Origin of the sequence: Vibrio palustris, from assembly GCF_024346995.1 — a bacterium.
In the GTDB taxonomy this organism is placed as follows: domain Bacteria; phylum Pseudomonadota; class Gammaproteobacteria; order Enterobacterales; family Vibrionaceae; genus Vibrio; species Vibrio palustris.
In genome coordinates this window covers 1382561-1843933 of the sequence record NZ_AP024887.1, presented here as the reverse complement: position 1 = coordinate 1843933, position 461373 = coordinate 1382561, and the positions used below count along the sequence as shown (strand labels likewise).

Genomic DNA, 461373 nt, shown 5'->3' with positions numbered 1-461373 from the left:
CACAAGAAGTGACACTTAAAGAATTACTTCACGATCGCATGATGGAAGTGGTTTTCAGTGATTTTTCTCAAGCAGAAGCATTATTTCGTCACGCCGAGCCAGCACCTTTAACCCCAGTCGATATTCTTGCTGGTGGGCGTGCGGCGCTTGAAGAAGCGAACGTTTCTCTTGGTTTAGCGCTGGCGGAAGATGAAATCGATTATTTGGTTGAAAGCTTCATTACGCTGGATCGTAACCCAACGGATATTGAGTTGATGATGTTTGCGCAGGCGAACTCTGAGCATTGCCGTCATAAAATCTTTAATGCCGATTGGACGATTGATGGTGAGAAACAAGATAAATCCTTGTTCAAAATGATTAAAAACACCATGGAGATGCATCCAGATTACGTGCTTTCAGCGTATAAAGATAATGCCGCGGTCATGGAAGGCTCGAAAGTCGGCCGTTTTTTTGCTGATTCTAAAACGGGTCAATATGGTTACACTCATGAAGATGCTCACATTTTGATGAAGGTGGAAACGCATAACCACCCAACGGCCATTTCACCATGGCCAGGAGCATCGACTGGTTCCGGCGGTGAGATTCGTGATGAAGGCGCGACAGGGATTGGCGGTAAACCGAAAGCTGGGTTGGTTGGCTTTACGGTTTCTAACTTACGTATTCCTAATTTTGAGCAGCCATGGGAAAGCGATTTTGGTAAACCAGGTCGTATTGTTAACGCGTTAGATATCATGCTGGAAGGCCCATTAGGTGGCGCTGCGTTTAACAACGAATTCGGTCGTCCAAATTTATTAGGTTACTTCCGTACTTACGAAGAAAAAGTCACATCGCATGCCGGTGAAGAAATTCGTGGTTACCACAAGCCAATTATGATTGCTGGTGGTATGGGCAACATCCGTGATAATCATGTTCAGAAAAAAGAGATTCCTGTCGGTGCGAAACTGATTGTATTGGGTGGCCCTGCCATGAACATTGGTTTGGGCGGTGGCGCTGCGTCGTCGATGGCATCAGGCCAATCTGCCGAAGATCTTGATTTTGCTTCAGTGCAGCGTGAAAACCCAGAAATGGAACGCCGCTGTCAGGAAGTGATTGACCGCTGCTGGCAGATGGGCGATGACAACCCAATCGCCTTTATTCACGATGTTGGAGCGGGTGGTATTTCTAACGCGCTCCCTGAGTTGGTTGATGATGGTAATCGCGGTGGCCGTTTCCAATTACGTGATGTACCCAATGATGAACCGGGTATGACTCCGCTAGAAATTTGGTGTAATGAATCGCAAGAACGTTATGTAATGGCGGTAGCACCAGAGCATATGGATTGCTTTGATGCGATTTGTCAGCGTGAACGAGCGCCTTATGCGGTTGTGGGTGAAGCAACAGAAGAGCGTCACCTTACTTTGGAAGATTCGCATTTTGATAACACGCCAATTGATATGCCAATGGAAATCTTACTGGGTAAAGCGCCGAAAATGTCGCGCGAGGCGAAAACATTGAAAGTCGATAGCCCTGCGATTAACCGTGCCGGTATTGAGATCAATGATGCTATTAATCGCGTCTTACGTTTGCCGGCTGTCGCTGAAAAAACCTTCTTAATTACGATTGGTGACCGCTCTGTGACCGGGTTAGTCGCTCGTGATCAGATGGTCGGGCCGTGGCAGGTTCCCGTTGCAAACTGCGCGGTGACTGCGGGCAGCTACGATACCTATCATGGTGAAGCAATGTCGATGGGCGAGCGTACACCAGTGGCACTGCTTGATTTTGGTGCTTCGGCGCGTTTAGCGGTTGGTGAGTCTTTGACTAACATTGCGGCAACGGCGATTGGTGATATTAAGCGTATCAAATTATCCGCGAACTGGATGTCTCCCGCTGGTCACCCAGGTGAAGATGCAGGCTTATATGAAGCAGTGAAAGCGGTCGGTGAAGAGTTATGCCCAGCGCTTGGTTTGACTATCCCAGTCGGAAAAGACTCAATGTCGATGAAGACCAAATGGGAAGAAAACGGCGAGCAAAAAGAAGTGACATCGCCACTATCGCTTGTGATGACAGCGTTTGCTCGTGTTGAAGATGTTCGTCAAACGGTCACTCCTCAGCTGCGCACAGATAAAGGCGCTTCACAGCTTATCACTATCGATTTGGGGAATGGCAAAAACCGGCTTGGTGCAACAGCATTGGCACAAGTGTACAAACAGCTAGGTGATAAGCCTGCTGATGTAGACAGTGCCGAGCAATTGAAAGGTTTCTTCGATGCGATGCAAGAGCTCGTCATGCATGATCGCGTGATCGCTTATCATGATAAAGGCGATGGCGGCTTGTTTGTGACATTGGCAGAAATGGCGTTTGCGGGACACTGTGGTATTACCGCGGATATTGGCGAGCTTGGCGATGATGCGTTAGCGGCGCTCTTTAACGAAGAGCTAGGCGCGGTAATTCAAGTGCTTGATAGTGACGTTGAGGCAGTAAAAGCCACCTTTGCACAACACGGTTTGAGTGCGTGCTCGTATGTTATCGGTACGGTGAATCCATCCGATGAATTCGTGATTACTCAAGGCAGCAACGTGATAGTTGAACGCTCTCGTACGGAGCTACGTACTATCTGGGGGGAGACCACTTATGAGATGCAAGCTCTGCGTGATAATCCGGTGTGTGCCAAACAAGAGTTTGATGCGAAGAAAGACAACAGTGACCCGGGTCTAAACGTTTCATTGTCATTTGATGTGAAACAAGACATTGCTGCGCCTTATATTGCCAAAGGCGCGAAACCGCGTATGGCCGTATTGCGTGAGCAAGGAGTTAACTCGCATGTTGAAATGGCTGCCGCCTTTGACCGAGCAGGGTTCGAAGCGCAAGATATCCATATGAGCGATATTTTGACAGGTCGTGCGGTACTGGATGAATATCAAGGACTCGTGGCGTGTGGTGGTTTCTCTTATGGTGACGTGTTAGGCGCGGGTGAAGGCTGGGCTAAATCCGTCTTATTTAACGCACAAGCACGTGAACAGTTCGAACGCTTCTTCCAGCGTGATGAGACTATTTCTTTGGGAGTTTGTAACGGTTGTCAAATGCTGTCTAACCTCAAAGATTTGATCCCAGGCGCTGACTTATGGCCGCGTTTTGTGCGCAATGAGTCTGAGCGTTTTGAAGCACGTTTTTCATTGGTTGAAGTGCAAAAGTCGGACTCTGTTTTCCTTGATGGTATGGCTGGTTCACGTATGCCAATCGCGGTATCTCACGGTGAAGGTCGTGTTGAGGTGCGTGATACAGATCATCTACAAGCCATTGAGCAGTCTGGCACGGTAGCGTTGCGTTTCGTTGATAACTTGGGGAATGCAACTCAGCAATACCCGAATAACCCAAATGGTTCACCTAATGCGATTACTGGTCTAACGACAGATGATGGCCGTGTGACGATTATGATGCCGCACCCAGAACGTGTTTTCCGTACGGTAGCGAACTCATGGCACCCTGATGAATGGGGCGAGAACAGTGCGTGGATGCGTATGTTCCAAAATGCACGTAAGCAGCTTGGTTAAACCTTTAGGTTGAATACATCCGGTTATGGATGACCGAGCAAGCCAGTGATACCAAACAAAGCCCTGCGATCTGCGCGGGGCTTTTTTATGTCTGTCAATCAGGATAATTATAAGAAGATGACTGCGAGTTTGCTTCCGTAATCAAGGAATAAACTGAATAAATGCAACACGTTATGACATATATCAAGGTTTCTAGGATAAGAAGAATACACAATGTATTGAGCACAGGGTTGAATCGTAGAATGATAAGCTGTGCACTATCTACCTATCGTTAGATATGAGATAGGGGGAGGCTCCGCCTGATACTTGAGTAACGTATCAGGCGGTTTTTTTTGATTATTTATGTCTAGAGACGTTTCACTAAAGTCATCGTGTTAATTCACATCGACATTTAAGGATTAACGAAATTGCCCAACGTCAGGGAGGAACTCAAAGCCTGCTGCCGCAAGCTTGTCGATGAGCGTTTGACGATCCAGATCAAATGAAGTAACTAGCTTATCGAGATCCCCATCAAAATCATCACGCAGTTTAGTATTGATTAAGCTAAACAGTAGGATTGGATCCATGTTGGCATAATTATCAAGATTCATTACGCATCCTCAAAATCGGAAATTAATAAATTAGCTGCTGCAAACGCTGCGCGTTCACGCGTGGTTTGATCCAGTGTGTCATCTGCGGCGATATCATTCAATGCTTTGAGCGCACACCCAATCGCTTTCGGAATATACCCCTGATCGCCACTGCCAATTTGAGCGTACAGCTCTCGGACTAAGTCACAACAATCATAAACTTGCATATTTTTTTCCTTAACTGATAATCTCTCTCAACTATACCTAAGCTTACCTTGATAACAAGTTCAGCATATTGCGCTATCCCAAACAATCGTGCGTTAAAGTGGGTAATGATTGCCCCTGAGGCAAACCGCAGAGGAAAAAAAAGGCCGACATTGTCGGCCTTAAAATCATGGGTATATCGTCGTCGCTATCATGGTCATTAAGCGATGAGAGACTGAAGGTGTTCAACCATGTTTTCCATCGTAACCGGCGCTTTTTCACCCGTACGACGGTTTTTATATTCAAAGTTGCCTTCGTCCATACTACGGTCACCAATAATGACGGTGTGTGGTACCCCGATCAGTTCCATATCTGAGAACATGACGCCTGGACGTTCTTTACGATCGTCAAACAGCACTTCAATACCAGCGGCGGTCAGTTCAGCATACAGTTTTTCAGCCGCGTCTTTTACACGTTCTGATTTATGCATGTTCATTGGTACGATAGCCACTTGGAAAGGAGCGATGGCATCTGGCCATGTAATACCAAATTTATCGTGGTTTTGTTCAATAGCCGCGGCCACAACCCGGGTGATACCAATACCGTAACAACCCATTTCCATCACTTGGCTCTTACCATCAGGACCGAGGACGGTCGCTTTCATTTTCTCTGAGTAGTTGTTACCCAATTGGAAAATATGACCCACTTCGATACCACGTGTCAGTTGCAACGTTCCTTGACCACATGGGCTAGGATCGCCTTCAACCACGTTACGAATATCGGCCACTTGACCTAATTCAACATCACGACCCCAGTTAATCCCGAAGTAATGTTGACCGTCAATGTTCGCGCCAGCACCAAAATCGCTCATAACCGCAACAGAGCGGTCAACGATTAATGGAACGGTTAGACCGACTGGGCCGAGTGAGCCAGGACCTGCGCCAACGATGGCGCGAATGTCAGCTTCTTCTGCCATTTCAAGCGGCGTAGCAATTTCTGGTAAATGTTCCGCTTTCACTTCGTTAAGCTCATGGTCACCACGGACCATCAGAGCCACGATTGGCGCTTCTACTTCATCAGAGGCTTTAAAGAATAAGGTTTTCACGGTTTTCTCGATAGCGATACCGTGTTGGCTTACCAAGTCAGCAATGGTTTTGGCATTGGGGGTCGCTACCTGCGTCATCTCTTGTGTTGGCGCATCGGCTTGAGCTTGTGGTGCTAGCGCTTCTGCTTTTTCGATGTTGGCCGCGTAGTCAGAGTCGGTTGACGATGCAATCAAATCTTCGCCGCTTTGTGCCAATACATGGAACTCGTGAGAACCACTGCCCCCAATTGAGCCTGTATCTGCCAACACTGGGCGGAAATCTAAGCCCATGCGGTTAAATACGTTACAGTAAGCCGTGTGCATTTCTGCGTAGGTTTCTTGCAGGCTGTCTTTGTCTAGGTGGAACGAGTACGCATCTTTCATGATGAATTCGCGTGAACGCATTACACCAAAGCGTGGACGAACTTCATCACGGAATTTGGTTTGGATTTGAAACAGGTTCATCGGAAGCTGTTTGTATGAGCGTATTTCGTTACGCACCATGTCAGTGATCACTTCTTCGTGCGTTGGACCCAGTACAAACGAACGGTCATGACGGTCAGCAATACGCAACAGCTCGGGACCGAATTTTTCCCAGCGACCGGTTTCTTGCCAGAGCTCAGAAGGCTGAACCACGGGCATCAATGTTTCAACAGAGCCCGCATTGCTCATTTCTTCACGAACAATGTTTTCGACTTTACGCAAGACGCGTAGACCGGTAGGAAGCCAAGTATAAAGACCTGAAGCTAACTTACGGATCATACCTGCACGCAACATAAGCTGGTGGCTCGTGATCTCTGCGTCGTTTGGCGTCTCCTTCAGGGTAGAAAGAAGATATTTACTGGTACGCATTTATGGTATCCATTATTCAAAGTGGAATGGAGTTGCCGCAATGTTCATCGTTGCAACAAATACAATTATTTTCCCGTAATGATATCAGTCAAATGGCCTTGTCAAAAGGGTTCTATTGCGGTTACGCGCACGAAGTTGTCCATAACGATGAATTTGACATTTAAACTGTACAAATTTACCGCATATTGTTTGTCGTCTGGTTTGTTTTTCTTATAAGCAGGCCGAGGGTCTTGGGCGAGTACCTGCTCGATGACCTTTTGTATCGTTTGTCGCTCCGGGAGCGAATGCAAAGCCAATTGGGCGTGTTCACTAAACGTAACGGGTAAAGTGAGTGGTTCAGAGTCGGCGTAGCCACCTTGTGCTGAGGCGATGGCATCAGAATAGGGAATATAGGGTTTTATATCGATAATTGGTGTACCGTCGACCAAATCGACACTACCGACATCAATGTAATGCTGTTCACCAACCTGAGTGATACCGTTGAGTTGTACTGCTGACATACCTATCCCGTTGGGGCGAAATGTCGATCTTGATGCGAATACTCCGATGCGTTCATTTCCCCCCAAACGCGGCGGGCGTACGGTCGGTTTCCATCCTTTTGCTAGATTTTGATCAAATAAAAACAGTAGCCATATATGACTAAATTGTTCGATGCCGCGCACAGATTCAGCACAATTAAGCTCACCGTCTAACCGTATACGTGCGTTTGCCGCAGGCACAAGACGTGGCTGACGAGGCACTGCAAATTTTTCTTTGTAAGGACTTTCTATCCAACCGATAGGGGCGATGTTATGCATAAGAGAGACAATAATAAATGATAAATTGCGGAGTAAAATAGCACACATCTGATGGTAAATCTGTGTGCTTTAACATCAGTATCACGAGGAGAAAGTGTGATATTCGTGCGTGAGTCGGACATCTTGGTTTGAGCACATAGCAGCGAGTGTGCGAGGAGTGGTGACTCGATTAAATCACCACTCACAGAAAACAGATCGCGGCTAAATATTAGCGTCGGCGTTTGGCAAGTAGTCGATCCAGTTGATTGGCGAACTCACGACGATCGGCTTGTGATAATCCCGCGGGGCCTCCAGTTTGAATGCCGCTAGAGCGCATCGTATCCATGAAATCGCGAATATTGAGCCTCGCGCCAATGGTTTCTTTGGTATACAGCTCACCACGCGGGTTGAGCGCCTGTACGCCTTTGGCAATCAATTCGGCGGCAAGCGGAATATCGGCAGTAATGACTAAATCACCAGCGTCTGCTCGTTGTACGATTTCATTATCGGCGACATCAAACCCACTTTGTACTTGCAAACGATGGATATTATGACGCGTTGGTAGCGGGATCGCGTGGTTAGCGACAAAAGTACATGAGACTCCTGTTCTTTCGGCGGCGCGGATTAAAGTGTCGCGAATCACTTTAGGGCAAGCATCGGCGTCGACCCAAATTTTCATGATGAGTGTTCCGTTAGTTGCTGTTCGAGCTGAGTCAGTCGCTGGGTTAAATCCGCCACTTGTTGCTCTAATTGTATGATACGTTCATCAGCCGTAGCGCTATTGGCCATCACTTCGACTTTGGGAACATGAGCACTCGCTTTCCAGCGACGAATGGCACTGATCAAGGCTGGCATTGGGACGGATGTAGTTAAGCGTGTTTTGAGTATAGCAACGCTCGGTTTTTTTCCTTCTCGCTCTAATTGCATGAAAATCTGTTGCAGCTCGTCTGAAACATCTTTAGTCAACATGGTGACTCCTTATGGTGATAGCTCTGTCTATGATAAATACAAATGCTCTCTAGCAAAAGTAGATTCTTACTGTAAGAGATCTCTCACAGTGCTTGTAAGAAAATGAGAGTACAGAACGAGGTTTTATCGCATATAATTATCTATCCATATGATATATAAGGTTTTTGTTTTTATGGTATAAAAATATGGTAAGAATATTCGTTCTACCCCGTTGTATCTATAGCCTAAAGGGGTAAATTTAACGGGTCGGAAGGAAACGATTTAGAATCATTGCTTTGGATAGGCTGCTTCAGGGTGAAGCGACAATGGCGGGAGTTCATTGTGAAAGGGCATTTAGGCCACGCGCAAGGATTCGATGATGTAGCAGGATGGCTCATCAGCAGGGATTGAATCAGGACGATGTGCAGGATGCTCGGACACCATCAGGATGATGGCAAGGACACCGCTTACGGAACAAGTGATGAACGCGTCTCAGGATAGAGCACGCACGAAGGAATCTTAGGACACCGCTAAGCTGGCGATGTAGGGATTAGGCATAGGGAAACGCCACTATTATGGATGATGCATGGAGCAACATAAGCGGCCGGAATGCTGCGAGTAAGGATAAGGCCCCGATACTTTTGTGTCGGGGCTTTTCTTGGTTATAAAAACGCACTGTGCTCCAAAATACTGGTCAATAAAAATAACGACTTAAAAAGTATTTGATAGACAGATAGATGAGTCATGTACCGTGTGAGCAAGACTCATGATAAGAACCACACAACCATGGTGTGTGTTCGATTGGCTTTGGTGCCATCGTATTGAAGAACAAGGATTGTCCGTGACGATAGTAACCCGCAGGATGCTTTTAGTGCCTTATATTGAGGCGTTAGAGTCAGAATTTCTTTTATTGAATTGCTGTACCCAAAATCGTGCATTCATGAATGGCCCGTTAACGGTCTCCCTCGCACGGAATGCTTTTCAACGTTTTTTATATCAGCCTGATGCTCAAGCTATGGCGGTACTCAATAATGTCACCCGTGAATATATGGGGCATATGAGTTTGGACATGATAGGAGAGCACGTCGCAAGCTTAACGTGTATCTTTGATAAGTTATCATGGGGAAAAGGTTATGCCAGTGAGGCCATTAATGCTTTTTTACCGCATATATGTCAGCAAAAGCAGATAAACACCGTGATGATGAATATTCCAGTTGACCATCACGTTGGCTTACACCTAGTGAAAAAGTTAGGTTTCACCCAAAAAGCCCATATTATGGATGACTTTTTGGGTGATTATTATCAGTTTGAATGGCACTCAGAGATTAATCCGATGGCGGTAAATGATGTGGTGGCACATAGAGCTGTTGCGAACGAAAGCCATTCATAATTAAACGACCTTGGTAGCAATCATCCCCTAATGCAGAGAATTCGAATAAGTAGGTAGAATTCCAGCGCCACTGACCTTGTGGTGTGCGTAGCCGATGATGAGCAAAGGCAATACTGACCACTTGTAAGTTCATTTGTGCACATTTTTGCTCGATAATACGGCGCGCCAGTTCAGACTGGCGACGCTGTTGCCAAAAGATAAACCCAACCATGGCTGTTATCAGTATGCCGAATAATCCTGTTTTCATTCGCGGTCTCTTTTCTATGCTTTCGCAGAGCGTTGTAATTCAATCAGTGCGGCAGACAATTCTGGTGATGGGCTGGTGTGCAGTAATGGCAGTAGCACCATACGTAAGCTAGGTAACATTACGAGATCGGCAAATAACTGATTGAAGAGATCTTGGTTGCCAGTTTGTGCGAGGCGCAATAAAAAGCGTTGTGCTCGGGTGCCATCAGCAAGGATATGCCATGAACGTCCCGCTAAACCAATTAATACTTCCTGATGACTTAACTCTGCACTGGCAAGTAAAGTGTCCGTTAACTGTGCTAAATCTTGAGTAGGCGCTCCGGCGAGTGCTCGTACTAATGCTGAGATAAAGAAGATATCCGGTTGACCACTCTCTATCTGCTCATTGGCTAATTCAACTAAACGCTCGGCCAATTTTTCTGGTAATTCTATATGCTCTAAGGCGCCGAGTAAGGCATAGAGAGGCGGTGTTGGTAAGTGTGTGATTGCTTTACGTAATAGAACGCCATTTTGTTCTTGGTTGATACGAGCACACATATCGGTAATGCCTTGCAGTCCGACGGTTTGCCAATTCTCCCAGCCTAAATTTCCCGTAAAGTAACACTGGGCATGCTCATAGTATTGGCTGCATGACAGCGATAATTGAGCGCGAATAACACTATGGAACATGGCCATTTTGTCATCGTTGGGTTTAAAGGTGTATGGGTTATTGGTTAACTTTTGTTGTTGTTCTTCAGTTAACTCATTATTCAAACGAGCGCCCATTGCTTCCAAAACATACTCAATGAATTGCGTGACATGTGGTTGTTGTAATAGACCGCGTTCATCGAGTTCAAATTTTAAAAACCAAATCCATGGTTGTTTGGTTTCATCCCAATACGCGATGGCGAACTGAGCGCTGCGCTGTACAGGGTATGGGTAAGGTTGACTCCCAGCTTCAATTGACTCAAATTTTGAGTTATCAATGGCTTGAATGCGTCGGCCGAGATCGAAAATAGCGTATTGATTGCCACTCGTTTGCAGCATCTTACTTAGCGTTTGGATGGTTTCCATGGAATTATAGGGTCCTGCAGGTGTTTACTGTCGTTATAGTACCTGATTCAGAGGAGAGAACAAAATGATCTCCATCCATTGCAATTCTTCACCAAACTCATACTATGCGCACTTTGCTAAACCACATGACGCGTATTTGCGTGTTTGCGTATCCATAAATATCATTTAGGTAGTGAATGAGTAACAATTTCGGTGAACTAACGACATTACTGCAAGAGCTTGAGTTTGAATTAAAACGGACCGAGTTATGGCAAACGACGCCACCTCCAGTTGAGGCATTGCAGAGTCAACAACCTTTTTCTGTCGACACTTTAGGCCCCCATGAATGGCTACAATGGGTATTTTTACCACAGATGAAGGCGTCACTAGTACAAGGCTGTCCCCCGAGTGGCTTTGCTATCGCACCGTATTTTGAACAAGTTTGGCCATACCAAAACCGATCACTATTACGGGTGTTAGTTCAGATAGATGAGGTCTGTCAGTAATGGTTGAATTGGAAATTTTGTATCGTGATGAGTATTTTATTGCGGTCAATAAACCTTCTGGGATGTTAGTCCATCGCACATGGCTCGATCGCCATGAAACCCAGTTTGTGATGCAGACCTTACGCGACCAAATCGATCAGCATGTGTATCCGGTACACCGTTTAGATCGTCCAACGTCTGGTGTTTTGATGTTTGCGTTGTCTAGTGAAGTGGCACGAGAAGTCATGCCACTCTTTGCTCAGCATGCGATTCAAAAAACCTATCATGCGGTCGTGCGCGGTTGGATAGACGAAGGTGGGATTTTGGATTATCCATTAAAAGAAGAACTGGATAAAATCGCGGATAAACGAGCAACGGATAACACCGAAGCGAAAGAAGCCATTACTCATTATCAGCCATTGGCACAGGTTGAAGTCCCATATTCGACTGGGCGCTTTCCAACGACTCGTTATGGCCTTGTTGAGCTTAAGCCGCAGACGGGGAGAAAACATCAGTTGCGTCGCCATATGGCGCATTTAAGGCATCCGATAGTGGGTGACACCCGGCATGGAGAAGGGCGACACAATCGTTTATATCGTGACAAGTATAATGTACACCGATTAATGTTACATGCCACTCACTTTGTTTTTGACCATCCTTACCATAAACACCGCGTGTCGATCAGCGCCGGTTTTGATAGCACATGGACCGAGTTATGTGACGCGTTAGGGTGGTCATTGCCGCAGTAGCGGCACTATATTGCCTGTTTTATCAATGAGTCAAACATAAAAAAGCTCAGAAAATTCTGAGCTTTTTTATTGCTAATGTCTGGCGAGAACTATTTTTCGAGATAGCTACGAATCGAGGCTTCAATGCCGGTCGCGTCGAGACCTAATTCAGCATATAGCTCTTCTTGGGTGCCTTGTGCGACAAAATGGTCTGGTAACCCTAATGTTAGCACTGGCAATAAGCATTTCTCTTGCATTAAATATTCAATCACCGCAGAACCTGCGCCACCAGTAATGGTGTTTTCTTCCAAGGTAACGAGTACATCGTATTGCTGTGCTAATTCCAGAAGTAAGTCTTCATCGAGTGGCTTAACAAAGCGCATATCGGCGACCGTCGCATTCAAGTTCTCTGCTGCTGCCATGGCTTCTGGTAAAAACGTACCAAAGTTTAGGATAGCCACTCGTTCCCCTTCTCTAACCAGACGGGCCTTACCAATATCTAACTGAGTAAAGTCTTGTACGATTGGCACACCACAGCCAGAGCCACGCGGGTAACGCACCGCACTCGGCCCTTGATGGAGATGACCGGTATAAAGCATTTGACGACATTCGTTTTCATCAGAAGGTGTCATGATGGTCATATTCGGGATACAACGCATAAAGCTGATATCAAACGCTCCTTGGTGAGTTTGACCGTCCGCGCCAACTAAGCCGGCGCGATCGATCGCAAACATCACAGGCAAATTCATAATGGCGACATCATGAATCAGTTGATCATAGCCACGTTGTAAAAACGTCGAGTAAATCGCGACGATAGGGTGATAACCACCAATTGCCATCCCTGATGCTAAGGTGACCGCATGTTGCTCAGCAATGGCGACATCAAAGTATTGGTTGGGAAACTCTTTGGAGAACTTCACCATACCAGAGCCTTCACGCATCGCCGGAGTGATCGCTAGAAGCTTAGGATCTTGCGAGGCCATATCGCATAGGAAGTCCCCAAAAATGGCCGAGAATGTCGGCTGACTAGAGGATTTCTTCGGTAATGTTTCTTGGTTTGGGTCAAATTTAGGTACCCCGTGATAACCAATCGGATCTTTTTCTGCAGGCTCGTAGCCTTTTCCTTTGGTTGTCATGACATGTAAAAACTGTGCGCCTTTTAAATCGCGCATGTTTTTCAATGTTTTGATGAGTTCTAATACATCGTGACCATCGACTGGACCAATATAATTAAAGCCTAGCTCTTCAAATAACGTACCGGGCACCACCATGCCTTTTAAATGCTCTTCAGTACGACGAACTAATTCTTTAATCGGCGGCAAACCTGACAGAACCTTTTTGCCACCCTCACGCAGTGAGGTGTAGACATTGCCAGATAACAGCTGAGCAAGGTGATTATTCAGCGCGCCAACATTTTCTGAAATCGACATTTCATTATCGTTCAACACGACCAACATGTTGGGATTGATACCACCTGCATGGTTCATGGCTTCAAACGCCATCCCGGCAGTAATTGCGCCATCACCAATGACACTGACGACTTTGCGGTTCTTTCCTTCATGCTCGGCTGCAATCGCCATCCCTAAACCAGCACTGATCGACGTCGAAGAGTGGCCGACTGATAAAGCGTCATATTCACTTTCTTCGCGCCAAGGGAAGGGATGTAAGCCATCTTTTTGGCGAATGGTGCTCATTTGTTCACGACGACCCGTTAAAATCTTATGCGGATAAGCCTGATGGCCAACATCCCACACTAAATGATCATTAGGTGTGTCGTAGACATAGTGCAACGCGACAGTCAATTCAACCGTCCCTAAACCTGAAGCAAGGTGACCACTGGATTGACTGACTGAGTTTAATAAGTACGTACGTAACTCATCACAAAGCTGAGGCAAGACCTCCTTTGGTAGGCTACGTAAGTCAGTCGGTGTGTTAACGAGAGCTAACGTTGGATATTTTGAAATATCAAGAGTCATAGTTATGCGCGCTTATAGTGTTAGTTTTTGCGCTCGATAACGTATCGGGCGAACGCTTCGAGATACTCTGTGTCATAAGGAATAGCCTCTAATGCCCGAAGAGATTCCTCAAGGAGAGCTTGCGCTTTTTCAATCGCACCTTCTAAACCAAGTAAGGCAGGGTAAGTGCTTTTATGTAATTGTTCATCTGAGCCCTGAGGCTTCCCTAGGGTCTGTGTGTCACTGACTACATCCAGAATATCATCCTGAACTTGAAAAGCGAGCCCAACGGCTTGAGCGTAGGTATCTAGCTGCGGTAAAACGGCGAGGCCTTTTTCTCCAGCAGCGAGAGCACCTAAGCGAACGGCACAACGAATGAGTGCGCCGGTTTTATTGCGGTGGATATGTTCTAGTTCATCGACGGATACTGAACGGTTTTCGGCCGCTAAGTCCAATGCTTGTCCAAGACACATGCCTTGGGCGCCCGAAGCTTGGGCAAGCATTTGAATCATCTTAACGCGTTGCGATTCACCTTCTGGTGCTAATGGCCCTTCAGCTAAAATACTGAATGCGAGCGTTTGTAGAGCGTCTCCGGTCAAAATTGCGGTGGCTTCGTCAAATTTCACATGACACGTCGGTTGGCCGCGGCGCAGCTCATCATCATCCATCGCTGGTAAATCATCATGAATTAATGAATAAGCATGAATACATTCAATCGCTGATGCCGGAGTATCTAGTTGTATTAACTCACAACCTAGCATTTGCCCTGTGGCATAAACTAAAAAAGGACGGACACGCTTACCACCTAGTAATAAGCCATAATTCATCGCTTGTATTAATCGTGAATCTACGTTTGAAAAGTGCTTGAGCCACAGTTCAAGTTGCGCATTGTTTCTTTGCTGTAAAGAGGTTAGTGCCTCATTCATAACGACTTTTGCATCCATTATTCTGGCGAATCGGTAAAATCACTCAGTGCCTCAGTATCACTGTTATTGAGCAAAATACTGACCCGTTGTTCGGCATCATCTAATTTTGCTTGTCCAGAGCGAGCGAGTGCGATACCTCGTTCGAATTTCTTGAGGGCATCATCTAATGCCAGCTCACCATTTTCGAGTTTATCAACGAGTTGATCGAGTTCGCTGATGGTGTCTTCAAAGGACATGTTTTCCGGTTTTTTGCTCGCCATAATGATTTTACCTTAGGAAAGATGCACGAAAGTTACCTTAGGGATAACTAAGGGTCAAATGTAACGGCATAATTGTGTCATAAATCCCTGCTATTGGTTAGCATTAGAGATAAGATTTTTTGGGGAATCGATGTTTATCACGCAGTTTTCGTTCGTTGAAATAGCAATCTGGCATATTTATGTAATGCTTTATGGACAATGTGTCATTTTCTAAGATTACAGCCCCGACCTAAACAGTGGTACGATTATTGTATTAATATGCGAACGCCATGGTCAGTATGGCTTGTGTGGTGCGTTGTTGCGCACGTTATTGTAAGGGTATTCACATTCACTGATGTAAAGTTGCCGTAATCGCTACACCGATTACATTATCGAATAGAATTGGTTTAAAGATTTGATAACTTTGCCGATACAGTAGAATCAATACTGGGAATGAACAGTAGCATGAGGAGTGCTTCGTGGATTTAGCAACGCTATTAGGCCTGATTGGTGGCTTGGCTTTTGTAATTATGGCGATGGTCTTAGGCGGAAGCATCATGATGTTCGTCGATGTCACATCGGTGCTGATTGTGATCGGTGGCTCTGTATTCGTGGTTATGATGAAGTTCACTATGGGGCAGTTTTTCGGGGCGGCGAAAATTGCTGGTAAGGCCTTCATGTTTAAAGCCGACAACCCAGAAGATTTGATTGCAAAAGTCGTTGAAATGGCAGATGCGGCTCGTAAAGGCGGCTTTCTTGCTCTAGAAGAAATGGAAATTCCTAACGGGTTCATGCAAAAAGGCATTGATTTGCTGGTGGATGGGCATGATGCGGAGGTAGTGAAAGCCACGATGCAAAAAGATATTGCGTTGACCAATGAACGTCACGAGTCCGGCGCGAACGTGTTTCGCGCATTCGGTGATGTGGCTCCTGCGATGGGAATGATCGGTACCTTGGTTGGTTTGGTTGCGATGCTATCGAATATGGATGACCCCAAATCGATTGGTCCTGCGATGGCGGTGGCTTTGTTAACAACACTCTATGGCGCAATTTTATCGAATATGGTTTTTTTCCCTATTGCCGATAAACTGGCACTACGCCGTGAGCAAGAGACGTTAAACCGTCGTTTGATTATGGACGGCGTACTCGCCATTCAAGATGGACAAAACCCGCGAGTGATTGATAGTTATCTGAAAAACTACCTCAATGAAGGTAAGCGTAGTTTAGATATCGATAACGAATAGTGGAGTGACGTATGGACGACGAAGAACAACCGTGTAAATGTCCTCCACCAGGTTTGCCTCTGTGGATGGGGACATTTGCCGATTTAATGTCACTATTAATGTGCTTTTTTGTACTGCTTCTCTCATTCTCAGAGATGGATGTACTCAAGTTTAAGCAAATTGCCGGCTCGATGAAGTTCGCTTTTGGTGTGCAGAACCGTTTGGAAGTGAAAGATATTCCGAAAGGAACCAGTATTATTGCGCAAGAGTTTCGGCCGGGTAGGCCGGAGCCAACACCGATTGATGTCATTATGCAGCAGACTATTGACATTACTCAGCAAACGCTAGAGTTTCAAGAAGGTGAATCTGACCGAGCTGGGGGCGCGCAGCGTGATGCTGGAAAACTGGATGGGGGACAATCGCCGCAAACTTCAACGGAAAGTAATCAAAATTCAGAATCTCAGCAACAGCAGCAACAAGCTGAAGCAATGAGTGAAGAAGAAGTTGATTCTACGGTAGAGAAAATTAAAAAAGCCTTGCAGCGTGAAATTCAACAAGGGGCAATTGAAGTAGAAAACTTAGGTCAACAAATCGTCATTCGTATTAAAGAGCAGGGCGCATTTCCAGCCAGCTCAGCGTTTTTACAACCTAAGTTTCGTCCGTTAGTTCGTCAAGTGGCGGAGTTAGTCAAAGATGTACCGGGTAAAATTCGTATTACCGGTCATACCGATAACCAACCGATTGATTCTGAGCTCTATCGTTCTTTATGGGATTTGTCTTCGCAACGCGCGGTCTCGGTTGCGCAAGAAATGGAAAAAGTCCAAGGCTTTGACCATGACCGCTTGCAAGTGCGTGGTCTTGCTGATACGGAACCATTAGTCCCTAATGATACGCCCGCACATCGTGCAGAAAATCGTCGCGTCGAAATCAGTATTATGCAAGGTGAGCCCTTGTACAGTGATCCTGTCTCATCAGGGAATGCCAATAATGCGGCGCCAACTCCACAGTAACTAGCTGATTGAGAATAAAAAAGCAGAACGCCAGTTCTGCTTTTTTTATAACCTTTTATCAAGTGGTCAATATCGTGTATAATCCCGCACCCTTAGCGGTAGCGCTGAATGTAGGCACACTTTTCTTAAGCAAAGTGACTACGAACGGCAGACCAAATCTCTAATTTACAATGCGAATACACACCTATGAAATTTATTGTTAAGCCTCATCCGGAAATTTATGTCAAAAGCGAATCTGTGCGTAAACGCTTCACAAAGATTCTAGAGAGTAATATTCGCATTATGGTCAAACGCCGTACTGAGTCAGTCGCCGTATTTAATCGTCGTGATCATATTGAAGTGGCTGCCGATAGCGATAAATATTACTCCGAAGTATTGGAAATTCTGACCCATACGCCTGGCATTAATCATGTTTTAGAAGTCAAACAGACAGAATTTGAATCTCTGCATGACATTTATGAACATGTATTAGAACTGAATAAAGACGCGATTGAGAATAAAACGTTTGTGGTTCGCGCTAAGCGCCGTGGCAAACATGATTTTTCTTCTATTGAACTTGAGCGTTATGTCGGTGGTGGGTTGAACCAAGCGGTGGAAAGCGCCAAAGTTCAGCTGAAAAAGCCGGATGTGACCATCAATATTGAAGTTCGTGATGAACTATTAAATCAGGTTATTGCGCGCCATAATGGGTTAGGCGGTTTTCCTATGGGCACACAGGAAGATGTGCTGAGCTTGATTTCAGGTGGTTTTGACTCGGGTGTTTCTAGCTACTTACATATTAAACGTGGTTCGAAAGTGCATTACTGTTTCTTCAATCTAGGTGGGCCTGCTCACGAGATTGGTGTCAAACAGGTGGCTCACTACTTATGGAACAAATACGGTTCATCCGCTAAAGTGCGTTTCCTCTCTATCGATTTCGAACCTGTTGTGGCGGAAATTTTAGAGAAAGTAGACGATGGGCAAATGGGCGTAGTATTAAAACGTATGTTTATGCGTGCCGCGTCAATGGTAGCAAATAAGTTTGGCATCCAAGCGCTCGTTACTGGGGAAGCATTAGGGCAAGTGTCTAGTCAGACGCTAACCAACCTACGTTTAATTGATAACGTAACAGAAACGTTAATTTTGCGTCCATTGGTGACTTGGGACAAGCAAGATATTATTAATGTCGCGCGTCAAATCGGTACGGAAGACTTTGCGAAAACCATGCCTGAATATTGCGGTGTCATTTCTCGTAAGCCAACGGTGAAAGCCGTGAAAGGAATTATTGAAGCAGAAGAAGCAAAATTTGATTTCAGCATCCTTGATGACGTGGTCTACAACGCGCGTCAAATGGATATTCGTGACATTGCGAAAGAATCACAAGAAGCGGTGCCTGAAGTTGAAATGGTAGCCGATGTTCAAGATGCCGCGGTGGTGCTTGATATTCGCAGCACGGAAGAAGAAGACGAGCAGCCTTTAGAGATTGAAGGGGTTGAAGTTACTCATATTCCGTTCTACAAGTTATCGACTAAATTTGGTGATTTGGATCAGTCAAAAACTTACCTACTTTACTGTGCTCAAGGTGTCATGAGCCGTTTACAAGCCTTGTATCTTAAAGAGCAAGGTTTTGATAATGTTAAAGTTTATCGTCCGTAGTCGATTGCTGGTTCAGTCGTGATTATGTAAGGCGCTGTTGACTTAGTCGGCAGCGTTTTTTTTATGGGGAATTTCTATGCAGGCACAGCTAATATTCGCGTAGACCTTAAAGGGCACAGAATGTTTTAGATAAAAAAACACCGCCTGAGGAGGCGGTGCACAAAATTTGACAGACAGGTCAAATAAATACAGGAAGTATGCTTTGTGCAGAGGATGACTGCACAGAACAGGTTGGTAGAAACTACCTAAACTCGAGAAAATACGAGTTTGCAAACACAACATCGTAACAAATTCCAATTGATTTCAAAAAAACCAAGCCGTTCAGGTCTTTGCTACGGGGGGCAATATAGTTTTTCTCTGGCTGGTTAGCAATGAACAATTTATAATGTTTCGAATAAGAAAAACTAATCCTTTATAAGGCAATAACTATGGCAAGACGTTTACCACCGTTAAACTCATTAAAAGTGTTTGAAGCTGCCGCTCGCCATTTGAGTTTTACTCGTGCAGCGGAAGAGTTGTTTGTGACGCAAGCCGCTGTGAGCCACCAAATTAAAACGCTAGAAGAGTTTTTAGGTTTAAAACTATTCCGCCGTCGTAATCGGTCACTATTATTGACTGAAGAAGGGCAAGGTTACTTTTCTGACCTCAAAGATATTTTCACCTCAATTGGCGAGGCCACAGATAAACTATTGGAACGCACTGAAAAAGGTGCGCTGACAATAAGTTTACCGCCGAGTTTTGCCATTCAATGGCTGGTCCCAAGATTGGCGGATTTTAATCGAGAAGAGCCAGATATTGATGTACGTATTAAAGCGGTTGATTTAGAGGAAGGCTCGTTAACCGATGATGTTGATGTGGCGATTTACTACGGTAAAGGTCATTGGCCTGAATTACGATGTGATTTACTGTATCAAGAGTTTTTGATTCCGTTGTGTGCACCGAATGTGTTACTTGGAGAGAAGCCGCTGGCGACATTGCATGATTTATCGCAACATGTGCTGTTGCATGATACCTCGCGCCAGCATTGGAAACAGTTTGCCAAACAAAATGGTATCGAGGGTGTGAATGTGAATCATGGCCCTATTTTTAGCCATACGACAATGGTGTTGCAAGCGGCTATCCATGGACAAGGCATTGCTTTGGGGAATAATGTATTAGCCCAACCAGAAATGGAAGCAGGTCGCTTGGTGGCACCTTTTGATGAAGTGGTCATGACGCCAAATGCTTTTTATGTGGTTTGTGATGAAAAGCAAGCGGATATGGGACGTATTGCGACCTTCAGAGATTGGATGATTCGTACGGCTCGACGCGAACAAGAGGAAGTATTAGATGAGTAATCAATTGCAGTGGGATGGCCCTGAAACTGGTCCAATATTTGTGTTTGCCCATGGCGCGGGAGCAGGCATGGATCATGAGTTTATGCAAAATGTATCGAAGGGATTAGCACAGCAAGGTATTCGCGTGTTGCGCTTTAACTTTCCTTATATGGTTAGACGAATGGAAGAGGGGACGAAACGTCCGCCGGATCGTGCGCCTAAGTTGCTAGATGCATTTACCGATATTATTGAAACCCAATGTTCTGGACCGGTGGTGATCGGTGGTAAGTCGATGGGGGGGCGTATGGCGTCATGGCTTGGTGAACATGAGCAAGTCGCCGGTATTGCTTGCCTTGGTTTCCCATTTCACCCGCCGGGCAAACCTGAAAAATTTAAAGGCGATCACCTTGCAACAGTGGCTAAGCCGTGTTTGATCTTGCAGGGGGAGCGCGATACGTTTGGCAAACAAGAAGAGTTTGCCGATTTTATTTTCAGTCCTCATGTTCGTTACCAATTTATCCCCGATGGTGACCATGGCTTTAAGCCGCGTAAACGCTCTGGCTATACAGAGGAAGGAAATATTAAACAGGTTGTTGACGCATTGAGCCTATTTATTCGCGAGGTTTATAATGAATACTAAGCACTTACTTACTATTGGTGGAGCGTTATCTGGTCTTGGAGTGTGTATTGGGGCCTTCGCGGCGCATGGATTGAAAAAACTGATTTCTGCCCAGATGGTCGAGGTTTTTCAAACCGGGGTTCATTATCAATTTATTCATTCAGCGGCTTTGTTAGTGTGTGGAGTATTACTCGCCTTACCGATAAATACAGTTAATTCACGAAAGTATTTTTGCCGAGCGGCAATTTGCTTTATCATCGGCATCTTTTGCTTTAGCGGCAGTCTGTATGCGTTGGCTTTAACTAGCGTGAAATGGTTCGGTCCCATAACTCCTTTAGGAGGAGTATTCTTTATTGTGGGATGGATTTTCTTTGTATTGGCTGCTTTGAAATTAAATGAGGTAACGTCGTGAAACAGATCATGCTGTATTGCCGCTCTGGATTTGAGAAAGAGTGTGCCGGTGAAATACAGGATAAAGCCACTCAGTTGGAAGTTTTTGGCTTTCCGCGCCTAAAAACCAACACTGGTTTTGTGTTATTTGAATGCTTTCAAGACGGCGACGCAGAAGCATTATTAAAAGGTATTGATTTCCAAACATTGATTTTTTCTCGTCAAATGTTTGCTGTGGCCGCGGAATGCACCGACTTGCCACAAGATGATCGTATTTCTCCTTTATTGATGGCACTGTCTGAGCAAGAAGACTGGCCAACGTGTGGTGAACTACGCGTGGAAACACCGGACACCAATGAAGCGAAAGAACTGCTAAAGTTCTGTCGTAAATTTACGGTACCATTGCGCCAAGCGATGCGTGGTAAAGGTCTATTGCTAGCAAAAGAACACAGCAAAAAGCCTGTATTGCATGTGTGTTTTGTCGCGCCGGGACATTGCTATGCGGGATATTCGTATCCAAATAACAATTCTCATTTTTATATGGGGATCCCTCGCCTTAAGTTTCCTGCTGATGCGCCAAGTCGTTCAACCTTAAAGTTAGAGGAAGCGTTTCATGTATTTATTCCGCGTGCTGAGTGGGATGAGCGCTTATCCTCAGGCATGTGGGCGGTTGATTTAGGTGCCTGTCCTGGTGGTTGGACGTATCAATTGGTGAAGCGTTCGATGTTCGTGCATGCGATTGATAATGGCATGATGGCTGAAAGCTTGATGGACACGGGGCAAGTACAACACCATATGGTTGATGGGTTTAAATTTGAGCCACCGCGAAAAAATGTGACGTGGTTAGTGTGCGATATGATTGAAAAACCATCACGCGTCGCGCAATTAATGGGTGAGTGGTTAATTCATGGCTGGGCAAAAGAAGCATTGTTCAATCTAAAATTGCCAATGAAAGGCCGTTATGATGAAGTGCTAGACGACATCGAAAACCTGAAAGTTTTCTTACAGCAGCATGATGTGAAATTTCGACTACAAGCTAAACACTTATATCATGACCGTGAAGAAATTACGGTCCATGTGCAAGTGCTGAAAACTATTTCGCCTTGGTAAGTACATCACTTATGGTGAATACTTAACCCGTGCTAAATAAGCCGAGTTGAAACAGTAAAACGCCTGCTAATGCAGGCGTTTTACTGTCAAGTACGACTCATTTCAAGTGATAGAATGAAACTCACCGCTAGGCTTTGGCAGCTTGGTAGCGAATATCCTGTAGATTAAAACCGAGTTCTATGTCGGTTTTTAGCATCGCCACTTGTTTACAGATTCTTGCCATTTCAATATGTTCATCTAATTTTTTGCGGTATTTCGCTAGCAGAGTGTCACTGTGATAGGCTTCTTCAATATCGTTGAATTCATTTAATATGTCTTTCGCCGCTTTCGGACCTAAGCCAGGTACACCTGGTACTTGGCTAGAACTAATGCCTGTTAATCCCCAATAGTCAGCAAGCTGTTCTGGACGCACGCCAAATTCTTGTTTAATAAACGGCGCATCTAGCCAACGATGCTGAAAATAATCACGAATTTGCAGTGTAGGCGATAACAATTGGCAATAGCCTTTGTCGGTTGAGATAATCGTTACTTTTTGACCATGCTCAGATACCTTACGCGCTAATGTTGCGACTAAATCATCCGCCTCGTCACCACTAGAGAGTAAGGAATCGATGCCGAGATCCCACCACGCATCTTGAATCGGTTCTAAACCTTGTTGTAACGGCTCGGGCATCGGCTTACGGTTCGCTTTATAGTTGGGCAATAACTCTGCACGCCAACCTCTATCTTGTAGGTAGTGATCAAATACGGCGATAATGTGAGTCGGTTGCGACTCGTCAATAATGCGAGACAGGGTGCGGCAGGTAGTGTCGATAGTTCGCGCAATATCACTCGGATCCGGTTGAACTGAGTGATTGCGACGAATAAGGTTTAAAGCGTCAATGATGACCAGATGCAGTGACATAGAAATACAAAAAATAGAGGCTGATAGCCTCTATTCTAATGATCTGACTTAAGATTACTACTAGCGCTTGCTTAGAGCTTCTTTATTGGACAATTTTGTAGCAAGGCTCATAAGCGGATCCCCCAGGTAGCTTCATACGATCTTGTGCGACAAAAGCCTGCAGTAGAACGTCCATCTTGGCCATGAGCTCGGAATCACCATGGATTTCGAACGGGCCATGAGCTTCAATTTCCTTAAGCCCTTCGGCTTTAACATTTCCTGCAACAATCCCTGAAAATGCCCGACGTAGGTTTGCGGCGAGTTTTTGCTTAGGTTGGTCTAGGTGTAGATCCAAATCTGCCATATTGGCATGGGTTGGCTCAAAGGGCATTTGAAAATCGGGTTCGATTTTTAATGACCAGTTAAAGCTATAAGCATCTTCCATGTCTTTACGGTGCTGACGTACCAGTGGCATCGCTTTATTCATGATGCGTGCAGCTTCTGCGGGATCATCAATCACGATTTGATAGAGACTCTGCGCTTCTTCACCCAAGGTATCACCAATGAATTGGTCGATGGACTCAAAGTAGGCGGCACTCTCTTTTGGACCAGTAAGAACAATAGGCAAGGGTTGTTGTTTATTATCTGGGTGCATCATAATACCAAGGATGTACAGTAGCTCCTCTGCGGTGCCGGCCCCTCCCGGGAAAATAATAATGCCATGACCCATGCGTACAAACCCTTCCAAACGTTTTTCAATATCAGGCATGATAATGAGTTCATTGACGATTGGATTTGGTGGCTCAGCAGCGATGATGGACGGCTCGGTTAGGCCTAAATAACGTTGTTGATGATAGCGTTGCTTCGCATGACCAATCGCTGCGCCTTTCATTGGCCCTTCCATGGCTCCAGGGCCACATCCGGTACAGACGTTGAGCTCACGCAGCCCAAGCTCATTACCGACTTCACGGGTATATTGGTATTCAATGGCGTTAATAGAGTGCCCACCCCAACAGACAATCAGGTTCGGTGTGATGCCGGGGATCAATCCTTTGGCATTACGTAAAATAGCAAACACTAAGTTAGTGATATGCGTCGGATCATTTGAGTGCTTGCTCGTACTATTTTCCATATGAATATTGACGTAGACAATATCACGCAAGACAGAAAATAAGTGTTCTTGAATACCTTTAATGATTTGGCCATCGACAAACGCATGTTCGGGAGGATTGATCAATTCAAGTTTAATCCCTCGCTCACGACGTTTCACATTGATATCAAATGGCAGATATTTATCGAGTAATTCTTTCGAATTGTCGGTATGGCTCCCTGAGTTTAAGACAGCAAGGCTACAATTTCTATACAGCTGGTACAGTTCACTTGAAGCCGTATTTTGTAGTTGTTCGACTTCCAATTGTGATAATAGATCCATACTGCCCGCTGGGCTGACTTGTGTGATCATTCTGCTCTCCCTATAAAAGGACAAAAAACCACCGAATGTTAACGCTGAGAGTGCATAATGCGTTCGCACACTGGTGGCTAATAACTTATTGATATAATTTGCTTATAACAATCTAGTGTGCATTTTTGATTAAGGAGAATGAGTATGACACAGAGGTGTGACAGCAAGCACACTTTTAGTAATGGCTTGCTGTTTTTTTGACCAGTAATGAGGTTATAACCAAACCAGTTGGCTTGGCGTGACAGTATGTTGTGTAATGAGCTGATTACTGAGTTCTTCTAAAATCCCTTCCGGCGTATCGCCTTGGCTAAAGGCTTTACTTGCGACACTTAACGTAATTTTTAAGTTATGATTGCGAAATTTAAAGGGCAGGGTCGCGACACGCGCTTGTATCGCTTCGATCAGTTCTTTGGCCTGTTTATCACTACGAGTAGGCAGTAACAAAATAAATTCTTCACCACTAAAACGTGCAAAAATATCGCTGCACTTTATATCGCGATTAATCGCACGAGAAATAATTTTGAGTGCTTTGTCACCAGCGGTATAGCCGAAGTTATTATTGACGTAGCTAAAATTATCAATATCAAACAAAGCAATGCGCAGAGGGTGTTGGTTACGTATCCAGTGACGATATTCAGACTCAAGTTGCTCGATAAACGCGGTGCGGTTATATATTTTGGTTAATGGGTCACGGCGTAATCGCTCATTTTGTTCATCAATGCGGCGACGATGCTCTTTTGTCGAATCATTCAGGTTATCAATTTGACGTTTCGCATAAGAAACTTGCTCTAAGAGTACTTTTTCACGTTGTTCTGCTGCTTGGTAACGGTCGGAAAGCTGTTTGAGATCGTGCATCATAGTGGCGACTTGCTCGCGCAGTTTGGTCGTATCTGGCTCGTCTGCAAGGTCGCGATATTTATCTTTAACCAGCGAATTAAAGCGGCGATTCATCTCTTGGCGCTGTATAAAATGATCCCGTGATTTATCACTAATTTGTTCAGTGTTGATACTAATTCGACTAATGAAATCATGCGACTGCTCTAAGAATTGCTGAGACATTTCTCGCTCTTGCTCTGTACCTAGTGCCACGAGCTTAAGCACGTCTAAAGTCAGTTCTACTAAGTCATCGCCACGTACCCCGAGCAAAAGTTTGGTACGTATATCCATGAGTTGTTCGCCATATTCACCATCAAAATCAAGTTCAGTAATCATGTTTTGCAAGGCATTATTTAACCGTGCGATTTGTTCATTACTGGCCTTGTCGCCATCGGGAGCTTGGGAAATATTGCTGTGATTGGTACGAAGGATTTTGATTGTAATATCGTAAAGGTGCAGTAGACGTTGCACTTTTTCTATCGGCCATTCGCCTTGAGTTCCTGCTGAGGTAATATTAGCCACTTGTTGTAAATCACGCCGTATACGCTCAGGAATGCTAGGCGTATTCAGCAAAACTTGAATACTGTTTTTGATTTGAGCTTCAAGACTGGCTGCGTCAGTGCCTAGTGTCGAACTTTGTTGCATTGAAAAGTGCTCCATTACAGCATGAGAAATGAGCGTTAACAAAGGTGTGCTCAATGAATACACGTCGTGGTTGCGACGGAAAATATCATTTATTTGGCTCGTTAAATACGGATAGCGAGCTCTAGGGTGATTCTATAAATCTTTAAATATCATGCATTAGCCGCATAAATAACCGAGTCTATTATTACACGAAGTCAGGGCGTGATGAATAACAAAAGTCGTTATTTTTCAAATTATCAATTCGAGTGGGCAAAAACAACTTAATACTGCAAAAATCGTTTTAGTGTTTGTTCATCTGTACACGATGAATGGACTTTTACTACGCCTTGCGCAATGGCGTGCAAGCAAGAACGACGCATGTCATTCGACGCGAAACTGGCCGCCGGCGCATTGTCAATGGCTCGGAAATAAGCCCAATGGCTACCATTATCTTGTTGGTTCAATTTCTGAGCGAGTTCCGTTGCCATTAATAATATATCGAGTAACTCTTTATCATTAATAGCGGTGTATGCACGCGGTAAAAAAGGATAATCAGCAATGCCTACGCTGATATTTCTATTGATCTCTCTGTCTGCTTCAAACTCATTGATCCAGCCTTGAATACGTTCGACAACTGCTTCTGCGGGCTGCTCGCGATCGCTGTTACGTTCTATGTAGAGTAGGTTAGAATCTGAGAAATGATAGATTCTTTGTTCTTCTGTGAGTTTGGATTTAAGAAATAGACCGAACTCATGTTCCATTTCTAGTCCGCCACTGTACCCTTGCTGTAGGTACATATTGCCAAGAAAAGGTATATCAATCATGACAAAGCGTAGGCGGTCATTCAAGGGTTCATCAATCAGCTCACCAATATGCCACTCTTCAAAGCTACGACTACTTTTTTCTAATGAGGTCGCAAGCTTAGCGTTAAGCATGCGTAAATTACGTAGCTGTGAACGCGAGTGTGTAAATAAACTGTTATTGAGTTCTTCTATTTCATCTTTTTGTCTTTGAATAATATGGCCACGGCGCAGCATGAAGAGCAACAAAATTGAGGCTGCAATGAATAAAGCAAACGCTAATTTCTGAAACTTACTGTATTCGCGTTTGAGTGTTTTTAACTGTTGCTCTTGTCCTGACATATGTAATGTCTGTTCAACAAACTCTTTTTGTTGACGAAAGGCATCTTCACTAATTCGGTTAAGCTTTTCTTGATTAAGTTGCGCCAGTCGGTTGTGGTACTTCATGTTTTGTAGGGCTTTTTTAAACTGCCCAGATTGTTCAAACCCGCGGGAAAGTAATAAATATGCTTTGCTTTCTAATGCGTTATTATTGACGTGGCGGCTAATCGTTAACGCGTTTTGAGCAAAGTTAATGACATTTTTGGTGTCTTTTTCATGAAACGCGAGACCCGCTTTTAATAAGGCCGCTTGAGCTTTTAATACTGAGGTATTGCTCGATTCCAATAGTTGTTCTGCACGGTGTAAATATTGCGCGGCTAATGGATAGTTATAAAGCTCTAAATAGGTGTCGGCAAGAGCCAGACGTGTCTCAATGATATGGTTTAGGTTTTGGTCGTTATTTTCATGGTCAATCGCATTGAAGTAATGCACTAATGCGAGATTATATTTACCTTGTAGGTAATAAATATCTCCCATACGTTTGAGCACGCCACTGATGAGTGGTGAGTGTTGATACTTACCATAAAAATCAGCAGATTGAGAATAATAAATAATGGCTTTATCGAGTACGCGGCGTTCAAAAAATAGACGCCCGAGTAGCGCATTAGTTTTGGCGAGTAAAGCACCAGAGCTATGCTCGACAGCAATCCAATAGGCACGTAATAGTTCAGATAAGGCCATATTATATTGCTCGTGAGTCAAATAATGTTTGCCGATGACAATATAGTACTGAATTTCGGTGCTTGGTGAGTGAGTAGAGGTGATAAACTCTTGTTGTTTCGCAAATAGAGTATTCGCTTTTTTCATCAGCCCTGCATGAGAGGCGACTTCTGCCCGTAACATATTAATTTTATAGTTTATCGAACGAGCGATATGATCATGACCTTTCAGTCCGTCGAATGTGCTCGTAATATTATCGAGTCGTTGATTGGCCGCAGCTGCACTCTGGGTGTGACGCCAGTGCAAACGTGCGGCCAGTAACTCTACTTCTAGCCCTTTGTAAGATAAACCGAAGCGCTCAGCCAAAGCACGGGCCTGATGAATGGAATTAAAGGCGCCGCTCAGGTCATGTAAATTGAATTCCGCTTCTGCAAGAACTTGTAAGGCATTAATACTGTTACGTGGACTACGCACTTGGGTGTCAGATTCATCACGCGCAATCGTTGTTGGTGTTTTCTCTTGAGACTCGGTTAGACGGCGCTGCGAGAGATAATCGCTGACTAGCTTCTTCGCTTGTTTCGGTGAAAGTTCAACCAGTTTTTCTGCGTCTCGCAATGGAGGATAGGCGGATATATCCGCCTGAGCCCATTGTGATATCGTCAGGAAAAAAAGTATTAGCCAAGGTTGCCAGCGAAAATTGCTCATGGGTGAATACCGTCCTTGTTATTGACGAGCTAAGCGATAGTTATGAGTCGGACCCAGATTATGAGTCGAACGGAACGGATTAATATCTAATCCACCACGGCGAGTATAACGCGCATATACGGTTAGCGAGTCTGGCTGGCAAAACCGTTGAATATCGGTGAAGATACGCTCCACACACTGTTCATGAAACTCATTGTGTTCTCTAAAAGACACCAGATAGCGCAGCAACGCTTCACGGTCGATTTGCTTTCCTGTATAGCGAATTTCAACGCTCCCCCAATCTGGTTGACTGGTGATTAAGCAGTTTGATTTGAGTAGGTGGCTATTGAGGCGCTCAGTCACAACCATATCGTTGGTTGCCCCTTGTAAGAGGTTCTCATCAAATTCGTAGTGGGTTATCTCGATATCTTGGTCATCGATATTTTCCCCTTGCATGTTTACAATCGGCTGATTAGTAAAGTGCGTAACGGGGAATATTTCCACGCTAACCGCTTCTCCGGCACAGGCAGAGAGATCGTTGACTAATGTTTGACGCACGTCATCGATAGAAGAAAATCGCGTTTGATTAAAACTATTAAGGTATAGCTTAAACGATTTCGATTCGATCAAGTTTGGGCTAGTCGCCGGTAATGTTGCCTGCGCGACGGCCACTTGCGGCAGACCTCGTTGGTTTAGCCAGGAAAGTTCATACAGCGTCCATACATCACAGCCTTTGAATGGGAGTTCAGTTCCCAAGTTTAGGTCGTCGCGGTTTAAGCTACGAGGTACACCTTGTAATAGGGTTACGTCATAGTGAGAGGTATAAGCGGTGCCTTTACCTAAAGTTAAGCCTGTTAACTCTTTAGCGTCAGAATATTTACTCATTTTTTATCGTTACTTCGATTAGAATACAGGGAATTTTACGCAATCTCGATGCCACTGTCATTATTCACCATAGGGGAAATGAAACATGGAAAACACAATGGCTCAGTCAGCAGGCGCATTGTATCACTTTAGTCAGCGATACGTTGAACAATGCCAAGCCATGTATGATCAATTACCAAGCAATCAGGAATTGATTGATTTAGAATCGGTATGCGTACAGCGTAAAACTCAAAGTTGTGTCTATTGGCAACCAGTATTACGTCACTACATGGCAAATCTTGATAATGTAGAAACCGCAATTGAGCTAACGTTACATGATGATGTGACCGAGTTTTACTGTAGCCAATTTTCGGCGGATATTCCTGCTTTATGGGAAGAGACTCCTCTTACATTACTCCAAGTCTGGAATGACGATGATTTCGTACGATTACAGGAAAACCTGCTCGGGCATCTTGTGATGCAGCGCCGTTTAAAGCAAAAACCGACGGTATTTATTGCCTCTACCGATGATGATATGCAAGTGATCTCAATTTGTAACATCAGTGGGGAAGTCGTGTTAGAAACCCTCGGGACTGACACGCGTCGAACGCTTGCCAACACGCTCACTGAATTTTTAACCCACCTACAACCAGTAGTCTGAATTATTTATGTATGTTGTTGAATTAGAATTTGAATGTTTTGCCGACACTACCATTACCGCGGTTGATAAAGCGATAAACGGTTTAATGGAAGCATTAAGATATAATGGTCAAGTCCTCGGTCGTGAGTTTCCGATGATTATGGGCGAGGGCGAGTTTTCAGTGCGTGCAGTTTGCCCTGAACAAGAGAGCTTACACCCTAAAAATCACTCTGACTTTGTTCAAGCATGTTTACAGCGTCTACATGATGCGTGTTTAAGAGGCCCACAAGTGCGTCTGTTGGGGCGTGATATGAACTCAGAGCAAGCTGCTGATTTTGGCACGCCAAGTTGGCAAGTGCTTTACACGACGTATGTACATACTTGCTCGCCATTACGCAGCGGTGACGATTTATTACCGATACCTTTATATCGTCAAACTCCGACATTCAATGGTGATCACAAAGCGGTTGTGAAGTGGCAAACCGAATGGCAAGCGTGTGATGAGATCCAAATGGCGGGGAGTTGTAAAGCAGAACACGCGGCGCTTCATGAAATTTGTGATACGACCAGTGACTTATTTATCCGCGGTTGGGATCTTCGTGGTCGCATTGAGTATCTATCCAAAGTACCGACCTATTACTACTTATACCGAGTAGGAGGAAGTAGTCTAATGTCAGAACAAGCCCGCCGTTGCCCTAAGTGTGATGGTGAATGGTTACTTGAGGAGCCACTGCATGAAATTTTTCACTTTAAATGTGATAAATGCCGCTTGGTGTCCAATATATCTTGGGATCACCTTAAATAATTCTCAGCTAATTGATGGCAGTGAACGGTACAATAAAAAAGGTTGGCACTTGGCCAACCTTTTTACTTTCAAACACACCGTGCTCTGTAGGTTGTTAAGGGATTACCAACCTTTAACAACACCGCCTTTGAATTCTTTTTTTGCGGCCTGGAAAACTTCGTCAGTTTGGTAAGCTTTTACAAACTCTTTTACTTTTTCGCTATCTACGTTGTCTTTGCGCGCAACAACGAGGTTCACGTAAGGCGAATCATTGCTTTCAACAAACAGGCCGTCTTTTTTTGGCGTTAAATCGATTGAGCTCGCAAACGTGCTGTTAATAATCGATACGCTAACATCGTCAAGAGAGCGTGGTAGTTGTGATGCATCCAACTCAACAATTTTCAGTTTTTTCGGGTTAGATACGATATCACGTACAGTTGCTTCCAAGCCGGCGCCGTCACGCAGTTTTATCAAGCCTTGTTTTTCTAGCAAGATAAGTGAGCGCCCTAGGTTCGTTGGGTCGTTCGGTACTGCAATGCGGTCACCTTCTTTTAGTTCGTCTAGTGACTTGATTTTCTTTGAATAGCCAGCAATTGGGTAAAGTAATGTATTCCCCGCAATCGCTAATTTGTAACCACGGCTTTTGATTTGCTGATCTAGGTATGGTTTATGTTGAAATGCGTTCGCATCCACAGTGCCATCTGCCAACGCGGCGTTTGGCGTAATGTAGTCGGTAAACGTGACAAGTTTAACGTTAAGATCGTATTTTTCTTTCGCTACTTTTTTAGCCACCTCTGCAACTTGAGCTTCTGAACCTGCAATCACGCCCACTTTAATGGTTTTTTGATCCGATGAATCATCACCACAGCCAGCTAGAACGAGAGTGGATGCGGTTACCGCAACCGCTAATAATGCTTTTAGATTAAATTTCATATGTATCTCCTGTAAAAATATCCATTTTTATTCTAGTTTATCGGTGATCGACTCTACGGACGATTGCATCACCTAATGATTGTATAACTTGTACTAAAACGATCAGCATGATGACTGTTACTGCCATAATAACGATATCATATCGATAGTAACCATAGCGGATCGCAACATCACCTAGGCCGCCGCCACCCACGGTCCCCGCCATTGCGGAGTAACTGACCAATGTCACCAAGGTGACGGTAATGGTGTTTACAATACTCGGCATTGCTTCTGGTAGGAGTACTTTATAAATAATTTGCAGTTGGCTAGCGCCCATCGATTGAGCCGCTTCAATCAACCCAGATGGGACTTCCATTAGGGCGCCTTCGATCAAACGGGCGACGAACGGAATAGCACCAATGGTCAATGGGACAATAGTGGCAGTGGTGCCAATAAAGGTACCGACCAGCAGTTTAGTGACTGGGATGATGGCGACCATCAGTACAAGAAAGGGCACCGAACGTCCAATATTAACAATCGCGCCTAGTGCAAGATTGACTTGATTATTCTCAAGTAGGCCGCCTTTTTTGGTGGTATGTAACACCACCCCAAGTGGAATACCAACGGCGAATCCAATGATTCCCGATGCTAATACCATATAAATGGTTTCCCACGTTGCAGTTAGAATGAGATCACTATTTTGTGATACCCATGAAATAAGATCATGCATTGAGGTACCCCAGTACTTCTACTTTAACTTTGTTGTCGCGAATAAATTGAATTGCAGCTTCCGTATTGGCTTGATCGCCTTGCATTTCCGCGAGCATCATGCCGAATTTCACGCCACCTGTATAATCAAGGTCAGAGTTCAAAATACTGACATCGATATTAAATTGTCTAGATACCTGCGAGACCACCGGAGCATCGACACTCGCACCAGTAAATTCTAAGCGAATCAATGGATGAGAGCCTTCGCTATGTGCCACACGTAAACGTTCGGCAATATCATCAGGCAGTGAAAGATCTAAGGTTGAGCGTATAAATTGGTGTGCTAGCTCTGTTTTTGGATACGCAAAAATATCGCCAACGGTGCCTTTTTCAACCAGTTTACCGCCACCAATGATAGCGACTTCATGGCAGATGCTTTTTACAACATCCATCTCATGCGTAATCAATAAGATAGTAATATTTAAGCGACGGTTAATTTCTTTTAGCAGTGCTAAAATCGATTGAGTTGTCGCAGGGTCAAGCGCGCTGGTGGCTTCATCACATAACAATACTTTTGGATCGGATGCAAGGGCTCTCGCAATAGCAACACGCTGCTTTTGCCCACCACTTAAATTGGCTGGGTATGTGTTACGTTTATCTGCCAAACCGACTAAATCAAGTAACTCGGCAACTTTTGCCTCGATGTCCGCATCGCTTTTATTGGCAAGCTCTAATGGTAGCGCCACATTACCAAACACCGTGCGTGATGAAAGCAAGTTAAAGTGCTGAAATATCATACCGATATTACGACGAGCATTCGATAATTGCTGAGCATTCAATTGCGTTAAATCTGTTCCATCAACAACGACCGAACCCGTAGTCGGACGCTCTAGCATGTTAACGCAGCGAATCAGAGTACTTTTCCCTGCACCTGAAGAGCCTATGACACCAAAAATCGTGCCTTGTGATATTTGAAGATTAATGTCTACTAAAGCGGGAATTTCCGTTTCGCCTTGGTAGAAAACCTTATTAACATTCGTTATTTCAATCATGTAAAAACCTGTGCAGGGAGCAGTAAAAACCCTATGTTAGCTGCGATATCGTCTCACAGAATATTATGCTGTATTGCTTAATAGCTAGATAAGAATCCTATGAGTTATAGGTATTCAAGTCAATAGGTATTTTTACGTCTAGACGTCTAAACGAAAAATTATCCGCGCTGATCGATCATTTGATAGTGATGAAAGAAATAAGCTATGCAATAATTATAAGACTTCTTATCGCTCAATTGAGAGAGTCATTTTGGCAAAACCAGCAGTATTTTTAGACCGTGACGGTGTGATCAACGTGGATCACGGCTATGTCCATGATGAGCATGATTTCGAGTTTATCGATGGGGTATTTGATGCAGCGCGTAAACTGCAGGATAAAGGGTATTTACTGGTATTGGTGACTAACCAATCGGGAATCGCTCGAGGTAAATTCAGTGAAGATCGCTTTTTATCGCTGACGCAGTGGATGGATTGGAACTTTGAAGATCATGGTGTGGCTTTAGATGGTATTTATTACTGCCCACATCATGCTGAGTTTGGTCTCGGTGAATACAAACAAGACTGTGAATGTCGTAAACCTAAACCGGGGATGTTTTTCTCCGCGCGGGATTTTTTAAGTATCGATATGGCCAACTCCGTTATGATCGGCGATAAAGCGGAAGACATGATGGCAGCAGAAGCGGCAGGCGTCGGGACTAAGATTCTTGTCCGTACAGGAAAGCCCATTACAGAACAAGGTGAAGCGCTAGCAAACACAGTATTGGATAGCATTGTTCAAGTTCCTGATTACTTAGATAACTAGTCTTTATGAAGCGCTGGTAAATCGGTATTGGGTTATTGATAAAAAGGCCACAGTCAGTGGCCTTTTTTGATCCAGACGTCTCTAAGAATGAATGACAATACGCCGTTTTTATATCGTGGCGGTCTTTATATTGTGATTGCGGGTTAATAGAGGTGTTGAGTGTCTGACAGGTATAAAAAAACCAGCTCACTGAGCTGGTTTTTTTATATATGGTGGAGGAGGACGGATTCGAACCATCGAAGGCGGAGCCGGCAGATTTACAGTCTGCTCCCTTTGGCCACTCGGGAACTCCTCCAGGAGGTTTTATACTTAACTGACGTTTTCCCAACGCAATCAATCAAGTGCTCTTCTTACGAAGAAATATGGTGGAGGAGGACGGATTCGAACCATCGAAGGCGGAGCCGGCAGATTTACAGTCTGCTCCCTTTGGCCACTCGGGAACTCCTCCAGGAGATTTTTATACTTAACTGACGTTTTCCCAACGCAATCAATCAAGTGATCTTCTTACGAAGAAATATGGTGGAGGAGGACGGATTCGAACCATCGAAGGCGGAGCCGGCAGATTTACAGTCTGCTCCCTTTGGCCACTCGGGAACTCCTCCAGGAGGTTTTTATACTTAACTGACGTTTTCCCAACGCAATCAATCAAGTGCTCTTCTTACGAAGAAAATATGGTGGAGGAGGACGGATTCGAACCATCGAAGGCGGAGCCGGCAGATTTACAGTCTGCTCCCTTTGGCCACTCGGGAACTCCTCCAGGAGATTTTTATACTTAAAGAATGTTTTCCCAACTCATCCCTCAAGTGCGGGGCGAATCATAGCAAACTGTTTGAGGCTGTAAACCCTTTTTTTGGTTTTTCGCACCAAGCGCTGTCTTTTTGGACAAAGTTGCGTGTTATTGATCAACTTTTCAGCGAGTCAATCAAGAAGGGGACGAGAAAGATGAGCAGAATCAGTGAATAACTTCCCGTTACTTTATCGTACTGAGTGCGTGTTAATGAGTTAAAAATAGCTCATCTCTGGCATAACCCCTTGTGACTGTGCAATTTTAATGTGGTGTTGATGATTTTTTCTCTATATAGCGCAGGCATCGCAATATAAAGTGCTCTAATGGTTGTGCTCTTATGAGCAAAGCGCTAATTTATCACTTAGGATTCTTTAGAGTATTAAGCTCTTATTTATCATAATGGTAGAAGCTGGTTATAACAGTGAAAAAATTGCCTCATAATTTCGGTAATTAGTGCTTTATGAAAAAGATCAATTTATGTAGAATACCGGCCATTACGGTGACGAAAACGTTTGCGTGGCGTCATTGTTCGGGTTTTACCTCAACTTTCAGTTAATCTGAGTCAGGAGATACAGATGCTTAAGCGTGATATGAACATCGCTGATTACGATCCGGAGCTTTACGCTGCGATTCAGGAAGAAACTCTTCGCCAAGAAGAACATATTGAACTTATCGCTTCAGAAAACTACACAAGTCCACGTGTTATGGAAGCGCAAGGCTCTCAATTAACGAACAAGTATGCTGAAGGATATCCTGGTAAGCGCTATTACGGTGGTTGTGAGTATGTTGATAAAGCAGAAGCTTTAGCGATTGACCGTGCGTGTGAGTTATTTGATTGTGCCTACGCAAACGTGCAGCCTCACTCTGGCTCTCAAGCTAACAGTGCTGTTTATATGGCATTATTGAATCCAGGCGATACGGTTTTGGGGATGAGCCTCGCTCACGGTGGTCACTTGACTCACGGCTCACCAGTCAACTTTTCTGGTAAGCATTACAATGTTATCCCATACGGTATCGATGAATCGGGTCAAATTGATTACGACGCGATGGAAGTATTGGCACAAGAACATCAACCGAAAATGATCATCGGTGGCTTCTCCGCTTATTCTCAGGTTGTCGATTGGAAACGTATGCGTGAAATCGCCGACAAAGTGAATGCTTACTTGTTTGTGGATATGGCTCACGTTGCGGGCTTGATTGCTGCTGGCGCTTACCCAAGCCCAATGCCTTATGCTCATGTTGTTACCACGACAACACATAAAACGCTTGCCGGACCTCGCGGTGGTCTTATTTTGTCGAATGCGGGTGAAGAGCTATACAAAAAACTGAATTCAGCTGTTTTCCCTGGTGGACAAGGTGGCCCTTTGATGCATGTTATTGCAGCAAAAGCGGTGGCTTTCAAAGAAGCAATGGAACCTGAATTCAAAGCGTATCAAGCTAATGTTGTGAAAAACTCCAAAGCAATGGTTGCCCAGTTCCAAGAACGTGGTTACAACATTGTATCTAACGGGACAGAAAACCACTTATTCCTGGTTGACCTTATCGACAAGAATATTACAGGTAAAGAAGCGGATGCCGCATTGGGCGCTGCAAACATTACTGTGAACAAAAACTCAGTCCCTAATGACCCACGCAGTCCGTTTGTGACATCTGGTATTCGTATTGGTACACCATCAATTACACGCCGTGGTTTTAGTGTTGAAGATGCTAAAGCGCTGGCAAACTGGATTTGTGATGTACTAGATAACATCAACGATCCTGCTGTTATTGAAGCAACCAAACAAAAAGTGTTAGATATTTGTAAACGTCTACCTGTTTACGCATAGTATTGCGACGACTAAAAAATAAAGCCTGCATTATATGCAGGCTTTTTTTTATTGGGGTTCATAACGTTAAGTTCAGTTAAACTATTTAGCGATGCTGATTAATGTCCCTGATTTACATTTAAACATATAGTATTTACGGGTTTCATTAAATTGCCCTAAACCTTCGCCGCTGCAGTAGTTAACATTGATATCCCGCATGGTTTCAAGAGTACTTTCATTGGCGAGTGAAAACTTAGATTGGTCGGAACAGACAATCCGCACTTGGCCATCATCACTCACGGAATAAATTTTGACATCGGTATTGCACAGTTCAAAAGAGGCTTCTTGGTAATTATCTCTTTGCTCATTTGATGCACAACCAGTAAGCAGTGTGCCAACTGCCATTAAGGTTACGAGTCCTAACTTATACATTGATACCATCCTTTTTGAATTGCTTACCATTATTGTAGTCAATATGAGATAACAGGGTAAGAAACTTCATGTATAACAGCAAGCAGTTAATTGATCAAAAAAGCCGATATGGACTCCACATCGGCTTTTTATTGCAAGATAACCAGTCTCTCTTACTTCACTTCCATACCTTGAGCTTGTAAATCAGCATGATAAGAGGAGCGCACGAAAGGACCGCAGGCAGCATGAGTGAAGCCCAGTTCCAACGCGATTTCTTTTAATTCTTCGAACTCAGCTGGCGGCACATAGCGAGCAACCGGTAAATGGTGACGGCTGGGTGCTAAGTATTGACCTAAGGTGAGCATGGTGACGCCATGGCTACGGAGGTCTTTTAATACTTCGACCATTTCTTCTTTGGTTTCACCTAACCCCATCATTAAGCCTGATTTCGTTGGGATATCTGGATGCTGTTCTTTAAAGCGGCGTAATAGATCAAGCGACCATTTATAGTTTGCGCCTGGACGTGCTTTACGATACAGACGTGGGATGGTTTCTAGATTGTGGTTAAAGACATCAGGCGGATTGTCTTTGAGTAATTCTAACGCCGTATCCATACGACCACGGAAATCAGGGACTAACGTTTCAATACGAATATGCGGATTCTGCTCACGAATGGCTTGGTTACAATCGGCAAAGTGCTTAGCGCCACCATCACGTAAGTCATCACGATCGACTGAGGTGATCACCACGTACTTCAGTTTCATATCTTTGATCGTTGTAGCTAACTTTGTCGGTTCGTCTGCATCGGGGGTAATCGGGCGACCATGAGCGACATCGCAGAATGGGCAACGACGCGTACAAATTGCCCCTAAAATCATGAAGGTCGCTGTGCCGTGAGTAAAACACTCGGAAAGGTTAGGGCATGACGCTTCCTCACAGACAGAGTGCAAGTCGTTTTTGCGCATTGCATCTTTAATTTCACGAATGCGTTGAGTATCTCTTGGGAGTTTGATTTTCATCCACTCCGGTTTACGCAAGATTTCTGTCTCTTCATTCGGCATATTTTTGACTGGGATGAGGGCCATTTTATCCGCGTCGCGGTATTTAACCCCTTTTTCCATTTGGATAGCTTTACTCATGATTATAGGCTTCTGTGCTAAATTCGACTTTATCGTATTCCAATAGGTTTACGAGCTCTGTTATTAGGATAGATTCGGCGTCATGCAATGAGGCTGAAGGAATGATATCACTGAGTTGTATCATTTCCATCCCCGCATAACCACACGGATTGATTCTTAAAAATGGGGATAAATCCATATTGATATTCAGCGCTAAACCATGGAAAGAGCATCCTCGACGGATACGTAGTCCGAGCGAGCATATTTTCTTACTCTCAACGTAAACGCCTGGCGCATCAGGTTTAGCGGCTGATTCGACACCATACTGAGCTAGGGTGTTGATGACAATAGTTTCAATATTACTGACTAACTGACGTACGTTAATCGATTTCCGGCGTAGGTTAATGAGAAAATAGACGACGAGCTGTCCAGGACCATGATAAGTGACTTGACCGCCACGATCACTCTGTACGACAGGGATATCACCGGTATTAATGAGATGTTCCGGTTTACCCGCTTGGCCTTGGGTAAATACAGGGAAGTGCTCGACCAACCAGATTTCATCTCGGGTCTGACTATCTCGATGGTCAGTGAAATCCTGCATTGCCTGCCAAACAGGCTGGTAATCCTGTTGGCCTAACTGTCTAATAATCAGCTCACTACTCATTGCATTATCCAGTGGTGTAGAAATGCCCGCTATTATAAACCTCATTAGCGTGAGTAACTATGCTTCGCGAGCAAGTTTTTTAACAAATAGGAAACATTTTATTATTAACTGTTTGATTATTAATAAAAAAGCAGCTTAATCGCTGCTTAAAAAAAACTGGGTAAACTTAAAAAAAAGTTTAAATCTACAATACCATACGGACTATTTCGATCTCACCAAGCTCTTTATAGAGCGTTTCGACTTGTTCAATTGACGTGGCATTGATGGTCACAGAGACGGCATTATAGTTGCCTTTAGCACTCGGTTTGATTTTTGGACTGTAGTTACCAGGCGCGTGGCGTTGAATGACTTCTAGTACCAAATCAGGCAGTTCTGGTTTAGCGTAGCCCATGACTTTGTAGGTAAATGAACATGGAAATTCCAATAGATCTTTTAATTTGGCATCAGAGTTAATGGTCAGCATAAGGCACTCCAAGGTGACAGAAAGTTAAGCAGCCCAGAATAGTACAGTCATTCATAGTGAATCTCAAGTAAACAAAAAGCCGCACAAGGCGGCTTCATGTATCTCTATGGCTTGGGGTTAAAATAAGCCATTGAACATTAGAATAATGTAATCCCAAAGACGGCTGAAGAGTCCGCCTTCTTTAACATTTTCTAACGCAATTAGTGGGTATTGAGCCACATCTTTACCATTCACTTTGTAGTAAAGCTTACCGACAACGTCACCTTTTTGAATAGGCGCTTTTAGTTTTTTGTCTAAGACAAAACTTGCGGTTAAATCTTTCGCTGTACCACGCGGTAATGTTACATAGGTGTCTTTATTCACACCCAGTGCCACTTTTTCCTTGTCGCCCATCCAAACACGCTCTTTAACAAACGTTTCGCCTTTTTTATTTGGCTCAACAGTTTCAAAGAAACGGAAACCATAACCGAGTAACTTTTTACTTTCTGCTTGGCGAGCATTTGAGCTATGCGTACCCATCACGACACTGATCAAGCGCATTTTGCCTTCTGTAGCAGAAGTCACTAGGTTATAACCGGCATGGCTAGTATGGCCAGTTTTCATACCATCTACATTCATGCTTTTATCCCACAATAAACCATTGCGGTTGTATTGTGTGATGCCATTATAAGTGAATTTCTTGTCTGAGTAGATTTTGTACTCTTCAGGAACGTCACGAATGATCGCTTGAGCCAATATAGCTAAGTCATGCGGGGTGGTATAAAGGTCTTTATTATCCAGACCGTGAACATTGGTATAATGCGTGTCTTTCATGTTCAGGGTGTTAGCCCAAGCATTCATAAGATCGACAAATGCATCGGTTGAGCCGGCAATGTGCTCTGCCATCGCGACACAGGCATCGTTACCTGAATCAATGATAATCCCTTTGTTGAGTAGGCCTACTTTGACTGTAGTTCCGACTTCAATAAACATTTTTGATGATTCTGGGAAGTTTTTCGCCCACGCATTGCGGCTGATGACCACATCATCATCACGGCTAATATTGCCACGTTTAATTTCTTGACCGATAACGTAACTTGTCATCATTTTTGTCAAGCTGGCGGGTGGGCGCTTACCGTTCATGTTTTTTTGCGCCAAAATTTTGCCGGAATGGTAATCCATTAAAACATAACCTTTAGCGGCAACTTGAGGAGCATCTGGAACGACAACAGGAGACGCGTTGGCGGTACCTGAAAGACTAGCTGATAGCGTAATAGTTGACGCTAAAACAGTATTTAAAATGGCTTTTTTCATGATGAGTTTGACTTATTTTCTTAATTATCCGTTATCTTATCAGAAATGATATTTAAAACAGCCCCCAAGAGTAACTTTCGAGGGCAAGTTGTTAGCTATCAAGGCGTGTTGATGTACTTTTTAACGAATGCGGTCTTATGACCCAAGGATTTTACTCTCGTAAGAGTATCTTGCGTCAGCGTATAGTCAACAAAAGGACCTAAAAAAACGCGATAGCTTCCGGTCTTGCTATCAATAAAACTACGCACTGATAACTTCTGACTCATATTCTTCGCTAAAGTTCGCGCATTTTTTTCATTTCTTGATGATGACAGCTGAATGTAATATTTATGTGCATATTTTGCGGCTTTTTTATGCTTTGCTACGCTCGGTGTTATAACGTTTAATCGGACATTGGCTGTACCGGTTTTTAGTACTCCCAGCTTTGAGGCTGCCGCGTAACTCAAATCAATGATACGGCCAGTATGAAAGGGGCCACGATCATTGACTCGAACAATGGCCGCTTTGCCATTATCCGTATTGGTGACTTTGACATAACTTGGCAGCGGCAGAGTTTTATGTGCCGCGGTCATTGAATACATATCGTAAACTTCGCCATTCGAAGTACGATGTCCGTGGAATTTAGACCCATACCAAGAAGCTTTACCTGTTTGGGTAAAGCCTTGTGGGTTTTTTATTATATGATACTGCTTACCACCCAGAGTGTAATCTTTGTTACCTCCCAAGCTATAAGCTTCACGTTGTGGATGCGCATCTTCAATATGCTCAACTGAAATCGGCGTATTTGGCGCTACGTCACTATCAATTGAGTAGCGTCCTGATGGGGTATTAGAGCACCCCGCCAACATAAGTACGGTAAGTGCCAACGGCAATCGTTTATTTGTCATTAGCTTGCCTTTGAAAATGCTTTTCTGTGTGTATGAATGGACATCAAAATTCCAAATCCTGCTAGTAGTGTGACCATAGAGGTACCACCATAACTAATTAATGGAAGGGGAACGCCAACAACAGGTAAAATTCCACTCACCATACCGATATTAACAAACACGTAGACAAAAAAGCTTAGCACAATACTGCCGGCCATCATGCGACCGAAGGCAGTCTGTGAGTTGTTCGCCAGAATCAAACCGCGCGCAATAATGAATAAATACACACTAAGTAACACAAGGACACCGATCAGTCCCCATTCTTCGGCGATCACCGCGAAGATAAAATCGGTATGTCGTTCGGGTAAAAATTCGAGTTGGGACTGGGTACCATGTAGCCAGCCCTTACCGAGTAACCCTCCGGAACCAATCGCGATTTTACTTTGGATGATGTGGTAGCCAGCGCCTAATGGATCCGATTCTGGATTAAATAATGTTCTCACACGCGTTTTTTGATATTCGTGCATTAAAAAGAACCACAATACAGGCACGAAACTGCCCACAGCGATTACGGCAGCGGTAATGATTTTCCAACTGATACCGGCAAGAAAAATGACGAATACGCCTGATGCGGCAATCAAAATTGACGTACCTAAATCAGGCTGCTTGGCAATTAGGATGGTTGGCACAAACACCATCGCTAGAGAAATGAACAGTGTTTGCCAAGTTGGCGGTAATTGGCGAGCACCAATGTAGCGTGCGACCATTAATGGCACCGCTAATTTAAGAAGTTCTGAAGGCTGAAAGCGCACCACACCGAGATCGAGCCAGCGCTGCGCGCCTTTAGAAATTTCGCCAAAAAACAGCACTCCAAACAGTAATACCACGCCGACTGAAAAAAGCAGTGGTGCCATGCGTTCGTATGTGCGAGGAGGGATTTGTGCGGTAATGATCATGATGGCTAACGCCATAACCATCCGCATACCTTGACGCTCCATCATTGCCATATTCTGGCCACTGGCACTGTACATAATCACCAAGCCAAAGAACATTAATACGATAACGGCCAGTAGCAGTGGCAAATCAATGTGTATGCGTTGAAAGAAAGAGCGACTTTCAGTTGTTGGATCCATATTCATTACTTATCGCCTTTATTATTCTTTATCAATAAACGGTCAAAAATCTTACGTGCAACGGGCGCTCCGTGGCTGGAACCACCACCGGCGTTTTCCAGCACCACTGTGACAATGGCTTTCGGGTTTTTGACCGGTGCAAAAGAGGTATACAATGCGTGGTCTCGCAAATGTTCTGCAATCTCGTCGGCATTGTAGGATTGACCTTCTGCAAGTCCGAATACCTGCGCTGTACCCGATTTACCCGCGCTGGTATAGGGGGCTCCATGGAAAGCGCGTCTTGCAGTACCACGGCGACCATTGTTCACTAAATACATCCCATTAATAGCAATGTCCCAGTATTTTTCTGGTACATTTTTAATCGGAGGGTAGGTCACAATTTCCGCGTCTTTACGAGTGGTAAACGCATTACCGTTGTTAATCGTTGAGCGTAGCAAGTGTGGTGCAATCACTTGTCCGTGATGAACCAATACTGAGGTCGCTTTGGCTAGCTGTAGTGGTGTTGCGGTCCAATAACCTTGTCCAATACCAACAGGAATGGTATCACCTTGGTACCACGGTTTATGGAAGCGCGCACGTTTCCATTCACGCGTGGGCATGTTGGCTTTACTTTCTTCATAGATATCGATACCACTGTAGTCACCAAAACCAAATTTTTTCATCCACGTTGAAATACGATCAATGCCCATGTCGAAAGCCACTTGATAGAAGAAAGTATCTACAGATTCTTCCAGTGCTTTCGTGACATTGACTTTGCCGTGGCCCCAACGTAACCAGTCACGAAATGGTCGAGTATTAGAGTTGGGAATGCGCCACCATCCCGGGTCATTACGGGTTGTAGAAGGAGTGATAACACCTTCGGTTAGTGCCGATACTGCCATGAACGGTTTGACCGTCGAGCCTGGAGGGTAAATCCCCAGTGTTGACCGGTTGACTAATGGGCGATCTTTATTATGAAGTAAGTTATTGTAATCTTTACTCGAAATGCCATGTACGAACTTATTAGGATCGTAACTCGGACTGGAAACCATAGCGAGCACACCGTTATCTTTGGCATCAAGAACGATCGCAGAGCCGCGTCGCCCATCGAGCAATTTAGATACATACAGTTGCAAGTTAATATCGATATTTAAAACAATATCTTTACCTGGCGTAGGTGGAACATATTTTAGTGTGCGGATAACACGCCCACGGCTATTGACTTCGACCTCTTGATAGCCGGCGGTACCGTGCAGAATATCTTCGTAATAACGCTCTACACCAAGCTTACCAATGTCATGCGTCGCTTTATAGTTGGCCCGTTTGCCTTCACGAGCAAGGCGAGCAATATCTCTATCGTTAATGCGTGAGACATAACCGAGCACATGAGTTAACACCGCACCATACGGATAATAACGTTTTAATGCAGCGGTGACTTGAACACCAGGAAACTCATATTGATGAACCGAAAACACGGCGACTTGCTTTTCGGTGAGCTGGTTCAGTAACGGGACAGCGTTAAAACGGCGTGTATGACGACGCTCTTTTGTGAAGCGTTTTATATCGTCATCAGTGATGGGTAAGATACGTTTGAGACGTGCAATGGTCTTATCCATATCTTTGATTTTTTCTGGGGTGACTTCCAGGCTATAAACTGGACGGTTTTCTGCCAGTAAATGTCCATTTCGATCGTAAATTAACCCGCGATTGGGGGAGATCGGAACAATTTTAATACGGTTGTCGTTAGAACGTGTTTTGTAATCCTGAAATTGATTAACCTGAATGTTATAGAGGTTACCAATCAACACGATAATCAGTACGATAATACCTAAAAATGACACCAAGGCACGGTTGCGAAACAACCGTGCCTCAGCTTTATAATCTCGAAATTGGCTACGTTTACGTAACATGAAGGCCTATTCTCGGTGATAAGGATGGTTGGCTGTGATACTCCAAGCTCGATAGAGGCTTTCAGCCATCACGACACGAACCAGTGGGTGAGGGAGTGTCAATGGAGATAAAGACCAAGACTGTTCTGCAGCTTGTTTACAAGCAGGAGAAAGGCCTTCTGGCCCGCCAATCAAGATGGAAACATCACGCGCATCGAGCTTCCAGCTTTCTAATTGACCCGCTAATTGTTCTGTATCCCAACGTTTTCCTGGAATATCAAGCGTGACGATACGGTTACCTCTTGGCACGGAGGCTAACATTGCTTCGCCTTCCTTTTGTAAAATACGTGCAATATCGGCATTTTTTCCTCGTTTCCCTGCCGGGATTTCGATGAGCTCTAAAGGCATATCGTGAGGGAAACGGCGGCGATACTCTTCAAAGCCTTCGGTTATCCACTTGGGCATCTTATTGCCTACCGCGATCAGTTGTATTTTCAAAGGATCAGCTCCAGAGCTTTTCTAATTGATACATTTCGCGTTGTTCTTCTTGCATGATATGCAGCATAGTGTCACCAAGATCGACGACCACCCATTCTCCTTCGACTTCACCATCGATGCCCAGTAAATGAACGCCTGCTTGGCTTGCGTTTTCAGCCACATGCTCAGCAATGGAAGAAACGTGACGTTTTGATGAGCCAGTACAAATGATCATTACATCGGTAATGCTTGATTTGTCTTGTACATCGAGGGTAATGATATTTTCAGCTTTCATATCATCGGCTTTGTCAGTAATAAATGCAGTTAGTTCTTCGCGTTGCAAGTTAGTATCCTCAAACATCAATTAGGAAACGAAAAAAGGTCGAACAGTATAGCATGCCTAGTAATTAAGACGGTATGTTCACATGAGGTAGACAACATTCTAAGGAGATTTGCTGCAATTGTGGCCATACAGGCTGTTCATATTGAGTTTTTGTCAAGATTTCACATTGAGCAAGTAATTTTACCAAATGGCGTAATTTTTGCGTAGAGAGACGCTGTAACGCAGCCGAGTATAAGGGGCGTTTATTATTCCAGACACGAAAGCTTTCCATGACCGCACTCAGAGGCTGCTGCGTTGTGGCGTGTTGCATTTTTATCAGTTGCAGTAGTTCCTTTTGCAGTGTTCGCAAAAGGATGATGGGTTCTGCGCCCTCTGATTGTAATTGCGCCAAGATACGCTGAGCACGTTGGGCTTTACCTTCAAGTAAAGCATCGCTCCAATGAAATGGCGTATAGTGATTATGGCGACTGAGTGAGTCTTCCAATCGAGCAAGGTTCAACGTGCCATCAGGATAATTGAGAGCGAGTTTCTCTAAACTTTGCGCCAGAGCTAATAAATTACCTTCATGCCATTGCGCGAGCATTTGCAACGCATCGCGATCAGGCGTGAGGTTTAGCGAGCGGCAGCGAGCAGCAATAAACTGCGGTAAGCGGTGAATGTCTGGTGTTAAACAATTGACTAAGCATCCATTCGCTAACAGGGCTTTACACCATGCGGCATTTTCCTGAGCGCGCGTAATTTTTTGCCCAGTCACAATTAAAATAATGTCGGGGTTGAGCGCATCAGCCACTGACTGTAACGCTTTGGTTATGGTCGCGTTCAACCCTGATTCGGGAAGGTCGAGCTCAATAATTTGTCGACTAGAGAATAAACTCATCGCATGACAGCAGTCGAGAACATCGTTCCAGTCTAGGTTTGCATCCACATTGAAACGGTGAGTTTCGTCATATCCTTGTTGTTTCGCTGAATGCTCGATAGCTGCTTTAGACTCGTGCAGTAAGAGTGGTTCGTTACCAAACAGCAAATAACATCCATAAAGCTGTTTGGATAACGAATCGGCCAATTTATCGGCGTAAATCTTCATAAATAGGACTAGTGACGTCGTTTAATTATCATCAGAGTTTGATAAGTCAGAGGCGGCTTTTTCCTGACGTTTTTCTATAATGCGTTGTTGTTTGATTTCATCTTTCGTCAATTTATCGCCGTTTTTATCCAACTGCATCGTGCCAGCTTGAATATTGGCTTTCAAACGCGCCATTTGACGAATAATTTGGTTGGCTGCTGTGTGACGCATTTCATCTTCAAGTTTATCTTGTTCCATCGATTTAGCCAGCGCACTAAGCGGGTTATCAAGATAGCTGCGGGTCACGCTGGTTGAGAATGAACGCGAGCCGATATTAGGAATCGTCACGGTATATTGAGCGCTATAAGTGATCTCTTTTTCTGCCGTACGAGTATTTTGGTAAAGAGAAAGCGTACGCTCGCTGGTATTTTCGCCATCAAGGTGCAAGTTAGGTGTTTCAGGGTCGGGAGACACGATATTAATCGAGTTCATACGTAACTGTCGGTGCACGATGCGAGTCAGTGTACTGTACTCATCATAGCTCGTGAAAGACATGGTACTTAATGCATCTGGCACATCATAATCGCCACGCAAGTGAAAGCCACAAGCACTAATGACAGTGGTGAGAAATAAAACAATCGCAAGTTTGATTGGGGTAGAGTGTGTTAAACGCATTGGTTATCGGTTCTCTATTATCGAAAGACTTATCTTAATGCATTGAGCAATAAATTAAGATAAAGCTCCCTTATAAGGAAGAAATAAAGTGGCCTAAGGCCACTTTAATATGCCGTCTTGCTCTCAAAATAGCAAGACGGGAATAAGGCTTAGTTTGCCACAATATTCAGTAGTTTACCCGGTACATAAATCACTTTACGGATGGTTTTACCTTCGATAAATTTCATCACATTTTCGTCATTCATACCAAGTTCTTCAACTTGTTCTTTCGTGGCATCAGCGGCAATTGTCATTTTGCTGCGTAGCTTACCATTTACTTGCAAGATGATCAGTTTTTCATCTTCGACTAACGCTTCTGGGTCGAATGTTGGCCAATTTGCGTGATCAACATCAGATTCGCCGAGAGCTTCCCACATTTCGAAACAGATATGTGGGGTAATTGGCGCTAGCATACGGACAATCGCTTTCAGGGCTTCGTCCATGATCGCACGATCTTGGATATCAGCTTGTGGTGCTTTCGTCAGCTTATTCATCAGTTCCATGATCGCGGCAATGGCGGTATTGAATGTCTGACGACGCTCAATATCATCACTCACTTTCGCAATGGTTTTATGTACATCGCGACGTAGTGCTTTTTGATCATTGCTAAGGGCTGCAGTATCGACGCTGCTAGCTTCACCTTGCTGAGTATGCTCGTGCACCAGCTTCCATACACGACGTAAGAAACGGTTGGCACCTTCTACACCAGATTCTTGCCATTCTAACGTCATATCTGCAGGAGATGCGAACATCATGAACAAGCGTACGGTATCCGCACCGTATTTGTTAACCATTTCTTGTGGGTCGATGCCGTTGTTCTTCGACTTAGACATCTTGATCATGCCTGAGTGTTCAACAGGACGACCTTGACTATCGACAGCTTTAGTAATGTGTCCTTTACCATCACGCTCTACTTGAACGTCTGTTGGTGAGACCCATTCTTTGGTGCCTTTCTCGTTCACAAAGTAGAAGGCATCAGCTAGCACCATGCCTTGGCATAGTAGTTTTTTAAACGGTTCATCACTTGTCACATAACCTGCATCACGCAGCAGTTTATGGAAGAAACGTGAATAAAGTAGGTGCATACACGCGTGTTCGATACCACCGATATATTGATCGGCAGGTAACCAGTAGTTGGCTTTTTCTGGATCAAGAATATCATCGGCATGCGGTGAACAGTAACGCGCGTAATACCAAGACGATTCCATAAAGGTGTCGAAGGTATCCGTTTCACGAATCGCAGGTTGACCTTCGAATGTGGTTTCGTACCAGCTCTTATCTGCTTTGATTGGGCTGGTAACCCCATCCATCACGACGTCTTCTGGCAATACCACCGGGAGCTGCTCTGCTGGAACAGGGTGAACTTCACCATCTTCGGTCGTCACCATTGGGATTGGTGCGCCCCAGTAACGTTGGCGAGATACTCCCCAATCACGCAGACGGAAATTAACGGTTTTCTTACCTTGGCCGTTACTTTCTAGTTTTTGCGCGATAGCATCAAATGCGTCAGAAAAATCCAAACCATCAAATTCACCTGAGTTAAACAGTGGCCCTTTTTCTGTATAAGCCGCCTCAGAAATATCCGGTGCTTGACCTTCTTCGTTCAGAATCACAGGTTGGATATCAAGGCCGTATTTTGTCGCAAACTCAAAGTCACGTTGGTCGTGTGCCGGAACGGCCATTACCGCGCCAGTACCGTAATCCATCAAGACGAAGTTAGCGACGTAGACAGGTACTTCACGACCATTCAATGGATGAATAGCCGTTAGGCCTGTTGCCATGCCTTTTTTCTCCATCGTTGCTAATTCTGCTTCAGCAACTTTGGTATTACGACATTCATCGATGAATGCGGCAAGTTGTGGATTATTCTCGGCCGCTTTCGCTGCCATAGGGTGACCTGCTGCGATTCCCACGTACGTTACACCCATTAGAGTATCTGGGCGAGTCGTGTACACGTCTAGATTGTGCGCGTGATCTTTGACAGCAAAAGACAGCTCTACACCTTCAGAGCGACCAATCCAGTTACGCTGCATGGTTTTCACCATTTCAGGCCAACCATCAAGGTTGTCCAGATCATCAATCAACTCTTGCGCGTAAGCAGTGATTTTAATGAACCACTGTGGAATTTCTTTTTGTTCCACAGGCGTATCACAACGCCAGCAACAGCCATCTTCAACCTGTTCATTTGCCAGTACCGTTTGGTCATGTGGACACCAGTTTACCGATGACGTCTTTTTGTAAACTAAGCCTTTTTCGTACAACTTAGTAAAGAAATCTTGCTCCCAGCGATAGTATTCTGGTGTACAGGTTGCAAATTCGCGGTTCCAATCGTAACCAAAGCCCAGCAGTTTAAGCTGGTTCTTCATGTATTCGATATTTTCGTATGTCCAAGGAGCGGGCGCGGTCTTGTTTTTAACCGCGGCATTTTCGGCGGGTAGTCCGAACGCATCCCAACCGATAGGCTGCATCACGTTCTTGCCTTGTAAGCGTTGGAAGCGAGAGATTACGTCACCGATGGTGTAGTTACGCACGTGACCCATGTGGAGTCGGCCACTTGGGTATGGGAACATAGAGAGACAATAGAATTTTTCTTTGTTAGGGTCTTCATGAGCAATGAAGGTTTCATTGCTTTCCCAGTGCTGCTGAACTTTTTGTTCAATATCTTGCGGGTTATATTGATCTAGCATCGATGATATCCGGTTATCTTGGAATTTGTGAGTTCAATTAGAATAGAAACTATTAGATCGTCATAGAATACCTAAAGGATGTCAGGACAACAATAGCCAATCCACTTTGAAAGGGGTGACTTATGCCAAAACACAAGAGTGAATATGAAACACTGATGGAAAATGTCGTGGAGTCATTGAAAAAAAGCCCCACAGAGCTGCATCATGTAATCGAAACATCCAAGGACGTGCTGCATGCGGCGAGCGACATGACAAAAGATGAATTAGCTTTATGGTCGGCTTATGTTGAGTCGGATCTTAAAGAATTTGCAGAAGCATTTGAAGAGAGTAAAAGCGGACCATTTTATTTAACTATTACGAATTCCATTTGGCAAGGCCTGATGGATATTACCGATAAAACCAAGATCGAGTGGTTAGAGCTGACTCATGAGTTGGAAAAACGTGGGCTTTATCAAACCGGGGATATGATCAGTTTAGGGGTATTAGTGTGTGAAAAGTGCGGGCAGCGTACTGAGTACACCCATCCATCGACAGTGATTTCTTGTACCGCTTGCGGTAATGATGCGTTTCATCGCCAGTCGATAAAAAGCTAGAAACAATGATAGCCATCAATGTGCAACATTGATGGCTATCATTAACACATAAGCAGTAAAGCGTGGAAATTATGCTTCGGCTGTTGTCTCTACTGACTGCTTGCGGCGGCGCCATGCCCAAATCAAACTTATCAAGACCCAGCTATACAGCGGCCATGAGCCCCAGATATAGTAAGGAGTTTCACCTTCGGTAGGGTGGATGGTTGCGGTGAGTACGCCTGTCTCAAATTGTGGCAGCTCGTGAGTAATCTGGCCAAGGTAATTGGTGATTGCTGTGACGCCATTATTGGTCGAGCGAATCAGCGGCTTACCAAGCTCTAAAGCACGCATTTGGGCGATTTGCATATGTTGTAATGGCCCAATTGAATGGCCAAACCATGCATCATTAGATAGGGTTAATAAAAAGTCGGTTGTATCATCAACATTGGCTCTGACTTGATCACCAAAAATAATCTCGTAACACAGCGCTGGTGCGAAAGAAAATCCGTTCGCAATGACATTGGGCTGAACGTATGGTCCTGCCGAGAATGACGACATAGGCAGATTAAATAACGGCGCTAGCGGACGGAGAATACTTTCAAAAGGGACGAATTCACCAAATGGCAGTAGATGGTGCTTATGATAACGCGCATCAATATCATAGTGGTAACCATCACTTGGGGTTTTACCGAGTGTAAGAATACTATTATAAAAACGTTTTTGGTCATCATAATTGATCACGCCAGTGATGATGCTGCTGCCTTTTATATTGGCGGCGTGGTCTAAGTTACCAAGAAAAGTACGAACATCACGCTCGACTGCGGGAATAGCAGCTTCAGGCCAAATGATGACGTCGGCGTCCCAGTTTTCACGGGAGAGATCGACATATTTATTGATGGTTGGCCAACGGTGATCAGGTTGCCATTTTAACGCTTGATCGATATTACCTTGGACCAGGGCGACTTTGGCCGCTCGGTCGCTATCAGGGGTAACCCAATGTGCTGATTTTAAACCATAACCAGCGGCGAATATAACAACGGTGATCAGAGCATATTGCCACGATCTTCGCAGCCAAGCACTGGCTAACGCAGCGGCACAAACCATCAGTAATAGACTCAGCAATTCGACGCCACCGACGGGCGCGAAATAGGCCAGTGGGCTATCGATTTGGCTATATCCAAGGGATAACCATGGAAAACCAGTAAACACCCAGCCACGTAGCCACTCAGAGACTAGCCAGAGTGCGGGAGCGGCAAGAAATAAACGAGTATGATGGCGGCGAGCAAAGAATCGGTTGAGCGCCCAACTAAATAATGCGGGGTATAACGCAAGATAAGCGGCCAATAAACCTGTCAGTATGAAGCCCGCGATAGGGGGCATCCCACCAAAGGTGTCAATGCTGACATGGACCCAACTTACTCCAGTACCAAATTGCCCTAACCCCCAAAAGAAACCCATCCAACCGGCTTGCTTAGGCGTCGTCTTATTGAGTAAGAGCAGAAGTAAGCAAGGACTAATGAGCGCGAAAAGCCACATATGGAATGGAGCGAAGGCTAGCGTGGTGCTAGCGCCGATAACAGCGGCCATGATAGGCCGCTTAAGGTGATGAAGACTTATTTTTATCATCTGAAATTGCTCTAGGCTCGATTAAAAGCGCAGGTTAGATTACTCTTCAGTCGATTCTGGTTGAGGCGAACTATCAGGAATCGTGACATGGATTTGTATCACGCGGCGATTGTCCGCCGAAGTTACTTTAAAGCTATAGTGCTCTATTTCGACGACTTCTCCTCGGCTTGGTAAGTGACCAAATGCCGTGGTAACCAGTCCACCGACCGTATCTACTTCGTCATCATTGAAGTTTGCGCCAAAGGCTTCATTAAAATCTTCAATGGTCGTCAGTGCGTTGACAGCGTAGGTATGCTTGCTTAGTTTACGGATCTCTTGCTGTTCTTCGTCATCGAATTCATCTTCGATATCGCCAACAATTTCTTCCAAGACATCTTCAATCGTGACCAAACCAGATACACCACCAAACTCATCTACGACAATCGCCATGTGATAACGTTCCTCTTGAAACTCTTTTAAGAGGCGATCAACACGTTTACTCTCCGGTACAACAACCGCAGGACGAATGACTTCTTCGATATTAAATGGTGAGCAGTTAGAGCCTAAGTATTTGAGTAAGTCCTTCGCGAGCAGCAGGCCTTCGACATGATCTTTGTCTTCGCTGATAACTGGGTAGCGTGAGTGTTGCGCATCAGTAATTAATGCAACAATGTTGTCCAGAATTTCGTGACGCTCTACGGTCACCATCTGGGAGCGAGGAATCATAATGTCCCGCACACGCATATCAGAAATCTGCATGACGCCTTCAAGCATTCCGCGTGTATCATGATCAATGAGATCATTAAGCTCGGAATCTCGAATGACATCGACCAGTTCTTGCCTATCTTTCGGGTCACCCTGAAAAAGTTGGCCTAAACGCTCAAAGAAGGACTTTCTACTCGGACCTTCAGAACTCTGCGAGTTATCTTCGTTCATTGTTTCTCTGTTAACTAATGCTATCAGACGTGTGATAGCTCACATAATACTCCCGCGCTATTCAGGGAGTGACGCTTTTTCGATGGCATACGGATCATCAAACCCCATATGCTGCATAATATCAGTTTCGAGAGACTCCATGATTTCGGCTTCATCGTCTTCGATATGGTCATAACCTAGCAGATGTAGACTACCGTGTACAACCATATGCGCCCAGTGTGCGTCCAGAGTAGTATTTTGCTCTTTGGCTTCACGCTCAACGACTTGTCGACAAATAACCAGATCACCTAATAAATCAATATCAAAACCTGGAGGAGCGTCAAAGGGAAAAGACAACACATTGGTCGATTTGTCTTTTCCACGGTAGTCCAAATTTAGCTGGTGGCTTTCTGCTTCATCCACGATGCGAATTGTGACTTCAGCTTGTTCTCGAAAACGGCTGACCGCTTGTGTTAACCAACGAGCGTAGTGCTCCTCGCTAGGTAAGTGCTCTGCATTGTCGCACGCAATCTGTAAGTCTAATTCAATGCTCATGATTGATCGGATTCCTTTAATGCAGCGCGCATAACTTCAATTTCCGCTTTTTGTGTTTCAAGACGTTTCTCTTCACGCTCTTCGCGGCGGCGCTGTTCAAATTCTTTACGCTCTTTTTGATCTTCTGCTTCCCATTTTTCGTAGGCATTAACAATGCGTGCGACGACTGGGTGGCGTACGACATCGTCGGCTTGGAAAAAGTTGAAACTGATGTCTTCAACATTATTAAGCACTTGAATGGCATGACGTAGACCCGAGCGTGCCCCACGAGGCAAGTCAATTTGAGTAACATCACCGGTGATAATGGCGCGAGAATTAAAGCCAATACGGGTTAGGAACATTTTCATTTGTTCAACCGTCGTATTTTGACTTTCATCAAGGATGACAAACGCGTCATTAAGGGTACGGCCACGCATGTAGGCAAGCGGGGCAATTTCAATCACGTTGCGTTCAATGAGTTTTTCTACTCGCTCAAAGCCCAGCATTTCAAATAGCGCGTCGTAAAGTGGACGTAAGTAAGGGTCAACTTTTTGACTGAGGTCGCCGGGTAAGAAACCGAGTTTTTCGCCCGCTTCAACCGCAGGACGAGTGAGCAAGATACGACGAACTTCTTGACGCTCTAAGGCATCAACCGCTGCCGCAACCGCTAAATAGGTTTTACCGGTGCCCGCAGGGCCAATACCAAAGTTAATATCATGCGTGACCATATTCATCAAATACGCCGCTTGGTTAGGTGTGCGCGGTTTGATGATGCCTTTTTTGGTCTTAATCACGACTTCTTTGCCGTAATTGATCGACGCATCGGTGATTTCTGGGTTTTGCTCTAAGACACCCGATTCTTTAATGGCAAGATGAATTTGATCCGGTTCAATATCGGGAATGTTGCCACGAACGGGCGCGGTATCGACATAGAGTGTTTTGAGAATATCTAATGCCGCCTCAGAGGTATGAGGTTTACCGACGATGGTGAAAAGGTTATTACGATGATTGATTTCAACCCCTAAACGTCTTTCGATTTGTTTGATGTTGTCATCGAAAGGTCCGCATAGGCTGGCTAGACGTTGATTATCTGCTGGTTCAAGATTGCTTTCTACGGTTACTGTTTTATTGCTCAAATTAGCCTCTCATTGTGTCATGGGAAAGGGCCCGATTACGACCGGGCACCTAATGACAATTTATACGAGCTTATGGAGTAAAAGTCGATACCCCTAGCTCATCTTCGCGACGTGTCTTCGCTTTCATCTCTGATGGAGAGACAATGCTACGAAGACCCATTTCTTTTTCAGTACGGATTAATTCACCACGTAGTGAGTTGGTGAAGACATCGACGATTTTCACGTCGACAAATTGTCCGATAAGATCTGCCGATCCTTCAAAGTTAACCACACGGTTATTTTCAGTACGACCACGCAGTTCCATCAAGTTCTTTTTCGATGGACCTTCAACCAAAATACGCTGTTCTGTGTCCATCATGAGACGAGAGTAGCGCATGGCTTGCGTATTGATTTGCTGTTGCAACTCTTGTAAGCGAGCTTTTTTCTCTTCTTCCGATACATCACATGGATAGTCGGCAGCTGGCGTACCAGGACGCGCTGAGAAAATGAAGCTAAAGCTCATATCAAAATCGACATCACGAATGATTTTCATGGTGTCTTGGAAATCTTTATCCGATTCCCCTGGGAAGCCGACAATAAAGTCTGAGCTGATTTGAATATCAGGACGCGCTTTACGTAGCTTACGAATGATCGATTTATATTCAAGACCAGTGTGCGGACGCTTCATCATGGTTAAGATGCGATCGCTACCACTTTGTACCGGTAGATGTAAAAAGCTCACGAGTTCAGGCGTGTCTTTATACACTTCAATGATGTCATCACCGAATTCAAGTGGGTGGCTCGTGGTAAAGCGAATACGATCGATACCATCAATGGATGCCACTAAACGGAGCAATTCAGCAAATGAGCAAATTTCACCGTCGTGCATTGGTCCACGGTACGCGTTAACGTTTTGACCCAGTAGGTTAACTTCACGTACGCCTTGTTCTGCCAGTTGAGCGATTTCAAATAAGACATCGTCCATCGGACGGCTGACTTCTTCGCCGCGCGTGTAAGGTACTACGCAGTAAGTACAGTATTTAGAACACCCTTCCATGATAGAAACGAACGCTGTTGCGCCTTCGGCACGTGGCTCTGGCAGGCGGTCGAATTTTTCGATTTCTGGAAAAGAAATGTCCATCACAGGCGCTGAGTCACCTTGCGACTGTTTGATCATTTGTGGCAAACGGTGCAGGGTTTGCGGGCCAAAAATAACGTCTACATAGGGCGCACGTTGTCGAATGTGATCGCCTTCTTGCGTTGCAACACAACCACCTACACCGATCACAACACCAGGTTTTTTGTCTTTTAAGTTCTTCCAGCGACCAAGCTGGTGAAAGACTTTTTCCTGTGCCTTTTCACGAATGGAGCAGGTATTTAGTAGTAGGACGTCTGCTTCCGCTGGGTCTTCTGTTAACTCATAGCCATTTGCCGCGTTCATCAGATCCGCCATCTTTGACGAATCGTATTCGTTCATCTGGCAGCCCCAGGTTTTTATTAGCAGTTTCTTACTCATCTCACTTCCGCTCGTTTAATAGTTCATCTGTTTAATATACCTAAGCTACCTTTATGCAGTATAGCTGGGCAAAGAAGCTTAGGTATGGTGTGTTGTCTTACCAGCCTAGCTTTAGTAAGCGGCGTATTGTACTTCTTTAAAAAGGCACTGACTAGTCATGAAGTAAAATCTCTTATGCACCTTGCTATTCATAGCTTTTAGCCACAAATTGAGTGTGGGAAAATAACAAAATAAGTCGCAAAATTTATCCGTAGACGTACAATAGAAATGTCACAATAACCGGCAAGAAAGTAGCATATGAAAAAGTTTGATGTGGCGGTCATCGGCGGAGGAATGGTCGGTGCTGCAGTGGCGTTAGGATGGGCTCAGCAAGGCCGTCGTGTAGCACTTGTTGAAGGTGTACCCGCGGCTCCGTTTGCAAAAGAGCAGCCTATGGATGTGCGAATTTCAGCCATTTCGCAAAACTCGGTGGCCTTATTAGCCTCACTTGGCGCTTGGGATGCAATCAAAGCGATGCGTGTGTGTCCATATCGTGGGTTAGAAACATGGGAGCAGCCGCATTGTCGTACGCGCTTTCACAGTGATGATCTCGGTTTATCTGAACTGGGGTTTATGGTGGAAAACCGCGTCATTCAATTAGGGTTATGGGAACAGTTTGCCCCGCTGCAAGCATCCGGGCACTTGAGTGTATACTGTCCAGACACCTTAACTCGTATGGCAATGAATGCGCAATCTGATGGACGAGAGCTTTATTTGGATTCAGGAGAGGTGATTTCTGCGCAGTGGGTCATCGGTGCTGATGGAGCCAACTCGCGTGTGCGTGCCGCTGCTGGTATAGGCGTTACCGCTTGGGATTATCGCCAAGATTGCATGTTGATCAATGTCGAGACTGCAGAGCCGCAGCAAGATATTACTTGGCAGCAATTTTTCCCCTCAGGGCCACGTTCCTTACTGCCACTGAGTGGCCACCAAGCTTCATTAGTTTGGTATGACAGTCCATCACGTATTCGCCAGTTGAGCAATATGACCGCACATCAACTCGGTGATGAAATCATGACTCATTTTCCCGCTGAGGTAGGCGAGGTCACCGTCTTGAATCATGGCAGCTTCCCACTGACTCGTCGTCATGCGCAGAGTTATGTGAAAAATCGTTGTGTGTTGGTTGGGGATTCGGCGCATACCATTAACCCTTTGGCTGGTCAGGGGGTCAATCTTGGCTTTAAAGATGTCGCGGTATTATTAGAGCAAACACAAGGGCTGCATGAGTTAACGCAAAGTGCTTTACTTAGTTATGAGCGACGTCGTCGTCCGGATAACTTGTTAATGCAATCAGGGATGGATTTCTTTTATAAAACCTTTAGTAACTCTCTGCCACCGCTAAAGTTCGCGCGTAATGCGATGCTTAAAGTAGCGGAGCATAGTGGCCCCATTAAAAAAAATCTCCTTAGGTATGCGCTCGGATTGTAAGTATGAGTTAGCGAGGGCTGAGCATTCATCCTAATAATCAAAAAAAAACGCTGCCACTGGCAGCGTTTTTATTCAAACGTAAACTAATTATTTGGTGACGCGTAGTACTGGCGTTTCACCGACAACAACTGAACCAGCAAGCTTGTTCAGTTCTTTGATTTCGTCCATGTTTGAGATAACAACAGGCGTTAGTGTTGATTTTGCTTTTTCTTGTAGAACTGCAAGATCAAATTCGATAACGGTGTCGCCAGCTTTCACACTTTGGCCTTCTTCTGCGATACGTGTAAAGCCTTCGCCTTTCAGTTCCACTGTATCGATACCGAAGTGAACAAATAGCTCAACACCGTCGTCAGACTCAATTGAGAATGCGTGGTTCGTTTCAAAGATCTTACCGATAGTACCGTTCACAGGAGCAACCATCTTGTCGCCTGATGGTTTGATTGCGATACCGTCGCCAACAATTTTTTCAGCGAACACGACGTCTGGCACGTCTTCGATGTTTACGATTTCTCCAGAAAGCGGTGCGATGATTTCAATTGCACCTGCGTCAGCGCTGTCGTCAGAGACCAGCTTTTTAAGTTTGTCAAACAGACCCATTGTGTCATGCTCCTAACGTTTTAAAAATAAGTGTCTATCGGAGTATAGTATACCAGTGAAAGACATTAGACGAATACTTTTGATCATCTAATGTCTTGGTATCACTTCAATTATTTTGAGTTTTCTTCGATAAATTGCTGAACGCATTCATCGATTTCAGCTGCAGTTGCTAGTGAAAGCGCTTTATCAGCCATGGCTTTTACATCTGCAAAGTTAGTATTACGAATGACTTTCTTCACTTTCGGGATAGAAATACCACTCATAGAGAACTCGTCTAGACCCATACCAAGTAGAAGTAGAGTTGCACGTTCATCACCTGCAAGTTCACCACACATACCCGTCCATTTGCCTTCATCATGAGACGCATCAATCACCTGTTTGATAACGTTTAATACCGCAGGTGATAGTGGGTTATATAGGTGTGAAATCATTTCGTTACCACGGTCAACCGCCAGTGTGTACTGGGTTAAGTCGTTAGTACCGATTGAGAAGAATGACACTTCTTTTGCAAGGTGGTGTGCAATTGCAGCCGCAGCAGGAGTCTCGACCATCACACCGATTTCGATGCCTTCGTCAAATGCATAACCTTCACTACGCAATTCTGATTTGTATTCTTCTAATGCCGTTTTCAACTCGCGAATTTCTTCAACCGAGATGATCATTGGGAACATTATGCGTAGTTTGCCGTGTGCAGACGCACGTAGAATACCACGTAGCTGAGCGCGCAAAATTTCACGGCGATCTAAGCTGATACGAATCGCACGCCAACCCAAGAACGGGTTCAGTTCTTTTGGCAAGTCCATGTACGGAAGGTCTTTATCACCGCCAATATCCATAGTACGAATGATGACAGAGTGACCTGACATGCTTTCAGCGACTTCTTTGTATGCTTCGTATTGCTCTTGTTCTGTTGGAAGAGAAGAGCGATCCATAAACAAGAATTCAGTACGGTACAAACCAACGCCTTCACCGCCGTTACGCTCGATACCTGCACAGTCTTTAACCGTTCCGATATTGCCGCATAGTTCAACTGTGTGTCCGTCAGTGGTTTCTGCCGGTAAGTCTTTTAATTTCGCCAATTCTTCTTTTTCTGCCAAGAAGTCTTGTTGTGCTTGTTTGGCTTGTGCTAGCTGCTCATCTGTCGGATTAACGATGATTTGATTATTAATGGCATCTAGAACCAGCATATCACCAGATTTTACCGTTGAGGTAATGTCGTTTGTGCCGACAACCGCTGGTAGCTCAAGCGAACGCGCCATGATTGAGGTATGTGAAGTACGACCACCGATATCACATGCAAAACCAAGAACGTAATCAAGATTGATTTGTGCTGTTTCTGATGGCGTTAAATCGTAAGCAACCACGATGACTTCTTCATTGACTTCGCTTAGCGAAACAATGTTGATACCCAGTGCGTTTTTCACAAAACGGTTACCGATATCACGAATATCACTGGCACGTTCTTTTAGGTATTCGTCATCTAACGATTCTAACGCTGCTGCTTGCTCTTCAATCACGGTGTAGATCGCGTTATCAGCATGCATTTTGTCGTCTTTGATTAGGGCGATGATTTCTTCTTCTAGCTCTTCATCTTCCAGTAGCATGATGTGGCCTTCAAAGATCGCTTCTTTTTCTTCACCGAATGTTTCAAGCGCTTTTTGTTTAACGATATCTAATTGTTGCGCTGATTTATTACGAGCGTCATAAAAACGCTGAACTTCTGATTCTACTTGGTCGTCAGAAATGGTGTGAGTATTGAGGACAATGTCATCTTCTTGAAGTAGTAATGCTTTACCAATAGCAATACCAGGAGATGCTAGGATGCCTGAAATCATAGCCTTACCTTAAACTGGTGATACGTAAATTTGATATGTCTGCATATTTTCTGTTTCGTGAAAATATGGAGTAGTATGTTCATAAAAGCCACCCCAAAAATGAGGTGGCTTTTTAAATGGTGTGCTGCAACTTAGTGCAATTCATCCATTAGTGCAACAAGGTGATCAACGGCTTCTTGAGCCTGAGCGCCTTCTGCAGAGATAGTCACTACTGTGCCTTTTACTAGGCCAAGCGTTTGTAGCTTGAATAGGCTTTTCGCGCTAGCACTTTTACCGTTTGATGATACGGTAATGTCTGCGTCAAACGCTTTTGCTTCTTTAACGAACTGCGCTGCTGGACGAGTGTGAAGACCATTTTCAGCAGTGATTTCTACTTGCTTCTCGTACATGTGATATACCCCGGTTACATTATTTTTTTGTATGAGTGTTAACCTGACTAGCTTACCTTGATAGTGAAGAATGTGCTAGCAACAGCTGCACGCAAAACCATCAAATGTCGTCGATTACTGTAAATGCTAACGTTATAGGTGGTAGTCATTTACATAACACTGTTATTTCACTTCTTTATTTTGAAGCGGAAAATAAAACAGCCCCGATATTACCAAAGGGTGAAGCATAATCAACAAAAAAGCCCCATAGTGGGGCTTTTTTCAGTGAAAATTTGATTTCGATACGTATTATTCGCCGTTTTCTTTTTCAGAGAAAATTCCTGCAAACAATGCGGTAGAGAGGTAACGCTCCCCTGAGCTTGGTAAGATAGTAACGATAGTTTTATCTTTATATTCAGGTAGTTCAGCTAGTCTATTGGCGGCTACAACCGCTGCGCCGGAGGAAATGCCGGCTAAAATACCTTCTTCTTCCATCAGGCGTCTTGCCATGGCAATCGCATCATCGGAAGGAATCGTTTCCACTCGGTCAATTAATTCTAAATCTAAGTTTGCAGGAATAAAACCTGCGCCAATACCCTGAATCTTATGAGGGCCAGGTTTAATTTCTTCACCTGCCATTGCTTGTGTAATCACTGGCGATTCAGACGGTTCGACGGCTACTGAGGTAATGGTTTTACCTTGTGCTTTTAAGTAGCGAGAAGTGCCGGTCAGCGTACCACCTGTGCCTACACCTGCCACAAATACGTCAACATCACCATCTGTTGCATCCCAAATCTCAGGCCCCGTTGTTTTTTCATGAATCGCGGGATTTGCAGCATTATCAAACTGTTGCAACATCAAATATTGCTCTGGGTTGCTTGCCACAATTTCTTCAGCTTTGGCAATTGCGGCTTTCATACCGCCAGCCGCTGGTGTGAGTTCTAGTTTGGCGCCAAGTGCTTTGAGTAATTTGCGACGTTCTAAACTCATGGATTCAGGCATCGTCAATGTCAGTGAGTAACCACGTGCAGCGGCGACAAATGCGAGAGCGATACCAGTATTACCACTGGTTGGCTCAACCAGCTCAATACCGGCTTTCAATTTGCCCTGTTGCTCCGCGTCCCAAATCATGTTGGCTCCAATACGACATTTGACACTGAAGCTTGGGTTACGTGACTCGACTTTGACGAGTACATTGCCTTTGCTGACTTTGTTCAAACGTACCAGTGGCGTTTGACCAATGGTAAGGGAGTTATCTTCGTAGATTTTACTCATAATGACGATCCTTCATTTCACATGGTTATGTGCTTTGTCTGTTGAAGTGAATATGGCACTAGGATAGGCACTTCAACAGGGGTGTAAAAAGATTTAAAAGTTATATGATATACAGGATGTTTGCATGGTTCGACCCTGCTATACCATAGGTTTATTTTTATATTGATGACGAAATTCATTCACCCACATATCGGTCGCGCCACACACTGCGATGGGAACCACAAATATATTGATGATAGGTAGCGTGGTGAGCAGGGAAACAATCATGCCGAAAGTATAGGCTTTCCCTTGTTTTTGTTTCATGCTCATACGCATAGCATTGAAATCTACTTTATGATTATCAAAAGGATAATCACAATACTGAATGGCAAGTGTCCACGATGTAAATAAAAACCAAGCAATAGGGCCGACGGTTTGACCAATGGCCGGTATAACCAGCAAAATTAGCAACCCGATAGTTTTGGGTAAAATATACATAAGTTTGCGCCATTCTCGCGCCATGATACGCGGTACATCCTTGATGATATCAAGAACGCCCTCATCATTGAGAGGTTGGCCAGTCAGTTTGAGTTCGACTTTTTCTGCCAATAGCCCGTTGAACGGTGCGGCAATGAAATTAGCGATAGTCGAGAAAAAATAGGAAAAAGTGGCTAAGATCGTAATAACAAGCAAAGGCCATAAAAGATAAGAAAGCCAAGAAAGGAAATCAGGAATATAAGACATCCATTGGTCTATCCAGCCTCCAAGGTGTTTAAATAGAAAGTACAGTGAGCCACCTAACAGGATTAGGTTAGCCAAGAGAGGCAAGATAACGAAGCGACGAATACCCGGGGAGAAAGCGATTTCAATACCGTGAAAAAAATAGCCAATACCAGTGCGTTGTTTTGTTTCCATTGCGGTCTTCCGAAGATGAATTGAACGAGTGTAAAGTGAGATTGTATTGTATATCAGTCGTTGAGTCATAAAACCACGATAAAAATGGCGTTTTCATGGGAACTTCTTACATTAAGTTGTTCTAAATGGGGTAAGAGTTTTGGTAGAGTAGGTGTTATCAACTGACAAGCCTAATCTTGCTCAACAACGTTCAAATACAGGCACTAAGCTCAGAACCCAAAATCGAGAAACTGAGAGTTAAAAATGCAGGAATTGCGAACCGTACTCATCTTTGTCGGCGTGCTAGCGATAGCAGCGTTATTATTTCATGGTCTTTGGACGTCAAAAAAAGAAGGAAAATCCAAATTTGGAGAGCGCCCTTTAGGTAAAATTGATGTCGAGGAAGACAGTGAAGCGTCGCAGGTAAATACCGACTCTGCGCCTCAAGATGATGAAGCGAAAGACACGCTATTCTCTTCCAAAGCAGGGGAAGAGGAGATTGACCCTCTGATATCAAGTCAGCCTTATGTGGATGATTTGCCCTCAGATGTGCCGCCGGTTGCAATGGAACCTGAAGCGATGTCAGAAGAAAAGCTTGAGGTTTCACCTGACGAGCATATGCCCGCGTGGGATGAAAATACCCGTATTGATCAATTGGCAACAACGGAAGAACCCGAAACTCAGACAGCTGAGCCGACGCAAGCTGCTGATGATGGTATGCCAGAAGTACTGGTACTGAATGTCCATTGTGCGGGTACTGAGCCGTTTGTCGGCACGCGTTTATTTGATAGCATGCAACAAAATGGCCTGTTGTATGGTGAAATGAACATTTTTCATCGCCATGCGGACCTCTCAGGAACAGGTAAGGTATTATTTAGCGTGGCTAACATGATGCAACCTGGTACTTTAGAGCATGATGACCCTGATACCTTTACGACGAAGGGGATTTCTTTCTTCATGACGTTACCGTGCTTTGGTGATCCTGAACAAAACTTTAAGTTGATGTTGAAAACAGCCCAACAGATTGCGGATGATATGGGTGGAAACGTGTTAGATGATGGTCGTAACTTAATGACTCCTAATCGTTTAGAGCAATATCGTCAACAGATTAAACATTTTAAACACAATAACGCATAAGCCTAAATCTGAAGTTAAGGCTCCTTTCATGGAGCCTTTTTTCATTCATTCGAGAGAATAATCACGATGCAGACTGTCGAAAAGCGACTAGAAGAATTACGTCAATCCCTGAATTATCACGCAGTGCGATATTATGTAGAAGATGCCCCCAGCATTCCAGATGCTGATTATGACCGCATGATGCGTGAGTTATTGGATATTGAAGCTGAGCATCCAGAGTTGATTACCGCTGATTCGCCGAGTCAACGTGTGGGTGGGCAACCTCTCGAGGGCTTTGAATCCGTTGCTCATGACATTCCGATGTTATCACTTGATAATGTATTTGATGATGAGGAACTCGATCGTTTTTTCCAACGTATTGCTGACCGGCTTCCTGCGGCAAAAGGTGCGAAGATATGTTGTGAGCCTAAGTTAGATGGTTTAGCGGTCAGTTTGTTATATGAGAATGGACGTTTAGTCAGAGCCGCAACACGTGGTGACGGCGCAACAGGGGAGAATATTACGGAGAATGTCCGGACGATTAAATCCATTCCTTTGATGTTGTCGGGAGAAGGATGGCCGGAGCGTATTGAAGTCCGTGGTGAAGTCTTTATGCCTAAAGCCGGCTTTGAGCAATTAAACGCATTAGCGGACAAACGCGGTGAAAAACGTTTTGTTAACCCACGTAACGCGGCGGCAGGCAGTCTGCGCCAATTAGATTCACGTATCGCTGCTAAGCGCCCCTTGGCCTTTTATGCATATAGCGTCGGAGTGATTGAAGGCGGTGAATTGGTGGATAGCCACTATGAGCGTTTTTTACAGCTCAAAGGTTGGGGGTTGCCAATGAGCCCAGAAACGAAACGCGTGGATTCGATAGACGAAGTAAAAGCTTTTTATCAAGATATCATGGCACGTCGTCCACAGCTCTCTTATGAAATTGATGGCGTGGTACTTAAAATCGATGATATTGCGTTACAGCAAACACTCGGCTTTGTGGCTCGTGCTCCGCGTTGGGCGATAGCGTATAAATTTCCAGCCCAAGAAGAAACGACGTTACTGAATGATGTGGAGTTTCAGGTTGGGCGTACTGGCGCCATTACTCCTGTCGCTAAGCTAGAACCTGTGTTTGTTGGCGGGGTGACAGTGAGCAATGCGACCTTACACAATGCCGATGAAATCGCGCGCCTAGGCGTTATGATTGGTGATACGGTCATTATTCGCCGCGCAGGAGATGTGATTCCACAAATTGTGTCTGTGGTTTTAGAGCGTCGCTCTGAAAATGCGCAAGCCATTACGCTGCCAAAAAACTGTCCTGTATGTCAGTCTAAAGTTGAACGGGTTGAAGGTGAAGCGGTGGCGCGCTGTACTGGCGGTTTGGTATGTCCAGCACAGCGCAAAGAGGCGCTAAAACATTTTGTCTCACGTAAAGCCTTAGATGTTGATGGGCTTGGTGATAAAGTCATTGAGCAGCTCGTGGATAAAGAGATGGTCCAAACACCAGCCGATTTGTTTACGTTGTCTGCGGGGCGTTTGACGGTGTTAGAGCGTATGGGACCAAAATCTGCACAAAATGTGATTAATGCGCTGGATGTCGCGAAGTCGACAACCCTGCCTCGCTTTTTATATTCTTTAGGTATTCGTGAAGTAGGTGAAGCTACCGCTCTTAACTTGTCATTGCATTTTAAAACGTTACCTGCAGTCATGGCGGCAACCGTAGAGCAGCTGGTGGAAGTTCAAGATGTGGGGAACATTGTTGCTTCTCATGTGCATACTTTCTTTGAACAAGAAAATAACCAAGAGGTTATCAGTCAATTACAAGCACTTGGCGTACATTGGGATGATATCGATACCAATGAGAAGGGCGATGCGCCGCAACCGTTAGCCGATAAAACGGTGGTATTGACTGGCAGCTTATCGCAATTAACCCGAGATGAGGCAAAGGCAGCGTTGCAATCCTTGGGCGCAAAAGTCACGGGAAGCGTGTCGAAGAAAACCGATATTTTATTTGCCGGAGAAGCGGCCGGTTCGAAGCTTGCTAAAGCGCAAGAGTTGGGGATTGAAGTACGCTCAGAACAAGATTTGATCAATTTAATGAATTAAGCTAACCCATCGATGTGCGCCCGAGAGGGCGCACAGATGATTATCGGAGTCAGAGTATGATCACTATTAGTGAGGTTGCGCAGCGTACAGGATTAACGACGAAATCGATTCGTCTTTATGAAGAAAAGGGGCTGATTGAGCGGCCATCACGTTCTGATAGCGGTTATCGACTATATCACTCACAGCATGTGGCGGACTTACTGCTGATTGCACGTTGTAAGCGAGTCGGATTTAGTCTGGACGAATGCAAGCATATGGTGATGCTTGCTAATGACCCTCACCGGCAAAGCCGCTCGGTTAGAGAGCAGGCGTTAGAAAAACAGCAACAAGTCGCGAGTAAAATTGCTGAGTTGCAAGCGATTCATCAGCAATTAACGGCGTGGATTCAAGCGTGCCCTGGTGATGAGAAAAGCCGTTGTCCGATCATCGAAGACCTAAAAAATAACTCATAGTTTTACTCTATTGTTGGTGACGAAAAAAAAGCCCTAACGGGCTTTTTTTTCGCTGAGTTCACCTTGAAAGTGGACTAGTATAGACGTGAATACAACAGGCGACGATAACGACTCGCGAGTGGATTTCCTTGACCGAGGGCACTTAAAATATCCATAAAGGTCTTTTTCAGATCTCCCTCTAACGCATTGAGATCTTTTTGCAAAAAGCTCCATAGCAGTTGTAGTGCTTCTTCATCGCGAGCCACTTCGTGATAAGACGTTGCCAGTTTATTAGCAAGCTCGGCATCTTGCGGATTGTGTGCGTACGAGTCTTCTAATGCCTGTAACTCTGGGCTATTCGCTGCATTTTGATGCAGTTCAAGCTTGGCACATAACCCCGTATAATAGTTATCTTGGTATTCGAGTGGAATGGCCGAGAGCAGCGTTGCTGCTTGTTCAAATTGCCCAGATTCTAAGAAACAGTCAGCCATAGCTAATTTTATATCACCACGTTGTTGCCATTCTTCTGATAAAGCTTGCAGTAAACCTAGTGCTTGCGCATGTTGATTGTCTTGGACAAATTGCAGTGCTTGCTTAGCATCGCGTTCATCTTGACTTGGCAAGTGGCGAGTTAACATGGCTTCAATGGCATCTAACGGTTGTGGTCCGGCAAGGCCATCAACAGGTTGACCATTAACAAACATCGCAATGGTCGGTAATGCTTGAATTCCAAATTGACCCGCAATGGTTTGTTCTTCTTGGCAATTCAACATTGCCAGTTGGACAGCGCCTGCATATTTTTGAGCTAATTGCTGAATATGAGGCAGCAGCTCTTCACTTTCTTGGCTCATTGGTGCCCAGAAGTAGAAGAGGATCGGAGTAGTAGCAGAACTTTGAATCACTTCGTGAAAGTTCTGTTGATTAACTTGAATAACTTGAGGTGCTTGCATAACAAATCCTTATAACTCGGCGCATGCCCTATACATGGGGGGATGTATGTGGAAATTCAAGGGATTGGCAGTGAGCAAACTCAGGAAATGCGAACCTTGCTTCCTGTTGTGGCAGGAAGCAGCGGATTCGGTTAGCTTGGTCATCAGAAGGCGATGAATAATACGACAACGACGACGACACCAAGCCAATTAAATTGATTGAATGTCATAAACCGTACTCTGTAAGTGAATAAAAATTCTATCCACTATCCCTGTGGAACAAAGCTATTATGATGACAGTTTATGAACGCTTAATGACAATTCACATGTTAGGAGGCTTTTTGTACGATCTTATCGATCATTTTTCCAGGTAATAGTCTTTTAAGGATCGCAATGATCTTGGTTGGCCGGGTGATACGATAGCGTAGTTGCGGATTGGAAGACTCAAGAGCCTCTAATAGTGACGGTAAACATGCCTCTGCAGGCAAAGCTTGGGCACTTTTTGATTGCGTGCGAGATAAGCGGTCAATTTGTTGTTGATAAGCCGCATAATGCACACTCTTTTCTGGCGTCACCCAGCGCTGAAATGCCTGTAAACTATTGGCTCTAAATTGGGTTTCAATCGCTCCAGGCTCTAATAACACCACTTTAATACCTGTTTCTGCTAGTTCTAAGCGTAGGGTATCTGTCCAACCTTCGATGGCGAATTTTGAACTGTTATAGGCACCACGATAACTCATTGCCACAAATCCTAACACCGAGCTATTTTGTACAATACGAGCATCTTTAAACTGCCGAAAATGCGGAATGAGCGAGGTCGTTAATTGATGCCATCCAAAAAAATTCGTATCAAATTGTTCTCTCAGTGCCTGTGTCGGTAAATCTTCTAATGCTCCGGCCAAACCGTATGCCCCATTATTAAAAAGTGCATTAAGTCGTCCTGCGGTGAGTGTCAACGCTTGTTGTATACCTGCGTCAATGCTGTCTGGTTCAGCGAGATCGAGCTTAATACAGGTAAGCCCCTCTGCTTGTAAGCGCGCGACATCATCGGATTGTCGGCAGGAAGCAATCACTTCATAACCACGTTGCTTAAGCGCATGAGCGGCCATATAGCCAATACCCGTTGAGCAGCCTGTGATGAGTATAGAATGAGTCATCGTAATCTATGTCCTTGCTGGAGATCAGTGTGTGTGGTGAATTAAATGCTTCAGCGCAGGCTCAATACGGCAAAAGTGAAATTGGAAGCCAAGATCACTCAACTTTTTCGGTTTTGCTCTCAGACTATCGAGGAGCAATTCGGATGATTCACCCATCGCTAATTTGATAGCAAACGCCGGAGTGAACAAAATATGCGGTCGTTTGAGTGTGCGAGCTAGGCATTGGCTGAACACTTTGTTAGTCACAGGATGTGGAGCGGCCATATTAAACGGGCCACTAGCACGACCGTGTTCTAATAAATAGACAATAGCGCGCACCATATCAATCATGTGTATCCAAGGAAAGTATTGACGACCTCGTCCGATAGGTCCCCCAAGGCCCAATTGATAAGGAAGGAGCATTTTTTTCAGTGCCCCACCTTCTGAAGAAAGCACAACTCCGGTCCTTAACAAGCAGACACGCGTTTTATCACTCTGCGCCCTGAGAGCGATTTTTTCCCAATTTGAGCATACATAATGAGAAAAACCATTACTGTGGACTTCAACGGTTTCATCGATGATATCGTTTTGATGATCGCCATAATAGCCAACAGCGGATCCACTGATAAACGTATGAGGTGGGTGTTCGCTTGCTTGAATTAATGTGGTTATCTGCTGAGTAATGGCCCAACGACTGTCACAAATGCGGCGTTTTTGTCGCTTCGACCAGCGCTTATCAGCGATAGGTTCGCCCGCTAAATTGATGACGGCGTCAAACTCATCTAACGTTGTGAATTGCTCCAGGGATTGAATGAAGCGCAGTTTTCCTGAATGTATATGTGAAAGTTGTCGCTCGGCTTCATCTACATTGCGGGTTAATACGACTAAATGATGAGTCATGATGAGTTTCAGTAACTCTTTGCCAATCAGGCCCGTCCCTCCAGTGATGAGAATCTTCATTTCTACTCCCTTGCTTATATACGTATCAACGCATGTTACTTAAATGAAACCCTATAGAAATCATACTCTACTTATAAAGTTCTCGCTAAGAAACTGACATGATCTATGGATAAAAATGCGGTTTCAGTGTGACGGCATGATAAATAGCGGGTCAATAACAGCAATAGCAAAGGAGAATCGACAATAAACCTAAGAAGATTGCCGCGGCAGCGTAGAAAGAGAACGAGGTGCTCTTTCTACGTGCTATTGAGGATAGGTTTGGCGCGTTAGTTGCTGAATAAAATTTGCGAACCATGGCTTAAGCTGGTCAATAAGATGGTTTTATTGTTAATAATGTCAATTCGGCGACTTTGCTCGGCATCCATTTTGAAAAATTGCGTGATAAGTTTCACTTGTTCACTAGTAAAGTCACGGCTTTGGCTATTAGACACATCTTTAAATTGCTTAGGCGTGACTAACAAATAATTATCACTGACATCCCAATTGCCGGTTTCTGAGATATTAATTACGCTATCTGGCGTTGACTTTTTCCCCGCATATAGCGACATCACAGACACACGTAAGTAAGTACCGTTAGGTAAATACTTCATGTTTGATGTGACATCAACACGAGTCAGTGGACCTACGGTACGCTCCTTTTCTAAACGCGTAACGATATGAGCTTGCCATTCTCGTGAGGAGAGTAGTTGCTCAACCTTTAAATCGCTATCAAAATACAGCCAGGCTGAAAATGCATAGGACATAAACAGGATGAAAAATGCCAATTTTTTCGTCATTGAATTACACCTCTGGCTACTGACAGATTTGCGATAAATCGTGCTGGTTAGCCAAGATTTTAACCGTAAAATTGTGTGATGAATGTTTAGGCTGATGAATATAATTCAGTACTAACACATTGTCTTGCCCGCCTGTTGCGATCACTTCAACGGGCTTATATTCACCAGAATGGTTTTTACTATAGGTTTCGATACAGTGTTTGATCGAAGGTAACCAGGTAGTTAATTCCGGTTGATTGATTGGCGCGTTAATCGTGATATTGTCGATCGATGTAATGTGTCTAAGCTTTGCTTTAGTTGGGTTAACCCATACCAAGGCGCATATCGGTATAAGAATCGCGACAAGTAAAGCGATAGCAGAAAATATTCCAAAGCGTTTAGAGATTTTTTTATCTATTTTTTGCTCATCATGCTGGCGATTGACAGGCTCTTCGAGTTCTTGATGAACCGATTCGTTGATGTCGTCAATCATCGGTGTCACTTCTGATGTTGAATCGAGCTCTGTTTCAGCATCAACAGGGTGCGACTCCGGGATCGACACAATGTCATCCATTGGAGCGGCGCTTCTGGCCACCTCTTCATGAATATCAGAATGTTCAGATAACAGTGTCACAGTACAAATCAACTGGTAGCCACGCTTAGGTACTGTTTTTACGTACATTGGTGACTTTGTAGAATCGTGAAGATTCTTTCTCAGCGTTGAAATGGCTTGTGTTAAGCTTGAATCATCGACTTCAAACCCTTGCTCTCGCCAAACAAAGTCGTGTAGCTCGTTACGAGTGACAACTTCATTGGGACGTTGTGACAGCATTAGTAAGATACGGCTTTCGTTACTTCCCAGACGAACGATCTCGTCCTCGGCTTCTTTATCAACTAATGAGTTACTTGTCGGATCAAAGGTAAATCTATCTTCAAGAAGGAACTTTGGACCTATGCTACTCATCGATATCTTCTTTTATAAGTATTAGATTTTTTGACTTTTTATCCAGAGGGATAATCCATGTCAATGAGTTAATTATGAGTTAAGACTATAGCATTTTTTAGCTTCCTTTATAAAAAATTATACAGAAACTTATGTGGTATAAAGAAATTTTATCAATTTATTGAACGGTAGACTTGAATTTAGAGGGTTAAGCCTCATGTATAGGAACAGTCCTTAACCTGCTGTGTTCTTTGGTGGAACACTGCAATGTGTTTATGAAGTAATGGAGCAATTATGAGCGAAACTGCAACAGCAAATAAAGAAACTCGTGGTTTTCAGTCAGAAGTAAAACAGTTACTTCACCTCATGATTCACTCTTTGTATTCAAACAAAGAGATCTTTTTGCGTGAATTGATTTCAAACGCATCTGATGCGGCTGATAAATTACGTTTTCGGGCACTTTCTAATACCGCTTTATATCAGGGCGATGCTGAACTTGGTGTGAAATTATCTTTTGATGCTGACTCGAATACCATCACCGTTTCCGATAATGGTATTGGTATGACCCGCGAAGATGTCATTGAAAACTTAGGTACGATTGCGAAATCTGGCACTGCTGACTTTTTCGAAAAATTATCAGAAGAACAAAATAAAGATTCGCAACTGATCGGTCAGTTTGGTGTTGGCTTCTATTCAGCATTTATTGTTGCCGATAGTGTGACGGTTCGCACTCGTGCAGCGGATGCTGATGTTGATGAAGGCGTAGAGTGGCACTCAGAGGGTGAAGGTGAATACACCATCGCGACCGTGAGTAAACAATCTCGCGGTACTGACATTATTTTGCACCTTCGTGAAGAAGGTAAAGAATTCCTTTCTGAATGGCGCTTACGCGACGTTATTTCTAAATACTCTGATCACATTAGTATCCCTGTTTATCTACAAACACCTGAAAAAGATGAAGAAGGTAACGATACTGATGAGACTAAATGGGAACAAGTCAACAAAGCACAGGCGTTATGGACGCGTGCAAAATCAGACGTGTCGGAAGAAGAATACCAAGAATTTTATAAACACATCAGCAACGACTTTGCCGATCCACTAACGTGGAGCCACAACAAAGTTGAAGGTAAAAACGATTACACCAGCTTGTTGTACATTCCATCAAAAGCGCCATGGGATATGTTTAACCGTGATCATAAGCATGGGCTGAAACTCTATGTACAACGTGTATTTATCATGGATGATGCCGCGCAGTTTATGCCATCTTACTTGCGCTTTGTGCGTGGTTTGATAGATTCAAATGATCTGCCATTGAATGTCTCTCGTGAACTATTACAAGATAATAAAGTGACACAGTCACTGCGTAGTGCATGTACTAAACGTGTACTAACCATGCTTGAGCGTTTGGCGAAAAATGATGAAGAGAAATATCAAGCGTTTTGGAAAGAATTTGGCTTAGTGATTAAAGAAGGGCCAGCAGAAGATTTCTCAAATAAAGAGAAGATTGCGAATCTACTGCGCTTTGCAACCACTCATACCGACACAGAAGAGCAGACGGTTTCTCTCGCGGATTACGTTTCGCGCATGAAAGAAGGTCAAGATAAGATCTACTACCTTACCGCAGATAGCTATACTGCTGCGAAACACAGCCCGCACTTGGAGCAGTTTAAGTCAAAAGGTATTGAAGTCGTCTTGATGTATGATCGCATCGATGAATTCTTGATGAACTACTTAAATGAGTTTGATGGTAAGCAATTCCAATCCATCACCAAAGCGGGCTTAGATTTAAGTCAGTTTGAAGATGAAGCTGAACAAGAAAAGCGTAAAGAAACACAAGAAGAGTTCAAAAATGTGGTTGAACGCGCGCAAACTTATTTAGGTGATCGCGTCAAAGAAGTGCGTACGACCTTTAAGCTGGCAAATACACCAGCGGTTGTGGTGACTGACGACATGGAAATGGGCACACAAATGGCGAAGTTACTTGAAGCGGCAGGTCAGGCTGCGCCAGAAGTGAAATACATTCTCGAGCTAAACCCAGACCATGCAATGGTGACGCGTATGGCAGATGAACCAGACGAAGAAGCGTTTGGTCGTTGGGTTGAAGTGCTACTTGGCCAAGCTATGCTGGCAGAGCGCGGCGCAATGGAAGACCCATCTCAGTTCTTAACTGCGGTAAACCAGTTGCTCGGTAAATAGTCAGTATTAATGAGTATAAAAAGCTCGCGTTAGCGCGGGCTTTTTTTGCACTATGCAAATATAAGAGTGATTATTTACCGCTTTTGGGTGGTTTTTTCTATGAGATGCCTCATTTTCGCTGGTTTTCTATGATAGAATCACCGCCTAGAAGTTCATGACGAACCCGTGAATTCCCATGCACGGTCAAGAGCGGAGCTCTTTTTATACCGAGTTTTATCGTATAAACGCAGTGAGCTTTGGTATAACACGTTAGTTTATTAAGAGGATCAAACATGCGCATCATTCTTTTAGGTGCTCCAGGTGCCGGTAAAGGTACTCAAGCCCAATTTATCCAAGAGAAATTTGGTGTTCCACAAATTTCAACGGGCGACATGCTACGTGGCGCGATTAAAGCTGGCACTGAATTAGGTAAAAAAGCGAAAGCTGTTATCGATGCAGGTCAACTGGTTTCTGATGACATCATTTTGGGTTTAATTAAAGAGCGTATCGCTCAACCTGATTGTGAAAAAGGTTTCCTGCTTGATGGTTTCCCACGTACGATCCCTCAAGCCGATGGTTTGAAAGAAATGGGCATTAATATCGATTATGTGATCGAATTTGATGTTGCGGACGATGTGATTGTTGAGCGTATGGCAGGACGTCGTGCTCACCTTGCTTCAGGTCGTACTTATCACGCAGTTTACAACCCACCAAAAGTGGCCGGTAAAGATGATGTGACAGGTGAAGATCTTGTGGTACGTGATGATGACAAAGAAGAAACTGTCCGCGCTCGTTTGAATGTATACCATTCACAAACGGCACCATTAATCGAGTATTACAGCAAAGAAGCCGACGCTGGCAATACTCAGTACCTTAAATTTGACGGTACTAAAGCGGTTGCTGATGTGAGTGCTGATATTGAGAAAGCATTAGCTTAATCACTTGCTGTAAATGTGTTAATTTAAAAGCGACCTGATGGTCGCTTTTTTTATCGGTGTATAGTGCGGTAATATATACGTTCACTTGTATTGAACCAGCGTAGAAGGACAATATGGATAACAATAAAAAAGTCGGCGTTTTGCTGGTGAATTTAGGCACGCCTGATGAACCAACAGGACCTGCTGTAAAACGTTTCTTAGGGGAATTTCTTCACGACAAACGCGTCGTTGATTTAAGTCGCTGGCTCTGGTGTCCGTTACTACATGGCATCATTCTACCTATTCGCTCTCCACGTGTTGCTAAGCTTTATCAATCCATTTGGATGGACGAAGGGTCACCTCTTATGGTGTACTCAAAACGTCAACGTTCTAAGCTACAGGAGCGTTTATCCATTCCCGTCGCGCTCGGCATGAACTATGGTCAACCTAGTATGACCCACGGTCTAAAAGAGCTACAAGGACAGGGCGTAGAACGCATTATAGTGTTACCGCTTTATCCGCAATACTCTTCATCGACCAATGCAGCGGTATTTGACCAAGTGGCAAAGAGTTTAAAATCGATGCCAGTGGTACCTGAGCTGACCTTCATTCGCGATTATCATGATCATCCGGCTTATATTAAAGCACTGGCTAATCAAGTCCGCGATGCTTGGAAAACTCAAGGTCAGGGACAATCGTTGCTGTGTTCTTTCCATGGCATTCCTAAGCGCTATGCAGATAATGGTGATGTATACCCATTTCATTGCTTACGGACGACTGAGTTACTTAAAGAAGAGTTGGGATTGGGGTCAGAACAGATCATGATGACGTATCAATCTCGGTTTGGGCGTGAAGAGTGGTTACAGCCTTATACGGATAAGACATTAGAGAAGCTGCCAGCACAAGATCTTAAAAATATTGATGTTTTCTGTCCTGGGTTTTCAAGTGATTGCTTAGAAACCTTAGAAGAAATTCAGGAACAAAATAAAGAAATCTTCATGCATGCGGGTGGACAACACTTCCGGTATATTTCGTGTTTGAATGATAGTGATGCGCATATTGATATGATGTCGGCGATTGTTAGTCCATACTTGCAGCCAGAATAAGTGTTAGCACTACGACCACGATAAAAAAACCTCGCTTTGGCGAGGTTTTTTATTAACGGCTCTAGTAACGAGAAAGAGGTTTATGATGCTGTTGCTTCTTTCATTGCCGGAGCATTGCCACCGCGAGCGATCTTGGTCAGCTTGGGGGCAATGATAAAGGTAAACACAGCAATAGCTGCGGTGGTGTAACCAATCTTGCCAAAGATATCGCTATAAATTGCCAATGAGGCATGCGCATCAGAAATACCTTTAGGTGCAGATGTCAGGCTTGCCACCCAACCCGCGATAACAGCGGCTGTCGCTGATGTTAGGAACCACATTCCCATCGCAAAGCCCATCATGCGTTGTGGAACTAACTGTGCAACCATAGCAAGACCAAGGCCAGAGACAAGTAACTCGCCGATAGATTGGAAGAAGTAGCTTGCGACTAACCAGTTTGAGCTGATGATGCCTTGAGCGTTGGCAAAATGACTCCCCCAAGAAAGCACGAGGAACGACAACGCGCACAGCACCATACCGGTGGCAAACTTATAAGGCATTGACAGACGTTCACCAACTTTACCATACAAAATAGCGAGCACAGGGCTAGCGACCATGATCCAGAAAGGGTTCAAGGCTTGGAATTGTTCAGGCTCTGCGGCAAAACCAAGTATTGAGTGGCTAACATTGTGAATAGCGAAGAAGTTCAATGACGTCGGCATTTGGAAGTACAGAACGAAGAATACAACACCTTGCAGCATAAGAATGAAAGCAACAATCATTTTCTTACGCTCAATACCCGTTAACGCAAATGCTTCTTTAAAGTAGAAGAATAGAATGCTTAAGCCAGCAACGACTAAAATACCATGGGCAAGCATTAAGTGTTGCAATAGGTAAGAGCACACAAGACTCGCGATGACCGAGCCTACAATAACAATCATAAGATTGCGTTTTTTAACCGGGGCTAAGTCAGCAGGAGAGCCGACGGATTTGAGCATTTTTAAGCATGCTAAGAAATTTAACGCCGTGATCAATAGACCAACCGCACTCATACCAAAGGCTAACCCATAGCCTAATTTCTGAGCCACGAGTGGGCTTAAAATCATAGAGATAAGAGAGCCGACGTTAATCGCCATATAGTAAAGTGTGAAGGCACCATCAAGACGAGGATCGTTGTCATCATACACTTTAGCGAGCAAACTTGATGGGTTGGCTTTAAATAAACCATTACCCACCGTAATGAACCCCATCGCGATATAAATTAGTGTGGGACCACCGATATCTTGGCCGGCGGTTGACAGCCCTAATAGAGTATACCCGACCATCATGACAATCGCCCCAAGCGTAACTGCTCGCTTGGTACCGATCACTTTGTCTCCGATCCAGCCGCCTGCTGCAACAAAGCCGTAGATGAGGGCAGAAAAGGCACCAAAAAGAACAAATGAATCAGATTCATTCATTCCCATAATTTTAACCAAATAAACGGTCAGGATGGCTTGCATCCCATAAAAACCAAAGCGTTCCCAAAATTCGATAGAGAAAATGAGGTAGAACGACTTAGGTTGCTTGAACACATTCAAGTCAGACATAAAAATTCCTGTAAATTCCTTTAAAGGGGTGTAATGCACTAAAATTGGGCGTCTCATAAGTGAGATTGTCGCCCGAAAATTGTATGAGAATATTTTAACTATTATTTGTGTTATTTAAAGTTTTTTATTCCATGCATACATATACAGAATAGGCTTTTTACTCGCAATAGGTTTGGTGTTTAGTTTTTTAAACTAAAATACTATTTTTTATGGTAATCATAATGTTATATGGAAAATTAATTTTAAGTGATGAAGTGCAAAATTATTTTGCACAAATAACATTGTTGCTTTTATTTATGTGATGCAGATCTATTTAGGTGCTTTGGCAGCGGCATGATTGAGCATACTGCAACGACATGGTTGCCATATCAAATTATTGATGAAATGTGTTAGGATTTAGAAAAAATTATAATCGTCAGATATAGGTTGGGCTTATGAAATCTTGGTATCTTTTATATTGTAAAAGAGGCGAACAGCCGCGGGCTAAGTTACATCTAGAAAACCAAGGGGTCGAATGTTACTACCCTGAGGTAGTCGTAGAGAAAGTGGTGAGAAATAAGCGTCAGTCTGTAAAAGAGCCGCTTTTTCCTTCTTATGTTTTTATTTGTTTTGACGTAGCGCAGGGGCCCAGTTTTACTACTATTCGATCTACACGAGGTGTGGTTGATTTTGTTCGGTTTGGCGCACAACCGAAATGTATTAATGAACAGTTGATCTCAGATTTAAAATCGCTAGAAGAGCAAGAATTGTTGGTAGTGAGAAAACAGGGGCCTAAAAAAGGCGATCCCATGGAAATCACCGGTGGGCAATTTGCGGGAATTGAAGCGGTATATCAAGAGCCAGATGGTGAGATGCGTTCGATTATGCTCGTAAAAATGATTAATCAAAACGTTGAATTGAGTATCGATAATAAAAATTTACCGTTAACCGAGAAGTGCTAAATCGATCCTATGAATAGTAATAAAAAGGGGCATGGATATGCCCCTTTTTTGGTTTTAAACGTAAACAACCACTTAATAAGCTTCGTTATGTACGTTTTGTACTGCACGACCTGATGGATCAATACAGTTTTTGAAGGATTCATCCCATTCGACTGCTTTAGCACTTGAACATGCTACTGATGGCCCCCCCGGCACACAGCGAGCAGCAGATTCTAGAGGGAATAACTCTTCAAAAATCTCGCGGTACAGGTAGGCTTCTTTTGTCGTCGGTGTGTTGTATGGGAAACGGAAAGCAGCGGCTTCCATTTTTTGATCCGAGACTTTTTCTTCTGCCTGTGACTTTAGAGTATCAATCCAGCCATAACCAACACCATCAGAGAATTGTTCTTTCTGGCGCCAAGCGATAGATGATGGTAGATAGTCTTCAAAGCATTCGCGTAAAATATGTTTTTCTATTTTGCCATTACCACACATTTTATCTTTTGGGTTCAATCTCATCGCGACATCGATAAACTCTTTATCCAAGAAAGGTACACGACCTTCAACGCCCCAAGCCGCTAGGGATTTGTTGGCTCGAGCACAATCAAATAAGTTCAGTGCCAAAAGCTTACGAACGGTTTCTTCATGGAATTCTTGAGCATTGGGCGCTTTGTGAAAATATAGATAACCGCCAAACAGTTCATCAGCACCTTCGCCTGAAAGCACCATTTTAATCCCCATCGCTTTGATTTTACGCCCCATTAGGAACATAGGCGTTGACGCGCGAATGGTAGTGACATCATAGGTTTCAATGTGATAAATCACATCACGGATCGCATCGAGGCCTTCCTGAATTGTATACGTCATTTCATGATGCACAGTACCAATCTGATCCGCGACTTCTCGTGCCGCTTTTAAATCGGGTGCCCCTTCCAAGCCGACGGCAAAAGAGTGCAGCTGTGGCCACCATGCGGTTGATTGTTCGTCGTCTTCAATACGCATCGCGGCAAAACGTTTCGCAACGGCGGAAGTAATCGAAGAATCCAGCCCTCCAGAGAGCAGTACACCGTAAGGCACATCGGTCATGAGCTGGCGTTTTACTGCCGCTTCTAAGGCCTCTTTAAGTTCTGCTTTATCAGATGGGTTATCTTGTACAGCGCTGTATTCAAACCAATCACGTTCATAATAACGTTGTGGCGCACTATCGCCTGAACGATAGAAATGACCAGGAGGAAACTCACTGATAGTTTTGCAGACTGGGGTCAGTGCTTTCATTTCTGATGCGACATAGTAGTTACCCAATTCATCGTGACCTTGATAAAGTGGAATAATACCGATGTGGTCGCGTCCTACTAAAAATTCATCCTTCTCTTCGTCGTAAAGTGCGAAGGCGAAGATGCCGTTCAATTCTTCCATGAGGTCGGCACCTTTATCTTGATAAAGTGCGAGGATGACTTCACAGTCGGACTCTGTTTGAAAGTCGTAAATACCTTCATAGCGAGCACGAATCTCTTTGTGGTTATAAATTTCACCGTTAACGGCAAGGACAAGTTTTCTATCTGGGCTATAAAGAGGCTGTGCTCCGCTGTTCAAGCCGACAATAGCAAGGCGCTCGTGGGCGAGAATAGCGTGATCTGCTGTGTAAATGCCGGACCAGTCTGGGCCACGATGTCGCAGTCTTTTCGACATTTGTAGGGCTAGTGGACGTAGCGCCTCTGCATCACTTTTTATATCCAGAATCCCGAAGATAGAACACATACAACTTTCCTTTTTTGAATACGACTTAATCTTATGTCTTCAATTTGCCACTTTGATTAAAAAAAGCAACCTCTTATTGTGTACAAATTTACAAAAGAGAAGCTTAATTAAATAATTTTTAATTAAATTAGGTAAAAAGTGAATACTTTCTATTGGTTGGTGTTAAATGCAACGGTTTGAGTAATCAAGGGACGAGTTAGATAAATAGGTCGATAATCTTTTATGAGAATAAAGAGGTGCCATATAGACACCTTTTTGGGTGAGAAAGGACTAAGAGTGAGCAGAAAACTCGGTTTTTAACTCTTCACAGACGTGGCGAGCAAACCCAGTTCCTGCTTCATTGTATACATTGTAAGCGGCATGAGCACCGGCTTCGATAAGCTCTGCTTTTTGGTCGTTATATTCGGCAATGGCGGCAATGTGGCCATTAAATTGGTGTTCTTTGAGTAGATCGAGAGCGACGCGATTCGCTTGGTTATGTGGCATGGCTAAGAGCACCAGTTTGACGTGTTCTTTGACCAAAATACGTTCCCAAAAATCAGGGTCAGTTGCATCACCAGTAATGACATTGCGCCCCTCTGATTGATGCAGCTCAGAGGCATCAGGAGTTAACTCTATACCTAAGCAGATATTTCCATAGCGTTCATGAAGTTCATCATAAGCCCCAGAGCCAATACGGCCCATGCCTAAAATCAACACTTGAGCATTGCCGGGATTGATAATGCCATCCTTAGGGTTGAGCTGTTCAATACTTTGTGGTTTTAACCATTGCGAGGTTTTTTGATATAAAGCATGCCCTTGACGACCAAGAGGAGCTGAGACAATAAAAGATAAAGGCACGACTATGGCGATAGTCACCATAATATCATTCGGCAACCAGCCCATTTTAAAGGCTAAACCAGCGACAATCAGTCCGAATTCACTGTAGTTGAATAAACTCAGTGTGGCGAGCAAAGAAGTCCTGACACGCAGATGGTGTTTGTGTAATAACCAAAAGTATAACGCCCCCTTTAGTGGCAGAAGGAGCAGTAAAAGTAGCGCAAGTAATAGTCCGGTTAGGGTGGGGTCGGCCGATAAACCAATATTTAAGAAAAAGCATACTAAAAACATTTCTTTAAGATTAAACAGTGATTTAGCCAGCTCAGAGGTTTTGGAATGGCCAGACAGTAACATGCCAAGAATGATCGCACCGAGATCGGGTTTTAACCCGACGAGTTGGAAAAGGCCGCCGCCCAATACTAACGCTGCAAAAATGCCAAATAAAACCAGCATTTCGCCATGACCCACCCAGTCCATAATCTTATAGAGTACGGGGCGTAAAAACGGAAGCAAGAATAAAAGGACCGCATACCATTCTGGGAGCTTCCCCGTCGATGCAGAAAGGAAAATAACGGCAAAGATGTCTTGCATCACCAAAATGCCAATGGCAATGGTCCCGTAAATGGCATTCATTTCGCCTTTTTCTTGTAAAGACTTAACGGCAAATACGGTACTTGAAAAAGACAAAGCAAAACCAATTAACACTAACTGCCCAAGGCTTAGAACGGCTAAAGAATTGAGCCCTAAAAACTTGAGTGCCAGTAACCCTAGGGTGAACATTAATGTGCATAGAATATTGTGTACTGTAGCACTTACCCAAATTTCTTTAGAAAGCAGTGTTTTAATGTCAAGTTTTAGACCAATCGAAAACAGTAAAAGGGTCACCCCTAAATCGGCGAGTTGATTGATGGTGTGATTAGACTCGTAACCATAAGCATGCAGAGCAAACCCAGTAATTAAAAATCCTACAAGAGGGGGAAGGTGGCATTTTATTACCACCAGTCCGGCGATGAACGCCGCTAAAATAAAGATCAATTCCATAATAGTCAGACTGCTTTTTACGCAGCATTTTTAGAACAATGAATGACTTAGACTATAGGACAAAAATATTGATAAGTATCACTCTTTGGTTGTGCTTGGGCATTAATCTAATAATCTTTGCAGTAAATCACCATTTAGCATTGCCCGTTTGATTAATGCAAAGGCATTCAGCGCGGGGTGCTCATCAATATTGGATGGCACAATCGTAAGTTGTTCACGAAATGCATGTAATGATTGATGATTGATATTGCGTTGTAGTGCAGGGTAGACGATGCGCTCGGCAAGATTAATTTTGCCGGCAATGACAATTTTTTGCGGGTTGAACATGTTCACTGTCATGGCGATGGCTTTCCCTAAATCGTTAGCCGCCTGGGTAAGCGCCATTGTGGCCAGTTCATCGCCGTTAATGGCGTGATAGCAAATAGTTTCAATACTAAGGAGTTCATTGTGTGGTAATGACGATGGATAACCTTGTTCTAAACGTTGTCGAATATGGTGGATAATCGCCGGTTCTGATGCCACTGTTTCTAAGCAGCCAAAATTACCGCATTGGCAGCGGTCACCAAGTGGATTAACTTGGATATGACCGATTTCTCCGACGTTGTGATTATGGCCTAAAAAGACTTGGCCGTTAACAATGATACCCGCACCCACACCATGATGAACGCTGACAACAATCGAGTCATAGCTATCTTTACTCGCCCCAAAATAGTGCTCAGCTAGCGCCATGGCTCGGACATCATTCCCCACAAAACAACTAATGTTAAAGTGTTGTTCAAGCGTTTCGGCGAGTAATAATTTATGGGTGTCGATACTGATGTTAGGCATGTATTCGATCACGCCATTCTCTGGGTTGATTAAACCAGGAAGAACCACGCTAATGGCAATAAGTTGGTCAATCATGACGCTATGACGCTGTTTAAAATCCTCGATGAAGTGTGTTAATCCGTTAACCAGTTCTTCTTGAGTCGTATACGTGAATAACTGACGCTCCAGATGTTTTTCTTGTCCGGCTAAATCATACAAACCTAAATAGATATAATCTCGTCCAACACGAATCGCAATGGAATGAAACGGGGCGACTTCCGTGGTAAGAGAAATCGCCCGTCTGCCGCCCGTTGAGGCTTGTTGAGCGACTTCTTTTATCAAGCCACGCTCAAGCAATTGGCGAGTAATTTTGGTCACACTTGCTGGAGCAAGTTGGCTAATATCGGCAATTTGAATTCTTGATATAGGCCCTTGTTGATCGATTAAACGATACACAACTGCACTGTTTAATTGTTTTACTAAATCTACATTACCGATTTGCCCGCCAGTCATTCTCAATGTTTTCCGTATTGTCCGTTTACTACAGTGGCCATGATATTCAAGTCGCCGTCGAACATAGCAAGATTGGCAATATATCCAGGCGCGATGCGTCCAAATTGATTATCTACGCCAATCGCTTGAGCAGGATATAAGGTCGCCATACGTAGCGCTTCATCTAGAGCGATACCTACATGCTCGACGGTGTTCTTGATTGCGTGATTCATGGTGAGTGCAGAGCCGCCTAAGGTGCCGTTTTCATCTATACACTTACCATCTTTGTAATATACTGTTTTCCCCACAAAAATAAAGGACTCAATATCTGCGCCTGCAGGGGCTGTGGCATCAGTCACTAGTATAAGCTTCTCTTTCTTGAGCTGTTTGGCGATCCGAATATTGGCAAAATCTACATGGAACCCGTCGGCAATGATACCGGCATAAATCTCTGGTGTATCGTAAACCGCGCCTACGGCTCCTGGTTCACGTCCGGTGATTGAAGACATGGCATTAAATAAATGCGTTGCCGCGGTCATACCGGCACTAAACCCTGCTTTTGCTTGGGCGTAAGTACAATTAGTATGACCTAGTGAGACGGTAATACCTGCGTCAGCGAGCTGACGAATATGACTCAAATCGTTCATTTCCGGCGCCATTGTTACCTGTGAAATGACATCTTGATTGTGGCACAGAAAATCGATCATCGATTGATTTGATTGACGAATGAAATCGAGATTGTGAATGCCTTTTTTCTCTGGGTTAAGGTAAGGCCCTTCTAAATGTAATCCTAATATCTGGTTAGGGTGCCCAGACATGTGTTCGCGTGCAATATTCACCGCTTGCTGCATGTTGTCATCTGACGAAGTGATCAGTGTTGGCAGAAAGTTAGTACAGCCAGAAAGAAGGTTCGCCTTATGCATCGTTTCTAGAGTGTCAGAGCTAATATCATCATTAAACATGACGCCGCCACACCCATTTAACTGTAAGTCGATAAACCCAGGAGATATATTCGCGCCTTCTACATCGATAACGGGCATGTCTTTAGGGAGTGCATGACTAGGAATTATGTCACTAATGGTTTGATCATCAATGATAAGGCTATGATTCGTCAAAATGTTTTCGCCAGTAAAAATTGTGCCGTTAACTAACGCATATTTCATTTTTATTCCTTCACTTCTTTATTTGTGTTGATGCAACTAAACCTTAACACTGACTGAGAGTGCAGCATTCATCGTTAAGTAGCCATAAATCCTAAGCTATCTGAGATAATATCAGTCAATATAAGAGTGAATTATTATTTCAGTTTCATATACTATCGCTAATATTTATAATACCGCGAAGTATTGATATTTTACAGAGAAAAATAAGTTATTGATTATCTCTTAAATGTAAAAATTTATTTACTAAATATAGTGATTATGATCACAACACTATGAGTGTTTGGTTTGATGTTGTGGCGAACCTGCTTACACTAATACTACTAATTTGAATGTGTGAAAAAAGTATACTGACCGAGATACGGAAATCTAACTGGAGAAATATAACGTGAACATTTTAGGATACGCGCAGAAGCTAGGTAAAGCTCTTATGTTACCTATTGCTACGCTCCCTGTTGCAGCCCTGCTGCTTCGACTCGGGCAAGGCGATTTATTAGATATTCCCTTTATGGCGAACGCTGGTGGGGCGATTTTTGAACACCTACCTTTGCTATTTGGTCTAGGTATCGCGGTCGGATTATCGATTGATGGTGCAGGTGCTGCTGGTATAGCCGGTGCCGTCGCCTATTTTGTTCTGACGGCGACAGCGAAAACCATTAATGCTGAGAATGATATGTCGTTCTTCGGCGGGATCTTCGCCGGTATCATTGCAGGGCATTCATATAATGCTTTTTATAAAACCAGTTTACCGCAATGGTTAGCTTTTTTCTCCGGTCGTCGTTTAGTCCCAATTATGACTGGGCTCTTTTCTTTAATTGCTGGTAGTCTGTTAGGCTTTGTTTGGCCTTACGTGCAGTCTGTGTTAGATGCGTTAGCTCATGGTATTTCTTCTTCTGGGTCTTTAGGCGAATTTGCCTACGGTGTACTTAATCGCGCCTTAATTCCAGTCGGATTACATCATGTCCTTAACACTTACATGTGGTTCGCTATGGGAACGTGTCAGGAAGTGATAGTGTCTAACGCACATGCGGCGGCCAATGCGCTACCAAACATCACTAAATTATGTGTAGCGCCAGATATCGCGAAATCCTTGGTGGCGGGTAATGTGCATACATTCCACTTTACCAATGTTGTCACACCAGAAGTCACCGCAATGGTGGATCAAGTAACAGACACGGTGAAGACAGGTGACTTGAACCGCTTCTTTGGTGGTGATTTGAGTGCTGGTCGTTTTATGAATGGCTTCTTCCCCGTGATGATGTTTGGTCTGCCCGGTGCAGCGCTAGCTATGTATCTGTGTGCGCCAGTAGAAAAACGCGCGCAAGTTGGTGGTATGTTATTCTCTGTCGCGTTTTGTGCCTTTTTAACTGGTATAACGGAACCTTTAGAGTTCTTGTTCGTGTTCTTAGCGCCAGCGTTGTACGCGATACATGCGGTCTTTACTGGGCTTTCATTTGTCATCGCCAATGCGTTTGGTACGCTTGATGGCTTTGGTTTCTCAGCCGGTTTACTTGACTTTGTCTTAAACTGGGGACTGGCGACCAAACCGCTAACGCTATTGTTGATTGGGTTTGGGTTCTTTTTCCTCTACTTCATCACGTTCTATGTGGCAATTCGTACCTTCAACCTAAAATCGCCGGGCCGTGAAGACGATGTTGCAGTAGCACCACAGCAAGGTAAGTCACAAGGTTCAACCAGCAATAAAGAGTTAGCTAAGCAGTACTTAGTTGTGCTCGGTGGACATGATAATGTCGAGAATATCGATGCGTGTATTACACGTTTGCGTCTAACGGTTAAAGACAGCCACTCGATTGATGAAGGTGAATTGAAAGCCTTAGGTGCAATGGGTGTAGTGAAACTGAGCCAGACTAGTATTCAAGTTATCTTGGGGCCAATGGCGGAAATTATTGCCGGCGAGATGAAAGAGCTCGATTAAGACTTGGTGTCTTGTATTCTATTAAAGACCCAAAAAGCCCTCATCAGAGGGCTTTTTTTACTTGATGCGCAGCTTTTAAACAGACTCCAAAGAAATAATTGGCTGAAACGCATAGTTTCTATTGTGCATCTGTTGAGAATTGTGGATCATTACTGCCATCATCGCGGTTATCATCACAAAGACAGTTTTTGATAATACGGCGACACATTTTCTGACAATACTAAATAAAATTGAGGTGCTATAGATGAGTGAAGCTGCGGCTCGTCCATCGAATTTCATCCGCCAAATCATTGATAAAGATTTAGCCGATGGTAAACACACTAGCGTGCATACTCGTTTTCCGCCAGAGCCGAACGGTTATCTGCATATCGGGCACGCCAAGTCGATCTGTTTAAACTTTGGTATTGCTCAGGACTATCAGGGACAGTGTAATTTACGCTTTGACGATACCAACCCTGAAAAAGAAGATCTTGAATACGTTGAGTCGATTAAGCAAGACGTTAGCTGGTTAGGCTTTGAATGGGCAGGGGATATCCATTATTCTTCTGATAATTTCGATAAGCTTTACGAATATGCAGTCGAACTGATTAACAAAGGTTTAGCGTATGTTGAAGAGCTAAGTCCAGAGCAGATTCGTGAATATCGCGGTACATTAACCGCACCGGGTAAACACAGTCCTTATCGTGACCGTCCTATTGAAGAAAACCTTGAGCTGTTTGAAAAAATGCGCCAAGGCGAGTTTGCAGAGGGCACAGTGTGCCTACGTGCAAAAATAGATATGTCATCATCATTTATGGTGTTGCGCGATCCTGTGTTATATCGCGTTCGTTTCGCCTCTCACCATCAAACCGGTGATAAATGGTGCATTTATCCAATGTACGATTTTACCCATTGTATTTCTGATGCGTTAGAAGGGATTACTCATTCTATCTGTACGCTTGAGTTCCAAGATAACCGTCGTTTGTACGATTGGGTACTCGAGAACATCACGGTTGATTGTGTTCCGCATCAGTATGAGTTTAGTCGTTTAAACTTAGAATATACTGTCATGTCTAAACGTAAGCTCAACCAACTTGTGACTGAAAAATTAGTGGATGGCTGGGATGACCCACGTATGCCAACCATTTCAGGTTTGCGCCGCCGAGGGTTTACCCCAGGTTCAATTCGCGAATTCTGCCAGCGTATTGGTGTGACGAAGCAAGACAACCTCATTGAATTTGGTTCACTTGAATCGTGTATTCGTGACGATTTAAATGAAAATGCACCACGTGCAATGGCGGTGTTGGATCCAGTTAAAGTCGTGATTGAAAACTACGACGCTGATCAAGTTGAAACGTTAGTGCTACAGAATCACCCGAATAAACCTGAGATGGGTACTCGTGAGGTGCCATTTACACGTGAAGTTTGGATTGAGCGTGAAGATTTTCGTGAAGAAGCGAACAAAAAATACAAACGTTTAGTGTTAGGTAAAGAAGTGCGTTTACGTGGTTCTTACGTAATCAAAGCTGAGCGTATTGAAAAAGACGCAGAAGGTAATATCACGACAATTTACTGTACGTACGATAATGAAACGCTGGGGCAGAACCCAACGGACGGCCGTAAAGTAAAAGGGGTGATTCACTGGGTATCGGCTTCTCATGGAGTGCCAGCTGAAGTGCGTCTATACGATCGCCTATTTAATGTTCCTAACCCAGGAGCGGCAAATAACTTTGCTGAAACAATCAATGCCGACTCTTTGATTGTAAAACGTGGTTTTGTTGAGCCGAGTCTGACTTCTGCTGAAGCGGAATTTGGTTACCAATTTGAACGTTTGGGTTATTTCTGCGCGGATAATAAAGATTCGTCACCAGAAGCTCTAGTCTTTAACCGCACGGTTGGTCTGCGTGATACTTGGGCAAAAATTGAAGCTAAGTAACACGTTACACTGAGAAATGTTAAAGCCAGCCTAGTGCTGGCTTTATTTTTGCTTCATGATATAGGGAATAATGTTTCAAAATTCAACGAAAAAAACAGGCAATAGTGTGAGGCCCATACGATAATTGAGCCATTACACTCATTTTTATTCGTGTTTCTATAGTTTTACCTCATTATTCCGATATATTAAATAGATCGGTATTTATTTTAAAAAGCACATAGCTGAGCCTTATATGCGTCAATTTCTTAAACGTTTGTTACTGCCTTTGGCAATAGCTGCCGTGACTCAGATTTCTTTTGTACGTGCTGAAGGGATTCGTTTAATTGGCCCAAGCGGTCAAGTTCAGTCTTCTCCCCAGTTCAGTACTAATGTGGAGCGCAACTCCCCATCGGCAGAGAGTCAACCTGCGAAATTTTTTGGACCAACCACGGAACGCGAGACCTTATGGTCCATCGCGTCACAATTACGTCCGTCTAATCAAGTAACGGTCCAACAAACGTTACTCGCTATTTATCGTTTAAATCCTCAAGCGTTTGAAAATCAAAATATTCATAGTTTATTACCTGGCAGTAATTTACGCATTCCTTCTCTAGCTCAAGTAAAAAGCGCGTCAACAGCGGAAGCTGTTCGTATTATGCGTGCTCATCAAGCACGTTTGGCGAAATCTTCAAACGCTAGCCCGTCGCCAGCCAAAACCGTTAAACAAGAACCAACGTCAGCGTCTAAAAATACCAATAACGTCGTTGAGCAACAAGTTTCCAAAATTGATAAAGAACTTAATAGCTCGACGAGCGAATTATCAGCACTGGAAGAGCGTAATCATCGTTTACGTTTAATGTTGTCTGAAGTTCAACAAGAAGTCTCTGGGCTAAAAGAGAAGCTCAACGATGATGGCCGTATTCGTACCGAGTTTGAAAAATTACAAGCAGAGCAGCAATCCAAGCGTCAAGAAGCCAGCAAACTGCAAGAAAGCACGTGGGATCAATTATCCTCTAACGGTTGGTTAATCGGCTTGTTAGCACTGCTCCCCGGTTTATTGATTGGTCTGCTGGTAGTGTGGCTACTTGGCCGCCGTAAGAAAGAAGAGCCGGTGGTAGAAGACACGGCTGTGCCTGAAAGTGAAGAACCATCATTAGTCATGACAGATGACTCGTTAATCATGGAAGAGGACGACCTCAAATTAGATGACGATCTGTTTGGTGAAGATCCATCAAGTGATGAAGAGAAGTTATTTGGAGATGAGTCCAGCTTAGAAGCGGATGAAGACGATTTATTCTCTGAACTAGCAAGTAGTGATATCGACTTTGACTTAGAAGATGAGAATGATGGCGAGGACTTATTTGCGGGTATTGCCGATGATGGTGAATTAACCAGTGAAGAAAATCAAGCGTCAGCTGAGCCTGCGATGTCTGAAGAGGAACTGGATTCGTTATTAGGAAAAGAGGAACCCTCAGAAGACTTAGGCAGCGATGGACTTGATCAGTCACTGCTTGACGAATTATTTGCTGAACCAGAAGATGCAGAGCAAGATCCACTCGAACTCGGTCTTCCGGAAGATTTGGATCTCAGCAGCAGTGTTGCATCAGATGAAGAGCTCGATGATTTATTTAATAGTATTTCTCAGCAGCCTGATTTAGAGACGTTAGAAGAGCAAGCTTCGACTGAAGAAGCCTCGGCTGCACCAGAAGAGGATGCGGCGTTGCTGGATGAACTGCTTAATGAAGCCAGTGATACAGACCCTAAAGCCAGTGAAAATGACGACTCCCCAGCGAATGCTGATGAAACCGCGCTACTTGATGAGTTGCTGGATGATGCTCAAGATGATGATGATGATTTCACACTTGAAGACGATAGCGTCGCACTACTTGATGAGTTAATGGAAGGTGCTGATGATGAAGAGCTTGGCGATTCTGAACTATTGAGTGAATTGGAATCGAGCGATCAGATGCTCGACGAGTTGTTAGAAGATAGCGATGACGACACACCGGCATTTGATGCGAATAGTAGCGATCTTCTCGATGAGGTACTTGGTGACAATTTGGATGCCGAAACGGCATTAAAAAATGATCCAGAATTAGAGGCACTGGCAGAGCAAGATCCGCAAGTTGAAGAAGATGATGGCACAGAGTTATTCGATGAATTATTAGAAATCGAGCAAAGCGCCCAGGAAAAAGCAGATAACGAGAAATTTGATAGTGAACATTTTATTGATGATTTAATCAGTAATGTGCCTGAAAAAGATCCTTTATTAGAAAGCGTTGAGTTTGAACCAGCAGTGGCAGATGACGCGGATAATGAAAGTAATATTTCATCAGAATCCTTTGATTTTGCCCCCGAAATTGAGGGACCATCTGAAGAGCCAGAGCCAGAGCCAGAGCCAGAGCCAGAGCCAGAGCCAAATGAGTTTGGTGTCCCACAAGATGATGATTGGAATATTGATGACGATGAACCGTTGCCGTCGCAGATGCTTCAGCAACCATCAGCAGAACAAGCAAGTGGCGCTGCGCCTACCTCTGAGGACGTGAATGATCCTGAGGTATTAACGTCAACAACCGAGCTTGAACAATCGGATAATAATGCGTCGTTGCCAGAAGAAGAGTCTGTTTTGGCGGGACAAAATAATTCTGATGACGATTTTGATTTCGATCTTGATGACTTTGATGTCTTCGAAGATAACGAACCTGCAGAAGACTCTGCGCCTGAGAGCAGCGCAGAACCTGTCGTTAATGACATCACAGAAGAACCGTCTGTGGAAGAAGCGCCCTTAGACACTGCGCAGACAGAAGATACAGAGCCACAGCCACAAGCAGAGAGTGAAGAAGCGGCGCAACCGCAAGCGGAAGCACGGCCTGTTGATGACGAGCCAGCGTCTACGCCGCAAAGCGCAGCGGATGAGGTGCCAAACGAGCCAGAGTCGGATGACTTTGAGCTTGAGTTTGATCTCGATGATGAATCACTGCCTGAATTCGGCGAAGATGATGTGCTAGCGTCGTTGGATGAGCCGAGTAATGAGGAATTGGATGCATCGCCTAGTCAACCAGACACAGCGGTTGAACCACCTGCGGACGCCGTAGCGGACTCCACTGTTAGCGAGCAAAGCGAGGCCGAGCCACAGCCACAAGCAGATAGTGAAGAAGCGGCGCAACCGCAAGCGGAAGCACAGCCTGTTGATGACGAGCCAGCGTCTACGCCGCAAAGCGCAGCGGATGAGGTGCCAAACGAGCCAGAGTCGGATGACTTTGAGCTTGAGTTTGATCTCGATGATGAATCACTGCCTGAATTCGGCGAAGATGATGCGCTAGCGTCGTTGGATGAGCCGAGTAATGAGGAATTGGACGCATCGCCTAGTCAACCAGACACAGCGGTTGAACCACCTGCGGACGCTGCAGCGGACTCCAATGTTAGCGAGCAAAGCGAGGCCGAGCCACAGCCACAAGCAGATAGTGAAGAAGCGGCGCAACCGCAAGCGGAAGCACAGCCTGTTGATGACGAGCCAGCGTCTACGCCGCAAAGCGCAGCGGATGAGGTGCCAAACGAGCCAGAGTCGGATGACTTTGAGCTTGAGTTTGATCTCGATGATGAATCACTGCCTGAATTCGGCGAAGATGATGCGCTAGCGTCGTTGGATGAGCCGAGTAATGAGGAATTGGACGCATCGCCTAGTCAACCAGACACAGCGGTTGAACCACCTGCGGACGCTGCAGCGGACTCCAATGTTAGCGAGCAAAGCGAGGCCGAGCCACAGCCACAAGCAGATAGTGAAGAAGCGGCGCAACCGCAAGCGGAAGCACAGCCTGTTGATGACGAGCCAGCGTCTACGCCGCAAAGCGCGGCGGATGAGGTGCCAAACGAGCCAGAGTCGGATGACTTTGAGCTTGAGTTTGATCTCGATGATGAATCACTGCCTGAATTCGGCGAAGATGATGCGCTAGCGTCGTTGGATGAGCCGAGTAATGAGGAATTGGACGCATCGCCTAGTCAACCAGACACAGCGGTTGAACCACCTGCGGACGCCGTAGCGGACTCAACTGTTAGCGAGCAAAGCGAGGCCGAGCCACAGCCACAAGCAGATAGTGAAGAAGCGGCGCAAGCGGAAGCGGAAGCACAGCCTGTTGATGACGAGCCAGCGTCTACGCCGCAAAGCGCCGCGGATGAGGTGCCAAACGAGCCAGAGTCGGATGAGTTTGATCTCGATGATGAATCACTGCCTGAATTCGGCGAAGATGATGCGCTAGCGTCGTTGGATGAGCCAAGTAATGAGGAATTGGACGCATCGCCTAGTCAACCAGACACAGCGGTTGAACCACCTGTTGACGCTGCAGCGGACTCCAATGTTAGTGAGCAAAGCGAGGCCGAGGCACAGCCTGCTGATGACGAGCCAAGCTCTCAATCAAATTCGTCTGATGAAGTCGCAAGTGGTGAACAAGATCTTGATGATGACTTCTCTATCAATCTTGACGATGATTATGAAGAGTTCACTGAGCAAGATGCACTGGAAAGCGCAGAAGGAGAATTAGAACCTGAGCCATTTGAAGATCCGGTTGGATTTAGCGAAGAGGAACTTGAACGTGAATTGGCTGATGGTAATTTCCCTGAGTTTAATGAAGAAGATGCGTTAAAGCAGCCGGATAAAGCGGCAATGCCAAACGGTATCGAACCTGCTCCGCTAACTGAACCAACGTCTCCTGATTCTCTGTTTGATGAAGAACAAGAGAGTGAGGGAAGTGACGGTGAAGAGGGTGAAGATAAAGCCGATGCCTCACTTGCGCAGGATGCAGAAGAAGAAACGCCCACAGGTGCTGACAGTGATTCAGGCACAACGAGCCCTTCTGCGAAGGATTTGGAGTTTGATGAAGCCTCACTCAATAACTGGCTAGATGACTCTCCAGAGCATACTGATTTTAGATTCGATAAACCCATTGATGCCGATACTATTGATAGCGCGGGTATGGATTTAGAAGCGATGCTTGATGTCGGCGGTGAAGATTGGAATGGTTTTAACTTAACACCAGAACAAAAATCACAAATCTCAGATGATGTGCCTGATGATTTAGCGGATATTTGGAGTAATGAAAGTCAAACACCTGCGCCTGAAATTGAAAATGAAAACTGGGGCGAGCAAGAAACACTGGATGAACTGCCTCCAGGTGCTGACCCGAGCCAGTTTATGACCATTGATGAATTGATGGCACAGGTTGAAAACGAAGAAAGCAATGTGAATGCATCGTCATTGGATGATGATGAGTTACAGCTTGATGTGGGTTTAAATGAATTTCCTGATGTTCTTGGTGATATTTCTGAAGTTGATGTCGACTTGAACGCAGCTGCTGCAGGAAAATTAGATTTAGCTAAGATGTATATGGAAATGAATGATTCTAAAGGAGCTATTAAGCTCTTAGAAGAGTCGATTGTCGATGGTGATGATGATATTCGCCAAGAAGCTAAACGTTTAATTGATCGTTTACAGGGTCGTGGTTAACAGAAAGGCGGGAATTTTTCCCGCCTTTCTGTTTGTTGATTAGAAATTTACGTCAATTACTATTATACTTCCCGACCCATTTTCAACGAGAAGAACATCATGAGAATTGCTTTAGGTATTGAGTATGATGGTGCTCGTTACTACGGTTGGCAACGACAGCGTGACGTGAGAAGCGTCCAAGAAGCGCTAGAGAAAGCATTAAGTGTCGTCGCCAATCATCCGATTGAGGTTCAATGTGCGGGTCGTACGGATGCAGGCGTTCATGGCACAGGTCAAGTGGTCCACTTTGATACCACAGCCGATCGGAAAATGGTTGCGTGGACAATGGGAGCCAATGCCAATATGCCAAAGGATATTGCGGTGCGTTGGGCGAAACCTGTCACAGAAGAGTTTCACGCACGTTTTAGCGCAACCGCAAGGCGTTATCGATATGTGATCTATAATCATGCATATCGACCGGCAATTATGGCGAGTGGTGTCAGTCACTACCATGGAGAACTCGATGCAGAACTTATGCATCAAGCTGGGCAATATCTGTTAGGCGAAAATGATTTCACTTCATTTCGCGCAGCCCATTGCCAGTCAAGGAGTCCATGGCGTAATATTATGCATATTAACATTAGCCGCCATAATCGCTATGTGGTTGTAGATATTAAAGCTAATGCGTTTGTTCACCACATGGTAAGGAACATTGTTGGCAGCTTAATTGTTGTTGGCAAAGGGGAAAAATCACCTGAATGGATTGAATGGCTATTGCAGGCTAAAGATAGAAATTTAGCTGGAGCAACAGCGAAAGCTGCTGGCTTATATTTAGTTGACGTCGATTACCCACAAGAATTTGAACTACCGAATGTTCCGATCGGTCCGCTATTTTTACCTGATGAGCTACTTTAACGGTTAATAAATAGCGAATAAAATTCTATCCAAGTTATGCGTGATGGTTGCAGAGAAAAAATAGGTACAACCAGTTTTTTGTCTACAGCGAGTTGGTTATATGCTTTAATCGCACGCATTTGTTTCTGTTTTGTATCTTTCGCGATGGTGCGGGAGTGTAGAGAGTAAAAGGTCTTCCATGAGTTGGCTCGAAAAGATTTTAGACAAAACCCATATTGTAACTTCTCGTAAAGCGAATATCCCTGAAGGGGTATGGACGAAATGTACTTCATGCGATCAGGTTCTGTATTATGCAGAATTAGAGAGAAACTTAGAAGTTTGTCCTAAGTGTGATCATCACATGCGTATGAGTGGACGTCGCCGTCTAGAAACGTTCTTAGACGCTAACACTGGTGTTGAGATCGGTGCGGAGCTTGAACCTCAAGATAAATTGAAGTTTAAAGATTCTAAGCGTTATAAAGATCGTCTCAGTGCGGCGCAAAAGAAAAGCGGTGAGAAAGATGCATTGATTGTCATGAAAGGTGAGGTAATGAGCGTGCCAGTTGTGGCGTGTGCATTCGAGTTCTCTTTCATGGGGGGCTCTATGGGATCCGTAGTAGGTGCTCGCTTTGTTAAAGCGGTGAATGCGGCGATAGAAAACCAGTGCGGTCTTGTATGTTACTCGGCCAGTGGTGGTGCGCGTATGCAAGAAGCCTTAATGTCTCTGATGCAAATGGCGAAAACCAGTGCGGCACTAGAGCGCTTATCTAAAAAAGGTTTACCTTTTATTTCAGTGCTGACCGACCCAACAATGGGTGGCGTTTCGGCAAGTCTAGCCATGCTAGGTGATATTAATGTTGGTGAGCCGAAAGCATTAATTGGCTTTGCAGGACGCCGTGTTATTGAACAAACAGTACGTGAAGACCTACCTGAAGGTTTTCAACGTAGTGAATTCTTACTAGAACATGGCGCCATCGATATGATTGTCGATCGCCGTGACATGCGTAAGCGTTTGTCAGGCTTATTAGCGAAGATGACAAACCATGAATCGACTCAGATTGAAGAAGATAACGACGATCAAGAGTCATATTCAGTACCAGAAGCAGAAAAAAAAGGGTAAAGTAGACACTAACTAAACCACGCAATCAATTGGTTATACGTTAGATGAAACAGAACCCGATCCCTCAAGCCACTTCACCTATGAGTGAGTGGCTTGATTATTTAACTCATATTCATACCTCCTCTATTGACCTCGGTCTGGAGCGAGTCTCAAAAGTTGCCACACAAGCGAACCTGACTAAGCCTGCTCCAACGGTGATCACTGTTGCTGGGACGAATGGTAAGGGGTCAACTTGTGCATTGATGGAAGCCATCTTATTAGATGCTGGCTATCGAGTTGGTGTTTACTCTTCCCCCCATTTAATTCAATACAACGAGCGTGTACGTATTAATGGTCAAATACTGCCTGATGCGAAGCATACTGACGCGTTTTCGTTTATAGAAGTGCAGCGTGGCGAGACCACTTTAAGTTTCTTCGAGTTTGGTACTCTAGCGGCATTACGTTTATTTCAAACGGAAAACGTTGATGTTGTTTTGTTGGAAGTTGGCTTAGGCGGTCGTTTGGATGCCACGAATGTGGTCAATCATGATATTTCTATGATCACGAGTTTAGCGGTCGACCATGTCGATTGGCTAGGAGATGATATTAATGTGATTGGCTTTGAAAAGGCAGGTATCTTTCGTTCCGGTAAGCCAGCCATTTGTGGGCAGCCTAAAGCGCCAGCGACGGTGGCAGCTCATGCGGATGATATCGCAGCAGAATTTCATCAAGTGGGTATTCAATTTGACTATGAACGATGTGATGACCGTACTTGGCGGTGGTGGAGTGGTAGCTTTGATTTAAATGATTTGCCGCTACCTTCTTTGCCATTACCGAACGCGGCAACGGCTTTAATGGCATTGGGTGTGTCTGAACTCGATATTTCCGATGTAAATATTGCTAATGGGCTAAAAAACGCTCAGTTGCCGGGTCGTATGCAGCAAATATCTCAGCAACCAACCATACTTTTAGATGTGGCTCATAATCCACATTCTGCACAATACTTAATGAAAGAGTTGCAGGTTCGTTATCCGCAAAAATCCTTTCATATAGTGATAGGCATGCTGCATGATAAAGATATTGATGCCACGGTTGCCGTGCTAGCTCCTAAAGTGACGGCTTGGTATCCGGCTTCCTTAAGTGGTGACAGAGCGGCGAGTGCGAGCGAGTTATGTGCTGCAATACGGCCACATACTGAGCAAGCGCTGACTGAGTTTGTGAATCCTGCTGAGGCATTTGAAACCGCCTTGACACAAGTGTCAGCACAGGATGTCATAGTAGTGGTAGGATCGTTTCACACCGTGGGTGAAGTCTTATCGCATTGGCAAAGTAGAGGAGCATAAATGGCCAGTAAATTTCAATGCCGTTTAGTAGGAACAATTGTATTAGTCGCCATTGGGGTTATCGTGTTGCCAGATATTCTCGATGGGAAAAAGAGCCATTACGACGATGATGTCGCCAGTATTCCGATTAAACCTCAAGTCGATGATCATAGTGAATCATTTGATGTGATTGAGCCAGAAAAGGATCACACCACATTACCTGATTCTCCTGTCAAAGAGGTCAAAAGTGATCGTGCTACTGCCGACACTAAGTCAGATCCGTCTGATAAAGTGGCGACAAAGATCGAGTCAACGCCGGAAAAAAATGACTATCACGACAGTGCATGGCTCATTCAGCTGATGGCTTTAAAAAATACCAGTAATGCGAAAAAAGTAGTCGCTGATTTACAAAAACGCGGTTACCAAGCGCATACCAAGCAAGAGAATGGTTTTACGCGAGTAATTATTGGGCCTGATGTTTCTAAGAGTAAATTAGAGCGTCAAATCGGTGAATTAAAAGAAATCACTGGTGCAAAAGGTCGATTGCTTAAATTTAAACCACTAAATCCATAAGAAAACGTTTGCGTCGCGTATTTTTCTGTTAAAATGCGCGCCAACTTAAGATGTAAAAAATATATGAATTGGTTAGATATCGTCATTTTAAGTGTGATCGGCCTGTCTGCGTTGATCAGCCTAGTACGAGGCTTTGCGAGAGAAGCTGTGTCATTGGTTATTTGGTTTGGGGCATTTTTTATTGCTTCGCAATATTACGCCAAGTTAGCGGTGTATTTTACCAATATTCAAGACCCAGTTTTCCGTAATGGAGCTGCAATCGCCGTATTGTTTGTCGCGACATTGATTGTTGGAGCCATCGTTAACTATGTCATTGCGCAGCTAGTGGAAAAAACAGGACTGTCTGGGACAGATCGAGTTCTGGGTGTGGTATTTGGTGCACTAAGAGGCGTATTAATTGTTTCTGCTGTATTGTTTTTCTTGGATGCGTTTACCGCATTACCAGCAACAATTTGGTGGAAAGACTCACAATTAGTGCCTCAGTTTAGCCATATTATTTCACCATTTTTTGAGCACTTACAGGCAACATCAAGTTTCCTATCTGGCGCGAAATAGCGCTAGATATAGTCGCAAATCGAGGATTAGCACATGTGTGGTATTGTTGGAATCGTGGGCACAACCCCTGTAAACCAGTCTATTTATGACGCCTTAACGGTATTGCAGCATCGTGGCCAGGATGCCGCGGGTATTTGTACCATAGAAAGCAATCGTTTTCGTCTGCGTAAGGCGAATGGATTGGTCAAGGATGTATTTGAAGCAAGACACATGCAGCGCTTGCAAGGGACTGTGGGTATAGGACACGTCCGTTATCCAACGGCTGGAAGCTCAAGTGCTTCTGAAGCTCAACCTTTCTATGTTAACTCACCTTTTGGTATAACTCTCGCGCATAATGGTAACTTAACCAATGCGAAAGAAGTCCGTGAACGAGTGTTCGCTAAAGATCGTCGTCATGTGAATACCACCTCTGATTCAGAAGTGTTGTTGAACGTCCTTGCTCATGAGATGGATACGGTCCGTGGCATGATTAACGAAGATGATGTGTTTCGTGCTATCAGTAATGTTCATCGTACTATTAAAGGTGCGTACGCCGTTGTGGCTATGATTATTGGACACGGCATGATTGCTTTTCGTGATCCCAATGGCATTCGTCCATTGTGTTTAGGTAAACGTGAGCTTGATGGTCGTACTGAATACATGGTGGCGTCTGAATCGGTTGCACTTGATGCTGTTGGCTTTGATTTCGTACGCGATGTTGCCCCTGGCGAAGCGATTTATGCGACATTTGAAGGGCAGTTGTTTACTAAGCAATGTGCTGATTTCCCAGTATTAAACCCATGTATTTTTGAGTTTGTTTATTTTGCTCGTCCAGATTCTTTTATTGATAAAGTTTCGGTATACAGTGCTCGTGTAGAAATGGGTAAAAAATTGGGTGAACGGATTAAACAAGACTTTTCTGAACTTGATATTGATGTGGTTATTCCGATCCCAGAAACATCGTGCGATATCGCACTACAGATTGCTCAAGCCATTGATAAGCCATATCGCCAAGGTTTTGTTAAAAACCGTTATGTTGGTCGCACCTTCATCATGCCGGGTCAACAGCAACGTAAGAAATCAGTACGTCGTAAACTTAACGCCATTCGCAGTGAGTTTAAAGATAAGAACGTATTACTGGTTGATGATTCGATTGTGCGCGGAACTACTTCAGAACAAATCATTGAAATGGCGCGTGATTCAGGTGCAAAGAAAGTATACATGGTCTCTGCTGCTCCTGAGATTCGTTTCCCTAACGTCTATGGTATCGATATGCCTAGCGCTAATGAGCTCATTGCACACGGCCGTGATAATGATGCCATTTGTCAGCAAATCGGCGCAGATGCGTTGATTTTTCAAACATTGGATGATTTAGTCGCCGCTGTTGGTGAAGGTAATCCTGATATTCAACGCTTTGAAACATCTGTGTTTAACGGTGAATACGTCACTGGCGACGTTGACCAAAACTATCTAGAGTTTCTTGAGTCAATGCGTAACGATGACGCTAAGCTTGAGAGCAATATTCAGCAAGAATTAGTCAATTTAGAAATGCATAACGAGGGGTAATCTCGCTCTCACTATGTAGAAAAAAGCAGCATCATAAGATGCTGCTTTTTTTATCTGTTGTATACCAGATTATCACAGTAAGAAAGGGCGCTTTTGTATAAGGCGAGTCTGCAGTGAATGAGTAGCGCCTATAATGCGCTACTCACTATTACTACGACTAGAGAACCATGGCAGCAATCCAGCCAGCGATGATCAATGGAATATTGTAGTGTAAGAAGGTTGGTACCACCGTATTCCAAATGTGCTCATGTTGACCATCTGCATTAAGACCAGAAGTTGGACCTAGGGTTGAATCTGATGCTGGTGAACCTGCGTCACCTAATGCTGCAGCCGTTCCTACCAATGCGATGGTGGCCATCGGAGAAAAACCGAAAGCTAATGCCAATGGCACATAAATAGTGGCGATGATAGGGATAGTAGAGAATGACGATCCGATCCCCATAGTAACCAATAAGCCAACCACTAACATTAATAACGCAGCCAGTGGTTTATTATCGCCTATATTGGTCGATACCGCTTGAACTAATGTTTCAACGCCACCTGTATCTTTCATTACTGCAGCAAAGCCGGCGGCAGCAATCATAATAAAACCAATCATTGCCATCATATGGACGCCTTGGTTAAATACATCGTGCGTTTCTTTCCAAGCGATCACACCACCAAAGGTAAAGACCATAAAGCCCGCTAAAGCACCAATGATCATTGATCCTGTTAATAACTGCACACTCAGTGCCGCAATAATACCGATAATCGCGACAAGGATATGGCGTTTATTAATGGTAACAACTTTAGGCTCGGTTTGCGTAAACTCTGTTTCATGGTAATGGCGAGGTTTACGGTAGCTGATAAATACGGCAATCAGTAAACCAGCAACCATCCCCAAACCTGGGAGCAGCATCGCCATCGGTACTTGTGAGGCGGTAATGTCTGTTAAGCCATTATCGCGGAGGTTTTTAAGCAAAATATTGTGTAGGAAAATGCCGCCAAATCCCACGGGTAGAACCATATAAGGCGTAATTAAACCGAAGGTTAAGACACACGCCACTAAGCGGCGATCCAGTTTAAGTTTAGCTAACACGCCTAAAAGAGGGGGAATAAGGATCGGGATGAAAGCAATATGAACGGGAATAATGTTTTGCGAAGACACTGCCATGAGCAAGAATACGACCAATACACCGTACTTAAGACCGGTTGTCGCCGCGCCATGTTCTTTACCATGGAGTCTTTTAATAACAGATTGAGCAAGTAAATCGGTAATACCAGAGCGTGAGATAGCAACTGCAAAGGTCCCAAGCATGGCATAGCTTAGGGCAATTGTAGCGCCTCCACCAAGTCCACCTTCAAAAGCGGCGACGGTATCGGTGATGCTCATACCAGACATCAAACCGCCGACTATCGCACTGAACGTTAATGCGACAACGACATTGACACGTATCAGCGCTAATAGCAGCATGATACAAACAGAAATTATTACTGGGTTCATAAATGTCTCAATTTATTTAGTTCACTAGGCAAAAATAGCCAAAGGTTTATTGTTCATTGACGTCGCTAGAAGGAGCGTCATCAACCGGAGCGATGGGCCAGCCGCCTAACGCTTTCCATTTATTCACAATACGGCAGAATAGTTCAGCCGTTTGCTCGGTATCATAAAGTGCTGAGTGGGCTTCATTATTATCAAACTCCATCCCAGCGACTCGACAAGCTTTGGCCAGTACAGTTTGCCCAAAAGCTAAGCCACTTAATGTTGCGGTATCGAAGGTTGCAAAAGGATGGAAAGGCACGCGTTTTAGTTTGCTACGTTCATTCGCTGCCATGACAAAACCATGATCAAATGCCGCATTATGTGCCACCATTATTGCGCGACTACACCCTGCATTTTTTTGTTCTTTACGAACCAGTTTGTAGATTTCTTTTAACGCATAATCTTCGCTAACAGCGCCACGTAAAGGGCTATATGGGTCACGAATTCCTGTAAATTCCAGCGCCGCTGGTTCTAGGTTGGCACCTTCAAACGGTTCAACATGAAAATGAAGAGTAGAAGCCCGATGAAGGACACCGTTTTCATCCATGCGTAACGTCACTGCGCAAATTTCTAGTAATGCATCAGTGTGTGAGTTAAAACCGGCGGTTTCTACATCAATGACAACCGGAAAGTAGCCACGAAAGCGCTTTCTTAGTGTCAATGTTTCATCAATTTCGTTCATGTTTACTCTGGTAGATATGACAAGCCCAGTATTATTACAGATTCTGAGAGTAAGAAAAACCAAACACAGCGGTTTGTATGAATAAATTATGTTGTGAGTTTCTGTATCAAGAAAAGGGACCTAATCCCATGGATTGATGGGACAACAAGCAGGGCAATGTCGTTGATAACCCCATTGAGTTAATCTTTATGGCTAGAATATTGCATAGATTCTAGCTCCACAGCGGGGTCGGCAATCCCTGTCCTTTCGTGAACCGTAAACTGAAGAGAAGACAGTTATGAAAAAAAGGGTGATGTTTGGGCTAGGCGCATTCGTTATGATGATGTCATGTCATGCCCTTGCATTTGAGCAGCGTTATGTGGCCAAACCAGAAGAGTCGACATGGACAATGGCAGAAAATACGCCACTAGAATGCCGTCTGGTACATCCGATACCTCATTATGGCACTGCGGTGTTTTCTTCGCGTGCCAGCAAGAAAATTAACTTAGATTTTGAACTCAAAATGCTGCGTCCGATGGGGAAGACGGAACCTGTCAGTTTGACTTCTATGCCGCCGGCCTGGCGTCCAGGACAAGCGGCGATGAGAATGAGCCAATTAAAGTTTTATCAGCAGTTTGATGGTTATGTAGGTGGGCAAACCGCTTGGTCGATGCTCAGTGAGTTAGAGCATGGCAATTATCCAACGTTTCATTTCCAAGATTGGCATAACTCAGGACAGACGGTTTCTGTGGCCCTATCTTCCGTACTATTTCAAGATAAATATACGGCGTTTAGCCATTGTATTTCGAGTCTATTGCCTTATAGTTTTGAAGATATTTCGTTTACGATTTTACATTATGATCAAGGGAATAGTATTGAACTGAATAAAGCTTCGCAGAAGAGGCTAAAACAAATTGCGGACTATATTCGTTATAATCAAGATATTGATTTAGTCTTGGTGGCCACGTACACCGGTTCATCCATGACAAGCGATGTCAGTCAAGATTTGTCAGACAAACGCGCAGTGTCATTACGTAAATATTTTGAATCGTTAGGGTTACCGCAAGATAGAATCCAAGTACAAGGATATGGGAAACGTCGACCTGTGGCGGATAATTCTTCCCCTATTGGTAAAGCCAAAAATAGGCGAGTGGTCATTTCTTTGGGGCGTTCGGATAAGTATTATTAGAGTGTTTAGCTAGGAATGATGTGTGAGACAAGACAAATAAAAAGTGGCCAAATGGCCACTTTTTACGAATGCAGCATGCAATAATTGAAAGGATTAACCTTCTAGACCTTTGCTTGCTTGTGAGTTTTGAATCAACTCGATTTTGTAGCCATCTGGGTCTTGTACAAATGCGATTTGAGTCGTGCCGCCTTTGACTGGGCCTGGCTCGCGAGTCACACTGCCACCCGCTGCTTTTATTGTGTCACAGGTTGTATAAATATCATCGACACCAATAGCGATATGACCATACCCATCGCCAAGATCGTAGCTTTCTTGACCCCAGTTATACGTTAGCTCGATGACGGCACCTTCTGATTCTTCACAGTAGCCAACAAAAGCCAAGGTGTATTTGTATTCTGCGTTTTCGCTTTGACGTAGCAGTTTCATGCCCATGATCTTAGTATAGAACTCGATAGAGGTATCAAGGTTACCGACACGTAGCATCGTATGTAAAATACGGTTGTTTGACATTGTGTGCTCCTAATCTTCCGGATAAATTTTGTCTTTGTATTCACAAAGATCTTCGATAATACAGCTTCCACAGCGTGGCTTTCTCGCTACGCAGGTGTAGCGTCCATGAAGGATTAACCAATGATGGACGTCCACTTTAAATTCTTTAGGAACGACTTTTAATAATTTTTGCTCTACATCATCGACCGTTTTGCCCATCGCTAATTTGGTGCGATTGGCAACTCGGTAGATATGTGTATCAACGGCAATCGTTGGCCAGCCAAAGGCGGTATTTAATACCACATTTGCCGTTTTACGCCCGACTCCTGGTAGTGCTTCAAGCGCTGCGCGATCTTGGGGGATTTCACCACCATGTAGACTCACCAAGCGTTGACATGTCTTAATGACATTCTCTGCTTTTGAGTTAAATAAGCCAATGGTTTTTATATACTCTTTAACGCCATCGACACCTAATGCCAAAATGGTTTCAGGTGTATTAGCGACAGGGTACAACTTGGCTGTTGCTTTATTGACGCTGACATCAGTCGCTTGTGCTGACAATAACACAGCGATTAATAACTCGAAAGGGGACTGCCAGTTCAACTCTGTTTGCGGGTGTGGGTTATTCTCTCGAAGTCTTTCGAGAATTTCACGGCGTTTTATATTATTCATGATAGTGGCTTTCAGTAAAACAGCCTCATTACTCAGTACTAATGAGGCTATCGTTATGCTTATATGAGGTGATGTGAACGCTATCCAGCGTTAGTCACACGAGCCCGTTCAATCTCTGGTTTCGCTTGCTGTGGCTGGCGATCAGCAATACGTTTATCAATCACATTTTTAAGAGCGATTAATAAGCCAACGCCGAAAAACGCGCCAGGTGGTAGTAACGCCAGCAAAAACTTATTATCAAAATGAAACAGTTCAATACGCAGTGATGTTGCCCAATCACCGAGGAGTAAATCGGCGCCATCAAACAGGGTGCCATTACCTAAAATTTCACGCAAAGTCCCTAATACTACGAGTACTGCTGTCATACCTAACCCCATCCATAAACCATCTAATGCAGATGGTATTACATCATTTTTGGATGCAAAGGCTTCAGCGCGTCCAATGATAATGCAGTTCGTCACGATGAGCGGGATAAAAATACCTAAGGATAAATAGAGGCCGTAGGCATAGGCATTCATGAGTAATTGTACACACGTTACCAATGACGCGATGATCATGACAAATACGGGAATACGCACTTCTTTTGGGACATGATCACGCACTAAAGAGACGATGACATTGGAACCGACTAATACGAGCAATGTCGCAATGCCTAACCCTAACGCATTGGTCACCGTAGAGGAAACCGCAAGTAGCGGGCATAAGCCCAATAACTGTACGAGCGCAGGGTTATTATCCCACATACCATCTTTTAAGAGTTTTTTGTTCATGTCCATATTAATCTACCTCACATTGGTGAGCTTGGGCGAACAGTTTAGCGTGGTTTTTTTCGACAAACAGTGCTGTATTACGTACCGCTTTTACGACGGCGCGTGGCGTAATCGTTGCCCCTGTAAATTGATCGAATTGTCCGCCATCTTTACGGACTTTCCACGTATCGTAATTTTTCTTGGTCACTGTTTTACCAGTGAAACCTAAAATCCAGTCCGAGACTCGTATATCGATTTTATCGCCCAGACCCGGCGTTTCATTTTGTGATAGCACGCGAGTGCCCGTAATCACACCCTGTTTATTGATACCGACAATGATTTTGATTGCTCCGTTATATCCATCGGGAGCGATCGCTTCAATCGCTATCGCTGAATAATCACCATTTTTAGTACCAAAGTAAGCGGGCATCGCTTGATTTGTGCCTAATTGCGGGTCGCGAATCATGGCACATGTGTTGGATAACACATTATCATGTAGTGCTTTAGGCACGACTTGATTTAAAATCGAGAGCAATTGTGCTTGTTCTTGCTCTTGAATTTTATCTTGTGTTAAATAATTTGTCAGTGCCACCACACCAGTAGAGGCACAAGCGAAAATGGCCAAAATGGTGCCATTTTTACGAATAGCATTGAGCATACGTTTCCTTAATGACCATAAGTTCTAGGTTTGGTGTAGTAATCAATCATAGGGACGCACATATTGGCTAGAATCACCGCAAAGGCGACCCCATCGGGATAACCGCCCCAGCTACGTATAATGACGATAAGACTCCCGATGAATGCTCCATATACGAGCCGCCCTTTATCTGTGGTTGAGGCGGATACGGGATCCGTTGCGATAAAGAATGCCCCTAACATCGTTGCACCAGAGAATAAGTGTATTAATGGGCTAGGGGTCGTTCCTGGAATCAACAAAGTAATCACCGAACTGGTGATCAATAATCCTGCAATGAAAGCCACTGGGATATGCCAGTTAATAATTCGCATACGTATTAGCGCTAAACCGCCAGCCAAGTAAGCAAGGTTGACCCATTGCCACCCCACGCCAGCAAGCAAACCGAATTGTGGTTTTTGCATAATCTCATTTAATGATTCTCCGGCACGCACTGATGTTTTAATCGTATCTAATGGCGTCGCCATACTGACTCCATCTAAGCCAGTGCGAAGCTGTTGCAGTGAATAACCATCGATACTAAACCCGGTAAAAATTAACGAGATCGAATCACTCAAAGAAATCGCTTGCGGGGCAAACTGCGATGGTGGAATCCAACTGGTCATTTGTACGGGAAACGAAATAAGCAAAACGACGTACCCCACCATAGCGGGATTAAACGGGTTTTGTCCTAAGCCGCCATAGAGTTGTTTACTGATCACAATGGCAAATATGAGGCCAATGACCAATAGCCACCACGGAGATAATGGCGGGATGGAAATCGCGAGTAGCCAAGCTGTGACCAGTGCACTGTTATCACGCAGTGCTGTGCTGATTGGGCGTTTACGGCATTTCATGACAATAGCTTCGCAGCTTAATGCCACTACGATCGCAAAGAGTAACTGTATTAAAGTGCCCCAGCCAAAATAGTAGAGTTGGGCAATCAGGCCTGGAATGGCGCATACCGCTACCCATTTCATAATGTCAGCAGTGCTCCGCTTCACATGGGTATGCGGTGAACTTGCTATAAAAAAGGCCACTAGTCATTCTCCTCAGAATTGTTAGATGGACGTTGTTTATTGGCGGCTTTACGTGCTTTAGCGCGAGCAATCGCAGCGGCGACGGCGGCCTTTTTCGGGTCAGCGTCAGGCTGAGGCTCATCATCTACGCTTGGCGCCGTATTCGGCGCCGATGCTAGCGATGATGCGTCTTGCTCTGGCTCTGCCTGAGAGTCATCAGTGTCAGATTGTGCCTGTTGCTGCTTACGTGCTTTGGCACGAGCAATCGCAGCGGCGACGGCGGCCTTTTTCGGGTCAGCGTCAGGCTGAGGCTCATCATCTGTGCTTGGCGACGTATTCGGCGCCGATGCTAGCGATGATGCGTCTTGCTCTGCCTGAGAGTCATCAGTGTCAGATTGTGCCTGTTGCTGCTTACGTGCTTTGGCGCGAGCAATCGCAGCGGCGACGGCGGCCTTTTTCGGGTCAGCGTCAGGCTGAGATTCATCATCCGTGCTTGGCGCCGTATTCGGCGCCGATGCTAGCGATGATGCGTCTTGCGCTTGCTGTTCTTGAGAGTCATCGGTGTCAGATTGTGCCTGTTGCTGCTTACGTGCCTTGGCGCGAGCAATCGCAGCGGCGACGGCGGCCTTTTTCGGGTCAGCGTCAGGCTGAGATTCATCATCTGCGCTGGGCGACGTATTCGGCTCGGGTGCTAGCGATGATGCGTCTTGCGCTTGCTGTGCTTGAGAGTCATCGGTGTCAGATTGTGCCTGTTGCTGCTTACGTGCCTTGGCGCGAGCAATCGCAGCGGCGACGGCGGCCTTTTTCGGGTCAGCGTCAGGCTGAGATTCATCATCTGCGCTTGGCGACGTATTCGGCGCCGACGCTAGCGATGATGCGTCTTGCGCTGGCTGTGCCTGAGAGTCGTCGGTGTCAGGTTGTGCTTGTTGCTGCTTACGTGCCTTAGCGCGAGCAACCGCAGCGGCGACGGCATCTTTCTTATCACTGCCGTTGCTGGTTTCAGTCTCGTTAGCTACTGTATCTTTTGATGGCTCAGCTTGCTGCTGCTTACGTGCTTTGGCGCGAGCTACAGCAGCGGCGACGGCGTCTTTTTTCCCATTGCCTTCATTAGTGTCCGCCGTTGATGAAGCGGTGTCATTCGTCGCAGATTCATGCTCTGAATGGGACGCTTTTTGTGCTTGCTGGGCGGCTTTACGCTCACGGGCCTGACGTTTACGTTCTTCACGTAATTTCATCATTTCGCTATTATCAGGGGTCTCCGCATCTTTGTTCATTGCTTCAGCTTGTTGGGCTTTGGCACGAGCAATTGCTGCAGCGACAGCCGGTTTTGGCCCTGCGTCTTGTTGTGTTGCTTGTTTTTGTGATTTTACGCGCTCAATCGCTGCAGATACTGCGTCATTGCCGCCACTGGTTTCCGTCATTTTCTGGCGGCGTTGTTCAGCTGCTTTTTTGTGGCGATTTTCTCGTTCTTCTTTCTCACGTTCCATGCGTGCTTTTTTCGCTTCAAAGCGTTGTTTCGCTCGTTCAGCGGCTTCTGATTCTAGGCGGCGTTCACGAATTTCTGCTTTCGCTTGGCGGTAATATTGAACTAATGGAATGTCGCTTGGACAGACATAGGCGCAAGCACCACACTCAATACAATCTTTTAAATCAAGCTCTTCACACTTTTCGTATTCTTCCGCTTTCGCATGCCAAAAGAGCTGCTGCGGTAATAATGAAGCTGGGCACGCGTCGGCACAAGCACTACAGCGAATACAGGGCATTTCAGGTTTCGGTGGCGCTAATTCTCGGCGCGTGGGCGCTAAAATACAGTTGGATATTTTGGTGATCGGCACGCCGCTATGGGGAAGAGTAAAGCCCATGAGAGGTCCACCCATAATCAAACGGGGAACTTTTTTATCTTCTTTATAACCAAATTGGTCTAATAAAAATTGAATCGGCGTACCTAAGCGAGCCCAGACATTTTGTGGGTGCTTTATGGCTTTACCGGTGAGTGTCACGACACGTTGAATTAATGGCTCACCATCCATCACGGCATGTTTTATCGCGTGAACCGTACCAACATTAAAGACCATTTGGCCGAGTTCAGAAGAACGTCGTCCGCTAGGGACTTCTTGATTGGTTAACAATTTAATTAATTGTTTAGCTCCGCCTGATGGGTATTTGGTCGGCACGACACGTATGACAATGTTGTCGTGATGTTGTGCGGCCGTTTCCAGCGCTTTAATCGCTTGTGGCTTGTTATCTTCAATCCCAATAATGGTCAGCTTTGGGGACAAAATATGCTCAACCACCTCAATGCCGGCGATAATGTCAGCGGCATATTCGCGCATCAATGCATCATCGGCAGTAATATAAGGTTCGCACTCGGCCGCATTGATGATGACCATATCAATTTTGGCTTGGCCTGATTCAATTTTACGCGCGGTTGGAAAACCGGCTCCACCCATACCGGAAATACCAGCTTGGCGAATATGTTCAATCACATCCGCTGGCGTAGCCAAATGATAATCGCGGTAGGGAGTACGCTCAATCCAACGATCGTCGCCGTCAGATTCCAAAATCAAACACGGTTCACTTAAGCCAGAAGGATGGGGAACCGTTCTATCTTCAATGGCTTTGATTGTACCGGAGGTTGGCGCATGAATAGGCACAGTGAATGCGGTATTGCATTGGGTTAGCGGCTGACCTTTTAACACATGATCACCCACTTTGACGCTCACACTGCCAGCACGGCCAATATGTTGTTTTAATGGCAGTATTAACTCGTGAGGCACGCCAGCGTCAGCGAGAGGTTTTTTAGTGGATTGTTTTTTATTTTCTGGTGGATGGATCCCACCAGGAAAATCCCACAATTTGCCACTTTTGATTTGCTCGATTAATGACATGTTATCCATTATTTCACACCCTGTTCAGCGGCGGCATTGGTCACGTCAACAATAGGAATGGCATCTAATTTCCATTTCCAGTTATCAGGGGTGGTTTCGACAGGGATCATTTCAATACAGTCAGTTGGGCACGGTGCGACACATAAATCACAACCAGTACATTCATCTTTGATCACGGTATGTAATGCTTTCGTGCCACCAACAATAGCATCAACTGGGCACGCTTGGATGCATTTAGTGCAGCCAATGCACATATCTTCGTGGATAAATGCGACGGTTTTGACATTGTCTTCAAGGTCATGTGCAGGCTCTGGGACATCGACTCCCATGAGATCAGCCAATTTTTCGATCGTCGCTTGTCCGCCTGGAGGACACTTGTTAATGGTATCGCCATTGGCGATCGCTTCGGCATACGGGCGGCACCCCGGATAGCCACATTGGCCACATTGAGTTTGGGGAAGAATCGAATCGATTTGATCGACAATCGGGTCGGCATCGACTTTGAAACGCACAGATGCAAATCCAAGTATTGCACCGAATACAGCCGCGAGAACGGCCAGTGCAATTACAGCAATCAAGATGGTACTCATTACAGTTTCACCAATCCGGTAAAGCCCATAAAGGCAAGAGACATTAATCCTGCGGTGATCATCGCAATCGATGCACCTTTGAAAGGAGCAGGAACATCGGCAACGTGGATCCGTTCACGCATTGAAGCAAAGAGAATTAACACCAAAGAAAACCCTAAAGCGGCTCCAAATCCGTAAATGATGGATTCGATAAAGTTATGATTTTCATTAATGTTAAGTAATGCCACACCGAGCACTGCACAGTTGGTTGTGATTAACGGCAAAAAGATACCGAGTAATCGATATAGTGTTGGGCTGGTTTTATGCACCACCATTTCAGTAAATTGCACAACCACCGCAATCACTAAAATAAAACTCATGGTACGCAGGTAATCAATACCCAGCGGTCTTAAAATATAGGTTTCAACAAGATACGAACATACGGACGCTAACGTTAATACGAACGTTGTCGCTAATCCCATGCCAATGGCTGTTTCCAGTTTTTTAGAAACCCCCATGAATGGGCATAAACCTAAAAATTTTACGAGTACAAAATTGTTAACCAGCACAGTGCCGATCAACAGCAACACATATTCGGTCATAGTCAGCCTAGGGTGAAATTCTGATCCTAGTATTATCCGTTTTTGTTGCGAGGATAACAACCGAGGAAAGCTAGGGTTTTATACGGCTGAATAAAATCTGTTCGAGCATTGCTAGTCGGAGCACGAGTCAGGGTACGGCGCCGTATCTGGATATTGAATGTATTAGTGATTCAATTGTGGTAATTGTAACACAACACATTATCAAAAGAAGGGAAGGTTGGGTGGTCTTTATGTGCCTCTTAGGAGATTGGGTGAATCCTTATACCAATCATCGCGTTGCATTATTAACTGCCATGTAATTTGCCGAAGGCGTCAACGCGAAAGCTCTTCAATAAACCCCAAAAATACGGCGTCAAGTACACACATGGTGAGTATGTACTTGACGGCTTTAAGTGAAACCTAGACGTTGGTGTGCCTTGTCTGCCGCGCTTTATTGGCGACACGCCAGCGTTGAAGATAACGTTGGATCAATAGAACAATGGATCAAGAAAAGACTGGATCCTGATCATGATTATCGCGCGGCAACATCAATTTGTAGTTGTCACTGTAGTCCACAGGGATAGCAACAACGGATGGCCCTTCAACGTTCATCGCCGCCTGTAATACTGACTGTAATTCATGGGCACTGGTCACGGCAAAACCTTTCGCTCCGAATGATTCGGCATACATCCTGAAATCAATCGGGCCAAATTTTACGCCGGAATACCGTTGGTATTTTTTCAGTTCTTGCATTTCTACCATATTGTACGCGTTATCAACCCAGATAATATGGAGAATGTTACAGTTGAGCCGGACGGCTGTCTCTAATTCCATGCTCGATTGCATAAAACCACCGTCTCCAGAAACCGAAATGATTTTATGACCAGGCTTGAGTAAACTAGCGCTGATGGCCCAAGGCAGCGCGACGCCCATGGTTTGCTGGCCGTTAGATACCAACATTTGGCGCGCGCGGAAGCAACTAAGGTAGCGAGCAATCCAAATATGGAAGCTGCCCATATCTAAGCACATGGTTGTATCTTGCGACACAATTGCCTGCATTGCTTTAATAAGGGTCAGTGGATGAAACCCCTGTGAGTTGTGCGTGAGCGGGTAATGTTTAATCACTTCTCGTTGTGTGGCGACTTCATCAAGCACAGAGCAGGCAATCGGAGAAAGTAATGTTGCTTCCGATATGGCCTCACTGACCTTGTCGAGCGATTGCGCGATATCACCAATAATCTCGACACAAGGTTGGTAGTTCAATTGATATTCGGCAGGTTCTATATCGACATGGATAATGGCACAACGATGACGATTCCATAATTCCGGATCGTATTCTATGGGACTAAAGCCAACCGTAATAATTAAATCCGCGTCACGCAGTAATACATCACCCGGTTGGTTATTAAATAATCCGACACGTCCGGCAAAGTGATCATAGTAAGTAATGTCGACGGCGCCGGCAGCTTGATAGGTACCGACAACGGGAAGTTGCGTTTTTTGTAAAAATTGAGCAATCGCGGTTTTGTTGGTACTCCGACTGGCATGTAGACCGAGTAATACCACGCATCGTTTAGATTGTTTGATACGGCTCACCGCCTCTTCTGTTGCGGCGCTGTCGGCTATGCCTGGTTGGCTATAATGTGAGGGAACAATAATGTCCGTTTGTGTTGAGTCGGTTAAGACATCTTGCGGTAGGCTAACAAAGCAGGCTCCAGGGCGACCCGATTCGGCGATACGAAACGCATTAGCCATCACTTCGCTAGCAGCATCGGCATGCTGCACTTCCGCGCTGAATTTGGTGATGGAACGAAAGATGCTTACCGTATCAATACTTTGGTGAGTCTGCTTTTGTTGGTCGGTACGTTTCACAGCACCACCAAGTGCGATCATCGGGTCGCCTTCTGAATTGGCCGTCGCGACACCCGAAACCAGGTTTCCACAACCGGGCCCAGAGGTCACCATGGCAACGCCCGCTTTGCCCGTTAAACGGCCAACAGCACCTGCCATAAACGCGGCATTGGCTTCGTGGCGCACAGGTATCATCTCGATATTTGTGTCTTCAATGGCATCAAACAAGGGGTCGATTTTGGCACCCGGAATACCAAAAACCGTTTGGATACCCAGCGACTCCAATTGTAGTGCGATTAACTGAGCTCCGGTTTGGTTTGCAGGTTGAGATGGCATAGTTTATTCCTTATTAGGTTGACCTAATTGTGTTATTTTTCTGCTTTTTCAATGGCGGACCGGATATCGTCAGGTGCCAAGTTGGCATTGAGAAAACCGTCTGATGTTGGGGTGTCAATGACTAACTTTGACACTTTACCTATCTGCAGAACGCCCGATGACACTCGATAATCTTGAATGTGTCCGCCACCTTGGCGGTCATCGGTAATGAAATGTTCGTGGTAACCGGGAACATTGATTCCCGTCGTGTATTGCGGGCTACGAAAGCCAGCGACAACACCGTGCCGATGAGCAAAACTAAACGTCGGTTGTGCTTTGATCGCTTCCAACATTGGTCGATAAGGCGGGGTCTGTTTAGGGACAGTGCGGGTGCGTACAAAGTCAAACACGCCATCAATGCGTACGGCGCAAAAAATGTTATCGCTAGGAACCATTTTATCGATGAGATCATGGACCTCAGAGCGAGTCATGGCAGCGTTGAGGGGCAGTTCGATATCTGCATTGAAAAAGGTCATCACCGCAAATGGTGTTTTTTGTTCCATCGTCGCAGGATTGGCCGAACCATCGGATTTAAGCTGATAAACGTCTTGATCAAAAGCAATAAGCTCACCATCAAGTTGGTCAAACGTACCTAAACCAAAATCGCCGTGCTCACGTAACTGAGCTATGCTTGTCGTTCCTTCATAAATGCCTGCAATCAGGGCACTCATCAATGATGTTTGATAAATTTCGCCCTCACCTGTGGTTTGATGGTAGAGCGCATATTCTTTTGCAACATCAAACGAGCAGGCACATTGGGAGTTAGAAAGTTCACGCATGTTTTTATCCGTTTATGCAATAGTGTGTCTATTAAGGTTGACTTTGTTACACGGATAAATCCAATATAAAAAAGATTTATTTTGATATAGAAAAAATATGGAATTTCGTCACTTAAAGTACTTCGTTACCGTTGCTCAGTTACGCCATTTTACGAAAGCGGCTGAACAGCTAGGAATTGCACAGCCACCGTTGAGCCAGCAGATAAAAAAGCTGGAACATGAATTAGGTGTGGATTTATTTAAACGTCTATCTCGTGGTGTTGAATTAACGCGTGCAGGGGAGGTCTTTTTAAAAGATGCAGAAAGTATATTAGCGGATGCACAGCGTGCAGAGGCAAGGGTACGGCAGGTGGCTCGTGGTGAGAGCACGCAAGTGAATATTGGTTTTGCGACCTCTACCTCAACGTGTATCCCTGTACTGGAAAAAATGGCTTCCATCCAGAGTAATGGCATTCACTTTAATACCGCGGAAATGCCGATGCCAGAGCTGGTGGCGCAACTTAAGAATAAGCAACAAGACCTTGCGATCATGCGTGTACCTTGTTACGCCAGTGAACCGTTTGAACGAAAACGGTTACTTGATGACCCGTTTGTTGCTGTGATTCCGGCCCATCATCCATTAGCGCGGTTTAAGAGTATTCAACTGCATCACCTCAAAGAGCAAAAACTGTTGTTGTTTCCGCGAGAAACGGGCCCTGCGCTGTATGATGCGTTGAGCGCGTTACTGGGCGATGCGGGTATACGATTGCAGCCGCAATTTGCCTCGCCGCAGTTGCGCACCACTATTGCTATGGCTCAGGCAGGATTTGGAATCGCTATCGTGCCATATTCCTTAGCCGAGCATTTGGATGATTCTGCGGTGATTGTCAGCATCGAGGGTATGACGCTTACTAGCCAAATCGTGGTGGCTTGGCAGGCATCCAACTTGAACGCTCAAGCACTGAATGTCGTAGCGAAATTGAGTGCTATATCTGCAGGCGAAACACGTTAGCAACATCGTATTTGCGAAATAGTTAAAACAAAAAGGATGATATCGTTCAGAGTCGGTTGTCATTTAATCGCGTTTATCAACACTTTGCTTTTGCGGACTAAAAGTACGTATTAAGTCAACCTTATGCCTTTTTGTTATAAAGAGGGGTCGTAGGCTCAAATGTGTCACACTTAAACGATATTTTCCTTCGTTTATTGGGTACACTAGCAACGTTGTTAGATTACGTAAGATTGGGTATGGAAGTAGAAGAGATTTATCGGCGAGATTTGAATCTGTTAGTTGCGCTGCGAATTCTGGTTGAGGAGCGCAGTGTGAGCCGAGCAGCGAATCGTTTAAACCTAAGCCAGTCAGCAATGAGTCGGATTTTAGGGCGGCTACGCAGTTTACTCGCCGATCCTTTATTCACACGTCAAGGTCAGTATCTGATTCCGACTGAAAAAGCCTTATCGGTAAACCGAGCGTTAGGTGAGCCTCTTGAGTCTTTTCGTCAGCTCTTATCACCTATCGATTTTGATGCCAAATCTTGCGAGCAAACGTTCACGATTGCAACGACCGATTATGCCATGCAAACGCTTATGCCTTTTGCGTTACCTCGTATTTATCAGGAAGCTCCGCATGTTGCGTTTGATTTTTTGCCGCTACAAAATGAGCACTTTAAGGATCAATTTACTTATGGCCGAGCTGATTTAGCCATCTGCCGCCCTATTCATTCGATTGAGCCATTGCAGCATGAAATATTGGGTCGGGTGGGGGTGCTATGTTTGTTGTCTAAACATCATCCACTGGCGGATAAAAACATGGAGCTGGATGATTATTTAGCTTACCCCCATGCCATGATAGCGATTAGTGATGGGGTAAAACTACTGCTTGAACAGGCTCTGGCAGATAAACCGCAACGGCGTATGGTTTTGAGGGCTTATCATTTAGAAGCGGCACTCGCGATCGTCGATATGATGCCGCTCATTATTACCGTCCCTGCCGATTTGGCGTATTTAGTCGCGGCGCGTTATGACTTGATCGTAAAACCGTTACCCTTTGATTTTACGCCTTTTGATTACTCGATGATCTGGCACCCGCGTTGTGACCACTCACCAGCACAAATCTGGTTGAGAAATATCGTCAAAGAAGAGTGTGGCAGGCTTATCGCGAAACGTGTAGAAGACATGGGACTAGATGAAGTAAGGCCGTGATCGGCCTTACTCAAAAAGCGGTTAAAGCTTGATTACGACACGGCCTGTATTTTGGCCGGTGGTAATTTTTTCTGCATAGTGCGGCGCGTCAGCTAATGTGATTTCGGTGCACGCTTGCTCGAAATATTCAGTAGGTAATAATTGTGCCAGTTTTTCCCATGCGGCCATGCGTTTTTCACGAGGGCAGCTTACCGAATCCACGCCTTGTAGGCGAACATTACGCAAAATAAATGGCATGACGGTTGTCGGCAAATCAAATCCGCCGGCAAGTCCGCAGGCTGCCACCGCGCTGTTATAGCTCATTTGAGTTAACACTTTTGCTAACATTTTGCTGCCAACCGTATCAATGGCGCCAGCCCAGAGTTGCTTTTCTAGTGGACGTGCAGGCTCTTCAAATTCAGAGCGTTCAATGAGTTGACTCGCGCCGAGTTTTTCTAGTAATGGACCATTTTCTTCGATGCGACCAGTGACGGCAGCAACCTTATAACCAAGTTGTGATAGTAGAGTGACGGCGACAGAACCGACGCCGCCGCTGGCGCCTGTTACCAAAACGGTGCCATCTTCAGGTTTTATTTCAGCGTCAATGAGCGCTTGAACACACAGCATGGCTGTTAAGCCAGCGGTACCGACCATCATCGCTTGTTTTGAGGTTAAACCATTAGGAAGAGGAACAAGCCATTCTGGCTTCAAGCTCGCTTTTTGAGACATCCCTCCCCAGTGATTTTCTCCCACTCCCCAGCCTGTTAAGACAACTGAATCACCTTCTTGGTAACGAGGGTCATCTGAAGTAAGGACTTTTCCTGCTAAGTCAATGCCTGGGACCATTGGGAAATTACGGATAATTTTGCCTTTGCCGGTAATCGCAAGGCCATCTTTATAATTGAGTGATGAGTAATCAACCGCAACCAACACTCCCTCGTCGGGAAGTTGTGATTCCTCAAGCTGTTCAATCGCGGCAATGGTTGTTTTATCTTCTTGATTCAGAATTAACGCATCAAACATAACGTGCTCCATAAATAGGGAATGATAATTTATGGCAGTCTAACGCTGATACTGTTATGAATGAAATGAAAGTTTAGCATATAGGGTTATGCAAAATAATCATACTCAATAGCGTCTCGAAACGTTTGTATGCTAAGCATAGCAACGACCATCCATAATGTTAGCGGAAGTTCTCGTTATTAGTATGGTGGTTGACAAGACGCTTGCTGAGTTGTCCGGTTTAATCTAGCCGAAAAAGCCGATTAGTCGAGGTACCAGTTTGTGGCATAAACCACGAGCACGATAAGCAGGACTAGTGAGATGAGAGAGGTGATGATTATCGCTAATTTCTTCATGTAGCTTACTTTGTCAAACACTTCGCCTTTGGCTTCTCTGACTCTTCTATCTTCCTCAAAATGCCACTTAATTGCAAAGTAGCCACCAATACACAAGACAATAATTTTGAAAGCGCCTGCTACGTAAGGGAAAGCATCACCTAATATGTGACCCATTATCTACCTCCATTAAAAATAGTGATTTTATAGTAACATAATCAAAGGGACATGTTGACGTTTAGGGCTCGCTAAGCATGGGCATTTTATTGTTTGTGGATGTGTTTAAAAAGCAGGAATGTCGCTTGTTTTCACTACAAGCTTGACTTTAGGTATAAAAAAAGACGCCTAGAGGCGTCTTTTTTTATTGAATTTGGCTCCCCCTGCGGGACTCGAACCTGCGACATACGGATTAACAGTCCGGCGTTCTACCAACTGAACTAAGGGGGAATTGCTTAATGCGGGGCGTATACTAGCGATTGTGATTTTTTCTGTCAACGTTTTTACGCGGTAAAAATAATAAAAAAGTAACATTTTTTTCTTTACATTTCTGTAGCCCTTACCAGTTCTAGGCTGTGTTTACTTATCCACTATTTTTGTGGATAAGTGTGTGAATTACCTTGGGGTTATTATTTTTTTATTCACAGGGTTAAAATGCATGTGACAATATAAGGAATGGATTTTTCTTTTAACTTGTTGTTATTATTAGTTTTAAATTAAATTTCCACGTTGAATCTATTCTGAGTGTCATGGACTGAGAATGTTATTTTTATGTGGATTTTAGAAAAAATGGGGACAAGCCGTGGATTGTTTTTTTGTTTTTTGATGGTGTAGAGCAGCGGGGCCGAGGATAATATCAGACTAAGCAGGAGCGATCTATAGCTATCCGTAGAAAAACAGAAAATTCATCATGATAAAAAATACAAGCATGATTAATGCTGATCATTACGGCAAATATGTTTAATAAACGATAGATAATTCTTTAAGGAATGTCTTGCTATTAGAGAACGTCAGCGGCGAAAATAGAGAATAAGCAGTCAGCCGGAATATTAGGGGATTTATGAGTAAAGCGTTTGAGTTAGTGTCTCACTACCAACCAGCTGGGGATCAACCTGAAGCGATTAGCGCACTTTTGGAAGGCATTGATGCGGGTTTAGCCCATCAAACTCTACTCGGTGTCACTGGCTCAGGAAAAACGTTTACGTTAGCGAATGTGATCGCCCAGTCACATAGACCGACGATTCTGTTGGCGCCAAATAAAACGTTGGCGGCGCAACTTTATGGTGAGATGAAGAGTTTCTTTCCTAATAATGCCGTTGAGTATTTTGTATCTTACTATGACTACTACCAACCTGAAGCCTATGTACCGACAACAGATACATTTATTGAGAAAGATGCCTCTGTAAATGCTCACATTGAACAAATGCGACTTTCTGCAACTAAGGCTCTGCTCGAACGTAAAGATGCCATTATCGTTGCGTCTGTGTCGGCGATTTATGGCTTGGGTGATCCGGATTCTTACTTAAAAATGATGCTGCATTTACGTCGCGGTGATGTCATGAACCAGCGTGATATGCTGCGTCGCTTGGCTGAATTACAGTACACACGTAATCAAATGACGTTTGAACGTGGTCAATTTCGCGTCCGCGGTGAAGTGATTGATATTTTCCCTGCCGAATCAGAACAAGAAGCGGTAAGAGTGGAAATGTTTGATGATGAAATTGAAAAAATCAGCTTGTTTGATCCACTAACTGGGGTGATTAAACAGCGAGATCTTGCCCGTTTTACTGTCTACCCGAAAACTCACTATGTGACGCCTCGCGATAAGATTTTGGAAGCCATCGATAATATCAAGCGCGAGCTACAGCAGCGTCAGCAGTATCTACGTGATAATAATAAATTGCTAGAAGAGCAAAGAATTACGCAGCGCACGCAATTTGATATCGAAATGATGAATGAATTGGGGTTTTGCTCTGGTATAGAAAACTATTCGCGTTATCTTAGTGGTCGCAATGAGGGTGAGCCGCCGCCAACTTTATTTGATTATTTGCCCCATGATGGTTTGTTGGTCATAGATGAGTCACACGTGACGGTGCCACAGATCGGTGCTATGTATAAAGGTGATCGCTCACGCAAAGAAACCTTAGTGGAGTATGGTTTTCGTTTGCCTTCCGCGTTAGATAACCGCCCATTAAAATTTGATGAGTTTGAAGCGTTAGCGCCACAGACCATTTTTGTGTCTGCGACTCCAAGCCAGTATGAATTAGATAAATCTGACGGAGATGTCGTTGAGCAGGTTGTCCGCCCGACAGGCTTGTTAGATCCAGAAATTGAAGTTCGTCCAGTAGCGACTCAAGTTGATGATTTATTATCAGAAATCCGTCTGCGCTCAGCAGAAGGAGAGCGAGTCTTGGTGACAACGTTAACCAAGCGTATGGCTGAGGATCTAACGGAGTACTTGCACGAACATGACATAAAGGTGCGGTACTTACATTCAGACATTGATACGGTTGAACGTGTCGAAATTATTCGTGACTTACGCTTAGGTAAGTTTGATGCGCTAGTGGGGATCAACTTACTGCGCGAAGGTTTAGATATGCCAGAAGTGTCACTAGTAGCAATACTTGACGCGGATAAAGAAGGGTTTTTACGTTCGGAACGCTCACTGATTCAAACGATTGGCCGTGCGGCACGTAATGTGAAAGGGAAAGCAATTTTATATGGAGATCGTATTACACGCTCCATGAAGTTAGCGATTGATGAAACCCATCGTCGGCGCGAAAAGCAGCATTTACATAATGAAGAATTGGGGGTAACTCCGCAAGCGCTCAAAACTAATATTAATGACATTATGGAGCTTGGTGAGGCAACGAAAGGCAATAAACAGCCTAAATCGAAAGCCATACCACTGAGTAAAGTGGCTGAGAAATCAGGAGATTATGACGCATTAACGCCTCAAGAGCTAGAGAAAGAAATTCAAAAACTTGAAACCACCATGTATCAGCACGCTCAAGATTTAGAATTTGAAGCGGCAGCTAAACTTCGCGATAAAATCGAAACGCTCAGACACCAATTTATTGTCAATAGCTAAACTTAATTACAGACATAAAAAAAGAGCCAATAGAAAGGCTCTATTGGCTATAATATTGTGAACATCGAATTCACTAACAACGTCAGTTGGCTAGGTGACCCTTGCGGGTCATAATTATATAAAGCATATACTGTGCCAAAATGTAAACTCTGAAAAATCAGTGATGTTGTAGTGAATATAACTAAAAAAACAAAAGAATTTGCATAATGCAATGATGAATGCGAAGATTCTGCGCAAAATGCAAATCCGTTACGGCTAGGTTATGGAATTAGAATATCCCCCTCAACATTCAAAGTATTTGTTGATGGTGGAAGATACGGCATCAGTGGCAGCACTGTATCGCTCGTATCTTACGCCGTTAAACATTGATATTACGCTGGTTGGTACCGGTCATGATGCGATTCGTTCAATTTCCGAGCGAGAGCCTGATCTGATTCTGCTTGATTTACGCCTGCCTGATATGACGGGCATGGACGTGTTGTACGAAGTCAAACGTGATCACCCACATGTACCGATTGTGTTTATGACTGCGCATGGTTCCATCGATACCGCCGTGGATGCGATGCGTCATGGTGCTCAAGATTTTTTAATTAAGCCGTGTGAAGCGGATCGCTTACGGGTTACTGTAAACAATGCGATGCGTAAAGCTAGCAAGTTAAAAGATGACGCGTTGGACCCCGATAATCAAAATTATCAAGGGTTTATTGGTAGCAGCCAAACGATGCAAGCGGTATATCGTACGATTGATTCAGCTGCCAGCAGTAAAGCAAGTATTTTTATTACCGGAGAAAGTGGCACGGGTAAAGAAGTATGTGCGGAAGCAATTCATGCCGCGAGTAAACGCGTAGATAAACCGTTTATTGCCATAAACTGCGCGGCGATTCCGAAAGATTTAATTGAGAGTGAATTGTTTGGTCATGTGAAAGGGGCGTTCACGGGCGCGGCAACCGATCGCCAAGGTGCCGCTGAGCTTGCCGACGGTGGTACGCTCTTTTTGGATGAGTTGTGCGAAATGGATTTGGATCTGCAAACTAAATTATTAAGATTTATCCAAACCGGAACGTTCCAAAAAGTCGGCTCTTCTAAGATGAAAAGTGTTGATGTACGCTTTGTATGTGCAACTAACCGTGATCCATGGAAAGAAGTACAAGAAGGCCGTTTTCGTGAAGATTTATATTATCGTTTATACGTGATTCCACTGCACTTACCTCCGTTAAGAGAGCGAGGTGAAGATGTGATTGAAATTGCTTATTCCTTGCTCGGTTTTATGTCGAAAGAGGAAGGCAAAGGCTTTGTGCGCATGGCTTCTGAAGTTGTTGAGCGCTTTAAACAGTATGAATGGCCGGGTAATGTACGTCAGCTACAAAACGTATTGCGTAATGTTGTGGTGTTAAATGAAGGCCGAGAGATATTGCTTCCTATGTTGCCACCACCGCTCAATCAACCCGTAGAGCCCCAACCGGTCACCAGTGGTAACAGTATGATGGATATGCCGCTATCAGTGAGTGATATTCATCCTTTATGGTTAACTGAAAAACTTGCGATAGAGCGCGCTATTGAAGCGTGTGACGGAAATATTCCTCGTGCCGCTGGTTACCTCGATGTTAGCCCTTCGACCTTGTATCGTAAATTACAAACGTGGAACAGTCAGAAAGTGAAAGAAAAGGAAAGTTAGTCTGCATGGACTTATTGAATAAGAACAAGATAGATACGCTTGCCAGTGAAATAGGGCAAGAGAATGTTCCAGTATTACTCGGAATTTTTTTAAGTGAACTCGCGTCGTACGAAGAGACCCTACGTGGGCAAGAACATGGCGATAGTGAATACTTAAAAGAAGTCAGTCATGCATTGAAAAGTAGTGCAGCAAGTTTTGGCGCTGATAAATTATGCGCCAAAGCCATTGAAATCGATAGCATGGTGAAGCTTGGGCTCGATATGGATGTCGTAGCAGAACATGATGATTTACAGCGGCTATTAAAAGAAACGCGTGAGCGATATGAACGGCTCCAGCCATCATCGGAAGCTTAAGTCACAAGCCATTGCTTATCGGCAATGGCTTGTTGTCATTATGGCTGCATGTGTTCTTCGATAGCCTGTTGTAGTTTACTGCGATCATGACGCCAGCGACGGTTTAGTGATGCCAAGTCACGCGTGACACAATTCCAGCGATCCTCTAATTCTGGGTGAGCGTGCTCGCCAATCACCACATCAATTGGGCGGGCGTGAAAAGAACGCTCACACCATTCCAATTTTTGTTGCAGTGTCATCAGTTTTGCCGGCCCAAATTCTGGGCTCAAATTCTCAATAAAGATGACAGTGGCGCGAGTATTCGCGGCAATAGCGTTGGCGAGTTCGGGTAATAATAGCGGAGGCATCACACTGGTTAAAAAACTGCCAGGACCAAGGATGATAGTATTGGCATGATTAATAGCATGAATGGCTTCTCGAGTGGCAGGCACTTCAGGATCCAAATCAAGCCTTAGTAACGGCTCCTGCATATCATCGATGTTAGTTTCACCAGTGACCCATTTTCCTGTTGTTGACAGGCCAGCTAAATCACTTGGGTGCTCTGCCATCGGCAATAAGTTCACTTCGACACCCAGCATATTGCGAATTAAATTAATGGCATCCAAAGGTCGCACCGACAGGTTATCCAGCGCTGTGAGGATAAGGTTGCCTAAGTTATGACCGTTGAGCTCCCCGGCTCCTTTAAAACGGTATTCAAACATCATCGAGCTAATGCAAGGCTCAGTAATCAATTGATTGAGACAGTTACGCATGTCTCCCCAAGCGATACCACCTTGGCAATGACGAATTCTGCCAGTAGACCCACCATTATCTGTGGTCGTGACAATCCCCGTGGCATGATTGCCGAAGTCTTTCAGCGCGGCCAATACGCGGCCTAATCCATGCCCTCCGCCGATGGCGACGACTTTATGAGTGTTATGCAATGACATATTTATTTTCTATTTTGTCACAGTCACCCAGGGTGGGTGACTCATTAATAATAATGGATAGTATAGAAAATTTGGTTTAGATGGGGAATTTTTTATCAATTAGGGTAGAAACCGCTGCCAACATTAAGTATTTTAACGCCATGCTGCTGAGCGTATTTTTTATTCTTAAAAAGACCTCAGTTGCCATAACTCCGAGTTTACTCACCTAAGTCTTCCGGATAGGGTGTGTAATCCTGTGGCAATACCGCCACGCGGGCATCACTAGAAATGATGATGCCTCCCGTGTTTGGAAAGGTGTTTCATGGCGCAACAATTCGAAGATAGTTTTCGGCGTAAGTTTAATTATTTACGCCTGTCCGTTACGGACGTATGTAATTTTAAATGTACCTACTGTTTACCCGATGGGTATTACCCAACAGGCAGCAAAAACTCGTCATTTCTGACCTTGCCCGAGATCGAACGTATTGTGACAACGTTCGCCGCTTGTGGCACGTCAAAAGTGCGTATCACCGGTGGTGAGCCGACATTACGCAAAGACTTTTTAGACATAGTGTCGACAGTGGCTAGTGTTCCTGAAATTAAGAAAGTAGCGACGACAACTAATGGTTATCGCATGGCTGCAAATGTGCATGATTGGAAAGCCGCTGGCCTGACGAATATAAATGTCAGTATCGATAGCTTAGATCCACGCATGTTTAAGCAAATCACGGGTCAAAATCGTTTTCACCAAGTCATGCAAGGGATTGATGAAGCGTTTATCGCTGGTTATGAGCAAGTCAAAGTGAATGTCGTCCTACTCAAAGATTTAAATCATCACGCTTTGCCTGATTTCTTGAATTGGATCAAAGACCGTTCGATTCAATTGCGTTTTATTGAGTTAATGCAAACCGGAGAAATGGATAGTTTATTTGATAACCATCATGTCTCGGGCGTGCAGATTCAAAATTCACTGATCGCCAATGGTTGGAGTATGAAACCACGTCAACTGACCGATGGCCCGGCTAAGGTATTTACTCATCCTGACTACCTAGGGGAAGTTGGGTTAATTATGCCTTATGAGCGGCATTTTTGTCAGACCTGTAACCGTTTACGAGTATCCGCACTGGGTAAGCTGCATTTGTGTTTATTTGGTGAGGAAGGTGTGGAGTTACGCGATCTTTTGCAATCTGATTCACAGCAAGAAGCGCTTATCGCGCGTATCGGTGAGCATTTACAGGGTAAGTCAGTGAGTCACTATTTACATGATGGCAATACGGGGATGACCCCACATTTGGCATCGATTGGTGGTTAGTGTGGATCTGTTCTGAACGCCGCATATGCGCGATGTTCAGTCATTACAAAAAATCAGAGGCAGTTGTCGTGGTATGACTGCCATGCATAAAAAGTGAAAAAGGGGAAGACTATGGGTCATGGTGCTAATGAGTTTCAAGCCGCCAATATCGCGGTGTTAACTGTGTCAGATACGCGTACTGAAGATGATGATACATCAGGCCAATATTTGGTTGAATCATTAAAAGATGCCGGTCACCGCTTAGCCGAGAAAAAAATTGCGATTGATGATCGTTATTTAATTCGTGCCATTGTGTCGCAGTGGATTGCAGATGAAGATGTGCAAGTTGTTTTGATTACTGGTGGGACAGGATTTACCTCTCGAGATAGCACACCAGAAGCCATTAAACCGTTATTTGATAAAGAAGTTGAAGGGTTTGGTGAGCTATTTCGTATGGTGTCTTATGATGAAATTGGTACCTCCACGATTCAATCGCGCGCGTTAGCGGGTTTTGCTAATCACACCGTTATTTTTGCTATGCCAGGGTCTACGGGCGCATGTCGTACCGCATGGACAAAAATTTTACGCGATCAGCTCGATTCGACGCATCGCCCATGTAACTTTATTCCTCATTTATAAGCGAGAATGTGAATGTCTGAATTGACACATATTAATGATGCGGGTGAGGCCAATATGGTCGATGTGTCGCAAAAAGCTGAGACGGTACGTGAAGCCCGTGCTGAAGCTTGGGTTACGATGGCACCTGAGACTTTGCACATGATTGTCTCAGGGCAGCATCATAAAGGCGATGTGTTTGCTACCGCCCGTATTGCCGGAATTCAAGCGGCAAAACGTACATGGGAGCTGATTCCGCTTTGCCATCCATTATTATTGTCCAAAGTGGAAGTACAGATTGAAGCCTGTGAAAAAACGCACCAAGTACGAATTGAATCACTGTGTAAGTTAGCGGGAAAAACCGGTGTTGAAATGGAAGCACTGACGGCAGCCTCAGTGGCGGCACTCACGATTTACGACATGTGTAAAGCCGTACAGAAAAATATGGTAGTTGAGTCGGTACGCTTGCTAGAAAAAACGGGCGGTAAATCGGGTCACTTTAAGGCGGAAGTATGATTACGGTATTATTTTTTGCGCAAACACGCGAATTAGTGGGATGTGACAGCTTAACAATATCCGCAGAGTTTTCTGATATTGAAGCCGTGCGTCAACATTTAGCTACGCAAAGCGATAAATGGGCGCTTGCGCTCGAAAGCGATAAGCTACTGTCCGCGCTTAACCAGACGATTGTGCCAATGAACACCAAATTGAGTGATGGTGATGAGATCGCGTTTTTCCCTCCCGTGACTGGGGGCTGATATGGAAAGAAAGGTGGTAGTTCAAGCTCAGGATTTTGTGTTGTCTGAGGAATACGAACGTTTATCGCAAGCAACGGATATTGGTGCCGTGGTCAGTTTTGTTGGTAAAGTTCGTGATATGAATCTAAACGATGATGTCATTGGGCTAAGCCTTGAGCATTATCCTGGTATGACCGAAAAATCGTTGCATGAGATTGCCGAACAAGCAGAGCAGCGTTGGCCATTATTGGGTGTGACGATCATTCATCGTATTGGTGATTTAGATTTAGGTGACCAAATTGTGTTAGTTGGTGTGGCGAGTGCCCATCGACAGGCCGCGTTTTCAGCGTGTGACTTCATTATGGATTACCTGAAAACCCAAGCCCCTTTTTGGAAAAAAGAACGCACAACGACAGAAACTCGTTGGCTTGACTCTCGTGAGTCAGATCGATTGGCCGCGCAACGGTGGCAAGAAAGTTAACAAGACAAAGAGCGCTGCGGCGCTTTTTTTTCATCTATTGAATACAATGAGAGCCAAATAGGCTTGACCTTGGAGTTGGCTCCAATGTGTATGCTTGGGCTATGATTCACTAATTAAGAGAATAGATGATGTGTAGTAAACATAAAGATTGCTGTTCTAGTAAAAAAACCGTATCAAAACCGGCTCATCAACATAGCTCGTGTTGTGGCACCTCACACCAATCGATGGATACATCAGACAAGCATGCAGGGCATAATCATTCTACTGCAGAGAGCGGTTGCAGTGGCGGTGATTCGCCGGATGACGACAGTGAGCCTGAGCGGCGAGCCGGTCAACATCAGCAGCGCTGGACGATTCTGGGGATGGACTGTCCCTCTTGCGCGCGCAAAGTTGAAACTGCCGTTAATAAGCTAGCGGATATTGAAGCGGTAAAAGTGGTCTTCAGTACCGAAAAATTGATTGTTGATTTCAATCATGCAGAAACAGAACAAAAAATAGAACAGGCGGTGAACGCGACAGGTTTTCGCTTACACAAGTCTGCTAGCCATTCCTCTCCAGACGTTGATTCCTCCCCATGGTATAAAGATTCAGACACCCAACGTATTATTGGTCTGGGTTTTGGTGTCGCCATTGCGGCGCTAACGGGGATGTGGAATACCACACTTAGCCAGTGGATGTATGTCATTGTCTGCCTAATTGGATTAATCCCGATCGTCGGTAGCGCATGGCGTTTAGCGAAATCAGGTACGCCATTTGCGATAGAAACCTTAATGTCAGTGGCGGCAATTGGCGCGTTATATTTAGGGGCGACGGCAGAAGCGGCAATGGTCATCGTTCTTTTCATGATTGGCGAACGCTTAGAAGGCTATGCGGCGTCTCGTGCCCGCAGTGGTGTTCAGTCGTTAATGGCACTCGTACCAGAAACGGCGATCCGCATTCAGGATAATCATCGTGAAGAGGTTGCCGCGAATGAACTCACACCGGGTGATATTGTTGAAGTGAGTCCAGGCAATCGCCTACCTGCTGATGGATGTCTGCTAGACGAGTTAGCGAATGTCGATGAAAGCGCATTAACCGGTGAGTCGATTCCCGTTGAGCATCATCAGAATGCACACCTAGCGGCGGGCTGTGTTGTGGTTGACCAAGTAGTACGTATTAAGATTACTTCTCGCCAGGGCGACAATGCCATTGATCGCATTTTACACTTGATGGAAGACGCAGAGTCACATAAAGCGCCGTTAGAGCGTTTTCTTGATAAGTTTAGTCGTTGGTATACACCGCTCATGTTATTTGTCGGCTTGGCCGTGGTGTTTATTCCTCCTCTATTTTTCGCACAGCCATGGGAAACTTGGTTATATCGTGGTCTGGCAACACTATTGATTGCATGTCCATGTGCTCTGGTTATTTCAACCCCCGCAGCGATTACCTCTGGTTTAGCCACTGTGACTAAGCATGGGGCGTTAGTAAAAGGCGGCGCAGCATTAGAACAACTTGGCAAGATTGACACTATCGCGTTTGATAAAACTGGCACATTAACGCAAGGTAATCCACAGGTGACCGATGTTTTGGTCGTTGATGGAATCGATGAGCATAGCCTAATTGCCAAGGTTGCGGCCGTTGAAAGCGGGTCGTCACATCCACTCGCCAAAGCGGTCATTCGCTACGCTCTCGCGTCTAATATTGCGTTTAAAGACGCTGAGCAGCGTAATGCACAAGCAGGGCGAGGCGTGAGTGGCGAGGTTGATGGTCGTTCGTATCGCATTGTGTCGCCGCGTTTTTGTGAACAAAGCGTGCAGTGGGAGTCGCTACTTCAATTGGAATCACAGGGTAAAACCGTCGCGTGTGTGTTACGAGACGAAGAATTAGTTGGAGCTGTGGCTTGGCAAGATACGCTTCGCCCAGAAGCCAAAAAAGCGATAGAGCAATTAAGCCAATTGGGTATTCGCAGTGTAATGCTGACTGGGGATAATGAACGTAGCGCTGCTGGCATCGCTCAACAGTTAGGCATGGACTATCAAGCCCAATTATTACCACAAGATAAAGTCAATGCTGTACGAGAACTCGCCAAAACTCAGCACGTTGCGATGATTGGTGATGGGATCAACGATGCGCCGGCCATGAAAGCCGCCCATATTGGTATTGCGATGGGAAATGGGACGGATGTCGCGCTAGATACTGCCGATGCTGCGTTAACGCAAAGTCGTTTAACCGCGTTAGCCAATATGATTGTGTTATCACGTTCAACCGTCAGCAATATTAAACAAAATGTATCAATCGCGTTAGGGTTAAAAGCCATTTTTCTGGTTACCAGTGTCTTAGGGGTGACCGGTTTATGGCTGGCTGTTCTCGCAGATAGCGGTGCAACTGCGTTAGTGACGTTGAATGCATTACGTTTATTACGATATAAGCAATCGGATTAGCTCAAGCGGTCTATACTCTCTCAATGACTCAGGTTATAGTGGATATTTCATGAAGTAAGTCACACTAATATGTAATGGTGTGATTTCCTATGACTGTTTTTGTGATATTGATCGATACCAAATATCAAGTTCTCACTTACAGTAAGTGATGTATCCCTATTTATCATAACTATGAAGAGCTGAATAAGCCGACTTAAGGAGTATCTTATGACTCAAGCTGTATTTCATTTAGGCGTAACCACAGAGGATCTTCAAGGAGCCACCTTGGCGATCATTCCCGGCGATCCGGCTCGCGTAGAAAAAATTGCTAACCTGATGGACAACCCACAATTTCTTGCCAGTCAACGTGAGTATACCGTGTATCGTGGTGAGCTCGATGGCAAGTCCGTTGTGGTCTGTTCTACTGGTATCGGTGGTCCATCAACGTCTATTGCCGTTGAAGAATTGGCTCAGCTAGGAGTGAGAACCTTCTTGCGTGTAGGCACTACGGGTGCGATTCAGCCACATGTTAACGTTGGTGATATGATTGTGACGACGGGCTCGGTACGCCTTGATGGGGCAAGCTCGCACTTTGCTCCGATGGAATTTCCTGCGGTTGCGGATTTTGAAGTGGCGACGGCAATGAAGCAAGCGGCCGATGAAAGCGGCGCTAAAGTGTTCACAGGGGTTACGGCCTCTTCTGATACTTTTTACCCAGGTCAAGAGCGTTACGACACGTTTAGTGGGCGTGTTGTGCGTCGTTTCCAAGGTTCGATGCAAGAGTGGCAAGACATGGGTGTCTTAAACTTCGAAATGGAATCGGCGACATTGCTGACCATGTGTGCAAGCTCTGGTTTAAAAGCAGGATGTGTGGCAGGTGTAATCATTAACCGTTCACAATCTGAAACACCGGATCATGACACATTGAAAAAAGCCGAAACACGCTCTATCAAAGTGGTGGTGGAAGCCGCGCGAAAACTTCTATAACACGGTTTGTTAATGTAAAAGCCCCATAATGCGTGTCAGTTCATTATGGGGCTTTTTTCATTCAGCTATTAAGCGATAACCAATTTAGGTAATGGAATAAATAAAGTTTTTGTCAGCCGGCTGAGAATTAAATCGTATTCATTGGCGATGGCCATAGAGAGTGAATGCATCAGTTGATAAAGCTCGAGCGCTTCTATATCGATCTCTTTTTCTTGTAAACAACGGTGTAATGTTTGTAATGCGAGTGAACACTCGGGGGTGGAAATCGGTAAAGCGCTAATGAAAGAGAGCTGATTCACTTTTTTATAGACAATATCGGCATACATGAGAAAACGTTGTTGACCCGCTTCGCTAGCAAGATCTTCAATGCAAATACGGAGTTGAGTTAACGAATCAAGACTGTCGATGACCATTTGCCATTGCTGGTGGTATTCATCACACAACATTTCTTTATTTGAAGTTAATAGCCAGTCCAAAACCACTTCATCGATTAAAAACATGCCATGACGAAGGGTTTTTCCGTGTGTCATTTGATTGCGACTGAGTGAGTACGTTGGCCACTCATGCATCAGCTCCTCTAGTTTGGCTTGGAAAATGCGATACATAGGTTTGTTATCTAAGTGCGTGGTGGAGAGGAGAGTGCTGGAGCGAGACGTGATTTGTTTTTGCAGACTCTCAATCTCAGGCGAGCGATCTTCATCTTGTAGTAAAGAAAGGTGAGTCTCACGACGATGTTGATGAGTCAGATTCAGGAGTTGACGTAGTTCTACCAACATATCGTATTGGCGCTGCATTAAAGCTTGCTGACGTTGAGAATACTTGTATATGGCCGCTAGTATCGCCAACGAAATGATTATCGTAAATAAGATAAACATAACCGACTCCAAGTTGGTGTACGTAAGTGTTCAGTTATGTTGCACGCTTAATGCCAAGTTTTTATTTTATATTTTTCAGTGATTTATGTTTATACTTGCGAATTTTTCGCACCAATGAAGTGCAGATTTTGTCCAGGTCGGTGCTGCTATAAAAAAAGCCCACATCGAATTGATGTGGGCTTTAGGCTGTCATAATACTCGGTGAACGCGTAATTACATGACGCGCATACCAGGTTGAGCGCCTTCATGGGGCTCTAAAATCCATAACTCGTCACCACCAGGTCCGGCAGCAAGAATCATTCCTTCAGACATACCAAACTTCATTTTGCGTGGTTTAAGGTTGGCGACCATCACAGTGTATTTGCCCACGAGATCTTCAGGTTGATAAGCGGCTTTGATACCTGAGAATACTTGACGGGTTTCACCACCAATATCTAATTGGAATTTCAGCAGCTTATTCGCTTTTGGTACCGATTCACATGAAATAATCTTCGCAATACGCATATCGACTTTCGCAAAATCATCAAACTCGATTTCATCCGCGATTGGGTCTTTATCCAATTCTGTTTGTTGAGCTTGAGTCGCCGCTTCTACCGCGGCTTTTTCTGCGGCTGCAACTTCTTTAGAATCTTCCAGCATATTTTCGATATGTTTCGGATCGATACGGTTAAATAGGGCTTTAAAGCGACTAATACTGTGATCCGTTAAGGGTGTTGCAATGCCATCCCAAGTCAGTTCTTGGTTTAAGAACGCTTCGGTTTTTTCTGCCAATAACGGCATGACAGGCTTCAAGTAAGTCATTAATACGCGGAATAAGTTAAGACCAACTGTACAAATGTCTTGTAATGCTTGTTCTTGACCTTCTTGCTTCGCGACAACCCAAGGGGCTTTTTCATCGACATATTGGTTGGCTTTATCGGCAAGAGCGGTAATTTCACGAATTGCTCGGCTGTACTCGCGGTTTTCAAATAGCTCACCAATATGCTGCGCAGCATCAACGAAGGATTGGTATAACTCTGGCTCTGCAAGCTGGGATGATAATTTGCCTTCAAAGCGCTTCGTAATAAACCCTGCGTTACGAGAGGCTAAGTTAACAATTTTATTGACGACATCCGAGTTAACACGCTGCGTAAAATCATCAAGATTTAAGTCAAGATCATCAATACGATTATTCAGTTTGGCAGCGTAGTAATAACGCAAGCACTCTGGGTCGAGGTGACGCAGGTAAGTACTCGCTTTAATGAACGTCCCTTTTGATTTAGACATTTTCGCGCCGTTAACCGTTACATAGCCATGTACAAAGACATTGTTAGGTTGGCGGTAACCTGCGCCTTCAAGCATCGCTGGCCAGAACAAGCTGTGGAAATACACGATATCTTTACCGATGAAGTGATAAAGCTCTGTTGAGCTATCTTTCTTCCAGTACTCGTCAAAACTTAAATCATCACGTTTGTCACAAAGGTTTTTGAATGAGCCCATGTAACCAATTGGTGCGTCAAGCCATACATAGAAGAACTTGCCTGCTTCACCTGGAATTTCAAATCCGAAATAAGGTGCATCGCGCGAGATATCCCATTGTTGAAGGCCAGATTCGAACCATTCTTGCATTTTGTTTGCGGTTTCTGTTTGTAGAGAACCTGAGCGAGTCCACGCTTTTAGCATGCTTTCAAATTGCGGCAAGTCAAAGAAAAAGTGTTCTGAGTCTTTTAATACTGGTGTCGCCCCTGATACGGCAGAACGTGGGTTGATAAGCTCGGTTGGGCTGTAGGTTTCACCACAAACCTCACAGTTATCGCCGTATTGATCTTCGGCTTTACATTTAGGACAAGAGCCTTTCACGAAGCGATCGGGCAAGAACATTTGTTTTTCAGGATCAAATAACTGCGAAATTGTACGACTTGATATAAAACCGTTTTTCTTCAGTTCGAGATAAATATGTGATGCTAACTCACGGTTTTCTTCACTATGAGTACTGTGATAGTTATCAAAACTAATGTTAAACCCTGAAAAATCTTGCTGATGTTCTTCACTGACACCGGCGATCATTTCTTCTGGCGTGATACCCATCTGTTGCGCTTTAAGCATGATTGGCGTGCCGTGAGCATCGTCTGCACAGATGAAGTTAGTTGTGTTGCCTCGTAGGCGCTGATAACGAACCCAAATATCAGCTTGGATATGCTCAAGCATATGACCCAAGTGGATAGAACCGTTAGCGTACGGAAGGGCACAAGTTACCAGAATTTTTCTCGGTTCAGTTGCCATACTTAATTATTCGCTTTTTTGATAGGTATTGAAAACAGTGGTGGATAATACTACCTCATGATAGGTAGAACGCCAAGCCGCAGTCCACATGGATCGAGGAACTTTTTCAAGCTTCTTTCTGAAGAGATTGAATGCTAGCATGGCAAAAAAAGGAGGGCTTATGCATTCGTTAACGTCCAAACACGATTTTTGCGTGTGGTTAAATCAATTTTCTCATCCTCATTTAATCCCAAATTGGGCCGATCAGCCTAATGTGGTATCGCTTTCGTCAGAGCACCTGTTGCAGATTGCCTTGCCTTTTGCGGTTAACGATATTAAAACCGAGCTAGCTCAATGGATTGAGGCTCAAATCGACAATAATGAGATTGACCGTATTGCTTATGAAATCATCGTCAAACCCAGCACATTACAAACCACGATCGACAAACCGATTCGTGGTGTAAAAAACATCATCGCTGTAACATCTGCGAAAGGCGGCGTCGGTAAATCAACCACAGCAGTCAATTTGGCATTAGCGTTATCACAATCAGGAGCCAAAACGGGTTTGCTTGATGCCGATGTCTATGGACCATCGGTCCCGTTAATGTTGGGTACCATAGATGCCAAGCCTGAAGTGGTCGATAACAAATGGATGCAGCCGGTTAAGGCGCACGGTATTTATACCCATTCCATTGGTTATTTAGTGGATAAAGCCAATGCGGCTATTTGGCGTGGGCCGATGGCCTCAAAAGCCTTTGAGCAACTACTGCGCGAAACCCATTGGCCAGAGTTAGATTACTTGGTCATTGATATGCCGCCTGGTACCGGCGATATACAATTAACTTTAGCTCAGCAAATGCCCGTCACCGGCTCAGTAATCGTCACTACTCCGCAAGATTTGGCGTTAGCCGATGCTCGCAAAGGAGCCGCGATGTTTGAGGAAGTGAATGTGCCGGTCATTGGCATTGTGGAAAACATGAGTTATCACATTTGCAGTCACTGTGGAGCGCATGAAGCGATTTTTGGCAGTGGTGGTGCCCAGTCGCTCGCATCTGACAGTGGTCTTGCCTTGTTAGCGCAAGTGCCTTTACACATGGCAATGCGTGAAGATATTGACGCCGGTATCCCGACTGTGGCTCGTCGTCCGGATAGCGAACATGCAGGCTATTATTTACAATTAGCTGAGCGGATTGCGTCGACGCTGTATTGGCAAGGGCAGGTCAAGCCCGATGCTATTGATGTAACATTCGTATAAGCGATTCAATCGAATAAAGCTTGATGCAGGGATAATGTAATCGTTATCTCTGCTGCTTTGTTAATCAAACAGTCTATTTACGCTGCATTTTCCCTGTTAGAATCTAGTATAACTGGCCTGTTCTCCCTATAATCAGGCGGTTTACCTAAATCCTCACATCTATCACGTATCGGGTGCTAATACATGTCTGATTATAATCAATGCGTCATCATTGGTATCGCTGGCGCTTCTGCCTCTGGAAAGAGTTTGATCGCAAGTACTGTCTACAAAGAACTTCGTGCAAAAGTTGGCGATAACCAAATTGGGGTGATTACGGAAGATTGCTACTACAAAGATCAGAGTCATCTTAGTATGGAAGAACGTGTAAAAACAAATTATGACCATCCTAGTGCGTTGGATCATGAATTGTTATGCGAGCATTTAGAACAATTGGAGCGTGGCGAAGCGGTTGATGTTCCTGAGTATAGCTACAGTGAGCATACCCGAACAGAACAAACGACGCGCATGACTCCAAAGAAAGTCATCATTTTGGAAGGTATTCTATTACTGACTGAACCCCGTCTACGTAACTTAATGCACGCGAGTGTCTTTATGGATACACCTTTAGATATCTGTCTATTGCGCCGTGTGAAGCGTGACGTGGAAGAGCGTGGTCGTACGATGGAATCGGTATTAAATCAATACCAAAAAACCGTACGTCCGATGTTCTTACAGTTTATTGAGCCGTCCAAACAGCATGCGGATATTATTGTTCCGCGTGGTGGTAAGAACCGAATTGCCATTGATGTCCTAAAAGCACATATTTCTAAACTTTTAAAATCATAATTTTTACTGAATAATGGCATAGAGTTAGAAACATTGACTAAGATAAGTGGCACTGATGTGCCACTTTTTTTTACCGCAAGGAACCCCGAGATGAAGAAGCTTTCTATCTTACTCGGTACGCTATTAGCCATCCTCGTTAGTTGCGTGATCGTGTTAGTGATTTTTGTTAATCCCAACCAATTTAAGCCATTAATTGTCAACCAAGTGAAAGATAAAACAGGGCTAGATCTCGTTATTACAGGCGATATTAGCTGGCAGTTTTTTCCATCGATTGGTTTTCAATTGGGGCAAACCGAATTAAAGAACCCGCAAGGGTATTCTTCTGCCAATATGTTTAAAGTTGATGAAGTAGGCATTGATGTCTCACTCTTTGGCTTGCTTGATCATGAGCTTAATATTGGCAATGTACGCTTGGAAGGAGCCGAAGTACACCTTGAGACATTGAAGAATGGTCAATCGAATCTGGATAGTTTTAAAGCGCCAGAATCGGCCAGCTCTCAAGCAACTAAATCTAAATCAACCCCATCTCAAGCAAAAGAAGAGCCGTCAGACACGGTTAAAACCGATGATTCGTCGCAACCTTGGGAGCTATCGGTACAAGGTGTGGATATCGTTAATGGGGTGTTGGATATCCAAGACCAACAAACGAAGACGTTTACTAAACTCTATGACTTACAACTCAGCCTTGATAACTTTGCGGTTAACCAATGGTCGAATGTCACCTTTGGTGCCAAAGGCTCACATAATCAACAGACCTTTGCGGTCTCTGGCACCACGGAACTGAATGTGTCTAATCCTTGGCAAGATAGCACGTTACGTGATATGTCAATCAAGGCCAGCTACAGCGACAAGCAAGTACAAATTAAGCAGGCAGAGGTGACGGCAGAATCGCTTAGCCTCACGAAGGAAAATCTTATCAAGTATCAGGTGTCTGGTAAGGCCAATGACATGGCATTGTCGGCCGATGGACAAGCATCGATGACGATTGATGAGGCATTGAATCATATTAGTTTGACACAATTTAATGTGAATACTCAGCTTGATGGTAAAAGTGTACCTAATGCGCCACTCAAACTGCAATTAGCCGCAAAGGGTAGTTATGACCTTGGTAAGAAGCAAGCAAAGCTTAATCTTGATACCTTAGACATCAATGAGATGCAATGGCAAGGTAAAGTCAACGCCAAGTTAGATGAGATCCCTAAAATTACCTTTTCTTTATCCAGCGATAATGTGGATTTGGATCCGTTTTTAGTGTCTCCAGAGGCTCAGTCTCAAGCAAAACCGAAAACGGTACCAGCGAAAACCCACGATCAATCGTTAATTGACCAAAAAGCGGCGGAGCCGGATCTCAGTGCGTTAAGTGGTTTAGATGTGAGCGGCTCTGTGAAGATGAAGCAGTTTAAAGCCGCCAATGCGAAACTACATAATGTTGATATTAACATGGCGATTCACCAAGGTAAGGTCTTACTCAACCACTTTGATGCGGATTTGTATGACGGTCATGTGAATGCTAAAGCGACACTGGATGGCAATGATTTACCCGCGACGTACAAAGCAAGCGGGACCATTAAACATGTTGAGGCATTGCCTCTACTAAAAGATCTCACGAAGAAGCAGTGGCTGGCAGGTAATATGAATGCCGATTTTTCCGTACAGGGCGCAGGCCTTACACCGGAGATACTTAAGCCTAATCTTGAAGGCTCTTTGGATATGGCTTTTAAAGATGGTTCGATTAACGGGGTCAATGTCGCGCAGTTGATTCGTACAACTTATGCCAAACTGAAAGGACAAAAGGTTGAAGATGATGCGCCGCAGAAAACTGATTTCAGTTCTTTAACGGCTAAAGTTAAATTAGATCAAGGTGTTGCCAATGTAACCAGCTTACATTTACAGTCACCTCTATTGCGTATTCAGGGGGAAGGCAGTGCTAACTATTTAGAAGAAACGATGGATATGTTAGTGCGTACTTCGCTGGTTTCTAGCCTTAAAGGGCAGGGTGGAAAGAGTATTGACGAACTGCGTGATGTCACTATCCCACTTAATATTCACGGTCAGTGGGCGAAGCCTAAATTCAAATTAGTGTTTGACGATGTGTTGAAACAGAAAGCGCGTAAGGAAGTCGATCGCGGTTTAGAAAAACTCGATGGTAAAATCAAAGACGAGAGAACCAAAAAAGCCGTTAATGGCTTGATTAAAGGCCTGTTTAACTAACGAGCCATTTTCATCGTCATGTTTATAAAAGCCTCATGCCATTCTATTGCATGAGGCTTTTTTGTTATTACCAATCAACGCCTTTAAGCGCTTTGATACCAGAATCAAAAGCATGCTTGGTGTTTTTAACTTCCGATACGGTATCTGCAAGCTCTATTAAGCGGCGGTGTGCGCCTCGCCCGGTGATAATCACAGATTGCATTGGCGGGCGCTGTTGTAGCGCGTCGATCACCTCATCGAGATCAATGTAGCCAAAGTTAATCATATAGGTGATTTCATCAAACAGCAGGACGTGTAATGAGGGATCTTGCAGCATGCGCAAACATTCTTTCCACACCGCTTGCGCTGCGTCGGTATCGGTTTGTTTGTTTTGCGTTTCCCATGTAAAGCCAGTCGCCATGACTTGAAACTCAACGCCAAGCTTTTCCAACACATTACGTTCGCCATTATCCCAAGTTCCTTTTACAAATTGGGCGACTGCACATTTCTGCTCGTGCCCGATAGCGCGCGTTATGGTGCCAAAGCCAGACGTAGATTTGCCTTTTCCATTGCCTGTGACTACCAGTAGTAATCCCTTTTCCTGTTGCGCTGACGCAATTTTCGCATCAACGTTTTCTTTAACTTTTTGTTGTCGTGCTTGATGTCTTTGTTGATCTGACATGATTAATCCTATTGCTGTCGCGATGAACGATGGTGATTATCATACGATAATGCGTAATCACTGAATACGACAAACTTGATAATATCGTACCGTTGCAAAGCAGCACATTATGCGACAGAGTGTATAGGTTCCATTAGGCTAGGAGAAAGCGATGACGATTGAACCACCAGTAAAAGTACTCATGGTTTGCATGGGCAATATCTGTCGTTCGCCAACAGCGCAAGCGGTGTTTCAATACCAAGCGCAAAGACTCGGCATCAACATCGATATTGATTCTGCAGGCACACTTGGTTTTCATGAGGGAGAAAAACCGGATCCGCGAGCGAGAGCGGCCGGTGAGCAACGCGGTTACTCTTTTGAGCACATGCGCTCACGCCCCGTTGCGTTGCAAGACTTTGCCCGCTTTGATTATATTTTTGCCGCCGATACGCAAAATGTGGCGGATCTCACCGCCATGTGCCCGCCGCAGTACCGTTATAAAATTCAATTACTGTTAGCCGGCCTCGGCCTTGAAACGGATGAAATTCCAGATCCCTATTACGGTGGAAGCGACGGTTTTGATTATGTCCTTGATTTACTCGAGCAAGCAGCGCAATTACGTTTGCCAGCTATGCAAACCACATGAGCATCCTCAATTGCATATTGGATGCCTGTTTTTATGACCTGAGTAGTGTTTTTTTGCTTAGTTTGTCATAGTTGTGTCAATGAAAGTGTATTAAGATCAATCGTTAACCATTTTATCAGCCAGAATAACGTGCTGTGGAAAAATGATATAACGCGCATGCTCGAATTGGTATTTTGACTTGCTTTGGGGTAACCCTGAAAAATGCTTTTAAAACAGATACTTAGAGTTTATTTTTTTGAACTCTCAAGCTCGGTTTAAACGCGCATGTGCACTATTAAAATGTTGGGCATCAAGCGAAATCGAAGCGGAGTGAATGTGGCAATGAAGAAATTTGACCTGAACATCGAGCGGATGCTTGAAAACTGGGATGCATACCATGCCATTCGGGAAATCATTGCAAACGCGCTCGACGAGCAAATATTGACTGGCACGCGGGAAATTACCATCTCCCGCGACGGCGACGGTAATTGGTGCATCAGGGACTTTGGCCGTGGCCTCCGCCACGAGCACTTCACGATGAACGAGAATCAGGAAAAGCTCGATCATCCCGGTCTCATCGGAAAGTTCGGCGTAGGCTTGAAGGACGCTCTGGCTACATTCGACCGAGTGGGCATCGAGACCCGTATCCGCTCTAAGTTCTGCGATGTCTCCTTCGATCGCTCTGAGAAGCATGATTTCTCTGATGTTATCACGCTGCACGCCTGCATCTCCGAACCGTCCGATCCGACATTCGTCGGAACTGAATTCATCTTGAAAGGTTGTTCTGTTGAGGACGTCGAGCAGGCGAAGTGTCTGTTCCTGTGTTTCTCCGGTGACGAAAACCTAGAAAAAACTCAATATGGAGAAGTCCTGCAGAAGGCGGGTAAGGTCTCCTTTATTTACATCAATGGCATCCGCGTAGCCGAAGAGGAGAATTTCTTGTTCTCCTACAACATCACTTCGCTGACGGCCGTTATCAAGAAAGCTCTCAATCGCGAAAGGACGAATGTCGGGAGAACCGCCTACTCGGACCGAGTGAAGTCCGTCCTGCTCGCTTCTTCTTCGGAAGCAGTTGCCAGAGCCTTAGTCGATGATCTCGGCAACTTCGGGAGCGGCACGCTGCATGACGAAATGAAATGGACGGATGTCTCCGTACATGCGTCGAAGATCACCAACGCATCTGGAAATGTACTGTTTCTAACGGATGAGGAGATGATGAATGCCCCGCGTTTCGTCGAAGAGGCTCGGGTGAACGGGCGGCAGATTATTACGATACCGAGCACTGTCAAAGAAAAGCTGTCGGGACAGGTCGATACGAAAGGTAACACGATACAGGATTTGGGTAATTTCATTTCTGAGTGGAATGATTGCTTCGAATTCAAATTCGTCCCGCCCGAAAAGCTTATGCAGGCCGAAAGATGGGTATTCGACATGACCGGAAGGCTAGCAGATCTTGTCGGTGGACTTCCTTCGAGGGTTCAATCGGTAAAGATCTCGGAGATTATGCGCCCCGAGACCGGAAGCTTCTCGGAGGCCAGCGGCCTTTGGACTGGCACGGAAATCATCATCAAGCGTAGCGAACTCGCTTCTGTCGAGAGCTATGCATCCACCTTGCTTCACGAGATCGCTCATGCCCGAAGCGGCGAAACCGACGTCACTATCGGTTTCGAGCACGAGTTGACCTCGCTTCTCGGGATGGTCGCGTCTAAGGCTCTACGCATAGCTTCCGCCGATACCCAATTGCCGCAAGAGTCGACAAAAACTCAAGTCGTTGAAATCCAGGCCGCATCACAGCACCCACAGGCTGCGAGACACGACCCTAGTCCCGCGAAGAAGGCGGGGTTCTGGAGTAGGTTGTTCGGTAATCCTTCAAGATGACATAATGATGTCCAACCAATCATTCCACCGTACCTTCGCAAAAGGCGCGAAGACCTAATAAACAACAATAAACAAGACACCCATACTATAAAAGGTTGCCAGTACAGGTACATGCGAACAGTACATCAACCCTGTTTGCATAAAAAAGAGCCGCGACGCGGCTCTTTTGATGATCCATAGGCTGTATTTGCCAACACATTTCTATCGTTTAAAAAGTATGGCTATATTGGAGACCCAATAAGATAGCATCGGCTTTCGTGGTTGCCGTTAAAGTTGTTCCCGCACCATTTTCGGTCACGTCCACTTTTTCGCCTAACAGATACGTCGCGCCAAAGTCGATAGTTGACTGTTTCGACAGTTTATACCCAATACCTGCAGAGAACCATTGGCGATCCGAATCAGGGACTGAAATCGACGTCAGTTTATCTTGAGCACTGGTATCGTACATGTAACCAGCACGTAAGGTGACGGCTTTTGTCATGTAATAGGTGCCGCCAATCGCGTAGTGCCAGCCATCTTGCCATTGGTATGGTTTTTTGTAGTTGCTGCCAGATGTTGCACTCACAATTGGAGATTGCGACGCATCTAAGTCATCAAAGTCGATATTGTCAAACGAATCCCAACCAATCCACTGCACGCTGTAATGCACCGCGAACTTGGTGTTTTTGATTTTATGAAAACCGGAAAACTCGGCAATGTCGGGCAGTGGTAGCGTAATTTCTTGGCCGTAATCGTCTTTTGCTGAAAATTTAGGGCTATAGTGGTAAGCAAAACCGAAACGGTTATTTTCATCTAATTCGTATACCGTACCGACGTTAAATCCAACGGCCCAGCCATCGGCTTTATCAACATCGACTAATGCCGTTCCTGCCGGAATGGTGGTGCCCAGTTGCGCTGAACTAGCTTGAGCTAACGTGTTACTTGCATAGCGCTGCATCGTGCCTTGACCATACAAAATATCGATGCCCGCGCCGAAACTCCATTCTTGATTTAAACGGTACGAACCGGCTAAACCTAAGTTGATGCTTTTAAGATCGGTTTTGCCTCCATATTCTGATGCAATATAGTCATCAGCAAATTCGGTCTTCGTGCCAAAGTTGGTGTAGGCATTGATACCCCAAGCAAACTTATCATTAACTGGCACAATTAAATGCAAGTTTGGCGCGACAGAGGTGCTACCGACATCATCGACGTCATCAACAGGTGCAACCCCGTTATAGGTTGCTTCGTTCACATCAATCAGTGTCTTGATGGTTTCAACCCCAAGAGACATTGCAGTGTGATCAAATAATGCCATGGTGGCTGGGTTACGAGCCATGGATGAGGCATTATCGGCGATCACTGCATCACCAGCAAATGCCCGACCGAGGCCAGTAGCGGATTGTGCATTCAATTGGAAACCGGCTGCGGATGCTTGTTGAGTCACAAGGCCGACGGCCACTGCGAGCAACGTTTTTTGATACAAGCGAGTCTTTTTCATTTTATTTATCCTACAAGTCTGCCTCTATAGGGCATTATTTTGAGTTAATACTCAATTTCGCGCTGATACTAGTGGCTAGTGTATAAGATACAAATCCGACCATTGCAAAAATAGGTGACATTTTGTGAGAAATTAGCGTGAACAAACGTAAATATGCAGGAAATATGCATTATTTAGAGTAATGACTCTATTTAGAGTTGGAAAAATGTCTTACACGACAATAATTCTATTTTTAACATAAAAATCAGATAGTTAATGGTTTTTAATCGTGCTAAAATCTTCGTAAGGACTGGTTCTGTATCAACCACCCGTGTTATATGGGGTTTAACTGCAACAAAATTGATCTGTTACAAATTTTATTTTGTTGAATGCGCTATATTGATGTTCGTCATCTCGTTAGTCGAAAGAGTAACGTGTGAGCAAGATGACCTTTCCTTTGAAGGCTGACTTTACTTTCTCCCTAATCAGTTCTCTGATTACTTTAGTTAACGCGAGTTAATTGTTTCATTGCAACCACACAGTTTACTGTGTGGTTTTTTTTTTTGCGGTTATTTTGAGAGCGCCGTCATCTCTCTCATTGTCGTTTTATGCCACAGAGCTCATGTTTGATAGCCCAGCAGTGGCGAAGCGTCTCGTTGTCATTACACTTACCTTTAGCGCTTATCATAAGGAAGGAGTGTTATGGTGACTCAGCAACAAGATCGAGTAGCATTTGTGTCAGGACTTCGGACCCCGTTTGCGCGGCAAGGTACGTCGCTCAAAGCATTAACCGCATTGGAATTAGGGCAACATGTCGTCAATGAATTGCTTTTACGTTCGCCGGTGGCTGCAAGTCGTATTGAGCAATTGGTTTTCGGGCAAGTCATTCAAATGCCCTCGGCTCCTAATATTGCCCGTGAGATAGTCCTTGGAAGTGCGATGCCTGTAACGACGGATGCTTATTCTGTTACTCGTGCTTGCGCGACAAGCTTTCAATCGGTTGCCAACATTGCGGATGCCATTTGGCAGGGGCGAATTACGACAGGGATCGCCGGTGGCGCTGATTCTAGCTCTGTTTTACCGATTGGATTATCTCGACCGTTAGCCGAGCGTTTACTCGCCATGAATAAACAAAAAACCTTATGGGATAAAGCGAAACAATTGCGTGGGTTACGATTTAAAGAGTACCTGCCAGTGCCGCCTGCGGTTGCGGAATATTCCACCGGAGAAACCATGGGGCAAGCGGCTGAAAAAATGGCAAAGACTTTCGGTATATCTCGCTTAGAGCAAGATCACTTTGCTCATCAATCACATCAAAAAGCTCATCATGCATGGGAATCTGGGTATCTTACTTCTCAAGTTATGACCATGTACCCCAAACCTTATACCGATTGGATTGAACGTGATAATACGTTGAGAGCTGACGCTTTATTGGTTGACTATCAATCTCTAAATCCCGTTTTTGATCGCCAGCATGGCTCAGTAACGGCGGCGAATAGTTCACCGATGACTGATGGTGCTGCTGCTTTACTCATGATGAGTGAAAAGCAAGCGAAAGCGTTAGGCATTCCCATCCTTGGTTATTTAAAAGACTACGCGTTTGCGGGGTTATCGGCTCAAGATGCGTTGTTATTAGGGCCCGCGTATGCAACGCCTAAAGTGTTAAAGCGGTGTGGATTACAGTTAACGGACCTGACATTGATCGATATGCATGAAGCGTTTGCTGCACAAGTACTGGCCAATACAAACATGTTTGCCAGTCGCCAATTTGCCAAGGAACAATTGGGGTGGGATAAGCCTGTGGGCGAGATTGATCCACAAAAGCTCAATGTGTTAGGAGGCTCGATTGCATACGGACATCCTTTTGCTGCCACTGGAGCACGGATGATCTTACAAACCTTGCATGAATTAAAGCGCCGTGGTGGTGGTCTTGGGCTCACGACGGCTTGCGCTGCAGGTGGGCTAGGGGCAGCAATGATATTGGAGGTAGAGGCATGACACAAACGAGTGGATTTTCTTATACGCGAGATGCACAGGAAGTCGTATGGCTCGCCGTTGATGTGCCTAATGCCAAAGTGAATACGCTAAAGGCCGAAGCGTTTGATGATGTCGCCGAGATTTTGCAGCAACTGGAAGTGAATCCGCCTCAAGCTGTCATTCTCTATTCGCTTAAAACGGATCATTTTATTGCTGGCGCTGATGTTGCCATGATCGATGCATGCGAAAGTGCTGAGCAAGTTAAAGATATTGCCAAGCGAGGGCAGCAAGTATTTCAACGGTTAGCAAATTTACCGTGTCCAGTGGTTGCCGCTATTCATGGCGCTTGTCTGGGAGGCGGGCTGGAGCTTGCGCTGGCGTGCGACTATCGTGTGTGTAGTGATGCTAAAGTGACAAATTTTGCGTTCCCTGAAGTGCGTTTAGGTTTACTTCCGGGAGCCGGAGGGACGCAGCGTCTACCGCGATTAATTGGTGTCTTACCTGCATTAGACCTCATCATGACAGGTAAAACGATTTCGGTGAAAAAGGCTCATAAGTTAGGTTTGGTTGATGAAGTTGTTTCAGAGCATCAATTACTTAAAGTAGTTAAAGATAGCGTGCTTACTAAGCATATTCGAAAACGCACGCTTGATTCTTGGCAATGCCAGTTATGGAATAAAAGTCGTTGGATCGATTGTCTAATGGTGAAATCAGACTTTGTAGCCAAACAAGTGATTGCTAAAGTACGAACTAAAATGCTGACAAAAACGGCGGGACATTATCCAGCGCCGAAAGCGATTTTAGAGGTGTTTTATCACGGTATTCAGTCAGGGTTTTCTACTGGACTTGAGCAAGAATCTGACCAGTTTGGCTGTTTAGCTATGACTCCTGAATCCCAGGCATTACGGCGTTTATTCCATCAAACGACGGCCCTTAAGCGTGAACAAAATAGTGACGCTGTTAATAGCATTACTCAGGTAATGGTATTGGGGGGCGGTTTAATGGGGGCAGGAATTGGTTATGTCAGTATGACAGCAGCCGAAGCCAATGTACGCATTAAGGACATTCAGCATTCGGGAGTATTAGCGGCATTGCGTCATTGTCACGACACCTTAGCAAACAAAGTTGTGATGCAGAAAATGACACCGCGTGAACAGAATACCTATATGCAGCGGTTATCCGGAAGCGTTGATTGGCAAGGAGTGCAGCAATGTCAGCTCATCATAGAAGCGGTATTTGAAGAGTTGAGTATCAAGCAGAACATGGTTAAAGAGGTCGAATCTCAGGCCGACCAATCAGTAATCTTTGCCTCTAATACATCGTCGATACCCATTAGCCAAATCGCTGAGGGCGCTGAACGCCCAGAAAACATTATTGGCCTACATTACTTTAGCCCAGTAGAAAAAATGCCTCTGGTGGAAATTGTACCTCATCAGGGTACCTCCTCACAGACGATTGAACGCGTCGTGATGTTTGCGAGGCAACAAGGTAAAACCCCAATTGTTGTTAAGGATAGTGCGGGTTTTTATGTGAATCGTATTTTGGCGCCATTTTTGCGCGAGGCATTAGTGATGCTGGAAAATGGTGAGCCGATTACCGATATTGATCAGGCTTTGACCGCATTTGGTTTTCCAATGGGGCCATTTAAGCTTCTTGATGCGGTGGGTATTGATGTTTGTAATAAGGTCATGCCTGTGATGATAAAAGAGTTAGGAGAGCGTTTTGTTGGGCCGAATATCTTGCAAACTATGATAGATAAACAGTGGCTCGGTAAAAAATCTCGGCTTGGGTTTTATGATTATCAAGGTAAAGGTAAGGTTGTTGTTAACGAAAAACTGTATGCACAGTTGCATGTCACGCCAGAAAACTATTTAACGGCAGAAACCATTGCGATGCGCTGCCTATTACCGATGTTAAATGAAGCGGCTCGGTGTTGGGATGAGGCGGTGATCATCAATGAGCGAGATGGTGATATTGGCGCGATTTTTGGCTTAGGGTTTCCGCCATTTTTAGGCGGGCCATTTGATTATATGCAACATTTTGGCAAGGACTCGCTGTTAGAACTTATGCACAGTTATGCGCAAAAATATGGCGAGCATTATTTACCGAGTGAAGGTTTACAGCGCTGGTTCGTGTCACAAGATAACAATAAGAATGATGGCTAGATAAAATGGATTAGTATCACCTGGGTATCGACCTAGTCTTGAGTTTATTGATACTCTCAAAGCGCGAGCTGATCAATGTGTGATGAGCTGACGGCGTATTTATAATGACTGTAAGGAGAGTGCACTATGGACGCACTAGAAATGCTGCTAAACCGACGTTCTATGGCGAAGTTGAAGGAGCCTGCTCCTCATGGGGAAGTACTAGAAAATATTATCCAAGCAGGATTGCGAGCCCCAGATCATGGGTTATTGACGCCATGGCGCTTTGTTATTGCGCAAGGTGAAGGCTTAGATACTTTATCCGCTATTTTTGCCGAAGCAGAAATCAAATCCGGTAGTGATGAAGTTATAGTTAATAAAGCCAAAAATGCACCTAAGCGTGCACCAATGGTGATTACTGTTATTGCGACCGTTAAACCACACGAGAAGGTTCCGGCTTTAGAGCAGCATTTATCGGCAGGATGCGCGGTGCAAGCAATGCAGATGGCAGCATTAGCACAAGGTTTTCAAGGCATGTGGCGCAGTGGTAGTTGGATATTTAATGAGAACGTAAAAAATGCTTTTCATCTTGAGCAAAACGATCAGATTGTTGGGTTCTTATATTTAGGATCACCTGCAATGAAACCGCTGGATGTGCCACAACGTAATAGCCAAGACTTTGTTAGCTATTTGTAAAGATATGTAATTTATTATGTTAAATGGAAAGGGTCTTGATGACCCTTTTTATCCATGTTTTTAGGTTAAATCGTATCCAATAACGAAGTCGATGAAGAGACGAACTTTTTCGGGCAAGTGATCTTTGTGGTTATACAGCATGTAAATATCACGGGGGTTAGCAGACCAATCATCGAGTACGCGTTTCAACGTTCCAGCTTCAATATACTCTTCTGACATCATATCTGGCATGAGTGCAATACCTAGCCCTTGTGTGCATGCATGCCTGACAACATCAATCGTATTAGCTTGAAAGCGCCCTTTGTCCATATTGACAACATTGTCCCCTTTGCTATTAGTTAAATGCCACTTAATTAAAGGGTAACCTTTGAGTAGATAATGTTGATGTAAGTCATCGGCGTGAGAGGGAATAGGATTTAATGCGAGATAATCAGGACTTGCGACAAGTACGTCTTTCACTTCGCTAAGTTTACGGGCAATAAGGCTTGAATCACGTTGTGGACCAACCCGAAAAATCACATCCCATTCCGTCGGATCAAGTTGATCGGCATGATTACTGGTTGTTAGTTCAATGTTGATGTCGGGATATTGTCGCATAAACGCGATAAACATCGGCATCATTAAGCGTTTAGTTAAGTTTGAAGGGGCGGAAATTTTTATTTTACCCGATGCGCCACGACATTCATCCGTAATTTCTTCGGTCATACTGGCTAATCGATTGAGTAAAGGAGAGCATTCGTTAAAGAATCGTTCCCCAGCTTCGGTTAACGACAGTTTTCTCGCATGACGATTCAGCAATCTAAGATTTAAGGAATCTTCAAGTGCCTGAATGCGTCGGGTAATGGTGGCTACTGGAATCATAGTCTTACGGGATGTCGCCGTGTAGCTGCCATTTTCGACCACCAGTCGAAAGAGGTTGAGGTCATCTAATTTCATAGTTCCTGACACATTATTTACTGGGGTGGATTAATTTATCTCTACCTCAAAATTTATTGCTTGAGGCATGTCAATACGATGTATGATATGTCATATTTCATACATATAGTATGCATCTTTACGGAAAACTGGAATATTTGTATAAATCGTATTTCAAAGCTACCTTAATAGGTGAAGTATGAAAGTACCCTATAAAAATAAAAATATCTCTTTAGAGAAAGAACATAGTGAGGTTACAGATATGTACAAAGCTGATGTTCGACTACAAGCCGACACTGCCACACAACTAGCTCCAGAAACCGTTCAGGGCCAAATTATCATGCTGGTGGATGACGATCCAATTTTTCGTCATTTGACTCGAGCTTTTTTAGTTTCCTATGGCTATGAAGTCGTTGAAGCCGAGAATGGCTTGGAAGGGCTACGCCTGCTTTCTGAGCGTTGCCCAGACTTAATACTGTGTGATTTGTCGATGCCAGTATTAAATGGAATGGAGTTTGTTGAAGAAGTGAGTTTAGAGTACCCATCTCTACCGCTTATCATCATTTCTGCGACCGACGATATGTCGCAAGTAGCGAAAGCGCTGCGATTTGGGATCAAAGATTTTCTGCCAAAACCGATTCGTGATCATGAGCATTTACGTGGTGCGATTGAAAATACCTTAGCGGATAATAGGGACACTCAAGCTGATCAACGAGATTTTTCTAGTCAATGGTACCGTGTTGACGATGAAACAACGTTAGCAGAAGAGCGTGATTTGTATTGGCATCTAGAGTACTTGCATAAGCATCCTAATGCGGCCAGAGAGTTGTTACAGGCTTTATTACCTGACAACGAGTCAGCACAAGGTGCATGGCAATGCAGTTACCGACTATTACAATCGACAGAAAATATGCCGTTGGTGTTTGACTATTCCTGGTTGATCAATGGGCAAATGATGTTTTATATCGTGGATTCTAGTAGCGATCCGGATGACGGTGTTGGTACCACTTTACTGGTTCGCGCGTTGTTTTATGATTACCTCAGAAATACACGTAATTTGAGTGTCGATCTTAAAGACTTTGCAGATATTGTGGAGAGGGGAATTAAATGCACAGAACATACTGCGCCAGTCTCTGCCATGTTTGGTTTAGTGAATTTTAATGATGGTACTCTATCCATCCTTCCTGCTGGTTTATCGTGTCGATGGTCTAATACTATCAAGCAGGTGAGTGTGTCTGGGGATGTACAGCTTGGTAGTAACTGTTTGAAGAACTTTATGGTGACTGAATTGCAGTTAAAAACGGCATGTAAACTTACCCTTAGTGAAGTGGGTAGCAGTAACTTTGTGTTTGATATTTATATGAAAGAAAAAATTTAAGATAAGGGTTACGCAGTGACGGCGTGGTTAAGGTGTATCGTTTAACTAGCGCCATCGTTAATATCGAATGTTAAACAATGTTGAGCTTATGCTTTTTCGATAGAAAGTGCGTTAAAAGTAACCAAACGAATACATGTGTTTATTTTTATTCTAAGTTTATGTTTTATAGTTTATATTACCTATTTTTCGGTGTTTTTTTCGGCGTTTTTTTACGTGAAAAGATGATTTTCAGATGGTTTATTCAGCGCCTCCCTCACGAGATTGTTGCTATGCGTAGCGAAAATCACTAGCATTAACGGGAAGTGTGCCCACTCTTCGAGTGGGCGTTTGTATTTTTGGCGCCTGTAAATCGTTAAGATGAATGGCCACTAACCGTAATTAACATTGCTTTTGTAACCTGAGAGCATTGTGTCAAACGAAGTTAATTAAATTATGACAACCGAAACTCTTTCACTGATCAAATCAAGTATCAAAAGCGTCGCAGATTACCCTAAGCCAGGGATTTTATTTCGTGATGTAATGAGCTTGTTAGAAGATGCCAAAGCCTATCAGGCGACTATTCAACTGTTTGTTGAGAAATATGAGTCGATGGGTTTTACTAAGGTAGTCGGCACAGAAGCTCGTGGTTTCCTATTTGGGGCACCGCTAGCGTTGGAATTAGGTGTGGGTTTTGTGCCTGTACGTAAGCCGGGCAAACTACCTCGTGAGACAAGGGCACAGTCTTACGAACTAGAGTACGGTACGGATACCTTAGAAATTCATGTTGATGCAATTCAACCGGGTGACAAAGTGCTTGTGGTTGACGATTTGCTTGCAACAGGCGGTACGATTGAAGCGACAACAAAACTCATCCGCGATCTTGGCGGTATTGTTGAGCATGCTGCATTCGTTATTAATTTGCCTGAAATTGGTGGTGATAAACGTCTGGAAAGTTTAGGGCTGAACGTTTACAGTCTGTGTGAATTTGACGGTCACTAAACACCAAAAACGGAAGTATTCATGAGTTATCTTGCTCTCGCGCGTAAATGGCGACCAACGCAGTTTAATGAGGTTGTGGGCCAAGCTCACGTATTAACTGCGTTAGAGAACGCTTTGACACAGAACCGACTCCATCACGCCTATTTATTTAGTGGTACACGTGGAGTCGGGAAAACAACCATTGCTCGTTTGTTAGCAAAAGGGTTGAATTGCGAACATGGTATTACAGCCACACCTTGTGGCCAGTGTGATGCTTGTCGTGAGATTGATGAAGGGCGATTCGTCGATTTGTTGGAAATCGATGCCGCGTCTCGCACCAAAGTCGAAGATACGCGTGAGTTGCTCGATAACGTGCAATACAAGCCAGCAAGAGGACGTTTCAAGGTTTATTTGATAGATGAAGTGCATATGCTGTCTAGGCACAGCTTTAATGCGCTCTTAAAAACCTTGGAAGAGCCTCCTGAATATGTGAAGTTTTTACTCGCGACAACCGATCCACAAAAACTCCCAGTGACAGTATTGTCGCGCTGCTTGCAATTTAACCTCAAGCCGATTGGGGTTGAGCAGATTCAAGCGCAATTGGGGAGTGTCTTACAGCAAGAAAATATCCTCAGTGACGATAAAGCATTATCTCTAATTGCGCATGCCGCTGACGGCAGTATGCGTGATGCATTGAGTTTAACCGATCAGGCAATTGCTCTAGGTAATGGCAGTGTAGAAGGTAGTTTGGTGTCTCATATGTTGGGAACATTGGATACCGACCAGGCATTGCATCTTTTGCAGTCTGTGGCAAGTAAAACGCCGCAAGGCATCATGAGCGGGTTGCAAGCACTCGCTGAAAATGGTGTCGAGTGGGATGGTTTGCTACAACAACTGGCAACTCAATTGCATCGCGTTGCTATGTATCAAGCGCTACCAGCAACGTTAGATGAACAGTCCCCTGATGCTGAGAAGGTGATGCAGCTTGCGAATGTCCTGACCCCACAGGATGTACAGCTGTACTACCAGATCGCTTTAAAAGGGCGTGATGACTTGGCATTAGCACCGACAGCACGCGTCGGTATGGAAATGATTTTATTGCGCATGTTGGCGTTTCGTCCCGCTAAGCAGACCGCCATAGAATCCGTTGTTGCGCCAGTCTCGCCGGCGCCAGAACCAGCAGGTTCACCTGTATCGCCAGTGGCAAGCCCTGAGGCAGAATCGGTTACATCACCATCTCACACTATGCCAACACAAGCCGTGTCAGCACAAGCTTCGATGGGAAGCGCTCACTCTGCGCCAACGAGTAACGTCCAGAATGCTAGACCGATAACACAACCGGCGTCTACCGAGCAAGCGACAACATCACAAACACAATCGGAAGTATCACCACAAGCGCCTGAGCCTGCTGCATCCGCACCTGCATCGAGCCTAGGTGGGCTGCGTCATCAGTTACGCTCCAAACGTCAAGGTACGGCATCTACGCAAGATGGTGGTCGCGTAAAAAAGACGGTAGCGGCATCTAAATCTAAAGAGTCGGTATTGGATCGCGTATCACAACGCGCCCAACCAACCGCCGATACTCAATGGATGTCGCCTAATGAGACACCTGATAATTCGTCTACAGCTGTTGAGAATGAACGTGATTATCAATGGAAACCAAGTCAACCCGTTGTACCGACTGTTAAGTCTGATGTTACTCCAACGAAGCTGAAAAAAGCGCTAGAGCATGAAAAAACGCGGGAAATGAGTTATAAGCTTACACAAGAAGCCGCCGCCCTTAATGAGTGGGCAGCCTTAATTCAACGTTTGACTGTGCCTAAGTTAGTTGAGCAACTGGCTTTGAATTCTGTTTTTCATCAGCAAGCGGAACATATTGAATTAACGTTGCGGCCTAGTCATGCTCATTTGAATACTGAAAAAGCCCGTGATGAACTATTAACTGCATTAAACATTGCGTTAGGGCAGACATGCCAGCTTACAGTTTTGGTCGGCGAACACGGTGAAACTCCATTAGAATTACGTGAGAGTTTGTATCAAAATAAACTTTCACAAGCCATGCAAAGCTTATCTTCTGATCCTAATGTACAATTTATCCAGCGCCGCTTTAATGCGACACTTGATGAAGATAGCGTAAGGCCTATTTGAACGATATGGGGTTGAATAGTAATAAAATCATCCCCATTTAATGTTGAACTAATCAAGACTAACCAGAGAGAATGACAATGTTTGGTGGAAAAGGCGGTATGGGCAACCTCATGAAGCAAGCCCAACAAATGCAAGATCGCATGCAACAAATGCAAGAAGAAGTAGCGAATATGGAAGTGACGGGTGAGTCCGGTGCTGGTCTAGTTAAAGTGACCATTACCGGTAGCCATAATGTCCGCCGTGTCGATATCGATCAAAGCTTGATGGAAGACGATAAAGAAATGCTAGAAGATTTGATTGCCGCTGCATTTAACGATGCTGCGCGTCGAATTGAGGAAACGCAAAAAGAGAAAATGGATTCTGTGACTGGCGGTATGCAATTACCACCAGGTATGAAAATGCCATTTTAATCGAATAAGAAGGTAAATAATGCGAACCAGTCCTATGCTGGAGCATTTGATGGAGGCCTTACGTTGTCTGCCGGGAGTCGGTCCTAAGTCAGCTCAACGTATGGCCTTTCATTTGTTACAGCGCGATAGAAAAGGTGGCTTACAGTTAGCCGATGCGCTTAACAAAGCCATGGTTGAGATAGGCCATTGCAGCGAATGCCGAACTTTTACCGAAGATGACATTTGTCATATCTGTAACAACCATAAACGTGCAGAAAGTGGGCAGATTTGTGTGGTAGAAAGCCCTGCAGATATCGCAGCATTAGAAGCGACAGGGCAATTTTCTGGCCGCTACTTTGTACTGATGGGCCATCTTTCACCGCTCGATGGTATTGGCCCTAGTGATATTGGCCTAGATATTCTTGATTACCGCTTACAACGTGGTGATGTGCAAGAAGTGATCTTAGCAACTAATCCAACGGTTGAAGGCGAAGCTACCGCTCATTATATTAACGAGCTGTGCCGAGAGCATGAAGTGTCTGCTAGTCGTATTGCTCATGGTGTCCCGATGGGAGGTGAGTTGGAATTAGTCGATGGTACGACGCTTTCACACTCATTACTGGGTAGACTCAAATTATCGTAATAAAAAACCGCTTTTGAAGGCGGTTTTTTTTATTCCCACCATATATTATGGCACTGACGCATACACCGCTAAGTGACTATCTCTAATTCGGTAATAATCGCGATGGCCTGCGTGCTGGTTTGTCCGCATATCTCAATATCTGCTTGAAACTGACTACACACTGCAGGGCGTTCTGGCTTACCAAATAACTGGCATAAGTTATCTTGATTGAGCTGTATGCAGCGCACTCCCGCAGGCTTGCCATTTGGCATGCCCGGAATGGGAGAGGAAATGCTCGGGGCAATACAACATGCGCCGCAGCCTAAACGACATTCCATGACGATACCTATTCTTGCGTAATAAATTTAAGGAGCGGCATCCTAGCAGAAACACTTCAGCACGCCTAGTCTTGGATGCCGAATGAACGACACTTGTTATTGTTTATAAGCGAGTGAGCAGTGGTTGCACTTTATGAGTAAGCTAGGTATAAAGGGCGCCCATTTACCCACAGTATGAGTGCGAGATTCACAATGACAACACCTTTTTGGCAAGCTAAATCCCTAGAACAAATGTCCGAACAGGAATGGGAGTCTTTATGTGATGGTTGTGGAAAATGTTGCCTACATAAACTGATGGATGATGATACCGACGAAGTGTATTACACCAATGTGGGCTGTAGTCTATTAGATAATGATACCTGTAGCTGCAAAGATTACGAAAACCGCTTTGATTCTGGTGAAGCTTGTCTAAAACTGACCCGTGATAAAATTAATGAATTTAATTGGTTACCTGATACCTGCGCTTATCGTTTATTGGCGGAAAAAAAACCGCTGCCAGAATGGCACCCACTGATCACGGGCTCAAAAACACGCATGCATACTGCAGGGCAAAGCGTACGCGACCAGTTTGTTTATGAAATTAATGTGATTGATTGGGAAGACCACATTATTAATCACCCAGGGCGAGAGTAATCTAAAGATTGACAACGAATAGACATTTTGTGCATTCCAAGTCTATGGGGTTAGCCTGTAATAATGACGTTGTACGCAACTAGGCTTATGAGTCTAGTTGTATCAAGTGCTTAATTAATAAGTGTATTGTTGTATTTGTGTACTGATTAAAATTGTAATGTATTAAACAACATGAGTGAAACTGCGATTATTTTGGTCTATTATAAGATATCTGTTCCATATTGATGAAATTTTGCATTAGTGTTTCAATGTTGAGACTGATGAGTGACAGAGCGTAAAACGCGTATAATTTAGCTTTGCATCGAAAACAAATCAGGTACTATAACCTGCATGAAACATCACAGTTAGTTGACGATTTATTAACACAGACTGATGGAATTGGTTGTCGCCGCGAATGAGTAGCTATACTCTGTAAGGTTAGCCAATGATAACCAGTTATGTTAGCTGATTGCCGATTTTCGTTACTCGCCGATTTTAAGGCAAGTTTTATAATTACTCTATTTTACGAAATCATTTTATTTTAAGGATTACACCATGTTTAATAAATTATGTGCAAAAGCTTACGCAACGACTGCTTCTTACGTTCACTCTTTTTCTGCTGATAAACGCGGTGTGACGGCAATTGAATACGCAATTATTGGTGTAGCAATCTCTGCAATAATTTTTGCTATGTTCAATGGCAAGTTATCTACAGCATTGGACGGTGCAATGAAGACTATTTCAGACAATATTGATAGCGCTTCAAAAATTAAGTAGTAACGTATTAATGTTACCTATCTTGGGGGGGGGCTTTTATATGCTGCCCCTTATTCTTATCAAAGTTCTGTATACAGATATTCGGTATAGAGAAATAAGAAATATTGATGTATTACTTATATTACTAAGTATCTTAATGGTTCGCTATGCGCACATTAGTCACTTACCTTATAAGATAACTTTACTTGTTTTATTTATTGGTATTGTGTTGTGGCATTGTGGCTTTTGCGGTGCTGGTGACATAAAGTTAATAACGGTCTTAACATTAGGGGTGGATGAGCAATGGTTCTTACTTTGCCTTGTTAGCACGCTGTTGTTAGGAGGTGTGTTAGCGATAGCGCTTTGCTTATGGGGACGTTTATCTTCTAATGGCGCACCCTATACTAAAGGCGTTCCTTATGGGGTACCTATTGTTGTTAGCTTTGGCTTCGGTATTGTGTTAACCCTGCTACCCAGTTAATTGTTTATTAACGATATTGTGGTTATCTATGAATATAAAATTAGTCAGTTTATTTGCCGTATTAGCCATCGCGATTGGTGTCTATGGTATTACTCATCAACAGCAGCATAAAGAAACTAAGCCTGCCGTCGCTAAGCAAGAAAAGCGTTTTACTGTATATCTCGCTAAAACGGATCTTTCACCCAAGCAAGCCGTAACACGTTCAGATGTGTATATTGAGCAGTGGCCAGAAGCCAAAGCCAATCAATACGGTCTAGATAGTAACCTTTCTATTGATTTCTCCCAGAATCCGATTGCACGTAAAACTATTCAAAAAAATCAATTAGTGTATCGCAGTTCCATGATTTATGAGAGCGACCCCGAGTACGTTGATTATATCGTTGATGCTGGCATGATTGCTTTTCCAGTGGATATCAATTCAGATTCGATTGTCGGTGGTGTCATTCATAGTGACTCTAAAGTCGACATTCTAGCATTGGCATCAACTCGACAAAACCTCGCTAATGGTGAGACGGTCAATAGCTTCCGAGGTGTTTCTTTAACCCCCGTACTACGCAACGTACGAGTTCTGAAATTAACCAAGCATATGGTTAAAAATAAAGATGGTAAGGTCGATGGCGAAAAAACCTCGCTTGTGCTTGAGCTAAACCCAAAGCAAGTGGCGACATTAACCATTGCTAAGCGCATCGCTCAATTAGAAGTGCATCAATCAGTAAAAAATGCTACAGCGAAAGAGCTTTCTGCTGATGCTGGCGATGTACTAGATTCATACCACGCAATCACTGAGTTTCGCGCAGGCAGCGCGACCGTTAAATAGGATAGAATGAATGAAACCTGTGCGCTCTTTTATAGGAAATGGGATGACGAGGATATTAGCACTCACAATATTCCTGGGTATGAGCTCCTCAGTTTTTGCTGCTGGTGTGATGAATATCAGTAATGGTGAAGCTAATTCTCTTGTTGCGAAAGATGCAATAAGTTCCGTCTTTATTGCCAACCCAGCTATAGCGGATTACCAAGTGATTGGTAAACGTAAAGTGGTGGTCTTTGGTAAAAAGGTCGGCAACACCTCACTGATTGTGTTTGATGGTGATGGTAATGCACTCATTAATAACACAGTGGTTGTCAATGAAAGTTTATTAGCAATTAAACAGCAAGTTGCCATGCGTTATCCACATCTCGATATTTCTATCTACAATTTGGGCAAACAAATTGTGCTGAGCGGTGTGGTTGCCAGTGAAGAGCAAAAGCAAGGTATCGAATCGCTTATTGGCGAGTTGATGGAAAAAACATCGACTGAAAAAACGGTTAAGGTTCCTTCCGATTCGAATGGTAGTTCTGGATCTGGTACAGGTTCAAATTCATCATCTACAGGTTCAAACTCGGATAGTGATGAACAAAGCTTAGACTTAGGTAAGCAGTATCAAGGTATTGTTAATAATCTTGAAGTGGCAGTGACAAAGCAGGTTAATGTAAAACTTACCGTTGCTGAAGTGTCCCAGTCATTTGCTGAGAACTTAGGCATTCAAATCAACTCAGCGGGCCAGAGCAATGGTATTTTTGTTAATAGTATTACTCATTTTAGCGCCAGTGATATTGTCTCAGTTATTAACGCCGTTGCGGATAATACTGTTGGACAAGTTTTAGCAGAGCCAAATATTTCTGTTATCTCGGGCGGTAATGCGAGCTTCCTGGTGGGGGGGGAGTTACCTGTAGTGACAACCAGCAATAATGGTAGCAGCGTTTCTTATAAAGAATATGGCATTCGTTTAAATTTAGCCGCAAATGTGTTGCGTGATAATAAAATTAAGCTCGCTATTAATCCTGAAGTAAGCTCATTAGATTCTCAGTTTAAAAATAATACTTATGATGTTCCTGCGCTGAAAACCCGTAAAGCGAAGACCACAGTTGAGCTTGGCGATGGGCAAAGCTTTATCCTTGGCGGTTTATTAAGTAATGAAGAAACCGAGTCACTATCCAAAATTCCTTATATTGGTGATATTCCAATTTTAGGTGCGTTATTTCGTTATACTCAGACCGAGCGTAAAAAAACCGAACTTGTGATTGTCGCGACAGTCAGTTTGGTGAAGCCGATTGAAACCAACCAAGTGACATTACCTGCGTTTGAGCGTACTACCAACTTGCAACGCTTCTTTGCTTTGGATGATAAAACCGATAGTACTTATACTGCGCGTGAGTGGTTATCAAATGGAGGGTTTATCCAATGAGTATCAAAGTGATTCGCTCTCTTTCTATATTAACCACGCTACTTTTAGTGGGTTGTAGCCATGTGCATGATCGTACTGGCACACAGGTCAATTTGTATCCAGTAGACACAGCTTTAGCTTTGCAAGTAAACAGTACTCGCAACGCGATAAAAACCGTCGCGGCGTTTATTGATAACCATAAACAGCAAGTGTTATCGCAAAACATTCAGATGCACTATCAAGGCCATGCGGCTAAACAAGTTATGCAAGCGGCAAAACGCCAATTACTTGCTATGGGCGTGGATCACACGATGTTAACGATCACGGCTAGCAACAAAAAGCAGTCTTTTTCTATTAATTTATCAGAGTACAAAGTAAAAATTAATGACTGCCGTTATGTCAATTATAACTCATTAAGCCAGTTCGATGGCGACTTTGGGTGTAATGTAGAAAAAAACCGTTGGATGTCGATGACACATCCCGAACGATCTGCTTCTATTACTGAGTCTGGAAAATAGCCTTATGCTCGATCTTGTTGATATTCTGAAAACGGGTAAACCGACAGAGAAAGAATCGGAGAGTATTACCTCCGCTTTGTTTTACCAAACTCAACAGTGCCGCCAATTGGTGATTGAATCTTACCGTTTTGAAGGGATTAGCGAACCGGTTGTCGCGCCAAATACCGATGACGATATTTCTGAATATGTTCGTTTACAGACAGTAGAGATTGTCATTATCGAGCTAAATGACAGTCAGAATGTCGCCGAGGACGCTAAGCGTATTAGCCACTTGTTGCCAAGCCATGCGTCAGTGGTGGTGATTGGGAGTGAAGATGCGATATCGACGATTCGTAACCTGAAAGAATTGGGCTTTTATTACCTGTTTTGGCCAATTACCAAGCAAGAGCTGATCGATTTTGTGCGCAGTGTTCATGATAACCGCCAGCGTAATCGTGGTCCTGGTCAAAATCGTCGCGCTAAGCAGGTGTCAGTCATTGGCACAAAAGGTGGCGTAGGAGCAACGGCAATTACTGCCGAGTTATCGTATTTATTGTCAGAACAAAAGCATGCCTCTTGTATCATCGTTGATCACAATTATAACAGTGGCAATATCGATATTATGCTGGGTATTAAGCAGTTTGAAAAACGTGAAGTGCAAAGTGGTAGCTTCACGGATACGTTAGATTTAGCCAGTGCTAAAAGTCTACTCCATAAGCAAAGTGATTTACTGTCACTATTAGCACTAACTGCGCCGAATTTAACTCAAAGCGAAACCACGGAATATCATCGATTTGTGGTCGATATCATGGCGTCGGAATGTAACTTTATTATTGAAGATATGTCGGCATCTTCTGGTGTGGTGTTTGAAAAAAATCAACCTTGGCTAAAAAGTGACTGTGTCATCTTGGTTGTGTCACCAACGGTTTCTTCCCTACGTGACGCTGGTCGTATTAAGCTATCAGTTGAAAATTTGCCGCCATCAGAAAGACCAAGATTATTAATTGTCGCTAACTATATTTTACCGGAGAAATATGCCACCGTCTCACAAGCCGAGATGGAACAATTTCTTAAGCATAAAGTGGATGTTGTCATTCCTTTCATTAGTAATTTTGGTAACGTCATTCTCGGTGGTAAGCGTTTAGCGAATAATCGTCATAAATCATCGGCTGCGATTAAATCATTAGCATCTTTAGTCGTAGGGGAAGAGTCTAAATCGTCGACATCCCTATTTAAAACCTTATTTAAAAAGGCGTAATGCATGCTTGGGACCAAACAGCTCTACATTCGACTCCGTAAGCAAATTTTTGATGCGTTAGATCCGGCTGCAATTGCGAATATTACTCGCAGCCAGCTTGCTAGTCAGATTGAAAATGCGATTGATATGTTGATTGATAACGAGAATGCGTCGGTATCATCAGTGGTGCGCAAGGAGTTTGTCTCAAGTTTAACGGATGAATTGATTGGGTTAGGGCCACTACAACGCTTAATGGATGATGAATCGATTACCGATATTATGGTCAATGGTCCCGATTCGGTGTATATCGAGCGTAATGGTTTAATGGAAACCGCGCCAATCAGTTTTATTGATGAAGCTCAGCTGCTTGCCATAGCGAAACGTATCGCCGGACGAGTAGGACGGCGCGTCGATGAAGCATCGCCGACCTGTGATGCGCGCTTAGAAGATGGCAGTCGGGTGAATATCGTCATCCCGCCTATTGCCATCGACGGTACGTCTATTTCGATCCGTAAATTTAAAAAACAAAGCATTGATTTGGGCAAACTGTGCGAATTTGGCGCCATGAGTCCAGAAATGGCGCAGTTATTGATGGTGGCTTCTCGCTGCCGTTTGAATATTCTCATCTCTGGTGGTACTGGCTCTGGTAAAACCACCATGCTCAATGCGTTATCGCAATTTATATCGGAGAAAGAGCGCATCATTACCATAGAAGATGCGGCCGAATTGAAGATGCAACAACCTCATGTGGTGCGTTTAGAAACACGTACCGCGGGTATTGAAAACACTGGTTTAATTAATCAGCGTGATTTGGTGATTAACTCACTGCGGATGCGTCCGGATCGTATTATCGTCGGTGAGTGTCGAGGTCCGGAAGCCTTTGAAATGCTCCAAGCGATGAATACCGGCCATGATGGCTCTATGTCGACCTTACACGCCAATACTCCACGTGATGCTATGGCGCGCGTGGAATCTATGGTCATGATGGCAAACAACAATCTACCATTGGAAGCGATTCGTCGAACGATTGTTAGTGCGGTTGATCTCGTTATTCAAATTTCACGTTTACATGATGGTAGCCGTAAAGTAATGAGTATCACTGAGGTGATTGGTTTGGAAGGTAATAATGTTGTTATGGAAGAAATTTTCCGTTTTCAACCAAACTATCAACAAGCTGAAGATAATAAAATTCGTGGTAATTTTGTTACAGCGGGATTAATGCAGCGTTCTGTCTTGGTAGAAAAAGCCAAATTCTTTGGATTAGAAGATAAGCTGATGTCCGCTTTTCGTGCTGGAGAAGCCTCACAATGATCTACTTACTCATTATAGTATTAGGTATTATTGCTCTGATTTATATCGCGTTTTCTAATCGCTCATCAAAAAAGAAGCGTATAAGTTATTTGCAAGAATTTAATAATACTGAGTATGTCGGTACGATGTCGACCTCTGAGCAAGCGATCAATCTTTCTTCGTTACTCGACCGGAGTTTTTTAGAAGATATTGCGTTGCGATGGGAAAACTTTAAAAAGCAGATGGGGAAACAAGCAGAGATAAAGATTGTGATAGTGATGCTCGTGTTATTTGTGGCGGCGATCTTTTTCAATCGAACTTTTCTCCGTGCCTCACCGTTATTAGTAACACCGATATTTATGTTTCTCGGTGCTGTTATGTTTTATCGTTGGATGCAAAATCGTGAACGTAAACTATTTGAATCCCAATTTCCAGATGCTCTGAATATGATGACCAGTGCGGTTTCATCTGGTGAAAGTGTTATGCATGCCATTTTGTATGTGGGCGATAAGTTAGATGGCGACATTGGTAAAGAGTTTAATATTATGGGGCGGCGCTTACAGTTAGGTGAAATGCCGGATGAAGTGTTTCGTAAATCCTGTCGTCGTTATCCCTACCCATCATTTTACTTTTTTGTTATTACGTTGCGAGCCAATATGCAGCGCGGTGGGCAGTTAAAGGATGTTATGCATCGTTTAAACCGAACTATGTTCAATGCACGTTCTATTGAAAAGAAAAAGTTTGCGCTTACCTCAGAAGCACGAACGTCGGCGAAAATCGTTGCAGCGATACCTTTTATATTTTTATTCGTATTGCAGTTTTTAAGTCCCGAGAACTATGAGTTTGTTATGACAAATGATAGTGGCCGTAACATTTTATATTACGTGATTATAAGTGAAGCGATTGGTATCGGAATCGTGTGGATGCTTATGAAAAGTGTTAAGTAAGTGGGAATGAATATGAATGTTTTCGTTATTATCTCATTAGTACTGATTATTTTAGGTGTTATTGCTTTAATTTATTCCTTCTCACATTTAAGTCGACAAAAGAAGTTAGCTCAATTTAATCTCAACATGCAAAAAAACAGTCGTTTTGATGTATCTAAAGCGGCAAGTTTTTTAAATGGCGTTTTTTCTTCTGATAAAGAAGATATAGAAGGTAAATTTGTTGCAGCTGGTTTTTATGAAGCGACGTATGCCAAGTACTTTGTCGCGATTAAATATACTGTGCTTTGTGTCGGCGCGGGGGTTATTTTTGCTCTGCATATTTGGTTAGGGATTGATAAAAATACTTTTATTATTCTTGAAGCGTTATATTTGGTGGCAGTATTAATTGGTCCTGACGCGTACTTAGCATCGCGTGCAAAATCACTTCAGCGGTCCATATCACAAAAGCTTCCATATATGCTTGATTTAATGGCGGTGTGTGTACAAACCGGTATGACAATTGAAGCGGCTATTAGCTACCTTGCAGCAGAGTTTGGGGCGTTTGATAAAGATCTAAGCCATTTACTGCGTAAGGTGGATAAGCGAGCACGCATTGTCGGACTAGAGCAGGCATTGCAAGAGCTATATAACCGTGTGCCGACGGATGAAGTTCGTAGCTTTGTGATGACGTTGAACCAAAGCTTGCAATATGGCTCATCCATTTACAGTGTATTAACTACATTATCAGCTGATATTCGAGAAGTTCAGTTATTGCATGTTGAAGAGAAAATCGGTCAGTTATCGGCTAAAATGTCGATTCCTTTGATTGTGTTTATTATGGTACCAATTGTAATATTAATTGCAGCGCCAGGTGTTATGAGGATGATGCAAAATGCCAGTTTCTAAATATGTAGTTTATGGATTGTTAATGCTTGCCATGTCTGGCTGTGCGCAGCAAAATAAGCAAAAATTTTCTGATACCACTAACGAAAAAATTCTTGAAAGCAGTGGCAGTTATAGCCAATTAATTGAGTTGTATAAAAAACAGTTGGTGAAGAAAGAATCGTTAAAAACTCGCATAAAGTTAATTAAGACGTACGAGAAGGTGGGCGACTATTCTTCAGCAATATTTTATTTACAACCACTATTAAAAACTCAGCCGAAAGAATTTGCGATCCAACGCCTAGCCGGCAGGGCGTATTTAAATACCCAAGAATATAAGCAAGCTGAGTATTACTTGTCTTTGGCACATCGTAACCACCCGACAGATGCCAAAGTAATGAATTTACTTGGTGTGATGGCTGGCTATCAAGGTGATTTAGTTCAAGCGCAGTTATGGTTTTCGAAGGCACGTAGCTCGATGGGGAACGACCACACCATCAAAAATAATTTAGCTTTAATCGCGTTACTACAAAAAGACTACGGCACGGCGCGGAGCTTATTAGAATCATTAATCAACGATGAAACCAATAAAAATAAGCAGACAGTGACAGCGAACCTCGCGCTGGTGTATGCGAAACAAGGTGATCAAGCTGCATTTTTAACACTCACCAAACAATTAGATGAAAATAAACAAAGCTTGTTATACAAACAATTACGAGCATTAAAACTAGTGAATTTGCAGCAACTATCGGTGAGCCAAAATGATCAAGCGCTTCAACATAAATAAAATGCAGCCTTTGAATTTCGCTAGGAAAATCAAGCAACGCGGTGTGGCGTCGATAGAATTTGCCATTGGTTTTATCTTTTTTTGGTTGATGTGTGTCGCGTGGGTGGAAATGAGTTATTTGTCATTTGTTTCTTCAATTGGTGATTTAGCGATTTCTCAAGCCGCGTTACATAGTAAACGTATCGAAAATGACACTGATTTCTTGAACGATTTTAGAACAGTATTAAGTCGTAGTGATAGCTTATGGCGCTACGTAGTGGATGCTCAAGACTTCACATATAGTATTCACTATGTGTCTAATTTTAAAGCGTTATCTCTACTATCTCAAATAGAAGAACAATGTAAACCTATAACCGAATCCGCAACAGACGACGAGAAAAAACTACACAAGGAAATGTGCGCTAAACCACAAAGTTCGGCCATTGCGATTTACCATATTAGCTATAACGCTCCGCCTATTTTTAATTATTTTACTAATAGCGATACATTATTCGCTCGTGAAGCGATCGTCATACAGGAATATCAGCGTAGTGACTTTAAAATCAACTAATCAAAGCGGTAACTTTACGATTGAATTCGCAATAGTGGGCATATTTTTTGGTTTGCTACTGGTATTCAGTGCGGATTTGATTATTAAGATTAATATGAAAGGCACCCTAGAGCGTTTGTCTTATTCAATGGCAAGTGTGGTAAAAGAGAGAACACAACTCTTTAATACGAATAGTAAAAATGATTCGGCCAATTATAAACTTACGTCAGATCAAGCGATAGACGCCTATAGCATTACGGTAAATTCGCTAAAACGTACCTTAGGCAGTTTTAATGAGAATAAATTTGGATTTGATATTCAAGTCTTTCAGCGGTCAGATTATGGTCTTGGAAATATTATACCATTAGACCATTGGAATAGTTTTGATGAAAAGAAAATTGGTATTGCTTGTAACGGTGGTGAGCCGAAGAAAGACCTAATTTTTCAAACGTCTTGGGGGCGTTCTGCAACCCTGTATCAAGTTACCTTGTGTTACGACACAATGAATTGGTTCGGCGGTTTGGTTGGGAAGGATTTTTCCCGGGTGTCAGTTCGTTCGATTTCGGTAGGGCGCTAATTATGACTAGGTATCAACGCCAGCAAGGCCATGCGGCGATTTTATTTGCTCTAATGATTCCTTTATTGTTTGGGGTATTCATTTTAGGTACCGATGGTGCGCGCGCCTTACAAGACAAAGCTCGCTTAGAAGAAGCATCGGAAGTAGCTGCTTTAGCGATTGCGGGGCAAAGTGGTGGTAGTGAACAAGCTCGAAATAAGTTAGCAACTGATTATATTCAGTATTACTTCCCTAACGCTAAAGTAGATGGCTTAAAAACAGCAGTAATTGCCTGTGAAAATAATTCTAGCTGTAAACAAGGAGGTAGTGCTTCTGAGCGATTTTTTGAATATCAAGTGGCAGCGCATATCCAAGAACCCAATTGGTTTTCGAAGGCTAGTATTGAAACCAGTTTTGGCGATAATTTAAATGTTGGTGGGTATTCCTCTGCGCGTAAGTATCAGTCCAAAACGGTCGATGTAGTATTAGTTGCCGATTTTTCATCTTCAATGGAAAACTCGACAGGTGATAGTAATAATCCTAAATATGTCGACTTAAAAAATGTCATTGGCGGTGTTTCTGATATTCTAAGCGAATATAATGAAAAACTCACTGATAAATCAACACAAAGTAAGATCGCCTTTGTTGGTTTTAACCGGTTTGTCCCAGATGATGCAGAAGTTTCTAATGGAAATTATTACGCTGACCAATATACTTACATGTTTTGCTCCGGTAAGGCTAGATATAAGCACACTAATAACGATGGTTGGTGTTTTAACGATGCTCAAAGAATTGATTATGATAAAACCATAAATAATATTTTTTATCCAGAAAAATTTTCGCCAGTCTACGCTCATAAAAAGGTGACGTTCTATCCGGTTAATTTAACGTCTGATTTTAAAAAATTTAAAAATACAATAAAAAATTTCACTCCTGAGGGGACAACAGCATTTTATGGCGGATTGATTAAAGGCGCACAGATAGCTCATCAGGGCAAAAACTCTAGACGTCTAATTATTATTTTATCTGATGGCATGAACTCCAATAAAGAAGTGACACAGAGAATGATAAGTCATGGTTTATGTAATACTATTACGCAGAAATTAAATAACGATGTAACCCCTTCTAATGAAGCTATAACGTCTCGATTATTTGCGATAGGCGTTGGATATCGTTTGGTTAATAAGTATCCCGAAATGTCACAGTGCGTTGGCAAAAATAACGTATATGATGCAGATGATACTCAAGAAATAAAAAACAAAATACTCGAATTGATTGCAGAAGAAATGGGGCGTTTATCGCCATCAAACGAACAATAACAAGGATAACAACATGAAATTACCGCTTATTATCGCCTTGGTGGCAAGTAGTCTTTCTTTGAGTGCTACGGCGCAAGCAACCTCGATGTATGCGTATTTATGCCAGCGCCACAATAACGTTGAAGCCTACACTCTTAATACCGCCGATCATGGTAAAACGTTGGTCATGTATGCTGGTGATCGCGCTCAGACGCCCGCGATGGACTCGCAAGCGGATATCGCTTGGATTAAAGCGCATGTTAGCGCCGATCAACTGCCATCTGATTGTGTTAGTTATTTTCTTAGCCAAGGCTATTGGCAAAATACGCAGAACATTGCTCGTTTCCATTTTGAATTTGATAGCGCGAAAATGAGCGCCACTGATAAGCAAATTTTGTCCCGTTTAGTCACAGCGCTTGAATCAGTGCCGAAGGTTTCTATCGTCGGTCATACAGATTCAATGGGGTCAAAAGCTTATAATGCGCAACTAGGGGCTCAACGCGCAACAACGGTGTCAGCTCGTATCGCGAATAAAACACAAAACGTTGCCATGCTGACCAGCAGTAAGGGCCAAACACAGCCTATAGCAGCGAATAATACCAGTTATGGTAGAAAGCTAAATCGCCGAGTTGAAATTATCTTAAATGATAATGCCACTAACTAGCGATTAAGCCGTGTTTATATGATAGTTAAAAAGCTGTTCATCATAATGAGCAGCTTTTTTGATTTTTACCATGTATACCACGGTCCAACTAAGGTACCTATTAAGCATTATTTTTGCTTGCCTAGCGTGTTTATGCGTATCAAGTGAGTAAAAAGAGTGACCTCACGACATGTAAATCTTGAAATGTACTATACTTCGTTCATAAGTTTTTTGACGTTATAAGTATAAAATACGTTGATTAATAAGATGTAATTAAGAGCGCTGCACAGGTGATAGGCAATTGATGATTAACTTTATAAAAGAGTTGAAGGTTAGCGAAAAGAAAAGACTCGTTATTCTTTCCTTTTTATTTATATTACTGTCGATCGCGTTCGTTAGATTCGTCACGCAGGAGGTCTATGAGCGCATTTCTGATGATAAGAAACGCGATCTAGAATCACAAGTCTCCTTGGTGCGAGCGAATATGGAAGCGGCGATCTACATGGATACGTATCTGGCAGACAGTCTAGCGATGATTGTTACTATTAACCCAGAGTTTGCCCTAAAAGAGTGGCATTCTATTTCTGAAAAAGTGATTACTAAAGCCCAGTATGTTCGTAATATGGGGATAGCGCCCAATGATATCATCAGTAACACGTATCCTTTGAAAGGCAATGAACGAGCGATAGGGCTAAACTTTCGTGAGCTTCCTGAGCAATATGAAACGGTTCTTAAAGCGAAAGAGAGCGGACGAGTTTATATTACTGAGCCAGTCGCGTTAGTTCAAGGAGGTAAAGCAATCATCGCGCGCTATCCAATATTTACAGATTATCCTTTGAATCAAAATTACTGGGGCGGGGTGAGTGTTGTCATTAATTATGAGAAGATGCTGGAAGCGGTCGGAATTCAAAAAATTAGTAATGCCTATGTCACGTTAAGCAAAGGTAATTCGATTTTATATGGTGACGGGTTTCTTGACCAGCCAGATATTAAATTACCTATTCATTTACCGAGTTCCAAGTGGCAATTAGAAGCAAAACTAAATTTCTCTAATAATCCAGATGTTAGCCGCTATACCACAGCCGCTTGCTTGATTTCAGTTTTGATATGTATTCTTGTTTATATAGTGTTATTACTCTTAATCAGAAGTTATTTTTTTGCTCGTCGGCATGCGCTTCAGGATGAATTGACCCATATATCAAATCGTAGGCATGCTATTCAGTATTTACGTAATACTTTAAATAGCCGTGCTAATAAGCCATTTTCTTTATTTAGCATCGACTTAAATGGCTTTAAGCTGGTTAATGACACGTATGGCCACAATATTGGGGATGAATATTTAAAATTTGTTGCACAAAGTTTGTTGGGCTTAACGCGTGAAACAGATTTGGTCGCGAGAATTGGCGGTGATGAGTTTATTGTCGTGTTGCTTGATGTACATAAGCCGGGTCAAGTTGAGGTTGTGTTAGATAAAATTGATCACCATTTCAAAAAACACCTGTTTAAATCCAATGATATTACGTTACAAGTCTCAGTGGCGGTGGGTGTTGCCGTATCCAATGATAAAAAAGCGACGTTGGATGATTTGCTCGCTCAAGCCGATGAGAAAATGTATAAAGATAAATATGATAAGAAGAACAAAATGCAATAGGGGCAGAGCATGGTATCTACAGGTTGCAATTTATCGTTATAGGCAGCCAACGTTATACGCTACCATGTGAGTCTTAATTTCCTCTGATAAGAAGTATGGAAATCGGATGTTTAGTGAATGCTATATTTTTTGACGATTTTTTCAAATTGCCCGTTGCGCTTAATTTCGTCTAGACCTTTATTAAAAATATCTAAGTAACGCTTCGCGTTTGGGTTAGTCTGGCCAATCGCAATATGTAAAGGATAGGTAGATAACGGTGTCGAGCTGAATGCAAAATTCGTCAGGGATAATTCTGACTTTTGCATTGTGTACTGTGCGACAATTTTATCTGCTAATGCTAAATCAATCCGATGTGATCTGAGCTGTTTTAAGTTTACCAGTAAACTATAGCCATCGATTTTTTCAAAATTAGTCGCAGTTAAAAAAGTATTGTCGTAGCCGTAGCCTTTGATGATACCAACTTTTTTACCCGTTAGACTTTCAAGACCTGAATATTCATACGGGTCGTTATGCCGCTTAATAAAGACTACTTCGTTATCAAGAAAGCTATGGCTATATGAAAATTGCTTGGCTCGCTTTTCGGTAAACCAAATTGCAGGAATGATATCAATCCGATTTTTCTGGACTGATTTTAGTGCCCTTAACCAAGGCAGCGTTTCAAACTGTAACTCATACCCTTGGTTTCTGTAGGCGGCGGTAACAATCTCTACGGCAATACCTGGTTGTTTAGCATTACCATTAATAAAAGGAGGCCATGTACCTTGAGCTGCGGTGATTACCTCAGCGGTTGCAAACGGTGTTAAAACTAACCAACTAGCAAGAATACAGCATACATACTTCATTAACATGCTCCGAGTATATTAATGGTTTATGTTGGAGGTGGTGTTATCACCATATAAATTCATTTCGATGATCTATGAGTAATATAGACAATAACAATTAATCACTTTTCTACGATTTATAGATATAAAGTTTAGTACAGACTGAAATAATTGCCGTAGTTATACTTTATTTATTCACAAGGGCAGCCCCAAAGAAGCGATGGTGGAAAAGAAAAAAGGCACTGAAAGTGCCTTTTAGCGCAAGAATGATTAAGATGGTGCAGAGCTAAACCACAGCTAATAAAATGCCACCGATTGTTGCTGCTGCCTTCAAATATTTTCCAGCAGAATATGAGCTATCTTCTTCTGCTTTTTCATTGATTTCGTCAGGCCTATCCAATCCCAATGCACCATAAGTAAAGGATTCTACTTTATCACTCAGGCTTTTTTCTTTAGGTAGCGATAACGTTCCTGTCTCATCGATGTGCTCCAACGTTTTCATTAACGCTTGCCCCTGTTTAGACAGTGACACGGTATCTGAAGTTTTATCGTGCTCAACGAGTGAAAAGTTCGGATCTACCTCGACTTTCTTGGGCTCTGAATGTGTCGCTGTATGAGTTTTCACCGTTTGGGTGGAGTTCAGGTGCGCAGAGCCTGTTCCTACTGGGTTCATACTTTTCTCCTAAGTCATTCTTAGTAATGCTATCGGCTGCGCAACAGAAAACTTGCGCAGAATTTACATTAACCAAGCATAATAACCTTAGCAAACACTGTGCCTAACTTTATTTTTACAAACATTATTCGCTATTGTGTTAATAAATGAGTTAAATAATGAGGTGTAACGCATAATTTTAAGCAGTGTTTGTGCCAATAGACCGACGTTAAAGGCTGACTGATAAAGAAAAAAAATATCAAAATGTGATATAAATCGACCTGTTAGGATTTACGATACAGGTGAACCATAAAATCCGCTTCACATGGGAAAATCGTTGCCTGAGACAATGAATCACGAAAATTGTCATTGGCATGCCAATAAAACGGAGTCATTTGTAATAAATCGAAGGCATCGCTACCTGGTAGCGCCATGGTGTAATTGACCTTTTCACTGTGCTCTAGCGTAAATCCATCCAGTGACTCGGGGGTTTCATCGTGCAGTTTAACAGTATCGTAAATACATTCTTTATATTCAAATAGATGTCGGGCAGCGGGGGTGACTGTCAGTAAAAAACCACCAGGACGAATACAGCGTAAGATTTCTTTCGGGTTACTGGGAGCATAAATGCGCACGACGGCATCTAAACTGTGCTCAGAAAAAGGTAAACGCTGACTCGAGGCAACGCTAAAGTGGCAATGATGGTAACGTTTTGCCGCGTAACGTATTGCGACTTTAGAAATATCTAATCCGTAGATCGTCGCATTGTTATCACGAGACTGTAAGGTATTGGCGATATGTGTGGTGTAGTAGCCTTCCCCACAACCTAAATCTAAGACTTGATTGCATGTGCCTGCTAAGTGCTCTGTACATAGTGTGGCGACGCGATCACGCATCGCATCATAATGACTGCCATTGAGAAAACGCCGCCTTGCTTGAGTCATGGCTTTGTTGTCACCGGGATCTTTAGAGCGCTTATGTTGAACAGGCATTAGATTTACGTAGCCTTCTTTTGCGATATCAAACTGATGTTGATTATCACATACGTAGGAGCGTACTTGGTGTGTTAGCGGCGTGTGACATAAAGGGCATTGATAAGCCATACATAATCTCAAGTGTTTAATGAATGGCGGTAGTGTAACGATCTGCTGTCTAAATACCAAGAGCGATGGGGCGCTCTTGGTTGGAAATTATTAAGTAATTAGCGTTTAGCGTGGACGGCTAGAGATATTGGTCGATAATTGGTAGGTTTTTGCCGGTTGTACGGTTTTTCCTTCTTCTATCGTCGGCGCATACCATACTGACTCAACACATAACATGTGCTGATAGCCATCGTCTTGCATGTCAGCCATGCTTTGCGCACCTTCTTGCCATGGGTTCCAGACAACCGCACTGTTGTGCCCTGAGTTTTTGATGATAATGTCACGACCTAGAGTCGGGTCATGTACCACAATTTCCTCTTTTGGCTCGGTATAGATACGATCAATAGCTGAGGTTACGCTTAATGTTTCTGGTTCAGCCTGTGGGGCATTTTCATCCAATTTATCGATGAATGTTTTACCTAAGCCGGTGACACTTAATGTGTCTATATCACCAATATTTAAGTAGGTGTGCAGGGCGCCAGTAAATGTCCAAGGGTGACCGCCGATATTCATCACTTCAAGCGTAACGTTGAGTTCTTCGCCTACTTCAAACAGAAGCCTTGCTTTGAATGGGTGTGGCCACGTTGCATCTGTGCCTTGGTCATCTTTTAATTGCAAAGTAATTAAAGCATTTTCCTGCGTGATCTGATAAGCATGTAGCTGCCATTCACTGGTTCGAGCAAAACCATGAGAGGGGGACGCTGCTTTTGCAAACCATGGAAAACATACAGGGATACCACCACGGATCGCGGCTTTACCATCAAACTGACTGTTGTCACTGAGCCAGAGTAAATCTTCTTCACCAGTCGGCTGATAAGACAGCACGTGAGCACCATGTAATGAGATAACACCACTGGCTTTAGGGTGACGAACACGAATAGCTCTAGATTCACCGACGTAAATAAATTCAATACTTTTAGTCAGAGAGTAATCAATGGGAGCCGTATATAAATTCATAGGTCTAACCCTTACGTTGATATAATTATTGGTCGCATGAACAACCCACACAAAGATAAGCTACATTGTGCACAAAAAGTAGGAATAAAAAAAGGTGGCACTAGGCCACCTTTTTTATTCTAGCAAAAAGCTTACATTACTTAGAAATGTGCGCGATTAGGTCTAGAACTTTGTTTGAGTAACCGATTTCGTTGTCGTACCAAGATACCACTTTAACGAATTTGTCAGTTAGGGCAATTGCTGCACTTGCATCAAAGATAGAAGTGCGAGTGTCGCCGTTGAAGTCTGTTGATACAACAGCATCTTCAGTGTAACCAAGAACGCCAGCAAGCTCGCCTTCAGAAGCGGCTTTCATTGCTGCTTTGATTTCATCGATAGACGCTGCTTTTTCTAGGTTAACGGTTAGGTCAACAACAGAAACGTTAGCAGTTGGTACGCGGAATGCCATACCGGTTAGTTTGCCGTTAAGCTCAGGTAGTACTTTACCTACTGCTTTAGCTGCACCAGTTGATGATGGGATGATGTTTTGAGCCGCACCACGACCACCACGCCAGTCTTTTGCAGACGGACCGTCAACAGTTTTTTGCGTTGCTGTTGTTGCGTGAACAGTCGTCATAAGACCAGATTCGATACCAAACTTGTCGTTTAATACTTTAGCAACAGGTGCAAGACAGTTAGTTGTACAAGATGCGTTAGAAACGATGTCTTGGCCAGCGTAAGCGTCGAAGTTTACACCGTTAACGAACATTGGCGTTGCGTCTTTAGAAGGGCCAGTAAGAACTACTTTCTTAGCACCAGCTTCGATGTGTTTACGAGCAGTTTCGTCTGTTAGGAAAAGACCTGTTGCTTCTGCAACAACGTCAACACCGATTTCGTTCCATTTAAGGTCCGCTGGGTTACGCTCTGCTGTTACACGAACAGTTTTACCGTTAACGATAAGGTTACCGTCTTTTACTTCAACTTCGCCGTCGAAACGACCGTGAGTTGAATCGTATTTTAACATGTAAGCCATGTATTCTACATCGATTAGATCGTTAATGCCGACTACTTCGATGTCTTGACGAGCTTGCGCCGCACGAAATACGAAACGACCGATACGGCCAAAACCGTTAATACCTACTTTGATAGTCATTATAGTTGCTCCACAACTTAAATTTCTGAAGAAAAGGAAACTGGTAGTAAAATTACAGAATCCGGTTAAAGTCTGCAACAGATAATCCGACTTAACTTGTTTAAAGTCAAAAAAAAGACGTGCTTTTTTTTATAATCCGTCATGATTGTGTGTTTTTTGCGCTTAGTGATGAATTCTGCTTACCAGTAAGCACGAAAGCGAGTCTATTCGTTAGTTTATCAATAGATTTGGGACCCGCTGAAGGCGTAAGTATGTGCTACAACGCATTTACGATGCAAGTAATATCAGACAGAATAGGCCTGTAAAATTGACAAAAATAGAGAGATAAACGTGAATATGGATGACAAAAAAAACATTAAATCAAATGACTACTGGCGCGATAAACTGACGGAAGAAGAGTTTAGAGTGTGTCGGGAGCAGGGAACTGAGCGTCCATATTCAGGGACATTGCTACATAATAAGAAGTCTGGGATCTATCATTGCACTTGTTGTCAATCACCTCTGTTTGTATCGAGTAATAAATACGATTCCGGCTGTGGTTGGCCAAGTTTTGATGCACCGATAGCGTCGGAAGCCGTGCGCTATATCAAAGATACCAGTCATGGTATGGAGCGAATCGAGATTCGCTGCGCGGAATGTGACAGTCATTTGGGGCACGTATTCCCTGATGGGCCGGATACGACAGGTGAACGTTATTGTGTGAATTCGGTGTCGTTAGTTTTTAACAACGAACATACGCAATAAAAATATGACGATGGAACGGGTGACCATTCCATCGTCATAGTCAATGTTAACTTACGCTGGTTAATTATTTGAGTAAATCGGGAACCAAGTTGGCTTTATAATTGCCTTCTTTGAGGGCCACAATGATTTTATTGGTGATCTCATCATAGGTTTTATATTGCTGCTTGGTAAACCCATACAATAACTGCAGTTCTTGTGCCGATGCGATGTTGACACCATATTGTTTGGCCACGATAGCCCAAATATAGGCCTGCGGCTTGCGATCTAATAGCTGATAGTTACTGGCTAATGATTTGATAATGTCCAAGTTAAGATCGTCGTCATCGGTATACAGTTCTAATGCATGATTAAGTAGTTGAATGGTTTTTTCAGGATCACGAGAGGTATAGAACGTCGCCAGTGCATATTGCATCTTGGGTGTATTCAATTTAGCACTGCCTTCCATTTGTAAGAATTGTCGCTGAGCTTTCTTATCGCCAGTCTGACTCCATAGAAAATACAGCGCCTCTGGATCCTTAAGTTGACGAATGCGCTCAACTAATATTTCTTCATCCTCGGTAGAATTGCGTAGAGCAATAAAACGTTTTTCTTTTAGCTTTGTTTGATCGATAGCGCGAATTTGTGATGCTAAATTCAAGCACTTTTGATACGCAGCCAGCGTGTGGTATTCCTTAATAAGGTTATCGACTGAGGCATCTTTTAGCACGCTATAACGTTGCCATATAAGGTCGGTTCTTGTAATGCGACATTGGCCATCATTAATATTAAGACGTTCACACCTTAGATTTGGGTTATCATCACACAACTGGCTGGTATTGTTGCGGTTCTCAAAACACCCACTGAGCAACACAGTGATCAGAGTAATATAGGTCAATTTCATGATATTCATAGGGCTCACTTGTGATCCATAACACTTATTGTTTTAGCTGGTCTTGACTGAATATGCCAGAAAGTTATGTTGTCATGCTGTAGACTTGAGCGATAAGACTCATTCATTAACTACGAGAATTCGTTATGGATAAACAACAACTCATTAATGCTATTACTCCAGACATCTATCAACGTTTACGTAGTGCCGTCGAAACCGGTAAGTGGCCGGATGGTACCGCGTTGACACAGCAGCAACGTGACTCTTCGATACAAGCGGTCATGATGTATCAAGCTAAGCATAATGTCGACGCCGATCATATGACGATTGATACTCAAGGGGAGATGGTGTTTAAATCAAAACGTGAATTACAACAACAGTTTCAAGATGAAGATGACCAGATTATACGCGTAAATTTAAGCAAAGAGTCATAAGAATAGGTCTAAAATTAGCGAGAATGCCGTTCTTTACTTAAGTCAGAACGGCATGAAATATAGTCTTATAAGGACATTTCACCACGTAATACTTGCTGCATTTTCTGTTTCACTTGTTCATAAGTGAGGTCTTGGCTCAGTAAGTAATGCAATTTAGCCAGTGCAGCCTCTGGCGTCATATCAAAACCACTAATCACGCCAGCGTCATTGAGCGCACTGCCGGTTGCGTAGCCTTCCATATTGACTTTACCTGCCAAACATTGGGTGAGGTTGACTACAATGACGCCACGTTCAGATGCATCTTGTAACTGAGCGAGTAATTCTGGATTTTGCGGAGCATTCCCTACACCAAAAGTCAGCAGAATCATGGCATTTACTGGTTGCATCAACGTGTTACGAATGACTTCATAAGAGATCCCCGGATACATAGTGATAACTCCAATAGGCTGGGGAGTAATATTATGAACCCGAAACTCTCCTTCCGGCCGAACATCAATAGCACTGTGGTTACCGACTTGAATGTTAATACCGGCTTCCAATAGCACTGGCATATTAGGCGAAGTAAACGCATTGAAACCATCAGCATGAGATTTGGTACTACGATTACCGCGCATCAATTGGTTATTAAAAAATAATGTGACTTCATTAATCGGGAAGCGTGCGGCGATATGTAGCGCGTTGAGTAAATTGGCTTGGCCGTCTGAGCGTAACTCAGCCAACGGAATTTGTGAGCCAGTCACGATGACCGGTTTACCGAGATTTTCGAGCATGAACGATAATGCAGAGGCGGTGTACGCCATAGTATCGGTACCGTGTAAAATCACAAAGCCGTCATAGTGTGCGTAATTGTCACGAATATCATCAGCGATTTTTTGCCAGTCTAACGGTGTCATGTCAGAGGAGTCGATGAGCGGGTCATACTCTTTGATTGTATATTTTGGCATTTCTTCGCGATGGAATTCTGGCATATTTGCCAGTTGTTTTTCCATGTAGCCAGCGACTGGCACATAGCCGTGGTCCGATTTGGTCATGCCGATGGTGCCGCCTGTATAAGCGATATAGATATGTTTTCTGGCCATAGCTAAACATTACTCGTGTAATAAAAGTGAGAGAGGTGAATTATAATGAAAAATCTAAGAATAAATACAGGCGCTTAAACCAGCGCCTGTGAATAATGAAATGAGTCGAAATATTTCGCCTGTTTATTTGACTTGGCAAGGTAAGCAGTAAGCATACTCACCTTTGGGATCGTTAAACTTACTGAGCAAAGAAGCACTGGTGCTTAATTGCTGAGCTGCTGGCTGCAATGCTTCTGGGATTAAGCTAGAGATATTGAGCCCTAGGCTGGCATGCGCTTCGCTCATTAAGCCTTTAAGTAACTGCTGGGCTGGTGTCAATGGCTCTTCCATCCATTGTAAGTTGTAATGCTTAAGTTTGGCCATTTTAGCTGCCGCATCCACCGCATCGTCAAAATCACCCAGTTGGTCAACTAAGCCGTTTTTCACCGCGTCTTGCCCGGTCCAAACATGACCTTGTGCAATCTCGTCGACCTGTTTGGTCGACATATTACGATATTTACCAACCAGAGAAATGAAGCGCTGATAACCATGATCAATCGCTAATTGCATGGCTTGTTTAGCGCCGTCACTAAGACCCGATGTCACGCCTTCACCTGAAAACGGCGTTGTGCCGACACCATCAGTTGCAATGCCGAGTTTGGATAAGCCTTTTTCAAATGTGGGTATGACACTAAATATGCCAATAGAGCCCGTTAATGTTGTTGGTTGCGCGATGATTTTGTCAGCGGCCATTGAAATCCAATAGCCACCGGACGCGGCTAAACTTGACATGGAGACCACGACCGGCTTACCTGCGGCTTTCAGAGTGGTGAGTTCTTCACGTACCACTTCTGAAGCAAATGCGCTTCCTCCTGGGCTATCAACACGTAATACGACCGCTTTCACGTGTGGGTCATTGCGTGCATCTCGCAATTGCGCTGCGAGTGTATCGCCACCGACTACGCCGTTGGATTCTTTGCCATCTTTAATTTCGCCACTGGCCACAATGACCGCAATATCACTATTGGCTTTAGGTTGCTCTGTGGGTAAAGAGTCTTTGTATTGATAGTAGCTAATGGATTGGTAGCTATCGGCTCCGTTACTGCCAAATTTATTGGCAAGTAGACGACGGACTTGATGACGGCTAGTGAGCTTATCAACCAAACCGAGACGTAAAGATAAATCGGCTAAGCTACCTTTGGACTGCCTGAATTCTTTTAAGAACGTTTCCATATTTGGACGCAATACTTTGACATCAATATGACGGTTGGTCGCAACATCGTCGGTATAAGCCCCCCACAATTGACCTAACCAGCGTGTGGCCGCTTCACGTGCCGCTGGAGACATGTTGTTTCTCATGAAAGGCTCTACGGCCGATTTGTATGTACCGACACGAAAAATATGAGCATTAACATTCATTTTTTCGAGGAAGTCTTTCATGTAAAGCCCGTAAGCACTATAGCCTTTGAGTAATACGGAGCCTTCTGGCGAGAGGTACACTTTATCGGCATAACTGGCTAGGTAATATTGGCTTTGACTATAGAAGTCCCCGGTGGCGAAGACTGGCTTACCAGAAGATTTAAATTCGTTAATCGCTTTGGCGATATAACGTAATTTAGTCAAACTTGTACTTGGCATATCGCCCAGAGATAACACTAGTCCGGTAATCGCCGGATCGGTTTTGGCGTGGCGAATGGTGTGTACGATATCAAATAATACATTTTCTTTGGGCATATCGTCGCCAAGTGCCGAGCCTTTGAATGAATCAAGAGGGGTAAGGTAACTCGCTTTTTCGACAATAGGGCCATTAAGGTTGAGCACGAGTGCCGACGGTTGGCTTTGCTCTGGCGGAGTTGTTTTGGTTGCATTGCTAATACCAAACCAAATCGCCACCACGAGTATGATAAATAGGACATTTAATAAGGCCACTCTCAGAAAGGTAATGGTTTTCCATAAGCCTTTGATGAGTTTGCCTAAATAACCAAACAGTGTTTTCATTGTCTCTCCAAGTCTAGCGCTGACGTTAACTTTATATTCAATGCATAATAATAGGCGTAATCCTACGTGATTACCCATGAGCAAACAATCATTACGCATGCGGTATGAGGTTAGTGTATGAGTAAATTATGAGTTTTGACAATGAGATAATAAAGCTTGTGACGAGTGAGGAGTGGAGAAAAGGTCAATAGGCTCTGGCTATATATCCTAATTGCAGCGCCATACAACTAGAATCGGCATAGCCAGAGTGACATGGTTATAAAATAATGGTTTTGTTACCTTGCACAAAAACTCGATCGCTGAGGACTTTACTTAAGGCTCGGCTCAAAACATTTTTTTCAACATCTCGGCCTGCTTGTGCCATATCTTTCGCGTTTGAAGTGTGATCAACAGGAATGACATCTTGTTTGATAATTGGCCCCTCATCGAGATTACTCGTGACAAAATGTGCCGTCGCACCGATGATTTTCACACCGCGCTCATAGGCTTGGTGGTAAGGCTTTGCGCCAATAAACGCAGGCAAGAAACTATGATGAATATTAATGATTCGGTACGGAAAGTGCTCGACAAAATCTGGACTTAGAATGCGCATGTATTTCGCTAGCACTAGGTAGTCGGGCTGGTATTGTTCAATCACTTCGAGCATTTGGGTGTCATGTTGAGCACGTGTTAAGTCGTCGTGAGAAACACAATGGAACGGAATGCCAAAACGCTCGGTGAGGGCTTGTAGGTGATCGTAATTACCAACAACGGCTGCAATGTCTACATCTAAACTACCATCGAAATTCTTCATCAAAATATCGCCCAAGCAGTGTGATTCTTTAGTGACAAGAATCACCACACGTTTACGTTGTGCGCTGGCGAGTTGATATTTTGCTCCTTCAGGGAGAGCCTGCTTTAAATCGGCGAGTAAAGTAGTGTCATTAAAGTATCCTTCTAGCTCAGTACGCATAAAAAACTGGCCCGTCGTGTTGTCGACGAACTCACTGTTATACGTAATGTTGAGTTGGTGTTTGTAACAAATGTTCGTGATTTTAGCGATAAGACCAGGCTTATCGCAGCAGTGTGTTAGCAGCGTTTTCTTTTCCATCAATCGATGACTTCCATAATAATTTTTATTGTATAAACCTACTCTGAAACAAGCGCAGTACTTATTGCTTTTTAGAGAGAGCGACTATAATTAATTCATAATAAAGTGAGTTGCAACCTTTATACCCCTTCATTGGCGTGTATCCGGTTACAGCGTTCGATGTTGTTGCAAGGATGATGACAATGGCAACCAATAATTGGCCTAGAATTAATCAACTTGAGGATAACACGATGGATAGAGACTTTTTAGCCCACAAACTGTATTGCGAACGTGTTCGCGCATTGATAGGCGATGATATGCTTGATAACCAACTGATTGAACGCTGCTGGGAAAGTAAAATGTCACCGTCAGAGGCGGTGCGATCGTTGAGTGAACTCACGCCCGAAGAAACGGTTTTTTCGGCGTCACCTTGGCTGCAACGGTACTTAAGCCGTTAATTGTCTTTTGATATGACTTAGGTGGCTGTGTCTGTTTAATACGTCGTTGCTGGCGGAGTAATTAGAGTCGCGCCGATCGCAGAAAGCTGACATAATTAAGGCCACCTTCATTGTTTTTTTGATATGGAATGATCGCAAAAACCTTTTCTCAACAGGGGGCGTTAGGCCAAGCTATCCCTGGATTTCAGCCTCGTCAGGCACAAATTGATATGGCGCAATCGGTCGCCGATGCTATCCGCAATGACGGCCAACTGGTTGTGGAGGCAGGGACTGGAACGGGGAAAACCTTTGCTTATCTCGTCCCTGCACTATTGAGTGGTAAAAAAACCATCATCAGTACGGGTTCAAAAAACCTGCAAGAACAGCTGTTCCACCGTGATCTACCGTTGATGATCCGCGCGCTAGGCTTTTTTGGTAAGGTCGCATTATTAAAAGGGCGCTCGAACTACTTATGTCTGGATCGTTTGAGCCGCCAAATGATAGAGAGTCACACCAACTATGCCGACCCTACACTATTGAGCCAATTGGTCAAAGTTCGTCAATGGTCATCTGAAACGAAAAGCGGCGATCTGGGGGAGTGTGAGTCGCTTCCTGAAGATAGCATGATCATTCCGACCATCACATCAACCAATGAAAATTGCCTTGGTAAAGAATGCCCAAGTTATGACGATTGCTTTGTGTCTAAAGCACGTCGTAACGCAATGGATGCCGATGTAGTTGTGGTCAATCATCATTTATTCTTAGCTGATTTAGCCATTAAAGAGACAGGATTTGGTGAATTAATTCCTGAAGCTGAAGTGTTTATTTTTGATGAAGCTCATCAGTTGCCTGATATCGCTAGTCAATACTTTGGTCAGTCACTGTCTAGCCGCCAGGTACAGGAACTCGCGAAAGACATTGAAATTGGTTATCGTACTGAAGCAAAAGACATGCGTCAGTTACAAAAAATTGCAGAAAAATTGCAACAAAGTGCGATGGATTTACGCTTAGCGTTAGGGGATACCGGTTATCGAGGCAATTGGCGTGAGGCGATTGCCTCTCCAACGGTTTTACGTGGTGTCGAGCGATTAAAAGAAGGGTTAGACTTTGCGCTTGAAGTATTAAAGCTTGCCTTAGGCCGCAGCCAATTATTGGATGCCGCGTTTGAACGTGCCACTTTAATTAAAGGCCGTTTAGATCGCGTTTGTGACGTTTCCATTACCGGATATTCATATTGGTTTGATACTACGCCTCGTCATTTTATTTTGCACATTACACCGTTAACGGTCGCTGATAAATTTCAAGAGCAAATGAACATGCACCCAGGTGCTTGGGTGTTTACGTCTGCGACGTTGGCGGTAAAGGATGACTTTTCTCATTTTACGCATCGCCTAGGCCTTAAACCGCAAGCGCAATTTTCATTAGCAAGCCCCTTTGATTATCACAATCAAGCAAAGTTATGTGTGCCACGTTATTTACCAGAGCCGAATAGCGCGGGCATAGCCAAAAAGCTGGTGGCAATGTTAGCGCCAATTATTGAAGCTAATGGTGGCCGTTGTTTCTTTTTATGCACTTCGCACAGCATGATGCGCGAGTTAGGTGAGTTGTTTCGAGAGCAACTGTCGCTTCCGGTGTTATTGCAAGGAGAAACAACGAAACAGAAAACGTTGGCTGAGTTTATGGATCTCGGCAATGCGCTATTAGTGGCCACGGGCGCATTCTGGGAAGGGATTGATGTTAGAGGCGATGCCTTAAGCTGTGTTATCATTGATAAGCTACCGTTTACGGCACCTGATGATCCATTGCTTAAAGCGCGCATCGAAGATTGCCGTTTACGCGGTGGTGATCCCTTTAGTCAGGTACAATTACCTGAAGCGGTGATAACCTTAAAACAAGGTGTCGGACGACTGATTCGTGATAAGAAAGATCAAGGTGCGCTGATCATTTGTGATAACCGATTGGTAACACGTGATTATGGCGGCACGTTTTTAGCGAGTTTACCTCCTATTCCACGTACAAGGAATTTGCAGGTGGTCAGCGACTTTCTTCAAACACTACCTAAAACAGAAATAAATTAGAGAATTCAATGAGCGCAAAAATCCTTGCCATCGATACTTCAACAGAAATGTGTTCTGTTGCCTTAATGATGGGCAATACTGTCTACACGCGTAGTGCTATTGCTCCTCGTGATCATACGAAAAAAATCCTCCCGATGGTGGATGAAGTGCTAAAAGAAGCGGGCGTATCACTGCAAGAGCTTGATGCTCTGGCTTATGGTCGTGGACCGGGTAGTTTTACTGGTGTACGTATCGGTATTGGTATTGCTCAAGGATTAGCGTTAGGTGCAGACCTGCCAATGATTGGTATCTCCACGTTGGCCGCGATGGCTCAAAATGCCTACCGTCATACAGGATCCACTCACGTGGCGGCGGCAATCGATGCTCGCATGAGTGAGGTCTACTGGGCGCAATATCAGCGCCAAGATGATGGCAATTGGCAAGTTGTTGGGCAGGAGTGTGTTGTTGCGCCAAGTGCATTGACGCAAAGCTTAGCCAATGATGGGATTACCTGGACACAAGTTGGAACCGGTTGGGCTGCTTATAGTGATGATTTTGACCAACTGAATATAACGTGCGAATCATCAACTATTTTGTATCCAGAAGCGCAAGATATGGTGTTTCTTGCTAAGTTTGCTTTAGAGCAAGGTCATACAGTGGCGGTGGAAGAATCGAGCCCAGTGTATCTGCGTGATACCGTGACTTGGAAGAAACTACCAGGACGAGCTTAATCTTGATATGCAGACTGGGTAAAGACGTTTTTACCCAGTTCGATAAAGGATATGTATGGTAACAATTAACGGTTTACCCCCGTCTATACCGGGCCCGAATCGAACATCGAGAAGTAAAAAAAATGAGGTTGGTCAATCTCATCAGCAAGACTCGACCGCACAAACGTCGAAAGTCGCGAATGCCGTCTCGCAGTCGATTCGCCATATGAGCGAGTCGGATTTACGTGGTGCGACTTTACAATATGATTTACCGAAAGGACGCGGGCGCAAAGCAATGGAAGAGTACATGGATGTTATGCATCAGGCCAAGAGAGACGAGTTGGCTCAACTGCTTGGTGTGGATGTATATATTTAATTAAGGATAAGGAAATCCCTATGAAGACTATGCGTTCCGCGACTGGTGTATTGACCTTCTTGATCTGCTTGATAATCACAGGGTGTGCTCAAATGCCCAATGAATTACGAAGCCCCGCTTCAGTTGATGTGGTGACCGATTATACAAGTCTGGTTACGTTATCAAAAGGACCGTCAACAGACGTTGCCACGGCACGTTTGGGCGGCGTCATTGCAAGTATTGATAACCAAGCTACGCAGACGCGCTTAGTATTGGTGTCGCTTCCTATCGAACGAGGTGGGCGTCCTGATATTAGTCATGAGCCACAAGGGCGTTTTGTGGTGTATGTTAATCAATTTTTAGATCCGATAGCGTACCACAAAGGACGTTTACTCACGGTGCTGGGAACCAGTAAGGGAACTGAGTCGATAAGGGTGGGTGAACACTCACAATCTGTCCCTGTGATTCATGCCCAAGGAGTACACTTGTGGACCATAAAGCAAAGAGTATTGATTGACGGTATTGCGCCTTTGATGTCGACATGCCGAGGTTGGATGTGCCCCTATATGAGGCCAAGCAACGGTCAGATTATAAAGACGGTGGAATAACGTGCGAGAAACACAATATGATCTCTCTAACGTGACGTTAAGTGCGCTAGAAATCGGCACGCCTTCTTCGTTGCCATCGATCATTTTGTTGCATGGTTGGCTAGATAACGCCGCAAGTTTTGCGTCGGTCTTAAAATCGTGTGCCAAGAGAGCGCCAGAGAGACATTTTTGCGCACTTGATTTAGCTGGACATGGGCTTTCGACTCATAAAGGCACAGGCTACTATTATCCATTTCATGATTATATAGATGATATTTATCAGCTAATTACCTCTTTTTTTCCACAGAAGTGCATTTTAGTGGGGCATTCACTTGGTGCATTGATTGCAGCTTGCTATAGTTCAACGTTTCCAGAACAAGTAACTGGATTGCTGCAAATTGAAGGTGCTGCGCCGTTAGCCGAACAATCTGATAGGGCGGTGCAACGTCTGCGCGAGGGGATTATTAGTCGTGAGCAGGTGCGTTCGCAGGTTACGCGCGGCTATGCAAGCTTCGCGGCAGCGCTTCGTCATCGTGCACAAGTCAATAGATTAGGCCCGGAGTTGATTCAACCTGTGGTTGAGCGTGGGCTCGTGGAGCGAGATGGGCGTTGGTTTTGGCGACATGATCGCCAATTGCAAACGCAATCGGCATACCGAATGCCCGCTGAACAAGCGAGCGCGTTTATACAGGGAATCCGTTGCCCGCATTGTCTCATCCTAGGCCGTGATGGTTATACTGATTTACCCCAAACCGCAGCGGTGCATTTATCGAAACAGTGTACTATCTTAACGATAGTTGGTGGACATCATTGTCATCTCGAGCAGCCTGAGAATGTTGCACAGACAATGTTGGAATACATTGATTAAAAATTAACGCGTGTCAGCGTAGAGCTGACATTATCTGGCTGTAGGTTTTCTACTATAATAACGACAGTTATACAGCCAAGAACGAGGAGTATTACTTTGAATAAACCTTGGCTTTCACGTTATCCCGACGATGTGCCTGAAACTATCGATCCGGATCAATATCCAACGTTAATGGATATGTTTGAAAACGCGGTTGAGCGCTACGCTGATAAAACCGCGTTTATTAACATGGGCGCGACACTTTCGTATCGAGAATTAGAGCAACGCAGCCGTGCTTTTGCCGCGTACTTGCAACATGATCTCGGTTTACAGCCGGGGTCACGGGTTGCGTTAATGATGCCTAATCTTTTGCAGTACCCTGTGGCACTGTTTGGTATTTTACGCGCGGGAATGGTTGCGGTTAATGTTAACCCATTATATAAGCCGCGAGAGTTAGAGCATCAAATTAAAGACGCGCAAACAGAAACCATTGTTATTGTCACCAACTTTGCACACACTTTAGAAAAAGTCATCAAGAACACACCGATTAAGCACGTTATTATCACGTCGCTTGGGCAAATGTTGCCGTGTGTCAAAGGAATCATTGTCGACTTAGTGGTGAAACACCTCAAACGTAAGGTTCCTGACTATCATTTGCCAATGGCAGTGTCGATGAAACGCGCACTAAAGTTGGGAAGCCAGCATACGTATGAACGCCCACAGCTGAGTGGCAGCGATGTGGCTTTCTTACAATATACGGGTGGTACGACGGGCGCAGCCAAAGGGGCAATATTGACCCATCGCAATATGGTCGCGAACGTGCTGCAAGCTAAAGGCGCTTATGGACCGGTCTTATCAGAAGGGGATGAGCTTGTAGTCACTGCGTTGCCGCTTTATCACGTTTTTGCACTGTCAGTGAACTGCTTACTCTTTGCTGAGATGGGCGGGACGAATTTATTAATTACTAACCCGCGTGATATTCCCGGCTTTGTAAAAGAACTGGGAAGTTACGATGTCACGGCAATCACGGGCGTTAATACATTATTTAATGCTTTAGTGAATAATAAGCACTTTAAACAACTTGATTTTAGTCATTTAAGGCTTTCTGTTGGTGGTGGAATGGCTGTACAGCGGGCCGTCGCTGAAAAATGGAAAGCCATTACCGGTATTCATTTATTAGAAGGTTATGGCCTAACTGAGTGCTCACCGCTGGTGGCTGGTAATCCTTATGATCTTAAAGACTACTCTGGAGCAATAGGGTTGCCTGTTCCTTCGACTGATGTGCGTATCATCGATGATGAAGGGCAAGTCTTACCAATGGATCAAGTGGGTGAATTGCAAGTAAAAGGTCCTCAGGTCATGAAGAGTTATTGGAACAATTCTGACGCAACGGCGGAAGTTCTCAGTGATGATGGTTGGTTGGCTACCGGGGATATTGTCCGTATTGATGAAATGGGGATGATTTATATCGTTGATCGTAAAAAAGATATGATTTTAGTCTCTGGATTTAATGTCTATCCGAACGAAATTGAAGACGTGGTGGCGTTACATGAAAAAGTACAGGAAGTTGCCGCGATTGGTGAACCTTCAGAGTTAACTGGCGAAGCGGTGAAAGTGTATGTCGTCGCTAATGACACCTCTTTGACCAGTAAAGAATTGATCGCCCATTGCCGTCAATATTTGACAGGCTACAAAGTGCCTAAAAATATCGAATTTCGCCAAGAATTACCCAAATCTAATGTCGGTAAAATTCTGCGCCGCGAATTACGTGAAGAAAACGAGCAGCAAAAGCCTACCTCATAACGAGGATGCCAAGACATATCATGAAATAATGTTACAATGCCGACATAATCTGTCGGCATTATTTCGTTGCCAGAACCCATTTCAACAAAGTGAGCCTTGAGTGAACTACCGAATTATTAATACCTTTAGCGAACTGGAACGTGTGTGTTTAGCGGCTCGTGAAACGGATGTCGTCATGTTGGATACAGAGTTTGTAAGAACTCGTACTTACTACCCACAATTGGGATTGATTCAAATGTACGATGGTGAAAGCTTGTCATTAATTGATCCGCTAGAGATCGATGATATGACGCCATTCGTGCATTTAATGAAAGATACGGCAGTGCTAAAAGTATTGCATGCCTGTGGCGAAGATATTGAAGTCTTTTTTAATCAATTTCAATGTGTCCCTACGCCGATGGTGGATAGCCAAATTATGGCCGCGTTTTTAGGCTATGGTTTATCGACGGGCTTTGCCGCACTATCTAATGAATTACTCGGGGTTGAACTTGATAAGAGTGAATCGCGCACCAACTGGCTGGCCCGTCCTCTGACGGAACGTCAATTAACTTACGCGGCGGCTGATGTGTTTTACTTGATGCCGATTTATCAACAGCTGTTAGAGAAAGTACAAACGGCAGGCTGGTGGGATGCCGCATTAGCGGAATCAGAATTACAATGTGAAAAACGCACTCGCCCTCAAGATGCAGACCTTGCTTACTTAAATATTAAAGGAGCGTGGCAACTCAATCCGGCAGAGCTGGCGATTTTAAAGCCGCTCGCGACGTGGCGTTTTCATGAAGCGGTTAAGCGTGATTTAGCGTTAAACTTTGTGATTCGTGAAAATGATCTATTGACGATAGCTCGCTCAAGATTGACGACAGCGAAAGCCATGGAAGAAGCCGGTATAGATGTTCATGCTGTGCGTCGTCATGGCAATAAAATTGCGTTAATGGTTAAAGAAGCCATGCAACTAAGCGAAGACGAGTACCCAGAGCCAATTGAAACACTGATGGATTACCCTAGTTATAAGCAGCTGTTTAAAGAATTGAAAGATACCGTAAAAGGCGCGGCGCAAAGTCAAGGCTTAGCCCCAGAGTTTGTCGCGTCGAAAAAGCAACTTAATCAATTATTAAGTTGGGTTTGGAAAGGCAATCAAGATCCCGAAAAAACACCTGATGTTATGCAAGGGTGGCGACGCCAAGTGGTTGGTACGCGCCTAATGAAAAAACTCGGATAATATTACAAAACCCTACTTTATCTTTATATGGTAGGGTTTTTTCTATTGTGAGTAAAAGATGGACTTTAAGATAAAGGATACCTATGACTGCTACAGATTATTTAAATGACCTCAATCATCGTTATTTAGGCATTCATCGTGTCAAAGAAGATTTCTTCTGGGACACCTACATGGGACTCAGTGACGACCATCAGGGTGCCGCGCAAGCACAGATGGAGTGGACCAAGTTTCTCAGTCAAGGGACACAAATTACCGCTGTCAAAGAGCAGCTCGCTGCAGTTGATACCATTGCCGATGAGCAAGAGCGCGAACAAACGCGTATCGGTTTGCAAGGCTGGTTGGCAATGTTCGAATCTCATGCATTGGAATCACAGCAAGCTCAAGAATTAAAAGATGAATTAATCCGTTTCGAAGCCGACTTGTTTGAGAAAAAACAGCAACATGTCATGACTTATCAAGATGCACAAGGCAACAGCGTTGAGGCTTCTTTAGTGTCTTTGGGGGCAACAGTACGAACCAATGATAATGAAGCAGTACGTCAAAGTGCCCATCAAGCTTTGCTGGATCTTGAACAGTGGTTACTCCACAACGGTTTTATTGAGTTAGTGAAGTTACGTAATCGGTTCGCTCGTACGTTAGGATATGCCAATTTCTTTGACTATTCGGTGAAGAAAGGCGAAAAAATGTCATCAGATGAGCTTTTTACGATTCTTGATGATTTTGAATCTCGGACACGAGAAACCAACTTACAAAGTTTAAAGGCGTTAGCTGATGAGAAGGGAGATGCGGCGCTTTATGGGCATAACTTTACATTCTCTTTTGCTGGCGATGTAATGCGCGACTTGGACCCGTATGTGCCGTTCTCGCAATCGCTACGACGTTGGGTTGAGTCGTTTGGCCGTTTGAATATTGATTATTCAGGCGCTGAGTTAACGCTCGATTTGTTAGATCGCAAGGGTAAGTATCCTAATGGGTTCTGCCATGGGCCAATCCCGTCGTTCTATGATAAAAGTGACTGGGTTGCTGCGAAAGTTAACTTCACCAGTAATGCAAAGCCTGACCAAATAGGTAGTGGTTACGACGGTATCAATACGTTATTCCACGAAGGGGGTCATGCCGCCCATTTTTCGAATGTGAAAATGAATGCGCCGTGTTTCTCACAAGAGTTTGCACCAACATCGATGGCCTATGCAGAAACGCAATCCATGTTCTGCGATAGCTTACTCACGGATGCCGATTGGTTAAAGACTTATGCATTAGATGCTCAAGGTCGAGCGGTTCCTGATGATGTCATTAAGGCCATGATTACCGCCCGTCAACCGTTTAAAGCTTACGGTGAGCGTAGCATTATGGTGGTGCCTTATTTTGAACGCGCGTTATACCAGCTTGATGAGGATGAATTGACGCCTCAAGCCATCACAGAGTTAGCGCGTGAAAGCGAGAAACGCATTTTGGGTTTAGAGTGCAGCCCTCGACCATTGTTGTCTGTACCGCATTTATTATCGGATGAGTCTGCCTGTGCGTATCATGGTTATTTGCTTGCCCATATGGCCGTCTACCAGACGCGCGCCTATTTTCTTGAAAAATTTGGTTATTTGACTGACAACCCGAAAATTGGTCCATTGTTGGCTGAGCACTATTGGAAGCAGGGGAATTATCTCTCTCATAATGAGACGATCCAATCGTTAACGGGTGAGGGCTTTAATGCAAAATATCTGGCGGATATCTGTAATTTGTCGGTTGAACAGGCATGGCAACAGCAGCAGGAAAAAATCGAATCGCTCATGTCGCGCACTCAAGCACCTGTTGCGCCACTCAATGCTACAATCTATGTTGTCGATGGCGCAAAAGAGCTGGCATCCAATCGTGTCGCGAATGACACCATGTGCGATCAGTTTGAAGCATACATCGCTGAGCATTACCATTGTTAATGACGATTGGCTAACCTAGGTGGCCATAAACGTTTTCATTACTGCTTGTAGAGTCAGGGCTTGGCAGCACATGTGTATAATTCATGTCTGAGCACAGTTACAAATGGTAAATAATAAAAAACCAGTCAATCATGACTGGTTTTATTGTTTTTAACTAGCGCTTACTTTTCTTCTTCAGGTAATTTTACATTCAATTCTAGAACTGAAATGTCATCGCCTTTTTGCTCGAAAGTTAAATCGACCATATTGGGGTCGATGACGACATATTTAGCGATGACTTGCAGGATGTCTTCTTTCATTTGTGGCAAATAAGTCGGTGCTGGTTCATCAGCATGACGACGTTCTGCAACAATGATCTGCAAGCGCTCTTTGGCTAAACTTGCCGTCGTTTTTTTCGTTGGACGGAAAAATTCAAGTAGTGACATGTGTCATTAGCCCCCAAACAGTCGTTTAAAAATTCCTTTCTTAGGCTCGGTGAGAAAGCGAAATTCGATTTCTTCTCCAAGTAAGCGGCTTACGGTATCATCGTAAGCTTGGCCTGCATCTGATTGTTCGTCAAAAATGACAGGTGTGCCTTTATTTGATGCATTCAGTACGGCTTGGCTTTCTGGAATCACCCCAAGCAGTGGAATGTGCAGAATGTCTTCAACATCTTGCACGCTGAGCATCTCACCTTGCGTGACACGAGAAGGATTATAACGTGTTAACAATAGGTGTTGTTTAACAGGCTCTAACCCTTGTTCTGCTCGGCGTGATCTTGAATCAAGGATACCCAGAATACGGTCAGAATCGCGTACTGATGAGACTTCAGGATTGGTTGTCACAATCGCTTCATCCGCAAAATAAAGAGCCATCAACGCGCCTTGTTCAATGCCTGCAGGAGAATCACAAACGATAAAGTCGAACTCCATGGCCGTCAATTCATCAAGAATACGTTGCACACCATCGACAGTTAACGCTTCTTTATCGCGTGTTTGAGACGCCGGAAGAATGAATAAGTTTTCATTGCGCTTATCTTTAATAAGAGCTTGGTTTAATGTTGATTCACCGTTGATGACATTCACGAAATCGTATACAACACGGCGCTCACAGCCCATGATGAGATCAAGATTACGTAAGCCAACATCAAAATCGATGACCGCGGTTTTTTTGCCCTTTAGGGCTAAGCCGGAAGCAATTGCTGCGCTAGATGTGGTCTTACCAACACCGCCTTTTCCTGACGTTACGACAATAATGCGTGCCATTTTCTTTTTTTCCTTTCAAACTTATAGAGTCAGCAATTCAAAGTATAGTGAATCTTCATGCATTTTGAGGACCACTCGTTGTTGCCAAAACTCATTTTCAATTTGGTCACTGAGCCAATAGTTACCAGCGATTGAAACTAGTTCAGCTTGTAAATCTTGACATATGATTCGTGCTTTTTTTTGTCCACTAGCACCCGCAATGGCTCGGCCACGCAGCGTACCATAAATGTGGATAGACCCGTCAGCAATCACTTCTGCTCCTGGGCTAACATGATTAAGTATGACTAAGTCACTGTCTTTAGCGTACACTTGCTGCCCTGAGCGGATCGGAGTTTCGACCACTTTTGTTGGGGCGCGAGGTGCCGATGGGACATTTTTCGGTGAGTTACTGGTGGTCATCACGGCAAACCCAGCCTCACGTGCAAGGTTTTGAATCCGTTTGTTTGAACATCCAGTGACACCCACGGGAATAAACCCGGCATCAGAAATGCCTTGTTTGAGAGTAGGGAAGTCAAGATCCCCACCGACTTTCTCAATATTGATGACCACAGGGGCTCCAGCAAAAAATGCAGGAGCCTGATCCACCTTCTGTTTCAAAAAATCGACGCAATTTGCGATCTGATTGTCAGAAAGGTGCAATACTGACAAAGTAAAACTACTGCCTTTTAGGTCAGGTATATTGGACATTGTTACTTTGACCTCGATAAACTCATGGCTTAATGTGAAAGGACGTTGCCTGAGACTAGGGGTGTCATGTTATATTTCATGGCTAACTACAGCAAGTTATCTTACAACCTTTTGAACGATTTGCTGTCAATTTTATGGAAACTTACTGTTACCTAGATAAAAATGCGATAAATCCCGCGTTTTTTATACTTAAAGGCCTGTCATGCTTTGTTCTATATATAAAAGTGCTAAAAAAGAAGGGACGTATTTATACTTACCCAAACGCGATGATTTCTCACAGGTACCTGACACCTTATTAGATATGTTTGGTAAACCTGTATTTGTCATGCTCATCAATCTCAAAGATCGTACACTTGCGACTGTCGATATTGATCATGTAAAAGAGTCTATGCTTGAAAAAGGCTTCTTTTTACAATTGCCACCACCACCAGAAAATTTATTAGAGACATACAAAAAACAGAAATCTCGCTTAGATGATACATCGCACGATTAAGTCATTATAGGCTATATGCTCAAGGAGGAGATCTTGAGAAAGTTACTTTCGGTCATTTTAGGGGTGACGCTTGCGTCGCCAGTCCTCGCTGCGGATGTCAGCTTTGACAAATATGTTGAAGGCTTAAAGCAGGAAGCACGTCAGGAAGGCATTTCAGAGCAGATTCTGAAAGAAGCATTCAATGATGTGAAGTATCGTCCACGAGCCGTGGTTGCGGATCGTAATCAACCAGAGAAAAAACTGACGCTGGATGAGTATATTCCTCGCGCAGTGCCAAAATGGAAAGTAGAAAAAGCCAAAGCTTTGTATAAAAAATACTATCCTCAGTTGCAAACTATTGGGGCGAAGTATGGCGTACAACCACGCTTTATTATTGCACTATGGGGAGTGGAGAGTAATTTTGGTACCTTTACGGGCGGTTATAATGTCATCGATGCATTATCGACCATGGCTTATGATGGGCGCCGAGAAGCGTTTTTCCGTAAGCAAACCATGGCAGCGTTAACCATTCTTCAGCAAGGTCATATTGATGCCAGTCATATGAAAGGTTCATGGGCAGGAGCCATGGGGCAATGTCAATTTATGCCTAGCTCTTTTTTGTCGTTCGCTGCTGATGGTGACGGTGATGGAAAAAAAGATATTTGGGAGTCGAAAGCCGATGTCTTTGCTTCCACGGCGAACTACTTAAGTCAGTCTGGTTGGAAAGAGCATCGTACTTGGGGACGCCAAGTCAAATTGCCGAAAGGATTTGATGTCAGCCTTGGTGGGCGTAGTGCGTCGCAAGGAAAATATCTATCCGAATGGAGTAAACTGGGTATTACTCGTTACGATGGCCGTGCACTCCCTAAGTTGAACAATGATATTAAAGCATGGCTGATTGTGCCAGATGATGCACAAGGCCGAGTCTACTTGGTATATAACAACTATAACGTATTGATGAAATGGAATCGTTCATATTATTTTGCGTTAGCAGTATCACACTTGGCTGATGCGATTGTGTTCTAATATTGGCTATTGGCTATTGGCTATTGGCTATCGTGAGTTGGGCAACGAACAACAATTATTCATAGCAAAAAAAAGCAGCATGAGTGCTGCTTTTTTATTGGCTGTTATCACTAATTAGTGGTTTTCATTGGTTTCACAAGCAATCAGTGTGTTTTCAATCAGGCTTGCTACTGTCATTGGACCAACACCACCAGGCACTGGAGTAATAAAACTGGCACGTTCTTGAGCGGCACTAAATTCCACATCGCCAATGAGTTTACCGGTTTCAAGACGGTTGATGCCAACATCGACCACTACGGCTCCATCTTTTACCCATTCACCAGGAATAAAGTTGGGTTTACCAACTGCGACAACCAGAATGTCGGCTTGTTTAACGTGATAAGCGAGATCCTCAGTGAACCGGTGACAAGTCGTGGTGGTACACCCAGCCAGTAGTAATTCTAATGTCATCGGGCGGCCAACGATATTCGAGGCACCAACAATCACGGCATGTTTACCCATCAAGGAAATGTCATAACGCTCAAGAAGCGTGATGATGCCCTTGGGTGTGCATGAGCGTAGTTTCGGTATACGCTGGCATAAACGGCCCACATTGTAAGGATGAAAGCCATCTACGTCTTTCTCGGGCGTAATGCGCTCTAAAATTTTGGTTGAGTCAATGCCATCTGGTAGAGGTAACTGCACTAAAATACCATCGATTTCTGGATCTTGGTTGAGTTGGTCAACTAATGCGATGATGTCATTTTCTGTCGTTGTCATGGGCAAATCGTAGGATTTTGAGATAAATCCAACTTCTTCACAAGCGCGACGTTTGCTGCCGACATACACATGTGATGCTGGATCTTCACCGACAAGGACTACAGCAAGTCCTGGGGCGCGCAAACCTTTCTCGAGGCGTGCTTGCACACGTTCAGCTACTTCAGAGCGCACAGTTTGAGATATATGCTTTCCATCTATTTTTACGGCAGTCATGACTTTCCTTAACACTTATTATACGTGAAAATTTTTGCCGCTATTGTCGCAGATTACGACATTAACATCCACAAGCAAACGTTTGCTAAGAAGGGTTTTTGAGCAATTAATTCCTTGGTGATAACTTTTTAGGCACCTGAACGGTTTTCATCGATAAATTCATTGATTTACACTCACTAACTCGTATAATCCTCTCCCTGTAGCGCATCGTTTAATTCAGTCAATCGCGAAATAAACAGTGTAAAAGTGTTGCTATAACAAGCAGTGGTTATTATCAAAATATTCTTAATTATCGAATTGAGAGTGCTTTGAAATATTGATAATTCAATGCTCCGTTAGCTCAGTTGGATAGAGCACCCGCCTTCTAATTTGGCAGAAATGTAAATTTCAAAAATTGGGCTTCATAGAGGAAACTTTATGAATGTAAGACGTCAAATTCGGGGAAACCTTACAGTATTGTTGGCAATCCCGAGCCAAGCTTAGCAAAAGCTAAGAAGGTGTAGAGACTAGACGGCGTCTACCTAAAGCTGCAAAGCTAAGGTAAAGGGATAGTCCAGCGCACAAAGCCTATATGGTGGTAGCGAAAGTTATAGTGTGATGAAGCGGGTGGTCACAGGTTCGAATCCTGTACGGAGTACCATTTTAAAAAAAGCCAGTATCTGTATAAGATACTGGCTTTTTTGCGTTTATAGGAAGTTGTTGAGTATTTAGTATTCACAAGGAAGGAATAATGTTAGAGACCACACATACTCGGATTGATATATTGCGCCCCCAATATGCCGATGCGCTATTGAACTATTATCAACGTAATCAAACACACCTAGCCCCGTGGGAACCACTAAGAAATCCGGACTATTATACGAGAGAATTTTGGCAACAGGTGACAGAGAAAAACGTATTAGCGTTTGAGCTCGGGGAAGAATATCGCTTTGTGGCTTTTCATAAAAACAACTCGCGGCAAGTGATTGGCGTCTGTAACTTTACGGGGGTTATCCGTGGTGCTTTTCAAGCCTGCTTAATGGGGTATTCGCTGGACCACCAACATCTCAATCAAGGGTATATGACCGAAATCGTGCATGCGACGAGTCAGTATATGTTTGAGCAAGTTGGCCTACATCGCATTATGTCTAATTATATGCCCAATAATTGTGCGAGTGAGCGAGTCCTACAAAAATTAGGTTTTGAGCGAGAAGGCTATGCGAAGCGCTATTTAAAAATAGCCGGGCAGTGGGAAGACCATGTTTTAACGGCCAAAATTAATGATGTCGATTAACATTGAGTGAAGTGGTCAGGGGCGTGCTACCTGCAGAAAACAGATTGACATACGCCCCATTGATCAAGCGAGCTTACCAAGAGAGAGACTTACCTTGGAAATCAAGAAAGTGGTGACCTTGTTTGCCTTGGGCATTTTCAATTACCTTGGCAAGGCCTATGGAACTTGCGTCAACTGAGACTGGTGCTACTTCTCCACCCATACGAGTGCTGACCCACCCTGGATGCAAAGACAACAGTGTTATTCCATGCTCTGTTGCATTAGGGCGTAGTGAGCGAATCAGCATATTTAATGCGCTTTTACTAGAAGAATAAATTGGCATTGCCGCTTCGGTATTCTCATTTAAGCTACCCATCAGTGAGCTAGTAAATCCTAATACTCCTGTGTCAGGTTTAACATAAGGGAGTAACTTGGAGGCAAGTCGCATAGGCGAAATAGTATTGGTTTTATAAAGCTCAAATAAGTCTTCATCAGAGGCATTATCGACAAACGTACAATGAGGACCGTGGATGCCCGCATTGATAATAATAGCGTCATATTGCTGGCTTTGTAGTTGTTCGCAGAATGCACGATATTGATCGGTATCGTTTATATCCAATTTTAGCCAAGTAATCGCAGGATTAGGATCCTGTTCTGTCGTTGAGCGATAGGTTCCTGTTACATTCCAATCACGATCGGCCAAAATATTGCTAAGACCAAAACCAATTCCTTGTGATGCGCCAATAATTAGAGCATGTTTTTTCATAGTAATGCCTTTTTTCGGTGAGAGTGCCTATATCAATATGCATATAAGCGTCATTACTATTAACCCTAACATGCTCATTTTAAGTTGCATAATAAAGCCCAACCGAGGTTGGGCTTTGCAACGTTTACAGTGACAGTTTGAGATTGAGTAGATCAATTTCGGTTTGCCATTGTTGTTGTAACTTCGGCTTTTGGTGCTTGGGTTTACGTTGACGGTCTTGCGTGAGTTTCTCTTCTAATTCGATCAATCGTTCCAGATCATCATGAGATTGTTGTGATTGCGTGTAATAATCGTTCGCTACATTGCTTCTTTGGCTTTGTATACATATTTGGGACGAAGGCGGATGGACGTGGTTTTCTTGCACCTTGTGATCATGGTGTAAATAGGGCAGTGCTTTTTCAAACTCGTCAAATTCAATTATCTGGCCATGGTCAATAAGCCAAAATCGACCACATGTTTTTTGTAATAAATCACGATCGTGGCTCACCACTAAAGCTGCGCCTATATTGGTGTTTAAAGTATCGATAAGTTGCTCTTTTCCTTCTAAGTCGAGGTGATTAGTTGGCTCATCAAGTAATACTAAGTGATGTTGAGCAAGGCTCAATCCTAAAAAGAGTAATCGTGCTCTTTCTCCGCCACTAAGAGAGGCAACGTGCTGCTGGTGGCGCTCGAACGCAAAGCCAGCACTAATTAATGCTTGTTTTCGTTGATCGTCATTGAGGTTGGCGAAGGGAATTAAGGCATCTTTGATGGTCGATTTTGTGCTGATTTGCTCAAGATCTTGGTCATAATACCCAAGTTGACACAACCCATGCCACTTAATATCACCGATGATGGTAGCGCTATTGCGACTTTCATCTCGCATTATTGCAGCTGAAGGATTTTGCTCAGTGTAATGGGTAAATAGTGCTTGAAGCAGCGTTGATTTGCCGCAGCCATTGTGACCAATGATAGCAATATTTTCCCCACTTTTTATCAGCTTATGTTTGAGGTAAAGCAAAGGAGTGCGAGACTCAGGCAAATATAGCGAGAGCTCACTGATTTCAAGTATACGGTTGGCTTGTAGTGCTTGCCCGTGTAGCTGCAAGCGCCAAGTACTTCCTTGTGACACTATGGTTTGCTGTGTTTGGAGCTTTTCTTTACGTGCTTGCATGGTTTTAGCCTTACGAGCCAGATCTTCGTTATCATAGACTTTTCCCCAGTTAGCGAGCCGTTTAGCACTAGCATCTAAACGATCGATTTCTTTTTGTTCACAACGAAAACGCTGTTGATCGGCGAGGTCTTGCTCCGCTAATGCTTGTCTGGCTTGTGTACACGGCAAATCAAAGCAATGCAGGGATTGATCCCGAAGAATCCAACTGCTTGAGGTGACGTTATCTAGCAAAGTGGCATCATGAGACACCAAAACAAATGCGCCTTTCCAGCGAGCTAAAAAGCGTTCTAACCAGAGGAGTGATGGGAGATCGAGGTGATTACTGGGTTCATCTAATAACAACAAATCTGGTTGTTTAATCAAAGCTAATCCAAGTAGTAGGCGCATTTGCTGACCCCCACTTAATTCGCGGATTTTAAGTGATTGTGTATGCGCACTCAATTCAAGATCTTGGCATAAACACTCGGCTTGCCAATAGTCTTCTGGCGGCAGTTGGTTTTGTAATAACGTTAACGCGTTAAGCTCAAGTGAATTGTCGGGAAAATGTTGGGCGACACTGGCAATGACACAATGTTTGGATTGATGAATCGTTCCCGATGACGCTTCTAATTGGTGGTTTAAAACGTGTAATAGGGTGCTTTTTCCGCAACCATTATGGCCAATGATACCAATTTTGTCGTTTTTACTCACAGCAAAAGACGCGTTGTTTAGCAGCAAATGGGTATCAAGTGCAATAGAAAGGTTTTGGATTGTTAAGTAGGTTGTCATAGTGAATACTCAAGAATTTTAGGCATAAAAACGCCTTGTCAACATTGCTGACAATAATTCTTAGAGCTAGAGAGAAAGGCATTCGACTAGCAGTCTGTACAATGTGTTATTCGCTCAGGCTAAGATTATCGCAGCGCGATAGATGTCTTGCTTGAGCGAGCGTTAACGCCAAAGTAATGTGGGTTGATTTTGGTATTCCACATCATAATAAGAGCCTCATTGTTATCGTTGAGCACAATAGTGCAGTGGGTTTAATTATGTGATATTAAGTGATTATATGAGTAAATTCAACTATTCCACCGTGTGATAGTTTACGAACTACAACGGTATCTTTAGCTTGTTTTGAGCAACGCTGATTAGTGATGGCGTTGTTGGGTATAGGTGAGTAAAATGCGCGGAACATTTTTGGGAGAGCAGTATGAATACTCAGACTTTACCGAGCGTATCTAAGACGACGTTGTGCGTGTTATACCTTATTATTTTTTTAGGCTCAGCCGGATTTTTTATTACCATTCCTGCTTACGTGAGTTTATTTTTGACCAATGAACATTCTATGGCGATTGCCAAAGCCATGTCGCTAAAAGACCGCCGTGAGCTATTTGGTACGGTGATGTCTGCCGCTCCTTTTCTTTCTATGTTCTTTACGCCATTTATCGCTCGCTTTGCCGATCGCTTTAACCGAAAAATGGTTATGCTCGGGTGCTTAGGTGTCGCGGCTTTAGGATTTGCGTTACCGGTATACGCGATCGTCGCTGGCTCAGTGATATTGCTGTTTGCCGGCAATATGATCAATAGCATTGGTTCAGCGAGTCAGCCGATTGCACAAGCGATTTTAGCCGATAATAGTCATGGTAAAAATAAAGCTACGCTCATGAGTTTAGTGGCAGTGGTCATGACTGCAGCTATGTCGTTTGGTCCAGCGTTAGGGAGTAAATTGTTGGCCTCATATGGTCCAACTGGTCCTTTTTATGCGTGTTTATTGATTGCTGTGGTGTGTGGCGCATTATTACTCTTGGTGACGTGTCCAAAACAAATAACGGTACCGGAAGAAAATCCATTTTCTCTTGCTGCGCCTCTTGCTCGTAGCCATGCAGGCTTATTGAAATGTTTGTTGATTGTGTTTTTATGTCAATTTAGCTGGAGTCTGTACTTTCAGAATATTTCATTTATTTTCCCACAAATATTTCATTTGTCGGTGGAAAGTAGTCAATATCAATATTATATGATGGCGGTTGGGATTGTGATGATGGTGTCATTGGTGTCGCTACCACGCTTGGTATTGTCATGGCTGCCGCTAACACGAGCTTTAAAACTGGTCTTAACGGCTGCTGGTGCGGGGATGGTATTATTAGCTTGGACACCAAGCTTAGTGACGAATGCCATTGTTATGGTCTTGACTGCGACTATGGTAGCGCTGGCATTTCCTTTATATATCACCGCATTGTCTGATCGGGCGAGTGACCAAGACCAAGGCTGGGCAATGGCGTTATCCAGCGCTATGGTTGGCCTAGCATGGACATTAACTGGGTATTTAACCGCGATCATGGTCAATATTGATATTAAACTGCCGACTCTAGTTGCGGCATTTGGTTATGCAGCGGCATTAATGTTAATCCCTCGCTCACCAAGCAACGTATTGAAAGAGGCCAAGGTATGAAGTCAAATTTTGAAGCGATAATTAAACGACACCAGTATCACCCTGTGATCCCAAGCGAGCTGCAATTTGGTCGTCCACTTATTGTCGATCTTTCTCCGCAGAGTGATATTTGGGATAAAGTCAGAGCAGGGCATAATTATGAATTAGAAATTAAACGCCAAGCAGCGCAATTGGGGGCGACCGTAGAAGTAGGGCGGTATGCAGAAGAGCGTTTGATTTATCAAGATACGGCTAATTTTGTCGGTGAAGAGGCGCGTACCTTACATATTGGTATCGATTTGGGTATTCTGGCTGGCCATCCCGTTTATGCGCCAGTAGATGGGGTAGTGCTTGGGTTTGGTAATGATCCAACGGAGGGGTCTTATGGGCCGACTGTCGTGTTACGCCATGAACTGGAAGGTGTGGTTTTCCATACTTTATACGGGCACTTAGCCGCTACTTCATTAGATACGCTTGCAGCTGGGCAGGTCATTGTTCAAGGAGAGCAGTTTGCAACTATTGGTGAGCCGAATGAGAATGGCGGCTGGCCACCCCATCTCCACTTTCAGATTGTGCGTGATATGCAAGGTAAAACGAATGATTACACAGGTGTTGTGGACCCTAACGATGCGCAATTTTATTTAGCTAACTGCCCCGATCCTAATTGGATCTTAGGTATTGATCTTGAAAATACTGTCATTAATTAACGCTGAAGTGTGCTATATTCTGCAGCCATCAACTTGGATTGAATTGAACCATGAATCGTAAGAAACAAATAAATGAAGCGCTCAAGAAGCGTTTAAAAAAGCACAATGCAAAGCTACACCGCAGTAATAAGCCACGTTATATCTCTAAAGCAGAACGTGCCAAAATGGAACAAGAAAATGCAGCCGCGGATGTTACCGCAGCAACTGTTGGCGAATAACGACCCAACAGTTTGTGGTTATGGGGCTAGTGTATTTATCTTAGCCCCGATCTTTCTCATCGCGCTGTTAAGACGGAATGGAAAACCCTAAAGACGTGGCGGTGTCTCTGCGTGCTGCTCTGCTTCCCAAATCGTTACTTGCCTCAACCCATAATGTTGAACAACGTGTTCCGGTGCGACAAAACGCTAATATCGGTGTTTGTGCTGTGTGTAATATATCTGCAAACTGAGCGATATCTGCTTTAGTGATCGCGCCAGAAGTGACAGGCTGTTCGATAAAAGTCATACCTAACTGCTTGGCTAGTATCGCTAGCTCTTTATTCAATGGCTGTTCTTCTCCTTCGCCATCTGGACGGTTGCAGATGAGCGTCTTAAACCCTGAATCAGCAATGGATGTTAAGTCGCTGGGCTCTATTTGCCCGGCAACCGATAACGCTTCGGTTAGCGGTACAATCCTAATTGTCATGTCTCTTTGTCCTCTCTAATGAGCCATTATCGATACTGATAAGACCACACAGTTTGCCAGCGTTTTTTCCAGAAATCCAAAATATAAATCGCACAGATATTTTAAGTGATGGAATAAAAGACAAGTCTTCACCGTATTGTGTGAAATTTATCCAGATAACTTAAAATACTGTGACCATGATCATTTTGCTATCAATATGCAGATTGACTTATGAGCATTTATATCTATGGGGCGCTGTGTTTTTTATGGTTTATATCAGCTATTTATATACAGTTTTTTTGATGCTTTTAATTTAAAATCGTAAATTAAAAATTTGATTCATATCAATAAAAAAGGGACTAATAAGCATAAATTTATTTTAAGTATATGATTTTAATTGATTTTTGTTTTTTATGAGTTGAGGGGTTAAATAGTATTTATTTCACGGTTAAAAATTAATAATTATCAAAATACATACTAGGGGTAATAATTAAACAAGACTGGATAAGAAAGGGTTTGTTTTATTTCTGCCAGAGGTTTTGTGATGAAACTCTCAACTATATTGGCTGAAAGTATGGATAAAATAGCTGTAGTTTTGCTACTTAGAATTATTTAACAGTCATACAATCTGTAACAGGTTAAAAAGACCGCCATAACCATAATGTTGATGGAAATAAGAGGTCTCCTATGAAAAATTATAAATTATCCGTTCTGGAGAAGGTAGGATTTGGCTCTGGTGATATGGCGGTAAATGTCGTCATATCATCAATGATGCTAATCATTACTTTTTTCTACACCGATGTCTTCGGTATTAAGTCAGAAGACTTAGCCATGCTATTTATTGTGGTTCGTTTGATTGATGCAGTGACAGACCCAGTTATGGGTATGATTACCGATAAAGTAAACACGCGTTGGGGACGCTACCGCCCTTACATGTTGTTCTTGTCAGTACCGTTTGGTATTTCCGTATTCTTAGCCTTCAGTACACCAGACGTTGATTATAACGCGAAATTGGTTTATGCCTACGCGACGTACATTTTAGTGACGGTCATGTTTACCGCTGTAACGATACCCTACATATCTTTGATCAGTGTATTAACTAATGATCCGAAAGAACGTCTATCTGCAAACGGTTACCGTTTATTCTTCGCCAAAATTGCTGCATTTCTTGTGACCATCATTGTACCTCAGCTGGCGGCGGCTTCAGGTGACGGCATGCAAGAAGGCTACAAATACGCGATGGGTCTAATGGGCTTGATGGGCACATTATTATTCTTGTTCTGTTTCTTTACGACGAAAGAACGTGTGGCGCATGAAGTAGAAACGAAAACGCTATTACAACAAGCCACATTATTGGTAAAAAATGATCAGTGGTTGATTTTGTTCTCGGTTTGTATCACAGGAACAGTCGGTTACGTTATTCGTGGCTCTGTGGGCGCTTACTATGCGAAATATTATTTAGGCGGTGATGCTGGGATGATTTCTTCATTTCTAGCAACCGGTGTGACCGCTGCAATTCTTGCTATGATTGCCTCAACATGGATTACTAAGCGTTTCTGTAAAATCAAATTATTTCGTTACTCTCAAGTGGCGGTCTTAGTACTGAGTGCCTTGATGTACTTCTTGGTAGGACGTGACGATGTGGCTCTCGCATTTGTCTTTTACTTCTTAATTTCTTTTGTGGTTGATTTACACGCTCCCGTCTTTTGGTCAGCGATTGCAGAAGCTGTCGACTACGGCCAATATAAAAATCACGAACGTGTGTCAGGATTATCGTTCGGTGGTATTTCTTTTGCGCAAAAATTTGGTATGGGGATTGCTGGTGCCATCGTGGGTTGGTTGCTGACTTATTTCAACTACGTACCAAATCAAGAACAAACAGCGGATACGCTGACAGGTATCGCACTGATGCTAACTGTGATCCCTGGGGTGTTCCACTGCATCATGGGTCTGTTAATGTTTAAATACAAAGTGACAGACAGCTATTATCAAAAAATGATGGTGAACATGCCTGAAGATGCCGATGACGTCATCGCGGGTGATGCAACACCAGAGCCTACTAACGCAGTATTAAAATAAAATAGACAAGGATATTCGATGAAATTTGAGAATCCCATTATCACGCAACGCGCTGATCCTCAAGCTTACTTACATACTGACGGGTATTATTATTTTACGGCTTCAGTGCCAGCTTACGATCGAATTGAGTTGCGCCGCGCAAAAACATTAGCAGGACTTGCTGAGCCAGACGCGATCATTACAGCATGGCAGAAACCCGACGAAGGTCCGTACTCAGAGCTTATTTGGGCGCCAGAGATTCACTTTGTGAAAGGACGTTGGATGGTGTATTTTGCGGCGGCTCCGAGTCGTGAAATTAAACACGATTTATTCCAGCACCGTATGTATGCGATTGAAAATCTAAACTCTGATCCTATGACGCCTGAGTGGACCTTTTGCGGTCAAATTAATTCTGGTATTGATGCGTTTTGTCTTGATGCGACAGTATTTAGCCATCAAGGTACCGATTATTATATTTGGGCACAGAAAGACCCAAGCATTGCAGGTAACTCAAACTTGTATATAGCCGAAATGCTGTCTCCAACAGAGTTGAAACTGCCAGGAACCTTGCTAACGATTCCGGAGTTAGAGTGGGAGACGCGAGGGTTTATGGTCAATGAAGGGCCGTATGTGCTCAATAGCCATGGCAAAGTGTGGTTAACATACTCAGCGAGTGCAACGGATGAAAACTATTGCATGGGCATGTTGTGGGCAGACGAAGACAGCGACTTACTCGATGCCAAAAACTGGACGAAATCTCAAGAGCCAGTTTTTACCACGAACACACCTGCAAAAGTGTTTGGCCCAGGACATAGCTGTTTCACAAAAGATGAAAATGGTGATGACGTCTTGGTGTATCATGCTCGAGAGTATACCGAGATTGAAGGCGATCCATTATGGGATCCAAACCGCCATACTCGTATGAAGCACATCACTTGGGAAAACGGTTTTCCTCAATTTGGTGATGCAGAATAACCTCACGAAAGGTTAACTGTAAAAAGACAAAATGCCCCTCAAGAAGGGGCATTTTTGCGTTGAGTGGATGTGTTTATTATGGTTATTAGCTCAATAATAACCAAAGGGCGACACCGAGCATTAACGTTCCAGCAATGCGGTTGAGCAAACGAATGTTTTGTGGTTTGTTTAGTGCGCGGCGCAAGCCTTTACCACCTGTGGCGTATAAGGACATACATACGAATTCCGAAACCATAATAATCGAGACTAGATAGACTAATTGCGGAGCAATACTGGCTGAGTTGTCAATAAAAGGGGGAAGTAAAGAAATCATAAATGCCCAACCTTTTGGGTTGGCAATCGCTGTCACAAAGCCTTGTACCACAAGCTCCCAATCGGAACCTTCAACGGTTTGTTGCTCAAAACTAATGGCGAGTTTGCCTTTGGCTAACCACATTTGTAAACCGAGATAGGCGAGGTAAGCCGCACCGATAGCTTTGCACACAGTAAAGACGATAGGGTAGTTGAGCATAACAGCCGCAATCCCAACGACAGCCGCAACGGCGACAAGAGCCACACCAAACACCTCTCCTAACATCATCCAAAGTGTGCGTTTATAGCCGATACTCATGCCTAAAGTCAGCGCAAGTGTCATGCACATCCCTGGTGTAATTGAGACAAAGAAAAAGGTGGGAATAAAAACTCCCAGCATGGCGGTATTCATACATTATTATCCTTATAAAGTCTGTTCTACGCGTACAGTAATGATTTGTTATGCACTAAGCAAGTGCAAGGTATAAACAAAGGAGCACTATAAGGCATCTAGATCTATTTACAGCATATCGTTATAGTGAATAGAGATAACTTATTGAAAATATGGGGTTAGAAAAGCGATTATGTTGAAACTATATGTGTATGAACATTGCCCATTTTGCGCACGGGTGAGCTTTGTTGCCGGAATGTTAAAGATTCCATTTGAACAAATTGTGCTAGCTTATGATGACGTTGCAACACCCACACAGCTGGTCGGGAAAAAAGCGGTGCCTATTTTAGTCAAAGAAGATGGCACTGCGATGGACGAAAGTATGGATATTATTGATTACTTTTTGCAGCTACGTTTACCCAATACGCCGCAAGTCGCTCCTTCTGAGGAAGTGAGTCATTGGCAATCTAAGGCCTTTCCTTTATTACAAAAAATCGGTTATCCACGTTGGCATGAGTTAGGTCTTGGTGAGTTTTTGACGGTTGCAAGTCGACAAGCATGGCAGGATAAAAAAGAAACGGATGAACTAAATTTTATTGCGCTAAAAGACAATACTGCAGAGATAGCTGTTCAAGTTTCTGACTTGCTGCAACACGCTGAACCGATTCTGTTTTCACCCAAGGGGATGCCAACGTTAATTGATGAGGCGATAATGTTCTCATTATTACGTGGCTGGGTATGTGAACCGAGTATTGAATGGCCTAGAAATGTAATGCAATGGTTACGTGATCGCTCCGCATCGACTGGTGTGAGTGTGCTGATGTTAGACTAAAGCTTATTTGCCGAGTGAATTAGCCCGCTGCCCGCATCTTGAAGATGTTGGCGCGGGCTTTTTATCGTCCGCTCTTTGCGCAGTGAGAAGCGCTATCTATTTGCTTGCTATTTAGTGCTTGGTGACGTGAAGTTACCGTAAAGATCTAAGCGGCGATGACGCAAGTTTGTCACAGAACCTTCAGTATTGAGCTGTTTAAGCTTGTCTAAATCGACATCTGCAAAAATAATCATCTCGGTATTTGGGCTCGCTTCTGCGATGGTCGCATCGTGTGGAAAGTAGATATCCGATGGCGAAAAGACCGCAGATTGTGCGTATTGAATATCCACATTATCAACGCGCGGTAAGTTGCCGACACTACCGCCTATTGCCACATAGCATTCGTTCTCAATGGCTCGGGCTTGCGAGCATAATCGCACACGCTGATAGCCATTTTTGGTGTCTGTCCAGAATGGAACAAACAAAATTTGCACGTCTTCTTCGGCCATCATGCGAGCAAGCTCTGGAAACTCAGAGTCGTAACAGATAAGAATGCCAACACGTCCTGCATCGGTATTAAACACTTGCACTTGGTGACCACCAGTGATGACCCAGTCACGCTGTTCGTGGGGGGTAATGTGGATTTTTTTCTGTTCATCAATTGAGCCGTCGCGATGCAGTAAATAAGAAACATTATACAATTCGCCATCTTCTTCGACGGGCATGCTACCAGCAATAATGTTGATGTTGTAGCTCACTGCAAGCTCGCTAAAGCGCAGTTTGATTTGTTCACTAAATGAGGCGAGAAAGCGAATGGCTTCAACAGGGCGTTGTCCATCTTTAAGCCCCATGAGTGGCGCGTTGAAAAATTCCGGAAATAATGCAAAATCCGCTTTATAACTACAAGATGAACGCACAAAGAACTCAGCTTGTTCCATCAAATCTTTGACATCATTCACTGCGCGCATTTGCCATTGCACGATACTAATACGAATGAGAGTTTTATCCGCATCATGGATAGAGGTCACATCTTCTTCATAGAAAATATTATCCCATTCTAATAATGTCGCGTAGCCACGTGAGCTACTGTCTTCTGGCAAGTAATGACGCATAACGCGTTTTACATCAAACTCATTGGCGAGCTGGAAGGACAAAATATGGTCATGGATTTCTTTACGATTGACCTTTTCTATGTATTCAAGCACGGAATATTGATCAGCATAATCTTTATATTTGGGAATTCGTCCACCGGCCAAAATCGCTTTAAGATTGTCACTCCGGCAAATTTCTTTGCGAGCTTCATATAAACGTCGGCCTAAACGTAAGCCGCGGTAGTCCGGGTGCACAAATACATCTAAGCCGTACAACGCATCGCCATTACGTTGGTGCTGAATCACATTGTGTTCGTTGACGATATCGGTATAGACATGGGGTAGCGACATACGGCTATAATCGACTTTGATAGTCAGCGCCGCGCCAACCAGCTGGCCATCATCTTCAATGCAGATTTGCCCGTCAGGATATTGATGGATCAAATCGAGAATCGTCATACGCGGCCAAGCTCCACCGACATCTGGAAATACGAGGTTCATCAATTCGGCAAGTTGTGGATAGTCTTTCTTGTCAATGACGCGCAAGGTTAAGCGTGTATTAGGCGTTCTCATTTAAATTGTCCTTTATAACCATAATGCTTTCATATTGACCATGTTGTGTATGTAATTCAAGCGTTATAGTGTCATCACATAAAGAGTCACACGCTGTACAAACTTTGCTGCTAGGTGTTAAAAAGAGAAAACCTAGTCAATCACTCAGGTATTTGCTAGGGTTTTTGCTCACAAATAATGGAAACGTCTATGTCAATTTGGAATCGAGTCGAAGTCACTACACGATTTAGTGAATTACCAAGCGCTTTTTATACCTTGGTACAACCGCAGCCTTTAACCACACCGCATTGGGTGATTTGGAATGAAGACTTAGCGGCAGAATTTGGCTTACCTCCTGAGCCAAATCAGGAATTGCTGAGCACGTTTTCCGGACAAGAGGTTCCTGATGTGTGCGTGCCACTCGCCATGAAATACGCGGGTCATCAATTTGGCATGTATAACCCAGATTTGGGGGATGGGCGTGGGTTACTTTATGGTGAATTGCGGACATTACACGGTCAATACTATGATCTGCATTTAAAAGGCGCAGGGTTGACACCTTATTCCCGAATGGGGGATGGCCGTGCTGTGCTGCGTTCGTCCATTCGTGAGTATTTATGTAGCGAAGCGATGGCAGGTTTAGGCATCGCAACGACGCGTGCATTAGCTCTGGTCGGGAGCGATACTCCAGTTAGACGTGAAACCATGGAAACCGGCGCGATGTTAGCTCGAGTTGCACAAACTCATATTCGTTTCGGTCACTTTGAGCATTTTTTTTACACCAATCAAATGACAGAACTTGCGCTGTTAGCGGATACCGTCATTGACTGGTACTATCCTCAATGTCGCGGCGCAGAGGCACCCTATGCGCAAATGTTTACTCATATTGTCGAGCGTACGGCTCACATGATAGCCGATTGGCAAGCGGTGGGGTTTGCTCATGGCGTGATGAATACCGATAATATGTCAATATTAGGTGATACCTTTGATTATGGCCCATTTGCCTTCATGGAAGATTACGAGCCGGGGTTTATCTGTAACCATTCAGATTACCAAGGTCGTTATCGGTTTGACCAGCAGCCTTCGATAGGGTTATGGAACTTGACTGCGCTTGCTCGTGCGCTTTCTCCTTTGATTGAGCATTCTGAATTAGAGCGTATTCTCTCAACATATGAAAAAACCATGCAACGACGCTACAGTGTGGTGATGAGAAGTAAGTTAGGGCTGAAACACAGCCACGAACAAGATAGCCAGTTATTTGATGACTTGTTTCAGTTGATGGCGGCAAATCATACTGATTATACACGCTTTTTACGCCAGCTCTCGTGTATTGACATCGAGGGTGTACAGCCGATACTCGACTTAGTCATTGATCGCGAACAGGCAAAAAATTGGGTTGAGCGTTATTTAGTGCGCTGTGCGCAAGACGATGGCGGTACCACGTCTGATGACGAGTTACAAAGGCGTTGCGAATTCATGCGCACTAAAAATCCTAAATATATCCTGCGCAACTATTTGGCACATATCGCGATAGAAAAGGCTGAGCAAGGCGATTATTCTGATGTGGAAACATTAGCGTATCTCTTAGCGCATCCTTTTGAAGAGCATTCAGGTTATGAAGAGTACGCTTCGTTGCCACCGCAGTGGGGCAAAGAGTTAGAAGTGAGTTGTTCATCTTAAGTGTGATTAAACACATTTTATCTGTTGCAGTTGAACATTCTCCTTAATTAACACTCAAATGGTGTAGCGATAGGCTTTTTTTATCGCTTTAATGAAAAAAATTGGTCTTTTCCCTTGAAAAGATCCTTTTTCTTCCCCATTTCATTATTCACTGGTGTCGTGTGGTGCTGTTTTTTTTAGCACTTGATAGAGTTTTTAGGACTTAACGCCACTCAGGTTAGGCGGATGCTCGACAGGCTTCGATCTGCTCGTTAGAATGACGTGTCTATATATGTATATCCTGAGACTAATCGGAGATACCTTTCGATAATCCATCGTAAAGATATCGCTAATTAGTTCGATATTGTGCCCACAGGCAGAATGTCTAAACTCGATTTTGAAAGTGTTCACTTGAACACAACACATGGATGCAGCCAAATATCATTTGGCTCATGATGCTCAAGATTTTGAGCAAGCTTTGAGGTTTAAAAATAATGCAAGTTACTGTTGAAACTCTAGAAGGCCTACAGCGCCGCCTTACTATTACTGTTCCTGCTGCTACTGTTGAAAATGCAGTAACCGCTGAACTACGCAATATTGCGAAAAACCGTCGTTTCGATGGTTTCCGTAAAGGCAAAGTGCCTTTGAAAATGGTTGATCAAATGTATGGTCAATCAGTACGTCAAGATGTACTTGGTGAAGTAATGCAACGTCACTTCATTGAAGCGATCGTGCAAGAGAAAATCAATCCAGCCGGTGCTCCAACATTCGCCCCAACAGACGTAACTGCAGGTCAAGATGTTGTGTTTACAGCGACTTTCGAAGTATACCCTGAAGTTGAATTGAAAGGTCTAGAAAACATCGCTGTTGAAAAGCCAACGGCTCAAGTTGGTGATGCAGACGTTGCTGAAATGCTAGAAACGCTACGTAAGCAGCAAGCAGAGTGGACAGAAGTTGACGAGCCTGCAGAAGAAGGCAAGCGCGTAACTATCGACTTCGTTGGCTCTATCGACGGTGAAGAGTTCGAAGGTGGTAAAGCAGAAGCCTTCCCGCTAGAAATGGGCGAAGGTCGCATGATTCCTGGTTTTGAAGACGGCATTGCTGGCAAAACTAAAGGTATGGAATTTGAAATCGATGTGAACTTCCCAGAAGATTACCACGCTGAAAACTTGAAAGGTAAAGCCGCGAAATTTGCTGTGACTATCCAAAAAGTAGAAGCACGTGAACTTCCAGAAATGACCGATGAATTTGTTGCTAAATTTGGCGTTCAAGAAGGTGGTGTTGAAGGGCTTAAAGCTGAAGTTCGTAAAAACATGGAACGCGAACTGAAGCAAGCTATTAAAGCGAACATCAAAGAGCAAGCAATTGAAGGACTTGTTCAAGAAAACGACATTGATGTTCCAGCAAGCTTGATTGATCAAGAAATTGGCACTCTACGCCAACAAGCAGCACAACGTTTCGGTGGTAACACTGAAGCTGCTGATCAGCTTCCACGTGAACTATTTGAAGAACAAGCAAAACGTCGTGTTGTAGTTGGTCTATTATTAGGTGAAGTCATTAACGCGAAAGAGCTGAAAGCTGACGAAGAGAAAGTGAAAGCACTTATCGAAGACATGGCGACCGCATATGAAGACCCTTCAGAAGTAATTGCTTACTACGAGCAAGATGAAAAAATGATGGAAAATATGCGTAACCTTGCTCTTGAAGAGCAAGCTATCGATGCGATCATTGCTGACGCAAAAGTTTCTGAGAAAGAAGTTAGCTTTAACGAGCTTATGAATTCTCAACAAACTGCTGCTTAATAAGCAAACTATAACGCGGAAGGGTTGACGTTATGTTGACTCTTCTGCTAACAATGGTCCGTATGATACTTGTCATTCGGGCCATTTATTTTAGGGATATAAGACTATGAGCAACCAAGAAAATAATGCAATGTCTCCAATCATTGACGCACTAGTGCCAATGGTAGTAGAGCAGACCTCCCGAGGCGAACGTTCTTACGATATCTTTTCTCGTTTGTTGAAAGAGCGTGTTATCTTCCTGACGGGACAAGTCGAAGACCAGATGGCGAATTTGGTTGTGGCGCAACTGCTTTTCTTAGAATCTGAAAACCCTGATAAAGATATTTTCCTATATATCAACTCACCAGGCGGTAGCGTGACAGCAGGGATGTCTATCTACGATACTATGCAGTTTATTAAGCCAAACGTGAGCACGGTATGTATGGGTCAAGCAGCATCTATGGGGGCATTCCTCCTAGCTGGTGGTGAGAAGGGCAAACGTTTTGCGTTACCTAACTCACGTGTGATGATTCACCAACCACTCGGTGGTTTCCAAGGCCAAGCGTCTGATATCCAAATTCATGCGCAAGAAATTCTGTCTATTAAACAGAAACTCAACCGTTTATTATCAGAACATACAGGTCAACCGCTAGACGTCATTGAACGCGATACTGATCGTGATAACTTTATGTCAGCAGAAGCATCTGTCGAATACGGTCTAGTGGATGCAGTGTTAACACACCGCAATAGCTAATATACATCGAGTTGAAGCTGAATATCGGTTGTGTATCACTTCTGTAAATTGCTCACGCAATTTGATGAAATTTGATATACACTCAGTCTTAAATATATACAGGCTAAGAGGTTAGCGAATGACAGACAAAAGCAAAGAGAGTAGTAGTAGTAAGCTGCTGTACTGCTCTTTCTGTGGCAAAAGCCAACACGAAGTTCGCAAGCTAATCGCAGGTCCTTCGGTTTACGTCTGTGATGAATGCGTTGATTTATGTAACGACATCATCCGTGAAGAAGTTAAAGATGTATTACCTAAGAAAGAATCGTCAGCGTTACCTACGCCACGTGAAATTCGTGAGAATCTTGATGATTATGTGATTGGCCAAGATCAGGCTAAGAAAGTGTTATCTGTAGCGGTATATAACCACTACAAGCGCTTACGCAACGGCGACACAACAAGTGAAGGCGTTGAGCTAGGTAAGAGTAATATCTTGCTGATTGGTCCCACAGGGAGTGGTAAAACTTTGCTAGCTGAAACGTTAGCACGCTTTTTGGATGTGCCTTTTACTATGGCAGATGCAACCACATTGACCGAAGCTGGATATGTGGGTGAAGATGTTGAAAACATCATCCAAAAACTACTACAAAAATGCGATTACGATGTAGCAAAAGCAGAACGCGGTATTGTTTACATTGATGAAATCGATAAAATTTCACGCAAAGCAGAAAACCCATCGATTACACGCGATGTGTCTGGTGAAGGTGTTCAGCAAGCGTTATTGAAATTGGTTGAAGGTACGGTTGCATCTATACCACCACAAGGTGGCCGCAAGCATCCTCAACAAGAATTTTTACAAGTTGATACGTCTAAGATTCTCTTTATTTGTGGCGGAGCGTTCTCCGGTCTAGATAAAGTGGTTGAACAACGTGTTGCTAAAGGCTCTGGAATTGGGTTTGGTGCTGAAGTTCGTTCAAAAGATGAAAGTCAAAGCGTTGGCCAGCTCTTCACCCAAGTGGAACCTGAAGATTTAGTGAAGTACGGTTTGATCCCTGAATTTATTGGTCGTCTGCCAGTTACCGCTACGTTGACAGAGCTCGATGAAGATGCATTAATTCAAATCTTGAGCCAGCCGAAAAATGCACTGACCAAACAGTATGGTGCTTTATTTGAATTAGAAGACACGGAACTAGAGTTCCGCGAAGATGCACTGCGCGCGATTGCGGCTCAGGGTATGAAGCGGAAAACCGGTGCTCGTGGCTTGCGCTCTATTTTAGAAGAAGTGCTGCTAGAAACCATGTATGAGCTTCCATCTATGAAAGATGTAAGTAAAGTGGTTATTGATGAATCCGTAATTAATGGTGAGTCTGAACCCTTGATGATTTACTCAACCAATGACAGCCAAGCGGCTGGAGCAGAGTAGCATCGAAAAATAAGAAAAAAGGAGGTAGAAATACCTCCTTTTTTTATATTCCATCATTGATTCCAGTCAGTTAACCCCCATATACTTCCATATGAATTAAGCGGAAGAGAGAAAAATATGAACTTGGAACGTTCCGAGCGTGTTGAGATCCCCGTACTACCTCTGCGCGATGTGGTGGTCTATCCACATATGGTTATCCCATTGTTTGTTGGTCGTGAAAAATCGATTCAATGTCTAGATGCAGCAATGGATAACAATAAGCAAGTTCTCCTTGTCGCACAAAAGCAGGCGGAGACTGACGAGCCTACTATTTCGGATCTATTTGAAGTAGGAACGGTCGCCACCATTCTACAACTCCTTAAGTTGCCAGATGGGACCGTAAAAGTGCTAGTAGAAGGTCAGCAGCGAGCAAAAATTGAAAACTTCATCGAAGGTGAATATTTTTCTGCTGACGCACAATTCCTAGCGACTCCCGAACTGGATGAAAAAGAACAAGAAGTGATTGTTCGCAGTGCGATCGATCAATTTGAAGGCTTCATCAAATTAAATAAAAAAATCCCACCTGAAGTGTTGACGTCACTGAATGGTATTGAAGAAGCGGCTCGCCTCGCGGATACAATCGCTGCTCATATGCCACTCAAGTTAGACGAGAAACAGAAGGTATTGGAAATTTTAGACGTTACTGAACGTTTAGAATTTTTGATGGGACAAATGGAATCTGAAATCGATCTGCTACAAGTTGAAAAACGCATCCGTGGCCGGGTGAAAAAGCAGATGGAAAAATCTCAGCGTGAGTATTACTTGAATGAGCAAATGAAAGCCATTCAAAAAGAACTCGGTGAGATGGATGATGCACCTGACGAGTTTGAAGCGCTACAGCAAAAAATTGAACAGTCTAAAATGCCGAAAGAAGCGCGTGAAAAGACTGAGCAAGAGCTGCAAAAGCTAAAAATGATGTCACCAATGTCTGCAGAAGCGACTGTTGTACGCAGCTACATTGATTGGATGGTGAGCATTCCATGGACCAAGCGTTCAAAAGTGAAGCGTGACCTTGCTAAAGCGGAAGATGTACTCAACGCCGACCATTACGGTCTAGAGCGTGTCAAAGAGCGTATTGTTGAATATCTTGCGGTACAAAACCGTGTCAATAAGCTTAAAGGTCCTATTCTATGCTTGGTCGGTCCTCCTGGTGTTGGTAAAACATCGTTGGGACAATCGATTGCTAGCGCGACAGGACGTAAATACGTCCGCATGGCGCTTGGCGGCGTGCGTGATGAAGCGGAGATCCGTGGTCACCGTCGTACTTATATTGGTTCATTGCCAGGCAAACTTATCCAGAAAATGGCTAAGGTTGGAGTGAAAAATCCACTATTCTTGTTGGATGAAATTGACAAGATGGCAGCGGATATGCGCGGCGATCCGTCATCAGCCTTACTGGAAGTGTTGGATCCTGAGCAAAACAACTCGTTTAATGACCACTATCTAGAAGTGGATTACGATTTGTCTGATGTGATGTTTGTTGCTACATCAAATTCAATGAATATTCCTGGTCCTTTGTTAGACCGTATGGAAGTTATTCGTCTATCGGGTTATACCGAAGATGAAAAATTGAATATTGCTAAGCGTCACTTAGTCACTAAGCAGATTGAGCGTAATGGCTTGAAAGAAAAAGAGATAACGATTGAGGACTCCGCAATTATCGGTGTTATTCGTTACTACACACGCGAAGCGGGTGTACGTAGCCTTGAGCGCGAAATCTCTAAGATTTGTCGTAAAGCTGTTAAGCGTATTCTTCTTAATAAAGAAGAAAAGCATGTAACGGTGTCCATGGATAATTTGAAAGACTTCCTTGGTGTACAGCGTTGTGACTACGGTAAGGCAGATGAAAATAATCGAGTCGGTCAAGTCGTTGGATTAGCGTGGACAGAAGTTGGTGGTGATCTGCTGACTATCGAAGCGCAATCTATGCCAGGTAAAGGGAAAATGACTCAAACTGGCTCGCTTGGCGATGTAATGCAAGAGTCGATTCAAGCGGCATTAACCGTAGTACGTTCGCGTGCTGAAACCTTAGGTATTAACGCTGATTTCTACGAAAAACGCGATATTCACGTACACGTGCCTGAAGGTGCCACACCAAAAGACGGCCCAAGTGCTGGTATTGGTATGTGTACTGCATTGGTGTCTAGCTTAACGGGTAACCCGGTAAAAGCAGATGTTGCGATGACAGGTGAAATTACTTTACGTGGTGAAGTGTTACCTATCGGTGGCTTGAAAGAAAAATTACTTGCCGCTCATCGTGGTGGTATTAAAACGGTACTCATTCCGAAAGAGAATAAGCGCGACCTAGAAGATATTCCTGACAATATCATTGCGGATTTGGACGTGCGTCCAGTGCAATGGATTGATGAAGTTCTGAAGGTGGCATTGGTTGAAGATCCAACCGGTATCGATTTTGCGCCTGAAAAAGAGTGATACGTAGCAAAAATAAGTAAAAGATTACGCTGATAAGTCGAAAAAACGCTTGTCAGCGTTTTTTTTGGACGCTAACGTAGCTCTGTGTAGCGTTAGCCCTGTTATAACAAGGCTTGAGCTGGAGTTTTGGAATATTAATGGAACAAATCGGCACCATATACAGTTTTGGTCGCCAAAGGGGATATACAGTGAATAAAACACAATTAGTAGAACAAATCGCAGCGAATGCTGAACTATCTAAAGCGTCAGCAGGGCGTGCACTGGATGCATTTATTGAAGCAGTATCAGAATCACTACAATCTGACGATCCTGTTGCCTTAGTGGGCTTTGGTACTTTCCAAGTACGTACCCGCGCTGCACGTACTGGTCGTAACCCGAAAACGGGTGAAGAAATTCAAATCGCAGAAGCAAAAGTGCCAGCATTTAAAGCAGGCAAAGCATTAAAAGACGCCTGTAACGAGTAATCGTCGCTAAGTTGTTAATCGGTTTCAGTTCGAACCTTTTTTAATTATGCGCATCTTACTGATGCGCATTTCTTTTTCTGATACTATCGCGCTATTAATGTTGAACGACGTATCTTAATTACTTATCCGGAGAGCAATAACACTATGATGGATCGATTACGCGAGGGCGCTAATAGCATCGCGATCAAAGTTATTTTAGGGCTCATCATTCTATCTTTTGTGTTTGCAGGGATTGGAAGCTATCTTGTAGGTGGCAACAACAATGCAGCAGCAAAAGTAGGTGATACCACCATTAGTCGTGCTAAGTTTGAACAAGCTTACCAAAATGAGCGCAATCGTATGCAGTCTCAAATGGGCGACTACTTCTCTAATTTGTTAGGAGATCCATCTTATGTGGCTTCCTTCCGTAAATCGGTTCTCGACCGCATGATTAATGACCAATTGATTGAACAGCACGCTAAAGATTTAGGCTTGCGTGTAAGCGATAAGCAAGTTCGTCAACAGTTGTTACAAATTCCAGCGTTCCAGAAAGATGGTCAATTCGATAAGAGCTTGTACCAAGCTGCACTACAGCGTTCACATTTCACTCCCGACACTTTTGCCGAATACTTACGCCAAGACTTATTGCGTAACCAGTTGATGCAAGCGATTCAATCGAGTGAATTTACCTTGCCGAGTGAAGTAAAACAACAAGCGGGATTAATCGGTCAAACGCGTGCTATTCGCACGATTACGTTAGATACTGCTGATTTTGCAAAAAAAGTGTCATTGACGGATAAAGAAATCCAGCAATATTATCAAGAACATTCGCAAGCATTCACGCGCCCTGAACAAGAAAAAATCTCGTATTTAGAGTTATCAGCAAAAGAGCTGAAAGCCAACATCTCTATATCTGATAAAGCTGCGCAACAATATTACGATGATCATAAAGCGCAGTATTCTACGCCTGAACAGCGTAGTGTTAGTCATATCTTGATTAAAGGCGATGAGAAAAAAGCACAAGCGATTCTTAAAGAACTCAATAATGGTGCGAAATTTGCGACTATCGCGAAAAAAGAATCGCAAGATGTGGGTAGTGCTAAGCAAGGCGGCGAACTTGGATGGATTGAACGTAAAACGATGGATCCAAAATTTGAAGACGCTGCATTTGCATTGAAGAAAGTGGGTGATATTTCTGGTGTAGTTAAATCATCGTTTGGTTATCACATCATCAAGCTGGATGCCGTTAAAGCGCCAAAAGCGAAACCATTTAGCGATGTTAAAGCCAAAATCATCGCAGATTTAAAAGATCAAAAAGCGGTTGATCAATTCTATAAACTGCAAGATAAGCTAGAAAAAGTGGCGTTTGAATCGCCGGATTCATTAGATGCTTCTGCAAAGGCTATTGGTGCTAAGTACAAAACAACCGGTTTCATCGGTATGAATGGTCAGGGTCCTGAATTATTGCAAAATCAAGACGTGCAAAAAGCATTAGATAGCAGTGATGTTAAAGACCAAGGCTTGAATTCGAAAGTTATTCAACTCGGGCCTGAAGATGTCGCTGTTGTGCGTATTGAACAGACTCGCCCAGAGAAGTTATTGCCACTTGCTGATGTAAAAAGCAAAGTCGTAAAAACGTTAACCACAATGAAAGCGGAAGATAAAGCGAACACATTGGCGGATACAATCATTACCGCGTTAGATAAAGGCGATAAATCGGTATTGAAAGCCAATGGATTGTCTTTTAGCAAGCAACAAACGGTTGATCGTAACTCAGATATGGCACGTACAGTGTTTGCTATGACTAAACCTAAAGATGGTAAAGCAAGCTATGACCGTGGTCAGGATAGTGATGGAAATACTGTTGTGATTGCGTTAGATAGCATTGCGACGAAATCGAATGCCAAACTGATTACTCAGCTTAAGCAGCAGATGCCGCGTTTAATGGTTAAGCAAGACGTTCAAGGGTTGTTGTCTGTACTTCGTGCTAATACTGATATTGAGTATTATGTGAAGTAATCCCCAAGCGATGTGAGAATCAAAAGCATGATACGGCGGACTCTTTTAGAGTCCGTCGTAGTTTTATTTATGGAAGACTGATTAGTGATAAAGAACTTGTATGCTGAAAAGGCTAAACCATACATAGGAGCACTAATATGAACGTCCGGATATTTTTTTATACTCTTCTCTTTGTGTTTTCGATTGCTGGGTCGCCAGCAATGGCTGACTCACCACAGACTGGTGATGAAATTCAAGTCACTGTCAACGTTAATACGGCGTCTGCAGAAGAGTTAGCGACATTATTAAGTGGGGTTGGCCTGTCTAAAGCGAATGCCATCGTGATGTATCGTGATAAAAATGGGCCATTTGAGAGTCAAGATGAACTCAGTAAAGTTAAAGGGATCGGTACTGCGACCATAGCAAAAAACGCGCAACGCTTACGCGTGAAGTAATGGAAGTGGATTACAAGAGGACTCAAGCATACGGCTTGAGTCCTCTTGTTATGTTCATAAGAAAGAGGTTATGAATTTTGCCGCAAAACTGGCGTAATCATAGGTTTGTTATTATAATTTCTCGCCATCAGCGCATGGTGCATTCTTTCTGCGCAATTTTCATAATATTGGAGTTAATACATGTCTTCGCAAACCCCTGTCGTCACCGTAGATGGACCCAGTGGAGCCGGTAAAGGCACACTTTGTATGTTACTGGCTAAAAAACTCGGTTTTCATCTGCTCGATTCAGGCGCCATTTATCGAGTGTTGGCGCTAGCGGCGATTCATCATGGTGTGGATACAGACTCTGAAGAAGCACTGGTTCCTCTTGCGACTCACTTAGATGTACAGTTTATTGCAGAGGGTGAGCTTGTGAAAGTTATCCTAGAAGGCGAAGATGTCTCGGGTGATTTACGCAAGGAAGAAACGGGCATGGCCGCATCAAAAGTGGCGGCATTACCACGTGTTCGAGAAGCGCTACTGCGTCGTCAGCGTGCGTTTGCAGATGGTGTGGGGCTAGTGGCTGATGGTCGTGATATGGGTACGGTGGTTTTTCCGAAAGCTGAAGTGAAAATATTCCTCGATGCGAGTGCGGACGAGCGTGCACGCCGTCGTTATAAGCAGTTGCAACTGAAAGGGTTAGATGTTAGATTTGACGCCCTTTTAAGCGAAATTCAGCAGCGAGACGATAGAGATCGTAATCGCGCCGTGGCGCCATTGAAGCCAGCTGATGATGCTTTATTGCTTGATTCAACAAGTTTATCTATTGAAGAAGTGGTTGAACAAGCATTACAATATATAGAATCTAAGCTGTCTTGAACTAAGTAGTATCAGGGCAGATAGAGCGTTGGTTGCAAGGATGATGACCGGCGAATTTAATAACCCCATGAGGTAGGATACCCGTGGACGTTTACTCAAATTGAAGATTATATAAATGACTGAATCTTTTGCTCAACTCTTTGAAGAGTTTCTAAACGAAACAGAATTCCAACAAGGTACTATCGTTAAAGGTACTGTTGTTGCTATCGAAAACGGCTATGTACTTGTTGATGCAGGTCTAAAATCTGAATCTACTATCCCTGCTGAACAATTCAAAAACGCTGCTGGCGAACTTGAAGTTGAAGTTGGTTCTGAAGTAGATGTTGCTCTAGACGCTGTGGAAGATGGTTTCGGTGAAACTCAACTTTCTCGTGAGAAAGCAAAACGTCACGAAGCTTGGATCGTTCTTGAGAAAGCTTACGAAGAAGCTGAAACTGTTGTTGGTATCATCAACGGTAAAGTGAAAGGCGGTTTCACTGTTGAACTTAACGGTATCCGTGCATTCCTACCTGGTTCTCTTGTTGATGTTCGTCCTATTCGTGACACAACTCACCTAGAAAACAAAGAGCTAGAGTTCAAAGTAATCAAGCTTGACCAGAAACGTAACAACGTTGTTGTTTCACGTCGTGCTGTTATCGAATCTGAAAACAGTGTTGAACGTGAACAGCTTCTTGAAACGCTTCAAGAAGGTACTGAAGTTAAAGGTATCGTTAAGAACCTTACAGACTACGGTGCATTCGTGGACCTTGGTGGTGTTGACGGTCTTCTACATATCACTGATATGGCTTGGAAACGCGTTAAGCATCCATCTGAGATCGTTAATGTTGGTGACGAAATCAATGTTAAAGTTCTTAAGTTCGACCGTGAGCGCACTCGCGTATCACTAGGTCTTAAGCAGCTTGGTGAAGATCCATGGGTAGCTATCGCAGCTCGTTACCCAGAAGGTCACAAACTAACTGGTCGCGTTACTAACCTTACTGATTACGGTTGTTTCGTTGAAATTGAAGAAGGCGTTGAAGGTCTTGTTCACGTTTCAGAAATGGATTGGACTAACAAGAACATCCACCCATCTAAAGTTGTTAATGTTGGCGACGAAGTTGAGGTTATGGTTCTTGATATCGACGAAGAACGTCGTCGTATCTCTCTAGGTCTGAAACAGTGTAAAGCTAACCCTTGGCAAGAGTTTGCAGAAACTCAAGCTAAAGGTGACAAAGTTACTGGTAAGATCAAATCTATCACTGACTTTGGTATCTTCATCGGTCTTGAAGGCGGCATCGACGGTCTAGTTCACCTATCTGACATCTCTTGGAATGCTCCAGGCGAAGAAGCAGTACGTGAATACAAGAAAGGCGACGAAATCTCTGCAGTTGTTCTAGCTGTAGATGCAGATCGTGAGCGCATTTCTCTAGGCGTTAAGCAAATGGAAAATGACCCATTCAATGCTTACGTTGCTGACAACAAGAAAGGCACTCTAGTTAACGGTACAATTACTGCTGTTGACGCTAAAGGTGCTAACATTGAACTTGCTGAAGGCGTTGAAGGTTACATCCGTGTATCTGAACTGTCTCGCGAGCGCATTGAAGATGCAAGCACGATCCTTAACGTTGGTGACAGCATCGAAGCGAAATTTACTGGTGTAGACCGTAAAAACCGCGTCGTTAACCTGTCTATCAAAGCTAAAGACGAAGCTGACGAGCAAGAAGCAATGGCTACATTGAACACTAAGCAGGATGATACTGCTGGTTTCGGTAACGCTATGGCTGATGCTTTCAAAGCAGCAAAAAGCGAGTAATCGACTTTTGTGAAAGGGGGAGCCGTGTAGGCTCCCTTTTTTTGTCTACAATCTAGTATTAATTCCTATTATAACGACATATTTGCATGTTTTTTACACACGTTTTTGTAGTGGTTGTGTAAACTGGATCAAAGATTGATTAACGGAACGGCAGCTTTATCGACATTTGTTATCAAGTGTTTGTTGGAATTGGTATTACTGACTATAATGAGTTTGAATAACTCAATGAGGGAAACTATGACTAAGTCTGAATTGATCGAAAGACTTTGTGCTGAAAAAACACATCTATCAGCCAAAGAAATTGAAGATGCGGTGAAAGACATTCTTGAACATATGGCATCTACGTTGGAAGGTGGAGAACGCATCGAAATTCGTGGTTTCGGTAGTTTCTCTTTGCATTATCGTGAGCCTCGTGTCGGACGTAATCCGAAAACTGGCGAAAAAGTGGAATTGGAAGGAAAGTACGTTCCCCATTTTAAGCCAGGGAAAGAGTTGCGTGAGCGTGTGAACGAAAGTCTCTGATAACACATCTTATTTCTATAAAGCGGCATGCCATTAAGCGTGCCGCTTTTTTATAGAATGAATGTACATTAAGCGTGGTTTGCAAGCGCATTTTCCTGCATAATCAGGGGAAGCAGATTCTTGGACTGGTGATACATGATGAAAATTATAAAAGGTTTATTGATTCTGGTTTTATTCCTAGTTGCTCTAGCAATAGGTGCACAAAACCAAGCAGTGGTCACATTCAATTACTTGTTGGCACAAGGACAGTTTCACCTTTCTACGTTACTTGGCAGCGTTTTTATTGTGGGTTTTTTATTGGCGTGGGGGATTTGTCTTGCTTTTCATTTCAAATCTAAAGTGACTATACGCAAACTGAATAAGCAACTCAAAAAACATACGGCCAACAACGATGTTTCTAATGAAAACTGATTTAATCGTATAAGGCTGTTTTTTAATGTTAGAAATACTGTTCTTGTTATTACCAATTGCAGCCGCATATGGTTGGTATATGGGGCACCGCAGTGCTCAGCAAGACAAACAGAAACAATCACATCAAATATCTCGTCAATATGTAACGGGGTTGAACCTTCTATTGTCTGATCAATCAGACAAAGCGGTTGATCATTTCATCGAATTGCTTCAGGTGGATAACGATACGGTCGATACTCATCTTGCGCTCGGTAATTTGTTTCGTTCTCGTGGCGAGGTTGATCGCGCTATTCGCATTCACCAAAACTTAATCTCCCGTACCGGATTGACGATTGAGCAAAAAAATATCGCGCTGCAACAACTCGCTAAAGACTATATGGTATCGGGTTTTTTAGATCGTGCAGAGCGTATTTTTGAACAGTTAGTCGATGAGCCAGAACACCGAGAGTCTGCATTACAGCAGTTAACGGCTATCTATCAACAAACACGAGAATGGCATAAAGCGATTGACTGCGCGCAAGCCCTCGTGAAAGCAGGCCGAACCAAAATGAAACGCAGTATTGCGCATTTTTGGTGTGAAATCGCGATGCAAGAGAAGTCTGATGGGCATCATGACAAAGCAATTCAATTTTTCAAACGCGCTTTACAGGTTGATCCGAATTGTGTCCGTGCGACGATGTCATTGGGTAAACTTCATCTTGAGTATGAAGAGTACCAGCGTACAGCTGAGTATATGAGTAAGGTTTTAGAGCAAGATATCTATTTTGTTGGTGAAGTATTGCCTATTATTGCTGATTGTTATCATCACCTTGGGCAAGAGCATGAGTTAGTGCAATTCTTACGAGCATGTATCGCCAATAAAGCAGGTGTGTCCGCGGAATTGATGTTGGCTCAGATGGTCGCTAAGCACGACGGTACTGCGTCTGCACAAGAGCTACTCACACGCCAATTAGTTGTAAACCCCACGATGAAGGGCTTCTATCGTCTGATTGACTATCACATTGCAGAAGCCGAAGAGGGAAGAGCCAAGTCAAGTTTGCTGACATTGCAAAAATTGGTGGGTGAGCAACTTAAAGCAAAACCCCATTATCGCTGTAAGCAATGTGGTTTTGCAACACACTCACTATATTGGCATTGCCCATCTTGTAAAAGTTGGGGCACCATTAAACCGATTCGTGGTTTAGACGGAGAGTAAATAATTGTACCGTGTTGTTTTTTGGGGCAATTGTATAAAAAATAAATAATGCAGCCTGAGAGCTGCATTTTGTTTGTATAAAAAAGGAGTATAAATGAACGATTCAAAAGTCATTGTTGCATTGGATTATGAACAACAAGCTGATGCTATGGCGTTTGTCGATAAGATTGACCCTAATAGCTGCCGTCTAAAAGTTGGCAAAGAAATGTTCACCTTATTCGGCCCTCAGTTTGTCACGGCGTTACATCAACGTGGCTTTTCTGTTTTTTTGGATCTGAAATTTCATGATATTCCTAATACGTGTTCTAAAGCAGTTCGAGCGGCGGCCGAGTTAGGTGTATGGATGGTGAATGTTCATGCGAGTGGCGGAGAGCGTATGATGACAGCTTCAAGAGAGATTCTTGAGTCCTATGGAAAGGATCGCCCAATGCTCATTGGCGTCACTGTTCTAACGAGTATGGAGCAAAGTGATCTAAATGCGATTGGTATTAACGTTGATCCCGCGGCACAGGTGAAACGCTTAGCGACACTGACTCAAAATGCTGGCCTTGATGGCGTGGTATGTTCAGCACAAGAAGCGCCTATGCTCAATTCTGAGCTTGGGCAATCGTTTAAGCTAGTTACGCCAGGGATTCGTCCTGAAGGTTCAGCAGCAGGTGACCAGCGACGTATTATGACACCTAACCAAGCCATTGAAGCGGGGTCGGATTATCTTGTGATTGGTCGTCCAATTACACAAGCGGTTGATCCTAGCGCAGTGCTTGCGAGTATTAACGCTGGTTTGTAATCTTATTCGATAATATTAATGATGAATGAAACATAAAAAGGTCAGCGTTAGCTGACCTTTTTATGTTTACGGTAAAACAGGTGTCGTCGGAATTACTCCCAACTTGGCGTGCCGCTATGGAAGCGCAATTCGTCATCAGGCGTTTGGATTAAATCTGCTTCGACCCGGCCTATATAGGCAATACGGTCATTGATATTGGTACCGGCAATTTGCTTAGCAAGTGCGAGATAATCTTGGTAGTGTCGCGCTTCAGAGCGCAGCAATGAGCCGTAAAAGCGCGCTAAGTCATTATCAAGTAATGGCGCTAAACGTGCAAAGCGTTCGCAGGAACGCGCTTCGATATAAGCACCGATAATTAACTTATCAATGAGCGCCTCTGGCTCATAAGTTCTCATATGTGAAAGCATACCTTTTGCGTAACGGCTAGCTGGAATCGATTCGTAGGATATATCTCGAACCGTCATGATTTCTAGCACTTGATAAAAATGGTGTAGCTCTTCTTTAATCAGTAGAACCATTTTATCAATGAGCTCTTGGCTATAAGGTGAGTTTGATTTTGCGAAGATACGCTTAGAGATTTGGCTTTTATCTTTCAATGTCTCTAATGAACCAATACCACGATATACGAAGTCTTCATAAGGCTTAAACCATTCTAATAACGAATGTTGGCTGTCTTGATCAACCGCATACTTACGAATGAGATACATAGCAGATTGTCCCGCTTTCAGTTCGCACATCAGATGATCAAGCAGCAGCAGGCGTAGGTTCTTGGGTTTACACGCTTCATCTAGCCAAGCTTGAGGCGTAGGACAAGATAGAAAGTGCTGGATAGGGGATAGTAATTCATTGATCGTGTCTTGCTTCATCATAAAATTCATCAGGGTGTACATCAAAAAGGGCCGTTTTCACGACCCTTTTATTCAAATAGTGGTATTTAGTGAGTAGTTTACCATTTTTTCTTCTCACCGAAGAGGGCTTCCATATCACTATCATGTTCATTCGACTCGACGTGCTGGGTTAAGTCTGCCTCGTGTTTCGATTGGCGACTTTGTTCGAGCTCGTTAAACATCTGCTGTAGTTTTTCTCGTGCTTGAGTCGAGTAACTGTCATTTTTTGAACTTAAAACATCCAAGCCCTTACGCAGTAGCTGCATGGCAGTACCAGGCTGTCCACGAACAACTGAATCATTCGCACGTTTAATCACATTTTCTATATTGATACGAACTTGAATACTTTCTAGACGCGCGTTTTCAGCCACAAAAGTCTGAGTATCCAGTCGACCTTTATTGTGTTCACTACGCACCGTATCGCGCAAGCGCTTCGTCAGCTTTAACATCACCAGTGCTTGTTTATCACTGCTTGGTACTTTAAAGGGCGTACTTTCACCACCAGGATGGTTTGTTTTCAAGTTTTCGATTTGACTGCGCATGTTTTCAACACGCTGTTGCGTGTTTTTGTCTTTAGGATCAAGCTCATGCATGGCTTCTAATGCATCAAGAATGCGCACGTTCAAACATACCAATAACTCTTTGCTGAACGGCAAGTGATGCGCGTTACCAATCAGATCTTCTGTTGCATCGATAATTGCAATGTATTTTGATGCTTCTTGCTTTTTGGTCGATTCCAAGCGAACTTTGTATTGGAGCATAATGTTATACCCCAGAACCAATACCAGTAAAATAGCAACAAGACCGATAATTAAACCAATATTCATAAAATCCAAGTCTTCATTCATTTTAAGCGGCTAACGAACTAAGGATACACTATCTATCCTTACCAAGCACTACGTTGACAAGTTTATCTTTTTGGAACGCCTATTTGACAGTGATTATATGCCAATGAATGTTGAGTTTGGGTGAAACTTGGTATTTTTTCCATAGAAAGATGAAAAACTTTAAGGTTACTTGTCACAAATCCTTGTTTAGACGTTGAAATCGGGACATAACAAGGCATAACTTTTCAAGTTATAGGCAGATGTTGCATCGGTCAGAGGGAAGCATGGATACGTTCATAAAGCTAAAGTAACGAGCGTATATTGTCGAATGCTGAACGTGAGCAATTGTTTTAAAATATCGTCTTAGCCAAAAACTCAGTACTAGCTCGCTAAAGTCTGCGTTACTAGCACTGATATCCCCTCTACGCTGATTAGCTAAACAAGCTTTTTGCGTCGACGTAAGGCAAACCAAAGCTGTCGGCGACGTGCTGGCAAGTGACATGACCTTCGCATATATTTAACCCTTGCATGAGTCCTTTATCTTCAAGTAAGGCTTGTTTGTAGCCTAGGTTAGCAATCTTAATGATATAAGGTAGCGTGGCATTGTTTAGTGCCATCGTAGCTGTTCTGGCGACAGCGCCTGGCATGTTTGCAACGCAATAATGAATAATATCTTGTTCAATAAAGGTGGGCGCATCGTGGGTTGTGGAGTGTGACGTTGCAAAGCAGCCACCTTGATCAATCGCAACATCGACTAATACCGTACGTGGTTTCATAATAGACAAGTGTTCTTTGGTCACTAATTTAGGTGCTTGGGCTCCTGGGATTAATACCGCGCCAATCACTAAGTCGGCTTGGCAAAGCTGTTGTTCTATCGTTTCTTGTGTGGCAAAGAGCAATTGCACTTTGCCAGTAAACTCTTGATCGAGCCGACGTAGCACCTCAATATTACTATCGATTAAAGTGACGTTTGCTCGCATTCCTATCGCGATACGGGCGGCGCTAGAACCCACGACGCCACCGCCTAATATTAGTACGTTTGCAGGAGGCACGCCGGGTACCCCTCCAAGTAAGATTCCTTGCCCACCTTGTGATTTTTCCAGTATATGTGCGCCTGCTTGTACGGACATTCGGCCTGCAACCTCTGACATTGGTGCTAATAGTGGCAGTCGACCCATATAATCTGTTACAGTCTCGTACGCAATGCAGATAGCTTTGCTCTTGATAAGTGCTTCAGTTTGTGGAAAATCTGGAGCTAGGTGTAAATAAGTAAATAATATTTGCCCCTTCCTTAACATGCGGCGCTCTTTTTCGAGAGGTTCTTTAACCTTGATGATCATATCTGCTTGTGCGAAAACCTCCTTGGCAGTAGGAAGAATGGAAGCGCCTGCAGCGATGTAGTCACGGTCTGAAATGCCAATACCGAAACCCGCGTTGGTTTCAAGGACAACTTGATGCCCATGGGTGATTAACTCTTTGGCACTTGCTGGCGTTAAGCCAACACGGTATTCATGGTTTTTGATTTCTTTGGGGACGCCAATGATCATTTAAGTACCTCGCTAAGCTAGGATGTTAATGATAATGTTGGTAGTGAGGGAATATAACGAATTTAACACTAGTATAGTTGCTGGTTGTTTATATTTAATGCTAAATATGAGTAATGTATAACACATATATTTGCAAGGAAGTAAAAAGGTGGAATAAAAAATGGTAGACAACTATAAAAAGCCGTCAAAGGATTTAGATCGTATTGATCGTAATATACTCAATGAGTTACAGAAAGATGGCCGTATTTCTAACGTTGAACTATCTAAGCGTGTTGGGCTTTCCCCAACTCCGTGTTTGGAACGTGTTCGTCGGTTAGAGCGTCAAGGATACATCACAGGATATACTGCGTTGTTGAATCCGCAGTACCTTGACGCGTCTTTGTTGGTATTTGTTGAAATCACTTTAAATCGCGGTGCTCCTGATGTATTCGAACAATTTAATACAGCAGTACAAAAATTAGATGATATTCAAGAGTGTCATTTAGTCTCTGGTGATTTTGATTACCTATTAAAAACGCGTGTGTCGGATATGAGTGCTTATCGTAAGTTGCTTGGCGATACGCTACTGCGTTTACCTGGTGTTAACGACACGCGTACCTATGTTGTAATGGAAGAAGTAAAACAAACCAATCATTTGGTGATCAAAACTCGGTAATCAGAGTTTTGTTAAATATTGTCACTTCTTGCCACATTCTGACTTTACCTAATTGGGTTTTTGACGTGATTGTGGTTAAATCTTGCAACAAACCGAGCGGCCTTGTGCCGCTCGGACTGTTTTCACGTCTATCATGTAAGTATAGTATTTCCTATATTGGCAAAAGTCATATCAAGTTGGTGTATGTTCAGAGAACACAAGAATAAAGTGGCAACCATAATCAAAACAGGCGATGACTCGCCGATTTTTCGCTTGAATGGTGTCGAACGATTAAAAGAATGTGGCCTCATCTTAGCCGTATTGGCTTCGGTGTTGTTGGCTGTGTCCCTATTTACCTTTAATCCAGCCGATCCCTCTTGGTCGCAGACTGCATGGGGTTCTGATATCCACAATGCAGGTGGTCTACTAGGGGCTTGGGTGGCGGATACGCTATTTTTCATATTTGGCTCGTTGGCGTATACCATCCCTTTTTTATGCACTTTGGGTGCTTGGGTGGTATTGCGTAAACGTTCATCTGATGAAGAAATCGACTTTACCTTATGGGGAACACGTTTGTTGGGGGTGGTGGTATTAATCCTGACCAGCTGTGCTCTGGCTGATATCAACTTTGATGATCTCTGGTATTTCTCGTCTGGTGGTGTCATCGGTGATGTTATTACCAGTTTATCGCTTCCCACGCTTAATGTTTTAGGAACCACTTTGGCGATGTTATTTCTATGGGGGGCTGGTTTTACGCTTCTGACGGGGATTTCTTGGCTACGTATTGTTGAAGGGTTAGGGGAGTCGAGTATTCGTGCTTTCCATTGGCTGTTGAGTCGTATTCGTAAAGAGAAAGACGAATTAGTGACGCCTGATCTTAATACGCCATTTATTGCTGATGAAGAGATGGCGACAAACAATGTCTCTGTAGACTCTGGCGCAAAAGCAGAAGAAGTGGTTACCGCTCCAGAGAAACGCTCAGAAGATCAGGGGGATCCTTTATTTTCAGCACCGCCTGAATCTGAACCTGAACCTGAGTATTATGTGTCTGAGCCGGTAGAAGAGCCAGTAGAACGCCGTTTTAATATTCATATGCCGCAGGCGCAGCAGTATCGTGCTCCGGAGCCGAGCTATAATGAGTATGAAGATGATGCGACAGAAGAAGGCATTTCACGGAGTCATCAATTAGATGCCACGATTGAATCGTTAGATGAAGATGCTCGTAATCATAATGATTACGCCGCTGAGACATTTGATGAGCCGTATTGGCGTCCACAGGAAGAGTTAATCGATGTTTCATCCACTGATGATGAGCCTCAGCCATCGATTTCTAACTTCGATGCTGTTGAAGAGGAACTATCGGATGTCTCGTTTGAGGTCGCCGCTGAACCGGAGCCTGAACCTGAACCAGTCACGACGTACGCCGAAACTCTAAATAACGCAGAACCTGACGTTGACGATTATGAAGATGATGAGTCGCAAGCTGGTGAAAGTGTGGATGACGATGTACAAGCATTCCAAAGTTTAGTGTCAGATGCGCAAGCCAATATGGCCGGCAAACAAAACCCATTTTTGGTCAACCAAGAAGAAAAACTGCCCGTACCTGAAGAACCAATGCCGACCTTCGATCTGCTTTATCATCCTGAAAAGCGTGATAACTTTATCGATAGAGATGCGTTGGAAGACATTGCGCGTTTAGTCGAATCGAAATTAGCAGATTATAAAATCAAAGCTAAAGTCGTCGATATTTTCCCTGGACCTGTCATTACTCGCTTTGAATTAGACTTAGCGCCTGGCGTGAAAGTCAGTCGTATTTCGAATTTGGCCACGGATTTAGCCCGTTCATTGTCAGCAATGGCGGTGCGAGTCGTTGAAGTGATTCCGGGTAAACCTTATGTTGGTCTAGAGCTGCCTAATATTACGCGTCAGACTGTGTATCTTTCGGATGTCATTAGTAGTGATGAGTTCCAAGAGTCTAAATCACCGACGGCTGTTGTGCTCGGACAGGATATTGCTGGTGACGCTGTGATTGCGGATTTAGCGAAAATGCCTCACGTACTTGTTGCAGGTACGACAGGTTCTGGTAAATCAGTCGGTGTCAATGTAATGATTCTGAGTATGTTATATAAGGCGACCCCAGAAGATATACGCTTTATCATGATTGACCCGAAAATGCTTGAGCTATCGATTTATGAAGGCATTCCTCACTTATTGTCTGAAGTTGTGACCGACATGAAAGATGCTTCAAATGCGTTGCGTTGGTGTGTGGGGGAAATGGAACGCCGTTATAAATTGATGTCTGCCTTGGGCGTACGTAATGTTAAGGGCTTTAACCAGAAACTAAAAATGGCCGCTGATGCGGGTCACCCAATTCATGATCCTTTATGGCAACCCGGTGACAGTATGGATGCAGAAGCACCACTACTAGAGAAGTTACCGTTTATCGTCGTGGTTGTTGATGAGTTTGCTGATTTAATGATGGTGGTGGGTAAGAAAGTGGAAGAGCTAATTGCGCGTCTTGCTCAAAAAGCACGTGCAGCTGGCATTCACTTAATCTTGGCTACGCAGCGCCCATCTGTTGATGTGATTACTGGCCTGATTAAAGCCAACATTCCAGCTCGTGTTGCCTTTACAGTATCAACAAAAACCGATTCACGAACTATCTTGGATCAAGGCGGAGCAGAATCATTGCTCGGTATGGGAGACATGCTTTACTTGCCAGCAGGCTCGAGTCACGCCGTGCGTGTGCATGGTGCTTTCGCATCCGATGAAGATGTGCATGCGGTTGTAAATAACTGGAAAGCACGCGGTAAGCCAAATTATATTGAAGAAATTACATCTGGTGACCAAGGTCCAGAAGCGATGCTACCGGGTGAGAAAAGTGACACGGACGAAGAAACGGATCCACTTTTTGATCAGGTGGTGGAACATGTTGTGCAAAGCCGTCGAGGCTCTGTCTCTGGCGTGCAACGTCGCTTTAAAATTGGTTATAACCGCGCAGCTCGGATTATTGAGCAATTACAAGCCCAAGGTATTGTCAGCGCTCCTGGACATAACGGTAACCGTGAAGTGTTAGCGCCTGCGCCACCACGTGAATAATGCATAGATTCACGTCATAACATCACGTGTCATAAAAAAATAGCGTACCTATTGGTACGCTATTTTTGTATCAATGTTTTGTATCAATGCTTAATAAGATTAGTGAGATTGCTTAACGCCTTGAGAAAGGGTTACGAGAGCAAATGCCACTAAATTACCCGCAAAAATAATCACTAACCATTGGGGCATAGAGAGAGATAAAAACTGCCAGACAATGTCACCACAATCGCCATAGACTTTAAACATCCAAGGCATCCAATGATTGAGGGGTAGCCAATCTGGTAGGGTTACGAACATATCACAGGTCGTGAAAGGAGATGGGTCGAATTGTATTTTTACATGCTCTAGCGCTAACATGATTCCCTTAAGCGCACATGCCCCCCATACCAGTAAACCTACCCAACGGAACAGAGGATGGTTAGGTGCCAAAGCACCAATAATCGCGCCCCCACCAATACCTAGCATGGCGATACGCTCATAGATACACATCACACAAGGGCCTAACCCGAGTACGTGCTGAAAGAACAGCGCACAGGCTTCAAAAAACACCACAAATAACAATAAAAGTATCCAAGGCAGACGTTGCCGAGAAATGTTATTCAAAAAGGAAAAAATGGTCACGGTTTATATTCCTTACGACAAACAAAAAAGCTCTGACATATCAGAGCTTCTTATACTGAATGAGTTCCCTATAGTAGGCAACTTTTAATGACTTGTCCCTGATTGACTGGTCAAAACTTCAGAGTGATGTGAGATCCAGCCCATGTCGTAAAAGTAATGGGTCATCGGGTCAAGGAAAAAGACGATACCACATAATCCGACTAATGCTAAAACAAGCGTATAAGGCAATGCCATCCATACCATACGTCCATAGGATAAACGAATTAATGGGGCTAAAGCCGATGTTAACAAGAACAGGAAGGCGGCTTGCCCATTCGGTGTCGCGACGGATGGTAAGTTCGTCCCTGTGTTGATAGCGACAGCTAGCATTGCGAATTGGTCTGTATTGATAATGCCATGCATCAGTGCTGCTTTAACTTCATTGATGTAAACAGTACCGACGAATACATTATCAGATACCATAGAAAGAAGACCATTCGCGACATAGAATAGCGCTAACTGTGTACCGTTATCTTCAATGTGCAATACCCAATCAATGATTGGCGTAAACAAGTGCTGATCAATGATAACGGCGACAACCGAGAAAAAAACGGCCAGTAAAGCAGTAAACGGCATCGCTTCTTCGAACGCTTTACCCAGTGAGTGCTCTTCGATAACACCAGTAAATGCAGTTGCCATAATGATGACTGATAGGCCAATTAACCCGACTGCGGCTAAGTGCAACGCTAACCCAAGAATTAACCAAACCGCAATAGCGCCTTGAATCCACAATTTAGCCACATCTTGTTTGGTACGATTCTCACGTTCTTGCTGGTTAAAATCGACAAGGATTTGACGAACATTGGCTGGAAGTGGGGAGCCGTAGCCAAACGCTTTGAATTTTTCTACCAGAATGCAGGTGATAATACCGGCAATAAACACGGGAACGGTGACAGGTGCCATACGCAAAATAAACTCACCAAATAGCCAACCTGCTTTATCTGCAATGATTAGGTTCTGTGGTTCACCAACCATCGTCGTTACGCCACCAAGCGCAGTACCGATTCCGGCATGCATAAGTAGAGAGCGTAAAAACCCACGATATTGTTCTAAATCGTCTCGAGTTAACTCACTTAAGTGTTCGTCTTTGGTATGGTCATGATTGGAATGAAAACTTTGTCCAGACGCCACCTTGTGATAAATCGAATAAAAACCCACCGCGACACTAATAATCACTGCAATCACGGTCAGCGCGTCTAAGAATGCAGACAGTAGGGCTGCAGCGACACAAAATGCGACTGATAGCGCTACTTTTGAGCGAATGGTTAAGAGAATTTTCGTAAATATAAACAGCAATAGTTGTTTCATGAAGTAGATGCCCGCGACCATGAAAATCAGCAGTAGCAATACCTCAATGTTATTAACGAGTTCGTGTTTAACTTGTTCAGGACTGGTCATCCCGATAATAATCGCTTCAATCGCTAATAGACCACCTGGTTGTAGTGGGTAACACTTTAGCGCCATAGCAAGGGTGAAAATAAACTCCACAACGAGGAGCCAACCTGCAGCAAAGGGACTAACGAGGAAAAAGACGAAAGGATTAATAATGAGAAACGCGACAATGGCAAGTTTGTACCAGTCGGGAGCTTTGCCAAGAAAATTCTTGATAAACGCTTGTCCTAAAGTGGTTGGCATGATAATAACTCTTATCTTTAATGTGTATAGACGCGGTATACCTATCTATTCAACAGCTTTGTCGTTTGAAAAGAAATAATCACAGTGTGTTTAAGCATGCTTAGTTTGGGCATGATAGCCACTTAAAGTGCGAGCTTGCTTATCGACTTCAGCTTTTTAGTAGACAACGAGAAACCGCAACTGTCTTTTAAGCAGTGCTAAAAGATGGCGCTTTTTCCTAGCACTGCGCCGGCTAAGCCCTAAGCATAGCAAATTGAAAAACATCCTCTTCATTTAGTTCACTATTTAAAACACAAGTACACAATGTTTACTAAAGAATGTTTACTGAGTATGCTTGCAAGGCTTAACTATCATGAGCATATCACAACCACCTTATGCTCTTCAGTAAAACTATTGACCAATCAAAACCCTTGTATTTGATATGGATTTTTTTTGTTTTCATTACTAAGGTGTGAGTGATCTCTTATTTGGGTGTTGTTTTATTGTTTTTTGTGTCATTACTTGCTCATCATTTGTCGACCGTGAAATGTTTTGAAACATAAAACCTTCGAGTGTTTTGTGACAATATCTAACCGAAATCGTTGAGTTGTTAATCGTTATTCAAAATGATGTAAGAATTTCATTACTTTCTTGAAGATGGTTTTCGACTCATGACGTATGGTGGTATGATGAGTCCTATTAGACCCATAAATAAAAAACTGGAAAAGTACTTAATGGTCATTAAGGCAAAGAGCCCAGCAGGTTTTGCGGAAAAATACATTATTGAGAGTATCTGGAACGGCCGTTTTGCCCCAGGCTCTATTTTACCCGCCGAGCGAGAGCTTTCTGAGCTAATTGGTGTAACACGTACGACTTTGCGTGAAGTATTACAGCGTTTAGCACGTGATGGTTGGTTGACTATTCAGCATGGTAAACCCACCAAGGTGAATCAGTTTATGGAGACGTCAGGACTGCATATCCTTGATACGTTGATGACATTAGATGCTGATAACGCGACGTCGATCGTTGAAGATTTACTCGCAGCACGTACTAATATTAGTCCAATTTTTATGCGTTACGCTTTTAAGGTTAATCCGCAAAATTCACAGCGTACGATAGAAAATGTGATTGAATCGTGCGAGTCGTTATTGAATGCACCTTCGTGGGATGAGTTTATTGCACATTCTCCCTTTTCGGACAAAATTTTACAGACCGTCAAGCCAGACGTCGATTGCGATGAAACAACGCGTGAAATGCACCTAGTGGCGAAAACGTTTAATTTTTATGATTACATGTTATTCCAACGGTTAGCGTTTCACTCTGGTAACCAAATTTATGGTTTGATCTTTAATGGGTTAAAAAAACTGTATGACCGAATTGGTAGTTATTACTTTTCTAGCCCTGAGAGCCGCCATTTAGCTTTGCAGTTTTATCGTGATCTGCTGACGATTTGTGCGAGCGGTAACAGTGAACAGCTCCCGAACACCATTCGCCAATACGGCTTAGACAGCGCGCATCTTTGGAATGAAATGAAAAAAACGTTACCTTCTAGTTTCACGGAAGATGATAGTTAACGAGATAAGATGTGGGCGTATGTCTGCGTAGAAAGCAAAAAACCCTGATACTGATATCAGGGTTTTTTTATGTTTCATTATAAGTCTTGGCTACGGCCACCAGCGGCTTTAAACCATGTTGTCAGGTGTCTCTTTAAATCTTTGAGTTCATCAGGCCCAATCAGAGCTAACCCTAAGTCTTCCGCTCGGGTAATGTCATTGTGGCGCAATGGACGAAAGCTGACCAGCATGGCACGGGCTTGTAAGCCTCCGAGGAGATCGCGTAATGATTCTAGCTTGTATAAAGTGTCATCACCATCATCGCGCATACCTTTCGTTTTGCATTCGATAATATGCAGCTTATTATTGACCACGCTGGCGATATCTAATTCATTGCGAATTTCACGATCGCCTCGTTGACGATACACTTGCACATTGAGTGAACGATCTTGAATGGTTGGCATATCGTCTTGGATTTGTCGTACCGTGCTATGTACTAACGTTTCTAGCCATTCGCCGTTTGAAAAGCGGCGCGCGTCTTCATTTAAGAACGTTAAAAGACCATTTTCGTATGTGGCAATTTGTGCGCCGACGAGGTCTTGTAATAAAATATCCAGCTCTCTATAACCTTGCTGTTTCTCAGAAAGCTCAACATCCAATCTTTGCTCTTTACGACATGTCGTTGCTAAGTAATTTAAGGTGGCAAGTCCTGGGCCCAGTTCAAGAGCATGGCTTGCCCAGCGCTCACCGAGTTCATACAGCTTACGATCTAATTGAGGAGAGACTGGATGCTCAGTAAATTCACCACGCGCCCCAAAAATAGTCAAATAATCTGAGATTGTAATATGATCTTGAACTTGTCTGTCTTTATTTTCATCAGGGTATAGCCAGCAGAGCAAATCACTATTGGGTTCAACCACGAAAATTGGCCAGTGATATGAACGGAAAACTTCGTAAACCGCAAGCAGACGGTGCCTTGCACCACAGCTCGCATTAAGGCAGACATCAGCGTCGCGAGATTTTAAGTCGATGGCCAACTTACGAGTACTGTTTTTGATGTCAGTAATATTGGTGCCTGGTGGAATCATAAAAAATTCTGTTTTAATCCCACGATTGTTGAGAACGGTTTCTAAACGTTCATAAATAGCGATCTGCTCACTATCACCAACAAATACCATTTGGGAACACTCAATTCTATCATCGAGTAATGGTGTGATCAGGCGAATTGGATCCTGATCGATAATGCCAACATGAATATTCATTAATGTACTTATCCTCATGTACGGCTTGCAAACGAATGAAATAAAGGGGTGAGCGCAAGCTGTAAAAATGACCAAAAAAGTATCACTTAGTAGACCGACAAGAGCAGGTTGTGACGTTCTCTGCTCTTCATTGTGATAACAGCTAAGTGAATTGTTGAATTACGGGACGAATGCTTAGTATCTTTGTGATACCAATATAAATCATAACCTAAAAGGTTAGACAGCCGTATTGATATTAGTTCATCTTTCGTGAAGTAAATGATCAATTCTTGTCAGTAATCGAAGCGGGATAGGGTTTTTTATTGAGCTTTATGGACCCATGTCGCATACTCATAATTATTTACTAACTCTCTCATTTACTTGGAGTCTACTCATGGCTGAAGAAACCATTTTTAGCAAAATCGTACGTAAAGAAATCGCGTCGGACATTTTATATCAAGATGAATTGGTGACGGCATTTCGTGATATCACCCCAAGAGCGCCAAGCCATATTCTAATCATTCCGAATAAATTAATCCCAACAGTCAATGATGTTGAGGAAGAAGACGAATTAGCGCTTGGACGTATGTTCACGGTCGCAAAGAAAATTGCCGAACAAGAAGGGATTGATGCCGATGGTTATCGCCTGATTGTTAATACGAATGCGTATGGCGGACAAGAAGTCTATCACATTCATATGCATTTATTAGGTGGTCGACCACTCGGCCCGCTTTTAATGAGTTAAGTCTATTGGCTTGAATGCTTATGACCTGTTGTTATTGTGCTAACGGCGCTGTTATCAGAAGGATGTATTAGTGAACCACTATCGACGCTATGTAATGTTAGGCCTTACTACCTTACTTTTAAATGGCTGCGCCTCTTTTAGTGCGGGTAATTTGTTTAGTCATTACAGTGCGCAAAATAGTGATATGTATGATGCGGTGGCTTCTGGTCGTTACGCTGATGCTGCTGAAGACCTCAGTGATGATGTTATCGCTGGTGGGATTTTAGATAATATGGAACGCGGACGCGTATACTGGTTAGCTCAACGCTATCCGCAAAGCATGCAAGCATTTGATGCCTCTGATAACGCCGTACAAACCTTACAGAACAAGGCGACAGTATCGCTCAGTGAAACCGCAGCCTCTGTTGGTGCGCTTGCCGCTAACGATAACCTGAGTACGTATACACCTCCTGATTATGAGTTAGGTTTTTTGCATTTGTACCTTGGGTTAAATTATCTACAGAAAAACAACGTAGAAGATGCGGTCGTGGAAATGCGCCGGGCGAATGCAGTACAAAAAAAAGCCCGAGAGCAACGTGAAAAAGAGCTCAATGCTGCGCAAGATAAAATGTCTTCGGAAGGTATCTCGCCCAATTTAGGGTCGGTATTAGCGCATTATCCCAATGCAGGAAAAACGCTTGATGCGGTGCAAAATGGCTATTTATTTTTATTGTCAGGATTACTGTATGAGACACAAGGCAACCTCAATGATGCGTATGTGGATTATCGCCGAGCATTAGCGGTGGCTCCAAATAACCCAACTGTCATTCAAGCGACATTACGAGTGGCAAAAGCATTGGGTATGAGGCAAGATTTTAACCAATTAAAGACTCGTTACGGTAAGCCGACTATACTGGGTGACAAGCAAAGCCGCGTTATTGTAATAGATGAACAAGGGGTTGTTGATGCATTACAAGGGTGGCAATTGTCGCTACCTTTGTATGATAGCCAAGGGCATATGGCACTGTATTCGGTAGCGTTACCTCACTATAGCGAAAAAAATCATCCTCAGTTAGCGCCTTTAATGATCAATGGGCATTCTCGACAAGTTGCACCATTGATCGATGTTAACCAAATGGCGGTTTACAATTTGAATGAACGAATGCCAGTTCTTCTATTGCGCCAAGCGATTCGTGTATTAGCGAAAAACGAATTGCGCAAGGAGTTGGCAAAGCAAGATCAAATTGGTGGCTTAGTCATGAATATTTGGAATACATTAACAGAGCAGCCAGACACGAGAAGTTGGATGACACTCCCAGCGAAAGTTGGAACGATAAGCCGAATAGTTCCGGCTGGGGAACAAACGTTGACGGTTGCAGGTCATCATTACCGGTTTAATATAGCGGCAGGGAATACGGTGCTTGTGTGGATGTCTCGGCAGGGGCAACAAGCAACATTGTGGCATAAACAATTAGGACAATTAGAATGAAATTAGCATTAATCGCACTGCTTACTGTTACCAGTTTAGCTGGGTGTGCAACGAATACCTCTGGGTTGCAAATTGATGGCGAGCGACAAAGAGTTATCTTTGGGCAATCGGCTTTAGATGACGCGTTTAAAGTGACTGACATTGCCACCGTGAAAGTACATAGTCATATGCGTGGTTCGGTGACGTTAGTCAATCAAACGACACATGATCAGTCGGTGCAATATCGTTTTTATTGGTATGATCGTCAAGGACTAGAAGTCAATATTCAGCCTTCTGCTTGGAAACAGCAGATAGTACATGGCGGCGAAAAAGTCAGTCTTTCTGAAGTATCAATCAGCCCACAAGGGCAACAATTCCGTTTACAAATTCGAGAAAATAACCAATAAATTGACTCATTTGAGGATGAAGAACTATGAAAAAACAGATATGGGTGGCACTAGGACTCGCGGTCATGCTAAGCGGCTGTTCAAATACCGTGAGCTATGGTGATGCACAAGGCGTAGAAACGGTTAACGTCGACTTTGGTTCGACAGACTTACAAAAAATTGCGGCAGATATGGTCGATAGCATGATGAGCTCTGGCTCAGTGGCTATGCTCACGAAAGGCCAGCGCCCAATCGTATTTGTTGAAAGTATCAAAAATAAAACCAGTGAACATATTGATACAGAATCAATTACCGATACTATCAGTACGAAAATGTTGAACTCAGGTAAATTCCGTTTCGTGGATATGAACCGAGTGGATGCAGTACGTAAACAGCTACAGTTCCAAAACGATGATCAATTAGTTGATCAGCGCTCTGCGGTTAAGTTTGGTAAAATGGTCGGGGCGCAATATATGCTCTATGGCAACTTATCCAGCATTGTCAAAAATGGTTCCGATGTGAAAGACGTGTATTACAAAATGACGATGCGTTTAATGGACTTAAAAACGGGCTTGATCGAATGGGCTGATGAAACTGAAATCCGTAAAGATGAGAAGAAAAGCTTCTTTGGTTTGTAATACTTTTGTTGATTAGCGGAGGCGTATCATGGCAAAAATAGCTTGGACTGATGCGTGCCAGTTAGATGAGTCATTACGCTCACTTGAGCAGTTTTTTAATGCTGCGCCCGAGTATGCACAGACATTGGCTGGTGGCTTAACCAATCGTTGTTGGAAGATTGATATGCCAGGTCAGGGAAGCTTTGTATGGCGACCTATTTCGTCGCTCACGCAAGCTTTTGCTATTTCACGCTTCCAAGAATACCAGATCCTCAAAGCGCTTGAACCAGAGCCGTTTGTCCCGCAAGCGGCTTATCTTAATAATCAAGGATTACTGGTAGAGTGGCTTGATGGTGAATTAGTCTCAGAAGATGAAAATATAGCTACCGTGCTAAAATGTATGGTGAATATTCATCATGTTGATCCACAACGTGTGCCCGTCGCTCCTTTCCATTACACCGCGCGTATCGATCATTATTGGCGACAACTCTCTGCTGATTTAAAAGACGATGCATTACTTAAACTCTACACACAGTGGCGCGATGTGCCTATTTTGCCTCACGTTGATCTCACGTTATGCCATTTTGATTTAGGGTTTTATAACCTGATTAAGCAAAACGAAGGAATCGTGGTGATTGATTGGGAATACGCCTGTATTGCTGACCCACGTTTAGATTTGGCATTAATGATTGGTATGGCGGACGTTAATCTACCGACGACGGTCGCTCATTACTGTCAATTACGCAATATCATCGATGTAGATAGTTGGATTAATAGCGTCAAAATATGGCAGCCACGGACACAGTTATTAGCTTTGTTATGGTATCTGTTAGCGTTTCAAATTCGTGGAGACGTTCATTATAAGCAACAAGCCCAACAGCTCAAAGCAAGGTTATGTTGCTAAGATCACGGTTTATCTAGTGGATTAATTTAGGCTAGGCGCAGATGACATTAAATTATAAGGAGCGCCGTTGGTATGATTCTTTATTTACATGGCTTTGATTCGACAAGCCCTGGTAACCATGAAAAAGTCTTGCAGCTTAAGTTTATCGATGATGATGTACGATTCTTAAGTTACAGTACGCTTCACCCTAAACATGATATGCAACATCTTCTAAATGAAGTGCAAAAAGCTATTGAAACTAGTGATGATCAACAGGCGTTGATCTGTGGGGTCGGGCTAGGGGCGTATTGGGCTGAGCGAGTGGGTTACTTATGCGGCATAAAACAAGTGTTATTTAATCCCAACCTCCACCCTGAATACACGTTAAGCAATAAGATAGAACGTCCAGAAGCCTTTGAAGACATCGCGACCAAATGTTTGCCTGATTATCGGCAGCGTAATCAAGCTCAGTGTTTAGTGATTCTTTCGCGACACGATGATGTGTTGGATAGTGTGGAGAGCGCAGCAGAGCTTTCGCCTTATTACTCGATTATTTGGGATGAAAATCAAGGGCATAAATTCGCCAAAATCAGTCCTCATCTGCAAACGATGAAAGCCTTTAAAGCGGCTTAGTTATCTCGACATAAATGCGGCGACCGTTGTTTCGTCGCTTTTTTTTTAGAGGCTCATTCACCATGAAATAGGTGTGATTCTTTGGTTGCATGGGCTGAGTTGACCTTTATAATAGCCAAAAAACAATGATAAAAATAAAATTTATTTCAAGTTAGCGTGAAACTAAAGTAAAAACCAATGTCTAAGAAAGCCTAGTACGCACTTACCCCAACACCATCGTGAATAGTTTGTTTCTTTAGGCTGTGAAAGCCTCGTATTCAATCAGAATTCCTTTGGTTCGATACAATCGGGCCAAATCATGATTATTCACTTTTATTTTGAGGATCTTTGTTGTGACACGCATAATTGTTGTAGGCGGCGGCGCTGGTGGTCTTGAACTCGTAACCAAACTTGGCCGTACGTTAGGCCGAAAAAAACGAGCGCAAGTCACCCTTGTTGATCGCAAGTCCAGTCACTTGTGGAAACCTTTATTACATGAAGTAGCTACAGGTTCGATGGATGAAGGGGTCGATGCGTTAAGCTATCGTGCCCATGCCCGTAATCACCACTTCGATTTCCAGTTGGGAAGCTTAGATAATATTGATCGCGAGAGTAAGAAAATTTCGTTAGCGGAAGTTCGTGATGACGATGGCGAATTGTTAATCGCTAAACGCGAACTTGAGTACGATATCTTAGTTATGGCGATTGGCTCAACGTCGAACGACTTTAATACCCCAGGTGTTCGTGACCACTGTATTTTTCTTGATAGTCCTGATCAAGCGCATCGTTTCCGTACTCATATGAATAATGAGTTTCTAAAACTGCATGCCAATGAAGGGCATGGAGAAGTGGATATCGCCATTGTTGGTGGCGGCGCGACGGGCGTTGAACTCTCTGCTGAGTTACATAATGCGGTCAAAGAGCTCAAAAATTATGGATTTGGCGAACTGGATTCTAGCAAATTAAATGTTAATTTAGTTGAAGCTGGAGAACGTATTTTACCGGCGTTGCCTCCACGTATTTCGGCCGCAGCCCATCAAGAGCTAACTAAGCTGGGTGTGAATGTGCGTACCGCAACAATGGTAACACAAGCCGACAGTGATGGCCTCACAACCAAAGAAGGTGAAAAAATTCACGCACACATTATGGTTTGGGCGGCAGGGATTAAAGGTCCTGACTTTATGAAAGATATCGCAGGACTAGAAACCAACCGTATTAATCAGTTGGTTGTAAAAGATACTTTGCAAACCACACGCGATGAAAACATTTTCGCGATTGGTGATTTGGCGCAGTGCACACAACCAGACGGTAAGTTCGTTCCGCCACGCGCGCAAGCGGCGCATCAAATGTCGACACAAGCATATAAAAATATTGTGGCGAAGATAAACGGTAGGGAGATGAAAGGCTATATCTATAAAGATCATGGCTCATTAGTATCACTGAGCCGCTTTTCAACGGTCGGTAGCCTGATGGGGAACCTCACTAAAGGTTCCATGATGGTCGAAGGGCGCATTGCGCGCATGGTGTATATTTCTCTGTACCGAATGCACCAAGTTGCGCTGCATGGCGTCATCAAAACTGGCTTAATGATGTTGGTTGGCCGCATTAACCGAGTATTACGTCCTAACTTGAAGCTGCATTAAGCGAAGCTCAAGCAAGCCGAAGTAAAATAAAAAACAGCGCGTTGGCGCTGTTTTTTTTACTTAACGTGTATGGCAGAACGTTATAATGAGCGTTAAGGGATCACAGCATATACCGCACCATCTCTAGGTCGGTTGCGATCAATAAATCGATTGCGGGCGATCACTTCAAACTGTGCTCCACATCGCTTGGCTAAGTGATGACTTGGCGTATTGTTTGGATCGCACACAATTTCTAAGCGCGTCAGCCTAAGTTTGGCAAAAGAGAACTCGATTAATGCGCTGAGCGCCTCTTTACCATATCCCTGTTGTTGATGTTCATCGGCAATCCAATAGCCAAGACTTGCCATATTGAATGTAGGATAAAACTCATTGAGAGCAACCATACCGATGAACTCCTGGGTGTGTTTATGGTATACGCCAAAACCATAAGCCTCCGATTTAACCCAATTGAGCCGCGTTGCGGTAATAAATCGCTCGGCTTCGTCTTCTGAAAAACCAGCATGACACCAATCAATCCATTGATGCAGAGAAGGCGAGCGGCGGATACACTGCGCAAGTAAAGGCCCCTCATCGGCAGCAATAAGCTTTAACATTAAGCGTTGAGTGACGATATTAAAATCGGGAACCATACTCTTTACCCTACGATTAGGCTCGCGTTCTCATATCATCTGTAGTGATGTCATCGGCACGGGTATCTCCGTTATGAGAGGCGAGCTTGGTGTCAGTCTTCTGATTTATTTTACTTTGCGCACTTGGATGATCATCCCCATTAATGGGTGATCTAAGTAATGCGTTTCTCCGCTTCTCATGCGGCGTTTTTGTTCCATACGATACGGCTTTAAGAACGTTTCTACAGTCTTGGTCGGAGAAACCGACTCTAAATGCCCTAACTGTACGTCGCTGTCCTGATCGTCTGGACCCATTTCAAGATTCAGTGGACGGTCTTTGAGGACGACTTCTTGCGTCGTTGGCTCTTTTAAATCCAGATCGGTTTTTACGTATAAATAGTGCTGAACATAGACTTGTAATGTGCCATCGAGTTCTGGAATTGGCTTAGGGACATTACGTTCTTCAACATCCGCCGTAGTCCCATCTTGTGGTTGCGCGTTGCTTGTCTCAGACGTTCTGTTTTGCGGTGATGATGATTGGTCATTGGTGCGCTCGTGGCCATCTAAACGAAACTTCTCGGAGTAATCTTTTCCTGCTTGAATATGGAAAATAGGTGAGCGGTTACTGCCTTCATCACCTTGTCGCCACGCAGTATGTAGGAGTACTTTATAGCCAGCATGCTGGCTTAATGTGGCAGCTTGTGCATTAAGCTGATAAGCCGACTTTGGTAACAAAGTTGCGCCTTTTTTCTTTAAATAGTTGGCATTGGCAAAACTGGCGGACTTTTTGAGATCAATCGGCGGTAAGTTATTTGGCCAAGACTCATCGACCTGAGAGGGTGTAACGGCACGTTTAAAAATGATAACTTCAATATCAAATTGTCGTTTTGCCAATGTGGGCATTGAGACGAATAAAAGAAGTAAAGGGATCAGTGCTTTCATTGTGACTCCGTGATTATGTGTCCATTATCGAGTAGGGGATAGCGAGCTACCCCTCTCGATAGCGAAAAACTAGGCCGCTGGTAATAAGTTTTGCTCAAACTCGGCCAGCATACGTTTAATAAATTCGACCCGCTCTCTACGATCCACCAGTGGCATGGTAAATTTAAATTTGGTTGGACCATCCATTGAAAATTGTTGAGGCTGCGCTTGTAGAAGCTTAACTAAAAACATCGGGTTGATGTCAGCATTCGGATAAAACTCGATATATCCACCGCGTTCATGTGCTTCAATTTTACTTACTTTCAAGCGTGCTGCATGGAGTTTGAGTTGTGATATCGTTAATAAGTTTTGTGTCGCTTCTGGTAGCGCGCCAAAGCGATCAATCAAGGCCACTTTGAGTTCGGTTAATACCTCTTCACTGTCGACGCTCGCAATCTGTTTATACATCGACAAGCGTGTATTCACATCTGGGATATAATCCTCAGGTAATAGCGCAGGAATGCGAATTTCTATTTCTGTTTGCTCGCGCAGCAGTTCATCGAGCGAAGGCTCTTTGCCTGATTTTAAGGCTTCCACCGCTTGATCGAGCATTTCCATGTATAAGCTAAATCCAACCGATTGAATCTGACCGCTTTGTTCATCTCCCAATAATTCACCCGCGCCACGGATCTCCAAATCGTGAGTCGCAAGAGTAAATCCGGCGCCTAAATCTTCTAAAGAAGCAATCGCTTCCAAACGTTTGACGGCATCTTTCGTGATCGCTTTAGGGGGGGGCGTTAATAAATACGCATAGGCTTGGTGATGTGAGCGTCCTACGCGACCCCGTAACTGGTGTAATTGTGCTAAACCTAAATTATCGGCACGATCCATAATAATCGTATTGGCGGTCGGTACATCAATGCCGGTTTCAATAATGGTCGTACACACTAAAACGTTATAACGCTGATGGTAAAAATCGTTCATGATTTTTTCCAATTCACGCTCGCGCATTTGGCCGTGTGCGACGGTAACTCTCGCCTCAGGAATTAAGGCTTCTAAATCCGCTGTGACTTTATCAATGGTTTCCACTTGGTTATGCAGGAAGTAAACCTGACCACCACGCATAATTTCGCGTAAAATCGCCTCACGGACCACGCCACTTTCATTTTGGCGTACAAAGGTTTTTACCGCGCGGCGCCGAGCGGGTGGTGTGGCAATAATAGATAAATCACGCATCCCACTCATTGCCATATTTAGGGTACGAGGGATCGGTGTTGCGGTAAGGGTTAAGATATCCACATCCGCACGCATTGCTTTGACTTTTTCTTTTTGACGAACGCCGAAACGGTGTTCTTCATCAACAATAAGTAAGCCAAGATCGCGAAATTTGAGGTTATTAGAAAGTAGCTTATGGGTTCCGACGACGATGTCCACTTTGCCTTCTTCTATATCTGCCATGATCGCTTTTTGTTCTTTGGCTGATTTAAAGCGTGATAATACTTCAACACGAATCGGTTGGTTGGCAAAACGGTCTCTAAAGTTGTCAAAGTGTTGTTGAGCGAGCAAGGTGGTCGGGACCAAAACGGCGACTTGCTTATTGTTATCGGTCGCGAGGAAAGCGGCACGCATCGCGACTTCCGTTTTACCAAAGCCAACATCCCCACAGACTAAGCGATCCATGGCTTTTGCTTGACACATATCAGCGAGGACAGCATTGATGGCTGTCGCCTGATCGTCGGTTTCTTCAAACGGGAACGTCGCTTTAAAATTAGCGTATTGTTCTGGGTCTAGTTTAAATGGGTAGCCGGGCTTGAGCTCGCGTTTGGCATAGACATCCAGTAACTCGGCGGCGACATCGCGGACTTTCTCTGCTGCACGGCGTCTTGCTTTGGCCCAGGTTTCTCCGCCCAATTTATGCAGTGGCGCGCTGTCGTCTGCGCCGCCAGAGTATCGGCTGATCAAGTTAAGAGATGAAACCGGCACATAGAGTTTGGCTTCGTTTTGATATTCTAGCGTGACATATTCAGTGGTCATGCCACCAGCTTCTAGCGTTTGTAACCCTAAGTAGCGACCAATACCATGATCAATGTGCACCACGGGTTGGCCGGGCTTGAGCTCGGCTAAATTACGAATCACCGCATCGCTGTTAGTTTGGTGCTTGTTATTCTTACGGCGACGTTGCAATACGCGTTCACCTAAAATATCGCTTTCGCAAATGAGTGCGAGTGGTGCCTCCTCATATACAAAGCCATTCTCGGTATAACCAGTGATTAAACAGAGTGATGCGTCGTCTGCCAGTGCTTGAGAGAACGATGAAAAATAGGTTGGACGCAGTTTTAAAGGTGCCAACAATTCTAATAATGCATCGCGTCGACCTTCCGATTCGACAGAAAACACCAATTTACCGCGAAAAGATTCACAAAACTTACGCAGTTTAGCAAAGGGCTCTTTTTGTTGTTGATTGGCACTTAAATCTGGCAGTGTTTGTAATGGCAGATTGTGATGACCGGGTTTATTGTCTACAGCGTCAATATCAAGCTGCACTAATGGCCATCGTTTGAGCTGACCAAACAACTCGTCTTTCTTGAGCCATAGTTCGGCGGGCGGTAATAACGGACGTAGCGGGTCGACATTGCGTTGATCGTAACGCATCGCGGTGTCGGCTAAGAAATGGTCAACAGATGGCTCTAAGGCACCGAGCGTGAGAATCTGTGTATTCTCTGGTAAGTAATCAAACAGAGTGTCCGTCGTATCAAAAAACAGTGGTTGCCAATATTCTATCCCAGCAGGCCAAGTGCCTTTAGACACTTGCATGTAGACCGATTCGGGCTCTCGACGCGCTTCAAAACGTTGCCGCCAATGATTACGGAATGTTTCTATTGCATCGTCAGTGGTTGGGAATTCATGCGCAGGTAATAAGCATACATTATCGATTTCATCAATTGAACGCTGTGTTTCCGGATCAAAAGTACGAATGGTATCGACTTCATTATCAAAAAAATCAAAACGGTATGGGATGTTACTGCCCATCGGGAACAAATCTAATATCGAACCACGGCTGGCATACTCGCCAGGGCCAAACACTTGATCGACATGGCGATAGCCTGAACTTTCTAGCTGATGACGTAATTTATCTAAAGAAAACTCGTCGCCGCGGTTGACGATCAGGGTATTTTGTAGCAAATAACTACGCGGTGATTGGCGTTGTAGCAAAGTACTCACAGGAACGATGGTGACGCCTTGTGTGAGATTCGGTAAGCGATATAAACGAGAAATACGGTCAGATATGATTTCTTGATGCGGTGAGAAATGATCGTAAGGTAACGTTTCCCAATCTGGGAAAAGAGCAATTTCCGCATCAAGAAATTGTTCTATCTCGTGTAGAATACGCTGCGCAGTTTGTGGATCGGGCACGGCTAATACGGTATGGCTTGAGTGCGTCGCGGCAAGTTCTGCGATCGCAAGTGCTAGACTCGCGCCAGGTAAATTAGCGTTTACTTTTTTGTCGCCTGCGCCAGTGGACGCAACGAGTGGCAATAAGGTCTGTATTGTCATATGACTTGTTATTATTTATTCCGGTCGAGTGAACGTTGACGTAGTAATTTTTGCTGTTGATGCAAAGCGCTTTTGATAAGAAGATCTTGATCGATTTCTCTAAGTAATTCGTATCTTACCGTAATTTCGTTGCCTTGTTCACCCTCTTCGCATTGAGTGACAACCCCATAGCAATAGATAGCCGCAGCGGGATATTCTAAAAACAACTTGGCTCTTACTCGGGTATCAATCGCGAGCGTGTTATCCGCCAAGTATGAAAATTGGCTTGCACCAAAGGCGGTTGTTTTATAACGCCTGCTTTCGTCATCTTGCTGGGACAGCATAAATGTTAATAATAAATTTAATTTGGCATTTTGTGTGTCAAGTAATTGGCAAACGTGTCCGAAGCTATTGTTTTTAAGTTCAGACTTCGCCTGTTCGGTCATTGAATCTAAATGACTAAACTCACTGGCGACAATAAAAGGTGCTGGGATCTCTGCCTCGAATCTTTCTACCGTCGGCAATAAAAAGTCATGGCCTAGTGGCTCGACATTGATAGTCAGTGCATGATGTACGATAAAAAATTCTTGGTCGTTCATGTTAAGTTCCTTCATTATGCTTGTTTTGATTATCGTCATACAGCCCAACTAATCAAGCTAGTGAAGGCGGATAAACGTGAATGACCGCGTCTCTTACAGAGATTTAGCAAAGAAAAGCTACAACCTGAGCGTGATTCCCGTTACAGTAACGCCATTCAAGTAGTATGGTTTGTATTATGTTTCATCCAATTTCAATCTTTATAGGGCTGCGTTACCTAAGAGGTCGCTCTGGTGATCGTTTTAGTCGCTTTGTTTCCTATATGTCAACCGCTGGTATCACTATTGGTGTGATGTCGCTAGTAACCGTACTTTCAGTGATGAATGGTTTTGAATCACAACTGAAAAGTCGCATTCTTGGGGTATTACCTCAAGCAGTCGTATCACAAGACTACGATAAAACAGCGCGTACCAAAACGCCACCAGAGTTTATTCGTCAATTGTCGACGTCTAGGCCACCTGAGCCTATTGTGCACAGCGATGCTGTGATACAGAGCTCCAGTGAACTAAGCGCTGGTATGATGATTGGTATTGAGCCGCAAGAGAACGACCCAATAGCTCGTTACCTTGTGGGGGGCAGCATTAAAAAGCTCAAAGCCGGTAGCTACCGTGTGTTTCTGGGGCAGAGCTTAGCTCGCCAGATGAATGTGAAAATTGGCGACAAAGTCCGTTTAATGGTCACCAGTGCCAGTCAGTATACGCCATTTGGGCGCATTCCTAGCCAGCGCAATTTTCGTGTGGCAGGCTTATTTAATACAGGCTCTGATGTGGACTCTCAGTTAATCATTACTCACTTAGCAGACGCAGGTCGTTTACTGCATTATTCTGCTGACACGATATCAGGATGGCGTCTGTTTTTTGATGACCCATTTGTTGTCGGTGAGCTGTCTCACCATGCACTGCCTCCGGGCTGGCATTGGAGTGACTGGCGCGCGCAACGTGGCGAGCTATTCCAAGCTGTTGGTATGGAGAAAAATATGATGGGGCTGATGCTAGGGCTGATTGTGGGCGTTGCGGCGTTTAACATTATTTCAGCCTTGATTATGGTTGTGATGGAGAAACAACCGGAAGTGGCCATTTTAAAAACCCAAGGTATGACCGATCGCCAAATATTGGCCATTTTCATGGTGCAAGGCGCCAGCAGTGGAGTGATTGGTGCATTGGTCGGTGGGAGTTTAGGTATATTATTAGCCGACAACCTTAATACCATTCTGCATGCCGTTGGTGTCGATCTCTATTCTCTAGGTGGTTCTCTCCCTGTTGTTATCAATTCATGGCAAATTGTGGTCGTGATTATCTTAGCGATTGCCTTGAGTTTACTCGCAACTTTATTTCCGTCTTTCAGAGCATCTACTGTAAAACCCGCTGAGGCCTTACGTTATGAATAATTTATTATCTTGTCAGAACGTGTATAAAACGTATCAAGAAGGCGAATTCCAAACCCAAGTATTACAAGGTGTCAGTTTTGATATGAAGCCGGGTGAATTGGTGTCGATTGTCGGCTCGTCTGGTTCTGGTAAAAGTACACTCTTACACGTCTTGGGCGCGTTAGATGACATTTCTGAAGGTAGTGTGTCGTTTTTAGGGCATGATTTAAGCGCGCTAAGTTCTAACCGTCAGGCGAAAATTCGGAATACACACCTGGGATTTGTCTATCAATTCCATCACTTATTGACCGATTTTACCGCGCTGGAAAATGTGTCTATGCCACTATTAATCGGTGGTATGAAAGTGTCGCAAGCCAAGCAAACCGCGCAAGCGTTATTAGAACGTGTTGGGCTAGGCCACCGTACCGAGCATCGTCCGTCAGAGTTATCGGGAGGGGAAAGGCAGCGCGTTGCTATCGCTCGAGCGTTAGTGAATAAACCAGATTTAGTATTAGCGGATGAGCCAACCGGTAACTTAGATCATCAAACGGCATTGTCGATTTATGATTTGATGCGCGAACTCAACCAAGAATCTGGCACCGCGTTTTTAGTCGTGACTCATGATACGCAGTTGGCCGCCAAGATGGATCGTCAAATGTTCATGCAAGATGGGCTGCTTGTTGAAACTAAGAAGGAGGCGTAAGTGTTCTCCAGTTTATCGCTTTTTATTGGCCGACGCTTTAGCCGCGGCAAACAGCGCAACAAAATGGTGTCGTTTATCTCGATTTCCTCAACCATCGGGATTGCGGTGGGGGTGGCCGTTATCATCATCGGTCTTTCGGCGATGAATGGGTTTGAGCACGAGCTGAAAAACCGTGTGTTGTCGGTTATTCCTCATGGTGAATTCGAGGGCGTCAAAGGGCCAATTAAAGACTGGCAGTCGATGAGTGCTAAGGCGGAGCAAGACCCGCAAGTCATCGCATCGGCTCCTTATGTCCGTTTTACGGCGTTGGCTGAGCGGGGTAAGCAACTTAAAGCAATACAAGTGCGTGGCGTTGATCCGCAAAAAGAAAGCCAGGTATCGCAGTTATCTGAGTTTGTGACGGGCGATGCATGGCAGAAATTTCAGCCAAATCATAAGCAAGTTATTTTAGGTAAAGGGGTCGCAGACAAGCTGGGCGTGAAAGTGGGGAATTACATTACACTGATGATCCCCAAAACCAATAATGTTGGCCGAGTCGAGGCGCCACAGCGCGTACGTGTACAAGTCACAGGGTTGTTAGTATTAAACGGCCAAATCGACCACAGCCTAGCATTATTACCGATGGCGGATGCTCAGCAGTATACTCGCATGGGTGACACCGTGACAGGAGTTGCCATTAAAGTGGATGATGTCTTTCACGCCACACAAATTGTTAAATATGTTGGTCAGCAACTGAACCAATATGTATATCTGCGGAGTTGGAAGCAAAAATATGGCTATTTGTATCGTGATATAAATATGGTACGAACCATCATGTATCTTGTCATGATCTTAGTGATTGGCGTGGCTAGCTTTAACATCGTCTCCACGCTAATGATGGCAGTGAAAGACAGAGCCTCTGAGATTGCGATTTTACGTACGATGGGGGCCAATGATGGCTTAATTAAACGTGTGTTTGTGTGGCAAGGTATTTTTTCCGGAGTATTAGGGAGTCTTGTTGGTAGTGTATGTGGTGTCGTACTGGCTTGGAATCTTACCTCGATTGTTAAAGTGCTTGAACATATCGTTGGGCATCACTTTTTGTCAGGCGATATTTACTTTGTCGACTTCTTACCATCACAAGTACATGCCAGCGATGTCATTTTAGTTTCTGGAACCGCGATTGTATTAAGTCTGTTGGCGACTTGGTATCCAGCCAAACGAGCCAGTCAGCTTAACCCTGCACGAGTACTGAGCGGTAAGTAAACAGACTGGATAAATAAAAAGGACCTACGGGTCCTTTTTTTGTGCCAGTCATTTTGATGACACTGATAGAGCGGGTAGGGATTGTGATAAGCAAATGAGGATTGGCGTTACATCAAAAAGTGCTGACTGTCTCGCGGTTATCATGCCGTTAACTACTTTCATCACGTAAACTTCGTTAGCTTTACATTCAAGACCCGCTGAGATTAACGGCCGTCTTTATAGTTTCGCTATTTTATTACTTTGACGTTTTTGCCAACTACGCACGACAGAATAGCGCCACAAGCCCATGATACCGAAATAACCAATAATAGAGGCCACTGCAGCACATATACCACTACCAACAAATAATGGAACGAAAATAGTATGGAATTGGGTTTGTAAAAACTGCCAGCTTAGCTCGAAATGAAAGCTTTGCGGCGGCATTTGCATCACAAGAGCCCCTAACTTGTAAGTGAAGTAGAAAATAACCGGCATAGTAATTGGGTTCGTAATCCATACTAATGCGATGGATAAAGGCAGGTTGACACCGAACATTACCGCTAAGCCCGCGGCCATGATCATTTGGCTTGGTAGAGGAATAAACGCCATAAATAAGCCCACTGCGAAAGCGCCGGCAGCCGAACGACGGTTTAAACACCACAAGTTCGGGTTATATAACAGGTTGCCGAAAATTTTTAATGCCTTTTGACGTTTGATGACTTCATGGTTAGGCATTAACCGCTTAATTAATTTCCTAGGCATGGGGGCTATGACTCGCTTCTTCTCTAAATGGACGTTGATGACATTTGTACTCACGATGATGTCTTCACCTTTATGGCCCTCCATTCCGGGTTGGGGCGCGGTATTGAGTACTGGAATTATTGTTATTGTTAGCTCCGTCATACCAAGGTTGCGTCGCTGTTTCGGTATGGCAATCGCAGTGTCGCTGATCTTAACACATTGCCAGTTAATGCGAGTACAAAAACACGCAATTTTTCAGTCTGGAATGTCGATGCAAATTCAGGCGACGGTAAAGCACGTGTTTGCTCCATCACGGGCAGGCTATCGTGGGCAGGTAAAAGTCATCGCGATCAATCAACAAACACTGTCCAGGTGGCAACAGCCGACCATTAAACTGCTGTCTCCTATAAGACTTTATCCCGGTCAACAAGTTCATTTCTCTATTACGGTTAAGCCTATTTATGGGCAGCTTAATAGTGTTGGGTTTGATTATGAAAAATACGCCGTCAGTCAAGGATGGGTGGCGCAAGGGCGGGTCATCTCTAATTCTCGTTATCAAATATTGACTAAACCTTCATTGTTATCTGATGTTTACCAAAAAGTGAGCGCCGTGACCGCAGGGGATCCCGCTCAAGGCATGATCCTCGCACTGTTATTTGGTGACCGTAGTTTATTGACGACTGAGCAATGGAGTGGATTGCGTAATAGTGGTTTATCGCATCTCGTGGCCATTTCGGGGCTGCACATTGGTATCGCCTTTGGTTTCGGTTGTTTATGCGGCCAGTTAGTGAGTCGTTGTTATTCTTCTTTGTTGTGGACGCCTTGGTGGCTAGGACTCTGTGTGGCAGGAAGTTATGCATGGTTGGCTGGTTTTACGATCCCAACGATGCGCGCGATGATCATGTGCTTGACGATGGTGATGGTTTTGCGTCTACAGTTGCAGGTGTCAACGATCTGGCGTTTGTTGTTTGTTCTCGCCGTGGTGTTTGCTGTTGATCCTTTTGCCAGCTATTCAGGTAGCTTTTGGCTATCATTCGGTGCGGTTGTGGTGATCCTCTATTTGATTGCTCGGCCCAATTTCCCTACTCATTGGTGGCAGCAAATGGTGTGGCTGCAGGTTGGTATCTCACTATGCCTCCTGCCATTAAGTATCTGGCTGTTTAATGGCATCAGTTATGTTTCATTGTTGTTAAATCTTATTTTCATCCCGTGGTTCAGTTACGTTGTTGTGCCGGTATTATTGATTGCTTTGTTAGCTTTAGTCAGCCATGTGGAGTATCACTCTTGGATATGGCAGTTAGGTGAACGTAGTCTCTCGCCCATATTGTATGTGCTAGACAAGGTGGAGTCTGGATGGTTACCCATTAGTGACACTGTAATGTGGCTGATGATCGCGAGTTTTATCATATGGCGATTAAGAGACGTATTCACCCCCCATGGTGTGCTTTTTATCGTCGCGCTCGCGGCGGCGGAATGGGTTTATCACCCCCAGAAAACCACTTGGCAGGTGGATGTGTTTGATGTTGGGCATGGCTTAGCCACCATGATTTCTCAAGGAAATAAAGCTTTAATATTTGATACGGGCGCGAGCTGGCGTAAGGGCAGTATGGCGCAAAACGTGATTTTGCCGATGTTAACAAAGCGCGGTTTACAATTAGACGCGATTATTGTCAGCCATTTCGATAATGATCATTCAGGAGGGTTAGTTGAATTGCAACGCCATACTCCGAATGTCGCCGTTTATTCAAGCCAAGCCATCCCCGGTGGGCAGCCATGTATTCGCGGCCGCAATTGGTGGTGGGGAGCCTTGCATATTGAAGTCTTGTGGCCGCCAAATCTTGTTCGTCGAGCTTATAATCAACACTCTTGTGTGATTCGCGTACGGGATTTGTACGGGCATGCGCTGTTAATGACGGGTGATGTGGATGCAGTGGGCGAGTGGCTCTTAGTCAGACACCAGCCAGATTTAACCGCACAAATAATGGTTGTCCCCCATCATGGTAGTAACACATCCTCGACTCAACAATTGATAACAAAGGTCCACCCGAAGTGGGCCTTAGCGTCAGTCAATAAAGGCAGTCATTGGGGATTACCTTCGCCAGTCGTGGTACAGCGGTATCGCCAATCAGGGGCAATTTGGTTGGATACAGGTGAGTCTGGGCAAATTTCCGGACTTTTTAGCGTCAATAACGTGAAAATTATGACGAAGAGGTCAGATGATAACCAGCGATGGTATAGGCAGATGCTGCGTAACGGGGTAGAATAGGGAGAATTTTTTAACCAGTGATATTATTTCTATGTCGATAAATACTGACGAAACTACTTGGCAAACCTTCAAACGTTTATGGACTTACATTCGTAAGTATAAAGCAGGGTTGTTTGTTGCGACTATAGCGCTCGTTCTTAATGCGTTATCAGATACTTATATGATGTCACTGCTGAAGCCTTTGCTTGATGAAGGTTTCGGAAAAGCAGAGTCAGATTTTCTTAAAACGTTGCCCTTTATTGTTATTGGGGTAATGGTATTGCGTGGTGCGAGTGGTTTCATCTCAACATATTGTTTGAGTTGGGTCTCTGGCAATGTGGTGATGATGATGCGCCGCGCGGTATTTAAGCAGTTTATGCACATGCCGGTGAGCTTTTTTGATAAAGAATCAACCGGTAGCCTACTTTCTCGCATTACTTATGATACAGAGCAAGTAGCGAACGCGACAAGCCGTGTCATGGTGAGTATTGTGCGTGAAGGGGCCAGTATTATTGGTTTATTGGCGTTAATGTTTTGGCATAGCTGGCAACTTTCATTAGTGTTAATTGTCATTGCTCCGCTTGTTGCCATTGCGATTGGTATTGTCTCTAAGCGCTTTAGAAAGATTTCTAAAAACATGCAATCGGCCATGGGTAAAGTGACAGAATCGGCAGAGCAAATGCTGAAAGGCCACAAAGTCGTATTAAGCTACGGTGGTCAGAAAGTAGAAGCGGAACGTTTTGATAAAGTCAGCAACCGCATGCGCCAGCAGTCAATGAAACTTGTTTCTACCCAAGCCATCGCCAATCCATTGATTCAAATGATTGCCTCAGTAGCCGTTGTGACGGTGTTATTTTTAGCCAGTTACGATGATATTCGTCAAACGTTAACACCCGGTACATTCACGGTGGTATTTACCTCGATGTTTATGCTAATGCGCCCGATTAAAGCGTTAACCGGTGTCACGTCACAATTACAAAAAGGGGTGGCAGCGAGCCAAACGCTATTTGCGTTCATGGATATGGATAGAGAGAAAGACACGGGTATGTATGAAACCGATGTTGTCCGTGGTGACGTGACCGTTAATGATATTACCTTTACTTATGGGACAAAAGAGACGCCTGCATTAAAAAATGTCTCGTTTGAGATCCCTGCGGGTAAAACAGTGGCATTAGTCGGGCGTTCTGGTTCAGGTAAATCAACCATCGCGAACCTATTTACGCGTTTTTATGACGTAGATTCTGGCTCTATTCAGTTAGATGAGCATGATATTCGTGATTACAAGTTGAAAAACTTACGTTGTCACTTTGGTCTTGTCTCGCAGAACGTACATCTATTTAACGATACTATCGCGAATAATATCGCATACGCGGCAGAAAATGATTACACCCGTGAGCAAATAGAAGAAGCGGCTCGTTTGGCACATGCCATGGAATTCATTAATCTTATGCCACAAGGCCTAGATACCATGATTGGTGAAAACGGGACCAGCTTATCGGGCGGACAACGTCAGCGCTTAGCCATTGCTCGCGCTTTATTACGTGACGCACCAGTACTGATTTTAGATGAAGCGACTTCTGCCCTAGATACAGAATCTGAGCGTGCGATCCAGGCCGCCTTAGAAGAGCTACAGAAGAATAAGACTGTTTTGGTGATTGCTCACCGATTATCAACCATTGAAAGTGCTCATCAAATCCTCGTTGTCGATGAAGGACAGATCATTGAGCGCGGCTCACATCATGAATTAATGGCCAAAGGTGGAGCGTATGCACAACTGCATACCATTCAATTTGGTGATAAGGCGTGATGAATAAAATATGGTTTAAGAAAACGGTTTTCTATTATCTAATGTGGCCATTATTATGGCCACTGAGTCTCATCTATCGCCTGGTGAGTCACTCTCGCCGCAAAAGTTATCTGAAAGGCAAAAAGCCATCCTACCGTGCTCGCGTTCCTGTCGTCGTTGTGGGCAATTTAACTGCTGGTGGTAATGGCAAAACTCCCACCGTGATTTGGTTGGTTGAACAGCTGATCGCCCAAGGCTATAAGCCCGGCGTTGTCTCAAGAGGGTATGGAGGCAAAGCACCGCAGTACCCGTTATTAGTAGACAATGAAACCTCAACACACCATTGTGGTGATGAGCCCAAGCTTATCCACCAACGAACCGGAGCACCTGTGTGCGTTGACCCGAATCGTTCACAAGCGGTGAAAACGTTGCTGGCGAATTGTGAGATTGATGTGGTGATTACCGATGATGGTTTACAGCACTATGCTTTAGCACGAGATGTTGAATTTGTTGTGGTCGATGGTGTGCGCCGTTTTGGCAACCATAAACTGCTGCCGTTAGGGCCATTACGTGAGTCTATATCTCGCCTGACTAAAGTGGATTTTATCATCACCAATGGTGGTATTCCCAAACAGGGTGAAATAGCCATGAGCTTAAAGCCGGATCTGGCCATTAACTTGATGAGCGGCGAAACGCGTCGTGTTGTTGAGCTAGAAAACCTTGTCGCGATGGCAGGTATTGGCCATCCTCCGCGCTTTTTTGCTACCTTACAGGCAATGGGGGCTAAATTGATTGCACAGGAAGGGTTTGCCGATCATAAAGCGTTTTCACAATCAGATATCAAGGCATTAAGTGCGAAAGGCAAACACTTAATTATGACTGAAAAAGATGCAGTGAAATGCCGAGAATTTGCGCAAGAAAACTGGTGGTATTTGCCTGTTTCTGCTGAGATTAGTGTACGTGATACGCATCGTATTATGAAAAAAATTACAGAGGTAATAGAACGTTATGGATCATCGACTTCTTGAGATTGTGGCTTGCCCTGTGTGCAAGAATAAATTGGCATACGATAAAGATAAACAAGAATTGATTTGTAAGGCGGATCGCTTAGCCTATCCAATCAAAGAAGGTATCCCCGTGTTGCTAGAAAGTGATGCGCGTTCATTAGGTATGGACGAGGGACGCTAAATGTCATTCACGGTCGTCATTCCGGCACGTTATCAATCGTCCCGTTTACCCGGTAAACCGTTAGCGGATATCGTGGGTAAAACTATGATTGAACGTGTTTATGAACAAGCATGTTTGGCTGGAGCTGAAAGCGTGATTATCGCAACTGACGATGAACGTATCGCTGGTGTAGTGCGTGAGTTTGGTGGTGAGGTGTGTATGACATCACCGAATCATCAATCGGGCACTGAACGTTTGGCCGAAGTTGTTAAACTTAAGCACATCCCTGCAGATACGATTATCGTCAATGTGCAAGGGGATGAGCCTTTAATTCCGCCGCAAGTGATTGAGCAAGTTGCTAATAATTTGCAAAATTGTACGGCGCCGATGGCTACATTGGGAGTCAGTATTTCTGACCCGCAAGAAGTGTTTAATCCGAATGCGGTGAAAGTGGTGACCGATAAAGAAGGCTATGCCTTGTACTTTAGCCGTGCCAGTATCCCGTGGGATCGTGATCATTTTGCGTCGCAAAAAGTAGTACAGCCTTTGCTTCGTCATATCGGTATTTATGCGTATCGAGCTGGCTTTATTTCGACGTATCTTAATTGGCAGCCAAGCCCGCTTGAGCATATTGAAAGTCTCGAGCAATTGCGCGTACTGTGGCATGGTGAAAAAATTCATGTTGATGTTGCCGCTGTCACTCCACCGGCGGGTGTCGACACGCCAGACGATTTAGACGCGGTAAGACAACACGTGCTTCAGCATTCTCGATAATCGCATGGCTTAATAGAAAGAAGCGCTTTCTAAGGGAAAGCGCTTTGTCATTATGCGTAATGCCGATTAGCTCGTTAGAATCGGAATTTACCTTATCAATGCCCGCAGCCAATTTCGCGCAACATTATCATCCACTTAGCGGCTGACGACTTTCCCATCTCAACTCTTGACCACCTATTTCGAATAGCAGATTATAAGCCTAGTTGTATACTGGGTTGTGGTACGGACACGTTCTGCGATTTGTTTTAATCGAAATATAATAATATCGTTAAAACAATGTGTTATGATAGTTTCGTCAGTATTTTATGAAAATGTTAGGTAGGTGGTGGCTGCCTAATAACGGTTAGCCGTCAAAAATGGAGGAAACATGGAAGTCCAATTTCTAGAGAAAAACGCCGACTACACATCAGTATTGGATATGTTGCTGCAACTTCGCCCGAGTTACAATCGAGACTCACTAGCAGCTCAAGTCGAAAAGCAGCAGTCGATGGGCTATCAAGTCGTCTATGTAAAATCAAAGCAAAACATACTTGCCGTTGCGGGTTTCAACGTTGGTGAAAAGCTTGCTTGGGGTAAATATATTTACATCGATGACTTGGTAACACACTGTGAATGTCGTTCTCTAGGCGTTGGCAGTTTTTTGATCGATTGGTTTAAATCCTATGCCTTAGAAAATAGCTGTGATCAAATTCATCTAGATTCTGGCGTCCAGCGTTTTCTCGCGCATAAGTTCTACTTACGCGAAGGCTTTAATATAGCAAGTCATCACTTTTCAATCGTTGAAATAAACGCTTAACAAGCGTAATCATCAGATGAGCTAATCGTTTAGGTCGAGTTTGCTGCTGCAAACGTTATCACTCAAAAAGGAAAAAAGGGTGCAAGAATACACAATCAGCACGGATGAAAATCATCTCGACTTTGACGTCATTTACGGATTTCTTTCAGAAAGTTACTGGGCAGCAGGTATCCCCAAGCATACTCTTGCCAAAGCTATTTCAAACTCTTTTTGTTTTGGTGTCTATGATTGCCATCATTCTCAAGTAGGTTTTGCTCGCCTGATAACAGACCAAGCAACGTTTGCTTACCTTGCTGATGTATTCATAGTAGAAAATCACCGAGGCAAAGGTTTGAGTAAGTACCTCGTTGAAAGCATCGTGTCTCATCCCGAGCTTCAAGGTTTAAGGCGTATGGTATTAGCGACAAGAGATGCGCATGGTTTGTATGCACAGTATGGTTTCCAACCAATTGAAAACCCGGATGTACTCATGCAAATTTGGCATCCAGATATTTATTGTGAGTCCCAGGTATAAAAAACACGTCAGGTCTCGATAACTTGGCGGTAATTAGACAGAAACGTGTGAGGCTATGAATACTCGCACGTTTCTGTTGAGGTGGTACTGTCGGGTAACGTATTACCAGATTATGGTTCGCGTTTGGGGCAAGTGGCGAGTAGTTCTCTTCGCCCGGTTTCTTTGACTTCTTCTAGTTTGACTTCAAATCCCCATAAACGATGCATATGTTTCATGACCTCTTCGTAACTGGCATCGAGCGGTATTCTATCCTGTGGAACGTACTGCAAGGTGAGTGAGCGGTCCCCGCGCACATCCACGTTATAGACTTGGATATTAGGTTCAATATTACTTAAGTTGTATTGATCCGCCAATTTCTCGCGAATTTCTTTATAGCCCAACTCGTCATGAATGGCGCTAACTTCAATGAAATTTTTCCTGTCGTCGTCTCCAATCGCGAACATTTTAAAATCGCGCATTACCTTTGGCGACAGATACTGGCGGATGAAGCTTTCATCTTTGAAATTGTGCATAGCGAAGTGTACAGCATCTAACCAATCGGTACCTGCGAGGTTCGGAAACCATGCGTAGTCTTCTTCAGTCGGTTCTTCACAGATACGCTTAATATCTTGGAACATGGCAAAACCGAGTGCATACGGGTTAATGCCACTATAATATGGGCTATTATATGGGGGCTGTGCGACTACACTAGTGTGACTATGTAAAAATTCTAAAATGAATTTATCGGATACCACGCCTTCATCGTAAAGATAATTTAAGATGGTGTAATGCCAGAAGGTTGCCCAGCCTTCATTCATCACTTGGGTTTGTTTTTGTGGGTAAAAATACTGGCTGACCTTACGTACAATACGCACAATTTCACGCTGCCAAGACTCTAACAGTGGTGCATTTTTTTCAATAAAATAAAGAATATTTTCTTGAGGTTCACTTGGAAAGCAAGGCTCATCAGGGAGTTCTTTTTCCATTTTAGGCACAGTACGCCATAGCTCATTTACCTGAGATTGTAGGTAAGCTTCACGTTCTTCTTGGCGGGCTTTTTCTTCGGCTATTGAGATTTTCTCTGGGCGTTTATAGCGGTCTACACCATAGTTCATTAACGCATGGCAACTATCGATCAACGCTTCGACTTCTTTCTCACCATATTTTTCTTCACAATGATGAATGTATTTTTTAGCAAATAATAAATAGTCGATAATTGAAGACGCATCCGTCCAGGTTTGAAATAGGTAATTACCTTTGAAAAATGAGTTGTGTCCATAACACGCATGCGCCATGACGAGTGCTTGCATAGTGACGGTGTTTTCTTCCATTAAGTAAGCAATACAGGGATCTGAATTAATCACTATTTCATAAGCCAAGCCCATTTGACCATGCTTATAGCCTTGCTCGGTTTGAATGAATTTCTTGCCAAACGACCAATGGTTATAATTGATCGGCATACCAATACTAGAATAGGCATCCATCATTTGCTCTGAGGTGATGATTTCTATTTGGTTAGTGTACGTATCTAAACGGAAATGCTCAGCCGCTTGGCGGATTTCAGTATGGTATTGCTCGAGTAAATCAAAGGTCCAATCGGGTCCATCGGGTAAGCGCTCGCGTTTTGATGAATGGGTTGCCGCTCCAGATGGTTGGGTTTTTGTCGCCATACGCTAGTCTCCCTATGCCGTTTCTTTTTGGAACAATTCACGAAATACCGGATAAATATCGTCGACCGTTCGAATATTTTTAATGGCAAAGTTCTCAAAGGACGCTTGTAATTTCTCGTACTCATGCCATAAAGTTTGATGGGAGCGTCGTGTGATTTCGATATAGGCATAATAGCGACACTCCGGTAACAAGGTGTCACTCAGTAATTCTTTACAGCGCGGTGAATCGTCGGCCCAATTATCCCCATCGGAGGCTTGCGCTGCGTAAATATTCCATTCATTGAGAGGGTAGCGTTTTGCTATGATCTCTTGCATGAGTTTCAGTGCGCTCGAGACAATAGTGCCGCCGGTTTCCTGAGAGTAGAAAAACTCTTGCTCATCTACTTCTTTCGCTTGAGTATGGTGGCGAATATATACGACTTCTACATTTTCATATTTACGCGTTAAGAATAAGTACAGTAAGACATAAAACCGTTTCGCAATGTCTTTAGTCGCTTGATCCATAGAGCCTGATACGTCCATTACACAGAACATGACGGCTTGGCTGGATGGGATCGGACGTTTTTGGTAGTTTTTAAACCGTAAGTCAAACGTATCAATAAATGGTACGCATTGTATTTGATGACGTAGCGCATCGATTTCTTCTTGTATCCGGTTTTCTTCTATCAGTTGCGCCGGTTCGTGATGCTTTAGGTTGTCTAATTCAGCTTCTAACTCACGCATTAAACGTCGTTTCCCTGCGGTTAATGCGGTACGACGTGCCAGCGATTGTTGCAGGGAACGGACAATCGAAATGTTTGAGGGGACACCAGAGGTTTGATACCCCGAGCGATGATTTTTCCATTCGGTAATTTTGTTGACGTCATTTTTTTCAAGGTTCGGTAATTCAAGATCTTCAAACAATAGATCGAGGTATTCATCCTTCGAAATTTGAAAGACGAAGTCATCTTGGCCTTCACCATCGGCGCTGGCATCCCCTTCACCGGAACCACCACCACCTTGTCCGCCGGTAGGACGCTCAATACGGTCACCCCGTGTAAATTGATCATTCCCCGGGTGAACACGTTCACGCTCGCCCCCTTTACCTTGGTGAAATGAGGGCTCTTTAATATCACGGCTTGGAATGGAAATATCCTCACCGGAATCGGTATTGGTTATAGAGCGTCGGTTGACCGCATCTGCTACAGATTCTTTTATTTGGTCTTTATAGCGGCGTAAAAAGCGTTGGCGATTGATCGCGCTTTTGTTTTTGCCATTTAATCTTCTATCAATAAATTGCGCCATGCATTCCTCCTTATACGTCACCACGCTTATTATCTAGCACGTGGTGTCGAATGCCTTAGCAAGCGCAAGGACATCATCCAGAACTTGCTAAGGTGAATCAATGAATGTAATTACGAGGATTTACGAACTCGTAAATACCATTCAGAAAGCAAGCGAACTTGTTTTTCCGTATAGCCTTTCTCCATCATCCGTGCCACGAAATTGTCGTGTTTTTTCTGATCTTCAGATGAAGTTTTAGTATTGAATGAAATAACCGGTAACAGTTCCTCTGTGTTGGAGAACATTTTTTTCTCAATAACGGTGCGCAATTTTTCGTAGCTCGTCCAAAGCGGATTTTTGCCGCTATTATTTGCACGTGCACGCAGTACAAAATTAACGATTTCGTTACGAAAATCTTTGGGGTTACTGATGCCGGCGGTTTTCTCTATTTTTTCGAGTTCACTATTGAGCGATGAACGATCAAATAGTTGCCCAGTTTCAGGATCGCGGTATTCTTGATCCTGAATCCAGAAGTCGGCATACGTGACGTACCGATCGAAAATATTCTGTCCATACTCAGAGTATGACTCGAGATAAGCAGTTTGAATCTCTTTACCAATGAACTCGACGTAGCGTGGTACTAAATAGCCTTTAACAAATTCAAGATAACGTTCTGCGGTATCTTGTGGAAACTGTTCACGTTCGATTTGCTGTTCTATCACATAAAAAAGATGCACTGGATTCGCCGCCACTTCGACATGATCAAAGTTGAACACACGCGATAATATTTTAAAGGCGAAACGGGTTGAAAGACCGGACATGCCTTCATCTACTCCCGCATAGTCACGATATTCTTGATAGCTCTTCGCTTTTGGATCCGTATCTTTTAGCGTTTCGCCATCATAGACGCGCATTTTGGAGAAAATAGACGAGTTTTCAGGTACTTTTAAGCGTGAGAGTACACTAAATTGCGCTAACAAATCTAAGGTGCTGGGGGCGCAAGGTGCATGAAACAGCTCACTGTGTTCAAGCAGTTTTTCGTAAATTTTAACTTCTTCTGATACGCGTAAACAATAGGGAACCTTGACAATATAGACTCGGTCTAAAAAGGCCTCATTATTTTTGTTATTACGGAACGTTTGCCATTCTGATTCGTTGGAGTGGGCCAAAATCATCCCATCAAAGGGGAGGGCAGATAATCCTTCAGTACCATTGAAGTTACCTTCTTGTGTGGCGGTTAATAACGGGTGCAATACCTTAATTGGGGCTTTGAACATCTCAACGAATTCCATCAAACCTTGGTTGGCTCGACATAATGCACCTGAGTAGCTGTAGGCATCAGGGTCATCTTGTGAGAAATGTTCTAGCTGGCGGATATCCACTTTACCGACCAGCGCAGAAATGTCTTGATTATTTTCGTCCCCTGGCTCCGTTTTTGCGATACCGACTTGATCAAGAATAGAAGGGCGTACCTTGACGACTTTAAACTTGGTGATATCACCACCAAACTCATGCAGGCGCTTCGCGGCCCAAGGCGACATAATCGAGCGTAAGTAGCGTTTCTCTATGCCATAATCTTGTTTTAGTAATTCGCCATCTTCATTGACGTTAAATAAGCAAAATGGATGGTCATTAACAGGACTACGTTGCCCGTTCGCCGACAGAACATAGATGGGTTGTTGTTGCATGAGTGCTTTGAGTTTTTCTGCGAGCGATGATTTACCTCCGCCCACAGGGCCAAGTAGGTAAAGAATTTGTTTTCTTTCTTCAAGACCTTGCGCCGCGTGTCGGAGGTAGGAGACGATTTGCTCGATGGCTTCTTCCATGCCATAGAACTCTTTAAAGGGTTCATAACGAGCAATGACTCGATTAGAAAAAATTCGACTGAGACGTGGGTGCTTAGATGTATCGACCATCTCAGGTTCACCGATGGCCAAAAGCAAACGCTCTGCTGCGTTTGCGTATGCACTCTTATCGTCTTTACACTGAGCTAGAAACTCTTGTATTGATAACTCTTCATCCTTGGCGGCTTCATAACGTGCCTGAAAGTGGTCAAAAATACTCATAGTGATTCCCCTCTAAATAATGTCTACTGACATAAAACCGCTTAAAACACAATTCCTTCACTTTTTAATCCTAGTTCGGGTCGCTCTCTTTTGCTTAACAATTATGCGTTTATTTACATTTCTCAGTAGCTTTATGACTCATGTGGCATTAACATTATTCTAATGTATGCAAGGGACTTTCGATTTCGTTCTCTTCATCCCTATTCATTTAATCTAGGCTAAAACGTCGAAGATTGACCATTACTTACACAAAGCAAGTCACACGAAAGTGATCAAAGTGTCATTTTGAGTGAAAAAGGTGAACCATGACAAAGGCATCACGTTTGTTAATTATGGCGGCGGGTGGCGTCGCTTTATTGACATCTTATTCAGCCTACTCGCGATCAGAAGGTCTGGCGATAGGCGGTGGGTATCATTACAGCAGTAAGGTTTATAAAGAGACCGATAGCAGTAACGATGGCTTTCCAATGATTGGCTACCGAGGCGAACATTTTTATATCCAAGGACCGGAAATGGGCTTTGGATTATTCCCTCTTGATGCGCCGCAAAACCTCGTTTGGCAAGTGACCTATGATGGACGTAGTTTTGATCCCAAAGATTCTGATAATCTTGCCATGCAAGAACTCGACAAGCGTCATGCGACTGGCTTGACCGGTCCAGAGTTACGTTACGAATTACCTGTTGGTCAATTATCGGTAAAAGCAGCCTTAGAGTTTACGGGCGAGCACCATGGCTATTTAGTTGATGCTGGGTGGAGCTATACTCATCTAGTGTTTGGTGATTCAGGGATTACGTCTAAAGTTGGATATCAATATAACTCATCTAAAATGGCCGATTATTTATATGGTGTCTCCAGTGAAGAGTCAGCGCGCTCGAATATCCGTCGCTACGATGTCGGTGGCGCAGGCGAGTGGTACGCAGCGTTAGGCGTTTTCGCCAACGTAACACCGAATATTCGCGTATTTACCGGCGCAAAATTGACGTATCTTGATTCTGATATTAACGATAGCCCTATTGTGTCTCATGATGTAGTACACAGCGCTAATGTTGGTTTAACGTATCGGTTTTAAATCATCTATCCGCAAGTGAAGATAGAAAAAGGCGCAATATGCGCCTTTTTTCTTAAAGGGGATCAGTAATAATTAAGCATTGAATAGTTGATGAATCTCGCTCAAAGATAAATGATATTGACGGGGACATGTGTGCCAAATAGCCAGCATCCGTTGGTATTTATTCGTCATTGGCACTTGGCTGTTAAATTGATGTTCATTTGGAAGAAATTGCGGATAACGTTGCTCAGTATATACGAGAAAACGGACATAATTCATTGATTGTGTCTCGGTTTCGCCATCATAACCAAGGAAGCGGAGTCGGCGTTCATCGACATCATTTTGCGCGTCAGGTGTCAGTAAATTATAAGACTCTTGGATGGCATGAAACATCTCCATAGTTGTAATGATTTCATGGCATTGTGTTTCAGGTAAGCAACCAAATTCTTTGGTTAACTCTCTGATTTGTAGATCATAGCCACGCTCGATGATGGTTTTCAAGCGTTCGTAATGCTCGGCATTATTGGTGTCTAACTGCGACATTAATAGGTATTGGTTGGATAAAATTAGACGTTGTGCATGGGTCATTTCCATAACAGGCCTCAAAAATTTTTAATCAGTTATCGTAAGTTCTATTCTTAGATTACCTATCTTTTTACTCACAAAATATGATCTCAACACAGTGTTATACGTATTTTCATTTATTACTAATAAAAAAATACCGAATCATCGTGAATGATTCGGTATCGATTGTGACAGTATTTACTGTGGTGAATAATTAAAGTGTTAAGATAGTTTTATCATTAAAATTAATAGGTCACCTGGTCTTTATATTGCAGTAAGATATGTTTAATCCGCTCCATGGTGTCTTTACTTGGCGGGTTAACGCCCTCCAAGGGATATTCTTCTCCCATGGCCTCCCATTTATGAGCCCCTAATTTGTGATACGGCAACATTTCTATTTTTACAATATTATCCATATCCTTAATAAATTGGCCTAAAGAATGCGCTGACTCATCATCATCGGTATAACCAGGCACTATCACATAGCGCAGCCAAGTTTGTTTACCGATATTTTGCAGGTAACGCGCAAAGTCCAAAATTCGTTTATTAGAAACACCGACTAAGTTTTCATGCACGCTATTGTTCATTTGTTTTATATCGAGCATGACCAAGTCGGTTGCATCCATTACTTCATCGATGACCGGAGTATATTTACGCACATAACCATTGGTGTCCAAGCACGTATGAATGCCTTCGGCGTGGGCTGCTTGAAATAAATCTCGGACAAACTCTGGTTGTAACATCGATTCTCCGCCTGAGCAGGTAATACCACCACCTGAGGCATTCATAAAGTGACGATAAGTCTTGGCTTCATTAATAATGTCTTCGACGGTCGTCTCTTTGCCGATATGAGTATCCCAAGTATCACGGTTATGACAATATTTACACCGCAGTAAACACCCTTGTAAAAAGATGATGAAACGAATGCCAGGACCATCGACAGTACCGCAGGTTTCGTAGGAATGTATACGACCAATTGTAGACATAAGCATTTCTCTCTTAAGGCGTTTTCATTATTATTTTATGACAAAGTTAAAGCAGAATATAGTGATTTGCGAAGTATTTAATTGTATTTAAATAAAAATAAGCATCAGATATTAATAGTGTGTAAAAATATTAACGGATACGCTAAAAATAATAAAAAGCCTCGCCGTAGCGAGGCTTTTTAAGATGAAGATATCACGTGATTACATAGTTTCTGTAAATGTACGTGAAATAACATCTTGTTGCTGTTCACGAGTAAGTGAGTTAAAGCGAACCGCATACCCTGACACACGAATGGTTAATTGTGGGTAGTTTTCTGGGTGCTCGACAGCATCCAACAAAGTATCACGGTTAAGCACGTTAACATTTAAGTGTTGGCCGCCTTCAACGTTCTCTTGGTGGTGGAAGTATCCGTCCATCAAACCTGCTAGGTTAGACCGCTGTGAGTTTTCTTCTTTACCAAGAGCATTAGGTACGATGGAGAAAGTGTATGAAATCCCATCTTGCGCATCGGCAAACGGCAGTTTCCCTACGGATGTTAATGATGCCACCGCGCCTTTTTGATCACGTCCGTGCATTGGGTTCGCCCCCGGACCAAACGGTGCACCAGCGCGGCGACCATCTGGAGTGTTACCAGTTTTCTTACCGTAAACTACGTTTGAAGTAATGGTAAGAATTGATTGAGTTGGCACTGCATCACGATAGGTTTTCAATTCACGAATTTTGTTCATGAACACGCGTACTAGTTCGCAGGCAATGTCATCAACTCGTGGGTCATTGTTACCGAATTTTGGATAATCGCCGTCAATATCAAAATCAATCGCTAGCCCATCTTCATCACGAATTGGTTTCACTTTCGCGTATTTCACCGCAGACAATGAGTCAGCCGCAACCGATAGCCCTGCAATACCACATGCCATAGTGCGTTTGACGTGCAAGTCATGTAGCGCCATTAATGAAGCTTCATAGCTGTATTTGTCATGCATGAAATGAATGGCGTTTAATGCCGTAACGTATTGTTTTGCCAACCAATCCATGAAATGGTCCATTTTGCTCCACAATTCATCGTAATCTAATACTTCCGCGGTGATTTTTGGCATTTCAGGGCCGACCTGAATTTTCATTTTTTCATCCATACCACCATTAATGGTGTAAAGCATGGTTTTTGCCAAGTTAGCACGAGCCCCAAAGAATTGCATTTGCTTACCCACAACCATTGGAGAGACACAACACGCGATGGCATAATCATCAGAGTTGAAGTCTGGGCGCATTAAATCATCGTTTTCGTATTGAATCGATGAGGTATCAATAGAGACTTTGGCACAGAATTTTTTGAAACCGACAGGCAGTTTTTCAGACCACAAAACAGTAGTGTTTGGCTCTGGAGAAGGCCCCATAGTGTATAAGCTATTAAGGAAACGGAAGTTAGTTCGTGATACCAAAGTACGGCCATCTAATCCCATACCGCCAATAGACTCGGTTGCCCAAATCGGATCGCCTGAGAACAATTCATCGTATTCAGGAGTACGTAGGAAACGCACCATACGCAGTTTCATGACAAAATGGTCGACTAATTCTTGTGCATCTGCTTCGTTAATACGGCCAGCAGCAATATCACGTTCAATGTAAATATCTAGGAAGGTTGAGGTACGGCCAAGAGACATGGCAGCGCCGTTTTGAGATTTGACCGCGGCAAGATAACCAAAATACGTCCATTGAATCGCTTCTTGAGCGTTTTGTGCTGGGCGCCCGATATCGCAGCCGTATTTAGCGGCCATTTCTTTGATTTGAGCAAGCGCACGATGTTGCTCTGCTACTTCTTCACGCAATTGAATGGTCGCGCTAAGGTCAACACCGTTTTCAAAATCTTCTTGTAAAGAGGTAAATTGTGCGTATTTGTCTTCCATCAAACGATCGATACCGTATAGCGCGATACGACGGTAGTCACCAATAATACGGCCACGGCCGTAAGCATCAGGAAGGCCTGTTAAGATACCCGCTTTACGACATTTGAGGATAGACGGGGTGTAAACGTCGAATACACCTTGGTTGTGAGTTTTGCGTAATTCAGAGTAGATTTTTTTAGTGACGGGGTCGAGTTCGCGCCCATAGGCTTTGCAAGAGCCTTCAACCATACGAATACCACCGTTAGGGATAATCGCACGTTTAAGTGGCGCTTCAGTTTGTAGGCCAACAATTTTCTCAAGGTCTTTATTAATGTAGCCTGCATCGTGAGAAGTGACAGTAGAAATAACCGATGTATCGAAGTCAACTGGAGCATGAGTTGCGTTTTCTTGTTTAATGCCTTCCATGACTTTGGCCCAAAGCGCATTGGTCGCTTCAGTACCCTCAGAAACGAGGAATGACTCGTCTCCCTCATAAGGAGTGTAGTTTTTTTGGATAAAGTCGCGAACGTTTACTTCATTTTGCCATTCACCTTCAACAAAACTTTCCCAAGCTTTAGCAAATTGCTCTGCCATGACATACCTACCTTTGTAGTAGAAAAAAACACGTACTGACCTAGCTTATTGAGCCAGCCCCGCGCTGGGTGCCAGTACACTTATTTAAAGAATATTATGAATGAACACTAAGAGTTGCAGCATGCATTCATAATGCAATTTGTTTCTGTTGATAAACACTCTAAGCTAAAAAAAAGCTGCAAACCTTAAACTAAATCAATAAATGATCGGAAAACGTAATAATTTTTAATTTATATTGACTTCACAAAGTGACGTCATTGCATCACTAGGATTGATAAAAGCCAATTGCATACCATAAAGGGGAGTGATAGTTTTATGGCAGGCACACGGAGTTGTGTTTGCCATAGTGTCAACAGGGAAGAGCGGCATGAATGAAGCAGTATCACTGCACGTGAAAGATCTCCATAAAACCTTTGGGCAGCATGAAGTGCTCAAAGGCATTTCATTACACGCCCAAAAGGGTGATGTCATTTCTATTATTGGGGCATCGGGCTCTGGGAAAAGTACCTTTCTGCGCTGTATTAACCTATTAGAAACGCCAACAGCGGGTGAGATTTGGGTTAAAAATGAACAAATAAAAATGGCAGTGAACAAAAGCGGTAGTATAACCCCCTCCGATGCCCGTCAAGTGGAGCGTATTCGCTCACGATTGGCGATGGTATTTCAAAGCTTTAATTTGTGGTCTCATATGACGGTGCTAGGTAATATTATTGAAGCACCCATCCATGTATTAGGTGTTCCGAAAGCCGCTGCCATAGAGCAAGCGAAAGCACTCTTAAAGCGGGTCGGGATGTATGACAAACGTGATTACTATCCTGGGCAGTTATCCGGTGGGCAGCAGCAACGGGCGGCGATTGCTCGCGCTTTGGCGGTGGAGCCAGAAGTCATGTTATTTGATGAGCCAACGTCCGCATTAGACCCAGAGTTAGTCGGTGAGGTATTAGGTGTCATGCGCGGTTTAGCCGAAGAAGGACGAACCATGCTGGTGGTCACCCATGAAATGTCGTTCGCGCGGGATGTGTCCAATCACGTGATGTTTTTGCATCAAGGACAAGTTGAAGAGCAAGGTGACCCACACACTGTATTTACCCAGCCAAAATCCCCCCGGTTGGCACAATTTCTATCATCTATCTATTAATATAATAATCGAGTACCTAGCGGTGCTCGGCTAACTAGGTTGTTCGAGGACAAGGGCAATCTCATACGACACAAAAGGAGTTTGAGTATGAAAACGTGGTTAATTGGTACCGTATTAGCAGCGACAATGGTTTCTGGGCTTGCCCAGGCGAAAGACTGGACCACAGTGCGCTTCGGTACAGAAGGCGCTTACCCTCCGTTTAACTGGACAGATCCAGATGGTACCTTAAAAGGGTTTGATGTTGATATGGCGAAAGCGCTATGTAAACAAATGGAAGTGAAATGCAAAATTGTCCGCCAAGATTGGGATGGAATTATTCCTGCACTGCTAGCGCGTAAGTATGATGCCATTATTGCGGGGATGTCGATAACAGATGCGCGTCGTCGAAAAGTGGATTTTACCCACAAATATGCGCTGATGCCCAATAAATTTATTGCTAAGAAAACCACTCATATTGATTTTACTAAGCAAGGTCTGAAGGGGGTGAAAATTGGCGTACAACGCGCGACCACGCATGATAAATATCTCAGTGATAACTATGGTGATTATGTCAATATTGTTCGTTATGGTTCGTTCGACGAAGCTTACCTTGATCTCAGAAATGGCCGTATTGCTGCGGTATTAGGTGATGCTTCCGCGTTACAAGATGGCATGCTAAATAAACCGGGCGGCGATAAATATCATTTTGTTGGTCCAACACTAACCGACCCTAAATGGTTTGGTGATGGTTTTGGCATTGCCGTGCGTAAGCAAGATAAAGATCTAACAAAGCAATTAAACGCAGCGATTGATGCGTTACGTCAGAATGGGCAGTACCAAAAAATTGCGGGTAAATACTTTGATTTTGATGTTTACGGTGAATAGGCCGGGCAACATTAGCAAGTAAATAGTAACTTGATAGCTGGGGCAGTAAGCACTTGCTATCAAGTTTACAAGGAAGCCATTATGTTGGATTTATACAATTATGGGTTTGTGCTGCTAAAAGGAGCATTATTAACCATTGAAGTGGCGTTGCTGTCTTTGATAATCGCGCTCGTTCTGGGGATGTTAGGCGCATTAGCTAAGCTGTCATCTCATCGGCTCATACGGACAGTGGCGACAGGTTATACCACCATTATTCGTGGTATCCCTGATTTAGTGTTGATGATGCTGATTTTCTTTGGCGGACAAATATTTCTTAATAATACTCTATATAACGTTAATGAGTGGCTTAATCAGGTTATCCAATATTGGCAACCGTCTCACGAATGGACGGCTTACTTACCCGATTATATTGATGTCAGCCCATTTTGGGCGGGCAGTATTACGATTGGTTTTATCTTTGGCGCATACATGGCGGAAACCTTTCGCGGAGCAATTTTAGCGGTTGATAAAGGCGAGTTAGAGGCGGGTAAAGCGTATGGTATGAGCCCTTGGCTGGGTTTTAGGAGAATTTTATTTCCGCAAATGGTTCGGCATGCACTGCCAGGGTTTGGTAATAACTGGTTAGTCTTATTAAAAACCACGGCACTTGTCTCCATTATTGGCCTAGAAGATATGGTGAGAGTTGGCGGATTAGCGGCAGGCTCTACTCAGCAACCTTTTACCTTTTACATGACAATATCTGTGATATTTCTTTTATTTACGAGTATTTCGACTGGGATTTTACATGTTCTTGAACGTCGTTATCGCATCCATACAAGGTAATTGATTATGGATTTTTCGGTTATTATTGAAAACTTACCGTTGTATTTACAAGGGATGTGGACGACAGCGTGGTTAGTCGGAGCATCGCTTGTGCTAGGCATTGTGGTGGCGATTCCTTTGGCGTTATGTCGTAATAGTCATCTGCCATTATTGCGTTGGCCTGCGTGGACCTATATCTATTATTTTCGTGGTACGCCTTTGCTGATCCAACTGTATTTGATTTATTACGGCATGAATCAGTTTGTAAAAGTTGAGGGAACGTGGTGGGAAGATGCCTGGTTTTGTGCACTTGTGTCTTTCGTGCTCAATACCTCAGCCTACACGGCTGAAATTATTCGCGGGGCCATTAATGGTCTCCCAGCCGGCGAAGTCGAGGCAGGGCGGGCGTTTGGTATGAGTACGTTTAAAGTGTATCAACGGATTATTCTACCAGGAGCATTACGTCGCGCGTTGCCCGCGTACAGTAATGAAGTGATTTTCATGCTGCATGGTAGTGCTGTAGCTGGCATCATTACTATTATGGATTTAACAGGAGCGGCTCGCTTAGTTAATGCACGTTACTACGCACCTTTCGAAGCGTTTTTAACAGCGGGTATAGGTTACATGTGTTTGAGTTTTACATTAATTGGCTGTTTTAAACTCGCAGAGAAAAAGTATTTATCCTACTTGAACGTGTGATGCGAGCACTTTGTTGCGATGTGGTTTTGACAATTTTTATTACCCGGATTGTCGTTACACGATAAAAAAACAGCGCCCTGCAATGCGAAGGCGCTGTTTTTATATCTATAGACCTAATGCTTCGATTAATCGAGCTTAGGCAAAGGTTGACCAAATTGGCGCATGGTCAGACGGCTTGTCGATGCCGCGCAACTCGTAATCGATACCGGACTCTTGGCATTGCTGGGCCAATCCTGAGGTAGCCAGGACGACATCGATACGTAGACCACGGTTATCATCAAAACCACGTGAGCGATAATCAAACCATGAGAATTCATCATCAATACTTGGATGAAGCTGACGATATGTATCAATAAAGCCCCAATCAAGCAGTGTTTTTAACCATTGGCGTTCTTCAGGTTGGAACGAGCACTTACCCGTTTTCAGCCACCGTTTACGGTTTGCTTCACCAATACCAATGTCTTGATCCAGCGGACTGATATTGATGTCGCCCATCACGATTACATTGTCATCTGCGGTATGATGTGACGTTAAGTAAGTCATTAAATCGCGATAAAATTGGCGTTTATACGGGTATTTCGTTTCATGGTTGATGTTATCGCCCTGAGGAAAGTAGCCGTTTAATACTGTTGTTTTTTTGCCGTTTTCATCAGCAAAGGTTGTCATGATCATTCGTTTTTGATGATCGTCTGTATCGGTTGGGAAGCCATACTGGACCTGAACGGGCTCTTTTTTACATAGCATTGCCACGCCGTAATGGGCTTTTTGGCCGTGAAAGTAAACGTGGTATCCCATTGCTTCTACTGCTTCTACAGGAAACGCATCATTGTGAACTTTGATTTCTTGTAAACCAATCACATCAGGTTGATGTTTATCGATTAATGCTTGTAATTGATGCAAACGTGCGCGTAGTCCGTTGATATTAAAACTCACGACTTTCATAAAGGATCCTTTGCTCACTGATGATATGAAATAATAGTACCATGCTTATTGTCGGTAACAACCTCAACAAATCTGGGTTTATTGGGGCTTTGAATTGGCTTGTGCTGTTACTTTTGCTTGTAAGTCCCGTTTAACCACTTCTAAGGCGGCGAGCGCCGTGTGAGGATCAACTTCGTTACTTTCAAACAAATAAATCAAATCAACCGCCAGTTTTATATCATCTGGGGCTTGATCTAACGGTGATGATGAGTCACTCATTTATTGATTTCTCTCTCGGTAAGTAATTTGTTTTTCAAGGTTTGCTTTGGCGGTTTGGCATCGTTTTAAGCGTTGCTCTACGGCAAGTAGAGCTTGCTGAGCCGCCGTTTTGTCGGTTAACCCGGAATTATCGAGTAAATATTGTTTATCGCGCACCATTTCCGCCAAGCGTCTTTCCCATTCTTGGTGACGGGATAAATCTTGATACAGTAAATTAATTGGTTTACGGAAATAAGAAGAATGCTTGGGCTCAGAGTGACGAATTTTCGTCGTGGACAGCTCGCGTTGAATCGCACTTATTTGTGCGACCAAACGTTCGGTTAAATATTCAGCGCGATTGGCGGTTAAACGATGAGCGTTTTGCTCGCGATTTAATGCATCTAAGGTGCTACGTGTTTCTTCCACACAAGGTGCGATAAGTTTGGCATGGCAATGAAACAATAGGCCATCAAATAATGGCTGGTGGTGTTCTCCACGCTGTCTGTCTAAAGCTGCTGCTTGGTTGGCTAAGGTATCAATAACTTGGCTAAGCTGGCTCAAATCTTTCATATTATGTACTCACGTTGTGAAACTAGTAATCAATCACGCGCTTGAAAGGAGGCAGTGAATCCAATAGCTGTTTGCCGTAGCGTTTTGACACGACTCGGCGATCTAATAATACGATAGTACCACTGTCGTTTTCTTTGCGAAGTAGGCGACCGACAGATTGGATCAATTTTTTACTGGCATCAGGGACGGTAATTTGCAAAAACGGATTACCCCCCCGTGACTGAATATATTCTGCATGAGCCTGCTCTACAGGAGAGGTGGGAACTGAAAACGGAATTTTAGTAATGACTAAATTTTGTAATAAGTCTCCAGGCAGGTCGAGACCTTCAGAAAAACTACCAGTACCAAATAAAATACTTGTTTTGTTGTTTTTAACGAGATTTTTATGTTTTTTTAGAATTTCAGTGCGCGATTTTTGCCCTTGAATTTGTAGCGTCCATCCTTTTTGGGTGCAGGTTGTTTTTATTTTTTCTGCAACTTCCTTCATTTGCCAGTAGGATGAAAACAATACCAAATTTGCTTGTTCCGCTTGTAAATACTCCATTAGATGTTCAGCTAGATAGCTTGTAAATTGTGGAGCATTGGGCTCATATTTCATGGCGGGGACACGTAAAGTACCGTTGCCGGCGTAATCGAAGGGCGAAGCAAGTGCCAGAAAGCGCACACCCTCTTCTTCTTTCATACTAATACCAGCTTGCCGACAGAAAAATTGAAAGGAATTGAGTGCGCGCATGGTCGCTGAGACCATAATCGCACCAACACAGCGCGACCAGATTTTTTGATCAAGCTGCCAACCTATCTCTAAAGGGGAGACATGGACAATAAAGTCTTGGTCTTTATCTTTACTAACTTCTAACCAGCGGGCGAGAGGTGCGCCTTTTTCTTGGCGCGGTTCTGCCATTAAATGCCACACTTGCTGTAAATTTTCTAACCGCTGGATATAAAAACCAAGTTCAGAAAGCGCAGGCTCGGCTAAACGAGAGGCGAGTTCGCCTTCACGCACCCGTTCTGAAATCAAATCGGCGATCTTACTCACCGACTGTGTGGCTTTTTGGCTGTCTTTTTTAAGCTGGCGCGAAAGTTCATCAAGCCACGTAGGTAATTCGCCATTTTCAAATCGATAAATACCTTCTTCAAATTGCTCAGCCGAAAACTGTTGGGGTAACCGAGAAAGTTCGGGTATTAATGCTTGAAAGGACTCCTGTGCTTGCTGGCGAAAGCGGGCGACACGTTTTTCATCGCCTAAACTGGCAAATTTGCTTAATGATTGATTGAGCTTTTCTAGCCAACTGGCCGCGCCTTTTAATGATGCAAACGCTGCTGAATGATCACGTGCCACGTGTGGCAGGTGATGAGCTTCATCGAATACATAAATGGTTTGCTCAGGCTCAGGCAGGATGACTCCACCGCCAAGCTCTGCATCTGCCATCACTAAGCTGTGATTGGCAATGATGACGTCGTTTTTATCCAGTTCTGAGCGTGCTTTTTGAAATGGACAATGTCTGTGTGCATTAAACCCATGATTACAGGTGTGCTTATCACTCACAATAATCTTCCAAACCTCATTAGGGATTGGATCGGGCCAAGCATCGCGGTCGCCATCCCATGTATTTTTACTCAGGGCTTGATACAAAGATTGTAATAAAAGAATGTCATCTTCTTGGGGCTTGCTTTCAAACATTGCCATTTGGCCGCCATCACTACCAGAAGCAAGCGCTAATTTTTCTGCGCAGCAATAGCGCTGTCGGCCCTTAGCAACAATGAAGGAAAAATCCAATTCAGTAAGGCGCCGGTAGAGAGGTAAATCCTTATTAAGTAATTGTTCTTGCAAGGCAACGGTTGCAGTTGAAATCACCACTTTGCGATTGTTGAGTACCGCCACAGGAATTGTTCCCATGAGATAGGCGAGTGACTTACCAATACCCGTTCCAGCTTCGGCAACGAGCATACGGTTGGTTTTGTGGTATTCACCACAGAGGGTTTTCGCAATATCCGCCACCAAGTAATTTTGGGCACGACGAGGCACAAAATTGTCGAGCTGAGCTTGGAGGTTTTGGTAACTGTTTTTGATGTGCTTTTGAATGGTCGGGGTCAGCATAATGGTACTCAACGATAACTATCCATCATCCTATCACAGTTTGATTTGCGATGATAAATTTGTAAAACAACACTGTTTTAAATAAAAAACTGATCTTGTTCACAAAAAAACATTGAACCTTATTATTGATGGCTAAGACAACAAGATTTCTAGAGTAAAGTTCAACATTAATGTTTATATCTTTATAATATTCTGTTTACTGACGTTTATTTACAGTAAATTAAGATAATTATCCGGTTATGCTTACCAAAGGATAGTGATATACCTTGATGTTTTTGGTTGTTTTTTGAGCGTTATTGATATTATTTTGTAGTTAACAGTTTGAATTTAAAGGTTTTTTATGTTTTTTTGCTGTTTTTTTTAGTTGGTTTGACACTTAGCATAATCTTTTGCAGTCTAAAGCTCGCATTACAAAGCGGCGCCTCATTTAGCCGCAGAGTTGCAAACCTTCATCAAAAAAATTATATGGGATTCAGGAAAGAATCCTTAACTAAGAAAAGGCAGTGGATTATTATGAAAAAGACTCTGATCGCTCTAGCGGTTCTTGCTTCAGCAGGTTCGGTTAACGCAGCTGAGATCCTTAAAACAGATACCGCATCAGTAGATTTTTACGGTCAACTTCGTGAAGAAATCAAGCAAATCAGCTATGACGCTGGTAAAGTAAAAAGTACAGATACTTCTACAAGTATTTCTTCTGGTTCTTCTCGTGCTGGCGTTAACGCGCGTTACGCAGTATCTAGCGACCTAGATGTGATCGCAACGGTAGAATTTGGTATCGGTCAGACTAACAGCGGCGACAACCGTAAGCACTATATCGGTTTTGCTTCTAAAGATTACGGCACGTTGACTCTAGGTAAGCAATCTATCCTTACAGATGATATCTGGGGTGTGGAAAATGATTGGCTAGGTTGGGGCTACAGTGTTCTTCCTGAAGCAGAAGGCTACGATATGAGCTGGCTTCAAGATGCAATGCTTAAGTATACATTCCAAAGCGATAATGGTTGGGTGAGCGCATCTTACTCTTACGACAACGGTAAATCTGATCCAGAAACGGCAGAACTTTACGCAGGTACTGCGTTTGGCAACTTAGATGTTTACGGTGGTATTGGTTACCAGCGTGATGAAACATCTTCAGATGCGTCTGTTATCGTTAAAAATGGTGCTGCGACAGTTGATCCTGCTGCAACTAAAGACACAACGTTGACGCACGGTATGTTGACTGTTAACTACAACGGTGATGGCTGGAACCTAGGTACAACCTACTGGCATGCGAAAGTTGAAGACGACAACGCAAACACAACTCTAAACACTGATTCTTATGTGGTTGCTGGTTCTTACAACGTAACTAAGAAAACATCTGTTTACGGTGGTTTTGAGTACATTGATGACTTCCAAGCAGAAGACAACACTTACAACAACACTTACGCTGGTGTTCTTTATCAATACGCAAGCTGGTCTAAGCTATACGTAGAAACCGGTATCTCTGATGATGGCCGTTACAATACAGACCGTTACTACGGCATCGGTACTCGTCTATACTGGTAATCGCTGTTTAAGTGAAAGAGTTTTTAAAGCCCGGCATTGGCCGGGCTTTTTTTGTCCGAAAAATGAATCATTCTTCTGTTTAGGTCTAGATGGATAATCAGGAGCTAATGACATTTTCTATTGTTTCGTTACAATGCTTGGCAAACAAATGAATGCACATTGTATTTTGATAAAGGAATTAAGATGAAAAAAGCAGGATTATTACTTCTAGCGTTATCTGTTGTCGGCTTTTCTAATATTGCCAGTGCCAAAGTCGTGTTAAATATCCCGCAAAATGTCGATTTGTTAGCGGTTAATGGTAAAACACCTGAAAAGGCTAAAGGGCTATTTCCTTCTGACACGGAAGAACTGAAAGATGGTGTGACACAAATTGTATTCCAATATATCCCAACGTTTACCGTACATAAATCTGACTTACGTAAAGCGTATAGTGATGTGTATGTTGCTAAAATTAAAGCAAGTGATACATCGCTAACTTTCAAACTGCCTGAATACCGTAGCTTTAATCAAGCACGTCAAGATATCACAAACATGACTTGGTCTTTGATGGATGATAATGATCATAATGTTGTGATTGCCAAAGATAAGCTAGAAAAAGATGGTGTTCAATTTGGCCGCGATTATGTTGCCGAAGTTGCACGTTATAATCAGGGTATGGGGCCAGCTGTACTGTCGAGTGGGGCGGTTGTCCTGAGTCAAAATGAAAACTCTGCTAGTGATAGGTCTCAGCAGAACTCTGATGCATCAACATCGTCTAAGCCTAACGCGAATGTGACTAACTTGCAGCAATTAAAGTTATGGTATAAAAAATCTAGCGCTCAAGAACGCAAAGCGTTCCGCAAATGGATCATCGATCAGGAATAACTCGCGACGTTATTGATGTTATAACGCCAGCCTTAAAAGGCTGGCGTTTTTATACCTGCATCTCAGGCCTGATACACGCGACTTAATTAGGTCGAGTGTTTAGCCACAGCATTTTTTGAATTTTTTACCGCTACCACATAAGCAGGGCTCGTTACGTCCTACTTTTGGCTGTGGGGAACTGGCTGGAAATTCGCCATCGATGTAATACCAACGGCCATCTTCACGCAAGAACCGAGAGTTCTCTTCTAAGCAGTGTGTCTGGCTATTGTCGTCAAAATACGCTTTAAAATGTACAAAGCCTTCGTTGTCATGCGAGCCGGCAGAATAACCGATGACCTCTAACCCTTGCCACTCGTTTTGAATCGAAGCCGCAATCGCTGCACGCTCTTGCTCGGCCTGACAAGATGGGTGATAAGTATTCACAACAAAGTCCACCAAGCCTAAGGCATGGGCGCAGTAACGCGCTCGCATTAATTGCTCAGGGGTTGAGGCACGACTCGGGTCGTGATGGACAGGTCCACAGCACTCAGCATAGAGAGCACTTGAACCACATTGGCATTCGCTCATAATCAGTCATTCTCGTTGTAGGGGAAAGCCATAGTATCAAGGCTCACCACAAGTTGAGGAAAAGCGTATGCGCTATGGCACCGCCATTACAGCGCAAAGTCACGAGTATCGAGATAGTAGTCATCAGGCGTAACAACAAGCAACGAGCCTTGTTCGTACCAATCTCCCAGCACAATGCGTGTTTGCTGATGAGCGCTATCAGTATGGATGTTCGGACGATGTGTGTGTCCGTGGATCATCAGCTCTACATCGTGTTTTTGCATAACTCGCACCACTTCAGATGGAGTGACATCCATTATTTCAAGTTGCTTGGTTTGTTTATCGCTTCGCGCATCAGATTGAATCTGAGCAACTATCTTGCGTTTAATAAACATGGGTAATCGGTTGAATATAAATTGTAACCAAGGTTGATGTACTTTTTTACGAAAGGCTTGATAACTATAATCTTCGATACAGAGTGTATCACCATGCAAGATAACGGCGCGACGACCATAAAGTTCAATAACATATTCTTCTGGTAATACCGTCACCCCAGTTTGGCGGGCAAAGCGTTTACCGAGTAAGAAGTCGCGGTTACCTTGAATAAAGTAACAAGGCACGCCTGAGCTGGTCAGCGCTTTGAAGGCAGAACGAATCTGCACCGCAAACGGACTGTTATCATCGTCCCCGACCCAAAAATCAAAGAGATCCCCAAGCACATATAAAGCATCACAGTGAATCGCTTCATAACGCATAAACTCAAGAAAGCACGCAGTGATATCAGGTCGTGAGGGGGTAAGGTGGAGATCGGAAATAAAAAATGTTTTATGCATAAGAGTCAGATTAAACGAAGCGCCTGACGATCGGCGCTTCATAATTAGATTATTCTTCGATAGTTGTGCCAGTAATCACAACTTCTTCTAGTGGCACGTCTTGATGCATACCCATTGAGCCGGTGCTTACGCCTTTAATAGCGTTGACAACATCCATGCCTTCAACGACTTCAGCAAATACACAATAGCCCCAGCCATTCATGGTTTCTGAACGGTGGTCTAGGAATGTGTTGTCATTCACGTTAATGAAAAACTGAGAGCTGGCTGAATGTGGGTCCATAGTACGGGCCATTGCCAGCGTACCTACTTTATTACTTAAACCGTTATTCGCTTCGTTACGGATTGATTCACGACTCGGTTTTTCTTTAAGGCCAGAGGTCATGCCGCCACCTTGAACCATAAATCCATCAATAACACGGTGGAATAGTGTATTGTCGTAAAAACCATCACGACAGTACTGCAAGAAATTGGCACTGGTTTGTGGTGCTTTTTCTTCGTTCAACTGAATTTTAATATCACCAAAGTTAGTGTGAAGGGTGATCATGAGCATTACCTTTGCTTTGTTTGTAAGAAATCCAATTCTAACGTAACTTTTTGTCGATTCAAAACACCAAATGGATGACCGAGGGCAATGAGAGTTGTTATACTGTCCCACCTTATTCGTTTTAATAGATTAAATAGATAGAGATCATGCTGAAGATATATAACACGCTTACACGACAGAAAGAGGAATTTAAGCCCATCGTTGCCGGTAAAGTTGGCATGTATGTTTGTGGAGTCACCATTTATGATCTCTGTCACATCGGACACGGTCGTACGTTCGTGTCCTTCGATGTTGTGTCTCGTTACCTACGCTATTTAGGGTATGATTTAACGTTTGTACGTAATATTACTGACATCGATGACAAGATTATTAAACGCGCGGCCGAGAACCAGGAAAGTTGTGACGATTTGACCGATCGTTTGATTGGTGAAATGTATGCGGACTTCGATGCTTTGAATATGCGCCGTCCTGACATTGAACCTCGCGCGACTAAGTTTATTCCACAAATCATTGAATTAGTTGAAACTTTGGTTGAAAAAGGTTTTGCTTATGTCGCTGATAATGGCGATGTACTGTTCGAAGTGGCCAAATATGCCGAGTACGGTAAACTATCTGGACAGAATTTAGACCAACTACAAGCTGGCGCTCGTGTGGATATTGAAGCGGCGAAACGCAGCCCGATGGACTTCGTTGTATGGAAAATGTCTAAACCTGGTGAGCCTATGTGGGAGTCTCCATGGGGGCAAGGTCGTCCGGGGTGGCATATTGAATGTTCGGCAATGAACTCGTCGATTCTTGGCGACCATTTTGATATTCATGGCGGCGGTTCAGACCTACAATTTCCACACCATGAAAATGAAATCGCCCAATCTTGTTGTGCCCATGATACTCAATATGTCAACACTTGGATGCACAGCGGCATGGTGATGATAGACCAAGAAAAGATGTCAAAATCACTTGGAAATTTTTTCACAATTCGTGATGTACTAGGCCATTATGATGCTGAAACCGTGCGTTATTTCCTCATGTCTGGTCATTACCGTAGCCAATTGAATTATTCAGAAGATAATTTGAAGCAAGCTCGTTCAGCGTTAGAGCGTTTATATACTGCATTACGTGGTTTGGACGCAACGGCGGAACCAGTACATAACGATGATTATGTGGGACGTTTCACTCAAGCGATGAATGATGACTTTAATACACCAGAAGCGTATTCAGTCTTGTTTGATATGGCGCGTGAAATCAACCGTTTGAAAGGTGATAACCTTGAACAAGCGAGCGCGTTAGGGGCATTAATGCGTGAATTGGCCGACGTGATTGGTATTTTACATCAAGACCCTGAGCAATTTTTACAAGGTGATGCCGTTAATGATGAAGGCGCGGCAGAAATTGAAGCATTAATCAAACTGCGTAATGATTCACGAGCAGCGAAAGATTGGGCCAATGCAGATATGGCAAGAGACAAGCTTAACGAAATGGGCATCGTTCTAGAAGATGGGCCTAATGGCACGACTTGGCGTCGTAAGTAGCAATTTTACTTTACGTAAGGTTGTAAGAACAATAAGAGAGTGGGCTATGGCCCACTTTCTTTGTATAGGGTCTAGAGAATATTTCTAGACGTATATTCACAGTGGCAAAGATTGCGAGCACGCAAAGTGTCACCAGTCATTCGTAATGAACTAAGGAATTCCTATGGCAGGTCACAGTAAGTGGGCAAACATTCGGCACCGCAAAGCAGCACAAGATGCCAAGCGCGGTAAAATTTTTTCCAAATTAATCCGAGAAATCGTAGTAGCCGCCAAAGAAGGTGGAGCAGAAACCGATAAAAATCCTCGGTTACGAGCAGCAGTAGATAAAGCACTGTCCAATAATATGACGCGCGATACCATTGAGCGAGCCATCGCGCGAGGGGCCGGTGGTGAAGGTGATGACAATGTGGAAACGGTCACTTACGAAGGTTACGGCCCAGGTGGTACTGCGGTGATGATCGAATGTATGACGGATAATCGTAATCGTACGGTCTCTGGGGTTCGTCATGCTTTCAATAAATCTGGTGGTAATTTGGGAACCGACGGTAGCGTGAACTATCTTTTCAATAAGCAAGGCGTGATCTCTTATGCGCCGGGCCTATCCGAGGATAACGTTATTGAAGTGGCGTTAGAGGCGGGTGCCGAAGATATTGACGTTCATGACGATGGATCAATGGATGTTTACACCACACCAGATCAATTTGGCGTGGTGAAAGATGCACTTGATAAAGCCCAATTCAATGCAGTGCATGCGGAAGTAACGCTAGTACCGGCAACAAAAGCGGTTCTTGATGAGGAAACGGCACCAAAATTAATGCGATTGGTTGATAATTTGGATGATTTAGACGACGTGCAAGGTGTTTATCACAACGCCGAAATATCCGACGATATCGCGGCTACTTTATAATAAGAGGCGACAACTTTATTTATGTCCATCATTTTGGGGATTGACCCCGGCTCACGCATTACCGGCTATGGTGTTATTCGCCAACAGGGACGGCATTTAGACTACTTAGGCAGTGGTTGCATTCGGATGACCGATGAAGGGCTCCCACAACGCTTAAAGCAAATTTATGCAGGTGTGTCTGAAATTATCACTCAATTCCAGCCAGATGTATTTGCTATTGAGCAAGTGTTTATGTCGAAAAATGCCGACTCCGCACTCAAGCTGGGCCAAGCTCGCGGCAGTGCTATTGTCGCCGCGGTCAATGCCGATTTACCGGTGTTTGAATACGCAGCCCGTTTGATTAAACAGGCCGTTGTTGGCTCAGGCGGCGCAGATAAAAAGCAGGTTCAGCATATGGTCAAACAAATGCTTAAACTGCCTGCGACGCCCCAAGCAGACGCTGCGGATGCGTTGGGTGTGGCCATTTGTCATGCTAATACTAATAAAACCCTCATTGCACTATCAGGCAAAGCGACCAGTGCTCGTCGGGGACGTTATCGTTAAAGTGGGTGGGTTTTTACTGGCTATCCATCCAGTTATTGATTATCATCACTCTATGTTTCATTGATCCAAAAGGACCTACCGTGATTGGACGTTTACGCGGCACCCTAGTTGAAAAACAACCTCCTGAAATTCTGATTGAAGTTAATGGCGTCGGCTACGAAGTACAAATGCCGATGAGTTGCTTTTATGAGCTGCCGGAAACAGGACAAGAAGCCATCATATATACGCACTTTGTTGTTCGTGAAGACGCGCAGCTGTTATATGGGTTTAGCTCTGTTGGTGAACGTGCTTTATTTCGTGAAGTGATTAAAGCCAATGGCGTAGGGCCTAAAATGGGTCTCGCAATATTGTCTGGCATGACAGCCAATCAATTTGTCTCCTGTGTGGAACATGAAGATATCTCTACGTTGATTAAATTACCCGGTGTCGGTAAAAAAACGGCCGAGCGGTTAGTGATTGAAATGCGTGACCGACTGAAAGGGTGGGGCGCAGGTGATCTCTTTACTCCAGCTACCAACGCTGCGCCATTAGATAATCTAGCAGGCGTTGATCAGAGTGCGGAAGAAGAAGCCATGAGCGCCTTGTTAGTGTTGGGCTATAAAGCGGCACAAGCAGAAAAAGTGGTTAAACAGATCACCAAACCAGGCATGACTAGCGAACAACTTATTCGTGATGCACTGAAATCGATGGTGTAAATTGCGTCGTTGACGTTGTTGATTTACATTTAGTGTCATAAGCGGGCGATAAAATTTATCGCCCGCGATTCATTAGGAACCCATTCATGATTGAAGCCGATCGTCTTATTGCTGCCGACAACCCCACTTATAAAGAAGAAGAGCTCATCGACCGTGCCATTCGTCCGAAAAAGCTGACCGATTATCGTGGGCAAGATCATGTACGTGATCAGATGGAAATCTTCATTGAAGCGGCGCAAAAGCGTAGTGAAGCCCTCGACCACTTATTGATTTTTGGCCCTCCTGGTCTTGGTAAAACGACGTTGGCAAATATTGTCGCCAATGAAATGGATGTGAATATTCGTACTACTTCGGGCCCCGTTTTAGAGAAAGCCGGAGATTTAGCCGCGCTTTTAACGAACTTAGAAGAAAACGATGTGTTATTCATCGATGAGATTCACCGCCTAAGTCCGGTCGTAGAAGAAGTGTTATACCCCGCGATGGAAGACTACCAGTTGGATATTATGATTGGCGAGGGGCCTGCGGCACGTTCGATTAAAATTGATTTACCGCCGTTTACCTTGATTGGCGCAACAACACGAGCAGGATCATTAACCTCACCATTACGTGACCGTTTTGGTATTGTGCAGCGCCTTGAATATTATAAAGTGGCTGACTTGCAATTTATTGTCCAACGCAGTGCCGAATGCTTGGGTCTATCGATGGAGTCAGAAGGGGCATTAGAAGTCGCTCGCCGTGCACGTGGTACGCCACGTATTGCTAATCGCTTGTTACGCCGTGTACGTGATTACGCGGAAGTGAAGAGTAATGGACATATCAGCGCAGATATCGCAGATAAAGCCTTGAATATGTTAGATGTCGATCATCAAGGTTTTGATTATATGGACCGCAAACTCCTGCTGGCTATTATGGAAAAATTTGCAGGTGGACCGGTTGGATTAGATAACTTAGCAGCGGCAATCGGTGAAGAAAAAGATACCATTGAAGATGTGTTAGAGCCATTTTTGATCCAGCAAGGATATTTACAACGTACACCCCGTGGACGTATTGCTTCTGATCGCGCCTATTTACATTTCGGTATTGATAAAAAATAAATTAAGTCAGAAATCGTCATATCTGTTTATATTTGTAAGAACGTGATCGATCAAGATCACGTTTTTGAATATTTATTTGGTTCATAAAAGTGACGACTCGTTACCTAGTTGTTGCTCTTATGTAGCCACAAAACCTCTCCTATCTCTATATTTCACGCTTTAGTAACAACACGACCGCTAAACTATTGATCTGGATCATTTAGAAATGAGCTCATGTAGTTTTCAATGATACATATTGATTTTTATGACAGCGAGTCGCCTCTATAAACCTTTTGAAACATTCCGTGTTCCGCAGTATTATTAGCTCAAGCTATATTAGCTGGCGCTTAACAATTACCTAACCACACTGGTACATTGAAACAACAACAGTCACTTTTTGATAACAACTGATTAAGTTGTGTAACGAAAGCAATGTTTTAATGTATTTAACGTGTCTTTCAGCCGACACAAAGGAGTTACTATGATTGACGTAGTTGATCTGTCGCGGTTGCAATTTGCGATGACAGCGATGTATCACTTCTTATTCGTACCTTTGACTCTGGGCATGACATTTTTGCTTGCCATCATGGAGTCTCTATACGTAATGACCGATAAACAAGTCTACAAGGACATGACAAAGTTCTGGGGCAAATTGTTCGGTATTAACTTTGCACTGGGTGTTTCCACGGGATTAACCATGGAATTCCAGTTCGGGACTAACTGGTCTTATTATTCACATTACGTGGGTGATATTTTTGGTGCACCACTTGCTATAGAAGCCTTGGTTGCCTTTTTCTTAGAATCTACTTTTGTCGGGCTTTTCTTTTTCGGTTGGGACCGTTTATCAAAACGTCAGCACTTAGCAACGACATGGTTAGTCGCGATTGGCTCAAACTTCTCAGCATTATGGATTTTGATCGCGAACGGCTGGATGCAAAACCCCGTTGGTTCAACATTCAATTACGAAAGTATGCGAATGGAAATGGTGAGCTTTGCCGAAATCATCTTTAACCCAGTAGCACAGGTGAAATTTGTGCACACCGTTGCCGCGGGTTATACCACTGGCGCTATGTTTATCCTCGGTGTGAGCTCATACTATCTCTTGAAAGGGCGTGATCTACCGTTTGCACGTCGCTCGTTTGCGGTTGCAGCCTCCTTTGGTATCGCAGCTGTATTATCGGTGATTGTATTAGGTGATGAATCAGGTTACGAGTTAGGTGATGTACAGAAAACCAAGCTAGCGGCGATTGAAGGTGAGTGGGAAACTCAGCCAGCGCCAGCGGCATGGACGTTAGTCGGTTTCCCGGATCAAGATAAGCAAGAAACGAACTTTGCGCTTCAGGTACCTTGGGCACTTGGTATTATTGCAACACGCTCTTTGGATACAGAAGTGCCGGGGTTACGTGACTTACGTAAAGAGCATATTGAACGTATTCGTAACGGTATGTATGCCTACTCATTACTAGAGAAACTTCGTAATGGCACGCAAACACCACAAGAAAAAGCCGAGTTTGAAAAAGCGAAAGTTGACTTAGGTTATGGCTTATTGCTTAAGCGCTATACCGACAACGTAAGTGATGCGACCGAACAGCAAATTCAATCAGCCGCTGATGACTCTATTCCCAAAGTATGGCCATTATTCTGGTCGTTCCGCATCATGGTTGGCTGTGGTGTATTGATGTTAATTATCTTTGGTGCGGCGTTTATTCAAACGTGCCGTAACAAGATCCAACAACATCCTATTTTATTGAAAGCCGCGTTATTTGGTATTCCGCTACCATGGATTGCCGTAGAAACCGGTTGGTTTGTCGCCGAGTACGGTCGTCAGCCATGGGCTGTTGGTGAAATTCTGCCCACGAATGTGGCTGCCTCAGCGCTAAGCTCTGGTCAATTGATTACGACGTTGGTAGGTATTCTCGCGCTTTATACAATCTTCTTGGTTGTTGAAATATTCTTGATGGTTAAATTTTCTCGCTCAGGTCCAAGTAGCTTGAAAACTGGCCGTTATCACTTTGAGCAAGACGGTAACTCTGTTGAAGACAAAGTTAATCGCCAAGTAGATGCTTAAGTAAGGAGAGACAATAATGTTGGATTACGAAGCCCTACGATTTATTTGGTGGGTATTGATTGGAGTGTTGTTTGTTGGTTTCGCTGTCGCTGACGGTTTCGATATGGGTGTCGGGGCATTAGTGCCCCTCATCGGAAAAACCAATACTGAACGCCGAATGATGATTAACACCATTGCCCCACACTGGGATGGTAACCAGGTTTGGTTAATCACAGCAGGGGGCGCGCTATTTGCCGCTTGGCCTATGGTCTATGCAGCGTCATTCTCAGGTTTTTATCTGGCTATGACGTTAACGCTCGCTGCATTGTGGTTACGTCCACTGTGTCTTGAGTACCGCGCAAAAATCGATGATGTAAAATGGCGTAAAGCCTTAGATGTGGGGATCTCAATCAGTGGTTTTGTGCCTCCTCTTATTATCGGTGTTGCATTTGGTAACTTGCTCCAAGGTGTTCCACTCGATATAAATAACCTACTTATGGTGACTTACGACGGTTCATTTTTTGGTCTACTTAACCCATTTGGTATTTTGTGTGGTTTAGTCAGTGTGTTGATGTTCTTGAACCAAGGTTCAACATGGTTGCAAATGAAAGCGTCTGATGAAGTCCGTACTCGCGCAACCTCGTTGACTCAAATCACGGGTGTATTGAGCGCAGCTCTATTTGTTACAGCTGGTTTTTGGGTGAGTAATCTCGATGGTTTCGTCGTCAATAGTGTTATTGATGGTAATGCGGCATCTAACCCACTAAATAAAGAAGTGATCACGCAAGCGGGTGCTTGGATGAATAACTTCCACGAGTATCCACTCATGTGGGCAGCTCCTATCTTAGGTGTGGTGATGCCAATATTGGCCGCTGTTTTCTCTCGCGTTGGTAAGCCTGCGTTTGCGTTTATTACGGCCAGTTTAGGAACGGCGGGGACTATCTTTACGGCAGGATTTGCGATGTTCCCATTTGTGATGCCTTCAAGCATTAATCCGAATGTGAGTTTGACCATTTGGGATGCAACATCAAGTGAAATGACACTGAAACTGATGACCGGCGTTGCCGCTGTTTTTGTGCCTATTATTTTGCTGTACACCGCGTTTTGTTATTACAAAATGTACGGTCGTATTAGTAAGTCCGATGTTGAAGACAACCAGAAATCAATGTACTAAGGAGCATAACGATGTGGTATTTTGCTTGGATTTTAGGGGTGTTGTTAGCCTGCGCATTCGGTATCATTAATGCACTTTGGTTAGAACATCGTGAAATGATGGACGAAGACAGTGAATAGTCATTGTTCTGAACGTGTCGCCAAATGGCATGCCCCAATGGATAACTGGCCACTGCGTTTGTTATCCATTGTACTGGGATTCACCCATATCGGTTTAGTGATGTGGGATCCAGTGAACTACGCTGATCATATTGATGGTTTTAATGTAGTGAAAGGGATGTTACTGATTTGGGCAGTATGCTCGAGTATGATTTATGGCATCGGTTTTAAGCCGCGCCATTGGTTTTGGCAGGTAACTTTCAGTCCTTATTTTTCAATAACGATTTTGATTGTATTGACCATCGTCAGGTTCGCGTAATGAATAAGTCATTGTAGCGTAATCCTTTGACGAGGAATTGAGCACAATAGCGTTGTCTTTTTGAGACAACGCTATTTTTTTATCAGAACCCTGTGAAAAGTCCCGTTAAGCCTTGTACTCCGGTCATATTCTTGCGTTATAGTAAACAGTCAGTTGTATGAGGCAAGATTAGGATCTCGACATTATGAACATATTTGAATGGCCGGTACGTATCTATTATGAAGATACCGATGCAGGTGGTGTGGTATACCATGCGAATTATTTACGTTTTTTCGAGCGTGCACGTACCGAAATGTTGCGTAACGCAGGTTTGAATCAGCAGTCTTTTTTGGAACAAGGCGCAGGCTTTGTTGTCCGACACATGGATATTGATTTTATAAAAGGGGCACGACTCGATGACCTTCTTACGGTAAAGAGTTGGGTGACGAACGTTAAAAAAGCGTCAATGGTTTTCTGTCAAGAGCTAGTCAATCCTGACGGTGATGTATTGTGTAAAACAATTGTTAAGGTAGCATACATCGATAATACAAACATGAAGCCGATCGCTATGCCGACCACTTTAACCACGGAGCTGACCTCAAGTGAATGCTGATATTTCTATTCTAGACCTGTTTTTAGAGGCAAGCTTGCTTGTCAAAATCGTAATGCTACTGCTGCTGAGTATGTCTGTCTGTTCTTGGGCGATGATCCTACAGCGCAGCAAAAGACTAAAAGCCGCATTACGCGAAGCCGATGAGTTCGAAGATAAATTTTGGTCAGGCAACGATTTGTCTCGCCTTTATCAAGAGAGTAAAACCCGTAAAGATTCATTAACGGGAACCGAAGAAATCTTTTATAGCGGCTTTACCGAGTTTGGTCGCTTACACAAATCCAATGCAGCGTCTCCTGATTTTATTATGGAAGGCACCAGCCGAGCGATGCGAGTTGCGGTCGGTCGTGAAGTTGAAGAGCTAGAAACCAGTTTACCGTTCTTAGCGACGGTAGGTTCTATCAGTCCATACATCGGCTTATTTGGTACGGTATGGGGGATCATGCATTCGTTTATCGCACTTGGCCAAGTGAAGCAAGCAACGTTGGCGATGGTCGCACCGGGTATTGCAGAAGCGTTGATCGCGACAGCCATGGGCCTATTTGCTGCGATTCCTGCTGTGATTGCTTATAACCGTTTGACTGATAAAGTCAGTAAGCTTGAACATTCATATGCAAACTTCTCTGAAGAGTTTCATAGCATCTTGCATCGCCAAGCGATGGCAGGAAAGGAATAATTTATGGCAAGTTATCAACCGAAAAAACGGAAGATGACAGCGGAAATCAACGTCGTGCCATACATTGATGTGATGTTGGTTTTGCTGATTATCTTTATGGTGACATCGCCTTTTGTGACCCAAGGCGTGGATGTGGACCTACCTCAGACCACCACAGCTAAACCGGCTTCGGAATTGGCTGGTGATAGCTCAAGCTTCATTATTGTTGAGATTGATAAACAAGGTGACTTAGGCATCAGTGTCGATAATAAAGAAATGGAACGCGGAGTGTCATTACAAGATATCGTCGTGCGTATCAAGGCTGAGCGACAAGTCAACCCGAACACTCAGGTAGCGGTTGGTGGCGATAAAGCTACATCCTATTCTAATATAGTGATGGTTTTGGATCAGTTAAGTAAAGCGGGCATTCCGAAGGTCGGATTGTTAACGGATATTAAAGATGATGAATAGGCTTGGTTAGCATTCATGAGATCAAAAAATCAAAATAAGCCTCAGTTAACGACGCCAGTTATCGTCTCGATAGCATTACATGCTGTCTTGGTGGGCGCATTAATCTGGAGTGCGGATTTTAATCTGGAAAAGCCGAAGCCAAAATCTTCCGGAAAGATGGTAGAAGCGGTGGTGATTGATCCCAATCAGATCCATCAACAAGCAGAAAAAATCCGCCAACAGCGTAATGAGGCTGCACAAAAAGAGCAGGCACGTAAAGATCGACTCGCTAAAATGCGTCGTGAAGCAGAGCAGTTAGCGAAAAAGCGTAAAGCAGAAGAAGAACGCATTCGCAAACTCAAAGAGCAACAAGCACAAGAAGCCAAACAAGCTCGTGAGGCAGAAAAGGCTCGTAAACAGCGCGAGGCTCAAGAGCAAAAAGCGGCAGAAGAAAAAGCTCGCCAAGAGAAGGCTCGTAAAGCAAAAGCTCAAGCTGAAGCAAAACGCAAAGCTAAGGCTGCTGCAGCGGCTAAAGCGGCGAAAGAGAAAGCCGCCAAAGAGAAAGCGGCCAAAGAAGCTAAAGCTCGTGCTGAGCGAGAAAAAGCGAAACGTGCCGCGGCTGAAAAAGCTAAGCAAGCACGTATCGCAAAACAAAAAGCCGCACAAGAGAAAGCCGCGAAGGAAGCGGCAGAAAAAGCACGCTTGAAAAAAATTCAGGAAGAAAAAGCCAAGAAGAAAGAGCAAGAGCAGCTCAAAGACATTTTTAACGGATTACAAAATGAGTCGTCTGAAAATAGTGCTGCTCAAGCAAAGCACGTCGCCAGTGAATCTCAGCGATGGGGAGCCATTTACCAACAACTTATCCAAAAAAATCTGTTGCTTGACGACAATTTTAAAGGAAAAGAATGTAAAGTGAACCTGCGTTTGATTCCAACGGGTACTGGCGCAATATTGAAAAGTATCACAGTAGAAGGAGGGGACTCGCGTCTCTGCCGAGCCACACGTGCGGCCGTTGCGAAAGTCGATAATTTCCCTCTTCCGAAAAACGACCCGGCTGTTGTGGAAAAACTCAAAGATATCAACTTGACCGTTGCACCAGAGTAAAAAGGAAATGCTTGTGTTAAAGCGATTATTTTTAGGAAGTGTATTGATACTGCTCAGCAGTATCCAAATGGCCAATGCGGCGTTAGATCTCGTTATTACTGATGGGATCAGTGCAGCCCGGCCAATCGCAATTGTGCCTTTTAAATGGGAAGGCAAAACGCGCCCCCCAGAAGATTTGGCCTCGATTGTGTCATCGGACTTAACCCGAAGTGGTAAGTTCAGTCCAGTACCGGTTAGTAAAATGCCACAAACCCCTTATGATACGAATGACATCGATTATAAGGCGTGGACAAAAATGGGCGTTGATTCACTACTTACAGGCACAGTATCGCAAGATGCCAACGGTAAGTATGTAATTCGTTATCAGCTCGTTGACGTCGTTAGAGGGCAGCTCACTCAAGGAACCAACAAATCGCTAAGTGATGACGGGCAATTGGTAGTTTCTAACGACCAAGTGTTGTTCAAAAAAGTGGCACGCGTATCTGAGAAAAAATTGCGCATGTATGGGCACCGTATTTCTGACTTAGTGTATGAACAGCTAACGGGCGAAAAAGGCGCATTTTTAACGCACATCGCTTATGTGGTCGTTAAACACAAAGATAAATATCCGTACCAGTTACGCATTTCTGATTACGACGGTCATAATGAACGTATTGTGTTGCGATCTAAGCAGCCGATCATGTCACCTTCTTGGTCACCGGATGGCAAAGAATTGGCATATGTGAGCTTCCAAAACGGACATGCTGAAATTTATATACAAAATATTTATACCGCTAAGCGTGAAAAAGTGTCGGCTTATCCGAGACATAACGGCGCTCCAGAGTTTTCGCCAGATGGTAAGAAACTCGCGGTTGTGTTGTCGAAAAGTGGCTCGTTCCATGTTTACATTTTGGATTTAGCTAGCAAGAAGTTGACACAAGTAACCCATGGACGCGCTAATAATACAGAACCGTTTTGGGACCCGGATGGGAAGTCCCTCATATTTACGTCGGATCGGGGTGGTAAACCACAGATTTATCGAGTAAATTTAAACGATGGTTCGACGAAGCGCCTTACGTGGCAGGGCAGTCAGAACTTGGGTGGACAGCTCACTCCAGATGGACGTTATCTCATCATGGTGAACCGTAGTAACTCTGGCTTTAATTTGGCTAAGCAAGATTTGGAAACAGGCTCTGTCCAAATTTTAACGAAGACTTTGCTAGATGAGTCTCCAAGTATTTCACCAAATGGTGCTATGGTTATCTACAGCTCTATTTATAATGGGAAAAACGTATTATCCATGGTATCAATAGATGGGCGCTTTAAAGCACGCTTACCGGCAACGAACGGACGTGTAAGAGCACCAGCATGGTCACCATTTTTATAAGCACACACTTTTCAATAAGTAAGGAAAATGAAGATGCAATTAAATAAAGTTCTTAAAGGACTGCTTATCGCACTACCTGTAATGGCAATGTCAGCATGTAGTTCAAGCGATGATGCGACGGATGCGTCTGGTTCACAAACTAACCAGCAGCAAACGAGCCAAAGCAGCAAATCAGCAGACACTGAAGATACAATGGCAACTCCAATGGAGAGCAGTGAATCTCAAATGTCTGAAGAAGAAGCTAAGAATCAAGCACTTCGTGAAAAGCAAACCGTATACTTCGCGTTTGATAACTCTACAATTTCAAGCGATTACGAAGACATGTTAGAAGCGCACGCCTCATACTTGAGCGAGCACCCAAACATGAGCGTAAAAATCGAAGGGTACACAGATGAACGTGGTACACCAGAGTACAACATCGCTCTAGGCGAACGTCGTGCTAAAGCAGTTGAAAAATACCTAGAAGCATTGGGTGTTGAAGCAAGCCAAATCTCTATCGTAAGCTACGGTGAAGAGAAACCATTGGTTCTTGGTCAATCTCAAGCTGCATACGCGAAAAACCGCCGCGCAGTTCTAGTATACTAAGTAGGAATACTTTATGTTCAGTAACTTAAAGCAAGTTGTTATGCTTACGTTACTGGCAAGTGCAGCGAGCAGTACGCTCGCTGCACCGGCTCCAGTATCAGATATCGACTATTCATCAAATCAAAATAATGGCCAAGCCAGTGCTTCCCAAGCGAACGGTAGCCAAGATTCCGAGATTCAGCGACTTGAAAGGCTAGTAAAAAGCCGCAGCCGCATGCAATTGAAAATGCAGCAGCAGATGGATGAAATGTCTCAAGAAATTCGCAGTTTACGCGGTAAACTTGAGAAAAATTCGTACAATATGCAGCAAATGACAAAACGCCAGCGTGAGTTGTTTGTTGAGCTTGATGACCTGCGCAGTCATTTGAAAAAAAACACTGCAACAGGCACAGCTCAGCAAGACGCCAGTAGCGATGACGATCAAGGCACGTTTTCAAGTAATAAAGATGAACGTAGCGCATATCAAGACGCCGTTGATCTAATTTTGAAAAAACATGATTACGATGGGGCGATTCAAGCCTTTGAGAAGTTTCAAAAAGAGTTCCCAGATTCGGTATATACTCCCAATAGCCATTACTGGCTAGGCCAATTGTTCTTCGCCAAAAAAGACGATGTTAAAGCGGCGAAAAACTTCGCTAAAGTCGCAACGTTTAAGAAATCGAATAAACGTGCTGACGCACTCGTCAAATTAGGGGATATTGCGAGCCGCAATAATCAAGCAGACCAAGCGAAAAAATATTATCAGCAAGTGGTTGATGACTATCCTGATAGTTCTTCCGCTGAAGTGGCGAAACCCCACTTGAAGTAAGCGCCCAAGGTAATAAAAAGAGTCACGTCAATCGTGGCTCTTTGTGATTTTATCAAGCGTAATTCACCGTTGGGCACTGTCACTTTTGATTATTATAAACCATTCAGTGTAGAATATTCGGATTATCATCTAGCCTAGATTCGAGCCATGAGCCATATACTGGATAAACTTGACACGATTTACCCGTTCCCACCTAAACCAGCTCCGTTAACGGATGACGATAAGCATGCTTATGTGAGTCGTATTAAACGTCTACTTGAAGAAAAACAAGCGGTGCTCATTGCCCACTACTATACCGATCCAGAAATCCAAGCATTAGCGGAAGAAACCGGCGGCTTTGTCGGGGATTCGCTCGAAATGGCTAAATTTGGTAACCGACATGAAGCGACAACGTTAATTATTGCAGGCGTCCGTTTTATGGGCGAATCAGCCAAAATTCTCAATCCAGAAAAGCGCATTTTGATGCCAACTCTGGAAGCCGAATGCTCGCTTGATTTAGGTTGCCCTGCGGATAAATTCACTGAGTTTTGCGATGCTCACCCTGAGCATACTGTCGTAGTGTACGCGAATACTTCCGCCGCAGTGAAAGCACGTGCTGATTGGGTAGTGACATCCAGTATTGCATTAGAGATTGTCGAGCACTTGGATAGTCACGATCACAAAATCATTTGGGGGCCAGATCGTCATTTAGGCTCATACATTGCCAACCAAACGGGCGCAGATATGCTGCTTTGGAATGGGGAATGTGTGGTTCATGATGAATTCTCAGCAGATGCACTGCGCAAAATGAAAGCAGTTTACCCTGATGCGGCGATTCTTGTTCATCCTGAGTCTCCGGCGAGTGTGGTAGCGCTCGCTGATGCGGTAGGCTCTACGAGCCAATTGATCAAAGCTGCGAAATCGTTACCTCAGCAGCAAATGATTGTGGCGACCGATAAAGGTATTTTCTATAAGATGCAGCAGCTTGTTCCTGAAAAGACCTTGATTGAAGCCCCAACAGCCGGAGTGGGGGCAACGTGCCGTAGCTGTGCGCATTGCCCGTGGATGGCGATGAATGGCCTACAGGCGATTGAGCAGGCGTTAGTGGAAGGCGGTAAGCAACATGAAATCTTTGTCGATGAATCGGTACGGGTAAAATCACTGATTCCTCTTAACCGAATGCTTGATTTTGCCGAGCAACTGAATGGTTAACGATATAGCCGAAAAACACTAATAATAAACATCATTAGTGGTTAGTAAGCCATTAAAAAGCCAGCATTATGCTGGCTTTTGTTGTATTAAGATGTTTGTTTCTAAGCCTAAGTTATGAGCCTTGCGGATCTTATGCTTGCTCTGCTAGGGCGACGCCGCGCATCGTTAGTCCACACAGCATGGTTGGAATGGCGTTAAAAATCTCTTCAAATTGCTCTAAGCCTTCAATGCCTTGGTCATTTAAGGTGGCGATAGACGTTTCTGGGTCGTACAACATGCTTAATGACAGTAATACCCCTCCCAATAATGAGCTATCTTCACTCTCTTCCGGCATGATGGTTTCCCAATCATCTTGAATTAACTGCCAACCTTGTAAAAGCCCTTCGCAGAAATCGCGCACGTTGCTATTCACAATTTCTTGATCGTCTAACGCATAACCATCAGGCCATACCCAAGTGTTGCTCAGCAGCGCAGGGCGAAAGTGATTCCACATTGCAATGATTTGCTCTAAATAGTTTTCTAGTTGTTCGCCATCACTAAATGGGGCAACTTCATCGCCACCCCATAGGTATGGAACCCAGGCTTCAGGGGCGAGAACGTTAGGTGAACAGGCCATTGCGGTGACAAAGCCAGTCGTTTTAGGCTCATTGAGTAATTTTTGGTTTAACTCTGGTTGAGCAAGAATTTCTTGAAGCGTCAAAATGCTTTCCCGTTGTTGATCATGGTTAATTATTCTCTGCCTAGTGTACCTATAAAACCCGACGATGTGCGAGAGTTATACGCCAACTTTTGCAGTTTATCTTGCCGAGGTCAGGATCGTCTGATTTTTCTTTTAGTGAGTAGTGCTAGTTTTTGTCCAATATGTGGTGAATTATTAATAAACTGAGTTAAAATACAGAATCAAAAACCAGTAATTATCTGTTTTAATAGCGCCTTCAACTGCCTAATAACTTAAAACCCAGTGCATAACACTATGTACTGGGTTTTATTGTAGTTTTTTGTACTTATGTGGAGACGAGTAAGTGAAACCAAGCGCCCCCGACAGACTGCGTAATGCTGCCGCTGATACCTTTGCCATGGTAGTATTTTGTTTTATCACTGGAATGTGCATCGAAATCTTTATTTCAGGGATGACGTTTGAGCAGTCTTTGGCCTCACGTACACTGTCTATCCCCGTCAACATTGCCATAGCATTCCCTTATGGGTGGTTTCGCGATCGCGTGTTAGCCATGAGTAAGCGATTATCACCGTCTCGCTCGATGCGCAACGTTGCTGATTTGGTCGCCTATGTATTATTTCAATCACCAGTGTACGCGGGTATTCTGTTAGTGGTGGGGGCGTCTTGGGAGCAAACTATGGCTGCGGTGGCGAGTAACGCGCTAGTCTCATGTGCTATGGGCGTTTTTTACGGCTATTTTCTGGACTTTTGTCGTCGCTGTTTTCGTGTGCCAGGATACTATCAAGCGTAAAAAATGGAGTAAAAAACCGCAGATTAGCCACTTTGTGAGCAAATGCATCTGCAATCATGGTTTTTTATCAGTTTATGCTTGACCAAAGTGAAGATAATCATTAAATTACGCCTCGTTAACGCAAACAAGCTTTTGTTGTTAACCACAATACGGTGAGTTGTCCGAGTGGCTGAAGGAGCACGCCTGGAAAGTGTGTATACGGCAACGTATCGAGAGTTCGAATCTCTCACTCACCGCCACATTAAAAAAGACGCCTCTAAGGCGTCTTTTTGCATTTCTAGGACATGTAAAGTGAGTTTTTGGAGTTACTTTACTGATAAATATCGCTCGTCGTAATGTAGCCCAGTCTGTACGATGAAATGTTAGTGGCTTATCGCTTATCCATCCGCCGATGAAATCGCTTCTATCGCGCTCTGATGACGAATGAAGCCTCTGTGAGATAATTGGGTGATGATAACCTCCTAAAGTAAGTTGTCACCTTTGCCACACCCCAGTGAATCGTTAGTTTTTATGATGCTATCAATGAAAAAAGCCGCAGAGTCTGCGGCTTGAGTATGTCAATGGCTACGACGAGTAGAGCGGTTTAGCTAAACTCACCATGTGGGTCGATAACAAATTTCTTCGCGGCGCCGCCGTCGAAATCAGCGTAGCCTTGCGGTGCCTGGTCAAGCGAAATCATTTGCACGTTAACCGCATCGGCAATCTTCACTTTATCAAACAAAATCGATTGCATGAGGCCACGGTGATATTTCATCACTGGGCATTGGCCGGTGTGGAACGAATGAGATTTCGCCCAGCCAAGACCAAAGCGCATGCTCAGCGCACCTTGTTTTGAGGCTTCATCTTGTGCGCCAGGATCTTCTGTTACGTACAGACCTGGAATACCGATAGAGCCACCAGCACGTGTTACTTGCATTGCTGAGTTGAGTACCGCGGCTGGTGCTTCTTCGTGGCTTTGGCCACAGCCACAGCCGTGTGCTTCAAAGCCCACACAGTCAACAAAACAATCCACTTCACGTTCTTTAGTGATCGCTTCTATTTTATCTTCCATGCTGCCATCTTCGCGTAAATCAATGGTTTCACAGCCAAAGCTACGTGCTTGTTCTAAGCGATCTGGGATCATATCCCCAACAATCACACACGCGGCGCCCAGAAGCTGTGCAGACACGGCTGCCGCTAAACCGACAGGGCCGGCGCCTGCAACGTAAACTGTTGAACCTGGACCTACGCCTGCGGTAACACAACCATGGAATCCGGTTGGGAAAATATCTGATAATAGGGTAAGGTCTTTGATTTTTTCTTTTGCTTGGTCCGGATCTGGGAATTTAAGCAGGTTAAAGTCAGCATACGGCACCATTACATATTCAGATTGGCCGCCAACCCAGCCACCCATGTCGACATAGCCATAAGCGGCGCCAGGGCGAGATGGGTTAACGTTCAAACAAATGCCGGTAAGGCCTGTTTTACAGTTACGACAACGGCCACAAGCAATATTAAATGGAACAGAAACAATGTCACCGACATCCACAAATTCAACATCACGGCCTTTTTCGAGAATGATCCCCGTAATTTCATGGCCAAGTACTAAGCCTTCCTCGGCTGTCGTTCGTCCACGCACCATGTGCTGATCGCTACCACAAATATTGGTGGTCAACACCTTTAAGATAACGCCGTGTTCGCATTTGCGCTTACCCATAGCAAGTTCTGGGTAAGCGATGGACTCAACTGCCACTTTTCCTGCGCCTTTATAGACGACGCCGCGGTTAGATTGTTCGTTGGACATAGGGTATTTCCTTATTGAGGCTGTTTATCGTTGTAGAGGTTCTAGTACCAAGTGACAGTTTATTTACTCCGCTACTGACTAAGTGACCGTTGATTGAACGATGTTAACGCGTTGTAACTTGTCTGCTTGGTTATTGTTATCATAAGCACTTCTTGAACATACCGCTCAACCCTTCCTCTCAGCTATGCAATTACGTCCTTTTCATATCCATTTACGACATTGAGGTGTCAATAAATTCAATGCTGAGATTACGCTCACAATGGAAGGAAAAAATTCTTAATGCCTGATTTTAAGCAATAAAATAGCTCTAAAAGACACTTGCTCTCTAAAGTTAGAGTGCGGTTTTTAAGTGCTTATAAACAAAAATACTTCGAAGGTGGTAAATATGCATTCAACTGCACTTTTGTCCTTGTTTTAATCGACACCATATTGGTTGAAGTGAGTAATTATGGGCCACAATGCTCATTTTTTTATGTGTGTTTTTTCGCCGCATTTATAATTAACTTTTATTATTGTCGGTTAAATAGGGTTATTAATATGATTTTTATGAGGTTTTACAGTGTATGTCGAATGAAGAGTATAAAAGTTAGCTTAATGATCCCTTGATTAATCGGAAAGTAACGGTGTAAGACGCCTCTACATTTTGATTCTTGTTGCATGAATCAAAGCCGTTATAAGAAACAAGATGGTAACCACGCAAGAGAGTTAAGTAGGTGCGATGTTGTGACGCTGTCACTTAATGTCCTTGCTTACCTAATAAAAAATCAAAGAATTTAAGATGGGAAAGGAGGGAGTAAACATCATTTATCAGCATTGATACGAATACCAGTACGGAAGGCATACGTTATATCGGCGCTCTATTTAGTTAATAGCGATAATGACGATTATATATTGGATACAGGTAGTGGATTATAGTGTGTTGTGTGTCAACTCTCCCCACAAAGAGGAGAGTTAATAGCGTGATACTTTATTGGCTAGGATGTGTTAGGCAATGCCTGCGGTGAGATCCAATTTAGGGCTAAAACAGATGACGGCTAGGCTTGCGATAACGCCAACCGCTGATACGCCAGCCACATAATAAACCGGTGACATAGGATCATTCGCGATCATAGTACTCACCAGCATTGGTGTCATGCCTCCAAAAATCGCGTAAGCGACATTGTATGAAAAAGACAACCCCGAGAAACGAATGGCGGCTGGGAAACTTTTTACTGCAATGGCTGGCACCACACCAACAATACCAACAAAGAAACCGACAACCGCGTACATTGGGAATAAGTAGGTGGTATCTTGCAGCATGGTGCTATAAAACGCCCAAAAGCTTGCGGCCAACCCAATGCTAAATATTGCCATAATTGGGCCATTGCCAAAGCGGTCAGCCAATGAGCCTGAGACGATACAACCGATTAGGATAAAGATAATCGCAAGGCTGTTTGCTTCTAGTGCTGTTGTCGGATCTAAATCAATCAAGTTCTGAAGCAGAGACGGTGTCATAAGGATAGTGACGACAATAGCCGCAGTTAACACCCAAGTGACTGCCATAGAAACAAAGACAGAAGGTAGGTGATTCTTTATCACAGATTTGATTGGCATTTCTTCTGCTAAGGTTTTATGAGATTGCATCTCTTTAAAGATAGGGGTTTCATGTAACCAGCGACGCAGATACATGGTCACAAAACCAAATACGCCTCCCAATAAAAATGGGATCCGCCAGCCGTAAGCATGCACTTGCTGCGCGGTGAAGGTCGCATGGATGCCTGTCGCCACTAATGAGCCAATTAAAATACCCGCGACAAGGCCGGCAGATAACGTGCCGCAAGCCACACCGATACGATGCTTAGATACATGCTCAGTAACAAACACCCAAGCTCCAGGCGCTTCCCCACCAATTGCAGCACCTTGTAAAACGCGACATAGCAAAAGAAGTAACGGTGCGGCTAAACCAATGGAGGCATAAGTTGGCATAAGACCAATCGCCATTGTTGGTACGGCCATTAAAAATATGCTGAGCATAAACATACGCTTTCGGCCTAATAGATCGCCAAAATGCGCCATAATAATACCGCCTAACGGGCGTGCTAAATAGCCAGCGGCAAAAATGCCATAAGTTTGCACTTGGCGCATCCACTCTGGCATTTCACTCGGGAAAAACAGACTGCCGACCACATTGGCAAAATAGACAAAAATAACGAAGTCATAAAATTCTAATGCGCCGCCTAGTGCCGATAGGCTTAACGTTTTCGCATCGCTTTTGGTTAATTTTTTATTGTGTTGTGTTGAGGTAGTTCCCGGTTCTGCGTTCATAAAATTGTTCCATCAAATTATGTTCATTTTTATAGTAGATTATGCTGCATTTAAATCAGATTTGGGGCCAAGAACGGTCTTGGTAAATCCGTCAATCGATATGATTTTAGTGGGCATAGACCTAAGATAATAATGATGAGAATCCATCAGTAAAGAGGCATGAAGCAAGAAAGCAGCGTAGAGAGACGTATAGTAAGAAAGCTGGAAACGATATTGCATGGGGAGTGGTAAGCTCGACATTTTTTGATCGGGATCAAATTCTTTTTAATGGAATAAAATAGTGTTAAGTTGTTTTTTAAAAGAATTTTATATAAATCGAAAATAATTAAAGAATATTTACATATCGATTAATAATGCATCAATTTTTCATAGGGAACAGATGCCATTGATGAAAATCGCCATTAACGCTGACGATTCTTTGAGGCTTTAGATAGGTCAATAACTTGCGAGTCTCGCTGGTGGGGTTTCTGTTCATTCACAGCCTTCATGCTATTTTTCGCATGCAGTAAAATCGTATCGGGATCGGTACCGTGATCAGGGCATATTGAAGAGCCAATGTCGAGAGAGATATCTAGGTTATAGGTATTATTGACGTTAAATGAATGATAGTTAGTTCCCGATATTTTTTTCGTGATGGTCGCTAATGAGTTTTCATGATCATTAAGATCTGTGATGACCACAAATTCATGTCCATTAATATGATAAATAAAGTCGCTTTCACGTGTGACACTGCATAACCGATAGGTGAGTTCTTTGAGAATATCATCGCCAATTTTGTGACCATGTTTGTGTACGATGTCATTATAGTTTTCGACATGAATGTAGAAACAGGCAAAGCGCCCACCGAGAAATTTACTTTGCTGCGTTTTATGGTAAAGCGCGGTATTTAATGCATTGTGATTGAGCATCCCAGTGAGCGCGTTGCGGTTTGCTAGCGTAAATAAATTGTGTTCGTGCGCTAGGTACTGGCTTTTCTCTATAATTGTTGCGATAGAAATCGTTGTATTTTCTCGAATTAATTCACGATTATGAATCATTGCCGGTTGTGCTTGTCCATTGCTATCAATGACCATCGGTTCACTGTCATCGAGATTAAACACTTGTGATTTCGTCAAGGTTTTCATGGTGTCTTCATCGTAATTTAGCAGTGCACGAGCCGACTCATTAGACATGATAATACGCCCTTGTTTATCAAAAATGATTAAGGCTGCTTTTGCTGATTGAATGAGGTCGCTAAGGATATTGATTGTCTGCTCAGATTCTACGTGAGTACGACGAAAACGATAAATGATAAAAGCAAAGCTTATTAAGGCTAGGATAAACGTAATGAATTGTATGATGCGTAGCTGTTGAGTTTTGGCTTCTGCGTGTTTTTGCACCAGCACAGTCAATTGGTTCATTTGTTCAAGTAAGGGAGTATTAATCGCTTCTATGGTAGTGCGAATTTGTTGGTAACGTTCTCGTGTTAAACCATTACGCAATATCTTTGAATTCAAATTATTTAATGATTTGACAGACGCAGAAGCCTTACTAATGATGGCCTGTGCCTCCTCGCTATCAATACGATCAAGCTCTCGTAACTGTTTTTCCGCATCAATAACGTAACCGCTTTGTTTGAACGTTCTTAAGGTGTCGGCAAAAAGCTCAGAAGCACTGATATAACTCATCAAGTTTTCTTGAGTTGCTTTATCGTTGAGTTTTTGTGGATTAATGGCAAAAATGTGTTTAGCCATGGTTTGTGACAGCATGCGTTGCCGACCGGCGAGGTTAATGACCAAGGTTTGATTGGTCACTTGGCGAGTAATCTGAAAATTCAGAGTAAGCATAAGCGTATCCAAACACAAAAAAATGATGATAGCGCCGATTAAGAATGCTTGTCCTCTACGGTTAAGTTTAACGGGTAACATGACGACTCACATTAATTGAAACAATTATATCAATACTAGACTAGCAAAGCGGGATCTTCTAACCCCTAAGGGGTATTTTCTTACTGCCAAGCGTAACTGGTCGTTTTTTGTTCGGCAATACAATATGATATCAAAATAACATTTTTAGCTTTTCCTTTGTCATATGTTACATCGGGGATGCGTATTTACGCTGATAACGAGCTTTCATGCTGACATTGCCTAGTTGCCCACCTTGATGTATGTACAGCAGGTGTTTTTGATGATGGCTTGGCTGCTGCGGCCACCAAAGTAGTAGTTGTTGCCACATAATCGGGTCATACAGCAAATCAAACTCTATATCTGTTGCTGAAAATAACGCCTGCCAGAGTTGCCAGTCCTCTTGATATAATTTACCAAAATGATGTTTTTTGCCTGAATCTAAAATCAAAGGGTGACTGTCTTCTCCCAATTCCCGCCATTGTTGCTGTAAATATTCTCTCCCTCCAACACATGCACACGTCACCACTTTTATGCCGTGTGGTGCGAGCGCTTTATGTAAATATAAGGCTGTTGTGCCTGTACCAGAAGGAAGAGCAACTACCCATTGCTGTGTTGGTTGCTGAGCTATCCAGACGAGTAACTCGTTAGCTAATGTGTTAACACCTGCTTGCGCTTCTGGAAAGCGTCCGCCTTCAGGGATACGTTTTTCATTATCATCATGCGGTAAGCTGCCAACATAGTCAGCTGGTGACATCCCATACGTTACTCGTGTTGGAATAATATTAGCGCCCAGCTGCAGCGCTTGAGCATAATTACCAAGTGGCGCTGTTTGTAGCCAAGATGGGATATGATCCACGTAGTAATTTAATGTCCACCCTTTTAAATAAGCGAGTGCAGCCATGGAATATAGTGAGTTGGCTTGCGCAGAGCCATAACTGGTAAGGGTCTTAAATGTCTCCTGAGGTGTGTCGAGCAGCGTCATTAGCTTGCGCGCTTTATTGCCAGAAAACTGAGGATGCAATAAGTCATCACGCTTTAGTGCGAAAGGGATATGTTGAAAGCAATGATGTGTGACTGGAGAGTGTTGGAGTTGCATAGGTTATGGCTGTCATACCGAGAAAAGGAAACGCATTTTATCATGTTATGACGATTTTGCAGAAGACGAGAGATAAAGAGAGGTACTTGGTAAAGAGTGGATAAAAAAAGACCCAGAACAAAGTGAACTGGGTATATACAAACGTAGGAGTTATAAATATGAAAAATAAACGTAATATCGTGATGAAAAACAGTGCTGATAACAATTTTGCTCGCAGCTTTTTAACCACATAGATTAGGACTGTACTTTGAAAGAAGAGTTCCAGCTTGATCGAAAGTTTTTCCATTTTTTATTACTCCTACCATACCGCTGTCTCAAAACTCGCCATTTGTTGCATTCGTATATGGTGACTAAACGTAACTCAACTATAGTTGAGTTAAAGGTTAATAGCACATGGACTGCTGTTCTTATCGTCGAGATAAGTCAGTGTGAGAGAATGAATCGCGAGAGTCATGATGAGTAGGAAACTGCACCAGTAAAGGAATACTGCGTCGTTTTTCTATCGCTTTTCATTCACACACTGCGTAATAGAAGGAGCATTATATGGGCTCTCTACGTCGTAAATGGGTTAGTGACTCGGTATTAACTTGGTTTAAGCGTGCGCTGCCACCGCTGTCGGAAACAGAAAAGCAAGCGATGGAGGCAGGAAGTATTTGGTGGGAAGGGGAGTTGTTCTCTGGTGCGCCCACTTATAACACGTTACTTGATTATCCAAAGCCAAAATTAAACGAGCGAGAACAATCGTTTATTGATAATCAACTAAATCAATTATTGGCGATGGTCGATGATTTTAGTTTGATGAATCATGATCGTAACCTGCCTCAAGAAGTCTGGGATTTTCTCAGGCAAGAGCGTTTTTTCTCGCTGATTATCGATCAAAAGTATGGGGGGTTGGGCTTTTCATCTTATGCCAACTCTACCATTGTCACCAAAATTGCGACGCGCAGTATTAGTGCTGCGGTCACGGTCATGGTACCTAATTCACTTGGGCCGGGGGAACTACTCTCTCATTATGGGACCCAAGAACAACGTGACTATTGGCTACCACGATTAGCCGATGGACGTGAAGTGCCATGTTTCGCGCTAACTGGGCCTGAAGCAGGCTCTGATGCGGGCAGTATTCCTGATAATGGTATTGTGTGTATGGGAGAGCACGATGGGCAAGAAGTATTAGGAATTCGTCTTAATTGGAATAAACGATATATCACGCTCGCCCCTGTGGCGACGGTGTTGGGGTTGGCGTTTAAGTTGTATGATCCAGACCATTTATTAGGCGACGAAACATCTATTGGTATTACTTGCGCATTAATCCCTGCCGATCACCCCGGTGTTGTCACGGGTGAGCGCCATGATCCAATGGGTCTTGCTTTTATGAATGGGCCTACGCGTGGGGAAGATGTATTTATTCCAATGGATTGGTTAATTGGTGGCACTGAGTATGCCGGGAAAGGTTGGCGAATGCTGGTAGAATGTTTGTCGGCAGGGCGGGGGATTTCACTGCCAGCTCTTGGCGCGGCGCTGGGTCACTTAAGTATGCGTACCACCGGAGCCTATGCGTATGTCCGTAAGCAATTTGGTGTATCGATTGGGCGCTTTGAAGGTGTTGCTGAATCATTGGGTCGGATTGGCGGGTTGACGTATTTATTAGAATCGACGCGTACGCTTACCACGACAGGCTTAGACCTTGGTGAAAACCCTGGTGTGGTGACGGCAATTGCTAAATACCATATGACTGAGCTAGGCCGTACGATCTTAACTAATGCTATGGATGTACATGCAGGACGAGCGATTCAGCGTGGGCCATTGAACTATTTTAGCGCACATTACCTCGGCGTTCCTATTGCTATCACGGTAGAAGGTGCCAATATACTCACACGTAACTTAATGATTTTTGGTCAAGGGGCGATTCGTTGTCACCCGTATATTCTTAAAGAAATGGCGGCGGCCGCTGATCCAGATACTCAGCAAGGCAAAAAAGCATTCGACCGTTGGCTATTTAAACATATCGGCCATACAAGTATGAATGTATTACGTTGTTTTGGGCATGGGTTAACGGGCAATCGCTTTGCTAAGGTTCCCAAAAAAGTTAATTTTTCAAGGCCTTATCAGCACATTACTCGTTTAAGTGCAGGGCTGGCATTGTTATCTGATGTTGCTATGTTAACCATGGGCGGGCAATTGAAACGTAAAGAGTTATTGTCGGCTCGACTTGGCGATACGCTAGCGCATTTATACATGGCCAGTGCGGTTATGAAGCGTTTTCATGATGAAGGTGAGCTTGCTCAAGACCGCCCGTTTGTGGATTACGCATTACAGCATTGTTTCTATCATGCCGCTCACGCGCTTGATGAAACGTGTATTAACTTTCCCAAGCCTTGGTTAGGACGCATCTTAAAACGGGTGCTATTCCCGCTTGGTCAGGGGTTCTCACCGCCGAATGATAAAAGTATTTTATCGGTCGCTCATTTATTGATGAAACCTGGAGAGCAGCGAGATCGCTTTACGCACTTGTGTTTTGTTGGTCAAGACGAGTCCGATAACATTGGTTTGATGGATCAAGCTTTTGAAGCCATGGTTGCGGTGGCACCTTATGAGCAACATCTGCAACAAGCGATGGCTTCTGGTATAATAGAACGCAAGCTCCCTCTCGCGGAAAAATTGCAGCAAGCACAAGCCGCGGGAGTGTTAACTGAGTCTATGGTTGAAGAGGTCTTAAAAGCAGAAGCTTTACGAGTGAAAGCGATTCAAGTTGATCACTTTAGTTATGATTTTAAAGAAGTTTTGACCAACAAGAGCGGGCACTCTACACTTTAATACGTTATTACAAACGTCATTAGCGTAAACAAGGGCTTCATGATCGGAAGCCCTTGTTGTTTTTTTGTCTAATTTTACAGCGCTAGAGATCCAACCACTTGGCATTTCAAACTATTTTGACAAAAATAGGGTGCGCTCTGACGAGGAAACTTTTATCCTTACGCTGATTTTGAAAGGAAGTTGAATATGATCATCAAACCTAAGATTCGCGGATTTATCTGCACAACAACGCACCCAGTGGGTTGTGAAGAAAATGTAAAACAGCAAATTGCACATACCAAAGCGCAAGGCCCTATTAAAAACGCACCAAAGCGTGTGTTGGTTGTAGGTTCATCAAGCGGCTATGGTTTATCTTCTCGTATTGCGGCCGCCTTTGGTGGTGGTGCAGCAACGATTGGTGTGTTTTTTGAAAAGCCAGGCACAGAGAAAAAACCAGGCACGGCGGGTTACTACAACTCAGCGGCGTTTGATAAGTTTGCTAAAGAAGAAGGCTTATACTCTAAAAGCTTGAACGGAGATGCTTTCTCTAACGAAGCGAAGCAAAAAGCGATTGATTTGATCAAAGAAGATTTAGGTCAAATTGATATGGTGGTTTATTCATTGGCATCGCCAGTTCGTAAACTTCCAGAATCAGGCGAAGTGGTTCGTTCTTGCTTAAAACCGATTGGCGAAACTTATACATCAACAGCGGTAGATACTAACCGTGATGTGATTATTGAAGCCAGTGTTGAACCAGCTACAGAGCAAGAAATTGCCGATACCGTTACCGTTATGGGTGGCGAAGATTGGGAATTGTGGATCAATGCACTAGATGAAGCTGGCGTTTTGGCTGACGGTTGTAAGACCGTAGCTTATAGCTACATTGGTACAGAACTCACTTGGCCTATTTATTGGCATGGCGCACTTGGCCGTGCCAAGATGGATTTGGATCGCGCAGCGGCTGAGCTTAATGACAAACTGTCGGCAAAAAATGGTACAGCGAACGTAGCCGTATTGAAATCCGTCATTACGCAAGCAAGCTCTGCGATTCCGGTTATGCCACTTTATATCGCAATGGTATTCAAGAAAATGCGTGAAGAAGGTGTACACGAAGGCTGTATGGACCAGATTCTACGTATGTTTAACGAGCGTTTATTTAAAGAAGATGGCACAGCTCCAGAGGTTGACGATGAAAATCGTCTACGTCTTGATGACCTAGAATTGCGTGAAGATATTCAAGCGTATTGTCAGGCTTTATGGCCACAAATTACGACAGAGAACTTGAAAGAATTAACCGATTACGTGAGTTACAAACAAGAGTTTTTGAAACTGTTTGGTTTTGGTGTTGAAGGCGTTGATTACGAAGCTGATGTTAACCCACAAGTTGAGTTTGATGTGCAAGACATCTAACAAGATTACGTTCTGATGGCCAGTTTGGTGTTATGAACGAATAAAAAAAGCGCTCTTCGGAGCGCTTTTTTATTATTGGTATCTGTCGCTAATTACGGATGAAAAGAGCTGAGCTATGATGCTCACCGTGCTTAATTAAGTAAAATTAATATGGTACCAGCTAGAGTCATCAAGATATTGGCGATAGCATAGGTGCCCGCATAGCCTAATGCTGGAACAGTCGATTTAGCATAGTCATTAACGATATCCATCGCTGGCGCGCAAGTACGCGCACCAATGATCGCTCCAAATAACAAGGCGCGGTTCATTTTTAATACATACGCACCGACAATGTAAGCGAAAAACACCGGAACTACACTGACTAAGAAGGCCAGTCCTATGACTTTGAAGCCAATGTCTGATAGGTGATCAAACATTTGGGCACCAGCACTTAGTCCAATACTGACCATAAAGAACATTAATCCTAAGTCTTTCACCATATTAAGTGCGCCTTGTGGCACATAACCAAAGGTTGGATGATTGGCTCGTAAAAAACCTAGAGTGATTCCCGCAAGGAGTAATCCCACTGCATTGCCAAGGCTAAATGATACTTGACCAAAGGTCATAGTGACTAAACCAAGTAAAATACCAAGAATAAAGAAGCTACAAAAGGCGAGCAGATCGGCCATTTGGCTGTGAATTGAGATAAAACCGATTTTATCTGCTAATCCTTTGACCCGTGATTTCTCACCGCTAACCTGTAAAACGTCACCTTTCGCGAGTACGATATCTGAATCCATTGGCATTTCAATTTGCGCTCTAACTACGCGGTTAAGGAAACATCCGTATTCTGACATGTTGAGATCCGTTAAGCGTTTCCCTGCGACGGCATCACTTTTTACGACGATTTCTTCTTCCGATATGCGTAAGTCTAATAAGTTACGATCGAACACTTCTTTACCGTTACGAAAGCTTGGATCAAGGCGAGCGTGGCTGTCTGGATAACCTACTAAAGCGATTTCATCGCCTTCTTGTAAAATGGCATCGCCATCAGGGTGGGCGAGAATACCATTACGACGAATTCTTTCGATATAGCAGCCAGTTTGGCGATAAATGCCTAATTCACGCAAGTTTCTGCCGCCCACCCAATTAACGAGCTCGGGGCCTACCCGGTAGGCGCGGATGATCGGTAAATATACTTTGCGCTGGCTATTCGCTCCTAGGCCACGTTCTTTGGCAATTTGTTGGGCAGAGTCAGAGAGGTTTTGCTTTTGAATCTTAGGGAGAAGTTTAGCGAACATAATCATGCTGATTAAGCCAATCAGATAAGCCATCGCATACCCTACAGATACGCTATTGAGGATCAGGCTAAGGTCTTTATTGTGTGGAACTTGTGAAAGCCCAGAATTTATCGCATCTTGAGCGCCGACGAGCACAGGCGTGGAAGTGAGTGCGCCAGCCATCATACCTGCAGATAGGCCATAATCAAGATCGAGGTAGTAACTACCAAAGTAAGTGATCCAAGTCGCGGTAACTAACACCACTAAACTAAGGATTAAGTAGTGTTTACCGTCTCTAAAGAAAATGCCAAAAAAGTTGGGGCCAGCTTCAATACCGACGCAATAAATAAACAACATAAAGCCAATGGTGAGGGAGTCGGCATCAAAAGAAAAACCAAGGTGACCCATGACTAAAGAAGTGACTAATACGCCGATGGAATTACCGAGTTGTAGACTTCCTATGCGGATTTTACCAATCGCCAGTCCAATGGCCAAAACGACAAAAATAAGTAAGATGGGATTTTGTTTTAGTAGAAATACTACGTCAATATTCACAGGAACCGCTCAAATAGCATAAATGGCTGAAGAAGAGATGATGTATGCACATTGTATATGACTATGTAGAAAATATAAGGGGGAAATATCATCTTTCATCAAGAATTTTTAAAATAAAAAAGCCCGCAATTCGATGCGGGCTTCTTTAAAAAATCAGTCTTAGTCGAATAGACCTAGATTTTCTTTTGCGTAAGCTTCAAATTCGGTAAAACCGCCAATAGGTTCTTGGTCAATAAAGATTTGAGGAACCGTTTCAACAGGTTTGCCTACACTTTTAGACAAATCTTCTTTAGAGATACCTTCCGCTTGAATATCAACATAGCGGTAGTTAAAGTCTTCACGCTTCTCTTTTAATGTTTCTGCGTGCTCTTTTGCACGAACACAGAAAGGACAAGCAGGGCGACCAAAAATAACAACAAACATAACTCTCTCCTTAATTGCTTTAGTTGCCAATATGCCTTATTCGATATAGAAAATAAAGGTGCATTTACCATTCAGTTCAATAGGTAAAAGCTATTGGTTATAAAACGAACATATTAAAAAGAGTAGTGCATAAAGCGCTAATCATTCAACTAGGCACTGTTTAGCGCCTAGTTGACTCGATCGTTAGTTTTGAGGTAAGTCGAGCTATACGCTGATCAGTTGTTGGTGAATTGTGAGAATTTATCGTAACGTGAATCTTTTAATGATTCTTTCACACGCTTAAGATTGTCGCGAAAGCCAGAGCCTCGTCTTAGTGTAAAACCAGTCGCCAACACATCAATGACGGTCATTTGGACGACGCGGCTGGCCATCGGCATGTAGACGTCGGTGTCTTCAGGAACATCTAGGCAAATCGATAGCGAGCTAACTTGATCTAACGGGGAATCTTTGGCGGTGATGGCAATAACCGTTGCCCCATTTTCAATTGCAAGCTGGGCGATTTCCACCTGACTTTTAGTACGGCCAGTATGGGATATCAGGACGACCACATCGTTGTCAGTACAATTAATACAGCTCATACGCTGCATCACGACATCTTCAAAGCAGGTGATCGGGATATTAAAGCGGATAAACTTGTTTTGCGCATCACGTGCTACGGCAGACGAGGCGCCAAGGCCAAAAAACGACACGCGTTTCGCTTGAGTTAACAAATCGACTGCACGATTGATCTGACTTGGATCAAGACTGTTTTTGGCGACATCAAGACAGGCCATGGTCGATTCGAAAATTTTATGTGTATACGCATCTGGGCCGTCATCTTCTTCGACATTACGGTTTACATAAGGCGTGCCGTTGGCCAAGCTTTGTGCAAGATGCAATTTAAAATCGGGAAAGCCTTTGGTGTCTAAGCGACGGCAAAAGCGGTTGACGGTGGGTTCGCTAACATCGGCCATTTTCGCCAATGTCGCGATGCTAGAATGAATAGCCTCCTGCGGAGAAGCCATGATTACTTCGGCAACTTTACGCTCTGATTTGCTGAAGTTTTCTAGGTTTTTTTGGATTTTTTCTATTGTATTCATAGTATTCACGCAGGCATAAATAAGTAATCGTCGGTATGATCCTAGCTCTAAAAAGGCGCATTTGCTTAAGACACCAAGGTCCAACAGGAGTGGATCGAGTATAAACCCTTAGGGAAGGATTTCATAAATGAAACGTGCTATCAATCCGTGATTCTATGACAGGCCTCAAACTACATTTCATTAAAGTAACAGCGAACTGAGTTAACGAGTCATTATATACAGGTTTTTATCGTCAATTGACACTGAAAAAAGACTAAACAAGCGATCTGTGGTTATTTTATAAGTGAGCGAGTTATTTTTGCACGAGAATGCTTTGGCACATTGTTTTAATACGTTGCATTAATAATGTTGCTTGTGTGGCGATCGCACGCTGCTCTTCTAACACGGATTCTAATATGGCTTCTGTTGTCAGAGGGTTAGCCAATACGACGCGCAACACAATAATGGGATACCTCGACCAATTGTGCGGAGTTAACTGGGTACGAGACACAAATGAACGGCCGTTTTCTCGTTGGCGCTTTTGAATAAAAATGGTCAGTTCATTAAGCGTATCATTGAGCGCCGCTTGTTGAAGGGCGGTTGCTTGCGTCAACGCATCTTTGACTTGATGTGGTCGGTAGCGATAAGTTAATAAACATAACTCGGGCGCGGATATCAGTTCAAAATCTTGTTGCTGCTCGATGAGGTCTGCAAAAAATTTCGCTTTATTAATACTTTGATCAATCAGTAATTCATACCCAGCTCGCCCTAATATATGCAAACTCGAGTATACCAGCATGGCGATGCCAGACCGCGATCCTTCTAAAGTGTGACTGCCTAAATCTTTTGACCCGGCTCGCAGTATGTATTGTGCGTGATGCTCGATGGCGTGCATCGCGCAGGGGTCTTTAAACAGCACCACACCGGCGCCCATTGGAATGTACATTTGTTTGTGGGCGTCGATGGTAACAGAGTCGGCTTGCTCTATTCCATGTAATAAGTGACGATGCGTGTTAGAGAATAATGTCGCGCCGCCCCAAGCGGCATCGACATGGAAGTGAATATTTTCGCGTCGGCAAATATGAGCCATTTCTGGTAGTGGATCCACACTACCAGTTTCAGTCGTCCCTGCGATGCCGATGGCGGCAAATACACATACGTTACGTTGCTTAAGTTTGGTCAGTGTATGCTCGAACTCAGCAATATCGATACGGTTATTGTCATCTGTGGTAATAGTAATGACGTTATTTTGTCCGATGCCCAGAATATCCGCGGCTTTTTTTAACGAATAATGACCACGCTCAGAGACGATGATCGCTAAATCGTCGTAACCATAATAGCGTAGTGCCGCATGAGCCCCCGCTATAGCGATTCCGGGGAAATCACGACTTGCGGGTAGCGCTTGATTTCTTGCGACCCATAACGCGGTAATATTTGCAATCGTGCCGCCAGAACAAAATGCGCCCAGCGAATGTTCGGCGCTATGCAGTAATGGCGTATAAAATGCATCGCACTGTTGATAAACCAAGTGGTGCAGCATGCCCAGAACCTGTCGTTCTAATGGCGTAAAGGCTTTAGACGTTTCAATTTTTACTAAATTTTGGTTAAGAGCCGTCATCACTTTTGTGAGCGGCAGTAAAAAATATGGAAGCGCCGACGTCATGTGGCCAATAAAATGTGGAGATGCGGTATGCACTGAATGGGCGACTACTTTGTTAAGCAAGTGATCAGTATGCGTAGATACAAACTCTGGTTCGTCAGGGATGCGCGCATGGGCAAAATCGTTTTCAATATCCGTTAACGGAACGTCTTCCGTTACAATATGATCATTTAAAAACTCATTCACATTATGAGAGAGTGCGTGTTCAATCTGCGTTAACGTAGAATCAGGGCCTTCCGGTACAGTGAAGATACGCAATAAGCTATCGAAACTGACAGTGGCCTTTTTACTTTTTTCAGTGGTCATACGTTAACCCTAACAGTGCGAGAAAATAGCGAGCAATAATAGAATTATTTATCACTCGCGTGGGCTTTTATCAAGCTAATAGATTCAATGATTGCTCAGGATGACGGTTAGAGAGTCGATAGCGACACAAATAGCAACATAAAAATAGGGACGAATAAACTCAGAATAAAGCCACTGACAATCGCAATTGGAACACAGCGCACGCCACCTATATTTTGAATCACCGGCAAGGTGAAATCCATGGCAGTGGCGCCAGCATAGCCAATTGTGGTGCAAGGACGGCGATGAATCAGCATAGGAATTAATACCAACGCAATCAATTCCCGAGTAAGTTCAATGATAAAAGAACTGCCGCCCCAAATCGGTCCGTAGGCATCTCCCATTAAAATACCGGATAAAGAATACCAGCCAAAGCCAGAAGACATTGCTAGGCCTTGTAGAATCGGTACGTTCAGCGTCAAAGCGGCCAGTATGCCGCCAATCCAACAACTGACTACTACAACAGCGGCAATAATCGTACCGCGCTTATTGAGTACGATTTGTTTTAAAGTCAAGCCGCTATTGCGCAGTTGAATGCCAATAAAAAACAGTAGAAGTAATAAAATCCATTCACTACTTTGCGTAACCCAAGTCAACGAGTACGGCTGTAATATCCCAATGATGATACCGCTACCGACAACGACCAATAATTTACATGAGTCGAGCGCCATGTGGTAAAGCGGGAGGCGCTTTTGATTGGAAGAGGCTTCAAAAGGGAGTAATTTGTCGATAATAGGGAGGACGGCAAAATTGCATAAAGCCATAAAAGCAATAAATACAGCCGAGTATTTTCCAATCACGAAAATATTGCTATCTAGGTTATCTAATGCCGCAATACTTAATCCCATCAAAAATAAAATCACATAGATAAGATAAGAGGTGGCACGATTGATAAGGTTAAGCCAAGTATTGTTCTTTACTGAGAAAAAATAGCCCACAATAAGTGGGGAGAAAATAAGTAACATCCCTGAAAACATAGTTGTCCTGATTCTTTTGAACTTGTTGGTTAAAACCCGCTGCGTGAGATAGCAGAGCGAAGGCTCTCATTGAATTGGTAGTCAGAGAGGTTACTCAATTCAAATAGAACATCTGCACCGTCAGCATTGATCTCAACATCGTGCTCTGTAATGGCATTATCACTTTTACGAAACATTAATAAGTGGCTTGCAATACGTGCGATATCTAAATAATTCACTTCGTGTTGGTGAGTTTGTAATTCTTCGTTACTGGCGACTTCTTGAAAGTCCAAATCAAATCCCCAGCCCCCAAGTACGGATTGGCTGGTTTTTGAACAGCTCGAGCGAAATATTTGCAAGGCAATCTCTTCATCCAAATAGTTACCCCGCTCTAAATATAAGTGGTATTCATTGACCAAACAAAACAACCCAATGTCTGCTAATAAACCAACAAGTAACGCTTTTTCATCTTCGAGATGTGCATATTTTTTAGGAAATAATGCCTTAAACGTTTCGGCGACGAGCAGCATCGTCGCCCCTAGCTCTTTAGCTGTGTGGGCGCTGTTGGCTAGAATTTTATTACATTGTGGGCTCAAGTTACTTGAATGTTTTAGCTGGTCGATCGACTGTGCGGTGACGATATCACGTACACGTATCATGCCTAGACGAGAGACTGCCGTCAGTAAGTCATTACAAGTAATGTTACGGCGATTAAACACAACCGTATTTGCAATGCGAATAACGATCGCAGCAAGACTAGGGTCGTCCGCTAAACAATCGGCAACGTCAGAGACTGTGCTTGATTCTTTCATACAGAGCTGTTGCACACGAAGTACAACGGTTGGTATGGGAGGGAGTGATATTTTGCCACTATTGATCGATTGTTCGACCAAATCAGCAAATTCACTTTCTAAGCTACTAATTAAAGCCTGACGATTGTCGGGCAGCCAATAAAAAGATAAGTGATTCATAATTGTGCTAACTGAAAGAAACCAATCGGTATTTTACCTAGGTCAGACTATTAAGTACAAGTTAATCTAATTTTCAACCTAAATTTCGTCTTAATTTAATAGCAATTCGATATATCTAACATTTTTGTTAGTAATAAAGCCAACGCGTCACCAGTACTTGGGAGATGTACTCGAGAGAACACATAACATTTAGTGACATTTTTATAAATGGAGCTAATACTTTAATTTCACGTTGGTGGGGTGTTCTTGCTGTCATCAGACGAATCGTGCTCATTGAAATAGATCATACTGTGATACATAACGGAGGGAATTCAATGATCTCTATACAAGCTTTTTATACAATTATAGAACAACATGGGGCATTAAGTACGCGCTCTATGTTTGGCGGAGTTGGCTTTTTTCACTATGACATAATGTACGCGTTGATCAATCAAGAGCGCATCTACCTACGTGGCACACAGAAATTTGAATCGCAACTTATCACTTATGGCTGTCAAAGATATCAGCATGTCAAAAAAACGACGGTTGCCACCGTTAATTATTACGATATCACTGAAATGCTATATAGGCATCGTGAACTGGCGACAGAAGTGATCGGTGGCACAATGTGTGAGGTATTGTTCGAGGATCAACAACGTCGGAGCCTTTATAATCAGCGATTAAGAGATCTACCGAATTTGCAGCTAACAACGGAACGTATGCTCAAAAAAGTGGGTATTGATGATGTTGCGACATTCTTTGATGTCGGCGCGGTAGTCGCGTTCACTAAAATTACAGAACGATATGGGCATAAAACCGATATACGCTTATTGTGGAAATTAGCAGCTGCTCAAGAAGGAGTATATTGGGAGTTACTAGAAGAAACGCGGAAGCAGGCGTTGCTCAATGAATATGAATTGACGGTGTATTCATAAATGCAAAAAGCGTTGAGCCTGAGGGATCAACGCTTTAAAAAATCACTAACGATAATGTGTCGCGATTAATATTTGAAACGTGCGGTAAACATTAATTGATCGTCATATGCATCATTGAAACGAGCTGCCACACCGAGTGAGAATAATTCTGTAGAATGGAAACGCGCGTAGACGCTACCCGTCCAATCATCATTACTATCAATCGAAACATAACCAGCGTTACCACCGACTTCTAACTGTGGTCCCAACCATTGGCGTATGCCAATGTTTAATTCCATACCAGAATCCGGACTGTTTTGGTGTTTCTTGTCAATGACGCGCCATAGCATAGCGCCTGTCAAATCCGCCCAGTTGTTAATTGGTGCATGAAAACCAAGACCAGTGGCACTGTCAAAATCACCGTCAAACTCAGAATCAACACGAGCTAAAAAGTGTGCATTTGGGTGGATCGAATGACTAAATTCCGCGCCGTAAGTCACTGGGCTAACGCCGATTCGTGCATCGATGTAATCGTAATTAAAATTACTCATAGAAGATGAGCCGTCAAGATCGGTAGCGGCCAGAGTTTGACCTGATGCAAGCAGCAATGTTGCCGCAATTAAAACTTTACGCATAGTTTCGATAAACCTATATAGTAATTCAATTTTCCATTGGAAAGTGAAGGAACATACTGACCAATAGCCGACTATCGGTGTTGGCACCCAGTATCAAAAAATTGTCGCCATCAAGTGATGGCATAAATAAAGCAAATACGATGCCATAATGAAGCATTCTTACTTTTTAGTTTCACAATCTGAGTTCAAAGTAGCCAACAATGCCGTGGGTAGGCAAGTATGATGCTGGATAAAAACCGAAAAAAGGTAACTAATAGAGAATTTTAACAAAAAAACCTCAAAAATTCGCTTTTTTTTAAAATTCTCTGGTGGTTAATCCGCTAAACTGTGAAGATATTAAGAGAAACTTATGCCGACTACATCGACAGGAATATAATTTTTATGAACAACGTAAAGAAGGTTGGGGCTATTGGTGGTGCAATTGTAATTGCAGCATGTTGGCCACTTGCAGTAGGTCAAATTGGTCAGACGATCATTAAAGATGGCGTCCAGAAAATGCATTCACCGGACGTGAATGTCTCTCTTGTCAAATATGATCGTGGCTACTTGTCTTCTGATATGACCTCACGTATCACGGTAACCGATAGTAAGCTTGCTCATCAGTTTAAAGCAGATGGTCTTCCGACCACGTTTTTAGTACATAGTAAAATAGACCATGATTTACTGAGCCTGTCATCAACGACAACATTGCCGGATTATCCAGATTTTCCTTTCATGCTTGAAACCCAAACACAGCTTAATGGCAATACTAATTTCAAGCTTAATATTGAGAAATGGAATTATCAGCATAAGGGTAAAGATGCGTATTCAGTGTCGACCTCCGCAGGTAACGTCACAGGGATGATTACCAAACTAGGTGAAGTGAACTTCAAGTCGACGTTACCCTCGGTTGCGATTGATTTTGCGAATGATGCAAAAATAACGGTCCATGATATTGCTGTGGAAGGTTCTGGTAAACGTGCAGGGAGCTTATGGTTAGGCGATCAAACGTTGACAATAGGCAGTATGAATGCGGTAGGGACTTCTATGGCTCCTCCGAAGCCAGGTGCAAATTCACAATCAATGGAAAAAGCAGAACCGATTACCGCGACGGTGAAAGGGCTAACGTATAATTTCAATTCTCGTTTAGATAAAAAAGAAACGCGATTTACCAGTCAACACAAAGTCACTATTGATGAGTTTAGCTCAGATGATTTTGATGCTCATGACTTAACGTTAGGTGTCGCACTAAACAACATTGATCGAGCTTCGTTTATTCAGTTATCGGATATGTTCAACGGTCGCTCTAAAATTACAGGGCGAGATGTTGGTCGAGCTCTGCCTTTCATTGATACTATGTTTGCTAAAGGCTTTTCTATAGAGTTGACTCAACTTGATGGCAAAATCGATGATGGTGATTTCACGTCACAGTTGAAACTCTCTATGCCAGAAGGCACTGAGCATGTGACGCGTAACCCTGCGCAAGTCATGCAGCTACTTCAAGGTAATTTAGGGGTGACTTTATCAGAGTCGTTGGCCAAGCAATATCCTATGTTGCAACGTACGGCTGATGAGCTGGTGGTCTCGGAAATTGCCAAACAAGGTCAAGACGGCTACACCATGAAAGCCAAGATTGAAAAAGGTAATTTAGTGTTTGATGAAGGACACAAAATTCCGCTGCAAGCATTAATGATGATGGGCATGGGTTTATTACAGTACGCTCATTAATAATGACGATGCGGAGCCTGAAGGCTCCGCTTTTTTTTATAGCATGCGAGGGAATATGAGACACCTATCGAGTCATTATCGTGTCATGCTAACCTTGATTGTGGCATTCATGCTGATACTGGCGAGTATGCGTAGTCTTGATGAGCGTACCCATGTCATGATCGACCAAGCATTAGTCACGACCGCGAGCAGTTATGCGTTAGCGCGTACCTTAGATGCTGCTATTTCTACATTAAAAAGCTCAGAAGTCTCGGCTGGCGTTGTTTCTATTGATGTGGGACAGATGCTAAACCCGGTGAGCGATCTTATTGATAAATTTAGTGACATCATGGTGCTTGCCTTTACTTCTCTGTCATTGCAAAAAGTATGGCTAGTGATGCTATCGTCTTTGCCCGCCAATACCATTTTTGTCGTGGTAGGAGTGTTGTTGATAGTGAGTTTGTGGTTACCTAAACACTTACAAGGGCAACAGTGGCTATGGAAGATGTTCGCGTTTTTAGCTATAGGTCGGTTTATTGTCTTATTGAGTGTATTGAGTACATTGCTGGTGGATCATTGGTTTCTTGATAAACAAATCCAACAACACCAAGTCAGTGTCGCCAAAGTAAGTCAAGCGAGCCCGACCGCGGAATTGCAAAATACGGCAAGTCTTAAAACCGACGATAGCTTTCTAGGCATGATCGAGCGAATTAAAAATCAATGGGGATCGTTAGCCGATAACGTGCAAAAACGTAAACAGCAATTATTCGAGTTTGCGCAAAAAACCGAAGACTCCGTGATTGATATGTTAACGCTAATGGCATTATACCTACTTAAATCATTGATATTACCGCTATTGTTTTTAGGGCTTTTTTATTTGTGGCTACGCCGAGTATTGGCTGTACCCGTCACTCTAGCGCGATAATTTGACGACGATTTTCTCTTTTTATCATTAGCCGTTCGGTGTACATTACTAAGAATCTTTTCTCACTTTTTATTCATTTCTAAAAGTGATATTAATTATAAGTACTTATATTCAAATAAATTAGCAGGAGCGAGATACTCATGGAGTCTAATAAGGACGTCATCTTTAATTTTTCCGCAGGGCCAGCCATTTTACCTAAAGCTGTGATGAAACAGGCACAACAAGAATTCATCAATTGGCACGACATGGGGACCTCGGTGATGGAAATTAGCCACCGTAGCCAGCCTTTTTTACAAGTTGCCAAAGAAGCGGAGCAAGATTTACGTGATTTATTGAGTGTTCCTGATAACTATAAAGTGCTGTTTTGCCAAGGTGGAGCGCGAGCGCAATTTGCAGCTGTTCCAATGAACGTATTGGGTGAGCATAATAAAGCCACGTATGTAGATGGTGGCTATTGGGCAATGAGCGCGGTGAAAGAAGCGAAGAAATACTGCGCTATCGATCTTTATGATGCTAAAGTTGAAAAAGAGGGCAAAACGGCGGTGCAACCTGCTTCTGAATGGGTAATCGCTGATGATGCCGCGTATGTCCATTTTTGTCCGAATGAAACCATTGATGGTGTTGAAATTAACGATCTCCCAGTGACCGACAAACCGATTATTGCCGATATGTCATCGAACATTTTGTCCAAGCAAATCGATGTTAGTCAATACGGTGTTATTTATGCTGGCGCGCAAAAAAATATTGGCCCTGCGGGGATCACCATTGTGATTGTACGGGATGATTTATTGGGTATGGCGAATGAACTATTGCCAAGTATGTTGAACTATAAAGTCTTGGCAGAAGGCGATTCGATGTTTAATACACCACCGACATTTGCGTGGTACATGTCGGGGTTAGTATTTAAGTGGTTGAAAAAACAAGGTGGCTTAGCGGCGATTGAAGCGACAAACCAACAAAAAGCTGAGCTTCTTTACGATGCTATTGATCAGTCTGATTTTTATCGCAATACCATTCATCCTGATAACCGCTCACGTATGAACGTACCTTTCCAGTTAGCAAAACCGGAGCTTGATGACATCTTTTTGAAACAAGCAGAGCAGGCCGGTTTGATTTCACTCAAAGGACACCGCGCTGTCGGTGGGATGCGTGCTTCTATCTATAATGCGATGCCGCTAGAAGGTGTGCAGGCATTAGTCGATTTTATGGCTGAATTTGAAAAGCAATACGCATAATACTTGCGTGTTTTTATTAGCCTCGTTTTAAACGGGGCTTTTTTATGCGCTGAATACTGACTTGTGCCAACGTATTGGTGAAAAATTAATATTGGTCACCTATTTTAGACTCAGGTGACATTGAGTATGGTTCTGTTAACGTAAGGCTTATTTCTGGTATTATCACAGTATTATTTTATCAATGGTCATTTTCATGCTTCATTCTTTATTGCTTGTGTTGCCGCCGATGCTGTTGGGCGCACAGCTTATTCTTACGCTCGTATTAGTGAAAGGCGATATTTGCCCAGGACAGCGAGGGCGTATTCATAAAGTGCTACCTGCTATTGGCGTGCTTTGGTTGGCCTCTGCGACAGTACAACTTGGATCGTTATTGGTCGCAGGGGGGATTTTTTACTTTTATTCGAAAGTACAAACCAAGAAAACTCGTAAAGAAGGGCCACTATGGGTTTTACATGCCACGAGTGCCTACGCGTTGGTATTGTTGCTTTGGAACGCATTACAATTACCGCTATGGTCAGTTGGCGTGTCTTCTATACTGAATGTGGTGTTATTAGGCGCGATGTTTGCTCATCTATTGCTCACACTAGCACGTACTCGCTTGCAAGCATTTCATCGTATTTTACCGGTTGCGGGGATCCTAGCGGCGATGGCTGTGGTCTTGTGCGTTGTCCCGTATGCGCTACAGATACCGCAACAAAGTGTCGCGCAGGCAACGCATCATATTCTCACTTATTTTGCCTTATTGGTTTTGGCAATCATTATTTGGGCGTGGCATATTTTTACCGCTAAAACGGTGATGAAAACCCAGTTAGCTGTCGCGCAAGTGGTATTGCTAATCTCAATGACAGGCTTCGAACACGTATATTTATCAACATTATAACGGTGTGCTTGTGAGTCTGCTGTATCATAATGGAATAAAAAACGGTCGCTTTTCGCGACCGTTTTTTATGCAAGTAGAAACGTTGACTATGCGATTTTAATACCATCAAGGTGCAGCTGACACTGCTGGCGAGCTGTCGAGAAAAAAGCTTGTAGATAGTTTTTTTCTTTTTCATTATTTCGTGTCGCGGCAAATAAGCGACGTTTTAGCCCTTTACCTAAAGGCAAGCTGCAAATTAATCCTTGGCGAGAAAACTCACTGATTGCCCAATTGGGAAGGGCGGCAACCCCAAGGCCTGCTGAGACCATTTGTACTAGCATTAACGTGTTATCTGCTTGCTTCCACTTCATAGGCTCTATCCCAGCGGGTTGCAGAAAATGCTTTACGACGTCTAAGCGCTGTTTTTGTACCGGATAGCTCAACATGGTCTGATCGGCGAGATCACTGGGTTCGATAAACGCTTTTTGAGCTAGAGGATGAGTTGTTGCGGTAATTAAGCGCATTTCAAAGTCGAACAAAGGCTCATAATGTACCTCAGAACGCGGTAAAATATCCGACGTAATGACAAGATCCAATTCGCCTGCCAGTAATGCTGGTAGTGGTTCAAAGCCAAAACCGGATGAAAAGTCTAACGTGACGTTTGGCCACGCAATTTGATATTCCCTTAACGCGGGCATCAGCCATTGAAAGCATGAGTGGCATTCAATGGCCATATGCAAGCGGCCATTAATATCTTCTTTTAAACTCGCTAGATCCTGTTCTGCTTGCGCTATCCTCGGGAGTATTTCATCCGCTAGTTGCAGCATAATTTGGCCTTCAGAGGTAAATTTAACTGGACGAGTTTTACGAAGGAAGAGTTGCCCACCAAGCCGAGCTTCTAGATCTTTAATTTGATGAGATAGGGCGGATTGGGTCAAATGTAAGGCGGTCGCGGTAGAGGTTAACGAACCGCTATCGCGAAGAGACACTAAGGTTTTAAGGTGTTTTAACTCAATCATTACGACTTTTCCTTTGTCTTAACTGCGGATAAGCAGACATGTTAATTCCGTGATGCGATTTATCTGCTTTAATGTACCTTGATACTACGGCGGTGTAAACATCTAGACGTCTATTAATTAGCGCGTTTTACTCTACCCGCTGACATTAGTTTAGAGGATGGGCCGATAGCCTGTCGTTTAATATCCTTACTCTTTTGCTAGAGAAGACTGTCAGTTTGTTCACAACATGATGGTACTGATAGAAAGGAGGGAGAGGAACCTGGCGGTGTGTAATTCACTTTGTTGCTCAAAAAAGAAAAACCCTATTCATCAGAATAGGGCTCAGTTTTAGTTGTTATTTTTTGGGACGATTTTGTCGCAACTTTTCTTGGTTATAATATTGTCGATTAATAACTTACCGCGGCTATCACGTATTTTAACCCGGTAATCAATACCTTGATCTAAATTGTCTGCAATCGTTTGGTTTTGACAAAACGAGACGGCGCTTTGCTTCATGACATCTTGCACTGGTTTTGCTGCGGCAGCTTCTGTGTTGTAAACCATCATCATTTCAATCATCGCGCCTTTAGAGTTCGCACGCATGATATGTAATGGGCCATATTGCAGTGGGAGTTCGGCAGAGAGCAATGCGGCACGATTGGTCGCGATCATTTCTAAACGTTTTTGCTCTTTGGCGCTTGAGCTACAACCAGCGAGCAGTGCCACGGTTAACGCCGCAACAGCGAAAGTACGAATTTTCATATTAAAATACTTTTTTATAGGGTTTGACTACAGTATGAGCATAGACACCTGCTTCTGCATACGGATCTGCTGTCGCCCACGCTTGAGCCTCTGCAAGAGAGGTAAACTCAGCGATAACTGTTGAGCCAGTAAATCCCTCTTCTCCTGGGTTGTCTACATCAAGAGCTGGCATTGGGCCTGCGGTAAGAAGCCGTCCTTCATCCTGAAGTTTTTGCAGTCGTTCTAGGTGTTGAGGACGAACACTCATACGTTTTTCTAATGAATTCTCAACATCCTGAGAGAAAATAACATACCACATAAGACTTCCTTCTAATTTACATCGACAACAAGACTAATCTGTTATTTTGCTTGGAATGACGATGATTGCAACCTTTAATCTCACGCAAGTGAATCGAAGTCAAATATCCTAATCGGACAACTCGCCACACCATAACGGTAAGTGAGTGATATTAAATTAGTGTGACCCTTTTCCTACATCAATAGCGCGTGGGCGTCCATCGGCATCAACAGCAACATAGTGGAAGGTCGCTTCGGTGACTTGAAAACGATCATGCACACCGTCTTCTTTGACTGGTTTCACCCACAGCTCTAAGTTGATCGTCATTGAAGTGCGGCCAATCTTTATACAGTCGCCATAGCAACACACAACATCGCCAACCCGCACGGGCTTTTTAAACGTAATGCTAGAAACGGATACCGTCACGATACGTCCAGAAGAGATTTCTTTCGCCAGAATTCCGCCGGCTAAATCGAGTTGTGACATAATCCAGCCACCAAAAATATCGCCGTTCGCATTGGTATCGGCTGGCATCGCGAGGGTTCGCAACAACATTTGACCTTTCGGTGAGTGTACTTCTTGTGTCATATAACTAATCCAGGAGGTATAAAATTACAGCGACCATTGGTCGCTGATAAAAATATGATTATACCCTGAAATGGACGTAAGAGGCACTGAAAAGCCGTGCTTTAACGCCGTAAATATCGTTACGCTTCCGGATCTTTTTTCGGTAAGTGTTTGTACATATACAAGACAGTGAGTACGGTAAACACCAATGTAGCGATAAATAAACCAAAGACTTTGAAGTTGACCCACACATCAAGTGAGACACGGTACGCTAAGATGATATTGACAATGCCACTGAGGGTAAAGAAACCGACCCATGCCCAAGTCACTCGCGTCCATATGCTATCCGGTAACGTTAACTCCTTGCCTAGCATGCCTTTGATTAATGATTTGCCCATTAAATGACTGACCATCAGGCCAAGCGCAAAAATCCAGTTAATCAGTGACACTTTCCATTTAATAAAGTCTGGATTATGGAACGCAATGGTCATGCCGCCAAAGACGGTGACCAGTGCAAAAGTGATCAATTGCATTTTTTCACACTTTTTATAGATCACATAAGTAACGACAATTTGCAATGCGGTAGCCGCAATCAATGCGCCTGTCGCGGTATAAATATCGGCATATTTGTATAATGCAAAAAAAACGATCAGGGGAATAAAATCAAGTAATTGTTTCATGGATAGGTGATTCCTAATTAAATACTGTGGACAGTCTATCGAAAAGCGAGGTGAAGAAAAACAGTCATCATAACTCTCAGACAAAATAGCGTAGCTTTTATTTATTGACCACTAAAAAGCGTACTGTGGTTACAATTGTTTACTTACTTTTTTCTTCATTTTTATGTGACAAAGCCAAGCTGCATGGAAATGTTTCTGTGCGAGGGGCAAAAAAAAGACTCCCTTAAATAGGAGTCCTTGTTTGTCATTCAATGAGTAAAGCGGTAAACCCTACCAGTCATGCACAACCATCATGTAAGTACCCGTTATTGGCGGTGAGTCGCCGCTTTCATTGTTCGGACGAACTCGCCTAAATGCTCAAGAAGGGACTCTGGGTTGTTCTGCCGGGTTTCAATGATTTTTACCACTGCAGAGCCAGAAATAGCTCCGGCGGCGCCCGCATTGATCGCTTGCTGAACTTGTTCCGGCTCCGAGATACCAAACCCAAGTAGTGCTGGCGGGGCATTAAATTGCGCGAGCCGTTCAAGTAATGCGTGTACTGGCATATTGGCTTTCGTTTCCGTGCCAGTAACGCCTTGGCGTGATAATAAATACGTATAGCCAGCGCCGAACTCCGCCACTTTCGCTAACGTGGCATCGTCAGCTTGTGGTGGGGCAATAAAAATCGGTTTAATACCGTATTGTTTGGCTGATGCTACAAACGGGGCGCTTTCTCCGGTTGGTACATCGGCAATCAGTACCGAGTCTACACCGGCCGCTTGGCAACGCTGATAAAAGTTATCAATACCACGTGAATACACTAAGTTGGCATAAATTAACAGACCAATCGGAACATCTGGATTGGCATCACGCACCGAGCGAATAATATCAAAACAGGTGTCGGGAGTGGTTCCGGCATCGAGTGCACGTACATTGGCACTTTGAATGGTCGGGCCATCGGCCAGTGGATCCGAAAAAGGAAAGCCAATTTCGAGTGCATCAGCACCAGAATCAATTAAGGTTTGAATAATACGACGCGAGAGCTCAGGACTTGGATCGCCAATCGTCACGAAGGGTACAAATGCACCTTGTTTGGCTTCATTTAAGCGTGCAAATAATTGGTGATAGCGATCCATTAGAGTTCTCCTTTTTCTTCGAGGATTTTATTCACAGTAAAGATGTCTTTATCGCCACGACCCGATAAGTTGACGACTAATAGCTGCTCTTTTTCAGGATCTTCGTAAGCCATTTTAATTGCGTGAGCCAATGCATGAGCGGATTCCAATGCTGGAATAATGCCTTCGTTACGTGCGAGATTTTGAAACGCTTCTAGCGCTTCATCATCGGTTGCATTCACATAATCCGCGCGCCCCGTTGCACTAAGGTGCGCATGCTGTGGGCCTACCGATGGAAAGTCTAATCCTGCAGAGACGGAATATGATTCCTCAATCTGACCGAAACTATCTTGCATAAGAGGCGACTTCATTCCAAAGAAAATACCGGTAGTACCGTGTTTTAATGGCGCGCCATGTTGTGGCGTATCAATCCCTTTCCCGCCAGGCTCCACACCAATCAAACGGACGCTTGTGTCTTCAATAAAGTCAGCAAACATGCCAATCGCATTCGATCCTCCACCGACACATGCAATCACAGCATCCGGTAGGCGGCCTTCACGAGCGAGAATTTGATTTTTGGTTTCTTCGCCGATAATGCGTTGGAATTCACGGACTATGGTCGGGAATGGGTGCGGACCCGCAGCCGTTCCTAACAGATAATGTGCCGTTTCGTAGCTACCAGCCCAATCACGCATGGCTTCATTGCACGCATCTTTTAGTGTGGCAGCGCCGGAGTGGACAGGGATGACTTCCGCCCCCATTAAACGCATGCGAAATACGTTCGGGCTTTGGCGTTCGACATCTTTGGCACCCATATAAACACGGCATTTTAAATCTAATAACGCACAGGCTAATGCGGTCGCTACGCCATGTTGGCCAGCACCGGTCTCAGCAATAATTTCTTTTTTGCCCATACGTTTTGCCAGTAGTGCTTGCCCCAAAACTTGGTTAGTTTTGTGTGCGCCACCGTGCAGCAAATCTTCCCGTTTGAGATAAAGGCGAGTTTTTGTTCCTTTGGTGAGATTACGCGTGAGCGTCAGCGCCGTAGGGCGACCCGCATATTCTTGCAATAACCCCATAAATTCAGAACGAAACTCGTCGTCTTCTTGTGCGTCAATAAAGGCTTGCTCAAGCTGATCGAGAGCTGGCACCAAGAGTTGAGGGACATATTGGCCGCCAAACTCGCCAAAATAGGCATCTAATTTTGCCATGATGAATTCCTTGTTATATCGCCGGTCTGTGAATCAGACATCATTAATATTGATATCGCAGCGTACTGAGCGGTTAATGGTCAAGTGCTCAGTCTGCACGGTGACTGTCTATTCGTTAATTAATAGTCACGCAGTGCCGCGAAAATTTGTGTGAGTTTTTGTGCATCTTTTTTACCTGGTGCGCTTTCGACCCCAGAGTTAAAATCGAGGCCAATGCAGCCGAGCTGATGCGCATGCTTGACGTTATCGATGTTTAAGCCACCCGCTAACATGATGTGTTGCGGAGCGTCGATAAGTGACCAATCGAAAACCGTGCCTGTACCGCCACTTTGCTCATCAATTTGGCTATCAAATAGATGGCGATCAATGTTGTTGTTTAAGCATTGCGGGAGGCTTTGTTGAACGCCATAGGCTTTCCAAATATGCGTTGTAGCAGGGAGTGCTGTGCGTAATTCATCGACATACGCTTGATCTTCATTACCATGCAGTTGTACTGCATGTAAACCGAGTGTTTTAGCCGTGCTTGCCACCGTGTCGATAGCCTGATCGCGGAAGACGCCGACATAATACAGCGGTGCATCCGCAATAATCTCTTGTGCTTGCTGAGCATTGACACAACGTGGCGAGCTTTCGACAAAAATCATTCCCCCATAGACGGCACCAGCTTGGTAAGCTTTCATCGCATCGCCACTGGTGGTTAAGCCGCAGACTTTATTTTCGCCGAGTAGGACGCGGCGCACCGCTAATTCTAAGTTGTCTTCGCTCATTAATGCGCTGCCAATAAGAAAGCCACTCGCATACGGAATTAAATCTAAGACTTCTTGGTGGGTGTAGACTCCGGATTCAGAAATCACCGTCGTGCCTTTAGGAATAAGAGGCGCCAATTGTTTGGTACGATTCAAATCTGTGGTTAAATCTCGTAAGTTACGATTGTTAATCCCAATCACCTTAGCGTCTAATGCCACAGCACGATGAACTTCTTGTTCGGTACTCGCTTCGGTTAAAACACCCATTCCTAGTTGATGTGCAATATCGGCGAGGGTGCGATATTGTTCATCCGTTAGTACCGACAGCATTAATAAAATAGCATCCGCTTCATAATGACGGGCTAAATACACTTGATAAGCATCAATAATGAAATCTTTACATAATACGGGTTGTGATACTTGATGACGAACGTTAGGAAGAAACTCTAATTGACCTTGAAAGTATTTTTCATCCGTTAATACCGAAATGACGCTCGCGTAGTCTTTATAGACTCCCGCAATTTCTGTTAAATCAAAGGTCTCGCGGATCAAGCCTTTGGAAGGCGAGGCTTTTTTACATTCTAAAATGAATGCGGTGTTTGGCTGGCTCAGTGCATCATAAAAGCTGCGATCTGAGCGGGTGAGCAGCGACCGGAAACTATTGAGTGGTTGTGCGGCTTTACGTTCAGCAACCCAAGTCGTTTTGTCGTTGACAATGCGTGCAAGCACCTGTGCCATTTTGGTGTGTTCGACGGAAATATGCGGTGAAAGCTGTTGTGACATAATTAGCCTCGCTGTGCCAGTTGTTGTAACAAATGATAAGCTTCTCCAGAAGCCATTACGTCCTGAGCTTGGCGCACGTTTTGTTTCAGATCTTCACGGCCGAATAATTTGAGCAGCATAGCGACATTGGCAGCGACCGCCGCATTGTGAGCTGGCTTTCCTTGGCCACTTAAAATATCTTTACTAAATACCTGATTTTCTTCCGGGTTGCCACCTTGAATATCGTGTAAGGTGTAGCGGGCTAAACCAAAATCTTCGGGTTCTAAGGTATACTCTTCAATACGTCCATCGCGAATCTCTGCCACCTGCGTCGTACCGTGGATGGCGACTTCATCTAACCCTGCACCATGCACTACTGCAGCACGTTTCATTCCCATTTGTATCATGGTTTCTGCAATAGGGCGAACCAGTTCTTGGCTATAAACGCCCATTAATTCAATATTGGGACGGGCGGGGTTAATTAAAGGACCAAGAATATTAAAAATGGTCCGAGTTTTTAACGCTTGGCGGACAGGCACGGCGTGACGAAACCCGCCGTGATATTGCGGTGCAAACAGAAATGTGACACCAAGATCATCTAACGCATCACGGCTATCTTGTGGTGCCATGGTTAAATTAATTCCAAACGCTTCTAATAAGTCTGACGAGCCTGAGCGGCTGGAAACGCTGCGGTTACCATGTTTCGCTACTTTTACGCCACAAGCCGCCGCGACAAAGGCAGAAGTCGTAGAAATGTTAATGGTATTTGCTCCATCACCGCCAGTTCCGACAATATCGGCGACATCGTAATCAGGGCGCGGAAACGCACTCGCATTATTTTGCAATGCTTTGGCAGCGCCGGCTATTTCACACGGCGTTTCACCTTTGATTTTTAGTGCCGTCAGTGCCGCTCCCATGAGAATGGCATCGAGCTCGCCGCGAATAATATGGTCAAATAATGTTTCGCTTTCCAATTCAGAGAGAGAGCGCTGTTGGTATAATTTTTCAATAATATTTTGCATGATAATCATTCCTTGATAAGCATTAAGCCGTCTGTGTCTTTACATGTGATTGCAATGTCCAATTCACGGCATTAGTCAGAAGACTCGCCCCTTGTGTGGTCATAATGGATTCAGGGTGAAACTGAAAACCACACACTTTATGCGCTTCATGACTGACTGCCATGACCATTTCATCGACCGTGGCTAATACTGATAATGCGCGTGGGACCTCAGTGGCAACTAAGGAATGATAGCGTGCAACGGCTAATGGCGACGCCAAACCGGCAAACACCGCATGGCCTTGGTGGCGAATGTGCGACACTTTGCCATGCACGATGGCTTCTGCGTTATCGACTTTACCTCCATAGGCTTCAACAATCGCTTGGTGGCCTAAACAAATTCCCAACATAGGGATTTGTCCTTTAAAGTATTGAATCATTGCCGGCATGTTACCCGCAGCGGCTGGCGTACCTGGGCCCGGTGACAAGACTAATAAAGGTTGTTCTACAGCACGAGTGACGGCGTCAATTTGTTCGATGGACACCGTATTTCTGTATATCTGGACGTGATGACCTAATGCACGGAATTGATCGACTAAGTTGTAGGTAAAGGAATCAAAATTGTCGATAAAAATAATATTTGCCATGAGTGATCGTCCTTATGCTTGATGCGCTTGTTGAATGGCACAAATGACCGCTTGCGCTTTAGTACGCGTTTCGTCCGCCTCTGACTGAGGGTCAGAGTCGTAGACAACGCCTGCGCCAGCTTGTACGGAGGCAATACCATTTTGTACATAAGCGGAGCGAATAACGATACAAGTGTCCATGTCGCCTTGGCCGGTAAGATAGCCTACCGCTCCGCCATAGCTACCACGCCGCTCTTGCTCTACGTCGCGAATCAATTGCATCGCGCGGATTTTAGGAGCGCCAGTGAGTGTGCCCATGTTCATACTGGCTTGATAGGCATGCAGTGCATCCAGATCATCGCGCAGTTGGCCGACTACACGAGAGACCAAGTGCATGACATGGCTGTAGCGATCCACTTTGAGTAAGTCGGTAACATAACGCGTGCCAGCTTTAGAAATGCGCGCCACATCATTACGGGCTAAATCGACTAACATCATGTGTTCTGCGGTTTCTTTTTTATCTGTACGCAGTTCTAATTCAATCCGGCTGTCCAAATCAGGGTCGATGCTTCCATCATGATGTTTACCGCGACGACGAGTTCCGGCAATCGGATAGATCTCAACTTGATTGGTCGTGCGCGAGTATTTCAAGGCACTCTCCGGTGACGCCCCAAATAATGTGAAATGTTCATCTTGCATATAGAACATATAAGGACTGGGGTTGTTGATCTTCAATTGCTCGTAAGCGGCGAGTGGTGACGGACATGGTAAGTTAAAGCGACGAGATGGCACCACTTGAAAAATATCGCCTTTTACAATCGACTGCTTTAATGAATCAACAATGTCACAAAACCCGCTGTCGCTGATATTGGTAGTCAGGCAGTTTTCGACCAGCGGTTGAGCGGTTACCGGAGCTAATTGACCGGAAATGGTAAGTTTCATTGCTTCTAGGCGCTGTTGCATTGTGGCGTGTGCGTCACTATCACTATTGAAGAGTGCACCTTGTAAATAAGAGGTTTGGGTTTGATGGTCAATAACCATCAATGTTTCTGCTACATAAAAGACATAATCAGGACATTGAGTCGTATCTTTTACATCACCTACATTTTCAAAGTTAGCCGCAAGATCGTAGGCAAACAGTCCGCCGATAAAGAGAGCAAATGGGTCATGGCTATCGGTATTTACCGTACCTTGCACTAAGCGCAGGGCATCAAAGGTGGAGTGTTCACGCAAACGGCTATCTTCATCTAAAGCGTCATCAGCACCCACAAATGTAAGGTGTAAGTGAGTTGCACAAGCAAAGTCGTGCGTCACCGACTCGGGGATATTGTCCGCAATTGCATTCAGTAAGCGTTGGCCATTGTCAGTCAGTGCTTGTAGCGTGACAGTATGTTCAAAGCAGGTAATACGCAAAGCACTGTCGATGATGACGAGACTTTTTAGATCTTGTTTTGAATCGACTTCAGCTGATTCGAGCAGCAGGCAGTCAGAGCGATCAGCGCATAGCGTGTGAAATAGCGTCGTTGGGTTACGCGTATAAGTCAGCACTTGGGTCATGACTTCAAGAGAAACGCTTTGCTGGGTCGTCATGGTCTTTTTCACAAGACCTCCTTATTCATCACTGTATTGTTGTTAATTATGGGTCAACCGTAACGTTTGTTATTAACCCTAGAGTGTAAAAACAAAAAGCCCGCATTGGTGGGCGGGCTTTTACTCAGTGTGCAATCTTTTGCAATGATGCGTACACCTCAGCCCATAAAATGTGATGCCAACGATGCCAAAGTACCGATTGTTTTGGTGTCATTGTCGGTTTCACTTTATGTAGTGGGTTAAATTCTTGTAACATGAGAGTCCTTAATCGTGTACGCTGCATCTGTGTACTAGTTAACTAGTATGATGATTGAAAGTCAAGCACCAAATCGGCAAAAAATGAGATAATGATGAAAATAGATCTACATAGCCATACCACTGCATCAGATGGTCGTCTTACTTACGATGCCCTTATTGAACGATCTCGTGAGTTTGATATTGACGTACTGGCCATTACCGATCATGACTCTGTGGATTCATTAAAGCCGGCCCAAGATTATATCGAGGAAAAAGGGTATCCAATGACGCTGATCCCCGGTATTGAATTGTCTACAGTGTGGCAAAACAAAGATATTCATATTGTGGGGTTAAACATTGATCCGCAAAACCCACAGTTAACTCGGTTAATCACAGAGCAAAAAGCCCGCCGTCGAGCTCGTGCTGAATTAATTGGTGAGCGCTTAGAAAAAGTCACTCGCCCAGGGATTTTAGAAGAAGTACAAGCATTGGCTGGGGAGGCAGAAGTCACCCGCGCACATTTCGCTAAATGGCTGGTGGACAATGGTTATGCGAAAACCATGCAAAAAGTGTTTAAGAGCTATATGACCCGTAATAATCCCGGTTATGTACCGCCAAATTGGTGTACTATACCCGAGGCCATTGAGGCTATTCATGCTGCCGGTGGTCAAGCCGTGCTCGCGCATCCAGCGCGCTATCAACTGACCACTAAGTGGGTCAAACGTATGTTGGAAACGTTTGCGCAAGCGGGCGGAGATGCGATGGAAGTCGCGCAACCGCAACAAGCGCCACAAGAAAAGCGCACGTTGGGCGATTATGCGATACAATACAATCTATTAGCTTCTCAAGGCAGCGACTTTCATTATCCATCTCCGTGGATGGAGCTAGGACGCAATTTATGGCTGCCGAAAGGAGTAACTCCAATATGGGAAACATGGGAAGCATCGTGTTTCCCAACATTGTCGTAACAGGATGATTAAGGAATCGCTATGAGCCAGTATTTTTATGTTCACCCTGAAACCCCACAAACTCGTTTGATGAATCAAGCGGTTGCGATTATTCGTAACGGTGGGGTGGTCGTCTACCCAACCGATTCAGGTTATGCATTGGGTTGCCAGTTAGAAAATAAACGCGCGTTAGAGCGTATTTGTCAGATTCGCCGTTTAGATGACAAGCATAATTTCACGCTGTTATGTCGTGATTTATCTGAGTTATCGCTGTATGCACGAGTCGATAATAGTGCGTTTCGTTTGTTAAAAAACAATACACCAGGTCCTTACACTTTTATTTTTAAAGGGACGAAGGAAGTACCGCGTCGTTTAATGAATGCTAAACGTAAAACCATTGGTATTCGTGTTCCGGATAATGTCATTGCCCTTGAACTCTTAGAAGCATTGGGTGAGCCATTAATGTCGACATCTTTGATTTTACCTGGAAAAGATACGACAGAATCGGACCCAGAAGATATTCGCGCCGAGCTTGAGCACGCAGTTGATGTCATCCTCAATGGGGGCATTGTCGGCGAACAGCCAACAACAGTGATTAACTTTAGCGATGATAGCATTGTCATTGACCGTCATGGTGCGGGGGATACGTCACCGTTTGAGTGAGCGCGTGCTATAACGGTTGAACACGATTTGATCACAAAAGGGATGCTTTTTATTGACGGATTTGAGATACTACGCGGCCGCGGTCGTGTGGGATCGCATTTTGTTAATTGACGTCTGAGAAGACGACAGATAGGTAAATAGATGAGCGAAAAGTTACAAAAGGTTTTAGCACGTACTGGACACGGTTCTCGCCGAGAGCTTGAGGCCCTGATTAGATCAGGTCGTGTCAGTGTTAATGGCAAGGTAGCTGTACTAGGTGAACGCCTAGAAGATGATAACGCTGTAGTGCGTGTTGATGGCCATACTGTGTCGATTAAAGCGCATGAAGAAGATGTGTGTCGAGTATTGGCGTATTACAAGCCAGAAGGTGAGTTATGTACTCGCCACGACCCTGAAGGTCGTCGAACGGTCTTTGATCGTTTACCAAAAATTCGTGGTTCACGTTGGATCTCTGTAGGTCGTTTGGATGCGAATACATCAGGATTGTTGCTGTTTACTACTGATGGTGAATTGGCGAATCGCTTGATGCATCCAAGCCGTCAAGTAGAACGGGAATACTTAGTTCGTGTTTTTGGTGACGTAGACGAACATAAAATTCGTAACTTGGTAACCGGTGTTGAACTTGAAGATGGCAAAGCGCGTTTTGAAGATATCGTTTACACAGGTGGAGAAGGACTGAACCATACATTTTACGTTGTGATCAATGAAGGTCGTAACCGTGAAGTGCGCCGTTTGTGGGAATCGCAAGGAACGACGGTAAGTCGCCTGAAACGGGTTCGCTATGGTGATATCTTCTTAGAAAAAAGTCTGCCACGTGGCGGATGGATGGAACTGACTCTTAAGCAAGTGAACTACTTGCGTGAAATTGTTGAGCTTGCTCCAGAATCGAATACGATGTTGGATCAAAACAAAGACAATACTTCACGTAAACGTGAGCGTTCTCGTAGCCAAAAGATTCGCCGAGCGGTACGTCGTCATGAAGAGCGTGTGACCACGCCGAGCAAAGGACGTGGTGGCAAAGCCAGTGAAGCGGGTGGCCGTGGTCGAGCAAATACTGATCAAAAACAGACTGACAGTAAAGACAATGGACAGCGTTCAGACAAACGTACACCACGTAAACCGCAGACGGGTAAAAAACAGCGTCGCACGCGTCAATAATTGCAGACTCTGTCATTAAGAAATAAAAAATCCCGAGCCTCAGCTCGGGATTTTTTTTCGTCACCACTAACATAACTTGGCTTAACCACCTCGATGGTTGAACATAAGGTATGTTGCTGTGATACAAAAGCGACGCACTCGATAAAGTGCGTCGCTCAATTGAGGAAGCTATAATAGTAAAGTTATAACGTCTGGTTCAATTGAAAATATCGACCGCGCTGAGCCATCAAATCCTCATGACTTCCATGTTCAACTACTTCACCTTCTTCAATTAAACAGATGCTGTCCATGCTGTCTAAATCAACTAAACGATGGGTAATAAACACGACTGTTTTTCCTGCGAAGTGCTGGTGGAAAAGAGCGAGAATATTCTTTTCGGTTTGTTTATCCAAGCCTTCTGTTGGTTCGTCAAGCAGTAAAATAGGCCCGTCGTGTAAAATTGCCCGTGCAATACCAATGCGACGTTTTTCACCGCCTGATAATTGACGGCCACCATCACCAACCCAACCATCAAATCCTGGAGCATCAAGCAGCTTTTCTAAGCCAACACGATTAAGGGTATTGCTTAATTCTTCATCTGAAGCATCGGGTTTAGCTAAGATTAAATTGTCACGTAGTGTGCCATTGAGGATGTCGACTCGTTGGCTGACAACGCTGATCGCGGCTCGTAAATCACTTTCTTTCCAGTGAGTCAGTGGCGTACCCGCAATACGGATTTCTCCTTCTTGGGTATCCCAATAGCGCGACAGCAACTGCATTAAGGTAGACTTACCCGAACCAGTTTGTCCAACAATGGCGACTTTATGTTGCGCTGGCACCGATAATGACACTTGGTTAACCGCTTTACGATCATCCGCACTATAGCGGAACGTTACGTTATCAAAGTCTAGTGAATACTCACCGGAGTGGGGCGCCGATTCAGTTGGGAAAACCACTTCGGGCTCGGCAAGAATCACTTCGTTAAGACGACGTGCAGATGCAAGCGTTTGACTCAAGTATTGGAAAGCACCGGCAATAGGCATTAGCAGTTCAACACATGCCATGGTGGCAAATACAATTAAGGCAATCAATGGGCTAGGCGGCTGTCCACCGACACCATCGGCCGCTAACCACAACATCAGCACCATAGTCCAGCCGTTGGCGAGCATTAATAAAGCCTGAGCTAAGCCTGAAATATGCGCATTAATACGCTGATTATTGATAAGTTTTTCTTGTGCATCATTGATGGCCTGGCGGTAGCGGGGTTCGGCTCCGAATAATGTTAATTCACTGAAGCCTTCCAACCAATCTAGCATTGTAATGCGAAAATCCGCACGATTTTGCGTCAGTTCGTGACCATTACGTTTACCTAACTTATAAAAGATAATGGGCCAGGTCAGCAATATGGTTAATAGAATACCACCGAGGATTAAGCCTAAACGCATATCAAACCAACACACTAATGTTGTGATTGATGCGATTCCCAAGGTGCCTACCACGACAGGGCTTATTAAGCGCAAGTAAACGTGATCCATACTGTCGATATCGGCAACAACGCGGTTTAAAATATCCGCATCACGTAAGTTAGAAATGCGCCCAGGGATGAGCGGAGTCAGTTTTTGGAAGAAGAAAATACGCAGATCGGTTAATAGCTTGAATGTGGCATTATGGCTGACCACACGTTCACCCCAACGACCAGCCGTTCGTCCCATAGCAAAACCACGGACAAAGCCACTTGGTAGCATAAAGTTAAAGGTTTCTTTGGCAACGCTTAATCCTGCGACAGCCGCTGCAGACAAAAACCAACCAGAAATCGTTAATAGACCAATCGACGCTGCGAGCGTTAAAAAGGCGAGTAGCATGCCGAGCGATAATCCGAACCAGTGTTTCTTATACAGTTTCAGATAGGGTAGTAGTTCACGCATCGAGATTCCCCTTATCAGCTTCTTGGTGGGCTTGGTTCGCGGCGAGCATGGTCGCAAATAAACCGTCTTCTTGTTGGCTCAATGTAGTAAAGTCACCGCTTTGTACCAGCTGACCATTGTCCATGACTAATATGTGATCAACAGATTTTAATGGTGATAATTGGTGGGTAACCAATAGCGCGGTGTTTTTCTCAATGTGCGTTGTTAAGCCTTTCATAACGAGCTGTTCACTACGCGCATCAAGGCTTGCCGTTGGCTCATCGAGTAACCAAAAAGATCCGTGCTGAAGCATCGAGCGTGCTAAGGCTAAACGCTGTGCTTGTCCAACAGATAATCCTCCTGAGCGATCAGTGATGGCGTAATCCAAGCCGTGATAGTTAACGAATTCAGCCGCGAAGCTACTTTCTAGTACCGCCTGTAATTGGTCGTCGCTAATGTCCTTACCCATCGTGACGTTGTCACGAATGGTGCCATTAAGTAGCAGGGGATTTTGTCCCACCCAACTGATATAACGACGCCAATCAGTATGGTCTAGATCGCTTAACTCGATACCATTAATGGTTAAGCTGCCGTCATAAGGCATAAAGCCTAAAATGGCGTTAATCAGGCTAGTTTTTCCGGCACCACTTGGGCCAACGAGCGCTGTTGTATGGTTTTTACCAATCGTGAAAGAAATCGGCCCGACTAATTGATGACCTTCAGGGCTAAATACGGTTAAGTTGTCAGCGATGATTTCCACTGAATTCGTATCGGTTAACGCCTGCGTGCCAGAGGTTACTTTACTCACGTCGACCTCGAGAAACTCGACGATACTTTCTGCTGCGCCAACCGCAAGTTGCTTAGCGTGATAAAAGGTGCCTAAATCACGAAGTGGTTGATAGAACTCAGGCGCAAGAATCAGAATAAACATCCCTGAAAACAGCGTTACACCGGCCCCGTAATAACCAAAATCGAGTTTATCGATAAAGCTAAAACCAAAGTACACTGCGGTTAATGCGATGGCGATGGAGGTAAAGAATTCTAATACCGCTGATGATAAAAAGGCAATACGTAACACGTCCATGGTGCGGTTGCGAAACACTTCAGATGCTCCGCGCATGGTTTCGGTTTCGGCATCGGCACGATCAAATAAGCGGATGGTTGTCATTGATTGTAAGCGATCGTAAAAGTGCCCAGACAAACGGCGCAGGGCTTTAAAATTACGTCGACCAGCATCAGCGGCTTTCATGCCGACGAGAGCCATAAATAGTGGTACTAGCGGTGCAGTAAATAAGAAAATTAACCCTGCTGCCCAGTTAACCGGGAATACCACGACCAAAATAACGACCGGAATCATGACCGCTAATGCCATTTGAGGTAGATAGCGAGCAAAGAAGTCATGCATATTCTCGACTTGTTCGAGAGTGAGCGCTGCCCAAGTTCCGGCCGGTTGGCCTTTGATATAGGCTGGCCCTAGCTCTCGTAATTTATCCATGATGAGTTGACGGATATAAATGCGAATTTCTTCGCCACAACGGAATCCAGCGATTTCTCTGGCCCATGAACACAAGGCTCGTAAGCCAATTAAGGCGAGTAGGCCAAGGAAATAAGGGATTAATTCCGATTTGTCGACGTGGTCGATGATCAAGTCATGCAGTAAGGTGGCCAACAGTGCGGCCTGTCCCACTAAAAACACACTCGATAAGACGCCAAGGCCGATGGCGAGCATTAACCAGCGTTTCGCTAGTTTGCTTTGTGCCTTTAACCATTGGTTTAAGCTACGTTGTTTATTCTTATCCATTATGAGGGCTTTATTTAGAAATGTAGGTTGAGCGAGCAATCAGTATACATAAGAAAGCCCAGAGGTTATACCGCTGGGCTTTTTTGATTGGCTGGAATACTGAAAAATTAAGTTACATTTTAGTTTATTTATTCAGCTTACTTATTAGTAAGGCTATCTAAATAACGTTCAGCATCTAATGCAGCCATACAACCTGTGCCCGCAGAGGTGATTGCTTGACGGTAGTTATGATCCATCACATCACCGGCGGCATAAATACCGTCGATGCTGGTTTGGGTGGCATTACCGTTCAGGCCTGACTTCACCACAATGTAACCATTGTTCATTTCAAGCTGATCGGCAAAAATGCCAGTATTAGGTTGATGACCAATGGCGATGAATGCTCCCATTACCTCGAGATCTTCGGTTGAGTCAGAGTGGGTCTCTTTCATTCTTACGCCTGTCACACCCATGTCATCGCCGAGTACTTCATCAAGTGTGCGATTGGTATGTAGAATAATTTTACCCGCGGCAACTTTCTCGTAGAGTCGGTCAATTAGGATTTTCTCGGCACGGAAGGTTTCACGGCGGTGAATCATGTGCACTTCAGAAGCGATGTTGGAAAGATACAATGCTTCTTCAACGGCGGTGTTACCACCACCGACAACAGCCACTTTTTGATTACGGTAAAAGAAGCCGTCACATGTTGCACAGGCTGAAACCCCACGGCCTTTGAATGCCTCTTCTGAATCTAGGCCTAAGTACTTCGCTGAGGCACCGGTTGAGATAATTAATGCATCACATGTGTATTCAGTGCTATCGCCAAATAAACGGAAAGGGCGCTGCGAAAAATCAACACGGTTAACATGATCAAAAAGAATTTCAGTATTGAATTTCTCGGCATGTTCTTTCATACGATCCATCAAACCAGGGCCGGTAAGGTCAGTTGGATCGCCTGGCCAGTTTTCCACTTCAGTCGTCGTGGTTAATTGGCCGCCTTGTTGCATCCCGGTGACGAGAACAGGATTAAGGTTCGCGCGAGCTGCGTATACCGCTGCGGTATAACCAGCAGGTCCTGAACCAAGAATTAATAATTGTGCATGTTTTACTTCACTCATGTGAGCTCCCATCTCTTCGATGCATATGACTATATTTTGTAATTGTAAGGACTATATATGGCGTTGGAAAGCAGATACAAGGGCATTATGACAAAAATGTACTTTAGTGCTTCCTTATTAAACGTTCTATTTTAGCCAGTTTCCTATCGATGTCGTCCAATTTTTGTTTATAAGATAGGGTTTTTGGATATTTTCTACATTGTGGTGTCGAGTGTGAGTAAGCGTATAGCAACGGGAAAGAGAATTGAAGCTATTGGGCAACGCCCTCCCAACTTATGAACACTCGGGTAGGGGAGAGCGCAATACGCGAATTACTCACGTTATACTGTCATAACATTGACTTCATATGACGTGAATTTACGGACGTTGATGACGCCAGTATCAAAAATCAAATATTGGCCTTTGATACCTTGCAAGGTCCCTTCTACAACTGGGTTTTTATCAAAGTTATGCGAGACAATCTTGCTCGGGTAATGCTCAACCGGGTATTGGATATCGGTGGTTTCAGCATGTAACTCTTCAATCGCATCATCGCCAAAACGGGCACGGAGTTCCGCAATTTTTTCATCGAGGAGCGGACGTAACTCAACAAAGTGGTCGCTCAATGACATGGGAGTGGCATCTGTTTTTAACAGTGTTCTCCAATTGGTTTTATCGGCGATATGCTTGGCTAATTCGACTTCGAGCAGCCCTGAAATTTGGCGGGTCTTTACTTTGAATATAGGCAGTCCTTGCATCGCGCCTTGATCAATCCAACGCGTTGGGATTTGCGTATGACGAGTAATTCCAACTTTTAATCCAGAGGTATTGGAGAGATAGACGAAATGATCGACCATGCAATTTTTCTCACCCCACTCAGGCTCACGACAGGTACCTTGATCGTAGTGGCATTGCTCTGGTTTCATTATGCACATATCACAGCTAGCGAGTTTTCTCATACAAGGAAAGCAGTGGCCTTGTGCATAACTTTTTTTGGTTTTTTTGCCACATGCGCTGCAAAAAATATTGCCAGTGTGTTCAAGACGCAATTGGGTTCCAATCAGTGCATTAAGCTCAATGAATTGGTCTCCGACAGGCAAGCGATATTCTGTTACCGTGTCTAGGTTGGCGTGCATTTTTTTTAATACACCGGTTCCAGTAAAAGACATGACATTACTCATTATTGTTTATTGGTGCGCAATGTTACCAGAAGTTGCCGGCGGATAAACAATAAATCCTATTTGATATCCCTGGCCACTGATTAAGAGGCCGCCGCCGAAACGGCCGAGTTCCTTAATTCTATAGGATGCTTGGGGCCTAAAAATTTTGGCTGTGTGTCCATGATATATAAATCAAACATCGCTTTAGCTCGCGCTAACACTTCTCTGAGTCGCACAGTATAGCCAGAGTGATGGACAGGGCCGGGGACGGCAAGGCATTTTGCATTAATATCATGATATTGAGCGATATAAAGTGCACGCTCACAATGAAAGCCTTGCGTGATAATAAGGAAATGATCTTCTGCAAAGATACGTTTCGCACGTACGATGGAGTCGAGCGTACGAAAGCCTGCATAATCGAGGTAGATTTTATCGTCTGGGATGCCGGACTTGAGTAGGTCGCGTTTCATCGTCCACGGTTCATTATAAGAGCGGTGAGCGTTATCGCCACTCAGCAAAAAGCCTGATAATTTACCTTGGTGATACAGTTTGATCGCGGCATCAATTCGGTTGGCGTAATACACATTCAATATTTTCCCTAAATATTTACTCGTGCCAAGAACCACGCCCACTTGGAAGTGTGAGACATCATTAATGTCATAAATAATATTGTCTCGAGTCTGCCATGCTATCCATCGGTCATTCCCGATTAAACAGGCACACAGTATAAGAAGACTCAATAGTCCCCAAATAAGAATTCGGCGAATAACAACCCAGCACTTTGATAGGAAAATGCCAAGTTGCATTAGATTTGACGTTTCTTTTGTGCCCATAGGCCAATAATAACAAAGCTAGAAATAATCAGGGCAAACATCATGCCTCGTTCCATGGTAGCGAGTGTCCGAGCTAAGTAAGGGCTTGCTTTGACAATGATTAATCCGTAACCAAACGCATTAATTAAGATAAAAACGATGGTACGCACGATGAAATGTTGGTGGCGCATTACTCGGCGAATCGTGTTATTTATCTCGCCTCCCATCATGACAAGAAAGCAGGCGACAAATGCGGTCGAAATATCAGATAAGTACGGTGCAACAAATTGACCAGCTGGTGTTAAAAAATGTAGTAGTTCCATAAGTATTTATCAATTAAAAAAAAGCCCCAGAGAGGGGCTTTACGATAACTTAAAACGCAGTACGTTTATAGCGACGATATTCAGGTTGCCAGAAATGCTGGTCAATCGCTTCAATGATCGCTTTCTCAGAACGCTCCGGAGCGACACCTTGCTCGATGGCTTTTTTCGCCACCGCAAGAGCAATCTTCTTCGATACCGAATGAATAGATTCTAGTGGTGGTAATAATGCTCCATGGCCGTTAATCGCTAATGGCGATGTTTCAGCAAGGGCTCGGCTTGACTCTTGAAGCATTTCGTCCGTTACACGTTGTGCATTGACCGCTAACACACCTAGGCCAATACCTGGGAAGATATAACTGTTATTACACTGTGCAATTGGATAGGTCTTATCGTTGAGTACGACAGGAGCAAATGGGCTACCCGTTGCAACCAGAGCTTCACCGTTGGTCCACGTTAGAATATCCGATGGTGTTGCTTCTACACGGCTAGTTGGGTTAGACAATGGGAAGACAATCGGACGCTCACAGTTAGTGTGCATTGTTTTGATCACTTCTTCACTAAATAAGCCTGGCGCGCCTGATACACCGATCAATACGGTTGGCTTAGCTTGACGAACAACATCAATCAGTGAGTAACCGCCGTTCCCTTCTGAGGTCCAATCTTTGGTGTTTGCCTTGGTCTGTACCAAACGCTGTTGGAAGTCCAACAGATTAGGCATGCCTTCTTCAAGTAGGCCCCAACGATCAACCATATAAACTTGTGAGCGTGCTTGAGAATCTTTAATCCCTTCAGATACCATTTGTGCAATGATAGCTTCAGCGATACCACAACCTGCAGAGCCGGCGCCAACAAAGGTAATACGCTGTTGAGATAATTTAGTACCTGCGGCTTTACAAGCAGCCAGTAAAGAACCAACAGCAATCGCAGCGGTGCCTTGAATGTCATCGTTGAAACAACACACACGATCTTTATAACGCTGTAATAGTGGCATTGCATTTTTTTGAGCGAAATCTTCAAATTGGATCAATGCATCTGGCCAGCGACGCTTCACCGCTTGAATAAATTCTTCAACAAAGGCATCGTATTCTGCTCCCGTAATACGGGTATGACGCCACCCCATATACATAGGATCGGCAAGACGTTGTGGGTTATTAGTGCCGGCATCTAACACAACAGGAAGCGTGTAAGCTGGGCTAATACCACCACAAGCGGTGTATAATGCTAATTTACCGATAGGAATGCCCATTCCTCCAATGCCTTGGTCGCCTAGACCAAGAATACGCTCACCGTCAGTGACAACAATCACTTTGACGTTTTGGTTTGCAGCATTGTTAAGGATGTCGTCAATACGATCGCGGTTAGCATAAGAAACAAAGACGCCACGTCCACGGCGATAAATATTAGAGAAGTTTTCGCATGCTGCACCCACGGTTGGAGTGTAGATGACTGGCATCATCTCTGAAATATGGTTTTGGACAAGGCGGTAAAACAAAGTTTCGTTCGTATCTTGAATGTTACGAAGATAGATATGTTTATCCATATCATTTTCAAAGCTGCAGTACTGTTGATAAGCACGAACAACTTGTTCTTGGATGGTTTCGGTCGCTTCTGGCAAAAGCCCTTCCAAGTTGAAAGATACGCGCTCTTCTGCAGAGAAGGCGCTGCCTTTATTCAATAATGGTGTGCTCATTAAAGCTGCACCAGCATAGGGTAAATATAGTGGACGTTTGTCGTTGTTCATCTTTGGCCTTAAGGGGGATATTGAAGACGCGAAAATCATACGGATAACCGATCCCATTGTAAATAGAAAGCCACAGCGTAAATCGGATTATTTACGGCTTATTGTTTAATAAGTGAACACATTGTTGGTGAAAGTGCACTCACAGGTCGCAACGTTGGGGAGCAGTACTGACTTTTCTGTCGACAATTTGATCAGTACTCTCCCGAACCAAGAAAGTTGAGTGTAAACGTTATCATTTGTTTACAATAGAATTAATACGCTGTTAAAGCGTTTTATGAGGTCATTAAGCCCAGTTTTTTTAATTATTGGTGGTAACGTTTACACAATGTGTGGAGACTCACAGAATCACGTTAAGAAGGTCGGTAAACTATGTTAATAAAGGTGAGATACCAACCAATGGTATCGCCGTGGCGAATGATTGTGTTCTTTATCTAGCTCACCTATCAATAACTTGTTCTAGCTATGCGGATGTCATAGCTAAGCATCACCAACTAATGAGTAATCTTGCATGGCAGAATTAACATTTGATCCTGTGGAACATCCACATCGTCGTTTTAACCCTTTAACTGGCGAATACGTTCTAGTTTCCCCACATCGCGCTAAGCGCCCTTGGAGTGGACAAAATGACGTTGCTCCGACTGAAACGTTGCCAAGCTATGAACACAGTTGTTTTCTGTGCCCTACGAATACACGTGTCTCTGGTGACACGAATCCAGATTATACGAGTACGTTTGTTTTTGACAACGATTTTGCTGCTTTACAGCCGGATACTCCTAGCGCGCCAGTCGGACAGAGTGGACTATTTCACTGTGAAGATGCGCGCGGTCTTAGCCGCGTGATTTGTTTTTCCCCCGATCACAGTAAAACGTTGCCTGAACTTTCATTGCCGGCCATTCGCCGCGTCGTGGATACGTGGAACGAGCAAATAAATGAGCTTGGTCAAGATTATTTATGGGTACAAGTGTTTGAAAACAAGGGAGCTATGATGGGATGTTCGCAACCCCATCCTCACGGACAAGTGTGGGCGAATAGTTTTCTGCCTAATGAAATTGCGAGTAAAGAAACACATTTACGTCGCTACTTTGAGCAACATGGACGCAGCTTACTTGTCGATTATGTCAATGCTGAACAACAAGATGGTGCGCGCACTGTCGTCGAAACCGAGCATTGGTTAGCCGTGGTGCCGTATTGGGCGGCATGGCCATTTGAAACCATGTTATTACCTAAAATGCCGATTCGTCGTATGAATGAATTAAATGATGCGCAGCGTGATGATTTGGCTCTAGCCCTGAAAAAATTGACCAGTCGTTACGATAATTTATTTCAGTGTTCTTTTCCGTATTCGATGGGCTGGCATTACGCACCATTTTTTGAAGAAGGCACATCACTTGATCATTGGCAATTACATGCGACGTTTTACCCGCCCTTGTTACGCAGTGCAACGGTGAAAAAATTCATGGTGGGGTACGAGATGCTAGCTGAATCGCAGCGCGACCTAACTGCCGAACAAGCTGCAGAGCGTTTACGTGCGGTGAGCGATATCCATTTTAATGAGCAGTAGTAAGTAATGTAATCCACGTCGCTTTTGTTATTTTTAAAGAGTAAACCAATTATGTCTGAACCTAAATATACTGTGCTCGACACATTTCAACGTATTTTCCAACGTCAACCACAAGCATTAATTCATGCACCAGGGCGTGTGAATTTAATTGGTGAACATACCGATTATAATGATGGTTTTGTTTTACCCTGTGCGATTGATTATCACACTGTCGTGGCGGCGAGTCCCCGTGATGATCGCAAAGTACGAGTGATCGCGTGTGATTATGATGATCAACTCGATGAATTTGATCTTGATGAGCCGATCGAGTTCATCGAGAATAAGCTATGGGCGAACTATGTACGCGGCGTAGTCAAATGTTTGCTCGCGCGTGGTTATGTGTTTGCCGGCGCTGATCTAACCGTGAGTGGTAATGTGCCACAAGGTGCTGGGTTGAGCTCGTCTGCAGCATTAGAAGTTGTGATAGGTCAAACATTTAAAACGCTCTATCAGTTAGAGGTGTCTCAAAGTGATCTCGCTATTATTGGTCAGCAAGCGGAAAATGAATTTGTTGGCTGTAACTGCGGCATCATGGATCAATTAATTTCGGCACAAGGCGAACAAGATCATGCACTATTGATTGACTGTCGTTCGTTAGCAACACAAGCGGTGCCGATGCCGAGCGATATCACGGTAATGATCATCAACACCAATAAAAAGCGTGGCTTAGTCGACAGTGAATATAATGAACGTCGTCAGCAATGTGAAGAGGCGGCGCGTATTTTAGGGGTAGAAGCGTTGCGTGATGTTACATTGGATGAGTTTGAAAAAAACTTGCATCAATTACCCGCGATAGTGGCTAAACGCGCACGACACGTAATTACAGAAAATCGACGTACTGAGCTGGCAGCACAAGCATTAGCAGCCGGTAACCTTGCCGATATGGGCAAGCTCATGGCGCAATCCCACCAATCGATGCGCGATGACTTTGAAATTACAGTGGCAGAAGTTGATACGTTAGTCGACATTATTAAAGATGTGATTCAACTTGAGGGTGGGGTACGCATGACCGGGGGCGGCTTCGGTGGTTGTGTTGTCGCATTAGTCCCTCCTCATTTAATACAAGCGGTACGTGATGCTGTCGAGAAGCACTACATGGCTAAAACAGGGTTAAAAGAAACCATTTATGTCTGTAAAGCCATGCAAGGTGCTGGACGTCTTGCTTCTGAGTAGCAATCATGTCACTGTTTATTCGTTGACAAGTGAAGCAGGCAAACTTTTGCTTGCTGGGCAAGTTTTTGCGTTTTGAGTGCAATAACTTGCTCGCAACTGGCTAAATAAACGGATAAAGCTTTGTTTTTAGATGCCGAGAGTATGGTGTGATTATTGCACCATTCTTCTGAGAAAATCAGAGAGTACCGACTATGAGCAGCTCGTTTTAACGATGACGTTTTATTCGGTTGCCATACCATGAATAAGGAGCAGACATGCCAAATGCAGCGCGCTTAGGCGATATTGATACAGGACACGGTTGTTTTCCACCTACTGCAATTACAGCTGGTAGTGGTGATGTATTTATTGATGGTATTGCTGCTGCTCGAGTCGGTGACCCGTTAATGTTGCATGCGTGTCCTTGCCCAACCATGCCACATGGAGTACATGGACGCAGTATTGCTGCCGGTTCTGGTACAGTAAAAATTAATGGTCAACCTGCCGCGCGGATTGGAGATGCCATCGATTGTGGTGGTAGCATCGCGTTAGGATCTGGCACCGTTATTATTGGCTAGCATACTTGTCATAATTGCAAAAAAAACCAGCCTAGGCTGGTTTTTTTATTGCTAATATAAGCTCTTTTATAAAAGAGATTTAACCGAATCTCGTTTCACCATAGTTGGGGTATACTGAGTCGACATATCGGGGTCAAGCGCTTTATCATCGGCGAGTGTTAAGGCGATGTGCGCAGCACGTTCGGCCATCACTTGGATAGGATAACGAACGGTGGTTAAACGGGGTTTTACATAGCGAGCGATTAACCCATCGTCAAACCCAACAATAGAAATATGTTTTGGCACATCAATATCATTTTCATCCAACGTAGAAAGGGCACCTGCTGCCATATAATCGTTATAACTGACCACTCCTGTGATCGGTAAAGCGCGGTTGAGTAGATTGGTCATTGCGTCTTCGCCACCTTCTAAGCTCGGCGTACCATAACTGATGTAATCTTCTGATAAAACCAACCCATGCTCTTTTAAGGCTTGGCGATAACCATTAATACGTTTGTCGACATCTTCAATATTATGATTAGAAGCGATGCAGGCGATATTTTTGTGTCCGTGACGAATTAAATACTCGGTCGCTAAATATGCACCTTGGACATTATCAAGAGATACGCATCGTTCCGCAATCGCTGGAATGTGACGATTGATGACGACCATGCCTTTGGCTTCTTTAGCAAAAGCCGTAAGCTCATCATCGGATAAGGCTTTGGCGTGCACGACGATAGCATCACAACGGTTGTTGATAAGAAGCTCTAATGCTTGTCTTTCGCCCTCGGCTGAGTGATAGCCATTGCCGATAAGCACATGCTTACCATGCTGATGGGCAACCGTATCTATCGCTTTGATGAGTGTTCCAAAAAAAGGGTCAGACACATCAGCGACTAATACGCCCATTGTTTGTGTGCTTTGACTAACTAAAGCCCTAGCGGTTGCGTTAGGTCGGTAACCGAGCTCTTGCATAGCTTTCGTTACCGCTTCAATCGATGCGCTGCTCGCTTTCGGTGATTTATTAATAACACGTGAAACGGTGGCAACAGAGACACCGGACATTTTTGCCACATCTTTAATGGTTGCCATGGATAAAACTCAATATTGATTCATTGTAATAATTAAACACTTTTCAGGTAATTAAGGCAAATTTCTTGGTCACAACTTTTTATAAACTCTTTGAACTATCGTCATATTCACGGTTTTGATGAAGGATAGAGCTCTCTATGTGTTGCTTGTAAGAAAATCACGAGTGTAACGGTAGTAGAAAAACATGCATTGTGTCGTTGGGGTTAGGTAGTCCCTATATTATATAGCCAAGCGTTTTCTTGTCGTGCCAATAGGTCTATTGAATAGATGGTATTGCTGTATAGAGTGATGCAAGGAAACGTGTCATCAACGAGGTAGCAGCGAGTAGCGCTATGCTACAGATAAGTAAAATAAGGTATCTGCATGTTTTAGCGCGACGAGTGTTTGGCGAATCGCTCGCACAAAATATGACGTTGATTTAATGTGATGAAAGAGACACAACGTGTCTCTTTCTATTTGTTTGACGACACACCCATTAACATACCGGTGATGAGTGACTACTAGCGTGCGATTAGCTGGTATTGTTTATCTAAAATGTCGATGATTTCTTGCTTAGGATTGGTGCTGAGAGGGACTGGCTTACCGATGATTTTTTCAGCGATCCCTGTATAAGTGCGAGAAATATCCATCAAAGCATCATGAGGAAGTGCGTTATCGCGTGCCAAAGCCTCGCGTTCTTTCATACGCTCTTTATTCAGTAGAATATCGGGATCTGGGAAATAATTTAATAAAAACTGACGAAAGCCTTCTTTAGAGTTTTCAATTATTTCGCCTCGTGTATAAGCCTGTCCATCCCATATACGTGAGGAATCTGGCGTTCCCACTTCATCCATATAAATCAGCTTTTCTACGCCTTGGGCGTCCGTGACGTAACCAAATTCAAATTTGGTATCGACAAATAACTGATCAATGTTAGCAAGCGCTTCACTAATAACATGAAAACCTTGTTTTAGCAGTGTTTCGTACACATCAATGTCGCTTGCTTGTGTAAAGTTAAATGCTTGGTAGTTCGCATCGAGGTCATGGCGGGTAATATTGACATCATCGGCTTCTGGTACGCCAGGAATGCCGCGCAAAATACCTTTAGTTGAAGGTGTAATTAAAATATCATCCAAACGTGAATCTTTTTGTAAACCATCCGGTAGCTCGATACCGCAGAATAAGCGCTCACCTTTTTCATAGGCACGCCACATTGAGCCCGTAATGTATTGACGACAAATCGCTTCCACTTTTACAGGTTTCGCCTGTTGGACAATCCAAACAAATGGGTGAGGGATATCAACGATATGGCTATCAGCCAAACCATTTTGTTTGAAAAGTTCAAACCAATGATTTGAAATGGCATTTAATGCGGCACCTTTACCTGGAACACCATTTAGCCCACCTTCGGCATGCCAAACACAATCAAATGCTGAAATTCGATCGCTGATGACCATGATAGCAAGCGGAGAAGTTGGCGCAATATCGTAGCCTTTTTCTTGAATAAGACGTTGGCTGTCTTCTTCTGTTAACCAGTATACAGAGCGAACTTTACCGCTGTGTACAGGATGGTTAGTACGAATCGGGAGGTCGTCATTGACGGCAAGAACTTGATCAGCAAGGCTCATTAAGACATTCCTATCTTGTGTAATACGGTAAAATCGAAACTATCGATTACTAAGGTAATTCGAGGTTTAATACGCTCATGATACCAGAATCACATAAGGCTTCCAGAGAAAAAGCAAACGTTTGCTTTCTTTGTGTCTATTTCAATCAATTCGAGCCATTCACGCGTTGTTATATGTTCGTCATACCCAATACGTTTTATAACTCTGGTTTATTACCATCATAGTGACTGACGTTAGTTGTCCGGGGTATGGCCTTAATGAAGCACGGAGGGATGTTGAGCGACAAAAAATACTTCACAATGATGTTGCTGACCTGTGGTAATTAATGATTGGCGTAGGTGAGCCGGAATACGGTGTGACGCGACGATAGCGCTGGCTGTGCCACGACGAATGGCTTGCAGTACAATGTCGACTTCATTATGACGTTGTGAAGGTTTCATATGAATGACTTTATGGAAGTCGACTTGATACGTACTCAGTTCACTCACTTGAGGACGTGGGCACTCTCCGGTAAATAAAATCCATTGGCGTTGGTTAGATAGTTGCGCTAAACGTTGCATCATTGATGATACGTGAACGGATGAGCGCTTAGACGTGCCAAAACGAGGTTGAAAAAAATCGGTTGTTGCGTCATTTGAATAAAGCATAATACTGTTTCCCTATACATACTGTATGTATAAACAGTAGTGTGTTTCGTTGCCATGATCAAGTATTTTTTGTTGGTTTTTTGATCATAAAGGTGAAAGTACATTGGTAAGAATGAGAGGGGATAAGAGAGGTCGGCGTGACAGTTCCAGGAACAAAACGTTGCCATTGCTATCAGGTATATATAGAAGATAAGGGGAGTGATTAAACGTAGTTAAAGACTTAACGACGCTGTGCCAGTACGTATTTGACCGCCTTATTAAGACGTTTCATCTCATCATCACTGCCTTTCATATCGGGATGATAAATTTTACACAGTTGCTTATAACGCACCTTGATGGTTTTATTATCAGGTAAGGTGTCTGGTGTGTAACCGAGTAAAGCGCACGCTACCGACATCGTTTGATTGGTTGGTTCTGGTGGCGTTGAGGGAACGTGTGCTTGTTGTTGCAGCACTTTATGACTTTTTTGTAACTGTTGTAATTGATTGAATAAACGTTTCAACTGCTGTTTTTGTTGTTTAATCGTTTTTGATTGTAATAGCAGTTGCTGGTCTTGCTCGTATTGACGTTGTTTGGCTTGTTGGTTTAACCCTTGTTTTTTTAAACGTTTAATACGAGTTAACCAAAGTAATACCATTAAAAATACGATGAATAGTGCCATCAATAAGTTGCTATTCGAAACGTAGCCAGAGTTTGCTTGTGGTTGAGGTTCTGGTGAGATCGTCTCAGGCTCAGCTGATGAGGGAGATTGCGATACTGCTTGCTCGAGTTGATTGATGGAAGCGACTTGGCGAGCACGTTGCTGATTGAATTTTTCTTGGAGAATGTGAGTGTACTTTTCTTCGGCTTGCGGATCGTGAATGCTAGCAATTTTATACCAAAGTTCAGCGAAAGCACTCGCCGGTAGGCGTTCGGTTTTAAGACTGGCGTAGTAGTCCCCCAATTGTAACGGTGCGTGTGTTGCCCCTTTTAACGCCAATAGGGTTAGCCAATAGCGCACTTGCTGTGGGTTTTTGTCGGTCCCCTTTCCCTTTTCGTAAGCATTCACTACTTGCTGCATGGCGTTGGTATCGCCTTGTTGGGCGGCTTTTTCAAACCAAACCAGCGCTTGAGTCAAATCTTTTGTGGTGTTATCGCCTTGTTGATACGCTAATGCCAGCGCATATTGGGCTTGCACATTATTCGCTTGCGCTTGACTTTTAAGTATTGAAATATCAGTAGCATATACTGAAAAAGACAATAATACACTGACGATGATGAAAGGTTTCAGCACGGATTCACCATGGTTTCTTCCTGAAAAAGAGACTTAATTATCGATGTAAAGCTAGAGTGGCGAAAATTACGCCACAGAGCTAATAAGGATAGAGGGTCTTACTACGTAATGCCATAATGTTAGGGGAACAATGGCGTTTTTTTATGAAGAAGTATGACGTTTGAGCATTTTTGGTTTTTGTGCGCCATCAACGGCACGATTTACCGATAAACGGCGGCCTTTTTTCAAGCCGACTTCATAATCATCAGTCAGGTTTTTAATCGCTTCGCTCATTTGTTTTTTAAATGTTTCACGATCGATATTTTCGAACTCTTTATCAATATAGTTGTTGATTTTATTCGCCGATTCTTCGTCTGGTGTTATTTCAGGCAGCTTCTCCAGCGCTCCTTCAATCCAGCCAGAAATAAACGAGTTAACACGACGCGTCACTTCGTTGGTTGAGGTTCCTGAACCTGAAAAGCTATTACGAAATTGTCCAGTTTGCTCATTCAATTCACGATAAACAATATCAAACGCAAACGCTGCAAAAATTGCACGATCGGCTTCTCCAATAAATTCACAACGTTTCAACCCTTTATGGTTGAGCAGTACCGCTTCTACGCCAAACTTGGTATTAATACCGCGAATGATACGCAAAATACTAGATGATATGTTGGTCGGTAACAGATGCGTCGATTGGGTCTTACCCATTCTAATAAATTCGATGTCATCTTTATCCAATCCATACTTTAACATCAAGCTATGCGCCATTTTAATGGCATTCGCAGCTTCGTTTACATTGGCAGAATTACCCAATTCAAGACATTTGGCGATTCTTTTAAGTGCTTTTTGTTTATCCATAGGCTTGCTAAAAACGATTCTTAGGCGGTCGGAAAAGTGCGGTATTTTACCGTTTTTAGACAAAAATATAAAGAGCATCAGGCCGCTTGATGGTCAAGCAGCCAGAGAGTGTTGGAAATTAAATGCCTAATTCATCCAATAAATCAGAATTCAAATCATCAACCGCTTCTTTTTGAGCCGCTTTATTTTTTGCCATCGTTTCTTGGGTTGCCGCTAAAATGTCGTCAGGACTCTCGTCTTGTTGAATTTCAAAGTCTTCTAATTGAATGAATTCGGTTTTATCCATCGCCAATTCCAGATAAAAGATATTGTTTCGTTGGGTGGAAAAAGTGACTCGTCTCGCCTGTGGGCGATCTAAATTGGTATCAACTGATAAATTAACTTGTTTATTTAAGCACAACATTTTCGGTTGGTTTTGGGTAATATTGGTCTGTAATTCTTTACGAACTTTATTGGTAAAATCGCCGACCAGTTGGTTCATTAGTTCACCGAGAACATCACCCACTTCATCTGAAGTATGTAATAGAGCCAGTTCGTCTTCCGGAATCCCCATATTTTTCATGTAGCTTGAATACAGTTCTAATGCCGCTTTGGCAGTAAAGTTAATCACAACTAATCCTGAAAAACCGCCATCAAACAGAACAAAACAGCCAAAGTCAGGTTTTAACGACGTTTTTGTGATTTTTTGTACCATTGCCGAATAGTTGACGGTTTCATTCGTCGCAGAGCTAAGAACCGTAGAAACCGATTGGCAAAGCTTCAATAAAATATCTTCCGTGGTAATGGTTTTGTTTTTTCTCATTATGGTAACCCGTAATCCGATTTATGATGAAAATTGAAAGTAGACAACATCTTGTTTCATAGTATTTTTTGCTACTATGCATTCTGTCACTCAGATTCTGTTTTGAACACCTTTTTAAATGTTGTAAAGTGACTTAACTCAAAGATTAATTTTAAAATTAACTCAGTCCTACCACTGAATGAGTCAGTAGACGTAGGGGCAGGAAGCACATGTTACCAAGACTTCACCACCACTCAGATATAGACCCGAGCGTACTTCATTACCTGAATGAATTGGACGCTGCGGGCTTTCAAGGAGATATTGAGACTCAATACTCCAGCCGATTTTCTGTTGCCACTGATAACAGTGTATACCAACAATTGCCTCAGGCAGTGGTTCATCCACGCACGCCTGATGATGTCGCGCTCATAGGAAAGGTTAGCTCAAAACCTGAATTTGCAAATATCACTTTTTCACCGCGCGGTGGTGGAACAGGGACAAACGGACAATCTTTAACTCAAGGTGTGGTCGTTGATCTATCACGTCATATGAACCAAATTCTTGAAATTAATGAAAAAGAAGGTTGGGTTAGAGTACAGGCAGGCGTCATTAAAGACCAACTTAATGATGCAATACGCCCTTATGGTTATTTTTTCTCCCCGGATCTTTCGACCAGTAATCGTGCCACGCTTGGCGGCATGATTAATACCGATGCCTCGGGGCAGGGGTCGTTAAAATATGGCAAAACATCCGATCATGTGCTGTCATTGCAGGCCATTTTTGCGGATGGCTCTATTTTAGAAACGGATGGTAGTGGGACTGTCCCTGCGGAATCTTCTTTGGCTGCCCAAGCATTAACGGTGACTGAGCAGGTGTGCCGCACTCAGCGCGAGGCGATTCTTGCGAAGTTTCCGCCTTTGAATCGTTTTTTGACGGGATATGATTTAAAAAATGCGATTAATGAAGCGGATAATAGTTTTGATATTACCCGTGTGTTATGTGGAGCCGAGGGCTCGCTTGCGTTCATTACCGAAGCTAAATTGAACCTAACGCCGATTCCCAAAGCGCGTACCTTGGTGACGATTAAATATGACAGCTTTGATTCTGCGTTACGTAATGCACCTCTCATGGTAGAAGCGCAAGCGTTATCTGTGGAAACGGTTGACTCTAAAGTGTTGAATTTGGCTAAGCAAGATATTGTATGGCATGACGTTCGAGAGTTAATCACCGATGTGCCAGGCATTGAGATGCAAGGCATCAATATTGTTGAATTTGCCGATCAAACTCAAGATACCGTCGATCATTTAGTCACTGAGTTAGTGGCGCGCATTGATGTCACGATGCAAAAGGGTGAAGCAGGAATCATTGGTTATCAAGTATGTACCGATTTGGCCAGTATTCAACGTATTTATGGCATGCGGAAAAAAGCGGTCGGTTTATTAGGCGCAGCCAAAGGACGAGCAAAGCCAGTGCCATTTACGGAAGATACTTGTGTCCCACCAGAGAATTTAGCTGATTATATCAGTGAGTTTCGGGCGTTATTAGATCGTAATGAATTGGCTTATGGTATGTTTGGCCATGTCGATGCCGGGGTTTTACATGTTCGGCCAGCCTTAGATATGTGCGATCCTGAGCAAGAAAAAACCATGTTACATATCTCGGATGAAGTGGTGAAGTTAGTCGCGAAATATGGTGGTTTGATGTGGGGCGAGCACGGTAAAGGCTATCGTTCTGAATATAGCCCAGCTTTTTTTGGGGCGGAACTTTATCACGAATTACGCCGCGTCAAAGGCGCGTTTGACCCACTCAATAAAATGAACCCAGGTAAAATTTGTACCCCTCTTGAATCCGATGCAGAATTAGTCAAAGTGGCGAGTGTCACACGTGGCTATTATGATCGCCAAATTGATGTTCAAGTGCGTGATAGTTTTAAACAGGCGATGTTATGTAATGGCAATGGCTTGTGTTTTAACTATGACACCAGTTCCCCGATGTGCCCCTCAATGAAGGTATCAGCGGATCGTCGTCACTCTCCGAAAGGGCGTGCAGGGTTAGTACGAGAATGGCTACGTCAGCTCAGTGACGAAGGTATCGACATATTAAGCCTAGAGCACGACACCTATGAGCGTACACCAACCGTAAAAGCATTGATTAACCGAATACGCCACCGCCTCAATAAGCGTCATGAAGAAGACTTTTCTCATGAAGTATTTGATGCGATGAACGGGTGTTTAGCGTGTAAAGCGTGTGCCAGCCAATGTCCGATCAAAGTCGACGTACCGAGCTTTCGCTCGCGGTTTTTAAATCTCTACCACTCACGTTACCAGCGTCCAGCGAAGGACTACTTAGTGGCTAACATTGAACAGTTATTACCGACGATGGCTCGTATGCCAAATGTGGTCAATAATATGTTGTCTCAGGGCTGGGTGAAAACGCTGACTAAGAAAACAATAGGGTATGTCGACACTCCGTTATTATCGGTACCAATATTAGCAAAACGGATTCGCCGCCACCCACTCGAGGCGTTTGATATGCAGCGTTTGGCGGGACTGTCACCTGAAGAAAAGCAGCATTACGTCATTATTGTTCAAGATCCATTTACTTCATACTACGATGCAGATGTAGTCGAAGATATGATTGCACTGGCAGTAAAACTCGGTAAAAAACCTGTATTACTCCCTTTTAAACCCAATGGTAAAGCGCAGCATGTTAAAGGTTTCTTGCAGAAGTTTCAGTCGACCGCAACCAACACGGCGGAGTTTTTGACTCAAGTCGCGGAGCTTGATATTCCGTTGGTGGGAGTCGACCCAGCAATGGTGCTGTGTTATCGCGATGAATACGTAGAGATGCTTGGCGAGCAGCGTGGACAATTTGATGTGTTATTAGTACATGAATGGTTGTTACCGCAGCTATCAGCGCTTGACCCGTTAACGATGGCAGAGACAAACAGGCCTTGGTATTTATTAGGGCACTGTACAGAAAAAACCAAACTGCCGAATACGGAAAAACAGTGGCAAGCAATTTTTACTCACTTTGGTGCGCAATTAGAGACCATTCCAGTAGGCTGTTGTGGTATGGCGGGCACATTTGGCCATGAGGCGGATAAAGTGCAGATGTCGACAGATATTTACAGTTTAAGCTGGAAGCCTAATTTAGCATTATTACCACAAGAGCGTTGCTTAATGACGGGGTATAGCTGTCGCAGTCAGGTGAAACGCTTTGAACATTATCAACCCAAGCATCCGTTGCAGGCGCTGCTCCAAGTGCTTAATGCGGGTATTGGGTTATCGTGATGAATGAGTAACAGGCCGTACTTTGTCAGTACGGCCTGTTATTGCACTTAGAGTAGATAATAAAAAACGAGCCAAATAGGCTCGTTTTTTATTAAAAGAGGTGAGTTATTTATGCTGAGCAATACTCGGAAATAAATGCTTCTTTAAGGGTATTAAAGCGCGTCACTAAGTTATCAATGTCATCTTGATTATAAGGTTTTAGGCCGCTTGCTACCATGCGTTTGACCCCTCTACCAATCACAATACCCTCTTCTTTGAAGGTAAAGTTCAACGTAACAAGGCCACGTTTACCTTCCACATCGAAAGTAGCGCCTGTGTATTCGATTTCTGGATGAATTAAATCAAGCCGTTCGAACTCAACTTCCATGCTTTCGTAGATGACAAGAGGGCGCTGACAATTAATCATCATCTGCTTCTCTTTCATTAAAGGCACGAGTATGTGCGGGAAGTTTTTTCCAGAAAACTGCACATACTTGGTCACCATATGCTCGATAAATTCGGCATTATGCGTTGTTTCGCCTGAACGGTTTAAATGCAAAAACTCTTTACCGGCATCATTCACGACCGCACTTTCTTCTTCACTGCGTTTTTCAATATGCAGTAATACGTCATCGCTGACCATTCCAGAGAAATCGAAGCGCATTTTTTGGCTAATGCCTTCTTGTTTTAACAATACGGCAAACAGCAAATCCCCAGGGACGCAAAAACGTTTGTTGTCTTCGTCGTGAATAGGGTTGTAATCACCCGCTACTTTTTTAGCAAAATGACTTGCTTGGCGGCGTGTGAATCGAAACTTTGATTCTTGAGATGAAAAATAGGGATTTAAAAACATAATATACGCTACGTGACCAAAACCGTGCGGCATTATAACGGACAATTGCCTTAAATTGGTCTCTTCAGTCGAAAAAAAATATATTTTCTGTTTTTTACTATTATAATTTCACATTAAGTTATTGTTTTTAAATTATTTTATCTTTTTGTGTTATTTGTTGAAAATGCAAATAATTCAACAAATACTGGGTATTTAGTATGAATAAAGTCCACAAAAGGCGTCGTTATTACCATAATCATGGTCATTGGTTTGGCAAACTTGGTGATTGCGTGTTTAATGTATGCCCTTTATAGAGAAGCACGACAGCGCAATATTAAGGTATGCCCCAGATGAAACATATAACGTTTTTTGAACGGTTTGAAGCTGATATTTTATCCGGTAAAAAAGTGATCACGCTGCGAGATGAGAGTGAAAAAGACTATGAAGTTGGTGACGTGGTTGCCGTGTCGACATTAGAGCACGGACGCCGATTTTGCCATGTACGTATCGATGGTGTCACGCAAGTACGCTTTGATGCGTTGACTGCGCTGCATGCTGAGCAAGAAAATATGACGTTAGCTCAACTAAAACAGGTGATCCAAGAGATATATCCCGGCATTGAACAGTTATACATGCTGAAGTTTTCACTGATGACTGACGTTATTTAGTATGGTTCGCCAAGAGGCGGCAGGGATAATAAAAAGCCAACTCGAATGAGCTGGCTTTTGCTTTAAATTAGTCACGTTTCCATAACATATGACAAAACTTATGTTCTGGATCGCGGCTAACTAGCATACGTGCAAAGACGTCGTCGAGCACGTCGTCTTCTTCATTCACGAGTCCAATACGTACTTCGGCATAGCGTTCTTTATCAACATCGAAGCCAACATGTTCAACCCAGTCATTACCTGTTTCGACCACTTCGGCAGCGCCGCGTTCATCGAACTGAGCAGTGAATAAAATGACATCTGCTGGTTCTAAGTTATCTTCTGCCATTTCCAAAAAGATGTCATAAGCAGTGTCGATAGTATCGTCGTAAGAAATTAAGTCTGTCATAGTGCCTCTTTATGCTCGGCTCATGAATTTACGTTCTGCAATGTTGATCACAACGCGTTCGCCGCTGGCAATGTACTCAGGTACTTGTACCACAAGGCCAGTTGCAAAATATGCAGGTTTAGTACGTGCAGACGCAGATGCGCCTTTGATAGAAGGATCGGTTTCGTCAATGACAAGTTCCACCGAAGCAGGCATTTCTAAGGCCACTGGCTTACCGTCAACAAGTACCACGTGTAAACCTTGAATTTCTTCCGTCATAAATAGCAGTTCGTCTGCAATGTCGGTTGACTTAAAGTTAAATTGAGCGAAATCTTCATTATCCATGAAAATATGCTCGTCACCGTCAATGTAAGAGAATGAAACGGCGCGTTTATTCATATCAACGGTATCGAGGAAATCGTCAGATTTATAACGTTCATCGACGCGAGCGCCTGTTTCTAAGTCAGTACAACGGAGTTTATAAATTTTTGAACCGCCACGACCGCCAGGCGTCGTCACTTCGATATCTTTAATCAATAGGGTTTTCTTGTTCGCAACAATTGCGAGCCCTTTTTTTAATTCACTTGCCTTTGGCATGAACTGTGTCCTTCATTGTATGAGTATCGCTATTATAGCGAAGGTCGTGACTGAAAAACATCTCTGATTACGGTGTTATCTGGTTATAATATGGTGAGAATTCATGCAATGAGGCCTCATGCAGATGACAATTTGTTGATTAAGCATGGGGGATAGGGGAACATAGTATTCATCATTATCATAAGAGCGAGCGCAAGTAATGCCACTGAATGTGTTAACGGCACAATCGCCGTTACAGTCTGATTATGTGCCTGCTGTAGCAGAGTTAGTGAAATTTTTTCGTGCTGGTTTAGGAAATAACTTACACAGTCTCTATGTGTATGGCAGTGTGGCGCGCGGTACGGCGAAACCGGGGCGCTCGAACATTGATATTATTGTGGTCACTCATGACACCTTTGAAAGCAATCGAATGACGCTAGTCAATACGATTCGTTATCGTTTCCAACGGCATTATCCGTTTATTACGGATTTGAATGTGAAAACCGCATTAGCCAGTGACGTCGCTTCTCTCGACAGTTTGTTTTCATGGGGCTTTTTGTTACGACATTGTGCCCGATGTATTCATGGTAGTGACTTGGGAGAGTGTTTTGGCGACTATGAGCCTAGTTGGGAAATTGCCAAGTATTGGAATATGGATGTCGGTTATAAAGTGGCCTATTACCGAGCAAAAATCGCCAAAGCGACGCGGGGCGACGAGCAAATTCATGCGCAGACTGAAGTCGCTAAAAAGTTATTACGTGCCAGCTACTCACTGATCATGCACCGAGATAAGCAATGGTTTGATGATCCAGTAGAATGTGGCAAACAATTTTTGTTATATCATCCAGAGAAACAGCGCGAGGTTGATCGCCTAGCATTGCTACTGCGCGGTAAAATCATTGCTAAACGTTCGGTCGTCGGTTTACTCGATGACTTTGGCCCTTGGTTGGCTAAACAATATGAGAAAACCGAATTCAAAATTGGCTAAATGTGTGTCTGAATTTTAAAATAATCCCAACTGCGGGGCATTGAGTGCATCAAATTGGCGCTCAATGAAAGGTAATATCGCGTCGGCGACGGGCTTGAGCTGTTTGTCGATGTAGTGATCATAGTCAAGTGGACTGCGGCAATACTCTTTCGGCTCTGGCCCATTAACTGTGATCACATAATCGATAATGCCTTTATTTTGATATTGTGGTGCGCGGCCCAGTTTGGCATTGATGTCGTCGGCTAAGCGCGCTGCACGCACTTGTGGTGGTACGTTGCGTTGATATTCACTGAGCTTTTGGCGTAAGCGTTTGCGATAGACTAATTCTTCATCAAACTCCCCAGCGCGCGTGCGCTCGGTCATATCACGGATATAGTCATCAGGGGATTCACCATGGAATATCATGCGATACAGTTCCTTTTGAAACCGCTGAGCAAGCGCGGTCCAATCGGTACGCACACTTTCTAAGCCTTTAAAAACCATACGTTCATGGTCACCTTGACCTAATAAACCCGCATAACGTTTCTTCGATCCTGTTTCTGAACCTCGTATTGTTGGCATTAAAAATTTACGGTAATGATTTTCATACTCAATTTCTAAAATTGACGTTAATTGGTAGTTAGCGCGTAAATGATCAGTCCACCATTGGTTGATGGTGTCGACCAATTCTGTGCCGATACGCTTGGCATCAGCTTCCGTGCATTCATAACCAAGTGCCACAAACGTTGAATCTGTATCTCCATAGATAACTTGATAGCCATAGCTTTCGATAAGTTCGCGGGTCTGTTTCATGATCTCATGACCCCGCATCGTAATACTGGACGCTAAGCGGGTATCAAAAAATCGACAACCAGAAGAGCCCAATACGCCGTAGAAGGAATTCATGATGATTTTAATCGCTTGTGAGAACGCGTATTCATTGGCTTTCTTGGCGTGATCGCGGGCGATCCACAGTTGTTCGATCATTTCGGGTAGGAAATGGCGGGTACGGTGAAACTGACCACCACGAAATCCAGGTACGGCTTGATTCGCGTGTTTTCCTATTTCAAGCTGTAGCCCTTCAATGAGTCCCATCGGGTCGATAAGAAACGAACGAATAATTGATGGGTATAGGCTCTTAAAATCGAGCACTAATACTGAATCGTATAAGCCGGGTAAAGAATCCATAACATAGCCCCCGGGACTCGCTTGCCAATGTTCAGATTCTAAATTGGGAGCGATGTACCCCGCCCGGTGTAATTGTGGTAGATATAAATTGGTAAATGCGGCGACTGATCCCCCGATACGGTCGAGTTCCAAACCCGTTAAGCGCGAGCGTTGAATCGCAAACTCTAATAAATGAGTGTGCTGGAATATACGGTTTACTAAGGTGCAATCTTGTAGGTTATATTTGGCCAATGACGATTTGTCGTGGGCAAACATATGGTTGATTTCAGCCATACGGTCATGAACATTGTGAATGGCTTTGCCTTCACCTAAAAGTTCTTGAGATACGGCTTCTAATGACCATGAGCGAAAATGATAAGCCGCGGTTTTCAATGTATCGATGCCATCTAATACCACTCGCCCCGGAATGGTAATAAAACCTTGGCCGGTTTTGGATGCACTTCGAAAATAACTGGTTTGTTGTCCGCGACCAATTTGTAATGCAATGCCATGCCTCTGGGCGCGACGGTGTAATAGTCGAAAGTCAAAATCAATTACGTTCCACCCAATAATGACATCGGGATCATGGTGCTTGAACCAAGCAATTAACGCATGAATTAACGCTTGTTCATCATTAACCCACTCGATGTTGGTATCACTCGGTTCAGCGTCGCCTATCATGATGACGCGACTATCCATAGGGCTCGCTAAGCCGACGGAATATAATATGCCTTTTTCTGAGCATTCAAAATCGAGTGAAACGACAGAAAGTTGCGGCGTATAATCGGTTGGGCGACACTTGGCATTACGAATTTGGCTATAGCCTGATTGATTATAGACCGTACCAGTATAGTCGAGGCTGCCTCGAATAAAGCGTTCCATTAAGTAACGATCGGCTAACCGGATATCTGTTTCGTATACTGCAATATCTGACTGGCGTAATCGTTGTTGGCATAATTGTGATTGCGCAATCGTAGATGTGTACACGGCACTCACAGCAGCTCCTGAGAAGTGCATCATCTCTAATGGACGTACTTCAATATTTGCGAGAGAATCTAACGCCTGTAACGCTGCATTTTGTGCGGTTTGCTCAATAAAAAATACGGGCCTCTCATTGGGGATTAATAGCTGTGTTGGTCCGTGTGGTGTTGCTAGCCACAGTTCGATGTGAGTGTGAGAACCAAGGTCACGCGCATGCCGAGTCAGTAAGAAGCCAGTGTGGTGAGTCATAGTATCCGTTAAATGGTTAAGCAAACTGCAAGTTTAGCGTGCCATGTTAGCATAGAAAAGGCTCGCAATATGGAGAGTGCGTTTCACCATGCACGGTAACCATTGCCTTATTTTTTCTCAAAATGTGCACCGTAACCTTGGTTCATTAGGAGAGTTTGATATTATCTTCGATAAGCCACGATGAGTGGGTGCACTCATCATGGATCGAGAGATAAATAATAGTCAAAAAATAACCCGTGCCTCTTAGTGCATTTAGTTGCAATGCATTGATTTTGGGTTTTTTTACTATCTGGTAAGAAAGCGAGGTAATAAGTGCTTGCTAAACGTTATGTTTCAGCACATAGTCGGGTAATATATTTTTGCATTAAAGTTTAACTAGGCGAGTAATACACACGGCTAAATTGTGTACGCTAGCCAACCGATAATAAGCGTGGAGATACAAGTTTGATAAATGTTTTCCTTGTAGATGATCACGAACTGGTTCGCACAGGGATAAGACGTATTATTGAAGACGTCCGTGGAATGAGTATAGCAGGGGAAGCTGTCAGTGGTGAAGATGCGGTAAAATGGTGCCGCAGCAATCATGCCGATGTCATATTAATGGATATGAACATGCCAGGCATTGGTGGGTTAGAAGCGACGAAAAAGATTTTACGTTTTAATCCCGATGTCAAAATTATTGTATTAACGATACATACCGAAAATCCGTTTCCAACGCGAGTTATGCAAGCGGGTGCTGCAGGGTATTTGACCAAAGGTGCAGCGCCGGATGAAATGGTCAATGCGATTCGCGTGGTGAATAGTGGGCAGCGTTATATTTCTCCAGAGATAGCCCAACAAATGGCGTTAAGCCAATTTTCACCTGCATCTGAAAATCCATTTGCGGATTTGTCTGAGCGTGAATTGCAAATCATGATGATGATTACTCAAGGACAAAAAGTAACGGATATTTCCGAACAGCTGAATTTAAGCCCAAAGACCGTTAATAGTTATCGCTATCGTTTATTTGCCAAACTAAATATTGGTGGGGATGTAGAGCTGACGCATTTGGCGATTCGACATGGAATGCTAGACACAGAGAAGTTGTAGTGCCTGAATTTGATTCTGTTGCTTTTTTACAAACAGTGACCGATCAGCCCGGTGTATATCGGATGTATAACACTGACGCTGAGGTTATTTATGTTGGAAAAGCTAAAGACCTGAAAAAGCGTTTAACTAGCTATTTTCGTAAAAACGTGGATAGTGAAAAAACGAGAGCGTTAGTCAGTAATATCGCGAAAATTGATGTCACCGTGACACACACGGAGACAGAAGCTTTGATCCTAGAGCATAATTATATTAAGCAATATTTGCCAAAATATAACGTGCTGCTGCGAGACGATAAATCTTATCCTTATATTTTTATTAGTAATCATAAACATCCGCGTTTATCCAGTCATCGTGGTTCCAAGAAGCGTAAAGGCGAATATTTCGGCCCTTATCCTGATTCTCGCGCCGTGAGAGAAACGCTCCATCTCCTGCAAAAAATCATTCCTGTGCGTCAATGTGAAGATTCTGTCTACAGTAATCGTACTCGACCATGCTTGATGTATCAGATTGGTCGCTGCGCTGGGCCGTGCGTCAGTGAATTAATCTCCGATGATGATTATGCTGAGCTGGTGGATCTGGTTCGGTTATTTCTACGCGGTAAAGATCAACAAGTGTTGCAGCAGTTAATTGATAAAATGGAACAGGCGAGTGGGCAATTACGTTTTGAAGATGCCGCCAAGTTTCGCGATCAAATTCAAGCTATTCGTCGTGTGCAAGAACAGCAGTACGTGTCTGATGATTCCATGGATGATATGGATGTACTGGGTTTTGCTCAGGAAAATGGTATAGCTTGTGTGTATATTCTCATGATACGGCAAGGAAAAATTTTAGGTAGTCGCAGTCATTTCCCCAAAATTCCTAATAATACGACGCGCGAAGAAGTCTTTGAGAGCTTTTTAACGCAGTATTATTTGAACCACAACGAAGCGCGCTCAATGCCCAATCGTATTGTGGTTAACCGAGAGTTATGTCAAGACTCAACGCTGTTACAAACGGCATTAAGTGAGATTGCAGGAAGAAAAGTCCATTTCCACCTTGATCCCAATGGTTATCGTGGCCGATACCTTAATTTGTCCAACACCAATGCACGAACGGCGATTACGACGAAAATCAATCATAAGATGACCATTAATCAGCGTTTTAAAGCGTTACAGGAAGAATTAGGTCTAGAATCGATTCAGCGCATGGAATGTTTTGATATTTCCCATACAATGGGCGAGAGTACCATTGCATCTTGTGTGGTATTTAATCAAGAAGGACCGCTCAAATCTGAATATCGTCGCTATAATATAACAGGCATCACTGGTGGTGATGATTATGCAGCGATGGCGCAAGTGTTAGAGCGTCGTTATTCAAAACAACTGGATGTGGATAAAATTCCCGATATTATTTTTATCGACGGTGGTAAAGGGCAACTCAATCGTGCTTATGAAATAGTACAGCAATGTTGGGGAGATTGGCCCAAAAGACCATTATTGATGGGGATAGCGAAAGGGGTGACACGAAAACCTGGTTTAGAAACCTTGATCACCGTTGATGGACGCGAATCAAATTTACCTAGTGATGCGCCAGCGTTACATCTAATCCAACACATTCGTGATGAAAGTCATAACCACGCCATCAGTGGGCACAGAGCTAAGCGAGGTAAAACTCGGCGTACTAGTAGTTTGGAAGGAATCGAAGGTGTAGGGCCGAAACGTCGGCAAGCACTGTTAACGCATATGGGAGGGCTACAAGAACTGAAACGTGCAACTGTAGAAGAAATCGCCAAAGTCCCGGGGATCAGTCATTCTCTGGCAGAAAACATTTATCAGGCATTGAAACAATAGTGAAAATGCCGCACCATAAACGCGCTGTCGATAAGAGCTTATAATTATGCGTTTTAACATCCCAAATATTCTTTCTTTAATACGACTTTTTCTGATCCCAGTTTTTGTCGTGACATTTTATCTCCCATTTACTTGGGCGCCGTTTGCTGCCGCTATGATTTTTTGGGTTGCAGGGTTTACTGATTGGCTCGATGGTATGCTGGCAAGAAAGCTCGGCCAGACATCGCGCTTTGGGGCTTTTATCGACCCGGTGGCAGATAAAGTTTTAGTGGCTTCGGCCTTAATTGTAATCACTGAGCATTACCACACTATTTGGATTACTATTCCCGCGGTGACTATGATTGCTCGTGAAATCATTATCTCGGCATTGCGTGAATGGATGGCGGAGATTGGCAAACGTGCCAGCGTTAAGGTTTCTTGGATCGGTAAAGTAAAAACGTTGTCACAAATGTTCGCGTTATGGGTACTCATTTGGCACTATGATGACTGGATGGTATGGCTGGGTTACGCGTCTATTTACATTGCGACAGTATTAACTTATTGGTCAATGGCGCAATATCTAGCAGCAGCAAAAGATGATTTACTCAGCGAAGATAATATGTGACTTTCGGCTGTGACTCTGTCGACACTGATTGAAAAGCGAAGTCTTTCTATAGGGACTTCGCTTTTTTGTGTTTATCGCGGGTCTCATCGTCGAGCTAGTGACGGCAATGACAGAGCAATGAGTGTGTTTTCGTGTGCTTAGTCACGTCTAGCAGTAAAATCTGACTTATAGCGTTCTGCAATTTTCCCTTGAGTGGGGCGGTTAGCGGTAAACTTGCGATAATTTCATCCTAAGTTTCGTGACTTATCTCTCGGAAAATCCACTAGTTTAGGTGTGTTTTTAATCAAAATAGCTGGTTTTGAGTGTAAAATAGTCAAACGATGCAAAATCATAAAAAATTCTGTTGACTCATCTTCGTGAATCCGTAGAATGCATTCCCGTACTCAAGAGGAAGCGCACAAAGCGGTTGCCGATTCAGTATTGAAGGCGTGTTGGCAGAGTGGCTATGCAGCGGATTGCAAATCCGTGGACCTCGGTTCAACTCCGGGACGCGCCTCCATTGCGACACTAGCTCAGTTGGTAGAGCGCGACCTTGCCAAGGTCGAGGTCACGAGTTCGAACCTCGTGTGTCGCTCCAAATTAAAGGATATGGAGTTTACTCGGTATTCTAGATGGTGTGCCTATCATCGCAAAGAATTGCGTGCCCTGGTGGTGGAATTGGTAGACACAAGGGATTTAAAATCCCTCGGCGTTCGCGCTGTGCCGGTTCAAGTCCGGCCCGGGGCACCATCTATAAAGTCTACATTGACTATATGTAGCATGCGACACTAGCTCAGTTGGTAGAGCGCGACCTTGCCAAGGTCGAGGTCACGAGTTCGAACCTCGTGTGTCGCTCCAAATAAAAAAGCCCGAACCTAAGTTCGGGCTTTTTTGTTTTTGTTTACCTAAATGTGGATTGGTTGGTATTGTAAGTTGAGCGTTAGCACTTATGCTACTGCAATAACGATAGATAACGATAGATAACGATAGATAACGATAGATAACGATAGATAACGGTTTATAGCGTCAACTCCATCCACACATCACACCCAGTATGAATCACTCCAGGCATTGGGGTATCACGGTGCTTAAAACCGAGATGTTCATAAAGGCGGATAGCACTGGTCATTTCACTTAGTGTGTCTAGGTAGCATTGGGTGTAACCAGCCTGACGTGCAAAATCTAAGCATGTTTGAGTTAATTTTTTCCCTGCTCCTTTACCACGCGCTGCGGGTAATAAAAAGACTTTACATAGTTCACACGTTTTTGCTGAGTTTAAAAAAGGTTTGATCCCTCCGCCGCCCATGATTTGTCCATGTTCCACGGCGATAAAGTATTGCGAGCCTTGCTCAATACAGTAATGTTGACTCATGGCTTGTACTTCACGATCGGATGGACCAAACCCATCGCCCACGGCACCAAATTCTGCTCCTACCGCCTCAATAATGGTACGTATGTGTGCGTCATATTGAGCAGTAATAGGTTTGATATGCATGTAATATCCTTATTATGGTGGCCTAATAAGGTTGCAGGTTACCGAATTTCTCTATTTAGAACAAGAATGTGGCTAATGCCACTAAGGCTGACTGATAAATAGGCGATTTATTGGTTAATCACGCATTTCATTTGGCAATGAGAGCAGCATTCGGTACTATATAAAACTATCTAAAAACACCCCTAGAATCCCTTACGGTCAACCTAATGGGTACCTGTTTGGACTCTCGACCGGGACCCTGGAATGGATACTATTCCCAGAGGAAACTGCTTAGTGGCAGGCGAGGACATAATGCAACATCTACAAGAGATTATTGCTAACGCGACAGCCGCGATTGATTCGGCTGAATCGTTAGTCGCACTGGATGAAGTGCGAGTTCAATATCTAGGTAAAAAAGGTGAGCTTACCGCTCAGCTACAAAGCCTAGGTAAATTACCCCCAGAAGAACGCCGTACCGCGGGTCAAGAGATCAATGCGGCCAAAGGTCAAGTTCAGCAAGCAATTGTGGCGCGTAAAGATGCACTACAACGAGCAGAACTGGAAGCGAAATTGGCGGCAGAAACTATCGATGTGACCCTGCCGGGACGCCGCATCGAAAATGGTGGTTTACACCCTGTGACACGGACTATCGAGCGCATTGAAAGTTTCTTCGGAGAGCTAGGTTTTACCACACACGCAGGCCCGGAAATTGAAGATGCATTCCACAACTTTGATGCGTTAAACATTGCTGAAGATCACCCAGCGCGTACTGATCACGATACGTTCTTCTTTAATCCTGATCTGATGTTACGTACTCATACTTCTGGTGTGCAAATTCGTACCATGGAAAATGGTAAGCCTCCGTTCCGTTTCATTGCTCCAGGCCGTGTATACCGTAATGATTACGATCAAACTCATACACCGATGTTCCATCAAGTGGAAGGTATGCTGGTTGATGAAAAAGTTAACTTTGCTCAGCTGAAAGGCGTGCTTTACGACTTTTTAACCAACTTCTTTGAGGAAGAATTAGAAGTGCGTTTCCGTCCTTCTTACTTCCCGTTTACCGAGCCTTCAGCAGAAGTGGATGTGAAACGTAAAGATGGCAAATGGCTCGAAATTTTGGGCTGTGGCATGGTGCATCCTAACGTATTGCGTAGTGTGGGAATTGACCCTGAGAAATACTCTGGTTTTGCGTTTGGTATCGGTATCGAGCGTTTAGCAATGCTACGTTACGGCGTGAATGATCTACGTGCGTTCTTCGAAAACGATCTTCGCTTCCTAAAACAGTTTAAGTAATCCAGAGGTTTAATCACTATGAAATTCAGCGAAACATGGCTTCGTGAGTGGGTGAACCCTGCGGTCACGACTGACGAACTGACACACCAAGTAACGATGGCCGGTTTGGAAGTGGATGATGTGCTTCCTGTTGCGGGCGAATTTAGCGGCGTAAAAGTCGGTCAAGTGGTTGAGTGTGCTCAACACCCAGATGCAGATAAATTGCGTGTGACCAAGATTGACGTTGGTGCAGACGAGTTACTTGATATCGTGTGTGGTGCGTCTAACTGTCGCCAAGGTATCAAAGTTGCGGTAGCAACTGTTGGTGCCGTCTTGCCTGGTGACTTCAAAATTAAAAAAGCGAAACTACGAGGTCAGCCTTCTCATGGCATGCTGTGTTCATTTACTGAGCTTGGTATTGACATTGAGTCAGACGGCATCATGGAATTAGCTGATGATGCGGTTCTTGGTACGGACTTCCGTGAATTCCTTGGTTTAGATGATGTCACGATTGATGTTGACTTGACTGCTAACCGTGCGGATTGTTTTAGCATTCGTGGTTTAGCGCGTGAAGTTGGTGTATTAAATCGTACAGACGTAAGCGAACTCGAATTTGCCTCTGTGGCAGAAACGATAGCTGACACAGTGGCGGTCGACGTTCAAGCGCCTGCAGCCTGTCCTCGCTATCTAAGTCGTGTCATCAAAAATGTCGACGCGAGTGCGCAAACACCATTATGGATGCAAGAAAAATTGCGCCGTTGTGGTATCCGTAGTGTTGATGCCATTGTTGATGTCACTAACTACGTAATGCTGGAACAAGGCCAACCAATGCACGCTTTCGATCTGGCTAAGATTGACGGTGGTGTTGTGGTTCGCATGGCGACGGCGGGTGAAAAACTGACGTTACTTGATGGTTCAGAAGCGGAACTTCAAGAGGGGACTCTCGTGGTTGCCGATCACACTAAAGCGCTGGCTTTAGCGGGTATTTTTGGTGGTCAAGACTCTGGCGTTAGTACGGCAACCCAAGATATTATGTTGGAGTGTGCTTTCTTTACTCCGGCGGCCATCCGTGGACGTGCCCGTGAATATGGTCTGCATACCGACTCTTCGCTGCGTTTTGAACGTGGTGTGGATTATGAGCTACAAGCGGTTGCGATGGAACGAGCAACTCAACTACTGGTTGAGATCTGTGGCGGTAACGTGGCACCTGTTGTCACGGCAGAAGCGCAAGCTGAACTACCGCAAGCCAACAAAGTTGCGCTTCGTCGTAGCAAACTAGATGATCTGTTAGGTCATCATATTAGCGATGCGGATGTCGTCGAAATTCTACAACGTTTGGGTCTGACTGTAACAAGCACGGACTCGGGCTGGGAAGCAACGGCACCAAGCTGGCGTTTCGATATTGCTATTGAGCAAGATTTGATTGAGGAAGTGGGTCGTATCTACGGTTATGACAACATTCCAAATCAATCTCCGGTTGCGGCTTTAAGCATGAACCTGCACAAAGAAGCCAACATGCCGTTGAAACGTGTTCGTGACTTGTTGGTTGATCGTGGTTTCCATGAAGCGATCACATATAGCTTCGTTGAGCCAGAGCAGCAAAAACTGACGGTGCCAGGTGTTGAGCCATTAGTGCTGCCTAACCCAATCTCTGCTGATATGTCAGCTATGCGTTTGGGATTAATGCAAGGCTTGTTGAACACTGTCGTACGTAATCAAAAGCGTCAACAACCTCGCGTTCGTCTGTTTGAGTATGGTTTACGTTTTACTCCAGATACTACTGCTGAAAACGGTATGCGCCAAGAGCCAATGTTGGCAGGTGTACTTGCAGGCAACCGCAGTGAAGAGCACTGGGATATCGCGACGGCAACCGTTGATTTCTTCGACCTCAAAGGCGATGTTGAAGCAATCCTTGAGTTAACAGCCAATGAAAAAGCCTATCACTTTGAAGCGGTAAAACATCCCGCTTTACATCCTGGTCAAAGCGCAGCAGTGATGCTGGATGGTAAAAAGATCGGTGTGATTGGGACAGTTCATCCTGAACTTGAGCGTAAGTTTGGTTTGAATGGTCGTACGGTTGTCTTTGAAATTGAGTGGAATGCGATTGCAACTCGTGTGATCCCTGAAGCGGTTTCTTTGTCAAAATTCCCGGCTAACCGTCGTGATATTGCGGTCGTAGTTGATGAAAATACAGCTTCTGATGTGATTGTCCAAGCGTGTAAGAATGCAGGTGGCACATTGCTCAAAGACGCACAGTTATTTGATGTTTATGTGGGTAAAGGCATCGATGATGGTAAGAAGAGTCTGGCGATTGCGCTGAGTCTCCAATCAACGGAACGTACACTAGAAGAAGCTGACATTAGTGCTTCTGTTGACGCTATTGTTACCGAAATTGGTGAGAAATTTGGTGCAACATTGCGTGACTAATTGTTAGCTGCACCGCAAAAACAAAAAGCGGGCCTCGTCAAGAGGTCCGCTTTTTTGTGAGTAGTGGAAATTCATGACTTGAAATGTCATGGTTTTGTCATGTAAGGTGATGATATTTCAGAAAAATAAAATTTTTTTTGAAAATAAAATTTTCTATTAAAAAATGACATTCAGTTTTTAATACTGCGTATGGTATAAAAAAAGATAAATTACCTGTAAAATACCTATGAATTGACATATTTCGACGTCAAATATCGGTATATTGACATTTATATGCGTCTCAAATTTGTTAGTAACAAATTTTTTTGAGTGAAAAAAGTTGGCGAAAATCATAAGCTTGGCATACACTTTTCAGGTGCTGTCGATAGGTTGTTGATTCGGCAAGGCAATTATTGCCAAGGCGCTGTCGATAGGACAGCAAGATTAACTAAGCTTTGAGGGAAGTTTTATGGCGCTCACAAAAGCCGATCTGGCAGAAAGCCTCTTTGAAGAATTGGGTTTTAGCAAACGTGATGCCAAGGAAACGGTGGAAGTGTTTTTTGAAGAAGTTCGTAAAGCACTAGAAAGTGGAGAACAGGTAAAGCTCTCAGGATTTGGAAACTTTGACCTGCGTGATAAAAATCAACGTCCTGGTCGTAACCCTAAAACAGGGGAAGATATTCCGATTTCAGCTCGCCGCGTTGTAACGTTCCGCCCTGGGCAGAAATTAAAAGCCCGAGTCGAGAACATTAAGAGCGCGAATTAAGTTTCGAGCAAAGAAAGACCACGCTTTTAGGCGTGGTCTTTATGTTTGAGTCATAAGAATTATTGTATGGGCGTGTTACGCAGCTTGAAGCTGGGTGGTAATGTATGGATGCCATGCGTTTTGATATAAGTTCTTTGCTTGGGCTCGTAACTGTTCAATTTTTGCCCGTTCTAACTCTGTGAGATCTCGTTGCTGAGCCGCAGCAGTACGTTCTAATGTTTGAATATTTTCATAAATGCGATGTTCTTCGCCGCTTTTCACTTTCTCTATCCCTTTTAAATGTAACTGCACTTCTGCGATTAACTGTGTTTTAGGCAGTCTAACCAATATATTTAAGTCTCGATAACCTGATGGCGTGGGATTTTTGAAGCGATTTTTTACTTTCACTATGGTGGCTGAGCGACGTAACATTTCATATGCTTGAACCAAACTCGGTACATCGTTAGCCACGATTGTGGCACGAGCTAAATCGGTGATACGCTCATTTTGACCGGCAAAGTCAGCGGCGATTTTTTGTTGTGCTCTTTCACGAGATTTGACGCCACAAGTGAATGGGGTAGTGCCTGTGAGCATAGCGGTTTTTTTGCATAAGTTTGTGAGCTCGTGCTGCGCTTGATGAGATTTACTGTACAACACATCAAAATCACGATAAGGCTGTAGTGGTGTTGATGATATAGATTGAATGCCATACAACCCACTTAAGCTGTGTTTAAAAACTTCAGAGCTGATTTCACTTTGAGATTCCGTACTGCGATTGTCTTCGACATTCGTATCAACGGGCATGGCGGCCGCGAATGCGGGGGCACGGCTTAAAATTAACAGCATGAGTGCCGTGGTACGCAATAAGAGGTTCATATACTCTCCTTAAGCTATAACGCTGTTTGAGTCAGAAGGGGCACGAAAAGGATTCATGACTGTCACTCGCGAAAGTTACTAGCTCTTTGCTACTCTCTTTATATCTGGTCTGGTATGAAAAAAACAATACCTATGACCAGAAACTGACAATGGTTTGCAATTGAGAGCACGTTATTTAACGAACTGACCCTTGTTATCACTTCACAACGACGATAGATGAGACCAGTTACGTGGACGCTTGAGCAGATTTTAGGCTATAAATGTGATGAGGTTGTGTTAGAGGCTATCGTTTTTTGGGGCGATAAGTTAGGCTTAGCTACCTGTAAAATCGAAGAGAGTACAACATGCAAGATCCTGAATTCTGGCACCAAAAGTGGGCGGACAACAAAATTGGTTTTCATATGGGGGATGTGCATCCTTTTCTTGCTAAATATTGGTCAGCACTTTCTCCACAAAGAGGCGAGCGTGTGCTGGTTCCACTCTGTGGTAAAAGTGAAGATTTAGTCTGGCTCGCGGAGCGTCATGATGAAGTCGTTGGTGTTGAGCTTAGCCCGATTGCAGTTCGTGCCTTCTTCGCAGAACATTTATACACGCCGTTAGTGACTCAACTAAGTAGCGCCCATGAACTGTATCAATTTGATGAGTTATCGATTTATACCGGAGACTTCTTTGTTGCCCCATTAGAATCGGCCGATTTAGTTTATGATCGCGCCGCATTGATTGCTTTACCTGCTGCCATGCGTGTCGAATACGCTGAGCGTATAAAACGCTTGCTTTCCCCACAAGGCCGACTATTAATTGTGACGTTAGATTACCCACAGGAAGAAATGGCTGGACCTCCGTTTAGTGTCACTAAGCAAGAATTATGTGAGTTATTTGCGGGGTTTGAAGTGACGTTACTCGATAGTGATGAGGCTGATGAGCAGCACGCTAAGCGTGCCGAGCAAGGCTTGTCTCGTTTTGCGGAACATGTTTGGATGATTACTGCTGAAAAGCAATAACCATCCCATACTCCCAGGCCATAAACACGGTGTGCTATTCGACACCGTGTCTTAGTTGCCAGCTACTCAGTAATGAATGTTAACCGCTTTGGCACAGTCGGTTGCACGGTCAATCGCTTTTTCTAAGCTCTTACCACGGGCAAGGGCGACACCAAGGCGGCGGCGACCGTCGATTTCTGGTTTCGCAAATAGTCTCACTTGTGAATTAGGCACGAGCAATGCGTGATCTAGGCCACTATAGCTTAGGTTTTTTGACGTCCCTTGGCCTAATATCGCCGCTGATGCGCTAGCACCGTATTGGGTAATATCGCCAATAGGTAAGCCAGTGAACGCTCGCACATGGAGTGCAAACTCAGATAAATCTTGCGAAACGAGTGTGACCAAGCCAGTATCATGTGGACGTGGTGATACTTCGTTGAAAACAACAGTATTACCTTTTACAAACAGCTCAACCCCAAACAGGCCGTAGCCGCCTAAAGCATTCACAATTTCTTCAGCGACATATTCGGCGGCTTTACGGGCATTTTCAGACATGGCTTGTGGTTGCCAAGATTCACGGTAGTCGCCGTCTTCTTGACGATGCCCGACAGGAGCACAGAAATGGACACCATCAACGGCACGGACGGTGAGTAGGGTGATTTCGTAATCAAAGTCGATGAATCCCTCAACGATCACGCGACCGGCACCGCTACGACCACCTGCTTGCGCGTAATCCCATGCGGTTTGTATATCTTCGGGGGTTTTAATGACACTTTGGCCTTTACCTGAGGAGCTCATGACGGGCTTACACACACATGGAATACCAACGGCTTCGACACCAGCAGCAAACTCTTCATACGTATCGGCAAATCGGAAAGGAGAGGTTGGCAAAGAAAGCGTTTCGGCAGCTAGACGGCGAATACCCTCACGGTCCATGGTAAGACGTGTTGCATTCGCAGTAGGGACGACGTTAAAACCACGCTGTTCCAATTCGATCAGTTTTGTCGTTGCAATCGCTTCGACTTCAGGAACGATATAGTGCGGCTGCTCTTTCTCTATCACGGTTTGCAGCATATCGCCATCAAGCATATTAAAAACATGACGACGATGAGCAATTTGCATAGCCGGTGCGTTATCATATCTATCGCAGGCGATAACCTCTAAACCAAGGCGCTGGCATTCAATCGCGACTTCTTTACCCAACTCTCCAGAACCAAGAAGTAAGACACGAGTAGCATTTGTTCGCGTGGCGGTTCCCAACATAAAAGTCCTTCCCAATGTGTAATGCTAAGTAATAAACACGGCACATCATACGGATTTTAATGTAAAAAGCAAACGTTTGCGCAACAAGTTTTTAATGGGTATAGATACTATTCAAGGCAACCTTATCAGTGAATCCTGACGTTGTTTATGACGTTTCATCGCGTTCTATGCTATTGAAACGCCGCGCTCTATCGTGTGTCTCTATACTCGTCCTAAAGGGCATCGTTAATTTCGTCATCACTAGAATGTCATATGCAAACCGTATATTCTTGCTTATGCAAAACGTACAGAGAATTCTATCTTACCGTCAGTAGGTTAACGAAGAAATCCAGATATCCAATCACAGATTGATTGGGTTAAACTCGCTATTATTAAATTTGATATCTATGAGGAAATTATGTCAAGGATGAAAGCTACAGTGGTTACGTGTTTCGTTAGTGGGATGGCGGTATTACCCGCGATGGTACAGGCTGAGAGTATTGATATCTTTGCGATACCTTCAGATAATGTTGTCAACGTGGTAAAAGAAACCAGTGAAACGTTGCACTCTTATGGTATAGAGAGCTTTTACCGTCAAGGTAAACCCGTGCACATTACCTTGTATCTCACGGATTTCCCAGTGTCTGCAAAAGAGCGAATTACGCAGATTGCGCAGCAATTTGCACAGACTCATCAAGCATTCCCCATCTCGGCACATGGTGTGACGGTCACTAAAGGTCACTGGGCATTTGTCGATGTCGACCAAAACGCAGCACTACAACGGTTAGCCGATGAAATAACGTTGGCGATGGAGCCGCTGCGTTCGCCAAATCCTGAGATGCCGAATTGGGTAAAGGCGTTTCCAAATAAACAATCTGCATTTGAACGTTACGGAAGTCCGAATGTATTTCAAAATTTCGCGCCTCACTTGACGCTAGTGGGGGCAGAGAAGAACCCGAAATTAGCGAAATTTGCACAAGCCATGGAAAAAACACCCCCTCAAGCTCATGGTAAAATTGTGGGAATCGGCGTGGGGGTGACCGATAAATGGGGGCAGCAAAAAACCATTTTAGGTGAATATCGTTTCTCGCCCGCGCAGCCATAGTGAGTCAGGGATAGGTGTGCTACAGTGTAGATCAATTCAACACACGACTAGGGGTGAAATGATGACGTCATTAATCGTATTTTATGATGGAACTTGTCCTTTGTGTGCGAAAGAAATGAACCACCTACGTAAACTCGATACTCAGCAACGTCTGCACTTAGTCGATCTACACAGTGAAGAGTTTGCTCAGTTTCCCGATATCGATCCGGTGAGTGCGAGTGAAATCTTACATGCGGTAGATAAACAAGGCCGTTTGTTATTAGGACTGGATGCTGTACATAAAGCATGGCAAATGGTTGGTCGAGGCTGGCTATATGCGCCTTTACGTTGGCGATTGATTCGTCCAGTGGCTGATTGGTGCTATTTCTTTTTCGCGCGCCATCGTTACCGTATTTCGTTTTTATTTACCGGTACATCTCGCTGCGACAATGGACAGTGTTCAACGAAAAAATAATGAATTACTGCGCTGTAATAACGAAAGCCCTTGCACGAATACTCGTGCAAGGGCTTTATTGTTATGGTATTGCCTGTCTAAATGCGGTTATTCTTTAGGCACTTCGGCATAGCTAAATTCAATATCAGGATTTAATCCATCAAGCGTAGCTTGTGTGGTATCCAAGTGGCTAATGGGCGTATTGGCCATTTCGACCAATGCTACGTGCGTAACCTGTGAAAATTCAAGACCTGCCATACGCATTTGTACCAGCGCCACTTGCAGTGGTGGTAAACTTGGATTAAAAGCCGCGTTTTCTGCATAGGCGCCTTTGAAAACCTCACCATTAACGGCGCTCAGGGCGATACCACTGAAGTTTTTAGTGTAAGGAGCATGGCTTATGCTTAATGCAGCTAAAGCATCTTGTAACAGTGGCTCTTCAAATGCATAGTCAAAGTGACGATCGGCTGGATCCATAAGGCGTTGTTTTATGCCTAAATCGTCAGGCCCAAATGACTCGGGTAAATAATGTTGCAGTGATAGTTCTTCGCGCTGGGGTAACTGAATATTCAGTGACGGGGCTGTGGTTAATTCATTCATAAACTGTCGGCAATGACCACACGGAGTGTGATTGACCGTCACGTCTTTGATCCCGGTTTCACCTTTCATCCATGCATGGCTAATTCCCGCTTGCTCAGCATGAATCGATTGGCCTAATTGCACTCCAGAAAACTCCATATTGGCGCCAAAATATAAAGTGCCACTTAAGCCACGTACAATAGCACCAACAAAAAACTGCGAGATAGGTACATGAGCGTAGCATGCCGCTAAAGGCAGCAGCGCGACGCGCAAATCCGCATCCGTGAAGCCAGAGCGATGGAGAAGTGTATCAAATTGAAGACTAGAGATTGTCGCGTCAAAATCGTCGGCTAAAACAATCGGAGTTAGGGAGTCGGCGATAGACTCTGGTAGACGGCTTAGTGCCTGCTCGAGTAACTCTTTCATTGGAGCATCCTAGATTGATTATGGATGATCAGTTTAGGGGATGTATCAATCAATGAAGTGATTCACGTCACAATTTTGATGAGAACTGGGTTGTTAATTACATTAGTTGCTCTAAATCACATCGAATAAATCTAAAACGCCAACGTTGTTAACGCATTTTTGGTGTCGCTTAATTCAATAGTTGGTTAAGCCATAAGACCAATGTGAATAAGAAAGGGGCGAGAATCGATGTGATAACGCCACATAGTACTAAAGCTAATGAACTGAATGCGCCATCTCTAGCATTTGTTTCAGCGCAGGTGGCTGTACCGAGTGCGTGCGAGACGGACCCCATGGATAATCCCTTAGCCAGTGAATGCTCAATGTTAAAAAACCGGAAAATAGGGTAGCCCATAATCGCGCCAAATAGTCCGACGAGCATGACGACGATCGCTGCAATTGACGGTTCTCCACCAAGGTTTCTCGCGACTTCCATTGCAATTGGAGTCGTTACGGATTTTGCCATCAAAGAGGCGATGAGATGTACATCAGTATGTAACAGCACGGCAATGATACTGGCCGTAAGCATCGACATAATGCTGCTCAAGGTGCACGCCAACAAAATAATCCGCCAGTTAGCACGAATTTGCGGCAACTGTTCATAAAGAGGGAAAGCTAAGGCGACCACCGCTGGACCTAAAAGTTGGCTTAGATAGATATTATCGGCATAGTATGTTTGAAAAGGGACGTGTAATACCATTAATAAGCTTATTAGTAATGCTATGCACATCAATAATGGGTTGGCCAGTGGTGATGAAATTTTTGCGCCTAGCCAGCGGCACAAAAAGTACGCCACAATCGTCGCAATAATCCACATTAGTCGCGCTCCTTATGGATTGATTGTTGTTCTTTTTGCGTTATATATTTATCGAGTATCACACTCGATGTCAGTAGCACAATGAGGGTTCCACCAATGGCACTGGCTAAAATAGCCCATGCATTATTGAGCATGAGATCAAAGTGATCCATGAGTCCGACACTGATGGGCACAAATAGCAGCATCATATAACGAATAAAAAAGTGACACCCCGGTTTGACCCAATTTACTGGAGCTATGCCGCTGACGAGCAGAGCGAATAACACCAACATACCAAAGATGCTACCAGGAATAGCGATATCTAACGCATTTTGAATCCAATTACCAATGATAAGACACAGATAAATTAAGGCGAAAGAAACGCAATATTGCAATAATGTTTTAGGCATAATATGGAGATCGTAAAGTTAAGAAGCAATATGTTCTACGTATTGATACACCGCTTTGAGCAGTGCCATTTTATGGGTGTCGCTTTCGTGCTCATGCACTAGGTTTTCTAAGTTGAGCATATAAGATTCAATATTGTTTTCGAAGTAATCGCGACAATGATTTTTCCAGCGATGTTGCTCGCTTTCACTTAATGTCCAAGGAAAGTTGCGAGCACGGTATCGGAACAATAATGGTTCAATACGAGGATCGCTAAACTGGATGTCCAATGCGCCGAGATTTTCCGGATGACTGTCTCGGATGATGGCCATAGCCGCTTTATCCGCAGGCGAAAAAAAGCCATTATATAGTTGCGTATCAACGTCATCATTGGCTGGAAATTCACGTTCGTGCGCAAAAAGATTCACCAGCTTTTCTCGGACTTCTGGGTGGTCACGTAATAGCGCTAGATTCGCTAAACACTGCTGACGGTCAATACCAATATGCGCGGCGTTATCGGCAGTGAGGGTTTTTGCTGGCGCTAAAATTGGACACTTGTTGATATGCACTAATTTTACCGGAACGGGCGATTCGTCAAGCGCTAGGTCATTTTTCTTAGTGTAAAGGCGCGTTAGTAAATCTTCGGCAGAGAGATCTAAGATAACCTGTGGATCTTTGGCTAAGTCGACCACAATAACCGCGTTTTTATTGGTAGGGTGCCAAGCTATTGGGACTATCCAACTTGTATATTGACAGTCACGACCCAGCATACCCGATACATGCATTAGTGGCGTCATATTAACGATATCGATTAAATCGTTCAATGGACGCTTATTGCGCATGCTATAGAAATACTCAAATAATTTTGGTTGAGCTTGTTTGACCTTTTTGGCCATTTCAATTGTGGCGATGACATCGGCTAATGCATCATGGGCATTTTCGTGCTCAATACCATTTTCTTTCGATAAATGTTCGAGTTTAAAGCTAGGATAGCCTTCCTCATTTTGGGGCCATGTGATGCCTTCAGGACGCAATGCATGACAAGCACGCATTACATCTAACAGATCCCAACGAGAATTGCCGTTTTTGTACGCCCATTCATAAGGGTCTAGAAAATTGCGGTATGAGGTATAACGCGTCACTTCATCATCAAAACGAATGTTATTATAACCAACACTCGTGGTGTTTGGTGTGGCGAGTTCTTGATAAATTTTTTGGATAAACTCGGGCTCTGGAACACCTTTCTGCATTGCTAGCTGAGGTTTAATGCCTGTTACTAACGCCGCTTCAGGGTTGGGTAAATAATCTGCAGGCAATTGACAATACAGAACGACAGGTTCGCCAATGATATTGAAATCTTTGTCTGTGCGAATCCCTGCGAACTGGCTTGGCCGATCTTTAGCGGGACTGGTTCCCCACGTTTCATAGTCAAAGAAAAAGAAAGTTGGCTGGTGATCCTGTTGCATGCTTAATTTACCGTTTTTATCAATGGTTCCCTGCTATTAGACCATTGGCGTATACACATAGCAATGCTAGACAAAATAAAAGACCAGATTGAAGGGTATCAAGAGACTCTCGAGTATATAACTGGGCGTATAAAAAATTTGCTAAGCATGCCCTGCGTGTATTAAGTTGAGCATATATTGCAGTACTTACCGAATATCATAATGTTATGTGAGTGAAGCTAGTGCTTCTTCCTCCGTTTTAGAGATAGATCATTCACGTGCATAAAAGAGTCGGCATGATAGGAGTAACACGATGAAAATGATGACTATAAAAGCTTTGCTTTTGACAGCCGCTTTGCTATCACCAGAGGTGTTTGCTTATATGAATCCATCTGCTCACAATATGATGGGGGGAGCAATGATGGATCCAAAAAATCCACAATATCAACGGCATGATAGTGAGAATAAAAAAAGCAATGACTCCAAATCGACCAGCGCTTCACGCAGTAAGATAATGAGCGCCTCTGAACGCGCCCAATTGCGGCGTAAACAGCAACGTGCAGTAGTTAATCAAAAGGAAAGTCAGGCAGCTAAGCAAAATCGTGAGATGTTGTACGGTGAAGATGGCATGCCACTGAGACATTAACTGTCGAAATATAGGAATTCTCGGTGCTGGATTGGGACGTTGTTAACATTCTTATGCATATTGACTTGGTAAAACCGCTGACTCCTTGATTAATCAATGATTATCATCAACACTCTTATTACTGCCTTTGTGTTTATTTCCTCCTACTTGTTAGGAGGAATTTTTTTATACGCTGACATAGCATCGTTATCAATACAGCTTGGTCGCGGTGTCAAACATACCACTCGTACTGTCTTGGTTAAGGCATGAATATGGTATAGTCAGCTTTTTGTCGAAAGGTTCTCTCCATGGAAAAGGTTGTCATCCTAGTTGATGTTCAAAATGTTTATTACACCACTCGCGAAGCCTACCAATGTAACTTTGATTATAACGCGTTTTGGCGCCAAGTGACCGCAAACCGTGAAGTTGTTAAAGCGATTGCTTATGCCATTGATCGTGGGGATGAAAAACAACGTCAGTTTCAAAATATCTTACGAGCGATTGGTTTTGAGGTGAAAACGAAACCGTTTATCCAACGTGCTGACGGTACGGCGAAAGGGGATTGGGATGTTGGAATTACGCTTGATGCTGTTGAATATGGGCAGCAAGCGGATACCGTTGTCTTATTGTCCGGAGATGGCGATTTCAGTTTACTATTAGATCGTCTCTATAAAAATTATGGTTGTATGACCGATGTTTATGGCGTCGCTCCATTAACCGCTTATGCGCTCATTCAATCTGCGACACGGTTTATACCGATAGAAGGCTCGCTATTACTTAAATAAAGACAATAGCAAGCCTTCTATCGCGTTCAGAGAGATTAAACGTGGCGGTAAAGTCGAATTGGAGATTTAACTAAAATCGTCAAAATCACCAAAGCCGCCTCCATCGAAACCACTATCAAAATTATCACCGAACCCGCCATTATCGAACCCATTTGAAAATGGGTCATTGACGTCCATGCTGTTATCCGCAAATCCTTGGTCGCCGAGGTCAGTATTATCAAACCCAGGACTGCCCATGCCATTATCCATAAAATCGGAATTATTCATCATATCGTTAGCTGACCCCATACTTTGAGTTGGGTCATCATTAATAATATCAACGATTTCTTCCGGTCGGTGACTGGAAAACATATCCATCATCATGTTACCCAACATCATGCCGCCAGCCACTCCTGCCGCTGTTTTCAGTGCTCCACCTAAAAAGCTGCTATTTCTTTGATAGCCGCCATACCCTGGTGAATAACCTCCGGGTTGTGTGCCATATTGCCCTGGTCCGAAATCTGGACCACGACCGTAGGAAGTACGAGATCTTCTTGGATTAGGCTTGGTACGATTATTACCACCAAATAAGTTAGAAAAAAAACCGCCTGATGACGTTGTTGTTTGCTGCTCTTGAAGTGTTTCAATTTGAGCTTGTAATTGTTTAATTGTGGCTTCTTGCATAATCATGGTTTGCGCCATGTAGTAGGGGGCCGAAGGTTGTTGTACGACATGCTTTTCAATAAGAGACTCTGCGTCGCGGTCACGATTAGCATTGTCTTTTTCAACTTGACCGAGGCGTTGAAAGAGCTTATCGATAACGGTTTGAGTATGTTTATCCATCGTTTATTCCCATACGTATAATCGAGTAGTCATACTTATTAGTCTATAAAGGTATTACGGAGTTCAAGTTTTATGTGTTTAGAAATGTAATATTCGTATTGATAAGGGGTGGTCGCTACCCATTTTGTCCAGTATCGCTATGAGTCGACTACAGCTTAAAAGTGACGATGTCACAAAGTGGTGTTTAGAGAAAAATACAGGTAAAGTGGCGAGCTATTTTGAGCTAGGGGAGAATGTTATGTTTATTGGGTTTGATTATGGGACGTCGAGTTGTTCGGTTGCTTCGATACATAATGGGCAGCCTACGCCTATTCCGATTGAAGGTGATGACATTTATATCCCCTCGACATTGGCAGCCCCGAGCAGAGAATCAGTATCAGAAAGTTTATTCCGTTTCTATAATATTGTACCCGATACGCCAGAACGTAAGGCGTCACTCAGACGAGCTATTGCATTTAATCAAGAAGAAGGCATTGAGTTAACACGTGATGATATGACCTTTGGTAATGCAGCATTAAACCAATATCTGAGCGATCCAGAGTTTACTTACTATGTGAAATCGCCTAAATCTTTTTTAGGAAGCTCAGGGTTGCGTGATGCTCAACTACAATTTTTTGAAGACCTCGTGTGTGCCATGATGGCGAATATTAAACAGCGCAGCGAACAGCAATTACACACCCAAATCACCGATGCGGTGATAGGTCGTCCAGTGCACTTCCAAGGCAGTGGTAGTGATGATGCGAATCAACAAGCACAAACGATTTTGTTAAGTGCAGCGCACCGAGTCGGCTTTAAAAATGTTGAGTTTCAATTGGAACCTGTTGCTGCGGGCCTGGAGTTTGAAGCCTCATTATCTGAAGATAAAACGGTGTTGATTGTCGATATTGGTGGTGGTACTACAGACTGCTCGATGTTGAAAATGGGGCCCAGTTATCGATATAACACCGATCGCTCTCGCTCGATACTTGGTCATACCGGTCAACGTGTTGGCGGCAACGATTTAGATATTCACCTCGCATTTCGTCAAATGATGACAGAGTTCGGCTTGGGTTCACTCATGAATTCTGGCTTAGAAATGCCAATAACCCAATTTTGGAATCCAGTAGCCATTAATGATGTCCCGGCGCAAACCGACTTTTATTCACAAGCGAATCTCAAACGCCTTGCCGAGCTTAAAAAGCAAGCGAAACAGCCAGAAAAGCTTGCCCGTTTGTTACAACTGTATCATGCGATTTTAGGACATGGTGTCGTTAGGCGTGCAGAAGAAGCTAAAATCGCGTTATCACAAACCCATGAGATACAATCATCATTGGACTTTCTGTCAGATACTGTGAACGTGACGATTACTCGCGAGGCGATGATGGAAGCGATTGAATCACCTAAAAGCAAGATGATGCGTTTGGTAAAAGAAGCCGTTGTGCAAAGTGGTGTTACTCCGGATGTCATTTATATGACTGGAGGCTCTGCTAAATCACCCATATTACGTCAGGCAGTCAGCGAATTATTACCCAATGTTGAAGTGATTGCTGGCAATGATTTCGGTTCAGTGACTGCGGGCTTAGCTCGTTGGGCAGAGACGTGCTTTGCATAGTGGTAATGTTATTTATTGCAAAATGCGAATGTATATAATTTCTGTTTTAAGCCGTTGAATCACAGAGATAAATAAGAATAATAATAGATTCTGAGTGTTATTTTGTTTTTATTTATCCAGCTGGTATTTGATAGGAATGCTATTTGATTAATTAATATAAATGGAGGGTAATTTATATTAATTTTAACTATAATATGACAAACGTTGTTATTTTATGACTTTTTGCTGACATTGTTATGTGCGTATTAAAAAATAAAAAGGCTCCCAATAGGGAGCCTTTTCTACAATCTATGAGCGAATTATTTTACGCTTTTGATTGTACCTTTGTAGCCCATTACTTTCACGTGTACTTTTTTGAAGATGAAGTAATCTGCTGTTTTAATTTCGTAACGTGGAGCAACGATTAGATCGGCACCAGACGCTTTGATTGCGTTGTAAGCAGCTGCTGATTTAGCAGGCGCTGTTGGATCTGCGAAAGATAGTGCACCGCCGCCTGCGCCGTAGCTTACGCCGTCAACGAAGTGATCGCCAGCACCCCATTTGATAACGCCTGCAAGTACGTTGATAGTTGCTTCGCCAGAGATTTTTTGACCAACTTCGATATCAGCTTTAACTGAAGATTCTACTTTAGTTTGTAGAGCAGTTGATGGCTGGCTAGTGTTGTAAGAAGAACAACCTGCAAGAACAGTAAGAGCGATTGCAGCTGCAGATAGTTTTAGTTTATTAGTCATTGTGTATCCTACTTTGTTTGAAATTAAATCTCTCAGGTAGAGCCTAAAGAAATTTTTAATTAATCGAAGATTTTTAATAAAACAAATTTAAGTAATTTGTTTAAGCCGTTTATTTAACTTTATATAGATTAATAAACCTATGAAATTTTTCAAGGGTGTTTTTATGTGCCCTTTGTTATCTCATCGACGAGACTATAGAGTAAATTTTAAAAAAATAAAACACTCAATTATTAGAAATATCGAGAGATAAAACTCGACTGAGCGATTTATTAAAAAAAGTGTAGTCTCTCTGTCATACTCCATTATGATTATATTTGGAATATGGATCGCAAAATTCGTTTTCATTTTGCAAATAAACACGTAGCTACCTTGTGGATATCTTTTTTCAACGTGTAGAACTCGTCTTGTAAGCGTGGTTTTAAAAAAAAATCCATTTATTAATAATGAGATGAATGTCTCGTTTTGTGATTATTAAAGTAAGTAAATAGTCATTATTTTTTTTACAATCGATGACGGTTACAGTGATCGATTGCTTAATTATTGAGCGATCGTACTAAGTGAGAGCGAAATTTTTCACAAAAACTCTTATTTTTGACCTGTTTTAACGTCGGAATGAGTCATTTTTATTGTCAGAGGAATGTCAACTCCTCATTGTTGATGCTGTGGTTAGAATATTCTCACATTCGCTAGTCCCAGAATGGCATGTTTCTATTTCATTCCGTGAATGGACTTTGTCATCATTTGGAATGAGCTGCGATAACGATCGAGATTTGATGACCTTTGCTTTACTTAAATAGGCAAACCTTTCAAAATGAACGTATGCATCGATATATGCGATCAGCACTGTTGAGTATCTAGGCATGAGAAGTCGTGTCCGTGGTGGGTTCAACTATGATGATCATGTTGAGTTACAACAGGAAGGAATACGCATGACCAAGGCACTTTTTCAAGACACGTTGCTTAATGATACATTAGATATGACTCGCCCAGTTACGCTTGGTTCAATAATGAGTCAATCAGGCGTGACTGTTACCGTACACGAACGTGGGTTTATTGAAGTTATTCCACCAGCATCTCGTGACGTAGATAAGCATGTCATTATTTCAGCGGGAGTGCATGGAAATGAAACGACGCCATTAGAAATGATGGATCGTTGGATGAGTGACATTCTTGCTGGCAAGCTCGATATCGGGTGTCGTTGCTTATTCATTATTGCCCATCCTGAAGCGATTAATCAGCATACTCGCTTTATTGATACCAATCTAAATCGACTGTTTGACGATCAAGTCATACCTACTAATACTGAATCTGTCATTGCTGCACGCATCAAGCATTATACTGAGGCTTTTTTTTGTAATACGCCAAAAGACGCGCGTTGGCATCTTGATTTGCATTGTTCTATTCGTCGCTCGAAACATCACTCATTTGCCGTCAGTCCACGTTCTCGTAATGAGACGCGTAGTCTTGATCTGGTGAATTTTTTAAGTGCCGCAAAAGTAGAGGCATTGATGCTAGCTAATGCGCCATCAAGTACTTACAGCTGGTATTCAGCTGAACATCACAGTGCACAGGCTTTGACCATAGAGCTAGGCCAAGTGAACCGGATCGGAGAGAATGATTTGGCGCAATTCAAAGCGTTTGATCGTGCCATTCGATTTTTATTAGCAGGGCAAGGCTTAGCCATGGCAAAACACGATCATCTCCCAGTCATGTACCGGGTTACGAGAACGTTAATGCGATTGAATCAAGATTTTAACTTTTTATTTGCTGAAGATGTGGAGAATTTTACCTCATTTGTCCATGGTGAGGTCTTTGGCCATGATGGCGATAAACCGTTAATGGCGCAAAATGCTAACGAAGCCATCGTGTTTCCTAACCCACGAGTTGAAATTGGTCAAAGAGCCGCCTTGATGGTTTGTCAGGTGACAATTCGTTATGAACATGGACAAATCATTTTCGATTAGACGTCTATTTCTTTTCTAATTAGTGGGATTGCTTGGTTTAAAGGCCTTCCTGCTAACACCTTTCTAGGCATTATGAATTTTCAACAATTATTGAAACGTAAACGGCAGCGCTGGTTACGTGCGATGGCGATAATGACCATCTCGCTAATGGTTATCTGTGTTATGTATCTCGTCTTAGGTGGTATATCGATCAATCCTTTGAGTCCTTCTTCAGGATTGGAGTCGCGTTTATTGTGGGATCTGCGCATGCCGCGTTTAGTCGCGGCATTATTTATTGGTGCCGCATTGAGTGTCGCTGGGGCGACCTTGCAAGTACTGCTCGGTAATAGCTTGGCTGAACCTGGTGTCATTGGTATTTCAGGAGGTGCGAGCGTTGGAATGATGGGGGCATTTTTTTTCTTTCCTGCCGCGATGACGACATCCATTTTTATGTTTTTTGCCATGGGGGGAGCATTAAGCTTTACCTTATTATTGGTCGTGCTGGGACACACACTGCGCTTAACCACGGCTAAGTTATTGCTTGTTGGAGTCGCACTGGGGATTTTGTCAGGCGCGGTCGTGACATGGGCGTTCTATTTCAGTAATGGGATGAATCTACGTCAGTTAATGTATTGGCTTATGGGCAGTCTCGGTGGAATAACGTGGCAGCAACATCACCTCACTTTAATATTACTACTGCCAATGCTGTGGTTGATTTTGAAAGGCAATGCTTTAGATAAATGGATGATTGGTGAAGCTCATGCGAAGCAGCAAGGACTGAATGTGGATCGATTACGTTGGCAGTTGATTATAGCAGTAGCGATACTCGTCGGTGGCGCTGTTGCATTAGGAGGCGTTATTGGTTTTATCGGGTTGATCGTTCCGCATTTAATTCGGTTGATGTTGGGAAGTGAAAATCGTATGTTACTGCCGTTATCGGCTTTGGGTGGAGCGGGGTTACTAGCAGTATCAGATCTGGTGGCTCGAACGGCAATATCGGGAGGGGAGTTACCTCTTGGTGTGGTCACTACCACCATAGGGGCGCCTATTTTTATTTGGATGTTAGTGAAGCATCATGATTAAGATCAAAGATTTACAAGTTACTGGGCGTCTATTTCCACTGTCGGTGACATTTGATGCTGGTGATATTATTCATGTGATTGGGCCAAACGGCAGCGGCAAAAGTTCTTTTTTGAGTGCGCTTGCGGGTGTATTGGCGTACCAAGGAGAAATACACTTTGCTAGCCAGAATATTGCCAAGCTGAGTTCTCGCGAGTTGGCGTTATGGCGTGCTTATTTACCCCAACAGCAAGTCCCTGCTTTTCAATTGGATGTGTTTCAATATTTGGCTTTATCTTTGCCCAATGGCATAGATATCGTTGGTGATGACGTTAACCGTACTATCCACCAATTATGTGACAAACTTCAACTCACAGACAAGCTAGCGCGTTCTATTCAGCAGCTCTCTGGAGGAGAATGGCAGCGAGTACGTTTGATCGGGATGTGTTTACAATTGTGGCCCGAGTGGAATACTCAAAGCCAGTTGCTCATTTTGGATGAGCCAGCCGCGCCGTTAGATATTGCCCAAGAAGCCTTACTGTATGAGTTACTGCAAGAAATCAGTCAATTAGGTATTACGATCGTCATGGCCAATCATGATCTCAACCGTACATTTCAATATGCGAGTCAAGTGATGTTGTTAGAGCAGGGGAGGTTGGTGGCCTACGGAAAGCCGATGGACGTGTTGACAGCTGAGCAACTGGAAGCCGTATTTAAAACGACCGTAACCTTGACACAAGTTGCAGAACGCACAGTCCTCATCTTCGATTGATTGTGGTGCACAAAAAGCACAAATTTGGTTCAGTGTTTATTTGCAGCCCAAGAGCCATTATTGGAAAGTTACTATTAATTCATTATTAAACAAGTGGTTATATTTTTTTATAAACTTGGCATGCAATTAGCATTAATAAGAGTGATACATTCTCGTTCTTGTTAGGCTTTTATAAGTCTCCTTGCCACTTTGTCTCCCAAAGTGGCTTTTTTTTATCCATTGCTCCTGCAAGTGAGCGGTTTGTTATAACGTGTAAATGCTCATTACTGATATTAATTGCGGTTGGCGACCGAATCTCTGGTGACGAGATTACCTTGGATCATCATGGCAGGTTCTGTTTGCTGGTGGTTCAAAATGTGCTCGAGCTCATGCATCGCAGCGTTGACGAGTTTTTCGCTGGGATAGCTAATACAGGTTAAAGCTGGACTAAGCTGGTTGGCCAGAAACGAATCCTCTAAAGACATAATCGAAACATCTTGAGGCGTCGCTAAGTTGAAGTTTTTAAATAGCTTCATGGCAATGGCTGCGTGACTATCACGCATCACAATCATCGCCGTAAACGGTGAATAACTGTTGAGGAGGTTCATAGCCGCCAATTCTGGGTTTTCTGCTGCATGGACAATCAATTGGCGATTGATAGGAATCGATAAGTTTTGCATTGCTGTTTTATAGCCTTCGAGCACCTGTTCGCTGGCATAGTCGTTATCGTCCAAAATGATCGCGATCGAGGTGTGTCCTTTACTCGATAGATATCGGCATGAGCTTTCACACGCGAAACGATAATCATACGCGACACTGCGTTGAGTTCCATTATTATGCCCATCAATGGTGATAATGTTGTCATCTTCATCGACTTGTTTGGCAAGTGAACCACCGACGGCGATGATCGCGTCACATTGCCCACTACGGAAAGTATCCACACAGCGCGCAAATTCGTCTGGGTTGTCGGCAAAATTAACCAACATGTTTTTTCCACGACTTTTTAACGCGTTGGATAGTAAAGGTAAATAAGTCGAGACATGCCCAGCATCGGTGGTTGAAAGGATCACTCCTACGTAGTTTGAGCGTTGGGTGGCAAGATTTTGTGCCATAACATTAGGGCGATAGTTGAGAGATTCTGCTGCTTGCAAAACGGCTTGACGGCTTGCTTCTTTCACACCGCGCGTGCCACTCAATACTCTAGAAACCGTCGCTTTAGATACATTGGCAAGTCGTGATACATCATTGATAGTGGCCATGGCAGTCTCGTTTTGTGAAAAATGTTATGCAAAAAAGGAGTAGAGCATGGAAACGCGTTTCCAATATGCTCATTTTACCGCCAAAGCAAGATTAAACAAGCCTGTGATTGATGAATAGCGACAAAGTAGTAGCCAGTACTTTGTCGCGATAGTTGTGACAGAGTCGCGAGATTAGGAAGCAATACGCTGATGAACCGCAATGAGCTCACCAATGAGCTCTTTGGCTAACATAGATGTCATGAGATGATCTTGCGCATGAACCATGATAAGTGTCATTGTCGTTTTGCCTGTTCCTTCATCCTCTTCAATTAACTGGGTTTGAATGTGATGTGCTTGGCGTTCGAACTCATTGGATTGTTCCAATAACGATTGGGCTTGCTCAAAATCTCCCGCTTTTGCATGGTGTAATGCCTCAAAACATAAACTACGTGCTTGGCCAGCATTGATAATAATCCCCATGACTTGTTCTTCTAAATCGGCCATATTAACCTCCTTGTGGGTCGTTAAAGCCATTGTTCTTGGCAACGTTGGCATACCATTGCCCACTTTTCTTAATCCGGCGTTCTTGTGTGTTTAGGTCGAGCTGATAAAAACCATAACGATTCTTATATCCATTACACCAAGACCAGTTATCAATGAATGTCCACATGTGATAACCAAAACAGGCAGACCCTTCGTTGATTGCTTTATGTATCCATTTAAGGTGTTCTGAGACAAATTCAATACGGTAATCATCTTGAATTTGCCCATTCACCGAGAATGCGTCTTCACCTTGAACGCCCATGCCATTTTCTGAAATGTAACAAGGGAGATTTCCGTAGTTATCGCGTAGGTTAATTAAAATGTCATACACCCCTTTTTCATAGATTTCCCAGCCCCGATGAGGATTCATTTTCCGACCAGGCATTTCATAGCTATCAAATAACCATTCGGGCATGAATTGCGCATCTGGATGAATGGCATGAAGTTTGGCTTGGACTCGGCGCGGCTGATAATAGTTGATACCGATAATGTCGACTTTACCTTGTTGGATAACATCACAATCACTGGCTTCTACTGCAGGTAACTGATCGTATTTTTTTAGCAACGTCAGCAGGTCCTGAGGATATTCGCCTTTGACTGCGGGATCTAAAAAGCTTCGATTAAATAACAGATCGCAATGATGTGACGCCAATAAGTCGTTTGCGTTATCAGATCGTGGATACGAGGGGGTTAAATTCAACACAATCCCAATTTGTCCATCAATATTAAGTTGGCGAAAACGCATTACCGCTTGCGCATGCGCTAACATGGTATGAAATGCAACTACAGACGCTCGCTTAAAGTCGACGATATTCGGGTAGTGGAAGTCATATAGATATCCTCCTTCGACGGTGACAATAGGCTCGTTAAAGGTGAACCAATGCTTGACTCTGTCACCAAACAGCTCAAAACAGGTCTGTGCATAATTTGCGTAAGCCTCAATGACATCGCGATTTTCAAATCCGCCGATGTTTTGCATCGCAATGGGCATATCAAAGTGAAACAAGCAAATAAAAGGCTCTATGCCTTGTTCGATAAGCTCATCTATAACGTTATTATAAAATTCGACGGCTTGTGGGTTGACGTCACCAACCCCGTCAGGGATCAGCCTCGACCACGCTATTGAGGTTCTAAAACTGTTATGGTTAATCGCTTTCATTAATCCAATATCATTACGAAAGTGATCATAGAAAGTAGACGTCTCAGTCGGTAATACACCATTGAAAAAACGGTTTGGCTCTTGGCGAGCCCAGTGGTCCCAAATATTGTCGCTTTTTCCATCTCCCAGTGTAGTGCCTTCTGTTTGCGCCGCCGATGCCGCGCTACCCCAATAAAAATTGTTTGGAAATTGATATTGCATGGATGTGTCCTTATGGTGGGCAGACTCTCGTTTGCCCACCGATGTTGTGACGTTAATGACTTGAAACTGGTGTGCTATCTACGGCGCCGTTTTTTGCTTCTTCTTGTGCTTCTTTATCCAGCAACTGCTTTTCATAGGCACGCAGAAAAGGAAGGTACATGAGAGCGGCGGAAGTCATACACAGTAATGATAAAATGACGGGGCTTACCGCCCAGTTAGCCGCCCATGACGCTCCAATCGGCCCCGGTGTTGTCCATGGCGTGAGAGACACCACCTTCGCCACCAAGCCAAGATCAATAGCAAACCAAGCGATGACGGCGTTAATCATCGGAACAAAAATAAACGGTAAGAAAAACACTGGGTTCATGATGATCGGAGCACCAAATAAGATTGGTTCGTTAATATTAAATAAACCTGGAATGAAGCCCATTTTGCCAATCGTGCGCAAATGTGTTGCTCGAGAGCGTAAGAGCAATATAGCTAGAGGCAACGTAGAACCGACCCCGCCAATCAGTAGATAGTGATCCCAAAAACCTTGGAGGAATATATGTGGCATCGCTTCACCGGCTGCCATCGCTACTTGGTTTTCTGATAGATTCGCCATCCAAAAAGGGTTCATTATTCCGGTTACGATCAAAGCGCCATGAATACCTGCAAACCATAAAATCTGGCAAATAAGTACCGCAAGTAAGACCGCGGGTAAAGAATCAGAGGCGGACACGAGAGGTTGAATCAACGCCATAATCGCTTGTGGAATGATCATGCCAGTCTGCGCTTCAATAAAGAGGTTCAAAGGGTGTAAAGTGACGATAATCGCAAGAACCGGAATGAGAATTTCAAACGAACGTGCCACACCTGTCGGGACTTCTGGAGGCAGTTTTATCGTGACATTTTTTCGTTTGAGGAGTGCATAGAGCTCAGTGGAATACAGTGCAGTGAGAATGGCAGTAAAAATACCTTGGCCAGATAAGTATTGCATCGACAAGGCGCCGTCTTTCAGTGGTGCCGCGACCAGTAAAAACGACATCAATGACAGTAAGCCAGTGGTCAATGGGTCTAAATGATGGTGTCTGGCTAAACTGGCCGCAATACCCACCGAGATGAATAATGTCATAATCCCCATACTTAAATTGAAAGGTATCATGAGTTGTTCGCGGTACTCAGCCGATAGTGCTAACCACCCTTGAGCAAACGACCATGTTGAGTCGGCAGAGAAGGGGGGAAAGACAAAAACCAGAATGAATGAGCCGACAATCATGAACGGCAGCGCAGAAATAAAACCATCACGTATGGCAACAATGTAGGGTTGTTGCCCCATTTTAGTCGCAACGGGTGAAACTTTTTGTTCGATTATATCGACCATTTTATTATATAGGGTACTCATAGTGTTATCCCGCAGTCGTGAATGTTATGCGTGTTCGTGGATAGTATCGAGTGCAAACTGCAATACTTTCTCACCGTTTTGCATGCCATAGTCCATCATATCGATAACTTTAACGCTGATGCCAAATGGCTCCGCTTGTTGTTGTAAATCGTTCAACATATATTTAACTTGGGGGCCCAGTAACACCACGTCATAGTCTTCGACATGACTGCTAAATTCGGAAGCGCCATAGGCGTCGATTTGGACGTCGATCGCTTGTTGTTCTGCCGCAATTTTCATCTTTCTTACTAATAGAGAGGTTGACATTCCAGCCGAGCAGCACAGCATAATTTTGTTCATGATAAATACTCCTTTTATTGATTCATTTTAACTATGCGCCTTTATGGAAAATTTGGAAACCGGTTTCCTTTTGGTTTCTAAAGGAGTGTGAAAAGGATCATTAAATTGAGGTGAATAAGGAGAGGAAATATGATCACGTTAACAAACCTATTTTTAAATGAAATAGCGGTTAACTATTGCCAAATAATGAGTATTAATCTGTGATCAGTCGATTATCTATCTGTTGTTAATTGTGAAAGTATATGCGTATGGACGATCGGTTTCCGCATGAGAATAATTTTTACCATGGAGCAGTTATGAAGCATTTGATAAGTCGCGTGCTAGCGGTCAATATTGAAAAATATATGTCACCAACCGCTCGCAAACTGACGCGTAATAGTCATTTGATTGCTTTGCGAGATGGTTTTCAATTATCTATGCCGTTTATTTTTATTGGATGTTTATTTGTTCCGCTCATGTTTCCTATTATCACCGAGCCAGCGGGCGATGGATCATCGATATGGTTTAATGACATATTAAGCGTGTTACGTCCTTTATTATTGCCCATCCATCAAGCCACATTAGGGGCGATGGCGTTGATCGTTTCCTTTGGCGTCGCGGCAAGTTTAGGTAAACAATATGCGTTGCCCGAGCGTTTATCAGGTTTGACGGGCAGTTTGGCTTTTTTGATGTTATCGGGATTACCTCAAGAAGGAGGAATGGACATACGCTACCTAGGCGGAGCCGGTATTTTTACCGCTTTGGTTGCGAGTTTTTACGCGGTTGAAGTGATTCATTTCTGTGTTAAGCGGGGATGGTGTATTAATATGCCCGAAGATGTCCCGCGAATTACCGTTCAGGCATTTCGTTTAATTATTCCGATCTTTGTCGTGCTGACTAGTGTGTCTGCATTCAATCTCATTCTCAAAGAGCATATTGGCGTCCATTTCCCGCAAATTATTGAACAGGTATTTCGGCCACTCGTTTTAGCCTCAGACAGCCTAGTCGCAGTACTGGTGTCAGTATTCATTTGCCAAGTACTATGGTTTGTTGGTATTCATGGTTCAGTTATTGTGACTGGAATTATGAACCCATTTTGGATGACAAATTTACTGATTAATCAGCAGGCGATTTCTGCCGATTCACCGGTATTACCGCATATCTATACCGCTTCATTTTGGGATTTTTTCTTGTTAATAGGGGGCGTAGGGTCAACGTTACCTTTAGTTTTTTTAGCGATAAGAAGTCGTTCGAACCAGTTAAAGTCGATAGGTAAAGTTGCACTGGTACCGGCAATTTTTAATATTAACGAGCCCATATTATTTGGTTTTCCTATTATTATGAATCCTCTTTTTGTGATCCCATTTATTGGTGTGCCATTATTGAATGCAGTATTAGTGTGGAACCTAACGTCTATAGGGATTCTTGATCGTGTCGTCATGATGTTACCTTGGACACTTCCAGCTCCAATCGGTGCGGCTTGGGCGGCGAATGGAAGTATTAATAATGCGTTGATGACCTTAGTCGCATTAACTATTTCATATTTTTGTTATCGACCTTTTTTCCGTGCGCATGAACGTATTGTCTTAGATCAACAGCAAGCACAGCAATAAGCTTCGGCACGATACTTTTCAGCTAATAAGACATCATGACCACGGCGATCATTGCCGCGGTGGTCATGTTTGTCATAAAAAAGGGGGTAATGCCTTAAAAGTGAAAATCTAACTGAGTACGAAATAAGTTACGATCGTCGCCACGTTTGATTCCTGCGAGTTCGCCAGAACGGTTACGCTCTTGAATTGAATAGAAGGTTTCCCAAACGACATTGGTAAATAAAACGTATTTGGCACCAAATATCCATCCTCTCGCATCACTAGGTAACGAGCCCCATTCATCATCGTGGGAGTAATCTCCGTAACGTTCAAAATCAATATATCGAGTATATAAACTGTATGAACCCACGTCATTGAGTTCGATGTTTTTATAATCAATACGGTATTCTTGGCTCGTGTTGTAGTCATCAGCGTCGGTAAGCACAAACGCACCTCTAAGCAAAATATCTGACGTTGCTTGTAGTTGTAGTTCAACGGCTCCCATCCGATTCATCATTTGATCATCACTGTGATTTTCATTGGTCGCAAAGGTTAAACTGGTTTGTAAACTATCAACAATTTCGCCAGTGACATTGAGGCCGCTAATTTGTGTTTCTTGCCCATTAGGCATTGTAACCAAATCTCCCTGACGAGGGCGCAACCAAAACGCTTTCGCATTCCAATTCTCCACGACGTCGTAATCGAGCTGTACACCATCGGCGGCGTGTCCAAATGGTACGGCTTGAAAGCCTAATCCCCACCATTTGGTTCCCAATTCAACCCCGACACCGCCAGGACGACCTTCCACCCAAATCCGTTGAATTGTACCATCTTGGTCATCGCTACCTGCTTCACCATTACGCCATGATTGATTGACCGTATAACCTTTACGAGCTTCAATCTGGAAACGTGCTATCCAATCCTCAGATACTTTCATTTTACCTTCTAAGTCCATATAGAAGTGTTTGTTATTCGCTCCAGATCCTAATGGCTCGTTGTCATCGTGATCGTATTTCGCTCGAAAGAAACCGTAAATAGACACTCTATCTATCAAAGATTGTAGCGATTGATACGGGGCACCCTCTTCTTTGGAATCATTTTCATAGTCTGCGCGTAACAGTTCTAAGTCAGCAAATTGCTTTTGATACTGCTCTTGCAATTGTTGGACTTTTTTTATTTGTGTGGCGAGTTCGTCGTTATCCGCCGCTTGAGCGCATAAGGGAAGCGCTGCAGTGATGGATAATGCGAGACTGGCTAGGGGCAGGGAGGTTTTCATCATTATATCCTTCTTGTGGTTAATATTATTATTGTTGTTAGAGGTAATCGGTATGTATCACGAGCAGTATATAAACTCATGTCGGCGAATAGTGTGGGGAGAAACACGGTTTTTTCCAAAAAAGAATCAAAAAAGGAAACCGCTTTCCAAATAGATCGAATAGATCACTCTTTTATTAGGTCAATATGCAGAGATGATTTAATTAATAGATATGAATAGAGTAATAATGCCAGGCTCACTTGGACATGAAGTTAATGTAAACAAAATACGTGTATTGAGATGAGCATGTAGGGAGTAATCGATAGGTATCGATGAATATACTGAGAATCGAGGGAGAGAAAGGTCATAAAAAGACAATGGCAACGCGCTTATCACATTGCCATTGTTAGGCTACATTCAAACAGTATTATCTTAGGTAATCTCGCATCATTAAGCGATGGATGCTAAATCGGCTGGACGATAATAAATAGATTTTAGAACCTTGCCTTGTTTGATGCTTTTTTCTGGTGACGTAAAGTCTTTCGCGCATTTTGCAATGATGTAATCGCCTTTGGTAACAGGCATCAACTCAATCCCTTGTTTCGCGTAATAGGTTTGTGTCTCTGCATATTCTTGCTGCGTACGACAAACTTTGCTCATATTCGAGCTATGTACTTCATTCCAGCATGCCACAAAGTTAATCTGACGATTGGCGGCGACATTTAGCAATACATCAATAAAATAGCTAATGGCGATATTATCGTGAATATTACTCTGGCCTAAATGAACAAGACGTCCCATAAGCACATAAATACTGTCGACGATGGCATCGGCTTGTTCGGTTTTATCTGGCGCTTCGGCAAGCTCGGTTAATTCTTCGATAATGAGCGAAGAATGCAGGCTATCTTGCTGGTCATTAAGCGTATCAGGCTGGGCGACGGGTAAATTAAACGTTGTACGAAATTCACTGATATCGCGATAAAGGTGGTCAAAGAGGTCTTGGGTCAGTTTGGTCAGTTGCATGAATCCAGTCCGAGCAATAAATAATGGATTTATTTTATCAAAGCGACACACGACGCGCCATGAAAGAGTAGGGGAGAAACAAAACAAGGTGCCTTGTGGCACCTTGTTGACGCAAAGCGTTGAGCTTACAGATACATTTTAACGAGGTCTGCTGGCTCTACTTCTTTACCATCTAAATTTTGATTCCAGTTTGGACCGATTAATACGCCATCTTCATCTAGCGTAACGAGCCAATCTTCGATGAAGACATCAAGAGGGATACTCACAACTTCAAATTCTGCCCATTCTTCAATGTTATGAGTTTGAGCGTCTTCTTTAGTTGACCAAAATGGCATCACTTCACTATTTGCGAACTCAGTCGAGTCACATGATAACCAACCTTCTTCAGTTTGTAGACCCCAGACCGTGTGGGTATTTTGTGTTTCTTCTACGAAGAGTGCCAAGTTAGCTTGCATATCAGTGGTTAAATTACTCATTTTATATTCTCTTAGTGGTGATGGCGCTTAGGATAGCATTCCATAGGCATATTGCCTATGGCGAATACCAACTGAACGCTGAGAGACGTCCGTTAGTTTGTCTACGGACGGCCAAATAAATAAGGAAACAGCGCGTGCTTCTCTGTGTCTGATAAACTCGAGACTCGTGCGATGTTTGTGTCGGGAATGGACTCCGGATCAGGGTAATGCTTGAGGACTTTTTCCATACTGTCTTCACGAATCAGGTGATAAATAGGAAAAGGTGCTCGGTTGGTGAGATTGGCTGGATCATTGGTCTCGCAGCCGGCAAAGCAGTAATCTGGGTGAAATGTAGCGACCTGATAAACGCCCTCCCATCCTTCTTGGCGAAGGAGTGCCTCAATCCAGTCAATAAAAAAGTTGTAGTCAAAAAAGTCCTTTAGCATATCAGGGACAACGACTAACGTAGTTTCAAGGGTCGCGACTGGTTGTGCGTCTAACTCATGCAAACATTGTGTGATGTCTGAAAGTAGACCTTCTTCTGTGGTCTCGGTGCTCACATGAATCTTAACTTGATGATTTCTTTGTGGCTTTGCCGCAAAAGGGCATAGATTTAAACCAATTACGACGTCGTTAAGCCATTGGTTGACCTGCTGTGCAATAGTATCAATACGTTGAGTTGTGCTCATAAATTTAAGAAGTCGAGATTCGTGTCAGGATAATAACACAAAACCGTACAAAAACCTGTTTATGTATGCTCACTCTGGGTGGCGTCTTGTCGCGCCTTAACGGTACAATTTTTCAAAGTTACCTGAATTCCACCCGATCATCACGCGGTCGCCAACTTTTAATACGGGTAAACTGCGCGCACCCATGGCGTCTAATTCTTTGCGACCGCGTTGCATTTTCGCATTACAAAGACGGTAAGGGATATTTTTACTGTCTAGGTAGCGCTGAGCATCTTTACAGTGAGGGCATTTATCTTTGACATATAAAACGACGCGTTTCACCACACAATTCCTTAAGCTAAATTTAAGGGTACGGAGTTTAACTGCGCACTCACTGGGATGCAATTGTTCTTGAGTGGCATATTCATAGGATTCAGGTAAACTTTGGTTGTCAATCTGTGCCCATTAGTGGCATTTATTCTGTAATGAGAACAAATAATCATGGTAACGCCTGTCAACCCAGTGCCTCGCAAGCCTAAAAAAAAACGCCCAAGCCAAGCCACTCATAAGACGCAAGCATCATCTAATTTAGCGACAAGTCATGAGATGATGAATGTTATGACAATCCCTTCACCGCCGGGCTTACATCGTAATAATCGTCACCAAGGGTTGTATGACTTTGCCGCATTAAGCAACGTGGTACCTGAGCTGAAAACCTATATGGTGAAAAACCCGCGTGGTCAATGGACAATTCCCTTTAACGAACCTCACGCGGTATTATTGCTCAATCAAGCATTGCTCGCTCACCATTACGGAGTGAATCATTGGCAAATTCCGCCAGGATATTTATGTCCGCCTATTCCCGGTCGCGCCGATTATATTCACCGAGCTGCGGAATTACTGTTCACCGATTGTCCAGAACTATTATCACAAGCCATCACGATGTTGGATGTCGGGACTGGTGCCAATGCTATCTATCCTATCATTGCGGCGACGGAATATAACTGGACGGTTGTTGGCAGTGATATTGATCCGCTATCAGTAAAGTGCGCTAAGGGTATTGTGAAAAATAATGCCTGCTTGAAGGGGAAAGTGACGGTTAGGTTACAAACAGAACCAAACGCCATGTTCGCGGGTATTATTGGGCCGGAAGAGCGTTATACGTTGACAACGTGTAATCCACCATTTCACGCTTCTGCACATGAAGCGGCGCAAGGTAGTCAACGTAAGTTAGATAATTTAGGCAAGAATAAACAGAAACGTGGCCGTTCATTGGGTTCACAACAGAATACGCATACGAATGGACCGATGCTGAATTTTGGTGGGCAACACGGTGAATTATGGTGTGTTGGCGGTGAAGCCAGTTTCCTGCGTCGTTTAGCCCAAGACAGTGCCCAATTTTCGGAGCAAGTGCTGTGGTTTACGAGCTTAATTTCTAAAAAAGACAATGTACGTTGGATGAAGAAACAGTTAGCAAAAGTAGGGGCGTGTGATGTGAAAATCGTTGAAATGGCGCAAGGTCAAAAGATCAGCCGATTTATCGCATGGAGTTTTCAAAATGCTGCGCAACGCAATAAGTGGGGACAAGAAGCGTGCTAATTTAAGTTATTGCATTGATAGCCGATAAAGTAAGAACAATCGCTATGCCTCTTGGAGGTAATATGGACTTTGAGTTTTTTGTACCGTGCCAGCCGAACTGGTTATGTAAGCCATTTTTTTTCGTGTTTACGATTGTGCTGCTTATTGGCTTAGGGTTCTTTATACGTATTGTATATCGAGAATACCTTAAATCAGTGCGTGTTAAAGAAACGCATCAACGTCGCCGTACCCACTATCGCGATCGTAAAGGTGGCGATGATGGTCGACCGACAAATGCAACAAAAAAACGCTAGGGTAAACGGTGACCAATTGATGCGTGAGTGTTGGCGACCGGCTCATTTTCACGCTCTTGCTTACTTTGTTTCTCCAGTTGTGCTCGCCATTGGTCTTGTCTAATCGGACTCAATAACTCACCGTATTGTTGAAGTAACCTATACGCCTTATGTGCTTGTTGGTTGTTGGCATACATGGCCAACAACCGCTCTATCATCCGCGGATTACTTGGGGCATGATTGACGGCTGCACGCATCGACTCAATCGCTTTATCGGTTTGGTTTGCCAGCCATAAACATTGGGCGGCACTTTCATAGGTAAGAGCAACATGAGTATATTTCTGTTGCTTAATCGCTTTAGAAAAATAGTTATTTGCTTGGTTATACTTGCCTTGCTGACAAAGAAATATGCCAAAATTATGTAGGAGCTGACTGTTGTTTGGGTAGCGTTGTAACGCTTGTTGGTAAATCCCGCTGGCTTGGCGAGTATCTTGTACTGTGTTGTAGTAATGGGCTAATGCTAACAATGTCGGTAAGTAATAAGGCGCGACGTGCTTAGCACGTTGTAGGTTCTTAAGAGCTTTTTGTGGCTGATTTCGCTCCATATAGGCAATGGCTAACGCAAGTCGGTTATCGGCAATTTGCCGCGGGCTAGCGGCGGGTTTTATTACGGTCGACTGTACGCATCCTGCCAACATTATCAGTGCGAGCCCTAACATCGTTGCGGTTTTGCGTTGATTGGTTGCGTGTATGGTTACACTATCAGATAGCGATAAGAACAAAGACATTGTGTTAATCACCATGGCTTGGATAAAGTCCGATAGTAAACGTTGCGATTGATAGACATAGCATGCATACAAAGCACTGCGAGTGACTTAACACAACTCAATGTTCGATATTAGGATTCGGGCACCATGGATGTGATGCCCGCCGACGTTATTTACTCGTCATCTTTCGTAAATTTATCTTCACTAAAGTTTTCTAGGTCAAACGGAGTCTGCTGATACACGCAGTAGTTCAACCAATTTGAAAATAATAAATTACCATGGCTACGCCAAGTCGCGCGCGGTGAGTTGGCTGGATTATCTTCTGGGTAATAATTGATCGGCATCATTGGAGATAGCCCTTGATCGACATCCCGTTGGTATTCGTGATGTAGGGTTGATGCTTCATATTCTGGATGACCGGTCACAAACACATTTCGTTTGTCTTTGGTGCAAGCAAGGTAGACGCCAGCCTGTTGTGATACTGCAAGAATATCCAGATCAGTATTATCAGCAAGATAGGTTGGATCAAAATCAGCGTGACGTGAATGAGGAGCTAAAAACGTATCATCAAACCCTCGCGTCAATGGGTGATATTGATACTGAGTTTCATGCGAATAGACCCCGGAAAGCTTGTCTTCACGCGTACGTTTTGGCAATTGATAAATCGATTTTAAAGCGGCTTGCGCAGCCCAACACACATACAACGTTGATGTCACGTGGTTTTTTGCCCATTCAATGACGGTTTGTAAGTGACTCCAATAAATCACATCTTCAAATTGCACTAACCCGAGCGGTGCGCCTGTAATAATTAAACCGTCGAAGTTACGATTTTTAACCACATCAAATTGGCGATAAAAAGAGTTTAAGTGTTCTTCAGGTGTGTTTTTACTTGGCCTATCATCGATTCGTAACAGTTCCACATCAATTTGTAGCGGAGAGTTAGAGAGTAAACGCAGGAATTGTGTTTCGGTTTCTATTTTTTTTGGCATGAGATTTAAGATCAAGACTTTGAGCGGACGAATTTGCTGGGTGGTCGCTCGTGACTCCGGCATGACAAAAATATGCTCTTGACGTAGCACATCTCTTGCGGGTAATTGATCGGGGATCTTAATAGGCACAACATACTCCCTTTTATTATCTATGGACGTCTATACATCTAGACTTATAACTTAAATCTTCGATAATGTCGAGGTTAAACTCTAACTTTCACTATTTTTCAACCGCGATATAGCCGAGTTTGATGCGGATAAACGATAAGCGTCATATACTACTTTGGCGCTTTAACTAATTCATTTTAATAATGTAATACGTGGTCTAATGAGTAAAGTGCTGACAGTCACACTAGTGCGGGGGTTACCTGGGTCGGGAAAGTCAACCCTAGCGCGAGAATTACCGGGCGTTCATTTAGAAGCGGATATGTATTTTATTGATGAGCGCGACGTGTATATTTTCCAGCCAGAAAAGCTGAGTGCCGCTCACGATTGGTGTCAACAGCGCAGTGAATATTGGCTTAGGCAAGGAGAAAGTATTGTCGTATCCAATACTTTTGTTCGTCATTGGGAAATGGCATTTTATAAGCGCCTTGCGAAACAGTATGGCGCTAAGCTCATAATTAAGGTGTGCCAAGGAAACTATGGTAGCATTCACAATATAGAGCCGACGGTTATTGAGAAAATGCGCCGTCGTTGGCAATATTAGGTAGCGTTCGACCGTTACGCTTAAATTGCCACCAAGCTAAACCGCCCCATAATACAGTTTGCAACCATAGCTGTGTCCATTGATCCGCCACCTGCTGCCAAGCCGCATCCATTTGGTTTAAGGCTAAAAATCCTTGAATACCTGGGGTGCTTGGAAACAGATTCGCCAACCAGACCACTGGTCGCGAAATACTTTCCATCGGCCAGATAAAACCGGCGGAAAACACCAAGGGCATAGAGCTGACTAACACTAAAAGCGTGACATACTCTCGTTTTGGTGTCACCGCACCTAAAAAAATACCAAGAAAGCATGTGCTCAATAAAAAAGGCAACAAAAGCAAGCTGAGTTCGACTGGTGAGGCAAGCGTATTGACCCCATGCCAATAAAAGCTTCCGCCAAAGTAGTAAGCACTTAATACATAATAGATGAGTACCAATACGAGAGTACGATTGAAGAGCAGCGTTCGTTGCGAAGCGGTCGACCAGTATCCTGAACTGTGTTTTTGCGTCCCTCCCATTAACCCGGCAGCCATGACCATGGTTTGTTGCAAAATGAGGACAAACACCGCAGGAACCACATAATCCACGTATCCCATACGAGCATTAAAGGTCGGCTTTAAATTATTTCTCAGGGGAGATAAGGTTTGCTTTGCTTGAGGTAATGCATCACCACGGTTAAGTAGGTGCTGAATTTTAACTTGTGCCGCTAACGTTCCAGAGGCCTGAGACAGACCTTCAACCACCGTTCCGTATACTAAAAAGTAAGATGCGTCACCGGCATACGCGAGGGTTGGGTGTTTACTCATCGCTAAATCCCGATAAAAATGATGGGGGATGACTAAAAATCCTGCGATATTCCCATTATAAAAATCATCTTTTGCGTCTTCAATCGAATGTACACGCTCGACCACATGTAATTGTGGGGTAGCATCGACCATACGTTCTAGTTGATAACTGGTTTGGCTTTTATCTAGATTGACGATCGCGATGGGTTGCGAGCGTGGAATTTGATGAGCGTAGGGGAGTGGATAGAGAAACGAATAAAAAAATACACCGCCAAATACTGTAATAACCACGACGCTATTGGTAAATAATGCCTTACATTCATTCAGTAGTTGGCGCATTATTCTGTCCTCCTAGGTTATTTGTTAATGATCTGGCTAAATTAACACGTTTATAGATTAATCCGGCTGCAATGAGCAATGGCACGATATAAATCATCATCCATAGCATTGGCTGTAAGCTACGTAGTGGCTCTAAATCATAATTTACTTGATTGATTTGCACACTCATATAATGAGTTATAGGTAAAAGATTACGCCAAAACTGAGCAAGAGTATCCATGTTTGATGCGGGAAATGTAATCCCCATAAATGCAAAGCTTGGTGCAGTGTAAGCGGCAGCAAAGCTGAGCGCTCGCGCAGGATCAAGAGTGATGAAATAGAAAAGAATCCCCATGATCATACAGGCCACTAGAGTTATCCATTGTGCAAATATGACGACCCAGAGTTGCCCTTGTTGCGGCCAATCTAAAATGACATAAAACCACCATAAAAATGCGATTCCTTGTATGGCAAACCACACACAAAATGGCCAAAGAGTCACGAGCATATTCCGGTAGGGGGATGTACCTAGCCAAGTATTTAAGCCAAAGCGTTGCTGATAGGTTGATAAAATCAAAATAGTGCTTGTCACAATTGATATTTGCCATAATGCCGGAATAATACCGGAAACTAAGAACTGCGCGTAATTCATATTAAGATTAAATAAAGGCGTTAACTGAGTGCCGACCGGCACCGCTTGTCCCATGACTTGACTGACTGTTTTATTGCCTTTGGCAAGACGCTGCCCAGCATCTATGTGAGCGCTGAGGGTTTGCATCACCCTCGTCATGGCCGAGCTTATCAATCTGCCTGTTAAAATATACTGACTATTATAGAACGTTGTGACTTGCGGGGATTGCCCCCGTTGAATGTCACGATCAAAATGACGAGGAATGACGGTATAGGCATAAATATGGCTTTCAATAAGATCGGCTTTCGCCATTGCTTGGCTAGGATAAACCTTAAGAACCTTTAGCGTAGACGTGGCATCAATATGCCTGATCACTTGCCGTGATTGTGTACTGTGCGATAAATCGACGACTCCGATAGGTAGATCGCGAACAATCCCTTGAGAAAATATCCACCATAAAATCACCGATAAACCGATGGGCATCCATATCACACTGCTTTGTAGCCATCGGTCTTGTTTGATGAGTTGCCAGGTTTGTGATCTCATAAGACTAGGGAGCCAGTTGTAGCGCAACACTCATGCCCATGCGCAGTTCTGGCTCAGGTTTTACCGGGTGTGCTTCTACTTCAAATGTGCGTAAATCGAACCCTTGTGAAGCGTCGGTAGAACGCCACGTTGCAAAGTCACCCATGACAGCAATATGAGTGACCCTAAACGTGACGTCTCGTTTTAATGCAGGTACAAAAGCCGTGAATTCCTCGCCTTTTTTAAAATGTGACAAGCGGTCTTCTCGAACATTGAATACTGCCCACGTATCACTGGTATCGATAACCGTGACAACAGGAAAACCTTGCGGGGCAAGCTCACCACTGTGCAATAATACTTGCGACACTTCACCGTTAAACCAGCTCGCGATTTTGGTATCGTCGGCGTACGCTTGTACTTCAGCAACTTGGCCGGCAGCCGCTTTGGCTTTTTCACTTGCGGCTTCAATGGTTTCTTTTCGTGCGCCTTCTTTAGCTAAATGGTACATTTGCAACGCGGCGCTTTCAGTGTAGCTAGCTGCGTGCCATTGTGTTTTTGCTTCATCACGTTTTTGCTCGGAAATAACCCCATCATTATATAAGTTATTAATACGACGGTAGGTTTTCTCGGCCAGTTGCGCTGCACTGCGTGCCTTCATCCATTTGTCTTTGGCGGCACGAATTTTTTGTTCGCGAGCACCACTACGCGCTTCCGCTTCCATCGCTCCGGCGGCTTTTTGTCCTGCAACCGCTTGCTCTAACTTAGCTTCAATCTCTGGACTATGTAGAGTGAAAATATGCTGACCTTTAGTGACGCGGTCACCTTTTCGAACTAACACTTCATCAATACGCCCGCCGACTTTTGACGAAATACTGTATTGTTGAGCATCGATTTGTCCTTGAATTTGGACAGGCTGAGGTTGATAGGCTTGATAAAACCCCCACGCAATGGCACCGATAATGACGAGCGCAAGTAGTCCAAGCAAGCATTGGGTAAGACGTTTCATTTCGCAACCTCGGTTTGTCGTGATGGAGCGGTTTTTGGTGTGTGATGTAAGCGTAAAGCGGAACGCCGATAATGCGAAAATGTATCGACCTCACTACTAAGTGCTAATAACTTGGTAAGAGCAATCAAATAATGGTAACTCGCGACCGCTTGTTGAGTTTGTACTTGAGCTTTATAAAGTTCAGCATCCACTACATCAAGTGATGTTGACAGACCTTGATTAAAGGCTTTTTGGCGTAAACGTAAATTTTCTTTAGCAAGAGCGATACTCGAGTTCAACCCATCGACTTCTTCTAAAGCTTGTCCCGCTTGTTGATAAGTTTTTTGGACTAGTACTGACAAATCTTCATGAGCTTGTGCTCGTAAATAATGAATTTGTGAGATTGCACTGGATGCTGCTTTTGCTCGGTCGCTGCGGCCGGTACTTTCAATTAATGGAATACTGACGCCGATACCGGCTACCCAATCTGGCTTCAACTGACTTGCAATTGAGTCGTCTTCATAAAGATTGTAGCTACCATAAAGATACACGTTCGGGTAGTACTTGCCTTGTTCGGATTTTCTCAAGCTGGTGGCTTGTTTTTCTTTAGCATCGAGAATCGATAAACCAGGATAGGTCGCTAAGGTTTGTTCGGTAAATGCGCTCATTGGTGGCAATGTACGATTGGTGAAAAGTGTGTCTTTGGGTTCAACTTCAGCATCTTGGCCAAGAATTGTGGTTAAAGCGCTTTGTGCAATGTTGACATTTTTTTGTGCTTTTTTACGTTCAATGGTCGCTTTATCTAACGCCACATCGGCTTGCAAACGTTCGACATGGGCAATTTGGCCTTGTTGCTCTAGTTTGACGGCGTTATTGCGATGTTTTGCCAATCCAGCCTCGACCGCCTGACGTGTTGTTAGCACCTCTTTGGTTAACACCACACTAAAGTAATACTTTGCCAAATCTTCATAGCGGGCCAATGTTTCCATTTGCAATTGACTCGCGGCTTCATCCTGCTTGCCTTCGGCCGCGCTTTGCGCGGCACTAATTCTCCCGCCAGTAAAAATTGGCCACATGGCGCGAATGGATGAATGTACGACATCTTGCTTGCTGATTGTCGTCGTCGTACCGACGCCGCCTAACGCAGCGAGCTCTTGATTTATGGATGAAATTAATGACGACAAAGTGGCTGCGGTACCTGCAGGGGCTTCTAGTTTAGTATTATCGAGAATTTTCTTTCCTGAGAGTGTGACATTATCATCTAAACGAGTGTAGTTGGCCCCAATAGATACACGAGGAAGAGACAGATTATCTGTGGCATCTTTTAAGTATCGATAACGAGAAACGTTCTCTCGCTCTGCGGCTAAAGAATTATTATCTTTTTGCAGAACTTCCCATGCTTGCATGAAGGAGATAGGTGCTGCTGATACGGGCACCACTGGAAAAGCGAGCGTTGTGCAGATGAGATAAGGAACCAATGATTTCATTGTGTATGCAACCGACCTTGATTAGACGAGTTTAGAATAATAAATCTATTATAAGTCAGATATATAGCATATCAATTCTCGTCATGCTTGCTCGGAATGCAAAAACACCACAGAACCGCACAGTTTATACCTATTATTTTGTTAGAAGTGGTGTTGCTCACAGCAAAGATGTTCGGCTCGCCATTCTAACTCATCATCAGTCTCCATCGATTTTAACACGTCACGGCCCGTCATTTGCGGACTAGAAAAGATCACGGTGACATCGTTATGGTCTGATGAATCGACTTTATATGCCCGCACACTAGTAAACGTTGAATATAAATGACTACTAAGTAGGTGACTGCTCAAACAGATACCTAAATCGTCGCGTTCCATAATCGTCTCCTTTATTGTGTGTTGATTGCATAGCTAGTCGTGCATTAAGCACTACCTAATAAGTATAGTGCGACCATCTATTCTTTGTAGAATGAATGGTATTATTTTGCGCGAAACTTTGCTGTCATTGATTAGCGATATACTACTTAGTGCCTATTTATGCATAGAGTTATGAAATTATTCTCAAATATGAGTAGATAACTAGACGAAGATAAGAACAACAACTAAAGTTTTATCAACTGATTTAAATTCGTGTTTTGACAATGTTTAACACTGCACAGGTGTTTAAACCTTAGGATAGCGAAAGTAAATGATCGCAGGCACTCATAGGCTGGTTAACTAAATCAACAGAGTTCTTTAGAGAGATAAGAGTCGTGCGGTTAAGATCATTGACCCCAACACCTAAAATACAGGTACATTGTTTTAATTGACACAGAACTGCTTGGGATTGGCTCAATTTATAGTCATGAGCAAGGTGTTTTTTAAAGCGTATTCCCAATCTTTGAATGATGTGACAATTATGAGCAAAAGTGATGCAATTTTATTAGAAAGTGGCACCAATGAACTGGAAATTATTGAGTTTCATCTGGAAAAGCATTTACCGAACGGCAAAACAAAAACATGCTATTACGGAATTAATGTCGCTAAAGTACGCGAAGTTATTCGTGTTCCTGAAACCACAGATTATCCAAATGCTCAGCCACATATGATTGGTGTATTTTCTTCTCGGGATATTTTGACACCGTTGGTCGATCTCGCTGGCTGGTTAGGTGTTCCTGTCCACAGTGATATCGATAAGAAGTTTGTTATCGTCACTGACTTTAACCGTATGACTAATGGTTTTCTAATCGATAGCGTGAGCCGTATTCACCGTATTTCATGGAACGATGTAGAATCTCCCAGCCAATTTTTAGAAGCGGGTGAGCAAGATTGTGTCGTCGCCGTCGTACGCAAGGAAAATAAGCTCATTATGATTCTAGATTTCGAAAAAATTATTGCGGATATTAATCCAGAACTAAGTATGGAAAAGTACGATGTTACCATTGACCGCAGTGTTGATCTTAATCAAGCTATGGTAGCGAAACGTAATGCGAAGACCGTTATGATTGTCGACGACTCTGCGTTTATTCGTAGCTTAATCCAAGATACATTGACCTCAGCGGGGTTCAACATTATTGCTTGTAAAGATGGCGGAGAAGCTCATGAAAAACTGGTTGAATTAGCTGAGCATGCTAAAGCAGAAGGAGTGGGGGTGAGCAAGTTTTTGGATGCTGTCATTACCGATGTAGAAATGCCACGTATGGACGGTATGCATTTGTTGAAACGACTCAGAGAACACCCTGATTATGGCGATATGCCGATTGTTATGTTCTCATCTATTATGAGTGAGGATAATCGTGAAAAAGCGTTGGCGTTGGGAGCCAATGATACGATCACAAAACCAGAAATTGGTAAGATGGTTTCTTTAATGGATAAATTTGTGTTTTAAATGTGCACGATTATTAAAAAAACGGAGCATTCAATGCTCCGTTTTTTTATGTTTGGTGTAAACTTGCCCAAATAACATCATGAAAGGTTTATTCATTTTAGATTAACGCTCGATCAGATCATAAACCGCACAGGCATGTTAATTATTTAAGGAGAGCTGTTTGTATGTTCGACATCTTTGTTGTCGTCGCGATTTTAGTTGCGTTTTTTTATGTGATTCAAAAGTATGTTCTCAAGCAAGAGGACACTAAACGTTATCAATATCGGGTCAAAGGGCCAGTACTATCAGCCAATGAAGGTGCATTTTACAACGCACTGGTTGCCGCTGTAGGCGAACATGGCGTCGTACTGACACGAGTGTCGATGACATCAATTCTCGCGCCCTATAAAATCACCAATAAAAAAGCGTGGTTTATTGCTCACAATCATATATCACGCAGCTATTTTGATTATTTGGTCTGTGATGCTAGAACCTTAGAGCCTCGTGTTGTCATTGAACTTGATAATGGTAAGGCGTTAGATAAAGGGAAGGCTGAGCGTGAAAAGCTGGTGATGCAAGTGTGTAAATCGGCAAATTTACCGCTAATCGGTGCGAATATAAAAATGAGCTATCAAGTTGGCAAGTTACGTCGACTTTTGGCCACGCACATCGATTTAATCGAACCCGATAAAGAAGTCCGTTTTTGTAAACGTTGCGGGAGCCCAATGATTTTAAAAGTGGCTTCTCAGGGGGAATATAAAGGTCGACGTTTCTTTACTTGTAGTCGCCAACCACACTGTACTTATACAGAAAACTATAATGTCGTCTTTGATGAAATGAACGATGAGCCGATAATGCCAACACTATTTCACGACAATAAAGAGTAAAACTTAAGCGATTTGTTCATCTAAGCGACAACTAGTTAAAAAATTGAGATTTTTTCTTGCACCGGACAAGAACAGTCGTTAATATTCTTCCCGTTCCTAGGAATGCGTCCGTAGCTCAGTTGGTTAGAGTATCGCCTTGACATGGCGGGGGTCGGTGGTTCGAATCCACTCGGACGCACCATAGGAAGCAAAATGCGTCTGTAGCTCAGTTGGTTAGAGTATCGCCTTGACATGGCGGGGGTCGGTGGTTCGAATCCACTCAGACGCACCAAATTTTAAAAGCCTGCTATTTTTAGCAGGCTTTTTTCGTTTTGTCTTTAATTCGCTTTTATAGCCACTTATTAAGTCGGTTATATCATTTATCCTTTCCTATAACGGAATATACATCATCGCTTGTGGTGAATTGAATTATTCTAGTGTTCGATTGATCATAAATTAACAGCAAGGTAACGTATTTGGCTATCAACTGACTAAACTATAAAGACAACTTTATGGAGGAGCTATGATGAAAAAAACGTTAACAATAGTAATGAGTGCCATTTTTATTGCGAATGTTGTTGGATGCGGTACGATAATCTATCCAGAACGTAAAGGTCAGATCGATGGGCGTATAGATTTAGGGGTCGTCGCTCTAGATGCAATCGGCTTATTATTTTTCTTTATACCTGGTATTGTGGCATTTGCTGTCGACTTTTCTAATGGCACCATTTATTTACCCGGTGGGAAATCAGTGCAATTAACCCCAGATGAGATAGAACTGCTTAAAGCGCATCAGCAAGGGGATAAAGTTGATATGGCGGCAGTTCGCAAAGTTGCAGAGCAGCATAATCTGTCTATTCCTAAAGATACTTCGCTTGATGCTATGCCAGTTGCACAAGCTGAATCTTTACCTCCTTTATTTCAACATCATTTAGTAAGTAACCCATCTAACCAATTAGCCTCTACTAGTCGATGATACACGGATTCATTGTCATCGTATGGTGATATGATTACTCTACTATCTTGTTTTCAGCATCGGCCACTTGTCCGGTGTTGATTATTTTTGGAATATTAGTATTCTCCAAGCACTTTTTTCCATATAATCATTATGATAAAGACTGTCTGTACTCTGAAATATCCATGCATCTCCGCTGATGGCATCAGGAAATTCCTTAGCGTTCGCATAAGAGTACCTAACATTATAAGTTTATTAGGAACCAGATGTTATGTTTACAAATTTTGCACGTTCGATGGGAAAGGTCGTGGCTGTTGAACGACATTCATCGGTGATTGAATTGGGTATTCAGGTACATCAATCATTGTGTGCTCAATTTAATGTTGGTGCGCATGTTATTGTTGATGGAATGAAGCTTTCAGTGTCTCGTTGCTCTGGTGATGTGTTTTATTGTCAATTTGATCAGGCGTTAAGCCTTTCAACATTATCTAATCTTACCGTGGCTTCTTTTGTTCATGTATTTCTCGTGGATATAGCGGCGTCGTTTGAAAACTCTCGCGCAGTGTGTGGCAGAATAGATTTTCAAAGTCATATTCGTTCAATGGTCAGTGATAACGAGCAGGTACTCATAGAGTTATCTGTGCCTGTTGAACATGATTGGTTAAATAAATTACGAGTAGATACATACTTAGCCGTTAATGGTATTAAAGGCATCGTGTGTGAAATAGATAACTGTGCGCGAGTCATGACTGTCAGTATTGCTGCGACCACAAATAATACCCAAGTTTTGAATATGAAGTTTGTTGGTGATCAAGTTAATATTGAAATCGAGCGCCTTAGTTCAAAGGCGTTAAAAGCAGTTGATGAGAGGTTGAGCGAAACACTCGGTGAGCTCTATCCGACGTTTCAGCAATTATTGAAATTGCAGGGAACAAGTATGGAAAGCTTGGCTTTTCGAGCAAAAGCGAAGTTACACCAAAATACTGAAGATACAAAACAAACACGTGAGCATGCTTCTCTAGAGCATGTGGATGTATCGACATGTTAATATTTAAATAAGTCGCAAAATAGATAAAGTAAATAATAGATACAAACAATAAAGGCACCAATATGGTGCCTTTATTTAATCCAAGAACAATGCAAGAACACTATTTCTCTGGTATATCTTGTTTAAAGAGAGAGTGATAAGCATCGTCGCCATCATGATATGTTTCGATCAACACTTCACTGCCTTCAAAAGGTTGTGAAGCCTGTCCTGCTTGAGCGAGCAAATGAAACATACGCGTCCACATGCCTTCTTGCGGTTGTACTTTTAAATGATCCATTACTACCTCGTCACATATCATGTCTAATTCATTAGCCATGATATTCTCATCTAAATGGTGAGGTGACGAATGCTTTTGGTGCAATATCAGCGTTAGGTCACATGGGTGAAAACCAATATGAGATCCAGCGCTAATATTGACGTGACGATAGATAGCTTGATAGCGGGAACACAGCGAACCATACCGCCATAAATATTACGGTGTCAGTATAGCCAAACCATTGTGTGAGCGAAGTGGATATCAATATACTCCAATCATGTGTGCCGATAAGTTGCTGAATTAATGCAATAGTGACACCAAAAAGAGTAAAAGCCCAAAAATACGATTGTTTCATAAGGGTTAGCATCGATACTGGCTCTTTAGTGACTAAATCCCGTTCTTTAAGCGAGGCTTCAATATCAACGAGCATTAGTTGGGCATAGTGAACATCGACCATTTTTTCTAGCGTTAAAAATGCATCGTTTTGACGTTGTACCATTACTAACCAACGTGGAGAGTCGGGCATGAATAAAACAACGCTAGCAAACAGTAGACACGGGTAAAGTTCGAAACGAAGTAGTGTTGCCCAAGGTTGTGATGGAATCGATATGTGTTGGCTAAGAAAAAAACCGACGATGAACATACCCATCAACGCCATAACAAGTGTACCGCTCTGTAACCAATTGAGCTTTCCATGTTCGTCTCTTGGAATTACCTCACTAATATAAAGAGGGAAGACAACGGTGATAAGACCGATTGACATCGCACTGGCAATTCTAAAAAAGACAAACCAAGAGAAGGTGTCGGCGTGTGAAGAGCCAAGGGATGAAACTAAGAAAAGCACACTTGCTAGTAGCATCGTACTTTTTCGTCCCAAACGCGCCGCTAACCAACTGGCTCCGAATGCGCCTGCGATAGCGCCAAAGCCGATGTTTATCATAGCCCAAGATAGGCTGGCAGGACTCAATTGAAATTGACTAGAAACCGACGTGATGATCGTTGACATTACCTTGGTATCAAACCCTAGTAAAATGCCGCTCAGCGTCGCTGCGCTGAAAATCATTAAAATAAATTGTGTTTTGTAATTTGATATTGCAGACATGACTGACTCCTTTCATTTTTCTAGGAGTAGATTGTGTCTGGATTTGAAAGGTGCTTAAAACGAAACTGACATATCCAAAAACTCTACTCGAGATGAATCGCCTAAGACGAAACAAAATTTAGTAAGTTATGTCAGGAACGAATATCAATATGCGTAGAGCGAATTATGTGCCTTAAATTGTTTTTGATGGAACTGAGTGAGAAGCTCGCTCGTGAACCCAAAATGTATCTCCTTTGTAATGTAATTGTCTAAATCTTAGCATAAACAACGCTATGGTTCAAAATGCCATCGTTATATATCGTCTGCAAAACAACGAGTGCATGGACGTACGCATCACTTGTTTCAAAAAAAAGGCCTCGTAGTGAGGCCTTTAAATTGAAAGTTTTTTTTCAACAAGTTAAGTCAACTAGATACTTTTTGTCTTCTTCAGTTTTTTAGGACGAGGTTCAGACATCAAGCCTTTGACTAATGATACCGTCGCTACCAACAATACCACGGTAAATGGCAAGCCTGTTGCAATCGCCATTGCTTGAGCAGAAGCCAAGCCCCCACCTAACATCAAGGCAATCGCTACCAAACCTTCAAAACTACACCAGAAAACACGTTGTGCGGTTGGAGACTCCACTTTACCGCCTGCGGCAATGGTATCAATAACCAATGAGCCTGAATCGGACGATGTAATAAAGAAGACAATCACCAAGACAATTCCAACAAATGATGTAATAGAGTGCCACGGCATCACTTCCAACATTTTAAACAGCTTTAGTGACAGTTCAGCATTTTTTACGGCATCGTACCCATGATTAACGAACTGGTCGATAGCCGTGCCACCAAACGCAGTCATCCAGAACACACATACCAGCGATGGGACTAACATGACACAAATGATAAATTCACGAACTGAACGTCCACGAGAGACTCGCGCGATGAACATACCAACAAATGGTGACCAAGATATCCACCAAGCCCAATAAAATGCTGTCCAGCCTTGTGAGTAATTCACATCTTCACGGCCAAATGGCATCGACAGTTGTGGGAAATATTCAATATAACCGACTAAATTACTAAAAAAGCCTTCTAGAATTTGCAGAGTTGGCCCAGCAAATACAATAAAGGTAAGTAAGACGCCGGCGACGACCATGTTGATTTCCGACAAGCGTTTTACGCCGCTATCTAACCCAGCTAATACCGACCCTAAGGCTAGAGCTGTGATGCACACGATTAGCACAACTTTTGTGGTGTCAGTTAATGGGATACCAAATAAGAAGTTTAATCCTGTTGCAGCTTGTTGCGCGCCATATCCTAACGAAGTCGCAAGACCAAATACGGTTGCAACAACCGCTAAAATATCGATGATATGGCCAGTCCATCCCCAAACACGCTCACCAAATAATGGATAAAAGATTGAACGCATAGTCAGTGGCAATCCCTTGTTAAACGAAAATATGGCTAAGCCTAACGCTAACAAAGAATATAAAGCCCATGGGTGGAGAGCCCAGTGATAAATAGTGGAGGCCATCCCGAGTTTACGAGCCAATTCAGGATCGTTAAGAGCGCCGCCAAGCGGAGCCCAGTCTGTACGCACACCATTTTCCATTGCCGTACCGCCAAGTGCTGTACTGAAATGGGACATGGGTTCTGACACACCGAAGAACACTAATCCAATCCCCATACCTGCGGCAAATAGCATAGCTAACCATCCGGAGTACGAGTAATCCGGTGTCGCATCAGTACCGCCAATTCGTACTCGGCCTAAAGGCGAGAGTGCAATGGCTATACATGCGAAGACAAAGAAATCTCCTGATAATAAGAAGAACCAATCGAATGTTGAAACCATAGTGGATTTAATTGTTTCAAACAAAGGTTCAACTTGTTCTCTGAAAGCCAACGTTGCTACGACAAATAGCACAATGGCTAAGCCAGAAATGGCAAATACACGGTTATGTATATCTAAACCAAAGGGACCTACGGATAATACAACATTATCTTGTCCTACAGTATAATCGGTATCGATTGGGTTGGCTTTCCCTGTAGGACGCGGGATGCCACCATTTTCTTCATTGTTATGGTCGCTGCTCACCGTTATCTCCTTTTTAAACAGCCTAAAACAGCGCTAAGTGTAGATGAAAGCGAAGGAATTTGAAAATTTATACGTAGAATGAAATGTTAATTTATGACCTAGATGTGGTTATGTTACTCAATTCGCTATTTTTGATGGTTTTCTTTCCCCAAAACGCATAATGCAGTTGCATAATAATGAATTGTGAGCAGATTTGGACATTCAGAATGATAAGCGTGACGGAGTGTTTAAAAGTGAGTGCGAAAAGTGTCTAAGTTTGTGATCTATGATAGATAAATCGAAAGTTGCATGCATCATTCACAACTATACTAACGGAGTAATTTTTTTAATATGGTCATTATCTGGGCGTAAATATTGGAAATTATCCTCGACTCTGCATATTTTTATAGAGGTTTAAAGTGATAAGGCGATATGCATTATGCTTAACCTTCTGCTTAATAATATGGCTAACTTAATTGGTATACTTGTATGAAAATAAAAACCAAACTGATACTTGCCTTTAGCGTTGCTGTGATTATACCTGCTGGTATTTTAGCGTCTTTATCGATATTTGAAGCAACGACGGTAGCCAAAGAACAATTTAAGAAAGCCACTTATAAAGAAATTCTTCAAGTCGATCGTGCATTTACGATGTTTTTTGCTAATGCCAAACGTAATATTGGATACTTAGCAACCCTCCCTTTAAATAAAGAACACATTCCACAGTCTCCAAAGTTTTCGTCGCAAGAATATGTCGATAGTTTTTCTGGTTGGAATTCGCTACAAGGAAAATCGAGCGACTTATGGAACAAATTTGAAAGTTTTGCTAAATCTCACCGAAATTTGGCTTATGTCTATACCGGTCGTGAAGATGGTGGTTATATTGAATGGCCAGGAAGTAACTTCACCAAGCCCTTCGATCCGAGAGTCAGGCCTTGGTATAAAGCCGCGATGGCGGCAGACGGTGAACCAGTTATCACCAATGCGTACTACTGGGCTGGCGACGATGCGACGTATATTGCGATCGCGCAAGCATTAAAAAATGCTCAAGGCAAGCCGATTGGTGTCACGAGCTTCGATGTGTCGGTAAATGAACTCACTGATATTGTGAAAAATATTACTATCGGAGAGAAAGGCTTTATTGTACTAATCGAGAAGAATAATAATATTCTAGTGGATGCATTGCATCCCGATAACACGTTTAAGCCGGTGAGTAAGGTAGATACCCCATTTTTTAATCTGCTTGATAAAAATCCGCGTGGATTATTTGAAACAACTCGAGATGGCGTCGATTATTTTGGTCAGGTGATTACCTCTGAAGCACTGGGCTGGCATTTTGTCGCAATGGTGCCCCAAGCCGAAGTCTATGCGGCAGCTAAGAAACAAATGTACGTGACTATTGCCGTGACGGTTCCGTTGGCGCTGCTATTTATTATTATGGCTGTGTATGTAGCGCGGGCGATTACATCACAGATTAATAATGTCACCAGTGTTCTACAGCAAATTTCTCAAGGTCATGGGGACTTAACCGTTAAGTTAGATTCATCTGGAAAAGATGAAGTGGGTGAGTTGTCAACAGCCTTCAATGGCTTTGTCGATAAGCTTGCCAACTTGATTACCGAAGTCGTTAGTTTGAGTACACAGTTAAAAGTGATGTCTGAAGCGACCACAACGAAAGCGCACCAATGGCAAGATGACTCACGGCAGCAATTAGAAAAAGTGACGTTAGTGACTGAGGCGATCAGTGAAATGTCTAAAGCGACTGCTGAAATTGCTTCTAATTCTGAGCAAGCAGCGAGTGTTGCTGAAGAAGGGGCGTTAGCGTGTAATGATGGTAAAGTGGTGGTCGAGAGCACTCGCGAGTCAATAGAAACCTTAGCAACTGAGGTCAGTAATACGAATGAAATTATAGGTAAGCTGAATGATAATTCTCAACATATCACGGCTATTATAACGACAATTCAAGGTATTGCTGAACAGACCAATTTACTTGCACTAAACGCTGCAATTGAGGCAGCACGCGCAGGAGAGCATGGGCGTGGGTTTGCAGTGGTGGCAGATGAAGTACGCAACTTATCGCAAAAAACGACCTCTTCGACGGAGGAAATTCAAAATATGATACAAGAACTACAATCGACGACTCATCAAGCGGCAAGTGTCATGCAAAACAGTAAAACGATGACTGACAGTGCGGTTGAACAGGCCAATGTGGCGAGCGAAAGTTTGAGTAGATTGTCTCATGCTATTGATCAAATAAAAGGAACGTCGATTCAAATCGCGACAGCAACAGAAGAGCAATCTTGTGTCTGTGAAGATATTACCGTCAATACAAACCAGATTAATGATATAGCGAATCAGTTAACGCATGAAGCGCAGGGGCAGTTAGATAGTGCCGAAGAATTCCGCCGTTTATCTGATAAAATGTATGATTTAGTCGGTAAGTTCAAAGTATAGGTATAGCAAAATAGTCAGATATATCATGACCCACAAAAAGCCCCAAAGTTGGGGCTTTTTTACGCAAAGAGTAGTGAGCTATCGTCGCTAATATAGACCTCTGATTATAATGAAGAGGTTGAAATCATACCTTGACGATGCATCAGACTATATTCATTATTAAATCAATAATTAATGATGATGCTGTAAACATTCGAAATGAGAAATATGATGAACCTTCATATGTTAACGACCGATTTTAATGATAAATATGCCCCATGGATACGTATGGTTCGCGATACCGTGTTTGTCGAAGAGCAAGGTATAGCGCCATCGCTTGAACATGATGGTCTTGATGATAGAGCGCAGCATTCTTTAATTTTTGTTGAAGGTCAGCCTGTTGCTACTGGTCGAGTTTTAGCCGATGGGCACATTGGACGTGTTGCTGTTATCGCGTCTTTCCGCGGCTGTGGTATGGGAATGAAGGTCGTCTGCTCTCTAATAAACGTGGCCAAGAAAAAAGGCTATGCTAGAGCCTATCTTGGAGCACAATGTTCCGCGATTGGTTTTTATAAAAAATTGGGATTTAGCTGCTATGGTGAACGCTTTATCGAAGCGGGAATCGAGCATCAAGCGATGGAATATTCGTTAATTTAGTCACTTTATACATAAGATTATGGGAGTACATCAGCTATGGTTACTTGGCCTTGCTTACTAAAACTTGAAGGTGATGCAGAGTTAATATTTATTGCTTCTTACACAGCCTTGCTTGATGAGTGTGAAGCATTAATTTTGAGCCAAAATGATTGTATTATTGATAGTGTCGGGAAAAGTTACTATTTACGTACCAGTAAAGGTAGAACGGTTGAGTTAGAACCACAAAAACGTTTTTATACGTTAGAAAAAATTACTGAATTAATTCAAAAGCATGAGTTTAGCAAGGCGCAAATGTGTATTATGAAAATTCAGTTCCCCACCATTGAAAGTGCCGTGAGTGCACTCCAGTAGATCTCGTGACAGGAGTGGACTAAATTGGAAAGCAGCCTGTGATCTACATGCTGCTATCACCGTATTTTTAGTCTCGAGAAAAATCTACACTCTAGCCAATGAATAATGAATATCCTGTCTCCAATTCACACAATTTATCCATATAAATAGGTAGCAATTGTCTGGTGACTGGCTCTCTTCCACTAGGCGATATCATGCGCTCTGAATTGCCACTCATTTTTAGTAATTTAGCTCTAATAGCGTTTTTACAAACCATCGTTTTATCAGAGTTTTATACTGAAGCTTATGAAAATAAAGATATATTTATCCTAAAGTGGTAGGGGATTTGGGGATGCTATTTTAAAAACTCACTATACTTTTTATACAAAGTGTACCGTCGGTTAAAGTAGAGAGAGTTTATTATGGCTTCACAAGATGTAGCAATAAGTCGTAGACATATCATTGGCGAAGTGCCGATGATGGTATGTGAAATTTCCGATCGCTGTTTGTATACCGGTTTTTTCGGTTCGATTGATTCTGGGCGTATGGCGCAGATAACCGATAAGATTACGGAGCGTTGCGAGCTTGACAACGCTAAATTAGTTATTGTTGACCTTGCCAACGTGGATGCCATCGATACGGCCGTCGCGACTCATTTAGTACGCTTAGGAAAAGTACTTGAACTCGTTGGTGTTAAAGTTATTTTCTGCGGAATTAAAGGGAACCTAGCACGAACGATGGTAACGGCAGGTGTTGAATTTGACATGTTCAAAGTGACGAGAGATTTAAAATCTGCATTGCTATACTCTTATGAATTTACTGGCTTGAAACTTGTTCCTATTGATGAGAATACGCGAGCTTAAATAATCGTTTGGAGGTGGCAATGATCGAACTCAATATTGATAAGCCAGAAGATGCCTATCATGTGGCACAGCAAGCACGTCACCTTGCACATGATATCGGATTTTCAGAGTTTGATATTGGTATGATAACCATTGCCGTTGCAGAAATCGCAACCAACGTCGTCAGGTATGCACTCCCAGGCATCGCGTATATTAAAACCATTGAAAATCATCAAGGTATAGAGGTGGTGATTGAAGATTACGGGCCGGGAATATCGAATTTAGAGCAAGCCATGGTTGATGGGTTTAGTACGTACTGTGAACCGAGTATCGGCAAAGGGTTAGGATCGGCTAAACGCTGTGTTGAGGAATTTGTCGTTAATAAAACGAGCGAAGCCGGGACCATGATAACACTTCGTCATTTTTTACCGATCATTGAACATAAGATAGATAAAATGGGAATGTCTTTTCCTACACTTGGTCAACATTACAATGGTGATCGCTATCTTATAATGTCATATCAAGCCACTAAGCTTTTAGCTTGTGTTATTGATGGCGTAGGAAAAGGTGTAGACGCTTCTAAAGCTGCAGATTGTGCACTTGAAATAGTCCGAGCCAATTATAACCAAGATCTTGATATTATAGTTAAATATTGTCATGAAGCACTGAAAACCCATGAGTCGAAACATCCGGTTCAAATGGGTCTATTACGGATTTTACCTAAGGTAATCGAGTTTTGTGGTATTGGCGATATAGGAATAAAGATTCAAGCGGTGAAACGCAATAGCTTCCCGGTACAAGATGGCAGCATTGGTATGATTTTACCGAAGAAAATACATGTTCACACTATTGAACGCTCGGCAGATACCACCATTTTTTTACATACTGATGGTGTTAGCCTTCCCGAAAATACGCGATTAAATACTGATACGGGATTTGAACGGGCGTGTTGTTTGTTATACGAACAAACCGCTACACCCGATGATGATGCCACGTTAATTGTTATTAGGGATAGATAATGAATCACCTACTTAATCAAGCAACCACGTTACGCCAGCAATTGTCGAGCATTGTCTCAGCAATACCTTTTGGTGTTTTAGTTATTTCTGATGACCAAGAGATTGAAATTATTAATGCAAACGCGTTGGCGTTTTTAGGGATCCAAAATAAACTACCCGCTGATTTTATTGACCATAAATATGACTATGCGCTGGCAACTATTCCTATAGTGTTAGATAAGTATGAGAAACTGATTTTAACAGGCAAGCGTGATACGTTTTCTTTACCAAGTCGTGACCAGTTAAATGAACGTCAATTATTTATTACGTGTCAAAAAATGCTACAAGGGACATTATTTGTTATTGAAGACCGAACTCAAGAAACGATATTACTACACGACACGTCTCATGATTATTTAACTCAATTACTTAATCGCCAATGCTTTGAAGCATATCTAAAAAACGAATTAGAAAGTTATGATATTGATGAACAATCTGTTTTAGTATTTATTGATTTAGATAGATTTAAGCTTGTTAATGATATGGCTGGCCATGAAATTGGTGACGAAATTCTTAAACGAGTCACAACCGCTATAATTAGCTCGGTTCAAGATACTGATGAAGTTGCTAGAATAGGTGGCGATGAATTTGCATTATTAATAAAAAATTGTCGACTCAATCGAGCGAAAGATATCGTTAACGTTATTTTGAGAAAAGTCGAAAATATTAACTTAGTACATAGTGGGAAAGTGCTCAATGTGAGTTTGTCTGCCGGGATTGCACCTGTTGATTCAGGTGTTTATGCTAATGTTAGTCAAATAATGAATGCGGTTGATTCGGCATGTCGTTTAGCAAAAGCTGATAATGAAGAGCGCATACATATTACTGATTCGTTTGATAGAGAATATACTAATTATTTACAAGATACTAGTCTATTGAATATAATCAATAATGCGATTGCTGAGAGTGAGTTTTATCTTGTTGGGCAAGAAATTTCATCATTAGATTGCCATTCAGATTATAAACATTATGAGATATTGCTGCGGTTGAAAGCGAGCGATAACTCAAATATTCCACCAAATTTGTTTATTCCTGTTGCAGAGCGTTCTCGAATAATGTCAAAAATTGATCGTTGGGTCATTACGGAAGCATTTTCGATGGTTGTCGATAATATGAATATTTCCATTAATCTCTCAGGACAATCTTTATCAGATATGACGTTAGCAACATTTATTATGGAGTTAGCCGATCGTTATCGCGTTAATCCGGGAAATATTACGTTTGAAATTACAGAAACAGCGGCAATTGAAAATATTGAGAAAACGCAACTCTTTATCCAAACATTAAAAAAAGACGGATACAAATTTTCTTTAGATGATTTTGGAACAGGATTATCTTCTTATCAGTACTTAAAATCGCTTCCTTTTGATTACATTAAAATTGATGGAATGTTCGTTAAAGATATTGCTAATGATGATTTTTCTCATGCAATGGTCAGCTCTATTAATGATTTTGCCCATACTATCGGTCTTCATACTATTGCAGAGTTCGCCTCTAGTCAGGAAATCGTAAAGCATTTAAATAATATGGGTGTCGATTATGCCCAAGGTTTTTATATTCACGAACCGCAACTCTTATCTGAAATTGTCGCATTGGCGCTAAATGAAAGCACGTATCAAACTTAATTAATCACACAACCGCAATCAGAGTCTCAGTTTGATGGGGTAAATACTTAATAGTGATATAAAACTGTGCCGACTCCTACTTATGAGTTAGTTGGTATTGTGCCTTCTTCTATGCCTCAGTTGTTGATTGTCCATTCACTCATTGATTTCTCTCCTGTTTTTATCTTTACACTTCTGTCATAAAAACTTATTGCACATATGTGCAAAACGATCACGTAATTGTCATATCTATTTTTTAACGTAACCGCTCAACCTTAAAGAGACTGACTTGGAGTATAGCGGTGAATAATAGTATGAGTGATAGCCTTGGTATTATCCCTCTTCGCTATAGGATTAAGCACACGGTTGCTTTTGCCTATCGCGAGCCTGCGAATTGGATGGGCGTAATACTCGTTTGCTTTTTCGCGTATGTGATTGTCGCACCGGTTATTTCGATTTTACTTAATGCAGGGATCGTGCAGGTTGGAGATGCAACGCGCACCCACACGGCTGAAGGATCTTGGACCAGTTATTATTTTATCCGCACGTTATGGTCACGTATGTCGAACTTATTATTGTGGACACCCATGTTTCATACTTTGGTGATTGCGATAACGACTGTGATAGTGAGTTTGATGTTGGGGGTTACGTTGGCTTGGTTAGTCAATCGTACCGACATTGCAGGACGAAAATGGTTTATGACCACCCTGATAGTGCCTTTCATGTTACCTTCTTGGACCTTTGCTTTAGCGTGGAAAACCTTATTTAAAAATGATGTGATTGGTGGGCAGCCAGGTTGGTTTAGCGGTATGGGGATTGATATACCTAATTGGCTAGCATACGGCTATGTACCTACCATCGTGATTTTAACCTTACACTTTACTCCGATGGTGATATTAATTGTCGGTAACGCCATTAAGCGGTTTGATAGTCAATTAGAAGATTGCGCTCGTATTCTAGGGGCATCACGCCGCACCATTTCATGGTCGATTATTCTGCCAATTATACGACCAGCACTGATGTCGGCAGCGTTATTAATTTTTGCTGATTGTATCGGTGAATTTGCGATTCCATATATTCTTGGGTTACCTGTACATTTTGATACGCTTTCCACTCAGCTATATCGAGCATTAAGCTCACGGCAGAGTGGGGTGGCAGCGGTGCTTGCATTAGTGATTATGTTAATGGGAGTGCTGACGTTAGTGATTGATTTAAAAATGATGCGTGAAGCAAAGCGGTTTATCACTGTGGGTGGAAAAGGCGGAATGGAACGGGTTTCTGGTCTTGGTCGGTGGCGGTGGCTCGCGTCACTTTTGCCAATGAGCTTTATTGCCGCAGGCGTGTTTATTCCATTAGCGACTTTATTCTTATCAACAATTATGGTGTTACCTGGTCGGTTTACACTCAGTAATTTTACCTTAGATTTTTGGATAGGCCGTCACCTCGATACGGTAGCGTTAAAGCAAGGTATATTGTTGACCCCTGACTTTTGGCATTCCGTGTGTAATACAATAGTGATTGTTGGTATTGCATCAATGGTATCCGGTGTCTTGGGGTTATTGGTTGGATATACCGTGATGCGTTGTTCGTTTAAACCGCTTGGTAGTGCTCTACGCCAGATAACCTTTTTACCGTATTTAGTGCCCGGTATTGCATTTGCTGTCGCCGTTTTATCATTATTTGCGCAATCTCATGGTCCGATTCCCGCGCTCTATGGCACACCACTGCTACTGATTATCGCATTGATTGCCGAAAAAATGCCTTATGCGAGTCGTTCGGGAATTGTTGCTATGACGCAGCTAGGTAAAGATCCGGAAGAGGCGGCCCAACTGGCTGGTGCAGGTTGGTTTACACGGATCACGCGTATTATTATTCCTATTCAAAAAGGCCCACTCGTTACTGGAATTTTGCTTCCATTTATCTCCGGGATTAAAGGGGTAAGTCTGTTCATTATTCTCGCTATCCCCGCAACCGATGTGTTGACGACCTATTCGTTACGGTTAATTGACTATAACTACGATCAAGCCGCGAATGCCGTTGTCCTGATGATAGCGTTAATCGCTTGGACGGGCACCGTCGCCATTCAAAAATTCTCCGGTAATTCATTATCAGCCGGATTGGAGAGCTAATATGCCAACTATCCATTTAAAGAACTTAACCAAACGCTATAGCAGCCATACCAAACCGGCGGTGAATCAGCTCAATCTAACGGTCGAAGATGGCGAATTTTTATGTTTACTTGGCCCATCTGGATGTGGAAAAACCACCATCTTGAGGATGATTGCCGGTATTGAACCAATCAGCGATGGTCGCATCGCTTTAGATGACAAGGTAATCGATGACGTCGTCGATGGCTGCTTTGTCCCGCCGGAGCAGCGTCAAATTGGTTTGGTCTTTCAAAGCTACGCACTTTGGCCTCATATGACGGTGGAGCAAAATGTCGAATTTGGGTTAAAGCTGAAAAAAGTACCGACTGATGAACGCCGGCAACGCGTACAAGAGGTGATGAAAAAACTACGGATTGGCGATTATGCTAAGCGGTATCCCGCCCAGCTATCTGGAGGTCAGCAACAGAGAGTTGCACTAGCTAGGATGTTGGCGGTAAACCCTAAAGTTTTGTTGCTAGATGAGCCACTTTCAAATTTAGATGCCACGTTACGTTTAGAAATGCGCAATGAATTACGGCGACTGCATCAAAGTTATGGGACGACCATCATATTTGTCAGTCACGATCAATGGGAAGCGATGACGCTGGCCACCCGGATAGCGGTGATGAATGAAGGTCAGTTGCAACAAGTGGGGACACCTAATGAGATTTACTCACGTCCCGTTAATCGGTTTGTTGCCGAGTTTATCGGTAATCCGCCAATGAACATGATTGATCTGCATCAGCGTGATTCGCCGTTGGTCGCTCATATTCATTCTGTCGTCGGAGTCGATGCACGCAGCAATTACTGCGGTATTCGTCCTGAAGCGATTGATCTCACTACCACGCCAAGTATGGATTCCTTTCCTATGGTGGTTGAGAGCATTATTCCAACCGGTGGTAATTGGATTGTTGAGTTGGTATATGGCGCGGCGAAATTACGTAGTTGTATCAACCGTCTCCCCAAGTTTTCCACGCAGCAAACCGTACATTGTGTATTACCCCATCAGGAGTTGCACTTCTTTGATGCGCAGTCGCAGCGAGTGCCAGTCAGCGTTGAGCAAATTAACCAAAAAAACACTGAAATCGTGGCGAGTTTCTGTTCCGCCCCTATTTATCAATTTGGCTGAGTGACGCGCTCAATAAACGAAATGTAAAAACTAAGATAATTGCAACAGATAAGGATTGAATCATGACTTTTAAAGTAACACACCAATGCCTGCTCGCAATAATGACGCTGCTCGGAGCCAGCCAAGCTGACGCTGCGCAAGTAGATAGGCAAACCTTAATTGCAAAAGCGCAGCAAGAGGGGCACTTAACCATTTATGCTTCAACAGGAAAAATCGTTCAACAGGCGAAAGCATTCAGTAAAAAATATCATATTGATGCGACGGGCATTAAAGCGAAAGCACCACATATTATTGATATTATGAGCCATGAAGCTCAAGCACATAATGTAAGAGCCGATGTGGCATTAGTTGAAGATGCGCCGGCAGGGGCAATGCAGTTAATTGAGCAAAACGCCGTGTTCAATTATGTGCCAACGGATTTAAAGTCAACGATTGCCACCCGTTATCAGAACCCTCTTGCTGTGGTGTTAGCCCCAAATGTATTGGCTTATAACACCGCTCATCATAAGACATGCCCGATCACTAACTTATGGCAATTGACCCTACCGAAATGGAAAGGCCGTGTATCGATGCAAGATCCCACCGGTAAACCCGCGTATACCGATTGGTTTAACCAAATGGCCGAGCATCACGATGATGCGATCCGTCAAGCTTATCAACTGCAATTTGGTCAGCCACTGCAAACTCATGAAGACAGTGCGATGGCCGAATTTGTCAAACAGTTAGCGCATAACCGCCCGTTACTGACTCATTCTGATACGGATTCTGCTGCCGCGATTGGCTCACCGGATACAAAACAAGATTTCGTCGGTATGATTTCTACCGCCAAATTTCGTAAAAATAAAGACGGCATGAAGCTTGGGTTATGTACTGGTGTGCAACCCGTGCTGGGGTGGAAATACCCAAGTTTAGGAGTAATAGCAACGGGTTCTCATCATCAAGCGGCCGCGAAATTATTTATACATTATGTCCTTACACAGCAAGGCATCGCTCCGCAAGGAGTGGATGGGAAAATGTCGACCAATCGCCAAGTTCATGTCCCTAAAAATGAAGCCTCGGGTATCGAAGCCTATCGTGAGCAACTCATGGGTTTCAATATGAAGACCATTAAATCAGATTGGGAACACCGCCAAGATTGGCAAGATCTTTGGACACTCAGCTATAGGTAATAAACCAGGTTTAGCTTCTTCTTAACACACCGATAAACATATCAGGACCAACAAGTTAGCCTGATCCATAAGCATTCTAGTTGTATGAGGGCAGTTTTTTGAATCATTATCTTGATCAACGCGAAGTAGTACTTAATACCGTCATTAAACAGGCGGGTGAACTGGCTTTAGCGCTTTTTCATTCTCGCTCGGCTGGTCAATTTCAGCTGAAAGGTAACCAAGATTATCTTACTGAGGCGGATGGAGAGGTTGAGCGTTTCATTTGTGAGGCGATTGGTGCGCAGTTTCCACACGATATAATCTTGGGCGAGGAATCGGGACATACCTCTGGTGACGATCACGCGATTTGGGTGATTGACCCTATTGATGGTACTGCGAACTTCGCACGTGGCATTGAACATTTCTGTGTATCAATAGCGTTTGTTCGTGACGGTGTCACTGAGTTAGGCGCCATTTATAATCCAGCTAGTCATGAATTGTATAGAGCGCGTCGCAAAGCCTATGCCTATAAAAATGATCAACGGATGTCTGTATCAACCACAGAGCGGGTTGAGGCGGCGACTTTTGAACTGGGCTGGTCGAATCGGGTACCACAAACACGTTATATGTCGACGATGTCTGCCATGCTGGAGTTGGGAGCGAATGTACGCCGCGGTGGCTCGGGAGCGCTCGCTCTCGCGTGGGTGGCAGAGGGGCGTATTGACGGGTATGTCGAATTACATATGAATGCGTGGGATTGTTTAGCCGGGTTGTTGATGGTACGTGAGGCGCAAGGACAAACGGGTGCGTATCCACATAGTGTTGCGGATATTTTCACTGGTGGTAGCGTCTTGGCTGGCTCGATACGTTTTGCGCCGATGTTATCGACGCTTAGTCATATCCCTTTAATTGAGGATACGCCATCAACAGCAGTGAACAATGACACTGTAAAGTATCCTCGTCCCGAAATCAGTTTGATATGCCAGAAGTTACCACGCTGGAACACCGATATTTATATTGGCGGAGCAACCGGTGCGACAAATGTCTCTTTACTTGCTGAATATGGCATTAAAACGGTACTGAACTGCGCGGTCAATTTAGATATAGATTGGGTAGTCGCACCGAGTAATAACATGCATTCACAATTAGTAATGCACGGGGCTGGTGCGGTGCGCTACTACAAATTAGGTCTGATTGATGGACCCGGTAACACGCCGGAGCAAGTATATGTGGGTTATCAGATGTTACGGGCTGCACTTTTGCAACAATTACCTAATAAGCCTTCTTATCGTCATCATGAACATGGCCATGTTTTGGTGCATTGCCGTGGTGGGCGCAGTCGCTCCGTTATTGTTGTCGCGGTTTTTTTACATCTAGAGTGTCCTGAGCAATTTCCGACTTTACAAGCCGCGATTGACCATATTCGTGACAAACGCCAATTACATCCAGATGAATGGTATGAAACGCCGAAACCGGATTTGATTGTATTGGGTGAACGAGCAATTGCTATGCACCATGCCGTTGATGTCAGCCAGCGTCAATCTCATGTTGACTACCAACGCAAGGAAGCCTAACGATATGTGGGATGGAAAAGCCATACCGGTAGCCACTGCCAATGATGTGGCACGCCGAGCGGGCGTGTCACGCTCGGCGGTCTCGCGAACTTTTACACCTGGTTGCAGTGTATCTGCAGAGACGCGTCGTAAAGTAATGGCAGCTGCAGAAGCGTTGAATTATCACGTGAATATGTTGGCAAGAGGACTCTCGAAAGAAGAAAGTCGACCTATTTGTATTCTTGGCGGTAAATTGGCTCAACCTTATCAAGCCAGCCTATTAGATCAACTCACCCAACAACTTCAGCAAGCACAACGGGCAGTAATGGTGATCAATACGGCGGGTGGAGCCGTCTGTGCCAACCAAGCGCTTAAGCAGACGTTAAACTACCGTGCAGCAGCGACTGTGGTGTTATCAGGAGCACCGGAAGCTTCTTTAGTTGAGAGCTGCTTGCAAAGTGGTCAGCAGGTTATTTTGGTTAACCGTCTAGGAGAGTTTGCCGGGGCTGATCATATTGGCATTGATTACAGTACGACTATGAATGACGCATTTTTTATGCTGGATCGTGCCAAGTGTCAGCATATCGCGTTAATTTCATCGGCCGTGCAATCGCCCAGTATTGTCGTGCGTGAGCAAGAGTTTTTACAAGCTGCACAACAGGGAGGACATCGCTGTCAGGTACATTACTGCGATTCCACCTCTTATAACGGTGGGGCGGCGATGGCGCGTCAATTGCTTGCTGGCCGAGACCGTCCCGATGGCGTGTTTTGTGTGACGGATCTCGTCGCATGTGGCTTTATTGATGTGGCGCGTTATGAATTTGGCTTAACCATTGCGCGAGATATTTGTATTGTCGGTTTTGATGATATTGAACAAGCGGGCTGGGGCGGATATCAATTAACGACCTTTGCTCAGCCATTACAAGATATGGCTCGCGCGATTAACCAATTGCTGTTACCGGATAGAGTAAGCCAACCACCTTTAAAACAATTATTCAAAGCGCCCCCTGTTTGGCGCAAGACCGTTAGAGCCGGTTAGGTCTCGAATCACAAATTAATGAGACTGGTTATTTAAGATATTCACCAAGCTGAATGGTCAGCTAGGCGGACGCTTGTCGTCTTAACAACGCATATTAGTCACCGTATGCGTCATTAACTCCGCGGTTTATTGATACACCGCCGCATTGAAAAGATAAATGATAGGAAATAGGATGAAAAAAACACAGACGTTATCTCTGGTACTAGGCAGCATTCTAGGGTCATTTGGCGTACATGCTACGAGTTTGTCTTATAGTCATAAATATGAAGATGTCTCGAAAGGACATACGGATGAAATTGGTGTCAGCCATCATTTTGCGAGCGGGCCTAAGTTGTCTGCTGCGCTTAAATTTGAGCCAAATGAAGAAGATAATGGTGATGCGGGTATTGCGTTTCATGATGAGCGTTGGCATGAAACTAAACTCAAGATGAGCTATCCATTCACCGCTATAGACGCTTTTATCTTAGAACCGGGATTTTCATGGGCTCGTAAGCAAGATAGTTACAAATATAAACCCTACCTTAAGCTTAAATATAAAGGCTTCAAACGTGTTGAGTTATCGAGTCGTTATCGTTATGAAGTATCTGACTATGCCTACAAGCCGACACGCAAAAAGCAGCGTTATGATATTGGATTGAAGACAACAGTGTATCGTATTGAGATTGGCTATACATATTCTTATTACCGAGGCGATAGCATATTATTTAATCATACGAAAAATGATTATGAACAGAAAGTGTCGTTCTCTTATCCTATTGCTAAGGCATGTGCACCTTATATTGAACTGACTAACGAATCAGTAAGTAAAAGTAGTGATCGTCGCCAAACTGAAATTGAAATTGGCTTGAAATATAAAATTTAGGAATATCATTATGTGGCATTTACATAAAACATCGTTGGCTTTGATATTGATGGGCATAACCTCAGTAGCGACTAGCGTGCAAGCGAGCGATTACATGTTAGATAAAGTGGTCAGTGTGACCCGTCACGGGGTGCGCCCACAAACCAATACGGAAAAACTTGATAAAGGTACTGGTCGATCTTGGCCTCGTTTTGGTGTCGCTGATGGTCATCTTACCGGGCATGGCTATACGGGAATGTGGCAGCAGGGGCGTTATCAGTTGGCGCAATGGGAGCGTGAAGGACTATCGGTGCATGCCAATTGTGCGGGCGCAGAACAGACATTTTTATGGACCAGCCCACACCAACGTATTAAAGCCACAGGTAAAGCCATCGCGGATGGAATGTTTCCAGGCTGTGGTGTTGAGCCATTAAGTGTGCAAGGAAAAGATGGTCCACTATTTGAGCTGTATCATTTACATGCTGCGCATATGGATAAAGCGATAATGCGTCAACAAATTATCGCCCGTATGGGCTCGCCAGCAGAAGCTCAAGAGCGCCATAAAGAGGAAGTGGCTTTGTTGAGAAACACAGTGTGCGCCCCCGAAAGTTGCCAATTTTTGGATCAACCGTGGGGCGTCGCGTTTAAGTCTACGGGTAAGCCTAAGTTAACCGGTCCTGGGAAATTGGGCGCGACGATAGGTGAAACCATCCGCTTACAATACAGTGATAATTTACCGATTGATCAGGTTGGGTTTGGTCATGGTGTCGATGCTAAAGCGGTCAAAGCATTGATGGCCATTCATGCGGCGCAATATAACTACGCTTTGGACACCCCTGAGTTTGCGGCGCATAGTGGGTCTCTATTGATGCGCCAAGTGTTATCAGCGTTGACCTCTGAGACGCCTCTGCATGCAAATTGGCCGGGAGACACACGCTTAGAGCGCGATTTGGTAATGTTAGTTGGGCATGACTCAAACATTGCAGAACTGCAAACCTTACTTGGTTTTTCATGGTCGCTGGCAGGGTATCCTAGTAACGACATTCCTCCTGGTGGAACATTGAGCTTTGCACGTTTCCATCAAGCCAACCATTCTCAAGAGTGGGTTCGCATACGATTTGCGGCGCGAGGCTTGGATCAATGGCGTAATTTAACCATGTTGGACAGTCAGCATCCGTTGCTCCATGCAGATTTACAGCTACCAGGATGTAAAGAGACGGCTGTCGGAACGCTGTGTCCTTTAGCTACTGTGGTTAATAAAGTCCGTCCACTTTTAGTCAAAGATGGGATGGAACTCCCTGTGTTTAAATCCTAGCGCTTATGCATTCGGCGATAAATATCGGTTTAAAGTTGATTCACGCAGACACAGTCTAGGCGTCGAATCGACTTTTCTATATAGTAAGTTACTGAATTAATTTATATTACTATAGTATTAGGGAATGATATGTATCAGGATTTTACCGCAGAGCTCAATTGGGCTTCTTTGCATATGCCTCGCACGAGTGCAGCGCTGCACGCTCTGCCGGATTTAAGTGACGTACGTCTTGCATGCAATATGCATCTTGATTTAAAAATGGCGCCGCTGGTGGCTGGGTTATTAGATAAAGGCGCGGCGATTTATCTAACAACATGTAATCCAACCACTGTACAAAATGAGGTTGTCGAGTATTTAAAACACAAAGGTGCACAAGGTTATGCTTGGCGTGATATGACGGCAAGCGAGTGGCAGGCATCGTTTGATAAGGCTCTCGAATGGCAACCGACGCATCTATGTGAAATGGGGGCGGATCTAACGACCCGCTTACATCATAGCGAGCATGCTGTCGATATTATTGCCGGTCTAGAAGCCACAGGGTCGGGAATCAATCGGTTAGGTGATATGAGCCCGCAGTATCCCATTTTTAACTGGGACGATTTACCGGTAAAAGAAGGGTTGCATAACCGTCATATGGTTGGGTTGACCGCATGGCATACCTTTTTTCAAACCACACATTTAACACTGCATGAAAAAGTCGTCGTTGTCATTGGTTATGGCTTGGTTGGACAGGGGACTGCCGCGTCTGCGCGTGCCTATGGCGGCCAAGTTAAAATTGTCGAGTGCGATCCAGCCCGAGCTTTACAAGCACAGTATGATGGCTGGCAAGTTGTTTCTTTAGAGGACGCGGTACAATACGGGGATGTATTTGCCACCGCAACTGGGGCTGAAAATGTGATTAATAAACCCCATTTAGATGCAATGAAACAGGGAGCGTTTGTTTTAAATGTCGGTCATGTTGCCAAAGAAATTGCGGTGGACTATTTACAAGCAGAAGCGCACATGAGTGAACCAATGCCTTATGTCAACGCGTATACTTGGAATGGAAAAACCCTTTATTTACTTGCCAACGGCTCAATGTTTAATTTAACCGCAGGGTATGGCGATAGTTTGAATGCGTTTGATGTTACGTTGGCGGTTATGGCCGCGGGTATTGGTCACATTGTTGGCGCAGGAGCACAACACTCATCGGGCGTGTATTTATTGCCTGAGTCGGCTTGGGCATCGGTGTTGTAATATTTGGGGTAGTTCTGACCACCTCAATAAGTGTTCTTGGCTTATTGAGGTGTATGAGCTGCTAGATGATAGCCGCGCCAACGGTAGTGGCAAAATGCCATGGCCCAAAACACGAGTATAATAACAATCATCAAAAATCCAAAGTGCTGAGTGACGTGATTGATGTGTGCTAAATCTGCAGCTAAAGGCTGGCTCAGAGGCCAATATTGGGTAACGACATGTGTTATGCACAATAAGCCCACATATACTGCCATAAGCATTGAAGCCCCCGTCAACGCTGTATTGTAGTAGAGTTTTAAAAAAGGATTATCTAATGTCCATCGATAAGCGTTGCCGATGACAATGTTATTGATACTGTCAACAAGTAGCATTCCCATGGTAAACAGTACCGACAACAGTACCATGCTACTCCATGAAATACCGGTGTTGGCGGTAGTGGTGGCAATTGACATCACACTAAGCTCTGATGTGGTCATTGCACACATGCCAAATAAAAAGCCTAATAAATACATTTGTTTACTGGTTTTTAGGTGTCGGTCGAAAAATGCATAAAAGGCCAGTAATGGTGTATTACGTCGTGAAGGTGCGGTGATACCGTATTTCACCGCTTGATATTGCACCCACGTTTTTTTTAGAGCGATACCGTTAAGTGAGGCGACAACCAAAAGAAATATTCCACAGATGAGGTGGCCAAAGCAGTGTCCCAAATGAAGGGCTGTCTGGGTGATAGCAGGATATTGACGAAGTAGCAGACTGACGCTAATTGTCATCGCGATGATCATCGTCGAATGACCCAGAGAAAAATACGTACCGACATTGACTGGAATAGAGGTACGGTTTTGCATGAGTTTGCGGGTAGCATTATCAATCACGGCAATATGTATTGGACTTAAAGCATGCCGCAGACCGAGCATCCAAGACATAGATGCCATCGCAAATAAAGTCGGGCTTTGTCCAAACGAAATAAGAGCCCAATCCCAAACGAGGATATTGGCAATCACAATGACACTAAAGAGACCAATAGAGCCGCGAATATCAGATTTTAAGGTGGCTAACATGGCTCCCTCAATATAGACAACCTAAGGTTCAAATGAATGGGCTATGAATTGAAAGCGCTTCCATAGACGTTGCGCAAACAATATACGTGAAATTCAAAAGTGATTCCAGAATAATTATAATTACATGATAAATTTAACAATACTTATGCAATTTAGTGTATTTAGGCGTGAGTGATAAACATGAAATAAAAAAGGGTAATAGATTTGTCTTCTATTACCCTTTTCTCATTGTTTAAACGTTATCTTCTTATAAAACTTTACAAGCGAACCCTTTGAGATAAAAACCTTCAGGATAAGCGGTGTCAATCGGATGGTCTGCCGCTTGTTCAAAACGTTCGATGAATTTTACCGTGCGTTGCGCGTCAAGTGCCGCATCAGCAATAATTTTTTGAAACAAGACTTGATCCATAAGGCCGGAACAAGAGTAGGTTAATAACGTACCGCCCGGGTTGAGAATTTGCATAGCCAACATGTTAATATCTTTATAGCCACGGCAGGCACCGTTTAATTGTGCTTTTGACTCAGCAAATTTTGGTGGATCCATAATAACGACATCAAACTTAGTGCCCTGATCGCGATACTCACGTAATAATTTGAATACATCTGCGTTAAGGAAAACAGCGCGCTTTTTGCTAATATCAAATTCATTTAATTGCGCGTTATATTTAGCACTGTCTAAAGCAGGTTGGGATACATCAGCATTAATGACGCGCTTGGCACCACCTTTTAATGCATATAAGCCAAAGCCCCCAGTGTAAGAAAAACAGTTTAACACCTCTTTATCTTCGACATATTTCATCGACTGTAAGCGGCTATCGCGCTGGTCTAAATAAAAACCGGTTTTGTGTCCTTTGATAATATCGACACTGATTTTTACGCCGTTTTCTTCAATAACCACAGATTCTGGTGGCGTATCACCATGCAGAACGCCGACCCGCTCCGCCAGTCCTTCTTTTTTACGTACGGCGACATCGGAGCGCTCATATACGTGGCAATCAGGAAAGCAGTGAACTAACGCTTTGACTAAGCTGGCTTTATGGTATTCAGCCCCTGCGCTTAATAGCTGACATACCAGATAATCTTGATACTTATCAACCGTGATACCTGGTACGTTATCTGACTCTGCGGCGAGTAAGCGATAACCGGTTAGTTTATCTCGCCAAATCACCTCGTCACGCAGTTGTTGAGCTTGTTGAATGCGTTTAATAAAGAAATCGCAATCAATGTCTTCTTTTTCAAAGCTCCAAATACGCGCACGAATTTGTGATTCTGGAGAAAAGGCCGCTTTCGCTAACCAACGACCATCATTGGTATAAACATCGACAGTCTCACCTGATACTGGGGAGCCTTCGACATGTTGAATACCTCGGGAAAAAATCCAAGGGTGACGACGCAATACCGATTTCTCACGGCCTTTGACCAGGCGAATGGATGATGTCATGAATGTTACTCAAGTCGAAAATAAAATGGGGGCGTATTGTCTGGTAAGTGGCGGTGAAAAGCAAATGGTTAAACCGTGATGACACCAGTGGCAAGACGAACAGTTTAAGGTTTCATCGTTTTAACACGCACGATAGTATGAGTGTTCATCGACAAATAAGGAAAATCAATATGGCGAGTGAAATAATGATGGTCTCTGGGGTCGTGCAAGGCGTTGGCTTTCGCTACTTTACCGCGAATGAATGCCTGAAAAGATCACTCACAGGATATGCGAAAAACCTATCAGATGGGCGTGTTGAAGTGGTCGTATGTGGCAGCCAGACACTTATTGATGAAGTCTATACGCAATTAGAAAAGGGGCCCAGGAGTGCAGTGGTCGATAACGTTACTCGAGAGCCCTGTGAGCTCAGTGTACCTACCGATGATTTTCGCATCGTGTAAGTACAACTGCAAACGCATAGCGTGTCTTAAGTGTTATAAACATTTGGCGGGTTTTGGTAAGCCCGCTAATTTTGTCGCTTGTTTCGCAGGCCCTTCAGGGAAGAGCTTAAACAAGTATTTACTATTGCCTTTCTCCTTACCATGCTCTTTTTCCAGCGCTTTGACGAGCATACGAATGGCGGGGGAGGTATTAAATTCTTCATAAAAGTTACGGACAAAATGAATAACTTCTATATGAGCATCGGTTAAATGAAGGCCTTCTTGTGCGGCTAATACAGGAATCATGTCCGCTTCCCATTGAGTATGGTCTAGCAAGTAGCCTTCAGCATCGGTGGCGATATGGGTATCTTGATAGTCAATCATTCTATACTTTCCGTTGTTATGTTACCTATAGAGTAACTAAGCTCGATCTTTGGCTCAAGTAGAAAATAAAAAGCCCGAGCATGGGCTCGGGCCTTGTTACTTATTTATTATCAGTCTGCAATGCGTAGCAGCTTAGTCGTCGTTCATTATACCAAGAATACTAAGTAGGCTGATGAACAAGTTATAAATAGAGACATACAGAGACACTGTCGCTGAAATATAGTTCGTTTCACCACCGCGTATGATTTGTTGAGTGGTAAACATAATCACACCGGTTGAGAACAATACAAACATACCGCTCATCGCTAGGTGAATGATAGGCATTTGTAGGAAAATATTCGCGACCATACCAATCAGTAGTACGACAAAGCCTGCCATCAATAAACCACCTAAGAAGGATAGATCTCGTTTTGTGGTGAGGGCATAGGCAGATGAACCTAAGAACGCGAGTGCAGTACCACCTAAAGCGGTGACAATGACATCGCCCATACCGGCACCGACATACATATTAAGGATCGGGCCTAAGGTATAACCTAAGAAACCAGTGAACAGGAAGGTAAAGACTAGTCCCATGCCGTTGTTACGGTTCTTTTCTGTCAGGAACAATAAACCATAAAAACCGACTAACATAATGATGATGTTTGGTCGAGGAAGGTTCATTGCCATAGAAACGCCTGCCACGACTGCTGACCATAGCAGAGTCATAGAAAGCAATGCGTAGGTGTTCTTTAGTACTTTGTTAGTTTGCAATACACCCGTTTCGGTGTTTGAGCGAGAGTACATTGAATTATTCATATTCTTCCTCGTAAAGACATTACGTTTACTCATATAGACATTTATGGGGCTAAAAGTTCAGTTTTTCAAGCCACAATGTCTTTTACTAACGACTCTAGACGTTAATTTAGTGTGACAATCACAGCTTACCAGCGAATAGGTGAGCGTGCGAACTTTGATTCTAAAGATATTGATGATTACTTCATCATAATCAAGTTTCGACTATTACAATATCAACAAGTTGTAACACGATATGTCGTGTTACATCGTTTGCAATCTATTCATTTTTTATCCGTCCTAGTCAATGGTATAAAGCGGTTTATCATCACGTCATCACGATGTGTAATGGGCCTGCACTCGGTTGTTAGTCACATGGGCTTATAAGATTAAGTAAGACCATATTTCTATCTCATCCTATAAATCTGGCATGATTTCTTTTATGCTGCCTACCCATCAGTTAATACAACGGCCAAATATCAACCCTATAAAAATAGAGCCGAAAGTGGCTATTTTTCTGCTAAGCAGCGTAACTGACTTACGAGCCAGCCCATAGACAATAAAGAATCTATTCATGGGTATTGCTAAGGAATGCCGCACTATTTAAGCGGATAAGTTTGCTGTTATATTATGGACGCCATATTAGGTTGGTTGATAGCTGCACTAATTCAAAGTAGCCACTAATCGTTTATCAATTAAAGGTCATATCAAGCTATGCAATATTTCCCAGTGTTTCTAAAATTGACCGATCAGCCTGTGCTTGTGGTGGGAGGAGGCGAAGTCGCGTGCCGTAAAACCGATGCGCTATTGAGAGCAGGAGCTCGGGTCACTATTATCTCTCCAACGCTTGCTGCGCCATTAAAAGCGTTAGTCGATTTAGAACAATGCCATTGGATTCAAAACTTTTATTCTACGCAGTATCTAGAGCCGCATTATCTTCAAGTCTGGGCAACAACCGATAATCCGAGTTTGAATCACGAAGTCTATTACGATGCCAAACGCATGGGTATTTTAGTCAATGTGGTTGACGATCAACCTTATTGCCAGTTTATTACTCCAGCGATGATTGAACGTGGCCGCATTCAAATTGCCATTTCTAGTGGCGGTTCATCGCCAGTACTGATTCGGAATTTAAGAGAAACTATTGAAGCGATTTTACCCAATAACTTAGGGTTACTCGCAGAATTCGGCGCTTCAAAGCGCAACTCAATCAAAGACTACTTGATAGACTTAGACAGTCGTCGGGCTTTTTGGGAGCGTTTTTTTGATCAACCACAAGTGAAAAATGCGACGACACGTGAGCAGTTAGAAGAGACCTATGTTGAATTGCTCGCCGATAACAAGCCCAAACAAGGTCGAAAGGTTTGGATTGAATATACGCTCGATATTGATAGGTTATCGCTCGGAGCGGTTCGTCAATTACAACAGGCCGATCGAGTATTACATCCACAACAATGCCCATCGGCTATTATGGATTTATGTCGACGGGATGCGGAGCGAGAGGTGTTTGTTGAGCCGGGAGCGCTAGGATCAAAGCTACAAGAAGATTACGATGAAACAGAACATTTATGTATCTTAGTCCCTGAAGAGCAGCAAGATTTTGGTTTACTTCAGCAGAACGACCGATTAATTAAACTGGCACCTACTGTGTCATAATAAATAGCAAGCGCGCTCCATAACTGTGCGCGCTTTATTGTATTGACGAGCGTTATTTTAGTGCATATTTCTCAATAGCAATGGCGACGCCGTCCTGATCATTGCTTGCCGTAATTGCATTAGCAACGGCTTTAGTTTCGTCCATGGCATTTTCCATGGCAATGCCTAACCCTGCATACTGCAGCATATGTATGTCATTCCCAGCATCCCCCATACTAATGATTTGTTCGGCCGGCACATTGAGTAACTTTGCCACAGCCGCTAATCCTGCCCCTTTGTTACTGGCAGGGTTTAGGAATTCTAAGAAGTAGGGAGCACTTTTGACTATCGTGAATTCTTCAAAAAGTTCTGGAGGTAATGCGCTAATGGCTTTGTCGAGCGCACTTGGTTCATCAATGATCATGGTCTTGATAATAGGGTGATCATCTTCCAGAGTTTCAAAGTCCATCTCAGTAATACCGATACCATTAATGGTCGCCTCGACTTCAGTATATTGACTGTTTTTAGGTGTAATTAAACCATGAATTTGACTAAACGCGTGCACATTAACGTTGAGCTGCTTTGCAATACGCGCAATCTTTTTCGCGGCTTTACCATCCGTAATGCACTGATGGACAATCTCACCGGTGCCTAAATTTTCCACCAATGATCCATTGTAATACAGCACATAATCATCTTTACCGTTAATCTCGAGCTCTGCGAGCTGTTGACGCATACCTTCAATAGGGCGACCAGACGCGAGCACAACTTTTATGCCTTGTTGGCGAGCTTTATGGATCGCAGCTATCGTTCTCGCAGACATCTGTTTTTGGCTATTGAGTAACGTGCCATCCATATCAAGCGCAATAATTTTATACATATAGGTAACCTAACCACTAAAAAAACGGTAAACATCATAGACAATGAGTTCGCTAGAGCGTGTTTCGCGAGCCGCATCGGCATATGTATCAAGAAACAACATATTACAATGAAAATTTCGTTGATGAAAATGACCTTATTGTTTTGCGATCTCGCGCAGGTTTAGTTTGACCTTACGACTGGCTTGCATTATCGTCTGCGTCCTAAAATTTTGTGACTGAGTTAGAGAAATGACCTTGTATAAAATCAACGAAATGTTTGAGACCATCCAAGGCGAGGGCGTTTTTACCGGTGTTCCCGCCGTCTTTGTTCGTTTACAACAATGTCCGGTAGGATGCGCATGGTGCGATACCAAGCAAACTTGGGATGCAACGCCGCAAGATGAAACGACATTCGACGTTATCATCCAAAAAGCACAAGATAATCCACAGTGGTGCCAAGCATCTGCTGACGATATTATTCAACGCTATCAACAAGAAGGTTATACTGCGCGCCATATTGTAATTACTGGCGGTGAACCCTGTATTTATGATCTTCACGCCCTTACGCACGCGTTTGAAGCCATTGGGTGTCGTTGTCAAATAGAAACCAGTGGAACGTTTGAGGTAAAAGCAAGCGTCGATACATGGGTAACTGTGTCACCTAAAGTAGCAATGAAAGGCAAATTGCCCATCATTGATAGTGCATTATTACGTGCTAATGAAATTAAGCACCCAGTTGCGACCGCGAAAGATATTGATAATCTAGATGCACTTGTCTCTCGAGTCGATATCGCCAACTCGACTGAGATCGCACTACAACCTATTAGTCAAAAAGGTCGCGCGACAGAGCTGTGTATTGAGACATGCATTAAGCGTAATTGGCGTTTGTCGATTCAGACTCACAAATACCTCAGTATTGCCTAAGAGAGTATACATAATGAAAAAAGCAGTAGTAGTCTTCAGTGGTGGTCAAGACTCGACCACATGTTTAGTTCAAGCACTCCAAGAATTCGACGAAGTACATGCGATTACTTTTGATTATGGGCAGCGCCATAAACTGGAAATTGAAGTCGCTCAATCGTTAGGTACCAAGCTGGGTATTACCGCCCATAAAGTAATGGATGTCGGTCTGTTAAATGAATTAGCAGTAAGCTCTCTAACACGTGATGACATTGCCGTTTCCAATGAGTTACAAGAAAATGGGTTGCCTAACTCGTTTGTACCTGGACGTAATATTCTCTTTTTAACCTTAGCGGGTATTTATGCATATCAAATCGGGGCAAATACTGTGATTACTGGTGTGTGCGAAACCGATTTTTCCGGTTATCCTGATTGTCGTAATGATTTTGTTAAGGCAATGAACACCGCGTTAGTACAAGGTATGGATAAAGAACTTGATATTCGCACACCGCTTATGTGGTTAAATAAGGCACAAACGTGGGCGTTAGCTGATCAGCAAGGTGCGCTAGAGTTAGTTCGTCATCAAACGTTAACGTGTTATAACGGTATTATTGGCGATGGGTGTGGTGAATGCCCAGCTTGCCAGTTACGCCAAGCTGGATTAAATGAATATTTAGATAATCAAGATGAAATAATGAAAGAGTTAGTGGCTAAGCAATAGTTCCGATTTTCATTAGAATATCAATATAAACAAAACCATGCCAAGGCATGGTTTTGTTTTATGTAACCATTTAGGGGTACATACGTTTATTCAAGTGAATAGTATACTTTTTGTTAAGTACCAATTGTTATTGAACAATATTTATCATATAAAAAGAGTTTACAGATACTATTACACAACACTACCATCCATACTTTTTGACAGAGCACCACGCACCTATGCATACGATATCAATGTTATTTAATGAGTTAGGCGAAAAGGTCGCGGCCTCTTCGCAACGTGCCAGTGATATTGTATCGATTGACGATCTCATTTTTCATCAGCTAGACAATAAGCAAGTTTTGTCATTTGCATCTCTTCAATCACGATTGATGAAGCAGGCTCGAATTGATGTGTCTATATACTTTCAGGGGGATCATTATATCGGTGATGTGATTCGTATGGAATATACTGGGAATACTCAAACCGTATTTGTTGTCAATGCTAAATATATCGCTCAGCGTGCTCACATTAGTACTGATGATAGTAATAATATTATAAATTCCACCGATATTGCTCCTTGGGAATGGGACATATCAACAGATATCATAAAAATAAACGAACACTGGGCAAACATTCAAGGATTTGCACTCGATGAGATATCACCTGTAACGGCAACGAGTTGGAAAGACAGCCTGCATCCAGATTATACTGAATTATTTAATTATGAGTTACAGCGTCACTTTAAAGGGGAGACTCGTCAATTTGAAATAGAGTACCCAATCTATAGTAAAGATAAAGACTTGGTTTGGGTCAAAGATTTCGGTCAGGTGGTGGCACGTGATGCTCAAGGTCAGCCTGAGCGAATATTAGGTACACGCTTGAATTTGACGAATGTGAAAATAGCCCAATTTAAATTAAATGACCTTCAGCAGCAGTTGGATAATTTAATGGACCTCAGCCCTTCTCTGACCTATAAAATGTGTGCAGATGCAGACGAACGTATTCAATTTATTACCCAAAGTACAGAACAACTGCTCGGCTATGATGTGGATGATATTTTATGGCAACCTAAATGGTGGAGACAACGTATCGCACCTCAAGATTTATGGGAATATGATCGTTGCCGTGATATTGCCAAAACACGGTTACAGCAACCCATTATGGATTGTGAATATCGCTTTATTAATAAAGAGGGAGAAGAAGTTTGGCTTATTGACCGAGTCCGTTACGTGGATAATGGTTATGAATCGCCTTATTTTATCGGTACTATTTTAGATCTCTCTGAATTTGTTACTTTAAATCAACATTTCAAAACCTTGTCTTTGTTACCGCCTGGGGTGATTTATCAATTTCAGCAAGATAAGAATGGTCATTATTCATTTCCTTATGCCAGTGATGAATTTGAAAACATCTTTGGCGTGCCAGTGGAAGAGGCGGCTAGAGATGCCAATATCCCATTTTCTATGATTAATGAAGAAGATCTAGCTGGAATTCATAAAGAAATAGAGCGTTCAACACGGACGGTCACTGAGTCGAATGCCGAATTTCGAATCACTCGTAATAACTTGACGCGATGGTACTTTTTCCAAGCCAAACCGGCTAAACAAAAAGATGGTAGTTTACTTTGGTCAGGACAGATCATTGATATTACGGAGCGTAAAGCCTTAGAGCAACAACTTGAACAACAGGCTATTACTGATGATTTAACTGGGGTATATAATCGTCGCTTTTTTATGGAGAAAGCCCATCAAATGCTTGTTGGTTGCCAGGATAGCTCGCGACCATTTACACTTTTATGTATAGACTTAGATCATTTTAAGTTAGTGAATGACACATACGGACATTTCTGTGGAGACCAAGTACTTATAGAAGCGGTAAAAAAGATGCAATCAGCATTAAGGAGTGATGATATTTTAGCCCGTATCGGCGGTGAGGAGTTTATTATTGCGTTAGCGAATGTGACTTTAGATAATGCGCTTGATATTGCAAATCGTATCCGCAGGGATATTAGAATGTTCACTGTGTTTTGCAATGATACACCTATTTTTCAGACCGTTACCATAGGTGTAGTAGAGAGTGAGCCTGATAATACCTTAACCGAACTCATGAAACGTGGTGATAATGCGCTTTATCTAGGTAAGAAAAGCGGCCGTGATCAAACAATGACTGGTTAAATAATCAATTTCTTCATAGATGTTCATATCCAATTGAAATTTAATATTTTTATACTATATTTATAAAGTAACACCTACATATCTGATGATTTTACGTATAAATATTGACCAATATAAAAGTCAATATATACTGTATATAAAAACAGTGATAAAGGGGGTGCTTTATGGTGTGGAAAACACTAGAACGCGTTAATCAACTTCGACAAGCGGCAATGTCGGATCCTGAATTTATCCAGTCAGCTCAAGAACATGAAAAGATGTTACAATTCGTCGAACAAACCGTTGAGCCCAAAAAACGGAGTCGTTCCTCTACTATTGCATCTAGAAAAGCCAAATCGCTTGCTGATATCTATGAGAAAGCGGCTTTTGGTGAAAACTCATCAGGTCAAGAACATTGATGAAAATACCTATCCTGTATTGATATAGTCAGCTCTTCTAGGGCTGACTTTTTTGTTGAAATGAAACAAATAGTGCAATTTATTGCAAAGCTTCTCATTTTTTTAATTTTACCCCTTAAGTAATAGAAGATTGATAATTACCGCCTATAATTTATACCATTAATAGCAATATCAGCGTATAACTAAATAAGAGGTATACAGCTTGCGAATAACATCAAAAGTATTGATAACTCTATTGATTGTGGTGGCTATTACGGCATGCTTTAGTTTGATTACGCACTTAAGCAATGAAAGCCAGCCTGTCGGTGATGAGATACCCGCACGAATTTTAATTTCTCAAACACCATTATCGACACCATTATTTGTCGCCAAGAAATTAGGTTTATTTAAACTTCATGGTATTGATATCACATTAATCCCTTGTAACGGGGGAGTAGAATGTATGTCAATGATGACGCATGGAAAAGCACAATATGCGACTATTTCTGAGTCTGTGGCCATGTTTAATAGTTTTCGTGATACGGACTTCTCAATTATCAGTACGTTTGTTACTTCCGATGATGACTTGAAACTTTTGGCACTTCCTAGGCGCGGATTTACATCGATTAGAGATTTAAAGGGGAAATCTATTGGTGTGATCAAGAGTAGTGCGAGTGAGTTTTATTTAGATTCTTTACTTCTTGCATCAGGTATGAAACCAACAGATATTGAGCGCGTATACCTTAAGCCCGATAAGCTCATTCAAATGATGAAGATTGGGAAAGTCGATGCGATATCTTCATGGGAACCTTGGGGATATCGTGCACAGGCAACGATGGATGTCGTTAATTTAGGGTTTCAAGGTATGTATACGCTATCGTTTAATTTAGCCACCATGAATCGAAAAGATGAAACCAGCCATGAGCGTTCGAAACGTATTCTTGCTGCATTACAACAGGCGATAACTTGGATACAAGATCATCCTGAAAAAGCCAAAGCCATTGTGAGTGATACTTTGAATATTGAGAATAATCAACTGGATTGGATGTGGCGTGATTATGTATTTAGGTTATCAATGACGAATGTATTATTGGCTAACTTACAGTTACAAGCCCGTTGGGCGTTAGAGCATAACTTGGTTGAAGGTAAGCAGCCTGATTTGAGGTCGATATTAGATAGGTCTGCATTACAGGCCATGCAAGATGAGGTAGTCGGGCAATGATGAATTCTATTACGCGTAAGTTAACAGTGCTTTCTGTTTCTTCGGTGTTATTAGTTGGTTTCATTTTGTTCTCATTAGGAAAAATTTGGCAAGAGCAAAATCATACTCTGGATCAATTAGGGCGCTTAGCTGAAATTCAGCGCAATGTTAATGGCTTGAGAGGGCAACTATGGGTCTTTTTACAATATGGTGATCGCAATAGTTTAGAACAAGTGGCTTTTGAGCAAAAGAATTTAGACAAACGCCTTAAATCATCGCAGGGTCAAGGCATAAAGCTAGCGAACTTAATGAAAATGAATAGCAGTTTAGACGTATTGCTAGAGCAAGAGCGTCGCTTAGTGTCGAGCGTTGAAGCACAAAGCATGAAAGACAATAAACGCCATTTTGTCGGTTCGAGTGAACTGTTGCATGCACGTTATAATATGTTAATTCAGAATATGACCGACGAACTAGGGTATCGTGAAAAAACGATTCTTAGCAAAAGTGAAAAAAATCAAAAGATTGCTTTAATATCCACATTAATCCAGCAGCTAATTCTATCGATATTGGTGTGTGGTTTTGCTTTTTTCATTCGCCATCATTTCAAACGTGGCTTTGCTTTATTGAGCCAAGGTATTAGTGATCTTGCGAAAGGTAATCTTGATAGTCGGCTGTCTTATCATAATGTAGATTCAGAGTTTAAAACACTGATACAATTTTTTAACCAGATGAAACGTTCTCTACAAGATACGACTTATAGCAAAGATGAATTAGCTCAAGAAGTTGCTCGCCAAACAAGTAAGTTGAATAAGCAGAAACAGCAGCTACAGTTTTTATCCGAAAAAGATACCTTAACTGGCACATTGAATCGACGGGCATTTAAAGATTACTTTCAGCGTTCTTTAATCAATGCACAGAGAACTCAGGTGAAATCTGCCATATTGTTCATTGATTTAGATAAATTTAAACAAGTGAATGATAAATACGGTCATGATGCTGGCGATAAAGTACTTTGTACTATTGCGAAACGTTTGCAAAATAACTTACGAGAGTCAGATTTTTTCGCCCGTTTTGGGGGCGACGAATTTTTGGTGTGCTTAGACTTATTGAATAGTTACGATGGTGTGCATGATAAAGCCCTACAATTATCAGAGGTACTTCATGAACCCATTTCAATTGGTGATCAAAAAGAAGTCCATGTTGAATCGAGTATTGGTATTGCATTATATCCATTACAAGCGGATAACGTCGATGATCTTATTAATTTAGCTGATCAGGCAATGTACAATGCAAAATTCTCGATAGATTATGGTATATACTGTCAGGCAACAGATAATGTCAATGAGATAAAGCCGGGTTAATTTTTCGAAATTTTTGCACGTTTAACATAAAATGGATTATCGAACTTGCTTGGATGCCCACATTGAGAGACGACTAACTTATTCCACAGTGTGCGGTCAAACTCCGCTTTCGGAATCGCAGGGTATAGCGTTTCTAATTCCTCACGAGCATAGCGTAAAAATGCTTTCTTTTTTACGTCATTATACTGCTTAACCACTTTGTTATATTGAATTATCCATTCAGATTTGAATGCTAATAATGCATTGTATGCATCTTGTTCTGACATTTGGGATAGATATACACGTTTATAAGCGATTTTTCTATCAATCATAGTTAACATCGTGGTTTGAATATAACGACCGTGATGTGTTATTGAAATTTCTTCGATTTTAAAAGGCGTAAAACTCCAACCTTTAGGAAAGAAGTGTCTTTTGCGGTATTCTTGATTTCGTATGCGAATAGCTTCATATAAAACAAGATCGGATGTGCCTTTCAATGTAGACTGCCATTTTGCAATACGAATTTGTATCGAGCCGGGTAGGCGGTAAATATTAGTAAATTTGTCTTGAGTCATAATTGAGCGTGTCAGTCTGCTATAAGCCTTTATAAAAAAGATTGATCACTATTTATATGGGTTCATCTTAAATATACGGTCGATGGTTAATCCAACGCAAAGTATGACTGATTTTACGAAATCAGTCATTGTGGTTACTTGAATATAGTTTTATATTCTCATGTATGCAACAACATAGCTGAGACTATTTGAGCATGCATAGTATGCATGCAAACACCTATCATAGTGCAGAGTGAAAGCAATGTTGTACAAGAAAGGCTATTTATAATATTAGTGGATGATTATATATCCTTGAGTATCGAGATAAAAATATAATTTATAGAGATTCAAACGGGTTTTTATTGTATGATTCTTCCCAAAAAATTTAAGGATGAATTAGACAATAATGACGGTAAATAATATTTATTTCATTCATATTGCAACAATTGGTAGTGATGTGTTGTTCTTTGGTGTAGCGGCTTTCCTATTATTTATTGTTAAACAGCATTTCAATCATCAGAAGCGCCAAGCTATGCTCTGGTTTATGACTTATTGGTTTGCGAGTAGTATCGCCTACGGTGTGTTTGTCTTACTCTGTTATGCAAGTCATACTCTGAGCCTGATACTAGGCAGTAGTGTATTACAAGCAATGCCTTATATCCTAACTATCTCGATTTTTAAACTCTATGAAAGAGTGATCCCTCGGCAATTTTTCCTCATATCATTTTCTCATGTTATTCTATTTACGCTCTTTAATACTCTGATCCATTTATATAATAGTAATGACGCCTATCTTAGTATTGCGGTAACATATGTTAGTATTATGAGTGTATTCTCCTATGCCGCTTATCTTATTTACAGTGAAAGTTTACTTAATAAGATAGGGGATAAAATTCTTTATTTTAGTATCATTTTTTCTCTTATTGTAAGTGTGGTTGCACTTGCCACTGACTTTATTTTAAAGTCTCCTTTAGAGAGCATTGTTATGATTGTTTTAGCCAAAAATAGCATCTTCTGTATGCAGCTTGTTGCCATAATGATGCGGTTCTTCTTTTATGAAATTGAGTGGCATCACGAACGCTCTATTCGAGATAAATTAACTGGATTGTATAACCGTCGGTATTTCGAAGACCAAGCAAAGTTATTATTAAAACATCCGAAAGAGTATTGTTACTTAGCGATAGTCGATGTTGATCACTTTAAACTGATCAATGATAAATATGGTCATTTGAATGGTGATATAGTTTTAGAAAAACTATCTGAGTTACTGTGGCAATTTTTTGGTAGTGATCTCGTTGCACGGTACGGTGGTGAAGAGTTTGTGATTTTATTGAGAGATCAAGAAGGAACGAGGGTTCATCAAAAACTGTCACAATTTCGTGAAGCCGTTGCCAAACATACGATTTATATTGCAGATGAAAAAGTATTCGTTACCGTGAGTATTGGAGTGGCGAGGCTGCATTCAGAGAAAGAGTTGGTGAGTAGTTTTGCCCATGCCGACAAAGCGTTGTACGAAGCAAAGTCTCAGGGTCGTAATCAGCTTATAACTATTTGATGCTTTACCATTAAAGCCAGACAGTGATAGCCAGTGATCTCACTGGCTATCAGCGAAGCGCTAATCAGGATGGTGGTAAACGTCTTTAGTTAATTAAAAAGAGTCCTGTGGGCAAGGCATCTCCATAAGCGCGTTGAGATTCTCGTTCCGATAACGCTGTTTGGCTATTCACCAATTCATACCAAGAGTCGGGCACTTTATTTTCATTCAGTTTCTTGAGCACTTGTTGACGCACATCATCACTGATGTCTAGTGTTCTATCGCCACTCTTACGACACATCATGACCGCAGCAAAAGCTGCCATGGTATCTTGCTGCCAATCTTGTTCAAGTAACTTTGGTAACCATTGTTGTACCTGTTCACGAGGTACCACATTGTGTGCACTACCATATAAAGGAACGCGGGTAGCAATACGGCCTAAAGCCCACCAGTGCTCTGGTCTAAACTGAGTATTCTTCAAAGCTTTATTTAAAAACCAAGTTGCTAGTAACGTTTTATCCTCGACATCAAGGTGCTCTAAAGAAGCGGCTAAACGAACCATGGCTTCGTAACCCTTATCTTGAGTCTCTTTACTATTCTTTGTATTACGCGCTGCGCCAGGGTGTAAATATTTCGCAATATCACCAAGCAATGTTTCTTGTTGTTCTTGGTTTAACCCACCAGAGACTCGGCGCCAAAATGTCCACCAATCAGACCAAGTCGAGTGACTTGGGAATTGTATACCTTGTTGATATAGTGGCCAAATTTGTTCAATACGCCATCCATCGGTACTATCACCAAAGCCTGGACGTAATGTATATCCTGCTAAACGTAACCAATGTTGCTCATGAAGCTCCGAACGTCGACGGCGTTTACGGCCCGTTAATAAGGTATCAAATAAGCGACGCAGAGTGATAAATTCCCATTTTTCACGTTTACCAAGACGTTTTTCTAATGTTTTGTTTAATGTTTTAATAGTCTTAGGATCAGTGCTGCTTTTATTTCCGCTATACACTTTGCTAAGTAAATCCATGGCCGACTGTTCGTTACTTGGGATGGATGAGGACTCTTCATCTAAAGAGACACCATCTTCACCGCGTACGGCGAACTCGACTTCCCAGCGTTGGCGATCATCATTACTGCTCACACATTCCATTTTTAATGTGCCGACTTCTGTTAACTGGCAAGCTAATTGAACTTCTACCCGATGTTTCTGGTTGGCTTTCAATGCTTGAACGTCGTTACTTTTTAAAGTGGTAATATAAGGTGGTAAGGGGGTGAACTTATCGGGATCGACGTTAAACAGCGCTCCATTTTGTACAGGCTGATTATTGCTCATACGTTCATGAGTGGACGTTAATAAGTTAAACCGCACAGGCTCATCTAATGTCAATGAAAAACGCCGACTGGTTAAACGAATTTCTTGTCCTTCTTCTGTGCCTTTGGCTAATAGACATAAAGCTTGCGACGTGCTTTTTTTATGTGGCAGATGTAAGAAATAAGAGCGCGCTGCGCCACCACCAATCGTTAATTGTGCACCACGTCGAGCTTTACCATAGGCGACAGCTCCTAATGCGACAGAACAATCAGGGCTTGGGTTGTCCAATAGGGTGACTGGCTTACCGCCCCAACTATCCATAAGTTGAGTCATTCGGTCAGTAATCAAACGGCTATTGAACGCACCACCATTGAGTAATAAACCGACAGGAACCGCGATATCCTCATCACTGAGTTGCATTGCATCGCGCGCGACACTTTGATGTTGATGTATGAACGCGGCAATATGTTTACTGACTGCAGGGTCGGCGACATAAGGTAAGCCAAATTCAACCATTGCACTGCGGCGACTATCTGGTGTGTCAGTCAGTGCACTCATTGGGAAAAAACCATCGAGTGCAATGTTATGAACGTCATCACGGCTTAGGCCAATACTTTTGGTGCCGCCGAGCAAACGTGATCCACTGCCGAGGAGAGTGATTTTCGCTTGCTCAGGCGCATCATCAGCTAAGAGCGTCTCTTTGGCTTTACGGGTTTGTTGAATTAACTTGGTGAGTGAGGCTGCATTTAACGTTGTTTGCTCCCCAAAACGTTGCTCAGCCAAATGGGCTAAAGCAAGGTCAACATTATCACCGCCGAGCATGAGGTGATCGCCGACGCCAATACGATTTAAAGCAAGCTGTTCATCATTAAAAGTGGTACTTATCAAGCTTAAATCGGTCGTGCCGCCGCCGACATCGCAGACTAAAATGAGCGGAATAGTATTCAGTTCTTCATGCGCGGTTTCTTGGTGGCGAGCGTACCAATCATACACAACCGCCTGGGGCTCTTCGAGTAATACAATATTGTGTAAACCTGCTAATGCAGCCGCCTGTAAGGTAAATTTGCGTGCAGATTCATCAAAAGAGGCTGGCACCGTCACGACAACTTCTTGTTGTTCTAATGGCTGATTAGGGTGGTGATAATTCCATGCCTGACGGATATGATTAAGGTAGCTGGCACTGGCGACGATCGGCGACACTTTTTCAACACCTGATGTTCCAGCCCAAGGCAGAATAGGTTGTGTTCGGTCGACGCCCGTGTGGGATAACCAACTTTTGGCACTAGAAACCTGCCGTCCTTCTACACGCGTACCCAGTTCGCGCGCCCATTCACCAAGGATGACGTGAGGTAAATCGCCATCCACTGAATGATTATCCCATGGTAGTCCCATATCTGTTGCGGCAAATTGTTGCTCAGCAGGGTGATACCGAAACGAGGGGAGTAATGGCTTACGTGCCACTTCACCTGGACCAATTAACTGATCGATAGGAAAAATTTCAACCGATTGTTGAGCTAAATTATCGGTTAGCTCGCAGTAGGCGACTACGGTATTGGTGGTGCCTAAATCAATACCAACAAGAAATTGAGCAGTGGTTGCCATGATATGACCTCATTGAGTCGACGACATTGTCATCGAGATGATAACCGAGAGAAAGTAAAAGAAACGGCGCCGTTAGGCACCGTTGTTTGATTGCTTATTGATACTGCGCGTTCGCATCATCGTATTCGTGCTGTTCACGAACATCAAATTCCACATGCCAACGTTGTTGATTATCGCTGGCAACCGCGTGTAATTCCAGTGTACCTAATTCGGTCACGCGAGACTCTAGTGTAACAGGAACTACTTCTCCTTCACTGCGGCCTTCAGAGACAGGCAACGTCACTTGAATTTCTGGCAGCTCTTGTAACTCTTGCGGTGCCCAATGCTCAAGATGTGTACCTTCTGCATCATCGCGGCGTACGGTTGAACCATAGAACTGGAAATGGACCGGTTGACCAATCACTAAGCCAAATTGTTGACTAGGGACCTCAATTTTTGAGCCTTCTTCCATACCGAAAGGAGCCACACACAGTGCTTCCATGGGCGTTGGCATACCAGGGATCGCAGGCATCGCACTTTCTATACCCACATAATACGAAGACGCAATACCACCACGAATACGTACGCCATCACCGTGGCGCACAGCACCATAATATGCAGCACCATTGGCAACAGAGAGATCCAAATCTGAGCCTTTAAGTAAGCGAATCGGTTCTGCATCGGCTTGGATAAGCCATAGATTGATGGTTTCTAGTAAGCGTTCTGCTACCTTGCTCGATTTCAATACGCCGCCATTAAACAAAATGGTATTAGGTTTGATAAAATCTGCCGCTGGCGCAGGCATTCCAGGCATCGGGAATGGCATGGTATTGTCATTATCTTGCTGAGCATTAGCTTGCTTGGTTAAAAACGCGGCAATATGGCGAGTAATGCCAGCATCTTGAGCGTAAGGCAAGCCCATCTGCGTTAATGCGCCACGTGTGCGCTGAACCGGATGCTCATCAATATCGACTTGTGGGAAAAAGCCATCAATGATGGTTTGTTCGACTTCTTGACGGGTGAGTTCCGTTTTTAACGTGCTACCCATTAGCTTTGAACCACGACTTGGCACGACAATAGGCATGCTTTGGGTATCATTATCACTGAGTAAGACTTCTTTCGCATCACGGCAGGCATGTGACATGGCCTGAATTTGCCAAGGCTGTAATTCTTTGCCTTCTTGCGATAATTTCATTTTTAAACGATAAGCCAGCGCCAAATCCATATTATCGCCGCCAAGTAGAATATGCTCGCCAACCGCAATTCGGTTTAGTACCAAATTACCGTCTTCTTCTGTCACTTCTACCAACGATAAATCGGTCGTACCACCGCCAATATCTACCACTAAAACAATATCACCAACGTTGACTTGATCGCGCCATGCATCTTGGGTGTGATCAATCCAGTGATACATCGCCGCTTGTGGCTCTTCTAGTAAGGTAATGTTAGTTAAGCCGATATTACGCGCGGCTTCTGCAGTGAGCTCACGAGCGGCTGGGTCAAAAGATGCCGGCACGGTGATCGTGACATCTTGTTCTGCAAGCGGTGCATTTGGATATTGGTGTTGCCACGCATTGACCAAATGGTCAAGGTATAGCTCGGTAGCTCTTAAAGGTGATATTTTCGCGACATCTTCTGGGCTTCCAGCGGGGAGAAACGCTTGGCGACGATTAACGCCACCATGGCACAACCAAGATTTTGCACTTGATACTAAACGAATAGGGGTCTTTGAGCCTAGATTACGTGCGATGGCACCGACCAACGCTGTCGGCTCGTTGGTCCAAGGCAGACGACGTGCATCGGCCATCATTTCATTATCGTGGGGCTGATATAAGAATGACCCCAGTTGAGTGTGTTCTTCAACCGTGCCCGGTGCGGTCATTTGTGCAATAGGCATTACTTGTACTGACGCGTCTTCGTTGCCGAGTTCTAAAAACGACATGACACAGTGAGTTGTGCCTAAATCGATACCGACACTGTAGCGTGCATGTTGTTCCATTACAGTTCTACCTCCGCTGGTGCCACGATAGAAGCGTCGTAGTTTTCTGCTAATTTTGGCAGGTTGACGTCGCTCGCTTGCCAGCCTTTATGAATCAATGTTCCGTTAAACGGCGCTTGACCGGTTACGTTTCCTGTTAAGCGAATGGCTTGCGGATTGAAGCCTTCCTCAACCACAATTCGGGTATCTTCATCTTCGCTACGCACTGGGGTCAATGTAAGATAGTCATCAAGTACTTTTTTACCACCTGAGTGAATCACACGCGCTGCGGCGCCGACTTCTTCATCGCTAAACTGTGCAACATCTTCTTGTAGAAAGTCGATTAAGCGTGCTTCTTGTTGGAATAATGATAACAGTTGCAGCGCCGAATCAGTTGTCGCGGTGGTTAACTTAGATTCCACCTCGACAATTTTTTCTACTTCTTTTTCAACTTCAACAATCTTCTCAACTTCTACTATTTTTTCGACTGGCTTTTCGACTTCAACTATTTTCTCTACTGGTTTTTCGACCACTTTTTCTATGGTTTTAGTTTTACGAGTGACGGCATAAATCAGTAAAGCGATAGTGGACGCGGCTAAACCAGCATGAAGCATATCGAATGTTTGAGGAATCGCGTTTATATCGAAGTTCATTATAAATTCTCTATTAGATCTACATTGTCGGTTGCTTGGCTGCCACCGAGGCAATTGGGGTTAATTTTAATACTTAGAATTGCGCCGATAGTACCATATTTAGGGTTTAACGCGCGGAAAAATTCACGATATACTGACGATATGGGGTTGATAGCAGAACTTTTAAACACCCATTATTACTGGTAAGAGCAATATATCGACAACAATTGATGTTTATGACAACGATTTTCAATGTTGAGTAATAAAAATATCAAAGTGGTGTCCAGAGTAGCTCAGAGGCAAGGTCTCAGGTAAACTAGGCGCCGTCTTATTGTTACAAAGGATTAAGTCTTCATGAATCATAACCGTGTTGTATGTTTCGATTTGGAAATGTGTTGTTGGAATGAAAATGGAGTCGGGCGTACAGGAGAGATCATCGAGATTGGTTTGGCGGAGGTGGATCTCAAATCTGGTAATATCGTGAAGCGCGCGCAATATTATGTCAAACCGGAACATGATGAAGTCTCAAAATTTTGTGTTGAACTCACCGGTATCACGCCGCGTACCATTGAAAAGCAAGGTCGTCCATTGGGCGAGGTATTGCAATCTATGATCAAAAACTACGGTGGGAATAAAAAAATCTATGCAGCCTGGGGCCGGGACGATGAGATTTTGCGTGAAGAGTGTGAGAGAAAAGGCCTAGATATGCCGTTCAAAGAGTTTTTGAACCTTGCGACGTTATACCGAATTCAGCATCGTATGAAAGAAAAGCGCATTGGCCATCGTGATGCCCAACAAGCGCTTGGTATTGATTGGGAAGGTCGCCAGCACAGTGGGTATGTCGATGCGTATAACTTGGCAAAAGTGGCGCTGGCGATATTGTAATCAATCTGTCATTGAAATGAATTGTTACCATCATTAAATTGCAACGAACAAACAGTAACTTATCAGGCACTCAAACGAGTAGCATTATATGAGTAGCAATAATTATAACAAATTGATTGACTGGTATTTATGAAAGTACACTGATCATGTACTTTCATTTTTTTTATTGTTTATGGTCAACAACCATAAGTTTAGCGCGAATGAATTCACTATGCTCGACATAGAGTAACTCAGCCGCTTTACGAATCACGGCATCTTCGAGTGGATCAATATCCCCATCAGCATGGGCAACTTCCCATAAGGCTTTAATTACGTCAAAGCGCGCTTGTTGTGACAGTTCTCGCAATTGGCTGGTGAATTCGTAAATCGAGGCAGACTGTTTGATTCGCTCATTAGCCTCTATGATTAGCCCCGCCGCTTGTTCGGTCTCTAATCCCGTTAGCTTTGCGAGTAAATCTTTCTTTGCTTGTTCTTCTTCAGCCGTAATATCGTGATCTGCGCCGGATACCTCTGCAAGCAGGCAAGCCATTGCAAGATGTGGGTTTTGATCTTGCTTGTTTACATCTGACCCTTCAAGAAGCTGTTTAAAAAGTGTCGTAAGGGAATTCAACATAATTGTATACCTTGTGCCTGTTTGAAATATCGTTCAAGAAATAAATACTTTTGATAAAATAAGGGCTTTGCGCGTTTCTCTCAATGTCGTTATGCAGTTTTTAACGTGATTATGACCTGCTGGGTTTTCTCCCTGTGGGGGGATACTCAATTCGTTGGCCATCATTGGTCATAATTCCCACATAACTCGGTTTACCTTCTATATCTAATCTTAGTTCACCGACGGCGGCGTGATTGGTCAGATGTCGAAATGAATGGCCTGCCGGGTGACGTTTGCGAATTTCTAAGCGCTTACGTTTCGTCAGTTTATTGAGTGGTGAATTAGGACTGTATAGAATCGCATCAGCATAATCACAAAATGTCAGTAATGGCTCGGGAAACTGGTTTTTAAAGCCACTACAGGTAATCTGAAAAATATTCGGACTAGAGTTACGCGAACGCAGTTTTATATCATAGGCAAAAGAGTAATGCACATCCCCAGAGAGAATGACATAGTTACTGGGAGTACGACTGTGCGTGAAAATGTTGATCAGCGTATTGGCGCTTCCTGGGTGTGACATCCAGTTTTCAGCATCCACCATTAATGGCTTGCCAAGCCAAGTCATCGCACGTTGTAACGCTTCAATAAATTTCACCCCAAACATAGGTGCTGCCGATACAATGATGACTTTATCTTTATCTTCAATAGCCTGTTGAAGTTCAATTAACGCTTCCCAATCCATTAAGCCAGACGGCTTGTTCATATTCGATTCTGATTGCCAGCGCCGCGTTCGGGTATCAAGAACTACCATCGCGGGGGTAGTCTCTGTGGTGTAATGCCATTGTTTGTATTCATAGAGGTTATCCACCATGGCGTTATGATGGGTTGAATTGGGTGTGTGACAATACGCATTTACATGGTGATGGAACGTCTTATCAAATGAAGCGGGTGCATTGCCCCAACCTTGAAATAACCAATAGCTAAATAAGGCATTGCCAACAATTCGACGAGAAAAAAGGTGAGTCTTGGCCGCATACTCCCAGCCGTCGGTCAGGTTCCAATCATCGGTGACGTCGTGATCATCAAAAATCATATAAATCGGAACATGAGCCATAATTGTTTGCAAGGCTGGAATGCCTGCGACAAACTCGCTGAGAATGTCTCTTTCTCGCAGCCATTCTGATTGGTATGTGTCCGCTAAAGATTGATAAGCGCCTTTTTTTTGATGTTGATGGACATTAAGCAAATCATATTGTTGCCATAATACATCTGACCATACTAAAAGATACATCGCACAAAACTCTGCAAGTGTTATTAGGTGATTATCGTTATCCGTCGACGTAAACACAGGGGTAGGTTTGGTTCCTTTCAGCGGTGATTCTGTGGGATCGAAATCAGGTAATATCCCCTTGCGATGGTAATAACACATTGGGTGTCTATACAGTGCGTCGCCATCTTGTACGATGGCCTCTGGTAACGCCTCGTTATAGAGTCCTAATTGCTCTATAACGGTATGAATGGCAGCAAGCATGGCGCCTGCAACATGATCAGCATAGATTTGATCGCCGCTCATCATAATTAAATGCGGCCGCTGCTCAGGAGGCGTATTTATCAGGGATTGGCTGGCAGTTAACAATGCATCTCGACATGGGTCGTGAGGATTGCGACAAGAACCATGCATAATATAATCAGCACGGCCACTAAGATAAAATGTGAGCTCGGTTGCACCGGGAGCGAGTAAGTTTGGGTATTGCTCGGTAAGATTACCGTATTGAGTCTCAACGGTATAAGTATAACGCTGCTCAGCGGGGAACTCTCCTGAGAGCTCAATCAGCGTTATCCATGCGTGTTGACCAATCTGATAGTGTTGGCAGTCTTCTAGTGGATGAGTGACCAGTATCGTTGTGGCGTTAGAAAGAGTGATTGAACCAGATATTGGTTTGGAGGTTGCCAGCCACAAAACGACAGACTGTGTTGTGCACTGACGCAATATTGGGCCTGCTAATAAAAAAGGCGGTTCTTCTTGGAATAAACTCGACAATACTCACCTCCGTGATTCAGAATTACGGGGCTTCCTTTGCATCATTAAAAGTCCCTAACATCTCAATAAACTCAGAACTGGTATGTTCGTGAGCCATGAGTAATATGGCTAATAATGCCTCAGTTTTTTCGTCTTGTCCGCTGTCTTCTTGTAATATTTTATTCAATTGTTCGCGAATAAATGCTTCTTCGTGCTCAACAAATCCTCGTCCTTCTTCTTCTCCTTGTTCTTCTTCTGGCGCATTATCAAAATCGAGAAACAAAAAGCCTTCATGAAGATTGCCGCGAGTGAGGCGTTCAGGTAACCATACTTCACCTGTGACCACATCAGGATCTTGGTCTAAAGGGATGGAATGTAAAATCTTAAGAAGTTGAGATGCTTTCACGGTATCCGCTTATTGAGTGAGAAAAATGATGAGGGCTCGTCTTGTGCTCTTTAAACATAAACTTCAAGTGTTATAAGAGCAAATTTTTGCAACGATATTCTCGAGAATTTGGCGTACGCACAGTATAAGCATATCAATAAAAAAAGCCATTCAGAGAATGGCTTTTAGAGTCAATTGAACGTGTTAATCAATGATTAAGCAAGTTTTAATGTGCTTAGCTCATCTTTTGCAGTTTGTAAGCCATTTGCTAGATTTTCGCCGCCCATTGCAAGCGCTTCAGCGTAAGCGAATTCAACATCAGTGATACCAATGAAGCCAAGAATTGTTTTTAGGTATGGTTCAACGATGTCGTGCTCTGTCCCTTTGTGGATACCACCACGAGTGGTAATCACAACCGCTTTCTTGCCTTTAACTAGACCTTCAACGCCGTTTTCTGTGTATTTGAACGTAATGCCTGCACGCGCAATAAGATCAAACCAGTTTTTCAATTGCGTTGGCACAGTGAAGTTGTACATAGGAGCGGCAATAACAATCGTATCTGCTGCTTTGGCTTCTTCGATAAGTGTATCTGAAAGGTTAACAATCGCTTGTTGTTCTTCTGTAATCTCGTCACTACCTGCAGCGCCAAACGCACTAACAATTGACATATCTAGTACAGGTAAAGGTTCTGCGGCGAGGTCACGCAATGTTACTTCTGCGCCTTCGGCAGAAGCTAAGTATTCGTCAAGAAGCGTGCTAGATTGAGAATATTCGCCAAGAATACTAGATTTAAGAGCTAAAATACGAGACATACCGTAATCCTTTCTTTAATGTGATGGTTGATTTCAAATCATGATAATAGGGCTATATTAGCGTTTGCTCGCGAACAGCAACAGTCGTTAATCTTGCTTATCTTATTCAAAATTTTTGAATGAAAGGTATTATCCGCCGTTTCATAACAAAAAGATAAGTAAATCAACTCTCTGAGATATGCACATCACGTTATTCATGAGCACTAATGAGAGGGCATATACCGTAATAATCTGGGTACGCACAACGGGAAGATTGCTTTCACGTGACTAGTCTGTGGTACAATTTGCGCAGTTTTGTATATCAATGATCAATAGGACGCGTTTTGACTCAATCTCCAGTCAACTCAGATACGCCTGTTCAAGCACAGGCTAATACGGCTAAGTCGCTGAAAAAAGCATTACAACAATGTTTAATTAAAGACCGTTTTCGTTTGAATAAACGAATCAACGGAGCGAGCCGTATTAAAAAAGATGCAGCGCGTAACGCTGTATTTGATGAAATAGCCCAAGATATTGCTCGTTCAATGATGGTCGTACAGCAACGCTTTAATAAGCCTATCCACATTGAGTACCCCGAGCAATTACCAGTTAGCCAAAAGCGTGATGATATTGCTGATGCGATTGCCAATCATCAGGTGGTGATTGTTGCGGGTGAAACCGGCTCAGGTAAAACCACTCAGCTGCCGAAAATTTGTGCAGAGCTTGGCCGAGGGAAACATGGCTTAATTGGTCATACTCAGCCCCGGCGTTTGGCGGCACGCTCGGTTGCGAATCGAATTGCTGAAGAAATGCAAACCCCTCTAGGGGATGTGGTCGGTTATAAAGTTCGGTTTAGCGATCAAGTCTCGCCAGATACGCAAATTAAGCTGATGACTGATGGTATTTTGCTGGCAGAGATTCAAAACGATCGGTTTTTAAATCAATACGACACCATTATTATTGATGAAGCCCATGAACGCAGTTTGAATATCGACTTTATTCTCGGTTACCTCAAAGAGTTGTTGCCACGTCGTCCAGACTTAAAAGTGATTATTACTTCGGCAACCATTGATCCTGAACGTTTCTCACAGCATTTTTATGACGCCCCTATTATTGAAGTCTCTGGACGAACTTATCCGGTAGAAACGCGGTACCGACCATTGTCTGGAGACGATGAAAGTGATCGCGATCAGCTCGAAGGTATTGTACAAGCCGTCGAAGAGCTCTCAGATGAAGGTCTGGGGGATATATTGGTGTTCATGAGTGGAGAGCGGGAAATCCGTGATACTGCCGATGCATTGAATAAACTCAAACTCCGCGATACAGAAGTGGTGCCTTTGTTTGCTCGTTTATCAGCAACGGAGCAAAACCGCATATTCCAATCCCACACTGGTCGCCGTATTGTGTTGGCTACCAACGTTGCCGAGACGTCGTTAACTGTTCCTGGAATTAAGTATGTGATTGATCCCGGTACGGCGCGTATTAGTCGCTACAGTTATCGTACTAAAGTGCAACGTTTGCCGATTGAACCGATTTCTCAAGCGAGCGCCAATCAACGTAAAGGTCGTTGTGGGCGAGTTGCCGAGGGGATCTGTGTACGTTTGTATTCCGAAGAAGATTTTGAATCTCGCCCAGAGTTTACCGATCCAGAAATTTTACGCACCAACTTAGCGTCAGTCATTCTACAAATGACGTCTTTAGGGCTCGGAGACATTGAAGCCTTCCCATTTGTTGAAGCCCCAGACAAGCGTAACATTCAAGATGGTGTACGTTTGTTGGATGAATTGGGTGCCATCAGCGAAAAAACCAAAGGTGAACGTAAAACCAAAACGTTAACGCCGTTAGGTCGACAATTAGCAGCCTTACCCATCGATCCGCGCTTAGCCCGTATGGTATTGGCTGCGCCGCAGTTAGGCTGTTTGAAAGATGTCATGATTATTGCCGCCGCGCTTTCTATTCAAGATCCACGCGAGCGCCCAAGTGATAAAAAACAAGCATCCGATGAAAAACACCGTCGTTTTGCTCATGAAGAGTCGGATTTTTTAACGTTTGTGAATTTGTGGGATTATCTGCAAGAGCAGCAAAAAGAGTTAAGTAACAATCAGTTTCGCCGTCAATGTAAACAAGATTACTTGAACTATCTGCGTGTTCGTGAATGGCAAGATGTCTACAGTCAACTCCGGCAAGCAACGCGAGAAATGGGTTTCAAACTCAATAGCGAGCCGGGTAATTACGACAGCGTGCATACGGCTATCTTGACCGGCTTACTTTCTCATATCGGTTTAAAAGATCAGGAAAAGAGTGAATATCAAGGCGCACGTAATGCGCGTTTTCATATATTCCCAGCATCTGGTTTATTTAAAAAACAACCTAAATGGGTGATGTCGGCGGAATTGGTTGAAACCTCTAAGCTGTGGGCGCGTGTAGTTGCGAAAATTCAACCTGAATGGGTGGAATCCTTAGCGGGGCACTTAGTGAAACGTAGCTACAGTGAACCTCATTGGTCGAAAAAACGCTCCACGGTCATGGCATATGAAAAAGTCATGTTATTTGGTATTCCGTTAGTTACACAACGCTTAGTTAACTACAGTAACATTGACCCCGTGGTTAGTCGTGAGCTCTTCATTCGTAGTGCGTTAGTGGAAGGTGAGTGGGAAACTCGGCACGATTTCTTCAAACAAAATCGCTCATTGTTGATGGAAGTCGAAGAATTAGAGCACAAATCGCGTCGTCGCGATATTCTGGTTGATGATGATGAGCTGTTTGAATTCTATGACCAGCGCATTGGTACTGAAGTGGTATCGGGCCGTCATTTTGATAGCTGGTGGAAAAAAGAGCGCCAGCAAAATCCTGAGTTGTTGAATTTTGAAAAAGAAATGCTGTTCAAAAATGATGCTAGCCACGTTACGGAGTTAGATTATCCTAACTTTTGGCATCAAAACGGCATTAAGCTTAAGTTGAGCTATCAATTTGAACCAGGTGAAGATAGTGACGGTGTCACTGTACATATCCCATTGCCGATTCTTAACCAAATTGAGCCTCATGGGTTTGATTGGCAAATCCCAGGGTTACGCCATGAATTGGTGACAGCATTGATCAAATCATTGCCGAAAACACTGCGCAAAAACTTTGTGCCTGCGCCAAACTATGCTGATGCATTTTTAGCGCGCGTGACCCCAATGGAACTGCCATTATTGGACGCGCTAGAAAAAGAGCTGCGCCGTATGACGGGAGCACAGGTGAATCGGGAAGATTGGAATATGGATCAACTCCCTGACCATCTGAAAATCACATTCCGAGCGGTCGATCATCGTCGCCGAAAATTAAAAGAGAATGGCGATCTGTACGCACTGAAAGAGAGTTTGAAAGAACAGGTGCAAGAAACATTGTCGAAAGTCGCGGACGATGATATCGAACAGCAGAATCTTCAGACTTGGTCGTTTGGTACGTTGCCTAAGGAATATCGGCAAAAACGTGGTGGCTTTGAAGTGAAAGCTTATCCGGCACTTGTCGATACAAAAGACAGTGTAGAAATTAAGCTATTTGAGACAGAGCAAGAGCAAGTGGATGCCATGCGTCAAGGGCAGCGACGTTTAGTCTTGTTAAATATTCCATCTCCTGTCAAATATTTACACAGTCATTTACCTAATAAATCCAAACTTGGGTTATATTTTAATCCTTATGGCAAAGTCTTAGATTTGATTGATGACTGTATCGCCTGTGGTATTGATAAATTGATCGAGCAACATGGTGGCATTGTGTGGGAGCCTGAGCAATTTGAAGCGTTAAAAGACTATGTACGTGGTGAGCTAGGTGACACGGTGGTTGATATTGCTAGGCAGGTCGAAACGATTCTAACAACGGCGTTCAATATCAATAAACGCTTGAAAGGGAAAGTGGATTTTTCTATGGCATTCGCACTTTCAGACATCAAAGCACAAATAGAAAGTTTGATATTTAAAGGCTTTGCGACAGAATGTGGCTGGCAACGGTTGCCAGATATTCTACGCTATATGAAGGCCATTGAGCGTAGAATGGAAAAATTGCCGATTGATCCCAATAAAGATCGCGTGCACATGCTTAAAATTGAATCTGTCACCAACGACTACAAAGAGTTGTTGAATAAAATTCCAAAAGGAATGAAAGTGCCAGAAAAAGTGAAAGAAATCCGTTGGATGATAGAAGAATTGCGCGTCAGTTATTTTGCGCAGCAACTCGGTACACCTTATCCGGTATCAGATAAACGCATA

The 461373-nt window shown here is 43.6% G+C and carries 416 protein-coding genes, 12 tRNA genes and 1 riboswitch (2 of these 429 only partly in view); of the genes, 225 read left to right on the top strand and 203 right to left on the bottom strand.

Annotation, left to right across the window (positions count from 1 at the left end; genetic code table 11):
• On the top strand, positions 1 to 3530 hold the 3' portion of the coding sequence (gene purL / locus OCU30_RS08680; protein WP_077312143.1) for a phosphoribosylformylglycinamidine synthase. Its footprint begins 364 nt before the window's first position; 3530 of the gene's 3894 nt are visible here — the last part of the coding sequence; the start codon falls outside the window, past its left edge; it ends in the stop codon at positions 3528 to 3530.
• A gap of 398 nt (positions 3531 to 3928) precedes the next feature.
• Here the strand turns inward: purL and OCU30_RS08675 are convergent, their stop codons facing one another.
• From OCU30_RS08675 to OCU30_RS08650, 6 genes are all read right to left on the bottom strand, one after another.
• Positions 3929 to 4120 carry a DUF4250 domain-containing protein gene (locus OCU30_RS08675; RefSeq protein ID WP_077312145.1) on the bottom strand — a complete coding sequence of 64 codons (192 nt, stop codon included), beginning with the start codon at positions 4118 to 4120 and terminating at the stop codon, positions 3929 to 3931.
• Positions 4120 to 4326, bottom strand: coding sequence for a YaeP family protein (locus OCU30_RS08670; RefSeq protein WP_077312147.1), 207 nt, complete (start codon positions 4324 to 4326; stop codon positions 4120 to 4122). The genes OCU30_RS08675 and OCU30_RS08670 overlap by 1 nt, the downstream gene beginning before the upstream one ends.
• A gap of 197 nt (positions 4327 to 4523) precedes the next feature.
• A complete protein-coding gene (locus tag OCU30_RS08665; RefSeq protein WP_077312149.1) occupies positions 4524 to 6239 on the bottom strand; it encodes a proline--tRNA ligase in 1716 nt (571 codons plus the stop codon).
• A gap of 101 nt (positions 6240 to 6340) precedes the next feature.
• Entirely contained in the window at positions 6341 to 7036 is a 696-nt protein-coding gene (gene tsaA, locus OCU30_RS08660) for a tRNA (N6-threonylcarbamoyladenosine(37)-N6)-methyltransferase TrmO (RefSeq protein ID WP_077313625.1), read from the bottom strand.
• 208 nt (positions 7037 to 7244) lie between these two features.
• Complete coding sequence (locus tag OCU30_RS08655; RefSeq protein WP_077312151.1) at positions 7245 to 7694, bottom strand: YaiI/YqxD family protein; 450 nt, start codon at positions 7692 to 7694, stop codon at positions 7245 to 7247.
• On the bottom strand, positions 7691 to 7984 hold the full coding sequence (locus OCU30_RS08650; protein WP_077312152.1) for a hypothetical protein: 294 nt from the start codon (positions 7982 to 7984) through the stop codon (positions 7691 to 7693). The genes OCU30_RS08655 and OCU30_RS08650 overlap by 4 nt, the downstream gene beginning before the upstream one ends.
• A gap of 745 nt (positions 7985 to 8729) precedes the next feature.
• On the opposite strand from OCU30_RS08650, the gene OCU30_RS08645 reads away from it, so the two are divergent.
• Positions 8730 to 9353, top strand: coding sequence for a GNAT family N-acetyltransferase (locus OCU30_RS08645; protein ID WP_077312154.1), 624 nt, complete (start codon positions 8730 to 8732; stop codon positions 9351 to 9353).
• Here the strand turns inward: OCU30_RS08645 and OCU30_RS08640 are convergent.
• Together OCU30_RS08640 and OCU30_RS08635 are read right to left on the bottom strand one after the other, a co-directional pair.
• Positions 9289 to 9600 carry a DUF3301 domain-containing protein gene (locus OCU30_RS08640; protein ID WP_077312156.1) on the bottom strand — a complete coding sequence of 104 codons (312 nt, stop codon included), beginning with the start codon at positions 9598 to 9600 and terminating at the stop codon, positions 9289 to 9291. The genes OCU30_RS08645 and OCU30_RS08640 overlap by 65 nt on opposite strands.
• A 14-nt stretch (positions 9601 to 9614) precedes the next feature.
• Positions 9615 to 10652, bottom strand: a complete 1038-nt coding sequence (locus OCU30_RS08635) for a DUF3549 family protein (protein WP_077312158.1) — start codon at positions 10650 to 10652, stop codon at positions 9615 to 9617.
• A gap of 176 nt (positions 10653 to 10828) precedes the next feature.
• On the opposite strand from OCU30_RS08635, the gene OCU30_RS08630 reads away from it, so the two are divergent.
• Entirely contained in the window at positions 10829 to 11137 is a 309-nt protein-coding gene (locus OCU30_RS08630; RefSeq protein WP_077312160.1) for a YqcC family protein, read from the top strand.
• Complete coding sequence (truC, locus tag OCU30_RS08625) at positions 11137 to 11865, top strand: tRNA pseudouridine(65) synthase TruC (protein WP_077312162.1); 729 nt, start codon at positions 11137 to 11139, stop codon at positions 11863 to 11865. Before OCU30_RS08630 ends, truC begins: the two co-directional genes overlap by 1 nt.
• Before the next feature lie 89 nt (positions 11866 to 11954).
• On the opposite strand, the gene dxs is transcribed toward truC, so the two are convergent.
• The 3 genes from dxs to xseB are packed head-to-tail and all read right to left on the bottom strand — an operon-like array spanning position 11955 to position 14985.
• Positions 11955 to 13820 (bottom strand): 1-deoxy-D-xylulose-5-phosphate synthase, encoded by a 1866-nt coding sequence (gene dxs, locus OCU30_RS08620; protein ID WP_077312164.1) that lies wholly within the window; start codon positions 13818 to 13820, stop codon positions 11955 to 11957.
• Between the two features lie 20 nt (positions 13821 to 13840).
• Positions 13841 to 14725, bottom strand: coding sequence for a (2E,6E)-farnesyl diphosphate synthase (ispA, locus tag OCU30_RS08615; protein ID WP_077313627.1), 885 nt, complete (start codon positions 14723 to 14725; stop codon positions 13841 to 13843).
• Positions 14726 to 14742: 17 nt separating this feature from the next.
• Complete coding sequence (gene xseB / locus OCU30_RS08610) at positions 14743 to 14985, bottom strand: exodeoxyribonuclease VII small subunit (RefSeq protein ID WP_077312166.1); 243 nt, start codon at positions 14983 to 14985, stop codon at positions 14743 to 14745.
• A gap of 458 nt (positions 14986 to 15443) precedes the next feature.
• Between xseB and pomA the strand changes: the two genes are divergently transcribed.
• From pomA to rlmM, 7 genes are all read left to right on the top strand, one after another.
• Positions 15444 to 16208 carry a flagellar motor protein PomA gene (gene pomA / locus OCU30_RS08605; RefSeq protein WP_077312168.1) on the top strand — a complete coding sequence of 255 codons (765 nt, stop codon included), beginning with the start codon at positions 15444 to 15446 and terminating at the stop codon, positions 16206 to 16208.
• 11 nt (positions 16209 to 16219) lie between these two features.
• The gene (locus OCU30_RS08600) at positions 16220 to 17197 is read left to right on the top strand and encodes a flagellar motor protein MotB (RefSeq protein ID WP_077312170.1); all 978 of its coding nucleotides are present in this window, start codon (positions 16220 to 16222) and stop codon (positions 17195 to 17197) included.
• A 186-nt stretch (positions 17198 to 17383) separates the two neighbouring features.
• A complete protein-coding gene (gene thiI, locus OCU30_RS08595) occupies positions 17384 to 18832 on the top strand; it encodes a tRNA uracil 4-sulfurtransferase ThiI (RefSeq protein ID WP_077312172.1) in 1449 nt (482 codons plus the stop codon).
• 428 nt (positions 18833 to 19260) lie between these two features.
• On the top strand, positions 19261 to 20169 hold the full coding sequence (locus OCU30_RS08590) for a transcriptional regulator GcvA (RefSeq protein WP_077312174.1): 909 nt from the start codon (positions 19261 to 19263) through the stop codon (positions 20167 to 20169).
• Positions 20162 to 20788, top strand: coding sequence for an alpha/beta family hydrolase (locus OCU30_RS08585; protein WP_077312176.1), 627 nt, complete (start codon positions 20162 to 20164; stop codon positions 20786 to 20788). Before OCU30_RS08590 ends, OCU30_RS08585 begins: the two co-directional genes overlap by 8 nt.
• Positions 20778 to 21179, top strand: coding sequence for a DUF423 domain-containing protein (locus tag OCU30_RS08580; protein ID WP_077312178.1), 402 nt, complete (start codon positions 20778 to 20780; stop codon positions 21177 to 21179). The genes OCU30_RS08585 and OCU30_RS08580 overlap by 11 nt, the downstream gene beginning before the upstream one ends.
• Positions 21176 to 22267 (top strand): 23S rRNA (cytidine(2498)-2'-O)-methyltransferase RlmM, encoded by a 1092-nt coding sequence (gene rlmM / locus OCU30_RS08575; protein WP_077312179.1) that lies wholly within the window; start codon positions 21176 to 21178, stop codon positions 22265 to 22267. Before OCU30_RS08580 ends, rlmM begins: the two co-directional genes overlap by 4 nt.
• A gap of 127 nt (positions 22268 to 22394) precedes the next feature.
• Here the strand turns inward: rlmM and xni are convergent, their stop codons facing one another.
• From xni to queF, 5 genes are all read right to left on the bottom strand, one after another.
• Entirely contained in the window at positions 22395 to 23171 is a 777-nt protein-coding gene (xni, locus tag OCU30_RS08570; protein WP_077312181.1) for a flap endonuclease Xni, read from the bottom strand.
• 82 nt (positions 23172 to 23253) lie between these two features.
• On the bottom strand, positions 23254 to 24612 hold the full coding sequence (gene ppnN / locus OCU30_RS08565; RefSeq protein ID WP_077312183.1) for a nucleotide 5'-monophosphate nucleosidase PpnN: 1359 nt from the start codon (positions 24610 to 24612) through the stop codon (positions 23254 to 23256).
• Between the two features lie 213 nt (positions 24613 to 24825).
• Positions 24826 to 26133, bottom strand: a complete 1308-nt coding sequence (locus tag OCU30_RS08560; RefSeq protein ID WP_159439094.1) for a sensor domain-containing diguanylate cyclase — start codon at positions 26131 to 26133, stop codon at positions 24826 to 24828.
• Positions 26134 to 26393: 260 nt separating this feature from the next.
• Positions 26394 to 28658, bottom strand: coding sequence for a tetratricopeptide repeat-containing diguanylate cyclase (locus OCU30_RS08555; protein WP_077312186.1), 2265 nt, complete (start codon positions 28656 to 28658; stop codon positions 26394 to 26396).
• Positions 28659 to 28676: 18 nt separating this feature from the next.
• On the bottom strand, positions 28677 to 29522 hold the full coding sequence (gene queF / locus OCU30_RS08550) for an NADPH-dependent 7-cyano-7-deazaguanine reductase QueF (RefSeq protein WP_077312188.1): 846 nt from the start codon (positions 29520 to 29522) through the stop codon (positions 28677 to 28679).
• A 97-nt stretch (positions 29523 to 29619) separates the two neighbouring features.
• Here queF and syd point away from each other — a divergent pair, with 97 nt between their 5' ends.
• Together syd and OCU30_RS08540 are read left to right on the top strand one after the other, a co-directional pair.
• Positions 29620 to 30162: a SecY-interacting protein gene (gene syd / locus OCU30_RS08545; RefSeq protein ID WP_095532878.1), complete on the top strand. Its 543-nt coding sequence runs from the start codon at positions 29620 to 29622 to the stop codon at positions 30160 to 30162.
• Between the two features lie 7 nt (positions 30163 to 30169).
• Entirely contained in the window at positions 30170 to 30946 is a 777-nt protein-coding gene (locus OCU30_RS08540; RefSeq protein WP_077312192.1) for a Zn-ribbon-containing protein, read from the top strand.
• 102 nt (positions 30947 to 31048) lie between these two features.
• Here OCU30_RS08540 and OCU30_RS08535 read toward each other — a convergent pair whose 3' ends face one another.
• The 3 genes from OCU30_RS08535 to metN are packed head-to-tail and all read right to left on the bottom strand — an operon-like array spanning position 31049 to position 33597.
• On the bottom strand, positions 31049 to 31858 hold the full coding sequence (locus tag OCU30_RS08535; protein ID WP_077312194.1) for a MetQ/NlpA family lipoprotein: 810 nt from the start codon (positions 31856 to 31858) through the stop codon (positions 31049 to 31051).
• 37 nt (positions 31859 to 31895) lie between these two features.
• Positions 31896 to 32567 (bottom strand): methionine ABC transporter permease, encoded by a 672-nt coding sequence (locus tag OCU30_RS08530; protein WP_077312196.1) that lies wholly within the window; start codon positions 32565 to 32567, stop codon positions 31896 to 31898.
• Complete coding sequence (metN, locus tag OCU30_RS08525) at positions 32560 to 33597, bottom strand: methionine ABC transporter ATP-binding protein MetN (protein WP_077312198.1); 1038 nt, start codon at positions 33595 to 33597, stop codon at positions 32560 to 32562. Before metN ends, OCU30_RS08530 begins: the two co-directional genes overlap by 8 nt.
• A 250-nt stretch (positions 33598 to 33847) precedes the next feature.
• On the opposite strand from metN, the gene gmhB reads away from it, so the two are divergent.
• Positions 33848 to 34399 (top strand): D-glycero-beta-D-manno-heptose 1,7-bisphosphate 7-phosphatase, encoded by a 552-nt coding sequence (gene gmhB, locus OCU30_RS08520; protein WP_077312200.1) that lies wholly within the window; start codon positions 33848 to 33850, stop codon positions 34397 to 34399.
• Between the two features lie 210 nt (positions 34400 to 34609).
• On the opposite strand, the gene OCU30_RS08515 is transcribed toward gmhB, so the two are convergent.
• The 4 genes from OCU30_RS08515 to OCU30_RS08500 form a co-directional block, all read right to left on the bottom strand.
• Positions 34610 to 34694: transfer RNA gene (locus OCU30_RS08515), tRNA-Tyr, on the bottom strand.
• A gap of 68 nt (positions 34695 to 34762) precedes the next feature.
• Positions 34763 to 34847 (bottom strand) — tRNA-Tyr (locus tag OCU30_RS08510).
• 69 nt (positions 34848 to 34916) lie between these two features.
• Positions 34917 to 35001 (bottom strand) — tRNA-Tyr (locus tag OCU30_RS08505).
• 70 nt (positions 35002 to 35071) lie between these two features.
• Positions 35072 to 35156, bottom strand: a tRNA-Tyr gene (locus OCU30_RS08500).
• Positions 35157 to 35761: 605 nt separating this feature from the next.
• Between OCU30_RS08500 and glyA the strand changes: the two genes are divergently transcribed.
• Entirely contained in the window at positions 35762 to 37012 is a 1251-nt protein-coding gene (gene glyA / locus OCU30_RS08495; protein ID WP_077312202.1) for a serine hydroxymethyltransferase, read from the top strand.
• Between the two features lie 81 nt (positions 37013 to 37093).
• Here the strand turns inward: glyA and OCU30_RS08490 are convergent, their stop codons facing one another.
• The 13 genes from OCU30_RS08490 to leuS form a co-directional block, all read right to left on the bottom strand.
• Positions 37094 to 37423 carry a hypothetical protein gene (locus OCU30_RS08490; RefSeq protein WP_077312203.1) on the bottom strand — a complete coding sequence of 110 codons (330 nt, stop codon included), beginning with the start codon at positions 37421 to 37423 and terminating at the stop codon, positions 37094 to 37096.
• Positions 37424 to 37575: 152 nt separating this feature from the next.
• On the bottom strand, positions 37576 to 38541 hold the full coding sequence (gene lipA / locus OCU30_RS08485; protein ID WP_077312205.1) for a lipoyl synthase: 966 nt from the start codon (positions 38539 to 38541) through the stop codon (positions 37576 to 37578).
• Positions 38534 to 39187, bottom strand: coding sequence for a lipoyl(octanoyl) transferase LipB (lipB, locus tag OCU30_RS08480; RefSeq protein ID WP_077312207.1), 654 nt, complete (start codon positions 39185 to 39187; stop codon positions 38534 to 38536). The genes lipA and lipB overlap by 8 nt, the downstream gene beginning before the upstream one ends.
• Positions 39188 to 39371: 184 nt before the next feature.
• Positions 39372 to 39650, bottom strand: a complete 279-nt coding sequence (ybeD, locus tag OCU30_RS08475) for a DUF493 family protein YbeD (protein ID WP_077312209.1) — start codon at positions 39648 to 39650, stop codon at positions 39372 to 39374.
• 117 nt (positions 39651 to 39767) lie between these two features.
• The gene (locus OCU30_RS08470) at positions 39768 to 40943 is read right to left on the bottom strand and encodes a serine hydrolase (protein WP_077312211.1); all 1176 of its coding nucleotides are present in this window, start codon (positions 40941 to 40943) and stop codon (positions 39768 to 39770) included.
• Positions 40944 to 41041: 98 nt separating this feature from the next.
• Positions 41042 to 41830, bottom strand: coding sequence for a septal ring lytic transglycosylase RlpA family protein (locus OCU30_RS08465; RefSeq protein ID WP_077312212.1), 789 nt, complete (start codon positions 41828 to 41830; stop codon positions 41042 to 41044).
• The gene (gene rodA / locus OCU30_RS08460; RefSeq protein ID WP_077312214.1) at positions 41830 to 42948 is read right to left on the bottom strand and encodes a rod shape-determining protein RodA; all 1119 of its coding nucleotides are present in this window, start codon (positions 42946 to 42948) and stop codon (positions 41830 to 41832) included. The genes OCU30_RS08465 and rodA overlap by 1 nt, the downstream gene beginning before the upstream one ends.
• Positions 42948 to 44831: a penicillin-binding protein 2 gene (mrdA, locus tag OCU30_RS08455; RefSeq protein WP_077312216.1), complete on the bottom strand. Its 1884-nt coding sequence runs from the start codon at positions 44829 to 44831 to the stop codon at positions 42948 to 42950. Before mrdA ends, rodA begins: the two co-directional genes overlap by 1 nt.
• 6 nt (positions 44832 to 44837) lie before the next feature.
• Entirely contained in the window at positions 44838 to 45308 is a 471-nt protein-coding gene (rlmH, locus tag OCU30_RS08450; protein WP_077312218.1) for a 23S rRNA (pseudouridine(1915)-N(3))-methyltransferase RlmH, read from the bottom strand.
• A gap of 4 nt (positions 45309 to 45312) precedes the next feature.
• A complete protein-coding gene (gene rsfS, locus OCU30_RS08445; RefSeq protein WP_077312220.1) occupies positions 45313 to 45630 on the bottom strand; it encodes a ribosome silencing factor in 318 nt (105 codons plus the stop codon).
• Positions 45631 to 45694: 64 nt separating this feature from the next.
• A complete protein-coding gene (holA, locus tag OCU30_RS08440) occupies positions 45695 to 46714 on the bottom strand; it encodes a DNA polymerase III subunit delta (RefSeq protein WP_077312222.1) in 1020 nt (339 codons plus the stop codon).
• A gap of 21 nt (positions 46715 to 46735) precedes the next feature.
• Positions 46736 to 47368: an LPS-assembly lipoprotein LptE gene (locus tag OCU30_RS08435; protein ID WP_077312224.1), complete on the bottom strand. Its 633-nt coding sequence runs from the start codon at positions 47366 to 47368 to the stop codon at positions 46736 to 46738.
• A gap of 149 nt (positions 47369 to 47517) precedes the next feature.
• Entirely contained in the window at positions 47518 to 50094 is a 2577-nt protein-coding gene (gene leuS / locus OCU30_RS08430) for a leucine--tRNA ligase (RefSeq protein WP_077312226.1), read from the bottom strand.
• A 122-nt stretch (positions 50095 to 50216) separates the two neighbouring features.
• Between leuS and OCU30_RS08425 the strand changes: the two genes are divergently transcribed.
• The gene (locus OCU30_RS08425; RefSeq protein WP_077312228.1) at positions 50217 to 50687 is read left to right on the top strand and encodes a zinc ribbon-containing protein; all 471 of its coding nucleotides are present in this window, start codon (positions 50217 to 50219) and stop codon (positions 50685 to 50687) included.
• A 69-nt stretch (positions 50688 to 50756) separates the two neighbouring features.
• Here the strand turns inward: OCU30_RS08425 and lnt are convergent, their stop codons facing one another.
• The 5 genes from lnt to miaB form a co-directional block, all read right to left on the bottom strand.
• Positions 50757 to 52292, bottom strand: coding sequence for an apolipoprotein N-acyltransferase (gene lnt / locus OCU30_RS08420; RefSeq protein ID WP_077312230.1), 1536 nt, complete (start codon positions 52290 to 52292; stop codon positions 50757 to 50759).
• A gap of 39 nt (positions 52293 to 52331) precedes the next feature.
• A complete protein-coding gene (gene corC / locus OCU30_RS08415) occupies positions 52332 to 53207 on the bottom strand; it encodes a CNNM family magnesium/cobalt transport protein CorC (protein WP_077312232.1) in 876 nt (291 codons plus the stop codon).
• 57 nt (positions 53208 to 53264) lie between these two features.
• The gene (ybeY, locus tag OCU30_RS08410; protein ID WP_077312234.1) at positions 53265 to 53741 is read right to left on the bottom strand and encodes an rRNA maturation RNase YbeY; all 477 of its coding nucleotides are present in this window, start codon (positions 53739 to 53741) and stop codon (positions 53265 to 53267) included.
• Positions 53738 to 54856 (bottom strand): PhoH family protein, encoded by a 1119-nt coding sequence (locus OCU30_RS08405; RefSeq protein ID WP_077312236.1) that lies wholly within the window; start codon positions 54854 to 54856, stop codon positions 53738 to 53740. The genes ybeY and OCU30_RS08405 overlap by 4 nt, the downstream gene beginning before the upstream one ends.
• A gap of 70 nt (positions 54857 to 54926) precedes the next feature.
• Positions 54927 to 56351: a tRNA (N6-isopentenyl adenosine(37)-C2)-methylthiotransferase MiaB gene (gene miaB, locus OCU30_RS08400; RefSeq protein ID WP_077312237.1), complete on the bottom strand. Its 1425-nt coding sequence runs from the start codon at positions 56349 to 56351 to the stop codon at positions 54927 to 54929.
• Between the two features lie 297 nt (positions 56352 to 56648).
• Between miaB and OCU30_RS08395 the strand changes: the two genes are divergently transcribed.
• A complete protein-coding gene (locus tag OCU30_RS08395) occupies positions 56649 to 57818 on the top strand; it encodes a 2-octaprenyl-3-methyl-6-methoxy-1,4-benzoquinol hydroxylase (protein ID WP_077312239.1) in 1170 nt (389 codons plus the stop codon).
• A gap of 87 nt (positions 57819 to 57905) precedes the next feature.
• On the opposite strand, the gene crr is transcribed toward OCU30_RS08395, so the two are convergent.
• From crr to cysZ, 5 genes are all read right to left on the bottom strand, one after another.
• A complete protein-coding gene (gene crr, locus OCU30_RS08390; protein ID WP_077312241.1) occupies positions 57906 to 58415 on the bottom strand; it encodes a PTS glucose transporter subunit IIA in 510 nt (169 codons plus the stop codon).
• A gap of 110 nt (positions 58416 to 58525) precedes the next feature.
• On the bottom strand, positions 58526 to 60250 hold the full coding sequence (gene ptsI / locus OCU30_RS08385; protein WP_077312243.1) for a phosphoenolpyruvate-protein phosphotransferase PtsI: 1725 nt from the start codon (positions 60248 to 60250) through the stop codon (positions 58526 to 58528).
• A gap of 131 nt (positions 60251 to 60381) precedes the next feature.
• Entirely contained in the window at positions 60382 to 60639 is a 258-nt protein-coding gene (locus tag OCU30_RS08380) for an HPr family phosphocarrier protein (protein ID WP_077312245.1), read from the bottom strand.
• A gap of 288 nt (positions 60640 to 60927) precedes the next feature.
• Entirely contained in the window at positions 60928 to 61893 is a 966-nt protein-coding gene (cysK, locus tag OCU30_RS08375) for a cysteine synthase A (protein WP_077312247.1), read from the bottom strand.
• Positions 61894 to 62031: 138 nt separating this feature from the next.
• Entirely contained in the window at positions 62032 to 62787 is a 756-nt protein-coding gene (gene cysZ / locus OCU30_RS08370) for a sulfate transporter CysZ (protein ID WP_077312249.1), read from the bottom strand.
• Positions 62788 to 63030: 243 nt separating this feature from the next.
• Here cysZ and zipA point away from each other — a divergent pair, with 243 nt between their 5' ends.
• The 3 genes from zipA to cueR all read left to right on the top strand — a co-directional run bounded on the left by zipA (position 63031) and on the right by cueR (position 66434).
• Positions 63031 to 63903: a cell division protein ZipA gene (zipA, locus tag OCU30_RS08365; RefSeq protein ID WP_077312251.1), complete on the top strand. Its 873-nt coding sequence runs from the start codon at positions 63031 to 63033 to the stop codon at positions 63901 to 63903.
• A 66-nt stretch (positions 63904 to 63969) separates the two neighbouring features.
• Positions 63970 to 65982 (top strand): NAD-dependent DNA ligase LigA, encoded by a 2013-nt coding sequence (ligA, locus tag OCU30_RS08360; RefSeq protein WP_077312253.1) that lies wholly within the window; start codon positions 63970 to 63972, stop codon positions 65980 to 65982.
• 59 nt (positions 65983 to 66041) lie between these two features.
• Positions 66042 to 66434, top strand: coding sequence for a Cu(I)-responsive transcriptional regulator (gene cueR, locus OCU30_RS08355; protein ID WP_077313629.1), 393 nt, complete (start codon positions 66042 to 66044; stop codon positions 66432 to 66434).
• Positions 66435 to 66508: 74 nt separating this feature from the next.
• On the opposite strand, the gene OCU30_RS08350 is transcribed toward cueR, so the two are convergent.
• The 5 genes from OCU30_RS08350 to OCU30_RS08330 form a co-directional block, all read right to left on the bottom strand.
• Entirely contained in the window at positions 66509 to 67363 is an 855-nt protein-coding gene (locus tag OCU30_RS08350) for a co-chaperone YbbN (protein ID WP_077312255.1), read from the bottom strand.
• Between the two features lie 308 nt (positions 67364 to 67671).
• On the bottom strand, positions 67672 to 68499 hold the full coding sequence (locus OCU30_RS08345) for an SDR family oxidoreductase (RefSeq protein ID WP_077312257.1): 828 nt from the start codon (positions 68497 to 68499) through the stop codon (positions 67672 to 67674).
• Positions 68500 to 68523: 24 nt separating this feature from the next.
• Positions 68524 to 69438, bottom strand: coding sequence for a TIGR01777 family oxidoreductase (locus OCU30_RS08340; RefSeq protein WP_077312259.1), 915 nt, complete (start codon positions 69436 to 69438; stop codon positions 68524 to 68526).
• 266 nt (positions 69439 to 69704) lie between these two features.
• Entirely contained in the window at positions 69705 to 70214 is a 510-nt protein-coding gene (locus tag OCU30_RS08335; RefSeq protein ID WP_077312261.1) for a regulatory protein ToxS, read from the bottom strand.
• Between the two features lie 16 nt (positions 70215 to 70230).
• On the bottom strand, positions 70231 to 71157 hold the full coding sequence (locus OCU30_RS08330; protein WP_077312264.1) for a transcriptional regulator: 927 nt from the start codon (positions 71155 to 71157) through the stop codon (positions 70231 to 70233).
• Between the two features lie 273 nt (positions 71158 to 71430).
• Here OCU30_RS08330 and htpG point away from each other — a divergent pair, with 273 nt between their 5' ends.
• The 3 genes from htpG (at position 71431) to hemH (ending at position 75334) form a co-directional block, all read left to right on the top strand.
• Positions 71431 to 73332, top strand: coding sequence for a molecular chaperone HtpG (gene htpG / locus OCU30_RS08325; protein WP_077312266.1), 1902 nt, complete (start codon positions 71431 to 71433; stop codon positions 73330 to 73332).
• A gap of 272 nt (positions 73333 to 73604) precedes the next feature.
• A complete protein-coding gene (gene adk / locus OCU30_RS08320; protein WP_077312268.1) occupies positions 73605 to 74249 on the top strand; it encodes an adenylate kinase in 645 nt (214 codons plus the stop codon).
• Between the two features lie 113 nt (positions 74250 to 74362).
• A complete protein-coding gene (gene hemH, locus OCU30_RS08315) occupies positions 74363 to 75334 on the top strand; it encodes a ferrochelatase (RefSeq protein ID WP_077312270.1) in 972 nt (323 codons plus the stop codon).
• Between the two features lie 80 nt (positions 75335 to 75414).
• Here hemH and dtpA read toward each other — a convergent pair whose 3' ends face one another.
• Complete coding sequence (gene dtpA, locus OCU30_RS08310) at positions 75415 to 76902, bottom strand: dipeptide/tripeptide permease DtpA (protein ID WP_077312272.1); 1488 nt, start codon at positions 76900 to 76902, stop codon at positions 75415 to 75417.
• Positions 76903 to 77336: 434 nt separating this feature from the next.
• Between dtpA and rfaH the strand changes: the two genes are divergently transcribed.
• Positions 77337 to 77843 carry a transcription/translation regulatory transformer protein RfaH gene (gene rfaH, locus OCU30_RS08305; protein WP_077312275.1) on the top strand — a complete coding sequence of 169 codons (507 nt, stop codon included), beginning with the start codon at positions 77337 to 77339 and terminating at the stop codon, positions 77841 to 77843.
• A 72-nt stretch (positions 77844 to 77915) separates the two neighbouring features.
• Here the strand turns inward: rfaH and asnB are convergent, their stop codons facing one another.
• From asnB to nagA, 4 genes are all read right to left on the bottom strand, one after another.
• Positions 77916 to 79580 (bottom strand): asparagine synthase B, encoded by a 1665-nt coding sequence (asnB, locus tag OCU30_RS08300; RefSeq protein ID WP_077312277.1) that lies wholly within the window; start codon positions 79578 to 79580, stop codon positions 77916 to 77918.
• 270 nt (positions 79581 to 79850) lie between these two features.
• Positions 79851 to 81440: a cation:proton antiporter family protein gene (locus OCU30_RS08295; RefSeq protein ID WP_077312280.1), complete on the bottom strand. Its 1590-nt coding sequence runs from the start codon at positions 81438 to 81440 to the stop codon at positions 79851 to 79853.
• Between the two features lie 102 nt (positions 81441 to 81542).
• The gene (locus OCU30_RS08290; protein ID WP_077312282.1) at positions 81543 to 82760 is read right to left on the bottom strand and encodes an ROK family protein; all 1218 of its coding nucleotides are present in this window, start codon (positions 82758 to 82760) and stop codon (positions 81543 to 81545) included.
• A gap of 2 nt (positions 82761 to 82762) precedes the next feature.
• On the bottom strand, positions 82763 to 83902 hold the full coding sequence (nagA, locus tag OCU30_RS08285) for an N-acetylglucosamine-6-phosphate deacetylase (RefSeq protein ID WP_077312284.1): 1140 nt from the start codon (positions 83900 to 83902) through the stop codon (positions 82763 to 82765).
• A gap of 385 nt (positions 83903 to 84287) precedes the next feature.
• Between nagA and nagE the strand changes: the two genes are divergently transcribed.
• The 9 genes from nagE (at position 84288) to purF (ending at position 99196) form a co-directional block, all read left to right on the top strand.
• Positions 84288 to 85835, top strand: a complete 1548-nt coding sequence (gene nagE / locus OCU30_RS08280; protein ID WP_077312286.1) for an N-acetylglucosamine-specific PTS transporter subunit IIBC — start codon at positions 84288 to 84290, stop codon at positions 85833 to 85835.
• A gap of 244 nt (positions 85836 to 86079) precedes the next feature.
• On the top strand, positions 86080 to 87750 hold the full coding sequence (gene glnS / locus OCU30_RS08275) for a glutamine--tRNA ligase (protein WP_077312288.1): 1671 nt from the start codon (positions 86080 to 86082) through the stop codon (positions 87748 to 87750).
• 232 nt (positions 87751 to 87982) lie between these two features.
• Entirely contained in the window at positions 87983 to 93229 is a 5247-nt protein-coding gene (locus tag OCU30_RS08270; protein ID WP_261821298.1) for a FimV/HubP family polar landmark protein, read from the top strand.
• Positions 93230 to 93328: 99 nt separating this feature from the next.
• Positions 93329 to 94123, top strand: coding sequence for a tRNA pseudouridine(38-40) synthase TruA (truA, locus tag OCU30_RS08265; protein WP_077312292.1), 795 nt, complete (start codon positions 93329 to 93331; stop codon positions 94121 to 94123).
• Between the two features lie 178 nt (positions 94124 to 94301).
• Positions 94302 to 95222, top strand: coding sequence for an acetyl-CoA carboxylase, carboxyltransferase subunit beta (gene accD, locus OCU30_RS08260; protein WP_077312294.1), 921 nt, complete (start codon positions 94302 to 94304; stop codon positions 95220 to 95222).
• A gap of 44 nt (positions 95223 to 95266) precedes the next feature.
• A complete protein-coding gene (folC, locus tag OCU30_RS08255) occupies positions 95267 to 96544 on the top strand; it encodes a bifunctional tetrahydrofolate synthase/dihydrofolate synthase (protein WP_077312296.1) in 1278 nt (425 codons plus the stop codon).
• Positions 96545 to 97096, top strand: a complete 552-nt coding sequence (locus OCU30_RS08250; RefSeq protein WP_077312298.1) for an SPOR domain-containing protein — start codon at positions 96545 to 96547, stop codon at positions 97094 to 97096.
• 63 nt (positions 97097 to 97159) lie between these two features.
• Complete coding sequence (locus OCU30_RS08245; protein ID WP_077312300.1) at positions 97160 to 97651, top strand: CvpA family protein; 492 nt, start codon at positions 97160 to 97162, stop codon at positions 97649 to 97651.
• Positions 97652 to 97684: 33 nt separating this feature from the next.
• Positions 97685 to 99196: an amidophosphoribosyltransferase gene (gene purF / locus OCU30_RS08240; protein WP_077312302.1), complete on the top strand. Its 1512-nt coding sequence runs from the start codon at positions 97685 to 97687 to the stop codon at positions 99194 to 99196.
• A 157-nt stretch (positions 99197 to 99353) separates the two neighbouring features.
• On the opposite strand, the gene OCU30_RS08235 is transcribed toward purF, so the two are convergent.
• The gene (locus OCU30_RS08235) at positions 99354 to 100679 is read right to left on the bottom strand and encodes a Na+/H+ antiporter family protein (RefSeq protein WP_077312305.1); all 1326 of its coding nucleotides are present in this window, start codon (positions 100677 to 100679) and stop codon (positions 99354 to 99356) included.
• A gap of 46 nt (positions 100680 to 100725) precedes the next feature.
• A complete protein-coding gene (gene rnt / locus OCU30_RS08230) occupies positions 100726 to 101400 on the bottom strand; it encodes a ribonuclease T (RefSeq protein WP_077312307.1) in 675 nt (224 codons plus the stop codon).
• 277 nt (positions 101401 to 101677) lie between these two features.
• On the opposite strand from rnt, the gene motY reads away from it, so the two are divergent.
• On the top strand, positions 101678 to 102568 hold the full coding sequence (gene motY / locus OCU30_RS08225) for a flagellar protein MotY (RefSeq protein ID WP_077312309.1): 891 nt from the start codon (positions 101678 to 101680) through the stop codon (positions 102566 to 102568).
• Between the two features lie 93 nt (positions 102569 to 102661).
• On the opposite strand, the gene gloA is transcribed toward motY, so the two are convergent.
• The 10 genes from gloA to budA all read right to left on the bottom strand — a co-directional run bounded on the left by gloA (position 102662) and on the right by budA (position 113213).
• Positions 102662 to 103078, bottom strand: coding sequence for a lactoylglutathione lyase (gloA, locus tag OCU30_RS08220; protein ID WP_077312311.1), 417 nt, complete (start codon positions 103076 to 103078; stop codon positions 102662 to 102664).
• A gap of 9 nt (positions 103079 to 103087) precedes the next feature.
• On the bottom strand, positions 103088 to 103729 hold the full coding sequence (nth, locus tag OCU30_RS08215; RefSeq protein WP_077312313.1) for an endonuclease III: 642 nt from the start codon (positions 103727 to 103729) through the stop codon (positions 103088 to 103090).
• An 80-nt stretch (positions 103730 to 103809) separates the two neighbouring features.
• A complete protein-coding gene (locus OCU30_RS08210; RefSeq protein ID WP_077312315.1) occupies positions 103810 to 104505 on the bottom strand; it encodes an electron transport complex subunit E in 696 nt (231 codons plus the stop codon).
• A gap of 1 nt (position 104506) precedes the next feature.
• On the bottom strand, positions 104507 to 105136 hold the full coding sequence (gene rsxG, locus OCU30_RS08205) for an electron transport complex subunit RsxG (RefSeq protein ID WP_077312317.1): 630 nt from the start codon (positions 105134 to 105136) through the stop codon (positions 104507 to 104509).
• Positions 105137 to 105144: 8 nt separating this feature from the next.
• The gene (rsxD, locus tag OCU30_RS08200; RefSeq protein WP_077312319.1) at positions 105145 to 106191 is read right to left on the bottom strand and encodes an electron transport complex subunit RsxD; all 1047 of its coding nucleotides are present in this window, start codon (positions 106189 to 106191) and stop codon (positions 105145 to 105147) included.
• Positions 106191 to 109067, bottom strand: coding sequence for an electron transport complex subunit RsxC (gene rsxC, locus OCU30_RS08195; protein WP_261821297.1), 2877 nt, complete (start codon positions 109065 to 109067; stop codon positions 106191 to 106193). Before rsxC ends, rsxD begins: the two co-directional genes overlap by 1 nt.
• Positions 109067 to 109648 carry an electron transport complex subunit RsxB gene (rsxB, locus tag OCU30_RS08190; protein WP_077312321.1) on the bottom strand — a complete coding sequence of 194 codons (582 nt, stop codon included), beginning with the start codon at positions 109646 to 109648 and terminating at the stop codon, positions 109067 to 109069. Before rsxB ends, rsxC begins: the two co-directional genes overlap by 1 nt.
• Positions 109648 to 110229, bottom strand: a complete 582-nt coding sequence (gene rsxA / locus OCU30_RS08185) for an electron transport complex subunit RsxA (protein ID WP_077312324.1) — start codon at positions 110227 to 110229, stop codon at positions 109648 to 109650. The genes rsxB and rsxA overlap by 1 nt, the downstream gene beginning before the upstream one ends.
• 483 nt (positions 110230 to 110712) lie before the next feature.
• Positions 110713 to 112395 (bottom strand): acetolactate synthase AlsS, encoded by a 1683-nt coding sequence (alsS, locus tag OCU30_RS08180; protein ID WP_077312326.1) that lies wholly within the window; start codon positions 112393 to 112395, stop codon positions 110713 to 110715.
• A 32-nt stretch (positions 112396 to 112427) separates the two neighbouring features.
• On the bottom strand, positions 112428 to 113213 hold the full coding sequence (gene budA, locus OCU30_RS08175) for an acetolactate decarboxylase (RefSeq protein WP_077312329.1): 786 nt from the start codon (positions 113211 to 113213) through the stop codon (positions 112428 to 112430).
• Positions 113214 to 113310: 97 nt separating this feature from the next.
• On the opposite strand from budA, the gene OCU30_RS08170 reads away from it, so the two are divergent.
• Both OCU30_RS08170 and OCU30_RS08165 read left to right on the top strand, forming a co-directional pair.
• Positions 113311 to 114204 carry a LysR family transcriptional regulator gene (locus OCU30_RS08170; protein WP_077312331.1) on the top strand — a complete coding sequence of 298 codons (894 nt, stop codon included), beginning with the start codon at positions 113311 to 113313 and terminating at the stop codon, positions 114202 to 114204.
• A 236-nt stretch (positions 114205 to 114440) separates the two neighbouring features.
• Positions 114441 to 115394, top strand: a complete 954-nt coding sequence (locus OCU30_RS08165; RefSeq protein WP_077312333.1) for a LysR family transcriptional regulator — start codon at positions 114441 to 114443, stop codon at positions 115392 to 115394.
• 21 nt (positions 115395 to 115415) lie between these two features.
• Here OCU30_RS08165 and acuI read toward each other — a convergent pair whose 3' ends face one another.
• From acuI to OCU30_RS08150, 3 genes are all read right to left on the bottom strand, one after another.
• Complete coding sequence (gene acuI, locus OCU30_RS08160; RefSeq protein WP_077312335.1) at positions 115416 to 116396, bottom strand: acrylyl-CoA reductase (NADPH); 981 nt, start codon at positions 116394 to 116396, stop codon at positions 115416 to 115418.
• A 242-nt stretch (positions 116397 to 116638) separates the two neighbouring features.
• Positions 116639 to 116887, bottom strand: a complete 249-nt coding sequence (locus tag OCU30_RS08155) for a hypothetical protein (RefSeq protein WP_077312337.1) — start codon at positions 116885 to 116887, stop codon at positions 116639 to 116641.
• 194 nt (positions 116888 to 117081) lie between these two features.
• Positions 117082 to 117157, bottom strand: a tRNA-Asn gene (locus tag OCU30_RS08150).
• A gap of 610 nt (positions 117158 to 117767) precedes the next feature.
• Between OCU30_RS08150 and uvrB the strand changes: the two genes are divergently transcribed.
• The 3 genes from uvrB (at position 117768) to luxU (ending at position 121826) form a co-directional block, all read left to right on the top strand.
• Entirely contained in the window at positions 117768 to 119798 is a 2031-nt protein-coding gene (uvrB, locus tag OCU30_RS08145; protein WP_077312339.1) for an excinuclease ABC subunit UvrB, read from the top strand.
• A gap of 262 nt (positions 119799 to 120060) precedes the next feature.
• On the top strand, positions 120061 to 121473 hold the full coding sequence (gene luxO / locus OCU30_RS08140) for a quorum-sensing sigma-54 dependent transcriptional regulator LuxO (RefSeq protein ID WP_077312341.1): 1413 nt from the start codon (positions 120061 to 120063) through the stop codon (positions 121471 to 121473).
• Between the two features lie 5 nt (positions 121474 to 121478).
• On the top strand, positions 121479 to 121826 hold the full coding sequence (luxU, locus tag OCU30_RS08135; protein ID WP_077312344.1) for a quorum-sensing phosphorelay protein LuxU: 348 nt from the start codon (positions 121479 to 121481) through the stop codon (positions 121824 to 121826).
• A gap of 38 nt (positions 121827 to 121864) precedes the next feature.
• On the opposite strand, the gene yvcK is transcribed toward luxU, so the two are convergent.
• On the bottom strand, positions 121865 to 122755 hold the full coding sequence (gene yvcK / locus OCU30_RS08130; RefSeq protein ID WP_077312345.1) for a uridine diphosphate-N-acetylglucosamine-binding protein YvcK: 891 nt from the start codon (positions 122753 to 122755) through the stop codon (positions 121865 to 121867).
• A 177-nt stretch (positions 122756 to 122932) separates the two neighbouring features.
• Positions 122933 to 123069, top strand: a riboswitch (molybdenum cofactor riboswitch).
• On the opposite strand from yvcK, the gene moaA reads away from it, so the two are divergent.
• The 7 genes from moaA to udp all read left to right on the top strand — a co-directional run bounded on the left by moaA (position 123057) and on the right by udp (position 129244).
• Entirely contained in the window at positions 123057 to 124046 is a 990-nt protein-coding gene (moaA, locus tag OCU30_RS08125; RefSeq protein WP_077312347.1) for a GTP 3',8-cyclase MoaA, read from the top strand. Its footprint overlaps the riboswitch before it by 13 nt.
• A gap of 111 nt (positions 124047 to 124157) precedes the next feature.
• Positions 124158 to 124664 carry a molybdenum cofactor biosynthesis protein B gene (gene moaB, locus OCU30_RS08120; RefSeq protein ID WP_077312349.1) on the top strand — a complete coding sequence of 169 codons (507 nt, stop codon included), beginning with the start codon at positions 124158 to 124160 and terminating at the stop codon, positions 124662 to 124664.
• Between the two features lie 12 nt (positions 124665 to 124676).
• Positions 124677 to 125156, top strand: a complete 480-nt coding sequence (moaC, locus tag OCU30_RS08115) for a cyclic pyranopterin monophosphate synthase MoaC (RefSeq protein WP_077312351.1) — start codon at positions 124677 to 124679, stop codon at positions 125154 to 125156.
• Positions 125153 to 125398, top strand: a complete 246-nt coding sequence (gene moaD, locus OCU30_RS08110; protein ID WP_077312353.1) for a molybdopterin synthase sulfur carrier subunit — start codon at positions 125153 to 125155, stop codon at positions 125396 to 125398. Before moaC ends, moaD begins: the two co-directional genes overlap by 4 nt.
• Position 125399: 1 nt before the next feature.
• Positions 125400 to 125858, top strand: a complete 459-nt coding sequence (moaE, locus tag OCU30_RS08105; protein WP_077312354.1) for a molybdopterin synthase catalytic subunit MoaE — start codon at positions 125400 to 125402, stop codon at positions 125856 to 125858.
• Positions 125859 to 125986: 128 nt separating this feature from the next.
• A complete protein-coding gene (locus OCU30_RS08100) occupies positions 125987 to 128278 on the top strand; it encodes a zinc/cadmium/mercury/lead-transporting ATPase (protein ID WP_077313632.1) in 2292 nt (763 codons plus the stop codon).
• Between the two features lie 207 nt (positions 128279 to 128485).
• The gene (udp, locus tag OCU30_RS08095; protein ID WP_077312356.1) at positions 128486 to 129244 is read left to right on the top strand and encodes a uridine phosphorylase; all 759 of its coding nucleotides are present in this window, start codon (positions 128486 to 128488) and stop codon (positions 129242 to 129244) included.
• A 68-nt stretch (positions 129245 to 129312) separates the two neighbouring features.
• Here the strand turns inward: udp and OCU30_RS08090 are convergent, their stop codons facing one another.
• Positions 129313 to 130119: a hypothetical protein gene (locus OCU30_RS08090; RefSeq protein WP_077312358.1), complete on the bottom strand. Its 807-nt coding sequence runs from the start codon at positions 130117 to 130119 to the stop codon at positions 129313 to 129315.
• A 213-nt stretch (positions 130120 to 130332) separates the two neighbouring features.
• Positions 130333 to 132381 carry a methionine--tRNA ligase gene (metG, locus tag OCU30_RS08085; RefSeq protein WP_077312360.1) on the bottom strand — a complete coding sequence of 683 codons (2049 nt, stop codon included), beginning with the start codon at positions 132379 to 132381 and terminating at the stop codon, positions 130333 to 130335.
• Positions 132382 to 132541: 160 nt separating this feature from the next.
• Between metG and apbC the strand changes: the two genes are divergently transcribed.
• The 3 genes from apbC to OCU30_RS08070 all read left to right on the top strand — a co-directional run bounded on the left by apbC (position 132542) and on the right by OCU30_RS08070 (position 136651).
• Complete coding sequence (gene apbC / locus OCU30_RS08080) at positions 132542 to 133615, top strand: iron-sulfur cluster carrier protein ApbC (protein WP_077312362.1); 1074 nt, start codon at positions 132542 to 132544, stop codon at positions 133613 to 133615.
• A 183-nt stretch (positions 133616 to 133798) separates the two neighbouring features.
• Entirely contained in the window at positions 133799 to 134440 is a 642-nt protein-coding gene (gene udk, locus OCU30_RS08075; protein ID WP_077312364.1) for a uridine kinase, read from the top strand.
• 90 nt (positions 134441 to 134530) lie between these two features.
• Complete coding sequence (locus tag OCU30_RS08070; protein WP_077312366.1) at positions 134531 to 136651, top strand: AsmA family protein; 2121 nt, start codon at positions 134531 to 134533, stop codon at positions 136649 to 136651.
• Positions 136652 to 136718: 67 nt separating this feature from the next.
• On the opposite strand, the gene cobO is transcribed toward OCU30_RS08070, so the two are convergent.
• A complete protein-coding gene (gene cobO / locus OCU30_RS08065) occupies positions 136719 to 137312 on the bottom strand; it encodes a cob(I)yrinic acid a,c-diamide adenosyltransferase (RefSeq protein ID WP_077312368.1) in 594 nt (197 codons plus the stop codon).
• 151 nt (positions 137313 to 137463) lie between these two features.
• Between cobO and OCU30_RS08060 the strand changes: the two genes are divergently transcribed.
• Both OCU30_RS08060 and OCU30_RS08055 read left to right on the top strand, forming a co-directional pair.
• The gene (locus OCU30_RS08060; protein WP_077312370.1) at positions 137464 to 137937 is read left to right on the top strand and encodes a low molecular weight protein-tyrosine-phosphatase; all 474 of its coding nucleotides are present in this window, start codon (positions 137464 to 137466) and stop codon (positions 137935 to 137937) included.
• A 321-nt stretch (positions 137938 to 138258) separates the two neighbouring features.
• A complete protein-coding gene (locus OCU30_RS08055) occupies positions 138259 to 139794 on the top strand; it encodes an ATP-binding protein (protein ID WP_077312372.1) in 1536 nt (511 codons plus the stop codon).
• A gap of 208 nt (positions 139795 to 140002) precedes the next feature.
• Here the strand turns inward: OCU30_RS08055 and OCU30_RS08050 are convergent, their stop codons facing one another.
• Complete coding sequence (locus OCU30_RS08050; protein WP_077312374.1) at positions 140003 to 141274, bottom strand: outer membrane protein transport protein; 1272 nt, start codon at positions 141272 to 141274, stop codon at positions 140003 to 140005.
• A 681-nt stretch (positions 141275 to 141955) separates the two neighbouring features.
• On the opposite strand from OCU30_RS08050, the gene fadI reads away from it, so the two are divergent.
• The 3 genes from fadI (at position 141956) to OCU30_RS08035 (ending at position 146070) form a co-directional block, all read left to right on the top strand.
• Entirely contained in the window at positions 141956 to 143251 is a 1296-nt protein-coding gene (fadI, locus tag OCU30_RS08045) for an acetyl-CoA C-acyltransferase FadI (RefSeq protein ID WP_077312376.1), read from the top strand.
• Positions 143248 to 145395, top strand: coding sequence for a fatty acid oxidation complex subunit alpha FadJ (gene fadJ / locus OCU30_RS08040; RefSeq protein ID WP_077312378.1), 2148 nt, complete (start codon positions 143248 to 143250; stop codon positions 145393 to 145395). The genes fadI and fadJ overlap by 4 nt, the downstream gene beginning before the upstream one ends.
• Positions 145396 to 145521: 126 nt before the next feature.
• Positions 145522 to 146070: an NAD(P)H nitroreductase gene (locus OCU30_RS08035; protein WP_077312380.1), complete on the top strand. Its 549-nt coding sequence runs from the start codon at positions 145522 to 145524 to the stop codon at positions 146068 to 146070.
• A 60-nt stretch (positions 146071 to 146130) separates the two neighbouring features.
• On the opposite strand, the gene OCU30_RS08030 is transcribed toward OCU30_RS08035, so the two are convergent.
• Positions 146131 to 147006, bottom strand: coding sequence for a LysR family transcriptional regulator (locus OCU30_RS08030; protein ID WP_077312382.1), 876 nt, complete (start codon positions 147004 to 147006; stop codon positions 146131 to 146133).
• 241 nt (positions 147007 to 147247) lie between these two features.
• Here OCU30_RS08030 and OCU30_RS08025 point away from each other — a divergent pair, with 241 nt between their 5' ends.
• From OCU30_RS08025 to recR, 5 genes are all read left to right on the top strand, one after another.
• Positions 147248 to 148363, top strand: a complete 1116-nt coding sequence (locus tag OCU30_RS08025) for a response regulator (RefSeq protein ID WP_077313634.1) — start codon at positions 147248 to 147250, stop codon at positions 148361 to 148363.
• A 432-nt stretch (positions 148364 to 148795) separates the two neighbouring features.
• A complete protein-coding gene (gene apt / locus OCU30_RS08020; protein WP_077312384.1) occupies positions 148796 to 149341 on the top strand; it encodes an adenine phosphoribosyltransferase in 546 nt (181 codons plus the stop codon).
• A 21-nt stretch (positions 149342 to 149362) separates the two neighbouring features.
• Positions 149363 to 151468, top strand: a complete 2106-nt coding sequence (dnaX, locus tag OCU30_RS08015) for a DNA polymerase III subunit gamma/tau (protein ID WP_077312386.1) — start codon at positions 149363 to 149365, stop codon at positions 151466 to 151468.
• 77 nt (positions 151469 to 151545) lie between these two features.
• A complete protein-coding gene (locus OCU30_RS08010) occupies positions 151546 to 151878 on the top strand; it encodes a YbaB/EbfC family nucleoid-associated protein (protein WP_077312388.1) in 333 nt (110 codons plus the stop codon).
• 19 nt (positions 151879 to 151897) lie between these two features.
• The gene (gene recR, locus OCU30_RS08005) at positions 151898 to 152500 is read left to right on the top strand and encodes a recombination mediator RecR (RefSeq protein WP_077312390.1); all 603 of its coding nucleotides are present in this window, start codon (positions 151898 to 151900) and stop codon (positions 152498 to 152500) included.
• 68 nt (positions 152501 to 152568) lie between these two features.
• Here recR and OCU30_RS08000 read toward each other — a convergent pair whose 3' ends face one another.
• On the bottom strand, positions 152569 to 152817 hold the full coding sequence (locus OCU30_RS08000) for a YkgJ family cysteine cluster protein (protein ID WP_077312392.1): 249 nt from the start codon (positions 152815 to 152817) through the stop codon (positions 152569 to 152571).
• Positions 152818 to 153009: 192 nt separating this feature from the next.
• Between OCU30_RS08000 and OCU30_RS07995 the strand changes: the two genes are divergently transcribed.
• The 16 genes from OCU30_RS07995 (at position 153010) to OCU30_RS07920 (ending at position 167169) form a co-directional block, all read left to right on the top strand.
• Entirely contained in the window at positions 153010 to 153450 is a 441-nt protein-coding gene (locus OCU30_RS07995; RefSeq protein ID WP_077312394.1) for a YcgN family cysteine cluster protein, read from the top strand.
• Between the two features lie 534 nt (positions 153451 to 153984).
• Complete coding sequence (locus OCU30_RS07990; protein ID WP_077312396.1) at positions 153985 to 154206, top strand: Flp family type IVb pilin; 222 nt, start codon at positions 153985 to 153987, stop codon at positions 154204 to 154206.
• A 40-nt stretch (positions 154207 to 154246) separates the two neighbouring features.
• Positions 154247 to 154666 carry a prepilin peptidase gene (locus OCU30_RS07985; protein ID WP_159439095.1) on the top strand — a complete coding sequence of 140 codons (420 nt, stop codon included), beginning with the start codon at positions 154247 to 154249 and terminating at the stop codon, positions 154664 to 154666.
• A 28-nt stretch (positions 154667 to 154694) separates the two neighbouring features.
• The gene (gene cpaB, locus OCU30_RS07980) at positions 154695 to 155483 is read left to right on the top strand and encodes a Flp pilus assembly protein CpaB (protein ID WP_077312400.1); all 789 of its coding nucleotides are present in this window, start codon (positions 154695 to 154697) and stop codon (positions 155481 to 155483) included.
• Between the two features lie 43 nt (positions 155484 to 155526).
• Positions 155527 to 156894 carry a type II and III secretion system protein family protein gene (locus OCU30_RS07975; protein WP_235861816.1) on the top strand — a complete coding sequence of 456 codons (1368 nt, stop codon included), beginning with the start codon at positions 155527 to 155529 and terminating at the stop codon, positions 156892 to 156894.
• Entirely contained in the window at positions 156891 to 157391 is a 501-nt protein-coding gene (locus OCU30_RS07970; protein ID WP_077312404.1) for a hypothetical protein, read from the top strand. Before OCU30_RS07975 ends, OCU30_RS07970 begins: the two co-directional genes overlap by 4 nt.
• 4 nt (positions 157392 to 157395) lie before the next feature.
• Positions 157396 to 158628 (top strand): CpaE/TadZ family protein, encoded by a 1233-nt coding sequence (locus tag OCU30_RS07965; protein WP_077312406.1) that lies wholly within the window; start codon positions 157396 to 157398, stop codon positions 158626 to 158628.
• 3 nt (positions 158629 to 158631) lie between these two features.
• Complete coding sequence (locus OCU30_RS07960) at positions 158632 to 159918, top strand: TadA family conjugal transfer-associated ATPase (protein WP_077312408.1); 1287 nt, start codon at positions 158632 to 158634, stop codon at positions 159916 to 159918.
• Positions 159915 to 160844 carry a type II secretion system F family protein gene (locus tag OCU30_RS07955; protein WP_077312410.1) on the top strand — a complete coding sequence of 310 codons (930 nt, stop codon included), beginning with the start codon at positions 159915 to 159917 and terminating at the stop codon, positions 160842 to 160844. The genes OCU30_RS07960 and OCU30_RS07955 overlap by 4 nt, the downstream gene beginning before the upstream one ends.
• Before the next feature lie 6 nt (positions 160845 to 160850).
• Positions 160851 to 161729 carry a type II secretion system F family protein gene (locus tag OCU30_RS07950; protein ID WP_095532892.1) on the top strand — a complete coding sequence of 293 codons (879 nt, stop codon included), beginning with the start codon at positions 160851 to 160853 and terminating at the stop codon, positions 161727 to 161729.
• A complete protein-coding gene (locus OCU30_RS07945) occupies positions 161716 to 162492 on the top strand; it encodes a tetratricopeptide repeat protein (protein WP_139343470.1) in 777 nt (258 codons plus the stop codon). The genes OCU30_RS07950 and OCU30_RS07945 overlap by 14 nt, the downstream gene beginning before the upstream one ends.
• Positions 162467 to 163042: a TadE/TadG family type IV pilus assembly protein gene (locus OCU30_RS07940; RefSeq protein WP_261821296.1), complete on the top strand. Its 576-nt coding sequence runs from the start codon at positions 162467 to 162469 to the stop codon at positions 163040 to 163042. The genes OCU30_RS07945 and OCU30_RS07940 overlap by 26 nt, the downstream gene beginning before the upstream one ends.
• Positions 163023 to 163598 carry a tight adherence pilus pseudopilin TadF gene (tadF, locus tag OCU30_RS07935; RefSeq protein WP_077312418.1) on the top strand — a complete coding sequence of 192 codons (576 nt, stop codon included), beginning with the start codon at positions 163023 to 163025 and terminating at the stop codon, positions 163596 to 163598. Before OCU30_RS07940 ends, tadF begins: the two co-directional genes overlap by 20 nt.
• A gap of 2 nt (positions 163599 to 163600) precedes the next feature.
• Positions 163601 to 164896, top strand: a complete 1296-nt coding sequence (locus OCU30_RS07930) for a pilus assembly protein (RefSeq protein ID WP_077312420.1) — start codon at positions 163601 to 163603, stop codon at positions 164894 to 164896.
• Between the two features lie 13 nt (positions 164897 to 164909).
• Positions 164910 to 165539, top strand: coding sequence for an OmpA family protein (locus tag OCU30_RS07925; protein WP_077312422.1), 630 nt, complete (start codon positions 164910 to 164912; stop codon positions 165537 to 165539).
• Positions 165540 to 165822: 283 nt separating this feature from the next.
• Positions 165823 to 167169, top strand: coding sequence for a diguanylate cyclase (locus tag OCU30_RS07920; protein ID WP_077312424.1), 1347 nt, complete (start codon positions 165823 to 165825; stop codon positions 167167 to 167169).
• Between the two features lie 110 nt (positions 167170 to 167279).
• Here the strand turns inward: OCU30_RS07920 and OCU30_RS07915 are convergent, their stop codons facing one another.
• The 5 genes from OCU30_RS07915 to gap form a co-directional block, all read right to left on the bottom strand.
• Complete coding sequence (locus OCU30_RS07915) at positions 167280 to 168011, bottom strand: substrate-binding periplasmic protein (RefSeq protein WP_159439096.1); 732 nt, start codon at positions 168009 to 168011, stop codon at positions 167280 to 167282.
• 265 nt (positions 168012 to 168276) lie between these two features.
• On the bottom strand, positions 168277 to 168663 hold the full coding sequence (locus OCU30_RS07910; RefSeq protein ID WP_077312428.1) for a hypothetical protein: 387 nt from the start codon (positions 168661 to 168663) through the stop codon (positions 168277 to 168279).
• A gap of 263 nt (positions 168664 to 168926) precedes the next feature.
• The gene (gene rlmA, locus OCU30_RS07905; RefSeq protein ID WP_077312431.1) at positions 168927 to 169745 is read right to left on the bottom strand and encodes a 23S rRNA (guanine(745)-N(1))-methyltransferase; all 819 of its coding nucleotides are present in this window, start codon (positions 169743 to 169745) and stop codon (positions 168927 to 168929) included.
• 105 nt (positions 169746 to 169850) lie between these two features.
• Positions 169851 to 170741, bottom strand: a complete 891-nt coding sequence (locus OCU30_RS07900) for a D-hexose-6-phosphate mutarotase (RefSeq protein WP_077312433.1) — start codon at positions 170739 to 170741, stop codon at positions 169851 to 169853.
• Positions 170742 to 170877: 136 nt separating this feature from the next.
• Entirely contained in the window at positions 170878 to 171873 is a 996-nt protein-coding gene (gap, locus tag OCU30_RS07895) for a type I glyceraldehyde-3-phosphate dehydrogenase (protein WP_077312435.1), read from the bottom strand.
• 336 nt (positions 171874 to 172209) lie between these two features.
• On the opposite strand from gap, the gene msrB reads away from it, so the two are divergent.
• On the top strand, positions 172210 to 172617 hold the full coding sequence (gene msrB / locus OCU30_RS07890) for a peptide-methionine (R)-S-oxide reductase MsrB (protein ID WP_077312437.1): 408 nt from the start codon (positions 172210 to 172212) through the stop codon (positions 172615 to 172617).
• A 64-nt stretch (positions 172618 to 172681) separates the two neighbouring features.
• Here msrB and OCU30_RS07885 read toward each other — a convergent pair whose 3' ends face one another.
• Positions 172682 to 173506 carry a DUF2989 domain-containing protein gene (locus OCU30_RS07885; protein ID WP_077312439.1) on the bottom strand — a complete coding sequence of 275 codons (825 nt, stop codon included), beginning with the start codon at positions 173504 to 173506 and terminating at the stop codon, positions 172682 to 172684.
• Positions 173507 to 173631: 125 nt separating this feature from the next.
• Between OCU30_RS07885 and OCU30_RS07880 the strand changes: the two genes are divergently transcribed.
• Positions 173632 to 173919, top strand: a complete 288-nt coding sequence (locus OCU30_RS07880) for a YeaC family protein (protein ID WP_077312441.1) — start codon at positions 173632 to 173634, stop codon at positions 173917 to 173919.
• 65 nt (positions 173920 to 173984) lie between these two features.
• Here the strand turns inward: OCU30_RS07880 and ansA are convergent, their stop codons facing one another.
• From ansA to purU, 3 genes are all read right to left on the bottom strand, one after another.
• Entirely contained in the window at positions 173985 to 174998 is a 1014-nt protein-coding gene (gene ansA, locus OCU30_RS07875) for an asparaginase (protein WP_077312443.1), read from the bottom strand.
• Between the two features lie 123 nt (positions 174999 to 175121).
• Positions 175122 to 176975: a signal peptide peptidase SppA gene (gene sppA, locus OCU30_RS07870; protein ID WP_077312445.1), complete on the bottom strand. Its 1854-nt coding sequence runs from the start codon at positions 176973 to 176975 to the stop codon at positions 175122 to 175124.
• Positions 176976 to 177231: 256 nt separating this feature from the next.
• Positions 177232 to 178065 carry a formyltetrahydrofolate deformylase gene (gene purU, locus OCU30_RS07865; RefSeq protein ID WP_077312447.1) on the bottom strand — a complete coding sequence of 278 codons (834 nt, stop codon included), beginning with the start codon at positions 178063 to 178065 and terminating at the stop codon, positions 177232 to 177234.
• A gap of 182 nt (positions 178066 to 178247) precedes the next feature.
• Between purU and OCU30_RS07860 the strand changes: the two genes are divergently transcribed.
• The 9 genes from OCU30_RS07860 to OCU30_RS07820 all read left to right on the top strand — a co-directional run bounded on the left by OCU30_RS07860 (position 178248) and on the right by OCU30_RS07820 (position 187990).
• Positions 178248 to 178502: a hypothetical protein gene (locus OCU30_RS07860; RefSeq protein WP_235861818.1), complete on the top strand. Its 255-nt coding sequence runs from the start codon at positions 178248 to 178250 to the stop codon at positions 178500 to 178502.
• Positions 178503 to 178630: 128 nt separating this feature from the next.
• Positions 178631 to 180559: a DNA repair helicase YoaA gene (locus OCU30_RS07855; RefSeq protein ID WP_077312449.1), complete on the top strand. Its 1929-nt coding sequence runs from the start codon at positions 178631 to 178633 to the stop codon at positions 180557 to 180559.
• Between the two features lie 8 nt (positions 180560 to 180567).
• Positions 180568 to 181269: a tRNA (adenosine(37)-N6)-threonylcarbamoyltransferase complex dimerization subunit type 1 TsaB gene (gene tsaB, locus OCU30_RS07850; RefSeq protein WP_077312451.1), complete on the top strand. Its 702-nt coding sequence runs from the start codon at positions 180568 to 180570 to the stop codon at positions 181267 to 181269.
• 55 nt (positions 181270 to 181324) lie between these two features.
• Positions 181325 to 181624, top strand: a complete 300-nt coding sequence (locus tag OCU30_RS07845; protein WP_077312453.1) for a chromosome partitioning protein ParA — start codon at positions 181325 to 181327, stop codon at positions 181622 to 181624.
• Positions 181625 to 181644: 20 nt separating this feature from the next.
• A complete protein-coding gene (locus tag OCU30_RS07840; RefSeq protein WP_077312455.1) occupies positions 181645 to 182211 on the top strand; it encodes a Slp family lipoprotein in 567 nt (188 codons plus the stop codon).
• 1 nt (position 182212) lies between these two features.
• Positions 182213 to 183058 carry an alpha/beta fold hydrolase gene (locus OCU30_RS07835; RefSeq protein ID WP_077312457.1) on the top strand — a complete coding sequence of 282 codons (846 nt, stop codon included), beginning with the start codon at positions 182213 to 182215 and terminating at the stop codon, positions 183056 to 183058.
• A gap of 96 nt (positions 183059 to 183154) precedes the next feature.
• Complete coding sequence (gene fadD / locus OCU30_RS07830; RefSeq protein WP_077312458.1) at positions 183155 to 184840, top strand: long-chain-fatty-acid--CoA ligase FadD; 1686 nt, start codon at positions 183155 to 183157, stop codon at positions 184838 to 184840.
• Positions 184841 to 184940: 100 nt separating this feature from the next.
• Positions 184941 to 186059, top strand: coding sequence for a ribonuclease D (gene rnd, locus OCU30_RS07825; RefSeq protein WP_077312460.1), 1119 nt, complete (start codon positions 184941 to 184943; stop codon positions 186057 to 186059).
• An 83-nt stretch (positions 186060 to 186142) separates the two neighbouring features.
• Positions 186143 to 187990: a M3 family metallopeptidase gene (locus tag OCU30_RS07820; protein WP_077312462.1), complete on the top strand. Its 1848-nt coding sequence runs from the start codon at positions 186143 to 186145 to the stop codon at positions 187988 to 187990.
• Positions 187991 to 188151: 161 nt separating this feature from the next.
• Here the strand turns inward: OCU30_RS07820 and minE are convergent, their stop codons facing one another.
• The 3 genes from minE to minC are packed head-to-tail and all read right to left on the bottom strand — an operon-like array spanning position 188152 to position 189921.
• Complete coding sequence (minE, locus tag OCU30_RS07815; protein ID WP_077312464.1) at positions 188152 to 188415, bottom strand: cell division topological specificity factor MinE; 264 nt, start codon at positions 188413 to 188415, stop codon at positions 188152 to 188154.
• 6 nt (positions 188416 to 188421) lie between these two features.
• Positions 188422 to 189234: a septum site-determining protein MinD gene (gene minD / locus OCU30_RS07810; protein WP_077312466.1), complete on the bottom strand. Its 813-nt coding sequence runs from the start codon at positions 189232 to 189234 to the stop codon at positions 188422 to 188424.
• 21 nt (positions 189235 to 189255) lie between these two features.
• Positions 189256 to 189921, bottom strand: coding sequence for a septum site-determining protein MinC (minC, locus tag OCU30_RS07805; protein WP_077312468.1), 666 nt, complete (start codon positions 189919 to 189921; stop codon positions 189256 to 189258).
• Between the two features lie 202 nt (positions 189922 to 190123).
• Between minC and OCU30_RS07800 the strand changes: the two genes are divergently transcribed.
• Both OCU30_RS07800 and OCU30_RS07795 read left to right on the top strand, forming a co-directional pair.
• Positions 190124 to 190414, top strand: a complete 291-nt coding sequence (locus OCU30_RS07800) for a YcgL domain-containing protein (protein WP_077312470.1) — start codon at positions 190124 to 190126, stop codon at positions 190412 to 190414.
• Between the two features lie 33 nt (positions 190415 to 190447).
• Positions 190448 to 191419: a lytic murein transglycosylase gene (locus OCU30_RS07795; protein WP_077312472.1), complete on the top strand. Its 972-nt coding sequence runs from the start codon at positions 190448 to 190450 to the stop codon at positions 191417 to 191419.
• Between the two features lie 114 nt (positions 191420 to 191533).
• Here the strand turns inward: OCU30_RS07795 and folD are convergent, their stop codons facing one another.
• Complete coding sequence (gene folD / locus OCU30_RS07790) at positions 191534 to 192391, bottom strand: bifunctional methylenetetrahydrofolate dehydrogenase/methenyltetrahydrofolate cyclohydrolase FolD (protein ID WP_077312474.1); 858 nt, start codon at positions 192389 to 192391, stop codon at positions 191534 to 191536.
• A gap of 730 nt (positions 192392 to 193121) precedes the next feature.
• On the opposite strand from folD, the gene OCU30_RS07785 reads away from it, so the two are divergent.
• Positions 193122 to 193664, top strand: coding sequence for a GNAT family N-acetyltransferase (locus tag OCU30_RS07785; protein WP_077312476.1), 543 nt, complete (start codon positions 193122 to 193124; stop codon positions 193662 to 193664).
• A gap of 73 nt (positions 193665 to 193737) precedes the next feature.
• Here OCU30_RS07785 and OCU30_RS07780 read toward each other — a convergent pair whose 3' ends face one another.
• Positions 193738 to 194409, bottom strand: coding sequence for an SDR family NAD(P)-dependent oxidoreductase (locus tag OCU30_RS07780; RefSeq protein ID WP_077312478.1), 672 nt, complete (start codon positions 194407 to 194409; stop codon positions 193738 to 193740).
• Positions 194410 to 194533: 124 nt separating this feature from the next.
• Positions 194534 to 196330 carry an ABC-F family ATP-binding cassette domain-containing protein gene (locus OCU30_RS07775; protein ID WP_077312480.1) on the bottom strand — a complete coding sequence of 599 codons (1797 nt, stop codon included), beginning with the start codon at positions 196328 to 196330 and terminating at the stop codon, positions 194534 to 194536.
• Between the two features lie 418 nt (positions 196331 to 196748).
• Here OCU30_RS07775 and OCU30_RS07770 point away from each other — a divergent pair, with 418 nt between their 5' ends.
• The 3 genes from OCU30_RS07770 to OCU30_RS07760 are packed head-to-tail and all read left to right on the top strand — an operon-like array spanning position 196749 to position 198891.
• On the top strand, positions 196749 to 197987 hold the full coding sequence (locus OCU30_RS07770; protein ID WP_077312482.1) for an MFS transporter: 1239 nt from the start codon (positions 196749 to 196751) through the stop codon (positions 197985 to 197987).
• The gene (locus tag OCU30_RS07765; protein ID WP_077312484.1) at positions 197984 to 198673 is read left to right on the top strand and encodes a peptidoglycan DD-metalloendopeptidase family protein; all 690 of its coding nucleotides are present in this window, start codon (positions 197984 to 197986) and stop codon (positions 198671 to 198673) included. The genes OCU30_RS07770 and OCU30_RS07765 overlap by 4 nt, the downstream gene beginning before the upstream one ends.
• Positions 198674 to 198723: 50 nt before the next feature.
• Positions 198724 to 198891, top strand: coding sequence for a DUF2986 domain-containing protein (locus OCU30_RS07760; protein WP_077312486.1), 168 nt, complete (start codon positions 198724 to 198726; stop codon positions 198889 to 198891).
• Positions 198892 to 198958: 67 nt separating this feature from the next.
• On the opposite strand, the gene OCU30_RS07755 is transcribed toward OCU30_RS07760, so the two are convergent.
• Complete coding sequence (locus OCU30_RS07755) at positions 198959 to 199357, bottom strand: protein tyrosine phosphatase family protein (protein ID WP_077312488.1); 399 nt, start codon at positions 199355 to 199357, stop codon at positions 198959 to 198961.
• 666 nt (positions 199358 to 200023) lie between these two features.
• On the opposite strand from OCU30_RS07755, the gene OCU30_RS07750 reads away from it, so the two are divergent.
• Together OCU30_RS07750 and OCU30_RS07745 are read left to right on the top strand one after the other, a co-directional pair.
• The gene (locus OCU30_RS07750) at positions 200024 to 201415 is read left to right on the top strand and encodes an MFS transporter (RefSeq protein WP_077312490.1); all 1392 of its coding nucleotides are present in this window, start codon (positions 200024 to 200026) and stop codon (positions 201413 to 201415) included.
• Between the two features lie 18 nt (positions 201416 to 201433).
• Positions 201434 to 202369: a glycoside hydrolase family 43 protein gene (locus tag OCU30_RS07745; RefSeq protein WP_077312493.1), complete on the top strand. Its 936-nt coding sequence runs from the start codon at positions 201434 to 201436 to the stop codon at positions 202367 to 202369.
• Between the two features lie 85 nt (positions 202370 to 202454).
• Here the strand turns inward: OCU30_RS07745 and OCU30_RS07740 are convergent, their stop codons facing one another.
• Positions 202455 to 203072, bottom strand: coding sequence for a LysE family translocator (locus OCU30_RS07740; RefSeq protein WP_077312495.1), 618 nt, complete (start codon positions 203070 to 203072; stop codon positions 202455 to 202457).
• 172 nt (positions 203073 to 203244) lie between these two features.
• Here OCU30_RS07740 and grxB point away from each other — a divergent pair, with 172 nt between their 5' ends.
• Positions 203245 to 203883, top strand: a complete 639-nt coding sequence (gene grxB, locus OCU30_RS07735; protein WP_235861819.1) for a glutaredoxin 2 — start codon at positions 203245 to 203247, stop codon at positions 203881 to 203883.
• Positions 203884 to 203990: 107 nt separating this feature from the next.
• On the opposite strand, the gene OCU30_RS07730 is transcribed toward grxB, so the two are convergent.
• Entirely contained in the window at positions 203991 to 205526 is a 1536-nt protein-coding gene (locus tag OCU30_RS07730) for a bifunctional GNAT family N-acetyltransferase/carbon-nitrogen hydrolase family protein (protein WP_077312497.1), read from the bottom strand.
• Positions 205527 to 205715: 189 nt separating this feature from the next.
• Here OCU30_RS07730 and OCU30_RS07725 point away from each other — a divergent pair, with 189 nt between their 5' ends.
• The 14 genes from OCU30_RS07725 to pyrF all read left to right on the top strand — a co-directional run bounded on the left by OCU30_RS07725 (position 205716) and on the right by pyrF (position 222031).
• Positions 205716 to 207185 carry a protein adenylyltransferase SelO gene (locus OCU30_RS07725; protein ID WP_077312499.1) on the top strand — a complete coding sequence of 490 codons (1470 nt, stop codon included), beginning with the start codon at positions 205716 to 205718 and terminating at the stop codon, positions 207183 to 207185.
• A gap of 473 nt (positions 207186 to 207658) precedes the next feature.
• The gene (gene tig / locus OCU30_RS07720) at positions 207659 to 208966 is read left to right on the top strand and encodes a trigger factor (protein ID WP_077312501.1); all 1308 of its coding nucleotides are present in this window, start codon (positions 207659 to 207661) and stop codon (positions 208964 to 208966) included.
• Positions 208967 to 209072: 106 nt separating this feature from the next.
• Positions 209073 to 209699, top strand: a complete 627-nt coding sequence (clpP, locus tag OCU30_RS07715; RefSeq protein ID WP_077312503.1) for an ATP-dependent Clp endopeptidase proteolytic subunit ClpP — start codon at positions 209073 to 209075, stop codon at positions 209697 to 209699.
• A 118-nt stretch (positions 209700 to 209817) separates the two neighbouring features.
• Complete coding sequence (gene clpX, locus OCU30_RS07710) at positions 209818 to 211098, top strand: ATP-dependent protease ATP-binding subunit ClpX (RefSeq protein WP_077312505.1); 1281 nt, start codon at positions 209818 to 209820, stop codon at positions 211096 to 211098.
• A 117-nt stretch (positions 211099 to 211215) separates the two neighbouring features.
• Positions 211216 to 213570: an endopeptidase La gene (gene lon, locus OCU30_RS07705; protein ID WP_077312507.1), complete on the top strand. Its 2355-nt coding sequence runs from the start codon at positions 211216 to 211218 to the stop codon at positions 213568 to 213570.
• A gap of 188 nt (positions 213571 to 213758) precedes the next feature.
• Entirely contained in the window at positions 213759 to 214034 is a 276-nt protein-coding gene (locus tag OCU30_RS07700) for an HU family DNA-binding protein (protein ID WP_077313640.1), read from the top strand.
• 144 nt (positions 214035 to 214178) lie between these two features.
• Entirely contained in the window at positions 214179 to 216032 is a 1854-nt protein-coding gene (ppiD, locus tag OCU30_RS07695) for a peptidylprolyl isomerase (RefSeq protein ID WP_077312509.1), read from the top strand.
• A gap of 200 nt (positions 216033 to 216232) precedes the next feature.
• Entirely contained in the window at positions 216233 to 216466 is a 234-nt protein-coding gene (locus OCU30_RS07690; protein WP_235861836.1) for a ComEA family DNA-binding protein, read from the top strand.
• Between the two features lie 180 nt (positions 216467 to 216646).
• Complete coding sequence (gene cmk, locus OCU30_RS07685; RefSeq protein ID WP_077312513.1) at positions 216647 to 217324, top strand: (d)CMP kinase; 678 nt, start codon at positions 216647 to 216649, stop codon at positions 217322 to 217324.
• Positions 217325 to 217439: 115 nt separating this feature from the next.
• Positions 217440 to 219116, top strand: a complete 1677-nt coding sequence (gene rpsA / locus OCU30_RS07680; protein ID WP_077312515.1) for a 30S ribosomal protein S1 — start codon at positions 217440 to 217442, stop codon at positions 219114 to 219116.
• A 237-nt stretch (positions 219117 to 219353) separates the two neighbouring features.
• Complete coding sequence (ihfB, locus tag OCU30_RS07675) at positions 219354 to 219638, top strand: integration host factor subunit beta (protein WP_077312516.1); 285 nt, start codon at positions 219354 to 219356, stop codon at positions 219636 to 219638.
• A 138-nt stretch (positions 219639 to 219776) separates the two neighbouring features.
• Positions 219777 to 220049, top strand: coding sequence for a LapA family protein (locus OCU30_RS07670; protein ID WP_077313643.1), 273 nt, complete (start codon positions 219777 to 219779; stop codon positions 220047 to 220049).
• A 25-nt stretch (positions 220050 to 220074) separates the two neighbouring features.
• Positions 220075 to 221244: a lipopolysaccharide assembly protein LapB gene (lapB, locus tag OCU30_RS07665; protein WP_077312518.1), complete on the top strand. Its 1170-nt coding sequence runs from the start codon at positions 220075 to 220077 to the stop codon at positions 221242 to 221244.
• 94 nt (positions 221245 to 221338) lie between these two features.
• A complete protein-coding gene (gene pyrF, locus OCU30_RS07660; RefSeq protein WP_077312520.1) occupies positions 221339 to 222031 on the top strand; it encodes an orotidine-5'-phosphate decarboxylase in 693 nt (230 codons plus the stop codon).
• A gap of 92 nt (positions 222032 to 222123) precedes the next feature.
• On the opposite strand, the gene miaE is transcribed toward pyrF, so the two are convergent.
• The 3 genes from miaE to ald all read right to left on the bottom strand — a co-directional run bounded on the left by miaE (position 222124) and on the right by ald (position 225292).
• On the bottom strand, positions 222124 to 222900 hold the full coding sequence (gene miaE / locus OCU30_RS07655) for a tRNA isopentenyl-2-thiomethyl-A-37 hydroxylase MiaE (RefSeq protein ID WP_077312522.1): 777 nt from the start codon (positions 222898 to 222900) through the stop codon (positions 222124 to 222126).
• Positions 222901 to 222977: 77 nt separating this feature from the next.
• A complete protein-coding gene (locus OCU30_RS07650) occupies positions 222978 to 223745 on the bottom strand; it encodes a DNA repair protein (RefSeq protein WP_077313644.1) in 768 nt (255 codons plus the stop codon).
• 431 nt (positions 223746 to 224176) lie between these two features.
• On the bottom strand, positions 224177 to 225292 hold the full coding sequence (gene ald, locus OCU30_RS07645; protein ID WP_077312524.1) for an alanine dehydrogenase: 1116 nt from the start codon (positions 225290 to 225292) through the stop codon (positions 224177 to 224179).
• A 160-nt stretch (positions 225293 to 225452) separates the two neighbouring features.
• On the opposite strand from ald, the gene lrp reads away from it, so the two are divergent.
• Positions 225453 to 225947, top strand: coding sequence for a leucine-responsive transcriptional regulator Lrp (lrp, locus tag OCU30_RS07640; protein WP_077312526.1), 495 nt, complete (start codon positions 225453 to 225455; stop codon positions 225945 to 225947).
• 183 nt (positions 225948 to 226130) lie between these two features.
• The gene (locus tag OCU30_RS07635) at positions 226131 to 229025 is read left to right on the top strand and encodes a DNA translocase FtsK (protein ID WP_077312528.1); all 2895 of its coding nucleotides are present in this window, start codon (positions 226131 to 226133) and stop codon (positions 229023 to 229025) included.
• A gap of 99 nt (positions 229026 to 229124) precedes the next feature.
• Here the strand turns inward: OCU30_RS07635 and dsbB are convergent, their stop codons facing one another.
• Together dsbB and nhaB are read right to left on the bottom strand one after the other, a co-directional pair.
• A complete protein-coding gene (gene dsbB / locus OCU30_RS07630; protein WP_077312530.1) occupies positions 229125 to 229646 on the bottom strand; it encodes a disulfide bond formation protein DsbB in 522 nt (173 codons plus the stop codon).
• Between the two features lie 84 nt (positions 229647 to 229730).
• On the bottom strand, positions 229731 to 231320 hold the full coding sequence (gene nhaB / locus OCU30_RS07625; protein WP_077312532.1) for a Na(+)/H(+) antiporter NhaB: 1590 nt from the start codon (positions 231318 to 231320) through the stop codon (positions 229731 to 229733).
• Between the two features lie 713 nt (positions 231321 to 232033).
• Here nhaB and fadR point away from each other — a divergent pair.
• Positions 232034 to 232873, top strand: a complete 840-nt coding sequence (fadR, locus tag OCU30_RS07620; RefSeq protein WP_077312534.1) for a fatty acid metabolism transcriptional regulator FadR — start codon at positions 232034 to 232036, stop codon at positions 232871 to 232873.
• Positions 232874 to 232950: 77 nt separating this feature from the next.
• On the opposite strand, the gene OCU30_RS07615 is transcribed toward fadR, so the two are convergent.
• Positions 232951 to 234114 (bottom strand): DUF1887 family protein, encoded by a 1164-nt coding sequence (locus OCU30_RS07615; protein ID WP_077312536.1) that lies wholly within the window; start codon positions 234112 to 234114, stop codon positions 232951 to 232953.
• A 373-nt stretch (positions 234115 to 234487) separates the two neighbouring features.
• Here OCU30_RS07615 and hinT point away from each other — a divergent pair, with 373 nt between their 5' ends.
• The 7 genes from hinT (at position 234488) to OCU30_RS07580 (ending at position 240426) form a co-directional block, all read left to right on the top strand.
• Positions 234488 to 234838, top strand: coding sequence for a purine nucleoside phosphoramidase (gene hinT / locus OCU30_RS07610; RefSeq protein ID WP_077312538.1), 351 nt, complete (start codon positions 234488 to 234490; stop codon positions 234836 to 234838).
• A 94-nt stretch (positions 234839 to 234932) separates the two neighbouring features.
• Entirely contained in the window at positions 234933 to 236306 is a 1374-nt protein-coding gene (locus OCU30_RS07605; RefSeq protein ID WP_077312540.1) for a COG3014 family protein, read from the top strand.
• A complete protein-coding gene (locus OCU30_RS07600; RefSeq protein ID WP_077312542.1) occupies positions 236303 to 236692 on the top strand; it encodes a YcfL family putative periplasmic lipoprotein in 390 nt (129 codons plus the stop codon). Before OCU30_RS07605 ends, OCU30_RS07600 begins: the two co-directional genes overlap by 4 nt.
• Before the next feature lie 26 nt (positions 236693 to 236718).
• The gene (lpoB, locus tag OCU30_RS07595; RefSeq protein ID WP_077312544.1) at positions 236719 to 237309 is read left to right on the top strand and encodes a penicillin-binding protein activator LpoB; all 591 of its coding nucleotides are present in this window, start codon (positions 236719 to 236721) and stop codon (positions 237307 to 237309) included.
• Positions 237310 to 237337: 28 nt separating this feature from the next.
• On the top strand, positions 237338 to 238192 hold the full coding sequence (locus OCU30_RS07590) for a phosphotransferase (RefSeq protein WP_077312546.1): 855 nt from the start codon (positions 237338 to 237340) through the stop codon (positions 238190 to 238192).
• Positions 238193 to 238264: 72 nt separating this feature from the next.
• Entirely contained in the window at positions 238265 to 238804 is a 540-nt protein-coding gene (gene ycfP / locus OCU30_RS07585) for an alpha/beta hydrolase YcfP (protein ID WP_077312548.1), read from the top strand.
• 332 nt (positions 238805 to 239136) lie between these two features.
• Positions 239137 to 240426, top strand: coding sequence for an NAD(P)/FAD-dependent oxidoreductase (locus OCU30_RS07580; RefSeq protein ID WP_077312550.1), 1290 nt, complete (start codon positions 239137 to 239139; stop codon positions 240424 to 240426).
• 92 nt (positions 240427 to 240518) lie between these two features.
• Here OCU30_RS07580 and OCU30_RS07575 read toward each other — a convergent pair whose 3' ends face one another.
• From OCU30_RS07575 to OCU30_RS07560, 4 genes are all read right to left on the bottom strand, one after another.
• Positions 240519 to 241055, bottom strand: a complete 537-nt coding sequence (locus OCU30_RS07575; protein WP_077312552.1) for a GNAT family N-acetyltransferase — start codon at positions 241053 to 241055, stop codon at positions 240519 to 240521.
• Positions 241056 to 241160: 105 nt separating this feature from the next.
• Positions 241161 to 241976 (bottom strand): peptidoglycan binding protein CsiV, encoded by an 816-nt coding sequence (locus OCU30_RS07570; protein WP_077312554.1) that lies wholly within the window; start codon positions 241974 to 241976, stop codon positions 241161 to 241163.
• 69 nt (positions 241977 to 242045) lie between these two features.
• Positions 242046 to 245510: a transcription-repair coupling factor gene (gene mfd / locus OCU30_RS07565; RefSeq protein WP_077312556.1), complete on the bottom strand. Its 3465-nt coding sequence runs from the start codon at positions 245508 to 245510 to the stop codon at positions 242046 to 242048.
• A gap of 11 nt (positions 245511 to 245521) precedes the next feature.
• The gene (locus OCU30_RS07560) at positions 245522 to 246088 is read right to left on the bottom strand and encodes a PilZ domain-containing protein (protein ID WP_077312558.1); all 567 of its coding nucleotides are present in this window, start codon (positions 246086 to 246088) and stop codon (positions 245522 to 245524) included.
• 176 nt (positions 246089 to 246264) lie between these two features.
• On the opposite strand from OCU30_RS07560, the gene lolC reads away from it, so the two are divergent.
• From lolC to lolE, 3 genes are read left to right on the top strand one after another with little or no spacing between them, the layout of a single operon-like run.
• On the top strand, positions 246265 to 247473 hold the full coding sequence (gene lolC, locus OCU30_RS07555) for a lipoprotein-releasing ABC transporter permease subunit LolC (protein WP_077312560.1): 1209 nt from the start codon (positions 246265 to 246267) through the stop codon (positions 247471 to 247473).
• A complete protein-coding gene (gene lolD, locus OCU30_RS07550) occupies positions 247466 to 248155 on the top strand; it encodes a lipoprotein-releasing ABC transporter ATP-binding protein LolD (protein ID WP_077312562.1) in 690 nt (229 codons plus the stop codon). The genes lolC and lolD overlap by 8 nt, the downstream gene beginning before the upstream one ends.
• Positions 248156 to 249400: a lipoprotein-releasing ABC transporter permease subunit LolE gene (gene lolE / locus OCU30_RS07545; protein ID WP_077312564.1), complete on the top strand. Its 1245-nt coding sequence runs from the start codon at positions 248156 to 248158 to the stop codon at positions 249398 to 249400.
• Positions 249401 to 249616: 216 nt separating this feature from the next.
• Here the strand turns inward: lolE and OCU30_RS07540 are convergent, their stop codons facing one another.
• Positions 249617 to 250141 carry a DUF2062 domain-containing protein gene (locus tag OCU30_RS07540; RefSeq protein WP_077312566.1) on the bottom strand — a complete coding sequence of 175 codons (525 nt, stop codon included), beginning with the start codon at positions 250139 to 250141 and terminating at the stop codon, positions 249617 to 249619.
• On the opposite strand from OCU30_RS07540, the gene OCU30_RS07535 reads away from it, so the two are divergent.
• The 7 genes from OCU30_RS07535 to OCU30_RS07505 all read left to right on the top strand — a co-directional run bounded on the left by OCU30_RS07535 (position 250095) and on the right by OCU30_RS07505 (position 257402).
• Complete coding sequence (locus tag OCU30_RS07535) at positions 250095 to 252386, top strand: DNA internalization-related competence protein ComEC/Rec2 (protein WP_077312568.1); 2292 nt, start codon at positions 250095 to 250097, stop codon at positions 252384 to 252386. The two genes, OCU30_RS07540 and OCU30_RS07535, sit on opposite strands and share 47 nt — an antisense overlap.
• A 31-nt stretch (positions 252387 to 252417) precedes the next feature.
• Complete coding sequence (gene msbA / locus OCU30_RS07530; protein ID WP_077312570.1) at positions 252418 to 254172, top strand: lipid A ABC transporter ATP-binding protein/permease MsbA; 1755 nt, start codon at positions 252418 to 252420, stop codon at positions 254170 to 254172.
• On the top strand, positions 254169 to 255179 hold the full coding sequence (gene lpxK / locus OCU30_RS07525) for a tetraacyldisaccharide 4'-kinase (RefSeq protein ID WP_077312572.1): 1011 nt from the start codon (positions 254169 to 254171) through the stop codon (positions 255177 to 255179). The genes msbA and lpxK overlap by 4 nt, the downstream gene beginning before the upstream one ends.
• A complete protein-coding gene (locus OCU30_RS07520; protein WP_077312574.1) occupies positions 255160 to 255339 on the top strand; it encodes a Trm112 family protein in 180 nt (59 codons plus the stop codon). Before lpxK ends, OCU30_RS07520 begins: the two co-directional genes overlap by 20 nt.
• Positions 255340 to 256092 (top strand): 3-deoxy-manno-octulosonate cytidylyltransferase, encoded by a 753-nt coding sequence (kdsB, locus tag OCU30_RS07515; RefSeq protein ID WP_077312576.1) that lies wholly within the window; start codon positions 255340 to 255342, stop codon positions 256090 to 256092.
• A 367-nt stretch (positions 256093 to 256459) separates the two neighbouring features.
• Positions 256460 to 256888, top strand: coding sequence for a GNAT family N-acetyltransferase (locus OCU30_RS07510; protein ID WP_077312578.1), 429 nt, complete (start codon positions 256460 to 256462; stop codon positions 256886 to 256888).
• Positions 256889 to 256967: 79 nt separating this feature from the next.
• On the top strand, positions 256968 to 257402 hold the full coding sequence (locus tag OCU30_RS07505) for a GNAT family N-acetyltransferase (protein WP_077312580.1): 435 nt from the start codon (positions 256968 to 256970) through the stop codon (positions 257400 to 257402).
• A 110-nt stretch (positions 257403 to 257512) separates the two neighbouring features.
• Here OCU30_RS07505 and OCU30_RS07500 read toward each other — a convergent pair whose 3' ends face one another.
• The 3 genes from OCU30_RS07500 to OCU30_RS07490 form a co-directional block, all read right to left on the bottom strand.
• Complete coding sequence (locus OCU30_RS07500) at positions 257513 to 259051, bottom strand: SpoVR family protein (protein ID WP_077312582.1); 1539 nt, start codon at positions 259049 to 259051, stop codon at positions 257513 to 257515.
• Between the two features lie 12 nt (positions 259052 to 259063).
• Complete coding sequence (locus OCU30_RS07495) at positions 259064 to 260335, bottom strand: YeaH/YhbH family protein (protein WP_077312584.1); 1272 nt, start codon at positions 260333 to 260335, stop codon at positions 259064 to 259066.
• 110 nt (positions 260336 to 260445) lie between these two features.
• On the bottom strand, positions 260446 to 262380 hold the full coding sequence (locus OCU30_RS07490) for a PrkA family serine protein kinase (protein WP_077312586.1): 1935 nt from the start codon (positions 262378 to 262380) through the stop codon (positions 260446 to 260448).
• 305 nt (positions 262381 to 262685) lie between these two features.
• Between OCU30_RS07490 and OCU30_RS07485 the strand changes: the two genes are divergently transcribed.
• Positions 262686 to 263450 (top strand): MipA/OmpV family protein, encoded by a 765-nt coding sequence (locus OCU30_RS07485; protein ID WP_077312588.1) that lies wholly within the window; start codon positions 262686 to 262688, stop codon positions 263448 to 263450.
• 72 nt (positions 263451 to 263522) lie between these two features.
• On the opposite strand, the gene OCU30_RS07480 is transcribed toward OCU30_RS07485, so the two are convergent.
• The 3 genes from OCU30_RS07480 to pflB form a co-directional block, all read right to left on the bottom strand.
• Entirely contained in the window at positions 263523 to 264023 is a 501-nt protein-coding gene (locus tag OCU30_RS07480; RefSeq protein WP_077312590.1) for a YfbU family protein, read from the bottom strand.
• A gap of 215 nt (positions 264024 to 264238) precedes the next feature.
• Complete coding sequence (gene pflA, locus OCU30_RS07475) at positions 264239 to 264979, bottom strand: pyruvate formate lyase 1-activating protein (RefSeq protein WP_077313646.1); 741 nt, start codon at positions 264977 to 264979, stop codon at positions 264239 to 264241.
• A 201-nt stretch (positions 264980 to 265180) separates the two neighbouring features.
• Positions 265181 to 267457, bottom strand: a complete 2277-nt coding sequence (gene pflB, locus OCU30_RS07470; RefSeq protein WP_077312592.1) for a formate C-acetyltransferase — start codon at positions 267455 to 267457, stop codon at positions 265181 to 265183.
• Positions 267458 to 267824: 367 nt separating this feature from the next.
• Here pflB and OCU30_RS07465 point away from each other — a divergent pair, with 367 nt between their 5' ends.
• The 4 genes from OCU30_RS07465 (at position 267825) to OCU30_RS07450 (ending at position 270959) form a co-directional block, all read left to right on the top strand.
• Positions 267825 to 268595 carry an ABC transporter ATP-binding protein gene (locus OCU30_RS07465; protein WP_077312594.1) on the top strand — a complete coding sequence of 257 codons (771 nt, stop codon included), beginning with the start codon at positions 267825 to 267827 and terminating at the stop codon, positions 268593 to 268595.
• Positions 268596 to 268682: 87 nt separating this feature from the next.
• A complete protein-coding gene (locus OCU30_RS07460) occupies positions 268683 to 269459 on the top strand; it encodes an ABC transporter substrate-binding protein (protein WP_077312596.1) in 777 nt (258 codons plus the stop codon).
• An 81-nt stretch (positions 269460 to 269540) separates the two neighbouring features.
• The gene (locus tag OCU30_RS07455; RefSeq protein ID WP_077312598.1) at positions 269541 to 270281 is read left to right on the top strand and encodes an ABC transporter permease; all 741 of its coding nucleotides are present in this window, start codon (positions 269541 to 269543) and stop codon (positions 270279 to 270281) included.
• A 6-nt stretch (positions 270282 to 270287) separates the two neighbouring features.
• Positions 270288 to 270959 carry an ABC transporter permease gene (locus tag OCU30_RS07450; RefSeq protein WP_077312600.1) on the top strand — a complete coding sequence of 224 codons (672 nt, stop codon included), beginning with the start codon at positions 270288 to 270290 and terminating at the stop codon, positions 270957 to 270959.
• Positions 270960 to 271094: 135 nt separating this feature from the next.
• Here OCU30_RS07450 and xthA read toward each other — a convergent pair whose 3' ends face one another.
• The 4 genes from xthA to dinG form a co-directional block, all read right to left on the bottom strand.
• A complete protein-coding gene (xthA, locus tag OCU30_RS07445) occupies positions 271095 to 271901 on the bottom strand; it encodes an exodeoxyribonuclease III (RefSeq protein ID WP_077312602.1) in 807 nt (268 codons plus the stop codon).
• A 78-nt stretch (positions 271902 to 271979) separates the two neighbouring features.
• A complete protein-coding gene (gene rsmS, locus OCU30_RS07440) occupies positions 271980 to 272159 on the bottom strand; it encodes a pleiotropic regulatory protein RsmS (protein ID WP_077312604.1) in 180 nt (59 codons plus the stop codon).
• The gene (locus OCU30_RS07435; protein WP_077312606.1) at positions 272160 to 272708 is read right to left on the bottom strand and encodes a primosomal replication protein; all 549 of its coding nucleotides are present in this window, start codon (positions 272706 to 272708) and stop codon (positions 272160 to 272162) included. It lies immediately after the preceding gene.
• A 22-nt stretch (positions 272709 to 272730) separates the two neighbouring features.
• Positions 272731 to 274806: an ATP-dependent DNA helicase DinG gene (dinG, locus tag OCU30_RS07430; protein ID WP_077312608.1), complete on the bottom strand. Its 2076-nt coding sequence runs from the start codon at positions 274804 to 274806 to the stop codon at positions 272731 to 272733.
• Positions 274807 to 275319: 513 nt separating this feature from the next.
• On the opposite strand from dinG, the gene OCU30_RS07425 reads away from it, so the two are divergent.
• Positions 275320 to 276351 (top strand): porin, encoded by a 1032-nt coding sequence (locus tag OCU30_RS07425; RefSeq protein WP_159439097.1) that lies wholly within the window; start codon positions 275320 to 275322, stop codon positions 276349 to 276351.
• Positions 276352 to 276534: 183 nt separating this feature from the next.
• Positions 276535 to 277215: a DUF2057 family protein gene (locus tag OCU30_RS07420; RefSeq protein WP_077312612.1), complete on the top strand. Its 681-nt coding sequence runs from the start codon at positions 276535 to 276537 to the stop codon at positions 277213 to 277215.
• Positions 277216 to 277314: 99 nt separating this feature from the next.
• Here the strand turns inward: OCU30_RS07420 and OCU30_RS07415 are convergent, their stop codons facing one another.
• The 3 genes from OCU30_RS07415 to OCU30_RS07405 form a co-directional block, all read right to left on the bottom strand.
• Positions 277315 to 277785: a YchJ family protein gene (locus tag OCU30_RS07415; RefSeq protein ID WP_077312614.1), complete on the bottom strand. Its 471-nt coding sequence runs from the start codon at positions 277783 to 277785 to the stop codon at positions 277315 to 277317.
• A gap of 83 nt (positions 277786 to 277868) precedes the next feature.
• Positions 277869 to 278594 carry a UDP-2,3-diacylglucosamine diphosphatase gene (gene lpxH / locus OCU30_RS07410; RefSeq protein ID WP_077313648.1) on the bottom strand — a complete coding sequence of 242 codons (726 nt, stop codon included), beginning with the start codon at positions 278592 to 278594 and terminating at the stop codon, positions 277869 to 277871.
• Between the two features lie 49 nt (positions 278595 to 278643).
• Positions 278644 to 279138 (bottom strand): peptidylprolyl isomerase, encoded by a 495-nt coding sequence (locus OCU30_RS07405; protein ID WP_077312616.1) that lies wholly within the window; start codon positions 279136 to 279138, stop codon positions 278644 to 278646.
• A gap of 146 nt (positions 279139 to 279284) precedes the next feature.
• Between OCU30_RS07405 and cysS the strand changes: the two genes are divergently transcribed.
• From cysS to nadA, 17 genes are all read left to right on the top strand, one after another.
• Positions 279285 to 280667, top strand: a complete 1383-nt coding sequence (gene cysS, locus OCU30_RS07400) for a cysteine--tRNA ligase (protein ID WP_077312618.1) — start codon at positions 279285 to 279287, stop codon at positions 280665 to 280667.
• A gap of 163 nt (positions 280668 to 280830) precedes the next feature.
• A complete protein-coding gene (locus OCU30_RS07395) occupies positions 280831 to 281574 on the top strand; it encodes a YebC/PmpR family DNA-binding transcriptional regulator (RefSeq protein WP_077312620.1) in 744 nt (247 codons plus the stop codon).
• A gap of 21 nt (positions 281575 to 281595) precedes the next feature.
• Positions 281596 to 282117: a crossover junction endodeoxyribonuclease RuvC gene (ruvC, locus tag OCU30_RS07390; protein WP_077312622.1), complete on the top strand. Its 522-nt coding sequence runs from the start codon at positions 281596 to 281598 to the stop codon at positions 282115 to 282117.
• An 80-nt stretch (positions 282118 to 282197) separates the two neighbouring features.
• Positions 282198 to 282812, top strand: a complete 615-nt coding sequence (gene ruvA, locus OCU30_RS07385) for a Holliday junction branch migration protein RuvA (RefSeq protein ID WP_077312624.1) — start codon at positions 282198 to 282200, stop codon at positions 282810 to 282812.
• An 86-nt stretch (positions 282813 to 282898) separates the two neighbouring features.
• Positions 282899 to 283906: a Holliday junction branch migration DNA helicase RuvB gene (gene ruvB, locus OCU30_RS07380; RefSeq protein ID WP_077312626.1), complete on the top strand. Its 1008-nt coding sequence runs from the start codon at positions 282899 to 282901 to the stop codon at positions 283904 to 283906.
• A 460-nt stretch (positions 283907 to 284366) separates the two neighbouring features.
• Positions 284367 to 285953 (top strand): cytochrome ubiquinol oxidase subunit I, encoded by a 1587-nt coding sequence (gene cydA, locus OCU30_RS07375; RefSeq protein ID WP_077312628.1) that lies wholly within the window; start codon positions 284367 to 284369, stop codon positions 285951 to 285953.
• Between the two features lie 16 nt (positions 285954 to 285969).
• Positions 285970 to 287106 carry a cytochrome d ubiquinol oxidase subunit II gene (gene cydB / locus OCU30_RS07370; protein WP_077312630.1) on the top strand — a complete coding sequence of 379 codons (1137 nt, stop codon included), beginning with the start codon at positions 285970 to 285972 and terminating at the stop codon, positions 287104 to 287106.
• An 11-nt stretch (positions 287107 to 287117) separates the two neighbouring features.
• A complete protein-coding gene (gene cydX / locus OCU30_RS07365; RefSeq protein ID WP_077312632.1) occupies positions 287118 to 287225 on the top strand; it encodes a cytochrome bd-I oxidase subunit CydX in 108 nt (35 codons plus the stop codon).
• On the top strand, positions 287218 to 287523 hold the full coding sequence (gene ybgE / locus OCU30_RS07360; RefSeq protein ID WP_261821295.1) for a cyd operon protein YbgE: 306 nt from the start codon (positions 287218 to 287220) through the stop codon (positions 287521 to 287523). The genes cydX and ybgE overlap by 8 nt, the downstream gene beginning before the upstream one ends.
• A gap of 184 nt (positions 287524 to 287707) precedes the next feature.
• Positions 287708 to 288115 carry a tol-pal system-associated acyl-CoA thioesterase gene (gene ybgC / locus OCU30_RS07355; protein WP_077312635.1) on the top strand — a complete coding sequence of 136 codons (408 nt, stop codon included), beginning with the start codon at positions 287708 to 287710 and terminating at the stop codon, positions 288113 to 288115.
• A complete protein-coding gene (gene tolQ / locus OCU30_RS07350) occupies positions 288105 to 288788 on the top strand; it encodes a protein TolQ (RefSeq protein ID WP_077312637.1) in 684 nt (227 codons plus the stop codon). Before ybgC ends, tolQ begins: the two co-directional genes overlap by 11 nt.
• Before the next feature lie 3 nt (positions 288789 to 288791).
• Entirely contained in the window at positions 288792 to 289238 is a 447-nt protein-coding gene (gene tolR, locus OCU30_RS07345) for a protein TolR (protein ID WP_077312639.1), read from the top strand.
• Between the two features lie 15 nt (positions 289239 to 289253).
• A complete protein-coding gene (tolA, locus tag OCU30_RS07340; RefSeq protein WP_077312641.1) occupies positions 289254 to 290321 on the top strand; it encodes a cell envelope integrity protein TolA in 1068 nt (355 codons plus the stop codon).
• 13 nt (positions 290322 to 290334) lie between these two features.
• Positions 290335 to 291687 (top strand): Tol-Pal system beta propeller repeat protein TolB, encoded by a 1353-nt coding sequence (tolB, locus tag OCU30_RS07335; protein ID WP_077312643.1) that lies wholly within the window; start codon positions 290335 to 290337, stop codon positions 291685 to 291687.
• Between the two features lie 33 nt (positions 291688 to 291720).
• Positions 291721 to 292272, top strand: a complete 552-nt coding sequence (gene pal, locus OCU30_RS07330) for a peptidoglycan-associated lipoprotein Pal (protein WP_077312645.1) — start codon at positions 291721 to 291723, stop codon at positions 292270 to 292272.
• 13 nt (positions 292273 to 292285) lie between these two features.
• Positions 292286 to 293080 carry a tol-pal system protein YbgF gene (gene ybgF / locus OCU30_RS07325; RefSeq protein WP_077312647.1) on the top strand — a complete coding sequence of 265 codons (795 nt, stop codon included), beginning with the start codon at positions 292286 to 292288 and terminating at the stop codon, positions 293078 to 293080.
• Positions 293081 to 293227: 147 nt separating this feature from the next.
• Positions 293228 to 294271, top strand: a complete 1044-nt coding sequence (nadA, locus tag OCU30_RS07320) for a quinolinate synthase NadA (RefSeq protein ID WP_077312649.1) — start codon at positions 293228 to 293230, stop codon at positions 294269 to 294271.
• Between the two features lie 130 nt (positions 294272 to 294401).
• Here the strand turns inward: nadA and OCU30_RS07315 are convergent, their stop codons facing one another.
• On the bottom strand, positions 294402 to 294971 hold the full coding sequence (locus OCU30_RS07315) for a UPF0149 family protein (protein ID WP_077312651.1): 570 nt from the start codon (positions 294969 to 294971) through the stop codon (positions 294402 to 294404).
• Between the two features lie 322 nt (positions 294972 to 295293).
• Between OCU30_RS07315 and OCU30_RS07310 the strand changes: the two genes are divergently transcribed.
• Positions 295294 to 295740 carry an L-alanine exporter AlaE gene (locus tag OCU30_RS07310; protein WP_077312653.1) on the top strand — a complete coding sequence of 149 codons (447 nt, stop codon included), beginning with the start codon at positions 295294 to 295296 and terminating at the stop codon, positions 295738 to 295740.
• A 151-nt stretch (positions 295741 to 295891) separates the two neighbouring features.
• Positions 295892 to 295979 (top strand) — tRNA-Ser (locus OCU30_RS07305).
• Positions 295980 to 296323: 344 nt separating this feature from the next.
• Here the strand turns inward: OCU30_RS07305 and fdhA are convergent.
• From fdhA to OCU30_RS07285, 4 genes are all read right to left on the bottom strand, one after another.
• Positions 296324 to 297523, bottom strand: a complete 1200-nt coding sequence (fdhA, locus tag OCU30_RS07300; RefSeq protein ID WP_077312655.1) for a formaldehyde dehydrogenase, glutathione-independent — start codon at positions 297521 to 297523, stop codon at positions 296324 to 296326.
• A 984-nt stretch (positions 297524 to 298507) separates the two neighbouring features.
• The gene (locus OCU30_RS07295) at positions 298508 to 299827 is read right to left on the bottom strand and encodes an MFS transporter (protein WP_077312657.1); all 1320 of its coding nucleotides are present in this window, start codon (positions 299825 to 299827) and stop codon (positions 298508 to 298510) included.
• Positions 299828 to 300228: 401 nt separating this feature from the next.
• Positions 300229 to 301653 (bottom strand): diguanylate cyclase domain-containing protein, encoded by a 1425-nt coding sequence (locus OCU30_RS07290; protein ID WP_159439098.1) that lies wholly within the window; start codon positions 301651 to 301653, stop codon positions 300229 to 300231.
• Between the two features lie 247 nt (positions 301654 to 301900).
• Positions 301901 to 302809: a pyridoxal-phosphate dependent enzyme gene (locus OCU30_RS07285; RefSeq protein ID WP_077312661.1), complete on the bottom strand. Its 909-nt coding sequence runs from the start codon at positions 302807 to 302809 to the stop codon at positions 301901 to 301903.
• A gap of 543 nt (positions 302810 to 303352) precedes the next feature.
• Between OCU30_RS07285 and OCU30_RS07280 the strand changes: the two genes are divergently transcribed.
• Both OCU30_RS07280 and fabV read left to right on the top strand, forming a co-directional pair.
• Positions 303353 to 305623, top strand: coding sequence for an acyl-CoA dehydrogenase (locus tag OCU30_RS07280; protein ID WP_077312665.1), 2271 nt, complete (start codon positions 303353 to 303355; stop codon positions 305621 to 305623).
• Positions 305624 to 305809: 186 nt separating this feature from the next.
• Entirely contained in the window at positions 305810 to 307012 is a 1203-nt protein-coding gene (gene fabV / locus OCU30_RS07275) for an enoyl-ACP reductase FabV (RefSeq protein WP_077312667.1), read from the top strand.
• A 131-nt stretch (positions 307013 to 307143) separates the two neighbouring features.
• Here fabV and OCU30_RS07270 read toward each other — a convergent pair whose 3' ends face one another.
• The 6 genes from OCU30_RS07270 to OCU30_RS07245 form a co-directional block, all read right to left on the bottom strand.
• Entirely contained in the window at positions 307144 to 308826 is a 1683-nt protein-coding gene (locus OCU30_RS07270) for an aspartate:alanine antiporter (RefSeq protein ID WP_077312669.1), read from the bottom strand.
• A gap of 159 nt (positions 308827 to 308985) precedes the next feature.
• Positions 308986 to 309249 carry a GrxA family glutaredoxin gene (locus tag OCU30_RS07265; RefSeq protein WP_077312671.1) on the bottom strand — a complete coding sequence of 88 codons (264 nt, stop codon included), beginning with the start codon at positions 309247 to 309249 and terminating at the stop codon, positions 308986 to 308988.
• Positions 309250 to 309464: 215 nt separating this feature from the next.
• A complete protein-coding gene (locus tag OCU30_RS07260) occupies positions 309465 to 310328 on the bottom strand; it encodes a MurR/RpiR family transcriptional regulator (RefSeq protein ID WP_077312673.1) in 864 nt (287 codons plus the stop codon).
• 292 nt (positions 310329 to 310620) lie between these two features.
• Positions 310621 to 312273: a pyridoxal-dependent aspartate 1-decarboxylase PanP gene (panP, locus tag OCU30_RS07255; protein WP_077312675.1), complete on the bottom strand. Its 1653-nt coding sequence runs from the start codon at positions 312271 to 312273 to the stop codon at positions 310621 to 310623.
• Between the two features lie 107 nt (positions 312274 to 312380).
• Positions 312381 to 313289, bottom strand: coding sequence for a LysO family transporter (locus OCU30_RS07250; RefSeq protein WP_077312677.1), 909 nt, complete (start codon positions 313287 to 313289; stop codon positions 312381 to 312383).
• 29 nt (positions 313290 to 313318) lie between these two features.
• Positions 313319 to 314239 (bottom strand): HDOD domain-containing protein, encoded by a 921-nt coding sequence (locus tag OCU30_RS07245; RefSeq protein ID WP_077312679.1) that lies wholly within the window; start codon positions 314237 to 314239, stop codon positions 313319 to 313321.
• 314 nt (positions 314240 to 314553) lie between these two features.
• On the opposite strand from OCU30_RS07245, the gene OCU30_RS07240 reads away from it, so the two are divergent.
• Complete coding sequence (locus OCU30_RS07240; protein ID WP_159439099.1) at positions 314554 to 315153, top strand: TfoX/Sxy family DNA transformation protein; 600 nt, start codon at positions 314554 to 314556, stop codon at positions 315151 to 315153.
• Between the two features lie 65 nt (positions 315154 to 315218).
• Here OCU30_RS07240 and OCU30_RS07235 read toward each other — a convergent pair whose 3' ends face one another.
• On the bottom strand, positions 315219 to 315767 hold the full coding sequence (locus tag OCU30_RS07235) for a hypothetical protein (protein WP_077312683.1): 549 nt from the start codon (positions 315765 to 315767) through the stop codon (positions 315219 to 315221).
• A gap of 381 nt (positions 315768 to 316148) precedes the next feature.
• On the opposite strand from OCU30_RS07235, the gene OCU30_RS07230 reads away from it, so the two are divergent.
• The 4 genes from OCU30_RS07230 to OCU30_RS07215 all read left to right on the top strand — a co-directional run bounded on the left by OCU30_RS07230 (position 316149) and on the right by OCU30_RS07215 (position 320493).
• On the top strand, positions 316149 to 317474 hold the full coding sequence (locus OCU30_RS07230) for a DUF945 family protein (protein WP_077312685.1): 1326 nt from the start codon (positions 316149 to 316151) through the stop codon (positions 317472 to 317474).
• Positions 317475 to 317529: 55 nt separating this feature from the next.
• Positions 317530 to 318378: a hypothetical protein gene (locus tag OCU30_RS07225; protein WP_139343471.1), complete on the top strand. Its 849-nt coding sequence runs from the start codon at positions 317530 to 317532 to the stop codon at positions 318376 to 318378.
• Between the two features lie 140 nt (positions 318379 to 318518).
• Positions 318519 to 319613, top strand: coding sequence for a 3-phosphoserine/phosphohydroxythreonine transaminase (gene serC / locus OCU30_RS07220; protein ID WP_077312689.1), 1095 nt, complete (start codon positions 318519 to 318521; stop codon positions 319611 to 319613).
• Between the two features lie 193 nt (positions 319614 to 319806).
• On the top strand, positions 319807 to 320493 hold the full coding sequence (locus tag OCU30_RS07215) for a hypothetical protein (RefSeq protein ID WP_077313652.1): 687 nt from the start codon (positions 319807 to 319809) through the stop codon (positions 320491 to 320493).
• An 86-nt stretch (positions 320494 to 320579) separates the two neighbouring features.
• Here the strand turns inward: OCU30_RS07215 and metR are convergent, their stop codons facing one another.
• From metR to OCU30_RS07155, 12 genes are all read right to left on the bottom strand, one after another.
• The gene (gene metR / locus OCU30_RS07210; RefSeq protein ID WP_077312691.1) at positions 320580 to 321491 is read right to left on the bottom strand and encodes an HTH-type transcriptional regulator MetR; all 912 of its coding nucleotides are present in this window, start codon (positions 321489 to 321491) and stop codon (positions 320580 to 320582) included.
• 327 nt (positions 321492 to 321818) lie between these two features.
• A complete protein-coding gene (locus OCU30_RS07205) occupies positions 321819 to 322232 on the bottom strand; it encodes a GspS/AspS pilotin family protein (protein ID WP_077312693.1) in 414 nt (137 codons plus the stop codon).
• Position 322233: 1 nt separating this feature from the next.
• On the bottom strand, positions 322234 to 322530 hold the full coding sequence (locus OCU30_RS07200) for a YciI family protein (protein ID WP_077312694.1): 297 nt from the start codon (positions 322528 to 322530) through the stop codon (positions 322234 to 322236).
• A 156-nt stretch (positions 322531 to 322686) separates the two neighbouring features.
• Positions 322687 to 323097: an acyl-CoA thioester hydrolase YciA gene (gene yciA / locus OCU30_RS07195; protein ID WP_077312696.1), complete on the bottom strand. Its 411-nt coding sequence runs from the start codon at positions 323095 to 323097 to the stop codon at positions 322687 to 322689.
• A 119-nt stretch (positions 323098 to 323216) separates the two neighbouring features.
• Positions 323217 to 323756, bottom strand: a complete 540-nt coding sequence (locus OCU30_RS07190) for a septation protein A (RefSeq protein ID WP_077312698.1) — start codon at positions 323754 to 323756, stop codon at positions 323217 to 323219.
• Positions 323757 to 324061: 305 nt separating this feature from the next.
• Positions 324062 to 324871 (bottom strand): tryptophan synthase subunit alpha, encoded by an 810-nt coding sequence (trpA, locus tag OCU30_RS07185; protein WP_077312700.1) that lies wholly within the window; start codon positions 324869 to 324871, stop codon positions 324062 to 324064.
• Positions 324871 to 326061, bottom strand: a complete 1191-nt coding sequence (gene trpB, locus OCU30_RS07180; protein WP_077312702.1) for a tryptophan synthase subunit beta — start codon at positions 326059 to 326061, stop codon at positions 324871 to 324873. Before trpB ends, trpA begins: the two co-directional genes overlap by 1 nt.
• Positions 326062 to 326180: 119 nt before the next feature.
• Entirely contained in the window at positions 326181 to 327590 is a 1410-nt protein-coding gene (gene trpCF / locus OCU30_RS07175) for a bifunctional indole-3-glycerol-phosphate synthase TrpC/phosphoribosylanthranilate isomerase TrpF (protein WP_077312704.1), read from the bottom strand.
• A 2-nt stretch (positions 327591 to 327592) separates the two neighbouring features.
• Complete coding sequence (gene trpD / locus OCU30_RS07170) at positions 327593 to 328591, bottom strand: anthranilate phosphoribosyltransferase (protein ID WP_077312706.1); 999 nt, start codon at positions 328589 to 328591, stop codon at positions 327593 to 327595.
• 22 nt (positions 328592 to 328613) lie between these two features.
• Positions 328614 to 329216: an aminodeoxychorismate/anthranilate synthase component II gene (locus OCU30_RS07165; protein WP_077312708.1), complete on the bottom strand. Its 603-nt coding sequence runs from the start codon at positions 329214 to 329216 to the stop codon at positions 328614 to 328616.
• A gap of 12 nt (positions 329217 to 329228) precedes the next feature.
• Positions 329229 to 330785 carry an anthranilate synthase component 1 gene (locus tag OCU30_RS07160; RefSeq protein ID WP_077313654.1) on the bottom strand — a complete coding sequence of 519 codons (1557 nt, stop codon included), beginning with the start codon at positions 330783 to 330785 and terminating at the stop codon, positions 329229 to 329231.
• Between the two features lie 124 nt (positions 330786 to 330909).
• On the bottom strand, positions 330910 to 331041 hold the full coding sequence (locus tag OCU30_RS07155; protein WP_139343472.1) for a Trp operon leader peptide: 132 nt from the start codon (positions 331039 to 331041) through the stop codon (positions 330910 to 330912).
• A 94-nt stretch (positions 331042 to 331135) separates the two neighbouring features.
• On the opposite strand from OCU30_RS07155, the gene rnm reads away from it, so the two are divergent.
• The 3 genes from rnm (at position 331136) to rluB (ending at position 333790) form a co-directional block, all read left to right on the top strand.
• Positions 331136 to 331990: an RNase RNM gene (rnm, locus tag OCU30_RS07150; RefSeq protein ID WP_077312710.1), complete on the top strand. Its 855-nt coding sequence runs from the start codon at positions 331136 to 331138 to the stop codon at positions 331988 to 331990.
• A 21-nt stretch (positions 331991 to 332011) separates the two neighbouring features.
• A complete protein-coding gene (locus tag OCU30_RS07145) occupies positions 332012 to 332632 on the top strand; it encodes an L-threonylcarbamoyladenylate synthase (protein ID WP_077312712.1) in 621 nt (206 codons plus the stop codon).
• Positions 332633 to 332773: 141 nt separating this feature from the next.
• The gene (rluB, locus tag OCU30_RS07140) at positions 332774 to 333790 is read left to right on the top strand and encodes a 23S rRNA pseudouridine(2605) synthase RluB (RefSeq protein WP_077312714.1); all 1017 of its coding nucleotides are present in this window, start codon (positions 332774 to 332776) and stop codon (positions 333788 to 333790) included.
• Positions 333791 to 333972: 182 nt separating this feature from the next.
• Here rluB and cydC read toward each other — a convergent pair whose 3' ends face one another.
• From cydC to OCU30_RS07105, 7 genes are all read right to left on the bottom strand, one after another.
• Positions 333973 to 335694 (bottom strand): heme ABC transporter ATP-binding protein/permease CydC, encoded by a 1722-nt coding sequence (cydC, locus tag OCU30_RS07135; protein WP_077312716.1) that lies wholly within the window; start codon positions 335692 to 335694, stop codon positions 333973 to 333975.
• Positions 335687 to 337474, bottom strand: a complete 1788-nt coding sequence (gene cydD, locus OCU30_RS07130; protein ID WP_077312718.1) for a heme ABC transporter permease/ATP-binding protein CydD — start codon at positions 337472 to 337474, stop codon at positions 335687 to 335689. Before cydD ends, cydC begins: the two co-directional genes overlap by 8 nt.
• A 137-nt stretch (positions 337475 to 337611) precedes the next feature.
• Positions 337612 to 338571, bottom strand: a complete 960-nt coding sequence (gene trxB / locus OCU30_RS07125; RefSeq protein ID WP_077312720.1) for a thioredoxin-disulfide reductase — start codon at positions 338569 to 338571, stop codon at positions 337612 to 337614.
• A 320-nt stretch (positions 338572 to 338891) separates the two neighbouring features.
• Entirely contained in the window at positions 338892 to 339719 is an 828-nt protein-coding gene (locus tag OCU30_RS07120; protein ID WP_077312722.1) for a DUF2797 domain-containing protein, read from the bottom strand.
• Between the two features lie 92 nt (positions 339720 to 339811).
• Complete coding sequence (locus OCU30_RS07115; RefSeq protein WP_235861820.1) at positions 339812 to 340516, bottom strand: SanA/YdcF family protein; 705 nt, start codon at positions 340514 to 340516, stop codon at positions 339812 to 339814.
• A complete protein-coding gene (locus OCU30_RS07110; protein WP_077312726.1) occupies positions 340516 to 340845 on the bottom strand; it encodes a DUF3392 domain-containing protein in 330 nt (109 codons plus the stop codon). Before OCU30_RS07110 ends, OCU30_RS07115 begins: the two co-directional genes overlap by 1 nt.
• A gap of 49 nt (positions 340846 to 340894) precedes the next feature.
• A complete protein-coding gene (locus tag OCU30_RS07105; protein ID WP_077312728.1) occupies positions 340895 to 342586 on the bottom strand; it encodes an NAD-dependent malic enzyme in 1692 nt (563 codons plus the stop codon).
• Between the two features lie 508 nt (positions 342587 to 343094).
• Here OCU30_RS07105 and OCU30_RS07100 point away from each other — a divergent pair.
• From OCU30_RS07100 to OCU30_RS07090, 3 genes are all read left to right on the top strand, one after another.
• A complete protein-coding gene (locus OCU30_RS07100; protein WP_077312730.1) occupies positions 343095 to 344147 on the top strand; it encodes a UDP-glucose--hexose-1-phosphate uridylyltransferase in 1053 nt (350 codons plus the stop codon).
• Between the two features lie 51 nt (positions 344148 to 344198).
• Entirely contained in the window at positions 344199 to 345359 is a 1161-nt protein-coding gene (gene galK / locus OCU30_RS07095; protein ID WP_077312731.1) for a galactokinase, read from the top strand.
• A 254-nt stretch (positions 345360 to 345613) separates the two neighbouring features.
• Positions 345614 to 345913 (top strand): type VI secretion system PAAR protein, encoded by a 300-nt coding sequence (locus OCU30_RS07090; RefSeq protein WP_077312733.1) that lies wholly within the window; start codon positions 345614 to 345616, stop codon positions 345911 to 345913.
• Positions 345914 to 345979: 66 nt separating this feature from the next.
• Here OCU30_RS07090 and OCU30_RS07085 read toward each other — a convergent pair whose 3' ends face one another.
• The 6 genes from OCU30_RS07085 to OCU30_RS07060 all read right to left on the bottom strand — a co-directional run bounded on the left by OCU30_RS07085 (position 345980) and on the right by OCU30_RS07060 (position 352153).
• On the bottom strand, positions 345980 to 346984 hold the full coding sequence (locus OCU30_RS07085) for a substrate-binding domain-containing protein (RefSeq protein ID WP_077312735.1): 1005 nt from the start codon (positions 346982 to 346984) through the stop codon (positions 345980 to 345982).
• A 500-nt stretch (positions 346985 to 347484) separates the two neighbouring features.
• Positions 347485 to 348591: a phosphoribosylaminoimidazolesuccinocarboxamide synthase gene (locus OCU30_RS07080; RefSeq protein ID WP_077312737.1), complete on the bottom strand. Its 1107-nt coding sequence runs from the start codon at positions 348589 to 348591 to the stop codon at positions 347485 to 347487.
• A 254-nt stretch (positions 348592 to 348845) separates the two neighbouring features.
• On the bottom strand, positions 348846 to 349238 hold the full coding sequence (locus tag OCU30_RS07075) for a hypothetical protein (protein WP_235861821.1): 393 nt from the start codon (positions 349236 to 349238) through the stop codon (positions 348846 to 348848).
• Positions 349239 to 349458: 220 nt separating this feature from the next.
• Complete coding sequence (locus OCU30_RS07070) at positions 349459 to 350511, bottom strand: J domain-containing protein (protein WP_077312738.1); 1053 nt, start codon at positions 350509 to 350511, stop codon at positions 349459 to 349461.
• A 141-nt stretch (positions 350512 to 350652) separates the two neighbouring features.
• Complete coding sequence (locus tag OCU30_RS07065; RefSeq protein ID WP_077312740.1) at positions 350653 to 351351, bottom strand: DUF2786 domain-containing protein; 699 nt, start codon at positions 351349 to 351351, stop codon at positions 350653 to 350655.
• 118 nt (positions 351352 to 351469) lie between these two features.
• Positions 351470 to 352153 carry a DUF3334 family protein gene (locus OCU30_RS07060; protein ID WP_077312742.1) on the bottom strand — a complete coding sequence of 228 codons (684 nt, stop codon included), beginning with the start codon at positions 352151 to 352153 and terminating at the stop codon, positions 351470 to 351472.
• Positions 352154 to 352362: 209 nt separating this feature from the next.
• Here OCU30_RS07060 and ydiJ point away from each other — a divergent pair, with 209 nt between their 5' ends.
• On the top strand, positions 352363 to 355425 hold the full coding sequence (gene ydiJ / locus OCU30_RS07055) for a D-2-hydroxyglutarate dehydrogenase YdiJ (RefSeq protein ID WP_077312744.1): 3063 nt from the start codon (positions 352363 to 352365) through the stop codon (positions 355423 to 355425).
• A gap of 109 nt (positions 355426 to 355534) precedes the next feature.
• On the opposite strand, the gene OCU30_RS07050 is transcribed toward ydiJ, so the two are convergent.
• Positions 355535 to 356257 carry a DUF3581 domain-containing protein gene (locus tag OCU30_RS07050; RefSeq protein ID WP_077313658.1) on the bottom strand — a complete coding sequence of 241 codons (723 nt, stop codon included), beginning with the start codon at positions 356255 to 356257 and terminating at the stop codon, positions 355535 to 355537.
• 329 nt (positions 356258 to 356586) lie between these two features.
• Between OCU30_RS07050 and yqfB the strand changes: the two genes are divergently transcribed.
• Positions 356587 to 356904 (top strand): N(4)-acetylcytidine aminohydrolase, encoded by a 318-nt coding sequence (gene yqfB, locus OCU30_RS07045; RefSeq protein WP_077312746.1) that lies wholly within the window; start codon positions 356587 to 356589, stop codon positions 356902 to 356904.
• A 67-nt stretch (positions 356905 to 356971) separates the two neighbouring features.
• Here the strand turns inward: yqfB and OCU30_RS07040 are convergent, their stop codons facing one another.
• Positions 356972 to 357292: an HI1450 family dsDNA-mimic protein gene (locus OCU30_RS07040; protein ID WP_077312748.1), complete on the bottom strand. Its 321-nt coding sequence runs from the start codon at positions 357290 to 357292 to the stop codon at positions 356972 to 356974.
• A gap of 9 nt (positions 357293 to 357301) precedes the next feature.
• Positions 357302 to 357868 (bottom strand): elongation factor P-like protein YeiP, encoded by a 567-nt coding sequence (yeiP, locus tag OCU30_RS07035; protein WP_077312750.1) that lies wholly within the window; start codon positions 357866 to 357868, stop codon positions 357302 to 357304.
• Between the two features lie 199 nt (positions 357869 to 358067).
• Between yeiP and OCU30_RS07030 the strand changes: the two genes are divergently transcribed.
• Positions 358068 to 358835, top strand: a complete 768-nt coding sequence (locus OCU30_RS07030) for a nucleotidyltransferase domain-containing protein (protein ID WP_077312752.1) — start codon at positions 358068 to 358070, stop codon at positions 358833 to 358835.
• Between the two features lie 15 nt (positions 358836 to 358850).
• Here OCU30_RS07030 and OCU30_RS07025 read toward each other — a convergent pair whose 3' ends face one another.
• The gene (locus tag OCU30_RS07025) at positions 358851 to 361211 is read right to left on the bottom strand and encodes a DNA polymerase II (RefSeq protein WP_077312754.1); all 2361 of its coding nucleotides are present in this window, start codon (positions 361209 to 361211) and stop codon (positions 358851 to 358853) included.
• A 444-nt stretch (positions 361212 to 361655) separates the two neighbouring features.
• Here OCU30_RS07025 and uvrY point away from each other — a divergent pair, with 444 nt between their 5' ends.
• From uvrY to OCU30_RS06990, 7 genes are all read left to right on the top strand, one after another.
• Complete coding sequence (gene uvrY / locus OCU30_RS07020; protein ID WP_077312756.1) at positions 361656 to 362300, top strand: UvrY/SirA/GacA family response regulator transcription factor; 645 nt, start codon at positions 361656 to 361658, stop codon at positions 362298 to 362300.
• Complete coding sequence (uvrC, locus tag OCU30_RS07015; protein ID WP_077312758.1) at positions 362300 to 364129, top strand: excinuclease ABC subunit UvrC; 1830 nt, start codon at positions 362300 to 362302, stop codon at positions 364127 to 364129. The genes uvrY and uvrC overlap by 1 nt, the downstream gene beginning before the upstream one ends.
• A 46-nt stretch (positions 364130 to 364175) precedes the next feature.
• A complete protein-coding gene (gene pgsA / locus OCU30_RS07010) occupies positions 364176 to 364733 on the top strand; it encodes a CDP-diacylglycerol--glycerol-3-phosphate 3-phosphatidyltransferase (RefSeq protein WP_077312760.1) in 558 nt (185 codons plus the stop codon).
• 425 nt (positions 364734 to 365158) lie between these two features.
• Positions 365159 to 365232: transfer RNA gene (locus tag OCU30_RS07005), tRNA-Cys, on the top strand.
• Positions 365233 to 365234: 2 nt separating this feature from the next.
• Positions 365235 to 365310: transfer RNA gene (locus OCU30_RS07000), tRNA-Gly, on the top strand.
• A 65-nt stretch (positions 365311 to 365375) separates the two neighbouring features.
• A tRNA-Leu gene (locus tag OCU30_RS06995) sits at positions 365376 to 365462 on the top strand.
• Positions 365463 to 365494: 32 nt separating this feature from the next.
• Positions 365495 to 365570 (top strand) — tRNA-Gly (locus OCU30_RS06990).
• A gap of 160 nt (positions 365571 to 365730) precedes the next feature.
• On the opposite strand, the gene OCU30_RS06985 is transcribed toward OCU30_RS06990, so the two are convergent.
• The gene (locus OCU30_RS06985) at positions 365731 to 366207 is read right to left on the bottom strand and encodes a GNAT family N-acetyltransferase (protein WP_077312762.1); all 477 of its coding nucleotides are present in this window, start codon (positions 366205 to 366207) and stop codon (positions 365731 to 365733) included.
• A gap of 291 nt (positions 366208 to 366498) precedes the next feature.
• Here OCU30_RS06985 and pheS point away from each other — a divergent pair, with 291 nt between their 5' ends.
• The 3 genes from pheS to ihfA all read left to right on the top strand — a co-directional run bounded on the left by pheS (position 366499) and on the right by ihfA (position 370633).
• On the top strand, positions 366499 to 367482 hold the full coding sequence (gene pheS, locus OCU30_RS06980) for a phenylalanine--tRNA ligase subunit alpha (RefSeq protein WP_077312764.1): 984 nt from the start codon (positions 366499 to 366501) through the stop codon (positions 367480 to 367482).
• An 18-nt stretch (positions 367483 to 367500) separates the two neighbouring features.
• Positions 367501 to 369888 (top strand): phenylalanine--tRNA ligase subunit beta, encoded by a 2388-nt coding sequence (gene pheT / locus OCU30_RS06975; RefSeq protein WP_077312766.1) that lies wholly within the window; start codon positions 367501 to 367503, stop codon positions 369886 to 369888.
• Between the two features lie 448 nt (positions 369889 to 370336).
• On the top strand, positions 370337 to 370633 hold the full coding sequence (gene ihfA / locus OCU30_RS06970; RefSeq protein WP_077312767.1) for an integration host factor subunit alpha: 297 nt from the start codon (positions 370337 to 370339) through the stop codon (positions 370631 to 370633).
• 75 nt (positions 370634 to 370708) lie between these two features.
• On the opposite strand, the gene OCU30_RS06965 is transcribed toward ihfA, so the two are convergent.
• Positions 370709 to 371488, bottom strand: a complete 780-nt coding sequence (locus tag OCU30_RS06965) for a RelA/SpoT domain-containing protein (protein ID WP_077312769.1) — start codon at positions 371486 to 371488, stop codon at positions 370709 to 370711.
• A 344-nt stretch (positions 371489 to 371832) separates the two neighbouring features.
• Between OCU30_RS06965 and OCU30_RS06960 the strand changes: the two genes are divergently transcribed.
• Positions 371833 to 372489: a thiopurine S-methyltransferase gene (locus OCU30_RS06960; protein ID WP_077312771.1), complete on the top strand. Its 657-nt coding sequence runs from the start codon at positions 371833 to 371835 to the stop codon at positions 372487 to 372489.
• Positions 372490 to 372555: 66 nt separating this feature from the next.
• On the opposite strand, the gene purT is transcribed toward OCU30_RS06960, so the two are convergent.
• Positions 372556 to 373731 (bottom strand): formate-dependent phosphoribosylglycinamide formyltransferase, encoded by a 1176-nt coding sequence (gene purT, locus OCU30_RS06955; protein ID WP_077312773.1) that lies wholly within the window; start codon positions 373729 to 373731, stop codon positions 372556 to 372558.
• 397 nt (positions 373732 to 374128) lie between these two features.
• Here purT and OCU30_RS06950 point away from each other — a divergent pair, with 397 nt between their 5' ends.
• Together OCU30_RS06950 and OCU30_RS06945 are read left to right on the top strand one after the other, a co-directional pair.
• The gene (locus OCU30_RS06950) at positions 374129 to 374815 is read left to right on the top strand and encodes a DUF1045 domain-containing protein (protein ID WP_205408771.1); all 687 of its coding nucleotides are present in this window, start codon (positions 374129 to 374131) and stop codon (positions 374813 to 374815) included.
• Positions 374816 to 374876: 61 nt separating this feature from the next.
• The gene (locus tag OCU30_RS06945) at positions 374877 to 375269 is read left to right on the top strand and encodes a thiol-disulfide oxidoreductase DCC family protein (RefSeq protein ID WP_077312777.1); all 393 of its coding nucleotides are present in this window, start codon (positions 374877 to 374879) and stop codon (positions 375267 to 375269) included.
• An 87-nt stretch (positions 375270 to 375356) separates the two neighbouring features.
• On the opposite strand, the gene cdd is transcribed toward OCU30_RS06945, so the two are convergent.
• The 4 genes from cdd to sbcB all read right to left on the bottom strand — a co-directional run bounded on the left by cdd (position 375357) and on the right by sbcB (position 378941).
• Positions 375357 to 376253, bottom strand: a complete 897-nt coding sequence (cdd, locus tag OCU30_RS06940; protein WP_077312779.1) for a cytidine deaminase — start codon at positions 376251 to 376253, stop codon at positions 375357 to 375359.
• 169 nt (positions 376254 to 376422) lie between these two features.
• Positions 376423 to 377109, bottom strand: coding sequence for an LrgB family protein (locus tag OCU30_RS06935; RefSeq protein ID WP_077312781.1), 687 nt, complete (start codon positions 377107 to 377109; stop codon positions 376423 to 376425).
• Entirely contained in the window at positions 377109 to 377498 is a 390-nt protein-coding gene (locus OCU30_RS06930; RefSeq protein WP_077312783.1) for a CidA/LrgA family protein, read from the bottom strand. The genes OCU30_RS06935 and OCU30_RS06930 overlap by 1 nt, the downstream gene beginning before the upstream one ends.
• An 18-nt stretch (positions 377499 to 377516) precedes the next feature.
• Positions 377517 to 378941: an exodeoxyribonuclease I gene (gene sbcB / locus OCU30_RS06925; RefSeq protein ID WP_077312785.1), complete on the bottom strand. Its 1425-nt coding sequence runs from the start codon at positions 378939 to 378941 to the stop codon at positions 377517 to 377519.
• 292 nt (positions 378942 to 379233) lie between these two features.
• Here sbcB and OCU30_RS06920 point away from each other — a divergent pair, with 292 nt between their 5' ends.
• Positions 379234 to 379566, top strand: coding sequence for a hypothetical protein (locus OCU30_RS06920; RefSeq protein WP_077312787.1), 333 nt, complete (start codon positions 379234 to 379236; stop codon positions 379564 to 379566).
• Between the two features lie 287 nt (positions 379567 to 379853).
• Positions 379854 to 380330 carry a LabA-like NYN domain-containing protein gene (locus OCU30_RS06915; RefSeq protein ID WP_077312789.1) on the top strand — a complete coding sequence of 159 codons (477 nt, stop codon included), beginning with the start codon at positions 379854 to 379856 and terminating at the stop codon, positions 380328 to 380330.
• 66 nt (positions 380331 to 380396) lie between these two features.
• Here OCU30_RS06915 and OCU30_RS06910 read toward each other — a convergent pair whose 3' ends face one another.
• Positions 380397 to 381152, bottom strand: coding sequence for a DUF2076 domain-containing protein (locus OCU30_RS06910; RefSeq protein WP_077312791.1), 756 nt, complete (start codon positions 381150 to 381152; stop codon positions 380397 to 380399).
• Positions 381153 to 381390: 238 nt separating this feature from the next.
• Between OCU30_RS06910 and yegD the strand changes: the two genes are divergently transcribed.
• On the top strand, positions 381391 to 382743 hold the full coding sequence (gene yegD / locus OCU30_RS06905) for a molecular chaperone (protein WP_077313660.1): 1353 nt from the start codon (positions 381391 to 381393) through the stop codon (positions 382741 to 382743).
• Between the two features lie 299 nt (positions 382744 to 383042).
• On the opposite strand, the gene OCU30_RS06900 is transcribed toward yegD, so the two are convergent.
• Positions 383043 to 383474, bottom strand: coding sequence for a hypothetical protein (locus OCU30_RS06900; protein ID WP_077312803.1), 432 nt, complete (start codon positions 383472 to 383474; stop codon positions 383043 to 383045).
• A 929-nt stretch (positions 383475 to 384403) separates the two neighbouring features.
• Between OCU30_RS06900 and OCU30_RS06895 the strand changes: the two genes are divergently transcribed.
• The 3 genes from OCU30_RS06895 to btuD all read left to right on the top strand — a co-directional run bounded on the left by OCU30_RS06895 (position 384404) and on the right by btuD (position 387248).
• Positions 384404 to 385438 (top strand): succinylglutamate desuccinylase, encoded by a 1035-nt coding sequence (locus OCU30_RS06895; protein ID WP_077312805.1) that lies wholly within the window; start codon positions 384404 to 384406, stop codon positions 385436 to 385438.
• Between the two features lie 72 nt (positions 385439 to 385510).
• Complete coding sequence (gene btuC / locus OCU30_RS06890; RefSeq protein WP_077312807.1) at positions 385511 to 386500, top strand: vitamin B12 ABC transporter permease BtuC; 990 nt, start codon at positions 385511 to 385513, stop codon at positions 386498 to 386500.
• On the top strand, positions 386493 to 387248 hold the full coding sequence (gene btuD / locus OCU30_RS06885) for a vitamin B12 ABC transporter ATP-binding protein BtuD (protein ID WP_077312809.1): 756 nt from the start codon (positions 386493 to 386495) through the stop codon (positions 387246 to 387248). The genes btuC and btuD overlap by 8 nt, the downstream gene beginning before the upstream one ends.
• A gap of 272 nt (positions 387249 to 387520) precedes the next feature.
• Here btuD and OCU30_RS06880 read toward each other — a convergent pair whose 3' ends face one another.
• From OCU30_RS06880 to OCU30_RS06860, 5 genes are all read right to left on the bottom strand, one after another.
• Complete coding sequence (locus OCU30_RS06880) at positions 387521 to 388486, bottom strand: LacI family DNA-binding transcriptional regulator (protein ID WP_077312812.1); 966 nt, start codon at positions 388484 to 388486, stop codon at positions 387521 to 387523.
• A gap of 171 nt (positions 388487 to 388657) precedes the next feature.
• The gene (locus OCU30_RS06875) at positions 388658 to 388969 is read right to left on the bottom strand and encodes a PTS lactose/cellobiose transporter subunit IIA (RefSeq protein WP_077312813.1); all 312 of its coding nucleotides are present in this window, start codon (positions 388967 to 388969) and stop codon (positions 388658 to 388660) included.
• Between the two features lies 1 nt (position 388970).
• The gene (locus OCU30_RS06870; protein ID WP_077312816.1) at positions 388971 to 390368 is read right to left on the bottom strand and encodes a glycoside hydrolase family 1 protein; all 1398 of its coding nucleotides are present in this window, start codon (positions 390366 to 390368) and stop codon (positions 388971 to 388973) included.
• A gap of 52 nt (positions 390369 to 390420) precedes the next feature.
• Entirely contained in the window at positions 390421 to 391752 is a 1332-nt protein-coding gene (locus OCU30_RS06865; RefSeq protein ID WP_077312818.1) for a PTS sugar transporter subunit IIC, read from the bottom strand.
• Positions 391753 to 391776: 24 nt separating this feature from the next.
• On the bottom strand, positions 391777 to 392094 hold the full coding sequence (locus OCU30_RS06860; protein ID WP_420856681.1) for a PTS sugar transporter subunit IIB: 318 nt from the start codon (positions 392092 to 392094) through the stop codon (positions 391777 to 391779).
• Between the two features lie 293 nt (positions 392095 to 392387).
• On the opposite strand from OCU30_RS06860, the gene OCU30_RS06855 reads away from it, so the two are divergent.
• Complete coding sequence (locus OCU30_RS06855) at positions 392388 to 393683, top strand: PTS sugar transporter subunit IIC (protein ID WP_077312822.1); 1296 nt, start codon at positions 392388 to 392390, stop codon at positions 393681 to 393683.
• 94 nt (positions 393684 to 393777) lie between these two features.
• Here OCU30_RS06855 and OCU30_RS06850 read toward each other — a convergent pair whose 3' ends face one another.
• From OCU30_RS06850 to OCU30_RS06830, 5 genes are all read right to left on the bottom strand, one after another.
• Positions 393778 to 394941, bottom strand: coding sequence for a hypothetical protein (locus OCU30_RS06850; protein ID WP_139343473.1), 1164 nt, complete (start codon positions 394939 to 394941; stop codon positions 393778 to 393780).
• 426 nt (positions 394942 to 395367) lie between these two features.
• The gene (locus OCU30_RS06845) at positions 395368 to 395940 is read right to left on the bottom strand and encodes a nucleoside triphosphate pyrophosphohydrolase family protein (protein WP_077312827.1); all 573 of its coding nucleotides are present in this window, start codon (positions 395938 to 395940) and stop codon (positions 395368 to 395370) included.
• Positions 395941 to 396065: 125 nt separating this feature from the next.
• Entirely contained in the window at positions 396066 to 396416 is a 351-nt protein-coding gene (locus OCU30_RS06840) for a DUF2750 domain-containing protein (RefSeq protein WP_077312829.1), read from the bottom strand.
• A gap of 101 nt (positions 396417 to 396517) precedes the next feature.
• The gene (locus OCU30_RS06835; RefSeq protein WP_077312831.1) at positions 396518 to 397084 is read right to left on the bottom strand and encodes a DUF1415 domain-containing protein; all 567 of its coding nucleotides are present in this window, start codon (positions 397082 to 397084) and stop codon (positions 396518 to 396520) included.
• 96 nt (positions 397085 to 397180) lie between these two features.
• Positions 397181 to 397405: a glutaredoxin family protein gene (locus tag OCU30_RS06830; RefSeq protein WP_077312833.1), complete on the bottom strand. Its 225-nt coding sequence runs from the start codon at positions 397403 to 397405 to the stop codon at positions 397181 to 397183.
• A gap of 159 nt (positions 397406 to 397564) precedes the next feature.
• On the opposite strand from OCU30_RS06830, the gene rlmF reads away from it, so the two are divergent.
• Positions 397565 to 398662, top strand: a complete 1098-nt coding sequence (gene rlmF, locus OCU30_RS06825) for a 23S rRNA (adenine(1618)-N(6))-methyltransferase RlmF (RefSeq protein WP_077312836.1) — start codon at positions 397565 to 397567, stop codon at positions 398660 to 398662.
• A gap of 62 nt (positions 398663 to 398724) precedes the next feature.
• Entirely contained in the window at positions 398725 to 398955 is a 231-nt protein-coding gene (locus OCU30_RS06820; RefSeq protein WP_077312838.1) for a hypothetical protein, read from the top strand.
• Here OCU30_RS06820 and OCU30_RS06815 read toward each other — a convergent pair.
• The gene (locus OCU30_RS06815; RefSeq protein WP_159439100.1) at positions 398952 to 399722 is read right to left on the bottom strand and encodes a tetratricopeptide repeat protein; all 771 of its coding nucleotides are present in this window, start codon (positions 399720 to 399722) and stop codon (positions 398952 to 398954) included. The genes OCU30_RS06820 and OCU30_RS06815 overlap by 4 nt on opposite strands.
• Before the next feature lie 152 nt (positions 399723 to 399874).
• Complete coding sequence (gene metA / locus OCU30_RS06810) at positions 399875 to 400819, bottom strand: homoserine O-acetyltransferase MetA (RefSeq protein ID WP_077312842.1); 945 nt, start codon at positions 400817 to 400819, stop codon at positions 399875 to 399877.
• A gap of 199 nt (positions 400820 to 401018) precedes the next feature.
• Here metA and OCU30_RS06805 point away from each other — a divergent pair, with 199 nt between their 5' ends.
• Positions 401019 to 401399, top strand: coding sequence for an ATP-binding protein (locus OCU30_RS06805; RefSeq protein ID WP_077312844.1), 381 nt, complete (start codon positions 401019 to 401021; stop codon positions 401397 to 401399).
• Here the strand turns inward: OCU30_RS06805 and OCU30_RS06800 are convergent.
• The 5 genes from OCU30_RS06800 to OCU30_RS06780 all read right to left on the bottom strand — a co-directional run bounded on the left by OCU30_RS06800 (position 401365) and on the right by OCU30_RS06780 (position 406504).
• Positions 401365 to 402522: an ABC transporter permease gene (locus tag OCU30_RS06800; RefSeq protein WP_077312846.1), complete on the bottom strand. Its 1158-nt coding sequence runs from the start codon at positions 402520 to 402522 to the stop codon at positions 401365 to 401367. The two genes, OCU30_RS06805 and OCU30_RS06800, sit on opposite strands and share 35 nt — an antisense overlap.
• Positions 402503 to 403678, bottom strand: coding sequence for an ABC transporter permease (locus tag OCU30_RS06795; RefSeq protein ID WP_077312848.1), 1176 nt, complete (start codon positions 403676 to 403678; stop codon positions 402503 to 402505). The genes OCU30_RS06800 and OCU30_RS06795 overlap by 20 nt, the downstream gene beginning before the upstream one ends.
• 4 nt (positions 403679 to 403682) lie before the next feature.
• The gene (locus OCU30_RS06790) at positions 403683 to 404663 is read right to left on the bottom strand and encodes an HlyD family secretion protein (RefSeq protein ID WP_077312850.1); all 981 of its coding nucleotides are present in this window, start codon (positions 404661 to 404663) and stop codon (positions 403683 to 403685) included.
• The gene (locus tag OCU30_RS06785) at positions 404660 to 406048 is read right to left on the bottom strand and encodes a TolC family protein (RefSeq protein ID WP_235861838.1); all 1389 of its coding nucleotides are present in this window, start codon (positions 406046 to 406048) and stop codon (positions 404660 to 404662) included. Before OCU30_RS06785 ends, OCU30_RS06790 begins: the two co-directional genes overlap by 4 nt.
• Before the next feature lie 222 nt (positions 406049 to 406270).
• Complete coding sequence (locus OCU30_RS06780) at positions 406271 to 406504, bottom strand: hypothetical protein (RefSeq protein ID WP_077312854.1); 234 nt, start codon at positions 406502 to 406504, stop codon at positions 406271 to 406273.
• 520 nt (positions 406505 to 407024) lie between these two features.
• Here OCU30_RS06780 and OCU30_RS06775 point away from each other — a divergent pair.
• The 6 genes from OCU30_RS06775 (at position 407025) to OCU30_RS06750 (ending at position 410841) form a co-directional block, all read left to right on the top strand.
• Complete coding sequence (locus OCU30_RS06775; RefSeq protein WP_077312856.1) at positions 407025 to 407993, top strand: chemotaxis protein; 969 nt, start codon at positions 407025 to 407027, stop codon at positions 407991 to 407993.
• Between the two features lie 164 nt (positions 407994 to 408157).
• A complete protein-coding gene (locus tag OCU30_RS06770) occupies positions 408158 to 408859 on the top strand; it encodes a DUF2726 domain-containing protein (RefSeq protein WP_077312858.1) in 702 nt (233 codons plus the stop codon).
• 104 nt (positions 408860 to 408963) lie between these two features.
• Positions 408964 to 409040: transfer RNA gene (locus OCU30_RS06765), tRNA-Val, on the top strand.
• 13 nt (positions 409041 to 409053) lie between these two features.
• Positions 409054 to 409130: transfer RNA gene (locus OCU30_RS06760), tRNA-Val, on the top strand.
• Between the two features lie 231 nt (positions 409131 to 409361).
• Positions 409362 to 409814, top strand: a complete 453-nt coding sequence (locus OCU30_RS06755; protein ID WP_205408773.1) for a hypothetical protein — start codon at positions 409362 to 409364, stop codon at positions 409812 to 409814.
• 250 nt (positions 409815 to 410064) lie between these two features.
• Entirely contained in the window at positions 410065 to 410841 is a 777-nt protein-coding gene (locus tag OCU30_RS06750; protein WP_077312860.1) for a riboflavin synthase, read from the top strand.
• A gap of 100 nt (positions 410842 to 410941) precedes the next feature.
• On the opposite strand, the gene OCU30_RS06745 is transcribed toward OCU30_RS06750, so the two are convergent.
• The 3 genes from OCU30_RS06745 to OCU30_RS06735 all read right to left on the bottom strand — a co-directional run bounded on the left by OCU30_RS06745 (position 410942) and on the right by OCU30_RS06735 (position 414279).
• On the bottom strand, positions 410942 to 411157 hold the full coding sequence (locus OCU30_RS06745; protein WP_077312862.1) for a hypothetical protein: 216 nt from the start codon (positions 411155 to 411157) through the stop codon (positions 410942 to 410944).
• A gap of 91 nt (positions 411158 to 411248) precedes the next feature.
• Positions 411249 to 412199 carry an MFS transporter gene (locus tag OCU30_RS06740; protein ID WP_077312864.1) on the bottom strand — a complete coding sequence of 317 codons (951 nt, stop codon included), beginning with the start codon at positions 412197 to 412199 and terminating at the stop codon, positions 411249 to 411251.
• A gap of 406 nt (positions 412200 to 412605) precedes the next feature.
• A complete protein-coding gene (locus OCU30_RS06735; RefSeq protein ID WP_077312866.1) occupies positions 412606 to 414279 on the bottom strand; it encodes a BCCT family transporter in 1674 nt (557 codons plus the stop codon).
• A gap of 468 nt (positions 414280 to 414747) precedes the next feature.
• Here OCU30_RS06735 and OCU30_RS06730 point away from each other — a divergent pair, with 468 nt between their 5' ends.
• The 14 genes from OCU30_RS06730 to OCU30_RS06665 all read left to right on the top strand — a co-directional run bounded on the left by OCU30_RS06730 (position 414748) and on the right by OCU30_RS06665 (position 431590).
• Entirely contained in the window at positions 414748 to 416712 is a 1965-nt protein-coding gene (locus OCU30_RS06730; RefSeq protein WP_077312868.1) for a methyl-accepting chemotaxis protein, read from the top strand.
• Positions 416713 to 416919: 207 nt separating this feature from the next.
• Positions 416920 to 417348 (top strand): GNAT family N-acetyltransferase, encoded by a 429-nt coding sequence (locus tag OCU30_RS06725; RefSeq protein ID WP_095532883.1) that lies wholly within the window; start codon positions 416920 to 416922, stop codon positions 417346 to 417348.
• A gap of 36 nt (positions 417349 to 417384) precedes the next feature.
• Positions 417385 to 417699: a DUF4144 family protein gene (locus OCU30_RS06720; protein ID WP_077312872.1), complete on the top strand. Its 315-nt coding sequence runs from the start codon at positions 417385 to 417387 to the stop codon at positions 417697 to 417699.
• A 401-nt stretch (positions 417700 to 418100) separates the two neighbouring features.
• Positions 418101 to 418541, top strand: coding sequence for an STAS domain-containing protein (locus OCU30_RS06715; RefSeq protein WP_077312874.1), 441 nt, complete (start codon positions 418101 to 418103; stop codon positions 418539 to 418541).
• A 20-nt stretch (positions 418542 to 418561) separates the two neighbouring features.
• Complete coding sequence (locus tag OCU30_RS06710; RefSeq protein WP_077312877.1) at positions 418562 to 419539, top strand: ATP-binding protein; 978 nt, start codon at positions 418562 to 418564, stop codon at positions 419537 to 419539.
• The gene (locus OCU30_RS06705) at positions 419539 to 421203 is read left to right on the top strand and encodes a putative bifunctional diguanylate cyclase/phosphodiesterase (protein ID WP_077312879.1); all 1665 of its coding nucleotides are present in this window, start codon (positions 419539 to 419541) and stop codon (positions 421201 to 421203) included. Before OCU30_RS06710 ends, OCU30_RS06705 begins: the two co-directional genes overlap by 1 nt.
• 281 nt (positions 421204 to 421484) lie before the next feature.
• Positions 421485 to 423311, top strand: a complete 1827-nt coding sequence (locus OCU30_RS06700; protein ID WP_205408774.1) for an ABC transporter permease — start codon at positions 421485 to 421487, stop codon at positions 423309 to 423311.
• Position 423312: 1 nt separating this feature from the next.
• Positions 423313 to 424458, top strand: coding sequence for an ABC transporter ATP-binding protein (locus tag OCU30_RS06695; protein ID WP_077312882.1), 1146 nt, complete (start codon positions 423313 to 423315; stop codon positions 424456 to 424458).
• Positions 424459 to 424520: 62 nt separating this feature from the next.
• Positions 424521 to 425627: an ABC transporter substrate-binding protein gene (locus tag OCU30_RS06690; protein WP_077312884.1), complete on the top strand. Its 1107-nt coding sequence runs from the start codon at positions 424521 to 424523 to the stop codon at positions 425625 to 425627.
• A 98-nt stretch (positions 425628 to 425725) separates the two neighbouring features.
• Entirely contained in the window at positions 425726 to 427180 is a 1455-nt protein-coding gene (locus OCU30_RS06685) for an inositol monophosphatase family protein (RefSeq protein ID WP_077312886.1), read from the top strand.
• A 4-nt stretch (positions 427181 to 427184) separates the two neighbouring features.
• On the top strand, positions 427185 to 428198 hold the full coding sequence (locus tag OCU30_RS06680; RefSeq protein WP_077312888.1) for a LacI family DNA-binding transcriptional regulator: 1014 nt from the start codon (positions 427185 to 427187) through the stop codon (positions 428196 to 428198).
• A 172-nt stretch (positions 428199 to 428370) separates the two neighbouring features.
• Positions 428371 to 429060, top strand: a complete 690-nt coding sequence (locus tag OCU30_RS06675; protein WP_159439101.1) for an oligogalacturonate-specific porin KdgM family protein — start codon at positions 428371 to 428373, stop codon at positions 429058 to 429060.
• Positions 429061 to 429070: 10 nt separating this feature from the next.
• Entirely contained in the window at positions 429071 to 430354 is a 1284-nt protein-coding gene (locus OCU30_RS06670) for a histidine-type phosphatase (RefSeq protein ID WP_077312892.1), read from the top strand.
• A 129-nt stretch (positions 430355 to 430483) separates the two neighbouring features.
• Positions 430484 to 431590, top strand: a complete 1107-nt coding sequence (locus tag OCU30_RS06665) for an adenosylhomocysteinase (protein ID WP_077312894.1) — start codon at positions 430484 to 430486, stop codon at positions 431588 to 431590.
• A 41-nt stretch (positions 431591 to 431631) separates the two neighbouring features.
• On the opposite strand, the gene OCU30_RS06660 is transcribed toward OCU30_RS06665, so the two are convergent.
• Positions 431632 to 432648 (bottom strand): HoxN/HupN/NixA family nickel/cobalt transporter, encoded by a 1017-nt coding sequence (locus OCU30_RS06660; RefSeq protein ID WP_077312896.1) that lies wholly within the window; start codon positions 432646 to 432648, stop codon positions 431632 to 431634.
• 247 nt (positions 432649 to 432895) lie between these two features.
• Positions 432896 to 434089 (bottom strand): class I SAM-dependent methyltransferase, encoded by a 1194-nt coding sequence (locus OCU30_RS06655; RefSeq protein WP_077312898.1) that lies wholly within the window; start codon positions 434087 to 434089, stop codon positions 432896 to 432898.
• Between the two features lie 170 nt (positions 434090 to 434259).
• On the opposite strand from OCU30_RS06655, the gene yccX reads away from it, so the two are divergent.
• On the top strand, positions 434260 to 434529 hold the full coding sequence (gene yccX, locus OCU30_RS06650; protein ID WP_077312900.1) for an acylphosphatase: 270 nt from the start codon (positions 434260 to 434262) through the stop codon (positions 434527 to 434529).
• A gap of 33 nt (positions 434530 to 434562) precedes the next feature.
• Here yccX and OCU30_RS06645 read toward each other — a convergent pair whose 3' ends face one another.
• The gene (locus OCU30_RS06645) at positions 434563 to 434892 is read right to left on the bottom strand and encodes a TusE/DsrC/DsvC family sulfur relay protein (RefSeq protein WP_077312902.1); all 330 of its coding nucleotides are present in this window, start codon (positions 434890 to 434892) and stop codon (positions 434563 to 434565) included.
• 132 nt (positions 434893 to 435024) lie between these two features.
• Positions 435025 to 435687, bottom strand: a complete 663-nt coding sequence (locus OCU30_RS06640) for a Bax inhibitor-1/YccA family protein (RefSeq protein ID WP_077312904.1) — start codon at positions 435685 to 435687, stop codon at positions 435025 to 435027.
• Positions 435688 to 436377: 690 nt separating this feature from the next.
• Between OCU30_RS06640 and OCU30_RS06635 the strand changes: the two genes are divergently transcribed.
• Positions 436378 to 437319 (top strand): precorrin-2 dehydrogenase/sirohydrochlorin ferrochelatase family protein, encoded by a 942-nt coding sequence (locus tag OCU30_RS06635; protein ID WP_077312906.1) that lies wholly within the window; start codon positions 436378 to 436380, stop codon positions 437317 to 437319.
• A gap of 52 nt (positions 437320 to 437371) precedes the next feature.
• Here the strand turns inward: OCU30_RS06635 and OCU30_RS06630 are convergent, their stop codons facing one another.
• On the bottom strand, positions 437372 to 438178 hold the full coding sequence (locus OCU30_RS06630) for a Cof-type HAD-IIB family hydrolase (RefSeq protein WP_077312908.1): 807 nt from the start codon (positions 438176 to 438178) through the stop codon (positions 437372 to 437374).
• 235 nt (positions 438179 to 438413) lie between these two features.
• Here OCU30_RS06630 and queE point away from each other — a divergent pair, with 235 nt between their 5' ends.
• The 6 genes from queE to OCU30_RS06600 all read left to right on the top strand — a co-directional run bounded on the left by queE (position 438414) and on the right by OCU30_RS06600 (position 444874).
• Entirely contained in the window at positions 438414 to 439082 is a 669-nt protein-coding gene (queE, locus tag OCU30_RS06625; RefSeq protein WP_235861839.1) for a 7-carboxy-7-deazaguanine synthase QueE, read from the top strand.
• 13 nt (positions 439083 to 439095) lie between these two features.
• The gene (gene queC / locus OCU30_RS06620) at positions 439096 to 439779 is read left to right on the top strand and encodes a 7-cyano-7-deazaguanine synthase QueC (protein WP_077312912.1); all 684 of its coding nucleotides are present in this window, start codon (positions 439096 to 439098) and stop codon (positions 439777 to 439779) included.
• Positions 439780 to 439997: 218 nt separating this feature from the next.
• Positions 439998 to 441935 carry a GGDEF domain-containing protein gene (locus OCU30_RS06615; RefSeq protein ID WP_077312914.1) on the top strand — a complete coding sequence of 646 codons (1938 nt, stop codon included), beginning with the start codon at positions 439998 to 440000 and terminating at the stop codon, positions 441933 to 441935.
• 164 nt (positions 441936 to 442099) lie between these two features.
• Entirely contained in the window at positions 442100 to 442333 is a 234-nt protein-coding gene (locus OCU30_RS06610) for a hypothetical protein (RefSeq protein WP_077312916.1), read from the top strand.
• Positions 442334 to 442535: 202 nt separating this feature from the next.
• Positions 442536 to 443534 carry an ABC transporter substrate-binding protein gene (locus OCU30_RS06605; protein ID WP_235861822.1) on the top strand — a complete coding sequence of 333 codons (999 nt, stop codon included), beginning with the start codon at positions 442536 to 442538 and terminating at the stop codon, positions 443532 to 443534.
• The gene (locus OCU30_RS06600; protein ID WP_077312918.1) at positions 443531 to 444874 is read left to right on the top strand and encodes a GGDEF domain-containing protein; all 1344 of its coding nucleotides are present in this window, start codon (positions 443531 to 443533) and stop codon (positions 444872 to 444874) included. The genes OCU30_RS06605 and OCU30_RS06600 overlap by 4 nt, the downstream gene beginning before the upstream one ends.
• On the opposite strand, the gene OCU30_RS06595 is transcribed toward OCU30_RS06600, so the two are convergent.
• Positions 444871 to 445428 carry an MSHA operon transcriptional regulator gene (locus tag OCU30_RS06595; protein WP_077312920.1) on the bottom strand — a complete coding sequence of 186 codons (558 nt, stop codon included), beginning with the start codon at positions 445426 to 445428 and terminating at the stop codon, positions 444871 to 444873. The two genes, OCU30_RS06600 and OCU30_RS06595, sit on opposite strands and share 4 nt — an antisense overlap.
• Before the next feature lie 385 nt (positions 445429 to 445813).
• Here OCU30_RS06595 and OCU30_RS06590 point away from each other — a divergent pair, with 385 nt between their 5' ends.
• A complete protein-coding gene (locus OCU30_RS06590) occupies positions 445814 to 446962 on the top strand; it encodes a GGDEF domain-containing protein (protein WP_077312922.1) in 1149 nt (382 codons plus the stop codon).
• An 85-nt stretch (positions 446963 to 447047) separates the two neighbouring features.
• Here OCU30_RS06590 and OCU30_RS06585 read toward each other — a convergent pair whose 3' ends face one another.
• The 3 genes from OCU30_RS06585 to OCU30_RS06575 form a co-directional block, all read right to left on the bottom strand.
• Positions 447048 to 449861, bottom strand: a complete 2814-nt coding sequence (locus OCU30_RS06585; RefSeq protein WP_077312924.1) for an Hsp70 family protein — start codon at positions 449859 to 449861, stop codon at positions 447048 to 447050.
• 94 nt (positions 449862 to 449955) lie between these two features.
• On the bottom strand, positions 449956 to 451839 hold the full coding sequence (locus OCU30_RS06580) for an Hsp70 family protein (RefSeq protein WP_077312926.1): 1884 nt from the start codon (positions 451837 to 451839) through the stop codon (positions 449956 to 449958).
• On the bottom strand, positions 451839 to 452471 hold the full coding sequence (locus OCU30_RS06575) for a DUF2760 domain-containing protein (protein ID WP_077312928.1): 633 nt from the start codon (positions 452469 to 452471) through the stop codon (positions 451839 to 451841). Before OCU30_RS06575 ends, OCU30_RS06580 begins: the two co-directional genes overlap by 1 nt.
• 333 nt (positions 452472 to 452804) lie before the next feature.
• Between OCU30_RS06575 and OCU30_RS06570 the strand changes: the two genes are divergently transcribed.
• Positions 452805 to 453335: a 3'-5' exonuclease gene (locus tag OCU30_RS06570; protein WP_077312930.1), complete on the top strand. Its 531-nt coding sequence runs from the start codon at positions 452805 to 452807 to the stop codon at positions 453333 to 453335.
• Positions 453336 to 453498: 163 nt separating this feature from the next.
• Here the strand turns inward: OCU30_RS06570 and OCU30_RS06565 are convergent, their stop codons facing one another.
• The 4 genes from OCU30_RS06565 to OCU30_RS06550 form a co-directional block, all read right to left on the bottom strand.
• Positions 453499 to 453948, bottom strand: coding sequence for a tellurite resistance TerB family protein (locus tag OCU30_RS06565; RefSeq protein ID WP_077312932.1), 450 nt, complete (start codon positions 453946 to 453948; stop codon positions 453499 to 453501).
• Between the two features lie 109 nt (positions 453949 to 454057).
• A complete protein-coding gene (locus OCU30_RS06560) occupies positions 454058 to 455968 on the bottom strand; it encodes an alkaline phosphatase D family protein (protein WP_077312934.1) in 1911 nt (636 codons plus the stop codon).
• Between the two features lie 22 nt (positions 455969 to 455990).
• Positions 455991 to 456353, bottom strand: coding sequence for a VC1380 family protein (locus tag OCU30_RS06555; RefSeq protein WP_077312936.1), 363 nt, complete (start codon positions 456351 to 456353; stop codon positions 455991 to 455993).
• 194 nt (positions 456354 to 456547) lie between these two features.
• Complete coding sequence (locus tag OCU30_RS06550) at positions 456548 to 457144, bottom strand: FMN-dependent NADH-azoreductase (protein ID WP_077312938.1); 597 nt, start codon at positions 457142 to 457144, stop codon at positions 456548 to 456550.
• Positions 457145 to 457467: 323 nt separating this feature from the next.
• Between OCU30_RS06550 and hrpA the strand changes: the two genes are divergently transcribed.
• On the top strand, positions 457468 to 461373 hold the 5' portion of the coding sequence (gene hrpA, locus OCU30_RS06545; RefSeq protein ID WP_077312941.1) for an ATP-dependent RNA helicase HrpA. 24 nt of this gene lie beyond the right edge of the window; 3906 of the gene's 3930 nt are visible here — the first part of the coding sequence; its start codon is at positions 457468 to 457470; the stop codon falls past the right edge of the window.

Excerpts from the sequence above, each read along its gene's own strand:
- OCU30_RS08170 (WP_077312331.1), top strand. The coding sequence starts at position 113,311 with ATGGAATTTCGTCACTTAAAGTACTTCGTTACCGTTGCTCAGTTACGC.
- OCU30_RS06835 (WP_077312831.1), bottom strand. The coding sequence starts at position 397,084 with ATGAGCACAACTCAACGTATTGATACTATTGCACAGCAGGTCAACCAA.
- OCU30_RS07285 (WP_077312661.1), bottom strand. The coding sequence starts at position 302,809 with ATGCAACTCCAACACTCTCCAGTCACACATCATTGCTTTCAACATATC.
- corC (WP_077312232.1), bottom strand. The coding sequence starts at position 53,207 with ATGAACGAAGATAACTCGCAGAGTTCTGAAGGTCCGAGTAGAAAGTCC.
- yqfB (WP_077312746.1), top strand. The coding sequence starts at position 356,587 with ATGAAACATATAACGTTTTTTGAACGGTTTGAAGCTGATATTTTATCC.
- lon (WP_077312507.1), top strand. The coding sequence starts at position 211,216 with ATGAACTTGGAACGTTCCGAGCGTGTTGAGATCCCCGTACTACCTCTG.
- OCU30_RS08055 (WP_077312372.1), top strand. The coding sequence starts at position 138,259 with ATGAAGAAATTTGACCTGAACATCGAGCGGATGCTTGAAAACTGGGAT.
- OCU30_RS08000 (WP_077312392.1), bottom strand. The coding sequence starts at position 152,817 with ATGGAATGTCGTTTAGGCTGCGGCGCATGTTGTATTGCCCCGAGCATT.
- OCU30_RS07490 (WP_077312586.1), bottom strand. The coding sequence starts at position 262,380 with ATGAGTATTTTTGACCACTTTCAGGCACGTTATGAAGCCGCCAAGGAT.
- uvrB (WP_077312339.1), top strand. The coding sequence starts at position 117,768 with ATGAGTAAAGCGTTTGAGTTAGTGTCTCACTACCAACCAGCTGGGGAT.
- OCU30_RS07995 (WP_077312394.1), top strand. The coding sequence starts at position 153,010 with ATGACAACACCTTTTTGGCAAGCTAAATCCCTAGAACAAATGTCCGAA.
- OCU30_RS07200 (WP_077312694.1), bottom strand. The coding sequence starts at position 322,530 with ATGTGGTATGTTATTTTCTCTCAGGATGTTGAGAATTCATTAGAAAAA.
- OCU30_RS08155 (WP_077312337.1), bottom strand. The coding sequence starts at position 116,887 with ATGGGTCACATATTAGGTGATGCTTTCCCTTACGTAGCAGGCGCTTTC.
- OCU30_RS07245 (WP_077312679.1), bottom strand. The coding sequence starts at position 314,239 with ATGAATCACTTATCTTTTTATTGGCTGCCCGACAATCGTCAGGCTTTA.
- trpD (WP_077312706.1), bottom strand. The coding sequence starts at position 328,591 with ATGCAAAATATTATTGAAAAATTATACCAACAGCGCTCTCTCTCTGAA.
- OCU30_RS07960 (WP_077312408.1), top strand. The coding sequence starts at position 158,632 with ATGCTTGGGACCAAACAGCTCTACATTCGACTCCGTAAGCAAATTTTT.
- OCU30_RS07500 (WP_077312582.1), bottom strand. The coding sequence starts at position 259,051 with ATGGCGACAAAAACCCAACCATCTGGAGCGGCAACCCATTCATCAAAA.
- dtpA (WP_077312272.1), bottom strand. The coding sequence starts at position 76,902 with ATGTCTGACTTGAATGTGTTCAAGCAACCTAAGTCGTTCTACCTCATT.
- pflB (WP_077312592.1), bottom strand. The coding sequence starts at position 267,457 with ATGGCAGAGCAATTTGCTAAAGCTTGGGAAAGTTTTGTTGAAGGTGAA.
- ppnN (WP_077312183.1), bottom strand. The coding sequence starts at position 24,612 with ATGATCACACAAGTCAGCCCAGCGGGCAGTATGGATCTATTATCACAA.
- OCU30_RS08580 (WP_077312178.1), top strand. The coding sequence starts at position 20,778 with ATGAATACTAAGCACTTACTTACTATTGGTGGAGCGTTATCTGGTCTT.
- cydB (WP_077312630.1), top strand. The coding sequence starts at position 285,970 with ATGTTGGATTACGAAGCCCTACGATTTATTTGGTGGGTATTGATTGGA.
- rsxC (WP_261821297.1), bottom strand. The coding sequence starts at position 109,067 with ATGGATAACATGTCATTAATCGAGCAAATCAAAAGTGGCAAATTGTGG.
- OCU30_RS06665 (WP_077312894.1), top strand. The coding sequence starts at position 430,484 with ATGTATCAGGATTTTACCGCAGAGCTCAATTGGGCTTCTTTGCATATG.
- OCU30_RS06840 (WP_077312829.1), bottom strand. The coding sequence starts at position 396,416 with ATGAGTAATTTAACCACTGATATGCAAGCTAACTTGGCACTCTTCGTA.
- cydA (WP_077312628.1), top strand. The coding sequence starts at position 284,367 with ATGATTGACGTAGTTGATCTGTCGCGGTTGCAATTTGCGATGACAGCG.
- lolC (WP_077312560.1), top strand. The coding sequence starts at position 246,265 with ATGTTTCATCCAATTTCAATCTTTATAGGGCTGCGTTACCTAAGAGGT.
- btuC (WP_077312807.1), top strand. The coding sequence starts at position 385,511 with ATGAATTTTCAACAATTATTGAAACGTAAACGGCAGCGCTGGTTACGT.
- truA (WP_077312292.1), top strand. The coding sequence starts at position 93,329 with ATGAGAATTGCTTTAGGTATTGAGTATGATGGTGCTCGTTACTACGGT.
- OCU30_RS07060 (WP_077312742.1), bottom strand. The coding sequence starts at position 352,153 with ATGAGAAAAAACAAAACCATTACCACGGAAGATATTTTATTGAAGCTT.
- pheS (WP_077312764.1), top strand. The coding sequence starts at position 366,499 with ATGCAACATCTACAAGAGATTATTGCTAACGCGACAGCCGCGATTGAT.
- OCU30_RS08640 (WP_077312156.1), bottom strand. The coding sequence starts at position 9,600 with ATGAAAACAGGATTATTCGGCATACTGATAACAGCCATGGTTGGGTTT.
- tig (WP_077312501.1), top strand. The coding sequence starts at position 207,659 with ATGCAAGTTACTGTTGAAACTCTAGAAGGCCTACAGCGCCGCCTTACT.
- OCU30_RS07575 (WP_077312552.1), bottom strand. The coding sequence starts at position 241,055 with ATGGTTCCCGATTTTAATATCGTCACTCAACGCTTAATGTTAAAGCTT.
- OCU30_RS07050 (WP_077313658.1), bottom strand. The coding sequence starts at position 356,257 with ATGTTTTTAAATCCCTATTTTTCATCTCAAGAATCAAAGTTTCGATTC.
- pgsA (WP_077312760.1), top strand. The coding sequence starts at position 364,176 with ATGCGTTTTAACATCCCAAATATTCTTTCTTTAATACGACTTTTTCTG.
- OCU30_RS06855 (WP_077312822.1), top strand. The coding sequence starts at position 392,388 with ATGAAGCATTTGATAAGTCGCGTGCTAGCGGTCAATATTGAAAAATAT.
- apbC (WP_077312362.1), top strand. The coding sequence starts at position 132,542 with ATGCATTCGTTAACGTCCAAACACGATTTTTGCGTGTGGTTAAATCAA.
- OCU30_RS07250 (WP_077312677.1), bottom strand. The coding sequence starts at position 313,289 with ATGTTTTCAGGGATGTTACTTATTTTCTCCCCACTTATTGTGGGCTAT.
- OCU30_RS06795 (WP_077312848.1), bottom strand. The coding sequence starts at position 403,678 with ATGAGATCACAAACCTGGCAACTCATCAAACAAGACCGATGGCTACAA.
- OCU30_RS06550 (WP_077312938.1), bottom strand. The coding sequence starts at position 457,144 with ATGTCTCGTATTTTAGCTCTTAAATCTAGTATTCTTGGCGAATATTCT.
- OCU30_RS08650 (WP_077312152.1), bottom strand. The coding sequence starts at position 7,984 with ATGTTGACTAAAGATGTTTCAGACGAGCTGCAACAGATTTTCATGCAA.
- trxB (WP_077312720.1), bottom strand. The coding sequence starts at position 338,571 with ATGAGTGAAGTAAAACATGCACAATTATTAATTCTTGGTTCAGGACCT.
- OCU30_RS08395 (WP_077312239.1), top strand. The coding sequence starts at position 56,649 with ATGAAAAAGTTTGATGTGGCGGTCATCGGCGGAGGAATGGTCGGTGCT.
- OCU30_RS06910 (WP_077312791.1), bottom strand. The coding sequence starts at position 381,152 with ATGGATAAACATACTCAAACCGTTATCGATAAGCTCTTTCAACGCCTC.
- mfd (WP_077312556.1), bottom strand. The coding sequence starts at position 245,510 with ATGACAATACAGACCTTATTGCCACTCGTTGCGTCCACTGGCGCAGGC.
- OCU30_RS08345 (WP_077312257.1), bottom strand. The coding sequence starts at position 68,499 with ATGACTCATTCTATACTCATCACAGGCTGCTCAACGGGTATTGGCTAT.
- OCU30_RS06815 (WP_159439100.1), bottom strand. The coding sequence starts at position 399,722 with ATGTCTTTGTTCTTATCGCTATCTGATAGTGTAACCATACACGCAACC.
- OCU30_RS06595 (WP_077312920.1), bottom strand. The coding sequence starts at position 445,428 with ATGACTCAAGACAAATTTACTAATATTTACCGCCTACCCGGCTCGATA.
- OCU30_RS07435 (WP_077312606.1), bottom strand. The coding sequence starts at position 272,708 with ATGAAAGATTTGAGCCAGCTTAGCCAAGTTATTGATACCTTAGCCAAC.
- cobO (WP_077312368.1), bottom strand. The coding sequence starts at position 137,312 with ATGTCAGATCAACAAAGACATCAAGCACGACAACAAAAAGTTAAAGAA.
- OCU30_RS07235 (WP_077312683.1), bottom strand. The coding sequence starts at position 315,767 with ATGCGTAAAGTTTTAATTGCGGCAACATTGCTGCTTGCATCAGGTCAA.
- metR (WP_077312691.1), bottom strand. The coding sequence starts at position 321,491 with ATGATTGAGTTAAAACACCTTAAAACCTTAGTGTCTCTTCGCGATAGC.
- OCU30_RS06965 (WP_077312769.1), bottom strand. The coding sequence starts at position 371,488 with ATGAACCTCTTATTGCGTACCACGGCACTCATGCTGTTAATTTTAAGC.
- OCU30_RS08030 (WP_077312382.1), bottom strand. The coding sequence starts at position 147,006 with ATGAAATTAGATGACCTCAACCTCTTTCGACTGGTGGTCGAAAATGGC.
- OCU30_RS07975 (WP_235861816.1), top strand. The coding sequence starts at position 155,527 with ATGACGAGGATATTAGCACTCACAATATTCCTGGGTATGAGCTCCTCA.
- nadA (WP_077312649.1), top strand. The coding sequence starts at position 293,228 with ATGAGCCATATACTGGATAAACTTGACACGATTTACCCGTTCCCACCT.
- nth (WP_077312313.1), bottom strand. The coding sequence starts at position 103,729 with ATGAATAATATAAAACGCCGTGAAATTCTCGAAAGACTTCGAGAGAAT.
- OCU30_RS07145 (WP_077312712.1), top strand. The coding sequence starts at position 332,012 with ATGAGCCAGTATTTTTATGTTCACCCTGAAACCCCACAAACTCGTTTG.
- OCU30_RS06800 (WP_077312846.1), bottom strand. The coding sequence starts at position 402,522 with ATGCGCCAACTACTGAATGAATGTAAGGCATTATTTACCAATAGCGTC.
- OCU30_RS07955 (WP_077312410.1), top strand. The coding sequence starts at position 159,915 with ATGATCTACTTACTCATTATAGTATTAGGTATTATTGCTCTGATTTAT.
- hemH (WP_077312270.1), top strand. The coding sequence starts at position 74,363 with ATGGATAACAATAAAAAAGTCGGCGTTTTGCTGGTGAATTTAGGCACG.
- OCU30_RS08070 (WP_077312366.1), top strand. The coding sequence starts at position 134,531 with ATGAAGAAGCTTTCTATCTTACTCGGTACGCTATTAGCCATCCTCGTT.
- OCU30_RS07230 (WP_077312685.1), top strand. The coding sequence starts at position 316,149 with ATGAACAACGTAAAGAAGGTTGGGGCTATTGGTGGTGCAATTGTAATT.
- OCU30_RS07560 (WP_077312558.1), bottom strand. The coding sequence starts at position 246,088 with ATGAACGACCAAGAATTTTTTATCGTACATCATGCACTGACTATCAAT.
- OCU30_RS07085 (WP_077312735.1), bottom strand. The coding sequence starts at position 346,984 with ATGGCAACCATTAAAGATGTGGCAAAAATGTCCGGTGTCTCTGTTGCC.
- thiI (WP_077312172.1), top strand. The coding sequence starts at position 17,384 with ATGAAATTTATTGTTAAGCCTCATCCGGAAATTTATGTCAAAAGCGAA.
- ptsI (WP_077312243.1), bottom strand. The coding sequence starts at position 60,250 with ATGATTTCAGGCATCCTAGCATCTCCTGGTATTGCTATTGGTAAAGCA.
- OCU30_RS07845 (WP_077312453.1), top strand. The coding sequence starts at position 181,325 with ATGGTAACAATTAACGGTTTACCCCCGTCTATACCGGGCCCGAATCGA.
- moaE (WP_077312354.1), top strand. The coding sequence starts at position 125,400 with ATGGAAAGAAAGGTGGTAGTTCAAGCTCAGGATTTTGTGTTGTCTGAG.
- OCU30_RS08060 (WP_077312370.1), top strand. The coding sequence starts at position 137,464 with ATGACGATTGAACCACCAGTAAAAGTACTCATGGTTTGCATGGGCAAT.
- tolR (WP_077312639.1), top strand. The coding sequence starts at position 288,792 with ATGGCAAGTTATCAACCGAAAAAACGGAAGATGACAGCGGAAATCAAC.
- yccX (WP_077312900.1), top strand. The coding sequence starts at position 434,260 with ATGGCGAGTGAAATAATGATGGTCTCTGGGGTCGTGCAAGGCGTTGGC.
- OCU30_RS07755 (WP_077312488.1), bottom strand. The coding sequence starts at position 199,357 with ATGACAATTAGGATTGTACCGCTAACCGAAGCGTTATCGGTTGCCGGG.
- OCU30_RS06770 (WP_077312858.1), top strand. The coding sequence starts at position 408,158 with ATGTTCGACATCTTTGTTGTCGTCGCGATTTTAGTTGCGTTTTTTTAT.
- cdd (WP_077312779.1), bottom strand. The coding sequence starts at position 376,253 with ATGAAAGAGTTACTCGAGCAGGCACTAAGCCGTCTACCAGAGTCTATC.
- ppiD (WP_077312509.1), top strand. The coding sequence starts at position 214,179 with ATGATGGATCGATTACGCGAGGGCGCTAATAGCATCGCGATCAAAGTT.
- OCU30_RS07650 (WP_077313644.1), bottom strand. The coding sequence starts at position 223,745 with ATGAATATTGGTTTAATTATCGGTCTTGTTGCTATTTTACTGGTATTG.
- yvcK (WP_077312345.1), bottom strand. The coding sequence starts at position 122,755 with ATGTCATTGCATAACACTCATAAAGTCGTCGCCATCGGCGGAGGGCAT.
- OCU30_RS06945 (WP_077312777.1), top strand. The coding sequence starts at position 374,877 with ATGACGTCATTAATCGTATTTTATGATGGAACTTGTCCTTTGTGTGCG.
- serC (WP_077312689.1), top strand. The coding sequence starts at position 318,519 with ATGGAGTCTAATAAGGACGTCATCTTTAATTTTTCCGCAGGGCCAGCC.
- OCU30_RS06720 (WP_077312872.1), top strand. The coding sequence starts at position 417,385 with ATGGTTACTTGGCCTTGCTTACTAAAACTTGAAGGTGATGCAGAGTTA.
- OCU30_RS07900 (WP_077312433.1), bottom strand. The coding sequence starts at position 170,741 with ATGAATTTATATACGGCTCCCATTGATTACTCTCTGACTAAAAGTATT.
- ruvC (WP_077312622.1), top strand. The coding sequence starts at position 281,596 with ATGTCCATCATTTTGGGGATTGACCCCGGCTCACGCATTACCGGCTAT.
- OCU30_RS07785 (WP_077312476.1), top strand. The coding sequence starts at position 193,122 with ATGTTAGAGACCACACATACTCGGATTGATATATTGCGCCCCCAATAT.
- msrB (WP_077312437.1), top strand. The coding sequence starts at position 172,210 with ATGGATGACAAAAAAAACATTAAATCAAATGACTACTGGCGCGATAAA.
- OCU30_RS06790 (WP_077312850.1), bottom strand. The coding sequence starts at position 404,663 with ATGAAACGTCTTACCCAATGCTTGCTTGGACTACTTGCGCTCGTCATT.
- OCU30_RS06900 (WP_077312803.1), bottom strand. The coding sequence starts at position 383,474 with ATGACTAATAAACTAAAACTATCTGCAGCTGCAATCGCTCTTACTGTT.
- OCU30_RS08645 (WP_077312154.1), top strand. The coding sequence starts at position 8,730 with ATGATAAGAACCACACAACCATGGTGTGTGTTCGATTGGCTTTGGTGC.
- OCU30_RS08010 (WP_077312388.1), top strand. The coding sequence starts at position 151,546 with ATGTTTGGTGGAAAAGGCGGTATGGGCAACCTCATGAAGCAAGCCCAA.
- lapB (WP_077312518.1), top strand. The coding sequence starts at position 220,075 with ATGTTAGAAATACTGTTCTTGTTATTACCAATTGCAGCCGCATATGGT.
- OCU30_RS07535 (WP_077312568.1), top strand. The coding sequence starts at position 250,095 with ATGACTTCATGGTTAGGCATTAACCGCTTAATTAATTTCCTAGGCATG.
- accD (WP_077312294.1), top strand. The coding sequence starts at position 94,302 with ATGAGTTGGCTCGAAAAGATTTTAGACAAAACCCATATTGTAACTTCT.
- OCU30_RS07190 (WP_077312698.1), bottom strand. The coding sequence starts at position 323,756 with ATGAAACAATTACTTGATTTTATTCCCCTGATCGTTTTTTTTGCATTA.
- OCU30_RS07885 (WP_077312439.1), bottom strand. The coding sequence starts at position 173,506 with ATGAATATCATGAAATTGACCTATATTACTCTGATCACTGTGTTGCTC.
- budA (WP_077312329.1), bottom strand. The coding sequence starts at position 113,213 with ATGCGTGAACTTTCTAACTCCCAATGTGCCTGCTCGTTTGATGTTGCA.
- OCU30_RS06985 (WP_077312762.1), bottom strand. The coding sequence starts at position 366,207 with ATGCATATCAAACCTATTACTGCTCAATATGACGCACACATACGTACC.
- OCU30_RS07860 (WP_235861818.1), top strand. The coding sequence starts at position 178,248 with ATGGCAACCAATAATTGGCCTAGAATTAATCAACTTGAGGATAACACG.
- OCU30_RS08270 (WP_261821298.1), top strand. The coding sequence starts at position 87,983 with ATGCGTCAATTTCTTAAACGTTTGTTACTGCCTTTGGCAATAGCTGCC.
- metN (WP_077312198.1), bottom strand. The coding sequence starts at position 33,597 with ATGATTGAAATAACGAATGTTAATAAGGTTTTCTACCAAGGCGAAACG.
- OCU30_RS07800 (WP_077312470.1), top strand. The coding sequence starts at position 190,124 with ATGCTTTGTTCTATATATAAAAGTGCTAAAAAAGAAGGGACGTATTTA.
- OCU30_RS07100 (WP_077312730.1), top strand. The coding sequence starts at position 343,095 with ATGGCAGAATTAACATTTGATCCTGTGGAACATCCACATCGTCGTTTT.
- ispA (WP_077313627.1), bottom strand. The coding sequence starts at position 14,725 with ATGAATGAGGCACTAACCTCTTTACAGCAAAGAAACAATGCGCAACTT.
- fdhA (WP_077312655.1), bottom strand. The coding sequence starts at position 297,523 with ATGTCCAACGAACAATCTAACCGCGGCGTCGTCTATAAAGGCGCAGGA.
- trpA (WP_077312700.1), bottom strand. The coding sequence starts at position 324,871 with ATGGATCGCTATCACCAATTATTTGCACGCTTAAATGAAGCCAAACAA.
- purU (WP_077312447.1), bottom strand. The coding sequence starts at position 178,065 with ATGGAAAAGAAAACGCTGCTAACACACTGCTGCGATAAGCCTGGTCTT.
- rsxB (WP_077312321.1), bottom strand. The coding sequence starts at position 109,648 with ATGAGTACCATCTTGATTGCTGTAATTGCACTGGCCGTTCTCGCGGCT.
- OCU30_RS06950 (WP_205408771.1), top strand. The coding sequence starts at position 374,129 with ATGTCAAGGATGAAAGCTACAGTGGTTACGTGTTTCGTTAGTGGGATG.
- fadJ (WP_077312378.1), top strand. The coding sequence starts at position 143,248 with ATGACACAAACGAGTGGATTTTCTTATACGCGAGATGCACAGGAAGTC.
- OCU30_RS06725 (WP_095532883.1), top strand. The coding sequence starts at position 416,920 with ATGATGAACCTTCATATGTTAACGACCGATTTTAATGATAAATATGCC.
- cpaB (WP_077312400.1), top strand. The coding sequence starts at position 154,695 with ATGAATATAAAATTAGTCAGTTTATTTGCCGTATTAGCCATCGCGATT.
- fadI (WP_077312376.1), top strand. The coding sequence starts at position 141,956 with ATGGTGACTCAGCAACAAGATCGAGTAGCATTTGTGTCAGGACTTCGG.
- rodA (WP_077312214.1), bottom strand. The coding sequence starts at position 42,948 with ATGAATATGGATCCAACAACTGAAAGTCGCTCTTTCTTTCAACGCATA.
- ycfP (WP_077312548.1), top strand. The coding sequence starts at position 238,265 with ATGATTCTTTATTTACATGGCTTTGATTCGACAAGCCCTGGTAACCAT.
- OCU30_RS07120 (WP_077312722.1), bottom strand. The coding sequence starts at position 339,719 with ATGTCTTTTACTGGAACCGGTGTATTAAAAAAAATGCACGCCAACCTA.
- OCU30_RS07970 (WP_077312404.1), top strand. The coding sequence starts at position 156,891 with ATGAGTATCAAAGTGATTCGCTCTCTTTCTATATTAACCACGCTACTT.
- minC (WP_077312468.1), bottom strand. The coding sequence starts at position 189,921 with ATGTCCAATATACCTGACCTAAAAGGCAGTAGTTTTACTTTGTCAGTA.
- OCU30_RS08250 (WP_077312298.1), top strand. The coding sequence starts at position 96,545 with ATGGCCAGTAAATTTCAATGCCGTTTAGTAGGAACAATTGTATTAGTC.
- OCU30_RS06655 (WP_077312898.1), bottom strand. The coding sequence starts at position 434,089 with ATGACATCATCCATTCGCCTGGTCAAAGGCCGTGAGAAATCGGTATTG.
- OCU30_RS06740 (WP_077312864.1), bottom strand. The coding sequence starts at position 412,199 with ATGTCTGCAATATCAAATTACAAAACACAATTTATTTTAATGATTTTC.
- OCU30_RS06755 (WP_205408773.1), top strand. The coding sequence starts at position 409,362 with ATGATGAAAAAAACGTTAACAATAGTAATGAGTGCCATTTTTATTGCG.
- OCU30_RS07065 (WP_077312740.1), bottom strand. The coding sequence starts at position 351,351 with ATGGATAAACAAAAAGCACTTAAAAGAATCGCCAAATGTCTTGAATTG.
- clpP (WP_077312503.1), top strand. The coding sequence starts at position 209,073 with ATGAGCAACCAAGAAAATAATGCAATGTCTCCAATCATTGACGCACTA.
- moaC (WP_077312351.1), top strand. The coding sequence starts at position 124,677 with ATGTCTGAATTGACACATATTAATGATGCGGGTGAGGCCAATATGGTC.
- OCU30_RS07760 (WP_077312486.1), top strand. The coding sequence starts at position 198,724 with ATGAATCGTAAGAAACAAATAAATGAAGCGCTCAAGAAGCGTTTAAAA.
- OCU30_RS06930 (WP_077312783.1), bottom strand. The coding sequence starts at position 377,498 with ATGCCTAAAACATTATTGCAATATTGCGTTTCTTTCGCCTTAATTTAT.
- OCU30_RS07105 (WP_077312728.1), bottom strand. The coding sequence starts at position 342,586 with ATGAACAACGACAAACGTCCACTATATTTACCCTATGCTGGTGCAGCT.
- OCU30_RS06750 (WP_077312860.1), top strand. The coding sequence starts at position 410,065 with ATGTTTACAAATTTTGCACGTTCGATGGGAAAGGTCGTGGCTGTTGAA.
- OCU30_RS07920 (WP_077312424.1), top strand. The coding sequence starts at position 165,823 with ATGATTAACTTTATAAAAGAGTTGAAGGTTAGCGAAAAGAAAAGACTC.
- glnS (WP_077312288.1), top strand. The coding sequence starts at position 86,080 with ATGAGTGAAGCTGCGGCTCGTCCATCGAATTTCATCCGCCAAATCATT.
- OCU30_RS08100 (WP_077313632.1), top strand. The coding sequence starts at position 125,987 with ATGTGTAGTAAACATAAAGATTGCTGTTCTAGTAAAAAAACCGTATCA.
- ansA (WP_077312443.1), bottom strand. The coding sequence starts at position 174,998 with ATGGCCAGAAAACATATCTATATCGCTTATACAGGCGGCACCATCGGC.
- OCU30_RS07460 (WP_077312596.1), top strand. The coding sequence starts at position 268,683 with ATGAAAACGTGGTTAATTGGTACCGTATTAGCAGCGACAATGGTTTCT.
- OCU30_RS07425 (WP_159439097.1), top strand. The coding sequence starts at position 275,320 with ATGAAAAAGACTCTGATCGCTCTAGCGGTTCTTGCTTCAGCAGGTTCG.
- OCU30_RS07155 (WP_139343472.1), bottom strand. The coding sequence starts at position 331,041 with ATGTTACAAGAATTTAACCCACTACATAAAGTGAAACCGACAATGACA.
- tsaA (WP_077313625.1), bottom strand. The coding sequence starts at position 7,036 with ATGCATAACATCGCCCCTATCGGTTGGATAGAAAGTCCTTACAAAGAA.
- OCU30_RS07925 (WP_077312422.1), top strand. The coding sequence starts at position 164,910 with ATGAAATTACCGCTTATTATCGCCTTGGTGGCAAGTAGTCTTTCTTTG.
- dnaX (WP_077312386.1), top strand. The coding sequence starts at position 149,363 with ATGAGTTATCTTGCTCTCGCGCGTAAATGGCGACCAACGCAGTTTAAT.
- OCU30_RS07945 (WP_139343470.1), top strand. The coding sequence starts at position 161,716 with ATGCCAGTTTCTAAATATGTAGTTTATGGATTGTTAATGCTTGCCATG.
- pflA (WP_077313646.1), bottom strand. The coding sequence starts at position 264,979 with ATGTCTACAATTGGTCGTATACATTCCTACGAAACCTGCGGTACTGTC.
- OCU30_RS08655 (WP_077312151.1), bottom strand. The coding sequence starts at position 7,694 with ATGAAAATTTGGGTCGACGCCGATGCTTGCCCTAAAGTGATTCGCGAC.
- OCU30_RS06875 (WP_077312813.1), bottom strand. The coding sequence starts at position 388,969 with ATGGCCGATTTAGAAGAACAAGTCATGGGGATTATTATCAATGCTGGC.
- OCU30_RS07030 (WP_077312752.1), top strand. The coding sequence starts at position 358,068 with ATGCCACTGAATGTGTTAACGGCACAATCGCCGTTACAGTCTGATTAT.
- OCU30_RS06805 (WP_077312844.1), top strand. The coding sequence starts at position 401,019 with ATGAGTAAAGTGCTGACAGTCACACTAGTGCGGGGGTTACCTGGGTCG.
- OCU30_RS06865 (WP_077312818.1), bottom strand. The coding sequence starts at position 391,752 with ATGAGTACCCTATATAATAAAATGGTCGATATAATCGAACAAAAAGTT.
- OCU30_RS08035 (WP_077312380.1), top strand. The coding sequence starts at position 145,522 with ATGGACGCACTAGAAATGCTGCTAAACCGACGTTCTATGGCGAAGTTG.
- leuS (WP_077312226.1), bottom strand. The coding sequence starts at position 50,094 with ATGCTAGATCAATATAACCCGCAAGATATTGAACAAAAAGTTCAGCAG.
- OCU30_RS06935 (WP_077312781.1), bottom strand. The coding sequence starts at position 377,109 with ATGTGGATTATTGCGACGATTGTGGCGTACTTTTTGTGCCGCTGGCTA.
- OCU30_RS08530 (WP_077312196.1), bottom strand. The coding sequence starts at position 32,567 with ATGCATGATCTTATTTCATGGGTATCACAAAATAGTGATCTCATTCTA.
- OCU30_RS08210 (WP_077312315.1), bottom strand. The coding sequence starts at position 104,505 with ATGGACATGAACAAAAAACTCTTAAAAGATGGTATGTGGGATAATAAC.
- lipA (WP_077312205.1), bottom strand. The coding sequence starts at position 38,541 with ATGAGTAAAGCTATCCAAATGGAAAAAGGGGTTAAATACCGCGACGCG.
- tsaB (WP_077312451.1), top strand. The coding sequence starts at position 180,568 with ATGAGCGCAAAAATCCTTGCCATCGATACTTCAACAGAAATGTGTTCT.
- minD (WP_077312466.1), bottom strand. The coding sequence starts at position 189,234 with ATGGCACGCATTATTGTCGTAACGTCAGGAAAAGGCGGTGTTGGTAAG.
- OCU30_RS07940 (WP_261821296.1), top strand. The coding sequence starts at position 162,467 with ATGATCAAGCGCTTCAACATAAATAAAATGCAGCCTTTGAATTTCGCT.
- holA (WP_077312222.1), bottom strand. The coding sequence starts at position 46,714 with ATGAAGATTTACGCCGATAAATTGGCCGATTCGTTATCCAAACAGCTT.
- OCU30_RS07225 (WP_139343471.1), top strand. The coding sequence starts at position 317,530 with ATGAGACACCTATCGAGTCATTATCGTGTCATGCTAACCTTGATTGTG.
- OCU30_RS08425 (WP_077312228.1), top strand. The coding sequence starts at position 50,217 with ATGCCAAAACACAAGAGTGAATATGAAACACTGATGGAAAATGTCGTG.
- OCU30_RS06645 (WP_077312902.1), bottom strand. The coding sequence starts at position 434,892 with ATGATTGACTATCAAGATACCCATATCGCCACCGATGCTGAAGGCTAC.
- OCU30_RS07420 (WP_077312612.1), top strand. The coding sequence starts at position 276,535 with ATGAAAAAAGCAGGATTATTACTTCTAGCGTTATCTGTTGTCGGCTTT.
- motY (WP_077312309.1), top strand. The coding sequence starts at position 101,678 with ATGAAAAAAAGGGTGATGTTTGGGCTAGGCGCATTCGTTATGATGATG.
- alsS (WP_077312326.1), bottom strand. The coding sequence starts at position 112,395 with ATGCCATCTCAACCTGCAAACCAAACCGGAGCTCAGTTAATCGCACTA.
- queF (WP_077312188.1), bottom strand. The coding sequence starts at position 29,522 with ATGAGTAAATATTCTGACGCTAAAGAGTTAACAGGCTTAACTTTAGGT.
- OCU30_RS07855 (WP_077312449.1), top strand. The coding sequence starts at position 178,631 with ATGATCGCAAAAACCTTTTCTCAACAGGGGGCGTTAGGCCAAGCTATC.
- OCU30_RS08535 (WP_077312194.1), bottom strand. The coding sequence starts at position 31,858 with ATGAAATTTAATCTAAAAGCATTATTAGCGGTTGCGGTAACCGCATCC.
- rlmA (WP_077312431.1), bottom strand. The coding sequence starts at position 169,745 with ATGGCTTATCAATGCCCTTTATGTCACACGCCGCTAACACACCAAGTA.
- OCU30_RS08470 (WP_077312211.1), bottom strand. The coding sequence starts at position 40,943 with ATGAAAAAAGCCATTTTAAATACTGTTTTAGCGTCAACTATTACGCTA.
- OCU30_RS06580 (WP_077312926.1), bottom strand. The coding sequence starts at position 451,839 with ATGGAACAACATGCACGCTACAGTGTCGGTATCGATTTAGGCACAACT.
- luxO (WP_077312341.1), top strand. The coding sequence starts at position 120,061 with ATGGAATTAGAATATCCCCCTCAACATTCAAAGTATTTGTTGATGGTG.
- OCU30_RS08590 (WP_077312174.1), top strand. The coding sequence starts at position 19,261 with ATGGCAAGACGTTTACCACCGTTAAACTCATTAAAAGTGTTTGAAGCT.
- moaD (WP_077312353.1), top strand. The coding sequence starts at position 125,153 with ATGATTACGGTATTATTTTTTGCGCAAACACGCGAATTAGTGGGATGT.
- OCU30_RS07690 (WP_235861836.1), top strand. The coding sequence starts at position 216,233 with ATGGCTGACTCACCACAGACTGGTGATGAAATTCAAGTCACTGTCAAC.
- OCU30_RS06570 (WP_077312930.1), top strand. The coding sequence starts at position 452,805 with ATGAATCATAACCGTGTTGTATGTTTCGATTTGGAAATGTGTTGTTGG.
- purT (WP_077312773.1), bottom strand. The coding sequence starts at position 373,731 with ATGTTGGGAACCGCCACGCGAACAAATGCTACTCGTGTCTTACTTCTT.
- OCU30_RS08555 (WP_077312186.1), bottom strand. The coding sequence starts at position 28,658 with ATGAGCAATTTTCGCTGGCAACCTTGGCTAATACTTTTTTTCCTGACG.
- OCU30_RS08380 (WP_077312245.1), bottom strand. The coding sequence starts at position 60,639 with ATGTACGAGAAGCAAGTAGAAATCACTGCTGAAAATGGTCTTCACACT.
- OCU30_RS08465 (WP_077312212.1), bottom strand. The coding sequence starts at position 41,830 with ATGACAAATAAACGATTGCCGTTGGCACTTACCGTACTTATGTTGGCG.
- OCU30_RS06870 (WP_077312816.1), bottom strand. The coding sequence starts at position 390,368 with ATGCAATATCAATTTCCAAACAATTTTTATTGGGGTAGCGCGGCATCG.
- OCU30_RS07075 (WP_235861821.1), bottom strand. The coding sequence starts at position 349,238 with ATGCTTTATTCAAATGACGCAACAACCGATTTTTTTCAACCTCGTTTT.
- OCU30_RS07040 (WP_077312748.1), bottom strand. The coding sequence starts at position 357,292 with ATGACAGACTTAATTTCTTACGACGATACTATCGACACTGCTTATGAC.
- OCU30_RS08350 (WP_077312255.1), bottom strand. The coding sequence starts at position 67,363 with ATGCAAGCACCTCAAGTTATTCAAGTTAATCAACAGAACTTTCACGAA.
- rnm (WP_077312710.1), top strand. The coding sequence starts at position 331,136 with ATGAAAATAGATCTACATAGCCATACCACTGCATCAGATGGTCGTCTT.
- OCU30_RS06610 (WP_077312916.1), top strand. The coding sequence starts at position 442,100 with ATGGTGTGGAAAACACTAGAACGCGTTAATCAACTTCGACAAGCGGCA.
- recR (WP_077312390.1), top strand. The coding sequence starts at position 151,898 with ATGCGAACCAGTCCTATGCTGGAGCATTTGATGGAGGCCTTACGTTGT.
- sbcB (WP_077312785.1), bottom strand. The coding sequence starts at position 378,941 with ATGCAACAGGATCACCAGCCAACTTTCTTTTTCTTTGACTATGAAACG.
- rsmS (WP_077312604.1), bottom strand. The coding sequence starts at position 272,159 with ATGAGTGACTCATCATCACCGTTAGATCAAGCCCCAGATGATATAAAA.
- OCU30_RS06960 (WP_077312771.1), top strand. The coding sequence starts at position 371,833 with ATGCAAGATCCTGAATTCTGGCACCAAAAGTGGGCGGACAACAAAATT.
- OCU30_RS07405 (WP_077312616.1), bottom strand. The coding sequence starts at position 279,138 with ATGATCACCCTTCACACTAACTTTGGTGATATTAAAATTCAGTTGAAC.
- rlmF (WP_077312836.1), top strand. The coding sequence starts at position 397,565 with ATGGTAACGCCTGTCAACCCAGTGCCTCGCAAGCCTAAAAAAAAACGC.
- OCU30_RS07950 (WP_095532892.1), top strand. The coding sequence starts at position 160,851 with ATGAATATGAATGTTTTCGTTATTATCTCATTAGTACTGATTATTTTA.
- OCU30_RS06615 (WP_077312914.1), top strand. The coding sequence starts at position 439,998 with ATGCATACGATATCAATGTTATTTAATGAGTTAGGCGAAAAGGTCGCG.
- OCU30_RS07570 (WP_077312554.1), bottom strand. The coding sequence starts at position 241,976 with ATGAAAGCACTGATCCCTTTACTTCTTTTATTCGTCTCAATGCCCACA.
- asnB (WP_077312277.1), bottom strand. The coding sequence starts at position 79,580 with ATGTGTTCTATCTTCGGGATTCTGGATATAAAAAGTGATGCAGAGGCG.
- msbA (WP_077312570.1), top strand. The coding sequence starts at position 252,418 with ATGTCGATAAATACTGACGAAACTACTTGGCAAACCTTCAAACGTTTA.
- udk (WP_077312364.1), top strand. The coding sequence starts at position 133,799 with ATGTCTGATTATAATCAATGCGTCATCATTGGTATCGCTGGCGCTTCT.
- OCU30_RS07770 (WP_077312482.1), top strand. The coding sequence starts at position 196,749 with ATGAATACTCAGACTTTACCGAGCGTATCTAAGACGACGTTGTGCGTG.
- OCU30_RS08560 (WP_159439094.1), bottom strand. The coding sequence starts at position 26,133 with ATGCAACAAAGTTCGACACTAGGCACTGACGCAGCCAGTCTTGAAGCT.
- OCU30_RS06895 (WP_077312805.1), top strand. The coding sequence starts at position 384,404 with ATGACCAAGGCACTTTTTCAAGACACGTTGCTTAATGATACATTAGAT.
- folC (WP_077312296.1), top strand. The coding sequence starts at position 95,267 with ATGAAACAGAACCCGATCCCTCAAGCCACTTCACCTATGAGTGAGTGG.
- OCU30_RS08235 (WP_077312305.1), bottom strand. The coding sequence starts at position 100,679 with ATGAACCCAGTAATAATTTCTGTTTGTATCATGCTGCTATTAGCGCTG.
- OCU30_RS06820 (WP_077312838.1), top strand. The coding sequence starts at position 398,725 with ATGGACTTTGAGTTTTTTGTACCGTGCCAGCCGAACTGGTTATGTAAG.
- OCU30_RS06575 (WP_077312928.1), bottom strand. The coding sequence starts at position 452,471 with ATGAACTTCGATATAAACGCGATTCCTCAAACATTCGATATGCTTCAT.
- cysS (WP_077312618.1), top strand. The coding sequence starts at position 279,285 with ATGCTGAAGATATATAACACGCTTACACGACAGAAAGAGGAATTTAAG.
- OCU30_RS06845 (WP_077312827.1), bottom strand. The coding sequence starts at position 395,940 with ATGCAACTGACCAAACTGACCCAAGACCTCTTTGACCACCTTTATCGC.
- xni (WP_077312181.1), bottom strand. The coding sequence starts at position 23,171 with ATGTCACTGCATCTGGTCATCATTGACGCTTTAAACCTTATTCGTCGC.
- OCU30_RS07480 (WP_077312590.1), bottom strand. The coding sequence starts at position 264,023 with ATGGAAATGACCCATGCACAACGTCTAATTTTATCCAACCAATACCTA.
- nhaB (WP_077312532.1), bottom strand. The coding sequence starts at position 231,320 with ATGCCAACCACTTTAGGACAAGCGTTTATCAAGAATTTTCTTGGCAAA.
- cysZ (WP_077312249.1), bottom strand. The coding sequence starts at position 62,787 with ATGGAAACAAAACAACGCACTGGTATTGGCTATTTTTTTCACGGTATT.
- OCU30_RS07260 (WP_077312673.1), bottom strand. The coding sequence starts at position 310,328 with ATGAATACAATAGAAAAAATCCAAAAAAACCTAGAAAACTTCAGCAAA.
- trpCF (WP_077312704.1), bottom strand. The coding sequence starts at position 327,590 with ATGTCACAACAGCTTTCACCGCATATTTCCGTCGAACACACCAAAATG.
- OCU30_RS07265 (WP_077312671.1), bottom strand. The coding sequence starts at position 309,249 with ATGTTTGTTGTTATTTTTGGTCGCCCTGCTTGTCCTTTCTGTGTTCGT.
- OCU30_RS07985 (WP_159439095.1), top strand. The coding sequence starts at position 154,247 with ATGCTGCCCCTTATTCTTATCAAAGTTCTGTATACAGATATTCGGTAT.
- OCU30_RS08090 (WP_077312358.1), bottom strand. The coding sequence starts at position 130,119 with ATGTTTATCTTATTTACGATAATCATTTCGTTGGCGATACTAGCGGCC.
- OCU30_RS08165 (WP_077312333.1), top strand. The coding sequence starts at position 114,441 with ATGGAAGTAGAAGAGATTTATCGGCGAGATTTGAATCTGTTAGTTGCG.
- syd (WP_095532878.1), top strand. The coding sequence starts at position 29,620 with ATGGCTCAGTCAGCAGGCGCATTGTATCACTTTAGTCAGCGATACGTT.
- OCU30_RS08025 (WP_077313634.1), top strand. The coding sequence starts at position 147,248 with ATGTACAAAGCTGATGTTCGACTACAAGCCGACACTGCCACACAACTA.
- luxU (WP_077312344.1), top strand. The coding sequence starts at position 121,479 with ATGGACTTATTGAATAAGAACAAGATAGATACGCTTGCCAGTGAAATA.
- OCU30_RS07750 (WP_077312490.1), top strand. The coding sequence starts at position 200,024 with ATGAAAAATTATAAATTATCCGTTCTGGAGAAGGTAGGATTTGGCTCT.
- OCU30_RS07780 (WP_077312478.1), bottom strand. The coding sequence starts at position 194,409 with ATGAAAAAACATGCTCTAATTATTGGCGCATCACAAGGAATTGGTTTT.
- yegD (WP_077313660.1), top strand. The coding sequence starts at position 381,391 with ATGTTTATTGGGTTTGATTATGGGACGTCGAGTTGTTCGGTTGCTTCG.
- moaA (WP_077312347.1), top strand. The coding sequence starts at position 123,057 with ATGGCGCAACAATTCGAAGATAGTTTTCGGCGTAAGTTTAATTATTTA.
- OCU30_RS08585 (WP_077312176.1), top strand. The coding sequence starts at position 20,162 with ATGAGTAATCAATTGCAGTGGGATGGCCCTGAAACTGGTCCAATATTT.
- OCU30_RS06565 (WP_077312932.1), bottom strand. The coding sequence starts at position 453,948 with ATGTTGAATTCCCTTACGACACTTTTTAAACAGCTTCTTGAAGGGTCA.
- ruvB (WP_077312626.1), top strand. The coding sequence starts at position 282,899 with ATGATTGAAGCCGATCGTCTTATTGCTGCCGACAACCCCACTTATAAA.
- OCU30_RS08490 (WP_077312203.1), bottom strand. The coding sequence starts at position 37,423 with ATGTATAAGTTAGGACTCGTAACCTTAATGGCAGTTGGCACACTGCTT.
- OCU30_RS07510 (WP_077312578.1), top strand. The coding sequence starts at position 256,460 with ATGGAAGTCCAATTTCTAGAGAAAAACGCCGACTACACATCAGTATTG.
- rsxG (WP_077312317.1), bottom strand. The coding sequence starts at position 105,136 with ATGCTCAATGCTATTCGTAAAAATGGCACCATTTTGGCCATTTTCGCT.
- sppA (WP_077312445.1), bottom strand. The coding sequence starts at position 176,975 with ATGAAAACACTGTTTGGTTATTTAGGCAAACTCATCAAAGGCTTATGG.
- OCU30_RS07590 (WP_077312546.1), top strand. The coding sequence starts at position 237,338 with ATGGCAAAAATAGCTTGGACTGATGCGTGCCAGTTAGATGAGTCATTA.
- OCU30_RS07215 (WP_077313652.1), top strand. The coding sequence starts at position 319,807 with ATGCTTCATTCTTTATTGCTTGTGTTGCCGCCGATGCTGTTGGGCGCA.
- rpsA (WP_077312515.1), top strand. The coding sequence starts at position 217,440 with ATGACTGAATCTTTTGCTCAACTCTTTGAAGAGTTTCTAAACGAAACA.
- cysK (WP_077312247.1), bottom strand. The coding sequence starts at position 61,893 with ATGAGTAAAATCTACGAAGATAACTCCCTTACCATTGGTCAAACGCCA.
- OCU30_RS06680 (WP_077312888.1), top strand. The coding sequence starts at position 427,185 with ATGTGGGATGGAAAAGCCATACCGGTAGCCACTGCCAATGATGTGGCA.
- OCU30_RS07910 (WP_077312428.1), bottom strand. The coding sequence starts at position 168,663 with ATGAACCCAGTAGGAACAGGCTCTGCGCACCTGAACTCCACCCAAACG.
- OCU30_RS07520 (WP_077312574.1), top strand. The coding sequence starts at position 255,160 with ATGGATCATCGACTTCTTGAGATTGTGGCTTGCCCTGTGTGCAAGAAT.
- OCU30_RS06640 (WP_077312904.1), bottom strand. The coding sequence starts at position 435,687 with ATGAATAATTCAATGTACTCTCGCTCAAACACCGAAACGGGTGTATTG.
- lpoB (WP_077312544.1), top strand. The coding sequence starts at position 236,719 with ATGAAAAAACAGATATGGGTGGCACTAGGACTCGCGGTCATGCTAAGC.
- yeiP (WP_077312750.1), bottom strand. The coding sequence starts at position 357,868 with ATGCCAAAGGCAAGTGAATTAAAAAAAGGGCTCGCAATTGTTGCGAAC.
- OCU30_RS07820 (WP_077312462.1), top strand. The coding sequence starts at position 186,143 with ATGACTGCTACAGATTATTTAAATGACCTCAATCATCGTTATTTAGGC.
- lolD (WP_077312562.1), top strand. The coding sequence starts at position 247,466 with ATGAATAATTTATTATCTTGTCAGAACGTGTATAAAACGTATCAAGAA.
- htpG (WP_077312266.1), top strand. The coding sequence starts at position 71,431 with ATGAGCGAAACTGCAACAGCAAATAAAGAAACTCGTGGTTTTCAGTCA.
- ihfA (WP_077312767.1), top strand. The coding sequence starts at position 370,337 with ATGGCGCTCACAAAAGCCGATCTGGCAGAAAGCCTCTTTGAAGAATTG.
- OCU30_RS07880 (WP_077312441.1), top strand. The coding sequence starts at position 173,632 with ATGGATAAACAACAACTCATTAATGCTATTACTCCAGACATCTATCAA.
- ybeD (WP_077312209.1), bottom strand. The coding sequence starts at position 39,650 with ATGCTGACCATTAACTCTGATGCCAAATTAAAAGATCTATTGGAATTT.
- ybeY (WP_077312234.1), bottom strand. The coding sequence starts at position 53,741 with ATGAGCATTGAATTAGACTTACAGATTGCGTGCGACAATGCAGAGCAC.
- ybgC (WP_077312635.1), top strand. The coding sequence starts at position 287,708 with ATGAACATATTTGAATGGCCGGTACGTATCTATTATGAAGATACCGAT.
- xthA (WP_077312602.1), bottom strand. The coding sequence starts at position 271,901 with ATGAAAGTCGTGAGTTTTAATATCAACGGACTACGCGCACGTTTGCAT.
- OCU30_RS08340 (WP_077312259.1), bottom strand. The coding sequence starts at position 69,438 with ATGAAGATTCTCATCACTGGAGGGACGGGCCTGATTGGCAAAGAGTTA.
- lipB (WP_077312207.1), bottom strand. The coding sequence starts at position 39,187 with ATGAGTAGTGAGCTGATTATTAGACAGTTAGGCCAACAGGATTACCAG.
- OCU30_RS06600 (WP_077312918.1), top strand. The coding sequence starts at position 443,531 with ATGATGAATTCTATTACGCGTAAGTTAACAGTGCTTTCTGTTTCTTCG.
- dinG (WP_077312608.1), bottom strand. The coding sequence starts at position 274,806 with ATGCTGACCCCGACCATTCAAAAGCACATCAAAAACAGTTACCAAAAC.
- OCU30_RS07295 (WP_077312657.1), bottom strand. The coding sequence starts at position 299,827 with ATGAACGCAGAACCGGGAACTACCTCAACACAACACAATAAAAAATTA.
- miaB (WP_077312237.1), bottom strand. The coding sequence starts at position 56,351 with ATGAGTAAGAAACTGCTAATAAAAACCTGGGGCTGCCAGATGAACGAA.
- OCU30_RS07080 (WP_077312737.1), bottom strand. The coding sequence starts at position 348,591 with ATGAGCCTTGCTGATCAAGTTCTTGCCGTCAATGACGACCTCCCGATT.
- OCU30_RS06660 (WP_077312896.1), bottom strand. The coding sequence starts at position 432,648 with ATGTTAGCCACCTTAAAATCTGATATTCGCGGCTCTATTGGTCTCTTT.
- OCU30_RS07495 (WP_077312584.1), bottom strand. The coding sequence starts at position 260,335 with ATGGCGCAATTTATTGATAGAAGATTAAATGGCAAAAACAAAAGCGCG.
- ihfB (WP_077312516.1), top strand. The coding sequence starts at position 219,354 with ATGACTAAGTCTGAATTGATCGAAAGACTTTGTGCTGAAAAAACACAT.
- OCU30_RS07450 (WP_077312600.1), top strand. The coding sequence starts at position 270,288 with ATGGATTTTTCGGTTATTATTGAAAACTTACCGTTGTATTTACAAGGG.
- minE (WP_077312464.1), bottom strand. The coding sequence starts at position 188,415 with ATGTCACTACTTGAATTTTTCCGTCCAACGAAAAAAACGACGGCAAGT.
- OCU30_RS06775 (WP_077312856.1), top strand. The coding sequence starts at position 407,025 with ATGAGCAAAAGTGATGCAATTTTATTAGAAAGTGGCACCAATGAACTG.
- OCU30_RS08245 (WP_077312300.1), top strand. The coding sequence starts at position 97,160 with ATGAATTGGTTAGATATCGTCATTTTAAGTGTGATCGGCCTGTCTGCG.
- dxs (WP_077312164.1), bottom strand. The coding sequence starts at position 13,820 with ATGACTCTTGATATTTCAAAATATCCAACGTTAGCTCTCGTTAACACA.
- OCU30_RS07090 (WP_077312733.1), top strand. The coding sequence starts at position 345,614 with ATGCCAAATGCAGCGCGCTTAGGCGATATTGATACAGGACACGGTTGT.
- trpB (WP_077312702.1), bottom strand. The coding sequence starts at position 326,061 with ATGGCAAAATTAGATGCCTATTTTGGCGAGTTTGGCGGCCAATATGTC.
- OCU30_RS08330 (WP_077312264.1), bottom strand. The coding sequence starts at position 71,157 with ATGAGTAGCATAGGTCCAAAGTTCCTTCTTGAAGATAGATTTACCTTT.
- btuD (WP_077312809.1), top strand. The coding sequence starts at position 386,493 with ATGATTAAGATCAAAGATTTACAAGTTACTGGGCGTCTATTTCCACTG.
- OCU30_RS07605 (WP_077312540.1), top strand. The coding sequence starts at position 234,933 with ATGTTAGGCCTTACTACCTTACTTTTAAATGGCTGCGCCTCTTTTAGT.
- OCU30_RS08295 (WP_077312280.1), bottom strand. The coding sequence starts at position 81,440 with ATGGAATTGATCTTTATTTTAGCGGCGTTCATCGCCGGACTGGTGGTA.
- OCU30_RS06705 (WP_077312879.1), top strand. The coding sequence starts at position 419,539 with ATGAATCACCTACTTAATCAAGCAACCACGTTACGCCAGCAATTGTCG.
- gloA (WP_077312311.1), bottom strand. The coding sequence starts at position 103,078 with ATGTCAAACAACCGTATTTTACATACGATGCTACGTGTCGGTAACCTT.
- OCU30_RS07600 (WP_077312542.1), top strand. The coding sequence starts at position 236,303 with ATGAAATTAGCATTAATCGCACTGCTTACTGTTACCAGTTTAGCTGGG.
- ald (WP_077312524.1), bottom strand. The coding sequence starts at position 225,292 with ATGATCATTGGCGTCCCCAAAGAAATCAAAAACCATGAATACCGTGTT.
- OCU30_RS07615 (WP_077312536.1), bottom strand. The coding sequence starts at position 234,114 with ATGAATATTCATGTTGGCATTATCGATCAGGATCCAATTCGCCTGATC.
- apt (WP_077312384.1), top strand. The coding sequence starts at position 148,796 with ATGACAACCGAAACTCTTTCACTGATCAAATCAAGTATCAAAAGCGTC.
- rsxA (WP_077312324.1), bottom strand. The coding sequence starts at position 110,229 with ATGACCGAATATGTGTTGCTGTTGATCGGCACTGTGCTGGTTAACAAT.
- clpX (WP_077312505.1), top strand. The coding sequence starts at position 209,818 with ATGACAGACAAAAGCAAAGAGAGTAGTAGTAGTAAGCTGCTGTACTGC.
- lnt (WP_077312230.1), bottom strand. The coding sequence starts at position 52,292 with ATGATAAAAATAAGTCTTCATCACCTTAAGCGGCCTATCATGGCCGCT.
- gap (WP_077312435.1), bottom strand. The coding sequence starts at position 171,873 with ATGACTATCAAAGTAGGTATTAACGGTTTTGGCCGTATCGGTCGTTTC.
- OCU30_RS08290 (WP_077312282.1), bottom strand. The coding sequence starts at position 82,760 with ATGACTGGCGGGCAAATCGGTAATGTAGATTTAGTAAAACAATTAAAC.
- lrp (WP_077312526.1), top strand. The coding sequence starts at position 225,453 with ATGGTAGACAACTATAAAAAGCCGTCAAAGGATTTAGATCGTATTGAT.
- yciA (WP_077312696.1), bottom strand. The coding sequence starts at position 323,097 with ATGACACAAGAAGTACACTCACCGAAAGGTCAAATGTTGTTGCGAACC.
- rluB (WP_077312714.1), top strand. The coding sequence starts at position 332,774 with ATGAGCGAAAAGTTACAAAAGGTTTTAGCACGTACTGGACACGGTTCT.
- moaB (WP_077312349.1), top strand. The coding sequence starts at position 124,158 with ATGGGTCATGGTGCTAATGAGTTTCAAGCCGCCAATATCGCGGTGTTA.
- OCU30_RS06915 (WP_077312789.1), top strand. The coding sequence starts at position 379,854 with ATGGAAAAGGTTGTCATCCTAGTTGATGTTCAAAATGTTTATTACACC.
- OCU30_RS07725 (WP_077312499.1), top strand. The coding sequence starts at position 205,716 with ATGTCAATTTGGAATCGAGTCGAAGTCACTACACGATTTAGTGAATTA.
- OCU30_RS07165 (WP_077312708.1), bottom strand. The coding sequence starts at position 329,216 with ATGGCAAATATTATTTTTATCGACAATTTTGATTCCTTTACCTACAAC.
- OCU30_RS06630 (WP_077312908.1), bottom strand. The coding sequence starts at position 438,178 with ATGTATAAAATTATTGCGCTTGATATGGATGGCACGTTACTCAATAGC.
- mrdA (WP_077312216.1), bottom strand. The coding sequence starts at position 44,831 with ATGTTACGTAAACGTAGCCAATTTCGAGATTATAAAGCTGAGGCACGG.
- OCU30_RS07775 (WP_077312480.1), bottom strand. The coding sequence starts at position 196,330 with ATGACAACCTACTTAACAATCCAAAACCTTTCTATTGCACTTGATACC.
- OCU30_RS08600 (WP_077312170.1), top strand. The coding sequence starts at position 16,220 with ATGGACGACGAAGAACAACCGTGTAAATGTCCTCCACCAGGTTTGCCT.
- fadR (WP_077312534.1), top strand. The coding sequence starts at position 232,034 with ATGGTCATTAAGGCAAAGAGCCCAGCAGGTTTTGCGGAAAAATACATT.
- rnt (WP_077312307.1), bottom strand. The coding sequence starts at position 101,400 with ATGAACGAAATTGATGAAACATTGACACTAAGAAAGCGCTTTCGTGGC.
- OCU30_RS08670 (WP_077312147.1), bottom strand. The coding sequence starts at position 4,326 with ATGCAAGTTTATGATTGTTGTGACTTAGTCCGAGAGCTGTACGCTCAA.
- OCU30_RS07930 (WP_077312420.1), top strand. The coding sequence starts at position 163,601 with ATGACTAGGTATCAACGCCAGCAAGGCCATGCGGCGATTTTATTTGCT.
- OCU30_RS08335 (WP_077312261.1), bottom strand. The coding sequence starts at position 70,214 with ATGACGAAAAAATTGGCATTTTTCATCCTGTTTATGTCCTATGCATTT.
- OCU30_RS07840 (WP_077312455.1), top strand. The coding sequence starts at position 181,645 with ATGAAGACTATGCGTTCCGCGACTGGTGTATTGACCTTCTTGATCTGC.
- pal (WP_077312645.1), top strand. The coding sequence starts at position 291,721 with ATGCAATTAAATAAAGTTCTTAAAGGACTGCTTATCGCACTACCTGTA.
- OCU30_RS08540 (WP_077312192.1), top strand. The coding sequence starts at position 30,170 with ATGTATGTTGTTGAATTAGAATTTGAATGTTTTGCCGACACTACCATT.
- OCU30_RS07455 (WP_077312598.1), top strand. The coding sequence starts at position 269,541 with ATGTTGGATTTATACAATTATGGGTTTGTGCTGCTAAAAGGAGCATTA.
- grxB (WP_235861819.1), top strand. The coding sequence starts at position 203,245 with ATGTTGAAACTATATGTGTATGAACATTGCCCATTTTGCGCACGGGTG.
- rfaH (WP_077312275.1), top strand. The coding sequence starts at position 77,337 with ATGAAATCTTGGTATCTTTTATATTGTAAAAGAGGCGAACAGCCGCGG.
- OCU30_RS07965 (WP_077312406.1), top strand. The coding sequence starts at position 157,396 with ATGCTCGATCTTGTTGATATTCTGAAAACGGGTAAACCGACAGAGAAA.
- OCU30_RS06675 (WP_159439101.1), top strand. The coding sequence starts at position 428,371 with ATGAAAAAAACACAGACGTTATCTCTGGTACTAGGCAGCATTCTAGGG.
- OCU30_RS07395 (WP_077312620.1), top strand. The coding sequence starts at position 280,831 with ATGGCAGGTCACAGTAAGTGGGCAAACATTCGGCACCGCAAAGCAGCA.
- fabV (WP_077312667.1), top strand. The coding sequence starts at position 305,810 with ATGATCATCAAACCTAAGATTCGCGGATTTATCTGCACAACAACGCAC.
- OCU30_RS07765 (WP_077312484.1), top strand. The coding sequence starts at position 197,984 with ATGAAGTCAAATTTTGAAGCGATAATTAAACGACACCAGTATCACCCT.
- OCU30_RS06670 (WP_077312892.1), top strand. The coding sequence starts at position 429,071 with ATGTGGCATTTACATAAAACATCGTTGGCTTTGATATTGATGGGCATA.
- OCU30_RS07025 (WP_077312754.1), bottom strand. The coding sequence starts at position 361,211 with ATGACTCACCACACTGGCTTCTTACTGACTCGGCATGCGCGTGACCTT.
- OCU30_RS08635 (WP_077312158.1), bottom strand. The coding sequence starts at position 10,652 with ATGGAAACCATCCAAACGCTAAGTAAGATGCTGCAAACGAGTGGCAAT.
- OCU30_RS06590 (WP_077312922.1), top strand. The coding sequence starts at position 445,814 with ATGACGGTAAATAATATTTATTTCATTCATATTGCAACAATTGGTAGT.
- OCU30_RS07485 (WP_077312588.1), top strand. The coding sequence starts at position 262,686 with ATGACAAAGGCATCACGTTTGTTAATTATGGCGGCGGGTGGCGTCGCT.
- OCU30_RS06695 (WP_077312882.1), top strand. The coding sequence starts at position 423,313 with ATGCCAACTATCCATTTAAAGAACTTAACCAAACGCTATAGCAGCCAT.
- OCU30_RS06920 (WP_077312787.1), top strand. The coding sequence starts at position 379,234 with ATGAAAATGATGACTATAAAAGCTTTGCTTTTGACAGCCGCTTTGCTA.
- queC (WP_077312912.1), top strand. The coding sequence starts at position 439,096 with ATGAAAAAAGCAGTAGTAGTCTTCAGTGGTGGTCAAGACTCGACCACA.
- ybgF (WP_077312647.1), top strand. The coding sequence starts at position 292,286 with ATGTTCAGTAACTTAAAGCAAGTTGTTATGCTTACGTTACTGGCAAGT.
- OCU30_RS07205 (WP_077312693.1), bottom strand. The coding sequence starts at position 322,232 with ATGAAAATTCGTACTTTCGCTGTTGCGGCGTTAACCGTGGCACTGCTC.
- OCU30_RS06710 (WP_077312877.1), top strand. The coding sequence starts at position 418,562 with ATGATCGAACTCAATATTGATAAGCCAGAAGATGCCTATCATGTGGCA.
- xseB (WP_077312166.1), bottom strand. The coding sequence starts at position 14,985 with ATGGCGAGCAAAAAACCGGAAAACATGTCCTTTGAAGACACCATCAGC.
- OCU30_RS07670 (WP_077313643.1), top strand. The coding sequence starts at position 219,777 with ATGAAAATTATAAAAGGTTTATTGATTCTGGTTTTATTCCTAGTTGCT.
- cydD (WP_077312718.1), bottom strand. The coding sequence starts at position 337,474 with ATGGATAAGAATAAACAACGTAGCTTAAACCAATGGTTAAAGGCACAA.
- OCU30_RS07110 (WP_077312726.1), bottom strand. The coding sequence starts at position 340,845 with ATGGAACTACTACATTTTTTAACACCAGCTGGTCAATTTGTTGCACCG.
- metG (WP_077312360.1), bottom strand. The coding sequence starts at position 132,381 with ATGGCAACTGAACCGAGAAAAATTCTGGTAACTTGTGCCCTTCCGTAC.
- pheT (WP_077312766.1), top strand. The coding sequence starts at position 367,501 with ATGAAATTCAGCGAAACATGGCTTCGTGAGTGGGTGAACCCTGCGGTC.
- hinT (WP_077312538.1), top strand. The coding sequence starts at position 234,488 with ATGGCTGAAGAAACCATTTTTAGCAAAATCGTACGTAAAGAAATCGCG.
- OCU30_RS07280 (WP_077312665.1), top strand. The coding sequence starts at position 303,353 with ATGGGCTCTCTACGTCGTAAATGGGTTAGTGACTCGGTATTAACTTGG.
- OCU30_RS08435 (WP_077312224.1), bottom strand. The coding sequence starts at position 47,368 with ATGCGTTTAACACACTCTACCCCAATCAAACTTGCGATTGTTTTATTT.
- OCU30_RS06715 (WP_077312874.1), top strand. The coding sequence starts at position 418,101 with ATGGCTTCACAAGATGTAGCAATAAGTCGTAGACATATCATTGGCGAA.
- miaE (WP_077312522.1), bottom strand. The coding sequence starts at position 222,900 with ATGATGAAGCAAGACACGATCAATGAATTACTATCCCCTATCCAGCAC.
- OCU30_RS07740 (WP_077312495.1), bottom strand. The coding sequence starts at position 203,072 with ATGAATACCGCCATGCTGGGAGTTTTTATTCCCACCTTTTTCTTTGTC.
- acuI (WP_077312335.1), bottom strand. The coding sequence starts at position 116,396 with ATGTTTGATGCGTTAATTCTGAATCAAGAAGATAAAACAACCATTGCC.
- lpxH (WP_077313648.1), bottom strand. The coding sequence starts at position 278,594 with ATGCATAAAACATTTTTTATTTCCGATCTCCACCTTACCCCCTCACGA.
- OCU30_RS06730 (WP_077312868.1), top strand. The coding sequence starts at position 414,748 with ATGAAAATAAAAACCAAACTGATACTTGCCTTTAGCGTTGCTGTGATT.
- OCU30_RS08630 (WP_077312160.1), top strand. The coding sequence starts at position 10,829 with ATGAGTAACAATTTCGGTGAACTAACGACATTACTGCAAGAGCTTGAG.
- pyrF (WP_077312520.1), top strand. The coding sequence starts at position 221,339 with ATGAACGATTCAAAAGTCATTGTTGCATTGGATTATGAACAACAAGCT.
- crr (WP_077312241.1), bottom strand. The coding sequence starts at position 58,415 with ATGGGTCTGTTTGACAAACTTAAAAAGCTGGTCTCTGACGACAGCGCT.
- nagA (WP_077312284.1), bottom strand. The coding sequence starts at position 83,902 with ATGAAATATGCGTTAGTTAACGGCACAATTTTTACTGGCGAAAACATT.
- panP (WP_077312675.1), bottom strand. The coding sequence starts at position 312,273 with ATGACCACTGAAAAAAGTAAAAAGGCCACTGTCAGTTTCGATAGCTTA.
- cmk (WP_077312513.1), top strand. The coding sequence starts at position 216,647 with ATGTCTTCGCAAACCCCTGTCGTCACCGTAGATGGACCCAGTGGAGCC.
- OCU30_RS06745 (WP_077312862.1), bottom strand. The coding sequence starts at position 411,157 with ATGGCTAATGAATTAGACATGATATGTGACGAGGTAGTAATGGATCAT.
- truC (WP_077312162.1), top strand. The coding sequence starts at position 11,137 with ATGGTTGAATTGGAAATTTTGTATCGTGATGAGTATTTTATTGCGGTC.
- galK (WP_077312731.1), top strand. The coding sequence starts at position 344,199 with ATGTCTGAACCTAAATATACTGTGCTCGACACATTTCAACGTATTTTC.
- glyA (WP_077312202.1), top strand. The coding sequence starts at position 35,762 with ATGCTTAAGCGTGATATGAACATCGCTGATTACGATCCGGAGCTTTAC.
- ydiJ (WP_077312744.1), top strand. The coding sequence starts at position 352,363 with ATGTTACCAAGACTTCACCACCACTCAGATATAGACCCGAGCGTACTT.
- kdsB (WP_077312576.1), top strand. The coding sequence starts at position 255,340 with ATGTCATTCACGGTCGTCATTCCGGCACGTTATCAATCGTCCCGTTTA.
- OCU30_RS06850 (WP_139343473.1), bottom strand. The coding sequence starts at position 394,941 with ATGATGAAAACCTCCCTGCCCCTAGCCAGTCTCGCATTATCCATCACT.
- OCU30_RS06880 (WP_077312812.1), bottom strand. The coding sequence starts at position 388,486 with ATGGCCACTATCAATGATGTATCACGACTTGCCAATGTATCTAAAGCG.
- OCU30_RS07160 (WP_077313654.1), bottom strand. The coding sequence starts at position 330,785 with ATGACGACCCAGCAAAGCGTTTCTCTTGAAGTCATGACCCAAGTGCTG.
- OCU30_RS06690 (WP_077312884.1), top strand. The coding sequence starts at position 424,521 with ATGACTTTTAAAGTAACACACCAATGCCTGCTCGCAATAATGACGCTG.
- OCU30_RS07540 (WP_077312566.1), bottom strand. The coding sequence starts at position 250,141 with ATGCCTAGGAAATTAATTAAGCGGTTAATGCCTAACCATGAAGTCATC.
- udp (WP_077312356.1), top strand. The coding sequence starts at position 128,486 with ATGACTCAAGCTGTATTTCATTTAGGCGTAACCACAGAGGATCTTCAA.
- OCU30_RS07745 (WP_077312493.1), top strand. The coding sequence starts at position 201,434 with ATGAAATTTGAGAATCCCATTATCACGCAACGCGCTGATCCTCAAGCT.
- ligA (WP_077312253.1), top strand. The coding sequence starts at position 63,970 with ATGCAGACTGTCGAAAAGCGACTAGAAGAATTACGTCAATCCCTGAAT.
- OCU30_RS07290 (WP_159439098.1), bottom strand. The coding sequence starts at position 301,653 with ATGCTTACTCTGAATTTTCAGATTACTCGCCAAGTGACCAATCAAACC.
- OCU30_RS07635 (WP_077312528.1), top strand. The coding sequence starts at position 226,131 with ATGTTCAGAGAACACAAGAATAAAGTGGCAACCATAATCAAAACAGGC.
- OCU30_RS06785 (WP_235861838.1), bottom strand. The coding sequence starts at position 406,048 with ATGCAAGCATGGGAAGTTCTGCAAAAAGATAATAATTCTTTAGCCGCA.
- OCU30_RS07240 (WP_159439099.1), top strand. The coding sequence starts at position 314,554 with ATGATCTCTATACAAGCTTTTTATACAATTATAGAACAACATGGGGCA.
- OCU30_RS06780 (WP_077312854.1), bottom strand. The coding sequence starts at position 406,504 with ATGGAACGCGACGATTTAGGTATCTGTTTGAGCAGTCACCTACTTAGT.
- adk (WP_077312268.1), top strand. The coding sequence starts at position 73,605 with ATGCGCATCATTCTTTTAGGTGCTCCAGGTGCCGGTAAAGGTACTCAA.
- cydC (WP_077312716.1), bottom strand. The coding sequence starts at position 335,694 with ATGCGTGAACTACTACCCTATCTGAAACTGTATAAGAAACACTGGTTC.
- folD (WP_077312474.1), bottom strand. The coding sequence starts at position 192,391 with ATGACTGCCGTAAAAATAGATGGAAAGCATATATCTCAAACTGTGCGC.
- OCU30_RS06585 (WP_077312924.1), bottom strand. The coding sequence starts at position 449,861 with ATGGCAACCACTGCTCAATTTCTTGTTGGTATTGATTTAGGCACCACC.
- tolA (WP_077312641.1), top strand. The coding sequence starts at position 289,254 with ATGAGATCAAAAAATCAAAATAAGCCTCAGTTAACGACGCCAGTTATC.
- OCU30_RS08675 (WP_077312145.1), bottom strand. The coding sequence starts at position 4,120 with ATGAATCTTGATAATTATGCCAACATGGATCCAATCCTACTGTTTAGC.
- OCU30_RS07915 (WP_159439096.1), bottom strand. The coding sequence starts at position 168,011 with ATGAAGTATGTATGCTGTATTCTTGCTAGTTGGTTAGTTTTAACACCG.
- OCU30_RS07730 (WP_077312497.1), bottom strand. The coding sequence starts at position 205,526 with ATGAGAACGCCTAATACACGCTTAACCTTGCGCGTCATTGACAAGAAA.
- OCU30_RS08050 (WP_077312374.1), bottom strand. The coding sequence starts at position 141,274 with ATGAAAAAGACTCGCTTGTATCAAAAAACGTTGCTCGCAGTGGCCGTC.
- OCU30_RS07465 (WP_077312594.1), top strand. The coding sequence starts at position 267,825 with ATGAATGAAGCAGTATCACTGCACGTGAAAGATCTCCATAAAACCTTT.
- OCU30_RS06635 (WP_077312906.1), top strand. The coding sequence starts at position 436,378 with ATGCAATATTTCCCAGTGTTTCTAAAATTGACCGATCAGCCTGTGCTT.
- OCU30_RS07115 (WP_235861820.1), bottom strand. The coding sequence starts at position 340,516 with ATGCAACTTGGCATTTTCCTATCAAAGTGCTGGGTTGTTATTCGCCGA.
- OCU30_RS07990 (WP_077312396.1), top strand. The coding sequence starts at position 153,985 with ATGTTTAATAAATTATGTGCAAAAGCTTACGCAACGACTGCTTCTTAC.
- zipA (WP_077312251.1), top strand. The coding sequence starts at position 63,031 with ATGCAGGAATTGCGAACCGTACTCATCTTTGTCGGCGTGCTAGCGATA.
- OCU30_RS08665 (WP_077312149.1), bottom strand. The coding sequence starts at position 6,239 with ATGCGTACCAGTAAATATCTTCTTTCTACCCTGAAGGAGACGCCAAAC.
- purF (WP_077312302.1), top strand. The coding sequence starts at position 97,685 with ATGTGTGGTATTGTTGGAATCGTGGGCACAACCCCTGTAAACCAGTCT.
- cydX (WP_077312632.1), top strand. The coding sequence starts at position 287,118 with ATGTGGTATTTTGCTTGGATTTTAGGGGTGTTGTTAGCCTGCGCATTC.